The 446904-nt window shown below is 63.0% G+C and carries 443 protein-coding genes, 4 pseudogenes and 1 riboswitch (2 of these 448 only partly in view); of the genes and pseudogenes, 182 read left to right on the plus strand and 265 right to left on the minus strand.

Annotated elements, in window-relative coordinates:
* Positions 1-607, plus strand: partial view of a lipoyl synthase gene (gene lipA, locus IC609_RS05310; RefSeq protein WP_191818381.1) — the 3' portion only. 395 nt of this gene lie to the left of the window's left edge; the window shows 607 of its 1002 coding nt (coding positions 396-1002); its start codon lies off the left edge, out of view; it ends in the stop codon at positions 605-607.
* An 8-nt stretch (positions 608-615) separates the two neighbouring features.
* On the plus strand, positions 616-1476 hold the full coding sequence (locus tag IC609_RS05315) for a DMT family transporter (RefSeq protein WP_191818382.1): 861 nt from the start codon (positions 616-618) through the stop codon (positions 1474-1476).
* Positions 1477-1511: 35 nt separating this feature from the next.
* Here the strand turns inward: IC609_RS05315 and ptsP are convergent, their stop codons facing one another.
* From ptsP to IC609_RS05340, 5 genes are read right to left on the minus strand one after another with little or no spacing between them, the layout of a single operon-like run.
* Positions 1512-3263 carry a phosphoenolpyruvate--protein phosphotransferase gene (gene ptsP / locus IC609_RS05320; protein WP_191818383.1) on the minus strand — a complete coding sequence of 584 codons (1752 nt, stop codon included), beginning with the start codon at positions 3261-3263 and terminating at the stop codon, positions 1512-1514.
* 43 nt (positions 3264-3306) lie between these two features.
* Complete coding sequence (locus IC609_RS05325) at positions 3307-3576, minus strand: HPr family phosphocarrier protein (RefSeq protein WP_191818384.1); 270 nt, start codon at positions 3574-3576, stop codon at positions 3307-3309.
* Entirely contained in the window at positions 3545-3988 is a 444-nt protein-coding gene (locus tag IC609_RS05330) for a PTS sugar transporter subunit IIA (RefSeq protein ID WP_191818385.1), read from the minus strand. The genes IC609_RS05325 and IC609_RS05330 overlap by 32 nt, the downstream gene beginning before the upstream one ends.
* A 1-nt stretch (position 3989) precedes the next feature.
* Positions 3990-5264: an MFS transporter gene (locus IC609_RS05335; protein WP_191818386.1), complete on the minus strand. Its 1275-nt coding sequence runs from the start codon at positions 5262-5264 to the stop codon at positions 3990-3992.
* Positions 5261-5785 carry a hypothetical protein gene (locus tag IC609_RS05340; RefSeq protein ID WP_191818387.1) on the minus strand — a complete coding sequence of 175 codons (525 nt, stop codon included), beginning with the start codon at positions 5783-5785 and terminating at the stop codon, positions 5261-5263. Before IC609_RS05340 ends, IC609_RS05335 begins: the two co-directional genes overlap by 4 nt.
* A 108-nt stretch (positions 5786-5893) precedes the next feature.
* Here IC609_RS05340 and IC609_RS05345 point away from each other — a divergent pair, with 108 nt between their 5' ends.
* The 3 genes from IC609_RS05345 to IC609_RS05355 all read left to right on the plus strand — a co-directional run bounded on the left by IC609_RS05345 (position 5894) and on the right by IC609_RS05355 (position 8422).
* The gene (locus IC609_RS05345) at positions 5894-7138 is read left to right on the plus strand and encodes a CaiB/BaiF CoA transferase family protein (protein WP_191818388.1); all 1245 of its coding nucleotides are present in this window, start codon (positions 5894-5896) and stop codon (positions 7136-7138) included.
* Positions 7138-7866: an alpha/beta fold hydrolase gene (locus IC609_RS05350; RefSeq protein ID WP_191818389.1), complete on the plus strand. Its 729-nt coding sequence runs from the start codon at positions 7138-7140 to the stop codon at positions 7864-7866. Before IC609_RS05345 ends, IC609_RS05350 begins: the two co-directional genes overlap by 1 nt.
* Positions 7867-7936: 70 nt before the next feature.
* Positions 7937-8422, plus strand: a complete 486-nt coding sequence (locus tag IC609_RS05355) for a TlpA disulfide reductase family protein (protein WP_225223992.1) — start codon at positions 7937-7939, stop codon at positions 8420-8422.
* Positions 8423-8436: 14 nt separating this feature from the next.
* On the opposite strand, the gene IC609_RS05360 is transcribed toward IC609_RS05355, so the two are convergent.
* Entirely contained in the window at positions 8437-8886 is a 450-nt protein-coding gene (locus IC609_RS05360) for a c-type cytochrome (RefSeq protein ID WP_191818391.1), read from the minus strand.
* An 81-nt stretch (positions 8887-8967) separates the two neighbouring features.
* Here IC609_RS05360 and IC609_RS05365 point away from each other — a divergent pair, with 81 nt between their 5' ends.
* Entirely contained in the window at positions 8968-9633 is a 666-nt protein-coding gene (locus IC609_RS05365) for a cytochrome b/b6 domain-containing protein (RefSeq protein ID WP_191818392.1), read from the plus strand.
* Positions 9634-9691: 58 nt separating this feature from the next.
* Positions 9692-10183 carry a GNAT family N-acetyltransferase gene (locus IC609_RS05370; protein WP_191818393.1) on the plus strand — a complete coding sequence of 164 codons (492 nt, stop codon included), beginning with the start codon at positions 9692-9694 and terminating at the stop codon, positions 10181-10183.
* Positions 10184-10252: 69 nt separating this feature from the next.
* Here the strand turns inward: IC609_RS05370 and IC609_RS05375 are convergent, their stop codons facing one another.
* The 21 genes from IC609_RS05375 to IC609_RS05475 form a co-directional block, all read right to left on the minus strand.
* On the minus strand, positions 10253-10759 hold the full coding sequence (locus IC609_RS05375; protein ID WP_191818394.1) for a peroxiredoxin: 507 nt from the start codon (positions 10757-10759) through the stop codon (positions 10253-10255).
* A 95-nt stretch (positions 10760-10854) separates the two neighbouring features.
* Positions 10855-11124, minus strand: a complete 270-nt coding sequence (rpsQ, locus tag IC609_RS05380) for a 30S ribosomal protein S17 (RefSeq protein ID WP_191818395.1) — start codon at positions 11122-11124, stop codon at positions 10855-10857.
* 9 nt (positions 11125-11133) lie between these two features.
* Positions 11134-11328, minus strand: a complete 195-nt coding sequence (gene rpmC, locus IC609_RS05385; RefSeq protein ID WP_191818396.1) for a 50S ribosomal protein L29 — start codon at positions 11326-11328, stop codon at positions 11134-11136.
* A gap of 17 nt (positions 11329-11345) precedes the next feature.
* On the minus strand, positions 11346-11762 hold the full coding sequence (gene rplP / locus IC609_RS05390) for a 50S ribosomal protein L16 (RefSeq protein ID WP_019426900.1): 417 nt from the start codon (positions 11760-11762) through the stop codon (positions 11346-11348).
* Positions 11763-11773: 11 nt separating this feature from the next.
* Complete coding sequence (gene rpsC, locus IC609_RS05395) at positions 11774-12652, minus strand: 30S ribosomal protein S3 (protein ID WP_191818397.1); 879 nt, start codon at positions 12650-12652, stop codon at positions 11774-11776.
* 12 nt (positions 12653-12664) lie between these two features.
* Positions 12665-12994 carry a 50S ribosomal protein L22 gene (gene rplV / locus IC609_RS05400; RefSeq protein ID WP_019426902.1) on the minus strand — a complete coding sequence of 110 codons (330 nt, stop codon included), beginning with the start codon at positions 12992-12994 and terminating at the stop codon, positions 12665-12667.
* A gap of 9 nt (positions 12995-13003) precedes the next feature.
* Positions 13004-13282 (minus strand): 30S ribosomal protein S19, encoded by a 279-nt coding sequence (gene rpsS, locus IC609_RS05405; protein WP_005796963.1) that lies wholly within the window; start codon positions 13280-13282, stop codon positions 13004-13006.
* A 10-nt stretch (positions 13283-13292) separates the two neighbouring features.
* On the minus strand, positions 13293-14117 hold the full coding sequence (gene rplB / locus IC609_RS05410) for a 50S ribosomal protein L2 (RefSeq protein ID WP_191818398.1): 825 nt from the start codon (positions 14115-14117) through the stop codon (positions 13293-13295).
* 2 nt (positions 14118-14119) lie between these two features.
* On the minus strand, positions 14120-14434 hold the full coding sequence (rplW, locus tag IC609_RS05415; RefSeq protein ID WP_191818399.1) for a 50S ribosomal protein L23: 315 nt from the start codon (positions 14432-14434) through the stop codon (positions 14120-14122).
* Positions 14431-15051 carry a 50S ribosomal protein L4 gene (gene rplD, locus IC609_RS05420; RefSeq protein ID WP_191818400.1) on the minus strand — a complete coding sequence of 207 codons (621 nt, stop codon included), beginning with the start codon at positions 15049-15051 and terminating at the stop codon, positions 14431-14433. The genes rplW and rplD overlap by 4 nt, the downstream gene beginning before the upstream one ends.
* Entirely contained in the window at positions 15051-15713 is a 663-nt protein-coding gene (rplC, locus tag IC609_RS05425; protein ID WP_191818401.1) for a 50S ribosomal protein L3, read from the minus strand. Before rplC ends, rplD begins: the two co-directional genes overlap by 1 nt.
* Before the next feature lie 182 nt (positions 15714-15895).
* Positions 15896-16210 carry a 30S ribosomal protein S10 gene (rpsJ, locus tag IC609_RS05430; protein ID WP_191818402.1) on the minus strand — a complete coding sequence of 105 codons (315 nt, stop codon included), beginning with the start codon at positions 16208-16210 and terminating at the stop codon, positions 15896-15898.
* A 75-nt stretch (positions 16211-16285) separates the two neighbouring features.
* Positions 16286-17476, minus strand: a complete 1191-nt coding sequence (tuf, locus tag IC609_RS05435) for an elongation factor Tu (RefSeq protein ID WP_191818240.1) — start codon at positions 17474-17476, stop codon at positions 16286-16288.
* 107 nt (positions 17477-17583) lie between these two features.
* Positions 17584-19686 (minus strand): elongation factor G, encoded by a 2103-nt coding sequence (fusA, locus tag IC609_RS05440; protein ID WP_191818403.1) that lies wholly within the window; start codon positions 19684-19686, stop codon positions 17584-17586.
* Positions 19687-19785: 99 nt separating this feature from the next.
* Positions 19786-20256 carry a 30S ribosomal protein S7 gene (gene rpsG / locus IC609_RS05445; RefSeq protein ID WP_191818404.1) on the minus strand — a complete coding sequence of 157 codons (471 nt, stop codon included), beginning with the start codon at positions 20254-20256 and terminating at the stop codon, positions 19786-19788.
* A gap of 163 nt (positions 20257-20419) precedes the next feature.
* Positions 20420-20797, minus strand: a complete 378-nt coding sequence (gene rpsL / locus IC609_RS05450) for a 30S ribosomal protein S12 (protein ID WP_066708835.1) — start codon at positions 20795-20797, stop codon at positions 20420-20422.
* 138 nt (positions 20798-20935) lie between these two features.
* Complete coding sequence (locus IC609_RS05455) at positions 20936-22090, minus strand: D-alanyl-D-alanine carboxypeptidase family protein (protein WP_408610997.1); 1155 nt, start codon at positions 22088-22090, stop codon at positions 20936-20938.
* 47 nt (positions 22091-22137) lie between these two features.
* Positions 22138-22776, minus strand: a complete 639-nt coding sequence (locus tag IC609_RS05460) for an alpha/beta hydrolase (RefSeq protein WP_191818406.1) — start codon at positions 22774-22776, stop codon at positions 22138-22140.
* Positions 22776-23120: a (2Fe-2S) ferredoxin domain-containing protein gene (locus IC609_RS05465; RefSeq protein WP_191818407.1), complete on the minus strand. Its 345-nt coding sequence runs from the start codon at positions 23118-23120 to the stop codon at positions 22776-22778. Before IC609_RS05465 ends, IC609_RS05460 begins: the two co-directional genes overlap by 1 nt.
* A gap of 9 nt (positions 23121-23129) precedes the next feature.
* Positions 23130-24227: a VanZ family protein gene (locus IC609_RS05470; RefSeq protein ID WP_191818408.1), complete on the minus strand. Its 1098-nt coding sequence runs from the start codon at positions 24225-24227 to the stop codon at positions 23130-23132.
* 13 nt (positions 24228-24240) lie between these two features.
* Positions 24241-24669 carry a CopD family protein gene (locus tag IC609_RS05475; RefSeq protein WP_191818409.1) on the minus strand — a complete coding sequence of 143 codons (429 nt, stop codon included), beginning with the start codon at positions 24667-24669 and terminating at the stop codon, positions 24241-24243.
* A 290-nt stretch (positions 24670-24959) separates the two neighbouring features.
* Between IC609_RS05475 and hemB the strand changes: the two genes are divergently transcribed.
* Positions 24960-25964 (plus strand): porphobilinogen synthase, encoded by a 1005-nt coding sequence (gene hemB, locus IC609_RS05480; protein WP_191818410.1) that lies wholly within the window; start codon positions 24960-24962, stop codon positions 25962-25964.
* 7 nt (positions 25965-25971) lie between these two features.
* Positions 25972-27108, plus strand: a complete 1137-nt coding sequence (locus IC609_RS05485) for a magnesium transporter CorA family protein (protein ID WP_191818411.1) — start codon at positions 25972-25974, stop codon at positions 27106-27108.
* Positions 27109-27145: 37 nt separating this feature from the next.
* On the opposite strand, the gene IC609_RS05490 is transcribed toward IC609_RS05485, so the two are convergent.
* Together IC609_RS05490 and IC609_RS05495 are read right to left on the minus strand one after the other, a co-directional pair.
* A complete protein-coding gene (locus tag IC609_RS05490; RefSeq protein WP_191818412.1) occupies positions 27146-27838 on the minus strand; it encodes a dienelactone hydrolase family protein in 693 nt (230 codons plus the stop codon).
* Positions 27839-27865: 27 nt separating this feature from the next.
* Complete coding sequence (locus IC609_RS05495; RefSeq protein WP_191818413.1) at positions 27866-28468, minus strand: 2-hydroxychromene-2-carboxylate isomerase; 603 nt, start codon at positions 28466-28468, stop codon at positions 27866-27868.
* Positions 28469-28544: 76 nt separating this feature from the next.
* Here IC609_RS05495 and IC609_RS05500 point away from each other — a divergent pair, with 76 nt between their 5' ends.
* The 3 genes from IC609_RS05500 to IC609_RS05510 are packed head-to-tail and all read left to right on the plus strand — an operon-like array spanning position 28545 to position 30421.
* Positions 28545-29291 (plus strand): SDR family oxidoreductase, encoded by a 747-nt coding sequence (locus tag IC609_RS05500; RefSeq protein WP_191818414.1) that lies wholly within the window; start codon positions 28545-28547, stop codon positions 29289-29291.
* Complete coding sequence (locus IC609_RS05505; protein WP_191818415.1) at positions 29291-29755, plus strand: MaoC family dehydratase; 465 nt, start codon at positions 29291-29293, stop codon at positions 29753-29755. Before IC609_RS05500 ends, IC609_RS05505 begins: the two co-directional genes overlap by 1 nt.
* A gap of 27 nt (positions 29756-29782) precedes the next feature.
* Positions 29783-30421 (plus strand): MarC family protein, encoded by a 639-nt coding sequence (locus tag IC609_RS05510; protein ID WP_191818416.1) that lies wholly within the window; start codon positions 29783-29785, stop codon positions 30419-30421.
* Between the two features lie 19 nt (positions 30422-30440).
* Here the strand turns inward: IC609_RS05510 and lepB are convergent, their stop codons facing one another.
* The 4 genes from lepB to IC609_RS05530 all read right to left on the minus strand — a co-directional run bounded on the left by lepB (position 30441) and on the right by IC609_RS05530 (position 33238).
* Positions 30441-31109 (minus strand): signal peptidase I, encoded by a 669-nt coding sequence (gene lepB / locus IC609_RS05515; protein ID WP_191818417.1) that lies wholly within the window; start codon positions 31107-31109, stop codon positions 30441-30443.
* 35 nt (positions 31110-31144) lie between these two features.
* Positions 31145-31705 (minus strand): GNAT family N-acetyltransferase, encoded by a 561-nt coding sequence (locus IC609_RS05520; protein ID WP_191818418.1) that lies wholly within the window; start codon positions 31703-31705, stop codon positions 31145-31147.
* 9 nt (positions 31706-31714) lie between these two features.
* A complete protein-coding gene (locus IC609_RS05525; RefSeq protein ID WP_191818419.1) occupies positions 31715-32218 on the minus strand; it encodes a GNAT family N-acetyltransferase in 504 nt (167 codons plus the stop codon).
* Positions 32219-32302: 84 nt separating this feature from the next.
* Positions 32303-33238 (minus strand): LysR family transcriptional regulator, encoded by a 936-nt coding sequence (locus IC609_RS05530; protein WP_191818420.1) that lies wholly within the window; start codon positions 33236-33238, stop codon positions 32303-32305.
* A gap of 139 nt (positions 33239-33377) precedes the next feature.
* Between IC609_RS05530 and IC609_RS05535 the strand changes: the two genes are divergently transcribed.
* From IC609_RS05535 to IC609_RS05545, 3 genes are all read left to right on the plus strand, one after another.
* Entirely contained in the window at positions 33378-34889 is a 1512-nt protein-coding gene (locus IC609_RS05535) for a CoA-acylating methylmalonate-semialdehyde dehydrogenase (RefSeq protein ID WP_191818421.1), read from the plus strand.
* Between the two features lie 183 nt (positions 34890-35072).
* Positions 35073-36791 carry a GMC family oxidoreductase gene (locus IC609_RS05540; RefSeq protein WP_191818422.1) on the plus strand — a complete coding sequence of 573 codons (1719 nt, stop codon included), beginning with the start codon at positions 35073-35075 and terminating at the stop codon, positions 36789-36791.
* A 274-nt stretch (positions 36792-37065) separates the two neighbouring features.
* On the plus strand, positions 37066-37830 hold the full coding sequence (locus tag IC609_RS05545) for a sulfite exporter TauE/SafE family protein (protein WP_191818423.1): 765 nt from the start codon (positions 37066-37068) through the stop codon (positions 37828-37830).
* Here the strand turns inward: IC609_RS05545 and IC609_RS05550 are convergent.
* Together IC609_RS05550 and alr are read right to left on the minus strand one after the other, a co-directional pair.
* Complete coding sequence (locus IC609_RS05550; protein ID WP_191818424.1) at positions 37817-38746, minus strand: DMT family transporter; 930 nt, start codon at positions 38744-38746, stop codon at positions 37817-37819. The two genes, IC609_RS05545 and IC609_RS05550, sit on opposite strands and share 14 nt — an antisense overlap.
* Before the next feature lie 53 nt (positions 38747-38799).
* Positions 38800-39897 (minus strand): alanine racemase, encoded by a 1098-nt coding sequence (gene alr, locus IC609_RS05555; protein ID WP_191818425.1) that lies wholly within the window; start codon positions 39895-39897, stop codon positions 38800-38802.
* A gap of 219 nt (positions 39898-40116) precedes the next feature.
* Between alr and IC609_RS05560 the strand changes: the two genes are divergently transcribed.
* The 7 genes from IC609_RS05560 to IC609_RS05590 all read left to right on the plus strand — a co-directional run bounded on the left by IC609_RS05560 (position 40117) and on the right by IC609_RS05590 (position 48397).
* Complete coding sequence (locus IC609_RS05560; protein WP_191818426.1) at positions 40117-40740, plus strand: DedA family protein; 624 nt, start codon at positions 40117-40119, stop codon at positions 40738-40740.
* An 18-nt stretch (positions 40741-40758) separates the two neighbouring features.
* Positions 40759-41664: a DMT family transporter gene (locus IC609_RS05565; protein ID WP_191818427.1), complete on the plus strand. Its 906-nt coding sequence runs from the start codon at positions 40759-40761 to the stop codon at positions 41662-41664.
* A 39-nt stretch (positions 41665-41703) separates the two neighbouring features.
* Positions 41704-42186: a glutathione peroxidase gene (locus tag IC609_RS05570; protein WP_191818428.1), complete on the plus strand. Its 483-nt coding sequence runs from the start codon at positions 41704-41706 to the stop codon at positions 42184-42186.
* Positions 42187-42395: 209 nt separating this feature from the next.
* On the plus strand, positions 42396-43757 hold the full coding sequence (locus IC609_RS05575) for a TolC family protein (protein WP_225223993.1): 1362 nt from the start codon (positions 42396-42398) through the stop codon (positions 43755-43757).
* Positions 43758-43781: 24 nt separating this feature from the next.
* Entirely contained in the window at positions 43782-44957 is a 1176-nt protein-coding gene (locus tag IC609_RS05580; protein WP_225223994.1) for an efflux RND transporter periplasmic adaptor subunit, read from the plus strand.
* Between the two features lie 3 nt (positions 44958-44960).
* On the plus strand, positions 44961-48050 hold the full coding sequence (locus IC609_RS05585; RefSeq protein ID WP_191818429.1) for an efflux RND transporter permease subunit: 3090 nt from the start codon (positions 44961-44963) through the stop codon (positions 48048-48050).
* Between the two features lie 17 nt (positions 48051-48067).
* Complete coding sequence (locus IC609_RS05590; RefSeq protein ID WP_191818430.1) at positions 48068-48397, plus strand: P-II family nitrogen regulator; 330 nt, start codon at positions 48068-48070, stop codon at positions 48395-48397.
* A 13-nt stretch (positions 48398-48410) separates the two neighbouring features.
* Here IC609_RS05590 and IC609_RS05595 read toward each other — a convergent pair whose 3' ends face one another.
* The 4 genes from IC609_RS05595 to IC609_RS05610 all read right to left on the minus strand — a co-directional run bounded on the left by IC609_RS05595 (position 48411) and on the right by IC609_RS05610 (position 52711).
* Positions 48411-49289: a LysR family transcriptional regulator gene (locus IC609_RS05595; protein WP_191818431.1), complete on the minus strand. Its 879-nt coding sequence runs from the start codon at positions 49287-49289 to the stop codon at positions 48411-48413.
* Positions 49286-50524, minus strand: a complete 1239-nt coding sequence (gene glcF / locus IC609_RS05600) for a glycolate oxidase subunit GlcF (protein WP_191818432.1) — start codon at positions 50522-50524, stop codon at positions 49286-49288. Before glcF ends, IC609_RS05595 begins: the two co-directional genes overlap by 4 nt.
* Positions 50525-50539: 15 nt before the next feature.
* The gene (gene glcE / locus IC609_RS05605; protein ID WP_191818433.1) at positions 50540-51697 is read right to left on the minus strand and encodes a glycolate oxidase subunit GlcE; all 1158 of its coding nucleotides are present in this window, start codon (positions 51695-51697) and stop codon (positions 50540-50542) included.
* 81 nt (positions 51698-51778) lie between these two features.
* The gene (locus IC609_RS05610; RefSeq protein WP_191818434.1) at positions 51779-52711 is read right to left on the minus strand and encodes an SMP-30/gluconolactonase/LRE family protein; all 933 of its coding nucleotides are present in this window, start codon (positions 52709-52711) and stop codon (positions 51779-51781) included.
* Positions 52712-52983: 272 nt separating this feature from the next.
* Between IC609_RS05610 and IC609_RS05615 the strand changes: the two genes are divergently transcribed.
* The 4 genes from IC609_RS05615 to IC609_RS05630 are packed head-to-tail and all read left to right on the plus strand — an operon-like array spanning position 52984 to position 57203.
* Positions 52984-53448 carry a (2Fe-2S)-binding protein gene (locus IC609_RS05615; protein WP_191818435.1) on the plus strand — a complete coding sequence of 155 codons (465 nt, stop codon included), beginning with the start codon at positions 52984-52986 and terminating at the stop codon, positions 53446-53448.
* A gap of 17 nt (positions 53449-53465) precedes the next feature.
* Complete coding sequence (locus IC609_RS05620) at positions 53466-55607, plus strand: xanthine dehydrogenase family protein molybdopterin-binding subunit (protein WP_191818436.1); 2142 nt, start codon at positions 53466-53468, stop codon at positions 55605-55607.
* 16 nt (positions 55608-55623) lie between these two features.
* Positions 55624-56643, plus strand: a complete 1020-nt coding sequence (locus IC609_RS05625) for an XdhC family protein (RefSeq protein ID WP_191818437.1) — start codon at positions 55624-55626, stop codon at positions 56641-56643.
* Positions 56631-57203, plus strand: a complete 573-nt coding sequence (locus IC609_RS05630; protein ID WP_225223995.1) for a nucleotidyltransferase family protein — start codon at positions 56631-56633, stop codon at positions 57201-57203. Before IC609_RS05625 ends, IC609_RS05630 begins: the two co-directional genes overlap by 13 nt.
* Positions 57204-57286: 83 nt before the next feature.
* Here IC609_RS05630 and IC609_RS05635 read toward each other — a convergent pair whose 3' ends face one another.
* From IC609_RS05635 to IC609_RS05645, 3 genes are read right to left on the minus strand one after another with little or no spacing between them, the layout of a single operon-like run.
* Positions 57287-58759 (minus strand): ammonium transporter, encoded by a 1473-nt coding sequence (locus IC609_RS05635; protein ID WP_191818438.1) that lies wholly within the window; start codon positions 58757-58759, stop codon positions 57287-57289.
* A gap of 22 nt (positions 58760-58781) precedes the next feature.
* On the minus strand, positions 58782-59120 hold the full coding sequence (gene glnK / locus IC609_RS05640) for a P-II family nitrogen regulator (RefSeq protein WP_191818439.1): 339 nt from the start codon (positions 59118-59120) through the stop codon (positions 58782-58784).
* A gap of 29 nt (positions 59121-59149) precedes the next feature.
* On the minus strand, positions 59150-59917 hold the full coding sequence (locus tag IC609_RS05645; RefSeq protein ID WP_191818440.1) for a TorF family putative porin: 768 nt from the start codon (positions 59915-59917) through the stop codon (positions 59150-59152).
* A 197-nt stretch (positions 59918-60114) separates the two neighbouring features.
* Between IC609_RS05645 and IC609_RS05650 the strand changes: the two genes are divergently transcribed.
* From IC609_RS05650 to IC609_RS05660, 3 genes are all read left to right on the plus strand, one after another.
* Complete coding sequence (locus IC609_RS05650) at positions 60115-61647, plus strand: YifB family Mg chelatase-like AAA ATPase (protein WP_191818441.1); 1533 nt, start codon at positions 60115-60117, stop codon at positions 61645-61647.
* Positions 61648-61759: 112 nt separating this feature from the next.
* A complete protein-coding gene (locus tag IC609_RS05655; RefSeq protein WP_191818442.1) occupies positions 61760-62107 on the plus strand; it encodes a hypothetical protein in 348 nt (115 codons plus the stop codon).
* A gap of 112 nt (positions 62108-62219) precedes the next feature.
* On the plus strand, positions 62220-63431 hold the full coding sequence (locus IC609_RS05660; RefSeq protein ID WP_191818443.1) for an MFS transporter: 1212 nt from the start codon (positions 62220-62222) through the stop codon (positions 63429-63431).
* Positions 63432-63438: 7 nt separating this feature from the next.
* Here the strand turns inward: IC609_RS05660 and IC609_RS05665 are convergent, their stop codons facing one another.
* From IC609_RS05665 to IC609_RS05680, 4 genes are all read right to left on the minus strand, one after another.
* Positions 63439-63936 (minus strand): HvfX family Cu-binding RiPP maturation protein, encoded by a 498-nt coding sequence (locus IC609_RS05665; RefSeq protein ID WP_191818444.1) that lies wholly within the window; start codon positions 63934-63936, stop codon positions 63439-63441.
* Positions 63933-64667 carry an HvfC family RiPP maturation protein gene (locus IC609_RS05670; RefSeq protein ID WP_191818445.1) on the minus strand — a complete coding sequence of 245 codons (735 nt, stop codon included), beginning with the start codon at positions 64665-64667 and terminating at the stop codon, positions 63933-63935. Before IC609_RS05670 ends, IC609_RS05665 begins: the two co-directional genes overlap by 4 nt.
* Positions 64667-65533 carry an HvfB family MNIO-type RiPP peptide maturase gene (locus tag IC609_RS05675; RefSeq protein WP_191818446.1) on the minus strand — a complete coding sequence of 289 codons (867 nt, stop codon included), beginning with the start codon at positions 65531-65533 and terminating at the stop codon, positions 64667-64669. The genes IC609_RS05670 and IC609_RS05675 overlap by 1 nt, the downstream gene beginning before the upstream one ends.
* 77 nt (positions 65534-65610) lie before the next feature.
* The gene (locus IC609_RS05680; protein ID WP_191818447.1) at positions 65611-65922 is read right to left on the minus strand and encodes an HvfA family oxazolone/thioamide-modified RiPP metallophore; all 312 of its coding nucleotides are present in this window, start codon (positions 65920-65922) and stop codon (positions 65611-65613) included.
* A gap of 178 nt (positions 65923-66100) precedes the next feature.
* Between IC609_RS05680 and IC609_RS05685 the strand changes: the two genes are divergently transcribed.
* Complete coding sequence (locus IC609_RS05685; RefSeq protein WP_225223996.1) at positions 66101-66661, plus strand: sigma-70 family RNA polymerase sigma factor; 561 nt, start codon at positions 66101-66103, stop codon at positions 66659-66661.
* Entirely contained in the window at positions 66658-67296 is a 639-nt protein-coding gene (locus IC609_RS05690; RefSeq protein ID WP_191818448.1) for an NrsF family protein, read from the plus strand. The genes IC609_RS05685 and IC609_RS05690 overlap by 4 nt, the downstream gene beginning before the upstream one ends.
* 21 nt (positions 67297-67317) lie before the next feature.
* On the opposite strand, the gene IC609_RS05695 is transcribed toward IC609_RS05690, so the two are convergent.
* Both IC609_RS05695 and metH read right to left on the minus strand, forming a co-directional pair.
* The gene (locus tag IC609_RS05695; protein ID WP_191818449.1) at positions 67318-68388 is read right to left on the minus strand and encodes a DUF6352 family protein; all 1071 of its coding nucleotides are present in this window, start codon (positions 68386-68388) and stop codon (positions 67318-67320) included.
* Between the two features lie 5 nt (positions 68389-68393).
* Positions 68394-71105, minus strand: a complete 2712-nt coding sequence (metH, locus tag IC609_RS05700) for a methionine synthase (RefSeq protein ID WP_191818450.1) — start codon at positions 71103-71105, stop codon at positions 68394-68396.
* A 55-nt stretch (positions 71106-71160) separates the two neighbouring features.
* A riboswitch (S-adenosyl-L-homocysteine riboswitch) is annotated at positions 71161-71259 on the minus strand.
* Between the two features lie 104 nt (positions 71260-71363).
* Here metH and IC609_RS05705 point away from each other — a divergent pair.
* Positions 71364-72089 (plus strand): tyrosine-protein phosphatase, encoded by a 726-nt coding sequence (locus tag IC609_RS05705; protein ID WP_225223997.1) that lies wholly within the window; start codon positions 71364-71366, stop codon positions 72087-72089.
* Positions 72090-72093: 4 nt separating this feature from the next.
* On the opposite strand, the gene cynS is transcribed toward IC609_RS05705, so the two are convergent.
* The 9 genes from cynS to queC form a co-directional block, all read right to left on the minus strand.
* Positions 72094-72537, minus strand: a complete 444-nt coding sequence (gene cynS, locus IC609_RS05710) for a cyanase (RefSeq protein ID WP_191818452.1) — start codon at positions 72535-72537, stop codon at positions 72094-72096.
* Between the two features lie 46 nt (positions 72538-72583).
* Positions 72584-73459, minus strand: a complete 876-nt coding sequence (locus IC609_RS05715) for an ABC transporter ATP-binding protein (RefSeq protein ID WP_191818453.1) — start codon at positions 73457-73459, stop codon at positions 72584-72586.
* Positions 73449-74315 (minus strand): nitrate ABC transporter permease, encoded by an 867-nt coding sequence (gene ntrB / locus IC609_RS05720; protein ID WP_191818454.1) that lies wholly within the window; start codon positions 74313-74315, stop codon positions 73449-73451. Before ntrB ends, IC609_RS05715 begins: the two co-directional genes overlap by 11 nt.
* Positions 74316-74321: 6 nt before the next feature.
* Positions 74322-75728 carry a CmpA/NrtA family ABC transporter substrate-binding protein gene (locus IC609_RS05725; protein ID WP_191818455.1) on the minus strand — a complete coding sequence of 469 codons (1407 nt, stop codon included), beginning with the start codon at positions 75726-75728 and terminating at the stop codon, positions 74322-74324.
* A gap of 161 nt (positions 75729-75889) precedes the next feature.
* Positions 75890-76570 (minus strand): response regulator, encoded by a 681-nt coding sequence (locus IC609_RS05730; RefSeq protein ID WP_225223998.1) that lies wholly within the window; start codon positions 76568-76570, stop codon positions 75890-75892.
* Complete coding sequence (locus tag IC609_RS05735; protein WP_191818456.1) at positions 76567-77769, minus strand: PAS domain-containing sensor histidine kinase; 1203 nt, start codon at positions 77767-77769, stop codon at positions 76567-76569. Before IC609_RS05735 ends, IC609_RS05730 begins: the two co-directional genes overlap by 4 nt.
* Before the next feature lie 91 nt (positions 77770-77860).
* Positions 77861-79009, minus strand: coding sequence for an acyl-CoA dehydrogenase family protein (locus IC609_RS05740; RefSeq protein WP_191818457.1), 1149 nt, complete (start codon positions 79007-79009; stop codon positions 77861-77863).
* A gap of 115 nt (positions 79010-79124) precedes the next feature.
* Positions 79125-80171 carry a homocysteine S-methyltransferase family protein gene (locus IC609_RS05745; protein WP_191818458.1) on the minus strand — a complete coding sequence of 349 codons (1047 nt, stop codon included), beginning with the start codon at positions 80169-80171 and terminating at the stop codon, positions 79125-79127.
* Positions 80172-80207: 36 nt separating this feature from the next.
* Positions 80208-80927, minus strand: coding sequence for a 7-cyano-7-deazaguanine synthase QueC (gene queC, locus IC609_RS05750; RefSeq protein WP_191818459.1), 720 nt, complete (start codon positions 80925-80927; stop codon positions 80208-80210).
* A gap of 61 nt (positions 80928-80988) precedes the next feature.
* Between queC and recQ the strand changes: the two genes are divergently transcribed.
* A complete protein-coding gene (gene recQ / locus IC609_RS05755) occupies positions 80989-82866 on the plus strand; it encodes a DNA helicase RecQ (RefSeq protein ID WP_191818460.1) in 1878 nt (625 codons plus the stop codon).
* A 103-nt stretch (positions 82867-82969) separates the two neighbouring features.
* On the plus strand, positions 82970-83503 hold the full coding sequence (locus IC609_RS05760; RefSeq protein ID WP_191818461.1) for an RcnB family protein: 534 nt from the start codon (positions 82970-82972) through the stop codon (positions 83501-83503).
* A 79-nt stretch (positions 83504-83582) separates the two neighbouring features.
* Here IC609_RS05760 and hppD read toward each other — a convergent pair whose 3' ends face one another.
* The 4 genes from hppD to IC609_RS05780 form a co-directional block, all read right to left on the minus strand.
* Entirely contained in the window at positions 83583-84665 is a 1083-nt protein-coding gene (gene hppD, locus IC609_RS05765) for a 4-hydroxyphenylpyruvate dioxygenase (RefSeq protein ID WP_191818462.1), read from the minus strand.
* A 221-nt stretch (positions 84666-84886) separates the two neighbouring features.
* Positions 84887-85864, minus strand: coding sequence for a Bug family tripartite tricarboxylate transporter substrate binding protein (locus tag IC609_RS05770; protein ID WP_191818463.1), 978 nt, complete (start codon positions 85862-85864; stop codon positions 84887-84889).
* A 46-nt stretch (positions 85865-85910) separates the two neighbouring features.
* Complete coding sequence (locus IC609_RS05775; protein ID WP_191818464.1) at positions 85911-87110, minus strand: CaiB/BaiF CoA transferase family protein; 1200 nt, start codon at positions 87108-87110, stop codon at positions 85911-85913.
* Positions 87107-88051: a hydroxymethylglutaryl-CoA lyase gene (locus tag IC609_RS05780; RefSeq protein WP_191818465.1), complete on the minus strand. Its 945-nt coding sequence runs from the start codon at positions 88049-88051 to the stop codon at positions 87107-87109. The genes IC609_RS05775 and IC609_RS05780 overlap by 4 nt, the downstream gene beginning before the upstream one ends.
* A gap of 99 nt (positions 88052-88150) precedes the next feature.
* Between IC609_RS05780 and IC609_RS05785 the strand changes: the two genes are divergently transcribed.
* Together IC609_RS05785 and IC609_RS05790 are read left to right on the plus strand one after the other, a co-directional pair.
* Positions 88151-89062 carry a LysR family transcriptional regulator gene (locus tag IC609_RS05785; protein ID WP_191818466.1) on the plus strand — a complete coding sequence of 304 codons (912 nt, stop codon included), beginning with the start codon at positions 88151-88153 and terminating at the stop codon, positions 89060-89062.
* Positions 89059-91020 carry an aconitase family protein gene (locus IC609_RS05790; RefSeq protein ID WP_191818467.1) on the plus strand — a complete coding sequence of 654 codons (1962 nt, stop codon included), beginning with the start codon at positions 89059-89061 and terminating at the stop codon, positions 91018-91020. Before IC609_RS05785 ends, IC609_RS05790 begins: the two co-directional genes overlap by 4 nt.
* Positions 91021-91024: 4 nt before the next feature.
* Here the strand turns inward: IC609_RS05790 and IC609_RS05795 are convergent, their stop codons facing one another.
* From IC609_RS05795 to IC609_RS05815, 5 genes and pseudogenes are all read right to left on the minus strand, one after another.
* On the minus strand, positions 91025-92236 hold the full coding sequence (locus tag IC609_RS05795; protein WP_191818468.1) for an MFS transporter: 1212 nt from the start codon (positions 92234-92236) through the stop codon (positions 91025-91027).
* 73 nt (positions 92237-92309) lie between these two features.
* Complete coding sequence (locus IC609_RS05800) at positions 92310-93500, minus strand: MFS transporter (protein WP_333473639.1); 1191 nt, start codon at positions 93498-93500, stop codon at positions 92310-92312.
* Positions 93497-94488 (minus strand): annotated as a pseudogene (locus IC609_RS16250) (Bug family tripartite tricarboxylate transporter substrate binding protein). The gene IC609_RS05800 and the pseudogene IC609_RS16250 overlap by 4 nt, the downstream one beginning before the upstream one ends.
* On the minus strand, positions 94485-95087 hold the full coding sequence (locus IC609_RS05810; RefSeq protein WP_225223999.1) for a carboxymuconolactone decarboxylase family protein: 603 nt from the start codon (positions 95085-95087) through the stop codon (positions 94485-94487). Before IC609_RS05810 ends, IC609_RS16250 begins: the two are co-directional and overlap by 4 nt.
* Before the next feature lie 17 nt (positions 95088-95104).
* On the minus strand, positions 95105-96094 hold the full coding sequence (locus tag IC609_RS05815) for a Bug family tripartite tricarboxylate transporter substrate binding protein (RefSeq protein WP_191818469.1): 990 nt from the start codon (positions 96092-96094) through the stop codon (positions 95105-95107).
* 181 nt (positions 96095-96275) lie between these two features.
* On the opposite strand from IC609_RS05815, the gene argE reads away from it, so the two are divergent.
* The 3 genes from argE to IC609_RS05830 all read left to right on the plus strand — a co-directional run bounded on the left by argE (position 96276) and on the right by IC609_RS05830 (position 98815).
* Positions 96276-97496: an acetylornithine deacetylase gene (argE, locus tag IC609_RS05820; protein ID WP_191818470.1), complete on the plus strand. Its 1221-nt coding sequence runs from the start codon at positions 96276-96278 to the stop codon at positions 97494-97496.
* A gap of 19 nt (positions 97497-97515) precedes the next feature.
* Entirely contained in the window at positions 97516-98484 is a 969-nt protein-coding gene (locus tag IC609_RS05825) for a tripartite tricarboxylate transporter substrate binding protein (protein WP_191818471.1), read from the plus strand.
* Between the two features lie 97 nt (positions 98485-98581).
* The gene (locus IC609_RS05830; RefSeq protein WP_191818472.1) at positions 98582-98815 is read left to right on the plus strand and encodes a DUF2789 family protein; all 234 of its coding nucleotides are present in this window, start codon (positions 98582-98584) and stop codon (positions 98813-98815) included.
* A gap of 3 nt (positions 98816-98818) precedes the next feature.
* On the opposite strand, the gene IC609_RS05835 is transcribed toward IC609_RS05830, so the two are convergent.
* The 4 genes from IC609_RS05835 to IC609_RS05850 form a co-directional block, all read right to left on the minus strand.
* Positions 98819-99892, minus strand: coding sequence for a 3-deoxy-7-phosphoheptulonate synthase (locus IC609_RS05835; protein ID WP_191818473.1), 1074 nt, complete (start codon positions 99890-99892; stop codon positions 98819-98821).
* A 69-nt stretch (positions 99893-99961) separates the two neighbouring features.
* Positions 99962-100342 (minus strand): AtuA-related protein, encoded by a 381-nt coding sequence (locus tag IC609_RS05840; protein ID WP_191818474.1) that lies wholly within the window; start codon positions 100340-100342, stop codon positions 99962-99964.
* The gene (locus IC609_RS05845) at positions 100339-101715 is read right to left on the minus strand and encodes an acyclic terpene utilization AtuA family protein (RefSeq protein ID WP_191818475.1); all 1377 of its coding nucleotides are present in this window, start codon (positions 101713-101715) and stop codon (positions 100339-100341) included. Before IC609_RS05845 ends, IC609_RS05840 begins: the two co-directional genes overlap by 4 nt.
* Positions 101712-102344 carry a TetR/AcrR family transcriptional regulator gene (locus tag IC609_RS05850; protein ID WP_333473641.1) on the minus strand — a complete coding sequence of 211 codons (633 nt, stop codon included), beginning with the start codon at positions 102342-102344 and terminating at the stop codon, positions 101712-101714. The genes IC609_RS05845 and IC609_RS05850 overlap by 4 nt, the downstream gene beginning before the upstream one ends.
* A gap of 171 nt (positions 102345-102515) precedes the next feature.
* Between IC609_RS05850 and IC609_RS05855 the strand changes: the two genes are divergently transcribed.
* The 13 genes from IC609_RS05855 (at position 102516) to IC609_RS05915 (ending at position 115291) form a co-directional block, all read left to right on the plus strand.
* Positions 102516-103391: a branched-chain amino acid ABC transporter permease gene (locus tag IC609_RS05855; protein WP_191818477.1), complete on the plus strand. Its 876-nt coding sequence runs from the start codon at positions 102516-102518 to the stop codon at positions 103389-103391.
* 3 nt (positions 103392-103394) lie between these two features.
* Complete coding sequence (locus IC609_RS05860) at positions 103395-104471, plus strand: branched-chain amino acid ABC transporter permease (RefSeq protein ID WP_191818478.1); 1077 nt, start codon at positions 103395-103397, stop codon at positions 104469-104471.
* Positions 104468-105283, plus strand: a complete 816-nt coding sequence (locus IC609_RS05865) for an ABC transporter ATP-binding protein (RefSeq protein WP_191818479.1) — start codon at positions 104468-104470, stop codon at positions 105281-105283. Before IC609_RS05860 ends, IC609_RS05865 begins: the two co-directional genes overlap by 4 nt.
* Entirely contained in the window at positions 105280-106059 is a 780-nt protein-coding gene (locus IC609_RS05870; RefSeq protein ID WP_191818480.1) for an ABC transporter ATP-binding protein, read from the plus strand. Before IC609_RS05865 ends, IC609_RS05870 begins: the two co-directional genes overlap by 4 nt.
* A 4-nt stretch (positions 106060-106063) precedes the next feature.
* Positions 106064-107923: an AMP-dependent synthetase/ligase gene (locus tag IC609_RS05875; protein ID WP_191818481.1), complete on the plus strand. Its 1860-nt coding sequence runs from the start codon at positions 106064-106066 to the stop codon at positions 107921-107923.
* 26 nt (positions 107924-107949) lie between these two features.
* Entirely contained in the window at positions 107950-109113 is a 1164-nt protein-coding gene (locus tag IC609_RS05880) for an ABC transporter substrate-binding protein (protein ID WP_191818482.1), read from the plus strand.
* 115 nt (positions 109114-109228) lie between these two features.
* Complete coding sequence (locus IC609_RS05885; protein ID WP_191818483.1) at positions 109229-109663, plus strand: MarR family winged helix-turn-helix transcriptional regulator; 435 nt, start codon at positions 109229-109231, stop codon at positions 109661-109663.
* An 18-nt stretch (positions 109664-109681) separates the two neighbouring features.
* Positions 109682-111373: an FAD-dependent monooxygenase gene (locus IC609_RS05890; RefSeq protein WP_191818484.1), complete on the plus strand. Its 1692-nt coding sequence runs from the start codon at positions 109682-109684 to the stop codon at positions 111371-111373.
* 10 nt (positions 111374-111383) lie between these two features.
* The gene (locus IC609_RS05895; protein ID WP_191818485.1) at positions 111384-111572 is read left to right on the plus strand and encodes a DUF2783 domain-containing protein; all 189 of its coding nucleotides are present in this window, start codon (positions 111384-111386) and stop codon (positions 111570-111572) included.
* A 25-nt stretch (positions 111573-111597) separates the two neighbouring features.
* On the plus strand, positions 111598-112914 hold the full coding sequence (fahA, locus tag IC609_RS05900) for a fumarylacetoacetase (RefSeq protein WP_191818486.1): 1317 nt from the start codon (positions 111598-111600) through the stop codon (positions 112912-112914).
* Between the two features lie 135 nt (positions 112915-113049).
* Positions 113050-113913, plus strand: a complete 864-nt coding sequence (locus tag IC609_RS05905; protein ID WP_191818487.1) for a metal-dependent hydrolase — start codon at positions 113050-113052, stop codon at positions 113911-113913.
* Positions 113914-113918: 5 nt separating this feature from the next.
* Entirely contained in the window at positions 113919-114713 is a 795-nt protein-coding gene (locus IC609_RS05910; RefSeq protein WP_191818488.1) for an ABC transporter substrate-binding protein, read from the plus strand.
* Between the two features lie 47 nt (positions 114714-114760).
* The gene (locus IC609_RS05915; protein WP_333473642.1) at positions 114761-115291 is read left to right on the plus strand and encodes an isochorismatase family protein; all 531 of its coding nucleotides are present in this window, start codon (positions 114761-114763) and stop codon (positions 115289-115291) included.
* A gap of 9 nt (positions 115292-115300) precedes the next feature.
* Here the strand turns inward: IC609_RS05915 and IC609_RS05920 are convergent, their stop codons facing one another.
* The 8 genes from IC609_RS05920 to IC609_RS05955 form a co-directional block, all read right to left on the minus strand.
* The gene (locus IC609_RS05920) at positions 115301-117046 is read right to left on the minus strand and encodes a PHA/PHB synthase family protein (protein ID WP_191818490.1); all 1746 of its coding nucleotides are present in this window, start codon (positions 117044-117046) and stop codon (positions 115301-115303) included.
* 7 nt (positions 117047-117053) lie between these two features.
* Positions 117054-117356, minus strand: coding sequence for a hypothetical protein (locus IC609_RS05925; RefSeq protein WP_191818491.1), 303 nt, complete (start codon positions 117354-117356; stop codon positions 117054-117056).
* A gap of 85 nt (positions 117357-117441) precedes the next feature.
* Positions 117442-118593, minus strand: coding sequence for an acyl-CoA dehydrogenase family protein (locus IC609_RS05930; RefSeq protein ID WP_191818492.1), 1152 nt, complete (start codon positions 118591-118593; stop codon positions 117442-117444).
* Positions 118594-118609: 16 nt separating this feature from the next.
* Complete coding sequence (locus IC609_RS05935; RefSeq protein ID WP_269902666.1) at positions 118610-120616, minus strand: ATP-binding protein; 2007 nt, start codon at positions 120614-120616, stop codon at positions 118610-118612.
* On the minus strand, positions 120613-121413 hold the full coding sequence (locus tag IC609_RS05940) for an enoyl-CoA hydratase/isomerase family protein (RefSeq protein WP_191818493.1): 801 nt from the start codon (positions 121411-121413) through the stop codon (positions 120613-120615). The genes IC609_RS05935 and IC609_RS05940 overlap by 4 nt, the downstream gene beginning before the upstream one ends.
* Before the next feature lie 4 nt (positions 121414-121417).
* Positions 121418-122572: an acyl-CoA dehydrogenase family protein gene (locus IC609_RS05945; RefSeq protein WP_191818494.1), complete on the minus strand. Its 1155-nt coding sequence runs from the start codon at positions 122570-122572 to the stop codon at positions 121418-121420.
* Between the two features lie 33 nt (positions 122573-122605).
* On the minus strand, positions 122606-124180 hold the full coding sequence (locus IC609_RS05950) for an acyl-CoA carboxylase subunit beta (RefSeq protein ID WP_191818495.1): 1575 nt from the start codon (positions 124178-124180) through the stop codon (positions 122606-122608).
* A complete protein-coding gene (locus IC609_RS05955) occupies positions 124177-125043 on the minus strand; it encodes an SDR family oxidoreductase (RefSeq protein WP_191818496.1) in 867 nt (288 codons plus the stop codon). Before IC609_RS05955 ends, IC609_RS05950 begins: the two co-directional genes overlap by 4 nt.
* Positions 125044-125193: 150 nt before the next feature.
* Here IC609_RS05955 and IC609_RS05960 point away from each other — a divergent pair, with 150 nt between their 5' ends.
* Positions 125194-126399 carry an acetyl-CoA C-acetyltransferase gene (locus IC609_RS05960; protein WP_191818497.1) on the plus strand — a complete coding sequence of 402 codons (1206 nt, stop codon included), beginning with the start codon at positions 125194-125196 and terminating at the stop codon, positions 126397-126399.
* Between the two features lie 2 nt (positions 126400-126401).
* Positions 126402-128543: a 3-hydroxyacyl-CoA dehydrogenase NAD-binding domain-containing protein gene (locus IC609_RS05965; RefSeq protein WP_191818498.1), complete on the plus strand. Its 2142-nt coding sequence runs from the start codon at positions 126402-126404 to the stop codon at positions 128541-128543.
* A 60-nt stretch (positions 128544-128603) separates the two neighbouring features.
* Here IC609_RS05965 and IC609_RS05970 read toward each other — a convergent pair whose 3' ends face one another.
* Positions 128604-129389, minus strand: coding sequence for a crotonase/enoyl-CoA hydratase family protein (locus IC609_RS05970; RefSeq protein ID WP_191818499.1), 786 nt, complete (start codon positions 129387-129389; stop codon positions 128604-128606).
* A 140-nt stretch (positions 129390-129529) separates the two neighbouring features.
* Here IC609_RS05970 and IC609_RS05975 point away from each other — a divergent pair, with 140 nt between their 5' ends.
* The 3 genes from IC609_RS05975 (at position 129530) to IC609_RS16215 (ending at position 131280) form a co-directional block, all read left to right on the plus strand.
* Positions 129530-129949 (plus strand): PaaI family thioesterase, encoded by a 420-nt coding sequence (locus IC609_RS05975; RefSeq protein ID WP_191818500.1) that lies wholly within the window; start codon positions 129530-129532, stop codon positions 129947-129949.
* A gap of 88 nt (positions 129950-130037) precedes the next feature.
* Positions 130038-131060 carry a Bug family tripartite tricarboxylate transporter substrate binding protein gene (locus IC609_RS05980; RefSeq protein WP_191818501.1) on the plus strand — a complete coding sequence of 341 codons (1023 nt, stop codon included), beginning with the start codon at positions 130038-130040 and terminating at the stop codon, positions 131058-131060.
* Positions 131061-131148: 88 nt separating this feature from the next.
* The gene (locus IC609_RS16215; RefSeq protein ID WP_269902667.1) at positions 131149-131280 is read left to right on the plus strand and encodes a hypothetical protein; all 132 of its coding nucleotides are present in this window, start codon (positions 131149-131151) and stop codon (positions 131278-131280) included.
* A 73-nt stretch (positions 131281-131353) separates the two neighbouring features.
* Here IC609_RS16215 and IC609_RS05985 read toward each other — a convergent pair whose 3' ends face one another.
* From IC609_RS05985 to modA, 3 genes are read right to left on the minus strand one after another with little or no spacing between them, the layout of a single operon-like run.
* Positions 131354-132493 (minus strand): ABC transporter ATP-binding protein, encoded by a 1140-nt coding sequence (locus IC609_RS05985; protein WP_191818502.1) that lies wholly within the window; start codon positions 132491-132493, stop codon positions 131354-131356.
* Positions 132493-133173 (minus strand): molybdate ABC transporter permease subunit, encoded by a 681-nt coding sequence (gene modB, locus IC609_RS05990; protein ID WP_191818503.1) that lies wholly within the window; start codon positions 133171-133173, stop codon positions 132493-132495. The genes IC609_RS05985 and modB overlap by 1 nt, the downstream gene beginning before the upstream one ends.
* A gap of 30 nt (positions 133174-133203) precedes the next feature.
* A complete protein-coding gene (modA, locus tag IC609_RS05995) occupies positions 133204-133968 on the minus strand; it encodes a molybdate ABC transporter substrate-binding protein (protein ID WP_333473643.1) in 765 nt (254 codons plus the stop codon).
* Between the two features lie 247 nt (positions 133969-134215).
* On the opposite strand from modA, the gene IC609_RS06000 reads away from it, so the two are divergent.
* Positions 134216-136084 (plus strand): phosphoenolpyruvate carboxykinase (GTP), encoded by a 1869-nt coding sequence (locus IC609_RS06000; RefSeq protein WP_191818505.1) that lies wholly within the window; start codon positions 134216-134218, stop codon positions 136082-136084.
* An 80-nt stretch (positions 136085-136164) separates the two neighbouring features.
* Here the strand turns inward: IC609_RS06000 and IC609_RS06005 are convergent, their stop codons facing one another.
* On the minus strand, positions 136165-137223 hold the full coding sequence (locus IC609_RS06005; RefSeq protein ID WP_191818506.1) for an STAS-like domain-containing protein: 1059 nt from the start codon (positions 137221-137223) through the stop codon (positions 136165-136167).
* A gap of 207 nt (positions 137224-137430) precedes the next feature.
* Here IC609_RS06005 and IC609_RS06010 point away from each other — a divergent pair, with 207 nt between their 5' ends.
* On the plus strand, positions 137431-138354 hold the full coding sequence (locus tag IC609_RS06010; RefSeq protein WP_191818507.1) for a DMT family transporter: 924 nt from the start codon (positions 137431-137433) through the stop codon (positions 138352-138354).
* A gap of 58 nt (positions 138355-138412) precedes the next feature.
* On the opposite strand, the gene IC609_RS06015 is transcribed toward IC609_RS06010, so the two are convergent.
* The gene (locus IC609_RS06015; protein ID WP_191818508.1) at positions 138413-138871 is read right to left on the minus strand and encodes a hypothetical protein; all 459 of its coding nucleotides are present in this window, start codon (positions 138869-138871) and stop codon (positions 138413-138415) included.
* A gap of 138 nt (positions 138872-139009) precedes the next feature.
* On the opposite strand from IC609_RS06015, the gene IC609_RS06020 reads away from it, so the two are divergent.
* The 3 genes from IC609_RS06020 (at position 139010) to IC609_RS06030 (ending at position 141379) form a co-directional block, all read left to right on the plus strand.
* The gene (locus tag IC609_RS06020; protein WP_191818509.1) at positions 139010-139987 is read left to right on the plus strand and encodes a LysR family transcriptional regulator; all 978 of its coding nucleotides are present in this window, start codon (positions 139010-139012) and stop codon (positions 139985-139987) included.
* A complete protein-coding gene (locus IC609_RS06025) occupies positions 139984-140856 on the plus strand; it encodes a metallophosphoesterase (protein ID WP_191818510.1) in 873 nt (290 codons plus the stop codon). Before IC609_RS06020 ends, IC609_RS06025 begins: the two co-directional genes overlap by 4 nt.
* A gap of 100 nt (positions 140857-140956) precedes the next feature.
* A complete protein-coding gene (locus IC609_RS06030) occupies positions 140957-141379 on the plus strand; it encodes a universal stress protein (protein WP_191818511.1) in 423 nt (140 codons plus the stop codon).
* A 7-nt stretch (positions 141380-141386) separates the two neighbouring features.
* Here the strand turns inward: IC609_RS06030 and IC609_RS06035 are convergent, their stop codons facing one another.
* From IC609_RS06035 to IC609_RS06045, 3 genes are all read right to left on the minus strand, one after another.
* Complete coding sequence (locus IC609_RS06035; RefSeq protein WP_191818512.1) at positions 141387-142010, minus strand: TetR/AcrR family transcriptional regulator; 624 nt, start codon at positions 142008-142010, stop codon at positions 141387-141389.
* Positions 142011-142076: 66 nt separating this feature from the next.
* Positions 142077-143672: an alkaline phosphatase D family protein gene (locus IC609_RS06040; RefSeq protein ID WP_191818513.1), complete on the minus strand. Its 1596-nt coding sequence runs from the start codon at positions 143670-143672 to the stop codon at positions 142077-142079.
* 29 nt (positions 143673-143701) lie between these two features.
* Entirely contained in the window at positions 143702-144505 is an 804-nt protein-coding gene (locus IC609_RS06045) for an alpha/beta fold hydrolase (RefSeq protein WP_191818514.1), read from the minus strand.
* 110 nt (positions 144506-144615) lie between these two features.
* On the opposite strand from IC609_RS06045, the gene IC609_RS06050 reads away from it, so the two are divergent.
* On the plus strand, positions 144616-145512 hold the full coding sequence (locus tag IC609_RS06050; RefSeq protein ID WP_191818515.1) for a DMT family transporter: 897 nt from the start codon (positions 144616-144618) through the stop codon (positions 145510-145512).
* A 6-nt stretch (positions 145513-145518) separates the two neighbouring features.
* On the opposite strand, the gene IC609_RS06055 is transcribed toward IC609_RS06050, so the two are convergent.
* The 4 genes from IC609_RS06055 to IC609_RS06070 are packed head-to-tail and all read right to left on the minus strand — an operon-like array spanning position 145519 to position 148537.
* Positions 145519-146778, minus strand: coding sequence for a serine hydrolase domain-containing protein (locus tag IC609_RS06055; protein ID WP_191818516.1), 1260 nt, complete (start codon positions 146776-146778; stop codon positions 145519-145521).
* Positions 146779-146819: 41 nt separating this feature from the next.
* A complete protein-coding gene (locus IC609_RS06060) occupies positions 146820-147110 on the minus strand; it encodes a PaaI family thioesterase (protein ID WP_191818517.1) in 291 nt (96 codons plus the stop codon).
* Positions 147111-147129: 19 nt separating this feature from the next.
* On the minus strand, positions 147130-147543 hold the full coding sequence (locus tag IC609_RS06065) for a PaaI family thioesterase (protein WP_191818518.1): 414 nt from the start codon (positions 147541-147543) through the stop codon (positions 147130-147132).
* Between the two features lie 10 nt (positions 147544-147553).
* Positions 147554-148537 (minus strand): Bug family tripartite tricarboxylate transporter substrate binding protein, encoded by a 984-nt coding sequence (locus IC609_RS06070; protein WP_191818519.1) that lies wholly within the window; start codon positions 148535-148537, stop codon positions 147554-147556.
* Between the two features lie 119 nt (positions 148538-148656).
* Between IC609_RS06070 and IC609_RS06075 the strand changes: the two genes are divergently transcribed.
* The 3 genes from IC609_RS06075 (at position 148657) to IC609_RS06085 (ending at position 150276) form a co-directional block, all read left to right on the plus strand.
* On the plus strand, positions 148657-148899 hold the full coding sequence (locus IC609_RS06075; protein ID WP_191818520.1) for a VF530 family protein: 243 nt from the start codon (positions 148657-148659) through the stop codon (positions 148897-148899).
* Positions 148900-149026: 127 nt separating this feature from the next.
* Complete coding sequence (locus IC609_RS06080; RefSeq protein WP_191818521.1) at positions 149027-149530, plus strand: SRPBCC family protein; 504 nt, start codon at positions 149027-149029, stop codon at positions 149528-149530.
* 77 nt (positions 149531-149607) lie between these two features.
* A complete protein-coding gene (locus tag IC609_RS06085; RefSeq protein WP_191818522.1) occupies positions 149608-150276 on the plus strand; it encodes an NAD-dependent epimerase/dehydratase family protein in 669 nt (222 codons plus the stop codon).
* 65 nt (positions 150277-150341) lie between these two features.
* Here IC609_RS06085 and IC609_RS06090 read toward each other — a convergent pair whose 3' ends face one another.
* Both IC609_RS06090 and IC609_RS06095 read right to left on the minus strand, forming a co-directional pair.
* Positions 150342-151289 (minus strand): DMT family transporter, encoded by a 948-nt coding sequence (locus tag IC609_RS06090; RefSeq protein ID WP_191818523.1) that lies wholly within the window; start codon positions 151287-151289, stop codon positions 150342-150344.
* A gap of 34 nt (positions 151290-151323) precedes the next feature.
* Entirely contained in the window at positions 151324-151863 is a 540-nt protein-coding gene (locus tag IC609_RS06095; RefSeq protein WP_191818524.1) for a carboxymuconolactone decarboxylase family protein, read from the minus strand.
* 115 nt (positions 151864-151978) lie between these two features.
* On the opposite strand from IC609_RS06095, the gene IC609_RS06100 reads away from it, so the two are divergent.
* Positions 151979-152890, plus strand: coding sequence for a LysR family transcriptional regulator (locus IC609_RS06100; RefSeq protein WP_191818525.1), 912 nt, complete (start codon positions 151979-151981; stop codon positions 152888-152890).
* 161 nt (positions 152891-153051) lie between these two features.
* Here the strand turns inward: IC609_RS06100 and IC609_RS06105 are convergent, their stop codons facing one another.
* The gene (locus IC609_RS06105; protein WP_191818526.1) at positions 153052-153438 is read right to left on the minus strand and encodes a VOC family protein; all 387 of its coding nucleotides are present in this window, start codon (positions 153436-153438) and stop codon (positions 153052-153054) included.
* Between the two features lie 93 nt (positions 153439-153531).
* Between IC609_RS06105 and IC609_RS06110 the strand changes: the two are divergent.
* Positions 153532-153711, plus strand: a pseudogene (locus tag IC609_RS06110) (IS3 family transposase); the annotation flags it as partial.
* 306 nt (positions 153712-154017) lie between these two features.
* On the opposite strand, the gene IC609_RS06115 reads toward IC609_RS06110, so the two are convergent.
* From IC609_RS06115 to IC609_RS06125, 3 genes are all read right to left on the minus strand, one after another.
* The gene (locus tag IC609_RS06115) at positions 154018-154563 is read right to left on the minus strand and encodes a CPBP family intramembrane glutamic endopeptidase (RefSeq protein WP_191818527.1); all 546 of its coding nucleotides are present in this window, start codon (positions 154561-154563) and stop codon (positions 154018-154020) included.
* A gap of 106 nt (positions 154564-154669) precedes the next feature.
* Complete coding sequence (locus tag IC609_RS06120) at positions 154670-155764, minus strand: MBL fold metallo-hydrolase (protein WP_225224000.1); 1095 nt, start codon at positions 155762-155764, stop codon at positions 154670-154672.
* On the minus strand, positions 155764-156726 hold the full coding sequence (locus IC609_RS06125; protein ID WP_191818529.1) for an NAD-dependent epimerase/dehydratase family protein: 963 nt from the start codon (positions 156724-156726) through the stop codon (positions 155764-155766). The genes IC609_RS06120 and IC609_RS06125 overlap by 1 nt, the downstream gene beginning before the upstream one ends.
* Positions 156727-156781: 55 nt before the next feature.
* On the opposite strand from IC609_RS06125, the gene IC609_RS06130 reads away from it, so the two are divergent.
* Positions 156782-157345 carry a TetR/AcrR family transcriptional regulator gene (locus IC609_RS06130; protein ID WP_191818530.1) on the plus strand — a complete coding sequence of 188 codons (564 nt, stop codon included), beginning with the start codon at positions 156782-156784 and terminating at the stop codon, positions 157343-157345.
* A gap of 375 nt (positions 157346-157720) precedes the next feature.
* Here the strand turns inward: IC609_RS06130 and IC609_RS06135 are convergent, their stop codons facing one another.
* From IC609_RS06135 to IC609_RS16255, 24 genes and pseudogenes are all read right to left on the minus strand, one after another.
* Positions 157721-158629, minus strand: a complete 909-nt coding sequence (locus tag IC609_RS06135) for a LysR substrate-binding domain-containing protein (protein WP_191818531.1) — start codon at positions 158627-158629, stop codon at positions 157721-157723.
* Positions 158630-158675: 46 nt separating this feature from the next.
* Positions 158676-159521 carry an HpcH/HpaI aldolase/citrate lyase family protein gene (locus IC609_RS06140; RefSeq protein ID WP_191818532.1) on the minus strand — a complete coding sequence of 282 codons (846 nt, stop codon included), beginning with the start codon at positions 159519-159521 and terminating at the stop codon, positions 158676-158678.
* Positions 159518-160870, minus strand: coding sequence for an MmgE/PrpD family protein (locus tag IC609_RS06145; protein WP_191818533.1), 1353 nt, complete (start codon positions 160868-160870; stop codon positions 159518-159520). The genes IC609_RS06140 and IC609_RS06145 overlap by 4 nt, the downstream gene beginning before the upstream one ends.
* Positions 160871-160892: 22 nt before the next feature.
* Positions 160893-162080 (minus strand): CaiB/BaiF CoA transferase family protein, encoded by a 1188-nt coding sequence (locus IC609_RS06150; protein ID WP_191818534.1) that lies wholly within the window; start codon positions 162078-162080, stop codon positions 160893-160895.
* A 1-nt stretch (position 162081) separates the two neighbouring features.
* Positions 162082-163242, minus strand: a complete 1161-nt coding sequence (locus tag IC609_RS06155) for an acyl-CoA dehydrogenase family protein (protein WP_191818535.1) — start codon at positions 163240-163242, stop codon at positions 162082-162084.
* Between the two features lie 22 nt (positions 163243-163264).
* Positions 163265-164146 carry an FAS1-like dehydratase domain-containing protein gene (locus IC609_RS06160; RefSeq protein WP_191818536.1) on the minus strand — a complete coding sequence of 294 codons (882 nt, stop codon included), beginning with the start codon at positions 164144-164146 and terminating at the stop codon, positions 163265-163267.
* Positions 164147-164332: 186 nt separating this feature from the next.
* Positions 164333-165838 carry a class I adenylate-forming enzyme family protein gene (locus tag IC609_RS06165; RefSeq protein ID WP_191818537.1) on the minus strand — a complete coding sequence of 502 codons (1506 nt, stop codon included), beginning with the start codon at positions 165836-165838 and terminating at the stop codon, positions 164333-164335.
* A gap of 3 nt (positions 165839-165841) precedes the next feature.
* Positions 165842-166831, minus strand: a complete 990-nt coding sequence (locus IC609_RS06170; protein WP_225224001.1) for a Bug family tripartite tricarboxylate transporter substrate binding protein — start codon at positions 166829-166831, stop codon at positions 165842-165844.
* 26 nt (positions 166832-166857) lie between these two features.
* A complete protein-coding gene (locus tag IC609_RS06175) occupies positions 166858-167262 on the minus strand; it encodes a PaaI family thioesterase (RefSeq protein WP_191818538.1) in 405 nt (134 codons plus the stop codon).
* Positions 167263-167276: 14 nt separating this feature from the next.
* The gene (locus IC609_RS06180) at positions 167277-168251 is read right to left on the minus strand and encodes an NAD(P)H-dependent flavin oxidoreductase (protein WP_191818539.1); all 975 of its coding nucleotides are present in this window, start codon (positions 168249-168251) and stop codon (positions 167277-167279) included.
* A gap of 7 nt (positions 168252-168258) precedes the next feature.
* Positions 168259-169227, minus strand: coding sequence for a Bug family tripartite tricarboxylate transporter substrate binding protein (locus IC609_RS06185; protein ID WP_191818540.1), 969 nt, complete (start codon positions 169225-169227; stop codon positions 168259-168261).
* Positions 169228-169273: 46 nt separating this feature from the next.
* Positions 169274-170428: an acyl-CoA dehydrogenase family protein gene (locus IC609_RS06190; protein ID WP_191818541.1), complete on the minus strand. Its 1155-nt coding sequence runs from the start codon at positions 170426-170428 to the stop codon at positions 169274-169276.
* 18 nt (positions 170429-170446) lie between these two features.
* On the minus strand, positions 170447-171679 hold the full coding sequence (locus IC609_RS06195) for a thiolase (protein WP_225224066.1): 1233 nt from the start codon (positions 171677-171679) through the stop codon (positions 170447-170449).
* A gap of 63 nt (positions 171680-171742) precedes the next feature.
* A pseudogene (locus IC609_RS16070) lies at positions 171743-172069 on the minus strand (Zn-ribbon domain-containing OB-fold protein); the annotation flags it as partial.
* 8 nt (positions 172070-172077) lie between these two features.
* Positions 172078-172998, minus strand: coding sequence for an SDR family NAD(P)-dependent oxidoreductase (locus IC609_RS06200; RefSeq protein ID WP_191818543.1), 921 nt, complete (start codon positions 172996-172998; stop codon positions 172078-172080).
* Positions 172999-173127: 129 nt separating this feature from the next.
* On the minus strand, positions 173128-173946 hold the full coding sequence (locus IC609_RS06205; RefSeq protein ID WP_191818544.1) for an enoyl-CoA hydratase/isomerase family protein: 819 nt from the start codon (positions 173944-173946) through the stop codon (positions 173128-173130).
* A complete protein-coding gene (locus tag IC609_RS06210) occupies positions 173943-174734 on the minus strand; it encodes an SDR family oxidoreductase (protein WP_191818545.1) in 792 nt (263 codons plus the stop codon). Before IC609_RS06210 ends, IC609_RS06205 begins: the two co-directional genes overlap by 4 nt.
* The gene (locus tag IC609_RS06215) at positions 174731-176434 is read right to left on the minus strand and encodes a long-chain-fatty-acid--CoA ligase (protein ID WP_191818546.1); all 1704 of its coding nucleotides are present in this window, start codon (positions 176432-176434) and stop codon (positions 174731-174733) included. The genes IC609_RS06210 and IC609_RS06215 overlap by 4 nt, the downstream gene beginning before the upstream one ends.
* Positions 176434-177585, minus strand: coding sequence for an acyl-CoA dehydrogenase family protein (locus IC609_RS06220; RefSeq protein ID WP_408610999.1), 1152 nt, complete (start codon positions 177583-177585; stop codon positions 176434-176436). The genes IC609_RS06215 and IC609_RS06220 overlap by 1 nt, the downstream gene beginning before the upstream one ends.
* A gap of 7 nt (positions 177586-177592) precedes the next feature.
* A complete protein-coding gene (locus IC609_RS06225; protein ID WP_191818547.1) occupies positions 177593-178420 on the minus strand; it encodes an SDR family NAD(P)-dependent oxidoreductase in 828 nt (275 codons plus the stop codon).
* Between the two features lie 34 nt (positions 178421-178454).
* On the minus strand, positions 178455-178868 hold the full coding sequence (locus IC609_RS06230; RefSeq protein WP_225224002.1) for a MaoC family dehydratase: 414 nt from the start codon (positions 178866-178868) through the stop codon (positions 178455-178457).
* Positions 178869-178890: 22 nt separating this feature from the next.
* Positions 178891-179334 (minus strand): MaoC family dehydratase N-terminal domain-containing protein, encoded by a 444-nt coding sequence (locus IC609_RS06235; RefSeq protein WP_191818549.1) that lies wholly within the window; start codon positions 179332-179334, stop codon positions 178891-178893.
* Between the two features lie 13 nt (positions 179335-179347).
* Positions 179348-180541: a lipid-transfer protein gene (locus IC609_RS06240; protein WP_191818550.1), complete on the minus strand. Its 1194-nt coding sequence runs from the start codon at positions 180539-180541 to the stop codon at positions 179348-179350.
* Positions 180542-180657: 116 nt separating this feature from the next.
* Complete coding sequence (locus IC609_RS16255; protein ID WP_408611011.1) at positions 180658-181068, minus strand: HNH endonuclease; 411 nt, start codon at positions 181066-181068, stop codon at positions 180658-180660.
* On the opposite strand from IC609_RS16255, the gene IC609_RS16185 reads away from it, so the two are divergent.
* Entirely contained in the window at positions 181033-181278 is a 246-nt protein-coding gene (locus tag IC609_RS16185) for a hypothetical protein (RefSeq protein WP_232844225.1), read from the plus strand. The genes IC609_RS16255 and IC609_RS16185 overlap by 36 nt on opposite strands.
* Before the next feature lie 277 nt (positions 181279-181555).
* On the opposite strand, the gene IC609_RS06250 is transcribed toward IC609_RS16185, so the two are convergent.
* From IC609_RS06250 to IC609_RS06260, 3 genes are read right to left on the minus strand one after another with little or no spacing between them, the layout of a single operon-like run.
* The gene (locus IC609_RS06250) at positions 181556-182608 is read right to left on the minus strand and encodes an AraC family transcriptional regulator (RefSeq protein ID WP_225224003.1); all 1053 of its coding nucleotides are present in this window, start codon (positions 182606-182608) and stop codon (positions 181556-181558) included.
* A gap of 25 nt (positions 182609-182633) precedes the next feature.
* Positions 182634-183803, minus strand: a complete 1170-nt coding sequence (locus IC609_RS06255; RefSeq protein ID WP_191818552.1) for a CaiB/BaiF CoA transferase family protein — start codon at positions 183801-183803, stop codon at positions 182634-182636.
* Complete coding sequence (locus IC609_RS06260; RefSeq protein ID WP_191818553.1) at positions 183800-185350, minus strand: class I adenylate-forming enzyme family protein; 1551 nt, start codon at positions 185348-185350, stop codon at positions 183800-183802. Before IC609_RS06260 ends, IC609_RS06255 begins: the two co-directional genes overlap by 4 nt.
* Before the next feature lie 214 nt (positions 185351-185564).
* Here IC609_RS06260 and dapD point away from each other — a divergent pair, with 214 nt between their 5' ends.
* Together dapD and IC609_RS06270 are read left to right on the plus strand one after the other, a co-directional pair.
* Positions 185565-186542, plus strand: a complete 978-nt coding sequence (dapD, locus tag IC609_RS06265; RefSeq protein ID WP_191818554.1) for a 2,3,4,5-tetrahydropyridine-2,6-dicarboxylate N-succinyltransferase — start codon at positions 185565-185567, stop codon at positions 186540-186542.
* Positions 186543-186544: 2 nt separating this feature from the next.
* Positions 186545-186871, plus strand: a complete 327-nt coding sequence (locus IC609_RS06270) for a hypothetical protein (RefSeq protein WP_191818555.1) — start codon at positions 186545-186547, stop codon at positions 186869-186871.
* Here IC609_RS06270 and IC609_RS06275 read toward each other — a convergent pair whose 3' ends face one another.
* From IC609_RS06275 to IC609_RS06285, 3 genes are all read right to left on the minus strand, one after another.
* Positions 186872-188977, minus strand: coding sequence for an acetoacetate--CoA ligase (locus tag IC609_RS06275; protein ID WP_191818556.1), 2106 nt, complete (start codon positions 188975-188977; stop codon positions 186872-186874).
* A gap of 87 nt (positions 188978-189064) precedes the next feature.
* Positions 189065-189391, minus strand: coding sequence for a hypothetical protein (locus IC609_RS06280; RefSeq protein WP_191818557.1), 327 nt, complete (start codon positions 189389-189391; stop codon positions 189065-189067).
* Complete coding sequence (locus IC609_RS06285) at positions 189388-189957, minus strand: cob(I)yrinic acid a,c-diamide adenosyltransferase (protein ID WP_191818558.1); 570 nt, start codon at positions 189955-189957, stop codon at positions 189388-189390. Before IC609_RS06285 ends, IC609_RS06280 begins: the two co-directional genes overlap by 4 nt.
* Positions 189958-190110: 153 nt before the next feature.
* Here IC609_RS06285 and IC609_RS06290 point away from each other — a divergent pair, with 153 nt between their 5' ends.
* Entirely contained in the window at positions 190111-191538 is a 1428-nt protein-coding gene (locus IC609_RS06290) for an FAD-binding oxidoreductase (protein ID WP_191818559.1), read from the plus strand.
* A gap of 51 nt (positions 191539-191589) precedes the next feature.
* Here IC609_RS06290 and IC609_RS06295 read toward each other — a convergent pair whose 3' ends face one another.
* From IC609_RS06295 to mnmG, 9 genes are all read right to left on the minus strand, one after another.
* Entirely contained in the window at positions 191590-192564 is a 975-nt protein-coding gene (locus tag IC609_RS06295) for a Bug family tripartite tricarboxylate transporter substrate binding protein (RefSeq protein WP_191818560.1), read from the minus strand.
* A gap of 107 nt (positions 192565-192671) precedes the next feature.
* Positions 192672-194426 carry an ATP-binding protein gene (locus IC609_RS06300; RefSeq protein ID WP_191818561.1) on the minus strand — a complete coding sequence of 585 codons (1755 nt, stop codon included), beginning with the start codon at positions 194424-194426 and terminating at the stop codon, positions 192672-192674.
* 2 nt (positions 194427-194428) lie between these two features.
* Complete coding sequence (locus tag IC609_RS06305; RefSeq protein WP_191818562.1) at positions 194429-196162, minus strand: ATP-binding protein; 1734 nt, start codon at positions 196160-196162, stop codon at positions 194429-194431.
* 13 nt (positions 196163-196175) lie between these two features.
* The gene (locus tag IC609_RS06310) at positions 196176-197093 is read right to left on the minus strand and encodes a ParB/RepB/Spo0J family partition protein (RefSeq protein ID WP_191818563.1); all 918 of its coding nucleotides are present in this window, start codon (positions 197091-197093) and stop codon (positions 196176-196178) included.
* A gap of 2 nt (positions 197094-197095) precedes the next feature.
* Complete coding sequence (locus tag IC609_RS06315; protein WP_191818564.1) at positions 197096-197638, minus strand: RBBP9/YdeN family alpha/beta hydrolase; 543 nt, start codon at positions 197636-197638, stop codon at positions 197096-197098.
* A 2-nt stretch (positions 197639-197640) separates the two neighbouring features.
* The gene (locus IC609_RS06320; RefSeq protein ID WP_191818565.1) at positions 197641-198411 is read right to left on the minus strand and encodes a ParA family protein; all 771 of its coding nucleotides are present in this window, start codon (positions 198409-198411) and stop codon (positions 197641-197643) included.
* Positions 198412-198426: 15 nt separating this feature from the next.
* Positions 198427-199044, minus strand: a complete 618-nt coding sequence (locus IC609_RS06325; protein WP_191818566.1) for a LysE family transporter — start codon at positions 199042-199044, stop codon at positions 198427-198429.
* Positions 199045-199161: 117 nt separating this feature from the next.
* Positions 199162-199809: a 16S rRNA (guanine(527)-N(7))-methyltransferase RsmG gene (rsmG, locus tag IC609_RS06330; RefSeq protein WP_191818567.1), complete on the minus strand. Its 648-nt coding sequence runs from the start codon at positions 199807-199809 to the stop codon at positions 199162-199164.
* Complete coding sequence (gene mnmG, locus IC609_RS06335) at positions 199806-201776, minus strand: tRNA uridine-5-carboxymethylaminomethyl(34) synthesis enzyme MnmG (RefSeq protein ID WP_191818568.1); 1971 nt, start codon at positions 201774-201776, stop codon at positions 199806-199808. Before mnmG ends, rsmG begins: the two co-directional genes overlap by 4 nt.
* Positions 201777-201988: 212 nt before the next feature.
* On the opposite strand from mnmG, the gene IC609_RS06340 reads away from it, so the two are divergent.
* The gene (locus tag IC609_RS06340; protein WP_191818569.1) at positions 201989-203266 is read left to right on the plus strand and encodes a Glu/Leu/Phe/Val family dehydrogenase; all 1278 of its coding nucleotides are present in this window, start codon (positions 201989-201991) and stop codon (positions 203264-203266) included.
* A gap of 21 nt (positions 203267-203287) precedes the next feature.
* Here the strand turns inward: IC609_RS06340 and IC609_RS06345 are convergent, their stop codons facing one another.
* Positions 203288-203755 (minus strand): Lrp/AsnC family transcriptional regulator, encoded by a 468-nt coding sequence (locus tag IC609_RS06345; RefSeq protein WP_191818570.1) that lies wholly within the window; start codon positions 203753-203755, stop codon positions 203288-203290.
* 118 nt (positions 203756-203873) lie between these two features.
* Between IC609_RS06345 and IC609_RS06350 the strand changes: the two genes are divergently transcribed.
* Entirely contained in the window at positions 203874-207395 is a 3522-nt protein-coding gene (locus IC609_RS06350) for an indolepyruvate ferredoxin oxidoreductase family protein (RefSeq protein WP_191818571.1), read from the plus strand.
* 56 nt (positions 207396-207451) lie between these two features.
* Here IC609_RS06350 and minE read toward each other — a convergent pair whose 3' ends face one another.
* The 8 genes from minE to IC609_RS06390 all read right to left on the minus strand — a co-directional run bounded on the left by minE (position 207452) and on the right by IC609_RS06390 (position 212553).
* Positions 207452-207712: a cell division topological specificity factor MinE gene (gene minE / locus IC609_RS06355; RefSeq protein ID WP_191818572.1), complete on the minus strand. Its 261-nt coding sequence runs from the start codon at positions 207710-207712 to the stop codon at positions 207452-207454.
* A gap of 2 nt (positions 207713-207714) precedes the next feature.
* The gene (gene minD, locus IC609_RS06360; protein WP_191818573.1) at positions 207715-208530 is read right to left on the minus strand and encodes a septum site-determining protein MinD; all 816 of its coding nucleotides are present in this window, start codon (positions 208528-208530) and stop codon (positions 207715-207717) included.
* Positions 208531-208575: 45 nt separating this feature from the next.
* Positions 208576-209352 (minus strand): septum site-determining protein MinC, encoded by a 777-nt coding sequence (minC, locus tag IC609_RS06365; protein WP_191818574.1) that lies wholly within the window; start codon positions 209350-209352, stop codon positions 208576-208578.
* 283 nt (positions 209353-209635) lie between these two features.
* The gene (locus IC609_RS06370) at positions 209636-209845 is read right to left on the minus strand and encodes a DUF2788 domain-containing protein (protein WP_191818575.1); all 210 of its coding nucleotides are present in this window, start codon (positions 209843-209845) and stop codon (positions 209636-209638) included.
* Complete coding sequence (locus tag IC609_RS06375; RefSeq protein WP_191818576.1) at positions 209842-210681, minus strand: DUF2189 domain-containing protein; 840 nt, start codon at positions 210679-210681, stop codon at positions 209842-209844. The genes IC609_RS06370 and IC609_RS06375 overlap by 4 nt, the downstream gene beginning before the upstream one ends.
* 106 nt (positions 210682-210787) lie before the next feature.
* A complete protein-coding gene (locus tag IC609_RS06380) occupies positions 210788-211270 on the minus strand; it encodes a Spy/CpxP family protein refolding chaperone (RefSeq protein WP_191818577.1) in 483 nt (160 codons plus the stop codon).
* 156 nt (positions 211271-211426) lie between these two features.
* Complete coding sequence (locus IC609_RS06385) at positions 211427-212305, minus strand: pirin family protein (protein WP_191818578.1); 879 nt, start codon at positions 212303-212305, stop codon at positions 211427-211429.
* Positions 212306-212355: 50 nt separating this feature from the next.
* The gene (locus IC609_RS06390) at positions 212356-212553 is read right to left on the minus strand and encodes a heavy-metal-associated domain-containing protein (RefSeq protein ID WP_191818579.1); all 198 of its coding nucleotides are present in this window, start codon (positions 212551-212553) and stop codon (positions 212356-212358) included.
* 66 nt (positions 212554-212619) lie between these two features.
* On the opposite strand from IC609_RS06390, the gene IC609_RS06395 reads away from it, so the two are divergent.
* The gene (locus IC609_RS06395) at positions 212620-214845 is read left to right on the plus strand and encodes a heavy metal translocating P-type ATPase (protein WP_191818580.1); all 2226 of its coding nucleotides are present in this window, start codon (positions 212620-212622) and stop codon (positions 214843-214845) included.
* A 105-nt stretch (positions 214846-214950) separates the two neighbouring features.
* Positions 214951-215532, plus strand: a complete 582-nt coding sequence (locus IC609_RS06400; RefSeq protein ID WP_191818581.1) for a hemerythrin domain-containing protein — start codon at positions 214951-214953, stop codon at positions 215530-215532.
* 96 nt (positions 215533-215628) lie between these two features.
* On the opposite strand, the gene IC609_RS06405 is transcribed toward IC609_RS06400, so the two are convergent.
* The 3 genes from IC609_RS06405 to IC609_RS06415 are packed head-to-tail and all read right to left on the minus strand — an operon-like array spanning position 215629 to position 221222.
* Positions 215629-218706 (minus strand): efflux RND transporter permease subunit, encoded by a 3078-nt coding sequence (locus tag IC609_RS06405; RefSeq protein WP_191818582.1) that lies wholly within the window; start codon positions 218704-218706, stop codon positions 215629-215631.
* A complete protein-coding gene (locus IC609_RS06410; protein WP_191818583.1) occupies positions 218703-219863 on the minus strand; it encodes an efflux RND transporter periplasmic adaptor subunit in 1161 nt (386 codons plus the stop codon). Before IC609_RS06410 ends, IC609_RS06405 begins: the two co-directional genes overlap by 4 nt.
* A gap of 33 nt (positions 219864-219896) precedes the next feature.
* Positions 219897-221222: a TolC family protein gene (locus tag IC609_RS06415; RefSeq protein ID WP_225224005.1), complete on the minus strand. Its 1326-nt coding sequence runs from the start codon at positions 221220-221222 to the stop codon at positions 219897-219899.
* Positions 221223-221310: 88 nt separating this feature from the next.
* Here IC609_RS06415 and IC609_RS06420 point away from each other — a divergent pair, with 88 nt between their 5' ends.
* Both IC609_RS06420 and IC609_RS06425 read left to right on the plus strand, forming a co-directional pair.
* Positions 221311-222003, plus strand: coding sequence for a response regulator transcription factor (locus tag IC609_RS06420; protein ID WP_191818584.1), 693 nt, complete (start codon positions 221311-221313; stop codon positions 222001-222003).
* A complete protein-coding gene (locus IC609_RS06425) occupies positions 222000-223412 on the plus strand; it encodes a sensor histidine kinase (RefSeq protein WP_191818585.1) in 1413 nt (470 codons plus the stop codon). Before IC609_RS06420 ends, IC609_RS06425 begins: the two co-directional genes overlap by 4 nt.
* Here IC609_RS06425 and IC609_RS06430 read toward each other — a convergent pair.
* The 5 genes from IC609_RS06430 to mltA form a co-directional block, all read right to left on the minus strand.
* Positions 223394-224512, minus strand: a complete 1119-nt coding sequence (locus tag IC609_RS06430; protein WP_191818586.1) for an alkene reductase — start codon at positions 224510-224512, stop codon at positions 223394-223396. The two genes, IC609_RS06425 and IC609_RS06430, sit on opposite strands and share 19 nt — an antisense overlap.
* A gap of 21 nt (positions 224513-224533) precedes the next feature.
* A complete protein-coding gene (locus IC609_RS06435) occupies positions 224534-225304 on the minus strand; it encodes a class II aldolase/adducin family protein (protein ID WP_191818587.1) in 771 nt (256 codons plus the stop codon).
* Between the two features lie 72 nt (positions 225305-225376).
* Complete coding sequence (locus IC609_RS06440) at positions 225377-225796, minus strand: hypothetical protein (protein ID WP_191818588.1); 420 nt, start codon at positions 225794-225796, stop codon at positions 225377-225379.
* Positions 225797-225811: 15 nt separating this feature from the next.
* Positions 225812-226111 carry a YkgJ family cysteine cluster protein gene (locus IC609_RS06445; RefSeq protein ID WP_191818589.1) on the minus strand — a complete coding sequence of 100 codons (300 nt, stop codon included), beginning with the start codon at positions 226109-226111 and terminating at the stop codon, positions 225812-225814.
* Positions 226108-227298, minus strand: coding sequence for a murein transglycosylase A (gene mltA / locus IC609_RS06450; RefSeq protein WP_225224006.1), 1191 nt, complete (start codon positions 227296-227298; stop codon positions 226108-226110). Before mltA ends, IC609_RS06445 begins: the two co-directional genes overlap by 4 nt.
* On the opposite strand from mltA, the gene IC609_RS16220 reads away from it, so the two are divergent.
* Positions 227297-227419 (plus strand): hypothetical protein, encoded by a 123-nt coding sequence (locus IC609_RS16220; protein WP_269902668.1) that lies wholly within the window; start codon positions 227297-227299, stop codon positions 227417-227419. The genes mltA and IC609_RS16220 overlap by 2 nt on opposite strands.
* Before the next feature lies 1 nt (position 227420).
* Here IC609_RS16220 and IC609_RS06455 read toward each other — a convergent pair whose 3' ends face one another.
* The 4 genes from IC609_RS06455 to IC609_RS06470 are packed head-to-tail and all read right to left on the minus strand — an operon-like array spanning position 227421 to position 234687.
* On the minus strand, positions 227421-227960 hold the full coding sequence (locus IC609_RS06455; protein ID WP_191818591.1) for a C40 family peptidase: 540 nt from the start codon (positions 227958-227960) through the stop codon (positions 227421-227423).
* Positions 227957-228607, minus strand: coding sequence for a response regulator transcription factor (locus IC609_RS06460; RefSeq protein WP_191818592.1), 651 nt, complete (start codon positions 228605-228607; stop codon positions 227957-227959). Before IC609_RS06460 ends, IC609_RS06455 begins: the two co-directional genes overlap by 4 nt.
* Before the next feature lie 9 nt (positions 228608-228616).
* Positions 228617-230680, minus strand: a complete 2064-nt coding sequence (locus IC609_RS06465; protein WP_191818593.1) for a two-component system sensor histidine kinase NtrB — start codon at positions 230678-230680, stop codon at positions 228617-228619.
* The gene (locus tag IC609_RS06470; protein WP_225224007.1) at positions 230677-234687 is read right to left on the minus strand and encodes a YhdP family protein; all 4011 of its coding nucleotides are present in this window, start codon (positions 234685-234687) and stop codon (positions 230677-230679) included. The genes IC609_RS06465 and IC609_RS06470 overlap by 4 nt, the downstream gene beginning before the upstream one ends.
* Positions 234688-234754: 67 nt before the next feature.
* Here IC609_RS06470 and glnE point away from each other — a divergent pair, with 67 nt between their 5' ends.
* A complete protein-coding gene (glnE, locus tag IC609_RS06475; RefSeq protein ID WP_191818595.1) occupies positions 234755-237505 on the plus strand; it encodes a bifunctional [glutamate--ammonia ligase]-adenylyl-L-tyrosine phosphorylase/[glutamate--ammonia-ligase] adenylyltransferase in 2751 nt (916 codons plus the stop codon).
* Here the strand turns inward: glnE and IC609_RS06480 are convergent, their stop codons facing one another.
* From IC609_RS06480 to IC609_RS06510, 7 genes are all read right to left on the minus strand, one after another.
* On the minus strand, positions 237506-238504 hold the full coding sequence (locus IC609_RS06480) for a D-2-hydroxyacid dehydrogenase (RefSeq protein WP_191818596.1): 999 nt from the start codon (positions 238502-238504) through the stop codon (positions 237506-237508).
* Between the two features lie 8 nt (positions 238505-238512).
* The gene (locus tag IC609_RS06485; RefSeq protein ID WP_191818597.1) at positions 238513-239505 is read right to left on the minus strand and encodes a Bug family tripartite tricarboxylate transporter substrate binding protein; all 993 of its coding nucleotides are present in this window, start codon (positions 239503-239505) and stop codon (positions 238513-238515) included.
* Positions 239506-239573: 68 nt separating this feature from the next.
* Positions 239574-240362, minus strand: coding sequence for a class II aldolase/adducin family protein (locus IC609_RS06490; protein ID WP_191818598.1), 789 nt, complete (start codon positions 240360-240362; stop codon positions 239574-239576).
* 15 nt (positions 240363-240377) lie between these two features.
* A complete protein-coding gene (locus tag IC609_RS06495; protein ID WP_191818599.1) occupies positions 240378-241352 on the minus strand; it encodes a tripartite tricarboxylate transporter substrate binding protein in 975 nt (324 codons plus the stop codon).
* A gap of 28 nt (positions 241353-241380) precedes the next feature.
* On the minus strand, positions 241381-242355 hold the full coding sequence (locus tag IC609_RS06500) for a quinone oxidoreductase family protein (protein WP_191818600.1): 975 nt from the start codon (positions 242353-242355) through the stop codon (positions 241381-241383).
* A 28-nt stretch (positions 242356-242383) separates the two neighbouring features.
* On the minus strand, positions 242384-243193 hold the full coding sequence (locus IC609_RS06505; protein ID WP_191818601.1) for an enoyl-CoA hydratase: 810 nt from the start codon (positions 243191-243193) through the stop codon (positions 242384-242386).
* Positions 243193-244383, minus strand: coding sequence for a CaiB/BaiF CoA transferase family protein (locus tag IC609_RS06510; protein WP_191818602.1), 1191 nt, complete (start codon positions 244381-244383; stop codon positions 243193-243195). Before IC609_RS06510 ends, IC609_RS06505 begins: the two co-directional genes overlap by 1 nt.
* Before the next feature lie 170 nt (positions 244384-244553).
* Between IC609_RS06510 and IC609_RS06515 the strand changes: the two genes are divergently transcribed.
* The 10 genes from IC609_RS06515 to IC609_RS06560 all read left to right on the plus strand — a co-directional run bounded on the left by IC609_RS06515 (position 244554) and on the right by IC609_RS06560 (position 253035).
* Entirely contained in the window at positions 244554-245213 is a 660-nt protein-coding gene (locus tag IC609_RS06515; RefSeq protein WP_191818603.1) for a GntR family transcriptional regulator, read from the plus strand.
* A gap of 235 nt (positions 245214-245448) precedes the next feature.
* A complete protein-coding gene (locus tag IC609_RS06520) occupies positions 245449-245967 on the plus strand; it encodes a glutathione peroxidase (protein WP_225224068.1) in 519 nt (172 codons plus the stop codon).
* 5 nt (positions 245968-245972) lie between these two features.
* Positions 245973-247271 (plus strand): NAD(P)/FAD-dependent oxidoreductase, encoded by a 1299-nt coding sequence (locus IC609_RS06525; protein WP_191818932.1) that lies wholly within the window; start codon positions 245973-245975, stop codon positions 247269-247271.
* Positions 247268-248044 carry a DUF1365 domain-containing protein gene (locus IC609_RS06530; RefSeq protein ID WP_191818605.1) on the plus strand — a complete coding sequence of 259 codons (777 nt, stop codon included), beginning with the start codon at positions 247268-247270 and terminating at the stop codon, positions 248042-248044. Before IC609_RS06525 ends, IC609_RS06530 begins: the two co-directional genes overlap by 4 nt.
* Before the next feature lie 22 nt (positions 248045-248066).
* On the plus strand, positions 248067-249293 hold the full coding sequence (locus IC609_RS06535) for an SAM-dependent methyltransferase (RefSeq protein ID WP_191818606.1): 1227 nt from the start codon (positions 248067-248069) through the stop codon (positions 249291-249293).
* A gap of 9 nt (positions 249294-249302) precedes the next feature.
* Positions 249303-249842, plus strand: a complete 540-nt coding sequence (locus tag IC609_RS06540) for a chalcone isomerase family protein (protein ID WP_191818607.1) — start codon at positions 249303-249305, stop codon at positions 249840-249842.
* Complete coding sequence (locus IC609_RS06545) at positions 249839-251149, plus strand: MFS transporter (protein WP_191818608.1); 1311 nt, start codon at positions 249839-249841, stop codon at positions 251147-251149. The genes IC609_RS06540 and IC609_RS06545 overlap by 4 nt, the downstream gene beginning before the upstream one ends.
* Complete coding sequence (locus tag IC609_RS06550) at positions 251146-251718, plus strand: DUF3833 domain-containing protein (protein WP_191818609.1); 573 nt, start codon at positions 251146-251148, stop codon at positions 251716-251718. Before IC609_RS06545 ends, IC609_RS06550 begins: the two co-directional genes overlap by 4 nt.
* Before the next feature lie 107 nt (positions 251719-251825).
* Positions 251826-252578, plus strand: a complete 753-nt coding sequence (locus IC609_RS06555; protein ID WP_225224069.1) for an SDR family NAD(P)-dependent oxidoreductase — start codon at positions 251826-251828, stop codon at positions 252576-252578.
* Between the two features lie 22 nt (positions 252579-252600).
* Entirely contained in the window at positions 252601-253035 is a 435-nt protein-coding gene (locus IC609_RS06560; RefSeq protein ID WP_191818611.1) for a nuclear transport factor 2 family protein, read from the plus strand.
* A gap of 49 nt (positions 253036-253084) precedes the next feature.
* Here the strand turns inward: IC609_RS06560 and IC609_RS06565 are convergent, their stop codons facing one another.
* The 3 genes from IC609_RS06565 to IC609_RS06575 are packed head-to-tail and all read right to left on the minus strand — an operon-like array spanning position 253085 to position 258649.
* Positions 253085-254338, minus strand: coding sequence for an Hsp70 family protein (locus IC609_RS06565; protein WP_191818612.1), 1254 nt, complete (start codon positions 254336-254338; stop codon positions 253085-253087).
* A 15-nt stretch (positions 254339-254353) separates the two neighbouring features.
* On the minus strand, positions 254354-257545 hold the full coding sequence (locus IC609_RS06570; RefSeq protein ID WP_191818613.1) for an efflux RND transporter permease subunit: 3192 nt from the start codon (positions 257543-257545) through the stop codon (positions 254354-254356).
* A gap of 3 nt (positions 257546-257548) precedes the next feature.
* Positions 257549-258649, minus strand: a complete 1101-nt coding sequence (locus tag IC609_RS06575; protein ID WP_191818614.1) for an efflux RND transporter periplasmic adaptor subunit — start codon at positions 258647-258649, stop codon at positions 257549-257551.
* 256 nt (positions 258650-258905) lie between these two features.
* Between IC609_RS06575 and IC609_RS06580 the strand changes: the two genes are divergently transcribed.
* A complete protein-coding gene (locus IC609_RS06580; protein ID WP_191818615.1) occupies positions 258906-259154 on the plus strand; it encodes a DUF3297 family protein in 249 nt (82 codons plus the stop codon).
* A gap of 28 nt (positions 259155-259182) precedes the next feature.
* Here the strand turns inward: IC609_RS06580 and IC609_RS06585 are convergent, their stop codons facing one another.
* On the minus strand, positions 259183-259800 hold the full coding sequence (locus IC609_RS06585) for a glutathione S-transferase N-terminal domain-containing protein (RefSeq protein ID WP_191818616.1): 618 nt from the start codon (positions 259798-259800) through the stop codon (positions 259183-259185).
* 106 nt (positions 259801-259906) lie between these two features.
* On the opposite strand from IC609_RS06585, the gene purB reads away from it, so the two are divergent.
* Positions 259907-261307 carry an adenylosuccinate lyase gene (gene purB / locus IC609_RS06590; RefSeq protein ID WP_191818617.1) on the plus strand — a complete coding sequence of 467 codons (1401 nt, stop codon included), beginning with the start codon at positions 259907-259909 and terminating at the stop codon, positions 261305-261307.
* Between the two features lie 9 nt (positions 261308-261316).
* Positions 261317-261877, plus strand: coding sequence for a YaeQ family protein (locus IC609_RS06595; RefSeq protein WP_191818618.1), 561 nt, complete (start codon positions 261317-261319; stop codon positions 261875-261877).
* On the opposite strand, the gene IC609_RS06600 is transcribed toward IC609_RS06595, so the two are convergent.
* Positions 261878-262345, minus strand: coding sequence for a DUF3717 domain-containing protein (locus tag IC609_RS06600; RefSeq protein WP_191818933.1), 468 nt, complete (start codon positions 262343-262345; stop codon positions 261878-261880).
* A 334-nt stretch (positions 262346-262679) separates the two neighbouring features.
* On the opposite strand from IC609_RS06600, the gene IC609_RS06605 reads away from it, so the two are divergent.
* Positions 262680-263372 carry a TerC family protein gene (locus IC609_RS06605; protein ID WP_191818619.1) on the plus strand — a complete coding sequence of 231 codons (693 nt, stop codon included), beginning with the start codon at positions 262680-262682 and terminating at the stop codon, positions 263370-263372.
* Positions 263373-263394: 22 nt separating this feature from the next.
* On the opposite strand, the gene IC609_RS06610 is transcribed toward IC609_RS06605, so the two are convergent.
* On the minus strand, positions 263395-264885 hold the full coding sequence (locus tag IC609_RS06610; protein ID WP_191818934.1) for a M48 family metalloprotease: 1491 nt from the start codon (positions 264883-264885) through the stop codon (positions 263395-263397).
* Between the two features lie 171 nt (positions 264886-265056).
* On the opposite strand from IC609_RS06610, the gene moaC reads away from it, so the two are divergent.
* On the plus strand, positions 265057-265542 hold the full coding sequence (moaC, locus tag IC609_RS06615) for a cyclic pyranopterin monophosphate synthase MoaC (RefSeq protein WP_191818620.1): 486 nt from the start codon (positions 265057-265059) through the stop codon (positions 265540-265542).
* 29 nt (positions 265543-265571) lie between these two features.
* Here moaC and IC609_RS06620 read toward each other — a convergent pair whose 3' ends face one another.
* The 8 genes from IC609_RS06620 to sucC form a co-directional block, all read right to left on the minus strand.
* Complete coding sequence (locus tag IC609_RS06620; RefSeq protein WP_191818621.1) at positions 265572-266408, minus strand: GNAT family N-acetyltransferase; 837 nt, start codon at positions 266406-266408, stop codon at positions 265572-265574.
* Positions 266409-266596: 188 nt separating this feature from the next.
* Positions 266597-267346 carry a flagellar motor protein MotB gene (locus tag IC609_RS06625; RefSeq protein ID WP_191818622.1) on the minus strand — a complete coding sequence of 250 codons (750 nt, stop codon included), beginning with the start codon at positions 267344-267346 and terminating at the stop codon, positions 266597-266599.
* Positions 267347-267370: 24 nt separating this feature from the next.
* A complete protein-coding gene (locus IC609_RS06630; RefSeq protein WP_191818623.1) occupies positions 267371-268345 on the minus strand; it encodes a hypothetical protein in 975 nt (324 codons plus the stop codon).
* A gap of 52 nt (positions 268346-268397) precedes the next feature.
* On the minus strand, positions 268398-269870 hold the full coding sequence (locus IC609_RS06635) for a PglL family O-oligosaccharyltransferase (protein ID WP_191818624.1): 1473 nt from the start codon (positions 269868-269870) through the stop codon (positions 268398-268400).
* A gap of 61 nt (positions 269871-269931) precedes the next feature.
* Positions 269932-270414 (minus strand): pilin, encoded by a 483-nt coding sequence (locus tag IC609_RS06640; RefSeq protein WP_191818625.1) that lies wholly within the window; start codon positions 270412-270414, stop codon positions 269932-269934.
* Positions 270415-270488: 74 nt separating this feature from the next.
* The gene (locus IC609_RS06645; protein ID WP_191818626.1) at positions 270489-271175 is read right to left on the minus strand and encodes a TerC family protein; all 687 of its coding nucleotides are present in this window, start codon (positions 271173-271175) and stop codon (positions 270489-270491) included.
* Positions 271176-271370: 195 nt separating this feature from the next.
* Complete coding sequence (sucD, locus tag IC609_RS06650; protein ID WP_191818627.1) at positions 271371-272267, minus strand: succinate--CoA ligase subunit alpha; 897 nt, start codon at positions 272265-272267, stop codon at positions 271371-271373.
* A gap of 14 nt (positions 272268-272281) precedes the next feature.
* A complete protein-coding gene (gene sucC, locus IC609_RS06655; protein ID WP_191818628.1) occupies positions 272282-273442 on the minus strand; it encodes an ADP-forming succinate--CoA ligase subunit beta in 1161 nt (386 codons plus the stop codon).
* 186 nt (positions 273443-273628) lie between these two features.
* Between sucC and argC the strand changes: the two genes are divergently transcribed.
* A complete protein-coding gene (gene argC, locus IC609_RS06660; RefSeq protein ID WP_191818629.1) occupies positions 273629-274552 on the plus strand; it encodes an N-acetyl-gamma-glutamyl-phosphate reductase in 924 nt (307 codons plus the stop codon).
* A 49-nt stretch (positions 274553-274601) separates the two neighbouring features.
* Here the strand turns inward: argC and recX are convergent, their stop codons facing one another.
* Together recX and recA are read right to left on the minus strand one after the other, a co-directional pair.
* Complete coding sequence (recX, locus tag IC609_RS06665) at positions 274602-275057, minus strand: recombination regulator RecX (protein WP_191818630.1); 456 nt, start codon at positions 275055-275057, stop codon at positions 274602-274604.
* Complete coding sequence (gene recA, locus IC609_RS06670) at positions 275057-276091, minus strand: recombinase RecA (RefSeq protein WP_191818631.1); 1035 nt, start codon at positions 276089-276091, stop codon at positions 275057-275059. The genes recX and recA overlap by 1 nt, the downstream gene beginning before the upstream one ends.
* Positions 276092-276232: 141 nt before the next feature.
* Here recA and IC609_RS06675 point away from each other — a divergent pair, with 141 nt between their 5' ends.
* From IC609_RS06675 to IC609_RS06685, 3 genes are all read left to right on the plus strand, one after another.
* Complete coding sequence (locus tag IC609_RS06675; RefSeq protein WP_191818632.1) at positions 276233-276703, plus strand: MarR family winged helix-turn-helix transcriptional regulator; 471 nt, start codon at positions 276233-276235, stop codon at positions 276701-276703.
* 127 nt (positions 276704-276830) lie between these two features.
* Positions 276831-277505 (plus strand): response regulator, encoded by a 675-nt coding sequence (locus IC609_RS06680; protein WP_191818633.1) that lies wholly within the window; start codon positions 276831-276833, stop codon positions 277503-277505.
* 28 nt (positions 277506-277533) lie between these two features.
* Positions 277534-278997 carry a sensor histidine kinase gene (locus IC609_RS06685; RefSeq protein WP_191818634.1) on the plus strand — a complete coding sequence of 488 codons (1464 nt, stop codon included), beginning with the start codon at positions 277534-277536 and terminating at the stop codon, positions 278995-278997.
* Between the two features lie 16 nt (positions 278998-279013).
* Here the strand turns inward: IC609_RS06685 and IC609_RS06690 are convergent, their stop codons facing one another.
* The 4 genes from IC609_RS06690 to IC609_RS06705 are packed head-to-tail and all read right to left on the minus strand — an operon-like array spanning position 279014 to position 281476.
* Positions 279014-279676 carry a glutathione S-transferase family protein gene (locus tag IC609_RS06690; protein ID WP_191818635.1) on the minus strand — a complete coding sequence of 221 codons (663 nt, stop codon included), beginning with the start codon at positions 279674-279676 and terminating at the stop codon, positions 279014-279016.
* Between the two features lie 20 nt (positions 279677-279696).
* Positions 279697-279990, minus strand: coding sequence for a hypothetical protein (locus tag IC609_RS06695; protein WP_191818636.1), 294 nt, complete (start codon positions 279988-279990; stop codon positions 279697-279699).
* A complete protein-coding gene (locus IC609_RS06700; protein ID WP_191818637.1) occupies positions 279990-280769 on the minus strand; it encodes a biotin--[acetyl-CoA-carboxylase] ligase in 780 nt (259 codons plus the stop codon). Before IC609_RS06700 ends, IC609_RS06695 begins: the two co-directional genes overlap by 1 nt.
* 11 nt (positions 280770-280780) lie before the next feature.
* The gene (locus IC609_RS06705; RefSeq protein ID WP_191818638.1) at positions 280781-281476 is read right to left on the minus strand and encodes an SET domain-containing protein; all 696 of its coding nucleotides are present in this window, start codon (positions 281474-281476) and stop codon (positions 280781-280783) included.
* 110 nt (positions 281477-281586) lie between these two features.
* Here IC609_RS06705 and IC609_RS06710 point away from each other — a divergent pair, with 110 nt between their 5' ends.
* Positions 281587-284496, plus strand: coding sequence for a DNA topoisomerase III (locus tag IC609_RS06710; RefSeq protein ID WP_191818639.1), 2910 nt, complete (start codon positions 281587-281589; stop codon positions 284494-284496).
* Between the two features lie 45 nt (positions 284497-284541).
* Here the strand turns inward: IC609_RS06710 and IC609_RS06715 are convergent, their stop codons facing one another.
* Both IC609_RS06715 and gap (IC609_RS06720) read right to left on the minus strand, forming a co-directional pair.
* Entirely contained in the window at positions 284542-286440 is a 1899-nt protein-coding gene (locus tag IC609_RS06715; protein ID WP_191818935.1) for an acyl-CoA synthetase, read from the minus strand.
* A 111-nt stretch (positions 286441-286551) separates the two neighbouring features.
* Positions 286552-287550: a type I glyceraldehyde-3-phosphate dehydrogenase gene (gene gap, locus IC609_RS06720; protein WP_191818640.1), complete on the minus strand. Its 999-nt coding sequence runs from the start codon at positions 287548-287550 to the stop codon at positions 286552-286554.
* Between the two features lie 247 nt (positions 287551-287797).
* Here gap (IC609_RS06720) and IC609_RS06725 point away from each other — a divergent pair, with 247 nt between their 5' ends.
* Positions 287798-288418, plus strand: a complete 621-nt coding sequence (locus IC609_RS06725; RefSeq protein ID WP_191818641.1) for a carboxymuconolactone decarboxylase family protein — start codon at positions 287798-287800, stop codon at positions 288416-288418.
* Between the two features lie 8 nt (positions 288419-288426).
* Here IC609_RS06725 and IC609_RS06730 read toward each other — a convergent pair whose 3' ends face one another.
* Genes IC609_RS06730 through IC609_RS06750 form a run of 5 tightly spaced genes read right to left on the minus strand, consistent with a single transcriptional unit; the run spans position 288427 to position 291990 of the window.
* A complete protein-coding gene (locus tag IC609_RS06730; RefSeq protein WP_191818642.1) occupies positions 288427-289179 on the minus strand; it encodes an amino acid ABC transporter ATP-binding protein in 753 nt (250 codons plus the stop codon).
* Positions 289166-289816, minus strand: coding sequence for an amino acid ABC transporter permease (locus IC609_RS06735; RefSeq protein WP_191818643.1), 651 nt, complete (start codon positions 289814-289816; stop codon positions 289166-289168). The genes IC609_RS06730 and IC609_RS06735 overlap by 14 nt, the downstream gene beginning before the upstream one ends.
* On the minus strand, positions 289809-290480 hold the full coding sequence (locus IC609_RS06740) for an amino acid ABC transporter permease (protein WP_191818644.1): 672 nt from the start codon (positions 290478-290480) through the stop codon (positions 289809-289811). Before IC609_RS06740 ends, IC609_RS06735 begins: the two co-directional genes overlap by 8 nt.
* 20 nt (positions 290481-290500) lie before the next feature.
* Positions 290501-291295 (minus strand): transporter substrate-binding domain-containing protein, encoded by a 795-nt coding sequence (locus IC609_RS06745; RefSeq protein WP_191818645.1) that lies wholly within the window; start codon positions 291293-291295, stop codon positions 290501-290503.
* Positions 291292-291990 (minus strand): GntR family transcriptional regulator, encoded by a 699-nt coding sequence (locus IC609_RS06750; protein WP_232844238.1) that lies wholly within the window; start codon positions 291988-291990, stop codon positions 291292-291294. Before IC609_RS06750 ends, IC609_RS06745 begins: the two co-directional genes overlap by 4 nt.
* A 288-nt stretch (positions 291991-292278) precedes the next feature.
* On the opposite strand from IC609_RS06750, the gene mgtA reads away from it, so the two are divergent.
* On the plus strand, positions 292279-294816 hold the full coding sequence (gene mgtA / locus IC609_RS06755; RefSeq protein ID WP_191818647.1) for a magnesium-translocating P-type ATPase: 2538 nt from the start codon (positions 292279-292281) through the stop codon (positions 294814-294816).
* Between the two features lie 69 nt (positions 294817-294885).
* Positions 294886-296481: a GMC family oxidoreductase gene (locus tag IC609_RS06760; protein WP_191818648.1), complete on the plus strand. Its 1596-nt coding sequence runs from the start codon at positions 294886-294888 to the stop codon at positions 296479-296481.
* 27 nt (positions 296482-296508) lie between these two features.
* On the opposite strand, the gene gap (IC609_RS06765) is transcribed toward IC609_RS06760, so the two are convergent.
* Both gap (IC609_RS06765) and tkt read right to left on the minus strand, forming a co-directional pair.
* On the minus strand, positions 296509-297516 hold the full coding sequence (gene gap, locus IC609_RS06765; protein ID WP_191818649.1) for a type I glyceraldehyde-3-phosphate dehydrogenase: 1008 nt from the start codon (positions 297514-297516) through the stop codon (positions 296509-296511).
* A 132-nt stretch (positions 297517-297648) separates the two neighbouring features.
* Entirely contained in the window at positions 297649-299676 is a 2028-nt protein-coding gene (gene tkt / locus IC609_RS06770) for a transketolase (RefSeq protein WP_191818650.1), read from the minus strand.
* A gap of 194 nt (positions 299677-299870) precedes the next feature.
* Between tkt and IC609_RS06775 the strand changes: the two genes are divergently transcribed.
* The 6 genes from IC609_RS06775 to IC609_RS06800 all read left to right on the plus strand — a co-directional run bounded on the left by IC609_RS06775 (position 299871) and on the right by IC609_RS06800 (position 306162).
* Entirely contained in the window at positions 299871-300614 is a 744-nt protein-coding gene (locus IC609_RS06775; protein ID WP_225224009.1) for a nucleotidyltransferase family protein, read from the plus strand.
* Between the two features lie 105 nt (positions 300615-300719).
* Positions 300720-302108 (plus strand): aminopeptidase P N-terminal domain-containing protein, encoded by a 1389-nt coding sequence (locus IC609_RS06780; protein WP_191818651.1) that lies wholly within the window; start codon positions 300720-300722, stop codon positions 302106-302108.
* Positions 302109-302118: 10 nt separating this feature from the next.
* Positions 302119-302700, plus strand: coding sequence for an MOSC domain-containing protein (locus IC609_RS06785; protein WP_408611012.1), 582 nt, complete (start codon positions 302119-302121; stop codon positions 302698-302700).
* A gap of 134 nt (positions 302701-302834) precedes the next feature.
* Entirely contained in the window at positions 302835-305138 is a 2304-nt protein-coding gene (locus IC609_RS06790; protein WP_191818652.1) for an NADP-dependent malic enzyme, read from the plus strand.
* 240 nt (positions 305139-305378) lie between these two features.
* Positions 305379-305708, plus strand: a complete 330-nt coding sequence (locus tag IC609_RS06795) for a ribonuclease (RefSeq protein WP_333473648.1) — start codon at positions 305379-305381, stop codon at positions 305706-305708.
* Between the two features lie 28 nt (positions 305709-305736).
* Positions 305737-306162, plus strand: a complete 426-nt coding sequence (locus IC609_RS06800; RefSeq protein ID WP_191818654.1) for a barstar family protein — start codon at positions 305737-305739, stop codon at positions 306160-306162.
* Between the two features lie 255 nt (positions 306163-306417).
* Here IC609_RS06800 and rsmA read toward each other — a convergent pair whose 3' ends face one another.
* Genes rsmA through IC609_RS06815 form a run of 3 tightly spaced genes read right to left on the minus strand, consistent with a single transcriptional unit; the run spans position 306418 to position 310974 of the window.
* The gene (gene rsmA, locus IC609_RS06805; RefSeq protein WP_191818655.1) at positions 306418-307188 is read right to left on the minus strand and encodes a 16S rRNA (adenine(1518)-N(6)/adenine(1519)-N(6))-dimethyltransferase RsmA; all 771 of its coding nucleotides are present in this window, start codon (positions 307186-307188) and stop codon (positions 306418-306420) included.
* Positions 307185-308549: a peptidylprolyl isomerase gene (locus IC609_RS06810; protein ID WP_191818656.1), complete on the minus strand. Its 1365-nt coding sequence runs from the start codon at positions 308547-308549 to the stop codon at positions 307185-307187. Before IC609_RS06810 ends, rsmA begins: the two co-directional genes overlap by 4 nt.
* Positions 308542-310974 carry an LPS-assembly protein LptD gene (locus IC609_RS06815; RefSeq protein ID WP_333473649.1) on the minus strand — a complete coding sequence of 811 codons (2433 nt, stop codon included), beginning with the start codon at positions 310972-310974 and terminating at the stop codon, positions 308542-308544. The genes IC609_RS06810 and IC609_RS06815 overlap by 8 nt, the downstream gene beginning before the upstream one ends.
* Before the next feature lie 78 nt (positions 310975-311052).
* Between IC609_RS06815 and IC609_RS06820 the strand changes: the two genes are divergently transcribed.
* The 4 genes from IC609_RS06820 (at position 311053) to IC609_RS06835 (ending at position 315464) form a co-directional block, all read left to right on the plus strand.
* On the plus strand, positions 311053-312150 hold the full coding sequence (locus IC609_RS06820) for an aminoglycoside phosphotransferase family protein (protein WP_191818657.1): 1098 nt from the start codon (positions 311053-311055) through the stop codon (positions 312148-312150).
* A gap of 7 nt (positions 312151-312157) precedes the next feature.
* Positions 312158-312871, plus strand: a complete 714-nt coding sequence (locus tag IC609_RS06825) for a 16S rRNA (uracil(1498)-N(3))-methyltransferase (protein WP_191818658.1) — start codon at positions 312158-312160, stop codon at positions 312869-312871.
* Between the two features lie 95 nt (positions 312872-312966).
* Positions 312967-314232 (plus strand): glutamate carboxypeptidase, encoded by a 1266-nt coding sequence (locus IC609_RS06830; RefSeq protein WP_191818659.1) that lies wholly within the window; start codon positions 312967-312969, stop codon positions 314230-314232.
* Between the two features lie 68 nt (positions 314233-314300).
* Positions 314301-315464 carry an MFS transporter gene (locus tag IC609_RS06835; protein ID WP_191818660.1) on the plus strand — a complete coding sequence of 388 codons (1164 nt, stop codon included), beginning with the start codon at positions 314301-314303 and terminating at the stop codon, positions 315462-315464.
* On the opposite strand, the gene IC609_RS06840 is transcribed toward IC609_RS06835, so the two are convergent.
* From IC609_RS06840 to IC609_RS06870, 7 genes are all read right to left on the minus strand, one after another.
* The gene (locus tag IC609_RS06840; RefSeq protein WP_191818661.1) at positions 315445-316299 is read right to left on the minus strand and encodes an alpha/beta hydrolase; all 855 of its coding nucleotides are present in this window, start codon (positions 316297-316299) and stop codon (positions 315445-315447) included. The genes IC609_RS06835 and IC609_RS06840 overlap by 20 nt on opposite strands.
* A complete protein-coding gene (locus IC609_RS06845) occupies positions 316296-317765 on the minus strand; it encodes a M20 family metallopeptidase (RefSeq protein WP_191818662.1) in 1470 nt (489 codons plus the stop codon). Before IC609_RS06845 ends, IC609_RS06840 begins: the two co-directional genes overlap by 4 nt.
* Before the next feature lie 20 nt (positions 317766-317785).
* Positions 317786-318619, minus strand: coding sequence for a 2-oxo-tetronate isomerase (gene otnI, locus IC609_RS06850; protein WP_191818663.1), 834 nt, complete (start codon positions 318617-318619; stop codon positions 317786-317788).
* Between the two features lie 57 nt (positions 318620-318676).
* A complete protein-coding gene (locus IC609_RS06855) occupies positions 318677-319336 on the minus strand; it encodes a class II aldolase/adducin family protein (RefSeq protein WP_191818664.1) in 660 nt (219 codons plus the stop codon).
* Between the two features lie 114 nt (positions 319337-319450).
* Positions 319451-320716 carry a 3-oxo-tetronate kinase gene (otnK, locus tag IC609_RS06860; protein WP_191818665.1) on the minus strand — a complete coding sequence of 422 codons (1266 nt, stop codon included), beginning with the start codon at positions 320714-320716 and terminating at the stop codon, positions 319451-319453.
* The gene (gene ltnD / locus IC609_RS06865) at positions 320713-321624 is read right to left on the minus strand and encodes an L-threonate dehydrogenase (protein ID WP_191818666.1); all 912 of its coding nucleotides are present in this window, start codon (positions 321622-321624) and stop codon (positions 320713-320715) included. Before ltnD ends, otnK begins: the two co-directional genes overlap by 4 nt.
* A gap of 4 nt (positions 321625-321628) precedes the next feature.
* Entirely contained in the window at positions 321629-322600 is a 972-nt protein-coding gene (locus IC609_RS06870) for a Bug family tripartite tricarboxylate transporter substrate binding protein (protein WP_225224011.1), read from the minus strand.
* Between the two features lie 279 nt (positions 322601-322879).
* On the opposite strand from IC609_RS06870, the gene IC609_RS06875 reads away from it, so the two are divergent.
* The 4 genes from IC609_RS06875 to IC609_RS06890 all read left to right on the plus strand — a co-directional run bounded on the left by IC609_RS06875 (position 322880) and on the right by IC609_RS06890 (position 327184).
* Entirely contained in the window at positions 322880-324490 is a 1611-nt protein-coding gene (locus tag IC609_RS06875; protein WP_191818667.1) for an AAA family ATPase, read from the plus strand.
* A 265-nt stretch (positions 324491-324755) separates the two neighbouring features.
* The gene (locus tag IC609_RS06880; RefSeq protein WP_191818668.1) at positions 324756-325391 is read left to right on the plus strand and encodes an SOS response-associated peptidase; all 636 of its coding nucleotides are present in this window, start codon (positions 324756-324758) and stop codon (positions 325389-325391) included.
* A 104-nt stretch (positions 325392-325495) separates the two neighbouring features.
* Complete coding sequence (locus IC609_RS06885; RefSeq protein WP_191818940.1) at positions 325496-325903, plus strand: LexA family protein; 408 nt, start codon at positions 325496-325498, stop codon at positions 325901-325903.
* 9 nt (positions 325904-325912) lie between these two features.
* Complete coding sequence (locus IC609_RS06890) at positions 325913-327184, plus strand: Y-family DNA polymerase (RefSeq protein ID WP_191818669.1); 1272 nt, start codon at positions 325913-325915, stop codon at positions 327182-327184.
* A 173-nt stretch (positions 327185-327357) separates the two neighbouring features.
* Here IC609_RS06890 and IC609_RS06895 read toward each other — a convergent pair whose 3' ends face one another.
* A complete protein-coding gene (locus IC609_RS06895) occupies positions 327358-327726 on the minus strand; it encodes a DUF2237 family protein (protein WP_191818670.1) in 369 nt (122 codons plus the stop codon).
* A gap of 171 nt (positions 327727-327897) precedes the next feature.
* Here IC609_RS06895 and IC609_RS06900 point away from each other — a divergent pair, with 171 nt between their 5' ends.
* Together IC609_RS06900 and IC609_RS06905 are read left to right on the plus strand one after the other, a co-directional pair.
* Entirely contained in the window at positions 327898-328185 is a 288-nt protein-coding gene (locus IC609_RS06900) for a TIGR03643 family protein (protein ID WP_191818671.1), read from the plus strand.
* Between the two features lie 25 nt (positions 328186-328210).
* Entirely contained in the window at positions 328211-328396 is a 186-nt protein-coding gene (locus IC609_RS06905; protein ID WP_191818956.1) for a hypothetical protein, read from the plus strand.
* Here the strand turns inward: IC609_RS06905 and IC609_RS06910 are convergent.
* The 6 genes from IC609_RS06910 to IC609_RS16080 all read right to left on the minus strand — a co-directional run bounded on the left by IC609_RS06910 (position 328390) and on the right by IC609_RS16080 (position 332611).
* Positions 328390-328971, minus strand: coding sequence for a histidine phosphatase family protein (locus IC609_RS06910; protein ID WP_333473650.1), 582 nt, complete (start codon positions 328969-328971; stop codon positions 328390-328392). The genes IC609_RS06905 and IC609_RS06910 overlap by 7 nt on opposite strands.
* A complete protein-coding gene (locus IC609_RS06915; RefSeq protein ID WP_191818672.1) occupies positions 328968-329288 on the minus strand; it encodes a 4a-hydroxytetrahydrobiopterin dehydratase in 321 nt (106 codons plus the stop codon). The genes IC609_RS06910 and IC609_RS06915 overlap by 4 nt, the downstream gene beginning before the upstream one ends.
* Positions 329289-329329: 41 nt before the next feature.
* On the minus strand, positions 329330-330163 hold the full coding sequence (locus IC609_RS06920; protein WP_225224012.1) for an endonuclease: 834 nt from the start codon (positions 330161-330163) through the stop codon (positions 329330-329332).
* A gap of 158 nt (positions 330164-330321) precedes the next feature.
* Positions 330322-331323: a Bug family tripartite tricarboxylate transporter substrate binding protein gene (locus IC609_RS06925; RefSeq protein WP_191818674.1), complete on the minus strand. Its 1002-nt coding sequence runs from the start codon at positions 331321-331323 to the stop codon at positions 330322-330324.
* Between the two features lie 91 nt (positions 331324-331414).
* A complete protein-coding gene (locus tag IC609_RS16075; RefSeq protein WP_225224013.1) occupies positions 331415-332137 on the minus strand; it encodes an MFS transporter in 723 nt (240 codons plus the stop codon).
* 12 nt (positions 332138-332149) lie between these two features.
* Complete coding sequence (locus tag IC609_RS16080; RefSeq protein ID WP_225224014.1) at positions 332150-332611, minus strand: MFS transporter; 462 nt, start codon at positions 332609-332611, stop codon at positions 332150-332152.
* Positions 332612-332845: 234 nt separating this feature from the next.
* Between IC609_RS16080 and IC609_RS06935 the strand changes: the two genes are divergently transcribed.
* Positions 332846-335527, plus strand: a complete 2682-nt coding sequence (locus tag IC609_RS06935; protein WP_191818675.1) for a HAMP domain-containing sensor histidine kinase — start codon at positions 332846-332848, stop codon at positions 335525-335527.
* 24 nt (positions 335528-335551) lie between these two features.
* Here IC609_RS06935 and IC609_RS06940 read toward each other — a convergent pair whose 3' ends face one another.
* Positions 335552-336439, minus strand: a complete 888-nt coding sequence (locus IC609_RS06940; protein ID WP_191818676.1) for a LysR family transcriptional regulator — start codon at positions 336437-336439, stop codon at positions 335552-335554.
* A 75-nt stretch (positions 336440-336514) separates the two neighbouring features.
* Here IC609_RS06940 and IC609_RS06945 point away from each other — a divergent pair, with 75 nt between their 5' ends.
* From IC609_RS06945 to IC609_RS06960, 4 genes are read left to right on the plus strand one after another with little or no spacing between them, the layout of a single operon-like run.
* On the plus strand, positions 336515-337303 hold the full coding sequence (locus tag IC609_RS06945) for a dioxygenase family protein (protein WP_191818677.1): 789 nt from the start codon (positions 336515-336517) through the stop codon (positions 337301-337303).
* 28 nt (positions 337304-337331) lie between these two features.
* Positions 337332-337853, plus strand: coding sequence for a cytochrome b (locus tag IC609_RS06950; protein ID WP_191818678.1), 522 nt, complete (start codon positions 337332-337334; stop codon positions 337851-337853).
* Between the two features lie 11 nt (positions 337854-337864).
* The gene (locus IC609_RS06955; protein WP_191818679.1) at positions 337865-338407 is read left to right on the plus strand and encodes a YceI family protein; all 543 of its coding nucleotides are present in this window, start codon (positions 337865-337867) and stop codon (positions 338405-338407) included.
* A gap of 20 nt (positions 338408-338427) precedes the next feature.
* On the plus strand, positions 338428-339006 hold the full coding sequence (locus tag IC609_RS06960; protein WP_191818680.1) for a YceI family protein: 579 nt from the start codon (positions 338428-338430) through the stop codon (positions 339004-339006).
* A gap of 168 nt (positions 339007-339174) precedes the next feature.
* Here the strand turns inward: IC609_RS06960 and IC609_RS06965 are convergent, their stop codons facing one another.
* Both IC609_RS06965 and IC609_RS06970 read right to left on the minus strand, forming a co-directional pair.
* Positions 339175-339615: a universal stress protein gene (locus tag IC609_RS06965; protein WP_191818681.1), complete on the minus strand. Its 441-nt coding sequence runs from the start codon at positions 339613-339615 to the stop codon at positions 339175-339177.
* 128 nt (positions 339616-339743) lie between these two features.
* Complete coding sequence (locus IC609_RS06970; protein WP_191818682.1) at positions 339744-341657, minus strand: PhoX family protein; 1914 nt, start codon at positions 341655-341657, stop codon at positions 339744-339746.
* Positions 341658-341741: 84 nt separating this feature from the next.
* Here IC609_RS06970 and pcp point away from each other — a divergent pair, with 84 nt between their 5' ends.
* The 3 genes from pcp (at position 341742) to IC609_RS06985 (ending at position 343578) form a co-directional block, all read left to right on the plus strand.
* On the plus strand, positions 341742-342398 hold the full coding sequence (gene pcp, locus IC609_RS06975; RefSeq protein WP_191818683.1) for a pyroglutamyl-peptidase I: 657 nt from the start codon (positions 341742-341744) through the stop codon (positions 342396-342398).
* Between the two features lie 93 nt (positions 342399-342491).
* The gene (locus IC609_RS06980; protein ID WP_191818684.1) at positions 342492-342710 is read left to right on the plus strand and encodes a hypothetical protein; all 219 of its coding nucleotides are present in this window, start codon (positions 342492-342494) and stop codon (positions 342708-342710) included.
* A gap of 97 nt (positions 342711-342807) precedes the next feature.
* Positions 342808-343578, plus strand: coding sequence for a molybdate ABC transporter substrate-binding protein (locus tag IC609_RS06985; RefSeq protein ID WP_191818685.1), 771 nt, complete (start codon positions 342808-342810; stop codon positions 343576-343578).
* Between the two features lie 4 nt (positions 343579-343582).
* Here IC609_RS06985 and IC609_RS06990 read toward each other — a convergent pair whose 3' ends face one another.
* Together IC609_RS06990 and IC609_RS06995 are read right to left on the minus strand one after the other, a co-directional pair.
* On the minus strand, positions 343583-344122 hold the full coding sequence (locus IC609_RS06990; protein WP_225224015.1) for a lipocalin family protein: 540 nt from the start codon (positions 344120-344122) through the stop codon (positions 343583-343585).
* Between the two features lie 2 nt (positions 344123-344124).
* Entirely contained in the window at positions 344125-344919 is a 795-nt protein-coding gene (locus IC609_RS06995; RefSeq protein ID WP_191818686.1) for an SDR family oxidoreductase, read from the minus strand.
* Positions 344920-344987: 68 nt separating this feature from the next.
* Between IC609_RS06995 and IC609_RS07000 the strand changes: the two genes are divergently transcribed.
* Both IC609_RS07000 and IC609_RS07005 read left to right on the plus strand, forming a co-directional pair.
* Positions 344988-345860 carry an isocitrate lyase/PEP mutase family protein gene (locus IC609_RS07000; protein ID WP_191818687.1) on the plus strand — a complete coding sequence of 291 codons (873 nt, stop codon included), beginning with the start codon at positions 344988-344990 and terminating at the stop codon, positions 345858-345860.
* Between the two features lie 26 nt (positions 345861-345886).
* Positions 345887-346873, plus strand: coding sequence for a Bug family tripartite tricarboxylate transporter substrate binding protein (locus tag IC609_RS07005; protein ID WP_191818688.1), 987 nt, complete (start codon positions 345887-345889; stop codon positions 346871-346873).
* Positions 346874-346894: 21 nt separating this feature from the next.
* Here the strand turns inward: IC609_RS07005 and IC609_RS07010 are convergent, their stop codons facing one another.
* Positions 346895-347683, minus strand: a complete 789-nt coding sequence (locus tag IC609_RS07010; RefSeq protein WP_191818689.1) for a FadR/GntR family transcriptional regulator — start codon at positions 347681-347683, stop codon at positions 346895-346897.
* Between the two features lie 195 nt (positions 347684-347878).
* Between IC609_RS07010 and IC609_RS07015 the strand changes: the two genes are divergently transcribed.
* From IC609_RS07015 to IC609_RS07025, 3 genes are read left to right on the plus strand one after another with little or no spacing between them, the layout of a single operon-like run.
* The gene (locus IC609_RS07015; protein ID WP_191818690.1) at positions 347879-349534 is read left to right on the plus strand and encodes an FAD-dependent oxidoreductase; all 1656 of its coding nucleotides are present in this window, start codon (positions 347879-347881) and stop codon (positions 349532-349534) included.
* A 14-nt stretch (positions 349535-349548) separates the two neighbouring features.
* Positions 349549-349782 carry a DUF2783 domain-containing protein gene (locus tag IC609_RS07020; RefSeq protein ID WP_191818691.1) on the plus strand — a complete coding sequence of 78 codons (234 nt, stop codon included), beginning with the start codon at positions 349549-349551 and terminating at the stop codon, positions 349780-349782.
* A gap of 19 nt (positions 349783-349801) precedes the next feature.
* Positions 349802-350338: a VOC family protein gene (locus IC609_RS07025; protein WP_191818692.1), complete on the plus strand. Its 537-nt coding sequence runs from the start codon at positions 349802-349804 to the stop codon at positions 350336-350338.
* A gap of 38 nt (positions 350339-350376) precedes the next feature.
* On the opposite strand, the gene IC609_RS07030 is transcribed toward IC609_RS07025, so the two are convergent.
* From IC609_RS07030 to IC609_RS07060, 7 genes are all read right to left on the minus strand, one after another.
* The gene (locus tag IC609_RS07030) at positions 350377-351567 is read right to left on the minus strand and encodes a Bcr/CflA family efflux MFS transporter (RefSeq protein WP_191818693.1); all 1191 of its coding nucleotides are present in this window, start codon (positions 351565-351567) and stop codon (positions 350377-350379) included.
* 1 nt (position 351568) lies between these two features.
* Positions 351569-352153, minus strand: coding sequence for a methionine biosynthesis protein MetW (gene metW, locus IC609_RS07035; protein ID WP_191818694.1), 585 nt, complete (start codon positions 352151-352153; stop codon positions 351569-351571).
* The gene (gene metX, locus IC609_RS07040; RefSeq protein WP_191818695.1) at positions 352150-353310 is read right to left on the minus strand and encodes a homoserine O-succinyltransferase MetX; all 1161 of its coding nucleotides are present in this window, start codon (positions 353308-353310) and stop codon (positions 352150-352152) included. The genes metW and metX overlap by 4 nt, the downstream gene beginning before the upstream one ends.
* 133 nt (positions 353311-353443) lie before the next feature.
* The gene (locus IC609_RS07045; RefSeq protein WP_191818943.1) at positions 353444-354007 is read right to left on the minus strand and encodes a TMEM165/GDT1 family protein; all 564 of its coding nucleotides are present in this window, start codon (positions 354005-354007) and stop codon (positions 353444-353446) included.
* Positions 354008-354073: 66 nt separating this feature from the next.
* Positions 354074-355096, minus strand: a complete 1023-nt coding sequence (locus tag IC609_RS07050) for a YeiH family protein (RefSeq protein WP_333473651.1) — start codon at positions 355094-355096, stop codon at positions 354074-354076.
* A 25-nt stretch (positions 355097-355121) separates the two neighbouring features.
* Positions 355122-356108 carry a Bug family tripartite tricarboxylate transporter substrate binding protein gene (locus IC609_RS07055; protein WP_408611003.1) on the minus strand — a complete coding sequence of 329 codons (987 nt, stop codon included), beginning with the start codon at positions 356106-356108 and terminating at the stop codon, positions 355122-355124.
* Between the two features lie 133 nt (positions 356109-356241).
* Positions 356242-357270 (minus strand): AraC family transcriptional regulator, encoded by a 1029-nt coding sequence (locus IC609_RS07060; RefSeq protein WP_191818696.1) that lies wholly within the window; start codon positions 357268-357270, stop codon positions 356242-356244.
* A 149-nt stretch (positions 357271-357419) separates the two neighbouring features.
* On the opposite strand from IC609_RS07060, the gene IC609_RS07065 reads away from it, so the two are divergent.
* The 6 genes from IC609_RS07065 (at position 357420) to IC609_RS07090 (ending at position 362890) form a co-directional block, all read left to right on the plus strand.
* The gene (locus tag IC609_RS07065; RefSeq protein WP_191818697.1) at positions 357420-358400 is read left to right on the plus strand and encodes a quinone oxidoreductase family protein; all 981 of its coding nucleotides are present in this window, start codon (positions 357420-357422) and stop codon (positions 358398-358400) included.
* Positions 358401-358431: 31 nt separating this feature from the next.
* A complete protein-coding gene (locus tag IC609_RS07070; RefSeq protein WP_191818698.1) occupies positions 358432-359289 on the plus strand; it encodes a TauD/TfdA dioxygenase family protein in 858 nt (285 codons plus the stop codon).
* Positions 359290-359313: 24 nt separating this feature from the next.
* Entirely contained in the window at positions 359314-360372 is a 1059-nt protein-coding gene (locus IC609_RS07075) for a BKACE family enzyme (protein ID WP_191818699.1), read from the plus strand.
* Positions 360372-361016, plus strand: a complete 645-nt coding sequence (locus tag IC609_RS07080) for a DsbA family oxidoreductase (protein ID WP_191818700.1) — start codon at positions 360372-360374, stop codon at positions 361014-361016. Before IC609_RS07075 ends, IC609_RS07080 begins: the two co-directional genes overlap by 1 nt.
* Positions 361017-361026: 10 nt before the next feature.
* Positions 361027-361605 carry an RBBP9/YdeN family alpha/beta hydrolase gene (locus IC609_RS07085; protein WP_191818701.1) on the plus strand — a complete coding sequence of 193 codons (579 nt, stop codon included), beginning with the start codon at positions 361027-361029 and terminating at the stop codon, positions 361603-361605.
* A 187-nt stretch (positions 361606-361792) separates the two neighbouring features.
* A complete protein-coding gene (locus tag IC609_RS07090; protein WP_191818702.1) occupies positions 361793-362890 on the plus strand; it encodes a porin in 1098 nt (365 codons plus the stop codon).
* A gap of 136 nt (positions 362891-363026) precedes the next feature.
* Here IC609_RS07090 and IC609_RS07095 read toward each other — a convergent pair whose 3' ends face one another.
* The 5 genes from IC609_RS07095 to IC609_RS07115 form a co-directional block, all read right to left on the minus strand.
* Entirely contained in the window at positions 363027-363548 is a 522-nt protein-coding gene (locus tag IC609_RS07095) for a GNAT family N-acetyltransferase (protein ID WP_191818703.1), read from the minus strand.
* Between the two features lie 246 nt (positions 363549-363794).
* Positions 363795-364202 carry a surface-adhesin E family protein gene (locus IC609_RS07100; protein WP_191818704.1) on the minus strand — a complete coding sequence of 136 codons (408 nt, stop codon included), beginning with the start codon at positions 364200-364202 and terminating at the stop codon, positions 363795-363797.
* A 23-nt stretch (positions 364203-364225) separates the two neighbouring features.
* On the minus strand, positions 364226-364810 hold the full coding sequence (locus IC609_RS07105; RefSeq protein WP_191818705.1) for a MarC family protein: 585 nt from the start codon (positions 364808-364810) through the stop codon (positions 364226-364228).
* Between the two features lie 36 nt (positions 364811-364846).
* Positions 364847-365191, minus strand: coding sequence for a RidA family protein (locus IC609_RS07110; protein ID WP_191818706.1), 345 nt, complete (start codon positions 365189-365191; stop codon positions 364847-364849).
* 41 nt (positions 365192-365232) lie between these two features.
* Positions 365233-366189, minus strand: coding sequence for a delta(1)-pyrroline-2-carboxylate reductase family protein (locus IC609_RS07115; protein WP_191818707.1), 957 nt, complete (start codon positions 366187-366189; stop codon positions 365233-365235).
* A 131-nt stretch (positions 366190-366320) separates the two neighbouring features.
* Here IC609_RS07115 and IC609_RS07120 point away from each other — a divergent pair, with 131 nt between their 5' ends.
* Positions 366321-367250, plus strand: coding sequence for an SMP-30/gluconolactonase/LRE family protein (locus tag IC609_RS07120; RefSeq protein ID WP_191818708.1), 930 nt, complete (start codon positions 366321-366323; stop codon positions 367248-367250).
* Between the two features lie 9 nt (positions 367251-367259).
* On the opposite strand, the gene IC609_RS07125 is transcribed toward IC609_RS07120, so the two are convergent.
* The gene (locus tag IC609_RS07125; RefSeq protein WP_191818709.1) at positions 367260-367733 is read right to left on the minus strand and encodes an Lrp/AsnC ligand binding domain-containing protein; all 474 of its coding nucleotides are present in this window, start codon (positions 367731-367733) and stop codon (positions 367260-367262) included.
* A 93-nt stretch (positions 367734-367826) separates the two neighbouring features.
* Here IC609_RS07125 and putA point away from each other — a divergent pair, with 93 nt between their 5' ends.
* The 3 genes from putA to IC609_RS07140 all read left to right on the plus strand — a co-directional run bounded on the left by putA (position 367827) and on the right by IC609_RS07140 (position 373790).
* Positions 367827-371663: a bifunctional proline dehydrogenase/L-glutamate gamma-semialdehyde dehydrogenase PutA gene (putA, locus tag IC609_RS07130; protein ID WP_408611004.1), complete on the plus strand. Its 3837-nt coding sequence runs from the start codon at positions 367827-367829 to the stop codon at positions 371661-371663.
* A 151-nt stretch (positions 371664-371814) separates the two neighbouring features.
* Positions 371815-373017, plus strand: coding sequence for an ammonium transporter (locus IC609_RS07135; RefSeq protein ID WP_191818710.1), 1203 nt, complete (start codon positions 371815-371817; stop codon positions 373015-373017).
* 269 nt (positions 373018-373286) lie between these two features.
* Positions 373287-373790 carry an RNA recognition motif domain-containing protein gene (locus IC609_RS07140; RefSeq protein ID WP_191818711.1) on the plus strand — a complete coding sequence of 168 codons (504 nt, stop codon included), beginning with the start codon at positions 373287-373289 and terminating at the stop codon, positions 373788-373790.
* A 97-nt stretch (positions 373791-373887) separates the two neighbouring features.
* Here IC609_RS07140 and IC609_RS07145 read toward each other — a convergent pair whose 3' ends face one another.
* From IC609_RS07145 to IC609_RS07160, 4 genes are read right to left on the minus strand one after another with little or no spacing between them, the layout of a single operon-like run.
* Positions 373888-374676: an SDR family oxidoreductase gene (locus IC609_RS07145; RefSeq protein ID WP_191818712.1), complete on the minus strand. Its 789-nt coding sequence runs from the start codon at positions 374674-374676 to the stop codon at positions 373888-373890.
* Positions 374673-375290: an LPS export ABC transporter periplasmic protein LptC gene (lptC, locus tag IC609_RS07150; protein ID WP_191818713.1), complete on the minus strand. Its 618-nt coding sequence runs from the start codon at positions 375288-375290 to the stop codon at positions 374673-374675. The genes IC609_RS07145 and lptC overlap by 4 nt, the downstream gene beginning before the upstream one ends.
* Positions 375287-375865 carry a KdsC family phosphatase gene (locus IC609_RS07155; RefSeq protein WP_191818714.1) on the minus strand — a complete coding sequence of 193 codons (579 nt, stop codon included), beginning with the start codon at positions 375863-375865 and terminating at the stop codon, positions 375287-375289. The genes lptC and IC609_RS07155 overlap by 4 nt, the downstream gene beginning before the upstream one ends.
* A gap of 1 nt (position 375866) precedes the next feature.
* The gene (locus IC609_RS07160; RefSeq protein ID WP_191818715.1) at positions 375867-376844 is read right to left on the minus strand and encodes a KpsF/GutQ family sugar-phosphate isomerase; all 978 of its coding nucleotides are present in this window, start codon (positions 376842-376844) and stop codon (positions 375867-375869) included.
* 109 nt (positions 376845-376953) lie between these two features.
* On the opposite strand from IC609_RS07160, the gene IC609_RS07165 reads away from it, so the two are divergent.
* Together IC609_RS07165 and IC609_RS07170 are read left to right on the plus strand one after the other, a co-directional pair.
* A complete protein-coding gene (locus tag IC609_RS07165; RefSeq protein WP_191818716.1) occupies positions 376954-378939 on the plus strand; it encodes a monovalent cation:proton antiporter family protein in 1986 nt (661 codons plus the stop codon).
* 4 nt (positions 378940-378943) lie between these two features.
* On the plus strand, positions 378944-379498 hold the full coding sequence (locus tag IC609_RS07170) for an adenine phosphoribosyltransferase (protein WP_191818717.1): 555 nt from the start codon (positions 378944-378946) through the stop codon (positions 379496-379498).
* Positions 379499-379515: 17 nt separating this feature from the next.
* On the opposite strand, the gene IC609_RS07175 is transcribed toward IC609_RS07170, so the two are convergent.
* Complete coding sequence (locus IC609_RS07175; protein WP_191818718.1) at positions 379516-380694, minus strand: MFS transporter; 1179 nt, start codon at positions 380692-380694, stop codon at positions 379516-379518.
* Between the two features lie 123 nt (positions 380695-380817).
* On the opposite strand from IC609_RS07175, the gene IC609_RS07180 reads away from it, so the two are divergent.
* Entirely contained in the window at positions 380818-381354 is a 537-nt protein-coding gene (locus IC609_RS07180; protein WP_191818719.1) for a 2,4'-dihydroxyacetophenone dioxygenase family protein, read from the plus strand.
* Positions 381355-381421: 67 nt separating this feature from the next.
* On the opposite strand, the gene IC609_RS07185 is transcribed toward IC609_RS07180, so the two are convergent.
* The 12 genes from IC609_RS07185 to rpmH all read right to left on the minus strand — a co-directional run bounded on the left by IC609_RS07185 (position 381422) and on the right by rpmH (position 392155).
* On the minus strand, positions 381422-382381 hold the full coding sequence (locus IC609_RS07185; protein WP_191818720.1) for a branched-chain amino acid ABC transporter permease: 960 nt from the start codon (positions 382379-382381) through the stop codon (positions 381422-381424).
* Between the two features lie 4 nt (positions 382382-382385).
* Positions 382386-383270 (minus strand): branched-chain amino acid ABC transporter permease, encoded by an 885-nt coding sequence (locus IC609_RS07190; protein WP_191818721.1) that lies wholly within the window; start codon positions 383268-383270, stop codon positions 382386-382388.
* 34 nt (positions 383271-383304) lie between these two features.
* The gene (locus tag IC609_RS07195) at positions 383305-384519 is read right to left on the minus strand and encodes an ABC transporter substrate-binding protein (RefSeq protein WP_191818722.1); all 1215 of its coding nucleotides are present in this window, start codon (positions 384517-384519) and stop codon (positions 383305-383307) included.
* A 36-nt stretch (positions 384520-384555) separates the two neighbouring features.
* Positions 384556-385266, minus strand: coding sequence for an ABC transporter ATP-binding protein (locus IC609_RS07200; RefSeq protein WP_191818723.1), 711 nt, complete (start codon positions 385264-385266; stop codon positions 384556-384558).
* Positions 385259-386035, minus strand: coding sequence for an ABC transporter ATP-binding protein (locus tag IC609_RS07205; RefSeq protein ID WP_191818724.1), 777 nt, complete (start codon positions 386033-386035; stop codon positions 385259-385261). Before IC609_RS07205 ends, IC609_RS07200 begins: the two co-directional genes overlap by 8 nt.
* Before the next feature lie 164 nt (positions 386036-386199).
* Positions 386200-386982, minus strand: a complete 783-nt coding sequence (locus IC609_RS07210) for an SDR family NAD(P)-dependent oxidoreductase (RefSeq protein WP_191818725.1) — start codon at positions 386980-386982, stop codon at positions 386200-386202.
* Between the two features lie 25 nt (positions 386983-387007).
* Positions 387008-387982 carry a fatty acid desaturase family protein gene (locus IC609_RS07215; protein WP_191818726.1) on the minus strand — a complete coding sequence of 325 codons (975 nt, stop codon included), beginning with the start codon at positions 387980-387982 and terminating at the stop codon, positions 387008-387010.
* A 110-nt stretch (positions 387983-388092) separates the two neighbouring features.
* Positions 388093-389505 (minus strand): tRNA uridine-5-carboxymethylaminomethyl(34) synthesis GTPase MnmE, encoded by a 1413-nt coding sequence (mnmE, locus tag IC609_RS07220; protein ID WP_191818727.1) that lies wholly within the window; start codon positions 389503-389505, stop codon positions 388093-388095.
* A 48-nt stretch (positions 389506-389553) separates the two neighbouring features.
* Complete coding sequence (gene yidC, locus IC609_RS07225; RefSeq protein WP_191818728.1) at positions 389554-391242, minus strand: membrane protein insertase YidC; 1689 nt, start codon at positions 391240-391242, stop codon at positions 389554-389556.
* Positions 391239-391511: a membrane protein insertion efficiency factor YidD gene (yidD, locus tag IC609_RS07230; RefSeq protein WP_191818729.1), complete on the minus strand. Its 273-nt coding sequence runs from the start codon at positions 391509-391511 to the stop codon at positions 391239-391241. Before yidD ends, yidC begins: the two co-directional genes overlap by 4 nt.
* Entirely contained in the window at positions 391501-391953 is a 453-nt protein-coding gene (locus IC609_RS07235) for a ribonuclease P protein component (protein WP_191818730.1), read from the minus strand. The genes yidD and IC609_RS07235 overlap by 11 nt, the downstream gene beginning before the upstream one ends.
* A 67-nt stretch (positions 391954-392020) precedes the next feature.
* Positions 392021-392155: a 50S ribosomal protein L34 gene (rpmH, locus tag IC609_RS07240; RefSeq protein WP_005798102.1), complete on the minus strand. Its 135-nt coding sequence runs from the start codon at positions 392153-392155 to the stop codon at positions 392021-392023.
* A 285-nt stretch (positions 392156-392440) separates the two neighbouring features.
* Between rpmH and dnaA the strand changes: the two genes are divergently transcribed.
* From dnaA to IC609_RS07260, 4 genes are all read left to right on the plus strand, one after another.
* Complete coding sequence (gene dnaA, locus IC609_RS07245) at positions 392441-393841, plus strand: chromosomal replication initiator protein DnaA (RefSeq protein WP_191818731.1); 1401 nt, start codon at positions 392441-392443, stop codon at positions 393839-393841.
* A gap of 152 nt (positions 393842-393993) precedes the next feature.
* A complete protein-coding gene (dnaN, locus tag IC609_RS07250; protein WP_191818732.1) occupies positions 393994-395103 on the plus strand; it encodes a DNA polymerase III subunit beta in 1110 nt (369 codons plus the stop codon).
* Between the two features lie 84 nt (positions 395104-395187).
* Entirely contained in the window at positions 395188-397791 is a 2604-nt protein-coding gene (gyrB, locus tag IC609_RS07255) for a DNA topoisomerase (ATP-hydrolyzing) subunit B (RefSeq protein ID WP_191818733.1), read from the plus strand.
* A gap of 26 nt (positions 397792-397817) precedes the next feature.
* Positions 397818-398651, plus strand: a complete 834-nt coding sequence (locus IC609_RS07260; RefSeq protein ID WP_225224016.1) for a DUF3883 domain-containing protein — start codon at positions 397818-397820, stop codon at positions 398649-398651.
* A 34-nt stretch (positions 398652-398685) separates the two neighbouring features.
* On the opposite strand, the gene IC609_RS07265 is transcribed toward IC609_RS07260, so the two are convergent.
* On the minus strand, positions 398686-399102 hold the full coding sequence (locus IC609_RS07265; RefSeq protein ID WP_191818734.1) for a hypothetical protein: 417 nt from the start codon (positions 399100-399102) through the stop codon (positions 398686-398688).
* 77 nt (positions 399103-399179) lie between these two features.
* Complete coding sequence (locus IC609_RS07270) at positions 399180-399926, minus strand: metallophosphoesterase family protein (RefSeq protein ID WP_191818735.1); 747 nt, start codon at positions 399924-399926, stop codon at positions 399180-399182.
* 167 nt (positions 399927-400093) lie between these two features.
* On the opposite strand from IC609_RS07270, the gene IC609_RS07275 reads away from it, so the two are divergent.
* Complete coding sequence (locus tag IC609_RS07275; protein WP_191818736.1) at positions 400094-401164, plus strand: Fic family protein; 1071 nt, start codon at positions 400094-400096, stop codon at positions 401162-401164.
* 18 nt (positions 401165-401182) lie between these two features.
* Positions 401183-401803, plus strand: a complete 621-nt coding sequence (locus tag IC609_RS07280; protein WP_191818737.1) for a 3'-5' exonuclease — start codon at positions 401183-401185, stop codon at positions 401801-401803.
* Here IC609_RS07280 and IC609_RS07285 read toward each other — a convergent pair.
* A complete protein-coding gene (locus tag IC609_RS07285; protein WP_225224017.1) occupies positions 401781-402401 on the minus strand; it encodes a hypothetical protein in 621 nt (206 codons plus the stop codon). The two genes, IC609_RS07280 and IC609_RS07285, sit on opposite strands and share 23 nt — an antisense overlap.
* A gap of 179 nt (positions 402402-402580) precedes the next feature.
* Between IC609_RS07285 and phaP the strand changes: the two genes are divergently transcribed.
* Both phaP and IC609_RS07295 read left to right on the plus strand, forming a co-directional pair.
* A complete protein-coding gene (gene phaP, locus IC609_RS07290) occupies positions 402581-403141 on the plus strand; it encodes a TIGR01841 family phasin (RefSeq protein ID WP_191818738.1) in 561 nt (186 codons plus the stop codon).
* Between the two features lie 98 nt (positions 403142-403239).
* Positions 403240-404028 carry an enoyl-CoA hydratase/isomerase family protein gene (locus IC609_RS07295; RefSeq protein ID WP_191818739.1) on the plus strand — a complete coding sequence of 263 codons (789 nt, stop codon included), beginning with the start codon at positions 403240-403242 and terminating at the stop codon, positions 404026-404028.
* Here IC609_RS07295 and IC609_RS07300 read toward each other — a convergent pair whose 3' ends face one another.
* Genes IC609_RS07300 through IC609_RS07310 form a run of 3 tightly spaced genes read right to left on the minus strand, consistent with a single transcriptional unit; the run spans position 404029 to position 406261 of the window.
* The gene (locus tag IC609_RS07300) at positions 404029-404817 is read right to left on the minus strand and encodes a hypothetical protein (RefSeq protein ID WP_191818740.1); all 789 of its coding nucleotides are present in this window, start codon (positions 404815-404817) and stop codon (positions 404029-404031) included.
* Entirely contained in the window at positions 404808-405374 is a 567-nt protein-coding gene (locus IC609_RS07305; RefSeq protein WP_191818741.1) for a hypothetical protein, read from the minus strand. The genes IC609_RS07300 and IC609_RS07305 overlap by 10 nt, the downstream gene beginning before the upstream one ends.
* 29 nt (positions 405375-405403) lie before the next feature.
* Positions 405404-406261, minus strand: coding sequence for an EamA family transporter (locus tag IC609_RS07310; protein WP_225224018.1), 858 nt, complete (start codon positions 406259-406261; stop codon positions 405404-405406).
* Positions 406262-406428: 167 nt separating this feature from the next.
* Here IC609_RS07310 and yajC point away from each other — a divergent pair, with 167 nt between their 5' ends.
* From yajC to secF, 3 genes are read left to right on the plus strand one after another with little or no spacing between them, the layout of a single operon-like run.
* Positions 406429-406764, plus strand: coding sequence for a preprotein translocase subunit YajC (gene yajC, locus IC609_RS07315; RefSeq protein WP_191818743.1), 336 nt, complete (start codon positions 406429-406431; stop codon positions 406762-406764).
* 37 nt (positions 406765-406801) lie between these two features.
* Positions 406802-408682: a protein translocase subunit SecD gene (secD, locus tag IC609_RS07320; RefSeq protein ID WP_191818744.1), complete on the plus strand. Its 1881-nt coding sequence runs from the start codon at positions 406802-406804 to the stop codon at positions 408680-408682.
* A gap of 14 nt (positions 408683-408696) precedes the next feature.
* The gene (secF, locus tag IC609_RS07325; protein ID WP_191818745.1) at positions 408697-409650 is read left to right on the plus strand and encodes a protein translocase subunit SecF; all 954 of its coding nucleotides are present in this window, start codon (positions 408697-408699) and stop codon (positions 409648-409650) included.
* On the opposite strand, the gene dprA is transcribed toward secF, so the two are convergent.
* Positions 409651-410781, minus strand: coding sequence for a DNA-processing protein DprA (dprA, locus tag IC609_RS07330; RefSeq protein ID WP_191818746.1), 1131 nt, complete (start codon positions 410779-410781; stop codon positions 409651-409653). It abuts the gene before it with no gap.
* Positions 410782-410959: 178 nt separating this feature from the next.
* On the opposite strand from dprA, the gene def reads away from it, so the two are divergent.
* The 5 genes from def to IC609_RS07355 all read left to right on the plus strand — a co-directional run bounded on the left by def (position 410960) and on the right by IC609_RS07355 (position 414808).
* Entirely contained in the window at positions 410960-411469 is a 510-nt protein-coding gene (gene def, locus IC609_RS07335; RefSeq protein ID WP_191818747.1) for a peptide deformylase, read from the plus strand.
* Positions 411470-411479: 10 nt separating this feature from the next.
* Positions 411480-412445: a methionyl-tRNA formyltransferase gene (gene fmt / locus IC609_RS07340; protein WP_191818748.1), complete on the plus strand. Its 966-nt coding sequence runs from the start codon at positions 411480-411482 to the stop codon at positions 412443-412445.
* A complete protein-coding gene (locus IC609_RS07345) occupies positions 412445-413176 on the plus strand; it encodes an AzlC family ABC transporter permease (protein WP_191818749.1) in 732 nt (243 codons plus the stop codon). The genes fmt and IC609_RS07345 overlap by 1 nt, the downstream gene beginning before the upstream one ends.
* Positions 413173-413508, plus strand: a complete 336-nt coding sequence (locus IC609_RS07350) for an AzlD domain-containing protein (RefSeq protein WP_191818750.1) — start codon at positions 413173-413175, stop codon at positions 413506-413508. The genes IC609_RS07345 and IC609_RS07350 overlap by 4 nt, the downstream gene beginning before the upstream one ends.
* Positions 413509-413614: 106 nt before the next feature.
* Positions 413615-414808 (plus strand): phosphoglycerate kinase, encoded by a 1194-nt coding sequence (locus IC609_RS07355; RefSeq protein WP_191818751.1) that lies wholly within the window; start codon positions 413615-413617, stop codon positions 414806-414808.
* Between the two features lie 96 nt (positions 414809-414904).
* Here the strand turns inward: IC609_RS07355 and IC609_RS07360 are convergent, their stop codons facing one another.
* Positions 414905-416020, minus strand: a complete 1116-nt coding sequence (locus IC609_RS07360; RefSeq protein ID WP_191818752.1) for a fatty acid desaturase — start codon at positions 416018-416020, stop codon at positions 414905-414907.
* 247 nt (positions 416021-416267) lie between these two features.
* Between IC609_RS07360 and pyk the strand changes: the two genes are divergently transcribed.
* The 3 genes from pyk to IC609_RS07375 all read left to right on the plus strand — a co-directional run bounded on the left by pyk (position 416268) and on the right by IC609_RS07375 (position 419895).
* Positions 416268-417701 carry a pyruvate kinase gene (pyk, locus tag IC609_RS07365; protein ID WP_191818753.1) on the plus strand — a complete coding sequence of 478 codons (1434 nt, stop codon included), beginning with the start codon at positions 416268-416270 and terminating at the stop codon, positions 417699-417701.
* A 122-nt stretch (positions 417702-417823) separates the two neighbouring features.
* Positions 417824-418888, plus strand: a complete 1065-nt coding sequence (fba, locus tag IC609_RS07370) for a class II fructose-bisphosphate aldolase (protein ID WP_191818754.1) — start codon at positions 417824-417826, stop codon at positions 418886-418888.
* Between the two features lie 98 nt (positions 418889-418986).
* Positions 418987-419895 carry a phosphoribosylaminoimidazolesuccinocarboxamide synthase gene (locus tag IC609_RS07375; protein ID WP_191818755.1) on the plus strand — a complete coding sequence of 303 codons (909 nt, stop codon included), beginning with the start codon at positions 418987-418989 and terminating at the stop codon, positions 419893-419895.
* 52 nt (positions 419896-419947) lie between these two features.
* Here the strand turns inward: IC609_RS07375 and IC609_RS07380 are convergent, their stop codons facing one another.
* Positions 419948-420100, minus strand: a complete 153-nt coding sequence (locus IC609_RS07380; protein WP_191818756.1) for a hypothetical protein — start codon at positions 420098-420100, stop codon at positions 419948-419950.
* A gap of 118 nt (positions 420101-420218) precedes the next feature.
* On the opposite strand from IC609_RS07380, the gene IC609_RS07385 reads away from it, so the two are divergent.
* The gene (locus IC609_RS07385; RefSeq protein WP_191818757.1) at positions 420219-420743 is read left to right on the plus strand and encodes an Mpo1 family 2-hydroxy fatty acid dioxygenase; all 525 of its coding nucleotides are present in this window, start codon (positions 420219-420221) and stop codon (positions 420741-420743) included.
* Between the two features lie 12 nt (positions 420744-420755).
* On the opposite strand, the gene trxA is transcribed toward IC609_RS07385, so the two are convergent.
* Complete coding sequence (gene trxA / locus IC609_RS07390) at positions 420756-421709, minus strand: thioredoxin (protein ID WP_191818758.1); 954 nt, start codon at positions 421707-421709, stop codon at positions 420756-420758.
* Between the two features lie 90 nt (positions 421710-421799).
* Between trxA and purE the strand changes: the two genes are divergently transcribed.
* The 3 genes from purE to IC609_RS07405 are packed head-to-tail and all read left to right on the plus strand — an operon-like array spanning position 421800 to position 424466.
* Positions 421800-422300 (plus strand): 5-(carboxyamino)imidazole ribonucleotide mutase, encoded by a 501-nt coding sequence (gene purE, locus IC609_RS07395; protein ID WP_191818759.1) that lies wholly within the window; start codon positions 421800-421802, stop codon positions 422298-422300.
* Entirely contained in the window at positions 422297-423478 is a 1182-nt protein-coding gene (locus tag IC609_RS07400) for a 5-(carboxyamino)imidazole ribonucleotide synthase (RefSeq protein WP_191818760.1), read from the plus strand. The genes purE and IC609_RS07400 overlap by 4 nt, the downstream gene beginning before the upstream one ends.
* A 7-nt stretch (positions 423479-423485) precedes the next feature.
* Entirely contained in the window at positions 423486-424466 is a 981-nt protein-coding gene (locus IC609_RS07405) for an L-threonylcarbamoyladenylate synthase (protein ID WP_191818761.1), read from the plus strand.
* A gap of 68 nt (positions 424467-424534) precedes the next feature.
* Here the strand turns inward: IC609_RS07405 and IC609_RS07410 are convergent, their stop codons facing one another.
* Entirely contained in the window at positions 424535-425809 is a 1275-nt protein-coding gene (locus tag IC609_RS07410) for a lipase family protein (protein WP_191818762.1), read from the minus strand.
* 104 nt (positions 425810-425913) lie between these two features.
* Positions 425914-427383, minus strand: a complete 1470-nt coding sequence (gene dacB / locus IC609_RS07415; protein WP_191818763.1) for a D-alanyl-D-alanine carboxypeptidase/D-alanyl-D-alanine endopeptidase — start codon at positions 427381-427383, stop codon at positions 425914-425916.
* Positions 427384-427435: 52 nt separating this feature from the next.
* On the opposite strand from dacB, the gene IC609_RS07420 reads away from it, so the two are divergent.
* The 4 genes from IC609_RS07420 to IC609_RS07435 are packed head-to-tail and all read left to right on the plus strand — an operon-like array spanning position 427436 to position 430491.
* Positions 427436-428404: a DMT family transporter gene (locus tag IC609_RS07420; protein WP_191818764.1), complete on the plus strand. Its 969-nt coding sequence runs from the start codon at positions 427436-427438 to the stop codon at positions 428402-428404.
* Positions 428401-429114, plus strand: coding sequence for a tRNA (adenosine(37)-N6)-threonylcarbamoyltransferase complex dimerization subunit type 1 TsaB (gene tsaB, locus IC609_RS07425; protein WP_191818765.1), 714 nt, complete (start codon positions 428401-428403; stop codon positions 429112-429114). The genes IC609_RS07420 and tsaB overlap by 4 nt, the downstream gene beginning before the upstream one ends.
* Complete coding sequence (rimI, locus tag IC609_RS07430) at positions 429111-429611, plus strand: ribosomal protein S18-alanine N-acetyltransferase (protein ID WP_408611005.1); 501 nt, start codon at positions 429111-429113, stop codon at positions 429609-429611. The genes tsaB and rimI overlap by 4 nt, the downstream gene beginning before the upstream one ends.
* Positions 429612-429633: 22 nt before the next feature.
* The gene (locus IC609_RS07435; protein WP_191818766.1) at positions 429634-430491 is read left to right on the plus strand and encodes a uracil-DNA glycosylase; all 858 of its coding nucleotides are present in this window, start codon (positions 429634-429636) and stop codon (positions 430489-430491) included.
* 28 nt (positions 430492-430519) lie between these two features.
* On the opposite strand, the gene IC609_RS07440 is transcribed toward IC609_RS07435, so the two are convergent.
* Positions 430520-431404 (minus strand): DMT family transporter, encoded by an 885-nt coding sequence (locus tag IC609_RS07440; protein WP_191818767.1) that lies wholly within the window; start codon positions 431402-431404, stop codon positions 430520-430522.
* A gap of 37 nt (positions 431405-431441) precedes the next feature.
* Here IC609_RS07440 and pyrF point away from each other — a divergent pair, with 37 nt between their 5' ends.
* From pyrF to IC609_RS07455, 3 genes and pseudogenes are all read left to right on the plus strand, one after another.
* A complete protein-coding gene (pyrF, locus tag IC609_RS07445) occupies positions 431442-432284 on the plus strand; it encodes an orotidine-5'-phosphate decarboxylase (protein WP_191818768.1) in 843 nt (280 codons plus the stop codon).
* A 62-nt stretch (positions 432285-432346) separates the two neighbouring features.
* On the plus strand, positions 432347-433057 hold the full coding sequence (locus IC609_RS07450) for a glutathione S-transferase family protein (protein ID WP_191818769.1): 711 nt from the start codon (positions 432347-432349) through the stop codon (positions 433055-433057).
* Positions 433054-433674, plus strand: a pseudogene (locus tag IC609_RS07455) (glutathione S-transferase family protein). The gene IC609_RS07450 and the pseudogene IC609_RS07455 overlap by 4 nt, the downstream one beginning before the upstream one ends.
* Before the next feature lie 14 nt (positions 433675-433688).
* Here IC609_RS07455 and IC609_RS07460 read toward each other — a convergent pair.
* Positions 433689-435311, minus strand: a complete 1623-nt coding sequence (locus IC609_RS07460; protein ID WP_191818770.1) for a long-chain-fatty-acid--CoA ligase — start codon at positions 435309-435311, stop codon at positions 433689-433691.
* Between the two features lie 28 nt (positions 435312-435339).
* On the minus strand, positions 435340-436515 hold the full coding sequence (locus IC609_RS07465; protein ID WP_191818771.1) for a serine hydrolase domain-containing protein: 1176 nt from the start codon (positions 436513-436515) through the stop codon (positions 435340-435342).
* Positions 436516-436657: 142 nt separating this feature from the next.
* On the opposite strand from IC609_RS07465, the gene IC609_RS07470 reads away from it, so the two are divergent.
* Positions 436658-437017: a MerR family transcriptional regulator gene (locus tag IC609_RS07470; protein ID WP_191818772.1), complete on the plus strand. Its 360-nt coding sequence runs from the start codon at positions 436658-436660 to the stop codon at positions 437015-437017.
* Positions 437014-437424 (plus strand): PaaI family thioesterase, encoded by a 411-nt coding sequence (locus IC609_RS07475; RefSeq protein ID WP_191818773.1) that lies wholly within the window; start codon positions 437014-437016, stop codon positions 437422-437424. The genes IC609_RS07470 and IC609_RS07475 overlap by 4 nt, the downstream gene beginning before the upstream one ends.
* A 33-nt stretch (positions 437425-437457) precedes the next feature.
* On the opposite strand, the gene IC609_RS07480 is transcribed toward IC609_RS07475, so the two are convergent.
* Both IC609_RS07480 and uvrA read right to left on the minus strand, forming a co-directional pair.
* On the minus strand, positions 437458-438072 hold the full coding sequence (locus tag IC609_RS07480) for a CYTH domain-containing protein (RefSeq protein ID WP_191818774.1): 615 nt from the start codon (positions 438070-438072) through the stop codon (positions 437458-437460).
* A 7-nt stretch (positions 438073-438079) separates the two neighbouring features.
* A complete protein-coding gene (gene uvrA, locus IC609_RS07485; protein WP_408611006.1) occupies positions 438080-441013 on the minus strand; it encodes an excinuclease ABC subunit UvrA in 2934 nt (977 codons plus the stop codon).
* Positions 441014-441173: 160 nt separating this feature from the next.
* Here uvrA and IC609_RS07490 point away from each other — a divergent pair, with 160 nt between their 5' ends.
* From IC609_RS07490 to IC609_RS07500, 3 genes are all read left to right on the plus strand, one after another.
* Positions 441174-442358 carry an MFS transporter gene (locus IC609_RS07490; RefSeq protein ID WP_191818951.1) on the plus strand — a complete coding sequence of 395 codons (1185 nt, stop codon included), beginning with the start codon at positions 441174-441176 and terminating at the stop codon, positions 442356-442358.
* Positions 442359-442383: 25 nt separating this feature from the next.
* Entirely contained in the window at positions 442384-442896 is a 513-nt protein-coding gene (ssb, locus tag IC609_RS07495) for a single-stranded DNA-binding protein (protein WP_191818775.1), read from the plus strand.
* A 145-nt stretch (positions 442897-443041) separates the two neighbouring features.
* The gene (locus IC609_RS07500; RefSeq protein ID WP_191818776.1) at positions 443042-444379 is read left to right on the plus strand and encodes a DUF3422 family protein; all 1338 of its coding nucleotides are present in this window, start codon (positions 443042-443044) and stop codon (positions 444377-444379) included.
* 12 nt (positions 444380-444391) lie between these two features.
* On the opposite strand, the gene IC609_RS07505 is transcribed toward IC609_RS07500, so the two are convergent.
* Both IC609_RS07505 and IC609_RS07510 read right to left on the minus strand, forming a co-directional pair.
* On the minus strand, positions 444392-445177 hold the full coding sequence (locus IC609_RS07505; protein WP_191818777.1) for a substrate-binding domain-containing protein: 786 nt from the start codon (positions 445175-445177) through the stop codon (positions 444392-444394).
* Between the two features lie 55 nt (positions 445178-445232).
* Positions 445233-446309, minus strand: a complete 1077-nt coding sequence (locus IC609_RS07510) for a porin (protein ID WP_191818778.1) — start codon at positions 446307-446309, stop codon at positions 445233-445235.
* Positions 446310-446421: 112 nt separating this feature from the next.
* Between IC609_RS07510 and IC609_RS07515 the strand changes: the two genes are divergently transcribed.
* Positions 446422-446904, plus strand: partial view of a LysR family transcriptional regulator gene (locus IC609_RS07515; RefSeq protein ID WP_191818779.1) — the 5' portion only. 441 nt of this gene lie beyond the right edge of the window; the window shows 483 of its 924 coding nt (coding positions 1-483); it begins with the start codon at positions 446422-446424; the stop codon falls past the right edge of the window.

Raw genomic sequence — 446904 nt, forward strand, 5'->3', positions numbered from 1 at the left:
CATCGCGCAACTCAAGCTGCAATACGTGGTCATCACCAGCGTGGACCGTGACGACCTGAGAGACGGCGGCGCCGGGCACTTTGTGGAGTGCATCCGCAAAACCCGCGAACTCTCGCCCACCACCCAGATCGAAGTGCTGGTGCCCGACTTTCGGGGGCGCGATGACCGCGCCCTCGAGATCTTGAAAGCCGCTCCGCCCGACGTGATGAACCACAACATGGAAACCGTGCCGCGCCTGTACAAGGAAGCACGGCCCGGCTCGGACTACCAGTTCTCGCTGAACCTGCTCAAAAAATTCAAGGCGCTGTTCCCTCATGTCCCCACCAAGAGCGGCCTGATGGTGGGCCTGGGCGAGACCGACGAAGAAATCCTGGATGTCATGCGCGACATGCGCGCGCACAACATCGAGATGCTGACGATTGGCCAGTACCTGGCCCCGAGCAACAGCCACCTGCCCGTGCGCCGCTACGTGCACCCCGACACCTTCAAGATGTTCGAGGCCAAAGCCTACGAAATGGGCTTCACCCATGCCGCCGTGGGTGCGATGGTCCGCAGCTCGTACCACGCAGATCAGCAAGCCCATGCAGCGCTGAACGCTGGCCACTAAAAAGCTTAATGCTCAGCCCAGCCTTGAGCGCACTGCACCCGACCCCTCTGGCCTTGGGGGCCATTGCCTTGTGGGCCAGCCTGGCCACACTGGGCGTGCGCCTGTCGCACCTGCCGCCCTTCTGGTTGACCGGCGTGACCTTGCTCATCGGCAGCGTGATCGCGCTGCCTTTGTCGCGTTGGGACCCGCGCCAATGGCGTGTGCCACTGCCCACCCTACTGCTGGGCGTGTACGGCCTGTTCGGTTACCACTTTTTGCTGTTCATTGCGCTGCGTCACGCGCCACCCGTGCAGGCCAACCTGGTCAATTACCTCTGGCCTCTGGGCATGGTGGTGATGGCACCGCTCTTTTTGCCTGGCCTGACATGGACGGCCCGCCAAGTGCTGGCGTCCTTGCTCGGTTTTGCAGGCGCCGCATTGGCCATCACGGGTGGGCGCAGCCTGGATGGCGGACTGGCCTGGGGCTACCTGCCTGCACTGGGCGCGGCATTCGTGTGGGCCAGCTATTCCCTGCTGACGCAACGCGTGCCCCCCTTCCCGACTTCGGCCATCGGTCTGTTTGCGCTCGTCTCGGGTGTGTTGTCGCTGGCTTGCCATGCCTGGCTGGAGCCTGCGATTCAAGTCTCGGCCTCAGACATTCTGTGGCTCTTGCTGATGGGGCTGGGGCCGCTGGGCGCGGCGTTCTTTTTGTGGGACGCGGCACTCAAGCGCGGTGATGCGCGACAGATCGGGCTGCTGAGCTTTGTAACGCCCTTGCTGTCGACTTTGTTGCTGCTGTGGACCAGGGGCGAGACACCCCACGCCAGCATTGGGCTGGCCACAGCGCTGATCGTGGGTGCAGCCTGGATGGGGCGCAGCCAAGTCGACTGAACCGGCCTGGTGGAACAAATCCGGATTGGCTCAACTCAGTTCGGCAAGACCAGGCTGGACGGGTCGTCGCTGTCGAGCACCTCTTGAGCCCAGGGTGCAAGTTTGCTGGTGTCCGAGCGCAAGATTTTGTGCTTGACCGCCAGCACCTGGGACGGGTGCATCGAAAAGCTGCGCAAACCCAGGCCCAGCAACAAACGGGTCATGGTCACATCGCCTGCCATCTCGCCGCACACCGACACGCCTTTGCCCTGCGCCTGGCAGGCCGCAATGGTGTCGGCCACCAGACGCAGCACGGCAGGGTGCAAAGGGTCGTACAGGTGGGCCACCGATTCGTCGGCACGGTCGATCGCCAGCGTGTACTGGATCAGGTCGTTGGTGCCAATCGACAAAAAGTCAAAATATTTGAGGAACAAACGCAGCGACAGGGCCGCCGCCGGGATCTCGATCATCGCCCCCAGGCGGATCGGGCCGTGCACGATGCCGCGCCTGTCCAGGTCCTGGCGGGCCTGCTCGATCAAGGCCACGGTCTGACGGATCTCGCTGCCGTGCGCCAACATGGGCACCAGCATGTTCACCTTGCCATGCGCTGCCGCGCGCAAAATGGCGCGCAACTGCGTGAGGAACATCGATGGGTCAGCCAGACTCCAGCGGATGGCCCGCAAACCGAGCGCAGGGTTGAGGTGGGCCGCATCGTGGCGTGATTCATCCAGCTGTTTGTCCGCGCCCACGTCCACTGTACGAACGGTCACGGGCAAGCCATTCATGCCCTCGACCGCACGGCGATAAGCCTGGTACTGTTCTTCTTCATCGGGCAAGTTGCCTTGCCGACCCATGAACAGGAACTCGCTGCGGAACAAGCCCACGCCGACAGCACCTGCCGCAATGGCCGCAGTGGTGTCTTCGGGCATTTCGATGTTGGCCAACAACTCGATTTTTTGGCCATCCAGCGTCACCGCCGGGGTGTGGCGCAGGCGGGCCAAACGCTCGCGCTCGATGCTTTCCTGGCGCTGCTTGAAACTGTATTCGGCCAGGATGATGGGCGAAGGATCGACGATCACCACACCCACATCGCCGTCAATGATGATCCAGTCGTCCTGCTTGACCAGCTGGCTGGCCGAGCGCGCGCCCACCACAGCGGGAATATCCAAGCTGCGCGCGACGATGGCGGTGTGCGAGGTCTTGCCACCCACATCGGTCACAAACCCGGCAAACACGCTTTGCTTGAACTGCAGCATGTCGGCAGGCGACAGGTCGTGCGCCACCAGCACCAAGGGCACGTCGGTGTCTTCGAGTTGCAGCTCCTGCTGTGGCCTTGCCGGTCGGGGCGCACGCGCCACCACGGAGCCAGTCCCCTTGAGGCTGAGCAAGACCCGCTCGGCCACCTGCTCTACATCGGCTTTGCGCTCGCGCAGGTAAGGGTCATCCATCTCGTCAAACTGGCGGGCAATGACCTCCAGCTGACTGGTCAGTGCCCACTCGGCGTTGTACAGGCGCTCCTTGATCCACTGCACCACCCCCGCGTTGAGCTCTTCGTCCTGCAAGAGCATCAGGTGCACATCGAGCAGCGCCGCCAACTCATGGGGCGCATCTTTGGGCATGTCGCGCTGCAAGCGCTGCAACTCGTCGATCACTTCGTCACGCGCAGCGCGCATGCGTTCAATCTCGGACTCGACCTGCTCAGGCTGCAAGAAATAGTGGGCCACATCGACCCGGCTGGACGCCACCAGCACCGCGCGCCCGATGGCGATGCCCCGGGCCACGGCCAAGCCGTGGATGCTGAATGTCATGGCAGGGCCTCCACGCTTTGCGGGCACACGGGTGCCGACATGCTCACTCGCCTTCGCCGAACTTGTCGGCCATCAACGCCAGCAGTGCCTGCAGCGCTTCATCTTCACGCTCGCCAATGGTCTCCAGCACCACCTCGCTGCCCAGGCCTGCTGCCAGCATCATGACACCCATGATGCTCTTGGCGTTGACCCGGCGCTCGCCCTTGCTCAGCCACACCTCGCACGGAAAACTGCCCGCCAGCTTGGTGAGCTTGGCTGAAGCACGGGCATGCAGGCCGAGCTTATTGCTGATGATCGTGGTGGCTTGGGACATGTCTCTTTCCTGTCTGGTTCTGAGGCGCGGTGTTGCCCACAGGCATGATGCCCTGGGCGCCACCGGCCTGGGCGCGTGTGGCCAGCGCCTCCAGGCCTTCGTGTCGGTAGCAAACGCTGCGCAGCAACATGGGCAAATTGGCCCCTGTGACCAAGCGTGTGCTGGGGGTGTCGTTGAGCTTTTGCGCCACGTTGCAAGGGGTGGCACCGAACACATCGCTGAGCAGCAAGACCCCGTCTGTGCCCAATTGCTGCAGGGCTTGCTCGGCGCGGCTCAAAGTGGCTTCGGGGGCTTCGTCGGCCAGCACATCGATGGCCTGCACCCCGGCTGCACAGTCCGGAAAAACATGCAGCGCACACTCGCGCAAGGCACTGGCCAGCGGAGCGTGGGCGATGATGAGGATGCCGTTCATATCAGACCTCATTATCGGCTTTGTTCAGCAGGAAATAGAGCCAGGACAGGAACGAACACACCCCAAAGACCGTGAACGCCGCCTGGTAGGCCGCAACACGCGCCAAACCCAGGGTCATGGCCAAATCGATCAGCAAGCCGATGCCCCACTGCACCACAAACACCCCGGCAAAAATCACCAGGTTATAGGCCGACAGGGCCCGCCCGGCCAAGTGAGGTGGGAATGCCATGCCCACGGCAGGTTGCGCCAGCGAGACAAAGGTGCTGGTCACGCAAAACACCGACAGCACACCCGCAGCCCAGGCCCCCGCCGATGGCCCCATGACGACGAGGCCAGCCAAGGTCACAAGGTTGAGCGGCATGCCCCAGGCGATCAGACGGTTGGCGCGAATGCCCCGCCGAGCCAGGCCCGGCGTGACCCAACCCCACACCCAGAAAGCCACCAGCATCGCCAAGTTGATGACGAACAGGCCTGTAGCGGACTCGATGGGCGTCCAACCTGCCACCTGCGTCATCCAGGGCCCGGCCCACAAAGTCTGCATGGCGACCAGACCGCCATAGCTGAAAAAGCCGATGGGGGTCATGCGCCAGAAATAGCGGCTGCGCCAGACTTCCCGATAACTGCCGTCGTCATCCGCTGCAGCGCTTGTGGCCGATGGGCTGCTGGTTTGCCAGCGCGGCACCACCCACAAAATCAGCAGCATGGCCAGCGCAATGCCCACGCCCAACACGATAAACAGGGGCCGCCAGCCCCAGATCGGCATCAGCCACTGCACGGGCAGTGTGGACGACAGCATGCCCAGCGAGCCGGTCATCAGCATCCAGGAGTTGGTGCGCAGCTGGGTGCTGGCGTCAAACCAACGCCGGTAGCCCGTGAGCGGCGCCATCAGGCAGGCGCTCACCCCCACGCCGCACAGCATACGGGCCAGCAGCAGACCGACAAAGTTGTCTGCTGCAGCAAAGGCCAGACAACCCAGCACCGCCACCGACAGGAAGGCCAGGATCACGTTTTTGGGGCCATGGCGGTCCAGCCAGCGCCCCAGCGGTAACTGCGTGAGCGAAAAACCCAAAAAGTAGCCTCCGGCCAGCAGCCCCAGGTCTTTGGCCGACAGGCCCAGCTCCTGCGTCAATGTGGGCGAGAGCGTGGCCGTGATGGCGCGCACCAGAGCCGAAAAGAAGTACGCCACGGCAAACGCCAGAAAGACGGCCACCGCCAAGCGACGCGGCAGGTGGGCATGGCCGGCGACAGGTGCCGACGTGGGTGCAGCGGCGCTCATGGCTTGAAGCTTTCAAACAAGGTGTCGGCCAGCTCGGTGGGCGCTTGGCGGTCGTAGACGGCGGCATGGACCAGGCGCACATGGTCGCCCTCCACAAAAGCACCCCAAGCTGCTTGCGCGTTCACCGCTTGGCCATCCGTGCGCAGCCCCTGCGCGCTCACACGCTGGGCCGCAGGCAAGGGCAGCATGCCCGGACGGGCCCAGGCCTGGCGCTGCGGGTCCTGAGCCACCATGTTGGCCAGCGTCGCCTGCTGCCAGCCTTGCAACACGGCATTGGCGTCGGCGCCAGACGGCAAAGCCGCGGTCATCACCGCCACCATGGCAGAACCCGACTCGCAACCGGCCACCTGCAAATTCACGGGCAAACCGCCCAGCGGCACTTGGCGCGTGGTGCGGTCGGGTTTGCAAGGCAGGTCGGCCTTGAAGTTGGTGCCCTCAAAACCCGTTTGCCGCCAATTGAGGTCCGGGCTGCAGCCCATCAGCGCCATGGCCGACAACACCCACAACAGTAATTTATGCATCCGGTGATTATGCGGGGCCACCTCCCCACCCCTTGTCACCTCGGTCTGGGTGGCCCGGCTTCCACCATGGCGACAAGCGGCTGTGCGCTTTTTCGCGACAATGGCTGCATGAACTCACTCGATGGCATCCGCGTTCTTGATTTGTCCCGCGTTCTGGCGGGCCCCTGGTGCACCCAGACCCTGGCCGACTTGGGGGCCGATGTGATCAAGATCGAACGCCCCGGCAACGGCGACGACACCCGCAGCTGGGGCCCCCCTTTTTTGAAAGACGCCCAAGGCCAGGACACGGCTGAGGCAGCATATTACCTGGGCACCAACCGCAACAAGCGCTCGGTGACCTGCGACATCGCCCAACCTGAGGGGCAGGCGCTGATCCGCGAGCTGGTCCAACATTGCAATGTGTTCATCGAAAACTTCAAGGTCGGCGACATGGCCCGCTACGGCCTGGACTACGCCAGCCTGTCGGTCCTCAACCCCAAGCTGGTGTACTGCAGCGTGACCGGTTTTGGCCAGACTGGCCCCTACCGCGAGCGTGCAGGCTACGACTATGCCGTGCAAGGCATGGGCGGGCTGATGAGCGTGACCGGTGAGCGCGACGACCTGGGCGGCGGCCCGCAAAAGGTGGGCGTGGCCGTGGCCGACCTGTTCACCGGCATGTATTCCACAGTGGCCATCCTGGCCGCCTTGCGCCACGCCGAGCGCACGGGCGAAGGCCAACACGTGGACATGGCCCTGCTCGACACCCAGGTGGCCATGCTGGCCAACCTGGGCGCCAACTACCTGGTCAGCGGCAAGGTGCCGGGCCGTGCGGGCAATGCCCACCAAAACATCGTGCCCTACCAGGTGTTCGAGGTGAAAGCCCCCGCAGGTGCCGCCCCGGGCAGCCGCGACCACCTGATCCTGGCCGTGGGCAACGATGGCCAATTTGCCAAATACTGCGCCGTGGCGGGTGTGCCCGAGATGGCCAAAGACCCGCGCTACGCGCTGAACGCCGACCGCGTCCGCCACCGCGCCGAGCTGGTGCCCCAACTCGAAGCCATCATGATGACCCGCACCAAAGCCGACTGGCTGCCCGCGCTGGAGGCGGCCAAAGTGCCTTGCGGGGCCATCAACAACCTGGCCGAAGTCTTTGCCGACGAGCACGTGCAGGCACGCCAGATGGTCCACACCTGGCAGCACCCGATCGAACCCGACCTGAAACTGGTGGCCAGCCCGATCAAGATGAGCCGCACACCTGTGCGACAAGACCTGCCACCTCCCCTGCTGGGTCAGCACACGGGCGATGTGCTGCGCGACGTGCTGGGCTACAGCGCCGAACAACAAAGCGCACTGCGCGCCAAGGGGGTGATCTGATGGCGAACTACCTGCTGGTGCATGGCGCATGGCACGGGGCGTGGTGCTGGCAGCGCGTTCTGCCCGCTCTGATGCAGGCCGGGCACCGCGCACACGCCGTCACCCTGACGGGGGTGGGCGAACGCGCGCACCTGCTGCACCCGGGCATTGACCTGGAAACGCACATCGCCGACGTGATGATGGCCATGGATACCGAAGAACTGGACGATGTGATCCTGGTCGTGCATTCCTACGCGGGCATGCTGGGCACCGCGGTGGCCGATCGCCGGCCTGAACGCCTCAAGCACCTGGTCTACCTCGATGCCGTGCTGCCCAAACCCGGCGAGAGCTGGAGCAGCACCCACGCCAGTGCCACACGCAACGCCCGCATCGCAGCGTCAGAGGCCACGCCGCTGCGCAGCTTTCCAGCGCCCGACGCTTCGGTGTTTGGCCTGTCCGATGCCGACCACGCCTGGGTGCAACGGCGCCAGACGCCCCACCCCGGGGGACCTTACACGCACGTGCTGCAGTTCGATCCGCAGCGCGTGGCGTCGGTGCCGCGCACCTTCATCAACTGCACCGAGCCGCCCCTGGGCACAATCGAGATCAGCCGTCAGCGCATGGTCGATCCCAAATTCTGGGACGGGGCTTGGTTGCCCCAGTCCAGCATTGTGGAAATGAAGACCGGTCACGACCCGATGGTGAGCGACCCCGAGGGGCTGGTGCGCATCTTGAAGTCCATCGCCTAAAGCGGGAGTTGCCACGGGCTTTCCTGCAGCAGGCGAGCCAGCCCCCCTTGGGCCTTTTACAATGAACGACATGCGTCGCCTGATCCTTCCTGCCCTCTTGCTCTCAGCCGCCTTGGCTTTGCCAGGCTGCGGCCAGGAACAGGCGCCCGAGTCCTCGTTCGTGCTCTTGGACGGCTCCAAGCTCAGCTCGTCCCAGCTCAAGGGCAAGGTCACGCTGGTCAATTTTTGGGCCACCAGCTGCACCACCTGCGTGGCCGAAATGCCCGAGGTGGTGGCCACCTACCAGCAGTACAAGGACAAAGGCTACGACACCCTGGCCGTGGCCATGAGCTACGACCCGCCCAGCTATGTGGTCAACTTCACGCAAACCCGCCAGCTGCCCTTCAAGGTGGCCATCGACAACACGGGGGCCGTGGCCAAAGCCTGGGGCGATGTGAAGCTCACGCCCACAACCTACCTGGTCAACAAGCGCGGCGAGATCGTCAAACGCTATGTAGGGACACCGGACTTCAACGAGCTGCACCGCCTCATCGAGAAGCTGCTCGCCGAAGCCTGAGGCCCAAGCCCTCGTCAGTCTTTGCGGAAGTTGTCGTGGCAGGCCTTGCAACTGGCGCCCGCCGGGCCCACGGCGGCCTTGAGTGCGTCCAGGCTACCGCTTCTGGCCGCTGCCACCACCTTGGCCAGTTCGGCCTGGCTCTTGTCAGCGGCGTCCTTGAACTTGCCCGCCTCGGTCCAGATCTCATGTTTGGCACGTGTTTCGCCTTTGTCGGTGCCTTCGCCGAACGCGGCCCAGGGCAGTTTGGCCACAGTGGCGATCACGTCGGCGTTTTCGGAAGCGGCCTTGGCGTCATAAGGCGCCCGGCCATTGGCCATGGCCGCCAAACGACCAAAGTGTGAGCCCAGCACCGTGAAGCTGGCCTTGCGGTATTTGACCGCGTCTTCGGGTTTGGCAAATTGGGCTTGTGCTGGCATGGCCAGGGCCGCAACCAGCACACTGGCCAAAGTGATGAATTTGTTCATGTGTCTCTCTCAAATGGTGGATGATGTGGACTTTCCAGTCTCGCATGTTTTGATTTTTTGTGCATCAGGGAGTGCCCTTTGATGGTGAAAGTTCGTGTTTGGGATCTGCCCACCCGTGTTTTTCACGGGACGTTGGCCTTGTCTGTGGTCGGCTTGGTCGTCTCTGGCCAATGGGGCGGCGACGCCATGCTGTGGCATTTCCGCTTCGGCTACGCCGTGCTCACGCTGCTGTTGTTTCGCCTGTGCTGGGGCTTTGTGGGCGGGCATTGGTCGCGCTGGTGGCAACTGCCGCTGTCTTGGCGCAGCTTGATGGCCTACAGGCAAGGTCTGCGCCAGCCAATGCTGACCACGGGACACAACCCGGCGGGCTCCTGGTCGGTGCTGGCCATGTTGTGCTGGCTGGCCTTGCAGGTCGGCACGGGCCTGATCAGTGACGACGAAATCGCCAATGCGGGCCCCTTGACCTCGCTGGTCTCGGGTGCAGCGGTCAGTGCCGCCACCGCTTGGCACAAAGGCCTTGGCAAAGGGCTGGTGCTGGTCTTGGTCGCGTTGCATGTGGGCGCTGTGGCTTGGTACAAATGGCGCAAGCATCAGAACCTGATGAGCGCCATGCTGCACGGCGACAAAATGGTGGACAGCGCGGTGCCTGCATCGCGCGATGACCTCATCACCCGCTTGGGCGCCTGTGTGGTGTTGCTGCTTTGCGCGCTGGCAGTGCGCTGGGCCCTGTCCCTGGGTACGGCCTGATGCCTGCCGATTGCACATCCAGCTACACTTTGCCTCTCTGCCACTCCACACACCGACCTTGAACTCGCATTCGATTGCCTTGAGCCCCCCCGTCAGCGCCGACGACTGGCGCGAGACGCGGGACATTTTCACCGAATACGCACGTAGCCTGGACGTGGATTTGTGCTTTCAGGGCTTTGATGAAGAACTGGCCCAGCTGCCCGGTGACTACGCCCCACCCCGAGGCGCGCTTTTGCTGGCCAAAGTGGACGAGGCTGTTGCTGGCTGCTGTGCACTCAGGCCACTGGACGCGGCAGATTACCCCAACGCCGCCGAGATGAAACGGCTGTATGTGCGCAAGGCATTTCGCGGTTTTGGACTTGGCCGCCAATTGGCGGAGGCAATCCTGGATCAGGCTCGACTCGCGGGCTACAGCTGCGTGCTGCTGGACACACTCGACGACATGGAAGCGGCGCGTGCGCTCTACGAAGACCTGGGCTTTGAAGAGGTGCCGCCCTACTACCACAACCCCCATGCCGGGGCGCATTACCTGAAGGTCGACATCGACTGAATCACCGCGACGGCGCCATGCAAAAGGGCTGCCTGAGCAGCCCTTTTCAATGAATGGCCAAAGAGGCGGTCAGCCCTTGGCTTGGGCCAGCAAGGTAGCCGCGTCACTGACTTCAAATTTACCAGGGCCTTCGATGTTCAGGGTGACCACTTTGCCATCCTTGACGAGCATGGAATAGCGGTTGCTGCGCAGCCCCATGCCGCGGCTGGTCAAATCGAGTGTGAGGCCTGTGGCTTTGGTGAAGTCGGCACTGCCGTCTGCCAGCATGCGCACTTTGGCACCGGTCTTCTGGTCGCGCGCCCAGGCGCCCATGACGAAGGCGTCGTTCACGCTGACGCACCAGATTTCGTCGACACCAACAGCCTTCAGGGCATCGAAATTTTCGACATAACCCGGCACGTGCTTGGCCGAGCAAGTGGGCGTGAAAGCGCCGGGCAAGGCAAACAAGGCGATGGTCTTGCCCGCTGTGGCTTTAGCCACATCGACCGGGTTGGGGCCAATGCTGCAACCGTTGCCCTCCACTTCAACGTATTCCATCAGTGTGGCTGCGGGCAATGTATCTCCGACTTGGATCATGGGGTCTCCTGTGTGATCAATGAATGGACGAAAAAAAACGACCCACCATTGTGGGTCGTTTTTCCGAAGTTTGCTTGCGTTGCAGCTTTTTGGGCTTAAACGGCAGCAGCCTTTTCAACCAGACGCGTTGCGATCCAGTTTTTGGTCTTCGAAATCGGCTTGCTTTCGGTGATTTCGATCATGTCGCCCAGGTGGTACTCACCCTTTTCGTCGTGCGCGTGGTACTTGCTCGACTTGGCAACGATCTTGCCGTAGAGGGCGTGCTTCACACGACGCTCCACCAGCACGGTCACGGTCTTGGCACGCTTGTCGCTGACCACCTTGCCAATCAAGGTGCGCTTGAGGGATGTTTTAGCTTCCGTCATGGTCACTCCTTACTTGGCGGCTTGCTTTTCGGCAAGGATGGTTTTGGCACGAGCGATGGCACGGCGAGTCTGGCTCAACGTACCGGTGTTGCCGAGTTGTTGCGTGGCTTTTTGCATGCGCAGACCAAAGTGGGCTTTTTGCAGCTCTTTGATCTCGGCTTCAATACCAGCAACGTCTTTTTGGCGCAGTTCAGCAGCTTTCATTTCTTCTCTCTCCTGAATTACTGGCCAATCATGCGGGCCACGAAAGTGGTGCGCAGGGGCAACTTGGCCGCGGCCAATTTGAAGGCTTCACGGGCCAACTCTTCAGGCACGCCCACGATTTCGTAGAGCACCTTACCGGGTTGGATTTCAGCCACATAGTACTCGGGGTTACCTTTACCGTTACCCATACGCACTTCAGCAGGCTTGGTGGAAATCGGCTTGTCAGGGAACACGCGAATCCAGATGCGGCCGCCACGTTTGACGTGACGGGAAATCGCACGGCGTGCGGCTTCGATCTGGCGGGCCGTCAAACGGCCACGGTCTGTGGACTTGAGACCGAAATCACCGAACGCCACCGTGTTACCACGGGTAGCGACGCCGGTGTTGCGGCCTTTCTGTTCCTTACGGAACTTTCTGCGAGCAGGTTGCAGCATGTTGTTACTCCTTATTGACCGTCAGCTGCTGCAGCTGGCGCGGCGACTTTGCGTACGCGCTTAACGGCGGGTTTGGCGTCACCACCTGCTTCGGCAGGCTTGTCGCTGCCATCGGCGGGTGCTGTGTTGGTGCCAGCGGGACGGCGTGGGCCGCCACGACGATCACCTGTTGGGCGGTCGCCAGGACGGGCGTCACGACGTGGGCCACGTGGGCGGCGCTCTTCTTCGGCACGTGGCTCGGCCAGTGCTGGAGCGTCATTGCGGCCCAGTGTGTCACCTTTGTAGACCCAGACCTTGACACCGATGATGCCGTAGGTGGTCTTGGCTTCGGAAGTGGCGTAATCGATGTCAGCGCGCAGGGTGTGCAGTGGCACACGGCCTTCGCGGTACCACTCGGTACGCGCAATCTCGATGCCGTTCAGACGGCCAGCCGACATGATCTTGATGCCTTGGGCACCCAGACGCATGGCGTTTTGCATGGCGCGCTTCATGGCGCGGCGGAACATGATCCGCTTTTCGAGCTGCTGGGTGATGCTGTCAGCGATCAGTTGTGCATCGATTTCAGGCTTACGCACTTCTTCGATGTTCACGGCCACTGGCACGCCCAAGCGAGATGCGAGTTCTTTCTTGAGCAACTCGATGTCTTCGCCTTTTTTGCCGATCACCACACCTGGACGAGCCGAGAAGATGGTGATGCGGGCGCTCTTGGCTGGACGCTCGATCAGCACGCGGGAAACCGCGGCGTTCTTGAGCTTGGCCTTGAGGTACTCACGCACCTTGATGTCTTCGGCCAGCATGCCGGCGAAGTCTTTGTTGTTGGCATACCAACGGCTTGCCCAGTTACGGCTGACAGCCAGGCGGAAACCGGTAGGATGGATTTTCTGTCCCATAGTTCTTCCTGATTAATTGCCGACCGTCACATACACGTGGCATGTGGGCTTGCTGATGCGGTTGCCACGGCCTTTGGCGCGGGCGGTGAAACGCTTGAGCGTGGTGCCTTGCTCGACGTAGATGGTCTTGACCTTCAGTTCGTCGATGTCGGCGCCGTCGTTGTGCTCGGCGTTGGCAATGGCGGACTCCAGAACCTTCTTGACAATGCCCGCAGCTTTTTTCTGCGTGAAGGTCAGGATGTTCAGAGCTTGATCCACTTTCTTGCCGCGAATCAAATCGGCGACCAGGCGGCCTTTATCGACCGACAAACGGACGCCCCGGAGGACTGCACGTGTTTCCATGGTCTTTCCTTATTTCTTCTGGACTTTTTTGTCCGCAGGGTGACCCTTGAAGGTGCGGGTCAGTGCGAATTCGCCCAATTTGTGGCCAACCATCTGGTCAGTCACGTAAACAGGAACGTGTTGCTTGCCGTTGTGAACGGCGATGGTCAGACCGATGAACTCGGGCAGAACCATGGAGCGACGCGACCATGTCTTGACGGGCTTTTTATCTTTGGTGGCAACGGCTTTTTCAACCTTGGCCAACAAATGGTGGTCAACGAATGGACCCTTTTTGAGAGAGCGTGTCATTGTCTAACCCTTACTTCTTGCGACGCGACACGATCATGACCTGTGTGCGCTTGTTGTTACGGGTACGGTAGCCCTTGGTGAGGTTGCCCCACGGGTCTACTGCATGACGGCCTTCGCCGGTACGGCCTTCGCCACCACCGTGCGGGTGATCCACTGGGTTCATGGCCACGCCACGAACGGTTGGGCGAATGCCCATCCAGCGTTTGACACCGGCCTTGCCCAATTGACGCAGGCTGTGCTCTTCGTTGGCGACTTCACCAATGGTTGCACGGCACTCGATGTGGATCTTGCGAACTTCACCGGAGCGCATGCGCACTTGAGCGTAGATGCCTTCGCGAGCCAGCAAGGTTGCCGAAGCACCTGCCGAGCGGGCGATCTGCGCACCAGCACCGGGCTTGAGCTCGATGCAGTGGATGGTCGAACCCACGGGGATGTTGCGGATCGGCAAGGTGTTGCCAGCGCGGATAGGGGCTTCAGAGCCGGACAGCAGTGTGGCACCGACTTCAACGCCGCGAGGGGCAATGATGTAAGTGCGCTCGCCGTCGGCGTAGCACAGCAAAGCGATGTGCGCAGTACGGTTTGGATCGTACTCAACGCGCTCGACCTTGGCTGGAATGCCATCCTTGTTGCGCTTGAAGTCCACCACGCGGTAGTGGTGCTTGTGACCACCGCCTTTGTGGCGTGTGGTGATGTGACCGTTGTTGTTACGGCCGGCCTTCTGGTGCTGGGGTTCCAGCAGCGGAGCGTAAGCCTCGCCTTTGTACAGATGGTCACGGGTAACCTTCACCACGCCACGGCGGCCTGGGGAGGTAGGTTTGATCTTGATGACAGCCATGATTACGCAGCCTCCCCGGACAGGTTCAGCTCTTGACCGGCTTTGAGCGTGACATAAGCCTTGCGAACGTTGTCGCGACGGCCAATGGTCTTGCCAAAACGCTTGGTCTTGCCCTTGGTGTTCACCACAGAGACGCCTTGCACTTCGACCTTGAACATCAATTCCACAGCGGCTTTGATTTCAGGCTTGGTAGCGTTCTGCAGCACTTTGAATGTCACAGCGTTGGACTTTTCAGCAACCATGGTGGCCTTTTCGGACACGATGGGAGCGACCAACACGGACATCAGACGACCTTCGTCAAACTTCACGGCGCTCATGCGAACATCTCCTTGAGTTTGTCGATCGCGCCCTTGGTGACCAGCACTTTCTTGAAGTGGACCAAAGACACGGGATCGGCGTAACGGGGTTCAACGACGAGCACGTTGACCAGGTTGCGCGAAGCGAGGTACAGGTTTTCGTCGACTTCTTCGGCGATCACCAGCACGGAGTCGAGGTTCATGGCCTTGAACTTGGCCGCCAGGGCCTTGGTCTTGGGCGATTCGACTTTGAGGGAATCCACCACAGCCAGACGGCCTTCGCGGGCCAGCTGCGAGAAGATCGAAGCCATACCAGCGCGGTACATTTTCTTGTTGATCTTCTGTGTGAAGTTTTCTTCCGGGCTGTTAGGGAAGATGCGACCGCCGCCACGCCACAGAGGCGAGGAAGTCATACCGGCACGTGCGTTACCCGTACCTTTTTGCTTGAAAGGCTTCTTGGTCGAGTGCTTGACCTGTTCACGGTCTTTTTGGGCACGGGTGCCTTGACGGGCATTGGCCTGATAGGCCACCACAATTTGGTGGATCAGGGATTCGTTGTATTCACGACCGAAAACGGTTTCAGGCGCGTCCACTTTGGAGGCGGCTTGACCTTGGTCGTTCAGGAGTTCGAGCTGCATCAGTTCGCTCCTTTGGCTTTGATGGCGGGACGCACAGTCACAAAACCACCTTTGGAACCAGGGATCGCGCCCTTGATCATCAGGAGGCCGCGAACTTCGTCAACACGCACGACATCGAGGTTTTGGGTGGTGCAAGTCACGTCGCCGAGGTGGCCCGACATTTTCTTGCCAGGGAACACGCGGCCAGGATCTTGCGCCATGGAGATCGAACCGGGCACGTTGTGCGAACGGCTGTTACCGTGCGATGCGCGCTGCGATTTGAAATTGTGACGCTTGATGGTGCCGGTGAAGCCCTTACCGATGGAAGTGCCTTGCACGTCCACTTTCTGGCCTGCAGCGAACACCGTCGCAGGCACAGCAGCACCCGCTGCGTATTGGGCAGCAGTGTCAGCGGTCACACGGAATTCTTGGATGATTTCGCCAGCTTCGACGCCAGCTTTGGCCAGGTGGCCAGCGATAGGCTTGGTCACGCGTGAAGCACGGCGCTTACCAAATGTCACCTGCAGGGCGACATAGCCATCGTTCTCTTGGGTTTTGACTTGGGTCACGCGGTTGTTGGACACATCCACCACTGTGACAGGAACTGCGTCCCCATCATCAGTGAACAGACGCATCATGCCCACCTTGCGGCCCAGCAACCCCAGTGAGGTGCTCAGACTCATTGTTTTCTCCAGAACTTTCACCGAAGCCACTGCAATTGGCAGCTTCGTTTGGTGTATGAAAGAGGGTTGATAAATCTCACCCCAAATTGAGGTGAGCCTGAAATTATAGCGTGGCTCGCCAGAACTGGCAAGCCACGCTATTTTTCAAGAGTTTTGGGCTGTTTTCACAGCCCTCAAGCGCATTACTGCAGCTTGATTTCGACGTCCACGCCCGCTGGCAGGTCGAGTTTCATCAGGGCGTCCACAGTTTTGTCTGTGGGGTCCACGATGTCCATCAGACGCTGGTGGGTGCGAATTTCGAGCTGGTCACGGCTCGACTTGTTCACGTGCGGCGAACGCAGGATGTCGAAACGCTTCATGCGGGTCGGCAGTGGCACGGGGCCCTTGACGATCGCGCCGGTGCGCTTGGCGGTATCCACGATCTCGGCAGCGGACTGGTCGATCAGTTTGTAGTCAAACGCCTTCAGGCGAATGCGGATTTTTTGCTTGGATGACATGTCAATTCCTTGTGGTGAGTGTTTGCTTGTCGCAGCGCAAGGGCCAGGCCCCTGCGCCACTGATCCACAAAAGAATTAAGCGATGATCTTGGCAACGACGCCAGCGCCAACGGTACGGCCGCCTTCGCGGATCGCGAAACGCAGACCTTCTTCCATGGCGATGGGGTTGATCAGCTTCACAGTGATCGACACGTTGTCGCCTGGCATCACCATCTCTTTGCCTTCTGGCAATTCGATCGCGCCTGTCACGTCAGTCGTACGGAAGTAGAACTGGGGACGGTAGTTGTTGAAGAAAGGCGTGTGACGGCCACCTTCGTCTTTGGACAAGACATAGATCTCGCCCGTGAAGTGGGTGTGCGGCTTGATCGAGCCGGGCTTGCACAGCACTTGGCCGCGCTCGACGTCTTCGCGCTTGGTGCCGCGCAGCAAGATACCCACGTTGTCGCCCGCTTGACCTTGGTCCAGCAGCTTGCGGAACATCTCAACGCCCGTGCAGGTGGTCTTGACCGTGTCTTTGATGCCCACGATTTCGATTTCTTCGCCGACCTTGATGATGCCGCGCTCGATACGGCCAGTCACCACAGTGCCGCGGCCAGAGATGGAGAACACGTCTTCCACTGGCATCAGGAACGAGCCGTCCACTGCGCGGTCAGGCGTAGGGATGTAGGTGTCCAGCGCTTCGGCCAGCTTGAAGATGGCTTGCTCGCCCAGAGGGCCTTTGTCGCCTTCCAGCGCCAGCTTGGCAGAACCTTGCACGATCGGTGTGTCGTCGCCTGGGAAGTCGTACTTGGACAGGAGTTCGCGAACTTCCATCTCGACCAGTTCCAGCAGTTCAGCGTCGTCCACCATGTCGCACTTGTTCAGGAACACGATGATGTAAGGCACGCCCACTTGGCGAGCCAACAGGATGTGCTCACGGGTCTGAGGCATGGGGCCGTCAGCAGCGGAGCAAACCAAAATGGCGCCGTCCATCTGGGCAGCACCCGTGATCATGTTTTTCACATAGTCAGCGTGACCGGGGCAGTCCACGTGCGCGTAGTGACGGTTTTCTGTTTCGTACTCGACGTGCGCGGTGTTGATCGTGATACCACGGGCCTTCTCTTCGGGAGCCGCGTCGATCTGGTCGTACGCTTTGGCAGCACCGCCGAACTTGGCAGCCAGCACGGTGGTGATGGCCGCTGTCAGTGTGGTTTTACCGTGGTCAACGTGACCAATGGTGCCCACGTTCACGTGCGGTTTCGTCCGTTCGAATTTTTCCTTAGCCATTTTTCAATCCTTAAAAAGAGCAATGCCCGTGTGTTGGTTTAATGTTTGCATCAGGTTGCTGGATCACTCCGCACGGGCACAGAGTGGCACCTGATCGCAGACAGTTTTTATTTGGCGCGCGAAGCAACGATGGCATCAGCCACGTTCTTCGGAGCTTCAGCGTAGTGCTTGAATTCCATCGTGTAGGTTGCACGGCCTTGCGACATGGAGCGCAGGGTGGTCGAGTAACCGAACATTTCGGACAGTGGCACTTCGGCCTTGATGGCCTTGCCACCACCGACCATGTCGTCCATGCCCTGGACCATGCCACGACGTGAGGACAGATCACCCATCACGTTACCGGCATAGTCTTCAGGTGTTTCCACTTCCACGGCCATCATGGGTTCCAGGATGACGGGATTGGCTTTCTTGCAACCTTCTTTGAAACCAAAGATGGCGGCCATCTTGAAGGCCATTTCATTCGAGTCCACATCGTGGTACGAACCGAAGTGCAGAGTGACTTTGACGTCCACCACAGGGTAGCCGGCCAACACGCCTTGACCCAAGGCTTCGATCACACCTTTTTCCACTGCAGGGATGTATTCGCGAGGAACCACGCCGCCCTTGATGGCGTCAACGAATTCAAAGCCTTTGCCTGGCTCCTGAGGCTCAACCTTCAAAACCACGTGGCCGTACTGACCCTTACCACCGGACTGACGCACGAACTTGCCTTCGGCTTCTTCGACGGTCTTGCGGATGGTTTCGCGGTAGGCCACCTGAGGCTTGCCCACGTTGGCTTCCACACCGAATTCACGCTTCATGCGGTCAACGATGATCTCCAGGTGCAGTTCGCCCTGACCACCAATGATGGTCTGACCGGATTCTTCATCGGTCTGCACGCGGAAAGAAGGATCTTCAGCGGCCAGTCGGGACAGGGCCATACCCATTTTTTCCTGGTCGGCTTTGGATTTGGGCTCGACAGCTTGACGGATCACGGAGTCGGGGAACACCATGCGCTCCAGGGTGATCACCGATGCAGGATCGCACAAGGTTTCACCGGTGGTGACGTCTTTCAGACCCACGCAGGCAGCGATGTCGCCGGCGCGGATTTCGTCGACTTCTTCACGGTTGTTGGCGTGCATCTGCACGATACGACCGATACGCTCTTTCTTGCCGCGCACCGAGTTGTACACGGTGTCGCCTTTTTTCAGAACGCCAGAGTACACGCGCACGAAAGTCAGCTGACCCACGAACGGGTCGGTCATCAACTTGAATGCCAGAGCGGAGAATTTCTCTTCATCGTCGGCCTTGCGGGTGACTTCTTTTTCTTCTTCGTCAAAGCCCTTGATGGCTTTCACGTCCAAAGGAGAAGGCATCAGCTCGATCACGGCGTCCAGCATGCGCTGCACGCCCTTGTTCTTGAACGCGGTACCGCACAGCATGGGCTGGATTTCACCGGCGATGGTGCGCACGCGCAGGCCGTTGGTGATTTCCTCTTCCGACAAGTCACCTTCTTCGAGGTACTTGTTCATCAGGTCTTCAGAGGCTTCAGCAGCGGCTTCCACCATCTTCTCGCGCCACTCGTTGGCAGAAGCCACGAGGTCAGCCGGGATGTCTTCAAAGGTGAACTTCATGCCCTGGGAAGCTTCGTCCCAGATGATGGCTTTCATCTTGCGCAGATCCACAACGCCCTTGAAGTTTTCTTCGGCGCCAATGGGGATCACGACGGGCACAGGGTTGGCCTTCAGGCGCAACTTCATCTGCTCAACGACCTTGAAGAAGTTGGCACCGGTACGGTCCATCTTGTTCACGAAGGCCAGACGTGGCACTTTGTACTTGTTCGCCTGACGCCACACGGTTTCAGACTGAGGCTGCACGCCACCCACAGCACAGTAAACCATGCAAGCGCCGTCCAGCACGCGCATGGAACGCTCCACCTCGATGGTGAAGTCCACGTGGCCGGGGGTGTCAATGATGTTGATGCGGTGCTCAGGGAAGGAGTTGTCCATGCCCTTCCAGAAGCAGGTGGTGGCAGCCGATGTGATCGTGATACCGCGCTCTTGTTCCTGCTCCATCCAGTCCATGGTGGCAGCGCCGTCGTGCACTTCACCAATCTTGTGGTTCACGCCGGTATAAAAAAGGATACGCTCAGTCGTCGTGGTTTTGCCGGCATCAATGTGAGCCGAAATACCAATGTTGCGATAGCGCTCGATGGGGGTAGTGCGAGCCATTTATTTCTCCAAAGATTAAGTACCAAAGCCCGCCACCCCTCATGGGGCCAGCGGGCTGGCTTCTGACAGTGTCGGGCTTCTGCATGAAGCCCTTGTGAATCAGAAGCGGAAGTGCGAGAACGCCTTGTTGGCTTCTGCCATGCGGTGAACTTCGTCACGCTTTTTCATGGCACCACCGCGGCCTTCGTTGGCTTCAAGCAATTCGTTGGCCAAACGCAAGGCCATCGACTTTTCACCGCGCTTGCGAGCGGCTTCCTTGATCCAACGCATCGACAGGGCCAGGCGACGAACAGGGCGCACTTCAACAGGCACCTGGTAGTTCGCACCACCCACGCGGCGGGATTTCACTTCCACCATGGGTTTGACGTTGTTGATGGCGATGGAGAACAGCTCCACAGGGTCTTTGCCTGTTTTCTGCTCCATGGTGTCCAGAGCACCATAAATGATGCGTTCTGCGACAGCTTTTTTGCCGCCTTCCATGATCACGTTCATGAATTTGGACAGCTCGACATTGCCGAACTTGGGATCCGGCAGGATTTCACGTTTAGGGACTTCGCGACGACGTGGCATATTTCACCTCATATTGCTTCAGTTGGCATCTTTTCAGACACCGCGAGCGTTATTCAAAACACTCACTTACTCGACCCACCTGGACAATTCCGGGCTTCGGGTCACTTCGCTGCATCACCGCGCCACGCGGGAAACAGCACCGAAAATTTCAACCCGAAAGGGCTTACTTGGCTTTTGGCTTCTTCGCACCGTACTTGGAGCGAGACTGCTTGCGGTCTTTCACGCCTTGCAAGTCCAGCGAACCGCGGACGATGTGGTAACGCACACCTGGCAAGTCTTTGACACGACCACCGCGCACCAGAACCACCGAGTGTTCTTGCAGGTTGTGGCCTTCACCGCCGATGTAGGAGATGACCTCAAAACCGTTGGTCAGACGCACTTTGGCGACTTTACGCAGAGCGGAGTTAGGCTTCTTAGGCGTTGTGGTGTACACACGGGTGCAGACACCACGACGCTGTGGAGAGTTTTGCATCGCAGGGCTTTTGGACTTGGTCGTTTCGACCTCGCGCCCCTGACGCACCAATTGATTGATGGTTGGCATTGTTTAAAACGTCCCTAAACGTTTGGAATTGACAAAAGAAACTTCTCCGCCCCAAAAGCGGAAAAGCCCGCCAGTATAACCGCCTGGCGGGCCCTTGGCAAGGATGGCATAAACCTAAAGTTTGTATCCGCTCACTTGTTACTTGATCCAGAGGCGAACCGCGTCCCAGGCCCGGCCCAAAACACCGGCCTGCTCCACCGGCTCCAGCACCATCAAAGGCACGTCGATCAGGGGCTGCTCGCCGCGCAAGACCTTGAGCGAGCCCAGCATCTGACCCTTGTTGAAAGGGGCAATCAGCGGCTCTGGCCGGACCACCTGGGTCTTGATCTGGGCCACACTGCCTGCTGGCACGGCGACGATCAGCGGGTAGAAAGACCCGATCTTCACCACGGGGGTCTTGCCCTTCCAGGCGGCAGGGGTGGCCACCGCCTGGCCTGCGTCAAACAACTTGACGGCGTCATAAGCGGTGTAACCCCAGTTGAGGAGCTTCTGACTTTCGTTGGCGCGGGCGTTTTCGCTGTCGGCCCCGAGCACGATGGACAACAGGCGGCGCGAGCCCACATTCGGGAAATCGCGCCTGGCCGTGGCCACGAGGCAATAGCCCGCCGTCTGGGTGTGGCCAGTTTTCAGGCCGTCGACCGTGGGGTCACGGAACAGAAGCAGATTGCGGTTGCTCTCATTGGCTGCGGGCGTGCCCTCGTAGCGGTATTTCTTGATGGCGTAATAAGGCACATATTCAGGAAAGTCGCGTATCAACCGCAACGCCAGTGTGCTCAGGTCACGCGCCGTGGTAGTGTGCCCGGCCTCGGCCAAGCCTTCCGGGTTTTTGTAGCTGGTGTTTTTCATGCCCAGGACTCTGGCCTGGTCGTTCATGAGCTGTACAAACCGCTCCACCGAACCGCCCACCCCTTCGGCCAGTGCCACCGTCGCATCGTTGCCCGACTGGACCACCATGCCCTTGACCAGATCCTCCACCGGCACCCGCATCTTGGGGTCGATGAACATGCGCGAGCCGGGCATCTTCCAGGCCCGCTCGGACACCGGCAAAGTCTGCTTGAGGTCCAGCTTGCGCGACTTCAGGGCCTCAAAAACCAGGTAAGCCGTCATCAGCTTGGTCAGCGAGGCTGGCTCCACCGCCATGTCGGCGTCCTTGGCAGCCAGCACTTGGTTGGCAGTGACATCGATCAGCAAATACGCCCGGGCGGCCACCTCGGGCGGCTGGGGCATCTGGGCCTGGGCCGCCAGACTCCACAAGGACAGGGCGATCAGGACCGCTTTGAAAAGGCGTTTCATCTGGTTCATGTGGGTGGCTTTCAGAACCCTGCCGGGTCCATCCAAGTTCAGGCGTAGGCTGGCGAGAGCAAATGGCGCACCGTCAGCGACTTGAGCAGGGGCAATTGCCCATGAAAGAAGTGCTCCACCCCGGGAATCACCGTCACGGGCAGTGACTGGGGACGCGCCCAGTCCATCACGCTGGCCAGAGGCACGGTGTCGTCCTGCTCACCATGCAACACCAAGGTGCGCTCATGCATCGCTGGGGCCACAGGAGCCACCTCGAAACGGGACGCCGCCGTGCCAACCAGCACGACTTTTTCGGGCGGACGGACCTCGACCAGCTGTTGCAGCACATGGCTGGCGACAAAAGCACCAAACGAAAACCCGGCCAATGCCAATGGCCCGGTGGGAGCCACTTGGGTCATGACCGCCAACATGTCTGCCGCCTCGCCGCGGCCTTCGTCGTACACACCCTCAGAAGCGCCTACCCCCCTGAAATTGAAGCGCACCGCCTGCCAGCCGCACAGCACAAAAGCCCGCGCCAGCGTCTGGACCACCTTGTTTTGCATGGTGCCGCCAAACAAGGGGTGCGGGTGGGCAATGACGGCTGTGCCACGCACAGGCGCGTCGGCTGGCACATCCAGCAAGGCCTCCACGACTCCGGCGCCGCCTTGCAGGCTGAGTTTCTGGGTGGCCGAATTCATCAGCGGCCCAAGTGTTCCGGGGTCAGCAAGCGTGTCACCACTTGCCCCTTGGCGAGATGCGAGTCGACGATTTCGTCGATGTCGGCCTGGTCCACATAGCTGTACCAGGTGCCTTCGGGGTACACCACCGCCACGGGGCCCCCTGCACAGCGGTCCAGGCAACCGGCCTTGTTGACACGCACCTGGCCCGGACCCGCCAGACCCAGTTGCTTGATGCGGTTCTTGCAGTGGTCAAAAGCGGCCTGGGCATCGTGCTGGGCGCAACTGGCCTCACCGTTCTTGCGCTCGTTCAGGCAAAAAAAGATGTGGCGCTTGAAATAAAGGCTCGGGTTTTCGGTCGTCATGACCGGATTTTAGGCGGCCGGGGGTTGCGAGAGCCTGGCCACAAGATAAGCCAGCAAACCATACGGCCAAAGCCAGCCCAGCCACTGTATGAGTCCATGAAAACGGATGAACCGCCCCTGCTCCCAGGCCTGCAGGGTCTGGGCGAAGTACACATCGGCCGAGGCATTGTTGAGCAAGGCCAACTGCCACACCAGCAAGATCAACATGAGCACCAAACACACCCGGGCAGGTGCCAGGCACAAGCCCAGACAGGCCAGCACGGCGAGCGCACCGCCCAGCAAGACTTCGCTGCCCACCCAGTCCCACGCGTGCGCTGGTCCATAAGTCAGCGCCGCCGACAAGGCGCTGCCCAGCAAGCCCAGCGCCATCAGGGTTGCCGCCAGGGTCAGGCGCTGGTGGGTCTGGCGCAACACGCTGTACGCCAGCAAACAAGGCAGCAGCACGCCCATGGCCACACACAGAACTTCGTTGATGGGCAAAAGCGGCTGCAACTCCACCTCGCGCAGGGGCAGCAAGTCCAGCAAGGGCGAGCCCTGCATCTCCTGCACCAGCGCCGCCTCCAACCGCTCCAGAACTTGTCCCAGCCCAAAAGGCACCGCCACAGGGAACAGCAGCGCAAGCGGCCACAGGGCCAGCAAAGCCAGCGCGCCGCTCGACTCGGGGACAAACCAGCGCTCACGGAAGCGGCTCCAGTGGTCCACTGCCCCGGCCCACTCCAGCGCCCGCGCCGCCATGGCGCCCACCAGGGCCCCTGCCACATTGAGCGCCCCGTCCACATTGGAGGGCACCCGGGCGGGCAAAAACATCTGCAAAGACTCCAGCGTCAACGAGAGCGCAGCAGCAGCCAGCGTGGCCCACAAGACAGCCGGTGCACGGGGCCGCGTGCGGTGGATGGCCAAAGCACACAAAAAGCCCAAGGGGGCGTAGCCCAACACATTGGAGATGACGTCAAACCCTGTCCAGTAACGGGGCAAAGGCGCCAGCAGAAAGGACCAAGGGGCAATCCCCTGGATGCGCCACTGGTCAAACGGGTAAAGGCTGGCGTAGACGATCAGCAGCGCGTAGATCCAGGCCAGTGGCCAGGCGGCAGTGCGGCGCGTGACCATGCTTGAAAACCGATCAGAACGGCTTGACGACCACCAGGATCACCGCCGCCAGCATCATCAGCACCGGAATTTCGTTGAACCAACGGAACCAGACATGGCTGCGCTGCATGGTGCCCGCCTTGAATTTGCGCAGGATCACGCCGCAGCCGTGGTGGTAGCCAACCAAAACCAGCACGATGGCCAGCTTGGCGTGCATCCAACCCTGGCCGGGCCCGGTGCCAATGCCGTAGCCCAACCAGAGCCACAAACCCAGACCCAAAGCAGGCACCGCCAGCAAGGTCATGAAGCGGTAGAGCTTGCCTGCCATGAGCAGCAGGCGCTCGCGCTCGGCCACCGAGCCGGGCTCGACCATGGCCAAATTGACAAAAATGCGAGGCAAATAAAACAAGCCGGCAAACCAGCTGGCGATGAAAACGATGTGAAGGGCTTTGGTCCAGAGCATGACCGGAGTGTAGCCAGCCGTGCAGGGCTGTCCAGATCGCCCGGGGAACGGGCAAAAAAAACCCCCGACCAGAGGCCGAGGGTGGGAAGCCTTTTTGCTGTGACGCATCCAGGCGCCCGCTCAGGGAGGTAAAGCGGGGAACGGCAAGCCGTCCGAAGTGAAATGTACCAAATGACAAAACCGATAACAAGAACATATTTGTCATTTTTGCAACGATTTGTCGGCACCGTCCGCGCTGGCCGTCCCCTGTGTACAGCCGCCCACCGTCCACTTGGGCCACAATGCTTGGCATGAACCCCGTCGCCCCCTTCCCACTGAGCCGCCCACGCCGCCTGCGCCGTGACGAATTCACCCGTAACCTGGTGCGCGAACACCAGGTCACGCCGCACGACCTCATCTATCCCGTCTTCGTGCTGGACGGTCAAAACCAGCGCCAGCAGGTGGGCTCCATGCCCGGCGTGGAGCGCCTGAGCCTGGACCTGTTGCTGCCCGTGGCCGAAGACTGCGTCAAGCTCGGCATCCCGGTCATGGCGCTGTTCCCGGTGATCGACGCCTCGCTCAAAGACCCGACAGGCAGCGAAGCCATGAACCCCAACGGCCTGGTGCCGCGGGTGGTGCGCGAGCTGAAAAAACGCTTCCCAGAGCTGGGCGTGATGACCGATGTGGCGCTCGACCCCTTCACCAGCCACGGCCAGGACGGCTTGCTCGATGAGACCGGCTACATCCTCAACGACGAAACCACCGCCGTGCTGGTGCAGCAGGCGCTGACCCAAGCCGAGGCCGGCGTGGACATGGTCGCGCCCAGCGACATGATGGACGGGCGCATCGGCGCGATCCGGCAAGCGCTCGAAGCGCGTGGCCTGGTCCACACCCGCATCATGGCCTACAGCGCCAAATACGCCAGCGCTTTTTACGGCCCCTTCCGCGACGCGGTGGGCTCCGCCGCCAACCTGGGCAAGAGCAACAAAAAGGTCTACCAGATGGACCCGGGCAACAGCGATGAAGCCCTGCGTGAAGTCGCCATGGACCTGGCCGAAGGCGCCGACATGGTCATGGTCAAGCCCGGCATGCCGTACCTGGACATCGTGCGCCGCGTCAAAGACGAATTCAAAGTACCGACCTTCGCCTACCAGGTGTCGGGCGAGTACGCCATGCTCAAGGCCGCCGCGCAAAACGGCTGGCTCGACCACGACTTGGTGATGATGGAAAGCCTGCTGGCCTTCAAGCGCGCCGGGGCCGACGGGGTGCTGACCTACTTTGCCCGCGACGCGGCCCGTTTGATCCGCCAGGGCTGAACCGTTCATGCGGGTCTTCTGCATTTCGGGCGCACAGGTTCAAGCCGGACTGGCGCTGCCCGAGCAACTGCCCGAGCAAGGTTACGTCTGGATCGCCTGCTCGCGCGAAGCCTTTTTGGCCGAGCTGGGGGTGATTCAGAACACCCTCGAAAAACTCACCGGGCAAACGCTGGTGGACCTGCATGTCTCGGACCTGCTCAATGCCCAACTGCCCTCGCGTTTTGATTACAGCTCGCATTACGACCTGATGGTGTTCAGGCGTCTGGCCCAGCGGCCAGACAGTGCAGCGGCCAGTCCCGCAGCGCTCACCAACAATGGCCTAGCCCCGCAAGGCGGCAAACGCTCCGGCCCACCTGTGCTGCACCGCATCGACACCAGCCCGGTCGGCTTTGCGGTGTTCGACCGCGTGCTGCTCAGCGTGCACCCGGCCGACTGCGCCGTGCGCGAAGCCTATGCCAGCCGCCTGCTGGCCAGCACGCAGGCCCACGACGCGACCGACCCGCGCTCGACTAGCGCACGCGGGGTGCCCCACAACCCGGCAGACATGATGCTGCGCATCGTCAGCCACATGGTCGACGGCTATCTGGACCTGCGGCGAGAACTCAGCCGCCAGCTGGATCACTGGCAAGCCGAGCTGCTGCACCCACGCACCCGCTTCAACCGCTGGGACGCCTTGCTGCACGCCCGCATGGCCTTGCACCAGCTCGAAGCCCTGTGCGACGACCAGCACACCGCCATGCAAAGCTGGACCGAGTCGCTCGACAGCTGGCGGGTCGCCGAAGACGGCACCGCCGAGCGTGAGCACGAACTGCTCAAGATCCGCAGCCGCGATGTGCTCGAACACATCGACCGGGTGGTGCAACACGTGCGCCGCCTGGAACACAACACCGAAACCGCCGTGCAAATGCACTTCAATGTGCAAGGCAACCGCACCAACGACATCATGCGCACCCTGACGGCGCTGACCGCGATCTTCTTGCCGCTGAACCTGATCGCGGGCATTTTCGGCATGAACTTCGAGTTCATCCCCTGGCTGCACCAGGCCTCTGCCTTCTGGTGGACACTGGGCAGCATGGGCGCCATCGCCCTTGTCATGGGGCTGGTGTTCTGGCGCAAGCGCTACCTGGCCAGAACCGGCGGCTAGGCACAAACTGTCGCGGCAGGACGCCGACCCTGCACAATCAAGCGAGGTGCTTGGCAAAGAATGCCAGCGTGCGCTCACGGGCCAGCTGGGCCGATGGGGCATGCCAAGCACCGCGCTGGTCGCAGTTGAAGCCGTGGTGTGCCGCGTAGGTGTGCACCTCGACCTCAGGGTGCGCCTTTTTGAAGGCCTCCACCGTGTCCAGCGGGATCCACTTGTCCTCCTCGGCAAAGTGCGCCAGCACCGGCACGTGGGATTGACGTGCGGTTTCTTCTGGGGTGGTCACGCCACCGCCGTAGTAAGGCGCAGCAGCGCTCAGGCCCTTGAGCGTGCAGGCCGTGCGCCAGGTCAGCAAACCGCCCCAGCAGTAACCCACGATGCCCACCTTTCCGCCACCCGAGGCCTTGGCCGCGTGGTCAATGGCGGCCTGGATGTCCTGCATCACGCCGGGTGCAGGCAAAGCCTCGACCGCTGTCTTGTAGCCAAAACCTTCGCCCATGTCGGCGTCGCTGTAACCCAGCTCCACACCGGGCTTGACCCGGTGAAACGCCGCTGGCGCGACAGCCACATAGCCCTCGGCCGCATAGCCATCGGCCACGTTGCGGATGTGGCTGTTGACGCCAAAAATCTCCTGGATCACCACCACCGCGCCCTTGGGCGTGCCCGCAGGGCGGGCCTCGTAGGCAGGCACCACGGTGCCGTCTGTGGCTTTCAATTCAATCATCGTTCCCATGTTCATTCCTTGGTTCAATTCAACACATCAACGGCTCAGAGCCCGCTCGACAAAATCGAGCCGATCCTGACCCCAGAAAATCTCGCCACCAACCACATAGCTGGGCGCGCCGAACACCCCGGCATCGATGGCCGCTTGCGTGTACGCCTCATAACGCTCTTGCACCGCCTGGCTGTGCGACTGCTCAAGCAATGCCGCAGGCAAACCCTGCTCGGCCAGCAACTCGGCCAGCACCTTATCGTCGGCGATGTTGCGCTCCTGCGCCCAGCAAGCGGCCAGCACCGCGCCCGCCACCTGCATGGCCGCCGCTGCGCCTTGCGCCAGGTCGGCAGCGATGATGAGGCGGGCCGCATCGTCGCCGCCCACAGGGAAGTACTTGGGCTTGAGGTTGAGCGACGCTTTCAGGTGCTCGCTGAAACGCTGCAGCTCCACCAGCCGGTAAGCCTGGCGCTGGGGCGCACGCTGGCCCAATGGCAGGCCGCCCGAAATCGGGAACACTTTACCGCCCAGGTCGATCGGCATGACCCGCACCGCAGCCCCTGCCCGCGCCGCGATCTCGGCCAGACGCTGGTGCCCCAAATAAGCCCAGGGGCTTTGGGGAGCGAAGTAATAGTCCACTGTGTGACCCATCTTGATTCCTTGACGGTGTGTAATGTTTTCAGGGCGGATTGTGTCCGCAGTTTGCAAATCATGCTGGAGACCTCAGATGAACAAAGTGCTTTTGGTGACCGGCGGCAGTCGGGGCATTGGTGCCTCTACCGCCTTGCTGGCGGCAGCCCAAGGCTGGACCGTAGCAGTCAACTACACCGCCAACTCGCTGGCCGCCGACGAGGTGGTGCGCCAGATCCGCAGCACGGGGGGCCACGCCATTGCGGTGCAGGCCGATGTGGCCGACGAGGCGCAGGTGCTGCGCATGTACGAGCACATCGACGCCAAGCTGGGCCGCTTGCAAGGTCTGGTGAACAATGCAGGCGTGGTCGATGTCTCGGCACGGCTGGATGAGATGGACGTGGCACGCTGGAAGCGGATGTTCGACATCAACGTGATCGGTAGCCTGATTTGTGCACGCGAAGCCGTGCGCCGCATGAGCACCCGTTACGGCGGCGATGGCGGCAGCATTGTCAACGTGTCGAGCGCGGCAGCACGTCTGGGCTCACCCGGCCAGTATGTGGACTACGCCTCGGCCAAAGGCGCCATCGACGCCTTCACACTGGGCCTGGCCAAGGAAGTCGCGGGCGAAGGCGTGCGCGTCAACGCCGTGCGCCCGGGCCTGATCGACACCGACATCCACGCCTCGGGCGGCCTGCCCAACCGCGTGAAAGACCTGCAGCACCTGGTGCCCATGCAGCGCGGTGGCACCGCCGACGAAGTGGCGCAAAGCATCGTCTGGCTCCTGTCCGATGCGGCGAGCTACACCACCATGAGCCTGATCGACGTCTCTGGAGGTCGCTGATGGCCGAGTTCAAGTATTACTGGGAAGACTTTGCCCCCGGCCAAGTGCGCGACCTGGGCACCATCACGCCCACCCGCGAAGAAATCATTGCCTTCGCCACACAGTTCGACCCACAACCCTTTCACCTGGACGATGAGGCCGCCAAAGCCTCGGTCTTTGGGGCCCTGTCGGCCAGCGGCTGGCACACCTGTTCGATGGCCATGCGGCTGATGGTGACGAACTTTTTGAACGACACCTCCAGCCTGGGCTCGCCGGGTCTGGAAGGCATCAAATGGCTCAAACCTGTCTACCCGGGCGACACCTTGCGACTGCAATCGACCATGCTGGAAACCAAGCCCATGAGCAAGCGCCCCGACGTGGGCATGACCCGCAACCTGTGGGAAATGTTCAACCAGCACGGCGACAAGGTGCTGCACATGGAGGGCTGGGGCATGTTCCGCCGCAGAACGCCCGCCACCCCATAAAGCCCCATCCGGCCCCACAATGCGCACATGGATTTCAAACCGCTCATCACCCTGATGGCCATCGTCAACCCGCTGGCCTGCGTTCCTTTCTTCATCCACTACACGCAGGGCTTCAGCCGGGCGCAGCGCCAGCGCACCATCCTGGTCTCGTCCACGGCCGCCTTCATCGTGATCGCAGCCAGCGCCCTGCTGGGCCTGCAGATTCTGGAGTTCTTCGGCATTTCACTGGCCAGCTTCCAGGTCGGCGGCGGCATGCTGCTGCTGACCTCGGCCCTGTCCATGTTGAACGCGCAACCGGCCGAGGCCCGGGCCAACGCCGACGAAGTGCAAGACGCCGGGGCCAAAGCCGCTGTGGGCGCCAGCATCGCTGTGGTGCCACTGACCATCCCGCTGCTGACTGGCCCGGCCACCATGTCCACCGTGGTGATTTACGCCGAAAAAGCCAAAACCATGTTCCAGCTGGGCACCCTGGTGGGCTACGGCGTGGTCATCGGCCTGGCCACGGCACTGTGCTTTTCAATGGCCGCGCCCATTGCACGTGTGCTGGGCCGCACCGGCATCAACGTCATGACCCGACTGATGGGCCTGATCCTGGCTGCGCTGGCCGTGGAGGTGATGACCGACGGGCTGCACAAGCTGTTTCCTGTGCTGGCGCGCGGGGTTTGAACTGGCTTGGTCGCTGCGCTTACTGAATAGCCTGCACCAACCGGTCCCAACGTGGCCACCAGTTGCCTTTGATGTCGGCCGAGACCAGCACCCGATGGGCGCGGCCAATCAGCAGGTGGCGTGGCACCATGCCGATGTAGCGGGAGTCGGCGCTGTTGTCGCGGTTGTCCCCCAAGAAGAAATACTGCCCCTCTGGCACTTGCACCGGACCAAAGTTGCGCATCGCATTCACCTGCGGCAGGACCTGCACGGTGTGCGCGTGCCCTGACAAGATTTCCTGCGCCTGAATGGCGGGCATGGTCAGTCCACCGCCCATGGGCTCTTTCACCTGCACGGGTGACTGGTACTGCGAAGCCACACCATTGAGGTAGAGCACTTCATCGCGCAGTTCCACCACATCGCCAGGCACAGCGATCAGGCGTTTGATCAATTGCACGCCGTCCTTGGGTGATTTGAACGTGACCACATCACCGCGCTCGGGCGAGCCCAACTCGGCCAACACTTGATTGGTCAGTGGCAGCTTGAAGTCATAAGCCACCCGATTGACCAGCACAACGTCCCCCTCCAGCAAGGTGGGCCGCATCGACCCCGAAGGGATCGGATTCCAGTCGGCAATGGCCAAACGGAAAAAGCCAAAAAAGAAGACAAACAAGATGAAGCCACGGTTGTTTTTGAGCCAATTTTTCATGATTTCTCCCTTTGAAAAACAATACGCCTACCGCATCACCGCACCCGTGCGTAGACACATGCCTGGTTTTCGCCCCCTTGCGGCGACACCCGTGTCTGGATCGACTCCAGCACAAAACCAGCGCGTTCGGCCACTCTGCGGCTGGCCACATTGCGCACATCGGTGAAACACTCGACACGCCGGGCCGCCAGCGTGTTTTCGGCAAAGGCTGCAATGGCCCGGACCGCTTCGGTGATGTGGCCCTGCCCCTGCATCGAGCGCCTGCACCAGTAGCCCACCTCGAACCGACGCTCCAGCCAGTCCATGCGATGCAGCCCACTGGCGCCGACCAGAACATCAGTCCCCTTGAGAAACAGCAGCAACGGCAAGTCGCGCCGCGCCGCAAAGGCTTCGTGTCCTTGTCGGCAATAGTTTTCCGAGGCGTCTACAGACGGCTCGAACATCGCCCAAGGCAGCGATGCGGGCCATGCACGCAGTTCGGGCAATGTTTCGCAAACCGCCTCGTACACCCGTTGACCATCGCCCGGGCGAGGGCAACGGATCAACAAGCGCTGCGACTCGAATTGGTCCGGAAAGTCAAGGTTTTGCGGATTCATTTGAAAGCTTCACCAGGACAGGTGCATGTGCACCTTGGATGTGTAGTCGTGGCCATTGAAGATGGCACGGGGCTCAACGCCGAACACCTCAAAACCAGCCGAGGCATACAGGCGCTGTGCGCGTTCGTTGCCCTGGGTGCAGGTGAGGGTCAGCATCGAGATGGACGGGCGTGCACGCGCATCGGCCACGACAGCAGCCAGCAAAGCTTGCGCAAGCCCCTGGCCGCGTTGAGCACTTCGCACATACATGCCCACCACATGCCCTTTGTGCCGGGTCTTGAACCTGTCCGAATACTCGATGGCCACCGTGCCCACCATCTGCCCGGCCTGAAAGGCGCCAAAAGCACGGCCCAAATCGAGCGGATGGTTCATCCGCGCCAGCCACCAGGCCGACGCCTTCTGCTCCCGCTCCAGGCGCGTGGAAGTGAAGGCATCTGCATCGACCTCGAAGGCCTCGAGCATCAAGGCACGGTATTCCTCCCAATCGGCAGGTTCAAGCGCTCTGATCAGCATACTGGCAGAAGACCCCTCAAAAACGACACCGTAGTATTACAGAATTTGAAAGGATGGGGCCCGCTGGCGAGCGCAAGCGCCTCTTCAAACCCCAAACCCAGCCGCCAGTCCTTGCCGCAAGTGCGCCACCAGGGCCGTCACCGCCCGGGGCACGTGCGGTGCATATGGACGGATGGCGTAAATGGTTTCGGCAAATGCGCCCACGGGCCGCCAATCGGGCAGCACGCGCACCAGCTTGCCTTGGCGCAGCGCAACCTGGGCGCTGAAGTCGGGCATGAGGGCGATGCCTGCGCCTGTGAGGGCAGCTTCGCGCAGCGCTTCGCTGTTGTTGGCGGCGAAATTGCCCGTGACGGGAACCGTGACCCGTTCGCCCCCCTGCGGATTGCGTGGCTCGAAAGTCCAGGCCGGGGTGTCCTGCGAGCGGGGGTAGTGCAGGCAATTGTGTGCTTGCAAGTCCGTGGGGGTTTGCGGTTCACCTTGTTTGCGCAGGTAAGCGCGGGTGGCCACCAACACCGACTCGGTCGAGCACAGTGCCCAGGCCACATGCGTGTCGGGCGGGCGGGCTGTGTGGCGGATGGCCAGGTCATAGCCTTCGGTGGCCAAGGCACTGAGCCGGTCCGACAAGTCCAGCTCGAGCCGCACTTCAGGAAAATCCTTCAAAAACTCAGCCAGCAAGGGCACCAGTTGCTGGCGCGCCAGCGCCACAGGGGCCGTGACCCGTAACAGGCCACTGGGTTGGGCGGCCAGGTCCCGCACCTGGGCAAAGCTCTGTTCAATCTGCTCAAAAGAGGCACGGGTGTCGTCCACCAGCCGCTGCCCGGCTTCGGTCAGCCTCAGGCTGCGGGTGGTGCGCTGCACCAGCGTGACTTTGGCCGCACGCTCCAGCTCGGCAATGCGCTGGCTCATGGCCGCCTTGCTCACGCCCAGGCGGGCAGCGGCAGCCGTGTAGCTGCCTTGCTGCGCCAGTACGCTCAGCCAGTGCAGGTTCGTCCAAAGCGTGTTGATTTTTTGGTTTTCCATGTCTATATTGTTCACCATTTTGAACAATCAATTCACGGTTTGGCGCTTGTGAAGGGCCAGGAGGCTGCCTACACTGGCCCACACATGCAGGCATGCCGCACGGCAACCGCACACACATCCCCCATTTCAGGAGACATCCATGAGCATCACGAACATCGGCCATTACATTGGCGGCCAAGTCGCTGCAGGCACTTCGGGCCGCAGCCAAAGCGTGACCAACCCCGCCACAGGCGCTGTGACCGGTAACGTGGCCCTGGCCAACAGCGCTGAAGTCGCTAAGGCCGTGGCCGCTGCGCAAGCGGCCTTCCCTGCTTGGGCCGACACACCGCCCCTGCGCCGCGCCCGTGTGATGTTCAAGTTCCTCGAATTGCTGAACGAGCACAAAGACACCTTGGCCCACATGATCACCGCCGAACACGGCAAGGTGTTCACCGATGCGCAGGGTGAAGTGAGCCGCGGCATCGACATCGTGGAATTCGCCACCGGCATCCCGCAGCTGCTCAAAGGGGACTACACCGAGCAAGTGTCGACTGGCATTGACAACTGGACGATGCGCCAGCCGCTGGGCGTGGTCGCGGGCATCACGCCCTTCAATTTCCCGGTCATGGTGCCCATGTGGATGTTCCCGGTCGCGATTGCAGCGGGCAACACCTTCGTACTCAAACCCAGCCCGACCGACCCAACCCCCTCACTGTTCATCGCCGATTTGCTGAAAAAAGCCGGTCTGCCCGATGGCGTGTTCAATGTGGTGCAAGGCGACAAGGAAGCGGTGGACGCGCTGCTGGAGCACCCCGACGTGAAAGCCATCAGCTTCGTCGGCTCCACCCCGATCGCCAACTACATCTACGAAACCGGCGCGCACCACGGCAAACGCGTGCAGGCCTTGGGCGGTGCTAAGAATCACCTGGTGGTCATGCCCGATGCCGATATCGACCAGACCGTGGACGCGCTGATCGGCGCAGGCTATGGCTCGGCAGGCGAGCGCTGCATGGCGATCAGTGTCGCGGTGTTGGTCGGCGATGTGGCTGACAAGATCATCCCCAAGCTCATCGAGCGCACCCGGGCACTTCAAGTGCTCAACGGCGAAAACCTGGCCGCGGAGATGGGCCCCATCGTGACCGACGCGGCGCGCCAGCGCATCAAGGGTTACATCGACGCGGGTGTGGCCGAAGGTGCCCAACTGCTGGTCGATGGCCGCGAGTTTGATGGCTCCAAAGCCGGTGTTGGTTGCGAGCAAGGTTTCTGGCTGGGCGGCACGCTGTTCGATCACGTGACCACCGACATGAAGATCTACAAGGAAGAGATTTTTGGCCCGGTGTTGTCGTGCGTGCGCGTGCCCGACTTTGCCACCGCAGTGCAGATCATCAACGACCACGAGTTCGGTAACGGCGTGAGCTGCTTCACCCGCGACGGCAACGTGGCCCGCGAGTTCTCGCGCCGCATCCAGGTGGGCATGGTCGGTATCAACGTGCCGATCCCTGTGCCCATGGCTTGGCACGGCTTTGGCGGCTGGAAGCGCTCGCTGTTTGGCGACATGCACGCTTACGGCGAAGAAGGCGTGCGCTTTTACACCAAGCAAAAGTCCATCATGCAGCGTTGGCCTGAGAGCATTGGCAAGGGTGCCGAGTTTGTGATGCCGACGGCCAAGTAAGGCGTTGGGGTCAGTGGGATCAGCTTCGGTGCCGCATCTGCGCTCCGGGCTGGCCCGCCGGGCCTCATCAGTCGCTTCGCGCCAGCAAATCGGCCCAACGGGCCAGCCCGGATCACGGACGCTGCGCCTGAACGATGCGAGGATGGTGTGAACAGTCACAATCCGGGGGAGGAGAGCAGAACAATGAACGACAACACCTTCGACTACATCATCGTGGGCGGCGGCACGGCGGGCAGCCTGCTGGCCAACCGCCTGTCGGCCGACGCGAGCAAACGCGTGCTGCTGATCGAAGCGGGCAAGAAGGACGATTACCACTGGGTGCACATCCCTGTGGGGTACCTGTACTGCATTGGCAACCCACGCACCGACTGGCTGTACCAAACTGAACCGGCTGCGGGCCTGAATGGCCGCACGCTGCGCTACCCGCGTGGCAAGGTGCTGGGCGGGTGTTCCAGCATCAACGGCATGATCTACATGCGGGGTCAGTCGCGTGACTACGACCAGTGGGCACACATCACAGGTGATGACAGCTGGCGCTGGGACCAGACCCTGCCTTATTTCAAGCTGCACGAAGACCACTACAAGGGCGCCAACGACTTCCATGGCGCCAAAGGCAGCAAGTCTGAATTGCTGGCCCCCGCCGATCTGCCCGAAGGCAGCTACCTGCACACCCTGCGTGGGCGGGTGGCGGGCGGCGAGTGGCGCGTCGAAAAGCAGCGCCTGCGCTGGGACGTGCTCGACGCCTTTGCCCAGGCAGCGCAGCAAGCGGGCATTCCGGCCACCGACGACTTCAACCGAGGCAACAACGAAGGCGTGAGCTATTTCGAGGTGAACCAGAAAGCAGGCTGGCGCTGGAACACGGCCAAAGCCTTTTTGCGCCCCACCTGCTATGCCCGCCCCAACTTCGAGCTGTGGAACAAGGCGCAGGTGGCGAAGTTGATCGTTGAGACCCTAGCCAACGGCAGCCAGCGCTGCACGGGCGCGCAGGTGTGGACCGGTGTGGAGATGGTCGAGGTCAAAGCCACCCGCGAAGTGATCCTGAGCGCAGGCAGCATCGGCTCGGTGCAAATCCTGCAGCTGTCAGGCATCGGCCCTGCCGACTTGCTCCAGAGTAAAGGCATCGAGGTCAAGCGCGACCTGCCCGGCGTAGGCGCCAACCTGCAAGACCATTTGCAGATCCGCTCGGTTTACCAGGTCAAAGGCACCAAGACCCTCAACACCATGGCCAACAGCCTGTGGGGCAAGGCCATGATCGGGCTGGAATACGCGCTCAAACGCACCGGCCCCATGAGCATGGCACCCAGCCAGCTGGGGGCATTCACCAAGAGCGACCCATCGCAGCCGCACGCCAACATCCAGTACCACGTGCAACCGCTGAGCTTGGACGCCTTTGGCGAGCCGCTGCACAGCTTCCCGGCCATCACCGCCAGCGTCTGCAACCTCAACCCCACCAGCCGCGGCACGGTGCAGATCAAAAGCGCCCGCTTTGAAGACGCCCCGGCCATTGCGCCCAACTACCTCTCGACCGACGCCGACCGCAAGGTCGCCGCCGACAGCCTGCGTGTGACGCGCGGCATCATGGCGCAGCCCGCCATGGCGCCGTTCGCCCCCGAGGAGTTCAAGCCCGGCGTGCAATACCAAAGCGATGAAGAGCTGGCCAAGCTGGCGGGCGATATCGCCAGCACCATCTTCCACCCCGTCGGCACCACCCGCATGGGTCGGAGCGACGACCCGATGGCGGTGGTCAACGCGCGGCTGCAGGTGCGCGGCGTGGCGGGCTTGCGCGTGGTCGATGCGGGCGTGATGCCCACCATCACCAGCGGCAACACCAACAGCCCCACGCTGATGATTGCGGAAAAAGCCGCCCAGTGGATCGCCGAAGACGCGGCCCGAGGGCTTTGAGAGCAGACCGCTCGTTTCAGACTCAGGGAATACCCCCAAATCGGGAAATCCCTGATGAATCCAGGGGATCGGGGCCGCTACAGTTCACCCACTCGATGCGAAGCAGTACTGCATCCTGAGGGCCGAGGAGACAACTCGAACCCCAAGAACTCCAATATCCAAACAGCATCCGAACGAGATGAATTCCCAGGCGCCGCTTATTGCGGCGCTTTTTTTTCGCTCGCGTCTGACTGCGTGACAGGGCAACAGCACCTGCCCTGCCACAATCGCCCGCATGGAATTGCTGATTGTTTCGCTGGCCTCGCTGCTGGCCGGCTTGGTGGACGCCATTGTGGGCGGAGGCGGTCTGATCCTGCTGCCGGCCTTGTTTGCCACCTTCCCCCAGGCGGTGCCAGCCACGCTGTTTGGCACCAACAAAAGTGCGTCGATCTGGGGCACCGCCTTTGCCACCGCGCAGTACAGCCGCAAGGTGAAGATGCCCTGGCGCTCGCTCATGCCGGCTGCCGGCGCGGGTCTGGTGGGTTCGCTGGTGGGTGCCTGGACGGTCACCCAAGTGGACCCCTCGCTGTTTCGCAAGGCGCTGCCCATCTTGCTGACCCTGCTGCTGCTCTACACCCTGGCCCGCAAGGACCTGGGCCGCCACCACGCCCCGCGCTTTGCCGGCGCGCAAGAGGCCTGGGTGGCCGCAGGCGTGGGCTTGGTGATCGGTTTTTACGACGGCTTTTTCGGGCCAGGCACGGGCAGCTTTTTGGTGTTTGCCTATGTGCGGTTGATGGGCTACGACTTCCTGAACGCTTCGGCCTCGGCCAAGCTGGTCAATGTGGCCACCAACTTTGCGGCCCTGGTGCTGTTCGCGGTGCAGGGTCATGTGTGGTGGCATCTGGCGCTGGCCATGGCCGTGTCCAACATCGTGGGCAGCCTGATCGGCACGCGCCTGGCGCTAAGGCACGGCGCAGGCTTTGTGCGCCGGGTCTTCATCTTGGTCGTGCTGGCCTTGATTGTGAAAACAGCTTACGACACCTGGTTCAGGACTGTGTAGCCCAGCGCCGCAAAGCCCCGGCATATTGCGCCAGCGCCACGCCCAACAGGATGACGCCAGCGCCGCCAATCTTGATCCAGGTGTAGTGCTCGCCCGACAAGGCCCAGGCAAACAGGCCCGCCACGGGAGGCATCAAATACATCAGGGGCGCCGTTCGGGCCACGCCGCGCACCGCATTGACCCAGCCCCAACCCAGCCAACCGAAGAATGCCGACACCACGACCGACCAGAACAAGCCAGCACCATCCCAAAGGTTCAGCGAAGACCAGGATATGTCAGCTGCCGAGGGCAGGCACCACAGCAACACCGGGATGCTGCCCAAAATGGTGCTGTAACCCATGGTGAGCACCGCTCCGCGCTTGTCAAACATCGGCTTGGCTGCCACGGTGTAATAAGAAAACAGACTGGCCGCCAGCAAGAGCACCAGGTCACCCCCACCGGCGCGCCACTGACCGCCCAGCAGCTTGTCGGACAGGAACATCAGCACCCCGCCAAAGGCCAAGCCCACACCGAGCAGCTGCGCCAGCGACAGTCGCTCCGTGCCTTGGTAACGCAGGATCAGCAGCGTAAAGATCGGCCCGCAGGCCAGGATGACCGAGCTGGAAAATGCGGTGGACCAGTACACCCCGTACGTCACGATGCCCACATGCAGCGAGTGCCCCACCAATCCGAGCCAGGCCATGGCCCGCAGATCGCTGCGCGGCAGGGGGGGCCACCACCGGCCCAAACGCCAGCGGAACATCAGCAAAGCACACACGGGCATGATGGTGTAACGCACCAGCAAAAAACCGTCTGGCGTCAAGAGGTGCAAAAGGTATTTCTGGAGCGTGAAATTGCCACCCCAGATGACCACCAGCACCAGCGCCGTGAACAGGGCCAGTCGCTGATGAGGGTGGTCAGGGTGTCGGTGGGGCATGGCCCATTGTGGCCGGGCTTGGACCTGCAGCCTGTCCCGCCAGCGGCAAAGCGTCAGTCGGCCACCACCACCGGTACACGCTGCGCGAGCGCACACATGAGCTCATAACCCACGGTGCCTGCGGCCTGCGCCACCTCGTCGATGGACAAAACCGCGCCTGTTGACGCCTGCCCCCACAAAGTGACGGTGCTGCCAAACCCTGCAGCGGGCAGCTCGGTCAGGTCCACCACCAACATGTCCATGCTCACGCGCCCCAGGGTGCGGCTGCGCACGCCGTCCACCAGCACGGGCGTGCCTGTGGGGCAAATGCGCGGGTAACCGTCGGCATAACCGCATGCCACCACACCGATGCGCATGGCTTGCTCGGCCACAAAGAGCGAACCGTAGCCCACACTGTCACCGGGCTGCAGATGCTGCACCCCGATGATGCGTGCCGACACAGTCATGGCGGGCTGCAGACCCCAGTCCTGGGCGCTGGCCGCCGGAAAATCAGGCGAGCTGCCATAAAGCGCAATGCCCGGGCGCACCCAATCGGCCTTGGCGGCGGCGTCACCCCCAAAGCGCAGAGTGGCGGCACTGTTGGACAGGCTGCGCTCCCCCGGCAAGTCGCGGGTGGCTTCTTCAAAGCGGGCCACCTGTGCAGCAATGCCCTGGGGGCCATCGGCATCGCTGAAGTGGGTCACCATCGAAATTTCGTCCACCTGCGGCAAGGCGTTCAGGCGGGTCCAGGCGGCGCGGTAACGCTCGGGCGCAAAGCCCAGGCGGTTCATGCCCGAGTTCATCTTGAGGAACACCCGGTGCGGCTCGTGCGTTTTGTGCAGGGCCAGCATGTCGATCTGCTCGTCACAGTGCACCGTATGCCACAGCCCTAGGCGCGAGCACAGCTCCAGATCGCGGGCCTCGAACACCCCTTCGAGCAACAAGATCGGCCCGCGCCAGCCCAGCGCCCGCACACGCGAAGCTTCGTCGAGGTCCAGCAGGGCAAACCCGTCTGCGGCGCGCAAACCGTCAAACACCCGCTCGATGCCATGCCCATAGGCATTGGCCTTGACCACGGCCCAGACCTGCGCGTCGGGCGCAGCTTGCCGCACCCTGGCCAGGTTGTGGCGCAGCGCAGAGAGGTGGAGGGTGGCCTGGATCGGACGGGGCATGAATGGTGAATGTGAAGGGCGTGAATGAAGACCGGTCAAGTGTGCCAGCAAACGGCGCACAAATGGGTCGCAAGGATTCTCAAAAGCAGCACAAATGGCCCCGCGCCATGCGGCCAACCGGCTTTCGGTGGGGGCTTTCAAATGCTTTACACTGGCGCGCGGCCAGAGCCAATGGCGCCTTCCGCCCTTTCCCTGAGTTCAGGCCCGATACAGACATTCATGGCAATTTTCCAGTTCCTGATGCCCATCTTCACCGAATACGGTTACTTGGCCGTTTTCGTGATGCTGTTGATTTGCGGCTTTGGCATCCCTGTGCCCGAGGACGTGACCCTGGTCACAGGCGGCGTGATCGCCGGGTTGGGTCATGCCGATGTGCACACCATGTTTGCCGTGGGCATGGCGGGCGTACTGATCGGGGATGGCCTCATGTTCACCATGGGCCGTCTCTATGGCCAGCGCATTTCGCAATTGCCCGGTTTTCGCAAAGTACTCACCCCCGAGCGCTTTGCCAGTGCGCAAGAGGCTTTTCACAAGTATGGCAAGTGGGTCATGTTCGTGGCCCGCTTTCTGCCCGGCCTGCGCACCCCGGTGTTCTTCTCGGCCGGCATGAGCCACCGCGTCAGCTTTGCCACCTGGTTCCTGATGGACGGGTTTGCCGCCCTCATCAGTGTGCCCGTCTGGGTCTACCTGGGCTACTTTGGCGCCCAGAACTGGGACTGGATGTTTGGCGTGCTGCGCCAGTTCCAGCACGGCATCTTTGCACTGCTGGGCATCGGCGCGGCCTGGCTGGCTTGGCGCTGGTGGAAAAAACGCCAATCGGTCGCCCCCACCGATTTGCCCTGACCCACCCACACCGGCCACATGGCCCCCTCTCCTGTGGCGATCCCTCCCCAAAGTCTGGCTGTCGCCGGTTTGCTGCTCAATGCCTTTGTCTGGGGCGTTTGCTGGTGGCCGTTCAAACAACTCGAAGCCCTGGGCTTGCACCCGCTGTGGGCCACAGCACTGGTTTACGCCTTCGTGTTCGCCACCCTCACCGTGTCGCTCTGGCACAGCGGGCGACTGCAAAGCTGGCGCAAGCACCCTGGTCTGTGGTGGCTGTTGCTGGCCTCGGGCCTGACCAATGTGGGCTTCAACTGGGCCGTGACGGTGGGCGATGTGGTGCGTGTGGTGCTGCTGTTCTACCTCATGCCCGCCTGGTCGGTGCTGGTGGCCTGGATGCTGCTAGGCGACCACCCCCGCCCCATGGCGCTCGCACGCTTGGTGCTGGCGCTGGCCGGTCTGGTCATCGTGCTCAAGCCGCCCGAGACCCCCTGGCCCGTGCCCGAGAGCTTGGCCGATGTGCTGGCACTGGCCAGCGGCTTCACCTTTGCCGTGACGAATGCACTGCTGCTCAAACTCAAAGACTCCCCCGGCGCATCGCGCACCCTGGCCATGTTTGGCGGTGGCGCGGTCATGGCCACGGCCGCCGCCCTGCTGGGCCTGGCCACGGGCGTGGTCAACGCTGGGCCTGGCCCCACATGGGCCTGGCTGCCGCTGATCGCGCTGCTGGGCACCTCATTCCTGCTGGGCAATCTGGCGCTGCAGTATGGCGCGGCACGACTCGCTGCCCACACCACCGCCTTGGTCATGTTGTCCGAAGTCCTGTTCGCCAGCGTGTCTTCCGTCATACTGGGTGCATCCCAATGGGATGACCGCACCCTCTGGGGCGGGGCGCTGATCCTGCTGGCAGCCCTGCTGTCGGTGATCGGCAATTCGCACAAAGACTGAACAACACGCCTGCATCTGGCGTTTTCACTGGAGCACATCATGAGCATCTATGACTTTGAAGCGCTGGGCATCGATGGCCAAGGCGTGGCGCTGAGCCAATACAAAGGTCAGGTCATGCTGATCGTCAACACCGCCAGCGCCTGCGGCTTCACACCCCAGTTCACCGGCCTCGAAAAACTGCACCAGCAATACGGTGGCCAAGGCCTGGCCGTGATCGGCTTTCCGTGCAACCAGTTCGCCAGCCAGGACCCGGGTGACGATGCACAGATCGCCAACTTCTGCCAGAAGAACTACGGCGTGAGCTTCCAGATGATGAGCAAGATCAAGGTCAATGGCGATGGTGCCCACCCGCTGTACCAATGGCTCACGGCCGAGGCCCCCGGCATCCTGGGCAGCAAGGCCATCAAATGGAACTTCACCAAGTTCCTGGTCGGCAAGGACGGGCGCGTCATCAAGCGCTACGCGCCACAGGAAGCGCCGGAGAAAATCGCCAAGGACATTGAGGCGGCACTCGCCGCCTGATACGTCAACACCTCCCTTGCCTCTGCGCAGAGGCAACGTAGCCCTGTCCGAAAAACCTGCTGATCGGCCGCATGCTCGCTTGCGTCTGTGCGTGCTGCTCTTCCACCTTTTATTCAGTTTTTTACGAAGTTAAATTCATTTTTTATCTTCTTTTTTCTGTTCATTGATGCAAGCAAACTCGCGGGTCATTGTTGACTCGGAGAAACCCCATGTTCGCATCACCGCCTCTACAGGCTGTGCCAAACCATCAAGGCCACCCCCGCCAAAACGCAGCGCGTTGGATGGTGTTGGCCATGGCGCTGGCGTCTGCCGTTTCGGCAACGGCTCAAACGGCCAGCGCCATCGGCAACGGCCCGAGTGCTACCCCAACAGTGCAGCCACCTTCCGCTGGCCATGCGCAGTTGAGCCTGGAAGACATCATCCAGATCATCCTCGCACACAACCCGCAATTGCGCGCCACAGAGATGGGCAAGAGCGCAGCGCAAGCCGGCGTCACCGCGGCCAAGGCTTGGCCCAACCCCCGCCTCGAAACGGTACAAGGCCGCAATGTGGCGCAAATGCCCGGACTGGCCACCGGCCCAGTACGAGGCTGGGGCGTGAGCCAGCTTCTGGAAAACCCGGTGGCACGGCAAGCGCGGGCAGACGTGGCACGTGCCAAGGAAAAGGAAAGTGGTTACGAAATCTTGCAGACACGCAATGCGCTGATCGCTCAAGTGCGGTCCATCTACTACCAAGGCTTGCAACACCAGGCCCACACGCAGGCCGCCGCAGATGCAGTGCAACTGCTGGAACAGGTCAGGGAACGTGTGCGCCTGCGGGTCAGCACCGGCGAAGCGCCGCGCTACGAAATCATCAAGGCCGATGCCGAAATCATCAGCGCGCGTGAACGCCTGCAAACGGCCAGCCTCATGGTTCAGCAAAGCCAGCTTGAACTCAACCGGCTGGCAGCGGGCCAGTTGCCCCCGGGCTGGAAGCTCACGGGTGAGCTCGACCAAACCCCCGAAATGCAAGCCGTGTCGCACCTGATGGAGCTGGTGCTCAAGAACAACCCTGATTTGCTGGTTTTGCAGGCAGAACAGGACCGCGCCCTGGCCCGTCTGAGCGAAGCACGTGCCGAACGCCTACCGGGGGTGGAGCTGCGTTTGAGCCAGGTGCGCGATGCCGAATGGCGCCAGAACCAGCTGAGTGTCGGCGTGCAGCTGCCTTTGCTGGACACCCGCCAAGGCCCCATCGCGCAGGCCAGTGCCGAACTGCAACGGGCGCAAATCCGGCTGGAAGGCCACCAGGCACAGCTGCGCCAGCAAGTGATGCTGGCCTGGAAATCCATGGAGATGGCGCGCCTGCGCATCGAAGCGCTGAGCCAAGGCGCCTTGCGCGAAGCAGAAGCGGCCTTGCGCGTGGCGCAAGCCGCCTACCGGTTTGGCGAGCGCGGCATCCTGGATGTGCTCGATGCACAACGGGTTTTGCGCAGCGTGCGCACCGACCTGATCGATGCCCGTTTCCAGCTGCAAGCCGCACGCATCGCCCTGGAAGAGCTCACGGGCCAACACAGCCTGTCCAACAGCCTCTGATTTAAAGAACAAGAAAGCACCGCCATGAAGAACCTCTCCCCCGCTCTGCAGCACATGATGCTGTCCCTGCTCATCGGCTCATCGGCCGTCATCCTTTCTGCGTGCAACAAGCCCGCGCCCGCCCCTGCGCCTACCGCCCAGAAGGCCGCCAACCCAGACCCGATGGAGGTGACGATCCGAGCCGAAATGGGCGCGCAATTCAAGGTCAGCCCGCTCGAAGAAGTCGAGATCACGCCGCTGCTGGACATCGCCGGACGCATCGAAGCCAACGAGCGGCTGGTGACGCGGATTGGTGCTTCTGTGACGGGCAGGGTCACCGAGGTGTTGTCAGAACTGGGCGACAAGGTGCGTCCGGGTCAGCCGCTGGCCAGGGTGGCCAGCCATGAACTGACCAACATGCAGATGAACTACCTGCGCGCCCACTCGGCCGCGTCCCAAGCCGAACGTGCGGTGGAGCGTGCCAAACAGCTGATCCAGGCCGATGTGATCGGCTCGGCCGAGCTGCAACGCCGTGAATCAGAGCAATCGGTGGCACGGGCCGAGCTGAGGGCCGCGCACGACCAGCTGCGCCAGGTCGGACTCGATGCGCAGGCCATCGACAAACTGCGCGACAACGGCATCCTGCACCCCGCGACAGCCGTCAGCGCGTCCATTTCGGGTGTGGTGATTGAGCGCAAGGTCAGTCAAGGCCAGGTGGCCCAGCCGGGAGACCCCTTGTTCACCGTGGCCGACCTGAGCAATGTGTGGGTGGCCGGAGCTTTGCCCGAGCAGGTGGCGCGCTCCGTGCAGACCGGCCAGTCCGTGAGCATCGAAGTGCCAGCCTTGGGGCAAAAAACGCTCTCGGGCAAGATCATTTTTGTGGGCGACACGGTCTCGCCCGAAACACGCACGGTGGCGATCCGCACCCAGGTCGACAACGCCCAGCGTGAACTCAAGCCGCAAATGCTGGCCACCATGCGGATTGGAGGCACGCCCTACAAGTCCCTGGCGATCCCGGCACAGGCGGTGGTGCGTGAAAACGACCGCGACCACGTGTTCGTGCGCACCGGCGATGGGCGTTTTCGCCTCACGCCCGTCGAGCTGGGCGCACTCAGCGGAGGCCTGCGCCCCGTCATCAAGGGCCTGAGTGCAGGCGCACAGGTCGTGACCGAGGGTGCCTTCCACATGAACAACGAACGCAAACGCGCAGAACTGGAGTAAACCATGGTCCATTCCATGATCCGTGCCGCGCTGAGCCAGCGCCTGATTGTTGTGGTGCTGGCCTTGATCCTGTGCGGGTTCGGCCTCAGAGCCGCCACCCGTCTGTCGGTCGATGCCTTTCCCGACGTGACGAATGTGCAGGTGCAAGTGGCCACCGAGGCGCCGGGCAGATCGCCCCAGGAAATCGAGCGCTTCGTCACCGTACCCCTGGAAATTGCCATGACCGGATTGCCCGGTCTGGTCGAGATGCGTTCACTGAACAAAAGCGGGTTGTCGATCATCACGCTGGTGTTCACCGACAAGACCGACGTCTACTTTGCACGTCAACTGGTCACCGAGCGCCTGATCGAAGTCACACCCCGCATGCCCGCAGGCATCGTGCCGGTGCTCGGCCCCGTGTCCACGGGTCTGGGTGAGGTCTACCAGTACACGCTCGAAAAACCGGACGATGGGCAGCGCGCCCTCACCCCCGAAGAACTGGCCGAGCGCCGCACGGTGCAGGACTGGGTGGTGCGCCCCCTGCTGCGCTCGATCCCGGGTGTGGCCGAAATCAACTCGCAAGGCGGCTACGTCAAACAGTTTCAGGCCCTGGTCGATCCGGGTCGCCTGCGGCACTACAACCTGTCGGTGCAGCAAGTGGTCCAGGCCATTTCTGCCAACAACTCCAACGCCAGCGGGGGCGTGCTCTCGCAAGTCACCGAGCAGTACCTGATCCGTGGCGTGGGCTTGATCAAGACGCTGGAAGACATCGGCAACATTGTGATCAAGGAGCAAGGCGGCATCCCCGTCTATGTGCGCGATGTGGCCACGGTGCAGATGGGCAGCGAAGTCCGACAGGGCGCCATCATCAAGGGCGGTTACACCGAGAGCGTTTCGGGCATTGTGCTGATGATGCGTGGCGGCAACGCCAAGGAAGTGGTGACCCGCGTCAAGGAGCGCGTGCAGGAAATCAACAGCAAGGGCATGCTGCCCGATGGGCTGCAGATCGTGCCGTTCTATGACCGGACCGAACTCGTGGACTCCGCGCTGTGGACCGTGGGCAAGGTGCTGATCGAAGGCATCTTTTTGGTGGTGGTGGTGCTGTTTGTCTTCCTCGGCGATGTGCGCTCCAGCCTGATCGTGGTGGCGACGCTGATCATTGCCCCGCTGACCACCTTCATCCTGATGAACCGCTATGGCATTTCGGCCAACCTGATGTCACTGGGCGGACTGGCCATTGCCATCGGCCTGATGGTCGACGCCACGGTGGTGGTGGTCGAGAACGTCTTCCATCGCCTCGGCCATGCAGGCCAAAGCATGGGCGAGAGGGTGCGCACGGTGCTGTCGGCCACCGCAGAAGTGGCCACGCCCACCATCTTCGGCATTGCCATCATCATCCTGGTCTTCCTGCCGTTGATGACCCTGCAGGGCATCGAAGGCAAGATGTTTGCACCGCTGGCCTTGACCATCGCGATGGCACTGGCGGTTTCGCTGATCGTGTCGTTGGTCTTGTCGCCGGTCCTGTGCACCTACTTCCTCAAGGGTGGCGCTGACAAAGACACGCGACTGATCGCCTACCTCAAAGGCGGCTACCTGCGCCTGCTCGATCTGGCCACCGCGCGCAGCCGCCTCACGCTCGGCGTGGCGGTGGGCTTGCTGCTGGGCTCGATGGCCCTGTTCCCCTTGCTGGGTAAATCTTTCATGCCGACCATGAAGGAAGGTGCACTCACCCCGCAAATCAACCGGGTGCCCAGCATTTCACTGGACGAGTCGATCCGCATGGAAATGTCGGCCATGAAAACCATTGCCGAGGTGCCTGGCGTGCGCATGGTGGTCTCCAAGCTGGGCCGTGGCGAATCGCCTGCTGACCCGGCGGGTCCCAACGAGTCCGACCCCATCGTGTTGCTGGACCCGAAATCGGGCAGAAGCCAGGACGAGATCGACGAGGACATCCGCCAGCGCCTGTCGAACATCCCCGGCGTGCAGATCGTGCTGTCGCAACCCATTTCCGAGCGTGTCGACGAAATGGTGACGGGGGTGCGCTCACAACTGGCCATCAAGGTGTTCGGCGACGAAATCGCGGACCTCAAGGACATCTCCGAGCAAGTGGCCCGCATCCTCAAAAGCGTGTCGGGCAGCCGCGACATCCGCATCGAGCGCCTGTCTGGCCAGCAAGCGCTGACCATCGACATCGACCGCAAGGCCATCGCGCGGCAAGGCCTGAATGTGGCGGATGTGCAAAGCATCATTGAAACCGCCATTGGCGGCAAGGACGTGACCACGCTCTACGAGGGCGAACGTCGCTACAGCGTGGTGGTGCGCTTCCCGAGCCACGTGCGGCAATCGGCCGAAGCCATTGGCAGCACCTTGCTGCCCACGCCCGGTGGCGGGCAGGTGCCACTGTCGAGCCTGGCCAGCATCGAGCTGGTGGACGGCCCGGCGCAGATCAGCCGGGAAAGCGGCAAACGCCGCGTGGTGGTGGGCGCCAACGTCGAAGGTCGTGACCTGGGCGGCTTCGTGGCCGAGGTGCAGCAACGCATCGAGCAAGAGGTCAAACTGCCCGAAGGCTATTACTTCAAGTACGGCGGCCAGTTCGAGAACATGGAGCGGGCCATGGGCACGCTCGCCATCATCGTGCCTTTGACCATCGCGGCCATCTTCTTCCTGTTGTTTGTGCTGTTCAATTCGGTCAAGCAAGCGGCGCTGATCATCCTGGTGCTGCCCTTTGCCTCGATTGGCGGCCTGATTGGGCTCTTCGTCTCCGGTGAGTACGTGAGTGTCCCGGCTTCGGTGGGTTTCATTGCCTTGTGGGGCATCGCGGTGCTCAACGGGGTGGTGCTGGTGACCTGCATACGGCGCCTGCGAGAAGACGGCATGGACGTGGTCAGCGCCGTGCGGGAAGGCTGCGTGCAGCGCTTCAGGCCCGTGATGATGACCGCCACAGTGGCGCTGCTGGGACTGGTGCCTTTCCTGTTTGCCACAGGCCCCGGCTCAGAAGTCCAGCGCCCGTTGGCCATCGTGGTCATTGGCGGTCTGATCTCGTCGACGCTGCTGACCCTGGTGGTGTTGCCCACCCTCTACCGCTGGTTCGATGAACCCCCACGCGAAGCCTGAGCATCAAGGAGACACCCATGAAAGAAATCCGCGCCATTGTCCGACCCAACCGGCTGCAACGCCTTCGCGATACGCTGCGGGCCATTCCCAACTTCCCGGGGGTGACCATTTTCCGGGCCGAGGGTTTCACCGCGCCCGCCGCGGTTCACAAACGCACGGTGCGCGACGAGCTGACCGACTTCTCGGAGAAACTGATGGTCTGTGTTCTGGTGGAGGCTGACATGGTGGAACCCATTCGGCGCGCCATCATCGAAGCCTGTCACACGGGACAGATCGGCGATGGCCTGGTCTGGGTGGTGGACATCGAAAACATCCAGCGCATCCGGGACCAGCAAGTGCTCGGCTAAAGCCAAGCCACGTTCATGGGGCCTGCAATATGGCCTGCACCAGGGGATGGTGGCGGCTGCGGCGCGTGTAGATGGCATGGACCTCCTCATGCACCTCGCACTCACCGATCAGCTTCAGGCCCTTCATCAAGGCCAGGTCGTCCTGGCCGGTGAGGCTGGCAGGGAAAATCCCCAGGCCACCCGCACCGAAAACGGACATCATGGCGCTGTCTTCGAATTCAGCGACCACACGGGGCTCGATGCCCAGGTGTTCAAACCACCGATCCAACGAAGCCCGCAAGGGCGAGTGGTGGGTCGGCAACAGCAAGGGCAGTTGCGCCAGGCTGTGGGGGAACTGGTCGATCTGCGCCTTGTGCACCTGTGTGCCCGGGCCATACCAACCCACGGCCGACGAAGACAGCAGCTGACTGGACAGACGCAGATTCGGGTTTTGGGGCGCGGGCTGTCCGGCCAACACCAGGTCCAGCTGGTGCAAGGCCAGCTCGGCCATCAGGGGCTCGAATTCACCTTCATGACAAAGCAGCCTGAGTTCGGGCGTGGCCAGCGCCGGCCCCAGCAATTTGTGCGCGGCCAGCTTGGAAATGCCGTCTGACAGACCCACCGCCAGACGCACGGCCTGCCCGGTGGCCGCTTGCTTGACCTCTTGCGCGATGCGCTGGCCAATCTGGAAGATTTCCTCAGCGCGGGCGTAAGCCGCATGCCCGGCCTCGGTCAAGGTCACGCTGCGTCCCATGGGCTTGAAAAGTTGGTGCCCCAGCGATTTTTCGAGTTCACGAACTTGGGCACTGATGGTCTGGATCGCCATGCCCAGGCGATCAGCTGCCTTGGAAAAGCCACCTTCCTTCGCCACCACCCAGAAGTAATACAGATGGCGGTAATTGATTTCCTTCATGCGGCGAGTGCCTCGTCCAGCAGTTCCACCCAATGCCGCACAGGCAGGCCACTGCCGCTTTGCAGGTGGGTGATGCAGCCGATGTTGGCGCTGATCACGCCTTGCGGCTCCAGCGCGCTCAGGTGGCCCAGCTTGCGGTCGCGCAGTTGTTTGGACAGCTCAGGGTTAAGCACGCTGTAAGTGCCTGCCGAGCCGCAACACAGGTGCGACTCGTTGGCGGTGACCTTGATCTGGAAGCCCAGATCGCCCAGGTGCTTTTCGACGCCGCCTTTGAGTTGCTGGCCGTGTTGCAAGGTGCAAGGCGGGTGGTAGGCCTGCAGGCCTGAGGCTTGCAAGGCTTCGGGCTTGATCTTGGACTGCAGCAGCGGCACCAGCTCGGGCAGCAGCTCGCTCAGGTCGCGGGTCAAGGCACCGATGCGGGCAGCCTTCTCGGCGTACATCGGGTCATCTTTGAGCACATGGCCATAGTCCTTGACCATGACGCCGCAGCCCGAAGCATTCATCACAATGGCTTCGACTTCGCCCGACTCAACCAGCGGCCACCAGGCATCGATGTTGGCGCGCATGTGGTCTTTGCCACCGTCATGGTCGTTCAGGTGGAACTTGACCGCGCCGCAGCAACCGGCCTTGGGGGCGGTCACGGTCTGGATGCCAGCCGCGTCCAACACGCGGGCGGTGGCGGTGTTGATGTTGGGGCTCATGCTGGGTTGCACACATCCTTCGAGCATCAGCACTTTGCGGGCATGCGTGCGGGTGGGCCAGGCGCCGGCATCTTGAGGCGCGGGCACTTTGGCTTTGAGGCTTTCGGGCAGCAGACCGCGCACCCTCTGGCCCATCTTCATGGCCGGGGCAAACAGGGGTGAAGGCAAACCTTCTTTGAGCGCCCAGCGCACCAGCTTTTCACCCACGGGGCGCTCGACTTTGGCGTCCACCAACTTGCGGCCAATGTCCACCAGGTGACCGTATTGCACACCGCTCGGGCATGTGCTTTCGCAGTTGCGGCAGGTCAGGCACCGGTCCAGGTGTTGCTGCGTCTTGCGGGTGGGCTCGGCGCCTTCGAGCACCTGCTTCATCAGGTAGATGCGGCCACGCGGGCCGTCAAGTTCGTCACCCAGCAGCTGGTAAGTGGGGCAAGTGGCGGTGCAAAAGCCGCAGTGCACGCACTTGCGCAAAATGGCTTCGGCCTCCAGGCCTTCGGGGGTGTTCTGGTATTCGGGGGCGAGGTGGGTTTGCATGTCGGTCGTCCCGAATCAGAGGGCGTGGATGTTGGCGTGCAGCCGCCCGGTGGCGAACACGCCTTGAGGGTCGAACTGCAGCTGCAGCTGCTGCTGGATGCGCTGCTGCACCGCGTCCAAGGGCGTGTGCACACCCACCGACTTGTCGGCCTCGCCGTGCTGCGCACTGGTGCGGAACAAGGTGGCATGGCCGCCCACCGCTTGCGCCGCCTGGCGAAGGGCTGGAGCCGCCGAAGCAGGCGCCCACACCCAGCGCTGCGCACCCTGCCACTCGATGTAAGTGGCATAGGGCAAGTCCAGCACAGGGGCTGTTTGCGGCACCGACAGACGCCACAGACAGGCGTCGGGGCTCGGGGCCTCAAAAAACTGCAATGTCTGCTCACCGCTGGCGCACCAGTCTTGCGTGGCCTCGGCGTTGTCCATGCACTGCACTTGGGCACCCAGCGCTTGCGCATCGGCGCTCATGCGGGTGATGGCCGAGTTCACGGCCGCCACCGCGCCACGCAGGCGCACAAACAAATAGTCGGCCTCGACTTGGGCCGTGGTGTCGCGCACCCAGGCGCTGGCGTTCAGGGGCAGAGGCTGTCCGCCCCAGCGGTGCAACAAGTCCAGCGCCGCGCCCTGCGCAATGCCTGCGCACATCAAAGTGGCTTCGGCCGGGGCCACGGGCAAGACTTTGAGGCTGACCTCGGTGATCAGGCCCAACGTGCCCCAGCTGCCTGCCAACAGGCGGCTGACGTCGTAACCGGCCACGTTTTTCATGACCTGGCCGCCAAAGGTGAGGGCTTCGCCTTTGCCGTTGATGAAGCGGGCGCCCAGCACGTAGTCGCGCACAGCGCCAGCGGTGGCGCGGGCCGGGCCACTCAGACCTGCGGCCACCATGCCGCCCACGGTGGCACCGGGGCCAAAGTGCGGCGGCTCAAACGCCAGGCACTGCCCTTGGGCGGCCAGCGCGGCTTCGAGTTCGGCCAGCGGCGTGCCGCCACGCACCGTCACCACCAGCTCGCTCGGCTCGTAACTGATGATGCCGCTGTAGGCCCGCGTGTCGAGCACCTCGGCGTTGCGGCTTTGGCCCCAAAAGTCTTTGGTGCCGCCGCCACGCAGCCGCAGGCAAAGCCCTTGGGCGGCAGCGCTGCGCACAGCATCAATGAGGTGGGAGAGTTGTGCATCCATGGTGGACGATGGTAAACCGCCTCACCACCCCGGATTTTGAATTTTTTGAATGCCAGGTGTGCGGGCAGTTCACGCGGCCATTCAGGACCGGTGGAAATTCACAGGCAAGCCCGCCACCCCGACCCGCATGGCAAAGACGCAGCCCGCCTCGGGGTACTGCGCCAGTTCCTCGGCGCTGCGGCCCTGGCGTGAGCTGGTGATGAACAGGGTTTGCAGGTCCGCCCCGCCAAAACAGGGCATGGTCGGGCAAGGGGCCGGGGTCTCGACCACTTGCAACACCTCACCCGCAGGCGACAGGCGCAGCAGACGCCCGCCTTCATATTGGGCGGACCAATAGCAGCCCTCGGCATCGACCGCCGCGCCGTCGGGGCGGCCACCATAGGGCGTTGCACTGCCCCAGGCCCAGCCTGCGGGTTTGGGTGCGGCCTGATAGAACACACGGGCGTTGGTGAGTTGGCCCGATGCCGGGTCAAAGTCGAATGCGCGCACCTGGTGCGCGGCGGTGTCGGCCCAATACGCGGTGCGGCCGTCCGGCGACCAGGCCAGACCATTGGCGGTCGTCACGCCGCCTTGCATGGGGTGCAGCCCTTGGTCGTTCTGCATGTACAGCACGCCGAGTGCCTGGTCTTTGGGTTCGTACAGGCTGCCAGCCCAGAATCGTCCTTGCGCGTCGCACTTGCCGTCGTTGAAGCGCTGTTTGGCGGTGTCATAGGGCGCGGCGGACAGCAAGTGCAGCGGGCCGCCCCAATCCCCTGCCCTGTAGATGCCACTGCGCAAGGCCAGCACCAGTCCGCCGCCTTGCACCGGGGCGATGCAGCCGGGTTCTTCCTCCAGCGACCAATACTCTGCGGCGCCATGGGCCTGCAGGCCATCGACCGCCACGCGCGCCACACGGCGACCCGGGATATCCACCCAATACAGGCGGTTTTCCTGCGGGTGCCAGAAGGGCGACTCGCCCAGGCCGTCGGGCATGTCGGTCAGGGCTTGCCAGGGGGAGGTCGAAATCAGGGTCATGCGCGAAGATGGTCTGTATGGGGCGTCCATTTTGCCCGGGCGGGTGGGCCCCATATGCGCACAGTCCTGCGATGTAACCCAAAAGAATCCTGTGTGCTGCTGGCCACACCAACACGGCGTTTTTGTCAGGAAACATAAAGAATGTGTCTCATTTTGAAAATATGAAGCGAGAAACCAGCCATCTCAGGGTTTACGTGCATTTGCCTGTCTGGCCCTTGAGGCACCCTCTGCAGTGTTTTTGTTCATAACAACACCGCTTTGAGGAGCACTTGATGAGCGTGAATTTCCAAGTCAATGGCAAGCCTGCCCAGGCGAATGCCGAAACCGACACCCCCTTGCTGTGGGTGCTGCGCGACGAGCTGGGCATGACCGGCACCAAATTTGGTTGTGGCGCAGCGCTCTGCGGTGCCTGCACCGTGCACGTCAACGGTGAAGCCGTGCGCTCTTGCCAGACCCCGGTGAGCGCTGTGGCCGGCAAGAAAGTGGCCACCGTGGAAGGCCTGTCCAAAGACAACACGCACCCCCTGCAAGTGGCCTGGATCAAGCACGATGTGCCCCAGTGCGGTTACTGCCAGTCGGGCCAGCTGATGAGCGCCTCTGCCCTGCTGGCCAAAAACAAGAACCCCAGCGACACCGACATCGACAACGCGATGAGTGGCAACGTTTGCCGTTGCGGCACTTACCCCCGTATCCGCGCGGCCATCAAGGATGCCGCTGCCATGATGCGCAAAGCCTGAAACCGCGGAGACAAAACATGATCCACACAACAACCTCCCGCCGCTCGTTCCTCAAAACCGGTGTCGCAGCCTCCGGTGGCCTGCTGATGGCCATCAACTTGCCTGGCACGCTGGGCCAGGCCATGGCCGCAGGCACTGTGAGCACACCCAATGCTTGGGTGCACATCGCCGACGACAACACCATCACCATCCAGGTGGCCCACTCTGAGATGGGTCAGGGCGTCTACACCGCCATGCCCATGCTGGTGGCCGAAGAACTCAACGTGGACCTGAACCAGATCAAGGTAGCCATTGCCCCCCCTGATGCAGCGTATGTGAACGCCCTGCTGGGTGCGCAGATCACGGGCGGCTCAACCTCCGTGCGCGGGGGTTTTGACAAGCTGCGTGTAGCGGGTGCCCAGGTGCGCGAAATGCTCAAGGCAGCAGCCGCACTCGAATGGAACACCGATGTGGGCTCCATCAAGGCTGACAAAGGCATTCTGACGGGCCCAGGCGGTAAAAAATCCACCTACGGACAAATGGCTGCAGCGGCCTCTCGCATGCCTTTGCCCGAGAAACCCGCGCTCAAGGACCCCAAGGACTTCCGCATCGTCGGCAAGCGCACCAAGCGCCTGGACACGCCTGCCAAAACCAACGGCACAGCCGAGTTCGGCATTGACGTGAAATTGCCCGGCATGGTCTACGCCACCGTGCAGCAGTGCCCGGTGATTGGCGGCAAGGTCAAGAGCTTTGACGCGGCGCAGGCCAAAGGCATGCCCGGCGTGCAGGCTGTGGTGCAGATCAGCGACGGCGTGGCCGTGGTGGCTGACACCTGGTGGCGCGCCAAGAAAGCCATGGAAACCGTCAAAGTCCAGTGGGAAGAAGGCGCTGTGGCCGCCCTGAGCGACACTTCGATCATCGAAGGCACCCGCCAAGCCCTGAGCAGTGGCAAAGTCATTCCCATCACCAAGCCTGTGGGCGATGTGGCTGCGGCCCTCAAGGGTGCTGCCAAAGTGGTGCAGGCCGAGTACGTCTCGCCCATGCAATCGCACTCGCCGCTGGAGCCGATGAACTTCACCGCCCATGTGCAGGGCGACAAGGTCTTGCTGATTGGCCCAACCCAGTTCCAGCAAGGCGCACAAGGCGCTGTGGCTGGTGCTTTGGGCGTCAAACCCGAGAACATCACCCTGAAAACCACCTTCCTGGGTGGCGGCTTCGGTCGCCGTCTGGAGCTGGACTTCATCGTGCAGGCTGCCGAGATTTCCAAGGCTGTCAACAAACCCGTCAAACTGCTGTGGACGCGCGAAGAAGACATGACGCATGACTTCTACCGCCCAGCAGGCGTCAACCAGATGCAAGCCGGTCTGGACGCCAACGGCATGCCCGTGGCCATGCACTTCAAGGTGGCTTCGCAGTCGGTGACCCAACGCGCCTTTGGTCTGCCCAAGGACACGCTGGACCCCTTCATGGCCGAAGCGGCCGTGGCCGGGTACAACATCCCCAACACGCAGCACGACCTGGTCATCCACGACAGCGGTTTCCGTGTGGGTTACTGGCGCGCCGTGAGCCACAGCATGAACGCTTTTGCCAACGAAAGCTTCATCGACGAGCTGGCCAAGGCCGCAGGTCAAGACCCTTACGCCTACCGCATGAAGATGCTCAACGGCAAGCCCCGCTTTGCCAACGTGCTCAAACTGGCCGCCGAAAAAGCCGGCTGGGGCAAGCCCGTGGCCGCAGGCCGTGCACGCGGCATCGCCTTGATGGAAGGCTACGACAGCTACATGGCCCAAGTGGCCGAAGTCAGCATCGACAAGGACGGCAGCGTGCGCGTGCACAAGGTCACCGTGGCCGCTGACGTGGGCCACATGGTCAACCCCGACACGGTCGAGGCCCAGCTGCAGTCGAGCATCGTGTTCGGCGTGGGCGCTGTGCTCAAGCACCAGATCACCCTGAAAAATGGCCGTGTGCAAGAGACCAACTACAACAGCTACGAGCCGGTGCGCATGTACGAATCGCCTCAGATCGACATCGTGCTGGTCAAGAGCACCGAAAAGCCCGGCGGCATTGGCGAACCCGGCACAGCCGTGGCTGCGCCTGCGATTGCCAACGCCGTGGCCGCCCTGACCGGCAAGCGCGTGCGCCGTCTGCCGATCACGGCCGACGCGCTGCGCACGGCCTGATCGGCTGGAGGCCCGGATGGAAAGCCTGGATCTTCGCGTTCTGTCGGATGTGCTGGCCTGGAAACAGGCTGGCCATCAGGTCACGTTGGTCACCGTGGTGGAAACCTGGGGCAGTGCCCCCCGTCCACCCGGGGCCTTGCTGGCCGTACGGGACGATGGCGGCGTGAGCGGCTCGGTCTCGGGCGGCTGCGTCGAGGACGATCTGATCGCCCGCATCCGGGCGGGTGAATACGCCGATCTGCAAACCCCTTCGATGGTCGCCTATGGCGTGACCAAGGAAGAGGCCACCCGCTTCGGTCTGCCTTGCGGCGGCACCTTGCGGCTGGTGCAAGAGCCCGTGCTGGACACCACCTGGATCGAACAGGTCTTGCACCGAACGAGCGAGCACCAACTGGTGGCGCGCACCCTCACCTTGCGTGACGGCAGTGTGCAATTGCGCGAAGCCGAACGTGGCGAGGCTTTGCAGTTCGACGGCAGCACGCTGACGACGCTGTTTGGCCCCCGCTGGCGCTTGCTGCTGATTGGCGCGGGCCAACTGAGCCAAGCTGTGGCGCAGATGGCGCAAATGCTGGACTTTGAGATCCTGGTGTGCGAGCCACGTCAGGAATACACCGCAGGTTGGAGCCTGCCCGGTGTGACCCACCTGAGCGGCATGCCCGATGACGAAGTGCTGGCCCTGCGGCCCGATGCGCACACCGCCATCGTGGCGCTGACGCACGACCCGAAACTCGACGACATGGCGCTGCTCGAAGCGCTCAACTCGCCCGCTTTTTATGTGGGCGCACTCGGCTCGCGTCGCAACCAGCAAGCGCGCAAGGAACGCCTGGCCGAACACTTTGACCTGAGTGAGCAGGCCCTGGCCCGCTTGCACGGCCCTGTGGGTTTGCGTTTGGGCGCCAAGACGCCTTCCGAGATCGCGGTCTCGATCATTGCCGAAATCGTGCAGGTCAAGAACAAAGGCGTGTCCGACGCCATGGTGCAAATCAAGGCCGATGCCGCGCCCACCGAGTGGCGCAGCCCGGCTTGCGCGATTTGAATCGACCACCGCTGCCAGTCGTCGTCATCCTGGCTGCAGGGCAGGGTGAGCGCTTTCGGCAAGCGGGCGGCACACACGACAAACTGCTCGCCCCCATGGGCCCGCAACGCGTGCGCGACCATGTGGTGGCCGCCACCCAGGCCAGCGGCCTGCCCTGGCACGTGGTGGAGCGCGAACACACCCAGCACCTGAGCGCACAAGGCATGGGCGCGAGCATCGCCACGGGCGTGGCCGCCACGGCTGAGGCGCCAGGTTGGCTGATCCTGCCCGCGGACCTGCCCCTGGTGCAAGCCGACTCCCTGCGCCGCGTGGCTGAGGCCCTGGCCCACCACACCGTGGTGGTGCCCTGGGTGCAGGGCGAGCGTGGGCACCCGGTGGGCTTTGGCGCCGTATGCCGCGAAGCGCTGCTGGCCTTGTCGGGCGATCAGGGGGCCAAAAGCGTGATGCAAACGCACGCGCCCTGGCGGCTGGACTTGGATGACCTCGGCTGCATTTTGGACGTGGACACCCCCGAAGCTTTGGCACAAGCCCACACGGTTTGGAAGAGTCGCTCAGCCTGAGACCACGCAAAAAAGCCCGCACACCGAAGTGAGCGGGCTTTGAAAGGAGGTGGCTCACGCCACCTTTGCAATGAATTGGTCGATCAGCCGTGGTAGGCAGACTCACCATGGGAGGTGATGTCCAAGCCTTCGCGCTCATCTTCTTCCGAGACACGCAGACCCACAGTGAGGTCAACGATCTTGTAGGCGACCACGGAGACCACAGCAGACCAGACCACAGTGACCAACACCGCTTTGGCCTGCACCCAGACCTGGGCACCGATGGAGAAGTCAGCCGGTGTCACCATGGTGGCGGTGACCCAGTCGGCCACGAAGCCAGGGCCACCCAGGCTGGGCGAGTTGAACACGCCGGTCAGCAAGGCACCCAGAATGCCGCCCACACCGTGCACGCCGAACACGTCCAGCGAGTCGTCAGCGCCCAGCAGCTTCTTCAGGCCGTTCACACCCCACAGGCAGGCAAAACCTGCAATGAAGCCAATGATCACGCCACCGCCGATGCCGACGTTGCCAGCCGCAGGAGTGATGGCCACCAGACCAGCCACAGCACCCGAGGCCGCACCCAGCATGGAAGCTTTGCCACGCATCAGGGCTTCACCCATGCACCAGGCGATCACGGCTGCTGCAGTGGCCACCATGGTGTTGATGAAGGCCAGGGCAGCGAAACCGTTGGCTTCCAGGGCGGAACCTGCGTTGAAACCGAACCAGCCCACCCACAGCAGGGCAGCGCCCACCATGGTCAGTGTCAGGCTGTGAGGCGCCATGGATTCGCGACCGTAACCGACGCGCTTGCCAATCATGAAGGCACCGACCAAGCCAGCGACAGCGGCGTTGATGTGCACCACGGTACCGCCAGCGAAGTCCAGCGCACCCCACTGCCACAGCAGACCCGCCTTGGCAGTCATCTCGTCGACGACTTCTTTGGAAGCGTAGGCGTCAGGACCCATCCAGAACCAGACCATGTGTGCGATCGGCAGGTAGCTGAAGGTGAACCACAGCACCATGAACAGCAGCACGCCGGAGAACTTGGCACGCTCGGCAAAGGCACCCACGATCAGCGCGCAAGTGATGCCCGCGAAAGTGGCCTGGAATGCGGCGAACGAGATTTCCGGAATGTAGACGCCCTTGGAGAAGGTCGCGGCATTCGCAAAAGTGCCCGCTGCGTTGTCCCAGATGCCCTTCATGAACAGGCGGTCAAAACCACCGATGTAGGCATTGCCCTCGGTGAACGCCAGGCTGTAGCCATAGATGAACCACAGCACCAAGATCAGCGAGAAGGTGACCATGACCTGCATGAGCACCGACAGCATGTTCTTGCTGCGCACCAGACCACCGTAGAACAGGGCCAGACCCGGCACGGCCATCATCAGCACCAGCAAGGTGGACACCATCATCCAGGTGGTGTCGCCCTTGTTGGGCACAGGCACGGCAGCCGCCGCAGTGGCTGCCGCATCGGCCACGGCCGCCGTGGCATCGGGGGCGGCAGACTGGGCCCAAGCCAAAGCGGCTGTACCCAACAATCCCAGACCGACGGCCAGGGGTTTCATGATTTTTTTCATGTTGAACTCTCTTTCGTGATGGTCACAGGGCTTCGGTGCCGGTCTCGCCGGTGCGGATGCGAACCACCTGCTGGAGGTCGTACACAAAAATCTTGCCGTCACCGATCTTGCCGGTGCGGGCACCGGACTCGATGGCTTCGATCACGCGGTCGACGATGGCGTCGTCCACAGCGGCTTCGACTTTCACCTTGGGCAAAAAGTCCACCACGTATTCGGCACCGCGGTACAGCTCGGTGTGGCCCTTTTGACGACCAAAGCCTTTGACTTCGGTCACGGTGATGCCCTGCACGCCGATGCCCGAGAGTGCTTCACGCACTTCGTCCAGCTTGAAGGGCTTGATGATGGCGGTCACCAGTTTCATGATGGCTCCTTGTGTTGAGGGGTTGGGGATCAGAAGGTGTACTTCAGGCCCACGACCAGACCAGCATCGCCCGTGGCTTTGCCTGCAGGGGTGTAATAGAAGGACTTCTTGGCGTTGGTACCAATCACAGCGGCTGTAGCACTCAGGCCGTTGCCCAGGTCTTTGCCCAGAGTCAGAGCGTAGTCTGTGTAGGTGGCATCTGGCGTATTGGCCACTTTTTGGTAGCCCACGTGTGGCACCAAGGAGTAGCCATCGCCCAAGTCAAATGTGGCGCTCAGGTCGAGGTAATAGCTGCCCTTGCTGTTGAGGTTACCGAAGAGGTTAGAGAAGGCGTGTGAATACTTGGCAGTGAATGCACCCAAAGTGACAGCACCATAGACTTCGTCGGTGTTGGCATTACCAAAGCCAGCCACTTTGCCCAGCTTGTTGCCCGCATATTGGTAACGCAGGTAACCCACGTCGTAGGCCACATCACCCGCTGTGCCTTTGTAGCCACCGTACAGGTCAATTTCCACAGCGCCAGCGCTGGCACCCGCGTCCTTGATCCACTTGATGCTGGAGCCCCAAGCGCCCACATAGAAACCGCTCTTGTCGGTGTAGTCCACGCCGCCTTGCAGTGCAGGGTTCAGGCGCGACTGGGAAATGCCACGGTAACGGTAATCGCTGACCACACCTGCATTGAAGGCGAGGGTGCTTTCTGGCTCGGCTGCTGGCGCAGGTGCGGTCTGGGCTTGTGCCACAGAAGACAGGGAACCGATGGCCAGTGCGATCAGGGATGGAACGAGGATTTTTTTCATAGGGACTCCGATAAATGGGTTGAGTGACAATTCCATCTAGCAGATACCGTGCCAAGTCATTGAAAGGCAGGACTCCGGGGATTCACCAGTGCATGCCTCCCCCGATGGGTGCTTCAATGGCATTCCAACAAGCTTGGGACGCCTTGACAGCGTGCCAAAGCACACACCATGCACCAGCATGGGGCAGGGAGTTCAAAATGAGTCTTTCTTTGGTGCATAGCCGCGCCCTGGTGGGTCTGCTCGCCCCCGCCGTCACCGTGGAGGTGCACCTGGCCAACGGCCTGCCCAGCTTCACCCTGGTCGGGCTGGCTGATGTGGAGGTCAAGGAGGCCCGCGAACGGGTGCGTTCGGCCCTGCAGAACAGCGGCCTGGAATTCCCCCACAACAAGCGCATCACCGTGAACCTGGCCCCCGCCGACTTGCCCAAAGACTCGGGACGGCTGGATTTGCCCATCGCCCTGGGCATCCTGGCGGCCAGCGGACAAATCGACGCCTCCAAGCTCGCAGGCCATGAATTCGCGGGGGAGCTCTCACTGTCTGGCGAGTTGCGCCCGGTGCGCGGGGCCCTGGCCATGAGCCTGGCCCTGCGCCAGCAGCACATCCACACTCGCCTGGTCTTGCCGCCGGGCAGTGCCGAAGAGGCGGCACTGGTGCCCGATGCGATCATTTTCAGGGCCCGGCACCTGCTGGACGTGGTGCAGCAATTCCTGCCCCCGTCCGGCGAAGCGCCTCCTGAGTCCAGCGAAGGCTGGGCGCGCCTGGCCAGCGCTGCGCCGGCCGAAACTCCACGCTACGCTGACCTGGCTGATGTGAAAGGTCAGGCGGGCCCCAAACGGGTGCTCGAGATCGCCGCTGCTGGAGGTCATTCGCTGCTGATGGTTGGCCCCCCAGGCTCGGGCAAATCCATGCTGGCCCAGCGCTTTGCCGGACTGCTGCCGCCCATGCAGACCGAAGAAGCCCTCGAAAGCGCTGCACTGGCCAGCCTGGCGGGCTGCTTTGATCTGGGCCGGTGGGCGCAGCGCCCCACCCGGCAGCCCCACCACTCGGCCAGTGCCGTAGCGCTGGTAGGTGGCGGCTCGCCGCCCAGGCCCGGCGAGATTTCGCTGGCGCACCACGGCGTGCTGTTCCTGGATGAGCTGCCGGAATTCCCTCGCCCCGCTCTGGAAGCCTTGCGCGAACCGCTCGAAACGGGGCAGATCACCATCGCCCGGGCGGCCCGGCGGGCCGAGTTTCCGGCGCGCTTTCAGCTGATCGCCGCCATGAACCCCTGCCCCTGCGGTTACCTGGGCAGCGCGGTGCGCGCGTGCCGCTGCTCACCCGATCAGGTCAGCCGCTACCAAGGCAAACTCAGCGGCCCTTTGCTCGACCGGATCGACCTGCACATCGAAGTCAGCAGCCTGCGGCCTCAGGAACTCATTGAAGCGGTGCCCGGCGAAAGCACCCAGGCCATCGCCACGCGAGCGCTGGCAGCCCGTGAACGCGCTCTGACGCGGCAAGGCTGCAGCAACCAGGCGCTGCAAGGTCAGGCACTGGACGCACAAGTGCAGTTGAGCGAAGCCGCCACCGCCTTGCTGCAAAAAATCGCCACCCAATTGGGCTGGAGCGGGCGTGGCACCCACCGAGCGCTCAAGGTGGCCCGCACCATCGCCGACCTGGCAGGCAGTGAACAGGTGATGCCCGCCCATGTGGCCGAGGCTGTGCAATACCGCCGGGTGCTCAAGGCGCATTGAACGGCTGCGCGCAGCACACCCTGTTACAGGTCTGCGAGGCATCGGCAGGGGAGCGTCAACGCACCGGCCATTGGCACGTTGAACACGCACAACCCTGCCAACGAGGTGCCTTATGAAAAAAATCCTGCAAACCCTGGGTCTGGTCATCGCGATGGCCGGTGTGAGCGGCCAAGCGCTGGCCGATGGGGGTCACCACGGCTGGGAGCATCCGCGCCATGGTGGCCATGGCCACCGATCAGGCGGCAACTGGGTCGCCCCTCTGATCGCTTTGGGTGTGGCAGGCGCCGTCTGGAGTGCTGCCGCGCGCCCCGCCCCCACGTATGTCGCCCCACCGGTGACCTATTACCCGCCGCAACCGGCGCCCAGTGCCTCCTATTACTGCGCGTCGTCTGGCCAGTTTTACCCCTACACCTCTTACTGCCCTGAAGGCTGGCAGCTGGTGCAACCTGCCTACCGCTGACCGGCTTATCCGGTGCAAGCGCCCTCAGGCGACAGGCCGGGGGCGCCACTTGCGTCATGCTGGCGGACATGCGGACCGGTCAAAATGAGGCCATCCGCGCACCGCCTGACCCATGCACCCTTCGTCCCCATCATCGCCCGTTTCCCGTCTGGGCGCTTTCAGCGGCTGGTTGTCTTTGCCCCAACTCATCACCTGGGGCAGCGTTTTTTACACCTTCTCTTTGCTGGTCACGCCGCTCGAAGCCGAGTTAGGCATGACGCGCGCCCAATCTTCCGTGGCCTTCAGCCTGGCCTTGCTGGCCGAAGGCGCGGGCGCCTGGCTGGTGGGCCGCTGGATCGACCGGGGCCACGAGCGCGCGGTCATGGCGCTGGGTTCGGTCTGGGTGGGCACGGGCTTGCTGGCGCACAGCTTCATCGCCACGCTCTGGGGGTTTTATGCCGTGTGGCTCTGGCTGGGCCTGGGCCTGGCCGCCACGCTGTACACGCCAGCGTTTGCGGTGGTCACGCGCAGATTTCCGCAAGACTTTCGCCGCGCCATCATCACCCTCACCTTTCTGGGCGGGCTGGCCAGCACAGTGTTCATCCCGCTGTCGAGCTGGTGGATTGAACTGTGGGGCTGGCGCCGCGCTTTGTGGGCGCTGGCGGCCATCCAGCTGCTGCTGTGCGCCCCGCTGCACGCCTGGCTGCTGCAAGGGGCTCGAACACACCACCCCCACCACACAACACACCAGCCCCTGGGTCCGGTGCGACAACACCTGAAGGCCCCGTTCTGGCTGCTGGCCCTCTTCATGGTGCTGATGATGTCGGTCACCTCGGCCCTGCCTGCGCACATGATCAACCTGCTGCAAGAAGCTGGCCTTTCACCCGCCTGGGTGGTGGCCATTCCTGCGGCCATCGGGGTGATCCAGGTCATTGGCCGCTTCGTACTGTTCGTGTTCGAGCGGCACTGGAATGTGCACACCGCGAACCGCTGGATTCCGAGTCTGATTCCGATGGGCTTGCTTGCACTGGTGGTCGGCGGCGTCACCCCCTGGGCCGCGCTGCTGTTTGTGGTGCTCTTTGGTCTGGGCAATGGCCTGAACACCATCGTCAAGGGCACGGCCATGGCGCAGTACGTGAGCGCTGCGCATGTGGGGCAACTCAACGGTGTGCTGGGCATGCCCGTGGCACTGGCCCGTGCGGCAGCGCCACTGATGCTGGGCGTGCTCTGGTCACCCACAGCGGGCTACACCTACGGCCTGTGGTGGATGCTTGGCGCGAGCATCCTGGGTATGGGTGCCTTGTGGGCGGCGCAGCACCTGGCCTTGAAACGCCACAGACCCTAGGCCTGAGTCAAGGCAAGCGACGCGCAATGGTGTAATCGAGCGACAAGCGCCCAGGCCCCATGAACACCAGCGGTAACAACATTGCAATGTAGATCACCGGAAGTTTGAAATTGCCAAAACCCTCGTTGGTCAATGCATAGCCCCTGAGCAGTTCACTCCAGTTAGACCACGACTCAGGCCAGTGCACGCTGAGCATGGCCACGATGGTCAAGGCGATGAGAGAGGCCGAGAAAAACCGCGTGCCCAGGCCAATGACCAAGGCCACTGCGCCGACCACCTCGAACCCCAGCGCCAGCGCCCAATTGATGTCTGGCGGGATCAGCTTGAATGGCCAGGGAAACTGGTTCTGGATGTCGGCAAACCAATTGCTGCCGTGCAGCTTTTCAAAGCCGGCTTCGCCAAACTCCCAGGCCAAAAGCAGGCGCAAACTCAGCAGTCCGAGCCACAAACCGACATGGTCGAGGGTGTTAAGCCCCTGACGGGCGATGTGCTGCGCTTTGTTCATGGTTTTGTTCCCAAAATGACGCCCTGCCCACGCAGGCTGATCAACAGTTGCTGCCCAAAACTCACCAATGCTTGTGGATCAAGATGCGCCATCTCGCGGGCCAGTTGCTCAAACACCTGCTGACCCGTGCGGCTTTCATTCAGCAGGGCCAGCACACGGGCTGTGACGGCATTGATTTCAGAAAATTGCACCTGCTGCTGTGCATCGCGAAACACCACCAGAAAAGTGGGCTCCGACTGACGCGGCCGCCAGGTCGGGCCGATGCGGTGCACGGGCCAGGGACTGACCACGTCGATGCGCGCCGGGTTAAGCACCACAGCGCAGGCCATCAGGTCACCCTGCGCGTCGTGTACGGGTGCCGCGACATCCATCACATCCACTGCCAACTCCGCCCATTCGTACCGCGCCAAATCGGCCAGCCAGTGCGGCAAGGGCTGGGCAATGTGGGCTTCATCGAGGTAGCGCACAAACTCACGCGGGATCTCGCGAAACCAAGGTGTGTGCAAAGGCCAGTCACGGTAGAAGGTGCGGCACAGCCTGCGCCAGCGGCCGTCACCGAGCAACTGGCGGCACACCGGAAAACAGCTGTCCACAAAACCGCAGATGTTGTTGAACAAGAGCTCGTTGTACACCGCCATGCGGCGCGCAGGCACGCCTGCGGGACGGCGCGTGTGGTGTGGGTCGCGCAGGTGCCGCGCCAAATCGTGTTGGAATTGTTGGAACGCTAGCATCAGGCCACCCGCCTGTTTACCAACCGATGCGCGTCATGCGCTTCTTGCTGCAACCGCACCACCTGCGCCACCTCTTGCGTGAGGGTGTGCAAATCGGGCAGGTTGAAATCACGCTCCAGGCATGTGGGTACCGTACGACCAATGCGGGCATACGCCTCACGCAGCAATTGCCAGACCGGCTCGATCACGTCACTGCCATGGGTGTCCACCACCAGGCCGTCGTCCTCAACCCAGTGCCCCGCCACATGCACATAGCAGGTGCGCTCCAATGGCAACTGCCGCAAATAAGCGTGGGGGTCAAAACCGAAGTTGCAGCTGTTGACATGGATGTTGTTCACGTCCAGGTGCAGCAGACAATCCGCGCGCTCAACCACCGCGCGGATGAATTCGGGCTCACTCATGTCGGCGCCGGGGGGGGCGATATAGGTCGATGCGTTTTCCACACCGATGCGTATGCCCAAAATGTCTTGTGTACGGCCAATGCGCTCGGCCGTCCAGCGCACCGCCTCTTCGGTCATGGGGATGGGCAAGAGGTCATACAAGTGGCTGTCATCCGCACACCAGGACAGGTGCTCGGTGAACAGCGTCATTCCGTGCGTGCGCATGAAGTCACGGGTGCGCCGCAGTAAGACTTCATCCAAAGCGCCTGGTCCGCCCAAGGAGAGCGAGAGTCCATGGCACACAAACGGGTAACGCTCGGTGAAGGCCCGCAGCACATGGGCCGAACGACCGCCCATGCCAGCCCAGTTTTCGGGAGCGACTTCAAAAAACTGGATCTCGGACGGGACCGCCTGCTGAAGTGCAGGGGTCAACTCGCGCCGAAAACCCAGACCCGCACAGGTGGGGAAAGCGTTGTTCAAGGTCATGGCTTTGGGTGTGTGGGGTCCTGAAAGCCATGCGCGCACTGTGCGCGCAGGCCTGCTGTGACAGGCTCAAGCTGGGATCAAGACTTTTTGGCGCCGCAAGTAGCGTCTTTCTTCTTATCGGCACCGCAGCTGGCTTCTTTGGCTTTCTTGTCAGCACCGCATTTGGCTTCACCGCACTTGCCGTCTTTTTTCTTGTCCATCTTTTTTTCAGCACCGCACTTGGCTTCGCCACACTTGCCATCTTTGGCCTTGGTGTCGGCCTGAGCGACTTGGTAGCCAGCGTCCAGCGCCTTGGCGGCAAATGGGTTGCCGGCAGCCTGAGCCGGCAATGCCGCGACAGCGGCGAATGCAGAGCCCAAAGCGATGGTCAACAGTTGTTGCTTGTTCATGAAAATCTCCTGAAAGGTTGGTGCTTGGATACGACCCGCTGAAACCACGCCTTGAAGGTGCTTGTTCATCAGGGTCATGGTGTAATCCGCCGCAACCGATTTGAAAGTTACACAAAGCCAAATTTTTTATGCATTTTGTTATCTGTAACTTTTCCAACCCCACACACGAACTCTTTGCATGAGCGAAAGCCTGCACACTGTCGAATCCCAGCTGCACGCCTTGTGGATGCAATCACTGCAAGGCGACCGCGCCTGCTACGAGCGTGTGCTAACGCTGCTCAGTACTTATGTGCGCGGCTTTCTCAGAAAGCGCCTGCAGTCCCAGCTCAGCGACGTTGAGGACCTTGTGCAAGAAACCCTGATGGCCATCCATCAAAAGCGCCACACCTACCAAAGTGATCAGCCACTCACCGCCTGGGTGTTTGCGATTGCGCGCTACAAGTGGGTGGACCACTTGCGTGTCCATGGCCGTCGTGAAAAATTGCACGACGACATCGACGACTGGGCCGACACCCTGACGGTGGACAGCGACACCGAAACGAGCGATGCTCAGCGCGATCTGGCCCAGGTGCTGGCCGACCTGCCGCCGAAACAACGTGCCGCCATCGAACACACGCGGCTACAAGGCCTGTCGATCACCGAAACCGCACAGCTGACCGGGCAAAGCGAAGCGTCCGTCAAAGTCAATGTCCACCGAGGCCTGAAAACCTTGATGGCCAAATGGGGAGTCCAAAAATGAAAACACAAGACCTGATCGGCCTGCTGGCTCAAGACCCGATGCCTGCGGCGCCTCCGGTGCGCCAGCAACTGAGCCAGGCTCTGCTCGGTTCGGCGCTGGTGAGCGGGACATGGCTGCTGGTGTTCTGGGGCTTGAACCCTGACATGGGCACGATGGCTATCCACCCAGCTTTTGCCACCAAGATGCTGTGGCTGTTGGCGCTGGCCGTCTTCAGTGCCCGGGGCCTGCTGCACCTGTCGCGCCCGGGCATGGGTGTGGGGTCCACGTTCTGGGGGCTCGCGCTCGCCCTGCTGGCCATGGGCAGTCTGGGTCTGATGCAATCGCTGGAGGCCAACCCCGACAGCCGCATGGCCCTGTGGATGGGCAGCTCTTGGCAGACCTGCGCGCTGAGCATACTGGCACTGGCACTGCCGGTGCTCGGCGCACTGCTGTGGGCTCTGCGCCAACTGGCGCCCACCCGGCCAGCGCTGGCGGGTGCCGCAGCGGGTGCCATGGCCGGCTGTGTGGCAGCGGGCTTTTATTCACTGCACTGCACCGAGACGACCTTTGCCTTCTTCGCCGCGTGGTATGGCGGTGGCATGCTGATCGTGAGTGCGTTGGGCGCGCTGCTGGGCAGTCGTTTACTGCGCTGGTAAAACGACGCAGACCGTACAGACTCAAACAGCGCTGGCCAAAGGCAGGTTGAGCAAGATGTTTTGCGGTTTGAGTTTGAGCAGACGCTGATCGTTCATGGCCAGCCCCAAATAGACCGGCTTGCCCTGAACGTCGGCCCGCATGTCTTGTGGGTTGTCAAAGCGCAGCGTGAAGAGGCTGATGAGTTGCTGCTGGCGCTTTTCATCCAGCGCTTGGCCCTGGTACAGATCGTTGAGCAAGGCGGTGGCCGTGACGTCCAGCCCCACATGCCAGCGCCAGGCCGGGTCGTCGACTTTTTGCACCGGCTCAATGCTGACCGATACGCCCAGAAAGTGCTGCACCCAGCGGGCCAACACCACCGACAAGGCTTTCAGGCCCGAGCGGGCGTTGACCATTTTCAGAATCAGACCGTGCGGCAGTTCGTTCCGGACCTCGTGCGTCATGTCGAGCAAAAACGCGTAACGGCCCAGACCTTCGCGCTGCGCCAGATAGCGGTCTTCGTTGTCTTTGTGCAGCACTTTGACATCCACCGCTTTGAGCGGCGCACCGCCTTCCAACAGCAAGCGGCCCATCTCGCCCAGACCGCCCGTTGCCTTCAAAGCGTCCAGCGTGTCGCTGTCACCTGCGAGCACACGACCGCCTTCGATGGTGATGCGCTGGCGGCGAAACAGCAGCTCGGCGGCGCGCCAGATCCAGGCGTCTGGCTCATCGGCCAAGACATTGCACACGATGGCCTGCACCACCACGTCGATGAACAGCGGGGGCATCTGGATGTTGCCATTGCGCTGCCAGGCCATGTAGGCCGACTCCAGGGAACCCGCGCTTTCCACATCGTCCCGAAAGCGCAGGAACAGTTCGTAGTTCTCGCGCGCATCATCGTCCTTGAAGGCATGGAGTTGTGCGGGTGAGACCTGCATCAACGGTGCATCGAGCAGGGCCTGGTGCAGACGCATTTCTTCTTTGCACGATTCGGGCACCAGCGCCATTTCGGGGCGCTGCAACCACAGGCGCCAGTAGTCTGGACTGGGCACCAGCCAACCCCGCTCGTTGCGCGTCAGATGTTGGTGGCCGCAGGCGGTCCAGAAGGTTTGCATGGTGTTTACAGGTTGGGAGCCAACAAGCGCTGCAGGTCTTTGACTTCCACACCGCTGCGCTGCGCCAGGTCTTGCACCTGGTCATCGCCGACCTTGCCCACGTTGAAGTACTGAGCCTCGGGGTGCGCGATGTAAAAACCACTCACACTGGCCGCAGGCGTCATGGCCAGGCTCTCGGTCAGGCCCATGCCAATGTCGTGGCATTGCAGCAGCTCGAACATGGCCTTTTTGGCGCTGTGGTCGGGGCAGGCGGGGTAGCCGGGTGCAGGGCGGATGCCTTGGTATTTTTCGGCAATCAACTCTTCGTTGCTCAACGCCTCACCAGCGGCGTAACCCCACAGGTCGGTGCGCACTTTTTGATGCAGGCATTCGGCCAGCGCTTCGGCCAGGCGGTCGGCCAGTGACTTGAGCATGATGGCGCTGTAGTCATCATGTGCGGCCTCAAAAGCGGCGGCACGTTTGTCGGCACCGATGCCTGCGGTGACGGCGAACACACCAACGTGGTCGGGTGCTGTGCCATGCGGCGCGACGAAGTCGGCCAGGCAACGGCTGGGGCGCATGACACCATCGATCATGTGTTTCTCGGTCTGCTGACGCAGGCCGCGCCAGGTCATGGCGACTTGCTGGCGTGATGCGTCGGTGTAGAGCGCGATGTCGTCGTCATTCACGCTGTTGGCGGGGTAGAGGCCCAGCACCGCGTTGGCCGTGACCCAGCGGCCGTCGATGATTTTTTGCAGCATGGCTTGGCCGTCGGCATAGACCTTGCGCGCCTGCTCGCCCACCACCTCGTCGTCAAGGATCGCGGGGAATGGACCGGCCAAGTCCCAGGTCTGGAAGAACGGCCCCCAGTCGATGTACTGCGCGATCTCGGCCAGGTCGTAGTTCTTGAACACACGGCGGCCAATGAACTTGGGCGCAGAGGGCACGCCTTGCGTCCAGTCGATCGGCGTCTTGTTGGCGCGTGCCTGCGCCAGCGTCCACATGGGGGTTTGCTTTTTGTTGGCGTGCTGCTCGCGCACCTTGTCGTAGTCGGTGTTCAAGTCGGCGATGAACTTGGCGGCTTGCTCGGACAACAAACCCTGCGCCACACCCACGCTGCGCGAGGCATCGGGCACATAAACCACCGGGCCGCTGTAGTTAGGCGCGATCTTCACAGCAGTGTGCACGCGGCTGCAGGTGGCGCCGCCAATCAGCAGCGGCATCTGGCGTTCGCGGAAATACGGGTCTTTTTCCATCTCGGCCGCCACGTACTGCATCTCTTCGAGGCTGGGCGTGATCAAGCCCGACAGACCGATGATGTCGGCGTTTTCTTCCTTAGCCTTGGCCAAAATTTCGTGGCAGGGCACCATCACGCCCATGTTGACCACTTCAAAGTTGTTGCACTGCAAGACCACCGTGACGATGTTCTTTCCGATGTCGTGCACATCGCCCTTGACGGTGGCGATCACGATCTTGCCCTTGGCTTTCACGTCTTCGCCCGCCGCTTCTTGGGCCAATTTCTCGGCCTCGATGTAGGGCAGCAAATGCGCCACGGCTTGCTTCATTACGCGGGCGCTCTTGACGACTTGCGGCAAGAACATCTTGCCTTGGCCGAACAGGTCGCCGACCACGTTCATACCGTCCATCAACGGGCCTTCGATCACATGCAGCGGGCGACCGCCCTGCGCCAGTACCTCTTGATAAGCCGCTTCGGTGTCCTCGTTGATGAAGTCGGTGATGCCGTGCACCAGCGCGTGCGAGAGGCGCTGCGCCACGCTCACAGGCGCATCGGGCGTACCGCGCCAGGCGAGCTTGGTGCTCTCGTCTTTGGCCGCGCCTTTGGCGCTGTCGGCAATCTCCACCAAACGCTCACCCGCGTCAGGGCGGCGATTCAGCACCACGTCTTCGACCCGCTCGCGTAACGTGGGCTCCAGGTCGTCGTACACGCCGACCATGCCTGCGTTCACGATGCCCATGTCCATGCCGGCTTTGATCGCGTGGTACAGGAACACGGTGTGGATCGCTTCGCGCACCGGGTCATTGCCCCTGAAGCTGAAGGATACGTTGGACACACCGCCCGACACCTTGGCACCCGGCAAGTTCTGCTTGATCCAGCGCGTGGCTTCGATGAAATCCACCGCATAATTGTTGTGCTCTTCAATGCCGGTGGCGATCGCAAAAATGTTCGGGTCGAAGATGATGTCTTCGGGCGGGAAGTCCACCTCATCGACCAGCACGCGGTAAGCGCGTTCGCAAATCTCGATCTTGCGTTCGTAAGTGTCTGCTTGGCCTTTTTCATCAAACGCCATCACCACGGCGGCCGCGCCATAACGCTTGACCAGCTTGGCCTGGCGCTTGAACTCTTCCACACCCTCTTTCATGCTGATCGAGTTGACGATGCCCTTGCCCTGGATGCAGCGCAGACCAGCTTCGATCACGGTCCATTTGCTCGAATCCACCATCACCGGCACGCGGGCGATGTCGGGCTCACCGGCCATCAGGTTCAAAAACCGCACCATGGCCGCCTGGCTGTCGAGCATGGCTTCGTCCATGTTGACGTCGATCACCTGCGCACCATTTTCGACCTGCTGACGCGCCACGGCCAAAGCCTCTTCGTACTGGCCGTTCAAAATCATGCGGGCAAAGGCTTTGGAACCGGTCACGTTGGTGCGCTCGCCCACGTTGACAAACAGAGACCCCGTGCCGATGGAGACAGGCTCCAGACCGGACAGCTTCATGGGGGGAACAGACACGATTTCAGACGCGACAACAGACACAGGCTCACCTTGGGGCTACAGGTGAGCGTCGTTGTGCAAAACAATCAGGAATTGAAGGCCCCAAGCCTGACCTGCGGCACCTGGACGGTGGCGGGCTGCAACGCTCCTTGGGAGGGTTGAGATTTTAACCGGAGCATTTTTCATCACGTTCGATGCCAAAATGGGCCCCATCCAGTCCTTAGACATCGAACCCATCCGGCCATGAAGCCCCCCATTGCAATGACCTCCCCGCTGCAAGGCGCCTCCAACTTTCGCGATGTGGGCGGCTACATCACCCAAGACGGCCGCCGTGTCAAGCGCGGCCAGGTGTTTCGCTCAGACCACCTGGCGGGACTGACGGCCGATGATGTGCTGCAAGTTCAAGGCATGGGCCTCACGCACAGCCTGGATTTTCGGGGCGTGGCGGAATGTGCGGCCACGCCTTATGACATCGCGGGCGTTCAACGCGTCGCCTTGAGCATCGAGCCCAGCGTGATTGCCAAGATGCAAGCGCTCGTGGCCCAAGGGATTGAGCCCACCACCGAAGAGACGGTGGAGCTGATGCGCGGCACTTACCGGGATTTCGTCAACCACAACGCCGACACCTTTGGTCGGTTTTTGAAGCACTTGCTGGCGCATTCCACACCTCAAGTGTTCCATTGCACCGCGGGCAAAGACCGGACAGGTTTTGCTGCGGCCCTGCTCTTGTCAGCGTTGGGGGTGGACCGCGCCACCATCGAGCACGACTACCTGCTCACCAACCAGCTGTACCGCCGCGACCCGCACATCGAAGGCAAGGGTCCTGCGCATGTGATGAAAGTACTCTGGCAAGTGCAACCGGCTTTTTTGCATGCGGCATTTGAAGCGGTGGACCAACAAGGCGGCATGCAAGACTACTTGCATGGCCCCATTGGCCTGGACACGCACGAGGTGCAAGACTTGCGCGACTGGTTGCTGCAAGCCTGAGTGGTCAATACTGTTTGTAGGGCAAGAACTTGCCCGACAGCACCACGTTGACCCGATCACCTTTCGGGTCGGGCTGGCGCACGATGTCCATGCTGAAGTCGATGGCGCTCATGATGCCGTCGCCAAACTCTTCATGGATCAGCTCCTTGATGGTGGTGCCATACACGCTCACGATTTCGTACCAGCGGTAGATCAGCGGGTCGGTGGGCACCGGGGTGGGCAACGAGCCTTTGTAGGGCACCACCTGGAGCCACTTGATCTCGTCGGCCGTCAGGCCAAAAATCTTGCCGATGACCTTGGCCTGCTTGGCATCAAAGGTCATTTGGCCCAGGCAGCCCGCAGTGACCCATTCCTTGGACAAACCGACTTTGTCGGCGACATCGCTCCACTTGATGCCTTTGGCCACTTTGGTGGAGATGATTTTTTCGGTGACTTCTAAACGGTTCATGAAAGACCTCTTGAGGGGGGTTGATGAAAATTCGGGGTGAAACAAATCAATGGGCTTTGGCGCGGGACACCAAAAAGTCGACGATGTGGTTGCGCATGTCGTAGTAGCCCGGCAGGTGGTGCAGCTGTGCGCGGGTGCGCTCACGCGGCAGCGGGTTGACCACCACCTCGGCCAAGCCACCGGGCACATAGCTGCCGCCCGATGCGTTGCCATTGCTCATGAGCAGGATGCGGTCAGACAGCAAAATGGCTTCGTCCACGTCATGCGTGATCATGAAGACCGTCTGCTGCGTCTGGCGTACGATGCCCATCAGCTCGTCCTGGATCGTGCCGCGTGTCAATGCGTCCAGCGCGCCAAAGGGCTCGTCAAGCAGCAGCATCTTGGGCTGAATGGCAAAGGCCCGGGCAATGCCCACGCGCTGCTTCATGCCGCCCGAGAGTTGGCTGGGTTTCTTGTCGATGGCGTGCAACAGTCCCACCATACCGACGTGCTTTTCCACATGCACATTGACCTGGGGCGTTTTCCATTCAGGCCATTTGGACTTGACGGCGAACGCGATGTTTTGCCGCACCGTGAGCCAGGGCATGAGTGCGTGGCTTTGGAACACCACACCGCGCTCCAGGCTGGGGCCTGCAATCTCACGCCCGTCCATGAAGGCGTGGCCCTCACTGGCCGTGTCCAGGCCCGCCAACACGTTCAAGATGGTGGTCTTGCCACAGCCAGAGTGGCCGATGATGCAGACGAACTCGCCCTTGTCGATGTTGAAGGACACGTCCGAAAACACCGGCTTGTCGCTTTGGTAGGCCTTGCCCAGTTTTTCGATTTTGAGGAAAGCGTTCATGGCTTTGGCCTTGGGTTGAGGTGCAAAAGTCTCTGTGGGCAAAGGTGCGATCAGCTCGCGGTCGCTGGCGTCACTCCACATAGGTCACCGCCTTTTGCACCTGGGCAAAGGCCAGGTCCAGCAACATGCCGACCACACCGATCACCAGCACTGCAAAGATCACGTTGACCAGCGAGAGGTTGTTCCACTCGTTCCACACGAAGTAGCCCACGCCCGTGCCACCCACCAACATCTCGGCGGCCACGATCACCAACCAGGCGATGCCCATGCTGATGCGCATGCCCGTCACGATGGTGGGCGCTGCGGCAGGCAAGATGACCAAGAAGGCTTTGCGCAACGGCTGCACTTCCAGTGTGCTGGCCACATTTAGCCAATCGCGCTTGACCGCCGCCACGCCAAAGGCGGTGTTGATCAGCATGGGCCAGACCGAACAGATGAAGATGACGAAGATGCCGCTGACTTCTGAGTCTTTCAGCGTGTACAGCGCCAGTGGCATCCACGCCAGCGGGCTGATGGGTTTGAGCACCTGAATGAACGGGTCAAACGCCTTGCGCATGAGGGGCGACATGCCGATCATGAAACCCACAGGCAGCGCCACCAGCACGGCCAGGAAAAAGCCCAGGCCCACACGGCCCAGCGAATGCGCCAGCTGGATGCCGATGCCTTTGTCGTTGGGGCCTTTGTCATAGAAGGGGTCGGCCAGATGCCCGATCATGGCCTTGCCCACTTCGATGGGCGGCGGAAATCCGGTGCTTTTGACGGCGCCCGGGTCCTTACCCATCATCTTCTGGTACTCGATCTCTTCGGCGCTCATGCCCGCCTTGGCGGCGGCGCCTACCGAGGGCGCCGTGGCCGACAGCTGCCAGGCCCCCAGAAAGACCAGGAACATGAGCAGCGAGACCATGGCCGCGCGCAAATTCAGGTGCGTGGTTTTCATGGCAGCTCAACCCATCTTGTGGAGCGCAAAGCTCTTGAGGTATTCCTCGGGTTTGGCCGGATCAAACTCCTTGCCCATGATCTTGTGCTTGGGGTAAGGCGTGGTGGCGGCAAAGTCCTGGCCCAACGCCTTCATGTGCTTGCGCGCATCGGTGATCAGGAAGACTTTTTCAGCGATCTGTTTGTAGTCCACGTTGCCCTTGATGTAACCCCAACGCTTCATCTGCGTGAGCATCCACACCGCCATGCTCTGCCAGGGCATGGGGTCAAAGTCGGCGCGGTCAGGCACGTTTTGCACCTTGCCCAGGCCGTCGGCAAACTTGCCCGTCAGCACCTGACTGAGCACCGCCTCGGGTTGGTTGAGGTACTGCGCAGGCGCGATGACCTTGGCGATCAGCTCGCGGTTGCCTGGCTGGCGCGCCATGGCCGCCGCCGTGAGCACCGCGCGGTAGAGCGCCGCAAAGGTGTTGGGGTTCTTCTGGATGAACTCGGTGCTGGTGCCAAAGGCACAGCAAGGATGGCCACTCCACAGATCCTTGGTCAGCATGTGGATGAAGCCAACTTCGTCGAACACCGCTCGCTGGTTGAACGGATCGGGGCCGAGGAAGCCGTCGATGTTGCCCGAGCGCAGGTTGGCCACCATCTCTGGCGGTGGCACCACGCGGATCTGCACATCGGTGTCGGGGTTGATGCCGTTTTCTGCCAGGTAGTACCGCAGCAGGAAGTTGTGCATCGAGTAGTCAAAGGGCACGGCGAACTTGAAGCCCTTCCAGTTTTTCGGATCGCGGTTGTTCTTGTGTTTGACAGCCAGCGTGATCGCCTGACCGTTGACGTTTTGAATGGTGGCCACGTTCATGGGCGTGGCGTTGGAGCCCAGCCCCATGCTGATGGCCAGTGGCATGGGCGACAAGAAATGCGTGGCGTCGTATTCCTTGTTGATCATCTTGTCGCGGATCAAGGCCCAACCGGCGGTCTTGGTGACTTCAACATCCAATCCCTGCTTGCTGTAAAAGCCCAGGGGGTGGGCCATGATCAGCGGCGTAGCGCAGGTGATCGGGATGAAGCCGATCTTGAGGCTGGTTTTTTCGAGCGGACCTTTTTCCTGCGCCATGGCCTGCAAGCTGGCCACGGGCAGCACGCTGGCGATGGCCGCCATGGCCGTCTTCTTGCCCACGGCGCGCAAGAACATGCGGCGCTCGTGGTCGTGCGGGAACAAGGACTTGACCAGCGTGGCCTCGATGAATTCCTGGCTGTAGGCCTCAAACTCGGCCGTTTCGGAACGCGCACGCAATTGGGCCGCTGCCGCATCGGCCACCACCTCGGCATGGTGGTCTGCGGGCGAATGGTCGCGGCCGCAGCTGCATTTGAGCATCAGGGGGCGGTCGGCGTTGTACGGATCAAAGAATTCAGACATGGCAACCTCGTGGATGAAAGATGCCTGTCACCTTGCAAGCTGCGGGCCAGAAAATGCCACCCCCGTGGCCAACCGGTTGACTTGCGCAAAATCGCGATGCCGTTGTCGATGCGGTGTAGGGCTGCCCCTACATCTCCCGCACGCCAGGCACCACAAGTGCCTCAGTTCCTGGGGGCTCCGGGACCATGGCCATGGCTTTGCGCATACAAGGCCAGCTCCACATCGTTCTTGGTCCCGGTCTTTTCGAGGATGCGTGCACGGTAAGTGCTCACCGTGTTGGGTGCCAGATTGAGCTGCGCACCAATTTCGCTCACTGTGCGGCCCTGGGTCAACAAAAGGTAGACCTGGTGCTCGCGGTGCGAGAGCAACTCGATCCCGGTTTTGGTGCGTCCCAGGCTGACCAGGCTGGCCAAGGCCTCGGCAGTGGCGGGCGTGACATGCATGCCCCCGGCAGCGACACGGTGCAAAGCCGCCAGAAGTTCATCGGGGTCGGTGCTTTTGTTCAGGTAACCCGAAGCGCCCAACTTGATGCAGCGCACCGCGTATTGTTTTTCGGGGTAAGTGCTGAGCATGAGCACAGGCAGTTCAGGCCAGCTCTTACGCAAAACCTGCAACACGTCCAGACCGTCCATGCCAGGCAAGGCGATGTCCAAAAGCACCACGTCGATGCCCAGGGGACCTTGCAGCTTTTGGACTTCATCGAGTACGGCAGGACCGGTGTCGGCTTCGGCCACCACCTGAACCTGCGGGTCATCAGCCAACACCATCTTGAGGCCCTCGCGCACGATCTTGTGGTCATCGCCCAGCAACACGCGCAGTGCCCCCCGAGTGGTCGTCATCATGGCTGCACCTGCGGCAAGGGCATGGACAAGCGCATGCAGGTGCCCCGTCCCGGCTGACTGTCGACCTCGATCAGGCCCCCAAAGTGGCGTGCCCGCTCACGCATGCCCATGATGCCGTACGCCTGAGGCGACTCAAACGCTTGCGGTAAGGCACCGCAGCCGTCGTCCTCCACAGACAGATGGAGCCAGCCCTCGCGCAGGGCGATGTCGATGTCAACCGTGCGCGCCCGGGCGTGCCGACCCACGTTGCTGAGCATTTCCTGAAAGATGCGGAACACCGCCATGGCCATGGGCTCGGGCAATTCAATGCGCTCATTGACCTCCATGCGCCACTGCAGCCGCTGCTCGGCCGATTGGACAAACTCTTGCGCTTGCCACTCCAGTGCGCCCCAGAGGCCCTGGTGGTCCAGGATGCTGGGGCGCAGATCGGTGATGATGCGGCCCACATTGACGACCGCGTTCTCAATCAGGCGGCTCATGTTCTGACACTTGCCCCGCATCTTCTCGCGCATGGCTTGGGCTTCTTCGGCCACCCGCTGCTCCTGCTCGGACAGGCGCTTGTCCAGCCAGCCCACATCCATCTTGAGAGCAACCAGCAAGCTGCCCAGCTCGTCGTGCACCTCACGCGCGATGCGGGTGCGCTCTTCTTCGCGCACCGCATCGGACCAGGCCGCCAGTTCGCGCAGTTGCTGCAAAGCGGTTTCAAGCGCATGGGTGCGTTCGGTCACGCGCAGCTCCAGGTCGTTTTTCGCCTGGTGCAAAGCCTCTTGTGCGCGCTTGCGCTCGGTGATGTCGACAAAGGTGACCACTGCTCCACGCACGACACCGTTGTCAAAAACCGGGTAGCTCGAATACTCCACGGGAAAGCTGCTGCCGTCCTGCCGCCAGAACACTTCCGTGTCGATGCGGCACGAGTTGCCTTGGCGGAAAGCGTTGTAGATGGGGCAGTCGTCCATCGGGTAATGTGCCCCGCCCGCATGCGAATGGTGGGTCAGGATGTGCATGTTCTGCCCCAGCACCTGTTGCGGCTCAAAACCGATCATCCGGGCCCCTGCCGGGTTGATGAAGACGCACAGACCTTCCAGGTCTACGCCAAAAACCCCTTCGCCGGTCGAAGCGAGCATGAGACCCAGCGGGTCACGCCAGGCGTCGGCCACGCCCAGGCCCGGGGGTTGAAGCTTGTGGAGGTCTGTACACATGCGGAGGCACAAGCAAACGCTATGCCAAATAGCTTGCTGCCGCCCATCGGGGGAGCGCCTCCCAAACACTTTGAGTGCTGGCAGGCAAGGCTCACATCGCCCGCGAAATCACCTCTTTCATGATTTCGCTGGTGCCGCCATAGATGCGCTGGATGCGGGCGTCGGTGTACATGCGGCCGATCAGGTACTCGTTCATGTAGCCGTAGCCACCAAAGAGCTGCAGGCAGGTGTCAATCACGCGGCCTTGCGCTTCCGAGCCCCAGAGCTTGGCCATGGACGCGGTGGCGGTGTCCAGCTTGCCCGCCACCAGGTCTTCGACGCAGCGGTCGATGAAGGCACGGCCCACCTGGATTTCTGTGGCCACTTCGGCCAGCTTGAACTTGGTGTTCTGGAAGTCGGCCACCGTCTGGCCAAAGGCCTGGCGTTCGCGCACGTAGTCGAGCGTGATCTGGTACGCCCCTTCCATCGCCGCCAAAGCCGTGAGGCCGATGATGAGCCGCTCGTAGGGCAGGTCGGCCATGAGTTGGAAGAAGCCCTGCCCCTCCTTGCCACCCAAGAGCTGCTCCGCGCCCACGCGCACATCGTCAAAAAACAGCTCGGAGGTGTCCTGGGCCTTGAGGCCAATCTTGTCGAGCACCCGGCCCACGCGATAGCCGGGACAGTTTTCGGTCTCGACGATCAGGATGGACGTGCCCTTGGCGCCCAGGCCCGGATCGGTCTTGACCACCACCAGCACCACCCCGGCCAGAAAGCCATTGCTGATGAAGGTCTTGGAGCCATTGATCAGATAACCGCTGTCGGTGCGCTCGGCGCGGGTGCGGATGCCCTGCAGGTCTGAGCCGGTGCCGGGCTCGGTCATGGCAATCGCCCCCACCAACTCGCCCGTGGCCATGCGCGGCAGGTAGCGGCGTTTTTGTTCTTCGGTGCCGTGGTTCAAGAAGTAATGCGCCACGATGGAGTGCACCGACGAGTTCATGCCTGTCAGGCTGCGGCGGGCCATTTCTTCATAGAGCACGGCTTCGTGACGGAAGTCTCCACCGCCGCCGCCCCACGATTCAGGGATATCGGTGCACAAAAGGCCAAGGGCCCCGGCTTTGCGCCACATCTCATGGCCAACGTGGCCGCGCTTGCGGGCGGCCTCGTCCTCGGGCTGCATTTCTTCTTCGAGGAACCGGACCACGGTGTCGCGGTACTGGTCCAGATCGGGGTCGGTCCAGGAACGGCGGAACTGAATGGGCATGGCGGACTTTCAGATCAAGAGAACACGGTCTCCATTGTGCAAGCCCCGCGCCCGCCTGGCAGTCACCTTTGCCCAGGGGAAGACCCGCAGCGCCAACCGAGCGCGCGGGCTTGGGTCAGGCCGCTTCTTTGTAGAAAAAGCCGCCGTGCACGTTGCGCGGCGCCAGAGGGCCCACCGCTTTGCTGATGGCGCCGATGTGGTCGGGCGTGGTGCCGCAGCAGCCGCCCACGATGTTGACCAGGCCTTCGGCGGCAAACTCGTGCAGCAGGCGGCTGGTGACTTCCGGGGTTTCGTCAAAGCCGGTGTCGCTCATGGGGTTGGGCAGGCCGGCGTTGGGGTAGCAGCTGATGAAGGTGTCACCCGCGACCTTGTTGAGCTCCTGGATGTAGGGGCGCATCAGCGTGGCACCCAGGGCACAGTTCAGGCCAATGGCCAAGGGCTGCGCGTGGCGAACGCTGTGCCAGAACGCCGTGACGGTCTGGCCGCTCAGGATGCGGCCCGAAGCGTCGGTCACGGTGCCGCTGATGATGAGGGGCAGGCGCTGGCCGCTGGCTTCAAAAAATTCTTCAATGGCAAACAGCGCGGCCTTGGCGTTGAGGGTGTCAAAAATCGTTTCGACCAGCAGCACATCGGAGCCACCTTCGACCAGGGCTTCGACCTGCTCGTAATAGGCGGCGCGCAGTTCTTCAAAGGTCACGTTGCGGGCACCGGCGTCGTTCACATCGGGGCTGATGCTGGCGGTTTTGGGCGTGGGGCCCAAGGCGCCGACCACAAAACGGGGCTTGTCGGGCGTGGAGAACTTGTCGCAGGCAGCGCGGGCCAATTTTGCGGACTGCAGGTTCATCTCGCGCACCAAGTGCTGCATGTCGTAGTCGGCCTGGGCTATTGTTGTCGCGCCAAAGGTGTTGGTCTCAATCATGTCCGCCCCGGCGGCCAGGTAGCCTTCGTGGATGTCGCGAATCACGTCGGGGCGCGTGAGGCTCAGCAACTCGTTGTTGCCCTTGACGTCCTTGGGGAAGTCCTTGAAGCGCTCGCCCCGGTAGTCGGCCTCGGTCAGCTTGAAGCGCTGGATCATGGTGCCCATGGCGCCGTCGAGGATGGCGATGCGGGTTTTCAGGATCTCGGGCAGCGCTTGGGCGCGGGTGTAAACAGGGGCTTTCATGGCCCCTATTGTAAAAGTCCGGGCTTCAGGTCTTTTTCAGGCTTTTTGGTAACGCTCAAAGCCCGCGGCCCTGAGCTGGCAAGCCGGGCACTGGCCGCAGCCATAACCCCAGGCGTGGCGCTGCGTGCGCTCACCCAGGTAGCAGGTGTGGCTGTGCTCAACAACCAGATCCACCAGCGCCTGACCGCCACCCGAGGCATCGGCGCGCTGGCCCAAGTCATAAGCCAGTTGCCAGGTCTGGGCCTTGTCGATCCACATGAGCGGTGTCTCGATGAGCAGCTTGCGGTCCATGCCCAGCGACAAGGCGACCTGCATGGCCTTCATGGTGTCGTCGCGGCAGTCGGGGTAACCTGAAAAGTCGGTCTCGCACACCCCCGTGACGATGACCTGCAAGCCCCGGCGGTAGGCCAGCGCAGCCGCCAACGTGAGGAACAACAGATTGCGGCCCGGCACAAAGGTGTTGGGCAGGCCCGAACTTTCCATCGCGATCGCGGTGTCACGGGTCAAAGACGTTTCGCTGATTTGGCCCAGGATGCCGGCATCCAGCAGGTGATCCTCGCCCATTTTGTCGGCCCAAGCCGGGAAGCGGCTCTGGACCGCAGCCAGCACGTTCAGGCGGGCGTCCAGCTCCACCTTGTGGCGTTGGCCGTAATCAAACGCCAGGGTTTCGACCCGCTCGTAGCGGGCCAAGGCATGGGCCAGGCAGGTGGTGGAGTCCTGACCACCGGAGAACAAGACAAGGGCGGAGGTGTGCATGGGCGGCAATGGTAATCGGTAGCGCACAATATCGGCTGTTTTGCCGTCACAGAGTCCCTTTTTGTCCCCCCACCTGCCCATCCTGCGCGAAGTTTTTGGCTACGACGCCTTTCGCGGTCCGCAGCAAGCCATCATCGACCATGTGGCTGCGGGCGGTGATGCACTGGTGCTCATGCCCACTGGCGGCGGCAAATCGCTGTGCTACCAGATCCCGGCGATTGCGCGCCAGCGGGCGGGCCACGGCATCACGGTGGTGGTCTCGCCCCTGATCGCGCTGATGCATGACCAGGTGGGTGCGCTGCACGAAGCGGGCGTGAACGCGGCTTTCCTCAACTCGACCCTCACCAGCGACGAAGCCAGCGACATTGAACGCCGCCTGCTGCGCGGCGAAATCACCCTGCTGTACGCCGCGCCCGAACGCGTGACCAACGCCCGCTTTCTGGCGCAGATGGATTCGCTGCTCGAGCGCGGGCTGTTGAGCCTGTTTGCCATCGACGAAGCGCATTGCGTGAGCCAGTGGGGCCACGACTTCCGCCCCGAGTACCGGGGCTTGGCGGTGCTGCACGAACGCTACCCCAGCGTGCCGCGTGTGGCGCTCACGGCCACGGCCGATGCGCTGACGCGTGCTGACATCGTCGAGCGGCTGCAACTGGAAAGCGCACAGCTGTTCATCAGCAGCTTTGACAGGCCCAACATCCGCTACACCATCGTCGAGAAAAAAGACGCCAGCACGCAGCTGCTGCGCTTCATCGAGCGCGAGCACCCCGAAGAAGCGGGCGTGGTCTATTGCCAGTCGCGCAAGCGGGTCGAAGAAATCGCCGCCATGCTGGTTGAAGCCGGAGTGCGTGCGCTGCCCTACCACGCGGGCCTGGACGCAGCGGTGCGTCAGCGCCACCAGAACGAATTCCTGCGCGAAGAGGGTGTGGTGATGGTCGCCACCATCGCGTTCGGCATGGGCATCGACAAACCCGATGTGCGTTTTGTGGCGCACCTGGACATGCCCAAGAACATCGAAGGCTACTACCAGGAGACGGGCCGCGCCGGGCGCGATGGCCTGGCGTCGGACGCCTGGATGGCCTATGGCCTGCAGGACGTGGTCAACCAGCGCCGCATGATCGACGAGAGCCCGGCGGGCGAAGAGTTCAAGCAGGTCATGCGCGGCAAACTCGACGCGCTGCTGGGTCTGGCCGAAGCGACCGACTGCCGCCGCGTGCGCTTGCTCAGCTACTTTGGCGAGACCTACGCAGGCCAGCAGGACAGCACACAAGGCATTTACATGCCGTATTGCGGCAACTGCGACAACTGCCTGAATCCGCCCGAGGTGTGGGACGGCACCGACGCGGCGCGCAAGCTGCTGTCGACCGTGTACCGCTGCCACCAGAGCAGCGGCCACAACTTTGGCGCAGGCCACACCATGGACATCGTGCGGGGCAAGAAGACCGACAAGGTGGTGCAGCGCGGCCATGAAACGCTGAGCACCTTTGGTGTGGGCGCGGACTACAGCGAACAGCAATTGCGCGCCGTGATGCGCCAGCTGATCGCCATTGGCGCACTGCACGTGCACACCGAAGACGGTTTCAGCACCCTGCACCTGACCGAAGGCTCACGCGCTGTGCTGCGCGGCGAGGTGGCGGTGCAACTGCGAGAAAGCACCAGCCAGCGCGCCGACAAACGCAGCCGCTCGCGCAGCGCGCCCAGCCCGGCGGCGGCCAACCTGGGGCAGGATGCGATGGTGCGCTACATCAACCTCAAAGCATGGCGCGCCGAAGTGGCCAAAGAGCACAACCTGCCCGCGTATGTGATCTTCCACGACGCCACACTGGCCGCCATCGCCGAAGCCGCGCCGCAAACCCTTGCCGACCTGCAAGGCATCAGCGGTCTGGGCGTCAAAAAACTCGAAGCCTACGGCGCGCAGGTGCTGAAGGTCTGCCAAGACTGAACCCCCTTGTGCGGGTCAGCCCACAGACAGGCCCGGCACCCGCCATTACGCTGGCCTTGCGCGGATCTTTGACCGCATGCATTCACCGCACAAGGAGCCTGTCATGTTCACGTTTTCACCGCTGGCGAAGGCCTTGTCTCTGATTCTTCTGGTGTCCAGCGTGCAGGCCGCACCGCGAGACCACTTCGGCACACCGCCTGAGCAACAAGAGAAGTCGCGTGCCATGCGCCCGCAAGGGCATGCCCCCATGCAACACCCACGTTGCGGCGAACGCGAAGACCGTGACACACGCACCAGCGCACCAGACGCGCACCACTGGGCACCCGGCAGAGGCTCTTACTTCACGCCGGACCACCACGAACGGGCACGCGACTACTTCGACATGCCTGAGCACCGGGGCTTTGTGCCTCCGGGCCTGGTCAGCAAAGGGGGCATGCCTCCGGGGCAGGCCAAAAAGTGGCGAATCGGGCACCCCCTGTCCCGGGAAGTGGTGTTTTATGACTTGCCTCGCCCGCTGGAAATCCACCTCGGCCCACCACCCTCGGGCTACAGGTACGTGCGGGTCGCCACCGACATTTTGCTGATCGCCGTCGGCACCGGCATCGTGATGGATGCGCTGGAGAATCTGGCGCGCTGACGTGCACATCGTCGCGGTGCTTTGTGAGGACAACGCCCTCGCGGCGAGGGCGTCGCGCCCACCAAGAGCGCGCAGACTTTCAGGACGCGTCCACCGTGATCGCCCCACGCCGGATCTGGTCGCGCTCCAGGCTTTCAAACAGCGCCTTGAAGTTGCCTTCGCCAAAGCCCTCGTCGGCCTTGCGCTGGATGAACTCGAAGAACACCGGGCCCAGCAGGGTCTGGCTGAAGATCTGCAGCAGCAAACGCTTTTCGCCGTTGGCGGTGGAGCCGTCCATCAAGATGCCGCGCGCCTGCAACTCGGGCACGGGCTCGCCGTGGCCTTTGAGGCGCTCTTCGAGCATCTCGTAATAGATGTCGTTGGGCGCAGTCATGAGCGGGATGCCAGCCATCTGCAAGGCGTCCACGCTTTTCAGGATGTCGTCCGTCAGCAGGGCAATGTGCTGGATGCCTTCGCCGTTGAACTGCATCAGGAACTCTTCGATCTGCCCGCCGGTCTTGCCCGACTCTTCGTTGAGCGGGATGCGGATCAACCCATCGGGCGCGGTCATGGCACGGCTGGTCAGACCGGTGTACTCGCCCTTGATGTCGAAATAACGGATTTCGCGGAAGTTGAAAATCTTCTCGTAAAAACTACTCCAGAAGGCCATCCGGCCCTTGTAGACGTTGTGCGTGAGGTGGTCGATGGTCTTGAAACCATGGCCGGGGGGGTGGCGGTCCACGCCCTCGATGAATTCAAAGTCGATGTCATAAATGCTCTTGCCGTCTTCAAAGCGGTCGATCAGGTACAGCGGTGCACCGCCAATGCCCTTGATGGCGGGCAAGCGCAGCTCCATCGGGCCGGTGGGGATCTCCACCGGTTGCGCACCCATGTCCAGTGCGCGTTCGTAGGCCTTGTGCGAATCCTTCACACGGAACGCCAGCGCGCAGGCGCAAGGGCCATGCTCGGCGGCAAAGTAACCGGCCAAGCTTTTGGGCTCGCGGTTGACGATGAAGTTGATGTCGCCCTGACGGTACAGCACCACGTCCTTGGAGCGGTGTTTGGCCACCAATGAAAACCCCATTTTTTCAAACAGGGGCTCCAGCACGCCTGCGACAGGCGAAGCAAACTCCACAAACTCAAAACCGCACAAACCCATCGGGTTGTCAAACAGATCAGCCATGTCTTTTCTCCATGCAATGGCATGCGCCGCACCCCCACAGGGTGCGCGCAAACAAACAAAAAGGGAAGAAGAAAAACCGGGCAGTGCCCGGTCAGGCTGCTGGTGGCGCGCAAGGCTTGCCCCGCGTGCTGCGCGCGAGGTGGATGCCGACGATCAGGACCTGGATGGACATGGCGCGATTGTCAGGGTTGCCCGCCAGCTTGGCAAGCGCCCCCGCCGCATCACTCGGGCGTGATGCCTGCCTTTTTCACCAGCGCGGCGTATTTGGCCAACTCGGTGCGAAAGCCTTTTTGCGCCTGTTCGGTGCTGCTCACATTGATGGTGTTGCCCTGCTTGGCCATGGTCTCGCGCACACCCGCATCGTTGAAGGCGGCCACCACGGCGTCGTGCACCTTCTTGACCGCCGCCGGGGTCATGCCCTTCGGCCCCACGACCGCAAACCAGGCCTCCATGACGTAACCGGGCAAGCCCTGCTCCACGAACGTGGGCACATCGGGCAAGGCCGTTGTGCGCTTGTCGCCGCACATGCCAATGGCGCGCAGTGCGCCGGACTTGATGTGCTGCTGCACGCTGGGTGTGGCCACCACGGCGAAGTCGATCTGACCGCCCAGCAGGTCGGTCACCATCGGTCCCACGCCTTTGTAAGGGATGTGGCGGGCCGTGACCTTGGCCTCGTCCAGGAACATCTCGGCGGCCAGATGCAGGATGGTGCCGTTGCCACCCGAACCGAAGTTGTAGCTGTCAGGCTTGGCCTTGAGCTGGGCAATGAATTCGCGGCCGTTGGTCGCGCTCACTTTTTGCGGGTTGACCACCAACACCATGGGTGTGCTGCCCACGATGGCAATCGGCGTGAAGTCACCGGGCATGTCAAACGGCAGTGACTTGAGCACGCTGGGGAAGATCACCACGTTGTTGGACACCACCGACAGCGTGTAGCCATCGGGGGGGTTCTTGGTCAGGGCCTGCAGGCCCACCACACCACCGGCACCTGCTTGGTTCTCCACCACCACGGTGGTGCCCAGCGCCTTGCCCAGTGCAGGGGCGGCAGCGCGGGTGATCGCGTCCACGCCCGAGCCCGTGGCATTGGGCAAGATGAATTTGACAGGCCGCTCGCTTTGCGCAAGCGACAGGCCCGGCGCGACCGATGCAGCGCAAGCCAGCGCGGTCAGGGCGGTGCGGCGTGTGATGTGTGGCTTCATGTTGGTCTCTCTCTGGTGGATGGGATACAGGGGCTTCGTCAGCCCATCAGGCCACCGCCTTGGCGGCACGCAAGCGTTCGATCTCTGCCGCGTTCAGGCCCAGGCCCTGCAACAGCTCGTCGGTATTTTCGCCTTGCTTGGGTGGCTGGTGGCGCACCCCCAGTCGTTGCCCATCCATGGTGAAAGGAAACAACGCTGCGCGCGCGGTCTGGCCGGCTTTGGGGCCATCGGTCAGGCGCACTTCGGCCAGGCCGCCCGTGGCGTTCAGATGCGGGTCGTCGAACAGTTCTTCGGGTTTGACGATGGGCGCAAAAGGCAAGCCGGCTTTTTCAAAAATCGCCGTCAACTCGGCGGCCGTGAAAACCTCCAGACGGCGGCGCAGCTCGGGCATCATCACATCGCGCTGCGACACGCGGGCATTGTTGTCGCCATAGCGCGGATCGGCCTTGAGGTCAGCAAAGCCCAGCACATCGCAGAAGGTGGCCCACTGCGCATCGCTGACTGCCGCCAGGAAAATTTGCTCCCCATTCTTGACTGTGAACACGTCATACACCGCCCAGGCCGAGATGCGGTTGGGCATGGGTTCGGCCGCTTTGCCGGTGATGGCGTATTGCAGCATGTGCTGGCCGACCAAAAACACATTGTTCTCGAACAGGGCCGACTGGATCTCTTGTCCGCGCCCGGTGATGCCACGCTGGATCAGCGCGCCCAGCACGCCGATCGCGCCGAACATGCCGCCCATGATGTCGTTCACGCTGGTGCCTGCGCGCAGCGGGTCGCCGGGGCGCCCCGTCATATAGGCCAGGCCCCCCATCATCTGCACCACCTCATCGAGCGCCGTGCGGTGGTCATAGGGCCCGGGCAAAAAGCCCTTGAGGCTGGCGTAAATCAGCTTGGGGTTGGTTGCCGACAAGCTGGCGTAGTCCAGACCGTACTTGACCATGGAGCCGGGCTTGAAGTTTTCGGCCACCACATCGGCCGTGGCGCACAAGCGCCGCGCCATCTCGGCGCCTTCTGGAGACTGCAGGTTGATCAGGATGCTCTTCTTGTTGCGATTGAACATCGGGAAAAAGCCCGCACCCGAGCCCAACAAATGCCGTGTGCGGTCGCCCTCGATGGGTTCGACCTTGATGACTTCGGCCCCCATGTCGGCCAGCACCATGCCGCAGGTCGGGCCCATGACCATGTGAGTGAACTCGACAACGCGCAGGCCTTCGAGCGGGAGTTTCTTGTCCAAATTGTTCATGCCATCACTTCTGAGGTACGCAGGGTCTTGGGCAAGCCTGCCTGCGCGATCGAACCGTGCAGGCATTCGCCTGCGAGCCACTGCGCCACCTGGGCGCGCAAAGCCATGAGCTTACCGAAATCGATGCCGGTGGTGATGCCCATGCTGGCAAACAAATAGGCCAAGTCTTCGGTGGCCACATTGCCGCTGGCCCCCGGGGCGTGCGGACAGCCACCGATGCCGGCCAGGCACGCATCAAAACGGGTCTCGCCGGTTTGCAGCGCGGCCATGACGTTGGCCATGCCCAAACCGCGTGTGTCGTGAAAGTGCCCGCAGGCCAGCCTGTCACCCGCCACTTCGCGGGCCTGGGCAAACAGCTCACCCACCTGGCGCGGGTCGGCATAGCCCACGGTGTCGGCCAGGCCCACGCGGTCCACCCCCAGCGCCAGCACGGCCTTCAATAGACGCAGCACTTCATCGACCTCCACCCGCCCTTGGATGGTGCAACCCAGCGCGGTGCTCATGCCCACTTCGATGCGGATGTTCGAGCCGCGTGCGCGGCGCGCTTCCACCATGGCGGCGATCTCGACCAGCACCTCGTCGGGCGTCTTACGCAGATTGGCCAGGCTGTGCGCGTGGCTGGCCGACAGGGGCAGCAGCATCCAGTCGGCCCCGCTGTCCATGGCGCGCTCGGCCCCTTTGAGGTTGGGCACCAGCACCGACACCACCAGCCCCGGCAGGGTTTTGGCAAAGGCCACCAGCTCGGCCGTGTCGGCCAGCTGCGGCAGCAGTTTGGGCGGCACAAAAGAGCCGACCTCGATCTCGCGCAGACCGGCATCGTAGGCACCCTGAATCCACTGCAACTTGTGCGCTGTGGGCAATGTGCGGGCGATGCTTTGCAGCCCATCACGCAGACCGACTTCGCGGACCGTCACGCGCTGGGGCCAGTGAAATGCGTTCATGTTCAATGTCTTTGGGAGAGTGTGCAGCGAGTTTAAGGTTTCCAATCGATCATACAATTCAATTTTGGAAGCCTATTTGTTCCAAAAAGGAATAACTTGATGCGTGACCTCGACCTGACCTCGCTGCGCCTGTTCGTGACCGTCTGCGACACGGGCAACATGAGCCGTGCCGCCGAAAAGGCCAACATGGTCGCTTCGGCCGTGAGCAAACGGCTGGCCCAGTTGGAAGCCACCGTGGGCGCGAGCCTGCTGACCCGGCGCAAGCACGGCGTGGTCCCGACCGCCGCTGGCGAAACCCTGCTGGAGCACGCCCGCAGCATGCTGCTGAGCGCCAGCCGCATCGAGCGCGACATGGCCAGCCACGCGGCAGGCATCCAGGGCCGGGTCAATGTGCTGGCCACCGCCTCGGTCATGGCCGAATCGCTGGCCGACGAGATCGCCGAGTTCCTGAAACAAGCCGAACACCAGAACATCCAGATCGACCTTGAAGAACGCATCAGCCCTGAGGTGGTGCGGGGCATCCGCGACGGCGTGGCGTCCATCGGCATCTGCTGGGACGCGGCCGAAACCGGCCTGCTGCACACCCGCACCTACCGCCACGACCACCTGTGTGTGGCGGTGCCCCATGGCCACCCGCTGTGCGCGCTCAAGGAACTGCGCTTCGAAGACACCCTGGATTTTGAACACGTGATCATGCCGATCAACTCGGCCGTCGAAGTCATGCTGCAACGCGAAGCGGGCCTGTTGGGCAAGCGCCTGCAGCACCGCGTGATCGTCACCAATTTTGAAGCTGCGCTGCGCGTGGTGCGTGCCGGACTGGCCATTGCCCTGGTGCCACGCGAAGTGACCGGCCTGTATGCCGAGGCTTACGGGCTGGCCGTACTGCCGCTGCAAGAACCCTGGTCCCGGCGCCGCTTTGTGCTTTGTCACCGGGGGGAAGAAGTCCTCACCCCCGCGGCCTTGAAGCTGCTCGATGCCCTGTCGGCCGCCCACACACCCGCAAGCCCATGAACACCACCGACTGGAAGATCCTGTATCTCAGTCAGGACCCGACCCTGATCCAAAGTCAACTGGCCGGTGAGGCGATGACACGCGAACAGGCCGGGCCTCTGCGCCACGATGTCTCGACCGACGAGATCACGCCCGTTCACATCCTCAGCCATCACGACGACACGCTGGGTGACTTTGCCCACACCGGGCTGCGCTGCGCAGGCGTGAACCCCATCGGGTGGCGAAGCTTGCGCGAAGCCAGATTTGCGGTGCTGGTGGCGGGCCGCCGCTACGGCAAAGGCTCATCGCGTGAACACAGCCCCACCGCTGAAAAGCTGGCCGGCGTGCGGTTGGTGATCGCCGAAAGCTTTGAGCGCATCTACCGCCAAAACGCGGACAACATCGGTCTGTTCACCTCGACCGATTTCGGCCTGCTGGACCGCATCGCACGGGGCGAGACCTTGAGCGTGGATGACCTGGTGGCCGACCGCGACCCCCTGGCGGCAGCGGTGCTGCGCGCCGGTGGCCTGCTGCGCTGGGGGCAGCAGCACCTCGCTGCTGTCCATGCGGGGGCGCCACACCCGCAAGTCAACTCACCCCAAACCCTGTTCGAGAAAATCCTTTCGCGCCACCTGCTGCCCACCGCATTCACACCTGCCGCCCCGCAAACGGGTGACGGCCTGTTTGTGCAGGCCGACTGGCGCTTCATCCACGAGTACTACACCGGCATGGCCGACACGCTCATGAAGCGCGCGCTGGGCGAAAACTTCACCCTGCAACGCCCCGAACAGATCGTGGTGTTTGAAGACCACACCTCCTACGTCGACGAAAGCCCGGCGCATGTGCGCGGCGGCCTGATCGCCCCCATGCACGCCATGAGCCAGGCGCAGCGGGACTTCGCCAGGCGTCACGGTCTGCGCATGCACCGCACGCTGACCGATGCCGAAGTGCTGCAGGACGACGGCAGCAATGTGGCCGGCATCTCGCACGCCATGGTGGCCGAGCACTACGCACTGCCGGGCCAGGTGGTCGTGGGCACCGATTCGCACACACCGCACAGCGGCGCTTTGGGCTGCGTGGCTTTTGGTGTGGGCACCAGCGACATGGCCAACGCTTTCGTGACCGGTGCAGTGCGCCTGCGCTGGCCCGACAGTGTGCGGGTGTCAATGCAAGGCCGCCTGCCTGCAGGCGTGACCGCCAAGGATCTGATGCTGCACCTGCTGGCCCTGCCCTACATCCGCGAGGGCCAGGGCGTGGGCAAGGTGTTCGAGTTTGCGGGCGAGGGCATCGCCCATCTGTCGATCGACGAACGCGCCACACTCACCAACATGTGCGCCGAGCTGGGGGGCCTGACCGGGATCGTGGCACCAGACCAGGAAACCATGCGCTTCCTGAAGGAACGCCGGGGCGTGGATTTTCAGATCGAGGACTGGATGCACAGCGACGCAGACGCCCGCTTTGCGCACCAGATCGCGGTGGACCTGAGCCAGCTGCAGCCCATGGTGGCACGGCCCGGCGATCCGGGCCAGGGCCTGGCGCTGTCGGAGCTGAAAGAGCGGGTGCGCATCGACATCGCCTACGGCGGCTCATGCACCGCAGGCAAACGCGAAGATTTTGACCACTACCACGCGGTGCTGGCCTGGGGCCTGCAACACGGCTTGAAGGTGCCCGAGGGCATGCAGGTGTTTTTGCAGTACGGCACCACCGCCGTGCGGGACTACTGCATTGACAAAGGCTACGACAGGACTTTCGCGGCCATGGGGGTGCGGATTTTGCAGCCCTCGTGTGGGGCCTGCGCCAACTGTGGGCCGGGCTCGTCCACCGATGCGACGCAGGTGACGGTGAGCGCCATCAACCGCAATTTTCCGGGTCGCTCGGGGCCGGGCCAGGTCTGGCTGGCCAGCCCGCCCACGGTGATGGCCAGTGCGCTGGCGGGGGAGCTGCTGTCGTTCGAGGCGCTGCAGCAGCGCGTGCGCTGAAGCGTCAGGCCACAGCAGGTTTGGGCATGGCCGCTTCACGGATCGGCAGGTTCACCAGCGCCGCGCCCAGCGCCAGCGCCATGTCGGCGTACCACATCCACGAATAGTCGCCCATGCGGGTGATCGCCAAACCGCCCAGCCATGCGCCCAAAAAGCCGCCGATCTGGTGCGACAGCAGCGTCATGCCAAACAACGTGGCCAGGTAGCGCGTGCCAAACAACTTGCCCACCAGCGTCGCCGTGGGCGGCACCGTGGCCAGCCAGGTGAACCCGAGGCCCGCCGCAAAGGCGTAGAACGTCCACTCGGTCTTGGGCAGCAGCAGGTAAGCGGCCACCAGTACAGCGCGCGAGCCGTACATCACGGCCAGCACGTACTTGCTGCGGTATTTGGTGACCGATGCACCAGCGTACAGACTGCCCGCGATGTTGGTCAGACCAATGATGGCCAGCGACCAGCTCGCCACCGAAGGCGGCAGGCCACACAGGTCCACCTCACCGGGCAAGTGGGTGACCAAAAATGCGATGTGAAAACCACAGGTGAAAAAGCCCAGGTGCAGCAAGCCGTAGCTGGGGTCACGGAACGCATCCTTGAGCGCCTGGCGCATGCCACCGTCGGGCGTGGCGCTGGCTTGGGGTGCCTGGGTGTTGGCGGTGAGCTTGCCCACCAGCGGCAAAGCGGCCAGGGTGATGAGCGCCATCGACCACATGGCCCCCATCCAGCCCAGGGACTGGATCAGTTTTTGGGCAATGGGTGCAAACACAAACTGGCCAAATGACCCGCCTGCATTGATCACCCCCGAGGCGGTGCCACGCGATTCGGCCGGCATGCGCTGGGCCGCCGCACCGATCAAGACAGAAAAACTCGCCGCGCCCGAACCCGCCGCCGACAGCACGCCCAGTGTCAAGGCCAGGCCCCAGGTGCTGTTCATCAGAGGCGTGATCGCGGTGGCCACGGCCATCAGCACCACGCCACCCAACAGCACCGGACGGGGCCCAAAGCGGTCCGACAATGCGCCCGTCACCGGCTGCACCGCGCCCCAGAAGAATTGGCCAATCGCCATGGCCAAACTCAGGCTGGCAATGCCCAAACCGGTGGAGGTATTGATCGGCCCCAGAAACAGGCCATTGGCCAGACGGATGCCATTGGTGATCATCAAGATGCCCGCTGCGGCGAGCGTGATGGCGACCACGCCAGGGTGTTGGAGGGAACGGAACAAGGTGAGGCCTTCGTGAAAAAATTGTTGACGATGGTAGGGGAAATCCGTGAACCACGCTCAGCAGGCCGCCGGCTCAAGCCGTGGCTGTCTGACGCCTCTGACTCCACCACAACACCAGCGCACTGCAAGTGGCCACCCCCATGAGGGCCAGAAAGCCCGCACGGTAAGTGCCAAACACGGTCGAGAGCAAACCGAACACGGGCGGGCCGAGCACCACGCCCAAAAACGTGAACGCCAGCGTGCCGCCTGTGGCCAGGCTCGCCATGCCTTCGGGCGCACGGCGGGCCACTTCGGCCAGGTACACGCCGTTCCAGCCAATGGCCGAGGCACCGAAGACCACCAACACGAGGATCATCCAAAGCCGTGGCGCGTCGTCCGACAGCAGGGCGGTGGACAGCGCACCGCCCACCATCAAGCCCGCCAGCACAAAAAGCATGCGCCGTGCACCCAGCCAGCGGTCGGCCACAAAACCCCACAGAATGCGGCCACCGATGCCGCCCATCTGGGTCACCGACAGCAGCAGCCCGGCCAGCACCAGGCCAAAACGCAAATCGTCATGCAAGTAGGTCACCAGATAGGTGGTCAGTGACATCTGCACCATCGAAAACATGAACGAGCAAGCGGCCATGGTGGTGAGTGCCTTGTGCGCCAGTACCAAACGGATCGGCTGGATCAGGCTGCCCAGATGCACGCGGTGGCCTGCATCGCGGTCTTCGTCGAGTTCACGGCGCAGGGGCTGCGACACCAGAGCGCAGACCACGCAAACCGCCGCGACCGCCGTCATGCTCAGCTGCCAACCCACCAGCAGCAGCAAGCTGGGCACCACGGCCCCCGCCAACATGCTGCCCACGGGCACGCCGGTTTGCTTGATCGAGAACACCAGCGACATCTGGTCTTTGGGCGTGGTGCGCGCCAGCAGGTGCGAGCTGGCGGGCGTGATCGGCCCGTAACCCAGGCCAATGCACACCGCCCCCAGCACCATCGCAGGCAGCCAGGGCACCATGCACAGCAAGAGGCCAATTGCGCACAGCAGCAAGCCCCACTGGCTCACACGGATGGCGCCCAGGCGCCGCACGGTGGCGCCGCCCAGCAAGCTGGCGGTCATGGCCCCCGCGTAGGTGATCGAAACGTACATCCCAACCAAGGCGGGCGAGACCTGGAGTGCCTCCGCCACCACTGGGGCCATGACGGGCAAGGTCAGCAAGGCCATGGACACCATGGCCTGGATCACCAGCGTGATCAGAAGCGGGAGCCAGGCGCTCACTCTGGCTTGACACCTGCTTTGGTCAGCAAGCTCCCCAAGGTGTCGATTTCATGTTTGAGGTGGGCCCGCAAAGCATCAGGTCGGGCCAGATCGACACTCACGGCCGAGATGCCCATGCTCTCCAGACGCTGGCGCACCTCGGGGTCACCCACCGAGGCTTGCAGCGCCGCCGTGAGTTTGTCGAGCACCGGTTTGGGGGTGCCCTTGGGGGCGTAAAGGCCAAACGAGATGTTGATGTCAAAGCCCTGCACACCGGCTTCGGACATCGCCGGCATCTGGGGCAGCGAAGGCAAACGCGTCTTGCCTGCTGCGGCATAGGCCTTGATCTTGCCCGCCTTGATGGACGGCACCGTGCCCGAGGTCTGGTCGCACAGCAGGTCCACCTGTCCGCCCATCAGGTCGTTGAGCGCCGGACCTGTGCCCTTGTAGGGGATCTCGTTGAACTTCACGCCCAGCGTGCTCATCATCATGAGCGCGCACAGGTGCGAGGCCGAGCCCACACCCGCGTGGGCCAGGCTGATTTTGGGGGCGTTGGCTTTCACATAGGCCACAAACTCGTTCAGGTCTTTCGACGGGAACTCGTTGGCGCCGCGATCAGCATCGGACCACTGGTGGCACGGCCAATTGGCTCGAAATCGTCCACTGGGTGGTAGGGCAAGTTTTTGTACATCACCATGTTTGTCGCGTGGCTCACATGGATCATGAGCAGTGTGTAGCCATCGGGCTTGGCACGCGCCACTTTGGCCGTACCGATCGAGCCCGAAGCACCCGCGGTGTTGTCCACCACAATTTGCTGACCCAGCACCTTTTGCATGGCCCCGGCAAACACCCGCGTGATGGTGTCGCCCGGCCCGCCTGGGGCATAGGGCATGACCATGGTGATGGGCTTGCTTGGGAAATCCTGCGCAGCCACCTGAAAAGACAAGGCACAAGCGACAAAGGCAAGAAGGTGGGTGATCGGGGTTTTCATGAAAGGCTTTCGGTTCATTGGAGCAGGCGCTCTCGGATGTCGATCGGGTGCAGCACTTCGAGCGGCAAAGCGCCGCCATTCGGAATACCGACCTGGGTGGCATTGAGCAGCATGGACACCATCACATAGGTGCCCGACAGCACCGTCAGGTCCACCACCGCCTGCTCACCCATGGCGTCCACCGCTTTTTGCCACAGCGCATCGGGCACGCGGTGGTTGAGCGAGAGTTGCACACAGTAGTCGTACACCAGGGCCTCATCGGCCTGCATGCTGGTCGGGCGGCGGCAGGCACGCAGATCGTCCATCACGGCATCGGACAACCCCGCCTTGCGGGCAATGATTTCGTGCGCCCACCACTCGTACTGGGCGTTCGAGATGCGCGCCTGGATCAGGATGGCGAATTCGTTGAGCCGCTTGTTGACCGAAGTGCGAAAACGCAGGTAGTCCAGAAAATCAAAACAGCGCCGCGCCATCTCGGGACTGCGCAACAAGGCGTTGTAAGGGCCGCCCAGCGCCGCACTCGACACCTTGAGGATGTCATCGGCCAGGGGCCGGACTTCGGGCGCCAGCGATGCGTAGGTGAGTTGCGCCAAACGTTCAGGCAGAGGGTGTGTCATGGCCAGCTCGCTCCGGTTCAGTCGATCTTGGCGCCCGAGTCCTTGACGATCTGCGCCCAGCGCACCAGATCGGACCGGACAATGGCCCCCAACTGCTCGCCCGTGCCCTTGAAAGGCTCACAGCCGAGTGTGGCCAGTTTGTCTTTGACATCGGCGCTGTCGAGCGCCTTGCCGATCTCGTCTTGCAACGCGGCCAGCACCGCTTTGGGCGTGCCCGCAGGTGCAAACAGGCCATACCAAGGCGTGGTGCCAAAGCCCTTGATGGTCTCGCCAATGGTGGGCACATCGGGCAACTGGGCCAGCCGCTTTTCATTGACCACGCCCAGCGCCTTGAGCTTGCCGGATTTGATGAAGGCGAGCGAGGATGGCGTGCTCTGCACCGACAGCGGCACCTGGCCACCCACCACATCGGCCGCGGCGGCGGCAGACGCTTTGTAGGGGATGTGGGTCAGCTGGATGCCCGTGGCTTTTTGCAGCATCTCGCCAATCAAGTGGTTGAGCGTGCCGTTGCCCGCCGAGGCGATCGAGAACTTGCCGGGCTGGCCTTTGGCCTGCTGCACCAGCTCGGCCACGTTGTTGCCCGGGAAGGACGGATGGGCCACCAGCACATAGCCCGCCTTGGCCACGGGGGCCACCGGATCGAAGTCCTTGACCGGGTCAAAGCCGGTTTTGGGGTAAAGCGCCGGATTGATGACCTGCGCGCTGTCGGCCGTGAGCATCAGGGTGTAGCCATCGGGCCGGGTCTTGGCCGCGTAGGCGATGCCCACATTGCCGCCTGCGCCCGTGCGGTTCTCGACCACAAAGGACTGCCCGGTCTGCTCGCTGAGCTTTTGTGCCAGCACACGGGCAATCGCGTCGTTGGCCCCCCCGGCAGACTGCGGCACGACCAGGGTCACGGGTCGTGAGGGGTATTTGTCCTGCGCCTGAACAGCGGGCACCAGCGCCAGCACGCTGGTCAGCACGGCCAGCGCCGTGCGGCGGCGCATGAAACAAAAGGTGGTGTGCATCTGTGTCTCCTCATTGGCCCTTGGCTGCGCCTGCGAGATGCTCCCTCGGGCACGGCTGGCCATGATAGGCGGCAAGCCCGCATGACCCCAGTAATGCGGGTGACAGGCCCATCCCCGCCCTTGGCAAGGGGAGAAATGCGCGCAGGTATGATGGTTTTTTTCGATTCTGGAGCCCCATTCCATGAACGCACCGACCCCCCATTCGGCACTCGCCCCCGTCCAGGCCAGCGACCTGGCAGCCCTGCCCTTGATTGAAAAGTGGATTTCGTTCGCCACCGTCTCACGTGACAGCAATCTGGCTTTGCTCGACTGGACCGAGGCGTACCTGAACGACCTGGGCATCCAGTGCAGCCGAACCTACGACGACAGCGGCAAAAAGGCCAACCTCTGGGCCACTTTGCCTGCGCATGACGGTGAAACCAAGGTCGGCGGCATCGTGCTGTCGGGCCACACCGACGTGGTGCCGGTCGACGGTCAGCCATGGAACACCGACCCGTTCCAGGTCACCGTCATCGGCGACAAGATGTACGGCCGTGGCGTGACCGACATGAAGAGCTTTGGTGCCACCGCCCTGATGATGGTGCCCGAACTGCTCAAGCGCCAACTCAAACGCCCGGTGCACCTGGCCTTCAGCTACGACGAGGAAGTCGGCTGCATCGGCGTGCGCCGCATGATCGCCGACATGGTGGCACAAGGCTTCAAACCTGCGGGCTGCATCGTGGGTGAGCCCACGGGCATGCAGGTGGTGATCGCGCACAAGGGCAAGCACGCCTACAAGACCACCGTGCACGGTTTTGAGGCGCATTCCTCGCTCACACCACTGGGCGTGAACGCGGTCGAAATCGCTTGCGAATTTGTGGCCAAGCTCAAGTCCATGCACCGCACCCTGGCGGCCAACGGTCCCTTCGATCCGATCTACGACGTGCCGCACACCACGGTGCACACGGGCGTGATCGCCGGGGGCACGGCACTCAACATCATCCCGCGTGAATGCGAAGTAACCTGGGAAATCCGCCACCACCACATGAACAGCCCCGAAGACCTGTTCGCCCAGGCCAAAGACTTTGCCGACAGCCTGGTGCCCGCCATGCAGGCCGTGGCCCCTGGCACGGGCATCACACACGAGCTCAAATCGGTGCTGCCCGGCTTTGCCACCGAGGCCGACAGCGAGATCGCACAGTTGTGCTTTCACTGCGCCGATGTCGACCCTCAAAGCGGCGCAGGCAAGGTGTCTTTCGGCACGGAAGCTGCTTTGTTCCACCAGGCGGGTGTGCCCACCATCGTGTGTGGCCCCGGCCACATCGCCCAAGCGCACCAACCCAATGAGTGGGTGACGCTGGAGCAACTGGCCTGGTGCGAGCGCTTCATGCGCCGCCTGGCCGATCAACTGTGTGTGAACTGAACCCTGAAAGGACATCGACATGATGCAACGCCGTGAACTGATCGCCTCCAGCCTGGGCGCCGCCCTGCTGTCTGCCTTTGACCTGGCCCGCGCCCAGTCGTCCAAAACAGTGCGCATCGTCGTGCCTTTTGCGGCAGGTGGCGTGCAGGACATCCTGGCCCGCGCACTGTCCAACGAATTGGGTGCCGCCCTGGGTCAAACCGTGATCGTCGAGAACAAGGCGGGTGCCGGCGGCACCATCGGGACGGGCTTTGTGGCACGCGCCGAAGCCGATGGCACGGTCATGGTGGCCGCCGCCGTGAGCCACAACATCGCAGGTTCGCTCTACAACAAACTGAGCTACGACCCCCAGAAAGACTTCACGCCCTACGCCCACATCGGGCACGCCAGCTACGTGATGATGGTCCACCCGGACGTGCCCGCCAAAACGGCCGCCGAGTTCATCCGGTACGCCAAAGCCAACCCCGGCAAAATGAACTACGCCTCGGCCGGTGTGGGCAGCGCAACACACCTGGCCATGGCCTACTTCTGCGGACTGGCCAACATCGACATGGTGCATGTGCCGCTCAAGGCCACGGGCGAAGCCATCAACGAAGTCATTTCGGGACGGGCCCAGGCCGTCATTGCCGCGAGCATCGGCGCGCTGGCCTTCGCCAAGGACAGCCGTCTGCGCCTGCTGGGTGTGACCTCGCCCAAGCGCAGCAAATACCTGCCCGATCTGCCGCCCCTGGCCGACAGCGGCCTGCCCGGTTACCAGTTCGATTCGTGGTTTGGCTTTGTGGGGCCCGCCGCAACACCTCCTGCACAGGCCGACCGCATCAACGCTGCCGTGGGCAAACTGCTCAAGGACCCGGCCATCCTCGAGCGCCTGGACAAGCAGGGCATCGAGCCCCAGGCCATGAGCAATGCGGACTTTGGCAAACTCCTGGCCGCCGACTACGTGCGCATGGCCGCCGTGGTCAAGGCAGCAGGCACCAAACTGGATTGAGGTGCCGAATATCAGCGGTCTGTGAACCAAACCACTGAGGGTCTCTCGTCAGGTGCGCATGCTCCATGTCTGCGTCCACACACGAAAGGGGCACCAGATGCACGGGAATTTTTTCACCATGACCGACCTGTTTGAGCAGCTGGGCCTGCCCTCAGACGCCGAGGCCATCGAACAGTTCATCCGTCAGCATCGGGGCGTCTGCCGTCAGCACACCCTGGTGGCCGCACCGCTGTGGAACGACAGCCAGCGGCACTTCCTGAAAGAGGCGATCGCCCAGGATTCGGACTGGGCCATCGTGGCCGAAAGGCTGACCGGTCTGCTCAGCCAGTGAGCCTCAGCGCCGGGCGCGGCGCTGCTGCACCGCGTTGGCCAGCGCGTCGAGCACAGGCACGGTCTGCTCGAAGCTGATGCAGGCATCGGTGATCGACACGCCGTGCTGCAGCGGCACACCGGGTTTTTGGTCCTGACGGCCTTCGTTCAGGTGGCTCTCGACCATCAGGCCCATGATGCGGGTGTCACCTGCGGCGATTTGCCCGGCCACATCGTGTGCGACTTCAATCTGCTTTTGGTGCTGCTTGCTGCTGTTGGCGTGCGACACATCGACCATGACCTGCGGTGCCAGGCCTGAGGCCTGCAGCGCTTTGCAGGCCGCGTCCACATCGGCGGCCGAGTAGTTGGGCTGCTTGCCGCCACGCAGGATGATGTGCACGTCCTGGTTTCCACGTGTTTCGAAAATCGCGGCCTGGCCCATCTTGGTCATGCCCATGAAGGCGTGCGGGGCTTTGGACGCCACCACCGCATCGGCCGCGACTTTGACGCCACCGTCGGTGCCGTTCTTGAAGCCCACCGGACACGACAGGCCGCTGGCGAGCTGGCGGTGGCTCTGGCTTTCGGTGGTGCGTGCACCAATCGCGCCCCAGGTCACCAGGTCACTGATGTACTGTGGGCTGAGCAGATCGAGGAACTCGGTCGCCACAGGCAGGCCCAGGCCAATGATGTCGAGCAACAATTTGCGCGCCATCTCCAGCCCCTCGTTCATGGCAAAGCTGCCGTCCAGGTGCGGGTCATTGATGTAGCCCTTCCAGCCCACGGTGGTGCGCGGTTTTTCAAAGTACACACGCATCACCACAATCAAGTCTTGGGCGTGCTTGTCGGCTTCGACCTTGAGGCGGCGGGCGTAGTCGATGGCCTGGTCGTGGTCATGGATGGAGCACGGCCCCACCACCACCACGAGGCGGTCGTCCTGGCCTTGCAGCACATGAGAAATGTCCTGACGGGATTGCTCCACCAGCGCCAGGTGCTGCGGCGATGCGGGCCAGCGCTCTTCGAGCAGCGCGGGTGTCATCAAGGGGCGCACCGAAGCAATGCGGGTGTCGTCGATGCGGGTTTTGTCTTGGGTGGAGAGCATGAAAAATCACCGGTGAAATTGCGGTGAGTTTAAAGGCTGCCTTGTGACAGCCTGAGGACACAAGCCAAGTCAGAGCGCTTGCTGCGCGTCCAAAGCGGCCCGCACGGCCGCATCGCCTGCGGCGTCTTCGACCTCGATCTCCATGCGCAGCAGCAGCGCGCCGAAGGTCTTGCCCAGGTTGTCGCTGCGCAGGCTCGACGCCGCACCGCCGCCCAGGGCGTCGTTCAGCACCCACTTGATCGCCAAAATGCGCGGCAACTCATAGCGCTCCACCGCTTCAGCGCCAGGCTGCTGCATCACATGCGCAAAGTGCGCAGCCACGCGCTCAGACGTGACGTATTTTTGGAGCAAGGCATAACCCAAGGGCTCCCAGGCGAACAAGCCGATATCGGCCCGGTTGGCCTTGTCGCCACTGCGGGCGTGGGCGATGTGCGCCAGACGCAGTTTCATGCGATCTCCTGAACATCGACAAGGATGTGCGGCTCGATCGCCTCGCGCCTCACCAGCGAAGGCCACAGGCCCAGCAACTGGCTGGCCGGTTCGATCCCGTGAAAGCCCCCCATGTAAGGCGGGCCAGAGAGCGCCAGCCATGGGAACAGTCGGCCAAAGCCGTCGGCCACACGTTTGTCGGGTGTGCGCACCGCCATGCGCAGCCAGATTTCGTTGATGTCGTCTTCGCTGGCAGGCTGGCTCGCGTGCGGTCCCAAAAACACGTTGTGCCCCAAAAACTCCACGCACACCTCGTCGTGCGGCATCTGCTTGTCGCGCAACTGCTGCTCGATGTTCTCGGCCACCGCCCGCGCTTTGGTGAGGGCATCGGGCCAGCTGAAACCGACCACGGCGTGCCCCATCCAACCCTTCTGGTAACCGGCAACCAGTTTGAATTGTTCTGGCGCAGGGTGGCCTTTGGCGCCCACCACCTCCACACGGTCCGACCCCGCGTCCAACAGCTCCATCTCCCCCATGTCCAGTACCACATCGGGCGTCACGTAGCGGTGTGGGTTGTGCACCTCGTACAGCAACTGCTGGCGCACGGTGTGAAAGTGGATGCGCCCGCCCGTGCCCGGCGCTTTGGTGATGAAGAGCCGACCGTCTTCGCTGACCTCGGCCATGGGGTAGCCGATGTGGGCAAAGTCGGGCATGCGCTGCCAGGCTCCGGCCGAGCCGAAGTTGCCGCCCGCGCCCTGGCCTGAACATTCGAGCAAATGCCCGGCCACGATGCCCTGGGCCAGCTTGTCGAGTTCATTGGCCTGCCAGTTGAATTCGTGCAGCATGGGCGCCAGAAACAGCGCCGCATCCGCCACGCGTCCGGTGATCACAATGTCCGCCCCCTGGTCCAAGGCCTGCGCGATCGGGCGTGCGCCCAGGTACACGTTGGCAAACACCAGCTGCTCGCGCACAGTGTCGATGGCTTGGCCGTTGTCCATGTGGGCAAGGGCCTCGCCCGACTGCTGCAAAGCATCAATTCGGTCCAGCACGGCGTCACCCGTCACCACGGCGATCTTGGCTTTCCAGCCGCGTTTATTGAACAGCTGCACCAGCGCATCGCGCGCGCCCTGGGGATTGAGCCCACCCGCATTGAGCACAAAGCGCACGCCGCGCGCAGCAGCCAATGGCCACAGCTCGGCCAGCATCGGGATCAGGTCTTTGGCATAACCGGTCGCCGGGTCGCGCTGTCGGTCCTTTTGCAGGATCGCCAGGGTCAACTCGGCCAGGTGGTCCGAGCAGACGTACTGCACATCGCCATGCTCAATGGCCGCACGGATCGGGGCCCAGGCATCGCCATAAAAGCCCAGGCCAGCAGCGATGCGAATGGTTTTCATGGGGCCTCGCGCATGAAGAAGCGCACCGTGCGATCAGACAGCGCATCGAGGTCCATCGCCCCACGCCCTGTGTGCTGCTTGTACCAGGTGACGGTGAAGTTGATGGCCCCCATGATCATGAGGCGCGCCGTTTTCACATCGTCGGCCGCGGCCTTGTCGTGGTCGGAATTGGCACCCAGCAAGCCCAGGCTCAGCATTTCCTGGAGACAGGCCTGCCAGAGCAGGTCGTAACGGTCCTTCACCGCAATGATGTCCTGCTTGTGTTCGTCGGGCAGGCTGCGCCAGTCGTACAACAACACCGCAATGAACTCGCTGCCCTCGTCGTGCAGGATGCCATAGTGCGTGCGCACCATGGCCCGAAAGCGCTCCTGCGGTGTGGTGGCCGCCTTCAGGGCCTCCTCGGTGCGGTCCAGGCCCTGACGCAGGCCTTCCTCCATCACGGCTTTGAGTATTTCCTGCTTGTTGCTGAAATGGTAGAACGGGCTGCCCGAGCGCATGCCCACGGCGCCCGCGATGTCACGCACCGTGGTGGCCTCAAAACCTTTTTCGCGGAACAGGCGGGCCGAGGCCCGGATCAGGGCTTGCCTGCGGTTGGCCTCGTCTTGCCCATCGGCAACGGAACGCTTCACTTGTTTACGGGTTTCTGCCATGGCCTAGGGGTTTCCCCAAATTGCGGCGTGTGGTTCACGGCCTAAGATGAAAAGCAAGTGCTTGTTTGGTCATGATAGTGGATTCGATTTTGCTGTCAATGAACTGACTTCCCTTTGAAATCACCCGCCTCAACAGGCAGGAAGGCAAGGATGCAGGAGTTGCAAGTCATCTTCAGTGGGGTCGCACAAGGCTGTATCTACGGCTTGATCGCGCTGGGTTTTGTGTTGATCTACAAAGCCACTGAAACCGTGAGCTTTGCGCAAGGCGAACTCATGATGCTGGGGGCTTTTTGTGGCCTGGCCTGCGTGAACTGGCTGGGCCTGCCGTTCTGGCTGGCCATCCCCTCGTCCATGCTGGCCATGGCCATCATGGGCTGGCTGATCGAGCGCGCCGTCATCCGGCCGGTACTGGGACAACCGGCCTTCTCGATCGTGATGTTGACCATCGGCATCGGCTACGTGGCGCGTGGCCTGATCACCATGATCCCCGACATCGGCACCGAAACCCACACCCTGCAGGTGCCCTACAAGGACACGTCCTTCGACCTGGGAGGGGTGGTCATCGGTGCCACCCAGGTGGTCGTCGTGACGGCCACTGCACTGCTGTCGCTGGTGCTGTACGTCGTGTTCCGCTACTCGCGGGTGGGCATCGCCATGCAGGCCTCTTCCCAAAATCAGCTCGCCGCGTACTACATGGGCATCCCGGTGCAAAAGCTCAACGGCTTGGTCTGGGCCTTGGCCGCAGCAGTGGCCGCCATCGCGGGCTTGCTGCTGGCGCCCATCACTTTTGTACACGCCAACATGGGTTTCATCGGCCTCAAGGCCTTCCCGGCGGCGGTGGTGGGCGGCTTTGGCAGCCTGCCCGGTGCCATAGTGGGCGGCGTGATCATTGGTGTGGTCGAGGCCCTGTCGGGCTTTTGGTTGCCCGAAGGCTTCAAGGACATTGCGGCCTACATTGTGGTGCTTTTGATGCTGGTGCTCAAGCCCAATGGCTTGTTTGGCGAAAACCTGCGCAAGAAAGTCTGATCCATGCGCTTCATCTTCAAGACCGACTACGACCAGGACATCCGGCTGGCCAAGCACGGCGGCCATGTCTTCTGGTACAGCCTGCTGCTGGCCTTCCTGGTGGCCGCACCCTGGCTGATCGAAGAATACTGGCTGGCCCAGCTGACCTTTGTGCTGATTTACAGCGTGGTGGGTTTGGGGCTGATGCTGCTGGCGGGCTTCACCGGACTGTTCTCGATCGGACACGCCGCCTTTCTGGGTGTGGGGGCCTACACCGAAGCCGTGCTGGCCGCCAGAGGTTGGCCGTTCCCGGTGTCGCTGGCGATGGCAGCCGGTCTGTCGGCCGCCGTGGGCGCAGTGGTGGGGCTGCCTGCGCTGCGCGTGAAAGGCATCTACCTGGGCATCGCCACACTGTCCTTCGGCTTCATCGTCGAAGAGGGCCTGGCACGCTGGGAAAGCGTCACGGGCGGTAACGCAGGCATGCACGTCAAAGGCATCCAGATGTTCGGCTGGGAAGCCAACACCAGCGAATCCTTTTACATGGTTTGCCTGGTGGTCACGGTGCTCAGCACCCTGGCCGTACTCAACTTGCTGCGCAGCTCGACTGGCCGGGCCTTTGTCGCCATCCGCGATTCGGAAATTTCCGCGCAAAGCATGGGCATCCACCTGGCGCGCTACAAAACGCTGTCGTTCATGATCTCGGCGGCGCTGGCGGGCATGGGCGGTGCGCTCTACGCCCACAAGCTGCAGTTCATCAGCCCCGACCAGTTCAACATCCTGCAGTCGGTGGACCTCTTGCTGATGGTGGTCATTGGCGGGCTGGGCTCGATCCACGGCGCATTCCTCGGGGCCATCTTCCTGATCACCATGCCGCAGCTGATTTCGCTGGGTAAAGACTACCTGCCCGCGGCCATCGGTCAGGCCCCAGGCCTGCAAGCGGTGGTTTATGGCGCGGTGCTGATCGCTTTTGTGATGTTCGAGCCCATGGGGCTGTATGGCCGCTGGCTCAAGGTCCGCACCTGGTTCCAATTGTTCCCGTTCTACCGCAAGGGCATGTTCAAGCGGCAAAAGAGCTTCCAGAAATCGGACAGGCTGAAATGATGAACGACATCCTGCTTTCTGCACAAAACCTGTCGGTGCGCTTTGGCGGCGTGCTGGCGGTCAACAACGTGAGCTTCGACGTGCAGCGCGGCGAAGTCTTCACCCTGATCGGCCCCAACGGTGCGGGCAAGACCACGGTGTTCAACCTGATCAGCCGCATCTACACCCCCACCTCGGGCCAGATCCTGTACGACGGCCAGGTGCTCACCGATGTGCCGCCGCATGCGGTGGCCAACCTGGGCATCGCACGCACCTTCCAGAACATCGAACTGTTCGAGCACGCCACCGTGCTGCAGAACCTCTTGATCGGTCGACACACGCACCGCAAAACCAGCCTGTGGAGCGAAATGTTCTTCACAGCCAAGACGCGTGCGGCAGAAATCGAAGCGCGTGAAAAGGTCGAGCAGGTGATTGAGTTGCTGGACCTGCAGCACCACCGCGAATCGATGGTCGCAGGTCTGCCCTACGGCGTGCGCAAGGTGGTCGAGCTGGCCCGCGCCTTGTGCACCGAACCGAAACTGTTGCTGCTCGACGAACCGTCCTCGGGCCTGAATGTCGAAGAAACCGAAGACATGGCCTTCTGGATCAGCGACATCAAGAACGTGCTGGGCATCACGGTGCTGATGGTCGAACACGACATGACGCTGGTCTCCAAAGTATCGGACCGCGTGCTGGCGATGGCCCAGGGCATGGAGCTGGCCACCGGCACACCTGCGCAAGTGCAAAGCGATCCGGGCGTGATCGAGGCCTACCTCGGCACCGTCGATGACGTGTCGAGCCTGCGCCGTGAAAACGCGAAGGAGTCGGCATGACAACAGACGGCATTGTGCTCAAGCTCTCCAATGTGGAGAGCGCCTACGGCCCCATCAAGGCCATCCGTGGGGTCAGTCTGCAGGTCAAACAAGGCGAGATCGCCACGGTGCTGGGCTCCAACGGCGCGGGCAAGACCACCATCCTCAAGACCATCAGCGGCATCATCGATCCGCGCAAAGGCTCCATCGAATTCAAAGGCGAAGACATCACGGCGCGCGACCCTTCGCTGATTGTGCAGCGCGGCCTGATGCATGTGCCCGAGGGCCGTGAGGTGTTTCCGCTGCTGTCGATCCGGGACAACCTGCTCATGGGCGCCTACACCCGCCAGGACCGCGACGGTGTAGCCCGCGACATGGAAGCGGTGTTCAATTACTTCCCCATCCTGCGCGAGCGCTCCGCGCAGGACGCCGGGCTGCTGTCGGGCGGCCAGCAGCAGATGCTGGCGATCTCGCGCGCGCTGATGGCCAACCCCGACCTCATTTTGCTGGACGAACCCAGCCTGGGCCTGAGCCCGAAGCTGACCAAGGAAATCTTCGAGATCGTGGTGCGCATCAACCGCGAGCGCGGCACCACCATCTTGCTGGTCGAGCAGAACGCCAACATGGCGCTCAACGCCTCGGATTACGGTTATGTGCTCGAAAACGGCCGCATCGTGATGGAAGACACCTGTGCCAACCTGCGCGAGAAGGAGGACATCAAAGAGTTCTACCTCGGCATGAAGGAAGAAGGCGTGCGCGCCGACCGCCGCTGGAAGAAAAAGAAGAACTGGAGATGACCCCATGAGCAATTTGTGGAACCTCTCGGACATCCAGCCTCAAAAAGAGGTGGTGATGGCGGGCGACACCATCCCGGCCATCTTCTGGAACGCCGTGCGGGCGCGAGGTCCGAACGTGTGGATGCGGCAAAAGGACTTTGGCATCTGGCGCAGCTGGACCTGGGACCAGACCGCCACGGCGGTGCGCGAGATCGGCAACGGCCTCCTGTCGCTCGGCTTTGCGCCGCACGAGACCGCCTCCATCCTCTCCAACACCAACATCGAATGGGTGTTGTGCGACCTGGCCGTTCTCAGCAGTGGCGGCGTGGCCAACGGCATCTACCCCACCGACGCGGCCGCGCAGGTGCAGTTTTTAAGCGAAGACTCACGGACCACCGTGTTGTTTGTCGAAGACGACGAGCAGCTGGACAAAGCCCTGGAAGTGCGCGCTCAATTGCCCCTGCTCAAGAAGATCGTGGTCTTCGACATGGAAGGCCTCTTGAACCTCAACGACCCCCAGGTCATCGGCCTGGACGAGCTGCGGGCGCTGGGACGCGCTTACGGCCAGGCCCACCCCCATGAACTGGACGAACGGGTGGCTGCCTGCCGCCCCGAAGACCTGGCCATCCTGGTCTACACCTCGGGCACCACCGGCAAACCCAAGGGTGCCATGCACAGCCACCGGGGCCTGGTGTATTCGGTGCGCGGCTACAACACACTGATCGCCCGGGACGAAACCGACGAGTGCATGTGCTTTTTGCCGCTGTGCCACATCGCCGAACGCATGGGCGGCGAGTACTTTTCACTCTACACCGGGGCCAAACTCAACTTCGTCGAAAACCCCGAAACCGTGCCCGAAAACGTGCGCGAGATCGCACCCACCGTCTTCACTGCGGTGCCACGCGTGTGGGAAAAGTTCTACTCGGGCGTCATGATCACGCTCAAGGAAGCCAGCGGCCTGCAGCAAGCCGCCTATGCCTGGGCCATCGGTGTCGGTGAACGCGTGGCCGACAAGGTGCTGGCCAGACAAGTCGTGCCTGCCACGCTCAAGCTGCAATTCCACATCGCCCGCCTCTTGGTGCTCAACAACGTGCGCAAGCTCATCGGCATCCACCGCTCGCGCTTTCTGGTCACGGGTGCCGCCCCCATCTCGCCCGAGCTGGTGCGCTGGTACCTGGCGCTGGGCTTGCCCATGCTCGAAGTCTGGGGCATGACCGAAACCTGTGGCGCCGCCACCGGAGTACCTGCCGACCGCATCAAACCGGGCTCGATCGGGCCAGCGGCCGAATTCAACGAAGTGCGCCTGGATCCGCAAACGGGCGAAATCCTGGTGCGTGGCCCCAATGTGTTCATGGGCTACCTGAACCTGCCCGACAAGACCGCCGAAGCCATCGACGCGGATGGCTGGCTCCACACGGGCGATGTGGGCAAGGTGGACGAGGAAGGGTTTTTCCGCATCACGGACCGGATGAAAGACATCATCATCACGGCAGGCGGCAAGAACATCACGCCCAGTGAACTCGAAAACGAGCTGAAGTTCTCGCCCTATGTGACCGATGCGGTGGTGATTGGTGACCGGCGGCCCTACCTGGTCGTGATCATCATGATCGACCAGGAAAACGTGGAGAAATTCGCCCAGGATGCCGATGTGCCTTTCAGCAACTACGCCTCTTTGACACGCGCCCCGCAAGTGCAGGCCCTGATCCAGGCCGAGATCGACCGGGTCAACAAAAAGTTCGCGCGTGTCGAGCAGATCAAGAAGTTCTTCCTGCTCGACACCCAGTTGACGGCCGAGGACGAGGAATTGACCCCCACCATGAAGCTCAAACGCAAACTGGTGGAAAAGAAGTACAGCGAAAAGATCGACGCGATGTACCGCGATTGAACTGTTTTTACCCAGGAGACCGCCCCATGAAACTTCAGATCATCACCACACTGGCCGCTCTGGCCGTGAGTGGCGCAGCCCTTGCCCAACAGCAAGGCGTGAGCAAGACCGAGATCACCATCGGCACCATCCAGGATTTGTCCGGGCCGCTGGCCGGTTACGGCAAGGCGGTGCGCAACGGCATGCTGCTGCGCATCGACGAGGCCAACGAGCAAGGCGGCGTCAATGGCCGCAAGCTCAAGCTGATCACCGAAGACTCCGGTTACGACCCCAAGCGTGCCGTGCTGGCCGCGCAAAAACTGGTCAACCAGGACAAGATCTTCATCATGGCTGGCCACATCGGTACAGCGCAGAACAACGCCGCGATGCCGGTGCAGTTCGAGAAAAAGGTTGTGAACTTCCTGCCCGTGACGGCCGCTCGTGAGATGTACGAGCCGCTGAGCAAGTTCAAGTACGCCCTGTTCGCCACCTACTTTGACCAGATGCGTGCCGCCGTGCCTGCCCTGGTCAAGGAAAAGAAGTCCTCCAAGGTCTGCGCCATCTACCAGGATGACGAATTTGGCCTCGAAGTGCTGCGCGGTGCCGAAGCGGGTCTCAAAGCCATCAACATGGACTTTGCCGAGAAAACCTCCTACAAACGCGGCGCGACCGACTTCTCTTCGCAGGTGGCGCGCATGAAGTCTGCTGGCTGCGAAATGGTGGTGCTGGGCACCATCATCCGCGAGACCGTGGGCACCATTGCCGAAGCCCGCAAGACCGGTTTCAACCCGGTTTTCATTGGCTCCAGCGCAGCCTACACCGACCTGATCCACAAACTGGGCGGCAAAGCCATGGACGGCATGTACGCCACCATGACCGTGCCACACCCCTACCTGGACGAAGCCTCCAACCCGATCCGCTTCTGGGCCAACAAATACAAGACCAAGTTCAACGAAGACCCCACCGTCTTCTCGGTCTATGGCTACGTGATTCTGGACACTTTCATCCAGGCCGCTCAAAAAACCGGTCCCAACCTGACCAGCGACAGCTTCATCGCCACCATGGACAAGCTGACCGTGCCCTCCGACATCTTCGGCAGCCCCGAAGGCAAGTTCACACCCACCCAGCACCTGGGCTCCAACAAGTCGCGCCTGTCGCAAATCCAGGACGGCAAGTGGAAGATCGTGTCCGACTATTACAAGCTCGATTGAGCCTGTCACACGCACTGAAAAAACCGCCTTCGGGCGGTTTTTTCATGTCTGCTCACGCCATCCACCGTGCCGTCATTTGGTTGCGCACGCAACCAAATGCGGTTACGATGGCACCATGACCACCCCGCTTGAGCGTTCGTTCACCTACCGCCTGCACCTGCTGCACAAGGTCTCTGACCAGGGCAGCCACCAGTCGTATTTGCAGACGCTGGGGCTGTCGCTGAGCGAAGCACGTAGCCTGGCTGCGATTGGCGCATTCCAGCCCATGTCGGTCGTGGCACTCGCCGACAAAGGCAACCTCAACAAAAGCCAGGCCAGCCGGGCCGCGCAGATCCTGGTGGACAAAGGCTGGGTCCACAAAACCGAACACCCCGTGGACGGACGTGGGGTTGAACTCAGCCTCACCCCCGAAGGCCGCAAGCTCTGGAAAAAAGCCATGGCCCTGATCGAGCAACGCAACGAAGACATCTTCGGCTGCCTCAACGCCCAGGAGCAGGCCACCCTCAGTCGCCTGCTGGACCGCCTGATCGCCCACAACCTGGGCATCTGACCGCCCACAAGGACACACATGCACACCCCCAGCACCGAGGCACGCCCTTCGATTTATTACACCTACCAAGTCTTCCAGCCTTGGCTGGCATCAGCGCATCCGAAACAAGACCGAAAAAAAGTCGTGATCGTCGGCTCGGGGCCGGCCGGCATGGTGACTGCGCTCGAACTGGCGCGCCACGGCGTACCCAGCGTGGTCTTGTCGGCCGAGCTGCAGTTCTCGCAAGGCAGCCGGGCGATCTGCTTCACACGCCGCTCGATGGAGATCCTGCAGCAAGTCGGCGTGGCCGACCGCATGACCGCAGGCGGCCTGCCTTGGCGCTTTGGCAACTCGTTTTACCGGGGCCAGCGCGTGTTCCGCATGGAAGCGCCGCACGATGCCGATGATCGCTTCTTCCCGATCATCAACGTGCAGCAGCAGTTCATGGAGGAGTACCTGCACGACGCCTGCAAAGCCAACCCGCTGATCGACTTCCGCTGGGGCAACAAGGTGAACAAAGTGGACCAGAAGGACGGCTACGCCGTGCTCGAAGTCGACACGTCAGAAGGCCCCTATGCGTTGGAGAGCGACTGGGTGGTCGCCGCTGACGGCGGGCGCTCGGGCATCCGCACGGCCATGAACCTGCGGATGGAAGGCGCGTCTTACGAAGGATTTTTCGTGATCGCCGACATCCAAATTGACCTGCCTTACCCCACAGAACGGCTGGCTTTTTTTGACCCCGAGTGGAACCCCGGCAACACCATCCTCATGCACCGCGAACCGAACGGCATCTGGCGCGTGGACTACCAATTGCCCCCCGGCGAAACACCCGAAGAGGCGCTGCGCCCCGAATCGCTCAAGACCCGCATCGATGCTCAGCTGGCCATGATCGGCCACGCCGGTCTGAAGTGGGAAATGGACTGGTCTTCGGTCTACTCGGCCCGCACGCTCACGCTGCCCGACTTTGTGCACGGCAGCGTCATCTTCACCGGCGACGCGGCGCACCTGCTGCCCATCTTTGGCGTGCGCGGGGCCAACACCGCCTTCCAAGACGCGCAGTCGCTGGGCTGGCACCTGGCCTTTGTGGTCAAGGGTCTGGCGGGCAAAACCTTGCTGGCCAACCACAGTGCCGAACGTGTGGGTGCAGCCCGCGAAATCATCACAGAAGCGGGCAAGAGCACCCGCTTCATGACACCCCCCAGCCGTGGCTTCAGGTTGCTGCGCGACGCGGTGCTCTCGCTCTCGCTCACGCAAGAATTCGTGCGCCCTCTTTACCACTGGCGCACCTCGCGCCCGCATGAGTACACCCACTCCCTGCTCAACAGCACGGGCGACGACAACGCCCTGTTCAAAAGCGGTCCCGCGCACGGGGCACCGCCACAAAACGTGCGCTTGGGTGCGAACGACTTTTTGCTCGACCACCTGGGCGGCGGCTTTGACCTGCTGTACTTCACCGATGCACCCGCAATACCTGAGGCCTTGCAACAGGTCATCCAGAACGCACGGCAACAAGGCATGCCGCTGAACGTGATCGCGGTGGGCGCGGCCCAGCCTGTGGCGGGCGCCGACAAGCACCTGCTCGATGCCGACGGCCACCTGCGCGCGCGCTACGGCGTGCCTGCCAGTGGCGGCGCATATTTGCTGCGCCCCGACCAGCACGTCTGCGCCCGCTGGCTCACCCTCGACGCCACACGCCTGCAAGCCGCACTCACCACCGCACTGCCTCAATAAGGAAAACAGCATGTCCAAGACACCCCTGTCCATTGACGGCCTCGAGACCGTCTACGATGCACTGGCCACCGCCATTGACCAGGCAGGCCCGGACAAGGCCGAACTGTTTCTGGTCAAGCTCGCCTTGCTCCAGGCCAACGCGCTGGGTGATGAAGCGCAATTTAGCCAGCAGGTCCACACCGCCCTGCAAGACCTTTGAACACCCACGCCGGAACAAGACCCACATGACGACCCTGAACGAAACCCATGACCCCGCCTTGAAGAGCTGGGTCGGCTCGGCCAACACCGCAGGCTGCGACTTCCCCATCCAGAACCTGCCGTTCGCGGTGTTCCGCCGCCAAGGCTCGGCTGAAGCCTTCAGGGGCGGTGTGGCCATTGGCGACCAGATCGTGGACTTGGCGGCACTCGCCCAATCAGGCGTGCTGAAAGGCGAAGCAGCAGCAGCCGCACAAGCGGGTGCGCAAGACAAACTCAACGCCCTGATGGCGCTGGGCAGCTCGGCCTGGAGCGCACTGCGCCTGGCCTTGTCACGCGCCCTGCGCGAAGGCGCTGCCGAACAAGCGGCCTTGCAAGCGTGCCTGGTGGCGCAAGCCGAGGCCGAATACGACGTGCCCGCCCGCATTGGCGACTACACCGACTTCTACACCTCGGTGCACCACGCCACCAACATCGGCAAGCAATTCCGTCCCGACAACCCGCTGCTGCCCAACTACAAATGGGTGCCCATCGGCTACCACGGCCGCGCGTCCAGCATTGGCATCTCGGGCCAGCAGTTCCGCCGCCCGGTGGGCCAGACCATGCCCCCCGGGGCCACCGAACCCACATTCGGCCCCTGCAAGCGTCTGGACATCGAACTCGAATTGGGCATCTTCATTGGCAGCGGCAATGCCCTGGGCGAGCCGGTGCCGATCACCGAAGCCGAAGACCATGTGTTCGGCATCTGCCTGCTCAACGACTGGTCGGCGCGTGACATTCAAGGTTGGGAATACCAGCCGCTAGGCCCGTTTCTGTCGAAAAACTTCGCTTCCACCCTCTCGCCCTGGGTCGTCACGCTCGAAGCGCTGAACCCTTACCGCGTGGCCTTCACCCGCCCTGAGGGCGATCCGCAGCCCATGGCCTATCTGGACTCTGCGGCCAACCGGGCCGAAGGCGCTTTCGACATTCAGCTGCAAGTCGGTCTGCAAACCGCGCAGATGCGCGCCGCAGGCCAGGCGGACGCCAGCATCTGCCGCACCAGCTACCGCCACGCCTACTGGACGGTGGCGCAAATGGTCGCACACCACACGGTGAACGGCTGCAACCTGCAGCCGGGCGACCTGTTCGGCAGCGGCACCCTGTCTGGCCCTACGCTCGACCAGGCGGCGGCCCTGATCGAGCTGACCACGGGTGGCAAAAACCCGGTGGCGCTGCCGGGCGGCGAGCAGCGCACCTGGCTGGAAGACGGCGACAGTGTGGTGTTGCGCGGCTGGTGCGAGCGCGAAGGCGCAGCCCGCATCGGCTTTGGCGAATGCGTGGGCACCGTGCTGCCTGCGCGCACCTGAATCTGGCATGGGTGGCTCTGAGCGAGTCACCCACGTTATACCCACGGATTGACCGAGGTCTCTGCCTGCTCCTAAGATGGGTTTGCCCTGTCCGGCTCAAGCGCCGGTCCTCTTGTCCATCCACGGAGACTTTCGATGAAACGCTTGCAACCCCGCAGCTTCGCTGCTTGCCTGTTGGCTGGCCTGCTGGCCTTTGGCGCACACCACACATCGGCCCAGACCGCTGCAGCACCTGCTGCATCTGCCGCGACAGGCAAAACCGAACTGCTCTGGCTGGGCCAGGCGAGCTTTCGCATCAAGACCCCGGGCGGCAAAACCATTGTGGTTGACCCCTGGCTCACCGGCGGTCCCAAAACGCCTGCGCCCTACAAGACCGACATCTCCGCATTGGGCAAGGTGGACCTGCTGCTGGTCACCCACGCGCACGTGGACCACATCGGTGACGCCCCCGATCTGGCCAAAATGCACAACACCAAACTCTATGGCCCGGCCGACATGGTCACGCCACTGATCACCCTGGGCGTGCTGCCCGCCGATCTGGGTCACCGCTTCAACAAGACCGGCAGCGTCAAGCCCCTGCCCGGCATCAAAGTCACCGCCGTCCAGGCCGAGCACTCTTCGCTGCTGGTGTGGAAGAACCCCGCCACCAACAAAAACGAGTCGCATCCTGCGGGCGAAGCCGTGGGCTACATCATCGAGCTGGAAAACGGCTTCAAGATCTGGCACATGGGCGATACCGGTCTGTTCGGCGACATGAAGTTCATCACCGAGCGCTACAAGCCCGATCTGGTGCTGATGCCCATTGGCGGCAACTTCACCATGGCGCCCGACGACGCGGCTTTTGCGGCGCGCAACTGGATCCAGCCCAAGATGGTGATCCCGATGCACTACAACTCCAACCCGCTGACCCCCGGCACCCTGGCCGAGTTCCAGGACGCCATGAAGGGCAGCAGTGTGAAAGTGGTGCCCATGACCGAAGGCCAGAGCGTCGAGTTCTGAGCGCCATGCACAAGCTGACCCGCCGGGCCTGCGCCGTGCTGGGCCTGGCGCTGTGCGCTAGCGCCTGGGCCCAATCTGCCACAGACACTGCCCGCGCCGACATCGCGCCCACAGGCACTTTGCGTGCCGTCATCAACCAGGGCAACCCCATCCTCGCCAGCAAAGACCCCTCCACGGGCGAGCCCGTGGGCGTGTCGGTGGACCTGGCCCGTGCCTTGGCTGCGCAGTTGAAACTGCCGCTGCAGTTGATCCCGGTCAGCTCGGCAGGCCAATCGGTCGAACTCGTCACGCAAGAGAAGGCCGATGTCGGCTTCTTCGCCATCGACCCGGTGCGTGGGCAGGGCATCGCTTTCACTGCAGCCTATGTGCAGATCGAAGGCAGCTACCTCGTCCGGCAAGACTCGCCCTTGCAAAAAAACGAAGACGTGGATCGCCCCGCACACCGCGTGGTGGTCGGCAAGGGGAGTGCCTACGACCTGTTCCTCACGCGCGAACTCAAGCAGGCCCAGCTGGTGCGCGCGCCGACATCGCCCGAGGTGGTGTCGTTTTTCATGGCAGGCCCCTACGACGTGGCGGCTGGCGTCAAACAGCAGCTCGAATCCGATGCGCGCCACACCCCTGGTGTGCGCCTGCTGCCCGGGCGCTTCATGGTGATTGATCAGGCCATGGGCTTGCCCAAAAGCCGCAGCGCCAGCGCCCACGAGCGGCTCAGCCGGTTTGTGAGCGACATGAAGGCCAGTGGCTTTGTGGCCGATGCCCTCACGCAGCACCGGATTGATGGCGCGGTGGTCGCGCCATGATCATTGAACAAAATCCCTGACGAAGGATCAAGATGCATCGCGCAGTCGTGATCATTGATGTGCAACGTGTTTTTGAGGACGGCCCTCACCAAGCCTTCCAGGCCGCGGAAGTGATCGCCCGGCTCAATCAGATCACGCAAGCTGCAAGACAGACCCAAACTCCCGTTTTCATGGTGCAACACGCCGCCACGTCAGGGCCGCTTGCGTACGGCGAGCCAGGCTGGGCATTTGCCCATCTGCTGACAGTGTCTCCTGCAGACACTGTGGTTCATAAAAATACCGCCGATGCCTTCCACAACACTACGCTGCATGCGCAACTGCAAGCGCGAGGGATCACGGAATTGATCGTCGGTGGCATCCAGACCGATTTTTGTGTGGACACATCCATACGCCGGGCATTGGCGTTGGGCTACGCCATTTCGCTGGTTTCGGATGGCCACACCACGTTGGACAACACGGTGTTATCGGCCGAGCAAATCATTGCGCACCACAACGTGAACCTGTCGAGCATTTCCAGTTTTGGTCCCAGAGTCACGCTGGTGCCAGCAGCGGTCATGGCCACCACGCTTGCAGCCTGACTGGCCTCTCTAATCCCCGTAGCGCACCTGCACATAGCTGCCCGGTGCGGGCTCCAGCACATCGGCCGGGCTGATCTCGCGGGCCAGCACATGCTCGCCGCCGTGGCTGCGCAACCATGCATGCCAGGCGGGCCACCATGAGCCGCTGAAACGGGGGGCCTTGCGCTGCCAGACTTCCGGCGCTGTGGCCTCGGCGGTCAAGGGCGTGTGCAGCAGCTGGTAGTGGTGGTGTGCATGCCCGGGCTCGGAGACGATGCCGGCGTTGTGGCCACCGCTGGTGAGCACGAAAGTCACATCCGAACGGGTCAGGCTGTGGACTTTGTAGGCCGACCGCCAGGGCGTGACGTGGTCTTTTTGCGTGCCCACGGCAAACACTGGCATGCGTAGGTCACCCAACGACACAGGCTGGCCTTCGACCTTGTAGCGGCCATTGGCCAGGTCGTTGTGCAGGTACATCTGGTGCAGGTACTGGCTGTGCATGGTGGCGGGCATGCGCGTGACGTCGGCATTCCAGGCCATCAGGTCGTTGGCGCTGATGCGCTCGCCGAGCCAGTATTCGCGCATGCGGGCCGACCAGATGAGGTCCTGCGCATGCAGGAACTGGAACGAGCCGCCCATCTGCCTGCCGGTCAAAAAGCCTTTTTCGGCCATGCTGTCTTCCAGCACCGCCACCTGCGCTTCGTCCAGCAGCACCCCCAGCTCGCCTGCATCCTGAAAATCCAGCTGCGTGGCCAGCAGGGTCAAGCTGGCCAAGGGGGCGATGGCCTGCGCGTCCTGCATCGGTTCATCGCGCGCAAGCGCAGCCGCAGCGATGGACAGCAGCGTGCCCCCCAGGCAGTAACCCACCGCATGGATGGGCACGCCGCCCGTGCGCTCGGTGATGACGGCCAGCGGGTTGAGCACGCCCAGGCGCAGGTAATCTTCCATGTCGAGCAAGGCGTCGCTGGCGTCCGGGTTGCGCCAAGACAGCATGTACACGGTGTGCCCCTGATCGACCAGGTAGCGCACCAGCGAGTTGTGCGGCGACAGGTCCAGGATGTAGTACTTCATGATCCACGAGGGCACGATGAACACCGGCTCGCGCTGCACCTGCGCGGTGGTCGGCGTGTACTGGATCAACTCCACCAGGTGGTTGCGGTGCACCACGGCCCCGGACGTGCAGGCGACCTCGATGCCAGGCCGGTAGGCGGCGTCGCCGTCCATCGCCGTCTGCGGATGGATCTGCCGCTGCATGTCCTGCCAGGCGTGGTGCCAGCCCTGGCGCAGGTTGTCGCCCCGGGTCTGCAGCGTGGTCATGAGCACCTGGGGGTTGGTGTGCGGCCAGTTGCTGGGCGAGAGCATGTCCAGCCACTGCCGCGCCATCAGGTGCACCACGTCCTGGTGGTGGTGTTCCATGCCCCGCAGGTGGCTGGCGTGCGCCCACCATTGCTCGGCGGTGTGGTGCGTGCTGGCCAGCGCGCAAAACGGCCACATCGCCCAGGTCGGATCGGCGTAGCGTTTGTCCGGATGCGGGTGTTCCTGACACCCCACCTGCTTGAGCGAAGCCAGCCAGTGGTCCACGCTCTCGCTCTGCAAGCGCATGCGCGTGCCCGGCGATGTGCCCAAATGCCAAGCCCAATCGGCCAGCGCCAAACCCAGCGAGATGGGCGACAGGCCACCGGTCATGGCCACCCAAGGGGCCTTGACCTTGCGGTCCCAGACCAGGGCGGTGTCGGACAGCGCTGCGGGCGGCGTGGGGTGGGTGGACAGGTTCATCCGCACATCAACGGGGCAAACGGATCAGCTTGTCTTTGAGGCTGCCCTTGACCCAGAAATCCTTGCCTTTGCCGAGCAAGGCCTGGTAGGCCGCATCGCCCATCATTTTCTGGTTCATGGCCATACCCGCGTCGGCGCTGTCCATGTCCAGCAGCCAATGGATGCGCAAATGCCCGAACACCTCCATGCCACAACGCATGTTGACCTGGTAGGTCTTGTTGACATAAGCGCACACATCACCGGCAAACTGCAGGGCTGCCGCCGCCGAAGCGGCGTGCTTGACGGTCACGGAACGAATGAACAAGTGCATGTGGAACTCCTCGGAATGAGGGTCCCATGGTGGCCAAAACCTTTTCGCGTGTCGGTGGGCTGACGCACGCCTGCGGATGACGCGCTCAAATGCCCAGCTGCTTGCCCGCGAGTTCTTTCATGATCTCTTCGGCGCCGCCACCGATCATCATCACCTTGACTTCGCGGTAGATGCGCTCCACCCGCGTGCCGCGCATGAAGCCCATGCCGCCCAGGATCTGCACCGCCTGATCGGCGCAGAACTGCATGGTCTGCGTCGTGTGGTTTTTCAGCATGCACAGCTCGGCCACCGTGCGGGGGCTGTGGTCGCCCGCGTCCAGTTTTTGCGCCAGCTGCTCCAGCCAGGGTTGGCAGGACGCGATCTTCATCTGCATATCGACCAGCTTGTGGCGGATGACCTGGCGCTCGATGAGCGGCGCACCAAAGGTCTTGCGCTGGCGCGCCCAGTCGAGTGCATCGTCGTAGCAGACCTTGGCAAAGGCCCAGGCCCCCACCGCCAGCGTCAGGCGCTCGGTGTTGAAGTTCGTCATGATGGCGCGAAAGCCCGCGCCTTCTTCGCCGATCAGGTGGTCGTGTGGCACGCGGCAATCGTCAAAGCGCAGGTGCGCGGTGTCGCTGGACCACCAGCCCATCTTGCGCAGCGGCGTGCGCGACAGGCCCGGCGCATCGCCCGGCACCGCGATCAGCGACAGGCCCGAGGCCCCCGGCCCGCCCGTGCGCACCGCCACCGTGATCCAGTCGGCGCGCAGGCCGGAGGTGATGAACACCTTCTCGCCGTTGAGCACCCACTCCCCACCGTCCAACCGGGCGGTGGTGCGGATGGCCGCCACGTCCGAGCCGCCACCGGGTTCGGTGATGGCCAGCGCCGCGATCTTGTGGCCCGCCAGCACCTCGGGCACGATGCGTTGCTTGAGGGCCTCCGAGCCCAGCGCCACCACGGGCGGCAGGCCGATGGTGTGCGAAAACAGACTCGCCAGCACACCCCCCGAGCCCGCCTTGGCGACTTCTTCGCTCACGATCAGGCGGTAGAGGTTGTCGGCCGCGATGCCGCCATAGGCTTCGGGGTAGCCGATGGCCAGCAGGCCGATGTCGGCGGCTTTTTTGTACAGCGAACGGGGAAAGTACTCGCCACGCTCGGCGGCTTCGTCCCAGTCGTTGACATGGGGCGCGATCTCGCGCTCGACAAACTGCCGGACCGTGGCGCGGAAGTCCTCGTGGGCAGCGGTGTAGGGGCTCATGGTGGCGTCTCCGTGCTCAAGCGGCCGCTTCGATTTCGGCCAGCACACGGCGCGCGGCCACCTGCTCGCCCGCCCGGGCATGCAGGCCCTTGACCTGCCCGGCAATGGGCGCGAGCAGGCGGTGTTCCATCTTCATCGCCTCCATCACCAGCAGGGTTTGACCGGCCTGCACGCTCTGGCCCGGTGCCACTTCGACGCGCACCACGCGGCCGTGCATGGGGGCCAGCACCGCCCCGCTGCTGGCGGTCTGGGCGCGGCTGGCCGCTTGCCAGCGCAGGTCTTCGCCGTGCAGCTCCAGAGGGCCAACTTGCAACCAGAACTGATCACCTTGGCGCACCAGCACCGCCTCCACAGGTTGTCCGTTGACGATCGCCGACACCTGACCGTCAGCCGCCCTGCGCAAGTCGGTGATGGCGACCTCATGGTCTTGCCCGTGCGCTTGCCACGCACCGCCCTGGCCTTGCACCGTCCAGACTTGCCGCTCGCCCTGCAGCTGCAAGGGCAGCGCCGTGTCCACACGCCCCGCCGACTGCCAGCCTGCCCAGAGCGCAGGCAGTGGCATGTCGGACGTGACCGCGAGGCACACGGCCAAGAGGCCATGCAGGTGCACCGCACTGGCCGCCACAGGCGCTGGCAGGTGCTGGCCCAAGAAGGCGGTGCTGAAGTCCCCCGCCGCAAACACCGGGTGCCGCAGCACCTGCGTCAAAAAGGCGCGGTTAGTCGGCAAACCGATGCACTGGGTGCGGTCCAGCCCATCAGCCAGCTGACGCAAGGCGCTCGCACGGTCGGGGCCGTGTGCGATCAGCTTGCCCAGCATCGAGTCGTAAAACGGGCTGATTGGCATGCCCGATTGCAGCGCCGCATCGCAGCGCAAGCCCGCAGGCGCTTGCCAGCGCAGCAAGCTGCCCGCTTGCGGCAAATGGTTGTTTGTCGGGTCTTCGGCGCACAGCCGCGCCTCGATGGCGTGTCCCCCCGACTCGAAGCGCTGCAGCACCTCGTCCTGCGTGATGTCCAGTGACGCGCCTGCCGCGATGCGCAACTGCCAGGCCGCGAGGTCCAACCCTGTGAGGCATTCGGTCACCGGGTGCTCGACCTGCAAGCGGGTATTCATCTCCATGAACCAGAAGCTGCCATCGGCGTCGAGCAAAAACTCCACCGTGCCCGCCCCCACATAGCCCGCTTCGCTCGCGCTGCGGGCCACTTGCACAGCGGCCTCGCCCATGCGGCGGCGCAGCGCGGGGTTGACCGCAGGCGACGGCGCTTCTTCGATCAACTTTTGGTGGCGGCGCTGCACGGTGCAGTCGCGCTCGCCCAGGTGCAGCACCTGTCCATGACCATCGGCCAGCACCTGCACCTCCACATGGCGCGGCGCGAGCAGGGCGCGCTCGAGCAGCAAGCGGCCATCGCCAAAGGCGGCGCGGGCTTCGGCGTGCGCGGCCTGCAAGGCCTCGGGCAAATTGGCGGCGTCCTGGACCAGGCGCATGCCGCGTCCGCCGCCCCCGGCCGAGGCCTTGACCATCAGCGGCAGGCCCAGCTGCTCGGCCTGCGCCTGCAAGGCGGCCAGGTCTTCGCTCGCGTCCACGGTGCCGGGCAGCACGGGCACCCCCGCGGCCTGCATGCGGCGGCGCGCGCTGGCCTTGTCGCCCATGGCGTCGATGGCGGCAGGCGGTGGCCCGACCCACACCAGCCCCGCGCCGATCACGGCCTGCGCGAACGTGGCGTTCTCGGACAAAAAGCCGTAGCCGGGGTGGATGGCTTGCGCCCCGCTTCTGAGTGCGGCGTCGAGGATGGCGTCGATGCGCAGGTAGCTGTCGGCCGGGCGCTCACCGCCGATGCTCACCGCCGTGTCACAGCTGTGGACAAAGGGTGCATCGCGGTCGGCGTCGGAATACACCGCCACGGTGCGGATGCCCAGCGCCCGCGCACTGCGCGCCACCCGGGCCACGATCTCGCCCCGGTTGGCGATCAGCAAGGTGTCAAAGGGCCGCAGGGGCAACTGACTGGCGAAGGTTGAAGCACTCATGGCAAGCCTTTCGGTGTGGCCCAGGCGGGCGCACGTTTGGCCCCCAAAGCGGCCAGGCCTTCGCTGGCGGTGCCGCTGCGCAGGGACCGGGCAAAGGCCTCGGCCGCAAAATCCAGCGTTTCGCCCAGACTGCTGACCCTGCGACGGGACAGAATGGCTTTGGTCGCGCGCAAGGCCTGCGGTTCTGCGCGCCGCAAGCGTTCTTGCCAGGCGGCCAAAGCCTGCGGCAGTTCAGCCTGCGGCACCACCTCGTCCACCAGGCCGATGCGCTGTGCCTCGGTCGCGTTCACCCGCTGCGCACTGGCCATCAGGCGCAGGGCCTGACGTTCGCCCAGCCGCGCCGCCACAAAAGGCGCAATCTGCGCCGGGGGCAGGCCCAGCGTGACTTCGGGCGTGGCCAGCACCGCTGTGTCAGTAGCCAGCACCACATCGCAGGCTGCGGCCAGGCCACAGCCGCCGCCCATGGCCGCGCCTTCGATGCAGGCCATCGTCAGCACGGGGCTGCCCGCCAGCACGTCGAGCATCGCGCCAAAGGCCCGGTTGAACACCGCGATGGGGTCAGGGCCTTGCGCAGGCGCAGGCTCGGCCATCAGGGTGCGAAAGCGGCTGAAGTCGCCGCCTGCGCAAAAGGTGCCGCCCGCGCCGCGCAGCAGCACGGCGCGCACAGAGGGGTCTTGCGCGGCGTCGTTCAAGGCCTGTTGCAGGCCACTGACCATCGCGTCGGTCAGCGCGTTGCGGCTGGCCGGGGCGTCGAGCCAAAGCACCCACCAGGGGCCATCGCGTTCGGTGCGCAGCATGGGGTCACCGCTTCTTGGGCAAGGTGTGCATGTACTTGCAGATGATGCCCAGCATCACCTCGTCGGCGCCGCCGCCAATGGAGGCCAGGCGGCCGTCGCGGTACAGGCGCGAGACCAGGTTGTCCCAGGTGAAGCCCATGCCGCCCCAGTACTGCAGGCAGGCATCGGGCACGGTGCGCAAGAGGCGTCCGGCCTTGAGCTTGGCCATGGACGCCCACTCGGTCACGTCCTGACCCGCGAGGTAGTGTTCGGTGGCCATGTAGGTCAGGGCGCGCAGGGCTTCGACCTCGGTCTTGAGTTCGGCCAGCTTGAAATGCACGCTCTGGTTGTCAAGCACCGACTGGCCAAAGGCCATGCGCTCGCCGGTGTATTCGATGGTCTGCTCGATGCAGTTGGTGAGCGACTGGATCGCATTGGCCGCGCACCACAGGCGTTCCTCCTGGAACTGCTGCATCTGGTAGGTGAAGCCCATGCCTTCTTCGCCGATGCGGTAACGCTGGGGCACACGCACATCGTCAAAGTGGATCAGCCCGGTGTCGCTGGCCATCATGCCGATCTTGCGGATCTTCTTGGCCACCGTGATGCCCGGCGTGTTCATGGGCACCATGATCAGGCTCTTGTTTTTGTGGGCCGGGCCATCAGACGTGTTGGCCAGCAGGCACATCCAGTCGGCCTGCAGGCTGTTGGTGATCCACATCTTGCCGCCGTTGATGATGTAGTCGTCCCCGTCCTTGCGGGCGGTGGTCTTGACCGAGGCCACGTCCGAGCCCGCGCCCGGCTCGGACACGCCGATGCAGCCCACCATGTCGCCCGCAATGGCGGGCGCCAGGAACTCGGCGCGCAAGGCGTCCGAGCCAAAGCGCGCCAGCGCTGGGGTGCACATGTCGGTCTGCACGCCAATGGCCATGGGCAAAGCGCCGCAGTGGATGTGGCCCAGCGCCTCGGCCATTACCACCGAGTACGAGTAGTCCAGGCCCGAGCCGCCATAGGCTTCGGGCTTGGTCAGACCCAGGTAGCCCAAGTTACCGAGCTTCTTGAAGACTTCGTGGGCCGGAAAGATTTCGGCCTTTTCCCATTCGTCCACATGCGGGTTGATCTCGTCGTCGATGAAGCGCTTGAGGTTGCGCTTGAGCTCTTCGTGTTCATGGGTCAATTGCATGAGAAGTCTCCTGGGCGATAGGGTGGAAAAGGTTCAGGGGCGAGCCACGCCGTACTGCATGGGGCGCAGGTTTTTCTGTTCGGCTTCTGCGCAAATCTTCAGCGTGAGCGCCAGCACGCGGCGCGTGTCGCGCGGGTCGATCACGCCGTCGTCAAGCAGCAGACCCGAGGTGTAGAAAGCGCTCATCTGCCGTTCAAACGTCTGCACGATCTTGTCCTGCAGGGACTGCAGTTTGGCCAGGTCGGGCGCTTCGCCTTTGCGCCGGGCCGCGTCTTCGAGCACGATGCCCATGGTGCCTGCGGCCTGCTGCGGCCCCATCACCGCCGTGCGGGCGTTGGGCCAGACAAACAAGAAGCGCGGGCCAAAGCCTCGCCCGCACATGCCGTAGTTGCCTGCGCCAAACGAGGCACCGCACTGGATGGTGATCTGCGGCACGCGCACGTTCGACAGCGTCTGGATCTGCTTGGAGCCGTGCTTGATCATGCCCGCCTGCTCGGCGTCCTTGCCCACAATGAAGCCGGTGGTGTTTTGCAGCCACACGATGGGCAAACCACTCTGGTCACAGGACTGCACAAAGTGCGTGATCTTGGTGCTGCCCGCCGGATCGATCGGACCGTTGTTGGTGACGATCCCCACGCGCTGCCCGGCAATCGATGCATGGCCGCACACGGTGGCGCTGCCATAGGCCTCCTTGAATTCCAGAAAGGCCGAGGCGTCGACGATGCGGGCAATCACGTCCCGCATGTCCACCGGGGTCTTGAGGTCGGGCGAGAAGAGGTCCAGCAGGCCTTCGGGGTCTTGCAGCGGCGCGGCACCATCGGGCCAGACCGTGCCTTGCGCCTGCCAGCCCAGCGACGCCACCAGTTCACGCGCCATGCCGATGCCGTGCGCATCGTCTTCGGCCACGTACTCGGCCAGACCCGACACACTGGCGTGCATGTCGGCACCGCCCAGCGTTTCGTCGTCGGCCACTTCGCCCGTGGCCGCTTTCAGCAGCGGCGGCCCGGCCAGAAAGGCGCGGCCCCGGCCACGCACCATGATCACGTAGTCCGACAGGCCCGTCATGTACGCACCGCCTGCGGTGGACGGCCCGTGTACCACGGCAATGACCGGGATGCCCGCTGCCGACAGGCGGGTCAGGTTGTAGAAATTGCGCCCGCCGTGGACGAACTGCTCGACCTTGTACTGCAGCAGGTTGGCCCCGGCCGACTCGACCAGGTGAATGAAGGGCAGGCGGTTGTCGAGCGCGATCTGCTGCGCGCGCTGCAGCTTCTCCAGCCCCATGGGCTGCAGCGCGCCCGCGTCGATGCCGCCGTCGTCGGCGACGACCAGCGCCCGCGTGCCCGAGACCAGGCCGATGCCCACGATCTGCCCACCCCCTGCGGTGGACTTGTCGGGGTCGGGCGTGTCCTGCAGCCAACCTGCGAGCGACGAGAGTTCCAGAAACGGCGTGCCCGGGTCCAGCAGGCGCTGCACCCGCTCGCGCGGCAGCAGCTGGTCGCGTTTGGCATACAGCGGACCCGCCTGTGCGCTGCGCGCACGCGTGCGCGCTTCGATGCCGCGCCACTGCGCGATCATCGCCAGCATGTGTTCCCTGTTGGCATTCATGGCGCGTCCTGAAGTACCCGAGGCGTGGTGGCCAGGTGAAAGCCATTGAAGGCCGCCGTTTGGCCACCTTTGCCCACCTCGGGCCAGACGCGCTTGGCGTTGGGCGCGGCACCGTCCACACGCAAACACGCGCCCGACACAAAGGCCGCAGCCTCGGACAGCAGGAACACGATGGCGGCCGAGACTTCGCTTTCGGTGCCCATGCGCTGCACTGGCACCATCTTGCCCATGCTGCGGATCAGTGGCCCCATCTCTGGCGGGTACTGGTCCATGCCGCTGGACGCGATCCAGCCCGGGGCCACCGCATTGACGCGCACCGGGCCCCACTCCAGGGCGGCGGTCTCGGTGAAGTTGAGCATGCCCGCCCGCGCCGCACCCGAGTGGCCCATGCTGGGCATGCCCATCCAGATGTCGGCAATGATGTTGACGATGGCACCGCCGTGCTGCGCCATCCACTGTGTGTAGGCTTCGCGCGCCATCAAAAAGCCGCCCGTGAGGTTGTTGCGCACCACCGCGTCCCAGCCCTTGGCGCTGATTTTTTCAAGGGGTGAGGGAAACTGACCGCCCGCGTTGTTGACCAGCCCGTCGATGCGGCCGTGCGCGGCCAGCACATCGGCCACGGTGGCCTGCACCTGCGCTTCTTCGCGGATGTCGCACACATGGACGGACGCTGTGCCGCCGACTGCGGCAATTTCGGCCTGCACGGCCTGGAGTTTTTCGTTCTTGCGCCCGACCAGCGCGACGCGCGCCCCCAGGCTGACCAGCTCGTGCGCGGTGCAGCGCCCGATGCCCGAGCCACCGCCCGTCACGATCACCGCCTGACCCTGAAACAGGCCGGGGCGGAACACACTTTTGTAGCCCATACGCTCTCCGTGATGTGCTGGCTTTTCGGGGCTGAAACGCCTCCCCAAAGTTGTCAACCAAGCACTTGCTTTGTTCAGTGTGCACACCCATAATGGCTTTGTCAATCGCCGGGTTTGCCCTGAGCCACCCGGCCCACCCTGGAGAAACCCATGACCCATGCGTTCATCTTTGACGCGGTGCGCACGCCCCGTGGCAAAGGCAAAAAAGACGGCAGCCTGCACGAAGTCAAACCCGTCGACTTGCTCGGCAGCCTGCTCGAACAACTGCGCCAGCGCCACGGCTTTGACTCGGCCCAGGTCGACGACGTGGTGATGGGCTGCGTCACGCCCATCGGTGACCAAGGCGCGGTGCTGCCCAAAACAGCGCTGCTCAAAGCCGGCTGGGACTTTCGCGTCTCGGGCGTGCAGGTCAACCGCTTTTGCGCATCGGGCCTGGAGGCCGTCAACCTGGGCGCCCAAAAAGTCGCCAGCGGCTGGGAAGACCTGGTCATCGCAGGCGGCGTGGAATGCATGTCGCGCGTGCCCATGGGCTCGGACGGCGGCGCCTGGGCGCAAGACCCGGCCACCAACTGCGACACCGGCTTCACGCCTCAAGGCATCGGCGCCGACCTGATCGCCACGCTGGGCGGCTTTTCGCGGCACGATGTGGACAGCTACGCGCTCGAATCCCAGCGCCGCGCCACCGCTGCACGCGCTGAAGGCCGCTTCAAAAAATCGGTCATCCCCGTCGCCGACGACATGGGTCTGCCCATCCTCGAAGAAGACGAATTCATCAAACCCGGCTCCACCCTCGAAGGGCTGGGTAGCCTCAAGGCCTCGTTCAGCGAGCTGGGTGCCATGGGCTTTGACGCCGTGGCGCTGGCCCGCTACCCACAGGTCGAGCGCATCCAGCACGTGCACACGGCAGGCAATTCATCAGGCATCGTGGACGGCGCAGCAGCCGTGCTGATCGGCTCGGAGGCCAAGGGCCGCGAGCTGGGCCTCACGCCCCGCGCCCGCATCGTGGCCACGGCCCTGTCGGGCGCAGACCCGACCATCATGCTGACGGGCCCCATGCCTGCGGCCCGCAAGGCGCTGGCCAAGGCGGGCCTGACCATCGACGACATCGACCTGTTTGAAGTCAACGAAGCCTTTGCCGCCGTGCCCATGCGGTTCATGGCCGAGATGGGTGTCTCGCATGACAAGGTCAACGTCAACGGCGGCGCGATTGCGCTTGGCCACCCCCTGGGCGCCACAGGCGCGATGCTGATCGGCACTGTGCTCGACGAGCTCGAACGCCGCCAGCTGCGTCGCGGCCTGGTCACCCTGTGCGTGGGTGGCGGCATGGGCATTGCAACCATCATTGAACGGGTATGAACATGGAAACGATCCGCTACGCCCTCGATCAAGGCATCGCCACCGTCACCTTCGACGAACCCGGCTCGCCGGTCAACACCATGAAGCCGCAGTGGCAGGCCGACATGGTCACGCTGGCCGAGCGCCTGACCGCAGACCGCGAGCAGCTGCGCGGTGTGCTGCTGACCTCGGCCAAGACCACGTTTTTTGCAGGCGCTGACCTCAAAGGCGTGCTCCAGCTCAAAGCCGCCGATGCGGCCACAGGCTTCACGGGCATCGAGAAACTCAAAAAAGCCTTTCGCCGCATCGAGACCCTGGGCGTGCCCGTGGTCTCGCTGGTCAATGGCGCCGCGCTCGGCGGCGGCTGGGAGGTTGCGCTGATCGGCCACGCCCGCTTTGCGCTCGACAACCCCAAGATCCAGCTCGGCCTGCCCGAGGTGTCGCTGGGCCTGATGCCCGGCGCCACAGGCATCACCAAGATGACGCGCCTGCTCGGTCTGATGGGTGCACAGCCCTACCTGATGGAAGGCAAGCTCTTCAACCCGCACCAGGCGCTCGAGATGGGCCTGGTCAACGGCCTGGCCGCAAGCGCCGACGAGTTGCACCAGATGGGTCTGGCCTTCATCGAGGCCAACCCGCAGATCAACCAGCCCTGGGACCGCAAGGACTACAAGATGCCCGGCGGCACGCCCTCGTCGCCCAAGATCGCGCAAGGCCTGACCGTGATGCCCGCGATGATGTTCAACAAGACGCATGGCCTGTACCCGGCAGCGCAAGCCATTCTGGAGGCCATGGTCGAAGGCGCGCAGGTCGACTACGACACCGCCTGCCGCATCGAAAGCCGCAAGCTGGCCAAACTGATGGTGGGGCAGAACGCCAAGAACATGATCACCGCGTTCTTCTTCAACCTGAACGCCATCAAGGCAGGCAAGTCACGCCCTGCCGGCATCGCGCCCTGGAAACCCGCCAAGGTCGGCATTCTGGGCGCGGGCATGATGGGTGCAGGCATCGCCTATGCCAACGCCGCGCGCGGCATCCCGAGCGTGCTGCGCGACGTCACGCTGGACAAAGCCCAGGCCGGGCGCGACTACAGCCGCCAGATCACCGACAAGCAGGTGGCCAAGGGTCGCATGGACGCGGGCAAGCAAGCCGCGCTGCTGGGCCTGATCGAGCCCACCGCCGATGTGGCGGCGCTGGCCGGGTGCGACCTGATCATCGAAGCCGTGTTTGAAAACCGCGCCCTCAAGGCGCAGGTCACCCGCGAGGCCGAGGCGGTGATGGCCGCTGGCGGCACCTTCGCGTCCAACACCTCCACCTTGCCCATCACCGGGCTGGCCCAGGCCAGCCAGCGGCCTGCCAAATTTGTCGGCATCCATTTCTTCTCGCCCGTCGACAAGATGAAGCTGGTGGAAATCATCCGCGGCAAGGACACCGACGACGAGTCGGTGGCCCGCGCCTACGACTATGTGCTGGCCATCGGCAAAACCCCCATCGTGGTCAACGACTCGCGGGGCTTTTTCACCAGCCGCGTGTTTGGCACCTTTGTGATGGAAGGCGCGGCAATGCTGGACGAAGGCATTCCCGCGCCGCTGATCGAGCAAGCGGGCCTGGCTGCAGGCATGCCCGTGGGCCCGCTGGCGGTGATGGACGAAACCTCGCTCTCGCTGTCGGTGCATGTGCTCGATCAGACGCGCGCCGACTTCGCCGCCGACGGCCAGACCTACACCGCCACACGCGGTGAGCTGTTCACCGAAAAAATGGTCAAGCAACTGAACCGCCCCGGCCGCGCTGCGGGCGGCGGCTTCTACGACTACCCGGCAGGGGCAAAAAAGCAGCTGTGGCCCGGCCTCAAGTCCTTTGAAAAACCGCTGACGGGCGACCCGCAAGCCCTGCTGGCCGAACTCAAAGACCGCCTGCTGTACCGCCAGGCGATCGAGACCGCCCGCTGCATGGCCGAGAACGTGCTGACTTCCACCCACGACGCCAACATCGGCTCGATCTTCGGCATCGGCTTTCCGGCCTGGACGGGCGGCGCCATGCAGTTCATCTACTCTGAAGGCGTGGAGCGCTTCACGCAGCGCAGCGCCGAGTTGGCCGCGCGCTACGGCGCTGGCTTTGCGCTGTCGGATGCGGTCAAGGCTGTGATTGAGAAGCACCGCCCCTGAGCGCTGGGGCATCTCCGTTTGAAACAGGCACCACCAGGTGCCTGTTTTTTTCATGCCCACTCAGGCGCCGTCCAGCCGCTGACCGCTGCGCCCCGCCCCCGACGCGAACAGCCGCGCCCCACGCGACGCTTCACCGCTGGCCAGGGTCTGCTGGCCCAAAGCGAATTCGTGGGCCAAGGCCTCGTCCAACCCCATGCCGAACTGCTCATAAGCCGAGCGGCGATCGTTGCGCAGGCAGGTCTGCGGCAAGGCCGCCAATTGCTCGGCCAGCGCCACGGCGGCGGCCAGCGCCTGGCCGTCGTCCACCACGCGGTTGGCCAGGCCCATGGCCAGTGCCTCTTCGGCCCCCACAGCGCGCCCCGTCAGGATCAAGTCCAGCGCACGCGACAGGCCAATGAGCCGAGGCAAGCGCACCGTGCCGCCGTCGATCAGGGGCACGCCAAAGCGGCGGCAAAACACACCCAGCACCGCCGAGCGCTCCACCACGCGCAGGTCGCACCACAGCGCCAGCTCCAGCCCGCCCGCCACCGCATGCCCGCCGATGGCCGCAACCACCGGCTTGGACAGCAGCATGCGCGACGGCCCCATGGGCCCATCGCCCTCGGGGTCCAGGCGGTTGCGCCGCGCATCGTCGTTGAGCGCCTTGAGGTCAGCGCCCGCACAAAAAGTGCCGTGCTCGCCGTGCAACACGGCCACGGCCGCATCGGGGTCGGCATCGAAGGCGCGAAACGCGTCGGCCAGCTGCTGCGCCGTCACGCGGTCGACCGCGTTGCGCGCCTGGCTGCGGTTGATCGATACGATGGTGACCGGGCCTTGCCGGGTGACCCGAACTTCTGAATCGCTCATGGTGGCTTGCTCTTGTGGTTGCCGTGCAGACACCTTAGCGCAGACGTCAGGGGCTGCATAGCGTGCCGAGCCACAGGCGTGACTGCCCGATCAACACTGTGCGTCAAAATGGGTCTGTCCAAAGCACACAACCGCCCCACATGCACCCCACCCACGTCACCACCGAACAACTGCAGCAAGCCCTGGCCGAGCTGTTTGCGCCCTGGGTGCAGGCCCTGAACCTGCGCGTAGAAGGTTTCGGCCCGGGCGAAGCCACGCTGCGCCTGCCGCAAAGCGACCAGCTCTCGCGCGTGGGCGGCATGCTGTGCGGGCAGGCTATGATGGCTGCTGCCGACACCGCCATGGTGCTGGCGCTGATCAGCCACTTTGGCAGCTTCAAGCCGTGCAGCACGGTGCAGTTGTCGAGCACCTTTCTCAAACCCCTGTCGGGCCAGGATGCCCTCATCACCGCCCGTGTGCTGCGGGCGGGCAAGAGCATGGCCTTTGGCGAAATCGACCTGCGTGGCGCCGACGACGGCAAGAGCGTCTTCCGTGCGAGCACGACTTATGCACTGATGTGACCCCCTGCAACCGGGGGCTCGCCACCCGCGCGACTGCCCGGTTTTTCCAACGCTGCTAAGGTGGCGGCTCTGTTGATGAAGGCTTCCCATGAAACACAAGAACACCCTCTTTGCATCACACCCACTGACCCTGCGCCGCGCCGTTGTGCTGGGCAGCGCCGGTCTGCTGGCTGGGGCTTTGGCCTTGCAAGCGCCCAAGGCCTTGGCACAAGAATTTCCGCCCAAGAAGAACATCACCATGGTGGTGGGCTTTGTGGCGGGCGGCGCGGCCGACACGGGTGCGCGCATCATCGCCAAACGGCTGGGCGAAAACCTGGGCGTGTCGGTCACGGTCGACAACAAGGCCGGGGCCGGGGGCAACATCGCGCACCAGTTCACGGCCACTGGCCCGGCCGATGGCAGCGTGATTTTGCTGGGCTCGGTGGGGCCGCTGTCGATCGCGCCGCACATGATGAAGCTGCCCTACGACCCGGTCAAAGACCTCGCGCCCCTGACCATGGCGGTGAACTTTCCCAACGTGCTGGTGGTGCACCCGGGCGCAGGCATCAAGACCTTTGCCGACTTCGTCGCCACCGCCCGCAAGAACCCCGGCAAGCTGACCTTCGCGTCCACCGGGCCGGGCTCGGCCTCGCACCTGGCAGGTGAACTGCTCAACGACATGGCCAATTTGGACACCTTGCATGTGCCCTACAAGGGCGGTGCAGCGGCCCTGCAGGACGTGCTGGCCGGGCGCGTCACCGGCTGGTTTGCCACCATGGCCACCGCAGCGCCGCACATCGAAGCGGGCAAGCTGATCCCGCTGGCCAGCACGGGCACGCAGCGCATGGCCGCCTTGCCCAAGTTGCCCACCGTGGCCGAGTCGGGTTTTGCGGGTTTCAACGCCACCAACTGGTACGCCTTCGTGACCTCGGCCAAAGTGCCCAAACCCGTGCTGGAGCGTTGGAACACCGAACTCGTCAAGGTCCTGACCACGCCCGACGTGGTCGAGCAGCTCAACAAGCATGGCCTGACCCCCATGCCGGGCACGCGCGACGAGCTGGCACGCTACATGGCCAGCGAAACCGCGATGTGGGGCCGCGTGATCCGCGAGCGCAAGATCGTGGCCGAATGAACGCCCCAACAGCTGCCGGGCCGACCGTCAGGCTGACGAAACGCCCGATTGGCTACAATAGCGTCCATCACAGAGTTTGAGGTACACCATGTCTGCTCACAACGAACAAACGTCCAACGATCCGGTCGAAGCCGTGGTCAAGCACATCCCGGTGGTGATCCCCGTCGTCGGTGCCCTGCTGATCTTCCTGCTGGCTTTCATCGCCGTGTTCATGGCCTGATCCTTCAGGCCCCCACAAAAAACCCGCCTTGGCGGGTTTTTTTGTGCCTGCCGCTGGGCGGCGCCTCGGGTGCTCAGCGCACGGGCATGATGTGCAGCGCCTCGGGCGCCAGCTCCAGCTGCACCCACTGGCCCGGGCCCGCACCCAAGCGGTGCAGCACCCGCCCTGTCAGGTTCAAGGTGATCCGCTGGTCAGGCAGGCCTTCGGGCACCAACGTACACAGGCTGATCTCGCCCAGGGGCAAGACCTCGCGCAGCTGGCAACGCATGCAATTGAGACGCGGGTCGGCACTGGCCGGGGCATCGTGCGGCAGCACATCGACCCCTTCACCATTGAGCACCCAGGTCACAGGCATGCCCTCGTCGATCTTGTTCTTGTCGATCACACGCACATCGATCTGCCCGCTCTGCCCCTGCCAGGCCAGGCGCCCCCACCCCGGGGACTGCTTGAAGAAACGGCCTTTGTAGTGGTTCTGGATGCCTACCAGCTCGGCCACGCGGGCGTTGCGTGGGCTGGCGAACACGCGCTCGGGCGTGCCCGTCTGCAGGGTTTCGCCCGCGTCCATGATCACCACCCGGTCGGCCAGGCGGCGGGCCTCTTGCAGGTCGTGCGTGACCAGCACCATGGGCACGGCCACTTGTTGACGCAAAGCGGCCAGCTCCCGGTAAAGGGTTTGGCGGGTGGGCGCGTCCACCGCAGAAAAAGGCTCATCGAGCAGCAACACGCCCGAGGCGGCCTCAGGCCCCTGGCCCGGCGCGGGCATGACCCGCACCAGGGCCCGTGCCAGCGCCACACGCTGCTGCTGCCCGCCCGACAGTTGCGCAGGCCTGCGCTGCAGCAGGCCCGACAGGCCCAGGCGTTCGAGCAAGCCCGTCAACGCCGGGGGCGACCAGGCGGCACCTGCGGCCAAAGCCACGTTGGCCAGCACGTCCATGTGCGGAAACAGCGCGTAATGCTGGAACACCAAACCCACGCGCCGCTGCTGCGGGGGGGTGCGCACGCCAGCGGCCGAATCCAGCCAGGACTGCCCTGAACAAACGATTTGCCCCTGCAGATCGGGCGCGGACCACAAACCGGCCATGGCCCGCAGCAAGCTGGTCTTACCGCTGCCCGAAGGGCCCACCAGCGCCACCAGCTCGCCCGGTGCACAGTCGAACTCGGCCTGCAGCCGAATCGGCGTGCAGGACTGCAGGCGCACAGACAAGCCGCTCATCAACGCTCCTGCAGGGCGCGGTGGCGCTGCCCGATGCGGTCAAAAGCCAGCACCACCGTGAGCGCCAGCACCGAGGCGCCCACCAGCGCCAGCGCCATCACATGGGCCGATTGCAACTCAAGCCCCTGCACCTTGTCGTACAGCGAGACCGACAACGTGCGCGTCTCGCCCGGGATGTTGCCGCCCACCATGAGCACCACGCCAAACTCGCCCAGCGTGTGCGCCACCGTGAGCGCCATGCCCGCCAACAGACCCGGCCAGGCCAATGGGAGCTCGATGCGCCAGAAGGTTTGCCAGGCCGACAGACCCGACACCCAGGCCGCCTCACGCAAGCTGTGCGGCACGGCGGCAAAGGCGCGCTGAATGGGCTGCACCATGAAAGGCAGGTTGACCAGCACGCTCACCAAGAGCAGCCCTTGCAGACTGAACACCAGCCGCAGCCCCAGATGGCTGGCCAGCCAGCTGCCCAAGGCACTGCCCTGGCCGAGCGCCACCAGAAAATAAAAACCCATGACGGTGGGCGGCAGCAGCAAAGGCAGCAAGAGCAAAGCCTCTACCAGCGGACGCCCAACCCAACGGGTGACGGCCAGCCAGCGCGCCAGCGCCAGCCCCAGCGGCAACAGGACCAGCGTGGTCAAGGCAGCGAGCAGCAGTGAAACCTGGAGGGCAGACCAATCCATGAAGGCTCAACGGGTCCAGTCAAAAGAAGCTCATTGTGGCAGGGCGTAGCCGTGCTTCACAAACAGCGCCTTGGCCTGCGGGCCCAGCAGGTAATCCCGAAAGGCCTGCGCCTGCGGGCTGGCGCCTTTGAGCAGCACCATGCGCTGGTTCAAGGGCGCGTGCCAATCTGGCGGCACGGGCCAGACCTTGAACTGCCCGGCGGTCTCGGGCGCCAGCGTCAGGGCGTAGGCGGTGAAGCCCAGGGGCGCCGCACCCGTGAGCACGTATTGGGTGGCCTGGCCGATGTTCTCGCCCAGCACCAACTGCTTTTGCAGACGGGGCCACACACCGGTTTTGTGCAGCACCTGCTGCGCCGCCAGACCATAAGGTGCCAGCTGGGGGTTGGCCAGCGCCAGCTTGTCGGCGGGGGCCAAAGCGCGCAGGGCGGCTTCGGGGCTGGCCGATTTGGCCAACGGGTGGGCCTGCAAACCGATCAGCGCCAAGCGTCCGATGGCATAGCGCTGGCCGCTGTCTTGGGTCAGGCCATTTTGCTGAAGCCAGGCCACCTGCTCTTCGTCGGCCGAGATGAACAGTTGCACCGGCAAGCCCTGCTGGATCTGCCGCGCCAATTGCACCGACGCCCCGAAATTGAACTGCACCGACTGCCCGGTTTGTTGCCTGTATTGGGTTTCAATGTCAGCCAGTACAAACTTCAAATTGGCCGCCGCCGCCACTTTGAGCGGCCCGGCCGTGGCGGTTTGTGCCTGCGCAGTGGGGCCAACGCCCATCCAAACCAGACCCCAAGCCAGCAGCACGACCCGCCGCCTGGCAGGTGTTCCGGCCCGCCAAAACAGGCTCCGCATAAAGTCATGCATCTTTTGCATAGATTTTCAGGCTTTTGACAGGCACGGTTGGGGTGGCCTCCCTAAAATCGGGTTCCCTGCCAGTTACCACGCTGTTACAGGGGGCTGATGACGGGAGTATGTCAGCAGCGCGGTCGTTTTCTCAAAGGGTCTGCCCGGGTCTTTTGAAAAAACGATTTTCAAACTTGGAGCTTTCCCCATGAACTCACCCGTGATGCAGGGCCTGAACCTCAACACACCCGCGTACGTCAAGAACGCGAAACTGATCGCCTGGGTCGCCGAAATGGCCGCCCTGTGCAAGCCCGCCAACATCTACTGGTGTGACGGCTCCCAGGAAGAATACGACCGGCTGTGCGCCGAACTGGTGACTGCGGGCACCTTCAAAAAGCTCAACCCCGCCAAGCGCCCCAACTCTTTCCTGGCCTGCTCAGACCCGTCGGATGTGGCCCGCGTGGAAGACCGCACCTACATCTGCTCGGCCAAAAAGGAAGACGCCGGCCCCACCAACAACTGGATGGAACCCGCGCAGATGCGCGCCACGCTGCAGCCCCTGTTTGACGGCTGCATGGCTGGCCGCACCATGTATGTGGTGCCGTTCTCGATGGGCCCGCTGGGCTCGCACATCAGCCACATCGGCATCGAACTGACCGACAGCGCCTACGTGGCCGTCAACCAGAAAATCATGACCCGCATGGGCAAAGCCGTGTTCGACGTGCTGGGCACCAACGGCGAATTCGTGCCCTGCATGCACACCGTGGGCGCGCCTTTGGCTGCCGGTCAGAAGGACACCACCTCCTGGCCCTGCAACCCCACCACCAAGTACATCGTGCACTACCCCGAGACCCGCGAGATCTGGTCCTACGGTTCGGGCTACGGCGGCAACGCGCTGCTGGGCAAGAAGTGCTTTGCGCTGCGCATCGCCTCCAACATGGGCCGTGACCAGGGCTGGCTGGCCGAGCACATGCTGATCCTGGGCGTGACCAACCCCGAGGGCAAGAAGTACCACGTCGCCGCCGCCTTCCCCAGCGCCTGCGGCAAGACCAACTTCTCGATGCTGGTGCCGCCCAAGGCCTTTGAAGGCTGGAAGGTCACCACCATCGGTGACGACATCGCTTGGGTCAAACCCCACGCCGACGGCAAGATGTACGCCATCAACCCGGAAGCGGGTTACTTCGGTGTCGCACCCGGCACCAACATGAAGACCAACCCCAACTGCATGCTGAGCCTGCACAAGGACGTGATCTTCACCAACGTGGCCCTCACAGACGATGGCGACGTGTGGTGGGAAGGCATGGAAAAGGACACCGGCAAGCTGCCCGATCACCTGATCGACTGGCAAGGCAAGGACTGGACCCCACAGATCGCCAAGGAAACCGGTGCCAAAGCCGCCCACCCCAACGCCCGCTTCACCGTAGCCGCGACCAACAACCCCGCACTCGACCCCGCCTGGGACGACGCCGCGGGCGTGCCGATCGACGCCTTCATGTTCGGTGGCCGCCGCTCGACCACCGTGCCGCTGGTCACCGAGGCTCGCAGCTGGACCGAAGGTGTTTACATGGCCGCGACCATGGGCTCAGAGACCACCGCTGCCGCCTTTGGCGCGCAAGGCGTGGTGCGCCGCGACCCGTTCGCGATGCTGCCCTTCTGCGGCTACAACATGAGCGACTACTTCCAGCACTGGCTGGACACCGGCGCCAAGGCTGAGGCCGCTGGCCACAAGCTGCCCGCCATGTACTGCGTGAACTGGTTCCGCAAAGGCGAAGACGGCTCGTTTGTCTGGCCTGGCTACGGCGACAACATGCGCGTGCTCAAGTGGATGATCGATCGCCTCGAAGGCAAAGCCCAAGGCGAACAGACCATGTTCGGCGTGGCCCCCACATACGGCGAAATCAACTGGAACGGCATCGCGTTCAGCGCCGAGCAGTTTAAGGCCGTCACCAGCATCGACAAAGCCGCCTGGCAAGCCGAGTTCAAGCTGCACGACGAACACTTCGCCCAACTGAGCTACCACCTGCCCCAAGCACTGCTGGACACCAAGGCCGCTCTGGAAGCCCGCCTGGCCGCCTGAACATCCACACCAGATCAGGTTCAGCGCCCACCCGGCGCCGGATCTTGAAACCGCCCCGGCCACAAACCGGGGCGGTTTTTTTACGGCTGCACAGCCTGTGCGCCGCCAAACATCCGCACCAATTTCTCCACCTCGGGCGTCAAGCCCATGGTCTTGATGCGCAATTCGGGGTGGGCCGTGGCGAAGACGCGGAACACCTCGTCCACAAAGGCCTGCCCCACAAACACCACGCCTTCAAAGTCGAGAACGACGGTCTTGAACTGGGTCGCGCGCTCCATGACCCATTTGGCTTGGGAGCGCGAGACCAGTTCACTGCTGAGCTGGGCCAGGCGCACCGGGATTTCGGTGGTGTGAAAGGCCTGGCCGCCCACTTCATCGGGGTCGAAATACTTGAGGTACACGTCATTGGGGCTGCGCGTGCTGTCCACCGCAATGCCCATGCGCACCACGGTCTGCGCGCCCAAGGGTTTGAGCTGGGCGTTCGAGTCGATCCAGTCGAACCGGGGCAGGGGTTGGGTGGCCTCGTGCGGGTCAAAGCGCAGGCCACGCGATTCAATTGCAAAGCCGTCCATCATGCGCGAGGACACAAAGATGCCCATGCCCGAGTGGCCTTCTGCAGCGGTGGTGTACTTGCCTTTGGACAGCTCCAGAATCGCCAGACGCGGATCGAACAACTGCGCCGCTTGCGCGACCTTGCCAAAAATGCCCACGCCGTCGTCGGCCACCAGCATCTGCAGTTGCCCGGCGTCCAGGTGCAAGCCCATCAGCACGCGCTCTCCGCCTGAATGGTCCAGCGCGTTGTTGAGCATTTCGGTGAACGCCGTCTGGGCCAGGCTTTTGATGTTGCGCGGCAAATCCAGCAGCAAGGGAGCGAGGTGCACTTCCCAAACGGCCATTTCGCCGCCGCCTTGCAACAGGCTTTGCCGTGTCTGTACGCCCAGCCAGAAACGGCGTGCGCCCAGACTGTAGGTCTGCCGTGTGCCACTGCCGTGGCGCTGCAGGTAGCCCGCGTCGGCCAGTTTCTGGATGCGGCGCGACACCGCCACCCGCGACAAGCCGGTTTGTGCAGTGGCTTCGCTGGCCAACGCCCCTTGCCGGGCGGCGCAGGCCAGGATGATTGCATCGTTGGGGTCCAGCATTTGTACACTTAAACTGTCTTTTGAAGTTGATGATTGTATCTCAGAAAGTATGTTTTTGTATATTCATCTTGTCCAATCCATGCCCCAGCTGCTTGCGCAACAAGACGGCCAGAATGCTCAAAGTCGTGGTGAATGCCAATCCACCAGCGCAGTCGGGGCGTCTACCAGCAGAAAGGCCTGGTTTTCTGGCGGCACAATCCAGGCCCTATGCCATTTTTGAAAACCCCTGAATCACGCGCGCGCCTGGCCCTGTGGCTGCTGTGGATCACACCTGCGCTGTGGTCGGTCAATTACATCGTGGCCCGCGCAGCACCGGGTGTGGTGCAACCGCATGTGCTGGCCCTGGGGCGCTGGGGGCTGGCGGCCACGGCGCTGGCCGTGCTGGCGCGCCACGAACTGACACGCCATTGGCGACACACCTTGCGCCATGCCTGGCAGTACCTGGTGCTGGGCACGCTGGGCATGCTCATTTGCGGAGCCTGGGTGTACAAGGGTGCGCAGACCACTTCGGCCATCAACATCGCCCTGATTTACGCCGCCTCGCCCGTACTGATTGCGCTGGGCGCAGTGCTCTGGCTGGGAGAGCGGTTTTCGTGGCAGCAGGCGCTGGGGGTGCTGGTGGCCATGGCGGGGGTCTTCCATGTGGTGGTCAAAGGCCAATGGCTGTCTTTGGGTGCAGTGCAATGGGTCGCGGGCGACGGCTGGATCGTGCTGTGCATGGTCTCCTGGGCTGCCTATGCCTTGCTGCTCAAAAAATGGCCCAGCCCCTTGGGCAGCACCGCACGCCTGGCGGCCACGGCGCTTGGCGGCTCGTTGGTACTTCTGCCTTTTGCCCTGATGGAGTGGTCACAGGCAGACCGCCCGGCCTGGTCGGCACAGGCCACGCTGCTGGTGCTGTCGGCCGCTTTGCTGCCGGGCATGGGCGCCTATTGGGCCTACGGCTTTTCGCAAAAAGTCCTGGGGGCCAGCCGCGTGGCCGCCAGCCTCTACCTCGGCCCGCTGTATGGCGGCCTGGCCGCCTGGGCCGTGCTGCGCGAACCCATGGGCTGGCACCACATCATAGGCGCAGGGCTGATCCTGCCCGGCATCTACCTGGCTTCGCGCACAGCCCCCGAGACCCCTGAACCCTGAACACACGCGAAAAAAAGCCGCCCGAAGGCGGCCTGGATGCTGAGCGCCGACAGGCGGGTCAGATGTAATGCAGGCGGTTGCGCACGATGCGGGCGGCACGGCGGTGGCTCAGGGCCACCACATCCTGGGCAGGGGCGTCTTCGTTGTCTTCGCGGTCAAAGGCGGCTTGCAGATCGGCCATCATGCGGCTGTCGCTCTGGGCCATGGCCCACAGGCGGCGATCCGAGCGGCGCTGGGCCACGCCCGCAGACCAGCTGTCCAGGCTTTGCATCACGTTTTGCGCCAAGTGGCGCGACAGACCACGCAGTGCAGCAATCGCCACCACGGCCACGACCCACAGGGCGATCCAGGCGGCAATGACGTGGCTTTCAGCCCAAGGCTCCATGAGCTGATCGGCCATGACCACCAAAGTGGCCACCCCTGCGCTCAGCAACAGGCTGGCCAGTGCTTTGGAAGAAGTGGCGGGCTTTTGCGCCTGCGCCAGCGGGTTCATGGAAGTGTGTGTTTGCGAGTTCATTTTTTATTCCCTTTCGATTCATTTGCAGTTTTGTGAATTCAAGTTAACAAAACCATGAGGCGAATATTAGGGTTAATACCTGTGTTGTTCAACTTTATATTCATGATGTGTATCATTCACAACAGTGATGAATACCCCATGAACGCCACACCCGCCTTGTCTTTTCGCTCTCTGGACCTGAACCTGCTTCGGGTCTTTGACGAAGTCATGGCCGAGCGCAGCTTGACCCGCGCGGCGCACAACCTGTCACTCACACAGCCAGCCGTCAGCAACGCGCTGCGCCGTTTGCGGGACACCCTGGGCGACGAGCTGGTGCGCAGGCAAGGCCAGGGGCTGGCCCCCACGCCGCGCGCCGTGGCGCTGTGGCCCAGCGTGCGCGAGGCGTTGCGCCAGCTCGAATCGGTCATCGTGCCCAGCGCCTTTGTGCCTGCCCAGGCCAGCAACACCTTTGTGCTGGGCATGGCCGACGCCACCGCAGCCGAGCTGATGGGCGGCTTGGCCAGCCGACTGGAGCGGGACGCGCCAGGCGTCTCGCTGAGGGTGCTGCCCCTGACCACGCGTGACCCGCGCCAGCTGCTGGCCGACGGCGTGGCCGATGTGGCACTGGGCTACTTTCCGGCGGTGCTGACCGACCTGACGGCGCGTGCCCAGTCGGGCGAGGCGGTCACCTTCGGACACCAGCACCTGTACGCCGGGGAATACGTCTGCGTCATGCGGCGTGGCCACCCATTGGCCGATCGCCCACTGACGCTGGATGCCTATTGCGCCGCACGCCACCTGCTGGTGAGTTTTTCAGGGCGGCCCTACGGTTTTGTCGATGAAGCGCTCGCATCGATCGGGCGACAGCGGCGCATCGTGCTCACCGTCAACCAGTTTTTCACGGCGGGCCGCGTGGTGGTGAACTCGGACCTGTTCACCGTGCTGCCGCGCCACTTTGTGCCCACCACGGGCATGGCCGACCAGCTGGTGCTGCACGAGTTGCCGCTCGATGTGCCGCCTGTGCATGTGCAGGCACTGTGGCACCGCCGCGTGCAGCACGACAGCGCCCACCAGTGGCTGCGCGAAGCGCTGCTGCAAGTGGCCCGCGAAGCCTTCGGGCAAGATGAGGCCACATGAACATCCAACTGCTGTCGGACCTGCACCTGGAGTCGCACCCGCACCTGGCGCCCGAGCCTGCGCCTGGGGCCGACGTGCTGGTGCTGGCCGGTGACATCGGCTCCTACCAGGCCGGCTCGGCCTTGCAGGCACAAGGCGACGCCAACTTTGGGCTGCAGCGCTTTTCGCCACACCACGGCTGGCCCACGCCCGTGCTGTTTGTGCCCGGCAACCACGAATACGACGGCCTGGACTTTGACCAAGCCCACGCCCGGCTGCGCGACACCTGTGAGCGGCTGGGCATCACCTGGCTCGAGCGCGAAGTGGTACAGCTTGGCGGTGTGCGCTTTGTGGGCACCACGCTGTGGACCGACTTTGACGCGCTGGGGCCACTGGCAGGGCAGCCCTTGCCCGACCCCAGCTCGGACAAGTTCCCGGCGCACTTCCACCACCCCAACAGCCAGTACACGCGCCAGCTCAAGGCGCGCGACAAGGCTTTTCGTGCCGCCAACTACTACCTGCGCAAAACCGGCACCACCCGCGCGGACGAGCCCTGGCTGGCTGAGCAGGTGCGCGAGCAGGCCCTGGTGTGCCAGGCCTGGCTGCAGCGCACCCTGAACACGCCGTTTGATGGCAGCACCGTGGTCGTCACGCACTTTGCGCCCAGCCTGCGCAGCAGCGACCCGCGCTACGGCCTGGTGCCGGGCACAGCGGGTTTTTGCAACGCACTCGACCCGCTGCTGGCACACGCTCACCTGTGGCTGCACGGCCACCTGCATTGCCCCAGCGACTACGAACACGCAGGCTGCCGTGTGGTGGCCAACCCCCGCGGCTACGACAAGAAACAGGAACACCTGGGTTTTGTGGCCCAGCGCACCGTGCAGGTCTGAAAGACGGCGACGGCGCAGCAAACCTTGACCGCCGTCAAATCCGGCGCACCCGAGCTGCTCTACAGTGAATGCATCCCCCCTCATTCACAAGGAGCTCCTCATGAAAATCCTGCTGGCCGTCGACGGAAGTGACTACACCAAAAAAATGCTGGCTTACCTGGCCACACACGAAGAGCTGTTCAGCACCTCGCACCGCTTCACCTTGTTGACCGTCCAACCCCAATTGCCGGCGCATGCCCGCAGCGTGGTCGGCAAGGAAGCGGTCGACACCTACCACCGCGAGGAATCCGAAAAAGTCCTGGGCCCTGTGGTGAAGTTTTTGCTGCGCCACGGCATCGACGCCAAGAGCCTGTCCAAGGTGGGGCATGCGGGCGAGATCATTGCCAAAACGGCCGAAAGCGGAAAGTTCGACATGGTGGTGCTGGGCTCGCACGGCCACAGCGCTTTGGGCAACCTGGTGATGGGCTCGGTGGCCACGCAAGTGCTGGCGCGTTGCAAGGTGCCCGTGCTGCTGGTGCGTTGAAGAACGCTCAGCGGGCGCGCAAGCCGTCAAAGCAGGTGCTCATCACCAGATCCAGGATTTCCTCGTCCGTGTGCTGCTCACCCATTTGCAGGAATTCGATCACCGGGTCGCAGGCCCGCGCAAACAAGGTGTAGAGCACCGCCACAGCGGGCAACGCCGGGTTGATCTGACCTTGCGCCTGCGCCTGCTCGATCCAGCCGCCCAACACGTCGCTGACCTCCATCAGGCCGTCCATGTAGTCCTTGCTGGCCATCAGCGTGGCGCGCAAGCTGGAGTTCTGGGAAGGCAGCGAAGGCATCAGGCCCTGGATCTTGAGGCCCATGGTCCAGCGCGTCACGCGCTTGAGCTTGTCCAGCGGCGAGGCGTCTTCTGGCAACTCCTGGATGAAGGCTTGCGCCCGCTGCATGGCGGTGACCATGGCCGCGCAGGCCAGGTCTTCCTTGCTCGCAAAGTGTTTGTAGAGGCTGGCCTTGGCAATGCCCACTTCGGCTGCCACTTCGTCCACCGTCATGGCCTCAAAGCCTTTTTCGGCCAGCAGCCGATTGACCGACTGGATGATGGCCGTCTCGCGTGCCGCGAGCATCTGCTGCTTGAAAGACTTTTTGGGTGGGGCCGATGGGTTTGCGCTCATGAGATCACATTGTATGCACGCCGTTCAAGCCACGACTGGCGCGTCACATTTCACCCCTCCCTCGCATCAGGCCTTCACCCAACCCGGCACGCCGCTGGCCAGTGCCCATTGGGCCTGGGTCTGCAAACGGCTGTCAGGCATGGCCGGGTGGGGCGTGGTGCGCATCTGCGCCAGCACACCCGAGGGCTGCACTTCCACATAGGTGTAGCCGCGCTCGTCGGCGCGGGCGTGCACGATGTCCGGGTTGTTGTCGCGGATCTGCGCCAGCAGCGTCTCGGACATGCCGCGCGAGCTGATCGAGGTGGTGACGACTTCGCTGGCCACGATGGGCGACTTCTCGTCATTCGGGCGCACGCGCAAGTTGGCCGCCACGTTCATGTGCACGTCACCGCCCAGCACCAGCACGTCCTGCAGCCGCGCCTGCGCGATGGTGTTCAAAAGGCGCTCACGCGCCAGCGGGTAACCGTCCCAGCCGTCGGTGAAGCTGCTGCGTCCCAGCGGCGTGGCGATGCCCGAGGAGCTCATCTGCGTGGACTGCGCGAGCAGCTTCCAGCGCCGGGTGCTTTGGGCAAGGCTCGGGTAGAGCCATTGCTCTTGCGCTGCCCCCAGCATGCTGCGCTCGGCGTCTTGCAGCTCGGTGCAGCCCACCACCACCCGGCCGCCGCCCCGGTTCGGATCGGGGCAGGCATGGTGGCTGCGGTACTGGCGGCAGTCCAGCGTCCAGATGTCGGCGAGCTGCCCCCAACGCATCTGGTCGTGGATGCGCATCTGGTGCGGTTGCGCTGGGTCCGGCCCCAGGCGCACGGGCATGTGCTCAAAGTACGCCTGGTACGCCGCCGCACGCCGACGCAAGAACACCTGCGGGTCGGTGAACTTCATGTCGCGGTCGTTGGCGTAGTCGTTGACCACCTCGTGGTCGTCCCAGGTCATGACCCAGGGGTGCGCGGCGTGACACGCCTGCAGGTCGGCGTCGCCTTTGTACTGCGCGTGGCGCTGGCGGTATTCGTCGAGCGTCTGCGGCACACCGCCCACATGCTTTCGCACCAGGTAGCGCGGGTTGCTGCTCTCGTAGATGTAGTCGCCCAAGAACAGCACAAAGTCCACATCGCGTTTGGCGATCTCGCGGTGGGCCACGTAGTAGCCCTGCTCGAAGTGTTGGCACGAGGTCTGCGCGATGCGCAGCTGCGCCACCTTGTCGTGGTCGCCCGGGCTGGTGCGGGTGCGGCCCACCGGGCTGCTGGCGCTGCCCGAGGCAAAGCGGTACCAATAGCTGCGCCCCGGCTGCAGGCCGGTCGCGATCACATGCACGCTGTGGGCGCGGCTGGCGTCGGTCTGCACCCGCCACTGGCGCACGGGCTGGCGCAAGGCTTCGTCGGCAAACACTTCGCACAACACCGCCTGCGGCTGGGCCTTGTGGGCGGCATCGGCTTCGGCGATCAGCAAACGGGTCCAGAGCACAACGCTGTCGGGTCGGGGCTGGCCGCTGGCCACGCCGAGTGCAAACGGGTCGACCTGCCAGCGCGGGCCTTTGGCCGCATCGCCGCTGCCCGTAGGCTGAGCCTGTGCGGTGGGCAAGCTCCAGGGCGCCAGCGCCAGGGCCAGCGCTTGGCGGCTCCAGTCGCGGCGGGTGAGCGAAGCCTTGAAAAAATCCTGATCAGACATGTGGGGGGTGTTCCATCGGTGCGGCGGCGTCAATGCAGCCGCGAGGTGAGCGGTTCGCGCAAGAAGTCGAGCACCAGCGCATCAAAGGCGTCGGGGGCTTCCAGGTTTTGCAGGTGGCCAATGCCGGGCAGCTGCACCCAACGGCTGCCCTCGATCTGCGCGGCCATGCGCTCCAGTGTGCTGGCGGGCGACTTGCGGTCGTGCTCGCCCGTGAGCAGCAGCGTGGGTACATGGATGTGCGACAGCACCGCTTCACGGTCAAAGCTGGCCTGCGCCTGCAAAGCCAAACGGTAGGTGATGGGGGATAGCTGCGCCATGCAGTGGCGCGCCAATTGCACACCTTCGGGCAGCGCCAGTGGGCCGATCTGTGTGGCCATCACGGCCTCGCTCAAGCGGGCCATGTCGCCCTGCGCGGTGGTATCGAGGTGCTGCAGCTGGGCTTGGGCGTCTTCGCGCCAGGCCACATCGGCCTGGCTGGTGGTGCCGCAGAGCACCAGCCGGTTGACCAGCTCGGGCCTGCGCATCACGACCTCTTGCGCCACCATGCCGCCCAGGCCGTGGCCCACCAGCGCCACACTGCGCGCCACACCTGTGGCTTCGTCGGGCAGCAAGGCTTCAATCAGGGCCACGCAGCTTTGCGCCAGGCCGCGCACGCCATAGGGCTCCACAGGGGTGCTGTGGCCATAACCGGGCATGTCCCAGGCCACCGCCCGAAAACCCGCATGGGCAAAGTGCTCGACCTGCGGCGCAAAGCTGCGGTAGCCGCCCCCGGCACCATGCAGAAACAACACAAGCGGGCCCGCGCCCAGCGCGGTGAAATGGGGCAAAAACATGCGTGGCCATCCACAAAAATCCAGCCTGCATGTTACCCGCGCCAACTTTGCGCCCCAGCCTGCCTTGGGGGTGACAGCGCACCGGGACCCCGAGGCGGCACAATGCGGCGATGACTTCTTCCGTCCGACGCAAAGACCACCTCGACACCCTGGCCATCGGCCTCTTGGTGGCGTGCTGCATGTTCTGGGGCCTGCAGCAGGTGCTGGTCAAAGCCATCATGAACGAGGTGGCACCACTGTTTCAGGCCAGTTTACGCTGCATCGGCGCCTGCGTGCTGCTCATGGTGTGGTGCCGCGTGCGCGGGGTGCGCCTGTTCGAGCGCGACGGCAGCCTCTGGGCCGGACTGCTGGCAGGCGGCCTGTTTGCCGCCGAGTTCGCCTGCATTTACCTGGGGTTGCGGCACACCGCTGCTTCCCGTCTGACGGTGTTTTTGTACACCTCGCCGTTTTGGGTGGCGGCGCTGGTGCCACTGTTCGTCAAGTCCGAGCGCCTGCGCCCGCTGCAGTGGGTGGGGCTGGCCTGCGCGTTTGTGGCCGTGGTGTTTGCCATGCGCGAAGGCCTGGGCCAAGCCACCGGCACCAGTGCCACGGGTGACCTGCTGGGCCTGGCGGCAGGGGCTTTGTGGGGGCTGACCACGGTGTCGATCCGCGCCACCAACCTCACCCGCATCTCGCCCGAGAAGCTGCTGTTCTACCAAATCGCCACCACCGCCGTGGCCGTGCCCTGGATCTCGTTCGCGCTGGGCGAGACCTGGTCGTTCGACTGGAGCCCCATGGCCTGGGGCTCGATGCTGGCGCAGACCGTCATCGGCGCGTTTGCCAGCTACCTGGTCTGGATGTGGATGCTCGGCCGCTACCCGGCCACCAAGATTTCGGTGTTCGTCTTCCTCACGCCCTTGTTTGCGCTGCTGTTTGGCACGCTGGGCCTGGGCGAAGCGGCCACCCCCACGCTGCTGGCGGCACTGGCCTTGGTGGCGACTGGGATCGTGCTGGTCAACAAACGCTGAAAGTGTTCACCAACGGCCCTGGTGCGTGACCAGGCCGTACCAGAGCGCCCCCATCTCGCGCCCCATGCTGGTCTGCCCGGCCTTGGCGGTGGCGTTGGCGGCCAGATGCACCATCACCAGCTTTTGCGCCGGGTCGACAAAAATGGCCTGGCCGTACACGCCAAGCAGTGCAAAGCGGCGCTGCTGACCGGGGAAGGTCCAGACCTGGTAGCCGTAACCGTAATACGGCGTGGCCCGAAGCGGCGCAAAGGCCGACGGGTGGCGTTTCCAATCGGTGGCTTCGAGCACGTACTCGCGCGGCAAGATCTCGCCCAAATCCGGGCGGTCTGGCCGTGTGCCATCGTTGGCCAGCAGAACCCCCAGGCGGGCGTAATCGCGGGCGGTGGCGTTGAAGTTGCCGCTGGCGCGCTCCAGCCCATTGGCACCGGCCCGCCACAGGCCCGAGGTCTCGGCTCCCATGGGTTGCCACAGGCGCGTTTGCAGGTAGCTGCTCAGCGTCTCGCCCGTGGCGCCTTGCAGCACCAGCGCCAGCATGTCGGTCTCGGCGCTGGCGTAGTTGAAGCGTTCGCCTTGCGCGTGCAGGCGCTCGGTGATGACCCGCGCACCTTCGGCCGCCCCGCCCCGGTAGGCGGCCATGCCGTAGCGGGCCAGATCGTCTTTGCCGTCGTAGCGCTCTTCAAACTTGGCACCAGAAGACATGCGCAGCAAGTGGCGCACCGTGGTCTCGCCGTAAAGCGTGCCCGCGAGCGTCGGGGCATAGCGGTCGGCCCGGTCGTCGAGCGACTGGATGCGCCCCTCGCGCAAGGCCAGGCCCACGGCCATCGCGGTGATGGTCTTGGCCATCGAGTTCGACAAAAAGCGGTGGCCCGCGTTGCGCCCGTACTGGTAACGCTCGACCTGGATGACACCATCCTTGATCACCAGCAAGGCCATGACGCGCTGCCGGTTCATGTAGTCATCGATGGTCAAGCCACTCTCATGGCTGATGCCCCAGCGGTAGGCGGGCTCTTGCGCGGCTTGGGGCAATGCGAGCGGCTGCGCGGCAGGCGCCATGGCGTTGGCGCGCCCGCCCATCAGGCCTGGGATTTCGGCGTGGTGGGTGAACGAGCCCACCCGCACGCATTCGTCAAAAAACCAGTTGCGCGGCGTGCCCACCGGGTAGCCCTGGTCTTTGCACAGGGCCGCTTCGTCGGGCGCGGCCACGGCCGACGCCAGACCCAGGCACCCGATCAGCAGGACAACAAGCGAAGAGTGAACAACACGCATGGCGAACCTTTCAGACGCCGCCATGCTAGCGCACGGCCAAGCTAGCGCGCTTGGGCGCGGTAAGTGCCCATCGCCTGCGCGACCACACGGCCTTCGGCGCTGCGCAGCTGTGCCTCGCAAAACACCATGGTCTTGCCGCCGCCCACCACTTGGGCCGTGGCCACCAGCGGCGCGGCAGCGGGTTGCATGAAAGACAGGTGCATGTCGACCGCAACCACCTCGCGCGGAGCCTGCCCCCCTGCGTTGACGCGGCCCAGCGCCACCTGCACCATGGCCTCGTCAAGCTGGGCCATGGCGGCGATGCGTGCGGCTTGTGAAACGTTGTCGCTCATGCTGGCCCTTGTCGTGTCGTCACTGCGGACGGGGCAAATAGCGGAAGCTGCCGTGTGCTTTGGCCACCACACGGCCTTGTGCGTCGCAGACCTTGGCCTGGCACCAGGCCACATCGTCGTCGCAGCGCACCACTTCGCCTTGCGCGGTCAGCGGGCCTCGGCCTGGCTCCAGAAAACTGGTGTCCAGGTTCAGCGTGACCACGGTTTTCTGAAAGTTCACGCGCGAGACCGCTGCGCTGGCCATCACCACATCGAGCAAGGTCACCACCACGCCACCGTGCACGGCACCGATCACATTGCCCAGGTCGGCATGCGGGTCGAGCGAAATTTGCGCCCGGCCGCCTTCGGAGTGGTCACGCCGCATGCCGAGCAGGCGCGTGAACGGCGTCTTCGCAAAAATTGCCAGCGGGTCGTCGGAGGTGACGGGCTTCATGGACGCGCTTTCAGTCGGGCTTGAAGCCGATGTCCTTGAGCATCTTGGCGTCGCGCTCGTAGGCCGTGCGGGCATAGGCGGCATAGGCCTCGCCCGTCATCAGGTTGGGCTGCATGTCAAAGCTCTCGAGCTGGGCCTGGTGTGCTGCATCAGCCGATGCTTTGCGGAAGGCCGCCGCCAGCTTGGCCGCCATGGCGGGCGGCAGGTTTTTGGGGGCCACCAGACCCATGGGCGAGTCGATGGTGATGTCAAAGCCCGACGCCTTGACGGTGGGCACGCCCGGATAGCCTTTAAGCGGTTCCTGGGTGAAGGTGGCCAAGAGCCGGGCCTTCCCGCCGCGCACCTGCGCGCCAAAGCCGGGGTCGCCGTACACGTCCAGGTGCCGCCCGATCAGCGCGGTGAAGGCTTCGCTGCCACCCTTGAAGGGCACCATGTTGAAAGAGGTGCCCGCCATTTTGGCCAGCCGCTCGGCCACGATGCGGTTGATGCTGATGGCCCCCACCGTGCCCCAGCTGATGGCGCCAGGGCGCTTTTTGGCGTCGGCCAGCAAGTCGCCCAGCGTCTGCCAGGGCGCGTCGGCGGCCACGCAAATGCCGGTTGTCAGGTTGAACAGGCCGATCAAATACGTGAAGTCCTTGAGCGGATCGAAGTTGACCTTTTGCACCAGCGGTGCGCGGATCACCGAGTTGTGCATCACGGCGATGGTGTAGCCGTCGGACTCGGGCATGGAGGCCAGCGCGGCCGTGCCCATCACACCGCCCGCGCCCGGCTTGTGCATCAGCACCACGGGCTGGCCCAAATCCTTGGAAGCGGCTTCGGCCAGTGTGCGAAAGATCGGGTCCATCGAACCACCGGGCGGAAAGGGCAGCACCAGCTGGATCGGCTTGGACGGGAAAGCGTCTGCGGGCCGACTTTGGGCTAGCGCCGAGCCCCCCATCGCCATGGCCGACAAAGTAACCAATGCTTGCCTGCGGTCAACCGGGAATTCGTTCATGGTGCGTCTCCTTCGATGGCCTCAGATTAAGGGCGGCAGGCCAACGCTCAAATGGCTGAAAAGCACAAAACCGCTGGCAAAAGATGCCAAGGCAATGCGTCACAGGCAAAATTCTCCATATGAACGACGCTCCACCACGACCGGCACAACCGCGCAATCCTCTGCATGGTTTGACACTGGAAGCCATTGTTTGCGCTCTTGAAGCGCATTACGGCTGGCGTGAACTGGCCAGCCGAATCCCCATCCGCTGTTTCACGCACGACCCGAGCGTCAGCTCCAGTCTGAAATTTCTTCGCAAAACGCCTTGGGCACGCGAAAAAGTGGAGAGCCTTTATCTTTATATGCTGCGAAAGGGGCGGTAAGGAAAAAATTGCAGGCATCGCGCAATGCCTTCTTGATCTCAGGCTCGCACTTTCGTGCGACAAGCCAATACCAGAATACGTCAGCCATCGGCTGGTCAAATCTCACCAAACACCCAACGGATACCCCATGAACACTGTTACCCCCTTCATCATCTCCCGCGTTTTTCATGCACCTCGCCCGCTGGTGTTCGAGGTCTACACACAGCCACATCACCTGGCGCAATGGTTGAGCCCCGAGGGCTTTCACAACATCCACACCGACATGGACTTTCGCGTCGGCGGGCGTTACCACTACGGCATCCAGGGACCAGCAGGCATGGAGATGTGGGGCAAGCAAGAGTTCCTGGACATCGCTGCACCGGAGCGCTTGGTGCACCTGCAAAGCTTCTCAACCCGCGAGGGCGGCCTGGGCACACACCCCATGGCACCGACCTGGCCCAAGTACATGCATGTCACCACCATGTTTGAAGTTGTCGATGGCAACAACACCCGTGTGACGATCACCTGGTTACCGCATGAGAGTGACGACGTTGGCCGCCAAACCTTTGACATGGCACGGCCGGGGATGGAAGTGGGCTTTGGGGGGACGTTTGTGAAGCTGGATGCTTATTTGCAGAAGCTCCAAGGCTGAATTGTGAACACGCGATCCGCAATGAATGTCTACCCCTGTTCATTTCTGCTGATCTTCAGGCCAAAGAAAGAAAGCCCATGAAAATTCTGATCACGGGTGCCACAGGCATGGTGGGCCAGGGCGTTTTGCATCAATGCTTGACTGCACCCGATGTCACGCAGGTTTTGACCCTGGGGCGTACCCCAGTCGACCAAGTGCATGCCAAGCTCCAGCAACTGACCGTTGCAAATCTCATGGCGTTGGACGTGCACGAAAGCGCATTGCAGGGCTTGGACGCCTGCTTCTATTGCATGGGCGTTTCATCCTCAGGCATGAGTGAAGAAGCCTATCGGGAACTGACCTGCGATGTGACGCTGAAAGTCGCCAACACTTTGTGCCGCTTGAACCCTGACATGACCTTTGTCTACGTCTCGGGTGCGGGCACCGACAGCAGCGAACAAGGGCGCAGCATGTGGGCGCGGGTCAAAGGCAAGACCGAAAACGATTTGAAGAAACTGCCCCTGCACAGTGTCTATCTGTTTCGGCCCGGCATCATTGCGCCTCTGCATGGCATTCAGTCCAAAACGCCTCTTTACAGACACTTCTATACCTGGGCTGGCCCCGTGCTCTCGCTGATCCGCCGTTGGATGCCCAGCGCCATCGTGACCACAGACGACATTGGCAACGCGATGCTCAATGCTGCGCGACAGCGTGGTGGGCGTGTGACCGTTGAAGCCAAAGACATCGGACGACTTGCGCGGGGCTGAAAACTGGCCTCTGACTTTAAGCCAGGGCCACGTTCTGCCTGCCGCTTGCGAGAGTGCCCAAACACTCAAGCTTTTTGAGCTGAACTGGTTGAAGTTGTGACGGCAATGATCAGGCCCGTCATGACCAAAAGCAATCCAATGGTCTCCAAAACCGCTGGCACGTGGCCCAAGACTGGCCAAGCCATCAGCGCGGCCAAGCCAGGCGCCAGTGCCGGAAAAACCGCCGCACGCGACGGCCCGAGAAGCGACACCATCTTGGAATAGGTGTAGAGCGTTCCAGCGCCAGCAATCACCCCTTGTACCAACACCTCGACCCAGAAGACTTGTGCGGCGGCCGCAGTCAGACCTTCACCCCCGGTGAACCATGCATAGGCTGGCACGTAGGTGAGCAAAGCGCTGATGGAGATCACGGCAGTCGCCAGAAGCGGATCTAGCCGATGCTTGCGAAGCACGATGCCGAAACCCGCCCACAGTGTTCCTGCCGCAAGAAACATGACATCCCCCAACGAAGCTCGCAGGGTCAAGCTGGAAGCCTCCACCCCTGAGACCAGAACCAGTCCGCTCAAAACCACGGCAATACCCAACACCCGGCGCATCGTCATGCGGTCGCCCAGAACCACAGCACCGAGCACCATGCCCATCACGCTCATGGCCGTGAATGGAAAGATGGCTGCGTGACTGGGTGGCGCAAACTGGAGGGCGCCGAACATCAAAAGGCCAAAAGGCGTTCCAGCAAGTAATGCCACCAGTAGCCAGGTCCGCCAGCGGGTGGTGAACTGATCGAGGTCGCGCCGACAGGCAAGGACGAACACCGGCAGCATCAATATTCCCGCGACTCCAAAGCGAAGTACCGTGAGGTCTGGAGAAGACAAGCCGCGGGCGATTCCCCAGCGGGCATACACGGTGTAGAGGGCACCAATGCTGGCGGCAACCAGGCCAACGGCGATGCCTTTGAAAAATTGGGCCCGATCGGTTGGAGCCGTTTGTATGACAGGCGCGGTGACGGCATTCATAGGGCAAGACTCCTTCGTGTGAATGATGGAACGCTCAGGCCTGAAGCGCAGGTGCAGGCGGAAAATCCACTGGCACCTTGGTCGTGCCATGCAGGTAGTTGGTGACCGTCTTGTCACCAATAACAACGATCGCGTCGACCAGATGGCCAGGCGTCCAGCCTGCAGCGAGGAAGGCATCGACCAGCGCGGGATCGGCATGGCCGCGCTCCATGGCGATGCTGCGCACCAAGCGGGCCAAGGCATGGAGCTTGGCATCGAAAGAAGCGCGACCCTGGCGGATTTCGATGATCTGCTCAGGCGTGAAGCCCACCATGCCGCCAATGACTGTGTGGGCGGCCAAGCAGTATTCGCAACGGTTGACCTGACTGACCACCAGGTTGACAACCTCCCGGGCCTTGCCGGTGATGCTGCTCTTGGCGTTCTGCAAAGTGAGGTAGCTGCCCAGGGCCGTTTCGGAATGGGCCAGCGTCGCGTACAGGTTGGGCACCATGCCCAGACTGTTCTTCAGGTTGTCGAACAGCGCCTGGTTGGCAGGGGTCACGGTGGCGTGGGTCGGAATGTTGAAAGTGCTCATGAAGTCCTCCTAGGATGTGAATCGATGTCATGGAGTGTGATTCGATCCAAAAAATTGCACTAGGTATGTCAAGAGACTATGATTTATTCCAAATTAGAATTAATCAAGAAGAACCATGGACAGATTGACAGCCATGCAGACCTTTGTGCGGGTAGTGGAAAGCGGCAGTTTTTCGGCCGTGGCCCGCGAGACACGCAGCACTCAAAGCGGCGTAAGTAAACAAGTCGCAGCGCTTGAACGTGAGCTGGGTGCCCAGCTGCTCAGCCGCACCACCCGGTCATTGGCATTGACCGAGGCGGGTGAACGCTACTTCGCTCAGGCCAGGCGGCTTGTGGCAGAAATCGCCGAGGCAGAGGCCACACTGTTGCAGGGCGAGCAGCAACTGAGCGGTTGGCTACGCGTCGCCGCATCGGTGGGGTACGGCAGACTCAAGCTGATGCCGCTGATCAAAAGCTTCCTGGCTGCACACCCGCAGGTGAAGATCGATTTACGGCTCAACGATGGCTTCATCGACCTGGTGGAAGCGGGCATTGATGTGGCCGTACGGATTGGCGAACTGGCCGACAGTTCACTGGTGGCCAGGCGCATTGGCACGACTCAGCGTGTGCTGCTGGCCAGCCGCCAATACCTGAACACGCTGCCTCAGGGTTTGGAACTACCGCGGGTTCCTCAGGACCTGCTGGCCCATAACTGCATCGTCTACTCGGAACTCACCACACAAAACGCCTGGACATTCACTGCAGGCCCCGGAGCAAACGAGCCCGAAGGCACTCAAGTGACCATTCGTGCACAAGGCAATCTGCAGACCAACAGTAGCGAGGTCATTCGCACATCAGTGCTCTCGGGTATGGGCATAGGCTATTCACCCACCTGGCTGTTCGAAGAAGAAATCGCCAGCGGAGAATTGCAAGTGCTGCTGCCCGACTGGCCTGCGCCCCCTTTGCCTATTCAACTGGTCTGCCCGCCTCAACGGCGCAGCTCAGTGAAAGTGCAGGCTTTTGCGCTGCATGTGTCCAGTGGCTTGTGAAAGCGTCTTCAACGTTTCAGTTTACTGCGGCGCTTAGACCTCTAAGTCGCATCTGGGATTGACCGATAAAAGTCAATCTGACCACCAGCTTGTCGGCCGCGGTTGAAAGATTGAAGATTTACTTGGCAAGTGCGGGGCAGGCTAGGCGCAATCGTTGGTTGCTAATGGTCAACCTCATTGCTTACCTCGACAAGGTTTTCGTCCGGGTCATAGAAGTAAACCGAGAGCAACTTCATGCGCGCGCCTGTCGCCGTGACTGGACCCTGAATGACTTGAACCCCGTGCGTCCGGAGATGCTGCATGACCTCTTCGATCGGGGTTCGTGTCAGGAAGCAAAGGTCAGCTGACCCTGGCGTGGCATGTCGTACATTGGGATCTACGACTGTGCCAACTTCATGGAGGTTGATCTTCTGCCGGCCAAAGTGCAAAGAGAAGCGGCCTGGCTTGAACTCTCTTGCCTCAAAACCCAACACTCGTTCGTAGAACGCGATCGCTCTTCCGATGCTCGCTACGGTCAGGACTACATGGTCTAGAGACTCGACTTTCATGCTGAGTATTATCGGCCCTTCAGCGACGCGCGTAGCAAAATGCTGAATCGCCCCGGGAATCGAAGAGGCTCCTTACTCTGAGAAGATGGAGCCATGAGCAAGAAATCAAACCGTTTTTCACCCGAGGTGAGCGAACGCGCGGTCCGCATGGTGCTCGAACACCGAGGCGAGTACCCATCCCTTTGGGCCACCATTGAGTCCATTGCCCCAAAGATCGGCTGCGTGTCGCAAACCCTAAACGACTGGGCTCGCCAGCACGAAGTGTATGCAGGCAACTGTCCCGAAACAAAACGATCAAGCCAACCTGTCAGCAGCCATCGTCTTTGTCAACTTGCTGTAGTGCCGCTCAATCATTGCCGCTGAACCCGCCAACCAATCGTTCCGTTGCTGGACGATCAATAGTTTATTGGGCAAAGTCAGCATGGTGTGTATAAGTCGTCACGGAGACAGCACCGCCATTGAGAGGATGTCCTTTGGAAGGACAAAGTCACGCATACGGTCTGCTGGCGAAGGCTCAAGATAAATTACGAGCGGCTTCGACAGGGCGGTAAGCTGTCCAGCTGCAGAAATTTCTGCAATTCAATCCTGAATCATTAAGCCTATTGCGTTGTACAGTGCATGCGAACCGACAGCCCACCATATTCCACAAGTTAGCCGCACATAGGCGAAGCAGAGTCCAGCGACAAGCTGTGGCGACACAATCAGTAAGCTGAACAGCCAATGTGCTCTATCGGCCTCGTAATTAGCCATGTGAATCATGCCAAACATCAAAGCGATCACATAAAAAATGGCTCGAAAGTACCGAAGTCGAGCCAAAGGTAACAATGGCCATCGAAAGACCCATTCTTCGAGAATGGGCGCCACCACCAAAGAACTCAGCAATATGACCGCCGCACCTCGATGAAGAGTAGGGTCGTTATCTTTAAGTGGTAAGTAAAAACCCAATTCTGGCAGCCAAGTAACAAACTTCCACAAAGCCCATCCCATAGGTAATGCCAGCATGGCCATCAATAAACTTCTCTTGAAGCGAGATTTCGTGCTTTGTTGTAGTTGTTGCTTAAATTCAATTGGGGAAATGAGGAATACCCAAAATGATTTCAACTCTGAGAATAAATAGTTTTTCAAAATAGTTCTCAATTTCGAGCCTGTCCTGAATTTTGTGTCAACGGGACGGACATCAAATATCGGAGAGGCAATCACCGAACTCAATGGTAAACCGGGTCAATGCTCATCACTGTGGTGTCTTGAACCACGTCTGACCATGCTTCAGAACAAAGAAGTCCATCGGCACCGAAGAGTTTGATTTCGCCACTTCAAGATCCTTGGGCGCCTGGTCAATCGGCTCGTCGCTGATGCCCTCGAAGGTCCCCCAGTGAATGCCGATCGCACGCTTGGCCTTGACGTCCCGCATGACCTGCAAGGCTTCCTGAGGGTTCAAGTGCGAGTCCTTCATGAACCAGCGCGGCTCATAGGCGCCGATGGCAATGGCAGCCAAATCAAATCCACCCATGCGTTCGCCGATGTCTCGGGTGTCAGGCGAGTAGCCGAGATCTCCTGAGAACCAGAACCGAAGGTCTGGGTGGATGATGGCCCAGCTGCCCCAGAGCGTCTCGTATCGGTCGCCAAGTGACCTTGCGCTCCAGTGTTGTACGGCAAAGAGATGCAGTTCCAGCGCTTGCGTCTTGCCCTTGAGGCTCACCTTTTGATCCCAGTCCATGGCCATGACATTGCGCGCCTCACCTTCTGTCACGGCACCGCGAATCTCCTTTTTGAACCAATGCTGCAATCCCAAGGGCACGTAGAAACGGACTCCAGGGTGTGCGTCCAGCAGGGCCTGGACCGTGTCCCTGTCCAGATGGTCCCAATGGTTGTGGGAGATCACCACCGCATGAATGGCTGGTAGTTTTTCAAACGGAATACCCGGATCTTGATGGCGTTTGGGACCCGCGAAGCTGAAAGGTGAAGCTCGACGTCCCCAATGGGGATCGGTCAGCAGGTTCACTCCGTCGACCTGTACCAGCAAGGTGGCATGCCCCACCCAGGTGACTTTGGGCTGTGGGTTGTCGCCGTGGATCAAGGTCAGGTCAGCTGGCACGCCCAGAACCGGCGCTGAAGGTGGTTTGGGCAGACCATCGCGCAGGCGCTCCCATTGCCAGCGCCACAAGCCCGGCTTATCGGACCGCTCAGCATAGCGATTGACAAAGCCGTCCGGGCGATGGTGTGGCTTGCTGGCGTCATAGTCGGGGTTGATTCGCGGGGTCAAACTGGCACAAGCCACGAGCAGGCTACACACCACAGCACCGCCGATCCAGATCAGTCGTTGCATCATTTTTTGCACAGTGTCATCCCCTGCGCGATGGTGACTTCTGGCGAATATCCCAGCACCGACTTGGCCCTGCTGATGTCCAAGGAGAACGGGTAGCCAATGAGGCGGACCAGTTCGCGCGTGAGCGGCGGATCGCCGGGCATCCAACCAGTCGCCCACAGCTTCTCCATCGCGCCACCCAACAACCACGCAGCCTTGGCGGGCACTGACATGCGCGGCACCTGCAGTCCACTCGCAAGCAGGCGTTGGGTCAAAAAGTCACGCAGCGTGATGTCCTCTCCATCCGTCAAGAAGAACGCCCCGGTCACCTCTGACCACAAGGCCAGCGCGATGGCGTGGCTCAGGTTCTGCACATGGCAGGTGGCGTACGGATAGTCGCCCCGATCAATCCAGGCAAACTGACCCTTTCGTACCTGATCTCCAAGATCACCATCGACCGTGTCCCCCAAGCCCCAGATCAAGGGCGGCCGCAGAGCCACCGTCTTCAGGGTGTCCGAATGCGCCGCCAGCACATGCGTCTCCGCAATGGCTTTGGTTGCCGAGTAAGGGAGATGGCGCAGCGCGGTCAATGGCGCGGATTCATCTGCATGGATGACCGGTATCGCCTCTTGCATGACCACCGATGCGGCACTGACATGCACAAAACGTCTGACGCCGCAGGCCTTCGCTGCCGTCAAAACCTGATCGGTCAAGGTCACATTGCTTGCTTCGAAATCCGCCCAAGGTCCCCACATCTTCAGATGCGCAGCGATATGAACCACCGCATCACACCCTGCCATGGCTTGTTCCAGTGCAACGGGATCCGCATAGTCGATCGAAAAAGATGAAGCCCCAAGCGCCCGCAATTTGTCACAAGCCGTTTCTCTTCTGGCAGGTGCGACCACGGTATGTTCGTCAGCCAACAACCGTCTGATGGCGTGTCCACCCACAAACCCACTGCCACCCGTGACAAAGACTTTCATGCGCCGCTCCTGTATAGCATTGCTATAAGTATAGCGGCGCTATAATGACGACTTCATGACCACACAAATTTCAGGCTTATCTGAGACAGCCGAGCGAATCCTGTCGCTGGCTATTGCGTGGATGGATGACCACCCGGGCGAGTTCCCCACCACCCGAAAGCTGTGCGAACTGGCCGGCGTCACTGCGCCCACGCTCTACCATCACTTTGGCGACAAGGAAGGACTGATGCTCGCCGTCGCTGAGCGCAAGATGCTCTCGTTCTTCCAAGGCAAGAAAAGGCAGCCTGAAACCAGCGATCCGGAAGCAGACTTGCTTAAGGGCTGGGATCAGTGGATCGACTTTGCGCGCAAGCACTCGGCGCTGATCGGTGCCCTGCAGCAGTCACCCGCCATCAGTGCACGCCTGCGCATGGGGGCTGAAGCTATTGCGATGGGTCGACTGGAAAGGCTGCATCAAATCAAGCCCTTACTTGTCTCGCCTCAACAGGCTGCGCAAACAGTGGTTGCAGCCTCCAATGTGGTGGTGCAGTTGATGCTGCAAGGCATGCCGACTGCTCAAGTCAAAGCGGTGAATGCTCAGCTTCAGCACGCTGTGTTGCTTGCTCTGAAAGATCGATAACACGCAGTTGGGTGCAGCCAAGCACCTGTTTGCAGACAGTTCAAATACCTCGCGAAGGTATAAAGGAATGAGCGCATAAATCTCAGATTGAAAGGACTCAGCCCGGTGGAGTACCTGCTGAGAAACACCGCTTAGTGGGCGGAACAGCAACCGTCTAACTTCAGGGGGTCAGTTCATTCCCGGGGCGACTCAGGATCGTCACCTACCGTGAGTTGAAGACCCAGGTGAGGCTTCGCTTAGTGGCCGCCTACGTTGCGCAAGCGCTAAAGTCTGTCTGCATCCTTGGTGATTAGGTTTTAACTAGCGCTGAAAATTAGACATTAGGGGTTTGCAAGCAGCACCTGCATTGACATCATGGAAAAGCAGAATCAACACTCAAGCCACAGCCACCCTCGCATCCTCTGACAGCAAATCAATCAGATCACGCGCAAAGTTGGGCAGTTCGTCGAAGTTGCGCACGCAAATCTGCATCGAACGCAGCGCCCATGCATCCGACAACGGCACCAGGCGGATGGCCATGCTGCGGGTGTGGCGGCGGGCGGCCGATTCGGGCAGCACGCCCACGCCCACACCGGCTTCGATCATGCGGCAAGCCGACTCGAAGCTGCTGACCTGGATGCGCACTTTGAGCGGCTTGTTCAGCTGTTCGCACTCGCGGTTGAGGAAAGCGTGCAAGGCGCTGGCTTCGTGCAGACCCACATGGTCAAACTCCAGCGCGTCGATCAGCGGCATGCTGGGCAGGTCGGCCACGGGGTGGCCGTCGGACACCACCAGCACCAGGCTGTCCGAGCGGTAAGGCAAGGTCTGCAGGCTTTCGGTGCGCACCGACCCGGCCACGATGCCGATGTCGGTCTTGCCGTCTATGACGGCGCGCACGATTTCATTCGACAGTTTTTCCTGCAGGTCGATGTTCACATCAGGGTGGGTGGCCAGGTAGCGCTTGAGCACCTCGGGCAGGAACTCGCCCAGCGCGGTGGTATTGGCGTACACGCGCAGGTGGCCTTTGATGCCGCTGGCGTATTCCTGCAGGTCGCCGCGCAGGTGTTCGATCTGCCCCAGCACCAGCCGCGCCCGGTGCACAAAAGCCTGCCCCGGCGGCGTGAGCGTCACGCCCTGGCTGTGGCGGTTGAGCAGCTTGGCGCCGATGCTTTCTTCGAGGTTCTTGATGCGCGTGCTGGCCGCAGGCAGCGAGATGTGCGAGGCCTCGGCCCCCTTGGTGAGGCTGTTGGCTTCGGCCACCCGCACCATGAGGCGCAGGTCCACCAGATCAAAGTGCACGGTCATGGCACGATTGTGCCAGTCTGCTTTGGCCGTCTCTCTCTTGTCGCAGTCAGCGCTCGTGCCATTGCAGGATCTTGCGCGCCAGCAGCCACACAGGCGGGTCGACCATCTTGCCGTCCACGCTGAACGCGCCGCCTTGGGCCTGCACCTCGGCCGCCAGCACGCGCTCGGCCCAGGCGCATTCGGCTTCGGTCGGGGCCAGCGCCTGGTGCACGCCGGCCACCTGCGCGGGGTGGATGCACAGCTTGGCGCCAAAGCCAAAGCGGCGGCTGCGTTGGGCGTCAGTGGCCAGCACATCGGCGTCGGTGGTGGCGGCGGTCACGCCGTCCACCGGGGCAGGTAAGCCTGCACGGCGGGAGGCCACAACCAACGCCACACGGATGGGGGCGAGTTCGGCTTCATCGGGTCCGCAGCTGAGCCCCAAATCGGCCTGCAAATCAATGTGCCCCAACCCCAAACGCAAGACGCCTTGTGCGCGGGCTGTGGCATCCATCTGGCCCACGCCTTCGGCGCTTTCAATCAGGGGCAGCACGGGTCGCTGCGTGCTACGCCACACCGCCCCAATCTGCTGCACGCTCTCGGCCTTAGGCAGCATCACCGCACCCAAACCGGGCAGATGGGCCACGGCAGCCAGGTCGGCCAAGTGCCAAGGCGTGCCTGCGGGATTGATGCGCACCAGCAGGCGTGCACGCTGCGCCGCATCGAGCGCGGGCCAGGCCGCCACCAGCGCATCACGCGCTGCGGCCTTGGCGTCCAGCGGCACCGCGTCTTCGAGGTCGACGATCACCGCATCGGCGCCGCAGGCCAAGGCCTTGGCAAAGCGCTCAGGCCGGTGGCCGGGCACAAACAAAAAGCTGCGCGCCAGCGACAGTGGCGATGGCACCGGCCCGCTCATGAGAGCAAAGCACCCACCTTGGGCCAAGTGGCCACTTGCCAGAGCGCGTCCACGCTTTGGCGCATGGCTTCGGGTTTTGCACCCCCGCTGAAGGCGGCCAGGCGCAGGGCCTTGTCGGTGATCTCTTGGCGCGAGAGCGTGTTGCCCGGATCGCCTTTGGGCTCGTCCACGCGACCGTGCAGCACGCGGCCGTCGGTGGTGGTGACCGTCACTTTGCCGATCCAGCGCTTGGGGTAGGCGCTGTCCACTTCGGCGTCGAGCGCCATCGTGACCTTGTCGCGCAGAGCCTGCGTCTGCTGGCTCAAAAAGTCGCGGTCAAATTCGGTCAGGCCCGCATGGCCATGTTGCGCCACCAGGGCCAGCACCGTGCCCATCGAGAACTTGCTCTGGTGCACCGTGGTGGGCTGCACCACGGGGCCCAGCACGTCGATCGCACCCTGGTGCACATGGGTGACGACCTTGGCGAGGTCATCGAGCTTCAAGCCATTCGTCTGCATGACGTGCAGCAGCGCATCGGCCGCCGGGTGGGTGTGGCGGCAGCTGGCGTGGTACTTGAACGAGGTCTCGGCCGTGGCCCAGCGCGTGCCCAAGCCATCCACCAGGCGGCTCGGGTCGGCGTCGCTCGACATGCCCACGGCCATGCCCTGCTGGCCTTCCAGAATTTCAGCCGCGCCGGTGAAGCCGTCTTTGGCCAGGTACGCCGACATGAGACCCGCAGCCGCCGCGTGCGCGGTGTGCAGCTGCTTGCTGTCGGCGGCGGTGCGCAAGAACTCCCACAGGCCTGCCGACTGCGTGCCCGCCGAGCCCAGCGCGTGCTGCATTTGCTGCGCGTTCAGACCCAACAAATGGCCCACGGCCGCTGCTGCGGCCAGCGTGCCTGCGGTGCCTGTGGTGTGGAACACGCGGTAGTGCGAGCGCCCCAAAAATTCACCCACACGGATGCCGACTTCGTAACCCACCACCGAAGCGGCCAACAACTGCTTGCCGCTCGCACCCAAGGCCTGGGCCACCGCCACAGCAGGTGGAAACACCACCGTGGCCGGGTGGAACACCGAGCCGTTGTGCACATCGTCCTGCTCGGCCACATGCGAGGCCGCTGCATTGGCCATCGCGGCCAGATAGGGCGTGGTGCGTGAGCCGTTGATGATGACTTCAGACGGGCCCTGCGTGGGGCCCATGGCCTGCGCAAAGCGGGTGATGGTCTCCACCGGACGCGAGCCGTGGCCCGCCACGGCCGAGCCAAACCAGTCGACCAGCAGGTCTTCGATCTTGCTGACCACGGGCGCAGGGATGTCCTCGAAGCGCAGGCCAGCTGCAAAGGCCGCGAGTTGGGCGGTGTTGGATGTCATAACTGTCTCCTGGTCTTGTGCCTCAAATGGCCTTAGTCTCGCGCAAAGCCTGCACCGCCGCATCGTCCATTCCCAGCTCGCGCAGGATGGCTTCGGTGTGTTCGCCCACCGCAGGCACGGCGTCCATGCGGTAGTCGTAACGGTTGTTGCGCCCGGGCGGCAGCAGGGCCGGGATCTGGCCTGCAGGCGAGCCCACCTGTTGCCAGCGTTGGCGGGCCTTGAGCTGCGGGTGCGCCCAGACACCGGCCATGTCGTTCATGCGGGCGTTGGCGATTTGCGCCTGGTCCAGCCGCGCCTCGACCTCGGCCGTGCTCATGGTGGCGAACATGCCCAGAATCAATTGCTGGAGTTCGGCGCGGTTGGCGTTGCGCAGGGCGTTGGTGCAAAAGCGTGCATCGCTGGCGAGCGCCGCATCGGCCAGCACCACCTCGCAAAACACCTTCCATTCGCGCTCGTTTTGCAAGCCCAGCATCACGGTGCCGCCATCGCCCGCCGCAAACGGGCCATAGGGGTAGATGCTGGCGTGCGACGCGGCGGTGCGCGGTGGCGGCGCTGCGCCTTCAAAAGCGTAGTACAGCGGGTAGCCCATCCACTCGCCCAGCGCTTCGAGCATGGACACGTCGATGTGGCTGCCCTGACCGGTCTTGCCGCGCAGCAGCAGGGCCGAGAGGATGTTGGTGTAGGCGTACATGCCCGCCGCGATGTCGGCCATCGAGTTGCCCGCCTTGGACGGGGCCTCGGGCGTGCCCGTGATCGACAACAAACCCGCCTCGCTCTGAATCAGGAGGTCGTAGGCTTTCTTGTCGCGGTAGGGGCCATCTTCGCCGTAGCCTGAAATGTCGCAAACGATCAGCTTCGGGTGGGTGGGGCTGAGGGCCTCGAACGACAGGCCCATGCGGGCGGCCGCACCGGGCGCAAGGTTTTGCACCAGCACGTCAGCGTCCTTGAGCAGCTCACGCAGCACGGCCATGGCCTCGGGGTTTTTGAGGTCGAGCGTGAGGCTTTCTTTGGAGCGGTTGGTCCACACAAAGTGCGAAGCCTGGCCGCGCACCCGCGTGTCGTAGGCCCGCGCAAAGTCGCCCGCGCCGGGGCGCTCGACCTTGATGACGCGTGCGCCCAGATCGGCCAGCTGGCGGGTGCAAAACGGCGCAGCAATCGCGTGTTCAAGCGAAATGACGGTGATGCCGTCGAGGGGTCTAGGCGATGTCATGTCAGAAGGAGCGGGGCAAGCCCAGGATGTGCTCGGCCACGTAGCTGAAGATCATGTTGGTCGAGATCGGTGCCACCTGGTACAGGCGCGTTTCGCGGAACTTGCGCTCGATGTCGTACTCGCAGGCAAAGCCAAACCCACCGTGCGTTTGCAGGCAGACGTTGGCCGCTTCCCAGCTGGCTTTGGCGGCCAGGTACTTGGCCATGTTGGCCTCGGCGCCGGCGTTTTGCATGGCGTCGATTTTTTCGCAGGCCTTCCAGCGCATCAGGTTGGCGGCTTCGAGTTCGATGAAGGCGTCGGCAATCGGGAACTGCACGCCCTGGTTCTGGCCGATGGGTCGGCCAAACACCACGCGCTCGCTCGCGTATTTGCGGGCACGGTCAATGAACCAGTAGCCATCGCCAATGCACTCGGCGGCGATCAAGGTGCGCTCGGCGTTCAGGCCATCGAGCAGGGTCTTGAAGCCTTGGCCTTCTTCACCCAGCAGCGCGTCTTCGGGGATTTCGAGGTTGTCAAAGAACAGCTCATTCGTCTCGTGGTTGACCATGTTCAGGATCGGGCGCACCGTGAGGCCGTTGCCGATCGCGGTCTTCAGGTCAATGAGGAAGCAGGACAAGCCTTCGGACTTTTTCTTGACCTGATCGACCGGCGTGGTGCGGGCCAAGAGAATCATCAAATCGCTGTGCTGGATGCGCGAGATCCAGACCTTCTGGCCGTTGATGACCCAGCGGCCATCCTTTTTGACGGCGTTGGTCTTGAGCTTGGTGGTGTCACTGCCGGTGGTCGGCTCGGTCACGCCCATGGACTGGATGCGCAATTCGCCACTGGCGATCCGGGGCAGGAATTTTTCCTTCTGTGCCTGCGAACCGCCGCGCACGATGGCGTTCATCACGTACATCTGGCCATGGCAGGCGCCGGAGTTGCCGCCCGAGCGGTTGATCTCTTCCATGATGACCGAGGCCTCGGCCATGGACAGGCCCGAGCCACCGTACTCCTGCGGAATCAGCGCGGCCATCCAGCCCGCCTTGGTCAAGGCATCAACGAACTCCTCGGGGTAAGCGCGTTTTTCGTCGACCTTGCGGTGGTATTCGTCAGGAAACTGGGCGCACAGGTCGCGCACGGCGTCGCGGATGTCCTGGTAGAGATCGGGTGTGGTGTGCATGGTGGTGATTTGCTCAAGGGTTTCAGGCCAAGGTGGCTTGCGCCTGCATGGTGAGCCAGCCTTCGTGGTCGCAGGCCCAAAGGTCTATGGTTTTACCGTCGGCAGACGGCCGCCCGTTCAGCCGGAAAGGGTGCAGATCAAACGTGGGGCGCACGGCGCGGAACTGGAACGAGGCGACACGCGCCTCAGGCACTTGGCGGCGCACCAGGTCCACCAGCAAGGTGGCGATCAACGGGCCGTGCACGATGAGACCGGGGTAGCCTTCTTCTTGCGTGACATAGCTGCGGTCGTAATGGATGCGGTGGCCGTTGAAGGTGAGCGCCGAATAACGAAACAGCGACACCGGATCGGGCACGAACTCGCGCTGCCAGGGCGCGCCGGTTTCGGCGGCAGTGGGCGGCACTTCGGGGGCACCCGGCACAGCGGCTGCGCGGTAAACGATGTCGTGCGTTTCGGTCAGGCACAGGCCCTGGGCGTTATGAAAAGCGTGCTCGACTTCGACAAACAGCAGGTCGCCCGTGCGGCCCGACTTGTGTTTGACCGAGGCAATGCGCGAGCGCTTTTGCGCGGCGTCACCCACGCGCAGCGGGTTGTCGACCTGCCACTGCAGGCGGCCACCGGCCCACATGCGGCGCGGCAGCGGCACGGGTGGCAAGAAGCCTCCGCGCAAAGGGTGGCCATCCGGCCCGATCTGGCTTTGCGGGGCCTGCGGCAAAAAGTACAGCCAGTGCCACAGCGGCGGCACCTCGCTGCCAGCACTTTGACGCGGGTCATCGCGGTCGAGCAAGGCACTTTGGCCGCGCAAGGGTGCGGCGCTGATCTCGTCTTCGAGCGTTTCGCTGCGGCCTTCCCAGCTGCGCAAATGCGCCACCTGGGCGGCGTCGAGGGTGGTGGGTGTGTTCATGGCTGTATCTTCGCGCAGATCAAGGCCGCCTGAGCCTGAATGGGTCTGTCTTTGTGAAAGTCCATCTTTGGCGAGTACGAAGGGTGCATGGATTTGTGGCAGCCCCGCCCTCGGGGCGATCGGTCGTGGTCTGCGCAAGCCCATCGCGGCGAGGGCGCCGCTCCTACAGGGGAAGTCATTGTGGTTTCAAGGCTGAGCATACTTTTCGACCAGCTCACGCTTGAGCACTTTGCCACTCAGGGTCATGGGCATCTCGGCCACCAGCGTCACCACCGAAGGCCGTTTGTAGGGCGACAGGTGTTCATGGGCATGGGCCTTGAGGGCGTCCAGGTCAATGTGTGCGCCGGGCTTGGGCTCGATGAAGGCCAGGATGTCTTCGTTGCCATCGGCCGTTTTGCGGCCAGCCACGGCGGCTTTCTGCACACCGGGCCAGGCCAGGAACACGGCCTCGACCTCGCCAGGGTACACATTGAAGCCGGAGCGGATGATCATTTCTTTGAGCCGCCCCACCACCTGCAAGGCCCCGTCGGCGTCCTGTCGGCCCAGATCGCCGCTGGCGTACCAGCCGCCGGGCTTCATGACTTGGTCGGTGATCTCGGGGTCACGGAAGTAACCGGGCATCAGGCCCACACCACGCATCCAGATTTCGCCGGTTTCGCCTGCGGACAGGTCTTGTCCGTTTGGACCGACGATGCGCAGCTCGGCCCCATCGACCAGGTAACCGGCGCTGGTGTCGTCGCGCCATTCGCCCTTGCGGCACAGCGTGAGCGCGCCCGCGTATTCCGACAGGCCATAGCCGTGGTGCAGGGGCTGGCCAAAGCGCGCCTCAATGGCTTTCTTGACGCTCAGGTCCAGCGGCGCGGCGCCGGTGTAGACGTAACGCAAGTCTGGCGCTTCGGGGTGCTCGATGCCCTGGCTGTCGAGCCAGGCCAGCAAGCGGGTGAACATGGCGGGCGGGCCTTGCAGCTGCGTCAGCCCCTGGTGGGCCAGCGCATCGAACACATCGGCCGGGTCGAACTGGCTGCGCATAAGCAGGCCCGCACCGGCGTGCAGCGAGGCCATGAGCACGGTGCCCAGACCAAAGATGTGCGTCATCGGCAGGTAGGCATACGAGCGGTCCGTGGGCAGCAACTGTCGCGACTGCGCCGAGACCTTGCCGAACTGCAACAGGCCCGCGTGCGTGAGCATCACGCCCTTGGGCTGGCCGGTCGTGCCCGAAGTGAAGATGATGGCGGCCACGCGCTCGGCCAGCTCACCCGTCTGTGCCACGGCTTGCGGGTCGGCCAGGGTGTGGCGCAAGGCAAGCAACACGCTGGGCCGCGTGTCGTGCTGGGCAGCATGATGGCGCGCGGCTTCGGACACGCCCACCGTGAAATACAGCAGCCGGGCATCGGCCTTGGCGGCAAAACCTGCGAGCTCGGACGCCGTCATGCGGGCATTGACCCCGCAGGCCCAGGCGCCCACACGGCTGCAGGCCAACACCAGGGCCACATGCTCGGGGCAGTTTTCTGCGGCCACCAGCACGCGGTCACCCAGGCGCACGCCGGCTTCACGCAGCTCGGCTTCGAGCGCGTCCACCTGCACGGCCAGCTGACCCAAAGTCATCACCCCGTCGCGCAGGAACAGAAAGGGGTGGTCCGGCGCCTGTGCGGCGCGTTCGTCAAACAGCTGGTGGATGCGGGTGTGTGACATGGCTTATTCGAACGTCATGCCCTTGGTCACTTCGGCCCACAGCGCGTGCTCGCGCCGCATGCGGTCGGCCAGGTCGGTGGCTTTGGCGTTCCAGATGACGTAGCCCTGGTCGACCCAGCGCTTGCGCAGCTCGGCGTCCTGCAGGGCCCGCGTGGTGGCCGCACCGATGCGTTGCACCAGCTCGGCGTTCATGCCCAGCGGGCCGTACAGGCCATACCAGCCACCGATGTCGTAATCGCGGATGCCCAGCTCGGCCATGCTCGGCACTTGCGGCAGCGCAGGGTTGCGCTCTTTGGAGGTGACGGCCAGCGGACGCACCTTGCCACCATCAAGGTAGGCTTTGGCACCGCCCACGATGTCGAACATCATCTGGATCTGACCACCCATCACATCGGTCATGGCCGGGGCGTTGCCCTTGTAGGGCACATGGGTCATGCTGATACCCGCACGGCGGGCAAACAGTTCACCGCTGAGGTGGTTGGACGCGCCCATGCCCGCCGAGCCGTAGGCCAGCTGACCCGGGTTGGCCTTGGCGTACGCCACCAGTTCGGGCAGGGTCTTGAAGGGCTGGTTGAGGTTGATGACCAGCACATTGGCGTAACTCAGGATGGGGGCCAGCGGCGTCAGGTCCTTGAGCGGGTCAAAGGTCATCGCTTTGAGCACATGCGGGCTGATGGTCATGGTGGGGCTGGCCGCGAAGTAGATCTCCTGGCCTCCCGGCGGGGCCTTGACCACCGACTGGCCCGCCACAGCGCCACCAGCGCCGACACGGTTTTCCACCACCACGGGCTGGCCCAGCTCGCGGCTGAAAACCGGCGCGAACACACGGGCAGCGGCATCCACCGGACCACCGGCAGCGTAGCCGACGATGAGCTTGACCGCCTGGCCTGTGCTTTGGCCCTGCGCCCAGCTGCTGGCCGCCGCACTGAGCAGCACGGCACCCGTGACCGCCATGAAGCCACGCCTGGCCGGTATGCGATTGCTTGTTTTCATGTCTTGTCTCCTGTGGTGTTGGGGGTTCAGTTTTTCGGGTCCACGTACTTGAATGCGCCCATGGCGCGGGCCACCACGCGCCCGGCTTCGTCTTCGATGTGGGCTTCGCAAAAACAGATGCTCTTGCCACCACCACTGGCACGGCCATGCGCCACCAGACGCCCCTTGCCCGGGCTCAGAAAGTGGGTGGACATGTCCACGGTGATGACCGCTTTCTTGAAGTCGGCCTTGGACAGCGCGGCACTGGACATGGCCATGTCCAGCATCGTCATGATCACGCCACCGTGCGTGTTTTCGAAGTTGTTGCACAGCTCCAGCCGGGTGTCGAGCACCATGCGCGAGACACCCGCTTCGGCAAACTCACGGCGCAAACCCAGCAGTTTGGCGAAATGCACCTTGTCATAAAGTGTCGAGGTGTCGGCTGCGCTCATGGGCACTTCCTGGTTCAAGGCGCGGCCCAGCGGGTGGCCTGGGCCAGTTGTTGACGGCACTCGGCCACCATGCGTTCAAGCAGTTCGGCGCAGGTGGGCACATCGTCAATGAGGCCGATCACCTGCCCTGCCGCCACCACGCCGCCATCCACATCACCCGACTGCAGGGCCTGGTTGCCGCGCTGGCCTGCCACCAAGTGGCGTATGTCTTCAAAAGTGCAGCCGCCTTCGCGGTTTTCGGTGGCCACCACCTCTTGCGAGACGGCGTTGCTCCAGACCCGCGTGGTGTTGCGCATCGTGCGGAACATGAGCTTGGTGTCGCGCTCCGTCGCACCCACCAGGGCCTGCTTGATGTTGTCGTGCACAGGCGCTTCTTGTGTGACCAGAAAGCGCGTGCCCATGTTGATGCCCTCGGCACCCAGCGCCATGGCAGCGGCCATGCCACGCCCGTCGGCAATGCCGCCCGAAGCGATCACAGGCACTTTGAGCGCACGCACCGCCAGCGGGATCAGCACCAGGCCGGGCACATCGTCCTCGCCAGGGTGGCCCGCGCATTCAAAGCCGTCGATGCTGATCATGTCCACGCCATTGCGCTCGGCCGACAGGGCGTGGCGTACCGAGGTGCATTTGTGCACGATGGTGATGCCGGCGTCCTTCATGCGACCAATGAAGTCTTTGGGGCTGTTGCCTGCGGTCTCGACGATCTTGACGCCGCTGTCGATGATGGCCTGCAGGTACTCGGCATACGGCGGCGGATTGATCGAAGGCAGGATGGTGAGGTTCACGCCGAAGGGCTGATCGGTCATGCCGCGCGTGCGGGCGATCTCGGCCGCCAGCGCTTCGGGGGTGGGCTGGGTCAGCGCCGTGAGCACGCCCAGACCGCCCGCATTGGACACGGCCGACACCAGCTCGGCCTTTCCCACCCACTGCATGCCGCCCTGGATGATGGGGTAGCGGATGCCCAGCGCTTCGGTGACGCGTGTTTTCATGCCGCGATCAGTTCAGGGAAATCTTGGCGTCGCGCACGATGCGCGAATAGATTTCGGCATCGGTCTTGATGACCTTGGCAAAATTTTCCTGCGTCTCACCGCCCGGGATCAGCCCCATGGCTTCGATTTTTTCACGCACATCGGGCAGCTTCAGGATGCGCTGGATCTCGACCGAGAATTTGTCCACCACCGGTTTGGGCGTGGCCACGGGCATGAACAAACCAAACCAGCCCAGGGGCTCGAACGAGTGGAGACCTTGCTCCTTGAGCGTGGGCACATGGGGCAACCACGACAGGCGCTCGCTGCCCGTCACGCCCAGCAACTTGAATTTGGGGAAGTGCTGGCGCGATGAACCTGCGTCCATGAAGGCGGTGGACAACTGGCCACCCAGCATGGCCGTGACCAAAGGCGCTGCGCCCTGGAACGGCACATGCAACAGGTCCATGCCGGTCTGCATGTTGAGCAGCTCGCCTTGCAGGTGGGCCGAGGTGCCCGGACCATAGGTGCCAAAGCTGTACTTGCCGGGGTTGGCCTTGACCAGCTTGACCAGCTCGGCCAGGTTGTTGACCGGCAAACTGGTGCTGGCCGCGAACACACTGGGGCTGATGGCCACGCGGCTGATCGGCGCAAAGTCCTTGATCGGGTCGTAGGGCAGTTTCATCAGCGAAATTTGCTGCAGCAAGGCCACGATGCTGAACAGCACGGTGTGCCCGTCGGCAGGCCCCTTGGCCACCAGGTTGGCACCGATGGTGCCGCCCGCGCCAGGCTTGTTCTCGACCACCACCGTCTGCTGCCAGCTGTCTTGCAGCTTTTGCGCGACCATGCGGGCCAATGCGTCGGTGGCACCGCCTGCGGGGTAAGGCACGATGAACTTGATCGGCTGGCTGGGGTAGGCGGTCTGCGCCTGGGCCGAGCCCATCAACGCCAAGCTGCCCAACGTGGCCAGGGCCATGCGGCGTGTGAATGTCTTTGTCATGCCTTGTCTCCTTGGGGGTGTTGTCGTGAATTGGCGCCGAAAAATCTCAAGCACGGGCCTCGCGCACCATGTTGCGGCCAATGATGATTTGTTGTATCTGGGTCGTACCCTCATACAGGCGAAACAGGCGCACGTCGCGGTAAAAGCGCTCGATGCCGTACTCCGACAGGTAACCCGCGCCGCCCAAAATTTGCACCGCACGGTCGGCCACGCGGCCGCACATCTCGGACGCGAACATCTTGCAGCACGAGGCCTCGGTCGAGACGTTGCGGCCCTCATCACGCTTGCGTGCGGCATCAATCACCATGCACTCGGCCGCGTACAGCTCGGCCTTGCTGTCGGCGAGCATGGCCTGCACCAACTGGAACTCGGCAATCGACTGGCCAAACTGCTTGCGCTCGATCGCGTAACGCAGTGCGTCATCCAGGATGCGCTGGGCCACGCCCACACACACGGCAGCGACGTGGATGCGGCCTTTTTCGAGCACCTTCATCGCGGTCTTGAAGCCCTGACCTTCCTTACCGCCGATCAGGTTGGCAGCGGGCACGCGCACATTGTCAAAAATCACGTCGCAGGTGTGGGCGCCCTTCTGACCCATCTTCTTGTCGATCTTGCCCAGGCTGATACCGGGCGTTTTGGCGTCCACGATGAAGGCCGACACGCCGCCCGCACCCTTGTCGGCCGGGTTGGTGCGCGCCATGAGCGTGAAGATCTTGGAGTGCGGTGCGTTGGTGATGTAGCGCTTGGTGCCGTTGACCACGTAATGGTCGCCGTCCTTGATGGCGGTGGTGCGCAGCGAGGCGGCGTCCGAACCCGCATCGGGCTCGGTCAGCGCGAACGAGGCGGACAACTCGCCTGTGGCCAGCTTGGGCAGGTAATAGGCTTTCTGCTCTTCGGTGCCGTCCATCAGGATGCCCTGCGAGCCGATCCCCACCGTGGTGCCGATCACCGAGCGGAAAGCGGGTGAAGTCTTGCACAGCTCAAACAAGAGGCGCGACTCCTCTTCCATGGTCAGCTCCAGGCCGCCATAGGACTCGGGGATCGTCAGACCAAACAGCCCCATCTCGCGCATCTCCTGCACGATGGCTTCAGGGATCTCGTCGGTGTCGGCGACTTCGTTCTCGGCAGGCACCAGACGCTCGCGCACAAAACGGCGCACGGAGTCGAGCAGGGCTTCAAAGGTTTCGGGGTCTCGGATCATGGTGAAGTCGTGGCGTATTTACAAAGTTTCAAAGGTGCCCAGGATGGCGGTGGACTGGCTGGAAAGCGTGCCGCCGTTGCCATGCGCAAGAGCCGTCTTCACGCCCTGCACCTGGCGTTCGCCGGCTTCGCCGCGCAACTGGCGCACGGCTTCGATCACGGTGAAGATGCCGTACATGCCCGGATGCGTGCATGACAAGCCACCACCGTTGGTGTTGACCGCCAGGCGGCCACCGGGCGCGATGGCACCGCCTTCGACAAAGGCACCGCCTTCGCCCTTCTTGCAAAAGCCCAGGTCTTCGAGAAAGAGCAAGGTGTTGATGGTGAAGGCGTCGTACAGCTGCACCACGTCCATGTCGGCAGGCTTGAGTCCTGCCATTGCAAAGGCTTCGCGCCCGGACTGGCTGGCGGCGGTCACGGTCAGGTCGTGCATGGACGAGACCTGGCGGTTCCAGTTGGCGGTCGCGTTGCCCAACACGTAGACCGGTTTTTGGGGCAAATCACGCGCACGGTCGGCGCGCGTCAGCACAAAGGCACCGCCGCCGTCGGTGACCAGGCAGCAGTCGCGTACCGATAACGGGTCACTGATCATGCGGGCTTTCAGCACATCGTCGATCGACAGCGGATCGCGCATGAACGCCTCGGGGTTGCGCTGCGCCCAGGCGCGTGCGGCCACCGCCACTTCGGCCAGCTGGCGGCGCGTGGTGCCGAACTCGTGCATGTGCCGACGCGTGGCCAGCGCGTAAGCGCTGAGCGGCTGCATGGGCGCATAAGGCGTCTCGTAAGGCTGCGGGTCCATCACGCGGCGCGCCTGAGCGATCTCGGCGCGGCCAAAGGTGGAGGTGCGCTGGGTGCTGCCGTAGCAGACCAGCACCGCATTGCACTGACCCGACTGCAAAGCCATCATCGCGGGCAGCAGGTGCGCCACAAAGCTGGAGCCGCCGAGCATGGTGCCATTGATGTAGCGGGGGTTGATGCCCAGATATTCGGTGACCGGCATGGGCCACATGGTGGAGAGCACGCTGGCCGTGCACAAGCCGTCGATATCGCTCATCTTCAAACCGGCATCGGCCACCGCAGCGTGCGCGGCGCGGGCCAGCACTTCCATCTCGGTGAAGCCCGTGGCCTCGCCGCAACCGAAAGTGGCCACCCCCGCGATGACCGCGCTGCCGCGCAAGGCTTTCAGGCCGGTGGACGTGTGCACCGCTGCGGATGCGGCCGGGCCACGGGGCACAGGCTTGGCAGAGGTCATCGGTGTGCTGACCGGATCAAACACCACCACGCCCTGGCCTTTGTCGACCACCACACGGGCCTGTACACGCTGGCCCACTTCCACAGCGTCGACCGGGCTGGTCTCGACCCGGCTCATCAGGCGCACGCCTTCGTCCAGATCGATGAGGCAAACGTTGTAGTCGCCGCCCGCATCGGGCTTGCGGCGCACCGTGGTCACGGAATACACCGTACCCAGCCCTGTGGGGGTCACCAGCGCAAGGTGGCTGCTGCCGCAATGCGGGCAGACCTCGCGCGGGAAATAGATGTGCTGACCGCAATCGCCGCACTTCTGGATCAGGAAGCGGCCTGCGTCCAGCTCGGCCTGGTGGCGCGCCAGCACACCGCTTTTTGTATCACTCATGGCTGTCATTCCTGCGCTCAGATCGGATCCCAGCTGAACACATCGCCCGAGCGCTCCAGGTCAAAGAAGCTCGACTTGAGCGCGGGCATGGCGTGGTCGAGCACGCTCTGCGGGGTCCAGCCCTCGCTGCGGTGCACCGAGCGCACCGGGCGCGGCTGGCTCATCAAAAAGATTTCGTTGTTGCGCACGGCAAAGATCTGGCCGTTCACATGGGCCGAGCTGTCGCTGGCCAGGGCCACGGCCATGGGCGCGATCTTGGCGGGCGTCATCTGCTTGATGCGCTCCACACGGGCCTGCTCTTCGGGCGTCTCGGTCGGGATCGAGCCGATCATGCGGCTCCAGGCGAAGGGCGAGATGCAGTTGGAGCGCACATTGAACTTCTGCATGTCCAGCGCGATCGACTTGGACAATGCCGCCACACCCAGCTTGGCCGCCGAGTAGTTGGCCTGGCCGAAGTTGCCCACCAGCCCCGAGGTCGAGGTCATGTGGATGTAGTTGCCGCTTTGCTGCTCCTTGAAGTGCGTGGACGCAGCGCGGCTGACGTAGTAAGCGCCGTACAGGTGGACCTTGAGCACGGCGTCCCATTCGTCCACGCTCATTTTGTGGAAGAAGCGGTCACGCAGGATGCCCGCGTTGTTGACCACCACGTCGATGCGACCAAAGCTGTCGAGCGCGGTCTGGATGATGCGGGCTGCACCTGCGGCGTCGGACACACTGTCGGTGTTCGCCGCAGCCTCGCCACCGAACACCTTGATCTCGTTGACCACGGCTTGTGCAGGTCCGGCATCGTTGCCTTCGCCCGAGACAGATGCACCGATGTCGTTGACCACCACCTTGGCGCCCTCACGGGCCATGGCCAGCGCGATGTCGCGGCCAATGCCGCCACCTGCGCCGGTGACCACCACGACTTTGTCTTTGACCAAACCTGTACTGCTCATGTTTTTCTCCTTGACGACATGGTTGTGACCATGCGGGTTGATGTATGTTGCTGCGTCCAATCGCTGAGGACAATCTGCCAATGCTGAAGCGGGGCTTTCGGATTGCCGAACTCAGGGATTCCCCTCGGTTCAGGCCTTGTCCTGCTTGGGCCAGGCAAACAGCGGTGCCTGCTTGTTCAGGAATCGGTTCACAGCTTCGCGGTGCTCGGCGGTGCCAGCGGCCAGGGCCTGGGCTTGCGCTTCTGAGCTCAGCATGTCTTGCAAGCCGCCGCCCAGGGCGTTGTTCAGGCTGCGCTTGATGAGCGCCACGGCGGCAGGCGATGCGCCCACAAAGCTGCGGGCCAGGGCTTGCGCGCGGGGCAGCAGCTGCTCGGGCGCGTGCAGCTCCATGACGATGCCCAGCCCCAAGGCCTCTTGCGCGTCAATGTCGCGGGCCGAAAGCATGATTTCCTTGGCACGCTGCACACCCACCACCCGGGGCAAGGTGTAGAGCGCGCCCACATCGGGCACCAGGCCGACCTTGAGGAAGGACATGTTGAACCAGGCACGCGGCGTGGCCAGCACGAAGTCGGCCGACAAGGCGAGGCTAAAACCTGCACCTGCGGCAGCGCCATCGACGGCGGCGATCACCGGGCGGTCGAGCGTCAACAAGACCTGCACCCACTCGTGCAGGGTCTGCATGCGGCCCAACCAGCCGCCGTTGTCGAGGTTGGCCGCCGCGATGTTTTTCAGGTCACCGCCAGAACAGAAGTGCCCTCCCGCTCCGGTCAGGACCACGGCGCGGATGGCCTTGTCTTGCTGGATGTGGTGCAAGGCCGCTGCCAGCTCGTCCCGCATGGCGGGCTCGAGCGCATTGCGTTTGCTGGGGCTGTCAAACGTGAGGGTGGCGACCTGGTCGGTCACATCGAACTGCAACAATGAAGGATTGCTCTTGGAGGGAATGATCATGAGAGGCTTCCTGAGTAATCGCGGCCACCGGCCAGGGAACTGCCACCGTCCACCGCCAGGATGGCGCCGGTGACAAACGAGGCATGTGTCGATGCCAGAAACAGCGCCATGTCGGCGATCTCTTCGACGCGGCCCATGCGCTGCAAGGGCACGGACTGCGTCATGCGTTGCAGCGCCTCGGGCGTGGGTGCCAGGCGGCGGATGCCTTCGGTGTCGCCGATCGGGCCGGGCACGATGGAATTGACACGCACACCTTCAGGCCCCCACTCCATGGCCAACACCCGCGTGAGCATGTCGACACCCGCCTTGGCCGCGCACACATGGGCCTGGAATCTGGTGGGGTTGAAAGCCTGCGGCGCCGAGATGTTGATCACGCACGCGCCCGGGCGGCGCAGGTGCTCAAAACCTGCACGCAGCACATGGAAGGTGCCGTTCAGGTCAATGTCCACCACGGTCTTGAAGCCGTTGGCCGACATGCCCAAAGCAGGCGCCAAAAAGTTGCCCGCCGCGCCCGAGACCAGTACATCGAAGGGGCCGATAGCGTCACGCGCTTGCTGCAGCGCAGCGGCAATGCCTGCGGCGTCGCGCACATCGGCGCTGTAGCCTTCGATTTGCGTACCGTGCTGGCGCAACTGCGCAACGGCCTGGGCCACACGCTCGGCGTTGCGGCTGGCAATCGCCACGTTCGCTCCGGCCTGGGCGAACGCGGTGGCGATGCCGAGGTTGATGCCGCTGCTGCCACCGGCCACAAAGACCGACTGGCCCTTGAAACTCAAAGGAATGCTCATGGGATCTCCTGTGCGGGTGATGTGGCCAGCCTGGCGTGTTCCTGCTCCTGCAGTTGACGCCAGAGGATCTTGCCCGTGCCCGACTTGGGCAGGCTGTCCATGAAGCGCACGATGCGCGGGGTCTTGTAGACGGCCATGCGCTCGCGGCTCCAGTCGATGATGTCCTGCTCGCTGACCTGGCCCTTGAAGTCGGGCTTGAGCACCAGCAGGGCCATCACGTTTTCGCCGCGCTTGGCGTCGGGCACGGCGATGATGCAGGCCTCATGCACCGCGGGGTGCTCGTACAGGGTGTTTTCAACTTCGGCAGGCCAGACCTTGAAGCCCGAGACGTTGACCATGCGCTTGAGGCGGTCGCGCATGAAAAAGTAACCCTCTTCGTCCACGCTGGCCAGGTCGCCCGTGCGGAAAAAGGTTTGGCCATCGAGCTCGAAAAACGAGGACTGGTTGGCCTGTTCATTGCGCCAGTAGCCACGCATCAGCTGGGCCCCACGCGCCACCAGTTCACCCACCTCGCCCACCGGCAATTCGCGCAGGGTTTGCGGGTCCACAATGCGGGCATCCACCCCCGGCGTCACCACGCCCAGACACTGGCGCTTGCCGCGTGCCAGCGGATTGCCGAGCAGGAACGAGGCGGTCTCGGTCATGCCGTAGGCCTCGTTGTAGGCGATGCCAAAACGTGTTTGCAGCAAATTCGCCACCGTTTCCGGCATGGCCGCGCCGCCGCCCGACAGCACGGTCAGGCTGCTCAGGTCGCGCTCAGAAGCAGCCGGGTTGGAGAAGAAGTCGATCAGCATGGCTGGGGGTGCAGCCCAGGTCGACACGCGGTGGTGTTCGATCAGGCGGGCGGCAGCAGCGGCATGCCAGCGCGGCATCATGACCACGGTGGCGCCCAGCGTGACCGGCACGTTCAGGCCGCCCTGCATGCCCAGCATGTGAAACAGCGGTGCCACGGCCAGGAACACCGAGTCCATGTGCAGCCCGCGCCAGACCTGCGAGGCCATGTTGGACGCCAGCACCGTGGCATGGGTGTGCATGCAACCCTTGGGGTGGCCTGTGGTGCCCGAGGTGTAGGGCAGCACGCACAGGTCATGGCTGCCCGGGTGATCTGCAGGTGCGGGCAAGGCCTGCGCAATCGCGTCTTCGAGGCCGTGCAAGCCTGGGGCGTCGGCCCACTGGCGGGGGGCCAGCACCACGTCGGGCACTTCGTCGCTGGCTGGCTGCGCAGGCAGGCCTTCTGAATACGCATGCACCAGCACGGCTTGCAAGGCATCACCCTCGCCCGACTGCAGCAGCGGCATGACTTGCGGCAACAACTCTTGCGCGACCATGGCCACGCGTGCGCCACTGTCTTGCATGTAATAGCGAATTTCTTCGCGGGTACACATGGCGTTGACCGGCACCACCACGGCCCCGGCGCGCATGATGCCGTAGTAAGCGGCCATGTATTGCGGGCAGTTCTGGCTCATCAGCAAGACGCGGTCGCCATGCTGAACGCCCAGGCGCTGTGTGAGGTATCCCGCCAGCGCCTCCACGCGCGCCAGCAGCGCCGCGTAACTCAGCGTGCTGCCACAAAAAATCACAGCGGGCTTGTTCGGAAAGCGCTCGGCCGCGACCTGCAGGTAATGCGTGAGCGGCACCTGCGGCAGACACAAGGCGCGCGGCACGCCCTTGGGCCAGTAAGGTGAAGGGATCTGGGCCATCACAGGCTTCGCGAAATCAGCTCTTTCATGACCTCGCTGGTGCCGCCGTAGATGCGGGTCACACGCGAGTCCACAAAAGCACGGGTGATGGGGTACTCCATCATGTAACCGTAGCCACCGTAGAGTTGCAGCAACTCGTCCAGGGCCTTGCCCAGCTCTTCGGTCGCGAACAGTTTGGCCATGGCCCCTTCCTGCACAGTGAGCTTGCGGCGCAGGTGCTCACCCAGGTACTGGTCCACCATCATGCGCACGGCGGTGGTGCGCACCTTGATCTCGGCCAGCTTGAAGCGGGTGTTCTGAAAATCAAACAGCGGCTTGCCAAAGACCACGCGCTCCTTGGTGTAGCGCACGGTCTCGTCGAACATGGCCTCCATCTTGGCGGCTGCGCCCAGCGCGATCACGAAGCGCTCTTGTGCCAGCTCTTGCATGAGGTAGGCAAAGCCCTTGTTCTCTTCGCCCAGGAGGTTGCTGACCGGCACGCGCACGTCTTCAAAAAACAGCTCGGCGGTGTCGGCCGCTTCCTGGCCCATTTTTTCGAGCTTGCGGCCTTTGCGAAAACCGGCACGGTCGGCTTCGACCAGGATCAGCGACACGCCCTTGGCTCCGAGTTCAGGCTCGGTCTTGGCCACCACCACCACCAGGTCGCAGTTCAGACCGTTGGAGATGAAGGTCTTGGCACCGTTGATGACGTAGTCGCCCCCGTCACGGCGCGCCGTGGTGCGGATGGCTTTGAGGTCGCTGCCCGCACCGGGCTCGCTCATGGCGATCGCGAGGATCACTTCGCCGGTGGCGCATTTGGGCAACCACCGGGCTTTTTGTTCTGGCGTGCCCAAGCGCTCAATGTAGGGTGCCACCACGTCAGAGTGCAGACCAAAGCCGAGGCCGCCCACGCCAGAGCGGCCAACCTCTTCAACGATCACGGCCGCGTGGCCAAAGTCGCCACCGCCACCACCCCATTGCGGGTCCATGGTGGCGCACAGCAGACCTTCGCGTCCGGCCTTGAGCCAGGTTTCGCGGTCGACACGGCCGTCCTTGTCCCACTGGGCCTGGCGGGGTTTGCATTCGCGCTCCAGAAAGCGGCGCACCGTGGCGCGCAGCATTTCGTGGTCTTCGCGGAACACGCTGCGGGGGAAGGTCAGGATGCTGTCCATACGCGCCTCAAGGACGGCCGCCGCCGCAAACCAGCACCTGGCCGCTGACGTAGTTGGACTCGGGGATGCAGAACATGTAGACCGCGCCCGCGGCTTCTTCGGGTGTGCCGCCCCGACCCAATGGAATGGTGGATTCGGCAGCTTTGAGGCGGTCGGGCTGCACGCCCACTGCAATGGTGCGGCCTTGAATCTCCACACTGGCGTCGCCTGCCGTCAGAGGTTGCGTGAGGCGCGTCATGATCAGGCCAAAGGCCACGCTGTTGACGTTGACCTTGTAGCGGCCCCACTCCTTGGCCATGGCGCGGGTCAGGCCGTTGATGCCCGCTTTGGCTGCGGCGTAGTTGGCTTGGCCTGCGTTGCCGTACACGCCCGAAGTGGACGAGATGTTGACCACCTTGCGGTGCTTGGATATGCCCGCTTCGGCTTCTTTTTTGGCGGCCTCGCGGATGAAGTTGGATGCGGCGCGCAGGATGCGAAACGGCGCGGTCAGGTGCACGGCCAGCATGGCTTCCCACTGCTCGTCGCTCATCTTTTGCAACACGTTGTCCCAGGTGTAACCGGCGTTGTTGACGATGATGTCGATGCCGCCAAAGGCGTCGAGCGCGGTCTTGACGAAACGGTCACCAAAGTCGGTGTCGGTCACGCTGCCGATGCAGGCCACGGCCTGGCCACCGCTGGCGACGATGTCGGCCACGGTCTGCTCGGCCGGTGCCTGGTCCAGGTCGTTGATGACGACACGGGCGCCTTCGCTGGCGAGCTTGAGCGCGATTTCACGGCCGATGCCGCGGCCGGAGCCAGACACCAGGGCCACCTGGCCTTCGAGTTTGCGGGTCATGAGGAATCCTTTGAAATATTTTTGGGAAATGGGTTCAGGCCAGGGCGACGACAGCGTCACCCGCCAGCTTCACCTGGCCTTCGGCATTGGCGGTGGTCAAAGTCAGGCGCACGCGGCGTTCGCCGTTGACTTCGAATTTCTCGGTCACTTCGCCGGTGCAGGTGATCTTTTCATGCACCTGCGTCATGGCGGCAAAGCGCACGCTGTAGTCGCGGATGGCCGTTTGCGGCACCCAGTTGGTGAGCAGGCGCGCCAGCCAGGCCATGGACAACATGCCGTGCGCGATCACGTCGGGCATGCCTGCGCTGTGGGCGAAGTCGGTGTCGACGTGGATGGGGTTGTGGTCGCCCGAAGCGCCACAGTACAGCGCCAGCGTCAGGCGCGAGAGGGGAGGCAACTCCAGCGCTGGGATCTTGTCACCCACCTGGAGGTCGTCAAATCGTTTCATGGCTGTGCTCATGGTGGATGCCTCAAGCGTTTCGCTGGACGGTGATGCTGCGCAGGTCGGCCACATGCTCGCCGCGCTGGTTGGTCACACGGGTCTTGCGCACCACGAACTCCAGTGCGCCCCCTTTTTTGTCGTAGATGTCCTCGATGCGCTGCTCGTAAGTCAACACATCACCGGCATAGGCCATGCGGTGGTAAGTGAAGCCCTGCTCGCCATGCAGCACACGGCGGTAGTCCAGCCCCAACAGATTGCGGATCGCCGCCGGATCGGGCGACTCCATCTCCAGGCAAAAGAAAAACGTGGGCGGCACGGGCAGCCCCGGATGCCCAGCAGCTTGGGCCACTGCCTCGTCGGTGTAGACCGGGTCGGTCTGGCCTGTGGCCTTGGCGAAAAAGCGCAAGCGCCCTTTCTCAACCGCCACCGAAAACTTCGGCATGGTGTGGCCGATGTATTGGCGATCAATCATGTCGACCTCGCTTTCAGACCTTTTGGTAGAGCGTGACCACGCACGCGCCGCCCAGGCCCAGGTTGTGTTGCAGCGCCAGGCGTGCGCCTTCGACCTGACGCTGGTCGGCTCGGCCGCGCAGCTGCGACACCAGTTCGTAGCACTGCGCCAGACCGGTGGCCCCGAGCGGGTGCCCCTTGGACAGCAGGCCGCCCGAAGGGTTGGTGACGATGCGCCCGCCGTAGGTGTTGTCGCCATCGACAATGAACTTTTCGGCGGTGCCTTCGGGCGTGAGGCCCAGACCTTCGTAGGTGATGAGTTCATTGGCGGTGAAGCAGTCGTGCAGCTCGACCACGTCGAGGTCTTCAGGGCCGATGCCTGCGGCCTCGTAGACCTGTTTGGCGGCGTTGGCCGTCATGTCGTAACCCACCACACGGCGCATGTCATCGCTGTCAAAGGTGCTGGGGGTGTCGGTGGTCATGGCCTGCGCGGCGATCACCACGCTGGCGTCCAGCTTGTGCTTTTTGGCAAAGTCGGCCGAGCAGACGATGGCGGCAGCTGCGCCGCAGGTGGGTGGGCAGCACTGGTAGCGCGTGAGCGGGCCAAACACGGTGGGCGATGCCATCACCTCTTCGAGCGTGAGCGTCTGGCGGAACACGGCCAGCGGGTTGCGCGCCGCGTGCTGGCGCGCCTTGACCGAGATGCGGCCAAAGGTGTCAGCGCGGATGCCGTATTCCTTCATGTAGTCCATGCCCGCACCGCCAAAGAACTGGGCGGCACGGGGCGCGGCAGGGTCGTATCCCTGGTGCGCGGTCATGGCCTCGGCAAAGCGGGTCATGGGGGACGGCCGATCGTCCCAAGCCCCTTTGAGCGCGCCGGGTTGCATCTGCTCAAAGCCCAGAGCGATGGCACATTCGACCATGCCGCTCTCGACCGCCTGGCGCGCCAGGAACAGCGCGCTCGAACCGGTGGAGCAGTTGTTGTTGAGGTTGAAAACCGGGATGCCGGTCAAGCCCACGCCGTAGATCGCCGCTTGCCCGGCGGTGGAGTCGCCGTAAACGTAGCCCACATAGGCTTGCTGCACGGCGTCGTAAGGCACGCCCGCATCGTCGAGCGCCAGCTTGGCCGCACGCGCACCCATGAGGTTGTAGGACTCGCTGGCCCCGGGTTTGGTGAAGGGGATCATGCCCACGCCAACGACGTGAACAGCGCGCTTGCTGACAGCCATGCTTGCTCCTTGAAAGGCTTCGATACGGACAAAGTATCAAGCGGGAGCAGGGCTTCACCAATCGCCAATCAGGTCAAGATGATTGGCAGGAAATGACAATTTTGTGTGAACTACGCTTAGTGGGAATCGCTATTTTCATAATCACACGAGTCGTCTTTCTTATGGATAAAACTTGAATTCCGAATCGAGTCAAAGCTTAAGGTGATACCGATTCGAGATTCTTCGCACGGATAACCAACGTAATGGCGATGATTCTCGTCATTCAATACATTCCTGACTATTGTGGGGTGTACACCAAGATCAAGAAGATAAGTTTCTCGATCACTCATCCATCTATCCTCGTCGAAACGAAAGGTAAATAGTGCTTTCTGAGTTTCCAAGAGTGGCTTTAATTTTCTCAACTCTTCGGGTATATAGAAAGCCTCAGGCGGACTATCAAGTTTGCGAGTATTGCAGTTTCGACAAAGTGAAACCAGATTTCCTGGAACAAGATGCCCGCCAAGCGCCATTGGTATATGGTGATCTATACAAAGTACTGGTGGTTTATCAAGCTCAGGCTCAAGTTTTTCCGGGAGGCCACACTTGAAGCGGCGGCCCTCGAAAAGTTCGAAGAAGCGTGCTCTGTAGGCATCTTGAATCACCCGGACTCGAAAGCAGGCGAACAAGGCGCGCTTCTCTTTTCCGCGCTGACCTCGGTAGACCTCGGAACTTTGCTTTGCCATTTCACTACTTGGTGAGAAAGCGGAGACACATTTTTATACCCCTTGGTGTTTGGTGGATCAGGGCTACACTAGCTCTTATGACCTAAATATAGCTTCAAACAAAGAAATTTATAACTATATTATTTTATTTACTGCGAAATCGTATTTCATAGCCACACACCGTTTAAGCACTGCCCTACAGTGCCAGAAAGTGACAAGGTTTTGAGAAGCCCTGCCCTCGGAGCAAATGTCTCTGAACTGCGGGCGTTCTATCGCGGCGAGGGCGCCGCTCCCACAAAGAAGCCCACTCCGCTCAAGCCAACGTTTCGTTTTCACCCGGCTCGTTGTGCGCCTGCCGATACGCCCCAGGCGTCAGGCCCGTCCAGGCCTTGAAGGCGCGGTGGAAGGTGCTGGCTTCTGAAAACCCGACGCGGGCCGCCACTTCGAGCAGGGGCAGGTCGGACTGGGTGAGGTACTCGACAGCCACGTCCCGACGCAGGGCGTCCTTGATCATTTGGTAACCCTGGCCTTCCCGCTGCAGGCGGCGGCGCAGGGTCTGGGGCGTGGTGGCCAGCATGTCGCTGACTTCTTCGAGCGAGGGCATTTCTTCGGCCAAGTAGCGGCGCAACATGCGGCGGATGCGCTCGGTCAGGCTGGCCTGGTCGCGGTACTTGACCAGCAGGCAGGCCGGCGCCAGGTGCAGAAACTCTTCCACGCTTTCCTTGTTTTGCACCACAGGCAGGTCGAGCCATTTGGCGTCAAAGCGGTAACCCCATTCCCCTTCCTCCAATTGAATAGGGGCCTGGAACAAGCGGGACGCATCGCTGCGGCGGGCGATGTCGCTGTCCTGGTACACCACCTCGTCCACCGGGATGCGCCGCGCCGCCAGCCAGCACATGACGCCGTAGCTGAGGAACATGAAAACCCGCACGGCGTAGGCCTGGCGGTCGTCAAGGGCATGCCGCGGACTCATGCGCAAGTAGGCCACGCCACCGCTGACCACCAGGCGCGGCACAAAGTCAGGCAGCAGCGCATGGTAGTAACGCAGCCCGGCGCGCAGGGCGTCGCCCAGCTTGCGGTGGCCCACCAGCATGCGGCAGCCCACGGCAAACGAGCCCAAAGGCAGGGGCTTGGAGCTCAGGCCCCAGAACTCGTCACGGTGGTGGCGCACCAGCGCCGTCATCAGGCGGGCGAACTGGGTCTGCGTGACCCGCGCCAGCTTGGATTCGAGCAGCGCAGGCTGGATGCCCGCCCGGCGCAGCACGGCGGCGCGCTGGTCTTCGTGCTCGATGGCCAGCAGCATCTGCACCACCTGGTAGACGGCAATGGTGTGCTGGATAGGCATGGCGCTTGGCGTGCGGTTCATGGCGCGGTCGGGAAGGGCAGAGCCCCTATCCTACGACTTTGCGTTGGCACAAAACATCAATGGCGTCGTCGTCGAGTCCCGCAGCGGTCAGCACCTCGTGGGTGTGCTGGCCTTGCAGGGGCGCGGGGCGCTGCACGGCGAAGGTGTAGCCGCTCATCTGCACCGGCATGGCCATTTGGGTCATGGTCTCGCCCTGCGCGGTCTGCACCTGCACCCACATGCCCCGGTCCTGAAAATGCGGCAGCTGTTGCGCTTCATCGAGCTTGAGCACGGGGGTCACGCAGCAGTCCGCGCCATCCAGCAGCTGCGCCCAATGGGCCAGCGGGTGCGCCTGCACCGCCTGGGCCACTTCGCGCCGCACCCAGTCGGACAACTCTCGCGTTTTGGGGATGTGGTGCTCGGCCAGGTCCGGGCGGCCCAGCAGGGTGCAAAAGGTGTCCCAAAACTTGTGCTCGAAAGCGCCCACGGCCAGGTAGCGGCCGTCTTGCGTGGGGTACAGGCCGTAGCAGGGCAGCGCCCCGGTGAGCTTGTCGCTGCCGGGCGCGGGCACGTGCCCCCGGCTTTGCAGGCCCGCCAGCGGGATGACCGCATGGGCCAGCACGCCGTCGGCAATCGCCACATCGACATGCCGCCCCTGGCCCGTGCGCTGCGCGTCAAACAAGGCCGCGAGGATACCCATGACGGCGGGCATGGTGCCGCCCAGCAAGTCGCCCATGGGCAGGTTGGACAGGGCCAGCTCGCCACTGGGCGTGCCCACCTGGTCTGCCACACCGGCATAGCCGCAGTAGTTGAGGTCGTGCCCGGCCTTTTGGCTGAGCGGCCCGGTCTGACCGTAACCGCTGATGCTGCAGTACACCAGGCGCGGGTTGCGCTCGCGCACCGCGTCGTAACCCAAACCCAGCCGTGCCATCACGCCGGGGCGAAAGCCTTCGACCAGCACGTCTGCGGTTTCGCACAGCTGGAGCAAAAGCTGAACGCCTTCAGGCTGTTTGAGGTCCAGGCGCATGCCGCGTTTGTTGCGGTTGAGCATTTCGCGCACCGGGGGCGAGGCGTAGTCGCCCGCGCCCAGGTCTTCGATCTTGATGACGTCGGCCCCGAGGTCGGCCAGGTGCAGGGTGCACATGGGGCCGGGCAGCAGGCGGGTGAGGTCGAGCACGCGCACGCCTCGCAGCGGCGCGCCTTGGTTCGTGCTCATGCCTGGCCTCCTGCAGACGCCTGGGCGGTTTTGCGCAGCTCGGTTTTTTGTACCTTGCCTGCGGCCGTGAGTGGCAGCTTGTCGCGGAACTCGTAGCTCTTGGGGCACTTGTAGCCGCTGATGCGTTCGCGGCAGTGGGTTGCGAGTTCTTCGGCTGTGGCCTGCATGCCCGGCTTGAGCACGACCACCGCGTGCACGGCTTCGCCCCATTTCTCGTGCGGCAGGCCGATCACGGCGCACATGGACACGGCCGGGTGGCTGGTGATCGTGCTCTCGACCTCGGCCGGATAGACGTTTTCGCCGCCAGTGATGACCATGTCCTTGATGCGGTCGATCACGTACAGGTAGCCGTGTTCGTCCATCACGCCGCCGTCGCCCGTGTGCAGCCAGCCGCCCGCGAGGGCCTTGCGCGTGTCTTCTTCCCGGCCCCAGTAGCCCATCATCACGGCCGGGCCGCGCACCAGGATCTCGCCGTGCGTGCCTGCGGGCAGCTCATGGCCCTCGGCGTCGGCGATGCGGATTTCGGCCGACAGGCCTGCGGGGCCAGCCGAGCGGATGCGCTCGCTTTCCAGAAAAGCCGGGTCCCGGGAAATCGGCAAGGTCGAGACGGCCGCCGAGGTTTCGGTCATGCCGTACACATGGATGAAGTCCACCTGCGGAAATGCCGCCAGCGCACGCCGCAGCAGCGGCAGCGTGATCGGTGCCGCGCCCCACAAAATGCGCTCCAGTTTGGGCAGGCCTTGCGGGTCAAAGCCAGGAGTGTCCAGCAGCATCTGCAGCATGCTGGGCACGATGACCAGATCGTTCACGCCTTCGCGGGCCATGATCTCGACCACTTGCTGGGGCTGGAAGGACGGCACGGTGACGCAGGTGCCGCCCACAATGGTCTGGCCGAGCATGCGGCCCAGCCCCGCCACATGGAACATGGGCGAGGTCAGCAAGGTCACGTAATGCGGCGGGTTGGGCACCTCGGCCATGCGCCCCAGCAGCGATGCCCAGAGGTTGCCGTGCGAGAGCATCACACCCTTGGGAAAGCCGGTGGTGCCGCCGGTGTAGACGATGGCCGCCAGCGTGTCGGGGGCGCTGCGCACGTCTTCCATGGGCACGGCAGCGGCCACTTGCGCTTCGAGCGGCAGATAGCCCGCCGGGGTTTGCGCTTCTCCGATGTAGAGGCGGTGGCGCAAGGCGGGCAAGGGCGCGGTCATGGCTTGCGCGGTGGCCATCAGGCCATCGTCGACCGCCAGCGCACTGGCGCCGCAGTCGTTCAGGGCGTAGGCCACTTCGGCCGCTGTCCAGCGGGTGTTGACCGGGTTGATCACCAGCCCTGCCCAGGCCCCGGCCAGCAGCAACTCGACCATGCGGTCGCTGTTGAGCGCCAGCACCGACAGCCGCTCGCCGGGCTGCAGGCCCAAGGCGCGCAATGCCGATGCGGTGCGGGCCACCCGGTCCACCAGCTGCCGGTAGGTCTGGCGGCGCGTGCCGGTGACGGTGGCGATCTTGTCGGGGTGCCTTTGCATCGAGCGATGCAGGCCAGCGGTGAGGTACATGCTTTTGTCTCCATGGGCGCGGCCCTGTATGCGGGCCAGCGCGATGGTCTGATTGCACTGTGACGCCGGGCTGGCGGCAATCGCCTCAAGGGTCAAAGGCATTGGCAAAAAGTGACACACCGTCGTGCCGCAGGGACTTCCCCATTTGCACGCCTGTCCTCCGCACTCTCCCCGATAATCGGAGGTTTCACGAATCCGCAGCGGAGAACAACACATGAGCACTTTTGTCACCACCGGCGCACGCGCCACCGGCCTGGCCACTCTGGCCGCCGACGGCACCGTTCTGGACACCTGGTTCCCGGCCCCCGAACTGGCAGGCGATGTGGCCGCCAGCGGCAGCACCCGCCTGACGGAAGCCGAAGCCGTGGCTGCCCTGGGCGCTGACGTGGCCAAAGCCTTGACAGGCTGCGCCGTGCGCAACACCACCGTGGTGGCTGTGCGCACCGAGATCAAATCGCTGGCCGACGCGCCTGCCGACACGCACGACGCCTACCTGCGCCTGCACCTGCTGAGCCACCGCCTGGTCCAGCCACACGGCGCGAACGTGACCGGCATCTTTGGCCTGCTGGCCAACGTGGCCTGGACCAACTTTGGCCCTTGCGCCATCGCTGACGTGCCCGCCGCCCGCCTCAAGGCCCGCGCCGCTGGCCGCCTGCTCGAAGTCAAAGGCGTGGACAAGTTCCCGCAGATGACCGACTACGTGATCCCGTCTGGCGTGCGCATCGCCAACGCCGACCGCGTGCGCCTGGGCGCGCACCTGGCCAGCGGCACCACCGTGATGCACGAAGGTTTTTGCAACTTCAACGCCGGCACCTTGGGCGCCAGCATGGTCGAAGGCCGCATCAGCGCGGGCGTGGTGGTGGATGACGCCAGCGACATCGGCGGCGGCGCATCCATCATGGGCACGCTGTCGGGTGGCGGCAAGGAAGTCATCAAGGTGGGCAAGCGCTGCCTGCTGGGCGCCAACGCCGGCATCGGCATCTCGCTGGGCGACGACTGCGTGGTCGAAGCGGGCTGCTACATCACCGGCGGCAGCCGCGTGCAACTGCCCGACGGCAGCACGCTCAAGGCCAAAGAACTGTCCGGCAAAAACGGCATCCTGTTCCGCCGCGATTCACAGTCGGGCGCGTTGCACGCGATTCCACGCAACAAGAGCTGGGGCGAGTTGAACGCTGAGTTGCACAAGAACTGAGCGTGGCCTCGTCGAGAGCAAAAGCCATCGCGGTCGGGTCGATCAGCGCCATCTGGCTGATCGGAGCGCCCGTGGTGGCCCATTTCGTCTGGCACGAAGCGCCCTGGATTCTGGTGCTGATTTTTGCGGGCATGACCGAGCTGATCGTCCTGGCGCTGTGTCTGGTGGGCAGCACCCTGCACGATCCGGTCAAACGCTGGGAACTGCCACCCAACCCGGCCGACGCACACCGTGGCTGGCGTGGCGCTGTGGCCCGCGTGCGTGCTTGGGCGCAGGCCCTGGGTCAATGGCTGCGCCAGAGCCTGTTGCGCAGACCTGCCAAGGCCTGATCAGGCCTTGGCCAAATGCTGTTTAGCCAGCTCCACATACCAGTCCAAACACCCCGGATTGGCCATGGCGTCCTTGTTGACGACTTTCTCCAGCGGCTGGCCGAGCATCAGCTTCTTGATCGGCAACTCCTGCTTCTTGCCTGAGAGGGTGCGCGGGATCTCGGCGACCTGGAAGATTTCATTGGGAATGAAACGCGGGCTGAGCGCCACCTTGATGGCGTTGTTGAGCTTGGTTTTGAGCGCGTCGTCCAGCGTGGTGCCCGGGCGCAGCACCACAAACAGCGGCATGTAGCTTTCTTTGCCCAGGTACTCCAGGTCCACGACCATCGAATCCATGACTTCGGGCAGGGCTTCGACAGCGCTGTACAACTCGCTGGTGCCCATGCGCAGGCCGTGGCGGTTGATGGTGGCGTCGCTGCGGCCAAAGATCACGCAGCCTTCGCCCTCGCCCTTTGTTTCCGAATCGCCGCTACCGATGCGCAACCAGTCGCCGTGGCGCCACACACCGCCCATGCTGGCCGGGCCGTCACCGCCGCCGGGCTTTCGGCCGTGGCCTGCGGGGTACATCTCGAAGTAGCTGGACAGGTAGCGGGCGTTGTCCTTGTCGCCCCAGAAGAACAGCGGCATGGACGGGATGGGCTGGGTGCAGACCAGCTCGCCCACTTCGCCTTTGACGGGCTCGCCGGCTTCGTTCCACGACTCCACAGCCGCGCCCAGCATGCGGCACTGCATGACGCCGGGTTCTTGCGGCAGCTCGCGGTGGCCGCCCACAAAGGCCCCCGCAAAGTCGGTGCCGCCTGAAATATTGCACCACCAAATGTCGGTGCCGATCTTTTTGAATTCTTCGGTGCCCCAGCTTTGCGTTTCGGGCGACAAGGGCGAGCCGGTGGTGCCCAAGGCGCGGATCAGCGACAGGTCGCCGCAACGCGAAAGGTCAACACCGGCCTTTTGGCAGTTGGCAAAGAAGGCCGCGCCCGCGCCAAAGAAAGTGACTTTTTCTTCCGAGGCCATGCGCCACAAAATGCCCCAGTCAGGGCTCTCTTTGCTGCCACCGGGGTTGCCATCGTAAATCACGCAAGTCACGCCGTTCAGCAAGCCTGCGACCTGGGCGTTCCACATGACCCAGCCGGTGGAGCTGTACCAATGAAAGCGCTCGCCAAAGTTGTTGGGGTGGTAGCTGCAGCCCACGTCGTTGTGCAGGATCTTGTTGGCCAGCGCCACGATCACGGTGCCCCCGTGGCCGTGCACGATGGGCTTGGGCAGGCCAGTGGTGCCGCTCGAATAGACGATCCACAGCGGGTGGTCAAAAGGCAGCCACATGGGCTCGAAGGCTTGCACCTGATCGTCATCACGGGCGGTGACGACCGACATGGGCACGCTGGCGGCCACGTCACATTGGGCGATGTCCACCGTGCCCAGGTTGTCGTGGATGATGACGTGCTGCACGCTGGGCAGCGCGTCCTTGAGTTCCTGCACCACGGTCATGCGGTCAAAGTCGCGGCCGCCGTAAGTGACGCCGTCCACCGCGATCAACACCTTGGGTTCGATCTGCTTGAAGCGGTCGAGCACGGCGTTGGTGCCCATGTCGGGCGCGCAGATGCTCCATACGCCTCCGATGCTGACGGTGGCCAAAAACGCCACCATGGCCTCGGGGATGTTGGGCAGGTAGGCGGCCACGCGGTCACCCGGCTGCACGCCCTGGGCCTGCAGGTGCAGGGCCATCGCTGCCACCTGGCGGCGCAGCTCGGGCCAGCCCATCTCGCGGCGCAAGCCTTTTTCGTTGAGGCTGATGACTGCCGGAAACCCCGCGGCGTGTGCAGGCTGCACATGGCGAAGCACCTGGTGTGCGTAGTTGGTCTTGGCGCCGGGGAACCACTTGGCACCGGGCATGACGTTGTTGGCCAGCACCGCCGTGTGCGGCGTGGGGGACTGCATTTCAAAGTAGTCCCAGATGCTTTGCCAGAACGCATCCAGCTCGCTGACCGACCAATGCCAGAGGTCGTTGTAGGTGTCGAAGGTCAGGCCGCGCTGGTCGCGCAACCAGTTCTGGTACAGGCGGATCTGGGGCACATTCGGTGCGCGGTTCGGTGTGACTGCGGTGTTCATGGGGCCGAGGGTAGCAGCGCCAGCACCCGGCTGTCACGAGCGGCACCCCTCCCAACACGCACCTTGGTGACAGGCTCCGTGGCCAGCTCAGGGGGCCTCGGTGTCGCAGCGCCCTTGCCCTGAAGCCAGGCCACGAAAGTCACTGGTCCATCGGGACAGACGCAGATCGATCTGGATGCGCTCATTGTCAATGGCAGTGGCCATGCTGTCGGCATCCACCGAAAAACTGTGCGGCGTCAGCCCGTCAATGCGCACGCTGCTCAGGGTGTCACCGTCCCACTGGATCTGAACCTCCCGCACCCAGGTGCTGCGCGCAGGCATGTAGACCACGGCGCAAGACAAAGTCAGTGTTTGCGGTGCCGCCTGGGCCTGACTGGCACAGGCCAGCACCAGCGCGGCCAGACGGCGTTTCATGCCGTGCCCGTGCCCTGGCCCATACGCTGGCTTTTCCAGTACACGTCGTCACCGCCGTTCATGCGGTTGAGCACGCGGGCCAACACGAACATCAAGTCCGACAGGCGGTTCAGGTACTGGCGCGGGGTGTCGTTCAGGGCTTCTTCGTTGCCCAGCGCCACACAGGCGCGCTCAGCACGGCGCGCCACAGTGCGGCACACGTGGGCGAGCGCCGCACCACGGGTGCCCGCAGGCAGGATGAACTCTTCGAGCTTGGGCAGCTGCGCGTTGTATTTGGCCAGGGCCTCGTCCAAAGCGGCCACGGCTTCCTCCTTAAGCAACTCAAACCCGGGGATGGACAGCTCGCCGCCCAGGTTGAACAGCTGGTGCTGCACCTCAACCAGCACATCGCGCACGTCTTGCGGCATGTCTTCGCACAACAGCACGCCGATGTGGGAGTTGAGCTCGTCGACCTCGCCCATGGCGTGCACACGCAAGCTGTTTTTGGACACGCGCTGGTTGTTGCCCAAGCCGGTGGTGCCGTTGTCGCCCGTGCGGGTGGCAATTTGTGTGAGTCGGTTGCCCATGTCACTGTCTCTGGAAAGGGTTGATTTTCTGGTGCCATTCTCCGCCATGTGGCCTCCTGCTGTCTGACAAAGGACAAGCGGCCTGGCCCCATCCGCGTAAACTGGCGCAAAAAATCCCGATCAGTCGCGCTCGTCGCACCAGGAGATCCTCCCATGAATGCCCCCACCACCACCGCCCACCTGGCCCCCGAAGTGGCCCAGCGCGCCGTACCCGAAGCCTTTTTGGTGGCCCTCAAGGCCCGCTTTGGCGACAACTGCTCCACCGCACTGGTGATCCGTGAGCAGCATGGCCGCGACGAATCGGCGTTCACGCACGTGCCGCCCCCGGCGGCGGTGGTGTTTGCCGAGTGCACACAAGATGTGGCCGATGCGGTCAAGCTGTGCGCGCAATACCAGGTGCCCGTGATTCCATTTGGCGTGGGCTCTTCGCTCGAAGGCCATTTGCTAGCGGTGCAAGGCGGCATCAGCATCGACCTGACGCGCATGAACAAGGTGCTGTCCATCAACGCCGAAGACCTGACGGTAACGGTGCAGCCGGGCGTGACACGCAAGCAACTGAATGAAGAAATCAAATCGACCGGCTTGTTCTTCCCGATCGACCCGGGTGCGGACGCCACCATCGGCGGCATGAGCGCCACACGCGCCAGCGGCACCAACGCCGTGCGCTACGGCACCATGCGCGAGAACGTGCTGGCGCTTGAAGTGGTCACCGCGCAGGGCGAAGTGATCCGCACCGGTACCCGAGCCAAGAAGTCAAGCGCCGGTTACGACCTGACGCGTCTGATGGTGGGCAGTGAAGGCACGCTGGGCGTGATGACCGAAATCACCGTGCGTCTGTACCCACTGCCCGAAGCCATCTCGGCCGCGATCTGCTCCTTCCCCAGCATTGAGGCCGCTGTGCGCACCGTGATCCAGACCATCCAGCTGGGCGTACCGATTGCCCGTGTGGAGCTGATCGACCACAACACCGTGCGCATGGTCAACGCTTACGCCAAGTTGGGCCTGCGCGAAGAAGCGCTGCTGCTGATGGAGTTCCATGGCTCGCCTGCGGGCGTCAAGGAACAAGCCGAAACGGTGCAAGAGATCGCCAGCGAATTCGGGGGCAACGCCTTTGAATGGGCCACCACCCCCGAAGAGCGCACCCGCCTGTGGACCGCCCGGCACAACGCCTACTTTGCCGCCGTACAGAGCAAGCCGGGCTGCCGCGCCATCAGCACCGACACCTGCGTGCCCATCAGCCGCCTGGCCGACTGCCTGTTGGATTCGGTCACCGAAACCGACGCCAGCGGCATTCCCTACTTCCTGGTGGGCCATGTGGGCGACGGCAATTTCCACTTCGGCTATTTGATCGACCCGAACAACCCACAAGAGTGCGAAACCGCCGAAGCGCTGAACCAGCAGCTGGTCAGCCGCGCCCTGCGCCTGGGCGGCACCTGCACGGGTGAGCACGGCATCGGCCTGCACAAGATGGACTTCCTGCGCACCGAAACCGGCGAAGGCGCCGTGGACATGATGCGCACCATCAAGCGGGCGCTGGACCCGCACAACATCATGAATCCGGGGAAGATTTTTTCGATGTGAAGATGAACCCAAGAGGATGACGATGGCAGACAGCCCCTGGGTGTGGGGCGTTCACTTTTCCAGCTTGATGCCGGTTTCCTGAACAATGTTGTTCCAGCGTGACTGGATGCGCTTTTGCCACGACTGGGTTTCTTCCAGATTCATGTCAAAGTACACCCCGCCGGCCGACTTGACGCGGTCCATGACGTCAGGGTGGTTGGCGGCTTTCACAATGGCTGCGTGGAGCTTTCTTTGGGCCTCCACAGGGGTTCCCGCTGGGACAGCATAGACGGTGTAGCTTTGCAATTCCAGATCCTTGAGGCCTTGCTCGGCCATGGTCGGGACCAGGGGCAACAAAGGCAAGCGGCTGGCACCGAACACGCCCAGAGGAATCAATTTTCCGTTGCCGATGAAGGGTGCCACCTCGCTGTAGAAAGCCGAGACCAGTTGCACCTGGCCCGATGCCGCGTCGGTCATGGCCGGCACGTTGGATTTGTAGGGCACATACTGAATCTTCGTACCCGTTCGCACGGCAAATGCCGCGCACACGAAGTGCCCGATGGTGGCGGTGCCACTGCCCCCGCAATCGAGCGTTGCATTTTTAGCCTTCATGTAGGCAACCAGCTCGGCAACGGTTTTGACGCCCAACTGCGCATTGACCATCAGGATGGGATAACCCGCGATGGCCAACCCCACCACGGAAAAGTCCTTCACCGGGTCATAGCGAACAGGCACACCCAGGTGCCCGATGAGACCCAATTCGTTTTGGGTGCCCATGAACAGGGTGTGACCATCAGGCTCGGATTTGGCCGCCGCATCACCGGCCATGGCCCCGGATGCACCTGGTTTGTTTTCAACCAGGACGGGCTGGCCCAGCTCGTTTTGAAGGTGTGGCTGGTGTCTTCTGGCATAGATGTCGACAATGCCGCCGGGCGCAGCAGAAGTGATCACCTTGATCGGTTTGTTGGGCCAGGTTTGCGCCGACACACTCAGTGAGGGTGCCACAAGACAGGTGAGCAAAAGCAAGCGCAGTCGACTTGAGACCATGTGCACAACTCCAAAAGGTTCAGACCATTTTGGGTATTTGATGGCCGCCTGTCGAGCCTTCTCAGGACACTGGAAAACCCTTAGACAGACGACACCCCAGGCCCCGATCAGCCGGCCTTGCGGCCAGCCAGCAAGGCCTCGATTTGCGAGCACAGCTGCACCGGCTCAAACGGCTTGAGCATCACCTCGTTGAGGCCGGCAGCCTTGAAACGGTCCAGGTCTTGCGGGTTGACGTTGGCCGTCAGGCCCAGCACGAGCAAGCTGCTCAGTCGAGGATCGGCATCCATGCGCAACGCAGCCGTGGATGCAATGCCATCCATGACGGGCATCACCATGTCCATGAGCACCAGATCCACCGCCTGGGTATGCAGCACATCGAGTGCCTGCTGTCCATTCACGGCCTCGAGAACGGTGCTGTTGGGCCAGGCGCTCAACAGCACCTGCTTGGCCAGCAAACGGTTGATCGGATGGTCATCGGCCACCAGAAAGCGCCAGGCCATCTGCGCGGTCTGAACCTCGATCTTGTGGGAGGTTTTTTTCTGTGCAGGAGCGGACACGGCCGCCAGTGGCAAACGCAGCCAAAAGCGTGAGCCCTGTCCGGGCTCACTTTCAAAGCCGATGTCGCCGCCGAGCAAATGCGCCAGCTTTTGCGAGATGGCCAGGCCCAGGCCGTTGCCGCCGTAGCGGGCCTGTGTGTCGTCTTCGGCCTGGCTGAAACGCTTGAAGATGTGCAGCTGCCGCGCCTTGGGGATGCCAATGCCCGTGTCCTGCACCGAGAACAGCACGCCGGGGTTTAGCCATTGCACACGCAGCACCACCGAGCCCTGATGGGTGAACTTGAGCGCGTTGCCCAGCAGGTTCACCAGCACTTGCATCAGGCGATGGCGGTCGGTGTGCACCCAGGCGGGCAACTGTCCGTCCAGCTCGATCCGGTAGTCGAGCTCCATGCTGTTGACGCGCGGCTTGAAGAGTTCAAACGCGTGTTCGGCCACGCGGCGCAGCTCAAAGGTCTCGGGCTGCACCACCAGCTTGCCCGCCTGCAGCTGCGAGTAGTCGAGGATGTCGTTGATCACCGTCATCAGGTGATCGGCCGACTGGCGGGTGTGGTTGAGCACTTTGAGCGCTTCGGGCTTGCCCTCGACGTTGGACAACAGCAAGGCGTTGAAGCCCAGGATGGCGTTCATGGGCGTGCGCAGTTCGTGGCTCACCGTCGCAATGAAGTGCTCGCGCATTTGCAGCGTCAGCTCCAGCTCCTGGCGTTTGGCTTCGAGTTCACGCTGGTAGCTCAGGCTTTTCTTCAAGGCCATGACGTGCAAGCGGTCGTAAATCAACGGCACGATGATGAGCATGCCCGTGACCAGACTGAAGGTCGCCCACGAAGAGACGGCATGCTCGGGGCCCGGCTCAAAGGCTGGTACCAGCCCATGATGGTTGGCCAAGGCCATGGCCGACTGTCCCAGCCACACCAGCAAAAGCCAGGCCATGCCCGCGCGTCGGCTGATCACATAAAAAGGCGTCAGGGGAAGGATCAGGAGCCAGGTCAAGCGCGGAGAGAACACCCCGCCCGCATTCCAGACCGCGTAGGTCAGCATGACCGCACCGGCCAGCGTGCCCATGTGCACACCCCAGGACAGGGGCATGCCAAAGTTGATCAGCAACAGCAGCAACGACAACCAGCCGGCCATCGACAAAAACAAGGGCGTCGCATTCTGATACGGGCTGATGGCCGAGTACAAGAGCAAGATGGTGATGACCACCGTCACGAAGAACACGATGTAGGGCATCTTGCCTTCGCGGTAAGGCGCAGGCAAACGGGCCACCAACCGGTCAAACCCCTGCTGCAAAATGCTTTTGATCTGCATGCTCAAGCCCTCGCCTTCAGCACGTGGCGACTCACGCAGCGCACCAGCGTCTGCAGATCCATCGGTTTGTCGAGCACATCGTCCATGCCCGCATCCTTGCAGCGCTGGCGCTCCACCGGGTTGGTGTTGGCAGTGAGCGCGATGATGGGCATGCGGGCGGTGATGGCCGGGAACTGATGGCGGATTTGACGGGTCAAGGCCATGCCGTCCATGTCGGGCATCACCATGTCGACCAGGGCCACGTCAAACGCCTGCTCATCCAGCAGGGCCAACGCCTTGGCGGCACTGTCGAGAGTGACGATCTCGGCGCGGGGCCAGCATTTTTGAAGCTGCAAGCGCGCCACCATCAGGTTCATGGCGTTGTCGTCCACCACCAGGATGCGCAGGGCCTCTTGCTCAGGCAGTGTCTCGTCTGACTGCGGTGCGGTGGGCGCCGCATGGGCCGCCAGCAAGGGCACATGAAACCAGAAAGTGGCGCCATGCCCTTCGATGCTGCGCACGCCCATCTGGCCGCCGTGCAACTGCACGAGTTTTTCGCAAATGGACAGGCCCAGACCCGTGCCCCCGTAGGCGCGGGTGGTCTGCACATCGGCATGTTCAAAACGCCGGAAGATGTGGGCCTGCTGGTCCAGCGCAATGCCGCGCCCGGTGTCGCGCACCTCGAAGTTCAGACGGTCATGGCCTGCATGGATGCGCAGCAGCACCTCGCCTTGGGTGGTGAACTTGAGCGCATTGCCCAGCAGGTTGCGCAAGATCTGCAACAAGCGCTGGCGGTCGGCGCGCACGCGCGCAGGCAGCACCGGGTCCAAAGTGCCTTGCCAGGCGATGCCTTTTTCCAGCGCCTTGTCGCGGTCGGCCTGCAAGGCCTCGTCCATCAAGGACTGCAACTCAAAATCTTCGAGGTGCAGCATCAGCTTGCCCGCCTGCAGCTGCGAAAAGTCCAGGATGTCGTTGACCACCTGCAGCAAATGGCCGGTCGAGCGGCGAATGTGGTCTACCACCTCGACCTGCTCAGGCCTGTCGGCCAACTCCTGGCGCAGCACGCCGTTGAAGCCCAGGATCGCGTTCATCGGTGTGCGCAGTTCATGCCCCACCGCAGCCACAAACTCGTCCTTGTGGGCCTGGGCTTGCAGCAAAGCTTCGTGGGTGCGCTGGAGTTCCGCATTGCGCTCTTGCAGTTGCTGCATCTGCTGCTCGTGCAAGTGGTCGTACAGGCGCACCGCCAGCATCAGGTTGGCCATGGCCATGGCCTGGTTCATGAACGCCCAGGGCACGGCTTGCTGCGAAAAGTGGATGTGGCTGTCCAGATGGCCCGTGACCGAACCCACCAGCAGCGCCAGGATGGTGGTCAGCACGATCACGATCCACACGACCGCCGGGCGTGGCCCCTGCAACAAGAGCACTGGCACAGCCAGCACATTGAGCCAGACCAGGCCAGAGGAATTGATCGCCCCCGTCTGGCTGGAGATGTAAGTGACCAGCACCAGGCTCAAAAAGGTCACCAGATGGATCAGGGGAACGAACAGCGCACGCACCCGAACCAAGGGCAGCATGCCCATGGTCAGCAGCGAAAACACCAGGTTGGCGTTGCGGGCGTAGTTGCCCGGTGGAATCAGGTAAAAAATGAGCGAGGTCAGGCTGACGGCCAACAGATAGGTCGCCAACAGGCTTTGCCGGAAATACAAGGAGCTGCTCAGCTGCGCGCGCAGCGTCCAGAGTCTCCCGATGCCCGCCATGGTGTGGAACCCCTCAGCCGCGCAGTTTCTCGATCAGGCCGTTGAGCTCGTCAAGCGATCCGAACTGGATGCTCAGCTCGCCCATTTCCTCGATCTTGCCCAGGCGCTTGACGCGTTTTTTGACACGCACCTCGACCTCGGCCATCAGGAGGTCAGACAGCTCTTCTTCCACCCGGCGCACATCGCGCGACTTTTCCTTCTTGGGCTTTTGGTGCACCAGGTTGAATTCGGCGCCCAGTTTTTTGGCCAGGCTTTCGGCCTCGCGCACCGAGAGTTTTTTGGCCGCAATCTGGTTGGCGGCGGTGATTTGCGCCGCTTTGTCGAGCGACAACAGGGCGCGGGCGTGGCCCATGTCCAAGTCCCCGGCCATCAGCATGCTCTGCACCGGATCGGCCAGGTTCAAGAGGCGCAACAGGTTACTGGCAGCGCTGCGCGAGCGGCCCACGGCCTGCGCGGCCGTTTCGTGAGTGAGCCCAAACTCTTTGATCAAACGTTGCAGGCCTTGCGCTTCTTCCAACGGGTTGAGGTCTTCGCGCTGGATGTTCTCGATCAGCGCCATGGCAGCTGCGGCCTCGTTGGGCACGTCGCGCACCAGCACCGGCACGCTCTCCAGACCCGCCAGCTTGCTGGCGCGGAAGCGCCGCTCACCGGCAATGATCTCGTACTTGCCCGCGTTGTCCCCATCGGTCAGCTGGCGCACCAGGATCGGCTGCATGATGCCCTGAGCCTTGATCGACTCGGCCAGTTCGTACAGGGCACCCTCGTCCATGCGAGTACGTGGCTGGTAGATGCCCGCCACCATCTGCTCCAGTTTGAGCAGGGTGGGCACGCCGGTGTTGGCTGCGTTCGAGGTGGCGGGTGCGTCTTCGACTTTGGGGCCCAGCAAGGCTTCGAGTCCGCGGCCGAGGCCCTTGGGTTTTTTGGTGACCATGGTCATGTTTCCTTCGTCAAACGGTTCAAGAGGGCCCGGCCCGCAGGCCAGTCCCCCAGTTGTGTGTCAGCGTTGATGTGCCCGGCTTCACCCAGGTCCACCCATTCGGCGCCCCAGTCACGGGCCAGGTCTTGGGCACGGGCAGCGCTGCAATACGGGTCGTTCTGGCTGCCCACCAGGATGCTGGCAAAGAGCAGCTTTTGGCGCACGATGGGGCTCCAGCCGGGCAACTGCTCGTGCAGCTCAGGCCTTTCCACATCCCCCGGCGCCACCAACAAGGCACCAACCACCCGCGCGGTGTGGCGCGACACCGCCGCCCACGCCGCCACCTGGATGCAACCCAAGCTGTGCGCGGCCAACACCAGTCGGCCCGGCGTGTCGATGACCATCTCGTCGAGCCGGGCCAGCCAGTCACCGCGGCGCGGGCGCATCCAGTCGTCCTGCTCGACCAAGACGCCACCGTGCTGGCGCACCCAGTGCATTTGCCAGTGGTCCGGGCCACTGCCCTGCCAGCCGGGCAGGATCAGAACGGTGTGCAGGCCCATGGTCAAAGGGTCGGAGCGCGGCGAACCAGTTCGCGGGCAAATTCCACATAGGCCTGGCTGCCTTTGGCCGAAGCGTCAAACACCACCCCGGGCAGGCCATAGCTGGGGGCTTCGGCCAGGCGCACATTGCGCGGTATCACCGTGTCGAACACCTTGTCGCCAAAGTGGGCCTTGAGCTGGTCGCTGACCTGCATCTGCAGCGTGATGCGCGGATCAAACATGACGCGCAAGAGGCCAATGATTTTCAGGTCTTTGTTGAGGTTGGCGTGCACCTGCTTGATGGTGTTCACGAGGTCCGTGAGGCCTTCGAGCGCAAAGTACTCGCACTGCATGGGCACGATCACGCCATGCGCAGCGCACAGGCCGTTGAGTGTGAGCATCGAGAGCGACGGTGGGCAATCGATCAGCACGAAGTCGTACTGGTTGTCTACCGCCGCCAGGGCATGGCGCAGGCGCTGATCGCGGTGTGCCAGCTGCACCAGTTCCACTTCGGCACCGGCCAGCTCGCGGTTGGCACTGAGCACGTCGTAGCCACATTTTTCTGGCTTGATCGCGGCTTCAGCAATCGATGCCGACTCCAGCAGCACGTCGTACACGCTGAGTTCGAGCTGACGTTTGTCGATGCCCGAGCCCATGGTGGCGTTGCCTTGGGGGTCCAGGTCCACCAACAACACCCTTTGCCCGACCTTGGCCAGACCAGCCGCCAGGTTCACGGTGGTGGTGGTTTTGCCGACGCCGCCCTTTTGGTTCGCGATGCAGAAAATCTTGGCCATGGTGGTGCGTCCGGTTTATTTGGAAATGGCCAGCTTGATGCCAAAGCCGATGAGAAAAATACCCGCTAGCTTCTCGAGCACGCGACCGATCCGTGGGTTGGCCCGCATGCGCTCGGCCAAGTAATGGGTCAACAACGTCATGCCCAGACCATAAAGGAACGTGAGGGCCGCGATGGTGGCCGCCATGACACCGAAACTGATCAGGCCCAGGTGGGTTTGAGGGTCGACAAACAAGGGAAAGAACGCCATGTAGAAAACAATCGCCTTGGGGTTGAGCAAGGTGATGGCCACCGCCTGCTGAAAATAGTGGCGAGGCCGGATGTTCAGCACGGGCGCGTCACCGGGTTTGGCGGACAACATCTTCCAGCCCAGCCAGGCCAGGTACAGCGCGCCCAACCACTGCACCGCAGCAAACGCGGCCGGGTAAGTGGCCAACACCGTGGCCACACCGGCCACGGCCAACCACATGAGGACTTGATCTCCGGCAATCACGCCCAAAGTGGCGCCCAGGCCCCCGGCAATGCCGCCCTTGCTGGTGGAGGTGATGAGCGCCAGATTGCCCGGGCCGGGAATGGCCAGGAACAACACAATCGCTGCGACAAAAGCACCGTAATCCGAGATACCGAAGAACATCGAAACTTTCCAGAGGGAGACACCGACAGCCGGGTCGGGGGTTCGAGTGTACGCCAAGGCATTTGGGGGCGACACACGCCCGCCACGCAAAAACCAAAGCCCGCTTGCGCCAATCCGTCAGGCCGTGGTCAAAGGCTTCATCCAGACCATGCAACGCTCCACTTCCAAACCCGGCACGGTGAGTGGTTCCACGTGAAACACGTCCACGTCGGCTGGCAGGCCATCAATCTCGGCTTGAGGATGCTTGCCCTTCATGGCCATCCAGACGCCCTGCCCTGCCAACGCACTGCGCGACCAATTCACAAAGTCCGGCAAGGACGCAAAGGCCCGGCAGCAGATCACATCGAACGGGCCCGTCAAGGTTTCGACGCGGGCATGGATGCCGCGCAGGTTCGGCAGCTTGAGCGTGGCCGCCACCTGCTGGATGAAGGCGGCTTTTTTGCCCACCGTGTCCACGCAACTGACATCGAGTTCTGGTCGACAGATCGCCAGCACAATGCCGGGCAAGCCGCCGCCCGACCCCACATCCAGCACCTTGGCGGCCTGGCCTTGGGTGTGGCGCACCAGCGGCGCGATGGCGGTGAGGCTGTCGAGCAGGTGGTGGGTCAGCATTTCCTGCGGATCACGCACAGCGGTGAGGTTGTAGACCTTATTCCATTTCTGGATCAGGCCCAGGTAGGCCATGAGCTGGTCAAGCTGGACGGGCGACAAGTCCAGGCCCAGCTCGGCAGCGCCTGCTTTCAGGGTGGCGAGCGCGTCACTCATGCGGGCTGGGCCTCTTGGGCAGGGGCCCGGAAACCTTTGAAGCCGCCTTTTTTCAGGTGGATCAGCAACAGCGAAACCGACGCCGGGGTGATGCCCGAGATGCGCGAAGCCTGGCCCAGGGTTTCAGGACGGTGCTTGGCCAGCTTCTGACGCGCCTCGATCGACAAGGCGGTGACCTGCATGTAGTCCAGATCGGCCGGGAGCTTGAGGTTTTCGTAATAAGCGGCGCGCTCGACCTCTTCCTTCTGGCGGTCAATGTAGCCGGAATACTTGGCAGCGATCTCGACCTGCTCGATGACTGCGTCGGTCAAATCGCCCAGCGTTTCACGTGAAACATCGGGACTGGTGTAGCAACCACCGTTCATCGATGTCAGATCAGCATAGCCGACACCTGGTCTGCGCAGCAGGTCGAACAGGTTGTATTCGTGGTCAATCGCCTTGCCCAGCACACGGGTCGACTCTTCGGCCGGCAGGTTGCGGGGGTTCACCCAGGTGGCTTTCAGGCGCTCTGTTTCACGTGAAACCGCATCGCGCTTGCGGCAGAAGGCGTCCCAGCGGGCGTCATCCACCAGGCCCATCTGGCGGCCGATCTCAGTCAGGCGCATGTCGGCGTTGTCTTCGCGCAGCTGCAGGCGGAATTCGGCGCGGCTGGTGAACATGCGGTAGGGCTCGGTCACGCCTTTGGTGATCAGGTCATCCACCAGCACGCCCAAATACGCCTGGTCGCGGCTGGGCGTCCAGGCGGTTTCGCCCCGGCACTGCAGCGCGGCATTGATGCCAGCAAACAGGCCTTGGGCCGCCGCCTCTTCGTAACCCGTGGTGCCGTTGATCTGGCCCGCAAAGAACAGGCCGTGGATCTGCTTGGTTTCGAAGCTGCTCTTGAGCGAGCGCGGGTCAAAATAGTCGTACTCGATGGCGTACCCGGGGCGCAGGATGTGGCAATTTTCCAGGCCCTTCATCGAGCGCACCAGGTCGTACTGGATGTCGAACGGCAGGCTGGTCGAAATGCCGTTGGGGTAGTACTCGTTCGTCGTCAGGCCTTCGGGCTCCAGAAAAATCTGGTGGCTGTCCTTGTCGGCAAAGCGGTTGATCTTGTCTTCCACGCTCGGGCAATAACGCGGGCCCACGCCCTCGATCTTGCCGGTGAACATGGGGCTGCGGTCAAAGCCGGAGCGGATGATCTCGTGCGTGCGCTCGTTGGTGTGGGTGATCCAGCAGGGCATCTGCTGCGGGTGCATGTTGGCTTTGCCCATGAAGCTGAACACGGGCACCCCGCCCTGCTCGTTCATGCCCCCGGGCATGCCGTCACCCGGCTGCTCGGTGCATTGGGAAAAGTCGATGGTGCGGCCGTCCAGACGCGGTGGCGTGCCGGTCTTCAGGCGACCTTGCGGCAGCTTCAATTCCTTCAGGCGCGCCGACAGGCTCACCGCCGGCGGGTCGCCCGCGCGGCCAGCAGAGTAGTTCTGCAGACCGACGTGGATCTTGCCGTCCAAAAATGTCCCAGCCGTCAGCACCACGGTGCGCGAACGGAAACGGATACCGACCTGCGTGACGGCACCGACCACGCGGTCGCCTTCCACCATCAGGTCGTCCACCGCCTGCTGGAAGAGCCACAAATTGGGCTGGTTCTCCAGCATGCGGCGGATCGCGGCTTTGTAAAGGATGCGGTCGGCCTGGGCGCGGGTGGCACGCACGGCCGGACCTTTGGACGAGTTGAGGATTCGGAACTGGATGCCGCCCTCATCGGTGGCCAGAGCCATGGCGCCGCCCAGCGCGTCGACTTCCTTGACCAGATGGCCCTTACCGATGCCGCCAATGCTGGGGTTGCAGCTCATCTGCCCCAAGGTCTCGATGTTGTGGCTCAGTAAAAGCGTCTTGCTGCCCATGCGCGCTGCAGCCAAAGCCGCTTCCGTGCCGGCATGGCCGCCACCGACCACGATCACGTCGAATTCTTGAGGGTAAAGCATGAAAAAGTCCGCCCAGGGATGAGGACCCCGGAGCCCGCGCCGAGGTCAATGACCGCCCTGCCATCGGGTTGGGTCGAAAGTGCTTATTTTACTGGCAGCGCCCGGCCGCCGGGTTATGCGCGGCTTGCATAACTCAACAGCCAACCGGCCTTGGACATCCCCTGACACACCGCCTAAGCTCAAGCCCGGTTTTGCTTTTCAAGGACTGCGCCATGACCCACCCCCTGCCTTCTTACCTGGACGCCCAACACCTCGGCCCCTGGGGCATCTACCTGCAACAAGTTGACCGCGTCACGCCCTTTCTCGGTTCACTGTCGCGCTGGGTTGAAACACTCAAACGCCCCAAACGTGCCCTGATCGTGGACGTGCCGATCGAGCTGGACAACGGCACCATGGCCCATTTCGAGGGCTACCGCGTGCAACACAACACCAGCCGGGGCCCAGGCAAGGGCGGTGTGCGTTTTCACCAGGATGTGACGCTGTCCGAAGTCATGGCGCTGTCGGCCTGGATGTCGGTCAAAAATGCCGCCGTCAACCTGCCCTTTGGCGGGGCCAAAGGCGGCATCCGGGTCGACCCCAAAACCCTCTCGCGTGGGGAACTTGAACGCCTGACCCGCCGCTACACCAGCGAGATCGGCATCGTCATCGGCCCCACCAAGGACATCCCCGCGCCCGACGTCAACACCAATGAACAGATCATGGCCTGGATGATGGACACCTACTCGATGAACGAGGGGGCCACCGCCTCGGGCGTGGTGACCGGCAAGCCTCTGGCATTGGGCGGCTCACTGGGGCGGCGTGAAGCGACAGGGCGCGGGGTCTTCACCGTCGGACAGGAAGCGGCACGGCACATTGGGCTGGACCTGAAAGGCGCGCGCATCGCCGTGCAAGGCTTTGGCAACGTCGGCGGCATCGCAGGCAAGCTGTTTGCACAAGCAGGCAGCCGCGTGGTGGCGGTACAGGACCACGGTGGCAGCATCTACCGCGAAAGCGGCCTGGACGTGCCTGCCTTGCTGGCCCATGTGGCCGAGCACGGCTGTGTGCGAGGGTTTGCAGGGGCTGAGGTCATCACGGACCCGACTTTCTGGTCGGTGCCTTGCGACATCCTGATCCCCGCGGCGCTGGAGCAGCAAATCACGCCCGAAAATGCCCCCCAAATCCAGGCGCGCCTGGTGATCGAGGGCGCCAATGGCCCCACCACCCCGCAGGCCGACGACATCCTGCGCGAACGCGGCGTTCTGGTCGTGCCCGACGTGTTGGCCAATGCAGGCGGCGTCACGGTCAGCTACTTCGAATGGGTGCAGGATTTCTCCAGCTTCTTCTGGGGCGAAGACGAGATCAACGAGCGGCTGGTGCGGATCATGCGCGAAGCCTTTGCGGCGGTCTGGCACACCGCCGAGCAGCACGGCGTGAGCTTGCGCACCGCCACCTTCATCATCGCCTGCACGCGCATCCTGCAGGCGCGTGAGCTGCGCGGGCTCTACCCCTGATCCTCCGTGGCCCGCTGTGGCTCAAGGCTGGAGCGGCAATGCCCCTGACGCCTTGACTTCGCCCAGTGAAAAGCTGGTGTGCAGGTCTTTCACATTGGGCAGGTTGATCAGCACATCGCGCGCAAACGCGCTGAAGGTGTTGAGGTCCTTGCTGATGACCTGGAGCTCGAAGGTGCCCGTGCCGCTGATGTAGTGGCAGGAGATGACCTCCGGGATCTTGCGGATCGCCTCCTCCAGCTCGCGCGTCACATCCCCCCGGTTGCGCTCCGCATCGAGCCGCACAAAGGCCAGCACATCCAGGCCCACCTTGTGCCTGTCGATTTCGGCGCGGTAGCCGGTGATGACCCCGGCTTTTTCCAGCGCCCGCACCCGCCGCCAGCAAGGCGCGGCCGACAGGCCCACGCGTTCGGCCAGCTCGGCGTTCGACAGCCGGCCGTCGCGCTGCAATTCATTCAGTATCAGCCAATCAAATTTGTCAAGTGTTTCCATAAACCACATTATTGAGCAAGATTCTTTCAAATCCTAGGGCAAATCCTGTCGCATAAAGCAAGCATCTGTCAGGCACATCGCCCTACACTGACAGCAGCCGCACCTTTGGAGAAACGCGATGAACGCCCCTCTGCCCGACAGCATCCGCCAGGCCCTGGAAACCGTCACCCTGGACGACAAATACAGCCTCGATGTGGGTCGCGCTTTCATGAGCGGCGTGCAGGCCCTGGTCAAACTGCCCATGCTGCAACGCCAGCGCGACGCCCTGCAAGGCAAGAACACGGCCGGCTTCATCAGCGGCTACCGTGGCTCACCGCTGGGCGGCTACGACCAGTCGCTCTGGAAGGCCAAGAAACACCTGCAGGCCCAGAACATCGTGTTCCAGCCGGGCGTGAACGAGGAGCTGGCGGCGACCGCACTGTGGGGCACCCAACAACTGGGCTTTGCACCCGCAGGTTCCAACAAATTCGATGGGGTGTTCGGCATCTGGTACGGCAAGGGCCCCGGTGTGGACCGCTGCTCGGACGTGTTCAAGCACGCCAACATGGCGGGCACCACCCCATGGGGTGGCGTGCTGGCCGTGGCCGGTGACGACCACGTGGCCAAGAGCTCCACAGCGGCACACCAGAGCGACCACATCTTCAAGGCCTGTGGCCTGCCCGTGTTCTTCCCGGCCAGCGTGCAGGACATCCTCGACCAGGGCTTGCACGCCATCGCCATGAGCCGCTTTGCGGGCGTCTGGGCGGGCATGAAGACGATCCAGGAGATCGTCGAGTCCAGTGCCACGGCGCACATCGACCCCGAGCGCGTGCAGATCGTGCTGCCCGAGTTCGCGATGCCACCGGGCGGTGTGCACATCCGCTGGCCCGACACCGCACTGGAACAAGAGCAGCGGCTTTTTGACTACAAGTGGTATGCAGCGCTGGCCTACATCCGCGCCAACAAACTCAATCACAACGTGATCGAAGGCCCTCAAGACCGCTTTGGCCTGATGGCCAGCGGCAAGGCCTACAACGACACGCGGCAGGCCTTGCTGGATTTAGGCCTCGATGACGACCGTTGCAGACAATTGGGCATCCGTTTGCACAAAGTGGCGGTGGTCTGGCCGCTGGAAGCGCAGACCACCCGCGAGTTTGCCGCCGGGCTGCGCGAGATCATGGTGGTGGAAGAAAAACGCCAGGTCATCGAATACCAACTGAAAGAAGAGCTCTACAACTGGCGCAGCGATGTGCGCCCCGACGTGGTCGGTAAATTCGACGACGTGGATGGCGGTGGCGAATGGTCCATCCCCAACCCCAGCGCCAACACGCTGCTGCGCGCCAACGCCGACTTGAGCCCGGCCATGATTGCGCGGGCCATTGCCAAACGGCTGAAAAAACTCGGCATCGATGCCGACACGACCGCCCGCATGGACGCCCATCTGGCGGTGCTCGACGCCAAAGAGCGTTCCATGCAAACGCTCACCCTGGGCGCTGCGGCCGAGCGCATGCCCTGGTTCTGCTCGGGCTGCCCGCACAACACCTCCACCAAAGTGCCTGAAGGCTCACGCGCCATGGCAGGCATTGGCTGCCATTTCATGAGCATTTGGATGGACCGCAGTACCGTCGGTTTCACCCAAATGGGGGGCGAAGGCGTGCCCTGGGTCGGCCAACAACCCTTCAGCCATGACCAGCACATGTTTGCCAACATCGGTGACGGCACTTACTTCCACAGCGGCATCCTGGCCATTCGCCAAAGCGTGGCGGCTGGGGTGAACATCACCTACAAGATCCTCTACAACGACGCTGTGGCCATGACCGGCGGCCAACCCGTGGGCGAACGCCCCGAAGGCCACAGCGTGGTGCAGATCGCACAAAGCATGCGCGGCGAAGGTGCCCAGCGCATCGTGGTCCTCACCGACGAGCCCGACAAATACCGGGGCGTGGCCCTGGTCGAGGGCGTGCAGGTGTTCCACCGCGACGAGCTCGACCGCATCCAGCGCGAGATGCGCGAGATCCAAGGCACCACGGTCATCATTTACGACCAGACCTGCGCCACCGAAAAACGCCGCCGCCGCAAGCGTGGCACCCTGGTCGACCCTGCGGTGCGCGTGATGATCAACGAAGCCGTGTGCGAAGGCTGTGGCGACTGTGGCGTGCAGTCCAACTGCCTGTCGGTGGAGCCGCTGGAAACCGACTTCGGTCGCAAACGCACCATCAACCAAAGCACCTGCAACAAGGACACCAGTTGCCTCAAAGGCTTTTGCCCCAGCTTTGTGACCATCGAAGGGGGCCAGCTCAAGAAGAAGACTGGTTCCCAGGCCGCATCACCTGCAGCTCTCGGAGAGCTGCCTGAACCCGTTTTGCCTGCGTTGCATCAGCCCTGGGGCATGGTGGTGGCAGGTGTAGGCGGCACAGGGGTCATCACCATCGGTCAATTGCTGGGCATGGCTGCGCACATGGAAGGCAAGGGCATCGTCACGCAGGACTCCGCAGGCCTGGCCCAAAAAGGCGGTGCCACCTGGAGCCATGTGCTGGTGGCCAACGCGCAAAATGACATTCGCACCACCCGTGTGGGCACGGCCACGGCAGATCTGGTCTTTGGCTGCGACCCGATCGTGACTGCCAGCAAGGAAACCCTGCTGCGCATGCGCCATGGCCGCACCCATGTGGCCTTGAACGCCAACAGCACCCCCACCGCAGCATTTGTGAAAAACGGCAACTGGCAAAACCCGGCCGAACAATGCGTGGCCGAAATCGTGCAGCAAGTCGGTGACGACAAGGTTGGCAGCTTCGATGCCGAAACCCTGGCCAAACAACTGATGGGCGACACCATTTACGTCAACCCCATGGTGCTGGGATACGCCTGGCAAAAAGGTTGGGTCCCTTTGCACCGTGAATCGCTGATGCGGGCGATGGAACTCAACGAAGTGCAGGTCAAGAACAACCAATTGGCCTTTGAATGGGGCCGTCATGCGGCCCACCACTTGCCTGCAGTGATGCAAGTGCTCCAACCCTCACAGCTTGTGCGTTTTCACAAACGTGAAACACTGCTGGACATAGTGCACAAACGGGTGGCGATCCTCACCGATTACCAGGATGCAGCCTATGCCGCGCGCTACAGCCATTTCGTCGACAAGGTTCATCTGGCCGAAAGCCATTTGAACAAAACACTGCTGGCCGAGACCGTGGCCCGCAACCTGTTCAAACTGATGGCCTACAAGGACGAATACGAGGTGGCTCGACTGCACACCGACCCGGCTTTTTTGCAGCGCATTGCTGACCAATTTGAAGGCGATTACAAGGTCCACTACCACCTGGCACCACCCCTGATCGCCAAGCGCAACGACAAGGGCCAACTGGTCAAGCAAAAATTCGGTCCAGGCATGCTCACTGCATTCAAGTTGCTGACCCGACTCAAAGCACTGCGGGGTTCGGCATTTGACGTGTTTGGCCGCACCGAAGAACGCCAGACCGAAAAAGCGTTGATCACCGAGTACACCGACATCGTTGAACAGCTGATCACATCGCTCAACAGCGACAACCATGCCCGTGCGGTCGAGATTGCCCATGTGCCTGACAGCATCAAAGGCTTTGGCCACGTCAAGGAACGCAACCTGGCCGCTGCGCGCCAGCGTTGGGCACAACTGCTGCAGTCCTGAAAAACAAAACCCTGCAAGCTTGTGGCTTGCAGGGTTTTGCTGATGAATGAAACCGCTCAGCGGGGCTCAGGCAACTCGATCTTCACTTCCAGCACTTCGAGGTTGTCCTGGCGTTCCAGGTTGACCTTGATGTCGTTGGGATTGATCTTGATGTACTTGCTGATCACGGCGACCAATTCACGCTGCAGGTCCGGCAAGTAGTCAGGTTCAGCGGCGTTGCGGCCACTGCGCTCGTGCGCCAGGATGATCTGCAAACGCTCCTTGGCCACATTGGCCGTCTTTTTCTTCTCACCCAGCAGGAAAGACAGGAAGGACATGCTCATTTCCCTCCGAACAGGCGTTTGAAGAAACCAGGCTTTTCAGCCTCGGTGAAACGCATGGGCTTGTCTTCGCCCAGGAAACGGTCGATCACGTCCTTGTAAGCCTCGGCCACATCGGTGGCCGACATGTTGATGGCTGGTGTGCCCTGGTTGGAAGCTTGCAGCACGTTTTCGCTCTCGGGAATCACACCGATCAATGGAATGCGCAAGATGTCCTGGATATCTTGCAGCGACAGCATCTGGCCGTCTTCCACACGGTTGGGGTTGTAACGCGTGATCAGGAGGTGTTCCTTGATCGGTGTCTGGCCTTCAATCGCCCGCTTGGTCTTGCTGCTGAGCATGCCCAAAATGCGGTCTGAGTCGCGCACCGAAGACACTTCGGGGTTGGTCACCACCAAGGCCTCATCGGCAAAGTGCATGGCCATCAAGGCGCCAGTTTCGATGCCCGCAGGCGAATCGCACACGATGTATTCAAAACCCATCTCAGCCAGGTCTTTCAGGACCTTCTCGACGCCTTCTTGCGTCAGTGCATCCTTGTCACGGGTTTGAGAAGCCGCCAGTACGAACAGGTTCTCGCACTGCTTGTCCTTGATCAGCGCCTGGTGCAGGTTGGCTTCACCCTGGATCACATTGATGAAGTCATACACCACACGGCGCTCACAGCCCATGATCAGGTCCAGGTTACGCAGACCCACGTCAAAATCAATGACAGCGGTCTTGAAGCCCTTGAGGGCCAGACCCGTCGCAAAACTGGCGCTGGTGGTGGTTTTGCCCACACCGCCTTTGCCGGATGTGACAACAACGATTTTTGCCATGGGTATTTTCTTTCTGGAATGAAATGAAGATCAGAGAATGGATTTTCAGGCCGACAAGGGCTGGATCAACAGTTTTTCGCCGTCCGGCCCGGTTTGCAGGAACACCTGTGCTGGACGGCCACGCACTTCAGAGGCCAATTCCTTGTCGGTGGTGCGGTAAATGCCGGCAATGGACACCAGTTCGGGCTCCATGCACTGGGCAAAGATCCGGGCCTGGGTATTGCCCCTTGCGCCAGCGATCGCCTTGCCACGCAAAGGGGCATAAACATGGATGTGGCCATCGGCAATGACCTCGGCACCCGGGTTGACCATGGCCAGCACAATCAGATCCGAGCCTTTGGCATAGACCTGTTGACCCGAGCGCAGCGGTTTATCGATCACCAGGGTAGGAACAGCCTGTGCTGGGGGGGGTACCCTGGGTTCGGGTTCGATTGCGGCTTGTACAGCCTCTGGTGCCGCTTGTTGAGGCATCGGCCTGCGCACCCGCAAGTCAGAAGCATCCACCAGCCCACAGGCCTGTGCAGCATCTTTTTGCAGTCCTTCAGCGCCTTTGATGGCCAAAGGCACCAAGCCTTGCTGCCTGAGCAAGTCCGTCAAACCGGCAAAGTCCATCACCGGACAGGTTTCATCCAGTTCCAGTGCGCTCACATCAATGACGACTGGATCGTGGTCAAAAAACCCTGGCGACTCTGCCAGTTGTGCCTTCAGCGCCGCTTCCACGGCGTGGATGTCGGTGGTTTTCAGCAGCAATGCCAAAAGTGGCAAATCGGCACTTTTGATGTCGTAGCAATGGGACAAAGGAGCTGCTGAAGCGAGCGACATGGGGCCTGAAGGTGTGGAAATGGGCGAAATCTTAACAGTCCAGTTGTTCTTGGCTGTCTTTCTATATTTTTATATCTTTAAATAGTCGTAGTAGATAAGGGCAGACTGCTGCTGTGGACAAGGCTTTTTTTCTGTTCAGTGACAACAGTTTGCCTGATTTTGAGCCCTGTGGAAGCCCTTGCTTTGTGTTTGCGCGCTCCACATGAACAACTTGGTGACCAAGGCCCAACTTGTGGATAACTCAGGTGTTGCTCTTTTTTTATCCACAGCTTTGTTCATGCGCTCATTTTTCGATCACCCATTGGATGATGCCTTTGGCCACAAAGCCGACCATGCCAAAAGCTAAACCAAGAAAAATCACAAAAGTACCGAACTTTCCAGCTTTGGATTCCCAAGCCAGTTGCCCAATGATGAACAGCATGTAGAGCATGAAGGCCCCAACACCGATGGTCAGCCCAAACCATGCGAATTGCTCCTCGGAGAACCCCATCATGACCGGGTCTCCTGTGGGCTCAAGCGTTCTTGCAGCTCGCTGGTGTCCACCAGGTCGCGGTAAGCATGCCAGCTGGCATGCCCCAGCATGGGCACCACAAACACCAGTCCCATGAACAGCGAAAAAATGCCCAACAGGCTGAAACCCATGATCAGGAAGGCCCACAAGGCCATTTGTACCGGGTGGGTGAGTACGGCTTTCCAGCTGGTCAAAACGGCCTGCAACACGCTGACACGGCGGTCGAGCAGCAAAGGCATCGACACGACGCTGGACGCGAACATGGGCGCTGCCATCAAGCCCCCCAGGGCCAGCCACAGCTCAAACAAGTAGTTGTCATTGGCCAATACCACATGGCGCACAAAATCCATGGGGGTATGGATGGGCACGGGTGCCAGCAAAGTGATCAGCGCCGACGAAGTCAGCACCCAGCCTGTGGCTGCCAGGGCCAGCAGCAGGCCAAAGCGGATCAGGCTCCAATAACTGTCAGGTTGCTGGCGCAGTTTGAGTTGCCATTGGGTCCAGGTGTTGACCAAAAGTGCCAAGTCCACCGTCTCACCCCGTTCCATGGCCCGGCTCATGGCGTACAAGCTGGTGGCCAGCACAGGTGCAATGACCAAAAATCCCGAAACAGAGCCTGCCAGTAGCCAGAACTGGTCGTGTGCCAGCCATGTGAGCAATGCTCCCCACAGGGCCATCAACAGACCGTGACCCATGCTCAGCAGGGGTGAGCGGGCCATGTCTTTCCAGCCCAGTACCAGCCACTGCAGGGGCTGGTCCAGCGCGATGGCACGCACTTCAGGCAAAAACGGAGGGGGTGGGTTTTGCGGATCAGACATGCATCAAGCTTAGTCCTTTCGTCTGAATGGCAAATTGATGCATGTCAAAAATGAAAAGGGTCCCTGAGGACCCTTTTCAACACTTTGGCCTTGCCACCGTGGTGGGTCAAGGGCGCATGGGGTGGCCCTGGTGCATGCCTTGATCCATGCGGTGCTTCATGAAACGGGCAGTTTCGGCATCGAAGGTTTTTTTCTGGTCCGCATTCAGCGCGGCATAAAAGGCCTTGGTGGCCTCGGCACGTTGGCGCATGTGTTCATCGCGCTGTGCCTTGAACGCCATCATCTGATCGATGCGTTCGGGCGTGGTCAGTTTCTCAAGCGCAGCGCGATCGGGCCGCTGCAATGGCTTGGCGGGGGCTTGCATGGCCTGTGCAAAAGCGGTCCAGGCCCCATCCTGCGATGCTTGCAACTGCAGTTTGCCCTTGAGTTCATTCAGGTGCTTGTTGTGGCGCTCCGCCATGCGCTCACGCATCTTTTCCATGCGGGCAGGCGACTGGCCGTCGGCCATGGGTGCAGGTTGGGCCCAAGCCGTGCCTGTCAGGGTGGCGAGCAGGCTGGTGGTGATCAACAGACGGTGGGTGATTTTCATGGGGGGTCCTTTCAAAGAAGGCCTGCAGCCAAGGCGCTGAGGTCAGAATTCATTGTGGACAGCCTCTGTAAAGTCACCATGCACGGGCACACACAGTTTGTAAAGTTCGGTGAGAACTTGTCAGTGCCTCTCATGGGTGCACCTCATGCGGGTGCATCACCTTCCCAGGCGCCCCCCCTGGAAGTCTTCGACGGCCTGGATCAGTTCGTCACGGGTGTTCATCACAAACGGGCCGTACTGCGCAATGGGTTCACCCAGCGGTTGTCCCGCGATCAACAAGGCCCGGGTCCCGGCGGTGGCCCGAAACCTCACGCCGTCACCCTCGTTGCGCAACACACCCATGCGGTGCAGGCCAAGTGCCTGAGCCTGGCCCTGTGCATCGAGCACCTGCAAGTCTCCCCGATAAACATACACCAGGGCGTTGTGTGTGATGGGCAAGGGTTGGCTGAAGGTCTGGTCACCCGAAAAATGCAGGTCCAGATAAAGCGGATCGGTCGGGTAGTCGCTCGCGGGTCTGGCCATGGCACCCTGCACGCCGTGGCTGTGACCGGAGATGACCCGCACCAGCACGCCCTCAGCGGTGGTGACTTCCGGAATGCTGTCGCTCTGGATGTCCCGGTACCAGGGCGTGTACATTTTCTGATGCGATGGCAGGTTCAGCCACAGCTGAAAACCTTCCATGCGCCCCTCTTCCTGCTCGGGCATTTCGCTGTGGATCACGCCGCGCCCGGCGGTCATCCACTGCACCCCTCCGTTTTGCAACAGCCCCTGGCCACCGGTGCTGTCCTGGTGGCGCATGCGACCTGCGATCATGTAGGTCACCGTCTCAAAACCCCGGTGCGGGTGGTCTGGGAAGCCTGCCCCATAGTCCTTGGGGTCGTCGCTGCCGAACTGGTCGAGCATCAAAAACGGGTCCAGGCGTTGTTGCCATTCGCCGGTGAGCACGCGGGTCAGCCGCACGCCTGCACCGTCACGGGTGGCGCGGCCAGCCACCAGGGTTTCCAGGCGGCGGGGGTTTTCAACAAACTCGGTCATGTGCCCAATGATGCCGCAAATTCAAAGTGTTTACGGTCGATTGACACAGATCAAGATTGCACCCGGTAACCTTCTTCGACAATGGCCTGGGCCAGTGCTTCGCGAGGCTGTTCGGATTCGACCTCGACTTTGTTTTGGCTGCGGTCGATAACGACCTTGGCCTGGGCATCCAGATTCAGCAGCGCTTGGGTCACGGCTTTTTCGCAGTGCCCACAGCTCATGCCTTCCACGGTGAAAATCTGCTTCATGGCGCATCCTTGCAATTGCAGCCCTCAGGGCGTGCCACAAGCTTAAGTGAAAAAAAGACAAGCCACATGACACAGATCAAGCCAGAAAACCAGACCATCGACATCGGCATTGGGGGCATGACCTGTGCCTCGTGCGTGGCGCGGGTCGAAAAAGCCCTGAACAAAGTGCCTGGCGTCACCTCGGCCACCGTCAACCTGGCCACCGAATCGGCCCGCATCGCCGTGGCCGATCCAGAACTGACCGATGCCCGCCTGCGCCGCGTCATCCGCGACGCGGGCTATCAGCCACGCGCCATGGAAACCGCCGAGGCCGAAGCCAACAACAGCTCACCCTGGGCTGGTTTTGCGCCCGTCGCGTGGGGCTTGCTGCTGTCCGCGCCGCTGGTCTTGCCCATGTTGGGCGACCTCTGGGGCCAGCACTGGATGCTGCCCGCCTGGCTGCAGTTCGCGCTGGCCACGCCGGTGCAGTTCATCCTGGGGGCGCGTTTTTACAGGGCCGGCTGGCACGCCCTGAAGGCGTTCACGGGCAACATGGATTTGCTGGTTTCCTTGGGTACGACGGCGGGCTGGCTGCTGTCGGTGTGGCTGTGGCTCACCACGAGCAGTCACCATGCACCGCACCTGTACTTTGAAGGCTCGGCCGTTGTCATCACGCTGGTGCTGCTGGGCAAATGGCTCGAAGCCCGCGCCAAGCGCCAGACCACCGAAGCCATCCGTGCCCTGCACGCCCTGCGACCCGACAAGGCGCACTGGATCGGTGAAGAGGGCGAGGTCGATGTGCCGGTCGACGAAATCCTGACCGGGGACCTGATCGTGGTGCGCCCGGGGGAGCGTTTTCCGCTCGACGGTGAGCTGGTCGAAGGCCAGACCCAGGTCGACGAATCCATGTTGACCGGTGAGCCCTTGCCGGTGTCCAAAGCGCCGGGGGCCTCGCTCACGGGCGGCTCGATCAACGGCGACGGCCGCGTGCTCATGCGCGTGACGGCGGTGGGTCACGAGACGGTGCTCTCGCGCATCATCCGCCTGGTCGAAGACGCGCAGGCGGCCAAGGCTCCCATCCAACGGCTGGTGGACAAGGTGGCCGAGATTTTTGTGCCTGTGGTGTTGCTGGTGGCCGTGTTCACCCTGCTGGCCTGGCTGTTCATGGGGGCCGGTTTTGAGACAGCCCTGATCCACGCGGTGGCGGTACTGGTGATCGCCTGCCCCTGCGCGCTGGGGCTGGCCACCCCGGTGGCCATCATGGCGGGCACGGGGGTGGCAGCCAAACATGGCATTTTGATCAAGGACGCGCAGGCGCTGGAAACAGCGCACCGGGTGCAGACCGTGGCCTTTGACAAGACGGGCACCCTCACCGTGGGCCAGCCGCGCTTGACACAGCATGTGCCTGCGCCGGGACAAGACGCAGCCACCGTGCTGCGCTGGGCGGCCAGCGTGCAAAGCGGCAGCGAACACCCGCTGGCCCGCGCTGTGGTGGCCGCAGCCCAAGGCCAGGCACTGGACGTGCCTGCGGCCAGCGACGTCAGCGCGGTGCCGGGTCGGGGTGTACAGGCCACCGTGGCGGGCCGCACCCTGCTGCTGGGCAGCTTGCGCTGGCTGCAGCAGGAGGGCATGGACGCCGCGTTGTGGGCGGCCGATGTTCAAGCCTTGCACGCCCAAGGGGCCACGCTGTCGGCGCTGGCCGAGCGCACCACGACCGGTGTGCAGGGCCTGCTGCTCATGGCCTTTGGCGACGAGCCGAAAGCGGGTGCGGCCGAGGCGTTGACCGCCTTGCGCTCACGTGGCCTGAAGCTGGTGATGATCTCGGGCGACAACCAGGCCGCGGCCGAAGCCATGGCGAGGCGTCTGGGCCTGCGCCCTGAAGACGGCGAGGTGCTGGCCGATGTGCTGCCCGGCGACAAGGCCGCCAGGGTGCTGCAGCTGCGCGAGGGTGGACCTGGGGGGCGGCGCATTGTGGCCATGGTCGGCGACGGTGTGAACGATGCCCCGGCCCTGGCCGCTGCCGATGTGGGCCTGGCCATGGGCAACGGCACCGACGTGGCCATGCACGCCGCAGGCATCACCCTGATGCGCGGCGATGTGGCGCTGGTGGGCGCGGCGCTCGACATCTCGGCGCGCACCGTGGCCAAGATCCGGCAGAACCTGTTCTGGGCCTTCGCCTACAACGTGGCGGGCATCCCGCTGGCCGCATTGGGCTACCTCAACCCGGTGATTGCGGGCGGGGCCATGGCGCTGAGCTCGGTGAGCGTCATGAGCAACGCGCTCTTGCTCAAACGCTGGAAGCCGTCACGCTGAACACCCCCATGGCCCGGGCCGGGAAATGCGCTTTTCTTGACTTTCGTCACGGTGCGGGCCGCGCAAAGTCCGCACACTGGCGACATTCACCTCAGGAGCATTCCGATGACTGTTCGCCGCAGCCTGCAAATCATCCGTGACGAGCACGCTTCGCTCGCCGCCATGCTGCAATCCATGCGCATGCTGATCGAGCGCGGTCCCGCCGAGAGCCGCACGAATTTCTTCGACGTGGTGCGTGCCATGCTCTTCTACATCGACGAGTTTCCGGAGCGCCTGCACCACCCCAAGGAGTCCAACCTGCTGTTTCCCAAGGTGGTCAAGGCCGCGCCCAAGGTGCTGGGCGCCATCGACAAGCTGGAGCGTGACCACATGTACAGCGAAAAAGCAGCCCGGGAACTGCAGCACCTGCTGCTCTCGTGGGAGCTGCTGGGGCCGTCACGGCGCACGGCATTTGAAGAGGCCTTCAAGAAGTACGTGGACTTTTACTTGGACCACATGCACCTGGAAGAAAGCGTCATCCTGCCCGAAGCCGAGCGCTGCCTGACCGAAGAAGATTGGCGCGGGCTGGACGCGGCATTTGCCGAAAACGCCGATCCGCTCACCGGCCACTACCCGCCCCCTGCCGAATACGAAAAGCTCTTCAGCCTGATCGTGGCGCGAGCACCTGCGCCGATTGGTTTGGGCTGAACAGGCGGGCCCACAGGGGTGGGAGGCGTCGGTGCCCATGCTCAACCCCGCCACATGGGCCATCCAAGCCCATGCTTTGGGGAACACGTCAGGGGATCATTCCGCTTCTTTGGCAGGCAAGTTCTTGGCGAACCAGGAGGCATAAAGCACCGGCAACACCACCAGCGTCAGCAAGGTGGCGGTGATCAGGCCACCGATCACCACAATGGCCAATGGCCGCTGGGTTTCCGACCCGATGTCGTGGCTCATGGCCATGGGCAGCAGGCCCAATGCGGCCAACATGGCGGTCATCAGCACCGTACGCAGGCGTTGTTGGGCCCCCTCCTTGACCGCCTCGATCACCGAATAACCCGCGTTGCGCAGCTGCTGGAACACCGACAGCATCACCACCCCGTTGAGCACGGCCTGGCCTGACAGGGCAATGAAGCCGATCGCGGCCGACACCGACAAGGGGATGTCGAACACCCACAGGGCCACAAAGCCGCCGATCAGGGCCAAAGGCACATTCAGCAGGATCAGCACGGCGGACTTGAGCGAACTGAACGCATCAAACAGCAGCACGAAGATCAGCAGCAGCGAGATAGGCACCACCACTGACAGGCGTTGCATGGCACGCTCCTGGTTTTCAAACTCGCCGGACCAGTTGACGCTGTAGTTGGCGGGAATCTTGACGTTGGCATTGACCCGTTGCTTCATGTCGGCCACCACCGAGCCCATGTCGCGGCCTTTGATGAAAATACCAATGGCCATGGTGCGCCGACCCAGTTCGCGGGCGATGTTCATCGCGCCGCTGGCTTGCTCAATCGTGCTGACAGCACCCAGGTTCACATAGCCGCCGTCGGGGCGTGGAATCGGGATCGCGGCCAACTCCGAAATGCTGCGGCGCTCTTGCGGCAGGCGCACGGCCACGTCAAAGCGGCGCTCGCCATCCCACAGCGTGGTGGCACCCTTGCCCGCCAGTGCGGCTTCGATCACATCCTGCACATCGCCCACGTTCAGGCCATAGCGGGCGGCTTGCTCGCGCTGGATGTGGATGAGCAACTGGGGCAGCTCGCCTTGGCGGTCGATTTCGGCACGGCTCACGCCTTTGACCTGCTTGATTTCCCGTTCGATGGCTTCGGCGGTCTGCTTGAGCTGCACCAGGTCGTCCCCGGCGATCTTGATGACAATCTGGCCGTCGATCTGCGAGATGGATTCGAGCACATTGTCCCGGATCGGCTGCGAGAACGTCGGCTCCATGCCAGGCAGCGCTGAGACCGCCTGGTCCATTTCGTCGATCAGTTTTTCGCGGGTCAGGCCTTTGCGCCACTGCTCTTGCGGTTTGATGTCAACAAACACCTCGGCCATGCTGATGGTCTTGGGATCGGTGCCGTCTTCGGGCTGGCCTGCCTTGGACACGGTGGTGCGCACTTCGGGCACGGTCATCAGTGTCTGGCGCACCTGGCGCAGGATGCGGGTGGCCTCTTCGTTGGACACGCTGGCGGGCAAACGCACGTTCACCCAGATCGTGCCTTCGTTGAGCTCGGGCAAGAACTCTGAACCGAGTCGCGAAGCCACGCCCATCGACAGCACAAAGCAGCCGATGGCGATGCCCACCACCTTGCGGCGGTGTTCCAGCGCCCACTCGAGCGTGGGACGGTACAAGGCCTTGGCTTTGGCCACCACACGGTTGTCACCATGGGGCAACTTCCTGCGCAACATCCAGTAGGCCAGCAATGGCACCAGCGTGAGCGAGAAGATGAGCGATCCGATCAGTGCCGCAGTGACCGACAGCGCCATGGGCTGGAAGATGCGGCCTTCGTGGCGTTGCAGCGCAAAGATCGGGATGTGCGCCGCAATGATGATCAGCATTGAAAACAGTGTGGGACGCCCCACCTCGTTGGTGGCTTCGGTGATGAGCGTCTTGCGCTCCTTGTCGTTCATGCCCTCACCGCGCTCGGCCAGGCGGTGCATGATGTTCTCGATCACGATCACCGCCCCGTCGACGATGATGCCAAAGTCCATCGCGCCCAGGCTCAGCAGGTTGGCCGGGATGCCCATGATCTTCAGGCCCAGAAAAGTCGACAGCAGCGCCAGAGGAATCACCGCCACCACGGCCAAACTGGCGCGCAGGTTGGACAGGAAGATGTAGAGCACCAGCGACACCAGCAGCGCGCCTTCGACCAGGTTTTTGAACACGGTGGACAGGGTTTTGTCCATCAGCCAGGCGCGGTCATAGAACGGCACGACCTGCACGCCAGGCGGCAGCCCGCGGGTGTTGAGTTCGTTCAGTTTTTCCTTCACGCCCTTGAGGACCACGCTGGGGTTTTCGCCCTTGCGCATGACCACGATGCCGGTGACCACATCGTTGTCCGAGTCCTGGCCCACCGTGCCCAGGCGCGGCACGGCGCCGATTTTCACGCTCGCCACATCGCGCATCAGAATCGGGGTGGCGTTGCGCGTGGCGACCACCACCTGCCCAATTTCTTCGGGCGAACGCAAGAGACCAATGCCCCGGATGGCGAACTGCTGCAGACCTTGCGCAACATAGCTGCCGCCCGCGTTGGCATTGCCCCGACCCAGCGCGTCAAGCAGGTTCTGGAACGTGAGCTTGTGTGCGCGCAGTTTTTCCAGGTCGGGCTGCACTTCGTATTGCTTGATGAAGCCGCCCATGGCGACCACATCGGCCACGCCGGGCACTTGCCGCAAAGCGCGCTCGACCACCCAGTCTTGCAAGGTGCGCAGCTCGGTGGTGGTCTGGCCATCGCCACGCAGGCGGTAGCGCATGATCTCGCCCACGGGCGTGGCGTTGGGGGCGATGTTCGCCTCCACGCCCGGGGGCAGATCGACCCCGCGCAGGCGTTCGTTGACTTGCTGGCGTGCGATGTTCACATCGGCGTTGTCGTTGTAAGTGACCACGGTGAATGACAGGCCAAACTGGGTGTGTGAGAACACCCGGATCGAGTTGGGCAGACCCGCCAGTGCGACCTCGATGGGCAGGGTGACCTGCTTTTCCACCTCTTCGGCCGCACGGCCAGGGTACAGCGAGATCACCGTCACTTGGGTGTCGGTGACGTCCGGAAAGGCTTCGACCGAGAGGTTCTTGAATGCGATGACGCCCGCCATCACGAACAGTAGCGTGCCCAGCACGATGAACAGCGGCTGGTTCAGGGCGTAATGGATGAGCTTTTTCATGGTTTGGCCTGTGTCGCTGCGTGGGCGGCTTCCTGGGCAATGCGCAATTCACGCGCCAGCAGCAGACCGTTTTGGCTGACGACCTGTTCGCCGTCTTTCAGGCCACTGCTGAGCAAAACCTGTTTGGGGCCTTCGTAGGACACGGTCACATCACGGGGCTCGAACACGCCCGCCTGGCTTTGCACAAAAACATAGTGCTGGTTGCCACGCAGGAACACCGCAGTGGCGGGCACTTCCAGGCCCGAACCCACTTTGCGTTCGTAGCGCACCTTGGCCAGCATCTCGTTTTTGAGCAAACGCTTGGGGTTGCTGACGGTGGCCCGGATCTTGATCGTTCGGGTTGTCGGGTCAATCTGGTCGGTCACCGCTTGGACAGTGGCTTCGAATTTTTGATCGGACAAGGTCGGCACCACCAAGCCCACTTTCACGCCCGGGCGCAGGTCGCCCACATCGGCTTCCTGGGCGTCGATTTGCACCCACAGGGTGCTGGGGTCGGACACCACGAACATGGCCGGGCCGGTGCCGTCGGGGCGCACTTCCTGGCCGGGGTTGAGGTTGCGCTCGACCACCACGCCACGGATGTCGCTGCGCAAGCCCAGCTGCTGGTTCACGCCGGAGGCGCTGCCGTACAGGCTGGTGCGGGCCTGCGCGCGGGCCACCTCGGCCTGGGTGCGTGCGGCATCGGCTTCGGCCTGCTCCAGGTCTTTGCGGGCGACCACGCCAGCCTCAAACAGTTCGCGTTGGCGCTGCAGGGCCTGGCGCGCGAGGGTGGCATCGGCCACGGCGCGTGAGGTGTCGGCCTGGGCGGCGCCAAACTCGGGCGAAGCCAGTTGCGCCAGCACCTGGCCTGCACCGACCGACTGGCCGACATCGGCCGTGATATGGGTCACGCGACCGGCAAACGCAGGGTAAATGCGCTGGGTTTTTTCCTCGTTCCAGACCAGACGTGCCGGCAACTCGATGGCAATCGCTTTGGCGGCTGTGGCGGGGGTGCTCACCAGCAGAGGCAGTTGCGGGTGCCCGGCGGGGTAGCGCAGCTGGTCGTTCTGGATGATGGGCATGGGCGTGCCCGCGACGGGCTCGGCTTTGTCCTGGCAGGCCGTGAGGCCCACCAAACTCACGATGGCGATCAGGGTGGGGAATTTTTTCAAAGACATGGTGTGCTCAATCTGTGCGATGGGCTGCTGCCATCAAGGTGGGGTGGTGGCGCTGCGCAATTGCAGGGCCTCGGGGCTGGCGCTGCGCAATTGCCAGGTGCCCAGGGCCTTGGCGTGTTCGCTGCGCACGGCCAGGGCTTCGAGTTGGGTGGTTTTGAGGGTGCGGCGCGCGTCCAGCAGGTCGGTCAGCGTCAGACCGCCTTTGCTGTAGGCCAGCTCGGCCTGCGCAGCCACCTGCGTGGCTTGTGGGATGATTTGCTCCTCGTAAATCTTCAGGCGCCCGGCGCTGGCTTGCCAGCCTTGCATCAGGGCTACCTGTTCGCTGCGTGCCTGCACACGGGTCTTTTGCAGCAGGTCCTGGCTTTGCTGCTCTTGCGCCAGGGCTCGGCCGATTTCGCCGTCAAAGCGTTGCCAGCCGTTGAGGGGTATCGAGATGCGCAAGCCCAGCAGCCGGTTGGTGCGGGTGCCATCGGGGTAATGGTCGAAGGTGGCGCCAATGCTGGGGTCGGCGCTGCGCAGGGCCTGCGCCGCCTGCAAGGCGGCCTGGGCGGCGGCCACGCGTTCGCGCGCGGCGACCACATCGGGGCGTTGCTCGACCAGGGCATCGATGGCGTCTTCGGCTTGCGCGGCGTTTGGCTGCGCTGTGGGCCAGGTGCCTTGCGCGGTCCAGCCGCCCACGGGTGGCTTTTGCCCGGTCCAGGTCGACAGCAGCTGCGCGGCTTGCTGTTGTTCCCGCTGGGCACTGTGCACATCGGCGCGGGCGCGTTCGGCCTCGATGCGGGTGCGGGCCGCTTCTTGCGACGACAGGTCGCCCGCTTTGAGGCGGCGGGCGGCGGTGTCGGCCAGTTGCTGGGCGCTTTGGGCGATGGCCTGCACGGTCTGCAGCCGCTGCTGCGCGGCCAGCATGTCGTAAAACGCGTTTTGCGCCCCGATTTGCTGCATGACCGCCATGTCGGTGCCGTCGGCCTGGGCTGCGCGGGCGCTGCGCTCGGCCACTTCGGTGCGCAGGGCGCGCTTGTTGCCGCGCTCCCAGGTCCAGTCCAGGCCCAGCGATTTGTCCAGGCGCTTTTGCGTCCAGAATGGGCCGCTGCCAGCGCCGTTTTGCAGGTCGATGGATGAGACCCCGGCCGACAGCGTGGGCGCGGGTGCGCGGTTGGCGGCCTGCACGTCGGCGCGCGCGGCGTCGGCCGCGCGCTGCGCAGCCACCGTGTCGGGGTTCTGGCGGGCGGCCTCCAGCACCTGCTGCAGGGTCAGAGGAGACGCTGCCGCAGCGGGAACAGATGGTGTGTCAGCGGCCTGCGCCCAGGGGGTAGCGGCGCCCAGGAGGGCGCCCATCAAAAACAAGTGTCGTATGCTCATGGCTTGTTTATCCGCGATGCGGCCTGACCAACACCTGACTCGGGGTGTCCCAGGCGCGACGCACAGGGCAACGACGGGGTTCAGAGGCATGCGCATTCTGTTGGTGGAAGACGATCCGGTGCTGCAGGCGGTCATGCTGCGCAGCCTGGTCGATGCCGGCCACCGGGTGGATCCCGCTTCGGACCTGGCCACCGCCACCCATTTGTGGCGTGTGCAGGCTTTTGACGCCGTGCTGCTGGACCTGAACCTGCCCCTGAGCGAGCGCCAGCGCTCGGACATGGGCAGTGGCCTCACGCTGCTGCGCGAGATGCGCGCCAAGGGCGACAAAACCCCGGTGCTGGTGCTGACGGCGCGCAACCGCACCGATGAGCGCATTGCCGGGCTCGATGCCGGGGCCGACGACTACCTGGGCAAGCCTTTTGAATTGGCCGAGGTCGAGGCCCGCTTGCGTGCGCTGGTGCGCCGCAGCCAGGGCGCGGACGACCAGACCCAGGTGGGCCAGCTGGTGCTGGACCGCAAGGGCCGCCGTGCGCTGGTGGAGGGCGAAGAACTGGTTCTGCCTGCGCGTGAGCTGGAAGTGCTTTGGGAGCTGATGACCCCGCCGGGGCGCACGGTGAGCAAGAAAGACCTGTCCAACAAGCTTTCGGACTTTGACGGCGCGCTCGCCGACAACGCGCTCGAAGCCTTCATCTCGCGCCTGCGTAAAAAGCTGGCGCATTCGGGCGCATCGATCCGCACCTTGCGTGGCATTGGCTACCTCATGGAAGAAGAGCGGCCTTGAACACCTCTGCGTCCGCACCACGCTCTTTGCGCACGCGTTTGCTGCGGCATGTGATCGTGCCGCTGGCCGTGACCTGGCTCCTGGGCACCTTGCTGGCTTTGGCGGTGGCGCGTTACTTCACGCAGCAGGCCTTTGACCGTGCCCTGCTTGACGATGCGTATGCGGTGGCCAGCCATGTGCGTGCGGCAGACCAGGACACCTTGACCCTGGGGCTGACGGCCACAGAGATGAGTACCCTGCTGTTTGACCAGAACGAGTCGCTTTATTTTGCGGTTTACCTGCCCGATGGCCGCTTGCTGGCGGGCCATCCGGGTTTGAAGGCCAGCACGGATGGGTCGCTGGCGTCACCGCAGTTTTCCGAGATCAGTTTCCAGAACCGCGTTTTGCGCGCGGTGGTGCTGGACCGCCAGCGTCCGCAACCCTTCACCGTGGTGGTGGCCCAGACCACCAGCAGCCAGGACCGTCTGTTCCAGCGCTTGCTGTTCATCTCGGTGGCCCCTCAGGTGCTGCTGCTGATCTGGCTGGCTTTGTGGCTGCGTCGCGTGATCCAGGAGGACGTGCAGCCGTTGATGGACCTGGAGCAAGCCGTGGCACAGCGTGATGCGCGTGACCTCACGCCCGTGGCGGTGTCCAGCCGAACGCGCGATGTGCAGCGCCTGGCCGAAGCGGTCAACGCCCTGCTGCTGCGCATTGGCCAGAGTGTGCGGGCGCAAAGGGAGTTTGCTGGCAACGTGGCGCACGAGCTGCGCACACCGCTGGCGGGGGTGCGTGCGCTGGCCGAATACGCGTTGTCCCAGTCGGACCCGAGGGTCTGGCAAGAGCAGTTGCGCAGCATCGCCCAAAGCCAGGAGAGGGCCAGCCACCTGATTGACCAGTTGCTGGCCCTGGCGCTGGCCGAAGAAGCCGAGCAAGTCTTGCAGCCGCAGCGCATCGCGCTCGACGAGGTGGTGCGCGACACGCTGATGCGTCACCTGCACCGCGCCGATACGCTGGGTGTGGACCTGGGTGCACGCGGACTCGATGTGCCTGTGTTTGTGCTGGCCCAACGCGCCTTGCTCGAAGGCGTGCTCGACAACCTGATCGACAACGCCCTGCGTTATGGCTTGCCGGATGCGCCACAGGAGCGTCATGTCACTGTGGAAATTGCCCATGACCCGCGCACGGCCCAGGTGGTGCTGTCGGTGCTCGACAACGGCCCGGGCATCACCGAGGCGCAGCGCGCACGGGTGCTCAGCCGCTGGGGCCAGGGCAGCGCGGGCGAAGCCCTCAAGCAGGGTTCGGGCCTGGGTTTGGCGATCGTGTCGGAATACGCCCGCATCCTGGGTGCGACGCTGACCCTGGACACGGGCGAGGAAGGCCGTGGCCTGCGCGTCAGTCTGGTCTTTGCGACTCAGCCCAGGGTCGGGTAGTCCAGGTAACCGGCTTCGCCGCCGCCGTACAGCGTGGCGCGGTCCAGCGTATTGAAGGGCCCGCCTTGCCGCAGCCGCGCACCCAGATCGGGGTTGGCGATGAAGGGGCGGCCAAAGGCCACCAGATCAGCACCCTCGGCCAGGGCCTGGTTGGCCAGTGGCAGGTCATAGCCGTTGTTGACCATCCATGCGCCCTGCCCGCCTGCGTCGCGGTAGGCCTGGCGCAGCGCGGCATAGTCAAACGGTGCCGGGCCTTGCTGGTGGTCACGCGGGCCACCTGTGGAGCCTTCGATCACGTGCACAAAGGCCAGGCCCAGGGGGGCCAGTGCCTTGACCACATGCGTGAACAGGGGCTGCGGTGCGTCGTCGCTCGCGTCGTTGGCGGGCGTCACGGGCGAGATGCGGATGCCGGTGCGATCACCACCGATCTCGGCCACCACGGCCTGCATCACTTCTTGCAAAAAGCGGGCGCGGTTCTCGATGCTGCCGCCGTAGGCGTCGTTGCGCTGGTTACTGCCACGGCGCAGGAACTGGTCAATCAGGTAACCGTTGGCCGCGTGCACCTCCACACCGTCAAAACCTGCAGCGATGGCGTTGGCTGCGGCGCGGCGGTAGTCGGCCACGATGCCGGGCAGCTCGGATGCATCGAGCGCCCGCGGCGGAGAGGTCTCGACGAACTGCGCCTTGCCCTCGATGAGCAGCACGGTTTTGGCTTTGGCGGCGATGGCCGAAGGGGCCACCGGGGCCGCGCCGCCCGGCTGCAGGCTGGTGTGCGAGATGCGGCCCACGTGCCACAGCTGCATGACGATCTGACCGCCCTCGGCATGGACGGCATCGGTCACCTGTTTCCAGGCGGCCACCTGCTCGGCGCTCCAAATGCCGGGCACATCGGCATAGCCCTGGCCCTGGTGGCTGATGGCGGTGGCCTCGGTGACGATCAGCCCCGCCCCGGTGGTCGGGTTGGCACGCTGGCGGTAATACGCGGCCATGTGGGCATTGGCCAGTGCACCCGGCGCGCGGTTGCGCGTGAGCGGCGCCATGACGATGCGGGTGGACAGGCGCAGTGCGCCCGCGGTAACAGGTTCAAACAAGGTGCTCATGGTGGCAGGTGGGGTGGTGTTTCAAACGTCGTAGCCCGGGTTTTCGCGTTGCAGTTTGCGCAGCAGGGATGGCCAGACAAACGCGCCGCCCATGCCGCCGGTTTGCACCCGCATGGCGTGGGCCACGCCGTTCACGATTTGCGGGTCCACGGCGGTGAGGTCTTGCGCCCCGGCTTGTCCGGCAAGCGCATCAACCTGGATGCGGCAGGTGTTTTCGAAGGTGTACATCGACAGGAATGCATCGGCGATCGTCTTGCCCACGGTGAGCAAGCCGTGGTTGCGCAGCATGAGGAAATTGGCTTCCCCCAGATCGGCTTGCAGGCGGGCTTTTTCGTCGTCGCGGATCGCCACGCCTTCGTAGCCGTGGTAGGCCAGCGAGGCCAGTACAAAGGTGCTTTGCTGGCTGATGGGCAGCACACCGTGCTTTTGCGCGCTCACGGCCACGCCCGCACGGGTGTGGGTGTGCAACACGCAGCCCGCATCCGGGCGCACCGCATGCACGGCGCTGTGGATCACGAAGCCTGCCGGGTTGACCGGGTGGGGGTTGTCACCCAGCTTGTTGCAGTCCATGTCCACCTTGACCAGGCTGGACGCGGTGATCTCGTCAAACATCAGGCCGTAGGGGTTGATCAGGAACTGGTGCTCGTCACCTGCAACCGACGCGGGGAGTTTGGCGCTGATGTGGGTGAACACCAGATCGCTCCAGCCGTAGAGCGCGACCAGTCGGTAGCAGGCGGCCAGGTCGACGCGCAGCTGCCATTCGTCGGGGTGCATGGTGGTGGGGATGCTCATGGGGTCTCCTCGTGGTTGGCCTCAGCTTAACCCGCATTGGCGGGTGCACTCAGTCGCACAAAGAACACCCGGTCAAATCATGCTGAGGCTGCCCAGGATCGCCAGCAACTGGCCTGTGTTGATGAGGATGGCCGATTTGTGCAGTTGACGAAATGCCGGAATGGCAAAGGCTTCGTTGGCCTGAATCTGGGGGGCCAGCTGGTCCATCATGGGGATGAACCGGGCACGCAACAAGAGCGTGAGCAAGGCGATGCCACTTGCGCCCAGCGCCAGTGCGGTGCGTCCGGCCAGCGCGTAACAGATGGCCGTGCCCAAAGCCGTGATGAGGGCGATGCGGTAGTAAGTGGTGTAGAAGGACTTGATGAAGCTCGCGTCCACCGGGTTGTCGTGTTTGAGCACCAGCAGGGGCACCGAGCCGAGCAGAAAGTAGGCTGTGACGGCCAGCAAGGCGACCGTGAAAAACAGGGCGATGGTCTGTGGTGGCAGTGTCATGGTGTAGAGCCGATTTCAAACGCCGATCTTTGGGCATCCATCGGGCCGTGTCAATGCTTCGAGTCGCATCAGGTACTTCCGGGCATGCTGACCGCCATCATCGCGCGCGCCACACATCTCCAGGGACGGCTGCAGCTGTCCGCACACCGCCGGGCGTGAGGCCTGGCCAAAGAGTTTGCAGCCGAGTGTGGCGTCGAGCTGCACACAGGGCACGCCTGCAGGTTTGCCCTGCGGCATGCCCGGGATAGGCGAAGAGATGGACGGCGCGGTGCAGCACGCCCCGCAGCCCGGTCGACATGCGATGGGTGCAGTCATCTGGGCCACAGCACCCACAGCTGCAGCGGTTGCTTCAGCCGTCCGGCCAGCTCACCCGCTTCGGGGCCGGAGCCCGCGTAATAGTCGGCGCGCACCGCGCCCACGATGGCGGTGCCCGTGTCCTGGGCCAGCACCAGGCGGTTGAGGCTGGTTTGCGGTCCGCGTGAGCTGAGCCATACCGGGGTGCCGTAGGGGATGCTTTCGCGGTCCACCGCGATCGAGCGCCCCGCCGTCAGCGGCACGCCCTGCGCACCTTTGGGGCCAGGCGGTGTGCTGCCCGGGGGCAGCGCCTCTTCTTTGAAGAACACCACACGCGGATTGCTCCACAGCAGCTCCTGCACGCGTGCAGGGTTGCGGGCGATCCAGGCCTTGATGCCGGGCCAGGAGGCATCGCGCACCAGCCCCTGGTCGAGCAGCCAGCGGCCAATGCTTTTGTAGGGTTGGTCGTTGGTGCCTGCGTAGGCCATGCGCACCAGGCGCTGACGGCCATCGGGTTCGCTCACGCGCACGATGCCCGAGCCCTGGATGTGCAGCACCATCGCGTCCACCGGGTCGTTGAGGTAGACGAGTTCCTTGCCGCGCAACGCGGCTTTGGCCGCGCTCAGGGTCTCCATCTCTTGCCGGGTGTACCAAGGCTTGCGTTTGCCCAGGTCGCTGGGGGCGGCGTACAGCGGCACGCGAAAGTCACCTTTGGGCAGGCGGCTGGCGTCGAGCAGGGGCTCGTAATAGGCCGTGAGCAGTCCGCTGGTCTGGGCTTCGTGCGACTCCACGCGGTAAGCCTGCAGGCGTTGGCGCATCCAGTCGCGTTGCGCCTCGGGCGCTGCCTTGGCCAGCTCGCGCACTTCGGGGCACAGGCGCGCCCAGACGGGCTGGTTGCGCTCGCAGCTGCGCAGCCAGGCGGGCCAAGCCTCGTGCAGCGCGTCCTGCTCCAGGCCGGGCAGGTCCGACCAAGGCACGGCCACCCAACGGCTTTTGCTTTGGGTGATGGGCGGCGGCAGGGCCCGCGTGTCGGCGGGGGGCGTGCCAGCCGAAGTCCCTGCGGAAGAGGGCTCATCCAGCGGGGGCGTCGACGAGCAGCCCGGGAGGCTGCCTAGAATGGCGAGCAACAAGGCCGCTGACACCCCCCACCATCGGGTGGCGAAGGCCGAGCGTTTGAACACCGATGGCGTCGACAGGGAGAGTGACATGGGTCTGATTTTGCTGGAAGCTTTGCTGGCCTTGGTCGTGCTGATCGCGATTGTTTGGTGGACCATGTTTTCGGGGCGCAAAAAAGGGGAGTTGCCCCCTCCAGACGATCCAAAATCCTGAATCAATCCAGCAGGGTGTGCACGCCCTCGAAACGTTGAGCGAAATAGCGGTTGCTCAGCAGGTCAACCCGCACACCGGAGCGTGGATTGCTGGCGTGAATGAAGCGGCCGTTGCCGATGTAGACCCCCACATGGGAGTGGCGTGAGCCCAGCGTGTTGAAAAAAACCAGGTCACCCGGTTGCTTCTTTTCTGGATCGATGGGGCGCGACATTTGCCCGAGGGAGACAGCGCTGCCAGCCACCTGGACTCCGGCAGCCTCGCGGTAGATGTGGCTCACCAGACCCGAGCAATCAAACCCGGTGGCCGGACCTTTGCCACCCCAGCTGTAGCGTGTGTCGAGCAGCGAGAGGGCATACAGGGCGATGTCGCTGCGCACCGGGTTGGCTCTGGCGTTGCTTGGCTTGTCTGGTGTGGCGCTGGACTGTGGCGGTGTGCTTGTGCAAGCGCCCAAAACCAATGCGACCAGCAGCACGGTCACCCGCCAGGCCCAGGCGTGCCGTGTGGTGCCTCGCGCATGCAGTGGGGGTGCCCAGTCGTTCATGTCACCTCGCGCAGCAAGTTGGCCAGCTCGACCGCCGATTTGACTTCCATCTTGTCGAAGACGCGCGAGCGGTGCACTTCCACTGTGCGAACGCTGATGTCCAGTTGGTCAGCGATCAGTTTGTTGGGCAGACCCTCGATCACCAGGCGCATCACATCGCGTTCGCGTTCGGTGAGTTCCTGCAGTTGGCGCTCGCGCAGGGTCTTGAGGTTGCGGCGCGCCAGTTGTTGCGCCGAGAGGGTCAGTGCCTGCTCGATCCGGTCGACCAGGGCATTGTCTGAAAAAGGTTTTTCGCAAAAGTCGAAGGCGCCGCGCTTGACGCTGTCCACGGCGGTGGGCACATCGGCGTGGCCTGTCAGAAAGATCACAGGCCAAGCCTGGGCCAGACCGCTGGCCAGCAATTGCTCAAACAGCGCCAGGCCGCTCATGCCGGGCATGCGCACGTCCAGCAGGATGCAGCCCGCCTGCGTGGGCAGGCCAGCGGCACCCCAAGCGGGTGAGGTGTTGGCCAGCATCTGCAAAAAGGCCTCGGCACTGTCATAAGCTTCACTCAGCAGGCGGCGTGTGCGCAGCAGCCAGGCCATGCCTTCGCGTACGCTGGCATCGTCATCAACAATGAACACGGTGGCATCGGTGTGGCTGTGCATGGCGCGATTTTAGGCAGTGTTCTGGCCGGGCGTCACACCGGGCAGCGTGAAGCGGAAAAGTGTGCCGCTGGGGCTGTTGGCTTCAAAGCCCATGTGGCCGCCGTGCTGCTCAATCACGGTGCGGCACAGGCTCAGCCCCAGGCCCATGCCTTCGGCCTTGGTGGTGAAAAACGGCGTGAACAACTGGTCGGCGACGGCCGGATCGATGCCCGAGCCCTGGTCGGCCACAACAAATTCAAGCCAGCTTTGCTGTGCATTCGAGGCCGCGCGCTTGACGTGGATGACCAGGGCGCGTTCTTTACAGTCCGGGCGGTCCATGGCCTGCATGCCATTGCGCGCCAGGTTCAGCAAGACCTGCTCGACCATGGTGCGGTCACACAGCACATGGGGCAGGCGGGGGTCAACGCGCAAGTGCACCCGCACCTGCAGCTTGCGCGCTTGCAGGTTGATCAATGGGCCGATGGCGTCCAGCAGCGCCTGCGCGGGCACCGCTTCCCGGGCCTGGTCACGGCGGCGCACAAAGTCGTGCACGCTGTTGATCACGCGCCCGGCGCGCCCGGCCTGGTCAGCGATGCGGCGCAGCGCCATGTGCACATCCTCCAGGGTGTCGCTGGTGGGTGCATGCAGCAGGTTCAGCGAGCCGTTGGCATAGCTGGCGATGGCTGCCAGCGGCTGGTTGAGTTCGTGGCTGAGCAAGGAAGCCATCTCGCCCACCGTGGCCAGACGTGCGGTGGCCTGCAGGCGGTCCTGGCTGGCGCGTGACATTTCCTCCACGCGCCGCTGCTCGCTGATGTCCAGGATCGCACTCATCCAGCCCGTCTGCTGACCCTGGGTGCTGATCAGAGGGGCCTCGATGATCAGCACCGGAAAACGCGTGCCGTCCTTGCGCATGAAGACCGATTCGTAGCCTTCCCGCGGCGGTGCATTGCCTGCCAGGCGAATGGCCTGGCGCTGCTGGTATTCGCCCACCATTTCGGGAGGCCAGTAAGGCATTGGGGCGCTGCGGCCCATCAGCTCCTGGGCGTCAAAGCCCACCATTTCGCAGAAAGCCGGGTTGACGTAGGTGATGTGGCCATGCAGGTCGCGTGCACGCAGGCCTGTGACGAGCGAGTCTTCCATCGCTTTGCGAAACGCCAGGGCTTCGGCCAATTCGCGCTCGGCCTTGAGACGGCGGCGCGAGTCCTTGACCAGCATGGTGAGCACCGTGATCAGGGCGATCGACATGGCCGTGACCAGTGCGGTGAGCAAATTGGGGAACAGCTCGGGGGCACCCCGGCGACCGTCCATGCGCAGCACCATGGTGGTGCCCGGCAGGTCCAGCAGTTGCTGGGCTGTGAACAGGCGTTGGCCACGCCGCTGTGAGCCCACCATGGCCAGTCGGGTGCCGTCCGCTTCGGTGAAAGAGATTTCGTTGCGTCGACCGTAATTGGCCAGCAGCCGCTCGGTGAGCAGCTCCTGCAGGCTGTAGGTCACCAAGGTGTAGCCTTTGAGGATGCCCTCGTGCGTCATGGGCAGGCACAGCTCCATCACCTCCATGCCCAGGCCGTCGTGCTGGGGCAGGTAGTAGCTGCCCGAATAGGCGGGGCCATTGGAGCGCTTGGCGCGCTGGCAGGACTGCAGGACTTCGCCGATCGTTTCGGTGCGGGGTGTGCGCTCAAACACCGGGGCACGCAAAGGCGAATCGATGCCGACCTGGAGCGCCATTTGGGTGTCACGCCATTCCACCCGCAGCCACTCCCGGTGTTGACCGAGCAGCCCCAGCACCTGGGGTTGCCAAACATCGGTGCTGGGTTGGGAGGAGAGGATGCCCTGCAGCGACTGCACATCGCGCGAGAGGTTGGTGCGCAAATCATTGATGGCATCGGCCGTGTCGCGCTCCAGCTCGGCCTGCACCTGGCTGGCTTCATAGCGCCCGGCCAGCCACACCAGCGTGATCAGTACCGACAGCACCAGGCCAATCAGCGCAGCCCACAGGGCCAGACGCATCGAACCCCAGCGGTGCGCCTGCAAGCGGTCTTGTCGCCAGAGGTGCCAGCGTTCTTGCCAGCGTGCGGCCGTGCTCATCAGGCTCATGGTGCAGCTGTGCCCGCTGCAGCTGGCGTGGGCGAGGGATTGTCGGTGCGGGTGACGCGCGGGTCAGACCAGCTGCCATCGATGGTGAAGGTCTGGATCGAGGCGCGTGCCAGTGGTTTCTTGAGCATCAGCTGTGCCAGAAATGAGGTCAGCCCCACCACCGGGTTGACGGCGATGCCTGCCACCAGCGAAGCGGTGCCTGCATCCAGCTCGGGCAGGATCAGCACGCGCAGTTGCTGGGTTTCGCGTGCAATGTCGGCCGAGCCGTCCATTTGCACCAGGGCATTGACGCCTTTGATCTGCAGGTTGCGCGTGGCCGCAATGCCTTTGGCGATGCGCACATCACCTTGCACCGTGTCAAAAGCAAAGCCGTCCGAGAACACGTCGCGGAAGTCGAGCAGCAAACGCCGGGGCAGTGCCTGCAGGCTCAACACCCCCAGCAGTTTGGCGGCACCCGCATCGGCTTTGAGGAATTGCCCGCGCCCCATTTGCACCGTGAAGTGGCCGTTCATGCTGGGGTAATGCAGGGCCAAGGGCGAGCCTGACCAATCGATTTGTCCTTCCAGGTGGCCGCTGCCCCCCCGCAAGGCCCCGGGGGTGCCCAGGCGGGTGAGCAGCGCGCCTGCGTCTGCCACGTCGAGTTTGAAGTTCATGTCGGTCTTGCGCGAGCGCCCAGCTTCGAGCGCAGTGACCCAGCGGCCTGTGGCGCGGAAGCTGGCCTCGGGCACGGTGATGTTGAACTTCTTGAGCTGCCACTCGCGTGTGGGGACTGCCGCGACGCTGCGCAGTTCGGTGTTGACGGCTTCGATGTCCACGCGGCCGAGCTTTTTGCCGCGCAGCTCCAGGTCCGCGACTTCGATGTCCAGGGCCGGCATGGACACAGGCGGCGCCTCCAGCATGGACTCCACATCGCCGATGCTGGACGGCGGCAGGTTCAGGCGGCTCAAACGCGCGTACACCCGGCCGGACTGGGTGGCACCAGGCAGTGTGTATTCGATTTGGCCGCTCAGCTCGCGCGCATCCACACTGGCCCTCCAGGTGCTGCGTTCGCGCGTGATGCCCGCCACCACTTGGTGCAGCGTGCGTGCGTCGGTGGTCAGGGTTTGCGCTTGCACGGTCAGGCGGTTGGGCAGGTAGCTTTCCCACTCGCTCAGTCCATGGGTCATGGTTTCAGCGGCTTGGGTGGGCCAAAGGGCTTGCCATGCGTCCACCGAGAACTGATCGAGCACCACCTTGGCAGAGACACCGTTGTCAGGCAAGGGCGCTGCGTTGTTGGGCTGGGCGCCGATGGTCACGCTGCCGCGCAGCACGGTGGGCGCCGTGCCGCTCAGGTCACGCACATAGACCGCCGAGGCGATGCCCCCCAAGCCGATTTGAATTTGGTCGCGCAAGCTGCGTTCTGCCGTCAGAACCTGCGAGTGGATCACCAACGGCATGGCTTGCTGGCTGGGTTTGCCCAGCGGTGCGGGCAGGTTCAACTCCAGGCCTTCGAGCGTGCTGCGCACCGACAGCTCGGGCTGGCCCAGGCGCCAGCCCAGGCTGGCGCTGTAGGCTGCGCTGCCCCGCGCGTGCTGGGCCAGCAGGTCCAGGGGCCGAAGGCCCGAGGCCTGGCGCAGGCCTTCGGCGCTCACCTGGCCTTGCGCCTTGAACAGCAGTGCGGGTTCTTTGGCGTCAGCATTGGCGGCCCGTGTGCCGCCTTCGAGCCGGGCCGGGCCGCCCAGCAAACGCAGCTGCGCATTGGGAACCTGAAAACCCGATTCGGTGAAGGTCAGCGTGCCCTGGATCTTTTCGAGCACGGGCAGGCCAGGCACGATGGCCAGGTCGTTGCCCGCCAGCGTCACGCTGCCTTGGACCTTGCTGTCTTCGACATGTAGCACGGGAATGGCCAGCTTGAGTCTGGCTTGCAGGTTGCCTGTGCCCTCGGCCTTGCCCAGCGCACCTTGCAGGAGTTTGTTCAGGGGCGACTGCTGGATCAGGCCCAGCGCCTGAGCCGTGCTGGCGCGCAGGTCGGCCGACAGATCGACGCGCGCATCGTGGGCCATGTCGGGGATCTCGGCTTTCAGGTTGCTCACCTGTGGGCCGTTTTTGCCCTCACCCAGGCGGGCACTGGCATTGGTCAGTTTCATGCCCAGGCGGTCAAAGACCACATCGCCGCTCAGGCCGCTGATGCGTGGCCAGGGCAAGCTGCCCGCAGGCAGCAGGCGGGTGGGCACGCAGACCATGTCGACATCGCGCAGACGCCCGGCGAAATGGAACTCGCCCTGCTTGGGCTGGGTGAAAGGGAGGTCCTTGAGGTCGCCCTTGATGCGCACCTGTACTTTGCTTGCCGTGCCCTTGACCACGCTGTCGCGCACATAGTGGCGCACCTCTTCGGGCAAGCTGAGCGGCAGGTAGCGGTACACCCGGTGTGCTTCGACACGCGGGAAGCGTCCTTGCAGGTCGAGCACGCCGGGGCCACCTTCGGCGCTGGCGTGCCACTGGCCATGCGCTTCGCCTTCGAGGTCATCACTGGCCACTTGCACCTTCCACTGCGGCACGTGCAGGCGGCCGTTTTGCCACTGCCAGCGGCCATCGGCGTGCAGCTCGCGCAGCGTCAGCGACTTGTCTTCCAGCAGCCCGGCCCACGCCAGCTGCCCGCCGTGGTCCAGGTGCAGTTGCGCCCGTCCACCTTGCTGGTTCATGTCGAGTTCCAGCCGCGCACCGTCCACCCCGGGCAGGCGGTCGGCGTCCTCGCTCAGAGCCTGCACACGCAGGCCATCGGCCTTGATTTGTGCTTCGTATTTGTCGGGCGCTTGTCCGGAGCCTTGCCAGGCCAAGCGCAGCGCAGACACCCTCCCCTCGATGCGGTGTTGCTGCAGGTGGGTGTGCCAGTGCTCGGGCAAAGGCAAGCGCAAGGCCACATCGCGCAGCGCTTGCAGGTCCAGGCGGTCCCCCTTGATCTCGCCTTTTTCAGCTTGTTTGGCGCTCGCGTGTGTCATTTGCACCGACACATTGCCACCGGGCCAGGTCAGGCCTTGGTCGCTGACAAAGGCCAGGTCGCGGGTGGACAGGCGCCAGCCCAGGGCGTTGGACTGGCCCGCCAGCCGACCGGACAGCTGCGCGAAGCCCAGCGGCCCGAGTGTCGGGTCCAGTGTGGCCTGCACCGCGCGCAGGTCCATGTCGGCGGCGCCACCTGTCCATTCGCCGTTCTGGATGTCCGACCACAGGCGCAAGCGGCCCTGCCCCGAGGCGACATCGACGCCCAGGCGCACATGCTGGCGCAACTGGGACACATCGACGTGTGGAAAGTACGCGTAAGCCGGCCCAGACCAGCTGGCGAAATGCCCGGCATGCGTGGCCAGCAGCGGGCGGTGAAAGTGCCCCATCAGCACAAAGCGTTCGCCCCACTCGGCAGGTGGTGTGGCGTCCACACGCAGCGCATGGTCGCGGTGGCCGTTGCGCAGGACGATGTCCACATCGGCCAGGGCCAGCGCGGTGGGCGGTGCCGCAGGGCTCGGCTGTGCCCGCTCCGACACCCAACGCAGGGTGCCGCCGCGCACGATGACTTCGCGCTGCGCAAACAGCCAATCGGCCACGGCGCTGTTGTCGCTGTGTGCCGAGCCCAGGCTCAGACCTGCGATCAGCCACTGGCCCGTAGCGGTGTGCCGCACATCCAGCGAGGGCTGGTCCAGTACCAGTTGTTCCAGGCCCAGGCGCAGCACCGATCGCACGCTGATGGCCACCACCACGCGCGGAAGGGAGAGTGCGGGGCGTCCTTCGCTGTCGAGCAATTGGATACCGCGCAGCTCGAAAGACGGGGCCCAGCCGGTCGAGCGCGCTTCGATGCCGCCCACCCGCACGGGAACCCCCAGGGTTTGCTGGGCCAGTTGCTCGAGCGCAGGACGGAATTCGCCGATTCGCGGCACAATCCACAAATGCAGGGTTCCCCAGGCGACGGCCAGCATCAGGCCCAGAGCCAGCAAGGCCCAGCAGGCCCAGCGGGCCAGTCGGCGGAGGCAGGCCCACATGGTGGTGGATCCTGAGAATGTGGGCAAAGACGGCACGAACCAAAGCATCAGAAAGTCAGCAGGAATTATGACCCGCAGCGGAGCCCCGGATCAGGACCCTTCAGCCAATTCACTGCCTGCTGCGGGGCATGCCTCCCATTCCCGCTTTGTGCAGCGCTTGCGCAGGCGCTACAGCGACTGGTTTTCGGCCTTGCCGCCAGGAGCGCCCAACCGTGAAACGCTCACCCAGACCCTGCAGACCTTGACCGCCCGTGGGCTGGATCTGTCCTCGGCCTTGCGGGTGTTGCGCCAGTTGACGCTGGAGCGCCTGGCTGTGCTCGACGTCGAGCAGCGCGTGTCCCTGGACACAGTCACCCGCGCCATGACCTGGCTGGCTGAAGTGACGCTGGACGCGGCCTGTACCCAAGTGCAGACCGATTTGCAGAGTTTGCATGGCACACCCCTGACTGCCCAAGGCCAGCAGGCCGAACTGTGGATCGTGGGCATGGGCAAACTCGGTGCGCGCGAGCTCAATGTCTCGAGCGACATTGATCTGATTTATGTGTACGACGAAGACGGAGAAACCACGGGCAACGCCGAGGGCCGTGGCAGGATTTCATGCCAGGAATACTTCAGCCGCGTTGTCAAGCGCATGTACGCCTTGATTGGTGACACCACCGAGCATGGCTTTGTGTTTCGGGTCGATTTGGCACTGCGTCCCAACGGCAACTCGGGGCCGAGCGTGGTTTCGCTTGCTGCGCTGGAGGAGTACCTGCTGGTCCAGGGTCGCGAGTGGGAGCGCTTTGCCTGGATGAAAAGCCGTGTGGTGGCCCCGCGCAGTGCGGTGCTCAGCGGTTCAGCCCAGGCTTTGCGCGGGGTGGTGTTGCCCTTTGTGTTTCGCCGCTACCTCGATTACAACGTCTTCGAATCGCTGCGCACACTGCACCAGCAGATCCGCGACCATGCGGCCAAGCGCAGCGCCGGACACCCTGAACGCGCCAACGATGTGAAACTCTCGCGCGGCGGCATCCGTGAGATCGAATTCACCGTCCAGCTGCTGCAGGTGGTGCGCGGTGGGCAGTTCCCCGAGCTGCGCACGCGGCCCACGCTCGACGCCTTGCAGCGCGTGGCTAAGGCCGGGCTCATGCCTCAGGCCACGGCCGATGCGCTCAGCCGTGCCTATGTGTTTTTGCGTCAGATTGAACACCGCATCCAATACCTGGACGACCAGCAGACCCATGTGCTGCCCACCGCCGACGACGACCTGGCCTGGATCGCCAGCACCATGGGGTGTGCCCATGTGCGTGCCTTTTTGAGCGAACTGGACACACATCGAGAACTGGTGGCGCAGGAATTCGACACCTTGCTTGGCGGGGACCGCGAGTGCAAAGGGTGCAATGGCAAAAACGGTCGCGAGCATGCGGAGCTTGAAAAAGTCCTGGCGGACTTCAGCGGCGCGGTGCGCGATCGCTTGGCCCAATGGGCCGACAACCCGCGTGTGATGGCTTTGCGCGACGATGCCCGCGGTCGCCTGATGCGCTTGCTGCAACGCAGCGCGCAATGGCTCAGCGAGGGTCGCATTGGCGAAGGCGCCGTGCTGCGCATGGCCGACTGGCTCGAACCCCTGATGCGCCGCGAGATTTACCTCTCGTTGTTGCTGGAGCGCCCCGCCATCCATGAGCGCCTGCTGCGTCTTCTGGGGGCAGCCCGTTGGCCTGCGCGTTACCTGGTGCAGCACCCTGGCGTGATCGACGAGCTGGCGGGGGGCAACCTCTTCACCACCCGCTTTGATGCGGCCGAATTCGAGTCCGACCTGGACGCGCGCCTGGCTGCCTTGCAGCGCACAGGCGAAGACGACGAGGAAAGCCTGCTCGACTTGCTGCGGCGTGCGCACCATGCCGAGCAGTTCAGGACGCTGGCGCGCGATGTCGAAGGGGTGATCACCGTGGAGCAGGTGGCTGACGACCTGAGCGCCCTGGCCGATGCCGTGCTGCGCGTGACGGCGCGCTGGTGCTGGCAGCGCATGAAAAACCGCCACCGCGACGAACCGCGTTTTGCTGTCATCGGTTACGGCAAGCTCGGGGGCAAGGAGCTGGGCTACGGCAGCGACCTGGACATCGTGTTCGTGTACGACGACGAGGACGAACGTGCCCAGGAGGTCTACGCGGCCTATGTGCGCAAGCTCATCAACTGGCTCACCGTCAAAACCCGCGAAGGCGATGTGTACGAGATCGACACCGCGTTGCGCCCCAACGGCAATTCGGGCCTGCTGGTCACGCGCTTTGAGGCTTATGCCGACTACCAGGAGCAGCGTGGCAGCAACACCGCCTGGACCTGGGAGCACCAGGCGATGACGCGGGCGCGCTTTGTCATGGGCTTGCCCACGCTGGCACCTCGATTTGATGCGGTGCGCCACGCGGTCATCAGCGCGCCCCGCGATGCGGCGGGCCTGAAGGCCGAGATTGCCAGTATGCGCGAGCGCGTGCGCCTGGGTCACCCGGTCAAGCCTGGGCGCTTTGATGTCAAGCACAGCCCCGGAGGCATGGTGGACGCCGAATTTGTGGTGCAGTACCTGGTGCTCATGCACACGGCCACCCACCCCGAGCTGGCCGACAACGTGGGCAACATCGCGCTGCTGCAGCGTGCCGAAGCTGTGGGCCTGTTGCCCCTTGGGGTCGGTCAGGCTGCAGCCAATGCCTACCGCGAACTGCGGCGTGTGCAGCACCGCGCGCGGTTGAACGAAGAGCCCACCGATGTGGATGCGGTCACGCTGCAGGCCGAGTGCGATGCGGTGCTGGCACTGTGGCGGGCCGTGATGGGCGGCGCTGCCACGCAGTGATCATGTGGCCACCTGCCTCAGGGCCTGATCGCCCACCCAGCGCTGAAGATTGTCCAGAAACATCTGGTTGACCCGCTGCGCATTCCCGTCCGAGTGGCCTGCGGCGTGCGGCGTGACCATCACATTGGGCAAGGTCCACAGCGGGGATGTGGCGGGCAGGGGTTCGTGTTCGAACACATCGAGAAACGCCCCACCCAGGTGCCCGCTTTGCAGCACCGGGATCAACTCGTCCTGCACCACCACTTCGCCGCGTGCGACGTTGATCAGGTGCGCGCCTTGCGGCAGCGCCTGCAGCACCTGGGCATTGACCAGGCCGCGTGTGGTGGCGGTGAGCGGGCAGGCCAGAACCAACCAGTCGGTGCGTGGCAGCACCGTGTGCATCTGCTCAAAGCGCACCATCTCGACACCGCCTTGCGGCCGGGCGTCTTGTGTGCGCACCGCGATGACATGCAGGCCCAGCGTCGACAGCAGCTGTGCCAGTTCTTGCCCGATGGGCCCCCAGCCGACGATCGTGGCGGTTTGCCCGGGCAGGTCGCGGGGCATGCGTCCTGCACCCAGCAGGGGCACCCACTCGCGCCTTTGTTGCTGCGCCCAGAGTATCGGAAAACGTTTGTTGAGCGCGAGCAAACCTGCCAGCGCCATGGCCGCCACCACGCGGGCGTTGGCCCCCGACGAGGTGGTGACCTGCACGCCGCGCTGTTGCAGCGCCTGGTACACCGGGCGGTCGGCACCTGCCGAGTGGATGTGCACCCACTGCAGCCCGGCGTTGGCCAGCATCAGGTCGTAGCAGGCCTGCAGCTCGGGGTGCACCTCGTGCTTGGTCGAGGTGCCCGTGACTTCGCGCGAGATGAAAACCGCATCGATGTCGCGCCGTTGCGCGGCCACCGCCGACTCGATCGAGACCAGCTCCACGGCATGGCCCTGCGTGTGCTGCAGGATGCGTGGCCCGAGCTGGTCCAGCATCTTTTGCGAAAGCATCAAGCGCCGTGGATGGCTCATGCGTTTGCTCACTCGGCGCGTGCGCCAGACTCGCGCACGATCACGCGCCACTTGTCGTGCTCACGTTGGGTGAACTGACCAAATTGGGCGGGCGTGCCCCCTGCCGGGTCTGCGCCCTGCGCCACCATTTGCTGCTCGATTGCTGGGAGGGTCAGCATCTCGTTGACGGCTTTGTTGACCGCAGTGATGACGGCTTCGGGGGTGCCCTTGGGGGCGAAGAAGCCGAACCACGAACCGGCCTCAAAGTTGGGGAAGCCTTTTTCGACCACGGTGGGCACATCGGGCAAAGCCCGCGAGCGCTTGAGGCTACTCACCGCCATCGGGCGGAGCTTGCCTGCGGTGATGTGCTGCATGACCGAGGGGATGGTGGCGAACATGAACTGGATGCGCCCGGCCAGCAGGTCCTTGAGCGCATCGGCGCCTTTGTAGGGGATGTGCGTGGCGTCAAAGCCTACGCGCTTGCCCAGCATGAAGCTCGACAGGTGCGACGACGTGCCGATGCCTGTGGAGCCGTAGTTGAGCTTGCCCGGGTTGGCTTTGGCATACGCCACCAACTCGTCCATGTTTTGCGCAGGCACGCTGGGGTGGACCACCAGCACATTGGGCACATCGGCGATCTGCACCACGGGCACCAGGTCGGTGAGCGGGTTGTAGGGCAGCTTGCCGTACAGCGTGGGGTTCACCGCGATCGGCCCCACCGAGTTGACGAGCAGGGTGTAGCCGTCGGCAGGCGAACGCACCACCAATTCGGTGCCCAGGTTGCCGCCAGCGCCGGGCTTGTTGTCGATCACAAAGGGCTGCTTGAGCTTGTCGGTCAGCTGCTGCGCCACCATGCGCGCCAGGATGTCGGTGGTGCCGCCTGCGGTGAAGGCGACGACCACCTTGACGGGTTTGTTGGGGTAGCTTTGTGCCAGCGCCGACGAGGCGGTCAAACTGGCCAGGGCCAGCAGCCCTCCACCCAACACGACGCTGCGGATGTGCAGCCAGGATAAACGGATCATCTTGTCTCCTTGCAATGCTGTGTCCCAACGCTTGAACGCCGGGGTGCGTTGGGGCATGGCTGCCCGGTTCAGGTTTTGTAGCTGGGGTCCAGGCGGTCAAGCTTGCGCAGCAAGGCGGGCCATTCCATCAGGCCGTAGGGTCTGCGCGTGCCGGGCTGGTAGTTGTTCCAGGTTTCTTCGAGGATGGGTTGCGGCACCTTGGCGAATGGGGTGTTGCAGGCCATGGCCGCCAGCTGTGTCTGGCAAGACAGCTCCAGCCGATGCATCCAGTTGAAGGCCTCGCCCACCGAGCGGCCCACCACCAGCGCGCCGTGGTTGCGCAGCATCAAGGCTTCGCTTTGGCCCAGGTCTTTGAGCAGCGAGGCTTGTTCTTCTTCGTTCAGCACCACGCCCTGGTAGTCGTGGTAGCCGATCTTGAGAAAACGCATCGCGGTTTGCGTGATCGGCAGCAGCCCGCATTCGAGGGCAGACACCGCCATTGAGGCCCAGCTGTGGGTGTGGATGACGCAGGCGATCTCGGGGCGTGCGTTGTGCACCGCGCTGTGGATCACGTAGCCGGCTTTGTTGATGCCGTAATTCAGCTCGCCAAAGTCGGGCTTGGACAGGATGTTCCCGTGGATGTCGATCTTGATGAGGCTGGACGCCGTGATCTCTTCGTACATCATGCCGTAGGCGTTGATCAAAAACGCGCCGGGCTCGCCCGGCACATGGCTCGACACGTGGTTGGCCATCATGTCCGACAGGCCGTACAGGTCCACCAGCCGGTAGCAGGCGGCCAGGTCCACGCGCGCTTGCCACTCGGCGGCTGTGCAGCGGTCCTTCATCGATTCAATTTGCAAAACACCGTCTTTCACCATCTTGCACACTCCTTGTCAGTCGAGTTTGACGCCCGCGTTCTTGACCAGTTTGACCCAGAACTTCGCGTCTTCCTGCAAAAAGGCCGCGAACTGCTCGGGCGATTTGGACAGATCGACATCGGTGCCTTCACGCGCCAGTGCGGCCTTCACGTTGGGCTGGCCCATGGCCCACTGCGCTGCTTCGTAGATTTTTTTGACCACCGGGGCGGGCGTGGCCGCAGGCACAAAGATGCCATACCAAAACTCGATGCTGTATTCGGGCAGACCCGCCTCGCGCATGCCGGGCACTCCCGGCACCAGCGGTGTGCGCTCTGTGGTGCTCACGGCCAGGCCTTTGAGGCGTCCGGCCTGGATCATCGGCAGCACCGAAGGCGGTGTGCCAAAGGTCACTTGCGTGTCGCCCGCGATCAGCGACTGGATGGCCGGACCACCCCCGCGAAACGGGATGTGCGTGAGGTCCACATTGGCCAGCTGCGTGAAGAGCGCACCGCCCAGGTGCGGCGCCGAGCCATTGCCCGAGGTGGCGTAGTTGATGCGACCGGGCTCCTTTTTGGCGCGGGCCATCAGGTCTTGCAAGGAGTTGATGCCGATGTTGGGATTGACCGCGATCACCAAAGGCGAGGTGGTGATCTTGGTCACCGGGGCCAGGTCTTTGGGGCTGTAACCCAGCTTGGGGTTGAGCGCCGGGTTCACCGAGATGCTGCTGGGGCTGGCGATCAGCACGGTGTAGCCGTCGGCGGGGGCCTTGGCCACGATTTCGGCGGCGATGCTCGAGCCCGCCCCTGCGCGGTTTTCGACCACCACGCTGGTGCCCAGGGCGCGGCCAAAGGCGTCGTTCATCGAGCGCGCCACATGGTCGGCAGCGCCCCCGGGGGCAAAGCCCACCAGCAGCTTGACGGGTTTGTTCGGGTAGGGTGCGGTGGACTGCGCGTGCACGCCTGTGCCCACCAGGGCCCAGACCAAGGCGGCGAGTGCTTTTCTTTTGTTCATCGTGTGTCTCCTCCGTGTGGGGGTGTGGTCAGCCGATGCGCAGCACGATCTTGCCCGTGTGCTGGTTGCTTTCCATGTGCGCCTTGGCCTGCGGCATGGCGTCAAATTCGAAAGCCCGATCGATCATCGGCTGGATGCGGCCATCGGCAAACGCGGGCAGGATCTGCGCCGCAAACTTGGCGATGCCGTCGGCCCGCTGGGCAGGCGTGCGCAGCTTGTTGGACACACCAAACACCACCAAGCGCTTGGCGTGCAGGGTTTCGAGGTCAATCGGCGCTGTGAGCGTGCCGTCGACGTAACCCACGATGCCCATGCGGCCTTGAAACGCCAGACTGCGCAGGCTCTCGGCAAACACCGTGCCGCCGACCGTGTTGACGGCCAGGTTGGCGCCCTTGCCTTCGGTGGCTTGCATCACCGCGTCATGAAAGTCCGGTGCGCGGGTGCAGATGCCCACATCCAGTCCCAGGGCTTGGAGTTGGTCGAGTTTGGCTTGCGAGCCCGAGGTGCCGATGACCTTGGCGCCCAGCACCTTGGCCATTTGCAAAGAGGCCACGCCCACGCCCGACGACACACCGTTGACCAGCAGCCACTGGCCCGCTTGCAGTTGGCCTTGCAGCACCAGCAGATCGTGCGTCACCAAAAAGGTCAGCGGGATCGAGGCGGCTTCTTCGAGTGTCAGGCGTGCGGGCACAGGCATCGTCTCGCGCACATCCATCAAGGCGTATTGCGAGAACGCGCCGGGGCAGCGGCCCATCACACGGTCTCCCGCTTTCCAGCCCGTGACGCCCTCGCCCAGCTGCACGATTTCGCCCGCGCCTTCCATGCCTGCTGCTTTGGCGCTGCCTGCGGCGTGCAAGCCGTGGCCGTGGATGAACTCACCCCGGTTCAGCGAGGCCGCGTGCATCTTGACCAGCACCTGGCCTGGGCCGGGCTGGGGGGTGTCCACGTCGCGCAGCTCCAGACGTGATCCGGTGTCATCCGACACCATCCAATATGACTTCATGTGTGTTCTCCGTGGCGCGTCTGAACGCTCAGACGCCTTTGAAAGCGGGTTTGCGTTTTTCCATGAAGGCTTTGCGGCCTTCGGCGTAGTCGGCGCTGTCAAAGCAGCCGCGAATGAGTTGCTGGCAATGCGCCAAATCGGCCTCTGGTGAGGCCTTGAGGATTTCGCGCGTGATGAACTTGGCGGCCTGGATGGTCAGCGGCGCGTTTTCATCGAGTGCGCGGGTGTACTCGGCCAGCAGCCCGGGCAGGGCCTCCACGCTGGCGATGCGCGAGACCAGGCCCAGGCGGTGCGCCTCGGCCGCGTCGATGCGGCGTGCCGTGAAAAACAAGTCCTTGGCCGCACCGGGGCCGATCAGGTCGACCAGGTTCTTCATGGCCGAGTAACGGTAACCCAGACCCAGGCGGCCTGCAGGCACCGAGAACACCGCGTCGCTGGCGGCAATGCGCATGTCGCAGCTGATGGCCACGTTGATGCCGCCACCAATGCAGTAGCCGCGGATGCAAGCCAGCGTGGGTTTGGAGAAGTTGTAGATGCCCATGAGCGCGGCTTCGGCCATGGCCTCGTAGCGCGTCACCGCTTCTTGGGCCGCGCGCATGTCTTCAAACTGCGAGATGTCGGCGCCCGACACGAAAGCCTTTTCGCCCGCGCCCTTGAACACCACCAGGCGCACACGGCTGTCCTGTTCGGCCAGAGCCAGCAGCACGGGCACGGCCTCCCACATGTCCACGCTCAGCGCGTTGTGGCGTGCGGGGTTGTTGAACTCGATGAACAGCGTGCTGCCGTCCAGCCAGGTGTTCACCCGTTCGGTGGGTGAGGTGTAGGTGATGTCACTCATCAATAGACTCCGGTGGATTTGAGGCGGGCCAGGTCTGCGGCGCTCACGCCCAGCTCGCCGAGGATTTCTTCGCTGTGCTCGCCGCGCCGTGGCGTGGTGCGGGCAATGGTGCTGGGCGTGCGCTCGAGCTGCACGGGCTGGCCCACCAGCCGTTGTGGCCCTTGGTGGGGCGAGACCACGTCTTTGACCATCTTCAGGTGCTGTACTTGCGGCTCTTCAAACACCGCGTCCATGCTGTTGATCAAACCGCAGGCCACGCCGCCTTCGTTCAGGCGCTGGATCCAGTAAGCGCAGTCTTGCGCGGCCAGGCGTTCGTTGATCTCGGCGTTGAGCGCATCGCGGTTGACCGAGCGGCTGGGCTTGTCTTTGTAGCGTTCGTCGGTGACCCATTGCGGCGCGCCCAGGATGTCGCAAAACCGCTCCCAGATTTTGGAGCCGAAGACCGCGATGTTCATATAGCCGTCGCGCGCTTTGTACACGCCCGTGGGGATGCTGGTTGGGTGAAAGTTGCCCGCCTGCGTGGCCACTTCGCCGTCGATCAACCAGCGCGAGGTTTGGAAGTCCATCATGTAGACCATCGATTCGAGCAGCGAGGTGTGCAGCCACTGGCCTTGGCCCGACTTTTGCCGTTCGATCACCGCCACCAGAATGCCTTGCGCCGCAAAAATGCCTGCGCACAGGTCGGCGATCGGGATGCCCACGCGCATCGGGCCTTCGCCGGGCAGACCGGTGACCGACATCAGGCCACCCATGCCTTGGGCGATCTGGTCAAAGCCCGGGCGCTGGGCCAGTGGGCCGGTTTGCCCAAAGCCCGAAATGCTGGCGTAGATCAGCCCCGGGTTGTCGCCCTTGAGGCTGTCGTAGTCGATGCCCAGGCGGAACTTCACGTCAGGGCGGAAGTTCTCGACCACCACATCGGCTTGGGCGATCAGCTGCTTGAGCAGTGCAATGCCTTCGGCTTCCTTGAGGTTGAGCGTGATCGAGCGTTTGTTGCGGTGGGTGTACTGGTAGTCCGAGCCTTCCTGTCCGCCCAGCGTGTCGTCACCGCGCATGTGTTCGGGCATCTGCACCTGCACCACATCGGCGCCCCAGTCGGCCAGCTGGCGGCAGCAAGTGGGGCCAGCGCGCACCTGGGTCAGGTCGATCACGCGCAAGTGAGAAAGCGCCGCAGAGGCGGGAATGTGGGGCATGGCGGGTGTCCTGCAAAGAGCCAAAATCAGCCCAAAGTGTCACCGAATCGGGCTTAAAGTGTCAACACTTCGACCATATTGTCGACACAAAAGCGGGGTTGCTGCTCATTTGCGCAGGCGGCTCCTGTACCATCTGGCCTCCATTCCCAGCGTTCAACAGCCCCATCCGCATGACCTCCCCGGCCGACAAACCCGAGCAAAACCTCCCCCTGTGGGTGGCGGAGCAGCTCAAGCAATGGATCTACACCGGGGAATTGGCGCCTGGTTCGCGGCTCAACGAAGCCGCACTGGCCTTGCGCATGGGCACCAGCCGTGGCCCGGTGCGTGAAGCCATCCGCATCCTCACTGGGCAGGGCTTGGTCACGGCCGTGGTCAACCGGGGCGTGTTTGTGCGCCAGTTCTCGCTGCGCGAGATGCTCGAAACCTACGAGTTGCGCGCCCTGATGTTCGGCTTTGGGGCCGAGCACGCCAGCGAACACCTGACCGAGGCTGACAAATTGCAGTTTGAAGAGTTGCTCCAAGGCATGGACGAAGCCTGCGAGCAGGAAGACGGCAGCCGCTACTACGAGCTGAACCTGCGCTTTCACCAATTGATCATGCGCCTGTCAGGCAACCAGCGTGCCCAGGCTGCGTATGACGACTACGTCAAGGAGCTGCACCTTTTCAGGCGCAAGTACTTCAACGCCCCGGGCAACATGCGCCGCTCCAACATCGAGCACCGCCAGATCTACGACGCCATCGTCAAAGGCGCCAACAGCAAGGCCCGGTCAGCGGCCGAAAAGCATGTGCTGGAGGGGCGGCAGCGCTTGATGCGGAGCATGGACGTCTGATCCTTTGTTCAGCCGGGCAGGCTGAGTCTTCTCCATCTGAAAGACACACCCCGTAAGCGGCGTGCGTACTTTGGTGTGCGTCGCCCCCTATTTCCCTTGGGGAACCCGGAAAAGTCGGATGACAGCCGGACCAAATACGTTTAGACTGATCAGTCACAAATCAGATTTAAAAGTCCAAATGATCAACCGATTGGTAAAAACCGTGCTGCTGGCCTTGGGTTGGGGCGTGGTGTCCATGGGGCTTGCACAGGCCCAGACGCCCGCAGCCGCGTGCCCTGCACTGCTCAACCACACGATTCCCCGCCTGCAGGACGAAAAGCCCCAGTCGCTGTGCCAGTACGCGGGCAAGGTGGTGCTGGTGGTCAACACGGCCAGCTACTGCGGTTTCACCCCGCAATACAAGGGCTTGGAGGCCCTGTACGCCAAGTACAAAGACCAAGGTCTGGTCGTGTTGGGTTTCCCGTCCAACGATTTCGCGCAGGAAAAGGCCAACAACAAAGACATCGCCGACTTCTGTGAGAACACCTTTGGGGTGAAGTTCCCGATGTTTGCCGCCTCCAGCGTCAAAGGCGAGCAGGCCAACCCGCTGTTCAAACAGCTGGCCGCGCAGGGGGCCACCGTGCCGCGCTGGAACTTCTACAAATACCTGATCGGGCGTGACGGCAAGTTGGTGGAGAGCTACAGCAGCATGACCGCCCCTGACAGCAAGAGTCTGGTCGGCGCGATTGAAAAAAGCCTGGGGACCAAACCATGAGCCGCATGAAACTGGCCATCGTCGGCTCGGGCATTTCGGGTCTGGCCGTGGCGCACACACTCAAGGGGCAAGCCGACATCACCGTGTTTGAAGCCGGGGACTATTTTGGTGGCCACACCCACACGGTGGACGTGACGCTGCCCACGCCAGAGGGTTTGGTCACCCACGGGGTGGACACAGGCTTTTTGGTGTTCAACGAACGCACTTACCCGAACCTGATCCAGCTCTTTGCCGACTTGCAGGTCGAGACCACGCCGTCCGACATGTCGTTTTCGGTCAAGGTGCCGGGTGCTGTGGGGGGCCGCACGCTGGAGTGGAGCGGCACCGACCTGAGCACCGTCTTCGCGCAGCGCCGCAACCTGATCAACCCACGCTTTTGGCGCATGCTGGCCGATGTGCTGCGCTTCAATGCGCTGTGCACCCGCATCGCTAAAGAGCAACGCGAAGCCGCCTTGCAGCAGCCGCTCGGTGACTTTTTGCGCACGCACAAGTTCAGTGACGAGTTCCGTGACTGGTATTTCCTGCCCATGATGGGCTGCATCTGGAGCTGCCCGACCGACCAAATGCTGCAGTTCCCTGTGGCGACCATGATCCGCTTTTGCCACAACCACGGGCTGATCCAGGTGATGAACCGCCCGCAGTGGTTCAGTGTGCTCGGCGGTGCGCGCCACTATGTGAACAAGATCCTGACCCATGTGCCCGACAAGCGCCTGAACACCCCGGTGCGTTTGATCGAGCGCAACGCCGAAGGCGTGCGCATCATCACCGATGGCCATGCCGAGCGCTTTGACGAGGTGGTGATCGCCACCCACACCGACCAGGCCCTGGCCATGCTGCGCGAGCCCAGCGCCAACGAGTCACAGATGCTGGGGGCCATCCGCTACCAGGCCAACCGCGCTGTGCTGCACACCGATGCCTCGGTGCTGCCCGCCAACCCCAAGACCTGGGCGGCCTGGAACTACGAACGCGCCGCCAGCGATGACCGCGAGTCCTCTCGCGTGTGCTTGCACTACCTGCTCAACCGATTGCAGCGCATCCCGTTCACGCAGCCCGTGGTGGTGTCGCTCAACCCGGTGCAGGCCATCGACCCGGCCACCATCGTGGGCACATACGACTACGCGCACCCGGTGTTTGATTTGCCCGCCATCGAGGCGCAGCAGCGCCTGCCTTTGCTGCAGGGCCAGCAACACACCTGGTTTGCCGGGGCTTGGGCGGGCTACGGTTTTCACGAAGACGGGCTCAAGTCCGGCCTCAACGTGGGCCGTGCTTTGTTGCAGCGCATCCAGGCGGGTTCAGCCGCATGAGCACCGCAGGCGCGCTGATCGGCTGGGGGGTGGTGCGGCATGCCCGCCTGCGCCCGGCGCGCCACGCGTTTGCGTATCCCACGGCATTTTTGATGCTGCCCATGCGCCGCTTGCAGGCCGAAGGCCAGCAGGCCGATCTGGCGGTCAACCGCCGCGCCTGGTGGGCTTTCCATGACCGCGACCATGGCGACGGGCGTGGCCCCGAGCAAGGTGGTGCGCTGGCCTGGCTGCAAGGCCTGTTGCAGTCCGAGGGCATCACCGACGCCACGGGCGAGGTTTGGTTGCAGACCTTCCCGCGCATCCTGGGCCATGCTTTCAAGCCCGTGAGCTTTTGGTACGCGCACCGCAGCGACGGCTCGCTGGCCGCCATCGTGGCCGAGGTCAACAACACCTTTGGCGAGCGGCATTGCTATTTGCTGCCTTCGCCCCATTACGGCCAGACCTTGAGCGCAGACAAGGTGTTCCATGTGTCGCCGTTTTGTGATGTCCAAGGGCACTACCGTTTTCGCTTCATGCGCACGATCCATGGCGGGCAAGACCGCATCGTGGCGCGTGTGGAGCACGCTGACGCGCAAGGCCCCCTGATCGACACCAGCTGGAGCGGTCAGCTCGAACCTGCCACTGCTGCGGCGATGCGCCGCGTGATGTGGCGCTTTCCGCTTTTGACGCTGGGCGTGGTGCTGCGCATCCACTGGCATGCCCTGCTGCTGTGGGCCAAAAAAGTGCCCTTCTGGCGCAAGCCCGCGCCGCCCGCCCAATTTGTGACCCGATGATTTTTCGGATGGAGATTTGCCGATGACCACCACCTTGAACACTGTGACTGCCCCGATTCAAAAGCAGGACATGCCCCGCGCTGCCCAGCGTGTGCTCAGCCTGCTCCAGCGCCTGCGCGTGGGCACACTGCATGTGCACGGACCTGACGGTTATGCGCAGGTCTTTGGCACCCACCAGGCGCCGTTTGCCGCCATCCACATCCACCGCTGGGAAATGTGCGCCGAGGTGCTCAAGTCCGGTGACATCGGCTTTGCCGAAGGCTACATGGCGGGCGACTGGACCACGCCTGCGCTGGCCGACCTGATGCGCCTGTTGATCGCCAACCGCCGCGAGATCGAAGGCGCGATCTACGGCCACTGGCTGGGGCGCCTGGCTTACCGCGTCAAGCACTGGCTCAACCGCAACACCCGCACCAACAGCCGCAAGAACATCCACGCGCATTACGACCTGGGCAACGCGTTTTACGAACTGTGGCTTGACGAGACCATGAACTATTCGTCGGCCTGGTTCGAGGGCGACCACACCCGGGACATGGCCGAGGCCCAAAAAGCCAAGGTGCGCCGCGCTCTGCGCATGGCGGGTGTGAAGTCCGGTGACCGTGTGCTGGAGATCGGCTGCGGCTGGGGCGCTTTGGCCGAGGCGGCCACCACCGAGTTCGGTGCGCACATCACGGGTGTGACGCTCTCGACCGAGCAGCTGGCGTTTGCCAATGCGCGCATGAACTGGCACGGCGTCAAGGCCCAGGCCGATTTGCGCTTGCAGGACTATCGCGACATCCAGGACGCTTCGTTCGATGCGATTTGCTCGATCGAAATGGTCGAGGCCGTTGGCCAGGCATACTGGCCCACCTACTTCCAGACCGTGAGCCGCTTGCTCAAACCCGGCGGGCGCGCCTGCATCCAGAGCATCGTGATCGACGATGCCTTGTTTGACCGCTACCTGCATTCGACCGACTTCATTCAGCAGTACATCTTTCCGGGGGGCTGTTTGCCCAGCCCAAGCGAATTCAAAAAGCAGGCCGAGGCCGCAGGCTTGCAGGTGGTCGACAGCTTTGCCTTCGGACCGGACTATGCCGAAACGCTGCGACGCTGGCGTGCCAGCTTCATGGCCAGCCTGAATGAAGTGAAGATGCTGAACTTCGATGACCGCTTCATCCGCTTGTGGGAGTTTTACCTGGCGTACTGCGAAGCGGCGTTTGACGAGGCCAACATCGACGTGCTGCAGTTCACGCTCCTCAAACCCGAATGAGCCACTGACATGCGGTGTGCACACATTGCGGTGGGTTGGGCCTGGGCGCTCGCGGCGCTGCTCGGGCATGCGCAAGACGCACGCCTCGAGCTGTCGGGTGTGCCTGGCGTGCAGCCGCAAACGGTCAACCGCTTTGCGGTGTGGGGCTTTGAAGTCTATGACGCCCGCCTGTGGACGACACCTGACTTTGAAGTGAAACATTACGCGCGCCACACCTTTGCGCTGGAGCTGCAGTACCTGCGCAAGCTGCAAGGGCAGGCGATTGCCGAGCGCTCCATCGACGAGATGCGCCGCATTGGTCAGCTCAGCCAAGCCAAGGCACAGGAGTGGTTGCAGGCCATGCGCCAGATGTTTCCTGACGTGGCGCAGGGTGACCGCATCACGGGTGTTCACCTGCCCGGCCAAGGGGCCGAGTTCTGGGTGAATGGCCGACGCGCAGGCCAGGTGGCCGACCCGCAATTTGCGCGCTTGTTTTTTGGCATCTGGCTTGACGAGCGCAGCTCCGAGCCACAGCTGCGCACGCGCTTGATCAAAGGCCTCAAGCCATGAGTGGCCAGCACAGCGTGGTCCCCACCGCCCGCTATGGTTTGCTGGGCTTGCCACTGGCTTTTGTGGCCTTGCCTGTGTATGTGCATTTGCCCAACCTGTATGCGCAGCAGCATGGCGTGCCATTGGCTGCGCTGGGGGGCGTACTGTTGGCCAGCCGTGCGGCAGATGCTTTGATCGACCCGTGGCTGGGACGCATGGGCGATGCCCTGTACCGACGCTCATGGCTGGCGGTGTGGTGGTGTGCCGCCCTGCTGGCGTTGGGTGTGGCGTGCGGCTTTGTCGGCTTGTTCTTCCCGCCTGCGCTCTCGCCCGAGACCTTGCTGGTGTGGGTGGCAGCTGGGCTCACGCTCAGCCATGTGAGTTACAGCGGTTTGACGATATTGCACCAGGCCTGGGCCGCACGCCAAGGCGGTGGCGCATTGGCCCAAAGCCATTGGGTCGCCTGGCGCGAAGGCTGGGGACTGGTGGGCGTGCTGTTGGCGTCGGCCTTGCCCAGTTGGCTTGGCTGGCCAGCCACGGCGGCGGTTTTGGTGCTGGCACTGTTGCTTGGCCTGTGGGCATGGCGGCAAGCCCAGCAACGGGTGCCGCATGGCGGTGCAACCACGCCACACGCCACAGCCCACAACACAGGCTTGTGGCGCCCGTGGCGCACCGCTGGATTTGCGCGTTTGGTGGCGGTGTTTTTGGTCAATGGTCTGGCCAGTGCGTTGCCTGCCACGCTGGTGCTCTTTTTTGTGCAGGATGGCGTGCAAGCCCCTGCCGTCATGCAGCCCTTGTTTCTGGGCTTGTACTTTGCTGCCGGGGCGCTGTCGTTCCCGGCCTGGTTGCGTTTGATCGACCGCCTCGGCCTGATGCGCAGCTGGTGCCTGGGCATGGCATTGTCCATCCTGGCGTTTGCAGGTGTGCTCACCTTGGGGCCGGGCGACAGCGCTGAATTTCTGGTCATTTGCATCGCCTCTGGATTGGCGCTGGGCGCTGACTTGACGGTGCCTGGTGCATTGCTCAACCAGTTGATTGACCACAGTGGTGAGCGTGGCCGCACAGACGGCGCCTTCATGGGTTGGTGGAATCTGGTCACCAAACTCAATTTGGCATTGGCCGCAGGTGTGGCCCTGCCCTTGTTGGCATTGGGCGGTTATGCCCCGGGCCAGCGCGAACCCGCTGCACTGTTGACCTTGAGTCTGGCCTATGGCTTGCTGCCCTGTCTTCTGAAATTCCTGGCCATGGCCGGCCTGTACTTTGGCCTGATGCGCCAGTCATCCGGCGCATTTGGCATCACCGATCCCTCACGGAGCTTGACCCCATGAACACCTCATTGTCTCGTCGACACGCTCTTGGCCGTGTGGCCCTTTTGGCCATGCCTGCCACCCTGCTCGCTTGTGCGGGCTCGCCCGTGCGCGATGTGTCTCAAGACAAACCTGCGCTGGACCTGCGCACGTATTTCAATGGCACGGTGGACGCCTGGGGCATCTTCACCGACCGCAGCGGCGAAGTGGTCAAACGCTTCACCGTGGTGATGGACTGCCGCTGGCAGGGCGATGAGGGTGTTCTGGATGAGGCCTTCACCTATTCGGATGGCAGCACGCAGCGCCGCATCTGGCGACTGAAAGCCGGGCCCGATGGCCGCTACACAGGCCGCGCCGACGATGTGGTGGGCGAGGCCTCCGGGCAGGTGCGTGGCAACACTTTTTCGTGGGCTTACACCCTCGCTTTGCCGGTCGACGGGCGCGTCTGGAACGTCGAGTTCGACGACCGCATGTACCTGATGGACGACCGCGTGATGCTCAACAAGGCGGTCATGAGCAAGTGGGGCATTCGCTTGGGCGAGGTCACTTTGTCGTTCAGCCGCAGAACCCCCGTGCAAGGCAAGCCATGAACGATTGGACCGAGCCGGGTGCGGTCCTGCCGCAGCCCACGCACAAACAAGCGGCGGTGTTGACCACCAGCAGCGCGACCCGCCGCTGGTATCAGCCCAACACGCCAATGGTGGACTGGACCGGTCGCCGTGTTTGGCTGATCGGGGCTTCGTCGGGCATTGGCTTGGCGTGTGCGCAGGCGCTGCGTGCCGCAGGCGCGCAGGTGACCGTGTCGGCACGGCATCCTCAGCAGGTGCAGGCCTGGGCCACGCAAGACGCGGGTGTGCGTTGGTTGCCACTGGACGTGACCCGTGTGGTCGATGTGCAAGCCGCCGCCCGCGAGGTCCTGGCCAGCGGCCCGCTCGACCTGGTGGTGTACTGCGCAGGCTACTACAAGGCGCAGCGCGCCACGGCCTTCGATCTGAACCAGATGCTGCAGCACAACGAGGTCAATTACCAGGGCGCTTTGCATGTGCTGGATGCGGTGCTGCCGGGCATGCTGGCGCAGCAGCAAGGCCACATCAGCCTGATCAGCAGCGTGGCGGGCTGGGCGGGTTTGCCCAACGGCCTGGCCTATGGCCCGACCAAGGCCGCCATGACCAACCTGGCCGAAACGCTGTATGTGGATTTGCAAGACCAGGGTATCGGCGTGAGCGTGGTGCACCCGGGCTTTGTGGCCACGCCGCTCACCGCCCAAAACGAGTTTGAGATGCCCGCACTCATCACCCCGGCCAAGGCCGCGAACGAGATGCTGCGCGGCTGGGCACGCGGGCAGTTCGACATCCATTTTCCGCGCCGCTTCACGCTGTGGCTCAAACTGCTCAAACTCTTGCCGTACCGGCTGTACTTTCCGCTGGTGCGCCGCTTCACTGGCCTCTGATCTGAACCCTGAACGCCCGACCATGAACGCCCGAGAACACACCGCCCATGTGGCCACCTTCTTTGAGCAACTGACGCCAGACAGCGTGCAACAGTTGCCGCAGTTCTACGCGGCAGACGCCCGCTTCAAGGACCCGTTCAACGATGTGCGGGGCTTGCCCGAGATCGATCGGATTTTTCGCCACATGTACGTCGCACTCGATCAGCCGCACTTTGTGGTCACCCACCAGCTGGTCGATGGCGATCAGGCCTTTTTGGTCTGGGACTTCCGCTTTCGCTTCAAGCGTTTTGACACCACCACCTGGCAAACCGTGCGTGGCAGCACCCACCTGCAGTTCAACGCCCAGGGCCTGATCACCCTGCACCGCGATTACTGGGACGCGGCCGAAGAGCTGTACGAAAAACTCCCCGTGCTGGGTGGCCTGATGCGCTGGCTCAAAAAGCAAGCGAACCAGTGATCTGTTGTTGAGCCCATCGGCGAGCCAAGAGCCCAGCCATGCGCCGACTTCAGCGGCTGTAGGCCAGGCCCGAGGCCACACCGCCAAACAGATCGCCTTCGATCAAGGGCACACCCGTGAACGTGGCCTGCAGGGCCTGCTGGAATGGCCGCAGGGCCGATGAACCGCCCGTGAGGTAAATGCCGTCCAGACCCGAGGCCTGAAGCTCGGCCTGGTGCACACATTCCCGCGCGCAAGCCACCGTGCGTTGCAGCAGTTCGGCCAGGTGCTCGCGCATGTCGGCCACACCCATGGGGGCGCTCAGCTGCGCTTGCAACATAGACAAGCCGACAGCGGTGTCGCTGCCCGCTTGCGAGCAGCGGATCTTGGCTTGCTCCACCTCGTGGGCGATGTGGTGCCCCAGCCGCTCGTGCAGCACCTGCATGAGCCGCGCGTGCAGCGCCAGATCGCTGTAGTTGCTGCGCAGGGCCTGTGCCTGGCTGATGGCTTTGGCTTGGTACTGCCAGTGGATCAGGTGCCAGGTCGCCAGGTCAAAGAAGACACGGCTGGGGACTTCGCGCTGCTGGGGGCCGATGTGTTTGAAGCCCAGCAGTGGCATGACTTGCTCCAGGTTCAGTCGCCGGTCAAAGTCGGTGCCGCCAATGTGCACGCCTGTGGTGGCCAGCACATCGCCTGTGCGGTCGCTTTTGTGCATGCGTCCGGGGCCTAACCGCACCACCGTGAAGTCCGAGGTGCCGCCACCGATGTCCACCACCAGCACGGTGCTCTCGCGGCTCAGGCGGCGCTCGTAATCCAATGCTGCGGCAATCGGCTCGAGCTGGAACGACACCTCGGCAAAACCCACCGACTGCGCCGCTTGCAAAAGCGATTGCTGCGCCAGCGCATCGCGTTCGGCATCGTCGTCCACAAAGTGAACCGGGCGGCCCATCACCACGCGCTGCGGCGCTGTACCCAGGGCCTGCGTGGCGCGCTCGCGCAGCGCTCCCAAAAAGGTCGCAATGATGTCCTGAAAGCTCACGGCTTGGTGGTGGATCTGGGTGGTCTCCATCAGCAGCGGGCTGCCCAGCAGGCTTTTGAGCGAACGCATCAGGCGCCCCTCGGTGCCTTCGAGGTACTGCGCGATGGCGTCGCGGCCAAAGTGGGTGCCCCCGTCTTCGGCGTTGTAGAACACAGCGGTGGGCATGGCCAGCGCTGTGCCTTCGAGCGGGATCAGCCGGGCCGCGCCTTGCGCGTCGGCCCAGGCCATGGCCGAGTTGGACGTGCCAAAGTCAATGCCGAGCGTGCCCGGGTTCGGTGCAGACATGGCGCGTGCGTCGGCTCAGGCCGTGCGGGTGCGTTTCCAGGCCAGGAGGCGCATGACACCCCGGTAGACCATGCGCAGCATCAGCAGGGTCATCAGCACTTCCAGCGCGGTCAGCACCACCGACACGGCGGTGTTCCAGCGCGCTTCACGCGCACGAAACTTGGCGAACAGGTGGTCGCGCTTGAGCTCGATGCTGTCGTAGAAGCTGGGCACCACCAGCAGCGTGAGCAGCGTGGAGGTGATGGTGCCACCGATGATGGCCACCGCCATGGGGCGGTAAAACTCGCCGCCCTCGCCCATGCCGATGGCCACGGGCAGCATGCCCGCGATCAGCGCGAAGGTGGTCATCAGGATCGGACGCAGGCGCTTGCGTCCGGCGTTCATGAGGGCTTCTTCGCGGTCCACGCCTCGCGCTTCTTCGGTGCGGGCGGCGTCCAGCAGCAAGATGGCGTTTTTGGCCACCAGACCCATCAGCATGATCACGCCGATGAAGCTCATCAGATTGAGCGTGCCGCCTGTCAGCAGCAGGGCCAGCACCACACCAATGAGCGACAGCGGCAGCGACAGCATCACGGCCAGAGGTGCCGTGAAAGAGCTGAACTGCATCACCAGGATCAGGTACATCAGTGCGATGCCCGAGACCAGCGCCACGCCCATGTCGCCAAACACTTCTTTTTGGTCTTTGGAGGCGCCTGCCAGCTGCAGGCCGTAGCCGGGCGGGAAGTTCATTTCACGCGCGATCTTCAGTGCATCGGCCGTGACCTCGCCACTGGAGCGGCCTTGGGCGTTGGCCGAGACAGCGATGGTGCGCTTGCCGTCGGCGTGCTCGATCCGCGAAGGACCTTGCCCCAGCGTGACCTTGGCGATCTGGGCCAAGGGCACGATGGTGCTGGTGCCCGCCACGGCGATGGGCAGGCGCTCGATGTTGCTGGCGTCGGTGCGGTCTTCGGGGGCCAGGCGCACGGCCACGTCACGGGCTTCGCCTGTGGGGTCCACCCAGTCACCGACCTCGACACCCGCAAACGCCACACGCAGTGCGTTGGTCGCGTCGGCGGCCGAGATGCCCAGCGAGTTGGCCAGACCGCGATCCAGTTCGATGCGCAGCTCGTTTTGCGGGTCTTGCTGCGACAGGCCCACGTCCACCGCGCCGGGCACTTTGCGCAGACGCGCCATGAAGTCGTTGGTGATCTCCAGCAGCTTGCGCGAGTCGGTGCCCGTGAACTGGATCTGCACGGGCTTGGCCGCGCCGTTGTTCAGGTCGTCGAGCACGGTGAACTCGGCACCCACCAGCAAGCCGATGCGCGAGCGCAGCTCGGCGCCAATCTCTTGCGCCGAGCGTTGGCGCTCAGTGCTCTTGCCAATGTCGACATAGATGCGGCCACCGCCGGGGTTGATGTTGCTGTTGGTGGCTTGGGTTTCGGGCAGCGAGCGCGCGAGTGCTGCCGCGGCGTCGAGTTTGAGGCGGGCGTATTCGAGGCTGCTGCTGGCCGGGGTGCGCACATCGATGGCCAGCGTGTTGCCATCGGTGGCGGGCAGGAAGCTGGAGCCGCCAAACTTGGCCTGCAAGGCCAGTGCGCCCACCAGGCTGATGAGCGCAAAAGCGGACATCCAGCGGCGGTGGTGCAGCGCCCAGGCGATCACGCGGCCATAGCGGTCGGCCTGGTGGTCAAACCAGGTGTTGAAGCGCGCCAGCCACAGGCTGATGCCTTGCTTGGGCACCTCGTGGTGCCCGGGTGGGTCGCCCCAGTAGGCCGACAGCATGGGGTCGAGCGTGAACGAGATCAGCAGGCTCACCAGCACCGAAGCCACCACCGTGAGGCCAAAGGGGCGGAACCACTCGCCGGACACACCCGGCATGAAGGCCACCGGGATGAACACCGCCACGATGGAGAACGTGGTCGCAGCCACGGCCAGACCGATTTCAGCGGTGCCTTGCAGGGCCGCTTCACGGCGGTTGAAGCCCCGCTCCATGAAGCGCACGATGTTCTCGCGCACCACGATGGCGTCGTCGATCAGCACGCCAATGGCCAGCGACAGTCCCAAAAGGCTCATGAAGTTGAGCGTGAAGCCGCACAGCCACACCGCGATGAAGGCGGTGATGACCGAGGTGGGCAGCGACAGGGCAGTGATCAGCGTTGAGCGCCAGGAGTTGAGGAACACATAGACCACAAAAATGGTCAGCACCGCGCCAAACACCAAGGCTTCGATCACGTTGTTCAGGCTGTTTTCGGCGTCTTTGCCACCGTCTTGCGTGATGTCGATCTGGGTGCCTTTGGGCAGGGTCTCGTTGATGCTCTTGACCAGGCTGCGCACCTCGTTGGCCACCGACACGGTGGACGCTTCACGCGTGCGGGTGACGGCCAGGCCCACGTTGGGGTGACCGTTGCGCACACTGAGGTTGTTCATTTCGGCAAAGCCGTCCTCGATGGTGGCGACCTGCCCCAGCCGCACCAGTTCGTTGCCGCTGCGGCGGATCACGATCTGCTGGAAATCGGCAGGCGACTCGATGCGCCCGAGCAGCCGGATGCTCTGGTCCTGCATCTCGCCACGGATTTTGCCCACCGGGGCGGCGATGTTCTGGTTGCGCAGGGCGTTGACCACTTCGGCCACCGACACGTTGACTTCGCGCAGCTTCTGCGAATGCAGCAAAACACTCAATTCGCGCTTGAGCGAGCCGTTGACCTTGACCTGGGCCACGCCCGGGATGGCGCGGAATTTGTCGGCCAGCTGGTCTTCGGCCAGGCGCGAAATCTCGGCGTGCTTTTGGCTGGAAGAAGACAGCGCCAACTGCATGATGGGCTGCGCAGAGGGGTCCACGCGCAAGATGACCGGCTCGCGGATTTCGGTGGGCAGCTTGTAGCGCACCGTGCCGATGGCGTTGCGCACCTCGTCGGTGGCCTCGATCAGGTTTTTCTTGAACTCGAAAAACACCAGAAAATTGGCGTTGCCTTCGTTGGCCGAGGTTTTGAGTTCCTTGATGCCGCTGACCGACTGCAGGGATTTTTCTACCCGGTTGAGCACTTCGCGCTCGACCGTGTCGGGCGAGGCCCCGGGGTAGTTGATGTCCACCACCAGGAGCGGCAGCGCGACGTCGGGAATCTGGTTGACCTTGAGCTTCTTGATGGCCAGAAGCCCCAGGGCCATGAGCATGATGATGATGACCACCGTCACCACCGGGCGGCGGACGCTGAAATTGGACAGGAACATGGATCAGCTCCCGCTTTTTTCAGAGCGCAGCGTGAAGGCCTGACCGTCCTTGAGGTTGCTGCCCGGGCTGCGCACCACGCGGTCGCCGTTCTTGAGCCCTGAACGGACCACCCAGCGCCCCAGGCGTGCATCGCGCGCACCCAGCTCCAGCGCCTGCTTGCGCACGGTTTGGCCGTCCAGCACCCAGGCCGAGACCTTGTCGCCTTCACGCACCAGGGCGGATTCGGGCAACATCAGGGCGGGTGCGGTCTGTGTCTCCACGAGTCCTTCGGCATACAGGCCCACAATGGGTGGGCGGGCATCGCCTGTGAAGTCCACCAGCACCGAGACCTGGCGCGTGACCGGGTTGGCCGAGGCGTCGATGCGGCGGATCTTGCCTGTGGCCGTTTGGCCTTCCACGCCATTGATGCGGAAGCTCACGCGCTGTCCGGGCTTGAGCACATGCATCTGGTCAGACGAGACCATGCCCTCAAAGCGCATGCTGGCGGGGTCGATGATCTGCACCAGCTCCTTGCCGATCTGGGCGGTGTCGCCTGCCGACACCTTGCGTGCACTGACCATGCCGTCAAACGGTGCGCGCACCAGGGTGCGGTCCAGTTGCTGGCGCGCGGCGGCCACACGGGCCTTGGCGGCCACCCATTCGCTTTGGGCGGTGTTGCGGCGCACTTCGGATTCTTCCAGGGCCTGCATCGACACCATGCCTTGGGCCTGCAATGATTTCTGACGCTGGTACTGCCGATCGGCGCTATCAAACGATTGGCCTGCGGCGCGGCTGCCCTCTTCGGCCGAGGACAGGTTGTCGCGAAGCACCGCATCGTCCAGGCTCACCAGCAAGTCGCCCTGGCGCACGGTGTCGCCGTTCTCCTTGAACACGCGCAGCACCACGGCCGAGACCTCGGCACGCAGGTCGGCGCGGCGCTCAGGCTGCACCGAGCCGGTGATCACGGGGCCGCTGCCATGCTCCAGCGCGTCCAGCACCAGCACGTCTTCTTGGCCCAGACTCAGGGCGGCAGTGGTTTCGCTTTTCTTTTCTTCGGTGGCCGGCTTGCTGCAGGCCACCAGAGTACCCACCAGGCACAAACACACCAGCGCTTTGGACAACATGACTATTCCCTTAAATTGGTGCAGACGGGGCCAATGAACGGCAGGGCACAGCCCGGTCTGCGGCAGGTGCAGGCGCACCCTGAATGAAGCGCGAAGCATACCGCAGGCCGCCACGGAAAGGGCCTTGGGGCGTCAGTTGGGCCTACAGTTTTTCTGGGGCGGGGTGCGCGCCATGTGTGGACCCATGTGGGGGAAGAAGCATGGACAAAAGCGTGGACAATGGCGGCTTCATTTGTCTCACCGACTGTTTCAGCCCATGACCGAACCGACCGCCCGTCCCGAATTGCCCGATCACCTGTCGATTGACCCGCGCAGCCCGCACCATGTGGCCGCCATCTTTGAGCACGACATCGGCATCCTTTTCAATGGCAAGGAGCGCTCGGACGTTGAGGAGTATTGCGTGAGCGAAGGCTGGATCAAGGTGCCCGCAGGCAAAACGGTGGATCGCAAGGGCAACCCCCTCATGATCAAGCTCAAGGGCCAAGTCGAGGCCTTCTACAAATAAGGCCCCTGCGCTTGCAGCACAGGCCGCTTCAGGCCTTGGGCATGCAGTCGATGAAACTCTGGCGCTGGCTCAGCTTGTCGTAGAGCTTGTGCAGGTTAGGGTGCGCTGCGCGCCAGTCGATCTGGCTGTAGCGGAGGTCCAGATAGCCCAGGGCACAGCCCACGGCGATGTCCGACAGGCTCATGTGCACGCCCGAGCAAAAAGGCTTGTCGCCCAGGCCAGCGCTCATGGCGCGCAGGCTGGTGTCGATTTTGCCCATCTGGCGGTCGATCCAGGCCTGGCTGCGCTGGCTGTCAGCGCGGCCGGGCCAGATGCTTTCCATGCGCGCCAGGATGGCCGCGTCCATCACGCCATCGGCCAGAGCTTCCCAGGTCTTGACGGCAGCGCGTTCGCGCCCGCCTGACGGAATCAGCTTGCCCACGGGTGAGAGGGTGTCCAGGTACTCCACGATCACGCGCGAGTCAAACACGGCCTCGTGGCCTTCCATGATCAGGCAAGGCACCTTGCCCAAGGGGTTGGACTCGGAAATTCGGGTGTCGGCCGACCAGACGTCTTCGGTGACGAAGGTGTAATCCAGCTTTTTCTCGGCAAGGACGATGCGAACCTTGCAGACGTAAGGACTGGTGAGTGAGCCGATGAGTTTCATGCAGTGACTTTAGGGGAAAACCGGTTGGGATTCTAGGGTAAGCAGCGATCGGCTGCCTCGCAGGCCGTGTCACGGCCCTGAAAGGCCCGCAACTTACAATCGGGGCATGAATTTCTCCCCCATTTCCGCCCTGTCGCCGCTGGATGGCCGTTACGCCAGCAAACTCAACGCCTTGCGCCCTCTGGTGAGCGAGCTGGGCTACATGCACCGCCGTGTTCAGGTGGAGGTGGCGTGGTTCATCGCCCTGTCGGACGCGGGTTTTGACGAGTTCAAGCCCCTTTCGCCCGGCGCACGCAGCTACCTCACGGGGCTGGTCAAGAACTTCTCGGAGGCCGATGGCGTGGCCATCAAGGAATTCGAGAAGACCACCAACCACGACGTCAAAGCCGTCGAGTACTGGATCAAGTCCAAGTTCAAGGACCGACCGGAGCTGGAAAAGAACGCTGAATTTGTGCACTTCGCCTGCACCAGCGAAGACATCAACAACACCAGCCACGCCCTGCAGATCAAGCACGCCCGTGCCGAAGTCATGTTGCCGGGCCTGGACGGCATCATTGCCAAACTGCGCGAGATGGCGCACGCCTTTGCCGAGGTGCCCATGCTCAGCCGCACCCACGGCCAGACCGCCAGTCCCACCACCGTGGGCAAGGAAATGGCCAACGTGGTGATGCGCCTGAACGCCTGCCGCGAGAAGATCGCCGCCGTCAAGCTCATGGGCAAGATGAACGGCGCCGTGGGCAACTACAACGCGCACCTGTCGGCCTGGCCCGACTTTGACTGGGAAGCTTTTGCCAAGAAAGTCGTGGAGACGCCTGAACTGGGCGAGACGCAAGACGCCAACTGGGGCCTGGGCCTCACTTTCCAGCCCTACAGCATCCAGATCGAGCCGCACGACTACATGGCCGAGCTGTTCGATGCCACGGCCCGCGCCAACACCATCCTGATCGACCTGGCACGCGACATCTGGGGCTATGTGAGCCTGGGCTACTTCAAGCAGCGCCTCAAGGCGGGTGAGATTGGTTCGTCCACCATGCCGCACAAGGTCAACCCGATCGACTTCGAGAACGCCGAAGGCAACCTGGGCCTGGCCAACGCCGTGCTCAAGCACCTGAGCGAGAAGCTGCCGATCAGCCGCTGGCAGCGTGACTTGACCGACTCGACCGTGCTGCGCAACATGGGCGTGGGCTTGGGTTACACCACGCTGGCCTATGCCTCGCTCATGACCGGCTTGAACAAACTCGAACTGAACGAAGAAGCGCTGGCCGCCGACCTGGATGCCGCCTGGGAAGTGCTGGCCGAGCCGATCCAGACCGTGATGCGTCGCTACGGTGTGCAGGGCGCCTACGAAAAGCTCAAGGAAGTCACGCGCGGCAAGACCGTGACCGCGGCCGATCTCCACAAGCTCATTGAAAGCCTGGAGATCCCGCAGGCCGACAAGGACCGTCTGCTGGCCATGACGCCCGGCAGCTATGTCGGCAAGGCCGCCGAGTTGGCCCGCAGGGTTTGATGGGGTCACATGGCCCTCAAATCCACCATCTACAAAGCCAACCTGTCGATCGCTGACATCGATCACAGCTATTACGAAGACCACGCGCTGACGCTGGCCCGCCACCCGAGCGAGACCGATGAGCGCATGATGATGCGCCTGCTGGCGCTGGCCATCAACGCCTACAAGCTGCAGGCCGTGTGCAACGGCGACGGCAAGCTGGCCTTTGGCGCGGGCCTGTCTGACCCTGACGATCCGGATGTGAGCCTGCGCGACTTCACTGGGCAGACCCGCATGTGGATCGAAGTCGGTCAGCCTGAAGACAAGCCGATCATGAAAGCCTGCCAGAAGGCCGATGAGGTGCTGCTGTACTGCTTCAACCACGCGGCCGAAGTCTGGTGGAAGGGCATCGAGACCAAACTCACCCGCCTGGACAAGCTGCAGGTCTGGCGCGTGCCGACCGAAGGCTCTCAGGAGCTGGCCAAACTGGCCGAGCGCAGCATGCAACTGCAAGCCACGGTGCAGGAGGGGTCAGTCACCTTCAGCAGCGACCAAGGCAGCGTGCACATTGAGCTGACACGCTGGAAGTGATCAAGCTGCAGGCTTGAGGTCCAGCGTTACCTGGGCCTCTGCGGCGGCCTTGGCCCAGTGGCGGTCTTCGGCGGCGCGTTCAGCGTATTTGTTGAAGCGCCAGGATGTACCTTCCACCGTGATGCGGTGCCAGACGGCGCGTTTTTCACCGGGTGTCATCTCGGTCCACAGCTGCACTTCTTCAAAACTGCGACCGCAGCCTTTGCAGTTAGCGTCCCCTTGGCTGGTCGAGCAAATCGCGATGCAGGGGGTGTCGGGCGTGGTGGCGTACCAGTCTTGCCAAGCCTCGGCTGCGGCCAGCGGCAACGTGAACTCGTCGGCCAAGTCATGTTTGTAGTAGACCATCAGCGCGTACACCTCGGCCAGCGCGCGCAGCTCGCGCGGCAGCGTGACCCCGTCAGGTGAGGGGTTCTTGGCGCGCCAGTGGTTGATGGCGGCTTCGATGTCGGTGATGTGGATTCCGGCCATGGTCTTGGGGTGTGGGAGGGGGATCATAGCGGGTTCAGGGCGCATTCAGGCGCAGCGCGCGTCGGACAATATCCCCAACTTTTGCATGGGCAATGCCGAATCGGTTCCAATACGGGTTCTGAAGGGGAGTAGCTCCCGCCTGCAGCCGCCTCGGCTGCGATCACGACAGTCCGTCAATACGTGGCCTTGCAGGCCTCCGGTCTGTCGGGTACAAAGTCTTTTTGTACTGAGCAAGACCTTCGACATGAGCCTGTGCAAGGCGGTCGAAGGCGAACATCCAGTTTGGCCCCAAGCGTTTGCGCAGGTGTTGATTTCAACAACTCGGAGTGTTTGCATGGAACTTTTTTCTGCCCCCTGGTGGTCCGCTTTGCTGGCCATCATCCTGATTGACCTCGTGCTGGCGGGTGACAACGCCATCGTGATCGCGCTGGCCGCACGCAGCTTGCCGCCTGAACTGCAAAAGAAAGCCATTGTCTGGGGCACCGTGGGTGCCATCGCCGTGCGCAGCGTCATGACATTGGGCGTGGTCTGGCTGCTGCAAATCCCCGGCCTGATGCTGGTGGGTGGCCTGGGCCTGCTGTGGATCGCCTACAAGCTGCTGGCCGACACGGGCCAGGGCGATGACCATGGGCCTGCGGCATCGACCTTTTGGGGCGCCATGAAAACCATCATCGTGGCCGACGCCCTGATGGGTGTGGACAACGTGCTGGGTGTGGCTGGCGCTGCACACGGCTCGTGGGACCTGGTGATCATTGGCCTCCTGGTCAGCGTGCCGATTGTGGTGTTTGGCAGTTCGGTGGTGCTCAAACTGGTCGAGCGCTTCCCGGTCATCATCCAGCTGGGTGCTGCCGTGCTGGCTTTCACCGCTGCCAAGATGGTGATTGGCGAGCCCTTGCTCGATGCTGTGTTCGATGCCCCTGGCAACGCCTGGTTGCAGTGGTCTGTGTATGGTCTGGCTGTGGCGGGTGTGCTCGGTCTGGGCAGCTGGGCAGCCAAGCGCTCGAACAGCGCCACCTTGTCCCATTGAAGTCGGCAGGCGCGGGGCTTTTTTACAAAGCGCCGCGCCGCTGCTGTTCCAGCTGCATCTCGCGCAGCTGCGTCTGGAACTGCCGCAAACGGGCGTCCACGATGGACGCCTCGATGTGGTCCACCGCCTGACGGCGGTCATTGCGCATCAGGTCCTGGGCGGCCCGCAAACGGTCGATCGCGCCTGTCACGTCCATTTTGACCCACTGCGATTCGCCTTCGGCTCGCAGCGCCGCCACGGTTTGACCTTGCGAGCGCAGCAAGCCCGCCAGCACCTGCCAAGCCTGGGCGTCGGCGGGTGATGTCACGATCAGCTCGCGCAGATGCCGGATCACCTCGGCGTGCCCGGTGTGTGCAGGCAACTGTGTGAGGGCTTGCGCCAAGGCGATCAATTCAGGCCGCGCCAGTGGACCTGAAGGCGGCGGCACCGTCAGCAGCTGCACCACTTGCGGAAAATCGTTTTGCATGGCGGCGGCTTCGGCCTTGAGCAGGCGCACCAGCCGCACAGCATCCGGGCGCAGCTGCACCGCTTGCTCCAGCGCTTGCATGGATGGGTTTGCACCCGCCCAGTCGCGCAGTTGCATGTGCGCCAGCGTCGCGGCGTACAGCCGACCAGCACGCTCGCGTGGTGGCAGCTTGTCGCTCAGGTTTTGCGCACCTGTGATCCAGGCACGCAAGGCATCCACACCGTTTTGCGAGAGCACCCTTGCACGGGCGGCCAGCAAGGCCTGCACAAATTCATGGGTCGAAGCGCCGCGCACAGGCAGGTTCAGTTGCAGTCGCCCCTGCATGTCGGCAATGCGCTCGGTGGTCAGCGGGTGGCTGCGCAGGTAAGGAAAAGCGCCGTTGTCGTTCACCCCAGCGGCCTGCTGCAGCTTGCCGAACATGCCGACAAAGCCACGCGGGTCGTAACCTGCTTCGCTCATCACGCCAAAACCCACACGGTCGGCTTCGCGCTCCATGTCGCGCGTGTAACTCAGCTGCGACTGTATGGCCGCCGCCTGCCCGCCCACGATCAGCGCCTGTGCGCCCTGCGGGCTCTTGCTGGCGGCCAGCGCGCCCAGAATCAGGCTGCCCAGCATCCAGGGCGTCATCTTGGCCTGACTTTCCATCGAGCGGGCAATGTGGCGTTGCGTGACGTGGCTGAGCTCGTGCGCCAGCACCGAGGCCAGCTCGTCGTCAGAGGTCACCACCGCGATCAGGCCCAGATGCACCCCCAGATAACCCCCGGGCAGCGCAAAGGCGTTGACCGAGCGGTCGCGTCCCAGCAGCAAACGCCAGGCAAAGCGCTCGCGCAGCTCGGGCGACAGCTCACCCCGTGCGGCGGCAGACTGCACCAGCGGCGCCCACAGCCGCTGGATGTACTCGTCGAGCACGGGGTCTTCGAGGTAATCGGGGTCGCGGTACAGCTCGCGGGCAATCCGGTCGCCCAACTGTCGCTCGGCGCTGAGTGAAATGCCCTCGCCCTCGCCCAAAGACGGCAAGGCATTGCGTTGCCCCCAGGCCGGGGGCATGCACAGCGCGCAGGCCAGCAGTGCTGCGCACAAGCGCTTTAAAGGGGGCAAAGAACGGTGGGACAAAGGGCGGTTCAAGCGGGCAAATCCTCAGGCGTGCGGGGCATCGTTGGCCGTATCATGCGCCATTCTTGACAAGTTTTTGTAAACCTCTATTTCTACAGGTAAAGCATGAGTTCTTCCCCCTTGACCCATTTCGATGCCCAGGGCCAGGCCCACATGGTGGACGTGGGGGCCAAAACCAGCACCCACCGGGTGGCCGTCGCCACAGGCCGCATCGGCATGGCACCCGCCACACTGGCGCTGATCCAGTCGGGCACCGCCAAAAAGGGCGACGTGCTGGGCATTGCCCGCATCGCCGGCATCATGGGCGCCAAGAAAACCAGCGAGTTGATCCCCCTGTGCCACCCCATCGCCTTGACCCGCGTAGCGGTCGAGTTTGAAGTGTTGGCCGACAGCAGCGAAGTCGTCTGCACCGCCACCGCCGAAACCGTGGGCCAGACCGGCGTGGAAATGGAAGCCCTCACCGCCGTGCAGTTGGCCCTGCTGACCATTTACGACATGTGCAAAGCAGCGGACCGCGGCATGACCATGACCGGCATCACGCTGCTGGAAAAGCATGGGGGGAAGTCGGGGTCGTGGGTTGTTGGCAAGTAAAGGCGGATTAACGTCTTCTTGCTGAGAACTCATTTTGTGTTCTGATCTTGGCGTGATGGCTTGCACACAGTGATCAGGCTTTCAATGTCTTGAAATCCGAGGTTGCGGTACACGCGCAGTGCATGGTACGTTGAATCCGCGACCATGATCAAGTCTTGTACTCCGTTACAAAACGCATCTTGCGATACCTTATGAACAAGTGCTGCGCAAATGCCGCGATTTCGCCATCGTGAATCAGTGAGTACTTCCTGAAAACGACCAATTGGTCCTTCGAAAAACAAACCTAAGGCAGCGACAATTCGGCCATTGATAACTGCCACGTGCCAATTTCCCATTCCCGTTTTGATCAGCTCGATGAATTCATGAATGCGGGCGCTTAGAAACCGATGTTCTGCAGGCGGTAATTTACCGTTTGATTGTTCACGCGTAAATCGTGCATAAAGTTGCCACAGACTGGCAATATCGAATTGCGAAGCATTTCGGATGACCAGATCTGGCACAGTTTTGTTTGGTGAGAGAAGCTGCTTTGGCCTACAAGTCAAGACAAGCGATTGCTCAACACGAAAACCATTTTGTGCAAATACTTCAAGAGTTTTTTCGTCAGCATGCTGACAACTCCATGCAAAACTTTCATGTTCAATGCCTGGATGGCAGCCAATCAGTTCGGTAAAGCGTTTACGCACATCGGGAATTGTCTCGATCGTTGGATGTGTGAAAGGGGCAAAAAAATTGCCGAAATAGAAGTCAGGGTTGCCTGGCGAAATGACGCATACACCATCAGGGTGTTCTGTAACGAGACCGCTTTTCTTCAGAAGCATCAGGTCAGAGCGAATTCCCAATCCGAGACAGGCTGAAAGTGTCGTCATCAATGATCGTTTTCATGACAAGGTAATGCTACGGTAGCGATCCGTACATCGGTTGGCCGGGTTTTACCCCTCGTTCAAATCCAGCCTGTACTGCGAATCTGCAATAAGCATTATCGAGCCATGACCATGACCGGCATCACGCTGCTGGAAAAGCACGGGGGCAAGAGCGGGCGTTTGTGGCGCGTTGGTCACTGCCCCGCCACAGGACACTTGAAATCCTCATCCCAAGGAATCGGTGGCGGTGCTTCTGACTGGCAGGCCGTGTCGCCGGCCCGGCAGTCTTGGCGCAGTTCCTTGAACTCCAGGCGCAGTTCCACGCGGCGGCTTTTTTCGGGTTGGTCGAGGATGGCGGCGTTGAAGGACGAGCCGCCGACCAGGAAGAGTTGGCGGATCAGTCGGCGGTCTTCTTGGCTCGGGGCATCGGGGGCGCTGGCGTCGAGCAGCACGCACAGCACACGTTGCGAGCGCGCCAGGCTCAGGTTCAGGTTGTAGAGGTAGGAGCCTTCCTGGCTGGCAAAGCCTTCGACCACAAAGCGCTTGAGCCATTTTTGGCAGTTCGGGTGGCGGGCCACCTCCAGCACCTGGGGCACAAAGTTGCGCAAAAAGGCCATGCGCTCGGGGCTCAGTTCGTTGCCATTCTTGCGGAACTCGGCCAATGGGCCAAAGTCGATGGTCTGGCCGCGCACTTTGACGCCTTTGAACTCGGGTTTTTGCGCGATCTGGTCGATGTCGGCAATGCAGGACTGGATGGTTTCCTCGCGGTCCTTGCGCGTTTCTTCGATCTTGCGCAGGCCCTGGGTGACGCCCATCAGTGCCACCGCCATGGCGACCAGGAAGAGCACCATGAGTGCGGTCATCAGGTCCGAAAACGAGATCCAAAACGGTTTTTCGGCCTCGTCTTTGGCGCGGCGGTGTCGGGGGGTCTTCAGGCGGAGCATGGTCGGGCGCTCAATGGACCGCGCTCATTTACCGCTCAACTCGCTGAGCGTGCGGCGCATTTCGCGCAGCATCTCATGTGAGGCGGCGGCCTGCGCTTCGGCGGCGGCGACCAGGCGCTCCAGGTAGCTTTCGCCCGAGCTGCCTTCAAACAGGCTGTCGATCAGGTGCTGCAGCGCTTCGACCTGCGCGTAGCGGGCGGTCAGCAGCGACTTTTCTATCCAGGTGAACAGCATGGCCAGGGTGATGGCTGCGGCCGACACCCAAAACGCCTGCCCCACGGTTTGCACCAGCAGGCTCAGCTGGGTTTGCGTGGTTTCAGGGTTGGACACGTCAAAGTGGACCAGGCCCATGATGAGGCCTGAGAACGTGCCAATGATGCCCAGACCTGTAAGGATGCCGGGCACGTGTTTGTAGAAGTCGGTTTGCAGCGGCGAGTCCACCAGCGCGTGTTCCGAGAAATAGGTCTCAGCCAGCGCCGCAGAGCGCCACTGTTTGACGCGTGCAGGCTCGGCGGGGGTAACGGCAGGCATGCCTTGCAGCGCTTCGGAGTACTCGGCCCAGAGGCTCGCCAGGCGCGGATCGCCCAGCACTTGCTGTTCGATGTTTGTCAGGTTGACCACGGCGGTGCCGGTCTTGGCTTTCATGGCCGCAAAAAAGGTTTCGGACAAAGCCTGTACGCGGCTTTGTTGCACAGATGCAGGCGCTGCTGTCTGGCCCTGCCCCCAGTGCGGGTGCAGGCCGTTGGCGTACTGGCTCCAAAGGTGTGCCAGGCGCGGCTCGGTCATCACGTCTTGATCGATCTGTGCCAAGTCCACACCCTGACTGGCCGCGCTGGCCTTGATGGTGCCGAGCCGCTCAATGGCTTGGGCCAGTGTGCGCTTCAACCGCATGGCCGGGGCCACAAATTGGGTCAGGTAATGGATGACGACCAGAGCGATCAGAAGGGCCACGGCGCAGAGGTGCCCGTTTTGTCCGAGCCAGGTGGTGAGTGCGTTCATGGTGTCTTGGCGTGTGTGTGCAAGTGGTCAGTCGGTTCAAGGTTAACCCAATTCAATGGGGTGAACTGGCGGTGCTAGGGAAGGCTTGTTGCAGACGTTGCCGGTGCAGCGCCACCAAGTCATCGCGCCCCAACAGGCGAGCGCTGTCGATGACGGCCTGAACGATGCGCGGCTCGGGCGAGTAGTGCAGCATCTCCAGGCTGGTATCGAGCACCCAGACGGCGTTGCCTGCACTCACTTGCGTGGTTGTGAGCTGCGCAAAGCGGTAAGCGGGCTCGAAGAACACGGTGTGACGCGACGCGTCCCAAGGGTCCACGCGCCAGAGTGGGAAGCGTTCGGCTGCCGGCAGGTAGATCTGCCGCATGCGCCAGTAGTCGGCAGCGACCAGCAGCCCCAGCACCAGAGCGCCCAGACCGATCCACTGCACCCCTTGCGACCAGCGCCGTGACACGCTGGGCCAGGCAGGCCACAGCAGCAAGGCGCACAGCAAGGTGGCGACCTGAAACGGGCCGTACCAGAGCGGGTATTCGAGCAGGCTGTGCAGACCGATGACGGCCAGCACGCCCCAAGCCAGCGTGTGTTCAGAGCGCTCGATGCGCCAGGGCTTGAGCCGCCAGACCAGGGCCAGCATGGCGCCGACGATGCCCACTGCCGCAGGCACGCCCAACTCCACGGCCAGGTGCAGCGGCAGGTTGTGCGCGTTGCCCAGGATGTCGCAGAAACGCTCACCGGGGTAAGGCGTGATGTAGTGCGCGTATTTGAGTTCACCCCAGCCCCAGCCCGTCCAGGGTTGGAGCCCAATCAGGTGCAGCACATTGCCCCAGAGCACCCGGCGGCTGCCGCAACCTTCGTCGTGGCCCAGCCGGCTGACGGCGCCTGCCACGTCTTGCGCGGTGATGGCCGACAGGGCCTTGGGCAGCAACGCACTGGCCAGCAGGCACACAGCAAGTGTGGCCAGGCTCCAGCGCCAGGAGAGCTTGACTGGGGTTGGACCTCGGCTCAGTGACCAGGCCACGCACAGCAGCGTGACCAGCACCAGCTCCAGCAGGCCTGTGCGCGAGCCCGTGGCGGCATTGCCCACGGCCAGCAGCGCGAGCATCCAGCAGGCGTGGCTCTGGCGCAGGCCTTGGGTTTGCCACCACAGCACCGCCACCACGCCCATGCTGGTGAGCGTGGCCAGCTGGTTGCGCTGGCGCAGATTGCCCACCGCGTCGCCCAGGTAGGCGGGCACGTGGACCACGCCACCCAACAGGTGGGCCTGGCCGAAATACTGGGTCAGACCCATGGCGCTGCTGATGAGTGCTGCCCAGGCCCAGGCGCGCGCCACGGCCGAGGGGCTGGGCATCTGCTCGCTCAGGGCCAGCAGGCACAGACAGGCCCAGCTGATGAGCACGGGCACAGTGTTCGATTGGGGCGATGGTGCCCAGGGGTGTACCCACGGCAAGACCAGCAACACACTGACCCAGATGTGCGACCAGACCTTGGGCCTGTCTGTGAGCGTGCGGTGGTCTGGGCTCAGCACCATGCCACGCCGAACAGAAAAAACGCCCTGGGGCAAGCAGGGCGTGGGTGTGAGGGCTGGGTGTTCAGGATGCCTTGCATGAGGCAGGCAGGTACTTCACGGGCAGCCCATTGCTGCTGGCCGGGCCACAGCGCCAGCCTGAAATCGGCTTGCCACCGTCGGTGCTGCCATTGATGGCGGTGTCACCGGTTTGCAGGGGTGTGAGCGCGATGGCATTGGCCGATGCGCTGGTGCTGCCGCGCAGAGCTTCGTGGTTGCCCGTCACGGTGATCACACCATTGCCGTCGACGGTAATGCCACTGACGTATTTGCTGCTCTGGCTTTCGCAGGCCTTGGGCAGTTGGGCCGACACATTGCTGTCAGACGATGAGCTGATGGCTTCGGTCACAGCGGTCTTGCAACCATTGGCCGCCAGCAGCATTTCGGATGCCTTGGCGCGGATGGTGTAGTCCTGGTAGGCGGGCAGCGCCAGCGCCCCCAGGATGCCGATGACCGCAATCACGATCATCAGCTCGATCAATGTCAAACCTTGTTGCCTTTTTTGCATGGCATTGCCTCCCTGGTGAATGGAGCTCGATGGTAAATCAAACCACCTGTTTGCTCCACTCCCGGGGCAGGCCGTCAGGCTTGGGCCACTTCTTCCTTTTTGGCGCCCGACATCTTGCCAATGGCCAGAACCAGTGCGGCGCCCAGAGCGGGGCCAGCGTAGTGCAGCCAGGTGTTGGCTTCGACGATGGACTTCAGAGCGACGTCGCTAACGATGGTTTCGCCACCGACCCAGCCGATGAGGGCAGCGCCAAAAATGATGATGATCGGGAAACGGTCCATGAGCTTGATCATGAGTTTGCTGCCAAAAATCACCAGCGGGATGCTGATGGCCAGACCCAACACCAGCAGCGTCATGCTGCCTTTGGCGGCGGCGGCCACGGCAATCACGTTGTCCAGACTCATCACCAGATCCGCGATCAAGATGGTGCGGATGGCGACCCACAGACCGGCTTTTTCACCATCGCCGTCTTCGCCTTCATCTTCTTCGTGCAGCAATTGCGTACCGATCCACAGCAGCAAGATGCCGCCAATGATTTGCAGGTAAGACAGTTCCAGCAATTTGGCAGCGACCACCGTGAGGCCAATGCGCAGGACCACAGCAGCACCCGAGCCAAACATGATGGCTTTCTTTTGCTGTTCGACAGGCAGTGAACGGGCAGCCAGGGCGATGACCACGGCGTTGTCGCCTGACAAGATGATGTTGATCCAGATGATCTTGATCAGACCGATCCAGAATTCGGTGCTTTGCAGCAGTTCCATGTTGTTCTCCGTAGGTATAAAAACCAAAGCGCTGACAACCTGCGTTGACAGCGCTTTGATGTGCAGGAGGCCCGAGTTTACCGGGCCAGGCCTGCCAGGGGGTGCGTAATAGCCCTTATGGCCGAGCCTTCGGTGACACGACCAGGTTGCTGCAGATGCATTGGGGACAGATTTGAAGAGCTGTCCCCAATGACTTTACTTCAGCTGGGCCTTGAGCAGCTTGCCCAGTTCGGAGGGGTTGCGTGTCACCACGAAACCGCACTCTTCCATGATGGCCAGCTTGGCATCGGCCGTGTCGGCACCGCCAGAGATCAGGGCACCTGCGTGGCCCATGCGCTTGCCGGGAGGGGCAGTCACACCGGCGATGAAGCCGACCACGGGCTTCTTCATGTTGGCCTTGCACCATTGAGCAGCTTCGGCTTCGTCCGGACCGCCGATTTCACCGATCATGATGACGGCGTCGGTGTCGGGATCGTCGTTGAACGCCTTCATCACGTCGATGTGCTTGAGGCCGTTGATCGGGTCGCCACCGATACCCACAGCGCTGGACTGGCCCAGACCGACTTCGGTCAGCATCGCCACGGCTTCATAGGTCAGAGTGCCCGAACGGGACACCACGCCGATGCGGCCTTTGCGGTGGATGTGACCGGGCATGATGCCGATCTTGATCTCGTCGGGCGTGATCAGGCCGGGGCAGTTGGGGCCCAGCAGCAGGGTGCGCTTGCCGCCAGCGGCTTCCTTGGCCTTCATCTTGTTGCGCACTTCGAGCATGTCACGCACTGGAATGCCTTCGGTGATACAGATGGCCATGTCCAGGTCGGCTTCGACGGCTTCCCAGATCGCAGCAGCAGCGCCTGCTGGGGGCACGTAGATCACGGACACGGTCGCGCCAGTTTGCGTGGCGGCTTCTTTGACCGATGCGTAAATTGGGATATTGAAGATGGACTCGCCAGCCTTCTTGGGGTTCACACCCGCGACGAAGCAGTTCTTGCCGTTCGCGTATTCCTGGCACTTCTCAGTGTGGAATTGACCGGTCTTGCCGGTGATGCCTTGGGTGATGACTTTGGTGTCTTTGTTGATGTAGATCGACATGTGGTTCTCCTGGCTTACTTAACAGCAGCAACAATCTTGGTGGCTGCTTCAGCCATGGTGTCTGCAGCAATGATGGGCAGACCGGATTCGGCCAGCAACTTCTTGCCCAGCTCTTCGTTGGTGCCCTTCATGCGCACGACCAGTGGCACGGACAGGTTCACGGCCTTGCAGGCCGTGATCACGCCGGTGGCGATGGTGTCGCACTTCATGATGCCGCCGAAGATGTTGACCAGAATGCCTTTGACATTCTTGTTGCCCAACATGATCTTGAAGGCTTCAGTGACCTTCTCGGCGGTCGCGCCGCCGCCCACGTCCAAGAAGTTCGCTGGCTCGCCGCCGAACAGCTTGATGGTGTCCATGGTGGCCATGGCCAGGCCTGCGCCGTTGACCAGGCAACCGATGTTGCCGTCCAGGCTGATGTAGGCCAAGTCGAACTTGGAAGCTTCCACCTCGGCAGGATCTTCCTCGTCCAGATCGCGGTAAGCCACGATTTCAGGGTGACGGAACAGGGCGTTGGAGTCGAAGTTGAACTTCGCGTCCAGGGCCATGATGTTGCCCTTGCTGTCGCAGTTCAGGGGGTTGATTTCCACCAGCGAAGCGTCGGTGTCCATGTAGCACTTGTAGAGCTTTTGGAACACGTCAGCGGCTTGGTCGGCGGAGCCGCCAGTTAGACCCACCGCGTTGGCGATCTTCAGGGCTTGTGCCTGGCCCAGGCCGGTCAAGGGGTCGACCAGCTCGGTGATGATTTTTTCAGGGGTGGAGTGGGCCACTTCCTCGATGTCCATGCCGCCTTCGCTCGAAGCGATCACAGCCACTTTCTGGCTGGCACGGTCGGTCACGATGGACACGTAGTACTCTTTGTTGATGTCGGCACCGTCTTCGATGTAGAGGCGACGGACTTTCTGGCCTTCAGGACCGGTCTGGTGCGTCTTGAGCTGCATGCCCAGGATCTCGCCAGCAATGCGCTTGACGTCGTCAATGGTTTTGGCCACCTTGACGCCGCCACCTTTGCCACGGCCACCGGCGTGGATCTGGGCTTTCACCACCCACACTGGTCCGCCCAGTTTTTGGGCGGCTTCGACAGCTTCTTGAACGGTGAACGCTGGAATGCCGCGGGGAACTGGCACACCGAATTGACGCAAGATTTCCTTGCCTTGGTACTCGTGAATCTTCATGAGGTCTTCTCTCAGAGGGGTGGAAATTCGACCGGTCCGCCGGGGCCCCTGTATCAAAGGGTGTACGCCAGCAGGCTCTGGACACTGCAGCCTTGGACTGTATCATGCTGCAATGCATCAATCCTGAGCCTTGCGTCTTACATTGACATGACGCAAAGAGCCAGAACGGAACAGGAAATCCTTGAAATGGCCAAAATTTTCATCGACGGCGAAGCGGGCACCACGGGTTTGCAGATCCGTGAACGTCTGGCGCTCATGCCCCAGGTCCAGGTGCTGAGCATCGACCCGGCCCGGCGCAAAGACCCCGAAGCCAAGCGTGAACTCATGGCCGCCGCCGACCTGGTGGTGCTGTGCCTGCACGACGATGCTGCCATCGAATCCGTGGCCATGATCGACACCTTGACGGGCCCAAAGCCCCGCATCGTGGACGCGTCCACCGCCCACCGCTGCCACCCCGAGTGGGTGTACGGTTTCCCCGAGCTGGCGGCCGATCAGCGCGCGGCCGTGCAGGCTGCCGAGCGCGTGGCCAACCCGGGCTGCTACGCCACCGGGGCCATCGCCTTGCTGCGGCCTTTGGTCGACGCCGGGCTGCTGCCGCCTGATTTCCCGGTGTGTCTGCCTTCAGTGAGTGGTTACTCCGGTGGTGGTCGCGCCATGATCGAAGACTACGAAGCGGGCAAGGCGCCGCTGTTTGAAGCCTATGCCCTCGGCCTCAAACACAAGCACATTCCGGAAATCATGAAGTTCACCGGGCTGAGCCGTCGCCCTCTGTTTGTGCCTGCCGTGGGCAACTTCCGCCAGGGCATGCTGGTGCAATTGCCCTTGCACCTGGACGAACTGCCGGGCCGTCCCAAAGCGGCCGACCTGCACGAAGCCCTGCGTGCCCACTATGCTGCCAGCCACGTGGCGGGCGGCTGGGTCAGTGTGGAGCCGGCCACCGACAACGGCAAGCTCGATGCCCTGGCGCTCAACGACACCAACAAGCTGGAAATTCGCGTGTTCGCCAACGAGGAGGCCCGCCAGGCCGTGCTGATCGCCCGCCTGGACAACTTGGGCAAGGGTGCCAGTGGCGCAGCGGTGCAGAACATCCAGTTGATGCTGGGTTTGTGACCCGCGCAACGGGCTGCCCGGTTGGCTGACCGGGTTTGGCCCGGTGCATTCACGCGTCGTCTGCGCCTTGCACGACGCGCCGCACGACTTCGGCGGTAAAGCCCCGGGTGATCAGAAAACGGATTTGCTTGCTGCGCTCCTGTGCGTCTTGCGCTGGCGCGCCAAACTTTTTGCGCCACACCTCGCGCGCCCTTTCCAGCTCGCTGTCTTTGAGTTGGGCCAAAGCGTTGGCCACTGCTTCACCCGACAGGCCTTTGGCGGCCAGTTCCTGTTTGATGCGCGCAGCGCCCAGCTTGCCCGAGCGGCGGTGAATCACCGATTCGATGGCGCGGCCATCGTTGATGAAGTCGCGGGCCTGCAGCTCGTCCAGCGCTTTGGCCAGTTCGCCCGGTTCCTGTTCATGTGCGGCGAGCTTGCGTTCCAGCTCGGCGCGGGAGTGCTCGCGTTGGCTCAAAAGCCGCAGGGCGCGGCCTTTGAGCGAGGGCTGGAAGCCGGGCCGGTTCATCAGTTCTCGGCGGTTTCGGTGGTGGCGGCCAGCAGCGGGATGCCCAGTGAGTCACGCACTTTATTCTCGATTTCGAAGGCCAGGTCGGGGTTTTCGCGCAGGAATTCGCGGGCGTTGTCGCGGCCCTGGCCAATTTTTTCGCCGTTGTAGGCGTACCAGGCTCCGGATTTTTCGATGACTTTGGCGTTCACGCCCATGTCGATGATTTCACCATGGCGGCTGATGCCTTCACCGAACAGGATGTCGAACTCGGCCGTTTTGAACGGGGGCGCGACTTTGTTTTTGACCACTTTGACCTTGGTTTCGTTGCCAATCGCGTCGTCGCCCTTCTTGATGGTGCCGGTGCGGCGGATGTCCAGGCGGACCGAGGCGTAGAACTTGAGCGCATTGCCGCCCGTGGTGGTTTCGGGGCTGCCGAACATGACGCCGATCTTCATGCGGATCTGGTTGATGAAAATGACCGTGCAGTTGGTTTTTTTGATGGTGGCGGTCAGCTTGCGCAGGGCCTGGCTCATCAGACGCGCTTGCAGGCCGGGCAGGCTGTCGCCCATGTCGCCTTCGATTTCGGCCTTGGGGGTCAGGGCCGCCACCGAGTCGATGACAACCAGGTCCACCGCGCCGGAGCGCACCAGGCTGTCGACGATCTCCAGGGCCTGCTCGCCGGTGTCGGGCTGGCTGATCAGCAGGTCTTGCAGGTTCACACCCAGGTTCTGGGCGTACTGCACGTCCAGCGCGTGTTCGGCGTCCACAAAGGCGCAGGTGCCGCCCAGGCGCTGCATTTCAGAAATCACTTGCAGGGTCAGCGTGGTTTTGCCTGACGACTCAGGACCGTAGATCTCGATCACGCGGCCGCGGGGCAGGCCGCCGACGCCCAAGGCGATGTCCAGGCCCAGCGAGCCGGTGGAGACGACCTGGATGTCTTCGATCACCTCGCCTTCGCCCAGGCGCATGATGGTGCCCTTGCCGAACTGTTTCTCGATCTGGGCCAGGGCGGCTTGCAGGGCTTTGGACTTTTCGCTGTTGACGTCGCTCATGGGAATCTCCTTGAATATCAATGGGTTGGCGCATCTGCAAGCTGGCCATTGCTGCGTTTGCTGGATGCTTGAACAGTACTGTACACGTACAGTAAGTTGTTGAAAACAGTTTTTTTGGTCAGTTTGATTTACCATTTGGGCATGACCCTACCCGACGATGAACGCTGGCGCCAGACCCACCTGGGCAGGCTGCTTGGCCATGCCATGCGCCGCTTCGATGAGCGTGTGTTGACCTTGATGGCCAGCAACGAGGGCGTGCCGCTGGCCTTAGCCAACCTGGCAGCGCGTGACCAGATCACTGCCGCCCATGTGCACATCACGCGCCATCTGGGGCTGGAGGGCGCGCGCCTGACCGAGCTGGCACAGGCCGCAGGTATGACCAAGCAGGCCATGGGCAATCTGGTGAACCAGTGCGAGGCCTGGGGGCTGGTGGTCAAAGAGGACGATCCGCTGGATGCCCGTGCCAGACAGGTGCGCTTCACCCCTGACGGTCTGGCCTGGCTGCAGGCGTTCAAGGACGCGGTGGCCCAGGCCGAGCAGGAGTTTCGTGAAGCGGTGGGCGCTGAGGTGGCCACTGTGGTGGCGCTGGGATTGGAGGCTTATGCCAGTTGAGTGCGCCGTTGCGGGTAAGGCCCGATCGTGGCCGTGCCCTGCCTGAAGCACACTAGAATCAAAACCTGACAAAACAGGGTGAAATGGGCAGTACCTCCAACGGACCGCCCGAGTGCAGGAGACAGCGATGCGAATTCTGATTGCCGAAGATGACCAGGTGTTGGCGGACGGATTGCTGCGCACCTTGCGCAGCGCAGGTGCCGCAGTGGACCACGTGGCCAGCGGCTCTGAGGCCGATGCGGCCCTGATGACCAACAACGAGTTCGACTTGCTGATCCTGGACCTGGGCCTGCCCAAACTGCATGGTCTGGAAGTGCTCAAACGCCTGCGTGCACGGGGCTCCACCTTGCCGGTACTGATCTTGACGGCCGCCGACAGTGTCGAAGAGCGTGTCAAAGGCCTGGACTATGGTGCTGATGACTACATGGCCAAACCCTTTAGCCTGCAGGAACTCGAAGCCCGCGTCCGCGCCCTCACCCGCCGTGGCATGGGCGGCGCGACCTCGCAGATCAAGCACGGCCCGTTGATCTATGACCAGTCGGGTCGCGTGGCCACCATCGACGGCAAGATGGTTGAATTGTCGGCGCGTGAACTCGGCTTGCTTGAAGTGCTGCTGCAGCGTGCAGGCCGCCTGGTCAGCAAGGACCAGCTGGTCGAGCGCCTGTGCGAGTGGGGCGAAGAGGTCAGCAACAACGCCATTGAGGTCTACATCCACCGCCTGCGCAAAAAGATCGAAAAAGGCCCTATCCGCATCGCCACCGTGCGCGGTCTGGGCTACTGCCTCGAAAAAATTCCGGGCTGACGTCCTGCCTGCCCCGCGCTGCTGAGCCATGAAGTCCCGGGGCTGGAACGTACAAATTTTCAAACGCGAGCAGCGCTCGCTGTTCGGCGAGATCCTGGACTGGATGCTCACGCCGCTCCTGCTGCTGTGGCCCATCAGCCTGGCGCTGACCTGGCTGGTGGCGCAGGGCCTGGCCAACAAGCCCTTCGACCGGGCCATGGTCTACAACGTGCAGGCTCTGGCCCAGCAGGTGCGGGTCGGACCTGACCACAAAGTCCAGTTCAACCTGCCCCAGCCCGCCAGCGAGCTGCTGCGGGCCGATGAAACCGACCTCGTGTACTACCAGGTGCGCGGCACGCGGGGCGAGTTCCTCAGCGGTGAACGCGATTTGCCCGAACCCCCGCGTGAAGAAGACAAAGGCAACAGCTACGAGGTGCGCATCCGCGATGACGAGATGCGCGGGCTGGAAGTGCGCGTGGCCTACACCTGGATCCGACTGGACACCGACGGCAACCGCCCGGCGTTGGTGCAGGTGGCCGAAACGCGCGAAAAACGCTCTGTGCTGGCTGCCGAGATCATCAAGGGGGTGATGCTGCCCCAGTTCGCGATCCTGCCCCTGGCGGTGCTTCTGGTGTGGCTGGCGCTGGTGCGCGGCATCAAGCCGCTGTCCCAACTTGAAGAGCGCATCCGCGCCCGCAAGCCCGACGACCTGAGCCCCCTTGACGACAAGGCCGTGCCCATGGAAGTGGCGCCGCTGGTGGTGTCGGTCAACGACCTGCTGACCCGGTTGAAAGACTCGATCGCCACGCAAAAGCGCTTTCTGGCCGATGCGGCGCACCAGCTCAAGACGCCGCTGGCAGGCCTGCGCATGCAGGCCGACCTGGCGCAGCGCCACGGCGAGAGCGAGGAAGACCTCAAACGCTCGCTGCAGCACATTGGCCGCGCCAGCGTGCAGGCCACCCACACCGTCAACCAGTTGCTGGCGCTGGCCCGCGCCGAAGGCGGTGGCAGCAACGTGCCCGCGCAGCCGTGCAACATGGTGGAGCTGGCCAGCGAGGTGCTGCAGGACTGTTTCCCTCGTGCGGCAGACAAGGGCATCGATCTGGGCTATGACGGCGCGTCCAGCGACACCCCGGGTGCGCAGCTCACGGGCAACCCCACGCTGCTCAAGGAAATGGTGCGCAACCTGGTCGAGAATGCGATCCACTACACGCCCTCAACGGCCGAGCGTCCGGGTGTGGTGACGGTGCGGATTCTGGTGGACCCCTACAGCCAGGCGCTGGTCATGCAGGTCGAGGACAACGGCCCGGGCATTCCGGCTTCCGAGCGCGAGCTGGTCTTTCAGCCGTTCTACCGCGCCTTGGGCACCAATGTGGACGGCTCGGGTCTGGGCCTGCCCATCGTGCGCGAGATCGCGCAGCGCCACGGTGCCAGCATCACGGTGGATGCCGCGCATCCCGGGCACACGCCGCCCGGGGCCTGCTTCACGCTGCGCTTTGCGGTACCGCTTTGAGAGCCTTGTGTGCTGATCAGGCCGCAGGGCGGCCCATGTCCAGCTGCAGCCGCTCGCGTTCGATCACGCGGGCCACAGCAGGTACGGCCGCTACTTTTTGGACAAAGGCCCACAGATCGGGGTGCGCTTCGGGCGCGATGCCCGCAATGGTGCCCCAGCGGGTCAGCGTCAGGCTGTAGGCGTCGAGCGGGCTGAAGTGCTCGCCGGTCAGCCAGGTCTGGCCTTTGGCTGCAGCCGCCAGGACCAGCGTTTGCAATTCGCCCAACATGCCGCGAAACAGCTGGGTGTTGTAGGTCTTCATCGCCGCCTGGGCCTCGGGCTGGTCCGAGAATTTCTGCGGCATGAAGATGTGGGTGAACGTGGGGTGTACCGTGTTGTTCATCCAGGCCAGCGTCGACAGGGCTTGCGCACGGGCCATCGGTTCGGTGGGCAGGAAATGCGCTTGCGGAAACACCTGGTCCAGGTGCAGCACGATGGCCAGAATTTGCGTGATCGGTTGACCGTTGTTGACCAGCACGGGCACTTGGCCGCGCGGATTGATGGCTTTGTACTCGTCGCTGTTTTGCTCACCCTTGTGCAGCTTGACCATGCTGGGCTCAAAGGCGGCGCCGCTCATCTCCAGCAGCACATGGGGCACGAACGAGCAGGCGCCAGGGGAAAAATACAGTTTCAGGCTCACGGGAAGGTCTCCGGAAAGGATCAATTGGAATCGGGGGCAGACGCTGCAGGGGCAGCAGGCTTGGGACGCGGTGCGCTGGCGGCAGGCTTGGCGGGTGATGCCAAGGCAGCCGATGCGCCAGCCGCTGGAGAAGCCGATGCCGACGATAAAGGCGCGGAAGCCGGTTCTGCTGCAGGGGGCTGGATCGGCAGCGTCACCACCGGGCCGCTGGGCGTCTGCTCAGTGCCCCAGCCCCAAGGCTGCAGGGCGCCCATGTTCCAGGCCAGCAAGGCCGCGTTGAGCAGCAGCAACAATCCGATCCACCAGCGGGCCATCAGCATCCGTCCTTGTCTTGTTTCAGGGGGCGCACACTGACTTCCGAGCTGTGGATGTCGTGTGTGCCTTGTTCATCGGCCAATCGTAGCGCACCCGCTGCACTCACCCCCAGGCACAGGCCCTGCAGCCCGTCGCTGGTGGTGACCTGTCGGCCCCGCAGCACATCGCGCGCCTCAAAGCGTTGCTGCAGCGGGGCAAAGCCCTGGCGCTCAAAGTCCTGCAGCATCTGCACCAGTGGCAGCACCACACGGGCCAGTGCGGCGGGGGCGGTGGCTTCGGACCAGGCTTCGGTCAGCGCGGCGGGCGGGGTGTTCAGGCCGTCGGCCGGACGGGGGCGGATGTTGATGCCCATGCCGATCACCACCTGGCTGCGCCCGCCCATGCTGGCCGCCTCGATCAGGATGCCGCCGAGCTTGCGCTCTTGCCACCACAGGTCGTTGGGCCACTTCAGTCGGACGCCCGGGTGCAGGCTCTCGGCCAGCGACAGCCCCACGGCCAGCGACAAGCCTGACCAATCTTGGGGGGCGAACGGCAGGCTGAGCGAAAAAGTGAGCGAGTCGCCCGGCTGGCCTTGCCAGACCCGGCCCATGCGCCCACGCCCTGCGGTTTGCGATTCGGCCACCAGCAAGGTGGCCTCGGTTTGCCCTTGGCGGGCACGGCGCATCAGCTCGGTGTTGCTCGAATCGATTTCGGGCAGCACCTCCACCGTGAAGCCTGGCAACAAGGGCCAGACCTGCTCCCAAATGGCTTCAGCGTGCCAGCGGGTGGGCGGTGTCATCGGCGGCTGGCTCAGGCTTTTTTGGACTTCTTTTTGGGCGCGGCCTCGGCTTTGGCTTGGGTCTTCGCCTTGGGGTTGGCTTTGGGCTTGTCGGCGGCCTTCACTTTGTCGGCTTTATTGGCTTTGTCCGCTTTCTTGGCCTTGGGCTTGGCGTCGGCTTTCACGTCGGCCTTGGTTTTGGCCTTTTTCTTCTTTTTCTGGCTTGGGATCGGGGGTGTGTCTTCGCGGTCCTTGGGCGAGAGCAGTGTGCCTCGGCAGTTGGTGCTGCCGCACCAGCAGGGGTACTCTGCCAACAGTTCTTTGGTGTAGGGCTCGTCGATGATCAGGCCGTAGTCGTAGTTCAGCTCTTCGCCCGCTTTGATGTTGCGCAGCGCCTTGATGAAAATGCGCTCGTTCACTTCGTCGGCTTCGCAGTTCGCGTCGCAGCTGTGGTTGATCCAGCGCGAGGAGTTGCCGCCGTGCAGCGCATCGATCACCTTGTCTTCATTCACATGGAAGTAGAAGGTGTGGTTCGGGTCATTGGGGTCGTGCGGGTGGCGGTCCTGGGCTTCGTCCCAGCTGATGACCTCGCCCACGTACTCGATGATGGTCTCGCCCTCGGCGATGTCTTGCAGTGCAAACACGCCCTTGCCGTGCACACCGGAGCGGCGAACCTGGATGCGTCGGCTGGACGATGAACCGGAAGAAGAAACAGGGGTTTTGGCCACGGCGTTGAAAAATTTGTTATGGTGAATTCATGTGGGCGTGCGCGTGAGCGCGCCCGGGCGTGCATGTGTGCGAGCGCGCGTGCGCACGCGAGACAACGGATTGTATAGACATGAAAACATTGATCATTGCAGAGAAGCCTTCGGTGGCCCAGGACATTGTTCGGGCGCTGACCCCTGTGGCGGGCAAGTTCGAGAAACACGATGACCATTTCGAGAGCGACACCTATGTGGTCACCAGTGCCGTGGGTCATCTGGTCGAGATCCAGGCCCCTGAGCAGTACGACGTCAAGCGCGGCAAGTGGAGCTTCGCCAACTTGCCCGTGATCCCGCCGCACTTTGACCTCAAACCCGTGGACAAGACCAAGAGCCGCTTGAGTGCCGTGGTCAAGCAGGCCAAGCGCAAGGACGTGAGCGCCCTCATCAATGCTTGTGACGCGGGCCGTGAAGGGGAGTTGATCTTCCGTTTGATCGAGCAGTACGCGGGCGGCGCCAAGCCGCTGAACAAACCTGTCAAACGCCTGTGGCTGCAGTCCATGACACCACAAGCGATCCGTGACGGTTTTGAGAGCCTGCGCAGCGACACCCAGATGCAGGGCCTGGCCGACGCCGCCCGCAGCCGGTCTGAAGCCGACTGGCTGGTGGGCATCAACGGCACGCGCGCCATGACCGCCTTCAACTCGCGTGACGGGGGGTTCTTCTTGACCACTGTGGGCCGGGTGCAGACGCCCACGCTGGCCGTGGTGGTCGAGCGCGAAGAGCAAATCCGCAAGTTTGTCAGCCGCGACTATTGGGAAATCCACGCTGAGTTTGCTGCCGCTGCTGGCACCTACCCCGGCAAGTGGTTTGACCCGGCCTGGCGAAAAGAAGAAGACGCCGAAAAGAAAGCCGACCGCCAATGGACCGCTGCCGAGGCGCAAGCCATCGTTGACGCGGTGCGCGGCCAAAAGGCCACGGTGACCGAAGAGGCCACACCCACCACACAAGCCAGCCCTGGCCTGTTTGACCTGACCAGCCTGCAGCGCGAGGCCAACGGCAAGTTCGGCTTCTCGGCCAAGACCACGCTGGCGCTGGCCCAAAGCCTGTACGAACGCCACAAGGCCCTGACCTACCCGCGTACCGACTCGCGCCACCTGCCCGAAGACTACGTGCCCGTGGCCAAGCAAACCTTCGAGATGCTGGCAGACAGCGGCATGAAGCACCTGGCCCCGCACGCCCTCACGGCACTGAACAACAACTACGTGCGCAAGATCCCCCGCGTGTTCGACAACAAAAAGGTGTCGGACCACTTCGCCATCATCCCTACGCTGCAAGCGCCCAGCGGCTTGTCCGAGGCCGAGCAAAAGCTGTACGACCTGGTGGTGCGCCGCTTCATGGCGGTGTTCTTCCCCAGCGCCGAATACCAGGTGACCACCCGCATCAGCGTGGCTGCTGGCCACAGCTTCAAGACCGTGGGCAAGGTGCTGGTCAAACCCGGCTGGCTCGCCATCTATGGCAAGGAAGCGGCCAATGAGGTGGAAGACGCCAAAGACGGCGACAAGGGCCAGAACCTGGTGCCGGTGCAGCCGGGCGAGCAGGTGGGTGTCGAGTCGGTCGAAGCCAAGGGCCTCAAGACCCGGCCGCCCGCTCGCTACTCGGAAGCCACGCTGCTGGGCGCCATGGAAGGCGCGGGCAAGCTGGTGGACGACGACGAGCTGCGCGAAGCCATGCAGGAAAAAGGCCTGGGCACGCCAGCCACCCGCGCTGCCATCATCGAAGGCCTGCTGAACGAGAAATACATGCTGCGCGAAGGCCGCGAGCTGATCCCGACGGCCAAGGCCTTCCAGCTCATGACGCTGCTGCGCGGCCTGCAGGTGGAAGAACTCTCCAAGCCTGAGCTCACGGGCGAATGGGAATACAAGCTGGCGCAGATGGAGCAGGGCAAGTTGAGCCGTGGCCAGTTCATGGCCGAAATCGCGGCCATGACCGAGCACATCGTCAAGAAAGCCAAAGAGTACGACCGCGACACCGTGCCCGGTGACTACGCCACGCTCACCACGCCCTGCCCCAAGTGCGGCGGTGTGGTCAAGGAAAACTACCGTCGCTACACCTGCACGGGCGCTGACGGCGCGAGCGAAGGCTGCGGCTTCTCGTTCGGCAAGTCGCCCGGCGGGCGCACCTTTGAAACGCACGAAGCCGACCAGTTCCTGCGCGACAAGAAGATCGGCCCGCTCGAAGGCTTTCGCTCCAAGGCGGGCTGGCCCTTTGTGGCCGAGATGGCGCTCAAGTTCAACGAAGAAGAGCAGAACTGGAAACTCGAGTTCGACTTCGGGGACGACAAGAAAGACGAGGACAGCGGCGAAATCGTCGAATTCACCGACGAGTCGCTGGGCGTGTGCCCCAAGTGCGGCAGCCCGGTGCACGAGCATGGCAGCAACTACGTTTGCAGCAAGGCCGTACCCACCCATGCGCAACCCACACCCAGCTGCGATTTCAAGACCGGCAAGGTCATCCTGCAGCAACCCGTGGAGCGCGAACAGGTCAGCAAGCTGCTGGCCACAGGCAAAACCGACCTGCTCGACAAGTTCCTGAGCAACCGCACCCGCCGCACCTTCAAGGCCTTCCTGGCCTGGAACGCGGAAGAAGGCAAAGTGGGTTTCGAGTTCGAGCAGCGTGAAGGCGGCAAGAAGTACCCGCCGCGCAAAACGGCAGCCAAGAAGACGCCTTTCGGCAAGGCCGCGACGAAAACCGCCAAAGCCCCGGCAGCGAAAAAGGCCGCTAAAACAGCAGCGCCCAAGGCCCCGCGCAAAGCCGCCGTGGGCACGCTCAAGCCCAGCGCCGCCCTGATGGCGGTGATCGGCGACGGCACCTACGCCCGCACCGAAGTGGTCAAGAAAATCTGGGACTACATCAAGGCCAACAACTTGCAGGACGCCGCCAACAAGCGCGCCATCAATGCCGATGGCAAGCTCAAGGAAGTGTTTGGCAAGGATCAGATCACGATGTTCGAGCTGGCGGGCATCATCGGCAAGCACCTGAGCTGACATAGCGCGCGACCTGCTGCCTGGCGGGTCGTGCTTCAGTCCATCTCAAGAACCCCGGATGTTGACCTTCACGGGCAAAGCCTCCAGCAAGGGCTGCAGCCGGGCGTGTACCTGCGCCCAGCCTGGGCCGTGGCTGTCCACCCACACGGGCCCATCGCCCTCGGCCACCACGCGTGGGCGTTGGTCTTGGGGCAGCCCGGCTGCGCTGCACGCCTGATCGACCAGTGCTTGCACCACGGCCCCTGTGGCCAGGGTGCGCAGTTCGGGCTTGTAAATCTTGCCCACATTGGTCACGGGCATGGTGCTGAGGATGGTGATCGATTTGGGTTTGGCGGGGCCCTCGTCCACACGCTCGGCGGTGAAACCCAGCAATTCGGCCTCGCTCGCCTCGCAGCCGGCTTTGAGGGTGGCAAAGGCCACGGGCAACTCGCCCGCATAGGCGTCAGGCGCGCCCACCGCAGCGCACAGCGCCACCGCCGGATGCGCACCCAGCGCGTCTTCAATCACCTTGGGGTCGATGTTGTGTCCACCCCGGATGATCAGGTCCTTGGCACGCCCTGTCAGGTGCAAACGCCCCTGCTCGTCCACAAAGCCCACATCGCCGGTGATCAGCCAGCCATCGGGGGTGAAACTGCGAGCCGTCTCGGCGCTGTCCAGGTAGCCCGAAAACAGGTTGGGGCCTTGGTAGAGCACCATGCCCTTGCCGCCCGCAGGCAGCTCGGTGCCGGTGGCTTGCCCGTCGGCATTCAGGGCCGCGATGCGCACACGGGCGTGTGGCAAAGGCCAGCCCACGCAGCCTGCTGGTGCGTCCATGCCCGGTGGGGCCACCGTGCTCAAGCCTGCGGTCTCGGTCATGCCCAGGCTCTCGTTGATGTGCAGACCCAAAGTCTGCCTGAAGCGCTGCGACAGCTCGGGCGGCAACGGTGCTGCACCTGTGCGCACGCCGCGCAGTGTGGCAATGTCTGCCCCGGCCAAAGGCACCGCCGCCAGGGCCGCCAGCACCGTGGGCACACCCGACATGAGCGTGCAGCGGTGGTGCGCCACCAGACGCCAATAGTTCTGGATCACTTCGCGGTTGCGGAACATCGCCGCCGTCGGAATGATCACATGCATGCCCACTGCCAACGAGCACAAGGCCCCGGGCAACACGCCCGCCACATGGAACAAGGGGTAACCATTGAGGGTCACATCGGTGCATTGAAAGCCCTGCACGGTGGCGTTGGCCCAGGCGGTGAAGACCTGGGCGGCGTGGCTGTGCCGTGCCAGTTTGGGTGCGCCTGTGGTCCCGCCTGTGTGGAAGTAGGCGGCGATGTCGCTGGCAGAGAACACCCGCTCGCTGAGCAAGCGATCCGAAGGCTCTGCATTGACCAAGGCGTGGAAGTCCAGCACCCCGGCAGGCAGGTTCTCTGGCGATGCAACGGGACCGTTCCTTGGCGTGACGAGCAGCACCTTCTGCAGTGAGGGCAGCAGTGCCTGCAGCCGCAGGGCTTTGGCACGCATGTGTGCGTCATCGTCGTCGCCGTGTGCGATCAGTACTTTGGCACCACTGGCCCGCAGCAGCGACAGCAGCTTTTCTTCGCTCAGCAAAGGGTTCAGCGGCTGCACGATGCCCGCCGCCTCACCGCCCCACAGGGCCAGGTGGTAGGCGAGTCCCCCGGGCAGCAAGATGGCGACCACATCGCCTGACTGAACACCCAGATGGAACAAGGCGTTGGCGGTTTGGTGGATTTTTTGCAGCAGCTCGCGGTAGGTCCAGCTGGTGCTGGGGCCGCCAGGCTGCCCGGTTTCCAAAAAGGTCAGCGCTGGCCGTTCGGCGTGGGCTTGGGCGCTGGCCGCGATCAGCGCATAGGTGCTTTGCCAGGGGATGGCCTGGTCCAGGGGCGTTTGCTCGATCTGACGGATGTGCGCCAGTGACTGGACCGCGGTGGTGGTGCTCAGGTGCATGGGAGGTGACTGCAAAAAGCCATCGGCGATGGCGAGCCCCATGTTAGCGAGCAGGCGACCGTGCTTTTGCCGCCTCAGTGACAAGCACCACCACTCCAGTGGTGCCGGCGCTCAGTGCCCCACCACCCGGGCCATCTCCAGGCACTTGTTGGAGTAGCCCCACTCGTTGTCGTACCAGGCCACGACCTTGATGAAGGTGCTGTCCAGGGCAATGCCCGCATCGGCGTCGAACACGCTGGTGCACACCTCGCCACGGAAGTCGGTCGAGACCACTTTGTCGGTGGTGTAACCCAGCACGCCCTTGAGCGCGCCCTCGCTTTGCGCTTTCATTTCGGCACAGATCTCGGCGTAGGTGGCGGGGTTGTCCAGTTCGGCCGTGAGGTCCACCACCGACACGTCCGACGTGGGCACGCGGAACGCCATGCCAGTCAGCTTGCCCTTGATGGCGGGAATCACCACGCCCACCGCCTTGGCTGCGCCTGTGCTGCTGGGGATGATGTTTTCCAGAATGCCGCGCCCACCGCGCCAGTCCTTGTTGCTCGGGCCGTCTACGGTCTTTTGGGTGGCCGTGGCCGCGTGCACAGTGGTCATCAGGCCGCGCTTGATGCCCCACTTGTCGTTGAGCACCTTGGTGATCGGGGCCAGCGCGTTGGTGGTGCAGCTGGCGTTGCTGATGATCGCCTGGCCTGCGTAGGTGTTGTGGTTCACACCGTACACAAACATCGGTGTGTCGTCCTTGGATGGGGCCGAAATCACCACCTTCTTGGCGCCTGCCGCCAGGTGCTTGCCCGCGCTGTCTTTGTCCAGGAACAAGCCCGTGGCTTCGATCACCACATCGGCGCCGACCTCGTTCCACTTCAGGTTGGCCGGGTCGCGCTCTTGCGTCAGACGGATTTTTTTGCCGTTCACCACGAGGGTGTTGCCTTCCACGGCCACGGTGCCCTTGAAGCGGCCATGCACGCTGTCGTAGCTCAGCATGTAGGCCAGGTATTCGGGCTCCAGCAAATCGTTGATGCCGACGATCTCGACGTCATTGAAGTTCTGCACCGCAGCGCGGAACACCATGCGGCCGATGCGGCCAAATCCGTTGATACCGATTTTGGTGGTCATGGGGGTCTCACTTTCGTTGGATGTGTTCAAGCGGTTGGCAAGCCTGCGCAACCGAGGATGTAACCATGGTACCGAATTTGTGAAACTTTATTACATAGCCCTGGACTGAAATGGGTTTGTTCTGGTTTTGTAACCGGTCGCAAACCAGGGGTGGATGCGTTGACATCGGGTCGTCGCGTGTTGCATTGCACAGTGAACGCAAATCCACTACTGTCAAAACCTTTGCAACACATCGTTCCTTGCCAACATGAATGCCATCCGTTTCTTTTCAGGCTTGTGTGCCTTGACCTTTTCATCGCTGGTTATTGCTCAAGGCCGTTTACCCACCATCCCGCCCGAGCAGTACACGCCCGAACAAAAGCAGGCGGTGCAGGACTTTGAAACGGTGAGAAAAGCCGCACTGCGCGGCCCGTTCCAGCCCCTGCTGCACAGCCCGCAGGTCATGACGCTGATGCGCTCCACAGGCGACTACCTGCGCTACAAGTCGGCGATTGGCACCACCTTGAGCGAGCTGGTGATTCTGGTGGTGGCGCGAGAGTGGACGCAGGATTACGAGTGGATGGTGCACCAACCCATCGCGGTGGAGGTGGGCATCAAGGCCTCGATCACCGATGCCATTGCCCAAGGGCGCAGACCCCAGGGCATGAGCGATGACGAGGAAATCGTCTATGACTTCTCGACCGAGTTGCACAAGAACAAGCACGTCTCGGACCACACCTTTGCGCGTGCGGAAAAACGCTTTGGCAAGCAAGGCGTGGTGGACCTGACGGCCATCAACGCGTACTACACCTCGCTGGCCATGCAGATGAACGCGGCCGAGTACCAGGTGCCCAAAGACGCCAAGCGCTTGCAGCGTTTTCCGCGCTGACCACCTGTTCAGTGGATTGACGCCAGGAACTGCCGAAGCTCCGGCGTTTGTGGGTTCGAGAACAAGGCGTCAGGTGCGCCCTGTTCGTGCACCCGTCCCTGGTGCATGAAGATCACACGGTCGCTCACCTTGCGGGCAAAGTTCATCTCATGCGTGACCATCAAGAGCGTCATGCCTTCTTGCGCGAGCGACTCCACCACGGCCAGCACTTCACCCACCAGCTCGGGGTCGAGCGCCGAGGTGATTTCGTCGCACAGCAAGATGCCCGGCGACATGGCCAGCGCCCGTGCAATCGCCACGCGCTGCTGCTGCCCGCCCGAGAGCTGGTCGGGAAAGGCGTCGAACTTTTCGGCCAAGCCCACACGGGCCAGCAGGCGGCGCGCAGTGGCTTCGGTTTCGGTGGCAGCCAGTCGCTTGACCAGGCCGGGCGCGAGCTGGATGTTCTTGCCTACCGTGAGGTGCGGGAACAGGTTGAAGGACTGGAAGATCATGCCCACCTGCTGGCGCAGGGTCCGCATGGCCGCAGGGTCGTCGTACACCAGGGGCTGGCCCTGCACGGTCAGGCTGCCGTGCTGGAAGGTCTCCAGCCCGTTGATGCAGCGCAGCAGCGTGCTTTTGCCCGAGCCGCTTTTGCCGATGATGGCGATCACCTCGCCCGGCTGCACCTGCAGGTCGATGCCCTTGAGGACTTCGTTGCTGCCGTAGGACTTGCGCAGCCCCGTGATCGCGACAGCGGCGGTGGAAGAATCAGCGTTGGACATGGAATTTGCCTTCGAGAGAGCGTGCATACAGGCTGATCGGGTAGCAGATCAGGAAATACAAAACAGCCACACAGCTGTAGACCACAAAGGGTTTGAAGGTGGCGTTGGTGATCATGGTGCCGGCTTTGGTCAGCTCGACAAAGCCGATGACCGAGGCCAGTGCCGTGCCCTTGACCACCTGGACCAGAAAGCCCACGGTGGGCGCGACCGCAATGCGCGCCGCCTGCGGAAAAATCACGTAGCGCAGTTGCTCGCCAAAATTCAGTGCCAGGCTTTGAGCCGCTTCCCACTGGCCTTTGCCAATGGATTTGACGCAGCCGTGCCAGATTTCGGTGAGGAAGGCGCTGCTGTACAGCGTCAAAGCCACGGCAGCCGCCGTCCAGGCCGAGGTCTCCACGCCGAGCATGGCCATGCCGAAGTAGGCCAGGAACAGCTGCATCAGCAGTGGTGTGCCCTGAAAGAGCTGTACATACAGCGCGACGGCTTGTTGCAGGCTGCGGTTGGGCGTGGTGCGGACCACCAACAGGGCCAGGCCCACCAGCCCGCCGCCGACAAAAGCGATCAGCGACAGCACCAGCGTCCAGCGCGCGGCCAACAACAAGTTGCTGACGATGTCCCACAGGGAAAACTCAACCACGGCGGCCTCCGAACAAGAAGCGCTGGCCGAACCAGTTCAGCGTGGCGCGGGTGGCGATCGACAGCAGCAGGTAAATGGCTGTGGCGACGATGAAGGCTTCAAAGGCGCGGAAGTTGCGGCTCTGGATCAGGTTGGCGGCAAAGCTCAACTCTTCGGTCGAGATCTGGCCACACACCGCCGAGCCCAGCATCACGATGATGATCTGGCTGACCAGCGCAGGCCACACCCGTTGCAGCGCCGGTGGCAGCACCACGTGCACGAAGGTTTGCATGCGCGAGAGCGCCAGGCTCATGGCCGCTTCGATCTGCCCTGCAGGCGTGGTCTGGATGCCCGCCCGCACGATCTCGGCCGAATACGCTCCCAGGTTGATCACCATGGCGATCACCGAAGACCATTCAGGGCTCAGGCGCACCCCCAGGGCGGGCAGGCCAAAGAAGATGAAAAAGAGCTGGACGATGAAAGGCGTGTTGCGGATCAGCTCCACATAAGCGGCCACGCCCGGGCGCGACCACCGCGGCCCCTGCGTGCGCACCCAGGCGCAGCCAATGCCCAGCAGCACGCCCAGCACCGCAGACACGGCCGTGAGGCCGATCGTCCACGCCACGCCCTTGAGCAGCAAGGGCCACTCGGTCAGAACCGCAACAAAATCCAGCTCAATCGCCATGGCATCGGACCTTGTCGTGTTTATTCAGGCAACTGGCCGGCAGGGCGGCCCAGCCACTTCTGCGCCATCTTGTCGATGTCGCCGGACTTCTTGGCTTCGGCGATGATGGCGTTGACCTTGGTGCGCAGCGCGTCTTCACCCTTGCCCACACCGATGAAGTTGGGGCTGTCCTTGAGCAGCAGCTTGTATTCGGCGTTGAGCTGGGGGTTCTTCTGCATCATCACGCCCGCGACCGAGGCGCCCGTGGCCAGCAGCTGGGTTTGGCCCGATACATAGGCCGACACGGTGGCGTTGTTGTCCTCAAAGCGCTTGAGCTCGGCGCCTGCCGGGGCCACCTTGGTCAGCTCCTGGTCCTCGATGGCACCCCGCGTCACGGCGACAGTCTTGCCGGCCAGGTCGTTCATGGACTTGACGCTCAGCGTCTTGGCGCCGTAGATGGCCTGGAAGAAAGGCGAATAGGCCGAGGTGAAGTCGATGACTTTTTCGCGCTCGGGGTTCTTGCCCAGGGTGGAGATGACCAGATCGGCCTTCTTGGTCTGCAGGTAGGCGATGCGGTTGGCGCTGGTCACGGGCATCAGCTCGACCTTCACGCCCATCTTGGTGGCGATGTAGTTGGCCATGTCGATGTCCAGGCCCTGGGGCTTGAGGTCGATGCCGACAAAGCCGTAGGGCGGGAAGTCGGTTGGGATGGCGATCTTGATGAGTTTGGCTTTCTGGATGTTGTCCAGCGCGGTCTCGGCATGACCGCTGCCCGCAAGGGTCAGCAGGCTGACGGCCACGGCGGTGGACAGCACAAGGCGTTTCGAGAGTTTCATAGCAAGGCTCCTAGGTAAGTGGAAGGTGAAGATGAAGGGGATCTGGAAGTACTCTTGGTCTGCTTTTTGGCCACGGTGCTGGCGGGGCTCATGGGGGCCAGCGCCAAACGCAACTCGGCCAGTGGGTCCGCAGGCGCGGCGTTGATCTGCAAGGCCGACTGCACCTGGCCGATGTGCTCGGCCATGAGCCGCTCGGCCGTTTCCTTGTCGCCACGCTCCAATGCCTGCACGATCTCGATGTGTTCCTGGCAGGACTTCACCGCGTCATGGCTGGACTGGTAGAGCATGGCGATCAGGGTAGTGCGTGCGGTGAAGTCGCGCAGCGTGTCGGCCAGCAGCTGGTTGCCCAGGCATTCGGCCAGGCACACATGGAAGTCGCCGAGCAAAAAGCTGCGACGCCCCACATCGTCTTGCTTGAGCGCGGTTTTTTCTTGCTGGATGTGTTGCTTCAGGCGTTTGAGTGTGGTCTTGTCCATGGCCCCGGCGCTGCGGATCAGGCCCGTCTCGATCACCCGTCGGGCTTCAAAGGCCTCGCGGGCTTCGGTCTTGGAGGGCTGCACCACAAACCAGCCCCGGCGCGAGCTGACCTGCACGATGCCACGGGCAGCCAGCTGCATCAGCGCTTCGCGCACCAGGGTGCGGCTGCAGTCAAACAGCATCGACAAAGCCTGCTCGCCCAGGCGCGCGCCGGGCATCAGCTTTTGGGCCAGGATCGCTTCCACGATCCGGTCGGCAATGTCTTTGGAGTTCACGGGCGGGGGATTCCTTTGACTCACGCTCTAGCGAATACCGTGCCACTTGTTTCGGCATCTTGTATTCAAGATTGGTGCATCATAGGTGTGCGCCGAGGCCTCATGGCTCATGGATTTCCCTGCTTTGGTGCGGTCTGGCGCACCAAAAGCCGCCCTGGCCCGAATTGATGTCGGTCAAGAAGGGGCCAGACAGTCCCCACAGGTCGGGCGCTTGCTTCTAGAGTCTGGCCCATGAGCAAAGAACACAAGCCGGCGCCTGGCGAAGGAGCATGGTGGACCGATCCGCAGGTGCTGGCGCAGGCCCGCAACCCTGCGTGTGCACAGGGTCTGACGGCCGAGCAGGCGCAGGCGCAGCTGCAAGGCCATGGCCCCAACCGCCTGGGGCAGCGGTGGGAGCCGGGGCTGGTCTGGCAGTACCTGCTGCACTTCAGGAATCCGCTGGTGCTGATCCTGCTGGGGGCCAGTGGCGTGTCGGCGCTGTCGGGCGATGCCGTCAACTTCGCCATCATCGCCTGCATCGTGCTGATGAGCGTGACGCTGGACTTTGTGCAGGAGCACCGTGCCAACCGTGCGGCCGAGCAACTCAGGCAGTCGGTCATGGTGCGCGCCACCGTGCTACGCGGCGGTGCCGCCTGTGCATGCCCCGTCACCGCACTGGTGCCGGGCGATGTGGTGCTGCTCTCGGCGGGCGATCTGGTGCCTGCCGATGGCCTGGTGCTGGAGGCCCGCGATTTCTTTGTCAACCAGGCCTTGCTGACGGGGGAACCCTATCCGGTCGAGAAGCACCTGGGCACACCCGATGCGGCGCTCGATGTGCAGGACGCCACGCATGCGGTCTTCATGGGCACCTCGGTCATCAGTGGCAGCGCCCGCGTGCTGTTGATCAAGACCGGCGCCGACACCGAGATGGGCGGCATCGCCGACAGCGTGTCGCGGCCTGCCCGGGCCCATTCCTTTGAACTGGGCATGCGCCGCTTTGGCATGCTCATCATGCGGCTGACGGTGCTGCTGGTCATGTTTGTGGTGCTGGTCAACGGCTTGATGCACCGCCCCTTGCTGGAGTCCTTTTTGTTTGCTGTGGCGCTGGCTGTGGGCCTCACACCGGAGCTGCTGCCCATGGTGGTGTCGGTCACCTTGTCGCGTGGGGCCATGCGGATGGCGGCGCAGCAGATCATCGTCAAGCGCCAGACGGCGATCCAGGATCTGGGCTCGATGGATGTGCTGTGCACCGACAAGACGGGCACCCTGACCGAGGCGCGCATCCGCATGGAAAGGCATGTCGACCCCTGGGGCCACGACAGCGACCGGGCGCTGGAGCTGGCCTACCTCAACAGCCATTTTGAAAGTGGCCTCAAGAGCCCGCTGGACGACGCCATCCTCGCGTCCGGCCAGCGCGACGTCAGCGCCTGGACCAAGATCGACGAGGTACCGTTCGACTTTGAGCGCCGCCGTGTCTCGGTGCTGCTGCAGCGCGGCGATGAACGCTGGCTGGTGGTCAAGGGCGCGCCGGACGACATTCTGGCGCTGTGCACACACTGCGAAGGCGCAGACCCTCTGGCGCCTGGGCCGTTTGACGCGGCGGCACTCGCGCGTGCGCGCAGCACCTACCATGCGCTCGAAGACGAGGGCTTCCGCATTCTGGCCATCGCCTGGCGTCGTGTCGGGCCTCAGCATGACCACGCGCGTGTGGACGACGAGAGCGAACTGGTCCTCGCCGGCTTTGCCGCATTTCTGGACCCGCCCAAAGCCAGTGCGGCCCTGGCCTTGCAGGCCCTGCAGGCCGATGGCGTGGCGATCAAGGTGGTCACTGGCGACAGTGACCGCGTCACGCGCCATGTTTGCCACGAACTGAAGCTGCCGATCATCGGGGTGCTCACGGGGCAGGACATCGCCGCCATGAGCGACGAGGCCTTGCGTGCCAGCGTGGAGGCGGTCAACTTGTTTTGCCGGGTCAATCCGCCGCAAAAGAACCGTGTGATCCAGGCCTTGCGTTCGCGAGGCCATGTGGTGGGCTATCTGGGCGACGGTGTCAACGATGCGCCCTCGCTGCACTCGGCCGATGTGGGCCTGTCGGTGGACTCGGCGGTGGACGTGGCCAAGGCGGCGGCCGACATGATCCTGCTGCGCCAGGACTTGCAAATCCTGCACGAGGCGGTGCTGGAAGGACGCCGCACCTTCGGCAACATCATGAAGTACATCATGATGGGCACGAGTTCGAACTTCGGCAACATGTTCAGCATGGCTGGGGCGGTGCTGTTCCTGCCTTTCCTGCCCATGCTGCCTACGCAGATCCTGCTCAACAACATCCTCTACGACATCTCGGAAATCACCATCCCCCTGGACGCGGTGGACAGCGAAGAAACCCGCTTGCCGCGTGTCATGGACATGGACTTGATCCGGCGCTTCATGTTCACCATGGGCCCGGTGAGCTCGCTCTTTGACTTTTTGACTTTCTACGTGATGCTGCAGGTGTTCCACGCCGACGAGAAGCTGTTCCAGACCGGCTGGTTTGTCGAGTCGCTGTGCACACAGGTGCTGGTGATTTTTGTGATCCGCACGCACGGCCATCCCTTGCGCAGCCGCCCTCACCCGCTGTTGACGCTGACGTCCTTGACCGTGGTGGCCGTGGCCATGGCGCTACCCTACACCGCCCTGGGTGCAGCCTTTGGCTTCACGCCCCCGCCTGCTGCGTTTAACGGGGTGCTGGCCGTGATGGTGGCGGTGTACCTGACGCTGGTGGAGTTCATCAAGCGCCGCTTGTTCCGCTGACGCCGCTAGGACAGTGGCGGCTTGCGGCAGGCATTACATTGCATGCATCGACAGCCAAGCGGAGCGGGCATGGAATTTGACTATGTGATCGTGGGCGGTGGTTCAGCCGGTTGCGTGCTGGCTAGCCGCCTCAGCGAAGACCCGGCGGTGCAGGTGGCCTTGCTCGAAGCCGGGCCGCCCGACACCAGTGCACTCATCCATTGCCCGGCGGGCATTGCCTTGCTGGTGCAAACCCAAAGCGTGGTCCAGGGTTTGAACACCGTGCCGCAGCCCGGCCTGAATGGGCGCAGCGGCTACCAGCCGCGTGGCCGCACCCTGGGGGGCTCCAGCTCGACCAATGCGATGGTCTACATCCGCGGCCAGCATGCCGACTACGACACCTGGGCCGACATGGGCTGCCCCGGCTGGGGCTGGGCCGATGTGCTGCCCTACTTTCGCAAGGCCGAACACAACGAACGCCTGAACGATGCCTGGCACGGCCAGCAGGGCCCGCTGAATGTGGCCGATGTGCAAAGCCCCAGCGTGTTTTCAAAGCGCTTTGTCGAGGCGGGCATCCAGGCCGGGTTGCCGCACAACCCGGACTTCAATGGCGCCACCCAGGAGGGTGTGGGCCTGTACCAGGTCACCCAGAGGGCGGGCGAGCGCTTCAGCGCGGCCAAGGCTTACCTCACGCCCCATCGGGAGCGGCCCAATCTGCACGTCATGACCGGCGTCACCGTGGACCGTGTGGGTTTGGTCCAAGGGGTGGCGCGGGAGGTGCACACCGTGCAGGGCGGCGCCAGGCAGACACTGACCGCGCGCCGCGAAATCATCCTCAGTGCAGGCGCTTTCCAGTCACCCGCGATCCTGATGCGCTCGGGCATTGGCCCGGCGGCGCACCTGCAAGGCCTGGGCATCGAGGTCCTGCATGACTTGCCCGGTGTGGGCGACAACCTGCACGACCACCCGGACGTGGTGCTGGTGGCCGATGCGCCGGGCCAGTCCGAGTTGTTTGGCTTGTCTCTCAAGGGCGCGTGGAAAACACTCCAAGCCATCTTTGAATGGCGTCGCCAGCGCACGGGGCAACTGACCACCAATTTCGCCGAAGCCGGGGCGTTCTACAAAAGCTCGCCGCAGGCGCAGCACCCCGACATCCAGCTGCACTTTGTGGTGGCCAAGCTGGTCGACCATGGGCGCAAGATCACGCCCGGGCATGGGTACTCGCTGCACGTGTGCCTGCTGCAACCGCGCAGCCGGGGCCGCGTGCAGCTGACCGACCGCAACCCGCACAGTGCCCCGCTGATCGACCCGCAGTTTCTGGCAGACCCCTTAGACCTGCAGCGCATGGTGGCCGGTGTCCGGCAGGCCCAGCGCATCCTGGCGCAAGCGCCGCTGGCGGCCCATGGCCGCGAGTGGGCTGCGTCGGCCCATGCCAGGACCGATGCCGAGATCGAGCAATGGATCCGCCAGAACGCCGACACCATCTACCACCCGGTGGGCACCTGCCGCATGGGCCAGGACGCGCTGGCCGTGGTCGACCCCGAGCTGCGTGTGCGCGGCGTGCCGGGCCTGCGCGTGGTGGATGCCTCGGTCATGCCGCGTGTGGTGAGCGGCAACACCAATGCGCCAACGATCATGCTGGCCGAGAGGGCTGCAGACTTGATCCGCCAGACGGCCCGCGCATGAAAAAAGCGCCCGCTCAGCCCCCCCGCATCACTTCTTTTTGGCCACCACCCGGATCATTTCCAGGCACTGCTTGGCGTAACCCCATTCGTTGTCGTACCAGGCGACGATCTTCATGAAGTTCTTGTCCAGCGCGATGCCGGCGGTGGCGTCGAACACGCTGGCGCAGGGCTCGCCACGGAAGTCGGTGGAGACCACTTTCTCGTCGGTGTAGCCCAGGATGCCCTTGAGCGCGCCTTCGCTTTGCGCCTTCATCTCGGCACAGACTTCTTCGTAGCTGGCTTCCTTTTCCAGCTCGATGGTCAGGTCCACCACCGACACGTCAGACGTCGGCACACGGAACGCCATGCCCGTGATCTTCTTGTTGAGCTCGGGGATCACCTTGCCCACGGCCTTGGCAGCGCCCGTGCTGCTGGGGATGATGTTTTCCAGGATGCCGCGGCCGCCGCGCCAGTCCTTGCGCGAGGAGCTGTCCACGGTGGCCTGGCTGGCGGTGGCGGCGTGCACGGTGGTCATCAGGCCGCGCTTGATGCCCCACTTGTCGTTGAGCACCTTGGCCACCGGGGCCAGGCAGTTGGTGGTGCAGGACGCATTGGACACGATGGCCTCGCCCGCGTACTTCTTGTGGTTCACGCCGTACACGAACATGGGCACGGTGTCCTTGGACGGGGCGGAGATCACGACCTTCTTGGCGCCAGCCTGCAGGTGCATCTGGCTGGTGGGTTCGGTCAGGTAGTGGCCCGTGCACTCGAGCACGATGTCCACGCCCATTTCGCCCCAGCGCAGGTTGTGCGCGTCGCGCTCGTGCGAGAGCTTGATCTTCTTGCCGTTGACGATCAGGGCGTCGTCGGTGAAGTCCACCGTGCCGTCAAAGCGGCCGTGCACGCTGTCGTACTTGAGCATGTAGGCCAGGTAGTCGGAGGGCTTGGGGTCGTTGATGCCCACGATCTGGATGTCGTTGTAGCCGTGCTTGAGCGCAGCGCGCAGGGCCAGGCGGCCGATGCGGCCGAATCCGTTGATGCCAACCTTGATGGTCATGGTGAGTGCCTTGGGAGAAAGTTACTAAACCGTTACGTAACCGGTTTTTAAATCAGGACCCTTGCATGAGCCTGATCCCGGAACCTGCTTTCCGTGTGCGGAAAGCAGGCCCGGAACCGGTCGGTGGCCTGGTCAGGCCTTGAGCAGTGCGGCGTGGACCGTGTCCGCGACGTTCTCGGCCGTGAAGCCGAAGTGTTTGAACAGCACAGGGGCCGGGGCCGACTCGCCGTAGGTGTCGATGCCAACCACGGCGGCGCAGCCGTACTTCCACCAGCCGTCGGTGGAGCCCATCTCGACCGCCACGCGGGGCAGGCCTGCGGGCAGCACGCTTTGCTTGTACTCGACGCTCTGGCGGTCAAAGACGTTGGTGCTGGGCATGGAGACCACACGCACGCCGATCTTGCGCTCGGCCAGCAGCTTTTGTGCGGCCAGGGCCAGTTGAACCTCGGAGCCGGTGGCGATGATCACGCCATGGGTCTTGGTCATGCCGACTTCGCTGGGTTCGGCCAGCACATAGCCGCCACGGCTGATGTCGCCCAAGTCCGCCTTGGGGGCGTAGGCCAGGTTCTGGCGCGACAGGCACAGCGCGCTGGGGCGGTGGGCGTTTTGCAGGGCCACGGCCCAGGCCACGGTGGTTTCGGCTGTGTCGGCAGGGCGCCACACGTCCAGACCGGGGATCAGGCGCAGGCTGGCCACGTGCTCGATGGACTGGTGGGTCGGACCGTCTTCGCCCAGACCGATGGAGTCGTGTGTGAACACATGCACCACGCGCTGCTTCATGAGCGCGGCCATGCGGATGGCGTTGCGTGAGTAGTCTGAGAAGGTCAGGAAGGTGCCGCCGTAGGGGATGTAGCCGCCGTGCAGGGCCACGCCGTTCATGATGGCGGCCATGCCGAACTCGCGCACACCGTAGTTGATGTGGCGGCCCACTTGGCCTTCGGTCTTGACCACGTCACCCGCCAGGTCCACGCGGAAAGCGGGGGTGGATTTGGTGTTGGTCAGGTTGGAGCCGGTCAGGTCGGCCGAGCCGCCCAGCATTTCAGGCAGGGCGGCGGTGAAGGCTTCCAGCGCCAGCTGGCTGGCCTTGCGGCTGGCCACGGTCTCTGCCTTGGTGTGGGCAGCAACCACGGCGTCGAACGCCACCTGGTTGAAGTTCTTGGGCAGTTCGCCCTTCATGCGGCGCACGAATTCTTTGGCTTGCGCGGGGAATGCGGCTTTGTAAGCGGCAAAGGTTTTGTTCCACTCGGCTTCGCGGGCCTTGCCAGCGGCCTTGGCGTCCCAGTCGGCATAGACCTCTTTGGGGATCTTGAAAGGCTCGTGGCTCCAGCCCAGGGCTTCGCGGGTGAGCTTGATTTCTTCAGCACCCAGCGGTTCGCCGTGGGCCTTGGAGGTCCCGGCGCGGTTGGGTGAGCCCTTGCCAATCGCCGTCTTGCAGACGATCAGGGTGGGCTTGTCGGCGCTGTGCTTGGCCGAGGCAATGGCTTTGGAGATGGCGGCCGCGTCGTGGCCATCCACCGCGTCGATCACGTTCCAGCCGCAGGCGGCAAAGCGTTGGGGGGTGTTGTCGATGAACCAGGGCGCCACCTTGCCGTCGATGGAGATGCCGTTGTCGTCGTACAGGGCGATCAGTTTGTTGAGCTTCCAGGCACCGGCCAGGGCCACGGCTTCGTGGCTGATGCCTTCCATCAGGCAGCCGTCACCCAGGAACACGTAGGTGTGGTGGTTGACGATGGCGTGGCCAGGCTGGTTGAACTCGGCGGCCAGCATCTTTTCGGCCAGGGCCATGCCCACGGCGTTGGTGATGCCCTGACCCAGCGGGCCGGTGGTGGTTTCCACGCCGGGGGTGATGCCCACTTCGGGGTGACCGGCGGTCTTGCTGTGCAGCTGGCGGAAATTCTTCAGGTCACCGATCGACAGGTCATAGCCCGTCAGGTGCAGCACCGAATAGATCAGCATGGAGGCGTGGCCGTTGGACAGCACAAAGCGGTCGCGGTTGGCCCAGCCGGGGTTCTTGGGGTTGTGCTGCAGGTGATCGCCCCACAGCGCCACGGCCATGTCGGCCATGCCCATGGGGGCGCCGGGGTGACCGGAGTTGGCTTGTTGAACGGCGTCCATTGCGAGGGCGCGGATGGCGTTCGCCATTTGCTGTGTATTGGCCATGTGGGGCAACTCCGGTAATAAATTCGGGAAAACCCCTTATTTTAACGGCCGAGCACCCCCAGCCCCGCCCGCTGGCGCAGGCTGGGCGGTTACAACGGTACGTAACCCGCTGGACTGCCTGTGGGAGCGGCGCCCCCGCTGCGATACGCCGCCGGGGGTGCCGTGTCACCCGCCGTTCATGGCAACATCGCCACATGACAGCCAGCCCCCAGCCCCTTGCCCAAGCCATGGTCCTCGCCGCAGGCCGTGGCGAACGCATGCGTCCCCTGACCGACGCCACCCCCAAACCCTTGCTGACCGTGCGCGGCCAGCCGCTCATGCAGTGGCCCATGCAGGCCCTGGCGCGGGGCGGGTTCACGCGCCAGCTGGTCAACACCGCCTGGCTGGGTGAGCAGATCCCTGCACATTTTGGCGAGCGCGTCAGCTGGCCCGGCTTGCCCGAAGTGCAGATCACCTACTCGCATGAGGGGCAGGATTTTGGTCAGGCGCTGGAGACTGCCGGGGGCATCGTGCGCGCCCTGCCGCAACTGGCCGAGGTGTTCTGGGTGGTGGCGGGCGATGTGTTCGCGCCCGACTTCGTGTTCACCCCCGAGGCGGTGCAGCACTTTGCCGCCAGCCCGGCGCTGGCCCACCTGTGGCTGGTGCCCAACCCCGCGCACAACCCGGGCGGCGACTTTGGCCTCTCGGCCACGGGCCAGCTGCTCAACCTCGCCAAAGGGGCGGCGGGTCGTGACCACACCTTCAGCACCATCGCGCTGTACAAAAAAGCCTTTTTTGCCGACTGTGGGCTGCCCGCAGGCAACCCCCAAGGCACTGCGCTGGCGCTTGCACCCTTGCTGCGTGCGGCCATGGACCGGGGCGCGGTCAGCGGCGAGGTCTACAGTGGTGCCTGGACCGATGTGGGCACGCCAGAGCGGCTGATGCAACTGAACGCATGATCCCCTTGTGGGAGCCCCGCCCCCGGGGCGAATGTTTGTGGACTGCGCAAGCCCATTCGCGGCGATGGCGCCGCTCCCACAAAGAACCGCTCCTACAATGGCCGCATGAACGCCAACACGATCTACGCCGAACGCCGTGCCCGCTTGGCCGCCCAGCTGGGCGCTGGCGGCATCGCCATCATCCCCACCGCCCGCGAGCAGCAGCGCAACCGCGACAGCGATTTCCTGTTCCGCCACGACAGCTACTTCTATTACCTGACCGGTTTCACCGAGCCCAACGCTTGGCTGGTGCTGACCGGTGAGGGTGAGGCCACGCTGTTTTGCCAGCCCAAGGACCTGGAGCGCGAAATCTGGGACGGCATCCGCCTGGGCCCCGATGCAGCCCCGGCCGCGCTGGGCGTGCAAAAAGCCCTGCCCGTGACCGAGCTGGCGGCGCAAATGCCCAAGCTGCTGGAAAACCGCAGCACGGTTTGGTACCCGTTCGCCACTCACCCCGGGCTGGAGAGCCGTGTGGACGGCTGGCTGCAGCCCGTGCGTGCGCGTGTGCGCTTTGGCGCGCTGTGCCCCGACCAGCAGCGCGACGTGTGCGGCCTGCTCGACGAGATGCGCCTGGTCAAGGACGGACACGAGCTGGACATCATGCGGCGCGCGTCGCAGATCAGCGCCCGTGCCCACATCCGCGCCATGCAGCGCAGCGCAGCCATGCTGCGCGCCGGGCAGGAGGTGCGTGAGTACCACCTGGACGCCGAGTTGCTGCACGAGTTTCGCAACCACGGCTCGCAGTACCCGGCTTATGGCTCCATCGTGGCGGGCGGTGCCAACGCCTGCGTGCTGCACTACCGCGCCGACAAGGCCTTGATCCAGAACGGCGACCTGGTGTTGATCGACGCCGGCTGCGAGCTGGACGGCTATGCCAGCGACATCACCCGCACCTTCCCGGCCAACGGCACCTTCACCGGGCCGCAGCGCGCGTTGTACGACCTGGTGCTGGCCTCGCAAGAGGCGGCCATCGCGGCCACCCGGCAAGGCGCCCGTTTTGTGGACCCGCACGACGCCACGGTGGCGGTGCTGGCGCAGGGCATGCTCGATGTCGGCCTGCTCGACAAGAACAAGGTCGGTTCGGCCCAGGACGTGATCGCCAACCGCAGTTACTTTCAGTTCTACATGCACCGCACGGGGCACTGGCTGGGCATGGACGTGCACGATTGCGGCAGCTATGTCGAGCCCTCGCAGGTGGGCCAGTTCAGCGAGCGCAAGGACCCCCTGAGCGGCGAGCTGATCAAGGACCGCCCCAGCCGCATCCTGCAGCCGGGCATGGTGCTGACCATCGAGCCGGGCATTTATGTGCGCCCGGGCGAGGGTGTGCCCGAGCAGTTCTGGAACATCGGCATCCGCATCGAAGACGACGCGGTGGTCACGGCCACCGGGTGTGAGTTGATCACCCGCGACGTGCCCGTGCGCGCCGACGAGATCGAAGCTTTGATGCGGGCCTGACACGGTGCTGCTGACAGGCCGCGTGTTGTCCATCCAGGTCGGGCGGGTGCGCCCCCTGCAGGTGGGCGAGCGCAAGCTGATGTCGGCCATCGGCAAAGTCACGGTCAACGGTCCGCTGTCGGTCGGCCCCCTGGGGCTGGCAGGCGACGAGCAGGCCGACCCGAGCGTGCACGGCGGCCTGTCCAAGGCCGTCTATGCGTTGCCCTTCGAGCACCTGGCCTGGTGGCAGACGCAGCGCGACAACCGTGGCGTCAGCTTGTTTGACGAAGCCCTGGCGCCAGGCTATCTGGGTGAAAACCTCAGTTTGCAAGGCCTCTCGGAAGCAGAAGTCTTCATTGGCGATACCTTGCACTTTGCGGATCTGGTCTTGCGCGTCACCGAGCCTCGCCAGCCCTGCGGCAAATTCAATGCGGTCATGGGCTACGACCAGGCGGGCCGCGATATGGTGCAAAGCGGCCGCTGCGGCTTTTACCTGGCGGTCGACCAGCCCGGCAAGGTTTCCGCAGGTGAAGCCTTCACTCTCCAGCCCGGTGAGCGCGTGACGTCTGTTGCCAATGCCTTGCGCCACAAAGCCTGGAAGCACCTGCGCTGATTTGTGCGCATAAGTAAAAACCCAAGCCACTTGCTGCGCGTATTTACGTACTCTGTAGGTGGTGATGCGGGGTCTACAATGAAAAAATCGCCGCATTGCAGTGCTTGCAATGCCCCGGCCTTCAGGAGAAACACATGACCAACAAGGTCCTTGCGGATGACAAACGCGCCCAGTTGCGCAAAGCGGCACTTGAATACCACGAGTTCCCCACCCCCGGCAAAATCGCCATCGCGGCCACCAAACAGCTGGTCAACCAGCACGATCTGGCCCTGGCTTACTCCCCTGGCGTGGCCGCGCCTTGCGAGGAAATCGTCAAGGACCCGGCTGCCGCCTTCAAATACACCAGCCGGGGCAACCTGGTGGGCGTGGTGACCAACGGCACCGCCGTGCTGGGCCTGGGCGACATCGGCCCGCTGGCTGGCAAGCCGGTCATGGAGGGCAAGGGCGTGCTGTTCAAGAAGTTCTCGGGCATCGATGTGTTCGACATCGAGATCAACGAGAAGGACCCGGACAAGCTGGTGGAGATCATCGCTTCGCTGGAACCCACTTTTGGCGGTATCAACCTCGAGGACATCAAGGCACCCGACTGCTTCTACGTCGAGCGCAAGTTGCGCGAGCGCATGAAGATCCCGGTCTTCCACGACGACCAGCACGGCACCGCCATCGTGGTGGGCGCCGCCATCTTGAACGGCCTCAAGGTCGTGGGCAAGGACCCCAAGAAGATCAAGCTGGTCACTTCGGGTGCGGGCGCTGCGGCGCTGGCGTGTTTGGGCCTCTTGGTCAAGCTGGGCATTCCGCGTGAAAACATCTGGGTGACCGACTTGGCGGGTGTGGTCTACGAAGGCCGCACCGAGCTGATGGACGAAGACAAGATCCAGTTCGTGCAGAAAACCGACCAGCGCACACTGGCCGAAGTGATCGACGGTGCGGATGTGTTCCTGGGCTTGTCGGCGGGCGGCGTGCTCAAGCAGGACATGGTCAAGAAGATGGCGGCCAAGCCGCTGATTTTTGCGCTGGCCAACCCCAACCCCGAAATCGACCCGGCCGATGTCAAGGCTGTGCGTGACGACGCCATCATGGCCACCGGGCGCACCGATTACCCCAACCAGGTCAACAACGTCCTGTGCTTTCCCTACATTTTCCGGGGCGCGCTCGACAGTGGCGCGACCACCATCACGCTGGAGATGGAAATCGCTGCCGTGCACGCCATCGCCGAGCTGGCGCAAGCCGAGCAAAGTGAGGTGGTGGCTGCGGCCTATGCGGGCGAGCCCCTGGCCTTTGGCCCGGAGTACCTGATTCCCAAACCGTTCGATCCACGGCTGATGATGAAGATCGCCCCGGCCGTGGCCCAGGCAGCCGTCGACAGCGGTGTGGCTTCGCGTCCGATCAAGGACATGAACGCCTACCGCGACCAGCTGCAAAGCTTTGTCTACGCCTCGGGCACGACGATGAAGCCCATCTTCACGGCCGCCAAACGGGCGCTCAAAAAGCGTGTGGCCTACAGCGAGGGCGAAGAAGAGCGCGTGCTGCGCGCGGCGCAGATCGTGGTCGATGAAGGCATTGCCCGCCCCACCCTGATCGGTCGACCTGCGGTGATCGCCGAGCGCATCGAGAAGTTCGGTTTGCGCCTGCGCGAGGAGCTGGACTACGAAGTCGTCAATGTCGAACTTGACCATCGCTACCGCGACTATTGGCAGACCTACCACCGCATGACCGAGCGCAAAGGCGTGACCGAGTCGATTGCCAAGATCGAGATGCGTCGCCGCCTGTCGCTGATCGGTGCGATGCTGGTGCACAAGGGGGATGCCGACGGTTTGATCTGCGGCACCTGGGGCCACAACACCATGCACCTGACTTACATTGACCAGGTCATTGGCAAACGGCCCGGCGTGACCACATTTGCGGCCATGAACGGTTTGATGCTGCCTGGTCGCCAGGTGTTCATCGTGGACACCCACGTCAACTACGACCCCAGCGCTGAGCAGCTCGCCGAGATCACGGTCATGGCCGCCGATGAAATGCGACGCTTTGGTATCAAGCCCAAGGCGGCCTTGCTCTCACACTCCAATTTCGGCACCTCCGACCAGCCCAGCGCCGTCAAAATGCGAAAAGTGCTGGAACTGTTGCGGCAGAGCGCACCGTCACTCGAAGTGGATGGTGAAATGCACGGTGATGTGGCGCTCGATGCCGCGGCTCGCCAGTCCATCATGCCCCACAGCACCCTGGCAGGCGATGCCAATTTGCTGGTCATGCCCAACATCGACGCGGCCAACATCGCCTACAACCTGCTCAAGACCGCGGCGGGTGGCAACATCGCGGTGGGCCCGGTCCTCTTGGGGGCAGCCAAGCCGGTCCACATCCTGACGCCGAGCACCACCGTTCGCCGAATTGTGAACATGACGGCATTGACGGTTGCGGACGCCAACGCGCATCGCTGAGCGCTCACCGCGTACAGCGAGCGCTAACTTTTGAATGGCAAACCCTTTCTGGGTTTGCCTGATTTTTGGGCAGGCTATTGCTTTTTTCCGTGGTTTACCCCACACTAACGCCTTCGAGTGTTCGGGTTAACCCGGTGCTCTTGAAAGGTGTTTTTCATGCCGGTAGAGCATAAAACTGCGACTTTCAAACGCTGGATACCAGTTTTTGCAGGTTTAGCATGGTCTTTTTGCACTTTTTTGGTGCATTCAAATCCTGCTTCAGAAGTGCAGCCTCTGCCCGGTATGTCGGTGACCGATCTGCCGCGCGAAGGCCAGACAACCTACCAACTCATCCGCAAGGGTGGTCCTTTTCCATACGAAAAGGACGGGGTGGTGTTTGGCAACCGCGAGCGGATTTTGCCTCGGCAAGCCCGTGGTTACTACCGAGAGTACACCGTCAAGACCCCCGGATCGCGGGATCGCGGCGCCCGACGCATCGTGTGTGGTGGAGAAGTTCCGGTCCAGCCGGTGGCTTGCTACTACACCGCCGACCATTACGCGAGTTTTCGCGTGATTGTCGATAAGAACTGATTTGTATTGGACTTGAGGAATCACGGACATGGAAACGCTGCTGCGTACGGACCAGGAGGTGCCTTTGAAAGGCGTCCGGTCCAACATCGTGCAGTCGATTCGCGCCTACCGCGTGAGCGATTTGCAAGAGGCGGCCCAACAATTGGGTCACCATTTTTTGTATGCCAATTTGGCCGAGGCCCAGAGCAAGCAGGACGTGCTGGACATGATCGGTGGCCAGTTCACGCTGCCCACGCATTTCGGCAAGAACTTCGACGCTCTGTACGACTGCATGACCGATCCGTTGCACAAGTCGGGTCCTCAGCCCGGCTTCATCGTGGTGCTCGAACAGATTCCGGCCAATGTGAAATTTGACAAGGAAGCACGCGAGCAACTGCTCGACATCTTCCGCGACACCGCAGATTACTGGGGGGACCGAAAGATACCCTTCCGGTGTTTCTATTCTTTTCTGTAGCCCGTTCTGCGCAAAATAGCCAAGCAGGACGGGCGGTTGAGGCTGAAAGCGGTGAAGCGGCTGAGCTGGTGGAGGAAGGCGAAAAAATGCCAACCGACAAGCTGGTTGACGTGTCTCCGTTGGCGCTGCGCATGAGCAGCCCTTTCAATGCAGGTTACTGGCTCGCTGCCGCGTAATCTCCCCATTCGGACCTTCGGGTCCGGCACAAAAAAGCCCGTCCATGTGACGGGCTTTTTTGTGGGCGCTGGCTTGTCCTCAGAGTGCCTGCACCAGTGCCACGTATTCTTCGACAGGCACTTCTTCGGCCCGGCGCTGCAGATCGAAAGTGCCACTGAACCCTTTTTCGTCGAGCCATTTGCCCAAAGTGTTGCGCAAGATTTTGCGGCGCTGGCTGAACGCCACTTGCACCAGTGTTTCGAGTGTTTTGACGTTCACTTGCGGCGGTGTGGCCAGGGGCACCATGCGCACCACGGCGCTGTCGACCCGGGGCGGTGGGTCAAAGCTCTCGGGGGGCACGAACAGCACATTGTCCATGGCGTAGCGCCACTGCAGCATGACCGACAGACGTCCGTAGTCCGAGGTGGCGGGCCGCGCCACCATGCGGTCGATCACTTCCTTTTGCAGCATGAAGTGCTGATCTTCGATGACCGCCACATGCTCCAGCAAGTGAAACAGGATGGGGCTGGAGATGTTGTAGGGCAAGTTGCCCACCACGCGGATTTTGGTGGCACTGTGGCCCGTGAGCATTTGCTGCGACAGGGCCGTGAAATCGACCTTGAGCACGTCCGATTCGACCACCGTCAAATGCGGGTGCAGGCGCAGGCGCACCGCCAGGTCACGGTCCAGTTCGACCACGGTGAGGTGGCCGACGCGTTCCACCAGCGGCTGGGTGAGCGCCGCCAGACCCGGGCCGATCTCAACCATGGGCTGGCCGGGCTCGGGGTGGATCTCGTCGACGATGGCATCGATGATGCCGCCGTCAGACAAAAAGTGCTGACCGAAGCGCTTGCGTGGAATGTGTTTCATCGCGCAGGGGCTGTGTTCAGCAGCGGCGGCTCGCGCATCTCGACGTAGGCACGGCCACGCGTTTCGTCGACCCAGCGTGTGTAGGTTTCTTCGAGTTTTTTCTCACGCAAGGCACCGCGGGCCATTTCGCGCTGCTCGCGCTCGCTCAGGGCCATGTTGCGCCGTTCCATGACCTCAATGATGTGCACACCAAAACGCGAGACCAGTGGTTCACTGAGCTGGCCAGGACCGAGGCGGTTCATGACCTCTTCGAACTCGGGCACGAACATGCCGGGTGCGGCCCAACCCAGATCACCGCCCTGGCTGGCGCTGCCGTCCTGCGAGATGTCCTGCGCAGCGCGTGCAAAAGAAATGCGCCCTGCCAGGATCTGCTTGCGCACATCGGACAGTTTGGCCATGGCCTGGTCACGGTTCATGCTGGGACTGGCGCGCAGCAAAATGTGGCGTGCGCGTGTCTGTGTCACCGTCAGACCCGCAGGCGGAGGCTCGCGGCGCTCCAGCAATTTGAGGATGTGAAACCCCGCACCGGATCGGATGGGACCGGTGATCTCGTTGGGGCGCAATTTTTCTGTGGCCTGGACAAACAGCTCGGGGTAACGGTCTGTGCCGCGCAAACCCATCTCACCGCCTTTGGCGCCTTTGTCAAAAGCTTCCGAGAAAGATTTGGCCAGATCGGCAAAGGCCTCTCCACGTCGGGCACGCGCCGCCACATCCTGGGCCCGTTGCTCCAGCGCCTTGAGCTGAGACTCCGAACTGTTCTCGGGCACGGCAATCAGGATCATGGCGAGGTTGATTTCTGCTTCGCCTGCTGCACGTGGCCCGCTGGACTTCTCCAGCAAGAACTGGTCAATCTCCTGCTCGGACACTTTCACCCGGGACTCGACCTCGCGCTCTCGCACCTTGGTCAAAGTCAATTGGGTGCGCAACTGCTCGCGGAACTGGCTGGCGGACAAACCCTCCTGGCCTACGCGCTTGCGCAGCTCGTCGCGGGTGATCTGGTTGCTGCTGGCCACATTCATTTCTGCTTGGTCCACCGCATCGTCTTCGACCTTGATGCCGTTTTCACGGGCCAGCTGCAGCTGGGCTTTTTCATTGATCAATTGGTCCAGCGCCAAGCGGTTGAGCTCTTCGTCGCTCGGGCGTTCACCACCCCGGGCTGCGGCTTCGCGGGCCAGGCGCAGGCGCATGGTTTGCACCTCGTTGTTGGTGATCGGTTCGGAGTTGACCACCGCGACGATGAAGTCCGCTTGCTGAATCGCCTTGGGCGCTTGCGCCGCCGCCGGGGCAACGCCGCTCAGGGCGGGAAGGCCGATGGCACAAGTCAGCAAAACAGAGCGGGTGCTGAGGCGCAATTTATTCATATTGGAGGAATCGACTGGTTGTGGCCTTGTCGTCACGCAGGTACTGGTAACGCTGGATGTTGTTCTTGAGGGACTGCAGCGGGCTGGAGCCCACACGGGCCAGGCCCACGAATTCGAGCTGGAAGAGCAGGCGCGCAGAGGACGTGGTCACGGTGCTTTGCAGACGCTCCAGCACCACCCGGCCCAGCCAGCAGCCCGCATCGTATTCGAAACCGATCAGGGTGTCGACGAGCTTGTGGTCGGTCACGCTGAAGTTCATGCGGCCCACCGTGTACCAGCGATCAGCCCCCAGGCCCTGACCACCTTTGACGACGCCGGAGTCATCGGGTTTGTCGCCCCAGGTGAAGCTGCTCAGGGGCCACTGCCAGCCCACATCCACCATCTCGCTGGCCGTGGTGCCCGTGCTCACATTGCGGTTGACGCGGTAAGCCAGGTTGAGCAGACGGTAAGGGCCCGGGTTATAGCGGGTCTGCAGCGTGGTGCGGCTGACGGTGCTGGTTTGCGGGTTCAGCTGCACCAGCGAGTCCACGCTCCAGCGGTCGTCCCAGCGCATGCCCGCGCCCAGCAGCAGATCGCTGAAACCCGATTTGTCGGCGGTCTGGCCGGGCAGCGTGACCTGCTGGTCGGCAAAGCGGATGCGCTGGGCCACGCCCAAGCGCAGCAGCTCGGCCCCGTTGCCTGCATCAAAAAAGCGGCTGTTCACGCCCAGAGTGAGGGCGTTGTTGTCCACCAGCCTGTCCTGACCCACATAGGGGTTCTCGCTGTAGATGGTGGACAGGTTGAAGTCGGTGATGCCCGTGTCGTAGACCGGCAGCATGTCCTGCTTGCGGTAGGGCGTTCGGGCATAGAAGGCGCGGGGCTCCAGCGTTTGCACCAGACTGCGACCGAACCAGGCGGTCTCCCGCTCAAAGGTCAGGCCCGAGTCCAGGCTGAAGGTGGGCAGCACCCGGTTGGCGACCGCGGTGCCATCGCTCAGCGGGCGGTCCATCTGGTAGCGCGTGCCGTGCAACTGCATCTTGGGTGTGAAGAACCCCCACGGGCGCACCCACGGGTGGCTGACCTGGCCCAGCACATAGCTGCGCTCGCCGTTCATAGGCAAGGCGCTGCTGTTCGGGATGCGCGAGTAATCAGCCTCAAAGCGGGTGGTGTCGCCAGTGATCGACCAGTCCAGGCCACTGGGATTCCACTCGTTGTAACGCAGGGTCAGCTGCGGTGCCCGGTCGTAGGGCGGCGTGATGGGGGAGCTGACATCCTGCAGCGCTTGCCAGCGCTGCACCTGCGCGGTCATCGAGAAATTGCCGCGCCCCCAGGACACCGAACCCGTGGATGGCAGCAAGCGCTGGGTCAGAGCCATGGTCGCACCCGTGCCGGTTCGCGGAAAGTCGCGCCAGTAGTTGTCGTCGCTGACCCGGTTGAGCGTCAAACCCAGCCCGATGCGACCAACAGAGTCCAGCCCGGTGTCATAACTGCCGTTGTGCAGCGTTGACAAGCCCCAGCGCGATTGCTGGCGCAGGCTGTCGGAGGGCATGTAATTGAACCGGGCTTGACCGTTGTAATTGTTTTCCAGGTAACGGAAATCGGTCTCGAGCGCAGCGCCCCGCTTGGTCATCACCCGAGGCGTGAAGGTGGCATCGCGGTTCGGGGCGATGTTCCAGTAATACGGTTGCATCACATCGATGCCGTTGAGCGTGTCGATGCCATACAGGGGGGCCAGAAAACCCGATTTGCGCTCATCGGTCAGGGCAAAGCTGGCCGCAGGCAGGGTGGGCGTGCTCATGCCCATGAATTCGAGCTGAACCCCTTCGGCGCGGCCTGTCGACTCTTCGTTGTCCGTGCTCAAAGACGTGGCCTTGAGCAGCCACTCGGGCAGCCAATCGGGGCCGGGCTGGCGGCGGCAGGTGGTGTAGCGGGTCTGGTGGGCCACCATGCGGTTGCTGTCCAGAAAGTCGATGCGCTCCGCGGTACCGTAGCCCTGGCTCTGGATCAGCTCAAAACGGGGCTTGTCCATCGCACCGGTGAAGCTGTCGACCTGCAGTGTCAGCCGGGGGCCTTCAAAAATGTTGCCAATCCGGTTGATGCGCACCTGCCCTGTCGCGTTGACGATGTCCTGCGTCTGGTCGTAGTCGATCCGATCGGCCTTGATGTTCATGCCAGGCTTGCGGATTTCGGCCTTGCCCTGCAGTACCAGGTCCATGTCGGGCCGTGTCACCATGCTGTCGGCCGTTGAATAGACGGTGCTCTGGGTGCTTTCCTTGGGTGACAGGTTTTCTTCGAGCTTGGGGCTGGTGCGGAGCTTCACGCCTGTGCCTTGCCCCCAGGCCGATCCCGCAGGCCAGGCGGCCAGGCCCACGACCAGCGCCACCGCCCAAGCGGCGGTGGTCCGCAGAGCGACCGGGGTCAGCGAAGAGATGGAATGGCGGTGCACGTCAGGGGAGAAACAAGGGCGGTGAGACCCGTACCCGCCACCAGCGGCCAGTACAGGCTTTGTAGAATGGGATTATCCATGAGCCCAACCTCCAGCCCTACTTCCACCGTGGTTTGGACCGACCCGGTCCGCCAAAGCCTTTTTGATGCCTGGCTGCGCCAGGTGGCCAGCACGCACCAGCTGCAGCCAGGCAGCGTGCGCATCGCCTCGGCCGATGCCAGTTTTCGCCGTTACCTGCGTGTCGACACGCTCGGTGGCGACAGCCGCATCATCATGGATGCCCCGCCCGACAAAGAGAACTCGGAGCCCTTTGTCCGCATTGCCGCCTTGATGAAAGACGCGGGCCTGAACGCCCCTGTGGTGCTGGACTGGCACGAAGCCCATGGCTTCATGCTGCTCAGTGACTTGGGCGACGCCACCATGATGTCGGCCATCCAGCCCGAAGTGCCTCAGGCCAACCATGGTCTGTACATGCAGGCGGTCGACACCTTGGTGCAGTGGCAACTGGCTTCACGCCCCGGCGTGCTGCCGCCCTACGACACCGCGCTGCTCAACCGCGAGCTGAGCCTGTTTCCCGACTGGTATTTGGGCCAGCACAAAAAAGTGCAGCTGCAAGGCAAAGACCAAGAGACGCTGGCGCAGGCATTTGCCTTGATCGTGCAGCGCAACCTGGCCGCGCCCAGCGTGTATGTGCACCGCGACTTCATGCCGCGCAACCTGATGATGCCCCGCGGCTCAGGTCCTCAAAGCGAACAACTCGGCGTGCTCGACTTCCAGGATGCGGTCTACGGCCCCATCACCTACGACATTGCCAGCCTCATGCGCGACGCCTTTCTTACCTGGGAAGAAGACTTCGTGCTCGACATCACCATCCGCTATTGGGAAAAAGCCCGCAAGGCCGGGCTGATGGACTTTGAAGACTGGCACAGCGACTTTGGCGCGTTCTACCGCGCCGTCGAGTGGATGGGTCTGCAGCGCCACCTCAAGGTTGCGGGCATTTTTGCGCGCCTGACCTTGCGCGACGGCAAGCCCAAATACCTGGCCGATGCGCCGCGCTTCATCCAGTACATCCGCAAGGCCTGCGACCGCTACCGTGAACTCGGCCCCCTGCTCAAGGTGATCGACGAGATCGAAGGCACGACCCCGCAGGTCGGCTTTGCCTACGGCCGCATGTAAGTCATTCATGCCGCGTTTTTACTGCCCTGCCCCCCTGCAAACCGGTTTGGCGCTCAGTCTGCCCGCTGGCGCTGCGCGTCATGTGCAGGTGCTGCGCCTGCAGCCGGGCGATGTGATCACCTTGTTCAATGGTGAAGGTGGTGAGTTTGATGCCACCGTCACCCGCATGGGCCGCAGCGATGTGGACGTGGAAGTCGGCGAACACCGCCCGCTGGAGCGCGAAGCCGCCCGCGCCGTGCACTTGTTGGCGGGCATCACCGCCAACGAGCGCATGGACTGGCTGGTCGAAAAAGCCACCGAGCTGGGCGTGGCCAGCATCACGCCGCTCATGGCCGAGCGCAGCGTGCTCAAGCTCAAGGGCGAGCGGGCCGACAAAAAGCTGGCCCATTGGCAAGGCGTGGCCGTGGCGGCTGCCGAGCAGTGCGGTCGCAACCGCGTGCCCACCATTCACCCCGCGGTCAACCTCAAAGAGTGGCTGGCGCAGCCCAAGGGCGATGGGCAGCGCTGGGTCCTGTCGCTGGCGCAGGGCACACAGCCCTTGGCGGTGGTCAACACCAGTGTCCAGCCCGTGGTCGTGCTCAGCGGCCCCGAAGGTGGCCTGGCACCTGCCGAGGAAGCCGCAGCGTTGGCCGCAGGCTTTCAGCCCGTCACCCTGGGGCCACGCGTGCTGAGGGCCGAAACAGCGCCCTTGGCTTTGCTGTCGGCCTTGACCGTGCTCTGAGCTGAGCCTGTCGCCAAGGCGCTCGCGGTGCGGGTTTTTGCGCGTTTGCACGCGCACCTTGAGCGCATACGATGCACCATCTCCCAGATGGATACATGCACCTCATGAAAAAGTTCCTTTTGACGCCCTGCCTGGCCGCCGTGGCCCTGTCTTTGTCGTTCGGCGCCTTGGCACAAAAACGCGATGACGCCATCTTTGCCGCCGCGCAGGCGGCGCAACCTGCGGTCATTGACACCCTGCACAAACTGGTGTTGATCGAGTCGGGCTCGGCCAACATCGCAGGCATCGCGCGCGTGGCCGACTTTGCGCAAGCACGCCTTGACGCCTTGGGCGCCAAAACCGAGCGCATCAAGACCAGCAACAGCGAGCGCGTCATGGTCAAGGGCGTGCTCAAAGGCCAGGGGCGCCTCAAAGCCATGCTGATCGCGCACATGGACACGGTGTATGCCGACGGCATCCTGGCCACGCAGCCCTACAAGCTTGACGGCAACCGCCTCTATGGCCCCGGCATCGCCGACGACAAGGGTGGCATCGCCGTCATCCTGCATTCGCTGGCGGTGCTCCAATCGCAAGGCTGGAACGACTTCGCCACCCTCACCGTCTTGTTCAACCCCGACGAGGAGATTGGCTCCGGTGGCTCGGGCGCCTTGATCCAGTCGCTGGCCGCCGAGCACGATGTGGTCTTGTCGTACGAGCCCACGGCGGCCAAGAGCATGGCCAAAGTCGAAGGTGTCTTGCTGGCCGCTGCGGGCACCGCCATGGCCACCATGGAAGTCAAGGGCAAAGCCTCTCACGCGGGCGCTGCGCCGGATGAGGGCCGCAACGCACTGATCGAGTTGTCGCACCAGATGCTGGCCACCGAAGGCATTGCCAAAGGCATCGCCGGTGCCCAGCTCAACTGGACCTATGCCCAAGCGGGCTCGGTGCGCAACCAGATCCCCGAGAGCGCCGTGGCCACGGCCGATGTGCGTTTGCTCAAACCCGATGCAGCCGAAAAACTGCAAGCGGCCCTGGTCGCCAAAACGCAGGAAAGCCGCCGTGTGCCCGACACCCATGTGCACGTCAAGCTCGAAGTGGGCCGCCCACCTTATGTGGCGGGTGAGCGCGGCATGGCCCTGGCCCAACGTGCCCGAGCCATTTACGCCGAACTCGACGGCCGCCCCTTGTTCTTCCACCCTGTCACGGGCGGCGGCACCGACGCGGGCTTTGCCAGTGGCTCGGGCAAGGCCGCGGTGCTCGAAAGCCTGGGTCTGGCCGGTTGGGGCTTTCATGCGCGCGACGAGTACATCGAGATCGACTCCATCGTGCCTCGCCTGTACCTGACCGCACGTTTGCTGCAAGACCTGGGCAAGCAACCCTGACGCTCGCTGCCCTGCTGCGGCGCACACGGGCGACTGGGGCTGGCGCGTTGGGTAGGTACACTGCCCGAATGAATGCCAACCTCCTGTTGCTCGCCCTGTGCCAGGGCCTGTTCCTCACCAACAACGTCACCTTCATCGCCATCAACGGCCTGGTGGGCCTGAGCCTGGCCCCGTTGGGCTGGATGGCGACTTTGCCCGTCATGGGCTATGTGGTGGGCGGTGCCCTGTCCACCGGACTGGTGGCCAAAAGCCAGTCACGCTGGGGGCGCAAAGTGTCGTTTCAGTTGGGCTTGTTGGTGGCATTCCTCTCGGCCCTCTTGGCCGCGTATGCGGCGTTCAGCCACAACTTCTGGCTGCTGGTGTCGGCCACCGTCATCGCGGGGTATTACAGCGCCAATGGGCAGCTCTACCGTTTTGCCGCGGCCGAGTTGGCACCGGCACCATTTCGGGAAAAAGCCGTTTCGTTGGTGATGGCCGGGGGCCTGATCGGTGCCATCGTTGGCCCCAACCTGGCTTCGCGCACCAAGGGCCTGTTCGAGACCCCATTTATGGGCGCTTATCTGGCGCTGATGGCGGTGGCCTTGCTGGCCATGGGGCTCATGGCATTTATTCGGTTCCCGGCCGAGCCCCCCAAAGCGGTGGGCACATCGGGTGGTCGCCCTTTGCGCGAGATCATGGCCCAGCCGGTGTTCATCGTGTCGGCTGCAGCGGCCGCGCTCAGCTACGGGGTGATGAACCTGCTCATGGCCGCCACGCCGCTGGCCATGCAGGTGTGTGGCTACACCTTCAGTGATGCCGCACTGGTGCTGGAGTGGCACGTGATCGGCATGTTCGCGCCGGGCTTTTTCACTGGGCACCTGATCAAGAAGTTCGGCACATTGCCCATCATGGCCGTGGGCGTGCTGCTCAATGTGCTGTGCATCGCCGTGGCGCTGTCGGGTGTGGACCTGCACCAGTTCCTGATGGCGCTTTTTTTGTTGGGTGTGGGCTGGAATTTCCTCTTCACGGGCAGCACCACGCTGTCGATGAAGGCCTGGACGCCCGAAGAAAAAGACCGGGGTCAGGCCGCCATCAATTTCCTGGTGTTCGCCACCATGGCTTTCACCTCGTTCGCCTCGGGGGCCCTGGTCACCACGCAGGGCTGGACCTGGCTGAACATCGGCTCCACCCTGCCCGTGGCCCTGACCGCAGTGGCGCTGGTGTGGCTCACGCTCAAGCAGAAAAGCGCGTGAGCAACCAGGCCTTGAGCACAGCCAGCACCTGATCGCGCTCGGGGTCGTTGAAGATCTCGTGGTACATCGCTTCAAAGCAGTGTGCCTGCACCAGTGCCTCAGGGGCTGATCGGGCGAACTCGGCGCTGGCCGGGGCGTGCACCAGGTGGTCGTCTCCCGCGTACAGCAGCAAAGTGGGCACGGCCCAGTCGGCGGCCTGGCTGAGGGTGCGTGCGCCTTCTTGCAAGATCCATGCGGCCAGCCCGGCCGAGATGCGGCGGTGCACCAGCGGGTCGGCCAGGTAGGCCTGTACTGCGGCTGCATCGCGCGCCACAAATTGCGCATTCAGTCCGTTGTCCACACGCAGGTGCGGTGCCAGCTTGGGCAAGGTGGCCAGCAAGAGTTTTTGCACGATGTTGGGCGAGGCCCCAAGTGCGGGCGAAGACAGCACCGCCGCATCCACATAGCGCAGTTGCTCGGCCAAGGCGCGAGCAACCACCAGGCCGCCCATGCTGTGGCCCAGCAGCACCAGTGGCAGGTCTGCGCTGTATGGGCGTTGCCGTGTGGCATCGATCACATGGCCCAGATCGGCCTGCAGGCTGCCGGGGCGCAGCATGTCGCCGCGCGCGCCTGCAGACTGGCCGTGGCCTTGCTGGTCGTAAGCACGCACGATGAAGCCCCAGTCGCGCAAATGGCTTGCCAGTTCGCCATACCTTCCGGCGTGTTCGCCCAGGCCGTGCACCAGCACCACGGTACCGAGCGCCGGTACTTCTGGCACAGGCCAGTCATACATGGCCAAAGTGCCAGCTTCACCCGCAAGGTCAGACCGCGCAGGCTGTGCCCGTGCTGCCGTCATGGCATGCGCGCCATGACCTCGGCCACGGCCGCGGTCAGCTTCTTGGCATAGGGCACGTGCAAAAACTCGTTCGGTCCGTGCGCGTTGCTCTTGGGGCCCAGCACACCGCACACCATCATCTGCGCCTGGGGGAAACCGGCGCTGAGCATGTTCATGAGCGGGATCGTGCCGCCCTGGCCGATGTAGCCCACCCCTGCACCAAAGTGCGCCTGGCTTGAAGCGTTGAGCGCCTGTTCAAACCAGGGCAGGGTGTCGGGTGCGTTCCAGCCGGTGGCGCCGCCGTTGGATTCGAACGTCACCTGGGCCTGATACGGTGCGTTGTCTTCCAGCAAGGCTTTCATCTCGGCCACGGCTTGGGCCGCGTCCACCAGCGGAGGCAGGCGCAGGCTGAGCTTGAAGGCGGTGTAGGGCCGCAGCACATTGCCCGCGTCTTTGAGTGAAGGGAAGCCCTCGGCCCCGGTCACACTCAGTGTGGGTGTCCAGGTGCGGTTGAGCAGGGCCTGCACCGGGTCGGTGGTGGTGGGCAAGGCAAAGGTGGTCGAGCCGCCACAGTCGTAGTGGGCCCAGGGGAAACGCTTGTACACCTCCTCGCCCAAAATGGCCGCCGTGGCTTGGGCTTGCGCGAGCCGCTCGGGCGGCACTTCGCAATGGAAGCTGGCGGGCAACAGGCGGCCGGTGGCGCTGTCTTCGAGGCGGTCGAGCACCTGGCGCATGATGCGGAAACTCGACGGCACCAGGCCCGAGGCGTCGCCCGAGTGGATGCCCTCGGTCAGGATTTGCACCTTGAGTGTGCCGCTGGCCATGCCGCGCAGGCTGGTGGTGAGCCACAGCTGGTCGTAGTTGCCCGCGCCGCTGTCCAGACAGATCACCAGGCCCACATCACCCAGGCGCGTGCGCAGCGCGTCCACATAGGGCAGCAGGTCGTACGACCCAGACTCTTCGCAGGTCTCGATCAGGCCGACGATGCGCGGGTGCGGTGTCTTTTGGGCCTTGAGGGCCTGCACCGCCGCGATGCTGGCATAGACCGCATAGCCGTCGTCGGCACCGCCTCGGCCATAGAGCTTGCCGTCTTCGAGCACCGGGGTCCAGGGGCCCAGGTCGTTGCGCCAGCCGTTGAATTCAGGCTGTTTGTCCATGTGGCCGTACATCAGCACGGTCTGGCCGCTGCCCTCGCCCGCGCTGCGCGTGGCGTCGACTTCAAAGAACATGACCGGCGTGCGGCCCGGCAGGCGGATGATTTCGAGTTTGAGGCCTTCGACCTTTTGCGCCAGCACCCAGTCGGCCGCATGGCGCAACACCGTCTCGATGTGGCCGTGCGCGGCCCAGTCGGCGTCGAATGCGGGTGACTTGGCCGGGATCTCGATGTACTTTTTCAGCTCGGGCAGGATGGTGCTGTCCCAGGCTTGGGTCACGTGGCTCAGGGCCTGGGCGCTGTCGAGGGCTTTGCGGGGCAGAGGGGCGTTCATCATGGGCTCCTGTCAACGGTTCAACGGTATTTTTGCATCCAGGCCAGGCCACGGGAAGTCCCGCCTGCTGTGGTGTCAAGCGGGTTGTACTCACAACCGATCCAGCCATCCCAGCCGCATTCGGCGCTGACCTGGTCGATCGTCTGGAAGATGTGCGCCCAGTTGATTTCGCCTGTGCCGGGTTCATGGCGCGCGGGCACGTCGGCGATCTGGATGTGGCCCACGCGGCCTGTGGGCAGGTATTGAGCGATCTTGGCGCTCAGGTCGCCTTCGACGATCTGGCAGTGGAACAGGTCCATCTGCACCTTCACGTTGGCTGCGCCCACCGCCTGCACGATGCGGTGCGCATGGTCTTGCCGGTTGAGGTGAAAGCCCGGGATGCTGCGGGTGTTGATCGGCTCGACCAGCACATCGCGCCCGGCCTTGGCGGCCTCGGCTGCGGCCCATTGCAGGTTGCCGATCAGCGTGGCATCTGCGATATCTGCGCTCGCGCCCTCGGCCCGCAGGCCCACCATGGCGTGGATGCGGGGACAAGCCAGGACCTCGGCCCAGTCCAGCGCCTGCGCAAAGCCTGCACGGAACTCGGCCTCGCGCCCAGGCACACTGGCCGAGCCGCGCTGGCCTGCGGCCCAGGCTGCGTCAAAGCCCGCCACATCGCTGCCGCCGGGTGGGGTGTTGAACAGCACCTGCTGCAGGCCATTGGCTTTCAGGCGTGCCGCGATGTCTGCTTTGGCAAACGCATAGGGGAACAAATATTCGACCGCCTTGAAGCCGTCCTTGGCCGCTGCGTCAAAGCGGTCCAGGAACGGCAGATCGGGGTACATCATCGAGAGGTTGGCGGCAAAGCGGGGCATGGGGTTCTTTCGGTGTGCAATGGATTCAATCGCGGCGAGGGCGCCGCTCCTACTAGGTCACCAACGGGCACCAAAGCTCTGGCGCAGTTCGTCCAGGTCGGTGGCGCGCAGCGGCGGGGTGTGGGGTTGCAGCAGCATGAGCCGCGCGGTCTCTTCGAGTTCTTCGAGCGTGGCCATGGCCGCTGCAGGCGTGTCGTGCCACACATTGGGCCCCAGGCGCGGCAGCATCACGGCGCGGATCGGTGTGCCTTGCGCGGCGTGGCTGCGGATCAAGGCGGCCACCTCTTTGGCGGCCTCGGGGCTGCCCGGGCGGTGGTAACGCACCAGCGGCACATGGCCGACCTTCATCACAAAGTAGGGCGTGATGGGCGGCAGCAACTCCGGCCCGTGGGCGTTCAGGCTCAGGGCCACGCAGTGCGTGCTGTGGGTGTGGATCACGCAACGCGTGTCGGCATCGGTCTCACAAGCGGCAGCGTAAATCTGGCGATGCAGGGCGATGGTCTTGCTGCCCTTGTCGCCGCTGACCTGCTGGCCTTGCAGGTCCAGCCTGGCCAGGCGCGCCGGGTCCAAAAAACCCAGACACGCATCGGTGGGCGTGATGAGAAAGCCGTCATCGAGCCGCACGCTGATGTTGCCCGCCGTGGCGTGCACATACCCGCGCTCGAACAGGCTGCGGCCAACACGGCAGATTTCTTCGCGGGCCTGGGATTCATTCATGCGCGGTCTCCAGAGGGCATGGATTCATTGTAGGAGCCTCGCCCTCGGGGCGAATGTCTGCGGGCTGCGGATGCGCCTTCGCGGCGGTGGCGCCGCTCCTACAGGGGGCATGGGTCATGGCAAGGCGGCAAAGGCTTTGGTGAAAAAGTCTTCGGTGCCGAAGTTGCCCGACTTGAGCGTGATGTGCACACCCCCGTGGTCGCCGGGCGCATGGCACCACGGCACCCCCGGGTCGATCTGCGGGCCGATCTGCAGCTGCGCGATGCCCAGCGCTTGCACACAAGCGCCCGAGGTCTCGCCCCCGGCCACCACCAGCTGCTGCACACCCAGGCCCACCAGGCCCCGGGCCACGGCGGCCAGCGCGTGCTCGACCAAAGCACCCGCCTCGGCCACACCCAGCTGCGCCTGCACGGCTTTGACGGCTTCGGGCTCGGCGGTGGAGTACACCAGGACCGGACCGTCTTGGAGCAGCGGCGCGGCCCAGGCCAGCGCCTGCTGCACCACGGCGTCACTTTGGCCATTCATCAAGCTGGCGGGGTCAATGGCCAGCGCAGGTCGGCCACTGGCTTTGAAGTGCGCCACCTGCGCGTTGGTGGCCAAAGAGCAACTGCCCGATACCACCGCCCGTGACCCTTTGGCGGCAGGCAACTGGCTGGCCTGCAGCGAAGGCTGGAGGCCAAAGTTGGCGGGCAGGCCAATCGCCACGCCCGAGCCTGCAGTGACCAGGGGCATGCCCTTCAAGGCAGGCCCGAGCCGATGCAGGTCGTCGTTGCTGGTTGCGTCCACCACGGCCACGCCCACGCCTTCGGTGCGCAGCGCTGCGATGCGTTCACGGATGGCGCCTTCGCCCTGCGCCACCGTTTTGTAGTCGATCAAGCCCACCTTGCGTTTCGTTTGCGCCTGCATCACGCGCACCAAGTTCGCATCGGTCATCGGTGTGAGTGGGTGGTTTTGCATGCCCGACTCGTTGAGCAACACATGGCCCGCGAACAGGTAACCCTTGAACACGGTGCGGCCGTTATCGGGGAACGCCGGGGTGGCGATGGTGAAGTCCGTCTTCAACGCGTCCATCAGCGCCTCGGTCACCGGGCCGATGTTGCCCTCGGGTGTGCTGTCAAAGGTCGAGCAGTATTTGAAATAAATCTGCTGTGCACCTTGTGCCTGCAGCCACTTCAAAGCGTCAAGCGATTGCGCCATGGCCTCGGCCGCAGGGATGGTGCGCGACTTGAGCGCCACCACCACGGCATGAACATCAGCGGCCAGCGGGGACGTGGGCACACCGATCGTCTGCACCACCCGCATGCCCGAGCGCACCAGGTTGTTGGCGAGGTCCGTGGCGCCGGTGAAGTCGTCGGCAATGCAACCGAGTTGGATGGTCATGCCTTGCCTTTCGGCAGTTCAATGCCCGGGAAGATCTTGATCACGGCGCTGTCGTCTTCCTTGGCAAAGCCCGCCGTGCTGGCCTGCATGAACATCTGGTGCGCGGTACTGGACAGCGGCAGCGGGAATTTGCTGGCCCGCGCCACGTCGAGCACGATGCCCAGATCCTTCACAAAAATGTCCACGGCCGACAGCGGTGTGTAGTCGGCCGCGAGCACATGGGCCATGCGGTTTTCAAACATCCAGCTGTTGCCTGCGCTGTTCGTGATGACTTCGTAGAGTGCCGCTGCGTCCACACCTTCGCGCAAACCCAGGGCCATGGCTTCGGCCGCTGCGGCAATGTGCACACCCGCCAGCAACTGGTTGATGATCTTGACCTTGCTGCCCGCGCCCGCGCTGTCGCCCAGCTTGTAGACCTTGGCGGCCATGGCGTTTAAAAACGGTTCGGCCAGCGCATAGGCATCTGGCTTGCCCGCCGTCATCATGGTCATTTGGCCTGAGGCCGCTTTGGCCGCGCCGCCCGAGATGGGTGCGTCGATGTAACGCAGGCCCATGGCTTCGAGCCGTGCTTCGAGCGCAACCGACCAGTTCGGGTCCACGGTGGAGCACATCACGAACACGCTGCCGGGCTTCATGCTGGCCGCACAACCGGACATGCCATCGGGTGTGGTGCCGTCGCCAAACAGCACGCTCTCGGTCTGCGCGGCATTGACCACCACCGACACAACCACGTCACACGCTGCGCCGAGCGACGCCAAGGTGTCGTGCGCCACGCCGCCTTCGGCAACAAAGGCTTGCGCCACCTCGCGGCGCACATCGAACACCTGCACGCTGTGCCCGGCGCGGCGCAAAGACTGCGCCATGCCCGAGCCCATGGCCCCCAAACCGATCAAACCAACGGTGCTCATGTGTTTACTCCAGTGAGATGCGGGCGTAGTCCGCCACTTTTTTCCATTGCGCGGTGTCGGCCTGCATGAAGCTGGCCATGCCTTGCGCGTTGACCCAGGTGGGCTCGGCCCCGGCCTTTTGCATGGCTGCTTTGACCTCGGGCTGCTGCGCCACGCGTTCGAGCGACTGCTCCAATTTCTGTTGCACGGCCGCAGGCAGGCCTGCAGGTGCGGCCAGGCCAAACCAGGCAAAGACCTGGTAACCCTTGAGTCCCGCTTCTTCCATGGTGGGCACGCCCGGCAAGGCACTGCTGCGCTGCGGCGTGGTCACGGCCAGCGCCTTGAGCTTGCCACCGTTGATCAGGCCGAGTGCAGACGGCAGGTTGTCGAACATGAAGCTCACCTCGTCGGCCATCACGGCGGTCAGGCCCGCTGCGGCGCCCCGGTAAGGGATGTGCGTGACGAACACGCCCGCCTGGCTTTTGTACAGCTCGGCGCTCAGGTGCAGCGAGGTGCCCTGCCCGTTGGAGGCGTAATTGAGCTGGCCTGGCCGCGCCTTGACCCGGGCAGTCAGGTCCGCCAGAGACTGGATGCCCGAGGCCGGGTTCACCACCAGCACATTGGGCACACGGCCCAGCAGGCCAATGGGCACGATCTGCTTGGGCTCGTAAGGCAACTTCTTGTAGAGCGCCGGGTTGATCGTCAGCGGGGGCGAGGCCATCAGCAGCGTGTAGCCATCGGGGGCGGCCCGCGAGGCTTCGCCTGCACCCAGGTTGCCGCCCGCGCCGGCCTTGTTGTCGATCACGATCGGCTGGCCCAGCTCCTGCGCCAGTTTGGGCGCGACCAGCCGCGCCATGTTGTCGATCAGCCCACCCGGCGGGAAAGGCACCACCAGCTTGATCGGGCGAGTCGGCCATGTCTGGGCGGCTGCTGGCAAAGCGAGGCCCATCGTGGTCGCCACTGCACCCAGCGTGACCCACAAAGTTCGTCGGTTCATGGGGACTCCTGATGTAAATTGATCAGGTCATCATACAAATTATTTGCCGGTTCCGCATTGGGGTGAATACCCAATGGATGGGGTGCTGTCAGGCACGGTCAAAGACGGGTCCAGGCTGGAAGCGGACCTTGGCTTTGAACGGCTGAGGGGCAGACTCCTATCATCTCCAACAGTTCATGTCAGACTGCACAGCCTTCGGTTCCATCCCAAACGTGATTACGCAAGAAAGTGGGTCAGGCATCATTCAAAATCATGCCATTTAGCGGAGGCGCAGACTGTATGGCATTTGTAACCACGATTCCAACCCCTGCTGGATCAGGGCTCACTATCCAACTCGATAAGGGTCAAGTCCTATTCTTGGTCGGCGCGAATGGGACAGGTAAGTCAAGTCTGATGCATCAGTTCTACAGCGCGCATCACGCGAACTCACGTCGAATCTCGGCGCACCGTCAAACTTGGTTCTCATCGAACGCAATCACGCTTTCGCCAGAGCAGAAGAGGCAAACAGAGTCAACCATCAAGGGCATCGACACAAGCCCACAGGCACGTTGGAAGGACGACTATTCTGCTCAGCGCGCCAGCATCGCCATTTATGACCTGATCGATGCTGAGAACGTACGCGCGAGATCAATCGCCGGGGCAGTCGACAAAGGTCAAATTGATTTGGCAAAAGACCTCTCACTCAAGGATGCACCTCTAAAAGTCATCAATGAACTTTTGCGCCTATCGAACATCTCCATAGAAGTTTCGATTCATCAAAACGAGCAAGTTCTGGCTAGCAGGTGCGGAAGTCCAACTTACAGCGTTGCGGAGCTTTCGGACGGAGAGCGTAATGCGTTGCTGATCGCAGCGAGCGTGCTGACAGTACCGCCTGGAACGCTTCTCCTAATAGATGAGCCAGAACGCCATCTGCATCGGTCGATCATCTCCCCGCTTCTGACGCTACTTTTTTCAAAGCGTCCAGACTGCGCATTTGTAGTGTCTACACATGATGTTATGCTGCCACTAGATAATCCAACAGCAAAGACGCTGCTTGTGCGGGGATGCACATACTCCGGAAACGTCGTGAGTGGATGGGACGTTGATTTGCTTGACAGCGCTGAGCACGTTGACGAATCTCTCAAGCGTGACATCCTTGGAGCGCGGAGACTTGTGTTGTTTGTCGAAGGTGAGTCTCATAGTCTGGATGCGTCTCTATACGCGCTGGTCTTTCCTAACGCTTCGGTTGTTCCAAAGACAAGTTGCCGTGAGGTCATTCATGCCGTAAACGGTGTGAGGGGAGCAGCCTCACTGCATTGGCTGCGAGTCTTCGGACTAATTGATAACGACCGAAGATCCTCTTCCGAAGTCGATCAACTTCGAGAGCAGGGCGTGTATGCGTTGCCAGTTTTCTCGGTCGAGTCGATTTACTACCATCCAAAGATACAGTCTCTTGTAGCTGCTCGTCATGCTGCAGTTACTGGATCGGATGCAACTTCGCTGGTCGCTGAAGCGACCGAACGTGCGAGTGCAGCGTTACGTCCTCATGCACGCCGTCTCTCCGAGAGGGTGGTCGAGCACGCTCTCCGCGACGAGTTGGAGCGGCACTTCCCGACGAGCAAGGACATTGCATCCGGTAATCCGATATCGGTGACCATCGATGTTCGAACAGCAGTCGAGACCGAGCTTTCCACTCTGAACGGCTTCTTAGAGCGGAAAGAGCTGCAGGCTGTGATCGAAAGATACCCCATTCGGGAAACACCTGCACTCAGTGAAATTTCTAAGAAACTCGGTTTTCAAGGACGCGAGCAGTACGAGTCCGCGGTTCGAAAGCTATTAATGGATGACACTGAGGCTCTGACGTTTGTCCGTTCCATGTTTGGACGTCTAAGTGGCGAACTGATGGAATAATTTATCCAATACGTACGAGTGACGTGAGCGGCTGCTTTATGGCGTCGGACCGAAGCGTTCGATTGGCCGTTCTTGGTTGGACATAGTTAGCCACATGAACTTTTCCAAGGTCAGCAATCGCTGCATTTCAGTCATCCACTTTGTCACAGCAACCGGTTGAGCACTGTTCGCAGTTGATGTCCGTTTGGCAAGTAAAGATCCATCAACGTCACAAAACGATCGTTTGGCCTGCGGCGCAACCAAGGCTGGCGATAAACTTTCCTGGGTGTGCACCAATTTCACCCCAACCCAACGCGCCCAGTGGGTCAAGGAAAAGCTCGGCGTTGACTTGCCTGCAGGCTATCCTGAAGAGTCGTACCCAGGCTTTGCTTCGCCCATCGTGGTCAAGAGCCATCAGACGGGTCGGGTGGCGTGCGGGCTCGCACGGTTTGGTCTGATCCCCGCATGGGCCAAGGACGACAGGATCAGTCGCCACACCTACAACGCCCGCAGCGAGACCGCTGCCGAGAAGCCCAGCTACCGCACTGCATGGCGACAGCGCCAATATGGCTTGGTGCTGGTGGATAACTTCTACGAACCCAGTTACGCGTCCGGCAAGGCGGTGCGCTGGAAAATTGCATTGGCCAGTGGCGACCCGTTTGGCATCGCCTGCCTGTGGGACCGTTGGACCGACCCAGCATCTGGCGAGCGGGTGGTGAGCTTTTCGATGCTCACGGTCAATGCCGATGAACACCCGGTGATGAACCAGTTTCATAAGCCCGGCGATGAAAAACGCACCCCCGTCATCATGGCCCCCGAACTGCATGACGCCTGGCTGAGTGCAGGCATCGCCCAGGCGGCCGAACTGATGCATTGGCAGCACATGCCCGAGCTGGTGGCCATGCCTGCACCTCGGGCCTGATCCGAAAGTTCGCCTCTAGATCGGGTTTGGAGGTCTTAAAGTACTGTATATACATACAGTATATTAAAGGCATGCACACACTGCCTGTTTCCACCCCAGTGCCCATGTTGGTACCAGACCAAAAGGTCTGGCTGGAGGTCTGCGGCTGGAAGGTGCCGGCCGGCTTTGCGTCTCCGGCAGCCGACCACACCCGCAAGCGCATTGACCTCAACGAACATCTGATCCGCAATGGCGATGCGACTTTCATCTTCAAGGTCAAGGGTGACTCCATGATCGATGCGGGCATCTATGACGGTGATGCCCTGCTGATCGACCGATCCATCGAGCCCCGGCACGGCAACATCGTGCTGGCGGTGCTCAACAACGACTTCACAGTCAAACGTCTGCACAAACGCGGTGGCGTCATCAAGCTCGTCCCAGAAAACAAGATCTACCCCACCATCACCGTCAAGGACGGGGAAGACTTCGATGTGTGGGGCGTGGTGACCTACAACCTGCACAAGCTCTATTGAGGGCAGCGCATGGGCACAGCGGTGCAGCAATTGGCGCTGGTCGATTGCAACAACTTCTATGTGAGCTGCGAGCGGGTGTTCCGGCCTGACCTCAGGCGAGTGCCCATGGTGGTGCTCTCCAACAACGACGGCTGCGTGGTGTCCCGCTCCAACGAGGCCAAGGCCCTGGGTATCCGCATGGGTCAGCCGTGGTTCGAGTGCAAAGCATTGGCCGAAGAGCACGGCATCCTGGCCATGAGCAGCAACTACGCGCTGTATGCTGACCTCTCGAACCGGGTCATGAACATCCTGAGCCAGTTTGCACCACGGCACGAGGTGTATTCGATTGACGAATGCTTTGTGGACCTGACAGGTATCCCCAAACTGCGCGAGGTGAGCTACGCCATGCGTGAACGGGTAACGAAGTGGAGCGGCATTCCCGTGTGCGTGGGCATGGGCCCGACCAAGACGCTGGCCAAGCTGGCCAACCATGTGGCCAAGAAGCACCCCCGCTCGCGTGGTGTGTTCAATTACAACGCTCTCAACGAGGACCAGAAAACCCGACTGCTGCAGCGCATACCCGTGGAGGAAGTCTGGGGAGTGGGCCGAAAGCTCACGCAAAAGCTCGCAGCGCATGGCGTGCGCACCGCACACGATTTGCGGCATGCCCATGTACCCACACTGCGGGCTGAGTTCGGCGTGGTGATGGAGAAGATCCAGCGCGAACTGCAAGAGGTTGCGTGCATCGAGTTGCAGGAAATCCAGCCCGACCGCCAGCAGATCATCTCCAGCCGGTCATTCGGGAGCATGGTGACGGAACTGACCGTGCTGCAGGATGCGCTGTCCACCTTTGTGGCCAATGCCTGCGCCAAGCTGCGTGCGCAAGACAGCCATGCAGCTGTCATTCAGGTGTTCCTGCAAACCAATAGATTCCGGAAGGACTTGCCGCAGTACATGCCCAGCTTGGCGGTGCCACTGCCGTACGCCACCAACGACAGTCTGGAGGTCAACCGCTGGGCGAGCTACCTGTGCGAGCGCATGTTCAAGTCCGAGTACCAATACAAGAAGGCCGGGATCATGCTCAGCGAGATCAGCCCTATCACGCACCGGCAAGGTGATTTGCTGGAGCCAGAGACCACGAGCAACTCCAGATTGATGCTGGCCTTGGACTCGCTCAACCAGCGCTACGGCCGCGGCACTGTGAAGGTGTCAACGCAGGGAGCGTTCAAGGACTGGCAGATGCGGCAGGAGCGAAGGTCGCCGAACTACACAACGTCATGGGATGAAGTGCCGCGTGTGTGAAAGCCAAACCAGCCGTCTCAGGCGAACAACGGTTAAACAAGACTTGAAAGACCTGATTCGATCCAACTGCAAAGTTGGATGAGCCTTGAGTGCATCCACGAACACGCCTCAAGACCAGGAGCTCAACAAAATCAACAACGTATTTGCTGGTAGCCTGCAAGCATCCAAGGCTTTCAGCCCTGCGCGTGTGCTTGCAGCTCGGCCAGGGTCACGAATTCGAGGGCTTTGATGTGTGTGGAGGCCAGCACCACGGGGGGCGCCACGCCGGCATCGAGCGCTTCTTTCCAGCGGCGGGCGCACAGGCACCAGCGGTCCCCGGGTTTGAGGCCCGCAAATCGGTATTCGGGGATCGGCGTGACCAGGTCGTTGCCCCTTTGCCGCGAAAACGCCAGAAATGCCGCCGTCACTTTGGCGCACACCACGTGGCTGCCGTGGTCGTGCGCGTCCGTGTTGCAGCAGCCATCGCGGTAATAACCGGTCAGCGGGTCGTAGGAGCAGGGCACCAGCGGCGTCCCCAGCACATTCAAAGCATCTTGGCTCATGGTTTTTGGATTCTGAAAGGGTCCCGGTGAAAAGCGTTGTGACAAACCGCACGCAGCACAGGCGGGCCAGTCATGGCACAGCTTGAGAAGTGTCTTTCAAACCGGGCACACCCGATTTTGGATGCTCGGTTAACCTTGGGCCATTGACGGATTTTGCGACCTGCCCAGCCCATGAACAAAGACCCCCTTGACCGCCTTGCACACCTGACGGCGGGCGACATCTCGGCCGTGATCCAGATGGCCTGGGAAGACCGGACCACGTTCGAGACCATCCGGGAGCGCACGGGCCTGAGCGATCCCGAGGTGGTCCGCCTCATGCGCGCCGAGTTGCGGCCCAGTTCTTTCAGAATGTGGCGTCAACGCACGCGAGGCCGGGTCACCAAGCACCGGGCACTGCGCAGCCCGGACATGAAATTCGGGGACCACGCTGTGGCCGACCACCGCCGTGCCAACGTCTGAAATTCAACGTCTTGAGGAGTGTTCGATGACCGATGACATTCGCTGCTGCGGTACGGGAACCTGCATCATCAATGCCGATGGATTTTGCTGGTGTGGCCAGCAATGGGATGGCGAAAAAATGTGCTTTCCCAAGCCGGCGCAGGCGGCCCACCCTGAGGGTCAGGCCGAGCACAACGCGCTGTCTGCAGGCGCCGATGACCCGGCTCAGTGAGGCCGTGGGATGAGCTGGTAAGAGACCATTTGGCCCTGGGCATTGACCTTGGCCAGCACCATGTCACCGGAGGCGATGTTTTCTCCGGCGAATTCAAAAATGTTGACATGGTGGGTCACCAGGATGAGCGCCTTGTGGCCCTTGGTCTTGGTTTTTTCCGCGATGAAACCCTGCAGTGCCCGCGTGCTGGCTGGGGCTTGGCGCATGTCATCAAAGAACGACGCCAGTGAAGGCTCTACCCGCCAGTCCGTGAATTTCAACAGTGCGGCCGTGTCCTTGCAGCGGCACCAGGGGCTGCTGTAGACCTCGGCCTGGCCGATCCCTTGCTTTCTGAGCCACTGGCCAATGGTGGTGGCCTGTTGGCGTCCTTCGGCGCTGAGGTTGCGTTGCGTCTTGCAGTCGGCCAGGGTGTAGTTGTCGGGATCGCCCACGCCCGGTGCGAGGGTGTGCCGCATCAGCAGCACATGGTCAGCCGACTGGAGTTTCTGGGCCAGATCGCCCGCTTGTGCCCAGACCGAGGCCAGCAGCCACATGGCGCACAGGGTCAGTTTTTGGATGTGGATGAGTGGATTCACGATTTCAGCTTGTTTGAAAATTCGCCAAGGATCAGCGCATCGATGTCTTTGGCCAAGGCCACGTCTTTGTGCGTCAAACCGCCCGCATCGTGTGTCCACAAGCGAAGGCGGATGTGGGTGTACAGCGACAAACATTCCGGGTGGTGATCATGCTGCTCGGCCAGCGCGGCCACTTGGCTCCAAAACGCCATGGCCGTGGCGAAGCTGTCAAAGGTCCATGATCGGGCGATGTGGCCGTGGTCTGCGGCCAGTGTCCAGCCGTCCAGACGGGCCACGGCGTCGTCAAGGGCCGGGCTGCTCAGTCGCGTGTCTTGCATGGGGTGCAGGGTGTGTGGGGGACTCAGTCCTGCCCATCGGGTCAGGGCACTGCTTGCAGCAATGCGGTGTTCATCATGACGGGTTTGACCAGAATCTTGTAGGTGTCGAGGTCAAAACCCTGCTGCGCGTGGGGCTCGAATGCCTGGGTGCGTGAGCACCAGGTGCCCAGGTGACGCCAGTGGTGGATGCGGTGCCGTTGCTGCCAGTCGCCGTTTTGCTCGATCAGGTCCACGGCCCCTGCAAAAGGCCAGGCATGGACCTGCATGTCTTGCAGGGCGTTCAGCAGCCGCTGGTCGTGGACCGATCTGTCCTCGCGGCCCACGCAGGCGCCAAGGCAGGTTTTGACCTGCAGGCCAAAGCAGCCGCGCTGACCGAGTTTTTCCAGTCCCAGCAAGCCCAGACACAGGCGGTGCTGATCGGCCAGCTCGCGCAGCTTGCTTTGCGCTGCGTGCACCGAGCTGAAGAGACCAAAAAGCCCGGCGGTTTGGCCGATGGTCACGTCTTTGTCCGTGACAAAGCGCAGCGTCCCGCCTGGGCCGGGCGGCAGCGCGATCGAGCAGAGTTTGCGCAGTCGCCTCAGGCGGATGTTGTAGAGCGGGCTTTGTTGTTTGATCAAGCGCGCCTCCAGCAACAGTGCCCCGATCTCGCCCGCTGTTTCGATGAAGTCAACCCGGCGCGACCGCGCCAGCATCTCGGCTTCGTCCTGGGTCCTCAGGTGCGCCAGCACGCGACTGCGGATGTCGACGCTCTTGCCGATGTACAGGGGCAAGGTGCCTTCACCTTGGAAGATGTACACCCCGGATGTGCGTGGCAAGGCCGCCAGCGCGTCGGGGTCGATCTGGTGTGGCAAGGACGTGAGTTGCGCATGGCCCATGGCTCGGATCATAGGGGCCGTGCCTGCTGTGTCACCCGCATTGGCATCCCGTTCGGCCTCCAGCTCACGGGCATCGCATGGGCACCTGTGGGCAAGACCATCGTCTCGCAAGACGTGGTGGCCGCAGCCCGCGAGGCCAATGCACGGGCGCAGGTCCCTCAAATCCCTTCGGGTTGGATCTTGGCGCGGGCAATCACCGGTTTCCAGCGCGCCTGCTCTTGCTTGATGAAGGCATCGAACTCGGCGCGTGTGTTGCCCACGGCCAGCGCCGTGTCCTGGCTGAGCTTGTCGGCCACCACCTTGCCGCGTGCGGCTTTGATGGCTTCGGCTTCGAGCCGATCAATGTGGGCTTTGGGCCAGCTGCTGGGGGCCATCAGGCCATACCACTGCGTCATCTCGAAGCCTTTGTAACCCTGCTCGGCCACAGTGGGCACGTCGGGCAACTGGGGCAGGCGCGTGCTGGTGCCTGTGGCAATGCAGCGCAGGCGGCCCGCCTTGATGAATTGCAGCAGGGCCGGAGCGCCCACGGCGGCCGCTTGCAGGCGCCCTGCCATCAGGTCGGTCAGCATCGGACCCGTGCCCCGGTAAGGGACGTGCAGCATGAAGGTGTCGGTCGCCATCTTCAGGTACTCGAACGCGAGGTGGCCTGCGCTGCCGTTGCCTGCCGAGCCATAGTTCAGCTGCCCGGGGCGCGCTTTGGCGTAGGCGACAAACTCCTTGAGGTTTTTCACCGGCAAGTCGGGGTGCACGACGTACAGGCTGGGCACTTTGGACACGAGCGTGATGGGCACGAAGTCCTTGTTCGCGTCGTAGGCCAGCTTGGGGAAGATGTAGGGGTTCACGGCCAGCGTGCCGATGTGGCCCAGGATGAGGGTGTGCTCGTCGCTCGAATGGGCGACTTCCTGCATGGCGATGTTGCCCGCAGCCCCGGGTTTGTTGTCGACGAACACGTTCTGCCCCAGGCTTTTGGCCATCTCGCCCGCCACGGCGCGCGCCACGATCTCGGAGCTGCCACCTGGTGCAAAGGGCACCACCAGACGCAGCGGTTTGCTCGGCCAGGTGCTTTGGGCCTGTGCCAGCCCGGTGCCCATGGCCAGGCCCGTGACCGCGGTGTGGGTCAGCCAATCTCGGCGGGTGAGTGCAGGGTGGGTTGTCGGCATGTCAGGGCTCCTGTGTAAGGGGAGCATTTTGCCGCATGGCGTGCCGGTTCATGGCGGCCGGCTTGTACGTCATTGGTGAGTCTTTGGTGCGTTACTGGCGCTCACGCGGTGCCCAGGCCAGAAAAAACAGCCACGACGCGAAGGAGCAGACGCCCAGAGTGCCAAATGTCCATTGGTACGCGCTGACGAGCGAGAAGCCATGGTCCTGGAGGGTGTCGATGCAGTAACCGATGGACCCTTGGATGGTGAAGACGCCAGTGAAGATGACCAGGTTGTAGGAAGACAAGGCCCTGCCCGCCAATTGCGCAGGAAATGACAGGCCGATCAACGACTGGCTCATGGACACGAAGGTGCTGCAGACGCAAAACAGGGTCAGCATGACGGGAATCCATGACGGTGTGGAGGGGCCTTGAAGCACCAGCCACGCCATGGTGAGGTGGGTGCTGGGGGTGCCCCAGGTGATCAAGCGTTCGACAGTGACACCATGGCGGTGCAGCTCGGGCGTGATCCAGCCCCAGATCCAGAAACTCAGCAGCATGGTCAGGTTGATGCTGAAGAGGCCAGCCGCCGATTCCGCAGGGGTCCAGCCACCCACCTCCACCATCCAGGGCGATGCCCACAGCGTCTGGATGGCGACCAACCCACCAAAACCAAAAAATCCCAGCGGTGCCACTCGCCAGAATTTGCGGTTTTTCCAGATGCTCAGGTAGCTCGCTTTGGTTGTCACATGCCTTTGTGTGGCTGTCCATGGCGGCAGGCAAGCGTAGATGCACACCATGACCAGCAGCAGGCTGGCCGCTATTGCCGTGAACAACTGACGCCACCCCTAGGAGGTCACCAGCCACTGAACTGGCAAGGTGGCAAACAGCATGCCGACCGAGCCGACCATCAGCATCCAGGCGTTGGCCCTCAGTTGATCGTTGGTGTCGAACCAGTTGCGGTAGCCGGTCAGTGCACCCATCAGGCAGGCGCTGACCCCTGCGCCGCACAGCACGCGGGCAAGCAGCAAGCCGGTGAAGCTGTCTGCCACGGCAAAGCCCACGCACCCGATCACCGCCAGAGCCAGCAAGATGAGCAGCACCGTGCGGGGCCCGTGCCGATCGAGCCAGGACCCGAGCGGGATTTGCATCAGGGCAAAACCGAAGAAATAACCGCTGCCCAGCAAACCCAGGTCGTGGGCGTGCAAGCCCAGCTCAGCGCTCAATGTGGGTGCCAGCGTGGCCGTGATGGCCCGGATCAGGGTGGAAAAGAAGTGCGCGAACGCCAAGGCCAAAAAAACCGACGCCATTCGGGTGGGCGTCATGGACTGCGGGGTTGTATTCACGGTCTTGGATGCGGTAATGCTCGGGTGTCCGGTGGTGAGGCCGTGTCAGGGTGTTTTCTGTTATTTGGTATTAAAGTTTCAATCTTAATTCAATTAAAACACTTTTAAACGATAATGAAGCCTGGTGTTGCAAGGGCGCCGTCTTGTCCTTTGCCGCCGTGACCCCTCAGCTTTAGCCGCGTGACGTTTCGTTGATCCATGAAGTACTTCAGCATCAGGCTTCAATTGGCCTTGAGCGCGATTGCGCTGGGCATCCTGCTTTTGCTGGCGCAGCTGGGCATTCAGTTCTATGTGCTGCGCGCCGACATCGTTCAGCGGATCGAGCGGCATGAATTCAGGCAGCTGACGGACTTTGCCGAGTACCTGGACGAAAAGCTGGAGGAGAGCATGGACATGCTCACCAGCATTGCGCCCAACATCAGTGCGCAGCCGCTGAACGACCCGCAGGCCCTGCAAACAGCCCTGCAGCGTGAGAGTGCCCTGCTCACGGTGTTTGATGACCTCTATGTGTTCGATGCCAAGGGCGTGTTGCTGGTGGACTGGCCGGTCAAGCCCGGCAGGCGGATGCTGGACATGTCGGGGCGCGATTACATCCAGGAGGTGATCAAGACCCATCGAACGGTCATTTCCAAACCCATTTGGGGCAAGGCCACACGGCAGCCCATTGTGGTGGTGGCTGCGCCGATCCTGGATGGACAGAACCGCCTGCTGGGCATCGTGGGCGGGGTGCTGAACCTCTACAAACCCAATTTGCTCGGCACCATTGCCACCAAGAAAAATGGTGCCACCGGCTACTACTACCTGGTGACCAATGACCGGGTGCGCATCGCGCACCCAGACCCGTCACTGATCCTCAAAGCGGTGCCGCCCAACAGCATCAACCTCCCGTTTGAAGCCGCGATGGAGGGATTTGAGGGCACCAAAGAAGGCCAGACCACGCGAGGTCTGCGGGCCTTGTTCACGTTCAAAAAGCTCAAGACCACCGACTGGATCGTGGGCTCGGTGATCCCCACCGAAGAAGCGTTTGCCCCGATCACTTACCTCTACCACCGCATGTTGCTGGTCACCTTGTTGTTGCTGGGCGCGGTGATTCCTTTGCTGTGGATATTTGCGGCGCGTCTGGTGCGGCCTTTGGGGCAGCTGGCGCAGGCCATGCACAACACCGCGGCGCGGATGCGCGACGGCAAGCCGGTGACGCCCATCCCTGAGCTCGGAAGCCAGGAAATCCACACGGTGGTGCAGGCCTTCAACGAATTCATGGCGGCGCGTTTGCGGGCCGAGTGTTTGCTGGCACAAGCGCGCGATGAAGCGCAGGCGGCCAATGCGTCCAAGAGCAACTTTCTGGCGAACATGAGCCATGAAATCCGCACGCCAATGAATGGCATTTTGGGCATGACCGAGTTGTGCCTGCAAACACGCACGACCGACGAGCAGCGCAGCTACCTGGAGATGGTGGAGACCTCTGCCAAGTCCTTGCTGTCGGTGATCAATGACATCCTGGACTTTTCCAAGATCGAGGCACGCAAGCTGGACCTGGACCCGCATGAGTTCTCGGTGCACAGCCTGGTGCGGCAGTCAACACGGGCGCTGTCGCTGCGGGCCGTGGAAAAGGAGCTGGAGCTGATTTGCGACATCGCCGCTGATGTGCCTGAACTGGTGGTGGGCGATGCCCTGCGCCTGCAACAGGTGCTGACGAATTTGCTGGGCAATGCGATCAAGTTCACGGCGCAAGGCGAGGTCGTGTTGTCGGTGGAACGCTTGCCATCGCCACCAACACCCGACGGCGTTTGGTTGAAGTTCCAGATCAAGGACACCGGGATCGGCATTTCCGAAGACAAGCAGGCGCTGATCTTTGACATCTTCACCCAGGCCGATTCGAGCACGGCGCGCAGATTTGGGGGGTCGGGCCTGGGCCTGGCCATCAGCCGCAGCCTGGTGGAGATGATGGGCGGCCAGATCGATGTGAAAAGTGAACTGGGACAGGGCAGCACCTTCAGTTTCACCACCCATCTGGGACACGCGAGCGCCGTGCCGGTGGTTCGGGGCGAGCTCAGTGGGCACTTGCTTGGCCAAACGGTTCTGGTGGTCGATGACAACGCCAGCAGCCGCCAGATCCTGGCGCGCAACCTGACATCGGCGGGGCTGCACGCGGTCGTTTGTGACAGCGCAGCGCAGGCGCTGCACTCACCGCAACTGCTGCATGCGCATTACGCCCTGATCGATGTGGGCTTGCCTGACATCGACGGTTACGCCTTGGTGACCGAGCTGCGCAAAACACGCACGGCAGCGCAAATGACGATCATCATGATGGGCGCACTCAGCGAGCAAACGCCTCAAGAGTTGCTGCAGTCGCATGACATCCAGGGGTTCCTGGTCAAGCCTATCGACTTGCACGAGCTGGTGGCCATCCTCAACCGCTGGTCAAGGACCCATGTGCAACTGCCGCCGACCGATGACGCGCCATCGCAGGAGCAGTGGTCTGCGTTGTCCGCCAAGGTGCTGCTGGCAGAAGACACGCCGATCAACCAGACCCTGGCGACCATCATCCTCACCCGCATGGGTTGTGAGGTCACCGTGGCCAACAACGGACGCGAAGCCGTGGAGGCGTTTGCAGGCGGGGTATTCGATCTGGTGCTGATGGACATCCAGATGCCCGAGATGGGCGGCATCGAGGCGACGCAGGCGATCCGCGACATGGAGCGGCGCCTGGCGCGCAGGCCAACGCCCATCATCGCCGTCACCGCGAACGCCCTCAAGGGCGACCGCGAGCGCTATCTGGATGCGGGCATGAACGGCTATGTGTCCAAACCGATTTCGGTGGAGGCCCTCAAGTCCGAAATCCAGCGCCTGTTGCGCGATGGCGTGGTGGCCGCGCGTTGAAGACAAGATGCATGACCTGGTTGTTCATGGCACTTGCAGCGCCTGGGCCAGGTGCTCGATCAGTGCGCTCACCCTGTGTGGGATGTAGCGGTTGCTCGGCAGCACCGCATAAATGCCCAGTGGCGCGATCTCGAAGTCCTGCAGCACGGACTTGATCCGGCCCTGTGCCAGATAGGGCGCTGCGATGAAATCCGGCTGTCGCGTGATGCCCATGCCGCGCGCCGCCGCCTCGGTCAGGGCGCTGCCGTTGTTGGCCACGATGCGCCCGCGTACCGGCACTTGCAGACCCTGTGCGCCTTCGCGGTAGGCCCATTGTGTGGTGGCGCTGTCGCTGGCGTAAATGAGGCAGTCGTGGTGCCGCAGTTCACTGGGGTGACGTGGCTCGCCGTGTTGCGCCAGGTAGCCGGGCGAAGCCAGGGTGAGCAGCTGGCACTCACCCAATTTGCGCACGATGTCGCCGGGCTGCAGTTCTGCCGTGATGCGGATCGACAGGTCCAGCCCCTCTTCGATCAGGTTGGCGCGCTGGTCAGACAGGTCCATGATCAATTCGATGAAGGGCTGGTCGCGTGCAAAGTCCAACAGTGCCGGCATCAGTTCCTGCAGCCCATAAGACAGCGGCAGACCCAGCCGGATGCGCCCCCGTGGCACGGTTTTCTCTTCGGCCAGGCTCGATTCGGCAGCGTCCACCATGTTCAGGATCACGCGGCATTTTTCGAGGTAAGCCGAGCCGGCGGCTGTCAGCGCCAGGCTGCGGGTGCTGCGGGTGATCAGCTTGGTGCCCAGGTGTTTTTCAAGCGCCGCGATCTGGCGCGTCACCACCGAACGGGCGACTTGCAGCTGGTTGGCCACGGCAATGAAGCTGCCGGCCTCGGCCACCCGCACAAAGGTTTGCATCGCATCGAGTTTGTCCATTGTTGCTGATTGTGCAACAAACTTGTTGTGATTGGATGGTTTTTCTATCTGATCTGGCGGCCTACAGTTCACGCCATGAACACCAACCGCTCCGTCCTTTTTGTGCCCCATGGCTCACCGATGTTTGCGCTGCAACCGGGCGCGGCCGGCACGGCCATGACCGATGTGGTGGGCCAGCTGCCCACGCCCCGCGCCATCGTGGTCGTCAGCCCGCACTGGGAAACCAGCGTGCCCACCGTGGGCACCGCCACCCGGCTGGAGACCCTCCACGACTTTGGCGGTTTTGACCCGCGTTTGTTCCAGATCCAGTACCCGGCCACCGGCTGCCCTGAAGCGGCCCAGCACGTCGTGGCGGCCCTGCAGGCCGCCGGTTTGCCCGTGGCCACCGACGCCACACGCGGCCTGGACCACGGTGCCTGGGTGCCGCTGCGCCAGATGTTCCCCGATGCCGATGTGCCCGTGGTGCCGCTGTCTGTGCAGCACCATGGCGGCCCGCAGCACGCCTACCGTGTGGGCCAGGCGCTGGCCCCTCTGGCCGAGCAGGGTTTCCTGATCGTGGCTTCGGGCAACGTCACGCACAACCTGCGCGACTGGCAGATCATCAGCATGACCGGCCAGCCCACGCCCGACTATGTGCAGCAGTTCGCCGACTGGGTGCACGCGCAGATGGTCGGGGGGCACACCGATGCGCTGCTGAACTACCGCCAGACCCAAAGTGCCGGCAGCCGGGCCCACCCGCGCGACGAGCATTTGCTGCCCTTGTTCACCGCATTGGGCGCAGCCGGTGCCAATGCCCGGCCGGAAGCGTTTTACCGTGGCATCTACGACCATGTGATCGCCATGGACGGGTACGCCTTCATTTGAGTGTGTGGGACTGATCCAGGGAGAAAAAATGAACACAACCTATACCCCCGTCGCCAAAGGCCTGCACTGGCTGATGGCCGTGATGATCATTGGCCTGTTTGTGCTGGGCGTTTACATGCACGAGCTGCCGCTGTCGCCTGAAAAGCTGCAGTTGTATTCGTGGCACAAATGGGCTGGCGTGACCGTGTTCCTGCTGGTCTGGCTGCGCCTGGCCTGGCGTGTGACGCACCGCCCGCCCGCCTTGCCGCCAGGCATGTCGCCCTTCATGCGCCTGGCGGCCCACGCCGGTCATGCGGCCTTGTACGGTCTGATGATCGTCATCCCGCTCAGCGGCTGGCTCATGAGCTCGGCCAAGGGCGTGCAAACGGTGTGGTTCGGCGTGCTGCCCATCCCCGACCTGATCGGGCGTGACAAGGCCCTGGGCGACCTGCTCAAGGAAATGCACGAGGCCCTCAACTGGCTGCTGATGCTGACCCTCGCGGGCCACGTGGCCGCGGCCCTGTGGCACCACTTTGTTTTGAAAGACGACACCCTGCGCCGCATGCGCTGAGGAGAAACACCATGAAACACCTCATCACCCTCCTGGCGCTCAGCGCCCTTGCACTGAGCAGCGCCCACGCTGCCTCCTACTCGGCCGTGGCCCCCGAAAAAAGCACCATCACCTTCAGCTACAAACAGATGGGTGTGGCCATGGATGGCAAGTTCAGGAAGTTCAGCGCACAAGTGGGCCTGGACACCACCAAGCTGGACAAAGCCAAGGGCAGCATCGACATCGACCTGGCCAGCATCGACACCGGCTCCAGCGAGGCGGACCAGGAAGTGGTCGGCAAGGCCTGGTTCAACGTGGCCGCGCACCCCAAGGCCAGCTTTGTGCTCAAGGGCCTCAAGGCCAGCGGTGCCAACCAGTACGAAGCCACAGGCCAGCTGACCATCAAGGGCCAGACGCGTGAATTGCATGCCCCCCTCAAGCTCACGCCGCAGGGTCAACTCACCGGCAGCTTCGTGCTCAAGCGGGCTGACTTTGGCATCGGCGAAGGCATGTGGGCCAAGTTCGATGTCGTGGCCAACGAGATCACCGTGAATTTCAACCTCAACCTCAAATGATTTTTCAACCTGGAGTCTTCATGAAATCCTTCAAGCAACTGTCCCTCGCCACCGCCCTGTTCGCCGCCCTGGCCGGCAGCGCCATCGCCGCCCCCGTGACCTACGGCGTGGACGGCAGCCACACCTTCCCGCGTTTCTCGTATTCGCACTTCGGTTACTCCACCCAGCTGAGCAGCTTCAAGAACACCACCGGCAAGGTCGTGTTTGACGCCGAAGCCAAGACCGGCAGCGTGGACATCACCATCGACATGAAAGCGGTCAACACCGGCTTTGAAGTGTTTGACGGTCACCTGCAAGGCGAGGACTTCTTCGACACCGCCAAGTTCCCCACCGCCACTTTCAAGTCCACCAAAGTGGTGTTCGAGGGTGACAAGCCCAAGACCGTGGAAGGCAACCTGACCATCAAGGGCGTGACCAAGCCCGTGACCCTGACGGTGACCGGCTTCCAGGCCATGCCGCACCCGATGATGAAGAAGCCCGCCATCGGCGCCAACGCTTTCACCACCATCAAGCGCTCCGAGTTCAACGCCGGCAAGTACGTGCCTTATGTGGGTGATGAGGTGCGCATCGACATCGCACTGGAAGCCATTGCCCAGTGATGCGAGGGGCGTGAGCACCCGGCCTGACCTTCACCGGTCAGGCTTTTTTTGCGCCAAAAAAATGCGCCCCGGGCGGGGCGCATGAAGGGAAAGTCAGGCAACTGCAAAAAGCCATGACAGCGCCAGTATACTGTATATATAAACAGTATTTTCGCATCCTTCACGGGTTCAATCGCTGCGCACCGTCAGCACGGCGGTGGGGGCCATGCGGATGATCTGTTCTGCACCACTGCCCAGCAGCACACGGCCGACCCCGCGCCGGCCATGGGTGCCCAGCACAATCAGGTCTGCATTCCAGCTGGCGGCCTCGTCGGCCACGGTTTGTCCCAGGCGCTGGCCGGGCGTGTCGATCAGGCGCGTGTCGGCCGGGACGTTGGCGGCCTGCGCAGCCAGTACCGCCGCCTGCAGGATCTCGGTGCCGTGTTTGTGGGCGGTGGCCATCAATTCGCCGGAGTACTCGTAGCTGCTGAGGTAGCCCAGTTCGTCGATGGCGTGGACGAAGCGCACCTGGCTGTGGCCATCCTTGGCCATTTGCAGGGCATAGTCCAGCGCCTTGTTGGATGTGCTGCTGCCATCCACGGGAACCAGGATTTTCTTGAACTGGGGCATGAGGGTCTCCATCGCAGGGATCGGGTTGCGCCACGGGCTGTGGTGCAGGAAGTCCCATGCTAGGCAGCCCGCAGGCCTTGGGGAATCCACCGCAAGGTCTATGCCTCACGGCCAATGTGCGCTGGCGCTCAGGTGCCGATCACGCCACCGTCGCGCTTGCGGATCACCACATTGGCCGAGCGGGGTCGCCCACCTTTTTGGTAGTCCGGCCAGCTGGAATACTGGCTGGGGTTTTTCGGGTCGCTGCGATCGGTGGGCGTTTCGCCCGGGTGTTGCACGCTGATGAACAGGTTGCGGCCATCGGGGGTGAAGGCGATGCCCGTGATCTCACAGTGGGTCGGGCCGGTCAGAAAGCGGCGGATCTCGCCCGTCTGCGGGTCGCAGGCCAGCATCTGGTTGTTGCCGATGTTCTTGAACTCGCCCTTGTACATCTGTGTGGCGTGGGCGTCGGTCTGGATCCACAGCAGCCCGTTGGGCGCAAAGCCCAGGCCGTCGGGGCAGCCAAAAATATCACCTTTCACATTGCCCTTGGCCTCGGCACGTTCGTTGGCCGGATCGCCCGCCAGCACCAGGTGGTTCCATGAGAACTGCAGCCCATCGTGGTCGCCGTCTTCGAGCCAGCGGATGATCTGGCCCATGGTGTTGTTGGCGCGGGGGTTGGCCGCGTCCACGCCCGGGTGACCGGCTTGGCCGCGCTGGCTGTTGTTGGTCAGCGTGCAATAGACCCAGCGCGAAGCGGTGTCGATGCTCAGCCACTCGGGGCGGTCCATCTTGGTGCCGCCCAGCAGGTCGCTGGCCTGGCGCGCCTTGATCAGCACCTCGCCTTGGTCGGCAAAGCCGTTGGCTGCCGTGAGCGGGCCCTGGCCGTGCACCAGGGGCAGCCAAGCGCCGCGCCCGTCGGCGTCAAAGCGCGCCACATACAGCGTGCCGTGGTCGAGCAGTTCGCGGTTGGCCTGGGCGCCACCCGGCTGCATGCGGCCCGTGCTGACGAATTTGTAGATGTACTCAAAGCGCGCGTCCTCGCCCGAATACACCACGGCGCGTTGGTCACGGGTCAGGGCCACCCAGGCGCCTTCGTGCGCGGCGCGGCCCAGCGCCGTGCGCTTGACGGGGGTGCTGGTGGGGTCCATCGGATCGACTTCGACCACCCAGCCAAAGCGGTTGGGTTCGTGGGGTGTGCGCGTGACGTCAAAGCGCGGGTCGTGTGCCCCCCAGCCGTAAAAACCTTTGTCGCGCACGCCCCAGCGCCGGTGGTGTGGGCTGATGTCTTTGCCGCCGTCAAAGTAAAACGCCCAGTTTTCTTCGCCCGACAGGTAGGTGCCCCAGGGCGTCTGGCTGCTGGCGCAGTTGTTGAGAGTGCCCAGCACGGTGCGGCCTTGCGGATCAGCCTCAGTGCGCATCAGTGGGTGCCCGGCGGCCGGGCCGGACAGGGCAAAGGGCGTGCCCAGCGTGAAGCGGCGGGCGTAACGCGAGGGGCGCACCATCTCCCACTGCTGGCCGTTGAGTCGGACTTCGTAGACCGACAGGCCGTGCGCGTTCTGCGACTTTTTCACCTTGGCCGGGGTCATGGGCAAAAAGCCGTCGGGGTGCAGCAGGCCGTCGTCGGTGTACTCGTGGTTGAGCGCGATCAGGCCGTGGGTGGACGCGCCGTTCAACGGGAAAAACGCCAACCCGTCGTGGTGCATGCCCAGCTGCACGGCCTGGTCCTCGGCGTTGTTGCTGGCGTCCATGCGGAAGGCGGGCATCTGCCCTGCGATGCCGATGGGTTCGCCCCAGGCGGCGATCACTTGCGCCACATAACCCGCAGGCACTTGCAGCGCGTCGCCCACGCCTGGCGGGATGGCCACAAAGCCCAGACGAGGTGCGGCGTTCGCGTTGCCCCCCGCACCGATACTGGCACAACCGCTCAAGGGTTGCAGCAAGCTGGCCAATGCCGACACGCCCGCCAGCTTGAGCACCGCGCGGCGCTCGGCCAGCACCTCGTGGATCGAGCGGTTGCCCGAGCGGTTGCTGTCTTCCATGGTCGAGAAATCTTTGGCCATCGCGTTATGCTCCTGTGACTTGGATGGACAGTGTCTTGGGTTCGCCGTCACTGTACAAGTCCCTCATGTCACCTGGATGAAACCATGCGCATCCTCATCACCGGTTTCGAGCCCTTTGGCGGGCAAAGCATCAACCCGTCGTGGGAAGTGGCGCGGGCCCTGGAGGGGCTGCCCTTGCCGCAGGCCCAGGTGCGGTCCATCCAGTTGCCCTGCGTGTTTGCGCAAGCCGCGGCCGCGTTGACACGCGCTGTGGACGAGCTTCAGCCCGATATCGTGCTGGCGCTGGGCCAGGCCGAGGGCCGCAGCGACATCTCGGTCGAGCGCGTGGCCATCAACGTCATGGACGCACGCATCGCCGACAACGCAGGCGCTCAGCCGATCGATCAGCCGGTGGTGTCGGGTGGACCTGCGGCTTACTTCAGCACCTTGCCGATCAAGCACCTGGTGAGCCGCTTGCGCGCAGCGGGCTTTCCGGCGTCGGTGTCGCAGACCGCAGGCACCTTTGTCTGCAACCAGGTGTTTTATGCCTTGCAGCATGCGCTGGCCGGGCGTGCTGTGCGCAGCGGTTTTGTGCACCTGCCCCTCTTGCCCGAGCAGGCCGCGCACTGGCCCGGACCGCCCATGCCCAGCATGCCACTGGGCACCCAAGTGGCCGCGCTGACCTGTGCGCTGGGCAGTTTGCTCGATGGCTCGGCGCCGCGAGCCGGTGATGTGCAGGTCACGGGGGGTGCGCTGAACTGAGTGAGCCGGGGTTGCAGATTTTGGCGTGTTGGCGCACAGACCCTGGCCTGGGGGTTCTTCATCATCGGAGGCCTCACAGAAAGACCCAGAGACATGACCGACCCGAACTTCAGCCGCGATGTGGTGTCCCGTGTATTGCAAGTGACCCGCACTTCGTGGGCGCAGACGCTTGCGCAGCCATCGGTGATGCCAGCATCGCCACAGCGCAAACTCAGCAGCCACCGCATCACGGTGCAGCAGATGGCCTTGCACCGACGCCTGCCCTGGGGCCTGCAGCCCGGCACACGCCTGCCACAGCGGCCGCAGGCTTGAGCGACCCTGTTTGCACATGCGGCGGCCTGCCAAGGTAGACTGCACGCCAAGGTCGACCCGCTCTTGAGGTCGACCTGCTCGCATGAGGAGGCACGGCATGCCCAAGTCACTGGTGGTTGTTTGGCGCAGGTGCATCCTGCCCCTGTTGTTGTGCGGCTTGTCGCATGGGGTTCAGGCGGCAGACCTCACGGTCTGGAGTGCCGGGGCCACGAAACCCCCGATGGAGCCATTGGTGGCTGCTTTTCAGGCCAGCACGGGTCACCAACTGACCGTCGATTACGCCCCGGTGGGCGTGCTGCTGCGCCGCCTGGCCGCGGGCGGCAGGCCCGACGTGCTGCTGGTTTCAGCCGAAGTCGTGGCCGAGGTCGAGCGCCAAAACTGGGCCGTGGTGGGCTCTGCTGTGCCCGTGGGCAGTGTGGGCATCGGCGTGGCCGTCAAGGCGGGCGCTGCCCAACCCGACATTTCCAGTCCTGAGGCCCTGCGCCAGACGCTGCTCAGCGCCCAATCCATCACTTACATGGACCCGCAAAAAGGCACCAGCGGCAAGCACTTTGCCTCTGTGCTGGAGCAGCTGGGCATCGCCAACCAAATGCAAGCCAAAACCAAGCTGGGCGATGTGGGTTTTGTGGTCGAGCCGGTGGCCAAGGGCGAGATCGAGATCGGCATCCAGCAGATCACCGAGATCTTGCCGGTGCAAGGTGCCGTGCTGGTGGGGCCATTGCCGGGCAGCTTGCAAAAAATCACCACCTACTCGGCCCTGCTGGGCACGGGTGCGCAGGCCAAGCCTGCGGCGGCAGCGTTCATTCGCCACCTGCAGACGCCTGAGGCCACGGTGGTGTTTGAGCGCACCGGGTTCAAACGGCCCTGATGGCTCAGGGTGCGCTGGCCTCGATCCTGTTCAGATCAAACCCCATGGTGCCCAGTTGCTGGAGCAGCTGCTCGTAGGTGGCGCGTGGCAAGGTCGGTGTGCGCGAGAGGATCCACAGGTACTGCCTGGAAGGCTCGCTCACGATGCTCCACTGGTACTGCGGGTCCAGGGCAATGACCCAGTAGTCGCCCCAGACCATGGGGATGAAGGACAACCATTCGGGCGCAAAGCGCACCTTGAGCTGGGCCGATGTGGCACTGCCGATTTGCCGCGCCAGGCCCAGGGCTTCGTTCCATTCGCCGTTGGCCATCTTGCAGCGGTTGAGCACCTGCACCCGGCCACCCTCCAGCAGGCTGTACTGCGCGCTGGTGCTGCCCACGCATTTGCGCTGGAACCACGCCGGGTATTTGGCGATCTCGTACCAGGTGCCCATGTAGCGCGGCACGTCGAGCGACGCGATGGGCGTCAAGGGGGTGCTCGCCTGTGCTGGAGCGCCAAGGCCGAACACCATCAGCCAGAACAGTTTCATCAAGATGTGGCGCATGGTCACACCACGATCGGGCTGAGCGCGCCGTCCATGCTCATGCACACGCCGGTGATGTAGCTGGCCTTGCTCGACGCCAAAAAGACCACCGCGTGGGCGATTTCTTCGGGTTGGGCCATGCGGCCCAGCGGGATGCGCGCCACCGATTGCTGCAGCGCTTCTTCGGGGCTGATGCCTTTGAGACGGGCATCGGCGGCCAGGCCTTCCTGCAATCGGTCGGTCAGGGTCAGGCCCGGGTTGACGGCGTTCACCCGGATGCCCTGCGGGGCATAGGCTGCGGCCAGCCCGGCGCTGGCCAGCATCAGGGCCGCGTTGGCCGCGCCGCCCGGGATGTGGATGGGGCTGGCCACCTTGCCGCCATTGCCCACCACGTTGACGATGCTGCCCGTGCCGCGCGCGGCCATGCGTTTGATCACCGGATCGATCATGTGGATGTAGCTGAAATATTTGGCCTGCATCGCGTCTGCCCAGGCGGCGGGTGTCAGCTCTTCGGCCGGGGTGCGCTTGGCCGCGCCTGCGGAGTTGACCAGCACGTCCACCGGGCCGAGCGCCGCTTCGGCCGCTTGCAGCGCGTCCACGGCGGCTGCACTGTCCCGCAGGTCGGCCGCGTGGGTGCTGACCTGTGCATTCGGAAACTGAGCCAGCAGCGCCTGGCGTGCCGCGTCCAGGTGGGCACTTTGGCGCGAGACCAGGCTGACCCGGGCGCCTTCTTCCAGAAAGGCGTGCGCGCAGGCCAGGCCAATGCCTTTGCTGCCGCCAGTGATCAGGATGTGCTTGTCGCGAAGGTGCAGGTCCATGGGGTGCTCTTTTGTTGAAATGCGGAACTTCTCAAATATTTAACCACTGAACCCAAGGCCTTGCTGTCATGAAAGATGCTCGTTCTGCGCTGCGTGCGCGATTGAACCAACCCGGCCTGGTCGTGGCCCCTGGCGTGTTCGACATGGTCTCGCTGCGCTTGGCCGACACCTTCGGCTTTGACGCCCTCTACATGACGGGATATGGCACCGTGGCCTCGCACATGGGCCTGCCTGATGCGGGGCTGGCCACCTACAGCGACATGGTGGGCCGCGTCACGGCCATGGCCGGCATGGCCCGCGCGCCGCTCATTGCCGATGCCGACACGGGTTACGGCGGCCTGCTGAACATGCGTCACACCATCCGTGGTTACGAAGCCGCTGGCGCTGCGGCCATCCAACTCGAAGACCAGGAGTTCCCCAAAAAGTGCGGCCACACCCCGGGTCGGCGCGTGATTCCGATGGAAGACATGGTGCGCAAAATCCGCGTGGCGGCCGACTCGCGCGAGTCCAAAGACTTCCTGATCATTGCCCGCACCGACGCCCGCACCTCGCTGGGCCTGGACGAAGCTTTGCGCCGCGCCGAGGCCTATGCCCAAGCCGGGGCCGACATTTTGTTTGTCGAGTCGCCCGAGTCCGAGGAAGAGATGCGCCGCATTGGGCAAAGTTTCGATGTGCCGCTGGTGGCCAACATGGTCGAGCGCGGGCGCACCCCTGTGCTCTCGCAGGCCGAGCTCGAATCCATCGGCTACAAGATCGCCATCTTCCCGGTCACGGCCTTGCTCGCTTCGGTGCAGGCCATGACCGCGGTGTACCAGCAGTTCAAGCGGCACGGCTCGTCTGCAGGTGGGCAGACGCCGCTCTACGACTTCGGCGAGCTCACCAATCTCATGGGTTTTGAAGAGGTGTGGGCGTTTGAAAAACGCTACGCCGAAACCGAATGATCAGATAAACACCACAGGAGACACACATGCACAAGCACCTTCGCCGTTCCTGGCTGACGACCACGCTCGTCGCTGCAGCCGCGCTCGCATGGGGCACGGCGGCACAAGCGCAGAGTTATCCCGTTAAACCGATCCGTCTGGTGGTGCCTTTCACGCCTGGCGGCGTGACCGACACCAGTGGCCGCCTGATCGCCGAGCAGCTGTCCAAGCGGCTGGGCCAGCAGGTGATCGTGGACAACAAGCCGGGCGCTTCGGGCAACATCGGCACGCAGATGGTGGCGGCGGCCGAGCCCGATGGCCACACCTTGCTGCTGGGCTTTGACGGCACGATGGTGATCAACCCGCACGTGTTTGCCAAAGTTGGTTTTGACACGGTGAAAGACTTTGCCCCCATTGGCAAGATCGGCGACGCGGTGTTGATCCTGGTGGCGCACCCGGGCTTTGCCGCCAAGAGCCTCAAAGACGTGATCGCTCTGTCCAAAACCCAGCCCGGTGGCCTGTCTTATGGCACTTCGGGCACGGGCGGCACACCGCACATCGCTGGCGAGCTGCTCAAGCTGCGCACGGGCGCCAACCTGACCCACATTCCCTACAAGGGTGGCGGCCAAGCCATGACCGATGTGCTGGGCGGCAACATCCCGCTCGTGTACACCGCCATTGCCGGGGCCATCCCGCATGTGAAGTCCGGCAAGCTGCATGCGGTGGCGGTGTCGAGTGCCAAGCGGGCTTCTTCGTTGCCCGATGTCCCGACTTTCATCGAAAACGGTCTGCCCGATTTTGAAATCAACTCCTGGGTGGCGCTGCTGGCCCCGGCCAAAACGCCCAAAGCCATCGTGGACAAACTCAACACCGAACTCAATGCGGTGCTGAACGACCCCGAGGTGCGCGAGAAGCTGAGCGGCATGGGCATCACGGTCACACCCGGCGCGCCCGATAAATTTGGCGAAGAGATGAAACGCGACCTGGCCCGCTACGGGCAGGTCGTCAAGGCGGCCAACATCAAGGCCGAGTGATCGGCGCTGCAGGCCCGGGCCTCAGGGTCTGCGTGGCGCGGCTTTCAGGCTGCGCACCAGCGGCTGGGCCAGGCGTTCGCCCTCTTGCTGCCAGAAGGCCGGGTCGGCCCCTTCGATGCGGGTGATCGCGTTGCCCATGTGGGCCGCGGCGGCGGCACGTGCCGCTTGCGGGTCGCCCGCCTGCACGGCCATCACGATGGCCTGGTGCTCGGACTTCACCTGCGCCTCGAAGTCCAGTCGGCGCGCTTCGTTGGCGCGGGTCACCTGGGTCGCACCCAGCAGGAACTGGCCCAGGTATTCGAGGGTCTGAATCAGGAAAGGGTTGCGCGCGGCATCGGCAATGGCTCGGTGCAGCTGCACATCTTGCGCCACGCCGTTCCCGCCTGCTCGCACAGCGGCATCGAGCGCCTGCATGGCCTGGTCGATCTGGCGCAGGTCGGCCGGGGTGCGGCGTTGGGCGGCCAGTGCGGCCACCTCGGCTTCGAGGGCACGGCGCACTTCCACCATCTGGATCACCGCCTCTTTGGAGGCCGCGTGGTGCGCCTCGAAATGCAGGGGGGCAAACGAAGCCTGTGTGCTGACAAACACGCCGCTGCCCTGGCGCGAATCCACCAGCCCGAGTGATTTGAGCCGTGAGACGGCTTCGCGCACGACGGTGCGGCTGACGTGGAACTGTTCCACCAGCCGGGCCTCGGTGGGCAGTTTGTCGCCGGGCACCAGAGCGCCGCGCCGGATTTCGGCCTCCAGCTGCTCGGCCACCTGGTCAGACAGCCGGGCACCTGAGGACACGGGGGTGAAGTTTTGGCTCATGCAGTTGTCATACAAAAAACAGGCCAAGCATACCTTGCTCCTGATTGCCGAACCAGTGGGTGCCCGTGGCGACGGCAGGACATGTTGCATGGTCAATAAAATTACGATTAGGTGAATTCGTTTATCTATAGTAAATTACTGTCTGGTGGTTGACCCGGATCCCACCGCCGCGTTTTTGAAAACAGGAGACAGCCGATGGGGGCTTACGTCAACCCGATTTATCCGTACAAGGCGCCGACCGACCTGAAGGCCACGCCGCCGCTGCGCAAACCGTTGATCGTCATTGGCGCGGGCCCGGTGGGCCTGGCCGCCGCAGTGGACGCCCGCCTGCAAGGGCTCGATGTGCTGGTGCTCGACGACGACAAGACCGTCTCGGTCGGCTCGCGTGCCGTTTGCTATGCCAAACGCTCGCTCGAAATCCTCGACCGGCTGGGCATTGCCGATCCCGCCTGCCAGCTGGGCGTGAGCTGGAACATCGGCCGCACCTTCCTCGAACAAGACGAGGTCTACCAGTTCAACCTGGTGCCCGACGCGGGGCACAAGCGCCCGGGCATGATCAACCTGCAGCAGTACCACATCGAGGAAATGCTGATCGCCCGCGCGCTCGAACTCGGTGCCGACATCCGCTGGCAGCACAAGGTCACCGCCGTCACCCGCCACGAAGACCACGCCACGCTGACGGTGGAAACACCCGATGGCACCTTCGACATCGAGGCCGACTGGCTGGTGGTGGCCGACGGCGCACGCAGCCCGATCCGCCGCCACCTGGGGCTGGACATCGAAGGCCGTGTGTTCCAGGACCGCTTTTTGATCGCCGACGTGATCATGAAGGCCGACTACCCCGCCGAGCGCTGGTTCTGGTTCGATCCGCCTTTCCACCCCAACCAGAGCGTGCTGCTGCACAAGCAGAGCAACAACGTCTGGCGCATCGACTTCCAGCTCGGCTGGGACGCCGACCCCGAAGAAGAAAAAAAACCTGAAAAAGTCATCCCGCGCCTGCAGGCCATGCTGGGCGACGACCGCCCTTTCGAGCTGGAGTGGGTGAGCATCTACACCTTCCAGTGCCGCCGCATGACCGACTTCCGCCACGGCCGCGTGCTGTTCGTGGGCGACGCGGCGCACCAGGTCTCGCCTTTTGGCGCACGCGGGGCGAACTCGGGTTTTCAGGACGCGGACGACCTGATGTGGAAACTCGCGCTGGTCATAAAGGGCCAGGCGCCTGACAAACTGCTCGACACCTACGCGCACGACCGCCAGTTCGCGGCCGACGAGAACATCATGAACTCGACGCGCTCGACCGACTTCATCACGCCCAAGAGCCGCACCAGCAAGACTTTCCGCAACCAGGTGCTGGCGTTGGCCAAACATTACCCATTTGCGCGCAAGCTGGTGAACTCGGGCCGCCTGTCGGTGCCGTCCTTCCTCACGCAGTCCCTGCTCAACACGCCCGATGCCGACGCCTTTGAGGGCAACATGGTCCCCGGTGCGCCGATGGACGATGCACCTGTGCAGGTCGAAGGGCAAGACGGCTGGCTGCTCGACCAGGTGGGCAACGGTTTTGCTGCGCTGCTGTTTGCCGATGCCGCACCTTCTGCCGAGGTGCTGGCGCAGCTGCAGACCCTGGCAAATGGGCCGCTTCCGGTGACCCCGTGGATCGTTTCCCCCCGTGCGCTGGATGTGCGGGGCATGAAGGTCATCGTCGACGCACAGGGCCTGATGGCCAAACGCTACGACGGCCAGAGCGGAACCACCTACCTGCTGCGTCCTGACCAGCATGTGGCCGCCCGTTGGCGTCAACTGGATGCGGCCAAGATCCAGCAAGCCGTGGCCCGCGCCACTTGCCAAGCCTGAACAGGGAGCCTGCGATGAATACCCCATTGCTCAAAACCGATCCTAACTTCCACGAGCCCGGTCGCCGATTCTTTCGCGACTTCTCGCCCGGCGACGATTTTTACGAAGCCCTGATCGACGCGCACAACGGCCTGAGTGACGAACAAAGCGAAGCGCTCAATGCCCGTTTGATCTTGCTGCTGGCCAACCACATTGGCGACTTGCGCGTGCTGCGCGAGGCGCTGCAAGCGGCCAAGGCCGCCGCCTGAATCTTTTGGAGCATTCACCATGAAACTGAGCAAAATCCACCACGTCGCCTACCGCTGCAAGGACGCCAAGGAAACCGTGGAGTGGTACGTCAAGCACCTGAACATGGACTTTGTGCTGGCGATTGCCGAAGACCTGGTCCCTTCGACCAAAGCGCCCGATCCTTATATGCACGTCTTCCTCGACGCCGGGCAAGGCAATGTGCTGGCTTTTTTTGAGTTGCCCAACTCGCCCGCCATGGGGCGCGATGAAAACACCCCGCCCTGGGTGCAGCACATCGCGTTCGAAGTGGACAGCCTCCAAACGCTCGAAGAGGCCAAACAACGTCTGCTCGATGCGGGCATCGATGTGGTGGGTCCGACCAACCACACCATCTTCAAGAGCATCTATTTCTTTGACCCCAACGGCCATCGGCTGGAGCTGGCCGTCAACACCGGCACGCCCGACATGTACCAGAAGCTCGACGCGTGCAAATGGGACATGCTCAACGAGTGGGCTCAGACCAAGCGCGCACCCAAGCATGCGGCCTGGATGCACGAGCAGGAATTGACGCACTGAGCGTGTGCTTGCGCTGTCGAAGGCGGATCAGCAGCGGTTCAATGGCGGCGGTGCAGCCACAGCTGCGCTGCCAGCGCCACCAGACTGAACGCCAGCATCATCCAGCCCATGTTGACGGCGCCGTCGTGCGGCACCAGACCGATCAGGTAGCCGCCTGTGGCCCCTGTGAGTTGCTGCATCAGGCCCGCCACGGCGGCGGCCGAACCGGCCAGTGCGGGGATCACGCCGACTGTGCCCGCCAGCGCAGGGGGGTTGAGCAGTCCGTGACCCAAGCCAGTCAGCAGCAAAGGCAAGGCCACAGCCAGGGGTGAACGGATGCCCGCCAGACCGAGCGCCAGCATCAGCGTGATGCCGCTCAGCGTGAACACCTGGCCCCAGCGCATCATGCGGCGCTCGCCTGCGCGGTGGATGATCCGCGCCGTCAGGAAGTTGCCCACGATGTAAGACAGCGGCACCGCCATGATGAACCAGCCAATGCCGTCGGGCCCGATGCCATAACTGCCCAGCACAATCGGTGCGCCGCCCAGAAAGACATAAAACGCGGCCGTGGTGGCTGCGAGGATCGTCACGTACAGCACAAAGCTCGGCGCATGCGCCAAGCGTGCATAAGCCTGCAGCATGCCCCGCAGCCCATGGCTGTTGTGCGCGACTTTGGCCGGGCGGTGGTCGGGCAGGCCACGCCATGCCGCGAGCAGCAGCGCCACTGCAAGGGCGGTGAGCAGCACAAAGTTGGCCTGCCAGCCCAGCCACACATGGATGTGCCCGCCAATCACCGACGCCAGCGGTGGGCACAAACCCAGCGCCATGCCGATGTAGGCCATCACCCGTGTACGTGCCGGGCCTTCAAACAGGTCTTGCACCATCGAGCGGCCCACCACCATGCTGGCCGCGCTGCCCGCGCCTTGCAGCACACGGGCAAGGGTCAGGGTGGTGATGTCGTGCGCGAGCATGGCCATCACCGAGGCCCCGCCCGCGATAGCCAGGCCCGTGATCAGCATGGCCTTGCGGCCGTGTTGGTCCGACAGTGGGCCGTACACCAGTTGCAGCAGACCATAAGCGATCACGTAGCCGCTGAAAGTCAGCTGCACATGCGCTTGGTCGGTGCCAAAAATCGTGCCCCATTCCTGCATCGAGGGCAGGCACAGCGTCATGGCCAGCAGGCCAAACGAAATCTGGGCGAGCAGGTTGGCGATCAGCCAGGGGGAATGCGCCGAGGCCCTGGCCGTCATCTCAGAGGCGTTGCAACTTGAAGACCGCTGTGCCTGCCATCAGGTTGGGCCAAAGCCGCACTTCCTGGCCGTGCTGCAGGCCAAACGCGTCGAGGATGCGCAGATCGTTCTTGCGGGCCAGGTCGGCAAAGTCGGCGTAGGTGCCCACGCGGATGTTGGGGGTGTCGTACCACTGGTAGGGCAGGCGCTTGGTCACGGGCATGCGGCCACGCAGCACGCTCAGCCGGTTGAACCAGTGCGCGAAGTTGGGGAAGGCGACGATGCCGATTTGGCCGACGCGAGCGGTCTCGCGCAGCATGACTTCTGCGTTGCGAAGGTGTTGCAGCGTGTCGATCTGCAGCACCACATCAAAGGACTGGTCGGCAAAGACTTTCAGGCCCTGGTCGAGGTTGAGCTGCAGCACGTTCACGCCGCGCTGGGCGCAGGCCAGCACGTTGGCGTCGTCGAGTTCCACGCCGTAGCCGGTGCAGCCATTGTGCTTTTGCAGATAGGCCAGCAGCGCGCCATCGCCACAGCCCAGGTCGAGCACGCGTGCGCCGTGCGGCACCAGGCGGGCAATGGCTTGCATGATCAGCGGGTCGCTCATGCGGCACCTCCGGCGGCGGGGGTCAGGCCCTGGGCGATCTGCCCGAAGTAGGCCCGCACCACATTCATGTAGCGCGCGTCGTCGAGCAGGAAAGCGTCGTGGCCATGTGGCGCGTCGATCTCGGCGTAGCTCACATCGCGTCGGTTGTCGATCAGGCCTTTGACGATTTCTCGGCTGCGCGCAGGCGAGAAGCGCCAGTCGGTGGTGAAGCTGATCAGCAGAAACTTGCAGACGGCCCGCTCCAACGCCTTCGACAGGTCACCGCCATGGGCGCGGGCCGGGTCGAAGTAGTCGAGCGCGCGGGTGATCAGCAAATAGGTGTTGGCGTCAAAGTACTCGCTGAACTTGTCGCCCTGGTAGCGCAGGTAGCTCTCAATCTGGAACTCCACGTCCTGCGTGGAGTACTTGTAGCCGGTCGCGCTGCCTGCGGCGCTGCGCAGTTCACGGCCGAACTTCTCGTTCATCACATCGTCGCTGAGGTAGGTGATGTGGCCAATCATTCGGGCGATGCGCAGGCCACGCTTGGGCACCACGCCATGCTCGTAAAAGTGACCGTTGTGGAAGTCCGGGTCGGTCACGATGGCGCGGCGCGCCACCTCGTTGAAGGCGATGTTCTCAGCGTTCAGGTTGGGGGCGCTGGCCACCACCACCGCGTGCTTCATGCGCGCGGGGTACTGCAGCGTCCAGCTCAGCGCCTGCATACCGCCCAGGCTGCCGCCCATCACGGCGGCGAGCTGTTCAATGCCCAGAGCGTCGAGCAGACGTGCCTGGGCGTTGACCCAGTCTTCCACCGTGACCACCGGAAAGTCGGTGCCGTACACGCGGCCCGTGTCGGGGTTCACATGCATGGGGCCGGTGGAGCCAAAGCAGGAGCCGAGGTTGTTGACGCCAATGACAAAAAAGCGGTCGGTGTCCAGCGGTTTGCCGGGGCCAATCATGTTGTCCCACCAGCCCACATTGTCCGGCTGGTCGGCGTACACGCCTGCCACATGGTGTGAGGCGTTGAGCGCGTGGCAGATCAGCACCGCGTTGGACTTGTCGGCGTTGAGCGTGCCGTAGGTTTCGTAGCTGAGCGAGTAGCCACGGATGGACGCACCGCTTTGCAGGGGCAAAGGGGCCTCAAAGGTCATCGACTGTGGCGTGGCAATCAAACGCATGGCGAAAATGAAAAAACCCGGTGACGCTCAAGAAGCGATACCGGGTCGGGCTCTACCTCTTTAGCTGCATTTTGGAATCCTTGGGATCCCTGCGCCCGCAAGCTGGAGCAAATCGGCGCAGTGCAAGTATAAATCAGCCCCAGCCCGAGAGGGCCAGCGCGCCCAAAATGGCAAAGATCACCGCCGACACGGTGTGCACCAGGCGCAGCGGCACCCGACGGGTGATCGCGTCGCCTAGCCAGACCACCGGGGCGTTGGCCAGCATCATGCCCAGCGTGGTGCCTGCCACCACCCAGGCCCAGGCCTGGTACTGGGCGGCCAGCATGACGGTGGCGATCTGGGTTTTGTCGCCCATTTCGGCCAGGAAAAAAGCCACTACGGTGGTGAGAAACACACCGAAGCGTGGCGCCTCATCCCCTTCTTCGTCGTCCAGTTTGTCCGGGATCAGCATCCACACCGCCATGGCGATGAACGAGCCGCCCAGCACCCAGCGCAGCACGTCGGGCCCCAGCACGGTGGTGACCCAGTTGCCCACGGCTCCGGCCAGGCCATGGTTGGCCAGTGTGGCCACCAGGATGCCCAGCACGATGGGCCAGGGTTTGCGAAAACGTGCGGCCAGCACCAGCGACAGCAATTGCGTCTTGTCGCCCATTTCGGCCAGGGCGACGATGCCGGTAGAGATCAGGAAGGCTTCCATGAAGAATGCAGACATGCGAGGCATGCAAAAAGCAAAAGCGCCATCTTAATGGCAGGTCATGCGTGCTCAGCGTGCCTGGTTCAGAAGCAGGAGGTATACCAGAGTGGCCAGGAACAAGGTCTCCAGCACCATCAAGGCCACGGGTTTCCAGCCCACGCTCAGGATGTCCTTGAGGTGGGTTTTGATGCCGATCGCCGCCATGGCGGCCACCAGAAATGCACGCGACAGAGCATGGCCCGCATCCACCAGCCTGTCGGGCAGGTGTAACAGGCTGTTGGTCAACACCAGCACCACGAACACCACGGCAAACCAGGGCAGCAGGGGTGGTCGGCTCACGGGGGCATCGCTCGCTGCAGCGTTGGTTGTCCGGGCATGGGCGGCCCGCGTCATCCAGGCCGCCACCATGATCACGGGCACCAGCATGGCCACGCGCATGAGTTTGACCACCGTAGCCGCATCGCCCGTTGCTTGCCCCATGCTGTAGCCTGCCCCCACCACCTGCGCGACATCATGGATGGTGCCGCCCAGAAAGAAGCCCGCCTGCTGTGGATCAAGTCCCAGTCCGCGCACCAGCATTGGGTACAGCACCATGGCGGCGGTGGACAAAGTGCTCACGCTGATCACCACGAACAGGGTGGCCCGGTCTTTTTGTGGATGGTTGGGAAATGCAGCGGCAATCGCCATGGCAGCCGAAGCCCCGCAAATGCCGACCGAGCCGCCCGAGAGCAAACCAAAAAAGGGTTTGAAGCCCATCCATTTGGCCACCACGATGCCCAGCACGATGGTGAGTGACACCGTCAGCACCACCATCAACACCGAGGGCCAGCCCAGGGCCTGCACCTGGTCGGTGGTGATCTTCAGGCCCAGCAGGGCCACGCCCCAGCGCAGCACCTGACGCGCCACAAACTCGATGCCGGGCTTGCAGCGGTTGTCGTCAGAGAGGAAGTTGACGGCCATGCCCAGCAGCAGGGCGAAGAGCATCACCGGTGCGCCGTAGTGTTCGGCCAGAAACTGGGCGGCCACCGCCACCACGGCCGCCATTGCAAGTCCCGGCCAAAGCGTGGCACAGCGGGCATACAGGGCACTCACTTCCCGGACTCCTGGTGGTGCAGCTTCACTGGTTCAGCTGGATGTTGAACTGCTTGACGATGGCGGCGTTGCGGTCGAATTCGGTTTTGACGGACTGGTTCAACTGCTGGATGTTCCAGTCCTCGGCACCTTCAAATCCTGTGGCAAACATGCGGCCACGGAACTTCGGGTTGAGTGCCACCTGGCGTATGGCTTTGTGGATTTTTTCCTGCACTTCGGCAGGCACGCCAGAGGCCACGATCACGCCCATCCAGTTCGAAAATTCCAGATCGGGGAAACCCAGTTCGGCCAGAGTCGGTACATCGGGCAGCTGGCTGAGTCGGGTTTTTGCAGCCACCGCATAAGCCTGCACTTTGCCGGTCGAGATCAAGTTGCGTGAAGTGGCAAAGCCGTCAAACATGACCGGGATCTGTCCACCCATGACCTGGGCCAGCGCCGGTGGCGAACCCTGGAACGGCACATGCTGCAGATCCAGCCCCGCCTTCTGGTTGAGGATCATGCCGGCGTAGTGCGAAATGGTGCCTGGGCTGTAGGAGGCGAAGCCCAGGTTGCCCGGGTTCTTTTTGGCATAGGCCACAAAGCCCTTGAAATCCTTGGCGGGCACGTTGGGCGCGGCAATCATCACCAGGTTGCCACGGCCCACAATGCCCACCGGTTTGACGTCCTTGAGCGGGTCAAAGCCACCCTTGAGCACGTGGGGAATTTCGGTCAGAACGTTGCTGGCGATCATCATGACGGTCTGGCCATCGGCCGGTGCCGCACGCAGGGCCTGCACCCCGATGGCACCACCGGCACCCGGCCGGTTTTCCACCACCACGGGCTGGCCGATGTCGGCGCTCAGCTGGTCGGCGACCAGGCGGGCGATCACGTCGATGTTGCCACCTGCCGGTGCAGGCACCAGCATCTTGACGGGTTTGTCCGTCCAGGCCATGGCCGCAGGCATGACGATGCTGCCCAAAAGGGCCATCAGGGTGGCACGGCGAAGCCGGCGTGTGTGCAGGCACAGTGACATGTTTTGTCTCCAGTTGTGGGTGTATCGGGCACCTTGTGCCCATCGGTTGATCGATGGGGCGATTGTTCTCAAAGCCGTCCAAGGTCGCTTATCCAATCGCGACAACTGTTTACCTTTGCATGTCACATCGGGTTCACACCGATCGGGTTTGTGCGAGGGCCCGTTCGCGCATTTGCGAGGGCGCGCACCCGAATTGCGCGCTGAACCAGCGGGTAAAGGAGCTGAGGTTGGAATAGCCCAGCTGCTCAGCCACGCGGCCCATGGAATGCGGGGTGTGGGTGATGTAACGCTGGGCCAGTTCACTGCGCACATCGTTGAGCACCTCGGAAAAACTCACAGCCTCCTCATCCAGTCGCCGCTGCAGCGTGCGCACATTCATGCCCAGCCCAGAGGCAATCTGATCCACGCTTGCACGCCCCATCGGCAGCAGCAAATAAACCGAGCGTCGCACATCGTGCACCAACGAGCTTTGCCCACGTTGGGGCATGGCTTCGATGAAGGACTGGGCGTAACTGGCCATGGTGGCGTCAGCCCGGGCGTTGGGCCGGTCCATGTCTGTCTTCAGGCAGACCACGCCATTGAAGTCGCTGTTGAAATGCAAGGCACAACCAAATAGCCGTCGGTGGACCTGCAGATCATTGTTGGCCGGATGGGTGAAATGCACGGCCTGAGGGCGCCAATGTTCACCCAAAATGGCCCGGAAGATCAGCATCAGGACCCCGATGGCCATGTCGGTGGACTGCTGCGTGCTGCCAGCGTAGTCACTGATGATTTCCTCGCGGATCAGCGTGGTCTTGCCAACGTCTTCGATGTGCATGCCCAGGGATTCGTTGAGCAAATGCCGATATTGCGCGATCACTTGTAGCGCCATGCGCATCGATGACTGGTGCGTGAGCAGCAAGCTGATGGGACCAAAGTCTGAAAGCAAACGGGCCTCGGCCATGCGCAGTCCAAACGTGTCGCAACCGCTTTCCCTGGCAGAAATATCCAGGATGCGCAGGGCACTTTCCAGAGGGATCAACTGTGTCGGCGATGCCAGCATGCGCGGGGTCAGACCGACCTTGCGCAGCATGACCGGAGGATTCAAGCCCAGACGTTTGGCCACTTCGTCGTAATGCGATAGCACGGCAGCGCGCAGTTGCAATGTATGGCGTGTGCTCATGGAATCTCCTGGGTGAATGCGCCTGCACGGCACGCAAAGGCATGCATGTCATGAAATGCTAACTGAAAGTCACGGATTGGCAAACAGGATTCGTCCTGTGACCTCTAAATTTCACCATCCACACACATCCAGATACAGGAGACACCCCAATGGCCAAGGCCGTGACATTTGACCGCATCGGCGGACCCGAGGTACTCCAATACGGCAATGCTGAAGTCGGCCAGCCCGGTCCAGGCCAGGTGCGATTGCGCCATGTGGCCGTCGGCCTCAACTATGCCGACACCTACTTTCGCAACGGCACCTACCCGATCCCGCTGCCCAACGGCATGGGCGTGGAAGCCGCCGGCATTGTCGAAGAAGTGGGCCCCGATGTGAGCAACGTGGCCGTGGGCGACCGCGTCACCTACACCGGCTTCATCAACACTTTGGGCGCTTACAGCACAGAGCGCCTCATTCCCGCGGCACCGTTGATCAAGCTGCCCGACGCCATTCCTTTCGAAACGGCTGCGGGCATGACCATGCGCGGTTTGACCTCGGCGTATCTGATGCGCCGCATCCATGACTTCAAGACAGGCGAGACCATCTTGCTGCACGCCGCCGCCGGTGGCGTGGGCCTGATCGTGTCGCAATGGGCCAAGCTGCTGGGCCTGAACGTGATCGGTACGGTCTCGACCGAAGAGAAAGCCGCCGTGGCCCGTGCGCACGGTTGCGACCACACCATCAACTACAGCCACGAGGACATCGCCAAACGGGTGCGCGAACTCACGGGCGGCCAAGGTGTGGATGTGGTGATCGACAGCGTGGGCAAGAACACCTTCATCGCCTCGCTCGACTCGCTGCGCCGCCGGGGCCTGATGGTCTGCGTGGGCACCGCCAGCGGCACCATCGACGGCTTCAACCCCAACCTGCTGGCCCAGAAAGGCTCGCTCTACCTCACACGCCCGGCCCTGGCCGACTACATCGCTGATCCGGCCGAGAAGGCCGAACTGGCCGAGGAGATCTTTGGCCACATCGCCGCGGGTCGTATCCAGATCGAGATCAACCAGCGCTACGCCCTGCAGGACGCCGTGCAGGCCCACCGCGACCTCGAAGCCCGCAAGACGATTGGCTCGTCGATCTTTGTCATCTGAACGGCTGACCGAACAACAACGGAGACACCCCATGCGCATCGAACCTTTGACCTGCGCCATCGGCGCAGAACTCGTGAATGTGAATCTCGCCGACGCCGTGCGTGACGATGGTTTGTTCCAGGAAATTTACGCTGCCTTGCTCAAGCACAAAGTGCTGTTTGCGCGAGACCAGACGCTGGACAAACTCTCTCGCCAGAACCACATGGCATTTGCCCAGAAACTGGGGGAGCTGGAAACCCACCCGATGGTGCCCAGCCATCCTGAAGCCCCTGGTCTGGTGCAAATTTACAAGACGCCCGAAAACCCGCCCGACCGCTACGAAAACTCCTGGCACACCGATGGCACCTTCCGCGAAAAGCCCGCGCTGGGCTGCGTGCTGCGCTGCATCGAATGCCCACCCGTGGGTGGCGACACCATCTGGGCCAACATGGCACTGGCCTACGAAAAATTGCCCGACACCGTGAAGCAGCAGATCGAAGGCCTGATCGCCAACCACAGCTTCAACTCGACCTTCGCGGCGGCCATGCCGATCGAAAAACGCCTGGCGATGAAAGCGCAATACCCCGATTCGGAACACCCGGTGATCCGCACCCATCCCGACACCGGCGAGAAAGTGTTGTTTGTCAACGGCTTCACCACGCACTTTGTGAACTTCCACAACAAGGACAAGGTGCGTTACGGCCAGGACTTCAACCAGGGCGCGGGCGATCTGCTGCAGTACCTGATCAGCCAGGCCTACATCCCCGAATACCAGGTGCGTTGGCGTTGGAAACCCTACAGCGTCGCCATCTGGGACAACCGCGCCACTCAGCATTACGCCGTCATGGACTACCCGCCCTGCCACCGCAAGATGGAACGCGCAGGCATCGTCGGCACCAAACCTTTTTGATTCTTGATTTTTTGGAGACCCCTTATGTATTTTCTCGACGGCCACCTATATCCTGAAAACCAGGAAAAACTCATCATCACCGCAGCCCCCTATGGCCCCGAGTGGATTCCTGAGGACTACCCCGAAGACATCCCGGTCACGATGGAAGAGCAGATTCAAAAAGCGGTGGATTGCTACAACGCCGGTGCCACCGTGCTGCACTTGCATGTGCGCGAACTTGACGGCAAGGGCAGCAAACGCCTGTCCAAATTCAATGAACTGATCGCCGGCGTGCGCCAAGCCGTGCCCGACATGGTCATCCAGGTCGGTGGTTCGATCTCGTTCGCACCGGTCGGTGAAGGAGAGATCGCCAAGTGGTTGTCCGACGATACCCGCCACATGCTGGCCGAGCTGGACCCCAAGCCCGACCAAGTCACGGTAACGATCAACACTGTGCAGATGAACGTGATCGAGCACATGGAAGAAGCCGACATCGCGGGCACCTCCATGGCCACGCCCGAAGGCCGTCGCGCCTACAGCGAAATGGTGGTGCCCTCCAACCCCGCCTGGTACGAAGAGCACATCCGCCGCCTGAGCGCCGCCGGCATCCAGAGCGCCTTCCAGTTCTACAACCTCAACAGCTTCGAGACCGTCGAGCGCCTGATGCGCCGTGGCGTCTACAAGGGCCCGCTGGTCTGCAACTGGGTCGCCATCAGCGGCGGCATGGATGCGCCCAACGTCTACAACCTGGCCAACTTCCTGCGCGCCATCCCTGACGGTGCCAAGCTCACGGTGGAGAGCAGCATGCGCAATGTGCTGCCGATCAACATGATGGGCATCGCCATGGGCCTGCATGTGCGCTGCGGCATCGAAGACAACCTCTGGAATCAGACACGCACCGCCAAAATGACCACCGTCGAGCAGATCGAGCAGCTGGTGCGCATCAGCCGTGAGTTTGGTCGCGAGATCGCCACGGGCAAAGAAGCCCGCGAACTCCTGAAGATTGGCGTGTTCTACGACACCGTTGAAGAATCGCTGGCCGCCAACGGCTTCTCGCCCAACCGCAATGGCGGCAACCAGGGCTTCCTGCGCAAAGCCGCCTGATGTCTGTTGTCTCAAGCGCCCCGGTGCAGGTCGATGCTTATTTCGACCTGATCTGCCCCTGGTGCTGGATCGGTAAAACGCACCTGGACACCGCACGCCGCCAGCTGGCCGAGCGCCAGCCCGGCATGCAAGTTCAGCTGCGCTGGCATTCGGTGCAGCTGATCCCGCAGACGCCACCGCAGGGCTGGCCTTACCAGGCTTTCTACGAACACCGTCTCGGCGGCCCCGAGGCGGTGCGTGCGCGCCGCGCCCAGGTGCAGGCCGCTGCGACCCGCGCAGGTCTCACGATCCACCACGAACGCATCGCCGTGTTCCCCAACACCTGGCGTGCGCACCAGCTGCTGGCCCACACCGCGCAGCAATACCCGGAACAGCACGAAGCCTTGCTGGACACCTTGTTTGAAGCCTACTTTGTGCAGGGCCTTGACATCGGCAACGACCAAGTTTTGGCATCTCTGGCGCAAGCCCATGGTGTGGGCAGCGCCGAAGCCGAAGCCTTGGATGCACCCCCGGTCTGGGCTTTGCCCGATGAAGCATCCGGTGTGCCCTTGTTCGTCTTCAACCTGCGCCAGACCGTGTCTGGCGCACAGCCTCCGGCCGTCTTGCTCTCAGCCATGCAGCTTGCTTGTGAGACCACCGACTGAAAGCTTTTCCATGTCACCCACTGTCTTGATCGTTCCCGGTCTGCGCGATCATGTGCAAGCCCATTGGCAAACGCTGCTGGCCGCCCAACTGACCAAGGTCCACACCGTACCGCCCATGGGTCGCGAAGACCTCGACTGTGCCAAGCGCGTGCAGGCCATCGAAGCGGCCATGGCCGCCATCGACGGCCCTGTGGTGCTGGTGGCGCACAGCGGTGGTTGCGTGATGGTCGCGCACTGGGCGCACACCAGCCAGCATGCGCACCGCGTGGTGGGTGCACTGCTGGCGACACCCCCCGACTTTGACCAAGCCATGCCCGAGGGCTACCCCACGCTGGCGACATTGCAAGCCGGTGGCTGGCTGCCGGTGCCGCGCCAGCCCCTGCCATTTCGCAGCCTGGTCGCCACCAGCGACAACGACCCCCTGGCTGCGCATGAGCGGGTACTGCAGCTCGCGCGAGACTGGGGCAGTGAGACGGTGGATCTGGGCGCAGTGGGGCACCTGAACCCGGCTTCAGGCTTTGGCGAGTGGCCGATGGGCATAACTTTGATCCAGCAACTGAGCACTGATGGTGGATACCCTTACACATGAACATTTGACGCGGATTGGAAATTGTTTGTCGTGAAATGGAAAGTTGAATTTTTTATGTCCACCTAAAGTCTGCGGCAGGCCTTCAGCAGGTCACTGGCCAATTCGGGCTTGCAACATTTGATTCGAAGCAGCCTGTCTCAAGCAGAAATCGAATCATGTACTTTCAACTGAAAACTTGGAGATAACGATGAAATTGAAATGGATCGCTCTGGCCGCTGTGATGGCCACTCAGGCTCATGCCCAGTCCAATGTCACCCTGTATGGCGTGATGGATGTGGGTTTTGTCAGTGGCTCAGGAGATGTGGCCAGCTGGAAAGGACTGGCTTCTGGCCGCAACATGTCTTCCCGTCTGGGTTTCCGCGGTGCTGAAGATCTCGGCGGTGGTCTGCAAGCCAACTTCATGTTCGAGGCAGACATCGCGGCCGATACAGGCACTGGCGTAACGACACCCTTTGCAGGTTGGTCATCTTCAGACAACAAGACAGCCAGTGCGAATGGCGGGCTTCAGTTCAATCGCGTATCCGTGGTGGGTCTTTCCGGCGGCTGGGGTTCTGTGACTGCAGGGCGCAACTACACACCCACATTCTTGCTGGATTTCGCCTATGACCCGTTTGGCGAAAACGGTGCGGGTGCCAGCTTGTTGACCATGACGTCAGCCTATTTCAATGCTGCAGGCAGTGTGAACCACTTGCGCGCCTCTAACCTGATCACCTACACCATACCGGCAAACAGCACGGGTCTCAGCGCCATGGTGGCTGTGGCTCCGAGTGAGACCGTCAGCACAGCGGCCAAAGAAGGCGGCGTCACCAGCGTGAAAATTGGCTATGTCAATGGATCATTGATGGCTGACGCGGCTTGGGCCAAAACAAAGCTGCTTTCCTCTGGCGACATCAAGACCACATCGATCGGTGCGGCCTATGATTTCGGCGCCATCAAGCCCATGCTTGAGTACAGTCGCGATGAGTTGGGTGCTGCAGGTGCCAACGCTGTGAAGAAGGGTTATCTCGCGGGTGCCACAGCGCCCGTGGGCACTGGACAGGCCCGTTTCTCCTACAGCAAGGTGGATCGCACCGCCGACAACACAACGGCCGGGCAAGTCACACAGTTGGCCTTGGGTTATGTCTACAACCTGTCCAAGCGCACCGCGCTGTACGGTACTTACAGCCATGTGAGCAATGCCAATTACCGAAATACGCCAACGGCAGGTTATTCGGTGGGCAGTGCCGTGAGCAGCATCAATGGCAAAGTCACGGGCTACGACCTCGGGATCAGAACCACCTTCTGATGGCTGTTTAGCCTGTTAAGTTCATTGCAAACCTTGAACCTGTCTTGCCTGGCGAGACAGGTTTTTTTATGCATGCCGAGCAACGGAAATCACAAGTATTTTTGCTGGCACAAGCTGAATTTTCAAAGTCATCATTTCACGATCTGCCCGGTGGATTGGGATGCCAGCGGGCCATGCACAACACATCGCTGTATTGGCCGTTTCGCAGGGCGTAGCCACGGTGTCGGCCTTCGTGCGCGAAGCCAAAGCGCTCATACAGTGCAATGGCCCGGGCGTTGTCGGCAAACACCGTCAGCTCGATGCGCAGGATGTGGCCCCATTGGTCGGCGTAATCGGTCAATGCGCGCATCAGGGCGGTGCCCACGCCTTGACCTTGCGCCTCTCGGGCTACGGAAATGCCCAGACCCACTGCATGGTTGCGCCGCACCTGTAACTTCGTCCCATGCAAGCTGCTACTGCCAACGATCCGTCTGTCTTGCAGTGCCACCAAATGGAGGCGGTTGGCTGCTGGAGGTGTACTCAGACGCTTGGCCCAAGCCTCTTCGGTGGGGTAAGGGAATTGCAGCATGTTGCCAAAGACTTCGGGATCGGCCATCAGTTGGGCAATGGCAGAGGCATCTTGCGGTTGAATGCTGTGGATGTTCAGCGGCTTGATCATGAGAGCCTCCTTGGGGGCGTTGGAGGGCACAAACAAAAAAGGCCCGCTGGGTGAGTGGGCCTTGACGGGTTTGACAGTGGGTCCCTGCCTGGGTGTCACCGGGTCCGCTGGCGTGAGCGTCGCAGGGTCAGTACGCACGTGTTGCGGCACATCAGCACGGGCCGTGCTGCTTGCAGGGTGAATGCCAAAGAGGGGGGCACGAAAGAATGGTTTGCAGACGCGGGACAGTGCGTCAAGTGCACGGGCTCATTTGCACAGGCGCTGGGCAAAGCGGCTGATCGGTGTATTGGCCTGAATCGGTTGGGGGTTGTGGAAGTTGCTCTCGCGCTGGGCTTTGTCGCCGCTGAGCATCTTGCCGGTGAAGTAGGTGATTTCGAGTGCGGTGGCTTCCTGGCTGCTGCAATCGAGTTCGATTTTGAGCAAGGCGGACTTGTAGGCTTTGCCGTCGTAAGTGGATTGGACGGTTTTGTAATCGCGCAAACTCCAGAAAGTCCGCACAGAGCCTTGGCGCTGGATGGATGCGCTGTCTATGTAATAGCTGCTTTGGACGTCGGTCACCACCTGCTCCCACTGGGCTTGACCTGCGCCGCAGGCAGGCCATGCGAGTGTCAAGAACAGAGGGGCCATCAGCGTGCGCACAATCGGGTGTTTCATGTTTCCTCCTGGGGCTGGCGTGTTCATCGCAGGGCTTGAAAGGCGCTGACCAGCATTTCCACGGCCACCGCAATCAGGATCAGGCCCATGAGGCGTTCCATCGCCATCACGAAGCGGTCACCGAGCAAGCGCTGGATGCGCTCGGCCAGCAGCAACACGATGGCATCGATCACGATGGTGACGGTGAGTGCGCCAATCCATTCCAGACGCCGCTCGGGTGCGCGACTGACCAGCAGGATCACGGTCGCCAAGGCCGACGGCCCGGCGATGGCGGGGATAGCGAGCGGCACCACCAGGGGTTCGCCTGGCAATTCGAGGTCCTGCGAGGCCGGTGGCGGAAAGATCATGCGCATTGCGATGATGAAAAGCACCACGCCCCCGGCCATTTGCAGCGAGGTCTCGTGCAGGTTCATCAGTTTGAGGAACTTTTCGCCGACGAACATGAAGCCCAGCAGCAGGCCAAACGCGATCAGGTTCTCGCGCAGGATGACACGGGCACGCCGCTGCGGCGGCACATGCTTGAGTGCGCTGGCAAAAACGGGGATGTTGCCAAACGGATCGGTGATCAGCAGCAACAAAACCGTGGCAGAGGCGAATGTGTATTCCACGCCTTCATTCTGCCAGCAGATGGTGCACGACAGGCTTCAAACCGCTGCTGTCACCACAATTTCGAGTTTCCACTCGGGCTTAGCCAGATGGGCCTGCACCGTGGCGCGTGGCGGGGTGTGGCCGGGCACGACCCAGGCGTCCCACACGCTGTTCATGCTGGGGAAGTCGGCCAGGTCTTTCAAAAAGATCTGGGTCATCAGGATCTTGGATTTGTCGGTGCCCGCCTTGGCCAGCAGGGTGTCGATGGCGGCCAGCACCTGGCGGGTCTGTCCGGCAGTGTCCTGCGTGGCGTCTTCGGCAATTTGACCGGCCAGATAGACCGTGCCGTTGTGGATGGCGGCTTCCGACATGCGGGCGCCAACGTCGATGCGTTGAACCATGGGGCTTTCCTTTGCGCTTGAAAAGGCGCCATCGTAGCTTCTCAGCCTTGGGGCGCGCTGCTGACCGCGATGCCCTGGGCCATGCAGCGGGCTGCTGCCAGGTCCCAACCGCCCCAGCCGCAACTCTTGAAAAACACCGGTCCGCCCTGCGGGCGGTGGGCGTTTTGCCAGCGTGCGGTCTGACCCACCACATCGGCCAGCGTGGGCAGGGCTGCGACATCGATGCCCGCCTGCAACAGGTCTCCGGCTTCGTGGTCGGCGTCACGCGTGTCGACCACCAGCGTGCCTGTGCGGGCCAGGTGCTGGCACACCGGGGCCGACCACTCGACCATGCGGGGCGTGAACGCCCCGACAGCCGCGACAAAAGCGTCGCTGTGCGGCGGTGCTGAGAGCACCACCTCCTGCGCAGGCGTGGCGCTCACCACCCATGGGCAATCGGCGAGTGCCGCGTTGGGGTCGTCCACACGCTGGGCCTGCAAACCGAGTGAGCGTGCGTGCGCCACCAGGGCATCGGCGCTGCTGGCGCTGCGCGAGGCGATCCAAAATTCCTGCACACCCAGGCCTTCATGAAAAGCCTCCAGATGCGCCCGGCCCTGCACGCCAGCGCCCACGATCAGCATCGGGCCATCGCGCCGTGGGGCCAGGTGCTGCGCAGCCAGCAGGGACACCGCTGCCGTGCGGCGCGCCGTGACGGTGGGGCCGTCGAGCAAGCCGATGCGTTGCCCCGTTTGCACGTCAAACACCACGATGTCGCCCTGGATGGTGGGCAAGCCACGCTGGGCGTTGGTGGGGATGAAGCTGATGAGCTTGGTGATGGCCACACGCGCATCGGCCGCGGGCATCACGAACAGGCTGCCACCGCCGTGCAGGGCCTGCACGATGCGCGGCGGCACGGCCACCGTGGGGTCTTGCAGCAGTGCTTCGATTTCCTGGGTCAGCGCCAGGTAGGGCAAGGCCTGCGCGGTCTGGTGGGCATCGAGGATGGCAGAAGAGGACATGGGTTCGCGTGCCTTGAAGGGTCTGGATGCCGCAGTGTAGATGGGCTGCTTGCGAGGCATGCACTCAGGGAATCCCCGCTTGTTGAGCGCCATGCCCTCGCTACATTGGAAGCCTCATCAGGAGCGCGCACATGAAGATTCGGGAACTCGCCACGGGACTGCTTTTCCCCGAAGGACCGGTGGCCATGGACGATGGCTCGGTGTTGCTGGTTGAAATCGCGCGCGGCACGTTGACGCGTGTCACCGCAGACGGTCGGGTGAAGGTGGTGGCCGATCTGGGTGGTGGCCCCAACGGCGCGGCCATTGGGCCCGACGGCGCGGTCTACATCTGCAACAACGGCGGCTTTGAATGGACGCGTGACCCGGGCAATTACCTGCGCCCCATCGGTCAGGCACACGACTACTCGGGCGGGCGCATCGAGCGCGTCAACCTGAACACGGGCCGCACCGAGCGTTTGTACGAGAGCGTGGACGGCATCGGTTTGCGGGGGCCGAACGACCTGGTGTTCGATGCGCATGGCGGGTTTTACTTCACCGACCTGGGCAAGGTGCGTGCGCACGAGATGGACCGCGGGGGTGTCTTTTATGCCCAGCCCGATGGTTCGGGCGTGCACGCAGTGGCGCGGCCGGTCATGACGCCCAATGGCATCGCCCTCTCGCCCGATGGGCAGACCCTGTACTACGCCGAAACCGAAGGTGCGCGCGTCTGGGCCTTTGACGTGACAACGCCCGGTCAGGTGCGCAAAGACCCTTGGCCCTCACCGCAAGGCGCACGGCTGGTGACGGCGTCGCCGGGCCAACATTGGCAGCGTTTTGATTCGATGGCGGTCGATGCCGAGGGCCACATCTGCGTGGCCACGCTGATGCATGGCGGCATTTCGGTGGTCAGTCCCGATGGTCAGGCGGTGCAGCACGTGCCACTGCCCGACCCGATGACCACCAACATCTGTTTTGGCGGGCCGGGCCATCGCACGGCGTTCATCACCCTGTCGGCCACGGGTCGGCTGATCGCGGTGGACGATTGGCCCACAGCAGGGCTGGCGCTGAACTTCAACGCCTGAAGGGGTCTATCACAAAGCCAGCGCCGTCGTGTTCTTGACCTCTTCCATCACCGCGTAAGTGCGTGTCTCGCGCACGCCGGGCAGCTGCCACAGCACGGTGCCCGCAAATTCACGGTAGGCGTTCATGTCGGCGGCGCGGGTTTTGAGCAGGTAGTCAAAACCCCCGGCCACCATGTGGCACTCCATGATCTCGGGGCGCACCTGCACCGCCGCCTTGAATTGCTCGAACACATTGGGACTGGTGCGGTCGAGCAGGATTTCCACAAACACCATCATCCCGGCGCCCAGCTTGAGCGGGTTCAGGCGCGCCTCATAGCCCAGGATGAAACCTTCGCGTGTGAGTCGCTGCACCCGCGCCAGCACCGCCGTGGGCGACAGCGCCACGCTTTCGGCGAGCTTCAAGTTGCTGATGCGGCCGTCGCGCTGCAGCACATCGAGTATGCGGCGGTCGATGCGGTCAATTTCCATGGATTCGGCGTTCATGCTGCATATTATTCATTGAAGCCAATAAATTTTGGATAAATATTCGGTCATCAATCTGGATGATGGCGATTCATGTCATCCAAGGATGCCCCCATGAGTACCGCCATCACCCCTATGCCTTTGCCCACCGGGGCCTGCTTTACCCCCGGTGGCCCCTTGCCCGAGCGCAGCGCCCTGCGCGAAGCCATCGCCCGTGCCACCCGCCTGCCCGAAGCACAGGCCTTGGCCCCATTGCTGACTGCAGCCCGCATGAGCCCCGCGCAAGCCGAGCGCACCGACGCGCTGGCCCGCCAACTGGTGCAAGGCATGCGCGAAGGCCCGCAGCAGGGCGGCCGCGCAGGCCGCGTGCAAAGCCTGATGCAGGAATACGCGCTGTCCAGCGAAGAAGGCGTGGCGCTGATGTGCCTGGCCGAAGCGCTGCTGCGCATCCCAGACGTGGCCACACGCGATGCGCTGATCCGCGACAAGATCGGTCAGGGCGACTGGCACCAGCATGTGGGCCGCAGCCCCTCGCTGTTTGTCAACGCTGCGTCGTGGGGCCTGCTGCTCACAGGCAAGCTGGTGGCCACGCACAGCGAGGGCGCGATGCTGGCCTCGCTCACCCGGCTGATCGGCAAGAGTGGTGAGCCGCTGATCCGCCAGGGCGTGCAACTGGCCATGCAGATGCTGGGCGAGCAGTTCGTCACAGGCGAAACGATTGACGAGGCGCTGCACCGCGCCCGCGCCATGGAGGCGCGAGGCTTTCGCTACTCGTACGACATGCTGGGCGAAGCGGCGCTGACCGAAGCCGCCGCGCAGCGCTACATGCTCGCCTATGAAAATGCGATCCACGCGATTGGCAAGGCATCCAACGGACAAGGCGTGGTGGACGGCCCGGGCATCTCGATCAAGCTGTCGGCCCTGCACCCACGCTACAGCCGCGCACAGCACCAGCGCGTGATGGACGAACTGTTGCCACGGGTGTTGAAGCTCACCGAGTTGGCGAAGCATTACGACATTGGCCTGAACATCGATGCCGAAGAGGTGGACCGGCTGGACATCTCGCTCGACTTGCTCCAAGCGCTGTGCCACGCGCCCAGTCTGCAGGGCTGGCCCGGCATCGGCTTTGTGATCCAGGCCTACCAAAAGCGCTGCCCCTTGGTGATCGATTTTGTGGTGGACTTGGCACGCCGCACAGGCCACCGGCTCATGGTGCGCCTGGTCAAAGGCGCCTATTGGGACAGCGAAATCAAACGCGCCCAGCTCGACGGGCAAAGCGACTACCCGGTCTTCACCCGCAAGCACCACACCGATGTGTCTTACCTGGCCTGCGCCCAAAAGCTGCTGGCCGCACCGGATGCGGTGTACCCGCAATTCGCCACCCACAACGCGCACACGCTGGCGGCCATCGTGCACATGGCGCAGGACATGCACGGCGACTACGCGCCGGGCCAATACGAGTTCCAGTGCCTGCACGGCATGGGCGAGCCGCTGTACCAGCAGGTGGTGGGGCGAGCGAGCACCGCCGGGCCGTCCCAAGGTGCGAACGCCCCCTCGGGGGACAGCGGGCTACACGGGGTGCACCTGCGTGGGGGACAACAGTTCTCGCGGCCCTGCCGCATCTACGCCCCCGTGGGCACACACGAAACCCTGCTGGCCTACCTGGTGCGCCGCCTGCTCGAAAACGGGGCCAACAGCTCGTTTGTGAACCGCATGGCCGATGCCAGCGTGTCGGTCAGCGATCTGGTGCAAGACCCGGTGTTGCGCACCGAAGAAGATGCCCAGCGTGAAGACAGCCCCCTAGGCCAGCCGCACCCGCAGATCGCGCTGCCCGCGCAGCTGTATGGCGCGGCCCGCCGCAACTCCAGCGGACCGGATCTGGCGCATGAGCCCACGCTGCGCCAGCTGGCAGCCGACATGCAGGCGCAGGTGCAAACGGTGGCGGTGACACCTCTGATGGCCACGCCTTTTGTGGGCGCTGAACGCATCACCCTGCGCAACCCCGCCGACCACAGCGATGTGCTGGGCACGGTGCAATACGCCTGCGCGGCCGATGTGGAGGCTGCCCTGCAAGCGGCCAGTGAAGCCGCACCCGGCTGGGCCGCCACGCCACCCGCACAACGCGCTGCGATGCTGGAGCAGGCCGCTGATCTGCTGCAGGCCGACGCCCCCCGCGTGATGGCCCTGCTGGTGCGCGAAGCGGGCAAAACCTGGGGCCATGCCGTGGCCGAGCTGCGCGAGGCGGTAGACTTTTTGCGCTACTACGCCGCACAAGTGCGCCGCGACTTTGACCCTAACACCCACACACCGCTGGGCCCGGTGGTGTGCATCAGCCCCTGGAATTTTCCGCTGGCGATTTTTGTGGGGCAGGTGGCGGCAGCGCTGGCGGCGGGCAACCCGGTGCTGGCCAAGCCCGCTGAGTCAACGCCTGCCGTGGCGGCGCTGGCCGTGCAGGCCTTGTGGCAGGCGGGCGTGCCCCGGGCCGCGGTGCAACTGCTGCCGGGTGAGGGCCGCGAGGTGGGCCTGCAGCTGGTGCGCGATGCCCGCGTGCAAGGCGTGATGTTCACCGGCTCCACCGAAACGGCTCGGGTGCTGCAAGCGGCCCTGGCCGAACGCCTGAACGCGTATGGCCAGCCTGTGCCATTGATTGCCGAGACTGGCGGCCAGAACTGCATGGTGGTGGATTCGTCGGCCCTGCTGGAGCAGGTGGTGACCGATGTCATGGCCTCGGCCTTTGAAGCCGCTGGCCAGCGCTGCTCGGCCCTGCGTGTGCTGTGCGTGCAAGATGATGTGGCCGACCGGCTGATCGAGATGCTCCAAGGCGCGATGGCCGAAATCCGCATGGGTGCGCCCGCGCACTTGGCGGTGGATGTAGGGCCCGTGATCGACGCGCGGGCCCGCACAGGCATCGAGGCGCATGTGCTCGCCATGGCGCAAAGCGGCTGCAAAGTTCACCGCATCTCACGCAACGCGCCGGACACTTTGCCCACAGGCACCTACGTACAACCCACGTTGATCGAGATCGACAGCATCGCGCAACTGACACGCGAAGTGTTCGGCCCGGTGCTGCACATCGTGCGTTATGCCCGCAGTGAACTGCCTCAGCTGCTGCAAAGCATCAACGACACGGGTTATGCCCTCACCCTGGGCGTGCATTCCCGCATCGAAGAAACCATTTCGCAAGTGATAGACCACAGCCATGCGGGCAATGTCTACGTGAACCGCAACATGGTGGGCGCGGTGGTGGGTGTGCAGCCCTTTGGCGGCGAAGGCCTGTCGGGCACCGGCCCCAAGGCGGGTGGCCCGCTGTACCTTTTGCGATTGTTGGCCCATTGCCCGCCCGATGCCGCCTTGCGCAGCGTGCAGGCCAGTGGCGCGGCTGCGCTGCCCCAGCCCACGCCTGCGCTGCAAGCCCTGCACGACTGGGCCGTGGCGCAAGGCCGTTTGCCGCTGGCGCATGCCTGTGCGCAGTTTGCAGCCGCCAGCCCGACAGGCCTGCAAGCCACCTTGAGCGGCCCCACGGGCGAACGCAACGTGTACCGCGTGCAAGCCCGTGCGCGGGTGCTGTGCCTGACAGGCACGCAGCCCGGGGCTGATGCCGACCGCCTGACCCAATTGGCCGCCGTGCTGGCCGTGGGCAGCCGAGCGGTGTGGCCCCTGAGCGCACAAGCGCAACATGCACAACTGCCTGCAGCCGTGCAAAGCCAGGTGACACTGGAAGACCCCACCCATGGCCAGCCAATGGATGCGGCCCTGCTGCACGGCGACGAGGCCACCACACTGCACTGGCAAGCGCAACTGGCGCAACGCCCGGGGGCCATCGTCACGCTCACGGCCCTGCGCCCAAGTGATGCCACCGTGCCACTGGCGCGCCTGGTGAGCGAGCGCAGCATCAGCACCAACACGGCAGCGGCTGGGGGCAATGCCAGCCTGATGACGCTGGCGGCATGACGGCAGGTGTGCTGCTCCCTGAATTGGTGCTTTTCTGTTCTTGTTTGGGTGCCAGGCACTTATTTGGCTTGAAAATTGCTTACGTTTGGTGCGCAAAGGCTTTTCAAGCCTTTTATGCACCAAATCAAGTCATAACTGTTTAGAGACACACATGGAAGCACTGAAACAGGGCGCGGATGCGCTTTTTATTTTGCTCGGCGGCATCATGGTTTTGGCCATGCACGCGGGCTTTGCCTTTCTGGAGTTGGGCACGGTTCGCAAAAAGAACCAGGTCAATGCACTCGTCAAAATCCTGGTCGACTTTTCTGTGTCGACCGTGGTCTATTTTGTCGTGGGCTACAGCGTGGCGTATGGCACCGACTTTTTCATCGGGGCCGAGCAATTGGCGGCCAAGAATGGCTATGAGTTGGTGAAGTTTTTCTTCTTGCTGACCTTTGCCGCAGCCATCCCCGCCATCATCTCGGGCGGCATCGCCGAGCGTGCCAAGTTCTGGCCACAGCTCATCGCCACCGCCTGTATTGTGGGTTTCATCTACCCTTTCTTTGAGGGCATTGCCTGGAACCAGCACTTTGGCGTGCAGGCCTGGATCAAGGCCTTCACCGGAGACGAGTTCCACGACTTTGCAGGCTCCGTGGTGGTCCATGCTGTCGGCGGCTGGATCGCTTTGCCTGCGGTGATTTTGCTGGGCGCACGCTACAACCGTTACCGCAAGGACGGCCAGGTTTCTGCCCACCCGCCTTCGAGCATCCCTTTCCTCGCATTGGGTGCCTGGATCTTGATCGTGGGCTGGTTCGGTTTCAACGTGATGAGCGCACAGACCCTCGACAAAATCTCGGGTCTGGTGGCTGTGAATTCCCTGATGGCCATGGTGGGCGGCACGCTGACCGCCTTGCTGCTGGGCAAGAACGACCCGGGCTTTGTGCACAACGGTCCTTTGGCGGGCCTGGTGGCCGTGTGCGCGGGCTCGGACTTGATGCACCCGTTTGGTGCGCTGGCGGTGGGTGCTGTGGCCGGGGCCCTGTTCGTGGTGATGTTCACGTTGACCCAGAACAAGTGGAAGATCGATGACGTCTTGGGTGTCTGGGCTCTGCACGGTCTGTGTGGCACTTGGGGTGGCATTGCTGCAGGCATTTTTGGCGCGCAGTCACTGGGCGGTCTGGGTGGTGTGAATGTCACGGCCCAGCTGATTGGCACGGCCATGGGTGTGGCCTGGGCCGTGCTCGGGGGCATCGTGGTGTATGGCCTGCTCAAACTGACCATTGGCCTCAAGCTCAGTCCTGAGGAAGAGTACGAAGGCGCCGACCTCACTGTGCACAAGATCAGCGCAACGCCCGACCGCGAAGTCAGCTGGTAATTTCGAGAAACAGCGCACAGTTCTCGCACAAAAGGCCGGTTTCAAACCCGGCCTTTTGTTATTTTCGGCACATATACAACGAATCTGCGGGGATTCCCCTTGCATGCCTGCCATGTTTATGGCGCATAATGGCCGAGCCTCCCCCAAAGGGAGAGGTTTTTTGCGGTGAACAGGTCAGTTTCGCTTTCCTTCCGGTGTTTTTCAGGTTTGTTGAATGCGCTTTCGGAACTCCATCGCGTTTTTTCTGTGTGTTTTGAGGAGTCCCTTTCATGGGCAACAAACTTTACGTCGGCAACCTGCCTTACTCGGTTCGTGACGGCGATCTGGAACAAGCTTTTGGTGAATTCGGTGTGGTCACCAGCGCCAAGGTCATGATGGAACGTGACACGGGCCGCTCCAAAGGCTTCGGCTTTGTGGAAATGGGCAGCGATGACGAAGCCCAAGCCGCGATCAACGGCATGAACGGTCAGCCTCTGGGTGGCCGCAACGTCGTGGTGAACGAAGCCCGTCCCATGGAAGCTCGTCCTCCCCGTACCGGTGGTTTCGGTGGCGGTGGTGGCTACGGTGGTGGCCGTCGCGAAGGCGGCGGTGGCTACGGTGGTGGCCGTGAAGGCGGTGGCGGCTACGGCGGCGGTCGCGAAGGCGGCGGCGGTTACGGCGGTGGCCGTGAAGGCGGCGGCGGTGGTTTCCGCAGCCCCTACGGCTCCGGCCCTCGCGGCGGTGCTGGTGGTGGCGGTCGCCGTGAAGGCGGTGGCGGCTACGGCGGTTACTGATCTGCGCTGGCTGGCTCGGTCTTGACCGAGCCTCCCCAAAACAAAGCCCTGCAATGCAGGGCTTTGTTGTTTCTGGGCGGATGCAATAGGCGCAGCTTCAGTCCTTATGGCGGTGTTTGCGCGGCTGGCCTTTGAGCAAACGGTCAAACAAGGCGTCGGGCAAGACCTTCAGGATTTTGGCGACGATGGCCATCGGCCAGGGGATGACCCGGTAGCGGTCACCGCGCGCAATGGCGCGCACTGCCGATTGCGCAAAAGCCTCGGCGCTCATGAGGAAGGGCATCGGGTAACGGTTGCGGGCCGTGAGTGGTGTGGCGATGTAGCCTGGGGCGATGGTGATGACCTCCACGCCGTTGGCTCGCAACTCGCCGCGTAGGCTCTCACAGTAACTGATGACGGCGGCCTTGCTGGCGCAGTAGGCCGCGTGCCCGGGCAAGCCCCGGATGCCCGCCACGCTGGCAATGCCCACCAGCTTGCCGTGTCCCCGTGCCTGCATGGCGCGGATGAAGGGGTGAAACGTGTGTGCCACACCCAGGGTGTTGGTGCGCAGCACCTGCTCCAAGACTTCCAGGTCTTCGCGCTCGGCAGTGTCCACGCCCAGGCTGATGCCTGCGTTGGCCACCACCACATCGGGCAGCCCCATGTGTGCGATGCACTGCTGTGCTGCGCCGAGCATGCTGTTCGCGTCGCCAACGTCGGCGCCCAGAATGCAGGTCTGGCCTGGGGGCCAGGCCATAGGCAAACTGCCCAGCCACTGCTGCAGCACATCGGTGCGACGTGCCAGCAGGACCACTCGCCAGCCGCGTTGCAGATAAGCCAGCGCCAGCGCCTGACCGATGCCGCTGGAAGCGCCTGTGATCAAGACCAGTGGCGCAGAAGTGTTCATGGTTGATGTGCCTGTGAAGTGGGTGCCAGCGTGCCGCGCACACGACCGCTGAGCAGGTAGTGACCGGACTGGATGTCAAAGTCCATGTTGTTGGCCGTGAACACATCCGCGCCACGTGTGATCTGCACTGGATCGGAAGACAGCAGCTTTTCTGCCTTGATCAAGGCGATGATTTTTTCTCCGCGCAGCTCGATGCGCGGCAGGTCATCGGTGGCTTCCCGCACGGCGCGTGCGTCCCCCAGCAAGGTCACGCGTTCGCCATCGCCTGTGGCAATGCCTTTGTGCCCCACGGCGTTCAGGTGTTGTCCGGCCTCGGTCTGTGCCTTGAAGGTGACCTGCTCGATGTGCAGCTCGTCCGTGTCGGGGTAGTGTCGGCCTTCGTCGCCCATGACCTCGCGCACCAGACGGCCTTGCGCATCGAACACCTTGACGACGAATTGCCGCAGGTTGTAATCGGGGTCCTTGCGCACCACTTTGTCCTTGGGCGCGCTCCACAGGTCGGGCATGCTGCGCACCAGCCACCAACTGCCCAAGGCCAGCACCAGCATGACCAGCAGCGGCAAATACAGGGTCACACGGTCCCAGGCCTTGCGCAGCACGGGCGATGCGTTCATGCCGAAGGGCCCACGTTCACGTTGACACCCACCTGGACCAGCAGGCGGGCGTAATGGCCACCTGCAACCAGCAGAAGGTCGCACAAGGCACGGGCTGCACCTTCGCCACCGCGTTCGGTCGTGACGTGGTGGGCCAGGGCTTTGGCTTGCGCATGGCCGTTGGCGGGCGCACAGGCAAAAGCCACGCGCTGCATCACCGGCAGGTCCGGCCAGTCGTCGCCCATGGCCGCTGCTTGCGACCAGTCGAGGCCGAGTTCCTGCAGGAATGCTTCGGCCGCAGGCCGTTTGTCTTCGGTGCCAAAACGGGCATGGGTGATGCCCAACGCTTTCATGCGCAGGCGCAGGGGGGCCGAATCGCGTCCGGTGATCACCACAGGGGTGATGCCCGCCTTTTGCAGCAACTTGATGCCTTGCCCGTCGAGCACGCTGAAGCGCTTGAGCGTTTCGCCCGCTTCGGAAAAATAAAGTCCGCCGTCGGTCAATACACCGTCGACGTCGAAAAAGACGACGCGGATGCCCTGCGCTTTGAGCAGCAGCTCGGGCGCGTAATTCAGTGCCGGGATCAAGGCTTGCATGTCAGATCACCTTGGCCCGCATCAGGTCGTTGGTGTTGAGGGCGCCGCACAGACGGCCCGAGGCATCGACCACCAAGATGCTGGTGATGCGGTGCGCTTCCATCATCTCGGCCGCTTCCACCGCCAGGGCATCCTGGCGGATGGTGCGCGGCTGGACGTGCATCACCTCGCTGGCCTTGAGCGAGCGCAGGTCCTGGCCTTTTTCAATCAGTCGGCGCAAATCGCCGTCGGTAAAAACGCCCAGCACCTTGCCGTCGGCATCGACCACCGACGACGCGCCCAGGCCTTTGTGGCTCATCTCGCGCATCAGATCCGAAAAGCTGGCATCGGGCAACACGCGGGGCACGGCGTCGCCCGAGCGCATCACGTCGCTCACATGGGTCAGCAAGCGGCGACCCAGAGAGCCGCCGGGGTGCGAGCGCGCAAAGTCTTCAGGCTTGAAGCCGCGCGCGTCCAGCAGCGCCACGGCCAGCGCATCGCCCAGGGCCAGTTGCGCGGTGGTGCTGGCGGTGGGCGCCAGGTTGAGCGGGCAGGCTTCCTTGGCCACCGAGCTGTCGAGCACCACATCGGCGTGGCGCGCCAGCGAGGAGTCCAGCCCCCCGGTCATGGCGATCAGTGGCACGCCCTGGCGCTTGAGCACGGGCAAGATGGCGACCAGCTCATCGCTCTCGCCGCTGTTGGAGATGCCCAGCACCACGTCGACCAGCTTGATCATGCCCAGGTCGCCGTGGCTGGCCTCGGCCGGATGCACAAACATCGCAGGTGTCCCTGTGGAGGCCAATGTGGCCGCGATCTTGCGGCCAATGTGCCCGCTTTTGCCCATGCCTGTGACCACCACGCGGCCCTTGACGTGGAGCATCATCTCCACCGCCTGGACAAAGCGTTCGTCCAGACGGCTCTTGAGGTCCTGCAGGGCGGCCGCTTCGATGTCGAGCGTGTCGCGTGCGAGCTGCAGGATGGATTGGGCTTGTAGGGTCATGGGCTCATTTTATCGGGCAGGGCTCCCTTTGCGGGGCACAGGGAAAACCGGGAAGAAATAGACCGTTTTCCCGAAGGAAACCGTCACATGGCCTTGGTACGATCAAGGCATGAGTTCTTTGGAGTTGACACTGCTGTACTTGTTCGCCGCCGTGCTGGGCGTGGTGGGCTGCCGCATGCTCAAACTGCCGCCCATGCTGGGTTATCTGGCGGTGGGCGTGGTCATCGGCCCGAACGCGCTGGCGCTGGCGCAGAACTCCGAGGGCATCAAGCACTTGGCCGAGTTCGGCATCGTGTTCCTGATGTTCGTGATCGGGCTTGAATTCAACCTGCCCAAGCTGCGTGCCATGCGCCGCCACGTGTTCGGACTGGGCTTGCTGCAGGTGGTGCTGACGCTGGGCATTGTCACGGTTTGCTCCCTGTTTCTGGCCACACTGGCCCCCACGCTGTGGAAGATGGAGTGGCAGACCGCGCTGGCCTTGTCGGGGGCCATGGCCATGAGCAGCACGGCCATCGTCATCAAGCTCATGGCGGATCGCCTGGAGCTCGAATCCGAGCACGGCAAGCGGGTGGTGGGTGTGCTGCTGTTCCAGGACTTGGCGGTGGTGCCGCTCCTCGTGCTGATCCCGGCGCTGGGTTCGCGACCCGAAGAATTGTTTGGCGCCCTGCTGCTGGCGGGCCTCAAGGCAACGGCATTGATCACGCTGCTGCTCACGGGCGGTCAGCGCGTCATGCGCTGGTGGCTCACCATCGTGGCCCGCCGCAAGAGCGAAGAACTGTTTGTGCTCAACCTGCTGCTGGTCACACTGGGCCTGGCCTGGCTGACCGAGCTGGCGGGCCTTAGTCTGGCGCTGGGGGCCTTCATCGCAGGCATGTTGATTTCGGAGACCGAATACAAGCACCAGGTGGAGCTGGACATCCGGCCTTTCCATGATGTGCTGTTGGGCCTGTTTTTCATCACCATCGGCATGATGCTGGACTGGCACATCGTGATCGGCCGCTGGCCGCTGGTGCTGATCCTCACCGTGTTGCCCGTGCTCTTCAAGCTGGTGCTGGTGACCGGGTTGGCCAAGGTTTATGGCGCCAGCCACGGTGTGGCGCTGCGCACGGGCCTGTACCTGGCGCAGGCGGGTGAATTCGGTTTCGTGCTGTTGACATTGAGCTCCCAGCACAACCTGATTCCGCCCGCCTTGCTCAACCCGGTGCTGGCCAGCATGGTCCTGTCGATGTTGGCCACGCCTTTCATCATCATGCGCAGCAATGAGATCGTGCTCAAGTTGGTGGCGAGCGAATGGCTGCAGCAGTCGCTGCAGATGACCACGATTGCGCGCAAGTCGATCAACACCAGCCGCCACGTCATCATTTGTGGCTATGGCCGCTGTGGTCAGAACTTGGCGCGCATGCTCGAGAAGGAAAACATCCCCTACATGGCACTCGACCTGGACCCCGACCGTGTGCGTTTGGCCGCAGCGGCGGGCGACTCGGTGGTGTTTGGCGATGCCGGTCGCCTGCAGGCACTCATGGCCGCAGGCCTGGCCCGTGCCAGCGCCGTGGTGGTCACTTACCTCGATGTGCCCGCGGCCATGAAGGTGCTGGGCCACACCCAAAGCCATGCCCCCCAGGTGCCCGTGATCGTGCGCACGCAGGACGATCTGGATCTGGAAAAACTCCAGCAGGCCGGAGCCACCGAGGTGGTGCCCGAAGCCCTCGAGGGTTCGCTCATGCTCGCCAGCCACGCGCTGGCGCTGGTGGGCGTGCCGATGCGCCGCGTGATCCGCATCGTGCAGGACCAGCGTGATGCCCGCTACAACCTGCTCAAAGGCTACTTTCATGGCGCGGACGATGACACCATCGACGAGTTGGAGCACGAACGCCTGACCACGGTCACCTTGCCACTGGCCTCGCCCTGGCTGGGCAAGCGCGTGGGGGATCTGGCTTTTCATGCCATGGGCGTGCGTGTGGTCAGTCTGCGTCGCGCACACGGCGCGACCGAACCCGTGCAGGACGACACCGAACTGCAGATGAGCGACACCCTGGTGTTGTCGGGCACCGCCCAGACTCTGGCCGTGGCCGAAGAAAAATTGATGCGAGGATGAGCCCATGACGGCCCTGAATGTGAACGACTACCTCAAGAGCCACATGCGCACCGTGCCCGACTGGCCCGCGCCCGGTGTGCAGTTCCGTGACATCACCCCGCTGCTGCAGGACCCGCGCGTGTTCCGTGTGCTGATCGATGCGTTCGTGCACCGTTACATGGACCCTGCACTGCGGCCCGATGTGGTGGCCGGGCTCGATGCACGCGGCTTCATTCTGGGCTCGGTCATCGCCTATGAACTCGGTCTGGGCTTTGTGCCGATCCGAAAGAAAGGCAAGCTGCCCTTTACCACCGTGGAAGAAACCTACGAACTCGAATACGGCAGCGCCACCGTTGAGCTGCACACCGATGCGGTCAAGCCCGGCCAGCGTGTGCTGCTGATCGACGACCTGATCGCGACGGGCGGCACCATGATGGCGGGCAAAAAGCTGCTCGAAAAACTCGGTGCCACCGTCATGGAAGGCGCGGCCATTGTGGACCTGCCTGAGCTCGGCGGCTCAGACAAGTTGCGCCAGGGCGGACTGCAGCTGTTTACCTTGGTGGCGTTCGAGGGCCATTGACGCCCCCTTGGTCCAGCTCACTCGTTCCGTGGTTTGGGTTTGACCCGGGGAGAGACGACCTGGCCCAGCACCACCATGCCTGCGGCTGCGAGTGTGAAGGTCCAGTCCATCCAGCCTCGGTCCACACTTTGCGCCGCCACCAGCACACCTGTCGATTGCCCGAAAAACAGCATGCAGGCAAACAGCGTCACCGCGCTGCCTCGGGCCTCGGGGACCATCTGGGTGGCTTGTGTCTGCAGGGTGTTGTGCATCATGTAAAAGCCCAGACCCGCGAGCAAACAGCCCGTGCCCCCCAGCACGATGTGGTGCGTCCAGGCCAGCAGCAGCAAGCCCAGCGCCACCAAAGAGCTGCCCACCACCACCAGTCCCCGTTCACCCAGCCAGCCCAACCAGCGTTTGGCTTGCTGGCTGTAGGCCAGACCGCCGATGCCGTAAAGCGCCATCAGGCCACCCGCGACCGAGGCACTCAACCCCATGTGCTGGACCAGCTGGCTGGGCACAAAAGCCAGTGTGCCAAACGCCAGCGCGCCCTCGATGGCGGTCACGCACAGCACCCAGCGCACGCGGGGGATGGTCAGCAGCTTCAGGCTGCCCAAAGCGGCTTGCCAATAGGATCCCTCTGTGGTCAGCATGGCGGCTTGTCGCAAGGCGGTGGTTTTGAAGTACAGCAGGCTGCTGGCTGTCAGGAACAACGCTGACAACAAGCCAAATGCACTGCGCCAGCCCAGCGTTTCGACCGCCAACCCGCCAAACCATTGCCCGGCCATCATGCCGGTCACGGTGGCGCTCATCAGCTTGGCCAATGTCTCCTGGCGCTGGTCATAGGGCACCTGGTCACCCAGCCAGGCCAATGACAAGGGGATGATGCCAGCCGCCGCCGCACCCATGGCCGCTCGCGAGAGCACCAGCAAGTCAAAGCTGGGCGCCAGCGCGGTGATGGTGCTGAACACGCCGCAGGCCAGCGCCGCCGACGTGATGACCTTGAGCTTGCCCACGCGGTCACCCAGCGGCCCGTAAAACAACTGCATCAGGCCATAGGCCACGGCAAACGCTGAAATCACACGGGAGGCGTCGCCAACGCTGATCTGGAATTCAGCGGCCATGCTCACCAGCATGGGGTCGCAAACGCGCATCGAGGCCATGCTGCTGAAACCGGCCAGACCGATCAGCCACAGGCCAGGGGTGTGTGTTTTCATGAAAAGAAAGTGCTTGACGTGACGGGTTGCCAGTCTAGTGCCGGTTGGTGGCACTGTCGCGCACAAAGCTGACACCTGGCGGCAGACGTTTTACCCTCACGGTCAACATTGAAAGACCTTGCCATGACTGCTTCTGCCAGCCCCGCCCCCCGCCTTGATGACCGTGTGCCTTATGCCAAGCCTCAGCCTTGGGGCATGTCACCCGACATGGTGATTCCCGATGTGGACAGCGACGATGAGCGTCTGTGGGCACCGATCGCCCCGGGCATCTGGTCGCGGCCATTGCATTTGAACACCTCGGGTGGTTTTTACGTTCACTTGCTCAAGGTCAAGCGTTCGGGCTTGCTGCAGCGCCACCGCCACTCGGGCATGGTCCACGCCTATGTGCTGCGCGGCAAATGGCTGTATTTGGAGCACGATTGGGTGGCTGAAGCCGGCGGCTATGTGTTTGAGCCACCGGGCGAGACCCACACCCTGGTGGTGCCCGACGACTGTCAGGACATGGTGACGATGTTCACCGTGCACGGCGCGCTCATGTATGTAGACACCCAGGGCAACGCCACAGGCTACGACGACGTGTTCACGCGCATCGAAAAATACCGTGCGCACTTTGAAAACGTGGGGTTGGGGGCGGACTATGTGAAGAATTTCATGCGCTGATCCAACGGCTTTCCCAAAGCAAAAGGCCCGCATGCGCGGGCCTTTTGCTTTGGGGTGGCGGTTGCTGTTACAGCGGCTTCTTGATCCAGTGGGCGATCTCACCCATGATGCCCCGGCGGAAGGCCAGCACGCAGATCACGAAGATCACCCCCTGGATGATGGTGACCCAAGCGCCCAGATGGGCCAGGTAGTTCTCCATGCTGATGATCACAGTGGCTCCGACCAATGGGCCAAACAACGTGCCCATGCCCCCCACCAACGTCATCAGCACCACCTCGCCCGACATGGACCAATGCACATCGGTGAGCGAGGCCAGCTGGAACACCAGCGCCTTGGTGCCGCCAGCGGTGCCCGCCAGCGCGCCAGAGATCACAAAGGCCAGCAGTTTGAAGGTGTCGGTGTCGTAACCGAGCGACGTGGCGCGGTCAGGATGCTCGCGGATGGCCTTGAGGATCTGGCCAAAGGGCGAATGGATCACGCGCCAGATCAGCAGAAAGCCGAGCAGGAAGATGGTCAGCACGAAGATGTACATGTTGAAGTTGTCGGCCAGATCGACCAGGCCGAACAACTTGCCGCGCGGCACCGCCTGGATGCCGTCTTCGCCGCCCGTGAATGGGGCTTGCAGGCAGAAGAAAAACACCATTTGCGCCAGGGCCAGGGTGATCATCGCAAAGTAGATGCCCTGGCGGCGGATGGCCAACAGCCCCACCACCAGTGCCAGCGTGGCCGATGACGCGGTGCCCAGCAGCACGCACAACTCAGGGTTGAGGCCCCAGACTTTGGCCGCGTGGGCCGCGACATAACCGGCCGAGCCCATGAACATGGCATGACCAAAAGACAGCAGCCCGCCAAAACCCAGCAGCAGGTTGAAGGCGCTGGCGAACAAGGCAAAGCACATCACCTTCATCAGGAACACCGGGTAAACCCACATGGGGGCCACCGCGAGGATGACCGCCATCAGGGCGAATGCGACCCACTGGTGTTTGTAGGATTTGGCCGAAGCGGAGGCAGAAATCGCGTTGGACATGGCTTTACTTCTGTGTGCCGAACAGACCGGCAGGCTTGATGAGCAGGACGATGGTCATGATCACGAAAATGACCACGTTCGAGGCCTCGGGGTAGAACACTTTGGTCAGCCCTTCAATCAGGCCCAAGCCAAAGCCCGTCAGGATGGCGCCCATGATGGAACCCATGCCGCCCACCACCACCACGGCGAACACCACGATGATCAGGTCGGCGCCCATGGTCGGGTTGACCTGGTAAATCGGTGCAGCCATGACGCCTGCCAATGCGGCCAGGCCCACGCCAAAGCCATAGGTGAGCGTGATCATGCGTGGCACGTTGATGCCGAAGGCTTGCACGAGGCTAGGGTTCTCGGTGGCGGCGCGCAGGTAGCCGCCGAGCTTGGTGCGCTCGATCACGTACCAGGTGGACAAGCACACCACCAGCGATGCCACGATGACCCAGGCCCGGTACTTGGGCAGGAACATGAAGCCGGTGTTGAAAACACCCTGAAAGACTTCAGGCACGGCGTAGGGCATGCCGGAAGAACCGAATTCGTTGCGAAACAGGCCTTGAATGATCAAGGCCAGTCCAAAGGTGAGCAGCAGACCATAAAGATGATCGAGCTTGTAGAGCTGTTTGAGCATGGTGCGCTCGATCAACACACCACTGGCCCCCACGACCACCGGGGTCACGATCAATGCCAGCCAGTAATTCATGCCCAGTTTGTTGAGGCCCAGATAGGCCACAAAAGCACCCAGCATGTACTGGGCACCGTGTGAGAAGTTGATGATGTTCAGCAAGCCGAAAATCACGGCCAGGCCCAAGGAGAGCAGCGCATAAAAGGACCCGTTGATGAGCCCGATCAGCAGCTGCCCGAAGAGCGCTTGAGAGGGGATGCCAAAGATTTCCATGGTGATGTTTCGGCTTGCGTGAACAGGGATCTATTTACTTCTTGACCAGCGGGCACTCGCTCTCGGCCAATGGACGGAAAGCTTCGTTGGCAGGAATGGTGGCCACCAGCTTGTAGTAGTCGTATGGACCTTTGGATTCCGATGGCTTTTTGACCTGGAACAGATAGGCTGGGTGGATCTTGCGACCGTCGGCACGCACAGAGCCTTTGCCGAACAGCGGATCGTCGGTGGGCAGCTCCTTCATCTTGGCCGCCACCTTGGTGCCGTCATCGGTCTTGGCTGCATCCACCGCCTTCAGGTAGTGGATCACGCTGGAGTAGACGCCAGCTTGCACCATCGATGGGTATTTGCCACCGTTGGCCGCGCTGAACCGCTTGGCAAAAGCGCGGGTCTGGTCGTTCAAGTCCCAGTAGAAAGTTTCGGTCAGCATCAAGCCTTGGGCTTTTTCCAGGCTCAGCGAGTGAACGTCAGGCAGGAAGACCAGCAAGCCAGCCAGGTTCTGACCGCCTTTGGTGATGCCGAATTCGAAAGCCTGCTTGATGGAGTTGGTGGTGTCGCCGCCAGCGTTGGCCAGACCAATGATCTTGGCCTTGGAGGCTTGTGCCTGCAGCAGGAATGACGAGAAGTCCTGTGTGGGGAAAGGGGTGCGCACTTTGCCCACAACCTTGCCGCCGTTCTTGAGCACGACCGCCTCGGTGTCACGCTCCAGTGCGTGGCCGAAGGCGTAGTCGGCAGTCAGGAAGAACCAGGTGTCGCCACCGCTTTTGACAATCGCTTTGCCGGTGCCGTTGGCCAGCATCCAGGTGTCGTAAGCCCAGTGGATGGTGTTGGCGTTACAGGCTTTGCCCGACAGGTCGGCGGTGGCCGAGCCCGAATTCACGTGCAGTTTGCCCTTGTCGCCAGAGATTTTGGCGATGGCCAGACCCACAGACGATGTGGGCACGTCGGCAATCATGTCGACCTTGTCGGTGTCGTACCACTGGCGGGCGATGTTGGAGCCCACGTCAGGCTTGTTCTGGTGATCTGCGCCAACCACTTCCACCTTCAAGGTGCTCTTGGTGGCCTTGATGTAATCCTCCACAGCCATTTTGGCCGCAGTCACAGAGCCTGGGCCGGTGATGTCGGAGTACAGCCCGGACATGTCGTTGAGCACGCCGATCTTGACGATGCCGTCAGAGATCTGGGCCTGTGCCGAACCTGCAAATGCACATGCGGCCAATGCAGCCGTCGCGAGAAGTTTGCGTTTCATGGTGATGTCTCCTGTTGAAATGAACGGTGAAAAAAATCAGACGCCGAGGTACTCGTGCAGCATGGGCATCTTGGCCTGCAGCTCGCTGGCGGCAAAGCCTTCGATGATGCGGCCATGCTCCATGACATAAAAGCGGTCGGCCAGCGGGGCGGCAAAACGGAAGTTCTGCTCGACCATGATGATGGTGAAGCCCTTGGCCTTGAGCGAGAGGATCATGCGCGCCAGTGCCTGCACGATCACAGGTGCCAGACCTTCGGAGATTTCGTCGAGCAGCAAGAGCTTGGCCCCGGTGCGCAGGATGCGGCCTACCGCCAGCATCTGCTGCTCGCCACCCGACAGGCGGGTGCCAGGGCTGTTTTTGCGCTCCAGCAGGTTGGGGAACATCTCGTAGATTTCGTCGATGGGCATGCCGCCCTCGGCGATCACGGGGGGCAGCAACAGGTTTTCTTCGCAGCTGAGGGAGGCAAAGATGCCCCGCTCTTCCGGGCAGTAACCGATGCCGAGTTTGGCGATGTTGTGCGGGGCCATGTCGATCGATTCACGGCCATTGATCGTGATCGAGCCGGTGCGCTTGCCCACCAGGCCCACAATGGACTTGACGGTGGTGGTGCGCCCGGCGCCGTTGCGCCCCAGCAGCGTGACCACTTCACCTTTGTGCACCGTCAGGTCCACCCCATGCAGGATGTGCGACTCGCCATACCACGCGTGCAGGTTGCTGATGCGCAGGAATTCTGTGGACTCAGCCATGGGCGCCCTCCAGTTCGGTCGCGACCGTGCCCATGTAGGCTTCCAGCACTTGCGGGTTTTGGGAGACCACTTCGTAGGGGCCTTCGGCAATGATCTGGCCGCGCTGCAGCACGCTGATGGTGTCGGCGATGCGCGAGACCACGTTCATGTTGTGTTCCACCATCAGGATGGTGCGGTTGGCACCGACTTTTTTAATGAGCTGCGTCACGCGGTCCACGTCCTCGTGGCCCATGCCCTGGGTGGGCTCGTCCAGCAGCATCAACTCGGGGTTCATGGCGAGCGTGGTGGCGATCTCCAGCGCACGCTTGCGACCATAAGGCAGCTCGACCGCGGTCAGGTCCGCCATGTCGCCCAGGTCTACCTCGTCGAGCAGCGCCATGGCCTGGCCATTGAGCTGGTCCAGGATGCGCTCCGAGCGCCAGAAATGCATGGACATGCCGGTGTTGCGTTGCAGTGCGATGCGCACGTTCTCGAGCACCGTGAGGTTGGGGAAAGTCGCCGAAATCTGAAAGGAACGCACCAGACCCTGGCGAGCCACCTGTGCGGGTTTTTCTGCGGTGATGTCCTTGCCGTTGAACAGGATCTGTCCACGTGTCGGGATCAGGAATTTGGTGAGCAGGTTGAAGACCGTGGTCTTGCCCGCACCGTTGGGCCCGATCAAGGCATGGATCTGCCCGCGTTGCACACCCAGATTGACGCTGTTGACGGCGACAAAGCCTTTGAACTCTTTGACAAGTTCCCGGGTTTCGAGAATGAAATCTTTGGACATGACTTGTGAACAAGGTTCCGGTTGATGGCCCTTCTGCAAAAAATGCGTCAAAGCCATCTGCATTCTGGGTTCTGCGTTCAGAACAGGCTGTAATGGTTATCCCGAACGCTTGTCTCTCATGTGTCTGTGCTGTTAACCGTCTTCAATATTCGATTGAAAAAACCTCAACTCAAAACCATGCCGCCATCGAGGTGAATGGACTGCCCGGTCATGCCCCGCGACTCGTGCGAGCCCAGGTAAACGGCCAAGTTGGCGATCTCGTCGGGGTCAAGTACGCGGCCCAGCGGCACGCGCGCGAGCGCCGCCTTGACCATCTCATCGTCGCTGATGCCCGAGCTCTTGGCCACTTGCGCCTTGAGCTCTTCCACCATGTCGGTCTGGATGAAGCCCGGGCAAATGGCGTTGACGGTGACTTTGTAGGGGCTCGCTTCGAGTGCCAGGCAACGCGTGAGGCCCACCACCGCGTGCTTGCTCACGTTGTATGCGCTTTGGTTGCGCGAGCCCCATTTGCCTGCCGTGGAGGCCATGTTGATGATGCGCCCGTGCTGGCGCGCCTGCATGCCTGGCAGGCAGGCTTGCGTGAAGTGCAGCACGCCAAACAGGTTCACGTCCAGCATGTCTTGAAAGTCCTGCGGCGCGTAGTCCATGAAGGGCTTGGCCCGGTACACCCCGGCGTTGTTGACCAGCACGTCCACGCGCCCGAAATGGTTTTCTGCTGCTGCTACGGCCGCAAAGCAGGCGTCGCGGTCGGTCACGTTCAAGCCCACGGTCATGATGCGGTCTTCGGGCAGCCCCAAGGCATTTTTGACTTCGGTCAGCCGGGCCACATCGGTGGCCACCAGGCACAGGCTGGCACCTTCGGCTGCGTAGGCCTCGGCGATGGCACGGCCAATGCCGCGGCTGGCCCCCGTGATGATGGCGACTTGCTGGTCGAGGCGGTGGCTCATGGCGGATTCCTTGGCTTGTAGGGGCTCAGATCATGGCCGGACTCTTGCGCTGGCTGGCGCTGTGGCCATCTGGCCCATCGGTGTTTTTGGCAGTGGCCTTGCGCAGCACCTGCAGGTAGCCTTTGGCCAGCTCCATGTGCGGGCCCAGGCCCTGCGCAATCAGCATGCGGTGTGCGGCGGGCAGCTTCCAGCAAGGTGTGAACACGAACAGGTGGTGCTCCAGGTGGTAGTTGACCCAGTACGGTGCCACCACCATGCGCATGCCCCAGTGGGTGAGCGTGGTGCGGGTGTTGCGCAGCCGGTCGTCGTTGTCCCCCACCACCGCGTGCTCGGCGATGTTGCGGATGCGGCTGATCACCTGGTACCAGGTGAGCAAAGGCATAAGCCACAGCACAAAGTAAGCCCACCACACGCCCGCAGCGGCGGTGATGCCGAAGAGGACCAGGTTGGTCAGCAGGAAGTATTTTTCTGCATGGAACAGGTTTTTGCAGCGCTGCCAGCGGCTGGGGTCGTCACCCATCTCGTAGCGGAAGAACTCCAGGCGGCGCTGGACGCCGGTGATGCCCAGGATGTCGCGCCGCATCTTGCGCCAGAAGCTCTGACGCGTGATGGGAAAGGGTGCCGACAGGACCAGGTCGGGATCGTCCTTTTGCTGCGTGTGGCGGTGGTGGCTCAGGTGGTAGGGCCGGTACAGCGTGAGGCTGGCCCCCACGGGCCAGCCGCAGAGGAAGGCCCCGAGGGTGTCGTTCAGCCGTGTGTTCTTGAACAAAGCCCGGTGCGCTGCGTCGTGCATCAGGATGGCCAGCCCCAGCTGGCGGCCACCGATCAGGACCATGGCGACGATGAAGGTGAGCGGGTTGGGCCAGCGCACGAACAGCGCCATGGCCAGCGCAATGACGCCCCAGGCGTGCAGCACCAGCCAGGCGCCCATGAGGTCGGAGCGTTCTCGCAGGTACGCATCCTGCTCGGCGGTCAGTTGCGGTTTGGGAGCGTCTGGCATGGGGTCTGGATCGGCTGCGCCCATAGGCGGATGACACCATCTTCAGACCAAACGGGGAACCTTTCAGTCGCTCGCGTGACGAAAACGCGGCCTTGCAGCCTGTCAAGGGCTCACTTGCCGATACAGAAGCTCGAAAAAATCACGCCCAGCAGGTCGTCGGCACTGAATTCGCCGGTGATGTCGTTCAGTGCATTCTGGGATTGGCGCAGTTCTTCGGCCAGCAGGTCCAGGCTTTGGGCTTGAGCGGCCAGCAGTTGCTGGGCGATGTTCAGGTGTTCGCCCACGCGCAGCAGGGCCTGCACGTGGCGCTCACGGGCGATGTAGAGGCCTTCGCTGGCGCTTTGCCAGCCCGCTTCGTGCAGCAGGCGCTGGCGCAGGGCCTGCAGGCCTTCGCCCGTGCGGGCCGAGAGGGTGATGCCTTCCTGCACGAGGGGCGCGGGTGCGGCATCGGCCTTGTTCCAGATGTCGATCACCGGCACACCCTGGGGCAGGCGCTGCAAAAGGGTTTGTGCGATTTCGGCGTCCGACGCCGCATACGCGTTGTCGGTCGTGCGGGTGAGGTCATGAAGAAACAGCACCGCGTCGGCCTGCTCGATCTGGCCCCAGGCGCGTTCGATGCCGATCTGCTCGACTTCATCCACGCCTTCGCCTTCGCGCAGGCCTGCGGTGTCGATCACGTGCAGTGGCACGCCTTCGATCTGGATGGTCTGCTGCACCACATCGCGGGTGGTGCCGGCAATCGGCGTGACGATGGCCAGCTCGGCACCGGCCAGCGCGTTGAGCAGCGAGCTTTTGCCCGCATTGGGCTGGCCTGCGATCACCACGCGGATGCCCTCGCGCAGCAGCGCGCCCTGGCGGGTGCGTTGCAGCACCGTGGCCAGGTGCGCCTCCAGCCGGTCGAGCTGGCCTTGCGCATCGGCTTTTTGCAAGAAGTCGATTTCCTCTTCGGGAAAGTCCAGCGTCGCCTCCACCAGCATGCGCAGGTGGATGAGTGCGTCGCGCAGGGTGTGGATCTCGCGCGAAAAGTCGCCCGCCAGCGAGCGGCTGGCGCTGCGTGCGGCGGCCTCGGTGCTGGCGTCGATCAGGTCGGCAATCGCTTCGGCCTGGGTCAGGTCGATCTTGTCATTCAAAAAGGCCCGCTCGGAAAACTCGCCCGGTTGCGCCACGCGCAGGCCGGGCAGGCGCGGCTGACCTGTGGCGGCATCCGTTTCGGCTGCTGCCTGCAGGCAGCGCGTGACCAGCAGCTGCAGCACCACGGGGCCGCCGTGGGCCTGCAACTCCAGCACGTCTTCGCCGGTGAAGGAGTTCGGTCCGGGGAAGTGGATCGCCAGACCGTGGTCGATGGCGCTGCCGTCCTGGTCGCGAAACGGCAGGTAAGTCGCTTCGCGCGCTTTGAGCGGGCGAGCGCACAGCGCCTGGATCAGACCGCTCAGGCCGCGCCCCGACACGCGCACGATGCCCACAGCCCCGCGACCGGGTGCGGTGGCGATGGCGACGATGGGTTCTTGGTGGCGGGCGAGCATTTGCGGGGTCTCAATGCAAAAGGGCCGCTTGCGCGGCCCTTGGCGTTCTTATTTGAACTTGGGCAGATTGAACTGCGGTGGCACGCCCATGCGGGTGTTGATGATCCACTGCTGGGCAATCGACAGCACGTTGTTCGTGATCCAGTACAGCACCAGGCCAGACGGGAAGAAGAAGAACATGACCGAGAACATCAGCGGCATGATCCACATCATCTTGGCCTGCATAGGATCGGGTGGCGCGGGGTTCAGCGCGGTCTGCAGCAGTGTGGTGAGTGTCATCACCAGCGGCAGGATGAAATACGGATCGGGGGCCGACAGGTCGTGGATCCAGCCAGTCCAGGGCGCGTTGCGCATCTCGACCGTGGACAGCAGCACCCAATACAGCGCGATGAACACCGGGATCTGGATCATGATCGGGAAGCAGCCGCCCATGGGGTTGACCTTCTCGTCACGGTAGATCTTCATCATCTCCTGCTGCATCTTTTGCGGGTCGTTTTTCAGGCGCTCACGCATCTCCATGATCTTGGGGTTGATGGCCTTCATCTTGGCCATGCTGGCGTAGGCCTTGGCATTGAGCCAGTAGAAGGCGATCTTGAGCAACAGCACCAGCGCCATGATCGACCAGCCCCAGTTTTGAAGCACACCGAACAGCTTGTCCAGCAACCAGAACAAAGGCTTGGCCAGCATGGCCAGCCAGCCGTAGTCTTTCAGCAAGTCCAGGCCGGGGGCCAGGGCTTCGAGCATTTTTTCTTCTTGCGGGCCGACAAAGAGCTTGTTCTCGACGGCTTTGGACTGGCCGGGGGCCACTTCACCCACAGGGGTGATCATGCCCACGGCGTACAGGTTGTTGTCGACCTTGCGTACAAAATTCTCGCGGGCGATGCCCTCGCCCAGCAACCAGGCCGATGCGAAGTAGTGCTGCACCATGGCCACGTAACCGTTGGTGGAGGTCTTGTCGATCTCGGCCTTGTTCTTTTCAATGTCGGAGAACTCGACCTTGTTGTATTTCTTGGCCTCGGTGTAGACCGCAGGGCCGGTGAAGGTGGAATAGAAAGACGACTCGCCTGCGGGCTTGTTGCCGTCACGCACCAGTTGCATGTACAGCTGGGGCGACACGGCGGCGGAGCCGGTGTTCACGACTTCGTGCTTGACGCCAATGGCGTAGCTGCCGCGCTGCAGGGTGTAGGTCTTGACCAGCTTGACGCCGTTCACAGGAGCTGATTCGAAGCGCACGGTCAGCTCGTTCTGGCCGTCCTTGAGGCTGCGCTCGCCGCTGACCTGCATGACCGCCTTGTGGCTGGGGAAGTTGCCGCCGATCAGGCCGGTCTGGGCCACGTAAACGCGGTCACGGCTTTCGTCGAACAGCACAAAGGGCTTTTTCGCGTCGGCCATGTCGGCGTGGCGCGTGAACTCGCTGCGCACCAGCGAGCCGCCTTCGGTGTCAAAGCTGAGCTTGAGCACGTCGGTAGAAACTTCGATGCGCTCGTGGGCCGCTGCAGGCGTGGTGCTCACGCTGGCAGGGACCTGGCCGGGCGCGACCGGGGTCACGCTGGCGCTGGGCACCGCAGCCGGGCCTGCCGACGCTGCGGACGCGGGCGTCGCGGCGGCTTTGGCCTGGGTCTCGACTTTGGGGAAAAAGGTGGCTTTGTGTCCGTTGTGGATCTGCCATTGGTCCCACAGCAGGACCATGGAGAAACCAAAGATCACCCAGAGGATGGTGCGGCGAATGTCGTTCATGTGGTCTTCTTGGAAGAAGTGGGGGGGATCAGTCGGCTGAAGAGGCGTGGAGCCTCTTCAGGAACAGGGTCATGGCCGCCTGCACACCAAGGGTGGCAGCGCAGCAGCCGGGCCACGGTCAGGTAAGAGCCTGCCGCAGCGCCATGTTTTTCGAGGGCTTGTAGCGAATACACCGAACAGGTCGGATCAAATCGGCAGGCCGAGCCCAGCCAGGGGCTGAGCAGCAATCGGTACGCGCGCACCAGACCCATCAAGGCATCACGCACCATGGCGCACCTCCTGGGGTGGGCGGCAGGCGCGCTCAAACAGTTGCTCCAGCTCGCTGCGCACGGCCTGTTTGAGGGGCTCGGAAGTGGCGCTCACAAACTGCTTGCGGTCGAAAGTCGAACGCAGACGCACCACATGGGCGGCGTCGGGCAGTTGGTCGGCAAAACCCTGGCTCACAGCGTAAATCTGGCGTTTGATGGTGTTGCGCGTCACGGCCTGGCGTGCCCAGCGTTTGGGCACCATGGCGCCCATCCAGGTATCGACCAAGCCAAAAAGGGCCTGCTCCCCGGAGGGTGCAGGCCCATTGGTGTCGGTGTGATCCACAGGGGCAACGGATGCGGCGGGTGTCAGTGACAAACGGTGCAAGGCAAAGTGAGACGTGCGCGAGACCGTGCCGCCAGCCAGGGCGGCCTGGAATTGCGGGCGAGTCTTCAGACGTTGCACGGCGGCCAGGCCCTGGCTTGAGCCGTCTGGCCTGACGCGCGGTCAGACGCTGACGGCTGCAATGGCATCAGACAGCCAGACGCTTGCGGCCTTTGGCGCGGCGTGCGTTGATCACAGCACGGCCACCGCGGGTCTTCATGCGAACCAGGAAGCCGTGGGTACGGGCGCGACGTGTTTTGGAAGGTTGGTAGGTGCGTTTCATGACTTTTCCTTAAAGCCCAAAGCCTGCCCCGGCATAAAGCCGAAAACGTGCAAGGCAATTTGAGCGAAGCCCATGATTATCGCAAACTTTTGTGACCACGGCAAACTTCATCGGATTTGCGACGCCAGGACTTTCTTTTTGCTGCTCGGGGATTGCCCGGGGCGCAAACCTGCAGGATGTGGTTTATCATCCCTTCTCATAGCCGGCTGGCATGTGGATAAGCTCTTGATAATTCAGGTTTTCCGCAGTCAAACGCCTTAAATATCCACAATAAGAAGACTGCCAATGGCCGAGGGACTTTCTCCTGATTTCAATGCCGATGCCGAGCCCTCGCTCTGGCAGGCCTGCCTGGACGAGCTGTCCCGCGAACTGCCAGAGCAGCAGTTCAACACTTGGATCAAGCCCTTGGTCGCTCAGGTGGCCGACGACCATTCCAAACTGACCCTTTTCGTGGCCAACCGCTTCAAGCTCGACTGGGTTCGGGCGCAATACGCCGGTCGTCTGGCTGCTCTGGCTGAGCGCTTGCAAGGCCATCCGGTGCAAATTGAGTTGGCCATCACTCTCAAAGAAACCCCCGTCAAGCCTGCGGTTCAGTCCGTTTCTTCCGCGTTGCGTGGCCCGGTGGAGTCGCTCGATGCGGTAGACGAGGCGGCACCCAACACCTTTCGCAGCCGCCTGAACCCAGCGCTGACTTTTGACACCCTGGTGGAAGGCACGGCCAACCGCATGGCGCGCGCCGCCGCCATGCACGTGGCCGGATCGCCCGGGCACTTGTACAACCCCTTGTTCATCTACGGCGGTGTGGGCCTGGGCAAGACCCATTTGATGCACGCCATCGGCAACAAACTGCTGGCCGACCGCCCGGAATCCAAGGTTCTCTACATCCACGCCGAACAATTTGTGTCGGATGTGGTTAAGGCCTACCAGCGCAAGACCTTTGACGAGTTCAAACAGCATTACCACTCGCTTGACCTGTTGCTGATCGACGATGTGCAGTTCTTTGCCAACAAGGACCGCACACAGGAAGAGTTTTTCAACGCCTTTGAAGCCTTGCTGGCCAAAAAGTCACACATCGTGATGACCAGCGACACCTACCCCAAGGGCCTGACCGACATCCATGAGCGCCTGGTCTCGCGCTTCGATTCCGGTCTGACGGTGGCGATTGAGCCGCCCGAACTCGAAATGCGTGTGGCCATCCTGATCAACAAGGCCATCAGCGAAGGCAGCGAAATGCCCGAAGAAGTGGCGTTTTTCGTGGCCAAAAACGTCCGCTCCAACGTGCGCGAACTCGAAGGCGCGCTGCGCAAGATCCTGGCCTACTCGCGCTTCAACCAAAAAGAAGTCTCGATCCAGCTGGCCCGCGACGCGCTGCGTGACCTGCTGTCGATCCAGAACCGCCAGATCAGCGTCGAGAACATCCAGAAAACTGTGGCCGACTACTACAAGATCAAGGTCGCGGACATGTACAGCAAAAAGCGCCCGGCCAGCATCGCCCGCCCGCGCCAGATCGCCATGTACCTGGCCAAGGAGCTGACCCAAAAAAGCCTGCCCGAGATTGGTGAGCTTTTTGGTGGGCGTGACCACACCACGGTGCTGCACGCCGTGCGCAAGATCGGTGGCGAGCGCCAGCAACTGACCGAGTTGAACCAGCAGCTGCACGTGCTGGAGCAGACCCTCAAGGGCTGATGTGCATGCGCACCCGGGCACCCCTGCAAAAGAATGGCCTCCGGGCCGCTTTGGCGGGTAAAAACACCCAAAAAACGGCGAAAATGTCGCCTGTATCTGCAAACCGTCGCCCAACCGGGCCCGACGCCTGAAAAACCACCAAAGGTAGACAAATGATCGTCCTGAAGGCCACACAAGACAAATTGCTGTCCGTTTTGCAATCCGTTTCCGGCATTGTGGAACGCCGCCACACCCTGCCGGTGCTGGCCAATGTGCTGATCCGCAAGTCCGGTCGTGCGGTGCAGATGACCACCAGCGATCTGGAAATCCAGATCCGCACCACCGCCGAGATGGATGGTGACCCCGGCGACTTCACCACCACCGTGGGCGCACGCAAGCTGATCGACATCCTGCGCACCATGCCGTCTGACCAGACCGTCAGCCTGGAGTCCTCGCAGTCCAAGATGATCTTGAAAGGTGGCAAGTCCAAGTTCACATTGCAGACCCTGCCCGCCGAAGACTTCCCGCTGGTGCAAGAAGCCGCCAGCTTCGGCCCCGCTTTCAGCGTGCCGCAAAAGACCCTGAAGGCCCTGCTGGGTCAGGTCTCATTCGCGATGGCGGTGCACGACATCCGTTACTACCTCAACGGCATCTTGTTTGTGGCCGAAGGCAAGAAGCTGTCGCTGGTGGCCACCGACGGCCACCGCCTGGCCTACACCAGCGCCACGCTTGACACCGAAGTGCCCAGCAAACAGGAGGTCATCCTGCCGCGCAAGACCGTGCTGGAACTGCAGCGCCTGCTGTCTGACGCCGAAGGCGCGATCGAAATGCAGTTTGCCAACAACCAGGCCAAGTTCAGTTTTGACGGCATGGAGTTCGTGACCAAGCTGGTCGAAGGCAAGTTCCCTGATTACAACCGCGTGATCCCCAAGGGCCACCGCAACAACGTCACGCTGGGCCGCCAGGCCCTGCTGTCTTGCCTGCAGCGCACCGCCATTCTGACCAGCGACAAGTTCAAAGGCGTGCGCCTGAACCTGGACCCCGGCACGCTGCGCGTGGCGTCCACCAACGCCGAGCAGGAAGAAGCCGTGGACGAACTCGACATCGACTACGGTGGTGACAGCATCGAGATCGGCTTCAACGTGACCTACATCATCGACGTGCTGGGCAATATGGACCAGGACATGGTCCGCATCGATCTGGCCGACGCCAACAGCTCGGCGCTGATCACGATCCCCGAGAACGACAACTTCAAATACGTGGTGATGCCGATGCGCATTTAAGGCGAAAGCCCACAAGGCCAACCCCTAGCGAAACCCGCGACCTGTCGCGGGTTTCGGCCATTCAAGCGACAGAGAAAATTGAACATGACCGAAGAAAACAAGCCCAGCGAAGAGTCCTTCACCACCGTCCAGCCCAAGATCGACACCAACCAAGCCGGTGCATCCGAAGGCTATGGCGAAGGCGCGATCCAGATCCTGGAGGGCCTGGAAGCCGTGCGCAAGCGCCCCGGCATGTACATCGGCGACACGTCCGACGGCACCGGCCTGCACCACCTGGTGTTCGAGGTTGTGGACAACTCCATCGACGAAGCGCTGGCCGGCCACTGCGACGACATCGTCGTCACCATCCACTCTGACAACTCCATCAGCGTGACCGACAACGGCCGTGGCATTCCCACGGGCGTCAAGATGGACGACAAGCACGAGCCCAAGCGCAGTGCTTCCGAGATCGCTTTGACCGAGCTGCACGCGGGCGGCAAGTTCAACCAGAACAGCTACAAGGTCTCGGGCGGCCTGCACGGCGTGGGCGTGTCTTGTGTGAACGCTCTGAGCAAGTGGCTGCGCTTGACGGTGCGCCGCGAAGGCAAAGTGCACCAGATTGAATTTGCACGCGGCTTTGTGCAAAACCGCATCATCGAAAAAGTCGATGGCGTGGAAGTCTCGCCCATGAAGGTCACCGGCGCCACCGACAAGCGCGGCACCGAAGTGCACTTCCTGCCCGACACCGACATCTTCCAGCAGAACAACGATTTCCACTACGAAATCCTGGCCAAGCGCCTGCGCGAGTTGTCCTTCCTCAACAATGGCGTGCGCATTCGCCTCAAAGATGAACGCAGCGGCAAGGAAGACGACTTTTCGGGTGCGGGTGGTGTCAAGGGCTTTGTCGACTTCATCAACGCCAACAAAAAGGTGCTGCACCCCAACGCCTTCCACGCCATGGGCGAGCGCCCTGCCGACAGCTACGGCGGTATCCCTGGCACCAGCATTGGTGTGGAAGTTTCCATGCAGTGGAACGACGGCTACAACGAGAGCGTGCTGTGCTTCACCAACAACATCCCCCAGCGTGACGGCGGTACCCACCTGACCGGCTTGCGCGCGGCGATGACCCGCGTCATCAGCAAATACATCGAGGCGAACGAAATTGCCAAGAAGCAAAAAGTCGAAGTCAGCGGCGACGACATGCGCGAAGGCCTGTGTTGCGTGCTGTCCGTCAAAGTGCCCGAGCCCAAGTTCTCCAGCCAGACCAAAGACAAGCTGGTGTCCAGCGAAGTACGCGCCCCGGTGGAAGACATCGTGGCCAAAGCGCTGACCGATTTTCTGGAAGAGCGCCCCAACGACGCCAAGATCATCTGCGGCAAGATCGTCGAAGCCGCCCGCGCGCGTGAAGCCGCCCGCAAGGCCCGCGAGATGACACGCCGCAAAGGCGTGCTCGACGGCATGGGCCTGCCCGGCAAACTGGCCGACTGCCAGGAGAAAGACCCGGCCCTGTGCGAAATCTACATCGTCGAGGGTGACTCCGCTGGCGGCTCGGCCAAGCAAGGCCGTGACCGCAAATTCCAGGCCATTCTGCCCCTGCGCGGCAAGATCCTGAACGTCGAAAAAGCCCGCTACGAAAAACTGCTCACCAGCAACGAAATCATCACGCTCATCACGGCCCTGGGCACCGGCATCGGCAAGGCCAGCGCCGAGAGTGGCAAGAGCAACACCGACGACTTCAATCCCGACAAGTTGCGCTACCACCGCATCATCATCATGACCGACGCGGACGTGGACGGTGCGCACATCCGCACCCTGCTGCTGACCTTCTTCTACCGCCAGATGCCCGAGCTGGTCGAGCGCGGCCACATCTACATCGCGCAGCCACCGCTTTACAAAGTCAAGGCGGGCAAAGAAGAGCTGTACCTCAAAGACGGCCCGGCGCTCGACGGCTTCTTGCTGCGCATTGCGCTCAAGGACGCCAGCATCAGCACAGGCGGCGCAGCACCGCAAGTGCTGAGCGGCGAAACGCTCGAAGCCCTGGCCCGCAAACACCAGGTGGCCGAGGCCGTGATTGCCCGCCTGTCCAACTTCATGGACGCCGAAGCCCTGCGCGCCATTGCCGACGGCGTGTCGCTCAACCTCGACACCCTGGAGCAAGCCGCCGAATGCGCGCCTGCGCTGCAAGCCAAACTGCGCGAACTCAACACCACCGGCATCCCGGCCGAAGTGGCTGCCGAGTTTGACGTGCGCACCGACAAGCCCCTGCTGCGCATCAGCCGCCGCCACCACGGCAACATCAAGAGCAGCGTGCTCACGCAAGACTTTGTGCACGGCGCCGACTATGCGGCTCTGGCCGAAGCGGCTGAGACCTTCCGTGGCCTGCTGGCCGACGGCGCCAAAGCCATGCGTGGCGAAGGCGAGAAACAAAAAGAAGAAAAAGTGGGCGACTTCCGCCAGGCCATGCACTGGCTCATCAGCGAAGCCGAACGCACCACCAGCCGCCAGCGCTACAAGGGTCTGGGCGAGATGAACCCCGAGCAACTGTGGGAAACCACCATGGACCCGAACGTGCGCCGCTTGCTGCGGGTGCAGATCGACGATGCCATCGAAGCCGACCGCGTGTTCACTATGCTCATGGGCGACGAAGTCGAGCCGCGCCGCGACTTCATCGAGACCAATGCGCTGCGGGCGGGGAATATTGACGTTTGAGTTGGCGCAGTTGAATTCTGAAATTTATGGAATGGTCCAGATTCGAGGTTGAAGCCATTGTTGCCGATTACCTGAAGATGCTCGCACTGGAGCTTTCGGGTCAGACATTCAATAAATCTGCACATCGAAAAGCGCTGAAGCAAAAGTTGAGTCAGCGTTCTGATGGCTCAATCGAGTTCAAACACGGCAACATTAGCGCCGTGATGATTGAGCTTGGGTTCCCATACATTCGTGGATATCAGCCGCGAGGGAATTACCAGAGTCTTCTATTAGAAGTTGCGACTGAGCAGATTAAATGGCTGCCCACGCTGGATGCTGCAGCTCAATCAGCTGCCGTGCAGCCAGCGCAGGTTCCAGATCTTCAGGACTTTTCGCACGTGTCTGTCGATCCACCATCCAAGACGCACAAGGCGGCAGAGAGTTCAGTTTTTAAAGAATTGGCGCCAGTTAAACGTGACTATCTGGCACAAGAAGCCAGGAATCAATCACTTGGCTTGGCAGGTGAAGAGTTTGTTCTTCAATATGAACATTGGCGACTCATTTCGCTGGGCCATAAGAACTTGGCGGACAAAGTTGAGCATGTTTCCAAAACAAAAGGTGATGGGCTTGGCTATGATATTTTGTCCTTTGACGCTAATGGCAAAGAGAAGTTCATCGAAGTAAAAACGACATCTTTTGGGCGGGATACACCGTTTTTCGTGACCGATCGTGAGTTGAATTTTTCACAAGTTGCCGAAAGTCAATTCCACTTAACGCGTGTTTTTGAATTTAGAAAATCTCCCAAAATTTTTTCGTTACGTGGGTCGATTGGACAGCATTGCAACCTAGACCCCGTTACATACCGTGCAAGCTTCACTTGATTGTTTGTAGCTCGGAAATTTCGATTTACAGCATTTAGTCATCTATTGGGATGGGGCGTGCTTGTGTGCGTAAATCGTCGGGACGGGTGTCTTGTCGGAATGTATTGGGTGGTCTGAAAAATTCTTCGGGCGACACCATGTAAACGGTCCAATCGCCATACAGCTTGCCGTCAAAGCACAAGAGGCCGCCGTCGAGTTGCAGTTCCAAATACGTGTCGTTGTTACCGGTGAGCAAGTGGGCGTCGCTCAGGCAGTTGAACTGGATATGCATGTTGCTTGCGTATGTGGTGTGAACGTGTTTGAGCGGGCCAAGGGCGGGGCCATCAAAACCCCAGTCGTTCATGACTTCATTGGGCGTGTCTCGGCCATGGAATAAGCCCAAATACATGCCGGGTTTTTGGCGCGCAATGCTGTGTATGGGTTCTAGTTTGTTGGTGGTGTCTGTGTTCATATGGCCTCCGTGTGAATGAAGCCACCAGATTAAAGATGCGGGGTGAGCTTGTGTACCAGGGCTTTGCCTGGGTCGACTCAGCTTGATGATGTCTCTTGCCGACAGTTTTGATCGTCCAAATCGCCAGGTACCAAGGTCCGCACTTGATCTTGAGAATCTCTCGCCATTACCCCCCGCAGCCCAACCCCATAACTGGCAAAGCCCTGCGCGTCCCATTGGGCGCTGCTGTCAATGCAGTCGTGCTGATGGCCGTGCACCGTCATGCGCACGCCCATGCGGCGGGCCAGTGTGTCCAGCTCAGCAAAGCCGTGCATGTGGTAGCCGGGCGCTTCGTGGGTGATCAGGATGTCGGCTTGCAGCGTGGCCAGTTGTTGCACCTCGTCGGGGTAGATGGTGGACCAGTGCTTGAGGTGCACGCCGCCTTGCCAGCGGTCTTGTCGCGGCGTCTTTTGGGCGTGCGCTTCACGGTTGCGAAACTTGGGCGCTTGTGCGTCTTTGGGGTACCACACCGCACCGCGAAACACACCGCCCAGCCCAGCCACGCGCGTGCCGCAAGGCAGTGTGACGACGCGGCCGTGCAGGCTGCGCTCGGCCAGATCGGGGTGCCACACATTGGCAAAGTTGTCCGCATGGTCGGTGTCGTGGTTGCCGTGGATGAACCAGACGCGATCCCAAATGGCTTCCAGCTCGATGTGCAGTGGGCGTGCCGGCTCCAGATCGCCCAGTAGGATCACGGCACGGGCGTGGGTTTGCTCGGCCGCATCGATGATGTGCTGCCATTGGCCGTGCGGGTCGCCACAGAAGAGGATGGGGCCGGGAGTCATGATTTTTTAAGCAGTGGATTCACATTGTGCGGTACTCGCAAGGCCGTTCTTTTGTTCCTGCTTAGCCGGTTGGTTGCATGCTCAAAATAAGCGCGTTTTGTGCATATGATGGTTGATATGCTCAAAAAATTTGATTTTTGTGCATGTGGGCGTAAAAATAAATACAAATGAATCAAATAACGTCACTCGAACAACTTGATCCCAGGCGGTTTGAAACCCCCGAGATTTTGAAAAAGCTGGCCGCCAGCAGCCGTAAGTTGGCAGAACTCAAAGGGGTTGCTGCGTCGATTCCCAATCAGGGGATTTTGATCAATACGCTCGGTCTGCAGGAAGCGAAGGACAGTTCTGAGATCGAAAACATCGTGACGACACATGATGAATTGTTCAAAGATGATGTGTTGCCAGAAGCCTTTGCCAACCCTGCCGCAAAAGAGGTGACGCGTTACCGGCAGGCGCTGCGTGTGGGGTTTGAATTGGTCAAAGACACCGGTCTGTTGACCAATAACCACATCATCCAGGTGCAGGCTGAACTTGAGCGAAACAACGCAGGCTTTCGCAAATTGCCCGGAACAGCGCTGAAGGATGGCGCCGGTCAAACGGTGTACATGCCACCACAGGAGCCTGCAGAGATTGTGGCGTTGATGACGGATCTTGAGCGCTTCATGAATGAAGACAATCGCTTCGATGCAGACCCGCTGGTCAAGATGGCGTTAATTCATCATCAGTTTGAATCGATCCACCCTTTTTACGATGGCAACGGCAGGACAGGCAGGATCGTCAATGTCCTGTACCTGGTCAAGGAAGGGTTGCTCGATATTCCTGTGCTTTACCTCAGCCAACATGTGGTCAGAACCAAGACCCGCTATTACGAGTTATTGCAAACCGTGCGCATGCATGATGCTTGGGAAGAGTGGGTGTTGTACATGCTGGATGCGGTTGAACAGACGGCGACCAGAACGCTGGTCACTGTTCAGTCCATCAAGGCGGGACTGATGGACTACAAACACCGAATTCGTGCGGAACACAAGTTCTATAGCCAGGATTTGATCAACAACTTGTTCAGCCACCCTTACACCAAGATTGAGTTTGTGCAACGGGATTTGAATGTTTCAAGAATGACCGCTGCGCGTTATCTGGATGCCTTGACCGAGAGCGGTTTTTTGCACAAACAAAAAATAGGACGCGCCAATTATTACGTCAATGTGGCACTCAATGACGTGCTGTTGCGGCAATTCTGAGTTCTGTCACGTCCTGGTATGACCTCCATCGCCGTCATCGACTTTGAAACCACGGGTGCCACGCCCGCTCAAGGCGCACGGGCGACCGAAGTGGCCATCTGCTTGCTTGAAGGCGGGCGCATTGTGGACCGCTTTGTCAGCCTGATGAACGCCGGGGTGCGCGTTCCGCCCTTCATCACCCAGCTCACAGGCATCACCAACGAGATGGTGGCCAATGCGCCGCCCGCAGAGGCGGTGATGCGCGAGGCCGCGGCGTTTGTGGGCGCACGCCCGATGGTGGCGCACAACGCTGCGTTTGACCGGCAGTTTTGGCGCAGCGAGCTGGCGCATTGCGGCTTGGCGGCCGGGCATGAATTTGCCTGCACCCTGCTGCTGTCGCGCAGGCTGTACCCCGATGTGCCCAACCACAAGCTGGGCACCTTGGCCGAGTGGTTTGACTTGCCTGTCAGTGGCCGTGCCCACCGCGCCCTGGCCGATGCCGAGGTGGCCGCGCATTTGCTGGCGCGCATGCAACGCGATCTGGAAAAGCGCCATGACTGCAGCGAGGTTAACGCGGGCTTGCTCATGGCATTGCAGCGCACGCCCATGGCCCAGGTGGGCGCTTTCCTGCGGCAGTTCAGCCCAGTGCCGGGCCGTTGACCAAGGCCAGGTAAGCCTGCCGGGTTTCGGGGCTCACGCCGTTCAGTGCCTGCGCGTAGTGGGTCTGGTGCTGGGCCAGCATGCGGGCCGAGGCGATGGCCCGGCTGCGGCAAAACCAGTGGCAGCTGTGCTGCATCAAAAACATCTCGGCCATCAGGGTGAAGGCCTTGTCCCGGGGCGCGAGGCCGGCCTCGTTGCGCACGGCGCGCTCAATGCCTTCGGCGTGGATCTGCAAGGCGCGGCGTGTGTCAAAGGTGGACTGGGGCAGCAGTTTGTCGATGCCGGGCAGGGCCAGTTTGAGCGTGCGGGCCTGCGGCGCGGGCACTTGACCGAAGGATTGGGCCAGTGCCTTGAATTCTTCGCTCAGCTGCTGCTCCACCGGCTCCTGGATTTGCCAGATTTGCGATTGGCGCTGCAGGTCGGTCTCGCCCAGGGCGCGCATATAGGCTTCGGTGAGCTGCTGCATGCGCTTTTCGATCTGAAAAGGTTGCAGGTGCTCGGCCAGCAGGGTCGTGCGCTGGCGGCGGCTTTGGGTGTTGCCCCAGTGCAGGGCCGCAGCCAGCAGCATGAGCAGACTCAGGATTTCAATCAGTTCCAAAACACACCTGTGGGGTCAAAAAGGCCCTGTGGGGGCAATGCCCAAGTGTAGTCAGTGCGCCCGCCCACCATCGTTTTGGAGAGCAGACTCTAAAGTGCGGGTTTTCCCTTGCCTTGAGCAAAGGGCTGGTGTCCAATTGCTGCATTGCAACAAATTTTCCAACCCTTCAAGGAAATACCATGACCAACTTCAACGCTGACCAATTCGTCTCCGCTCAAAAAGCCAACCTGGAAGCCGCTGCCGGCCTGTCGCAAACCGCTTTCGCCGGTTTCGAGCGCCTGGTCGAGCTGAACATGGCCGCTGGCAAAGCCGCCGTGGGCGAGTCTTTCTCCAACGTGCAAGGCCTGCTGTCTGCCAAGACCCCCCAGGACCTGCTGGCCGCTCAAGCCGCCCTGGTGCAGCCCGCCTTCGAAAAGTCGGTGTCTTATGGCCGTCACCTGTATGACATCGCTTCCAGCACAGGCGCCGAGTTCACCAAGGCCGTGGAAGAAAAAGTGGCCGAAAGCCAAGCCGCTGTGAAGAACCTGGTCGAAACCAACCTGAAGAACGCGCCTGCTGGCTCTGACGCCGCAGTGGCCGCCATCAAGACCGCTTTCGAAGCCAGCCAGACCGCTGCTGAAACCCTGAAAAAAGTGGCCAAGCAAGCCGCTGACACCGCTGAAGCCAACTTCAAGGCCGCTTCTGCCCAAGCCGAAACCGCTGTGAAGTCCACCATCGCCAAGGCCAAAGCCAAGGCCTGAGCCCCACAAGGCTGATCACCGACAATCTTCGGTGAAGCCCGCTGCAAAAGGCGTCTTCGGACGCCTTTTTCTTTTTTGTGATCCACACACTCGCCACCATGTCCAACCCCTTTGCCCAGCCCAGTGCGCCCGTCTTGCAGATCGCGGCAGGCGTGGCCACCATCACCCTGAATCGCCCGGGCCAGCGCAACAAGCTGGAAAACGGCGACCTCAAGGCGCTGTTGGCGCACTTTGCGCAGATCGAGTCCGACGCCAGCGTGCGCGTGCTGGTGCTCACGGCCAACACCACCGGGCAGCCCAAGCCCGTGTTTTGCGCAGGCTACGACATTGGCGGCTTTGACCAGCCCGGGCACGGCTCGACCTTTTTTGAGCAGATCCCCGACGCGCTGGCCAGCTTGCGTCCGGTGACGATTTGCGCGCTCAATGGCAGCGTGTACGGCGGTGCTACCGATGTGGTGCTGGCGTGTGACCTGCGCATCGGTCTGCAGGGCATCGAGTGGCGCATGCCCGCCACGGCGCTGGGCCTGCATTACTACCCCAGCGGCCTGCAGCGCTATGTGAGCCGCCTGGGCGTGAACGGTGCCATGCGCGCGTTTTTGACGGCACGGCCGTTCAGCGCCGAGCAGTTGCAGGCCATGGGCCTGTTCGAGGCGGTGGCGTCCAGCGACAACTGGCAAGCCACGCAGGACGGGCTGGTACAGGACATCCTGGCGCTGGCCCCGCTGGCGGTGCAGGAGACCAAACGCTCCATCAACGAGATCGCCCGAGGCGACTACAACGAAGCCCGTCTGCGCGAGCGCGAGGACATGACCAGCCACAGTGCCGACTTTGCCGAAGGCCGCGCCGCTTTTGCCGAGCGGCGCAAGCCGGTGTTCAGCGGACGCTGATCACCACAAGCGGTTGCCCGCACACCAGACGATGGCCGGGAAACTGGCCATCCATGCCCAGAAAAAGCGGTTCAGCCCAAAGAAGCGGAACACCAGAAAGTGAAAGCCGCCCGCCACCGCGCACAGCACCATGGCCAGGCGCGGGTCCAGCAGAGCCAGAGGCATCAGGCCTTCCCACACGGTGAATGACCAGCTGACCGCCCGCGCCACCCCGGGGCGGCGAAACACGCTGTTGGTGACCAGTGGGCCGTGGATGCCAGTGTCCAGAAACTGTGGCAACGCCCGTCCTGTGCGCCACGAGGGGTGCAGCAACTTGACCCAGCCCGATACAAAGTACGAGGTGATGGACTGCAGTGTCACGTACCACAGGCCTGCGCGCCAGCCCAGCTCGGGCGTGGTGAAAGCGCCCACAGTGTGGGCGATGAGCAGCCCCGTCAGTCCCACCAGGGTCATGAAGTCGCTGCCGCCGTTGAACGCACCGCGCCAGCGCAGCAGCAATACCAGCGCCATGCCAAACAGCATGAGGGCGCCGCTCAAGCCCAGGCCACCCGACATCAGCCCCAGCGCCAGCGCCAGGCGCAGCGCTATCAACACACGGTAGGCGCGGGGTGCAAGCAGACGGTCCAGCAGCGGTCGCACCCAGCGGGGGCGGTCGGGGATCTCGTTGCGCAAAATGGCCCAGTCGTTCACTTTGTCGAGGCGGATGATGCGCAGGTATTCCAGCGATTGCAGCGCCAGGCTGAACCCGAGCAGCAACTCAAAAGCGCGGATGGCGAGGCTCAGTGCCATGTGGGCAGCACCGGAGATTGCAGCACCAGTTCGCTGCTGGCGGGCACGCGCTGGTGCTCCTGCAGCGCGTCCATGCGCAGTTCAAATTGGAAGTGGCTGGGCACCCCGGTCAAGATCACGGGCAGCATGAGCGCCTCGCCCCAGCGCCCGCCGCGCACGGCCTCGTGCGCCAGGCGCGTGACGAGCTGGTAAGTGACCCGCTGGGTGATGTCGCCGTCTTCAGGCAGGTCCTGGATGTCGCTCCACAGGTGGTCCACCAGGTTCTGGTGGTTGAGCGCCAGGTTCACTTCCGGGTTGTGCAGCACACGGGTGATGCGAAACGGCACGCGGGCGTAGACGCGGTGCCAGTCGGTCCAGTCGCCTGCAGCAGTTTGCGCCCGCACGTACAGGCGTGGTGCGTGGCCAGCGGCGTGATAGAACTTCCAATTTGGAAAAAACGCCCGGAAAAAAAACAGCCAAGGCCCCTGCACCAGGTGCGTGTGCTTGCGCAACCCGTAGGTCAGCAGCACAAAGTAGGCCCCGATCAGCAGGGCCGTCAGCAAGGCGGTTTGGCTCATGCGCAGAGTCTAGCGCCCTATGCCGGGGATCAGTTGCTGCGCCGTTGCCCGCTCGACCAGGCGCTGCCCATGGAGGCCGCGATGATGAAGCCCATGGCCAGCATTTGCTGTGGGTTCAGCTGCTCGGCCAGCACCAGCCAGCCAGCCACAGCGCCCACCGCGGGCTCCAGACTCAGCAGGATGCTGAAGGTGTTTTTGGGCAGGTGGTTCAGGGCGTACATCTCCAGCGCATAGGGCAAGGCGCTCGACAGCAGCGCCACCGCCAGCCCGCCCACCAGCCAGTCGGCATTGAAGAGCGCCGTGCCCGACTGCAGCAGTGCAATCGGGGCCACCACCAGTGCCCCGGCCAGCATGCCCATGGGCGTGGCGTCGCGCCCGTAACGGCGGGCGACCCTTTGGCCAAAGACGATGTACATGGCCCAGAACACCCCGGCGATCAGGGCGTAGGCGATGCCCACGGGGTTGAGTGCTTGCGGAGAGTCCAGTCCTTGCAGCGGCAAGATCAGGCCCAGCCCGGCAGCCGCCAGTGCCACCCACAGCAGGTCGCGGGCGTGGCGAGAGGTCCACAGCGCCACTGCCAGCGGCCCGGTGAATTCAATGGCAATCGCCAGCCCCAGTGGAATGACCTCGATGGATTTGTAGAACAGCAGGTTCATCACGCCCAGCGTGACCCCGTAGATCCCCAGTGGCCAGAGGTCGGCCGCCTCCCAGCGCCTGCGCCAGGGACGGAAAAACAGCATCAGCATCACGGTGGCCAGCACGATGCGGTAGGCCGACATGCCTTCGGCTCCCATGGCTGGGAACAAGGTTTTGGCAAAAGAGGAGCCCACGCACAGCGACACCAAAGAGCCCATCAGGGCGGCCACGGGCCATACAGGAAAGGACAAATCAGGCTTTCTGGGGGTGAAAAACAGCCAAAAGGCACAAAACCTGCGCAGGGCAGGTGCATTGCCGGGGGGATGATAGCGCCGCATACAATCCCCCGTTGGTCTGCAAGCGCCCCTCCAGGGCCTGTTTGCCGGAGATTCTTATTCCGTATTTGTGGAGTCACAAGATGTTCATTTCGTCCGCCTTTGCCCAAACCGCCCCCGCTGCTGCCGCTGCCGGTGGTGACATGCAGTCCACCTTGATGAGCATGCTGCCTTTGCTGCTGATGTTTGCCGTGCTGTATTTCGTGATGATCCGCCCCCAGATGAAAAAGCAGAAAGAGCACCGCGCCATGATCGACGCCCTGGCCAAGGGTGACGAAGTCGTGACCGCTGGCGGCCTGCTGGGCAAGGTCAGCAAGCTGGGCGACGCCAACATCGGCGTGGAAATCGCTTCGGGCGTTGAAGTCCAGCTGCAGCGCAGCGCTGTGGTCCAGGTGTTGCCCAAAGGCTCCCTGAAGTAATTCACCGTCTGCGCTTCACCTTTTCACGCGAGCCACTATGAACCGTTACCCGGTCTGGAAGTACGCGATCATCGTGATCGCCTTGTTGTTGGGGGTGATTTACACCCTGCCCAACTTTTTTGGTGAAGCGCCTGCGGTGCAGGTGTCTTCGGGCAAGGCCACTGTCAAGGTCGATGCATCGACCTTGCAACGGGTGGAGGACGCCCTGAAGTCGGCCGGGGTGACGGCGCAAGTGGTTTCGCTGGAGGGCGCGTCCATCCGTGCCCGCTTTGAATCGACCGACACCCAGCTCAAGGCCAAGGACGCGATCCAGAAAGCCCTGATCGCCGACCCGGCCGATCCGCAGTACGTGGTGGCGCTGAACCTGGTGTCGCGCTCGCCCGTGTGGCTGAGCAACCTGCACGCGGCCCCCATGTACCTCGGTCTGGACTTGCGCGGTGGCGTGCACTTCATGCTGCAGGTGGACATGAAGGCGGCGCTGACCCAGCGCATGGACGCCCTGGCGGGCGACTTGCGTGCGGTACTGCGTGAAAAAGACATCCGCCACGGCGGCATCGTGCGCAACGGCCAGAGCCTGGAAATCCGCCTGCGCGATGCGCAGCAACTGGCGCTGACCAAGAGCGTGCTGGGTAACCAGTTTGCCGAACTGCTGGTGACCGATGCGGTCGATGGCGCCGACATCAAGCTCAGCGCCAGCATGAAGCCTGAAGCCGCCCGCAAGGTGCAGGAGCAGGCGCTCAAGCAGAACATCACCACCTTGCACAACCGGATCAACGAACTGGGCGTGGCCGAGCCGGTGATCCAGCAGCAGGGCCTGGACCGCATCGTGGTGCAGCTGCCCGGTGTGCAGGACACGGCCAAGGCCAAAGACATTCTGGGCCGCACCGCCACGCTCGAAGTGCGCATGGTCGACGAGAGCACCGAAGCCCGTGCCGCCGAGCGCGAAGGTGGCCTGGTGCCCTTTGGCACCGACCGCTACCTGGAGCGCAACGGCCAGCCCCTGATCGTGAAAAAGCAGGTCATCCTGACCGGCGACAACCTGACCGACGCCCAGCCCGGCTTTGACAGCCAGACGCAGGAGCCGGTGGTCAACCTGACGCTGGACGCCAAGGGTGCCCGCATCTTCAAGGACGTGACGCGCGAGAGCATTGGCAAGCGCATGGCCATCGTCCTGTTTGAAAAAGGCAAGGGCGAAGTCGTGACGGCCCCCGTGATCCGCTCCGAAATCGGTGGCGGTCGCGTGCAGATTTCGGGCCGCATGACCACTGTCGAAGCCAACGACACCGCGCTGCTGCTGCGTGCGGGCTCGCTGGCCGCGCCGATGGAGATCATCGAAGAACGTACCATTGGCCCCAGCCTGGGCGCCGAGAACATCGCCAAGGGCTTCAACAGCGTGACCTGGGGCTTCCTGGTGATCGTGGCTTTCATGTGCATTTACTACATGATGTTCGGCGCGTTTTCGGGCATCGCGCTGGGCGTGAACCTGCTGTTCCTGGTGGCCATCTTGTCGATGCTGCAAGCCACATTGACGCTGCCGGGCATGGCCGCGATGGCGCTTGCTTTGGGCATGGCCATCGACTCGAACGTGCTGATCAACGAGCGTGTGCGTGAAGAACTGCGCAACGGAGCCAGCCCGCAAGCCGCCATCCACGCCGGATACGACCGCGCCTGGGCCACGATCCTGGACTCCAACATCACCACGCTGATCGCAGGTGTGGCCCTGCTGGCCTTTGGTTCCGGCCCGGTGCGCGGCTTTGCCGTGGTGCACTGCATCGGCATTCTGACCAGCATGTTCTCGGCCGTGTTCTTCTCGCGTGGTCTGGTGAACCTCTGGTACGGCAGCAAGAAAAAGCTCAAGGGCGTGTCCATCGGGACCGTGTGGCGCCCCGAAGGCTCTTCGGCCGTCAAAGCCGATTGAACGGGAGATCAGAGATGGAATTCTTCAAAATCAAAAAAGACATCCCGTTCATGAAGAACGCGTTGGTGTTCAACGCGGTCTCTTTCGTGACGTTTGCGCTGGCGGTGTTCTTCTTGTTCAGTCGCGGCCTGCACCTGTCGGTCGAGTTCACGGGCGGTACGCTGATGGAAGTCAGCTACACCCAGAGCGCTGACCTGGGTAAGGTGCGCAGCACGGTGGCCACGATGGGTTTCAGCGAAGTGCAGGTGCAAAACTTCGGCACAGCGCGGGATGTGATGATCCGCCTGCCTGCCCAAAAGGGTGTGAGCTCGGCCCAGCAAAGCGAGAAGGTGATGGCGGCCCTCAAGGCCGACGCGCCTGACGTGACGCTGCGCCGCACCGAGTTTGTGGGCCCGCAAGTGGGCGACGAGCTGGCGGTGGACGGCCTCAAGGCTTTGGCCTTTGTGGTGGTGGGCATCGTGCTGTACCTGGCGATCCGCTTCGAGTGGAAGTTCGCCGTGTCGGCCATCATTGCCAACTTGCATGACGTGGTCATCATCCTGGGCTTTTTTGCGTTCTTCCAGTGGGAGTTCTCTCTCGCTGTGCTGGCCGCTGTGCTGGCGGTGCTGGGTTACTCCGTCAACGAGTCGGTGGTGATTTTTGACCGGATCCGCGAGAACTTCCGCCGCTTCCGCAAGATGAGCACGGTGGAAGTGATCGACAACGCGATCACGTCAACCATCAGCCGCACCATCATCACCCACGGCTGCACCCAGATCATGGTGTTGTCGATGCTGCTGTTCGGTGGCGAGACGCTGCACTACTTCGCCATGGCGCTGACCATCGGCATCTGCTTTGGCATTTACTCATCGGTGTTCGTTGCTGCCGCCATTGCCATGTGGCTGGGCGTGACCCGCGAAGACCTGATCAAGCCCGTCAAGAAAGACGACGGTGACCCGAGCGACGAGAACCGCGGCGCGGTGGTTTGATCAAGCCTTGACCAGCCGTTGAAACAAACCGCCGGGCAAACGCGCGAGTTGCCCGGCAAGTTCCAGCTCCAGCAATTGCGCTTGCAGCTGGGCGGTGGCCAGGCCGCATCGGGTCTGCAGCGCGTCGAGTCCGATCGGATCGTGCCCCATTTGGGCTAGCAAACCTGAGTCTGCTGCGGCCGTCTCCGGCCGATCCTCATGTGACTGGGCAGGTGCATCGGGCCAGCGCAGTTCTTCCAGCACGTCCTGTGCAGACTCCACCAGTTTGGCGCCTTGTTTGATGAGCGCATGGCATCCCTTGGACTGCGGTGAGTGGATCGAGCCGGGAATGGCGAAGACGTCGCGGCCTTGCTCCAGGGCCTGCTTGGCGGTGATGAGCGAGCCCGATTGGAGTGCAGCCTCGACCACCAGGGTGGCCTGCGACAAGCCCGAGATGAGGCGGTTGCGTTTGGGGAAGTTGGCGTTGAGCGGCGGCGTGCCCAGCGGGTATTCGCTCAGGATCAGGCCCTGCGCTGCAATGCTGTGGGCCAGTGCCAGGTGTTGCTTGGGGTAGACCCGGTCCAGGCCTGTCCCCACCACGGCGATGGTCGCCAGTTGGCCCGGCTCGGCGCCTTGCAAGGCACCCTCATGCGCCGCGCCATCGATGCCCAGTGCCATGCCCGAGACCACGGTGAGTCCGCAAGCGGCCATGCTGCGTGCGAATTCACGCGCATTGACGCTGCCCTGCGGCGTCGGGTTGCGGCTGCCGACCATGGCGATGGCGTGGTGGGCCTGCAGCGGGTGCAGGTGTGCGGTCTGACCCATGGCATAGAGCAACAAGGGCGGATCGGCGGTGTCGAGCAGTGCGGCGGGGTAGTCGTTGTCACCCAGGGTGACGATGGCGCGTTCGGTGGGCTTGTCTTGCAGCCACTGCCAGGTGGCTTCCAGCAGCGCGGCCCAGCCCTGGGGTTCGCGTTGCAGGGCCTCGCTCTGCCTGGCCGACACCACTTGCCGCAGATCGTTTGGGCTTTGGTGCCACAGGTTTTCAGGCGGGCCAAAAGCGCTGAGCAGGCGGCGTGCGGCGTCGTTGCCGATGCCGTCTGTGAGCGTCAGGCGCAACCAATGCCCCAGCTCTTGCTCTGATGCAAGCATGTGTCTCCTCCCTGTCGATGCCTTTGCGGCTTTTGAGGAGATTTTGTGGCAAAGGTCGGGGGGCGGCAAGCCTGTGGGTTCCGCCATCCTGTGCCGAGCCTGAAGGGATTTGATCTGCCTGATCCATCGAACAGAGCTGATTTGACCGAAAATAGGGCTTCTAGTGGATCTCTCAATCATGGCCCTGCTTCCCATTCTTCGTTACCCCGACCCCCGCCTGCACAAGGTGGCCCAGCCTGTGCAAGCTGTCGATGCCCGTATCCGGACTTTGATCGCCGACATGCTGGAGACCATGTACGACGCCAATGGCATTGGCTTGGCGGCCACGCAGGTCGATGTGCACGAGCGTCTGGTCGTGATCGACACCTCCGAAGAGCGCGACCAGCCGCTGGTGCTGATCAACCCCGAGATCACCTGGATGAGCGACGAGCGCGTCAAGGGCGACGAGGGCTGTCTGTCGGTGCCCGGCATCTACGACGGCGTGGAGCGCGCAGTGCAGGTCAAGGTCACGGCGCTCGACGGCGAAGGCCGCAGCCGCACCATCGAAGCCGATGGCTTGCTGGCCATCTGCATTCAGCATGAGCTGGACCACCTCAAGGGCAAAGTGTTTGTGGAATACCTTTCACCCCTCAAGCAAGGCCGCATCAAGACCAAATTGGTCAAAGCGCTCAAAGCCGAGCAGGCTTGAAGGCAGTGCGATGCGACTGATTTTTGCGGGCACGCCCGAATTCGCCCGCGAAGCCATGGTGGCCCTGCACGTTGCCGGGCATGAGATCGTGCTGGTGCTGACCCAGCCCGACCGCCCTGCCGGGCGGGGCATGAAGCTGCAGTCCTCGCCCGTGAAGCAATGGGCGCTCGAACACCAGGTGCCCGTGGCCCAGCCGCGCAGCCTGCGCCTGGATGGCAAATACCCCGAAGACGCGGCTGCTGCACGCGACACCCTTTTGGCTGCGAAAGCCGACGCCATGATCGTGGCTGCCTATGGCCTGATCCTGCCGCAGTGGACGCTGGATTTGCCACCCCGTGGGTGCCTCAATATCCATGCCTCCCTCTTGCCGCGCTGGCGCGGTGCAGCGCCCATCCACCGCGCCATCGAGGCGGGTGACAAGCAAACCGGCATCACCATCATGCAGATGGACGCGGGACTGGACACGGGCGACATGCTGCTGGTGCGCACCGAGGCCATTTTGCTGACCGACACCACCGCGGTGCTGCACGATCGCTTGGCAACCCTGGGCGGCGAGGCCATCGTGCAGGCACTGGCGGGTATCGACCAGTTGCAGCGCCAGCCTCAGCCAAGCGAAGGCGTGAACTACGCACATAAGATTGAAAAAACCGAAGCTGCCCTCGACTGGACCTTGAGCGCCGAGCTGCTGGCGCGGCGCATCCGGGCCTTTGACCCCTTTCCGGGCATGACCGTGCCGCTCACGACCGAGGCGGGCACCGAAACCCTGAAGCTCTGGCAGGCCGTGGCCGAGCCTTTGCAGGCGGTGGCCGAGCCCGGCACCGTGGTGCAGGCCGATGCGCAAGGCGTGCGCGTGGCGTGTGGCCAGGGCCAGCTGTGCCTGACGCAACTGCAGCGCCCCGGCGGCAAGCGATTGAGTGCGGCCGACTTCCTGCGCGGTTGCCCCTTGAAGGCGGGCCAGCGCCTGGTGGTGGCCTGATGTTTTTCCTCTCGCGCCTGTACCGTCACCCGGCTTTTGTGGTGGGCATGCGCGAGGTGTCTCCGCAGTCGCCGGGCATCGCCGCCTGGGGCCTGATGACGGGCGTGGCCATGGTCAAGTCGGGCATGAGCGTGTTCGAGGCCAGTGCCATGACGCTGCTGGTGTTCGCGGGCAGCTCGCAGTTGGCGGCCATCCCGCTCATCGTAGCGGGTGCACCCGCCTGGGTGATCCTGGCCACCGGCTTTTGCGTCAACTTGCGCTTTGTGGTGTTCAGTCTGCATTTGCGCCAGTTCTTGATCCACTTGCCGCGCTGGCAACGCATGTTGCACGGCTACCTGACGGCCGACATCAGCTATGTGCTGTTCGTGCGCAAGTATGCCCACCCGGCCGAGACTGTCGAGGGACGGCTGGAGCAAGAGGCCTATTTGGCGGGCAACGACTTTTTGAATTGGTTGTCGTGGATCGTGGCGAGCTTTGTCGGCATCGCGCTGGCCAACCTGATCCCGCCCAGCTGGGGCCTGGGTTTTGCGGGCATTTTGTGCCTGCTGGGCATCCAGTGTTCGCTGGCCAGCTCGCGCATGCGCATGCTGTCGGCTGCTGTCGCTGGTGCTGCGGCGGTGGTGGCCTACAGCCTGCCGCTCAAGCTCAACATCGTGGTGGCGATTGCCGTGGCGGTGATCCTGTGTCTGACGGTCGAAAAGATCCGTCCGGCCCCTGGAGTGGCGGCATGAACGGTACCGACCTCTGGACCCTGGCCGTCATCGTCGGCTTGGCGCTGGTCACCGTGCTCACGCGCAGCTTCTTTTTCATTTCCAGTAAAAACTGGCAGCTGCCCCACTGGGCGCAGCGCGGCCTGCAATACGCGCCCATCGCGGCCCTGTCGGCGGTGGTGGTGCCTGAAATCATCACGGTGCAGGGTACCTTGATCACCACTTGGCAGGACGCCCGCCTGTTTGCCGCGCTCATGGGTGCAGGGGTGTATTTTTGGCGGCGCGATGTGCTCTTGACCATCCTGGCGGGCATGGCGGTGTATTTGCCGCTGCACTTGGGCCTCGGCTGGTAACGTGGATTCGGGCGTTGTTCGGGGTTCGTACCGGCTCCGACGTCAGCCCCTGTCAGAGCAGGCTTTTAAAATCTCGCTCAGTCATTTACCCCATGCGAGTCCACTCATGAACGTCATCCGTTTTTCCGACCTGTGCGCCCAGGGCAAAGCCCAGAACCAGCGCGTCTTCATCCGTGCCGACCTGAACGTGCCCCAGGCCGATGATGGCAGCATCACCGAAGACACCCGTGTGCGCGCCAGCGTGCCCTGCATCCAGATGGCGCTTGCCGCGGGCGCTGCGGTGATGGTCACTTCCCACCTGGGCCGCCCGACGGAGGGCGAGTTCAAACCCGAAGACTCGCTGGCCCCGGTGGCCAAGCGTCTGGGTGAATTGCTCGGCCGTGATGTGCCTCTGGTCGCCAACTGGGTGGACGGCGTGACCGTGGCCCCAGGGCAAGTCGTGTTGCTCGAAAACTGCCGCGTCAACAAAGGCGAGAAGAAAAACAACGAAGACCTGGCCCGCAAAATGGCTCAGCTCTGCGACATCTACGTGAACGACGCCTTTGGTACTGCCCACCGCGCCGAGGGCACCACCTATGGCATCGCCCAGTTCGCCCCCATCGCGTGTGCGGGCCCTTTGCTGGCAGCCGAGATCGATGCCATCGGCAAGGCCCTGGCCAACCCGAAGCGCCCGCTGGCGGCCATCGTGGCGGGCTCCAAGGTTTCAACGAAGCTGACCATCCTGAAAAGCCTGTCGCAAAACGTGGACCAGCTCATCGTGGGCGGCGGCATTGCCAACACCTTCATGCTGGCGGCGGGCCTTTCGATCGGCAAGAGCCTGGCCGAGGCCGACTTGGTGGGTGAAGCCCAAGCCGTGATCGAAGCCATGAAGGCGCGTGGCGCCGAAGTGCCGATCCCGACCGATGTGGTGGTGGCCAAGACTTTTGCGGCCGACGCTGTTGCGACGGTGAAGAAAGCCACCGAGGTGGCTGATGACGACATGATTTTGGACATTGGCCCCGAGACGGCCGCCAAACTGGCCGCTCAGCTCAAGGCTGCAGGCACCATCGTCTGGAACGGCCCGGTCGGTGTCTTCGAGTTCGAAGCATTTGCCAACGGCACCAAAGTCATCGCCCAGGCGATTGCCGAGTCCAGCGCGTTCAGCATCGCGGGCGGCGGCGACACATTGGCCGCCATTGCCAAATACGGCATCGAAAAGCAGGTGGGCTACATCTCGACCGGGGGCGGCGCGTTCCTCGAAATCCTGGAAGGCAAGACCCTGCCTGCTTTCGAGATCCTGACCAAGCGCGCAGCCGGTTGAGCTTGTGCAAGGCGGTGGTCCTGGGCTGCCGCTTTCATTGCCCAATAAAAAAACCCCGGATTGCGGGGTTTTTTGTTGTCTGACCTCAGGGCCCGATCAGGCCTGAGCTGCGGGCGGCAGGTTGCCGCGCACGGGGCTGGTCATGTTGCCCTTGAAGTCGGTCCAGCACTCGCGGGTGAAGTCGTACATCTTGCAATTCTTGGCCGTCTCGAAGTACCACTTCCAGGAGAAGGGCTGCACGATGATGCGACCGGGCAGCATTTCTTCAAGTTTGGCCTGGGCCTTTTTCAGGCGGTACAGGGGCACGCTCATGTCCACGTGGTGGGCGGTGTGCTCCATGATGTGGTGCATCAGTGCGCCGATGTTGAACGGGAAGGTCAGATGCACCGTGGTCGACACGAAGGGCGCGGCCTTGGTCCAGGCGGCCTTGTTGTCATGCCAGGAGACCTTGACGTGGGTGTGGTGCACATAGACCACAAAACCGATCATGCTGTTCCAGAAGAAGAACGGCACCGCAAAGCCCAGCAGCAGTGACAGCCAGACCGACTGGCCTGTGGCCACGGCGGCAGCGGCGATGGTGGCGATCCAGAAAGCGCCAAACACCGTCACCAGCGCGCTGTCCTTGAAGAAGATCGGGCGGCGTGTGGGCATGTGGGTTTTGTTGGGGAAGAACTCGCGCTTCCACCAGATCTCGATCATGTAGTACAGACCGGGCGCCCAGCCGCTGCGGTAGGCGCGCTCCAGCAGCTTTTGCAGGGGCGAGAGGGCTTCAAACTCGGCTGCCGTCAACGGGGTCCAGACGAAATCCACGCCTTTGAGGTTGGTGTAGCCGTGGTGTACCACGTTGTGGCCCGTGTCCCACAGGCTGTAGGGGGTGAGCGAGGGCAGGAACGCGATGCGGCCCAGCACTTTGTTGAGTTCTCGGTGCGGTGTCAGGCTTTGGTGGCAGGCGTCGTGGCCGATGATGAACAGGCGACCGATCACGAAACCAGCGGCCAAGCCGCACAGCAGTTTGGCCCAGACGGCATCGAACACCACAGTGCCTGCGATCAGCGCAAAAAACAAGGCGTAGTCGATGGCCAGTAGGACAAACGCCCGCAAAGTGGTCCGCTCGGACAGCGGCACCAGCCAGCCGCGGATGATCTTGCGGTGCGGCAGGGGTTGGTCCAGAGGTATGGGTTGGTCGGGGCTCGGCGTATGAAGTTCGGTCATGGAATTGCGCACAGGGGCTGTGCATCAGGGAAAACACTGAATCCTTGGAGTTTAGTGCTCGCAGGCCTGCGCTCGGCTGACAAGGATCAAATCCCCGCTTTTTATGGGGACGGCGAGGGATGCGGTGATTTTATCGCTGGACAGCGGTCTAAAGGGTGCTTTTACCGCGACGTGGTGTGTCGAAAGAACCGTCCATGTAACCGATTCCATGTGAAAATTGAAACCAAGTTACAAGGAGACCTTTCCCATGCCCCGCCACGCCACCAAGATTGTTGCCACTTTGGGCCCTGCCTCCAGCGATCCCGCATTGCTCGAAGCCATGATCCGCGCAGGCGTCAATGTGGTGCGTCTGAACTTCAGTCACGGCAAGGCACAGGACCACATCGACCGCGCCACGCTGGTGCGCGAGGCGTCCGTGCGTGCGGGCCGTGAAGTGGCCATCATGGCCGACTTGCAGGGCCCCAAGATCCGCGTGGGCAAGTTCGCCGAAGGCAAGGTGATGCTGGAGCCCGGTGCCGCCTTTGTGCTGGACGCCTCACGTACCGAGTTGGGCGACCTGCAGGGTGTAGGTCTGGACTACAAGGAATTGCCCCGCGATGTGAAGGCCGGGGATGTGTTGTTGCTCAACGACGGCCTGATTGTGCTGACCGTGGACGCCGTCAAGGGCGAACAGGTGCACACCACCGTCAAGCTCGGCGGCGAGCTGTCCAACAACAAGGGCATCAACAAGCAAGGCGGCGGCCTCACGGCACCGGCCCTGACGGCCAAGGACATGGAAGACATCAAGACCGCCATGAGCCTGAAGGCCGACTATGTGGCCGTGAGCTTTCCGAAAAATGCCACCGACATGGAAATGGCCCGTCAGCTGTGCAATGTGGCCGGTGCCGAGCATGGCCACAAGGCGGATCTGATCGCCAAAATCGAGCGTGCTGAGGCGATTCCCCGTCTGGAGGAAATTTTGCGTGCCAGTGACGGCATCATGGTGGCCCGTGGTGATCTGGCTGTGGAGGTGGGCAATGCCGCCGTGCCAGCCCTGCAAAAGCGCATGATCAAGCTGGCCAAGGAGCACGACAAGGTGGTGATCACCGCCACCCAGATGATGGAGAGCATGATCACCAACCCGGTGCCTACCCGTGCCGAGGTGTCTGACGTTGCCAACGCTGTGCTGGACGGCACCGACGCCGTGATGCTGAGCGCCGAAACCGCCGCAGGCAAGTTCCCGCTGGAGACGGTGCAAGAAATGGCCAAGATCTGCGCTGCCGCCGAGAGCGCCGAGGACCCCGCTTTGGACGCCGATTTCAAGGGCCAGACCTTCAGCCGCATTGACCAATCGATCGCGATGGGGGCCTTGTTCACCGCCCACCATTTGGGTGCCAAGGCCATCGTGGCCCTGACCGAATCGGGCTCCACCGCTTTGTGGATGAGCCGCCGCCGCGTGCATGTGCCAATTTACGCGCTGACCACCAAGCTGTCGTCGCAGCGCAAGATGGCGCTGTACCGCAACGTGCGCCCACTGCTGATGGACACCAGCGCCGACCGTGACACCGCGCTGGAACAGGCCGAGCGCCACCTCAAAAAGCGTGGCATCGTGAGCACTGGCGACGTGTACGCCATCACCTGTGGTGAGCCCATGGGTTCGCCCGGGGGCACCAACATGCTCAAGATCTGCCGCGTCGAGTGATACGCCCACTGCCTTGGCGTGGGTTCAGGGCGGCGTCAGACGCCACCCTTTAAAATCCCGGTCAGTTACAGGCTGGTTACCAACCGGCTCGCCAGTTTTCAAACTTTCTGGGAAATTTCACCATGGCACTCGTCTCGATGCGCGAACTGCTGGACCACGCAGCCGTCAATGGCTACGGCATTCCGGCCTTCAACGTCAACAATCTGGAGCAGGTTCAGGCGGTCATGACCGCGGCCGACGAAGTCGGTGCCCCGGTCATCCTGCAGGCGAGCGCAGGCGCACGCAAATACGCAGGTGAGCCTTTCATCAAGCACCTGATCCAGGCCGCTACCGAGCAGTGGCCGCACATCCCGCTGGTCATGCACCAGGACCATGGCCAAAGCCCGGCGGTGTGCCACGGCGCCATCGATCTGGGCTTTTCGTCCGTGATGATGGACGGCTCGCTGATGGAGGACGGCAAGACCCCCGCCAGTTTTGAGTACAACGTCGACGTGACCCGCCGAGTGGTCGACATGGCCCACAAGATGGGCGTGTCGGTCGAGGGCGAACTGGGTTGCCTGGGCAATCTGGAAACCGGTGAAGCCGGTGAGGAAGACGGCATCGGCGCCGAAGGCAAGCTGGACCACAGCCAGATGCTGACCGATCCCGAGGAAGCCGCCCAGTTCGTGAAAGCCACAGGCCTGGATGCGCTGGCCATTGCCATTGGCACCAGCCACGGCGCGTACAAGTTCAGCCGCAAGCCCACGGGCGACATCCTGGCGATCTACCGCGTCAAGGAAATCCACCAGCGCATCCCCAACACCCACCTGGTGATGCACGGCTCATCGAGCGTGCCGCAGGAGCTGCTGGCCCTGATCAACCAGTACGGCGGCAAGATGAAGGAAACCTACGGCGTGCCCGTCGAGGAAATCCAGGAAGCCATCAAGCACGGCGTGCGCAAGATCAACATCGACACCGACATCCGACTGGCCATGACGGCGGCTTGCCGCAAGTTCCTGGTGGAGAACCCCGACAAGTTCGACGCCCGCGAGTGGCTCAAGCCTGCCCGGGAAGCAGCCAAGCAACTGTGCAAGCAGCGTTATCTGGAGTTCGGTTGCGAAGGCCAAGCCCCCAAGATCAAGGGCGACAGCCTGCAGGTGGTGGCCGCCAAATACGCCAAGGGCGAGCTGGCCCAGGTGGTGAACTGAGCCGCCCAACAGGCGCTGAGCCTGCGATAATCTGCCTGAATGGCCCGTTGACTGTTCAACGGGCCTTTTTTCTTTTGTTTTCCTGAACTGTTCCTGCCATGACTTCTGCGCTGCACACCTCTGCCCTGACCTCCTTGCCTCTGCTGGCGCGTGGCAAGGTGCGCGACAACTACGCCGTGGGCGATGACCGCATCCTGATGGTGGCGTCGGACCGGATCAGCGCGTTTGATGTGATCATGGGTGAGCCGATCCCCGGCAAAGGCGTGTTGCTCACGCAGATGGCCTTGTTCTGGTTCGACAAGCTTGGCCCCAAGGGGCTGAACCTCTGCCCCATCCACCTGACGGGCGACGCACCGGAGAGCGTGGTCTCGGCAGAAGAAGTGCCCCAGGTCACCGGCCGCTCGATGCTGGTCAAGCGCCTCCAACCCATCCCGGTCGAGGCGGTGGTGCGCGGATATCTGGCGGGCAGTGGCTGGAAGGAGTACCAGGAATCCCGTTCGGTGTGCGGTGTACCGCTGCCCGAAGGCCTGCAAAACGCCAGCCAGTTGCCCGAGCCCATCTACACACCAGCGGCCAAGGCGGCGGTGGGTGAGCACGACGAAAACATCACTTTCGAGCGCACGGTGGAGATGATTGGCGCCGATCTGGCCACCCGCATCCGTGACATCAGCATCGCCATCTACAAGGCGGCCAGCAAGATCGCGGCCACCAAGGGCATCATCATTGCCGACACCAAGTTTGAGTTCGGTCTGGATGCCGATGGCACCCTGGTGCTGATGGACGAGGTGCTGACGCCCGACTCTTCGCGCTATTGGCCCGCCGACAGCTACAAAGCCGGCTCCAACCCGCCCAGCTTTGACAAACAGTTTTTGCGTGACTGGCTCGAAACCGCGCAGGTGGGCGGTAAGCCCTGGGACAAGACACCCCCGGCACCGCGCTTGCCGCAGGATGTGATCGAGCACACCGCGGCCAAGTACCGCGAAGCGCTGCAGCGTTTGACCGCCTGAGCGCGGTTTGACCCGACACAGGTGCGGTCGAGTCGTTGGATGACGCTGCGTGTCAGCTGCGCAGCGTGAACATTTTGATGCGGTTGAGCAACCAGCTGGTGCCCGCCGCCAGGCGCATGGGCAGGCTGGGTGTGCCCGCCGGTTCGTCATCGCCCAGAAGGCAACGAAGCTCTTCTGCTGTGACCAATGGCTTGCTGTGAATCATAAAATGAATACTTTTAATTGATTTATTGATTCTAAGGGCAAACACTGTGGACAGTGGGCATTAAAAATTCAAAAATCGACGAAAACCCCCTGCAACTGTTACCAAAGTACAACTCCCCATGCTGAGTTTTTTTCGCTCTGCCGAAGTCCTGATGGTGCAATATGCGCACTACCACCGGGACCGCCGCAACATCGTCACCCACTTTGTGGGCATTCCCCTGATCTTCCTGGCCATAGGCGTGCTGCTGGCGGCGCCCGTCTGGTCGGTGGGTGGGCTGGCGCTGACCCCGGCCTGGCTGATGTGGGGCATCACCAGCGTCTGGTACCTCAGCCGTGGACAGTGGCTGCTGGGACTGGCCACCAGCGTGGTCAATGGCGCACTGATCGCGCTGGCGCATCAACTGGTGGCCATGCCCCTGCCCTGGGGCATGGTGGCGTGGCAAATGGGCGTGGCCTTGTTTGTGATCGGCTGGGTCTTCCAGTTCATCGGGCACTACTACGAGGGCCGCAAACCCGCTTTTGTCGACGACATCGTGGGCCTGTTGGTGGGCCCGATGTTTGTGGTGGGTGAGGCGATGATGGCGCTGGGGTTGCTGGGCAACCTGCACCGGGCCATCGAGCGACAAGCTGGCCCGGTGCGCTGAGCGGTCTGACCCTCAGTTCAGCGCCATGCTGAGCTTGCGGCGGTAGCTGGCGACCAGCGCGGCTTGCGGGTCTTCCTGCAGAGCCGCTTTGCCCGTCAGTTCAATGCCGCCCGCGCTTTTGCCGGCATCTGGCGCGGCTTTGGGGGCGGGGGGTGTCAGCAATTCCAGAATGGCCACAAAAGTCTTGCGCGGGGCTTCCTCGTCCCACTTTTTGTCGCGCATGATGATTTCGAGCAACTCCTCCATGGCTGCGGTCCAGTCGCCGGCGGCCATCAGCAGGCGGCTCTTGGCGAAACGGGTTTCAAAGTCGCGCTTGTTCTGGCCGATCAGCTCGTCGAACTTTTCCAGGGGCCACTGGCCACGCGGGTCGGTGGTCACGAATTCCAAGGCATTGAGCATTTGCTGCAAAGCCTCAAAGCGCAGCGGCACCGGGATGCGGCTCATGGCCGGGGCGAGCAAGGCGGCGGCTTCGTTCAGTTCGCCAGCGTTGAGCAGCAGCTTGATCAGGTCGAAGCGGGCATCATCGTTGCCCGGGTCGTTGGCCAGGGCATTTTCGAGCGCAGCACGTGCACCGCCGTGGTCCCCTGCCTGCAGGTGCTGTTGGGCCTCCTCGGCAGCAGCCTGGGCCTGTAAAAACTCTTCACTGGGCAGGTGCTTGTCGAGGAATTGCTTGATCTGGCCTTCGGGCTGCGCACCCATGAAGCCATCGACGGGCTTGCCGCCTGCCATCAGGATGCAGGTGGGCAGGCTCTTGATGCCAAAAGCCTGGGTCAACTGTTGCTGGTCGTCGGCATTGACCTTCACCAGTTTGAAGCGTCCAGCGTAGGCGGTTTCGAGTTTTTCGAGCACCGGGCCCAGCGATTTACAGGGGCCGCACCAGTCGGCCCAGAAGTCCACCAGCACGGGCGTGACCAGGGAGGCGGCGATCACCTCGGGTTCAAAATTCTCTAGCGTGACATCGATCATGGTGGGGGCAACTCAGTACAAAAAGGGTGCGGCAAAAAGGCAGCGGGGGGCAAAACCTTAAAATCCGGTCTTGACAACGAAAAGCACCCAATGACTCAAGCGCTCATCGGCGTCGTCATGGGTTCCAGCTCCGACTGGGACACCATGCAGCACGCAGTCCAGATTCTCCAACAGTTTGGCATCCCCCACGAAGCACGCGTGGTTTCGGCCCACCGCATGCCTGACGACATGTTTGACTATGCACAGACAGCCGCCACACGTGGCCTGCAGGCCATCATCGCGGGCGCGGGCGGTGCGGCCCATTTGCCGGGCATGATCGCGGCCAAGACCGTGGTCCCGGTGCTGGGCGTGCCGGTGCAGACCAAGGCGCTGTCGGGCGTGGATTCGCTGCACAGCATTGTGCAAATGCCCAAGGGCGTGCCGGTGGCCACTTTTGCCATTGGTGCAGCCGGGGCGGCCAATGCCGCCTTGTTTGCTGTGGCCATGCTGGCCAACCACGATGCGACCCTGCGCAGCAAGCTCGAAGCCTTCCGTGCCGAGCAGACGGCCATGGCCCGCGCCATGACGCTGCCACCTGTGAGCGCAGCATGAACAAGCCCCTTCACAAAGCACTCTTGCCCGGCTCGGTCGTCAACGGCCAGCCCGCCACCCTGGGTGTGATGGGCGGCGGCCAGCTGGGTCGCATGTTCGTGCACGCGGCACAGGCCATGGGCTACTTCACCGCCGTGCTCGACCCCGACACCGCCAGCCCCGCCGGGCTGGTGAGCCACCACCACATCCAGACCGATTACCTGGATGAGCAGGGCCTGGCTCAGTTGATGCAACGCTGCGCGGCCATCACCACCGAATTTGAGAACGTCCCCGCCCCGGCACTGGTCACCTTGGGCGCACACCGCCCGGTGGCCCCAGCCGCCGAGGCCGTGGCGATTGCGCAGGACCGCGCCGCCGAGAAGGCCCATTTTGTGCACTGCGGTGTGCCGGTAGCACCGCACGCGGTCATCGCCACGCCCGCGCAGCTGGCTGCGGTGGGCGAAGACTTGCTGCCCGGCATCCTCAAGACCGCGCGCATGGGCTACGACGGCAAAGGCCAGATCCGCGTCAAGACCCGCGATGAACTGGCTGCCGCCTGGGATCAGCTCAAGAACGTGCCCTGCGTACTCGAAAAAATGCTGCCGCTGAAGGCCGAGTGTTCGGTCATCGTGGCGCGTGGTGCCGACGGGCAGATGGTGCATTTCCCGGTGCAGCTGAACCTGCACCGCGAGGGCATTCTGGCCGTGACCACCGTGAACGAAGGCGCGGTGCCCGCCGATCTGGCCGCGCAGGCGGTGGCCGCGACACGGGCCATTGCCGAAGGCATCCACTATGTGGGTGTGTTGTGTGTGGAGTTTTTCATCCTCGAAGGCGGCCAGCTGGTGGTCAACGAGATGGCACCGCGCCCGCACAACAGCGGCCACTACACCCTGGACGCCTGTGACCAGTCCCAGTTTGACCTTCAGGTCAGCACGCTGGCAGGCTTGCCGCTCACGCAGCCGCGCCAACACTCGCCGGCCATCATGCTCAACCTGTTGGGCGATCTTTGGCCCGAAGGCGGCGCGCCCGCTTGGGACGCGGTGCTGGCGCTGCCCGGCACGCACCTGCACCTGTACGGCAAGTTGTCGGCGCGCCCCGGTCGCAAGATGGGGCACCTGAACATCACGGGGGCCACGCCCGAGGCCGTGCGCGCCACCGCCTTGCAGGCGGCGGCGCTCTTGGGCATCGAAGCGTTCTGAGTCGGCCATGATCCTGAAGCCAGACGACCGCGCGATCGCGCAAGCCGCACAGGCTTTGCGTGATGGCCAATTGGTGGGCCTGCCCACCGAGACGGTCTACGGCTTGGCGGCCAACGCCTCCGACGACGAGGCAGTGGCCCAAATTTTTGTGGCCAAGGGCCGTCCCGCCGATCACCCGCTGATCGTGCACGTGGCCAGCGCTGCGCAGGTGCCGGTCTTTGCCGCGCAGGTGCCTGACTTTGCGCAAGCCTTGATCGATGCCTTCTGGCCCGGCCCCTTGACGCTGATCCTGCCGCGCCAGCACGGTGTGGCCACGGCTTCGGCCGGAGGACAGGACTCGATCGGTGTGCGCTGCCCATCGCACCCGGTGGCGCAGGCGCTGCTGTGTGCAGGCCTGGCCCTGGGCGTGCAGGGCGTGTCCGCGCCGAGCGCCAACCGCTTTGGCCGTGTGAGCCCCACCACGGCCGCGCATGTGCAGTCGGAATTGGGTCACGACTTGCTGATTCTGGATGGTGGCGAGTGCCCGGTGGGCATCGAGTCCACCATCATCGACTGCACACGCGGCGAGCCGGTGCTGCTGCGCCCGGGGCACATCACCCGTGCGCAGATCGAAGCCGCCTGCGGTCATGCGGTGCTGGACAAGGACGCGGTCAGTCAACCTGCCCCCCGCGCCTCGGGCACGCTCGAATCACATTACGCGCCGCGCGCCAAGGTGCGCTTGATGTCGGCGCAAGACATCGACGCGAGACTGCAGGCCCTGGGCCCGCACGCCAACAACCTGGGCGTGTGGTCGGCGCAGCAGCCCGATGCCGGGGCCGGGGTGGTCTGGCGCGCACAGCCGCAGAGCGCCGAGCACGCCGCGCACGATCTGTTCAGCGTGCTGCGCGCTCTGGATGCACGAGGCGTGCAGCAGATCTGGGTGCAGCTGCCCCCCGATACGCCCGAATGGGAAGGTGTGCGCGACCGCCTGCACAGGGCGGCGGCCTGACGCTGGTGCCTGGCTCTTGAGATCAAAAAAATGCCCGCTTCAAGCGGGCATTTTTGTGTTGGCCAAAATCACTTCACTGTGTCGAACAGGGCCTTGGCCTGTGCGTGGCAGAACGGTGGCTCGTATGTGCCGTGGTAGTTGCCGTAATAGGTGGCGGCATTGGCCTGGGTCACCGGACCATAAGTCGCTGCAACATAAGGATCGACGTCCACCGAGGTCACGTTTTTCAGGCCTTTCGCATCGAATGCGGCTTTCATCACAGCCTGGTGAATGGCTGGTGGCACAGTGGGGTCACCTGCGCCGCCACACAGCATGAGGGGCGATTTGGGACTCCAGTCCAGCAGGTCGTTTTTCTTGGCTGCAGCCACCACCGCATTGTTGGCGTTGGCGGTGATGTCCGAGATGAATGCGGACTGGAACAAGGCATCGCGGGCCTGGTTTGGCGTTTCGCCGTTGATGCCAGGCAACTTGCCGCTGGTCACGAGCGTGGTGTAGGTCAGCGTGGGGTTGGGCAAGAGGGTTTCGATCCAGTCTGAATACGGTGCCTTGAATGCGGTTTTGACATCGCTGTAGAGGTTGCCGTAAATCTTTTGCCATGCGGTGACCAGGTAAGGCACAAAGAACTGGTATCCCGCAATCGCATCGGTCAGTTTCATCGAGCCTGACAGGTTGTAAGGTCCGGCCAGGTGGGCGCCGGCCACAACGTTGATTTCCGAGGCCAGGTTTTTCTCGATCTCACGGTGAGCGGCCATCGACGAGTGACCGCCTTGCGAGTAGCCGGTCAGCATCACTTTGCCATTGAGGTTGGCACCCACAAACCCGGACGCGGCGCGCGCGGCACGGATCGAATCGATCACCGTGCTGGCTTCGGAATCGGCGTGCAGATAGGGGTGGAAGCTGTAGTTGGATTTGGCAAAGCCCAGGTAGTCTGTGGCCACCACCGCATAGCCTTGCGCTGCGTACATGGCAGCCAGCAAACCGGTTTCGCCATCGGTGGGGTTGGCCAGTGTGCGTGGCTTTTGCACATCGGTGCCTTTGGCATAGGCCACAAGCGGTGCGGCTGCGGTGCAACCGTCGCCCGTGGGCACCAGCATGACTCCGGAGGCATTGGATGTTTCGCCCTTGACGCCTGGTGTGTAGTAGTTCAGTGCAACCACCTTCACATCGCATTTGGCCTTGCCACTCAGCGCCACCAGTGGGCCTGCATCCAGCTGGGCTTTGGTGATGGTGGTCACCACGGTGGGAGATTCGACCAGCTTGCCCATGATGGAGTCCGAGCCTCCGCAAGCGGCCAGCAATGCGGCTGCGCCGACGAGAGATAAACCGAGTTTGAAATGCGCCATGTGTTGTCTCCTGTAAAAAAACGATCGTGCTTTTTTCTATCCTAGAAGATATACACCTCCCGCTGGCAGCGGGTAAACGCTAGGTTCTCTGGCGCATGTCCGAATTACTTTTTGGCTGCGGATACCGACCCGTTGTCCCGCACCGTCCACTCCAGCAAAGCGTCCAGCGCGGGCCGGGCCTGTTGGGCGTTGGCGTGGTTGAGCACGGCCACCAGGGTGTACATGCGACCGCTGTCGCCTTGCACGTAGCCCGCGATCGAGGCCACATCGCGCAAGGAGCCTGTCTTGAGCCAGGCTTTGCCGATGGCGGCCGCGTTGGGCTGCCGATCTTTGAGGCGTGCTGCGGTGCCATCGACGCCCGCGATGGACAGCGAGTTGCGGAAGGCTGGCGCCGCCTCCCCCTGGCTGGCCAACTGCAGCAGCGCTGTCAGCGATCGGGCGGTGCTGCGCTCGCTGCGTGACAGGCCCGAGCCGTTGTCCAGCACAGGGGCGGGCAAGCCGGGGAACTGGTTGCGCCACCATTGGTCCAGGCGCAGTCGGCTGGCTTCAAAACGTCCCGGCGCCCCCAGCTCGCTCGACAGCGTCAGGAACAGTTGCTGCGCCATCACGTTGTTTGAGAACTTGTTGATGTCGGCCACCACCTCGGCCAGTGGCAAGGAGCGGGCTTCGAGCAACAACTTGGCCTTGGCCGGGGTCGGGCCGTAAACGGTCTGGCCCGTGAGTTGGCCTTCGGCCTGCAGCCACAGGGCTTGAAACACCCGGGGCGCGTAGTCTTCGGGGTTAGGGTAGGCCACGGGCCAGGCGCGCTCGCCACAGCTGGCCGGGTAGCTGCCGGCAAACCGGGTCTGCAGGTTTTGGCTGAAGTCGGCCTTGAGTTCGCTGCGCCAGTCCTGGCAAGGGCCGCTGCGCAGCGGCACGTCAGCGGGCACGGACAGACCCGTCAGCGGCGGCTCGCTGCGCACCCGCGCCCTGCCGCTGGCCGGGTCGGGTGTGAAGGTGTAGATCACCGATTTGAAATTCAGCAGCGCGCCGTCGGGGCTCGCGTTGTAGGGGCGCAGGGGTTCATCGTCAAAGGGGTCTTTGCGTGGCGCAAGATCAAAGACACTGCGGTCAAGCACGATGTTGCCCCGCACCTCGCGCACGCCTTTCGCCATGATCTGACCGATCAGGTCCTGCAGCCGCTCGATCACCAGTTTGGGGTCGCCACTGCCGCGCACGATCAGGTTGCCTTGCAGCACACCGTCCTTGATCGGCCCGTCGGTGTAAATGCGGTTGCGCCAGGTGAAGTCCGACCCCAAGAGCTGCAGGCCCGCGTAGGTGGTGAACAGCTTCATGACCGAGGCGGGATTGACGGCGTCCTGCTCATGCTGCGCCAGTCTGGGGCGCCAAGCTTCGTTGGGCGCGGACGGCAGGGGCGCGATCAGCACGCTCAGGCTTTGAGGCGGCACCTGCGCTTGCCGCAAGGCCTTGATCACAGGCGCGGGCAAGGCCTGGGCGTGACGGGTTTGGGCCATGGGGGCCGAGCACACCAGTGCACAGAGCAGACCGGTCAGCAGTGGGGGGCAAAACTTCATGTGCAAAGTCTAATGGGCGGTATCTGGGCATGGGGGCCGTATCATCGACCCCATGCGATTTTCTCCAAGAACCGTGGGCCTGGCCTCGGCGGTCACCACGGTCCTGATCTGGACCTTTTTCATTGTCATTGCACGGGCCTCGGCCTCGCGTGGTTTGCTGCCGCTCGACATCGCGCTGGCCCGCATCCTGGGCGCCAGTGCGGTCTTGCTGCCTTGGGCCTGGTGGCTGATGCGCCCGGCCCGCCAGCGCGGCGAGCGTGTGGGGTCCTTGCTGGGCCTGTCGCCTTTGCCGCTGGGCATCACCGCGCAGGCGGGTGTGCTGGGCGGCTTGCTGTACGCGGTGCTGGCTTACAGCGGCTTTTTTTATGCCCCAGCTGCGCATGCCTCGGTCTTGATGCCGGGCAGCTTGCCTCTGTGGACCACTTTGCTCGCCTGGCTGGTCCTGCGTGAGCAGGTATCGCCCGCACGCGCTGTGGGTCTCGGGCTCATCGTGCTGGGTGACTTGCTGGTGGGCGGCGTGAGCCTGCTCAAGGCGTTTGAAGGTGGCGAGGTCTGGAAGGGCGATCTGTTGTTCATGACCGCGGCCCTCTGCTGGTCGGGCTACAGCGTCACCGTGCGACGCCATGGGCTGGACGCGGTGCGCGCCACCATGGCGATCACGGCGTTTGCCTTCGTGGGCTTTGTGCCGCTCTACCTGGCGCTGACCGCTCTGGGCGTCTTGCCCACGCACCTGCACCAGGCCCCGTGGACCGAGTTCTTGTTCCAGGCGGCGTTCCAGGGGGGCGGCTCGGTGGTGATCTCGGGCATCACCTTCACGCAGATGGTGCGCCACTTTGGCCCGGTGCGCTCGACCATGCTCACTGCGCTGGTGCCGGGCCTCTCGGCCATGGGCGCGGTTTGGTTGTTGGGGGAGCCCATGCACTGGAACCTGCTGGCTGGGCTGGCGCTGGTGACGGGGGGCATCCTGTTTGGTGTGCGTCAGGTCAAACCAGCCGCTGTACCCCAAGGAGATCGCCCATGAACCGCTGGCTGGCATTTGACACCAGCACCGATGTGCTGTCGTTGGCCGTGGCCCAAGGCGAACAGACTTGGGCGAAGACCTTGCCCGGCGGTGCCCAGGCCTCGGCCACCCTGATCCCGTCGGTGATGGACCTGCTGGCGCAGGCCGGCATGCCGCTCGCATCGCTGGACGCCATCGTGTTTGGACGCGGGCCGGGTTCGTTCACGGGCCTGCGCACGGCCTGCTCGGTGGCCCAAGGCTTGGCGCTGGGCGCGCAGTTGCCCGTTCTGCCGGTGGACACGCTGCTGGCCGTGGCCGAAGAAGCGCGGCTGCAGGCGGCATCGCCCGACAGCCTGACCGTGCTGGCCATGCTCGACGCCCGCATGGACGAAGTCTACAGCGCGGTGTACCGCTGGTCGGCTGGTGCCTGGACCTTGCTGTCGCAGCTGCAGGTGGGTGCGCCCGAACGCGTGGCGGTGCCTGTGGGCCCCGATGTGCTGCTGGCGGGCAATGTGTTCGATGCCTATGGTGCGCGTTTGCCCGCTGGCCGCTGCGTGCAGGCACTGCCCACGGCGGCGGCCCTGCTGCGGCTGGCGCCCGCCCTGTGGGCGAGTGGTTATGCCGTGCCTGCCGATGAGGCCATGCCTTTGTACATCCGTGACAAGGTGGCCCAGACCACGGCCGAGCGTGAAGCACTCAAAGCCGTGCCACCGTTGCCGGGGCAGGCATGAGCATGCTGCCGCAAACCACCCATGCGCAGCGGGTGAGCGAAGACACCCGCAACGCGGCCACCCTGCGCACCATGACCCCCGAGGACCTCGATGCCGTCATGGCGATCGAGCAGACCGCTTACAGCCACCCGTGGTCACGGGGCAATTTCCGCGACTCGCTCAATCCGCTGTTTGACGCCCACTGCCTTTGGCTCGACGGTGAGCTGTTGGGCTACTTTCTGGCCATGCACGGCGTGGAAGAAATGCATTTGCTCAACATCACCGTGGCCCCATCGCGCCAAGGTCAGGGCTGGGGGCACATGATGCTGGACGCCCTGTCGCTGATCTCGCGCAGCCAGGGTGCGCAATGGCTCTGGTTGGAGGTGCGTCAGAGCAATGTGCGTGCTCTGCAGGTGTACGAGCGCTATGGCTTTCGCCAGATCAGCATCCGCAAGGATTACTATCCAGCAGGCCGCCAGCAGCGAGAGCATGCGGTGGTGATGAGTTTGAAACTGTGAGCCCCGATTTGCGAGCCCCGACATGAGCGACCCCACCCGATTTGACCTGGACGAACGCCAACGCGCCATGCTGGCCGAGATGGGCGTGCGCGTGTGGTGGCCACAAAGCCCGGTCGATGAACCCGCCGCCGATTCGCTGACTGCGTCAGCGCCCGCAGCCGCTGCGCCGCAACTTGCCCAAGCGCTGCCAAAGCCCGCACCGGTCGCCACCCCGGCAGCGCAAGCACCCGCGCGACCCGCCCCGGCGCCGCGCCCTGTGGTCCCTGTTGTGGCCGCCTTGCCCGACGATGCGGCGCCCCTGCCTGCGGGTGTGGACCAAATGGATTGGGACACCCTGCAAGCCACGGTGGCCCAGTGCCGTGCCTGTGGCCTCTGCAAGGGTCGCAAGAGCCCGGTTTTTGGCGTGGGCGAACGCCGCGCCGACTGGATGGTCATCGCCGACGCCCCTGCCGAGAGCGAAGAGCCGCAGGACGGGTTCTTTGTGGGCCCCTCGGGCAAACTGCTCGACAACATGCTCAAGGCGCTGGGCCTGAGCCGCCAGACGTCAGATGGCGGCGGCGTGTACATCACCAGCCCCCTCAAATGCCGCCCGCCGGGCCACCGCAACCCCGAGCCACAAGAGCTGGCCACCTGTGCGCCTTATCTGTCGCGTCAGGTTGCACTGGTGCAGCCGCGCGTCATCTTGCTCATGGGCCGCTTTGCGGTGCAGTCCGTGCTGCAGACGGCAGAGCCTCTGGGTAAATTGCGTGGCCGTTTGCACAGCCACCAAGGGGTGCCAGTGGTCGTCACGTACCACCCGGAATACCTGCTGCGCAACCAGGCCGACAAGGCCAAGGCCTGGGCCGACTTGTTGCTGGCGCTCAAGAGTCTTCAGGGCTGAAGCTGCAGGCGCTCCGCACCCGGGGCGATCACGCCGCCTGCCGCTTGGGCCAAAGCACGGCCGCGATCGACAACAGCATCAGGCCCACGGCCGCCCAGTCCTGCCAGTGCAGCACCTCGCCCAGCCACAGCGCGCCGCTGAAGACGCCCAGCACCGGGATCAGCATCACGCTCAGGGTCGAGGCCACGGGCGGCAGGCTGCGCGCCAGGTAAAACCAGGCGGCGTGGGCAAAGCCAAACACCAGCACCGCATTGAAGCCGATGGCAAACCAGTTGCTGCCCGAAGGCGCCACCCACTGGCTGCGCTCGAACACGAAGGCCAGGACGGTGATCACGCCCGCCGTCATGAACGTCATCCAGAAAGAAATTGCCAGCGTGGGCACGGGCAAGGTGGTGCGCCGCAGCAGCTGCGTACCCAGCGCCCAGGTGCTGGCGGCGGCCAGGGCCAACAGCACGCCTGCGGGCCTACCGCTCAGATTGGCCATTTCATGCCAAAGCAGCAGCACCACGCCGAGCGCCGCCGCCGCCACCCCGCCCCAAGCCCGTTTGGCCAGCTGATCGCCAAACACCAGCGCACCCAGCACCGCCGAAAACATCGGCATGGTGTAGCCCAGAATCGCAGCGCGACCGCTCGAGAGCGACTGCACCGCGATGATGATCAGCGCGTGCCAGATGAACATGTTGAACACCGCCAGCACCAAGAGCTCGCGCCAGTGTTTGCGCTCGATGCGAAACGGCACCTTCATCGCCCACAAGGCCAGCCCCAGCACCGGGGTGCCCAACCACAGACACAGCATGCGGAACGTCAGCGGCGGGAAACCCGTGACGCCGATTTTCATGACGGGCCAGTTGATGCCCCAGACCACGGTGAGCAAAATCAAAACGGTCCATTGGCGAGGTGAAAGCTTGTGCATGGCGGGCATCTTAGCCCGCCCCTTTAAAATCAAGTTCATGACCTTCCTCGACATGTTGCGCACCGCCGAGCGCCAAAACGGCTCCATGCTTTGTGTGGGCCTGGACCCTGAGCCCACCAAGTTCCCTGCGGGCATGAAGGGCGATGCGAACAAGATCTACGACTTTTGCGCCGCCATCGTCGATGCCACGGCCGACCTGGTCAGCAGCTTCAAGCCCCAAATCGCCTACTTTGCCGCGCACCGCGCCGAAGGCCAGCTCGAACGCCTGATGGAACACATGCGCCGCGTGGCGCCCCATGTGCCGATCATTCTGGACGCCAAGCGCGGCGACATCGGCAGTACGGCCGAGCAATACGCCAAAGAGGCTTTTGAGCGCTACGGCGCCGACGCTGTGACCCTCTCGCCCTTCATGGGCTGGGACTCGGTGGCCCCGTACCTGAAATACGAAGGCAAAGGCGCATTCTTGCTGTGCCGCACCTCCAACCCCGGCGGTGACGACTTGCAAAACCAGCGCCTGGCTTCGGTCGATGGCCAACCCCGTGTGTACGAACACATCGCTGGTTTGGCCCAAGGCCCCTGGAACCTGAACGGCCAGCTGGGTCTGGTGGTGGGGGCGACTTACCCCACCGAGATCGAGCGCGTGCGCGAACTGGCACCCACCCTGCCTCTGCTCATCCCTGGTGTGGGTGCGCAAGGCGGCGACGCTGTGGCCACCGTCAAGGCCGGCTGGCGTGCGAATGCCGACGGCTCCAGCTCAGGCCCGATCATCGTCAACTCATCGCGTGCGGTGCTCTACGCATCAAGCGGTGAAGACTTTGCAGCGGCGGCCCGTCAGGTGGCCATGCAGACACGCGACACGCTGGAAGCGGCCAAGGCCTGAATCTTTTGTGGACTGTCATCTGCGTGCCAGTGCACGCCGGGTGCGGCTGTTAGCCTGAGCCCATGATCGACCTCTACACCGCTGCCACGCCCAACGGGCACAAAGTCTCCATTGCGCTTGAAGAGTTGGCGCTGCCCTACACGCTCAAGGTGCTCGACCTGTCCAAGGGCGAGCAAAAGCTGCCTGACTTTTTGGCCATCTGCCCCAATGGCCGCATCCCGGCCATCGTTGACCGCGAGGCCGAAGACTTTGCGGTGTTCGAGTCGGGTGCATGCCTGATTTACCTGGCTGAAAAAACCGGACGGCTCATGCCGACCGATGCCAAGGGCCGCTCGCGCGTGTTGCAGTGGCTCATGTTCCAGATGGGCGGCATCGGGCCGATGATGGGGCAGGCCAATGTGTTCTTCCGCTACTTTCCGGAAAAGATCCAGCCCGCGATCGATCGCTACCAAGGCGAGAGCAAGCGCCTGTTCACGGTGCTCGACGGCCACCTCAAGGACCACGAGTACCTGGCGGGGGATTACTCGATCGCCGACATCGCCAACTGGGCCTGGGTGCGTACGCACCGCTGGTCGGGCGTGGCGGTGGATGATTTGCCGCACCTCAAGCGTTGGCTGGAAGCGATCCGCCAGCGCCCCGCTGTGCAGCGTGGCATCGAAGCGCCGCCTTCCAGAATCAACCTCACCAAAGACGGCGACGATGCCGCCAAGAAATTTTCAGAAGAAGCCCGCAAGATGGTCGAGATGGGGCAAAACAAAAAGGATGCGTCATGAAGCTCTACACCGCCCACCGCGCCCCCAGCCCCCGCCGGGTGCTGATGTTTTTGGTCGAGAAAAACATCACCGGCATCGAGATGGTGAACATGGACTTGAATGGTGGCGAGCACCGCCAGCCCGAGTACCTGGCCAAGAGTCCGCTGGCCAAGGTGCCTGCGCTGGAGCTCCATGATGGCCGCGTGATCACCGAGACACGGGCGATCTGCACCTTGCTCGAAGGCCGCTTTCCTGAGCCCAACCTGATGGGTGTGGACGGTGACGAGCGCGGCTTCATCGAGATGGCCGACCGGCAGGTGGAGCTGTATTTGTTGGGTGGCATTGCCAATGCGATCCGCCACAGCCACCCGGGCTTGGCCGCTTTAGAAAAACCGCAGTTCCCTGAGTTCGGCCGCTCGCAAGCCGAGAAGGTGCGCGAGGTGGCGCGGGGTTTTGACCAGCGCCTGCAAAGCCAGCCCTGAATCGCGGGCGAGCGTTTCACCATCGCCGACATCACCGCATTTTGCGCGCTGGAGTTTGCGCGTGGCCTGATGAAGTTTGTGCCCGGCGACGAGGGCATGAGCGCCTTGCAGGCTTGGCGCGACCGCATGAATGAGCGGCCAAGTGCCAAGGTTTGATGGTGAGAGCTTGATCAGCTGAACACGCCACCGTATTCCTTGCGCAGGTCGTTCTTTTGCACCTTGCCAGTGCCGCCCACGGGCAGCGATTCGAGGAACACCACATCGTCAGGCACCCACCACTTAGCCACTTCGGTGGTCAGGAAGTCGAGGATCTCTTGCTTTTCCAGCGACTGCCCCGGCTTGCGCACGATGAACAGCAAGGGGCGCTCGTCCCACTTGGGGTGCTTGACGCCAATGACGGCGGCCATGGCCACAGCGGGGTGACCGATGGCGGCGTTTTCCAGGTCGATCGAGCTGATCCACTCGCCGCCGGTCTTGATCACGTCCTTGGTGCGGTCGCGGATCTGCATGGTGCCGTGTGCGTCGATGGTGGCGATGTCGCCTGTGGGGAACCAGCCGTCCACCAATGCGGTTTTGTCGGCCTTGTAGTAGCGTTCCACGATCCACTGGCCGCGCACCATCAACTCGCCTTGTGAGGTGCCGTCACGGGGCAAGGTGGCACCGTTGTCATCGACCACTTTGATCTCGATGCCCGAGACGGTTTTGCCTTGCTTGGCCACGATGGCGTGCTGTTCGGCGGCGGGCTTTTGGCGGTCGGCGCGGCTCAGGTTGCTCATGGTGGCCACGGCAGTGGTCTCGGTCATGCCCCAGCCGTGGCGCACTTCGACGCCATAGGTGTCCATGAACTTGGCGATCAGCGCCATGGGCATGGCCGAACCGCCCACGCAGGTGCGTTTCATGTGGGCAAAGCGCAAGTTGTTTTGCTCGACATGTTGGATCAGGCCCATCCAGATGGTGGGCACGCCCGCACTGATGGTGACCTGCTCGGTGTCCATCAACTCAAACAGGCTCGGGCCGTCGAGTTTGGGGCCAGGCAAGACCAGTTTGGCACCTGCGACCAGCGCGGCATAGGGGATGCACCAGGCGTTGATGTGGAACATGGGCACCACGGGCAAGATGGTCTCTTGGGTGGACAGGCCCAGCACATCGGGCAGGCAGGCCATGGTGGCGTTCATCACGATGGCGCGGTGGGTGTAGAGCACGCCTTTGGGGTTGCCCGTGGTGCCCGAGGTGTAGCAAAGGGCTGCGCCGGTTTGATCGTCCAGCTCAGGCCAATCGAAGCGGTCGCTGTGACCGGTGATCAGGCCTTCGTAGTTCATCACATGGGCCACGCCCTCGATGGCAGGGGTGTTGGCCGCGTCGGCCAGGCAGACCCAGGCGCGCACTTTGGGGCAATGCGCGGCAATGCCTTTGACCAGCGGCGCGAAGGTGGCGTCGAACAGCACCACTTCGTCTTCGGCGTGGTTGATCACATAGATCAGCTGCTGGGGGTGCAGGCGCGGGTTGCAGGTGTGCATGACCATGCCGCTGCCCGAGACGGCGTAATACGCTTCCAGGTGGCGGTGGTTGTTCCAGGCGATCGAGCCGACCGCGCTGCCTGCTTTCAGGCCCATGTGGGCCAGGGCGTTGGCCAGCTGGCGCGCACGGGTGGCCGCATCGGCGTAGGTGTATCGGTGCAGCGGGCCGTGCGTCTCGCGCGAGACGATTTCCTGGTCGCCGAACTGTGCGGCGGCGTGTTCAAGGATGCCCGAAATGAGCAGGGGGCGGGTCATCATGAGGCCAGATGTGGACATGCCGGAAGTCTCCAGTGATTTGAATTTTTTACAGCAGAGCCGCGTACACCAGGTCGCGGAACAAGGGGCGATAGTAGTCTCTTTGGTTGGGTGCCTGGATCATCAACATCGCATACATGTCGAGCGCCGGGTCCACAAAGAAGGTGGTGCCCGCGATGCCGCCCCAGTAATACAGGCCCACCGAGCCGGGTACGGGTGATACACCCAGATGGGTGCGCACCGCAAACCCAAGGCCAAAGCCGTGGCCCGGGGGCAGCAAGGTGCCATCGACCGGGATACCACCCAGGTGATCGGTGGTCATGAAGTCCACGGTGTGCGGGCCCAGCAGGCGAACGCCGTTCAGCTCGCCGCGGTTACGCAAGAATTGCAAAAAGCGGGTGTAGTCCATGGCGGTCGACATGAGGCCTCCGCCGCCGCCTTCCATGGCGGGCACATCGCGGGGTTCGAGTACTTTCATGGGCATGCCACCGTCGGGGTCGTGTGCAAAGGGCTCGGCGATGCGGTGTTCTTGTTCTGGAAGCACCCAAAAGCCGGTGTCCACCATGCCCAGCGGCTCAAAAAGTTCGGATTGCAAGAAATCCCCCAGAGATTGCCCACTGATCACCTCGACAAGTCGCCCCAACACATCTGTGGCGCGGCTGTAGGCCCACACGCTGCCAGGCTGGAACATCAGCGGCAAGGCGGCCAGAGTTTGCGAAAACTCCTCGTTGCTGCGCTCGCGAGAGGCAATCCTGACCTGCGCGTATTGCCGCTGCACGACCGAATCGCCCAGAAATTCATAGGTCAACCCGGCGGTGTGGCGCAGCAGGTCCTGCACGGTGGCTTCTTGCCGGACAGGTTCCAACCCGCGGTCGGTGGCCACTTGCTGGTGGGCATATTCAGGCAACCAACGGCTGACCGGATCGGAGAGCAGCAACAGGCCACGTTCGACCAACATCATCACCGCCACAGAGACCACCGGCTTGGTCATCGAATAGATGCGGAAGATGCTGTCGGTCTGCATGGGCGTGCCCGTGGCGGGGTCTTGCTGGCCCACGGCCTCGAACAGGGCGATCTGGCCTTTGCGGGCCACCATGGCGACTGCGCCTGGCAGTCTGCCGCTGGCGACCTCTCGGCGCAGCACATCCATCAGGCGCTGCGTGCGTTCGGGGCACAAACCGACATCGGCAGGTTGGGCGAAGGGCAAAGCGGGGTGCAGGGTCATGGGGCGCTCCAGGAGTAGCGCATTTTGTACACCAGCATCGCGCAGCGGGGTATCACTTGCGGCGCAGACACCTTTCAGGCCTGTCGCCCATGCGTCAACGCGTGAAACCTTGGCGTTGTGCGAGCGTTGCTAGACTGAATTCATGCGCATTTCAGAACTTTCAGCCAAGACCCGGGTGTCGGTGCACCGCTTGCGGCGGTATGAAGCTGACGGACTCATTGAAAGCCAGCGATTGCCAAATGGCTACCGAGAGTACGACGAGAAAACCGTCAAGCATGTCATCTTCATCGCCATGTCGCGGGAGATGGGCTTTTCGCTCTCATTCATCGCGGAGTATTTGCCGCGCTTCAAGGCGGGCAAGTTGTCGGCGAAAGAGATGATCGAGGCGATCCATCGGCGTGTAGCCGAGATAGACCAGCTCGTGATCGAGCAAAAAGCTCTGCGCAAAAAACTGATGGACCACATTGGGTGGTTCAAAGCCCAAACCAAGAGAAAACCATGAGCCCACTGGACATGCTGAAAAAAATCAACGCCATGGCCGAATTCAACCGCTGGTGCGGCATCGAAGTCACCGTGGCCGAACCCGGCTTTGTCGAAATCCAGATGCCTTGGCGGCCCGAAGTTGGACAGTATTCGGGGTTCTTGCATGCGGGTTTGATCGGCACACTCATCGACACCGCGTGCGGGTTCGCAGCAGGCACTGTGGCGGGACCGAATTTGCTGGCTGCGAACTTCTCGGTCAACTGCTTGCGGCCTGCGGTGGGACAAAAGTTCATTGCCCGGGCTCGGGTGGTCAAGCCGGGCAAAGCGCAGGTGTTCACCAGTTGCGACTTGTTGGCGGTGGACTCGGAGGGCGAAAAACTGGTGGCCAACGGTCAGACTTTGCTCACGGTGGTTCAGGCCGCATGAGTTTGTTGAGTCTGCGGGTTTCGGTTTGCCGCGTCAGTGGGTGCGCTGCCAAAGCGCCATGCCCCTTTGCGCCTTGCTGACATCGCTGGGTGTGAGCCTCACGGGGCCTTGCGGGGTCTGACGCAATAGATTGGCCAGGGCCATCAGCGTTTCTTCGGGTCCACTCAGCAACTCCAGCTCCAGCTCCAGCAGTGATTCGCTCAAGTCGGTGCCAGGCACATGGATGTGGCCTTGGTCCAGCGCCACTTCGACCCGTGCGCCAGCGTGGTGGATGACCCAGCGCTGGCGTTCAAAATCGGTGCAGAACAGGGCACTCAAATGCGGTTTCATGGCCATCAACTCGGCAGCCAGGGTGGTGTCGTCCACCAGGATGTCGAATTGCAGGGCACCCGGTGTGGCCGGTGCTTCCCACTCCTGCCGCCGTGACAGTCCGTGGGTGCTTTGACCTGCGGTTTTGACCGTCAGCAGCCATTGATCTCCCGCCAGCCGTTCCCGCACCGCCATGCGGCGCTGCTGCAGCGCCAGGTTGGGCGTGTCGAAGTAGGTGTTGAGCAGGCGTTGAGAGCGTGCACCTGCGGCCAGCAGCGGGTGTGTCAGCAGCCGTGGCAAATCTGCTTCGGTCAGACAGAGTTTGAGTTCGGTTTCCATGCGGATCTCATGCCTTTGGCAGCAGCCGCTGTAAGTAGTGCCCGGTGAAGCTGGCCTTGTTATTGGCCAATTGCTCGGGTGTGCCCTCGCCCAGCACCGTACCACCGCCCGCACCGCCTTCTGGCCCCATGTCGATCAGCCAGTCGGCCGTTTTGATCACGTCGAGGTTGTGTTCGATGATGACGATGGTGTTGCCCGCGTCGCGCAGCTGGTGCAGCACCTTGAGCAGCAGGTCGATGTCGGCAAAGTGCAGGCCGGTGGTGGGTTCGTCCAGGATGTAGAGGGTGCGGCCCGTGTCGCGTTTGGACAGCTCCAGCGCCAACTTGACGCGTTGCGCTTCGCCGCCCGACAAGGTGGTGGCGCTTTGTCCCAGGCGGATGTAGGTCAGGCCCACGTCGAGCAGGGTTTGCAGCTTGCGGGCGATGGTGGGCACGGCACTGAAGAACTGGTGTGCGGCTTCCACCGTCATGTTCAGAATTTGCGCGATGTTCTGGCCTTTGTATTGCACTTCCAGTGTTTCGCGGTTGTAGCGCATGCCGTGGCACACATCGCAGGGCACGTACACATCGGGCAAGAAGTGCATCTCCACTTTCACCATGCCGTCGCCCTGGCAGGCTTCGCAGCGGCCGCCGGTCACGTTGAAGCTGAAGCGCCCCGGGCCATAACCGCGCTCTCGTGCAGCAGGCACCTCGGCCATCAGCTCGCGGATGTGGGTGAACAGGCCCGTGTAAGTGGCGGGGTTGCTGCGCGGGGTGCGGCCAATGGGCGACTGGTCCACATTGATCACTTTGTCAAAGTGCTCCAGACCCAAGATGGCTTCGTGCTTGGCGGCTTCGTCGTGGGCGCGGTGAATTTGGTGGGCAGCGGCGGCATACAGCGTGTCGTTCACCAGTGTGGATTTGCCTGAGCCCGACACCCCGGTCACACAGGTCAGCAGGCCCACGGGGAACTTCACGTTCACGTTTTTCAGGTTGTTGCCCGAGGCACCGACGATCTCGATGAAGTCCTTGCCCGCCTTGTGGCGCTTGGGAATGTCGATCTTTTTGCGGCCCGACATGTATTGGCCCGTGACCGAATCGGGTGCGGCCAGGATGTCGGCGCAAGTGCCTTGCGCCATCACGCGCCCACCGTGCACGCCAGCGCCCGGCCCCATGTCGATGACATGGTCGGCCACACGGATCATGTCTTCGTCGTGTTCGACCACCAGCACGCTGTTGCCGATGTCGCGCAGGTGTTGCAGTGTGCCGATCAGGCGGTCGTTGTCGCGCTGGTGCAGGCCGATGCTGGGCTCGTCGAGCACATACATCACGCCCGTCAGGCCCGAGCCGATCTGGCTGGCCAAGCGGATGCGTTGGGCCTCGCCGCCCGAGAGCGTGTCGGCGCTGCGGTCCAGGCTCAGGTAGTTCAGGCCCACATCGTTGAGGAACTTCAGACGCAGCGCAATTTCACGCACCACCTTGTCGGCGATCTCGGCCTTGGAGCCGTGCAGCTTCAGGCTCTGAAAGTACTGCTGGGATTCGCCCAGCGTGATGTGGCTGATCTCGTAAATGGCGCGGGACTGAGCGCCCTCGCCAATGCGCACATGGCGTGCCTCGCGCCGCAATCGTGTGCCGTGGCAATCGGTGCAGGCCTGGGTGTTGCGGTAGCGGGCCAGGTCTTCGCGCACCACGGGCGAGTCGGTTTCGCGGTAGCGCCGCGTCATGTTGGGGATGATCCCCTCAAACGGATGTTTCTTGCTGACCTTTTTGCCCTGTGAGGCCCCTGACTCCATCACATAGCTGAACTTGATTTCTTCATCGCCCGAGCCGTGCAGCAACACCTGCTGGTGTGCGGAGGCGAGTTGTTCAAATGGGGTTTCGATGTCGAATTGGTAATGCTTGGCCAGGCTTTCGAGCATGCTGAAGTAAAAGCCGTTGCGCCGATCCCAGCCCTTGATGGCCCCACTGGCCAGGCTCAGACTAGGGAAAGCAACCACCCGCTCCGGGTCAAAAAACGCCATGGTGCCAATCCCATCGCAGCTGGGGCATGCGCCCATGGGCGAGTTGAACGAGAACAAGCGCGGCTCCAGCTCGCTGATGGAGTAGCTGCACACCGGGCAGGAGAACTTGGCGTTGAACAGGTGTTCTTTGCCGGTGTCCATCTCCAGTGCCACAGCACGGTGTTCGGCCAGTTGCAGCGCGGCCTCAAAGCTCTCGGCCAGGCGTTGGCGAAGGGCATCGCGGGCCTTGGCATCTTCTTCCGAGCGGATCTTGATGCGGTCCACCACCACGTCGATGTTGTGCTTCTCGGTTTTCTTGAGGGTGGGCAGGTCTTCCACCTCAAAGGTCTGGCCATTGATGCGAAAGCGCACATAGCCCAGCGCCTGCATCTGCTCAAACACCTTTTCAAACTCGCCTTTTTTCTCGCGGGCAATGGGCGCGAGGACCATCAGCTTGGTGTCTTCGGGCAGGGCCAGCACGGCGTCCACCATCTGGCTGACGGTTTGGGCTTGCAGGGGCAGCTTGTGGTCGGGGCAGTACGGCGTGCCTGCGCGGGCATACAACAGGCGCAGGTAGTCGTGGATCTCGGTCACCGTGCCCACGGTGGAGCGCGGGTTGTGGCTGGTGGCTTTTTGCTCGATGGAAATCGCAGGCGACAGGCCCTCAATCAGGTCCACATCGGGTTTGTCCATCAGCTGCAAAAACTGTCGCGCATAGGCCGATAGGCTTTCCACATAACGGCGTTGGCCTTCGGCGTACAGCGTGTCAAAGGCCAGGCTGGACTTGCCCGAACCCGACAGCCCGGTGATCACCACCAACTGGTTGCGCGGGATGTCGAGGTCGATGTTTTTGAGGTTGTGCGTGCGTGCGCCCCGCACGCTGATGTGGCTTTGGCGCAAAGCCGCGCCCAGATAACGGTCGTTCTCGGTCTCGGTCAGCGGGGAGTGCGGTGCAGAAGTCACGGGCGGGCTCGGTCGGCAAAACCTTTGATTATCCGGTCTGGCGCTGTTTTGAGGGAGCGCCGGGCCTAATCGGGGACAATGAGGACCTTTCCGACAGCTGCGCCTTGCTTTTTCTGTGTCCGATCCTGTTCAAGTTCACACTGCTGCCCCTGCCAGCGCGATGACGCCTCTGGAGCGTCGCGCCAGCGCCTCCTTGGCCTCCATTTTTGCCTTGCGCATGTTGGGCTTGTTTCTGGTGTTGCCTGTGTTCGCGTTGGAAGCGCGCAAATACCCTGGCGGCGACGACCCCGCCCTGCTGGGGCTGGCCATGGGCATTTATGGCCTGACGCAAGGCGTGTTGCAGCTGCCCTTTGGCATGGCCTCGGACCGTTTTGGCCGCAAGCGCGTGATCGTGCTGGGCTTGCTGATTTTTGCAGCAGGCAGCTTTTGGGCGGCGGCGGCCACCGACTTGCAGGGCCTCCTGATCGGGCGCAGCCTGCAAGGCGCAGGCGCGGTTTCGGCGGCCGTGACGGCCTTGTTGGCCGATTTGACCCGCGACGAGGTGCGCACCAAGGCCATGGCCCTGGTGGGCGCCAGCATCGGGCTGATGTTCGCTGTGTCGCTGGTGTTGGCCCCGGTGCTGGCGCAGGCGGTGGGCTTGGCCGGCTTGTTTGGCATCACCGGGGTTCTGGCTTTGCTGGGTGTGGGGGTGGTGGTCTGGGGCGCGCCTGCTGCGCCGAACATGGCCCACCAGGCGCGTGGCCGTCTGGTGGATGTCCTGCGTCACCCCGGGCTGATGCGCCTGAATTTGGGCGTGTTTGTTCTGCATGCTGTGCAGCTGGCCATGTGGGTGGCGGTGCCCGCTTTGCTGGTGCAGGCCGGTTTGCCCAAAGACCACCACTGGCAGGTGTATTTGCCGGCCGTGCTGGCGTCGTTTGTGCTCATGGGGGGCATGTTTGCGTTGGAGCGACGCGGGCACCTCAAAAAGGTGTTTTTGGCGGCGATTGCCCTGATCGCGCTGGTGCAGCTGGGCTTGCTCGTGCAGGCCTGGGGCTCAGCCCGTTTGTGGCCGCTGGCAGGGCTGCTGTTTGCGTTCTTTTGCGGCTTCAACATCCTGGAGGCCACCCAGCCGAGCATGGTGTCCCGCCTGGCCCCCATGCCTGTGCGTGGCGCGGCCATGGGTCTGTACAACACGCTGCAGTCGCTGGGCTTTTTTGTGGGCGGTTGGCTGGGTGGCTGGTTGGTCAAGTCCTGGGGCAGTCCGGCGCTGTTCCTGTGCTGTGCAGGCGCCATGCTGATCTGGTGGCTGGTCGCCTTGCCGATGCAGGCCCCTGGTCGAACCGTACCGGTCCGACAGGACGCATAATTGCGGAATATCTGAGGAGTTCACCATGGCATCCGTCAACAAAGTCATCATCGTCGGCAATCTGGGCCGCGACCCCGAAACCCGCTACATGCCGTCGGGCGATGCCGTGACCAACATCACGGTGGCGACCACCGATCGATACAAGGACAAGCAGTCCGGCGAAATGAAAGAAGCCACAGAATGGCACCGCATCAGCTTCTTCGGCAAGCTGGCCGAGATCGCGGGCCAGTACCTGAAAAAAGGTTCGCAGGTCTATGTCGAAGGCAGTCTGCGTACCCGCAAGTACACCGACAAGGACGGCGTGGAAAAGTACGCCACCGAAATCCGTGCCGACACCATGCAGATGCTGGGCTCGCGCCAGGGCATGGGCGGCAGCGGTGGTGAGGACGGCGGTTACTCGCGTGAATCTTCGGGTGGCGGTGGCTATGCCCGCCCTGCAGCACCTGCGCAGCGCCCCGCTGCTGCGCCTGCTGCACGCCCGGCTGCTGCTCCCGCCCCGAGCGGTTTTGACGACATGGACGACGACATCCCTTTCTGAGTTCGGCTTACCCCGCCCAGTGAACCCGCAGATCGAAAGACTGCGGGTTTTTTTGTGGTCTGGGTCACATTGCACTCATTGCGGTTGAAACTGAAACGAACCGTCAGGGAGTGTTTGGGGTGCATCGCCGGTTCAGAATGGTTGCATGAACGAAATCAACTCCCGCAGCCTGCCGCCAGACGATCCCTTGCGCCGGGTCTTGCACAACGAAATCCATGCCCGGCCATCGGCCCGGGTGCGCTTGCCGGCCTTGATCGTTTACGTGGCCGTTCTGAACGAGGGGGTGTCCCGTGCGCAGGAGCTGGCGCATCTGCAGAGCCTGCCCGGGCATGCTGATCTGACGGCTGAACAATTGCAAGGCAACTTTTTGCGCTTGCGCTGCGAGGGATTCACGGTCAAGTGGGAGCGGCACACCGAATTCACACGCTATTCGATCGTGCAGTCGCTGCCTGCGCACGCCGACTGGGGCGCGGCCTTGCCGAGCCTGACGCCGCATGTGGCCACGGGCACCTCTTGGTTGCGAGACCTTCCGGGCCAGACCGTGGCGGCCATTGCGCTGGCCATGCTGCCTGTCGGCTTGGAGCCGGCGGACTGGTTGCCCAAAGCGCAGGCCTGGTTGGGCGATGGCGCGGTCGTCGGTTCGCGCATGGGCCACACCAGCGAAGGGCAGTCGCATTCGTGTTTGCTCACGCATTTCCGCATTGGCGAAGACGGCTTCGAGCGCATGCTGGTGTTGGCGCCTGCTGACACGCCCGAAGGCCGAGCGGGGCGCATTTCCCAGCGTGTGCTGGAGCTGGAGACCTACCGTCTGATGGCCTTGCGTGGCCTGCCTGTGGCCAAGCAACTGTCGCCTGTGCTGTCGCAGGCCGAGGCGCAATTGGCCGACATCACGGCGCGGCTGGAGCACAAGCAGGACGGGGACCAGTCGCTGCTGGACGATTTGGTGGGTTTGGCCGCACGGGTGGAGCGCGCCACGGCCGAGCACGGGTACCGTTTTGCGGCCACACGGGCCTATGACCGTCTGGTGAGCGAGCGCGTCGCCGAATTGCGTGAACGCCCTTTGCCAGGTACACAGACGGTGGGTGAGTTCATGCAGCGGCGTCTTTCGCCCGCCATGGCCACCGTTGTCGCCACATCGCAGCGCCTGTCGGATTTATCAGAGCGGGTGTCGCGCACCAGCGCTTTGCTGCGCACGAGGGTGGACATCGCCACCGAAGCACAAAACCAGCAGCTGCTCGCCAAGCTCACCCGCGGGCAAGATCTGCAGTTGCGCCTGCAGTCCACCGTGGAAGGCCTGTCGATCGCGGCCATCAGCTATTACGTGGTCAGCTTGCTGCTGTATGGTGCCAAGGCACTCGCCAAACTGGGCCTGCCGCTGCACCCAGAGATGGTGGCTGGCCTGTCGATTCCGCTGGTGCTGTGGGGGGTGTGGAAGACAGTGCAGCGCATCCACGACAGGCTGCACCGGGCCAGCGGTCACTGACCGCTGACGGGCTTATTTGCTGACCGGATCCACCCCTGTGCTGCGCACAATGTCGGCCACAGCGGGTGAAGTGAAAAAACGCACCAGGTGCTTGGCCGCTTCTTGTTGCTCTGAGCCTTGCACCAGCGCTGACGAGAAGAAGATGGTTTGCTGAACGGCGTCGGGCAGCGTGCCCACGAAGTCGAGCTCCTTGAAGTAGATCAGTTCGCTCACTTGCTGAAAGCCCAGCTCGGCCTCGCCGCGCGCCACCACCGCGCCCACGCGCTCGCTCATGATTTTTTTGGCGGTTTTTTGCATCTGTTCGGCAATGCCCAGTTTGGGGAACATCTCGGTGGACAGGTAGGTGCCGCTGGCGCTGGCCGAGTAGGCCACCGACTTGGCGTTCAGCAGGGTCTGCTTGAGGGCTTCGACGGTGCTGATGTCGGGTTTGGGCGTGCCCTTGCGCACGGCCACACCGATCTGCGAACGCACCAAATCCACGCGGCTGCCGGACACCAGCTTGCCGTCTTTCATCAGGGCTTCCAGGCCGCCTTCGGACAGGATCACCAGATCGAACTTTTCGCCGCGCGCAAAGCGGCTGGGGATGGAGTCGGGTGCGTTGCCAATCGAAGCGCCATAAGCGCTGATGACCTTGTGGCCACTGGCGGCCTCGTAGATGGGTACCAGTTTTTTGTAGGCCTCGGTGAAGGCGCCCGAGGTGATGACGCGGATCTCGGCAGCTTGTGCGGCCAAGGAGGCGAAGGCCAATAAGGCACTGGCGATCAGGCCACGGCGGGTGAGGGTGTTGGAGAACATCATGTAGAACCTTTCGGCGGTGTGCTAGAAAGCTTTCAGAAGGTGTGCTAGAAAGCTTTCAGAAGGTGTGCTTGACGCCCATTGAGAAGCCTTTCCCGGTGCTGGCGTTGCCTGTACCCTGGTAGTTGTTTTTCCACTTGGTTGAATCAAGCTCAGCATAAACCAGCGAACGCTTGGAGAGTTTGTACTCTGCAAATGTCACCATGCGGTTGAATCCATCTGCCGTCAGTCCTGTGCGCGAGCGGTCCACTTTGTAATACGTCGCGATCAGGCTCAGGCTGTCGGACAAGGGGTGGTTGACACCCAGACCGAGGGTTTTGTTTTCCGTCTTGGCAACAAGAGAAGTTTGTGCCTCGTGTTGCCCGTAGGATAAATTCAGCTTGCTGTCGCCCAGTTTGGCACTGACGCCGCCGAAGTAGGCTTTCAAATCCAGGTTGGCAATCGATTTGAATTGGCTGTAAGCCAATGTTGCGGCAAATCGGGCATCTTCATAGGCCAGGCTGGCACCGGTGCTGGACAACTTGGCGTTGCTGCCGTTTTGTTCGCCAAAGCCGTACATGGCTCGACCAGAAAAGTTGCCGAATTTCCCGATGTACTTGATGGCGTTATCGAGGCGATAGGAGCCCGAAGAAGAGCCTGCCGAGCCGTATTCTTGCCCCAGTTTGTGTCCACTCAATGCGGCGATCTGGATGTTGGGGTTGAAGCTGGCATAGCGGTTACCCAGAGGGTCAACCACGCCCACAGCGTCGGCCAGCAAGGTGGTTTGACGACCGCCCAATGCGGTGCCCCACGCACCGCTCAGACCGACAACGGAGGCTCGGTCAAAAAATTTGGCGTTTGCCGGAGTGCCAGTGTCGACGTTGAGACCGGTTTCGAAATTGAATTCGGCTTTCAAGCCGCCACCCAGGTCTTCGGTGCCGCGATAACCCAGACGGCTTGTGGTGTCGATGCCACTGCCCATGGCGTTGGCATTGGCCGTTGCAGGCGCGTTGGATGCATCCATTCCTGAGGTGTGACGAACACCCAAATCAGCGACACCATAAATGCCGACAGCACTTTGTCCGTGGGAGAGCGAGGTAAAGCAGACGATGGCAGCCGCGCAGGCGATTTTGTTGAGAGCAGATGATGTTTTCATGTGGATTCCATTGGAAATGCATAGACCTGTCAGAAACAGGGTTTCAAACGACAAGTTGATCGTCCATGAAAATCAGAATTTAATGAATTGCAATTTTTTATATGATTGATGCATGGCGAACATCAATTTCGATCTGCAACAGCTTCAGGCCTTCATTGCAGTGGCCGATAAAGGCAGCTTTCGCGCTGCGGCAGAATTCATCCATCTTTCTGCCCCCGCCATCAGCAGGCGCATTGAGAAGCTGGAATCCTTGATCGGTATCCGGCTGTTCAATCGAACGACGCGTGACGTTGAACTGACGAGTCTTGGGCGGGTTTTTCTGGAGCGTGCGCGTTGCGCGATGGATGATTTGGAAGCCGCGATGCTGGGCATCTCGGACATCGCCGCCACCCGCAGCGGCCGCGTGGCCGTGGCTTGTGTGCCATCGGCAGCACTTTACTTTTTGCCCAATGTCATCAGCAGCTTCACAGGCCGTTTCCCCGCCATCCGCATCCGTGTGATCGATGGCGGTATGGGAGAAACTTTGCAAAGTGTGCTGTCAGGGGAAGCGGACTTTGGAATTGGATTCATCAACAGCCCTGTGCCGGGCATCAAG

This window comes from Limnohabitans radicicola (assembly GCF_014837235.1).
In the GTDB taxonomy this organism is placed as follows: Bacteria; Pseudomonadota; Gammaproteobacteria; order Burkholderiales; family Burkholderiaceae_C; genus Limnohabitans_A; species Limnohabitans_A radicicola.

Bases quoted from the DNA above. Each gene is read 5' to 3' on its own strand.
- purB (WP_191818617.1), top strand. From the start codon at position 259,907: ATGAATTTCTCCCCCATTTCCGCCCTGTCGCCGCTGGATGGCCGTTAC.
- IC609_RS16080 (WP_225224014.1), bottom strand. From the start codon at position 332,611: ATGGCGTCGGTTTTTTTGGCCTTGGCGTTCGCGCACTTCTTTTCCACC.
- IC609_RS06840 (WP_191818661.1), bottom strand. From the start codon at position 316,299: ATGACGGCAGCACGGGCACAGCCTGCGCGGTCTGACCTTGCGGGTGAA.
- IC609_RS06575 (WP_191818614.1), bottom strand. From the start codon at position 258,649: ATGTTGTCCAAAGCGCTGGTGTGTTTGTGCCTGGTGGGTACTCTGGTG.
- IC609_RS05470 (WP_191818408.1), bottom strand. From the start codon at position 24,227: ATGGTCACGCGCCGCACTGCCGCCTGGCCACTGGCCTGGATCTACGCG.
- IC609_RS06465 (WP_191818593.1), bottom strand. From the start codon at position 230,680: ATGAGCCTGATGAGCACGGCCGCACGCTGGCAAGAACGCTGGCACCTC.
- IC609_RS07215 (WP_191818726.1), bottom strand. From the start codon at position 387,982: ATGCCAGACGCTCCCAAACCGCAACTGACCGCCGAGCAGGATGCGTAC.
- IC609_RS05825 (WP_191818471.1), top strand. From the start codon at position 97,516: ATGATGCAACGCCGTGAACTGATCGCCTCCAGCCTGGGCGCCGCCCTG.
- mltA (WP_225224006.1), bottom strand. From the start codon at position 227,298: ATGTCACTCTCCCTGTCGACGCCATCGGTGTTCAAACGCTCGGCCTTC.
- IC609_RS06605 (WP_191818619.1), top strand. From the start codon at position 262,680: ATGGAACTTTTTTCTGCCCCCTGGTGGTCCGCTTTGCTGGCCATCATC.
- IC609_RS06900 (WP_191818671.1), top strand. From the start codon at position 327,898: ATGAACAAAGACCCCCTTGACCGCCTTGCACACCTGACGGCGGGCGAC.
- IC609_RS05325 (WP_191818384.1), bottom strand. From the start codon at position 3,576: ATGTCCCAAGCCACCACGATCATCAGCAATAAGCTCGGCCTGCATGCC.
- IC609_RS06565 (WP_191818612.1), bottom strand. From the start codon at position 254,338: ATGTCTGCACCGAACCCGGGCACGCTCGGCATTGACTTTGGCACGTCC.
- IC609_RS06920 (WP_225224012.1), bottom strand. From the start codon at position 330,163: ATGGGCCATGCGCAACTCACGTCCTTGCCACACCAGATCGACCCCGAC.
- IC609_RS06950 (WP_191818678.1), top strand. From the start codon at position 337,332: ATGAACACAACCTATACCCCCGTCGCCAAAGGCCTGCACTGGCTGATG.
- IC609_RS06395 (WP_191818580.1), top strand. From the start codon at position 212,620: ATGACACAGATCAAGCCAGAAAACCAGACCATCGACATCGGCATTGGG.
- mnmE (WP_191818727.1), bottom strand. From the start codon at position 389,505: ATGCTCGCCCGCCACCAAGAACCCATCGTCGCCATCGCCACCGCACCC.
- IC609_RS05535 (WP_191818421.1), top strand. From the start codon at position 33,378: ATGAGCATCACGAACATCGGCCATTACATTGGCGGCCAAGTCGCTGCA.
- ptsP (WP_191818383.1), bottom strand. From the start codon at position 3,263: ATGACATTCAGCATCCACGGCTTGGCCGTGGCCCGGGGCATCGCCATC.
- rpsQ (WP_191818395.1), bottom strand. From the start codon at position 11,124: ATGACGGAAGCTAAAACATCCCTCAAGCGCACCTTGATTGGCAAGGTG.
- sucD (WP_191818627.1), bottom strand. From the start codon at position 272,267: ATGTCGATCTACATCAACAAAGACACCAAAGTCATCACCCAAGGCATC.
- IC609_RS07270 (WP_191818735.1), bottom strand. From the start codon at position 399,926: ATGACTCCCGGCCCCATCCTCTTCTGTGGCGACCCGCACGGCCAATGG.
- IC609_RS05780 (WP_191818465.1), bottom strand. From the start codon at position 88,051: ATGAACGCATTTCACTGGCCCCAGCGCGTGACGGTCCGCGAAGTCGGT.
- fahA (WP_191818486.1), top strand. From the start codon at position 111,598: ATGACGACCCTGAACGAAACCCATGACCCCGCCTTGAAGAGCTGGGTC.
- IC609_RS05485 (WP_191818411.1), top strand. From the start codon at position 25,972: ATGCGGGTCTTCTGCATTTCGGGCGCACAGGTTCAAGCCGGACTGGCG.
- IC609_RS07160 (WP_191818715.1), bottom strand. From the start codon at position 376,844: ATGACCCTACAAGCCCAATCCATCCTGCAGCTCGCACGCGACACGCTC.
- IC609_RS05845 (WP_191818475.1), bottom strand. From the start codon at position 101,715: ATGAAAACCATTCGCATCGCTGCTGGCCTGGGCTTTTATGGCGATGCC.
- IC609_RS05465 (WP_191818407.1), bottom strand. From the start codon at position 23,120: ATGACGACCGAAAACCCGAGCCTTTATTTCAAGCGCCACATCTTTTTT.
- IC609_RS06905 (WP_191818956.1), top strand. From the start codon at position 328,211: ATGACCGATGACATTCGCTGCTGCGGTACGGGAACCTGCATCATCAAT.
- fba (WP_191818754.1), top strand. From the start codon at position 417,824: ATGGCACTCGTCTCGATGCGCGAACTGCTGGACCACGCAGCCGTCAAT.
- IC609_RS06940 (WP_191818676.1), bottom strand. From the start codon at position 336,439: ATGGACAAACTCGATGCGATGCAAACCTTTGTGCGGGTGGCCGAGGCC.
- IC609_RS06725 (WP_191818641.1), top strand. From the start codon at position 287,798: ATGAATGCCATCCGTTTCTTTTCAGGCTTGTGTGCCTTGACCTTTTCA.
- moaC (WP_191818620.1), top strand. From the start codon at position 265,057: ATGAGTTCTTCCCCCTTGACCCATTTCGATGCCCAGGGCCAGGCCCAC.
- IC609_RS07165 (WP_191818716.1), top strand. From the start codon at position 376,954: ATGAGTTCTTTGGAGTTGACACTGCTGTACTTGTTCGCCGCCGTGCTG.
- IC609_RS06600 (WP_191818933.1), bottom strand. From the start codon at position 262,345: ATGGCCGGAATCCACATCACCGACATCGAAGCCGCCATCAACCACTGG.
- IC609_RS05645 (WP_191818440.1), bottom strand. From the start codon at position 59,917: ATGAAAAAAATCCTCGTTCCATCCCTGATCGCACTGGCCATCGGTTCC.
- IC609_RS06885 (WP_191818940.1), top strand. From the start codon at position 325,496: ATGTTGGTACCAGACCAAAAGGTCTGGCTGGAGGTCTGCGGCTGGAAG.
- IC609_RS05870 (WP_191818480.1), top strand. From the start codon at position 105,280: ATGACAACAGACGGCATTGTGCTCAAGCTCTCCAATGTGGAGAGCGCC.
- IC609_RS06525 (WP_191818932.1), top strand. From the start codon at position 245,973: ATGAAACTGGCCATCGTCGGCTCGGGCATTTCGGGTCTGGCCGTGGCG.
- IC609_RS06780 (WP_191818651.1), top strand. From the start codon at position 300,720: ATGAACGCCAACACGATCTACGCCGAACGCCGTGCCCGCTTGGCCGCC.
- IC609_RS06215 (WP_191818546.1), bottom strand. From the start codon at position 176,434: ATGGCCCAGATCCCTTCACCTTACTGGCCCAAGGGCGTGCCGCGCGCC.
- IC609_RS05455 (WP_408610997.1), bottom strand. From the start codon at position 22,090: ATGAAACGCCTTTTCAAAGCGGTCCTGATCGCCCTGTCCTTGTGGAGT.
- IC609_RS16185 (WP_232844225.1), top strand. From the start codon at position 181,033: ATGCCCGCCAAGCGCCATTGGTATATGGTGATCTATACAAAGTACTGG.
- IC609_RS06000 (WP_191818505.1), top strand. From the start codon at position 134,216: ATGAACTCACCCGTGATGCAGGGCCTGAACCTCAACACACCCGCGTAC.
- IC609_RS06625 (WP_191818622.1), bottom strand. From the start codon at position 267,346: ATGCTCCGCCTGAAGACCCCCCGACACCGCCGCGCCAAAGACGAGGCC.
- ltnD (WP_191818666.1), bottom strand. From the start codon at position 321,624: ATGAGCACCGTTGGTTTGATCGGTTTGGGGGCCATGGGCTCGGGCATG.
- IC609_RS06170 (WP_225224001.1), bottom strand. From the start codon at position 166,831: ATGAAAACAAGCAATCGCATACCGGCCAGGCGTGGCTTCATGGCGGTC.
- IC609_RS06055 (WP_191818516.1), bottom strand. From the start codon at position 146,778: ATGCGTGTTGTTCACTCTTCGCTTGTTGTCCTGCTGATCGGGTGCCTG.
- IC609_RS06500 (WP_191818600.1), bottom strand. From the start codon at position 242,355: ATGAAGTCATATTGGATGGTGTCGGATGACACCGGATCACGTCTGGAG.
- IC609_RS06180 (WP_191818539.1), bottom strand. From the start codon at position 168,251: ATGAAAACACGCGTCACCGAAGCGCTGGGCATCCGCTACCCCATCATC.
- IC609_RS05595 (WP_191818431.1), bottom strand. From the start codon at position 49,289: ATGAAGGAAATCAATTACCGCCATCTGTATTACTTCTGGGTGGTGGCG.
- IC609_RS06620 (WP_191818621.1), bottom strand. From the start codon at position 266,408: ATGACGACACTTTCAGCCTGTCTCGGATTGGGAATTCGCTCTGACCTG.
- IC609_RS06490 (WP_191818598.1), bottom strand. From the start codon at position 240,362: ATGGTGAAAGACGGTGTTTTGCAAATTGAATCGATGAAGGACCGCTGC.
- IC609_RS07125 (WP_191818709.1), bottom strand. From the start codon at position 367,733: ATGAACGCCGAATCCATGGAAATTGACCGCATCGACCGCCGCATACTC.
- IC609_RS06830 (WP_191818659.1), top strand. From the start codon at position 312,967: ATGCACCTCATGAAAAAGTTCCTTTTGACGCCCTGCCTGGCCGCCGTG.
- IC609_RS06070 (WP_191818519.1), bottom strand. From the start codon at position 148,537: ATGAACGAATTCCCGGTTGACCGCAGGCAAGCATTGGTTACTTTGTCG.
- glnE (WP_191818595.1), top strand. From the start codon at position 234,755: ATGACCCGCAGCGGAGCCCCGGATCAGGACCCTTCAGCCAATTCACTG.
- IC609_RS06275 (WP_191818556.1), bottom strand. From the start codon at position 188,977: ATGAACACCGCAGTCACACCGAACCGCGCACCGAATGTGCCCCAGATC.
- IC609_RS07465 (WP_191818771.1), bottom strand. From the start codon at position 436,515: ATGACCCTGCACCCCGCTTTGCCCTTCGCCCAACCTGCCGATGTCGGT.
- IC609_RS07020 (WP_191818691.1), top strand. From the start codon at position 349,549: ATGAATACCCCATTGCTCAAAACCGATCCTAACTTCCACGAGCCCGGT.
- IC609_RS06550 (WP_191818609.1), top strand. From the start codon at position 251,146: ATGAACACCTCATTGTCTCGTCGACACGCTCTTGGCCGTGTGGCCCTT.
- IC609_RS06645 (WP_191818626.1), bottom strand. From the start codon at position 271,175: ATGGAACTGCTGCAAAGCACCGAATTCTGGATCGGTCTGATCAAGATC.
- metH (WP_191818450.1), bottom strand. From the start codon at position 71,105: ATGAAGCTGTCCGGTCTGGAGCCTGTCTCCATCGGCACGGGGTCTCTG.
- IC609_RS06015 (WP_191818508.1), bottom strand. From the start codon at position 138,871: ATGAACTCGCAAACACACACTTCCATGAACCCGCTGGCGCAGGCGCAA.
- IC609_RS06855 (WP_191818664.1), bottom strand. From the start codon at position 319,336: ATGAATGAATCCCAGGCCCGCGAAGAAATCTGCCGTGTTGGCCGCAGC.
- IC609_RS07275 (WP_191818736.1), top strand. From the start codon at position 400,094: ATGAATCAAATAACGTCACTCGAACAACTTGATCCCAGGCGGTTTGAA.
- IC609_RS06750 (WP_232844238.1), bottom strand. From the start codon at position 291,990: ATGCCCGGCGCGCGCCTGGGCGAGCAGGCTTTGTCGATGCTGTTTGAC.
- IC609_RS05525 (WP_191818419.1), bottom strand. From the start codon at position 32,218: ATGCTGATCAGAGCGCTTGAACCTGCCGATTGGGAGGAATACCGTGCC.
- IC609_RS06635 (WP_191818624.1), bottom strand. From the start codon at position 269,870: ATGGTGCTGAGCCCAGACCACCGCACGCTCACAGACAGGCCCAAGGTC.
- rpmH (WP_005798102.1), bottom strand. From the start codon at position 392,155: ATGAAACGCACCTACCAACCTTCCAAAACACGTCGCGCCCGTACCCAC.
- IC609_RS07120 (WP_191818708.1), top strand. From the start codon at position 366,321: ATGAAGATTCGGGAACTCGCCACGGGACTGCTTTTCCCCGAAGGACCG.
- IC609_RS06825 (WP_191818658.1), top strand. From the start codon at position 312,158: ATGCCGCGTTTTTACTGCCCTGCCCCCCTGCAAACCGGTTTGGCGCTC.
- IC609_RS05760 (WP_191818461.1), top strand. From the start codon at position 82,970: ATGTTCACGTTTTCACCGCTGGCGAAGGCCTTGTCTCTGATTCTTCTG.
- IC609_RS06175 (WP_191818538.1), bottom strand. From the start codon at position 167,262: ATGAGCGCAGCCGACACCTCGACACTTTATGACAAGGTGCATTTCGCC.
- IC609_RS05335 (WP_191818386.1), bottom strand. From the start codon at position 5,264: ATGAGCGCCGCTGCACCCACGTCGGCACCTGTCGCCGGCCATGCCCAC.
- IC609_RS05790 (WP_191818467.1), top strand. From the start codon at position 89,059: ATGAACACCACCGACTGGAAGATCCTGTATCTCAGTCAGGACCCGACC.
- IC609_RS05495 (WP_191818413.1), bottom strand. From the start codon at position 28,468: ATGGGTCACACAGTGGACTATTACTTCGCTCCCCAAAGCCCCTGGGCT.
- IC609_RS06995 (WP_191818686.1), bottom strand. From the start codon at position 344,919: ATGGACCTGCACCTTCGCGACAAGCACATCCTGATCACTGGCGGCAGC.
- IC609_RS06875 (WP_191818667.1), top strand. From the start codon at position 322,880: ATGGCATTTGTAACCACGATTCCAACCCCTGCTGGATCAGGGCTCACT.
- IC609_RS06260 (WP_191818553.1), bottom strand. From the start codon at position 185,350: ATGTACCTCACCGCTGGCCTGCATCGCTCGATGCAAAGGCACCCCGAC.
- IC609_RS07480 (WP_191818774.1), bottom strand. From the start codon at position 438,072: ATGGAAACCGAACTCAAACTCTGTCTGACCGAAGCAGATTTGCCACGG.
- IC609_RS06570 (WP_191818613.1), bottom strand. From the start codon at position 257,545: ATGTTCCTGTCCAATTTCAGCGTCCGCCGCCCGGTGGTGACGGTGGTC.
- IC609_RS05945 (WP_191818494.1), bottom strand. From the start codon at position 122,572: ATGCAATTGACCCATGAACACGAAGAGCTCAAGCGCAACCTCAAGCGC.
- yajC (WP_191818743.1), top strand. From the start codon at position 406,429: ATGTTCATTTCGTCCGCCTTTGCCCAAACCGCCCCCGCTGCTGCCGCT.
- IC609_RS07500 (WP_191818776.1), top strand. From the start codon at position 443,042: ATGAACGAAATCAACTCCCGCAGCCTGCCGCCAGACGATCCCTTGCGC.
- IC609_RS06415 (WP_225224005.1), bottom strand. From the start codon at position 221,222: ATGAGCATACGACACTTGTTTTTGATGGGCGCCCTCCTGGGCGCCGCT.
- IC609_RS06935 (WP_191818675.1), top strand. From the start codon at position 332,846: ATGAAGTACTTCAGCATCAGGCTTCAATTGGCCTTGAGCGCGATTGCG.
- IC609_RS06515 (WP_191818603.1), top strand. From the start codon at position 244,554: ATGACCTCCCCGGCCGACAAACCCGAGCAAAACCTCCCCCTGTGGGTG.
- fusA (WP_191818403.1), bottom strand. From the start codon at position 19,686: ATGGCTCGCACTACCCCCATCGAGCGCTATCGCAACATTGGTATTTCG.
- IC609_RS06675 (WP_191818632.1), top strand. From the start codon at position 276,233: ATGACCCTACCCGACGATGAACGCTGGCGCCAGACCCACCTGGGCAGG.
- IC609_RS07450 (WP_191818769.1), top strand. From the start codon at position 432,347: ATGATCGACCTCTACACCGCTGCCACGCCCAACGGGCACAAAGTCTCC.
- otnI (WP_191818663.1), bottom strand. From the start codon at position 318,619: ATGCCCCGCTTTGCCGCCAACCTCTCGATGATGTACCCCGATCTGCCG.
- IC609_RS06715 (WP_191818935.1), bottom strand. From the start codon at position 286,440: ATGCACCTGAGCACCACCACCGCGGTCCAGTCACTGGCGCACATCCGT.
- IC609_RS06535 (WP_191818606.1), top strand. From the start codon at position 248,067: ATGACCACCACCTTGAACACTGTGACTGCCCCGATTCAAAAGCAGGAC.
- IC609_RS07195 (WP_191818722.1), bottom strand. From the start codon at position 384,519: ATGAAACGCAAACTTCTCGCGACGGCTGCATTGGCCGCATGTGCATTT.
- glcE (WP_191818433.1), bottom strand. From the start codon at position 51,697: ATGGATGCACAACTCTCCCACCTCATTGATGCTGTGCGCAGCGCTGCC.
- IC609_RS06835 (WP_191818660.1), top strand. From the start codon at position 314,301: ATGAATGCCAACCTCCTGTTGCTCGCCCTGTGCCAGGGCCTGTTCCTC.
- IC609_RS07205 (WP_191818724.1), bottom strand. From the start codon at position 386,035: ATGTCCAAAGATTTCATTCTCGAAACCCGGGAACTTGTCAAAGAGTTC.
- IC609_RS07435 (WP_191818766.1), top strand. From the start codon at position 429,634: ATGAGCGACCCCACCCGATTTGACCTGGACGAACGCCAACGCGCCATG.
- IC609_RS07475 (WP_191818773.1), top strand. From the start codon at position 437,014: ATGAGCCCACTGGACATGCTGAAAAAAATCAACGCCATGGCCGAATTC.
- IC609_RS06400 (WP_191818581.1), top strand. From the start codon at position 214,951: ATGACTGTTCGCCGCAGCCTGCAAATCATCCGTGACGAGCACGCTTCG.
- IC609_RS05890 (WP_191818484.1), top strand. From the start codon at position 109,682: ATGCACACCCCCAGCACCGAGGCACGCCCTTCGATTTATTACACCTAC.
- IC609_RS06595 (WP_191818618.1), top strand. From the start codon at position 261,317: ATGGCCCTCAAATCCACCATCTACAAAGCCAACCTGTCGATCGCTGAC.
- IC609_RS05810 (WP_225223999.1), bottom strand. From the start codon at position 95,087: ATGACACACCCTCTGCCTGAACGTTTGGCGCAACTCACCTACGCATCG.
- IC609_RS07265 (WP_191818734.1), bottom strand. From the start codon at position 399,102: ATGAACACAGACACCACCAACAAACTAGAACCCATACACAGCATTGCG.
- gap (WP_191818640.1), bottom strand. From the start codon at position 287,550: ATGACCACCAAAATCGGTATCAACGGATTTGGCCGCATCGGCCGCATG.
- IC609_RS06010 (WP_191818507.1), top strand. From the start codon at position 137,431: ATGCCATTTTTGAAAACCCCTGAATCACGCGCGCGCCTGGCCCTGTGG.
- IC609_RS05735 (WP_191818456.1), bottom strand. From the start codon at position 77,769: ATGTGTACAGACCTCCACAAGCTTCAACCCCCGGGCCTGGGCGTGGCC.
- IC609_RS07175 (WP_191818718.1), bottom strand. From the start codon at position 380,694: ATGAAAACACACACCCCTGGCCTGTGGCTGATCGGTCTGGCCGGTTTC.
- IC609_RS05865 (WP_191818479.1), top strand. From the start codon at position 104,468: ATGATGAACGACATCCTGCTTTCTGCACAAAACCTGTCGGTGCGCTTT.
- yidC (WP_191818728.1), bottom strand. From the start codon at position 391,242: ATGAACGACATTCGCCGCACCATCCTCTGGGTGATCTTTGGTTTCTCC.
- rplP (WP_019426900.1), bottom strand. From the start codon at position 11,762: ATGCTGCAACCTGCTCGCAGAAAGTTCCGTAAGGAACAGAAAGGCCGC.
- IC609_RS07110 (WP_191818706.1), bottom strand. From the start codon at position 365,191: ATGGTTCAACGCATCGACGTTGGCGCCCGCATGTCGGAAGCCGCCATC.
- IC609_RS07030 (WP_191818693.1), bottom strand. From the start codon at position 351,567: ATGACGGCCAGGGCCTCGGCGCATTCCCCCTGGCTGATCGCCAACCTG.
- IC609_RS05360 (WP_191818391.1), bottom strand. From the start codon at position 8,886: ATGAACAAATTCATCACTTTGGCCAGTGTGCTGGTTGCGGCCCTGGCC.
- IC609_RS06485 (WP_191818597.1), bottom strand. From the start codon at position 239,505: ATGATCCGTTTATCCTGGCTGCACATCCGCAGCGTCGTGTTGGGTGGA.
- IC609_RS05355 (WP_225223992.1), top strand. From the start codon at position 7,937: ATGCGTCGCCTGATCCTTCCTGCCCTCTTGCTCTCAGCCGCCTTGGCT.
- secF (WP_191818745.1), top strand. From the start codon at position 408,697: ATGGAATTCTTCAAAATCAAAAAAGACATCCCGTTCATGAAGAACGCG.
- IC609_RS06060 (WP_191818517.1), bottom strand. From the start codon at position 147,110: ATGAGCGACAACGTTTCACAAGCCGCACGCATCGCCGCCATGGCCCAG.
- IC609_RS07360 (WP_191818752.1), bottom strand. From the start codon at position 416,020: ATGACCGAACTTCATACGCCGAGCCCCGACCAACCCATACCTCTGGAC.
- IC609_RS07405 (WP_191818761.1), top strand. From the start codon at position 423,486: ATGATCCTGAAGCCAGACGACCGCGCGATCGCGCAAGCCGCACAGGCT.
- IC609_RS07210 (WP_191818725.1), bottom strand. From the start codon at position 386,982: ATGAGCCACCGCCTCGACCAGCAAGTCGCCATCATCACGGGGGCCAGC.
- IC609_RS05970 (WP_191818499.1), bottom strand. From the start codon at position 129,389: ATGAGCGATTCAGAAGTTCGGGTCACCCGGCAAGGCCCGGTCACCATC.
- IC609_RS05345 (WP_191818388.1), top strand. From the start codon at position 5,894: ATGAACTCACTCGATGGCATCCGCGTTCTTGATTTGTCCCGCGTTCTG.
- IC609_RS05830 (WP_191818472.1), top strand. From the start codon at position 98,582: ATGCACGGGAATTTTTTCACCATGACCGACCTGTTTGAGCAGCTGGGC.
- IC609_RS06895 (WP_191818670.1), bottom strand. From the start codon at position 327,726: ATGAGCCAAGATGCTTTGAATGTGCTGGGGACGCCGCTGGTGCCCTGC.
- minE (WP_191818572.1), bottom strand. From the start codon at position 207,712: ATGTCCTTCCTGTCTTTCCTGCTGGGTGAGAAGAAAAAGACGGCCAAT.
- dnaA (WP_191818731.1), top strand. From the start codon at position 392,441: ATGGCCGAGGGACTTTCTCCTGATTTCAATGCCGATGCCGAGCCCTCG.
- dacB (WP_191818763.1), bottom strand. From the start codon at position 427,383: ATGAAGTTTTGCCCCCCACTGCTGACCGGTCTGCTCTGTGCACTGGTG.
- IC609_RS06035 (WP_191818512.1), bottom strand. From the start codon at position 142,010: ATGAGCGCAAACCCATCGGCCCCACCCAAAAAGTCTTTCAAGCAGCAG.
- IC609_RS05350 (WP_191818389.1), top strand. From the start codon at position 7,138: ATGGCGAACTACCTGCTGGTGCATGGCGCATGGCACGGGGCGTGGTGC.
- IC609_RS05340 (WP_191818387.1), bottom strand. From the start codon at position 5,785: ATGCATAAATTACTGTTGTGGGTGTTGTCGGCCATGGCGCTGATGGGC.
- IC609_RS07180 (WP_191818719.1), top strand. From the start codon at position 380,818: ATGACTGCTTCTGCCAGCCCCGCCCCCCGCCTTGATGACCGTGTGCCT.
- IC609_RS05840 (WP_191818474.1), bottom strand. From the start codon at position 100,342: ATGAAACTGCGTCTGGCGCACATCGCCCACGCCCGCAGTGGCGACAAG.
- IC609_RS05940 (WP_191818493.1), bottom strand. From the start codon at position 121,413: ATGCTGCGCACCGAACGCGATGGCCCCTGGTGGGTGCTTTGGCTCGAC.
- IC609_RS05475 (WP_191818409.1), bottom strand. From the start codon at position 24,669: ATGCTCTGGACCAAAGCCCTTCACATCGTTTTCATCGCCAGCTGGTTT.
- IC609_RS06745 (WP_191818645.1), bottom strand. From the start codon at position 291,295: ATGAAACTCTCGAAACGCCTTGTGCTGTCCACCGCCGTGGCCGTCAGC.
- IC609_RS06165 (WP_191818537.1), bottom strand. From the start codon at position 165,838: ATGTCACACACCCGCATCCACCAGCTGTTTGACGAACGCGCCGCACAG.
- IC609_RS07470 (WP_191818772.1), top strand. From the start codon at position 436,658: ATGCGCATTTCAGAACTTTCAGCCAAGACCCGGGTGTCGGTGCACCGC.
- IC609_RS06510 (WP_191818602.1), bottom strand. From the start codon at position 244,383: ATGCCCCACATTCCCGCCTCTGCGGCGCTTTCTCACTTGCGCGTGATC.
- hemB (WP_191818410.1), top strand. From the start codon at position 24,960: ATGAACCCCGTCGCCCCCTTCCCACTGAGCCGCCCACGCCGCCTGCGC.
- IC609_RS06090 (WP_191818523.1), bottom strand. From the start codon at position 151,289: ATGAATGCCGTCACCGCGCCTGTCATACAAACGGCTCCAACCGATCGG.
- IC609_RS05510 (WP_191818416.1), top strand. From the start codon at position 29,783: ATGGATTTCAAACCGCTCATCACCCTGATGGCCATCGTCAACCCGCTG.
- rplW (WP_191818399.1), bottom strand. From the start codon at position 14,434: ATGAGCGCCGTGAAGTTTGACGAAGGTCGTCTGATGTCCGTGTTGGTC.
- lepB (WP_191818417.1), bottom strand. From the start codon at position 31,109: ATGAAAAATTGGCTCAAAAACAACCGTGGCTTCATCTTGTTTGTCTTC.
- tuf (WP_191818240.1), bottom strand. From the start codon at position 17,476: ATGGCTAAGGAAAAATTCGAACGGACGAAACCGCACGTGAACGTGGGC.
- IC609_RS06135 (WP_191818531.1), bottom strand. From the start codon at position 158,629: ATGACCGTGCACTTTGATCTGGTGGACCTGCGCCTCATGGTGCGGGTG.
- IC609_RS05650 (WP_191818441.1), top strand. From the start codon at position 60,115: ATGAGTCTTTCTTTGGTGCATAGCCGCGCCCTGGTGGGTCTGCTCGCC.
- IC609_RS05905 (WP_191818487.1), top strand. From the start codon at position 113,050: ATGAAACGCTTGCAACCCCGCAGCTTCGCTGCTTGCCTGTTGGCTGGC.
- IC609_RS05635 (WP_191818438.1), bottom strand. From the start codon at position 58,759: ATGAAAAAAATCATGAAACCCCTGGCCGTCGGTCTGGGATTGTTGGGT.
- IC609_RS05675 (WP_191818446.1), bottom strand. From the start codon at position 65,533: ATGACCTTGAACAACGCTTTCCCCACCTGTGCGGGTCTGGGTTTTCGG.
- IC609_RS07505 (WP_191818777.1), bottom strand. From the start codon at position 445,177: ATGATGTTCTCCAACACCCTCACCCGCCGTGGCCTGATCGCCAGTGCC.
- IC609_RS05690 (WP_191818448.1), top strand. From the start codon at position 66,658: ATGAAAACACAAGACCTGATCGGCCTGCTGGCTCAAGACCCGATGCCT.
- ssb (WP_191818775.1), top strand. From the start codon at position 442,384: ATGGCATCCGTCAACAAAGTCATCATCGTCGGCAATCTGGGCCGCGAC.
- metX (WP_191818695.1), bottom strand. From the start codon at position 353,310: ATGCGTTTGATTGCCACGCCACAGTCGATGACCTTTGAGGCCCCTTTG.
- IC609_RS05665 (WP_191818444.1), bottom strand. From the start codon at position 63,936: ATGAACAAAGCGCAGCACATCGCCCGTCAGGGGCTTAACACCCTCGAC.
- IC609_RS07140 (WP_191818711.1), top strand. From the start codon at position 373,287: ATGGGCAACAAACTTTACGTCGGCAACCTGCCTTACTCGGTTCGTGAC.
- IC609_RS06480 (WP_191818596.1), bottom strand. From the start codon at position 238,504: ATGAGCCATCCACGGCGCTTGATGCTTTCGCAAAAGATGCTGGACCAG.
- otnK (WP_191818665.1), bottom strand. From the start codon at position 320,716: ATGACCATCCAACTCGGTTGCATTGCCGACGACTTCACCGGCGCCACG.
- queC (WP_191818459.1), bottom strand. From the start codon at position 80,927: ATGCACACCTCCGCCCTTGTCTTGTTCTCCGGTGGTCAGGACTCCACC.
- IC609_RS06980 (WP_191818684.1), top strand. From the start codon at position 342,492: ATGACCGACCCGAACTTCAGCCGCGATGTGGTGTCCCGTGTATTGCAA.
- IC609_RS07005 (WP_191818688.1), top strand. From the start codon at position 345,887: ATGCACAAGCACCTTCGCCGTTCCTGGCTGACGACCACGCTCGTCGCT.
- IC609_RS05670 (WP_191818445.1), bottom strand. From the start codon at position 64,667: ATGCTAGCGTTCCAACAATTCCAACACGATTTGGCGCGGCACCTGCGC.
- IC609_RS06040 (WP_191818513.1), bottom strand. From the start codon at position 143,672: ATGTCTGATCAGGATTTTTTCAAGGCTTCGCTCACCCGCCGCGACTGG.
- pcp (WP_191818683.1), top strand. From the start codon at position 341,742: ATGCGCATCCTCATCACCGGTTTCGAGCCCTTTGGCGGGCAAAGCATC.
- IC609_RS06555 (WP_225224069.1), top strand. From the start codon at position 251,826: ATGGTGGACTGGACCGGTCGCCGTGTTTGGCTGATCGGGGCTTCGTCG.
- IC609_RS07305 (WP_191818741.1), bottom strand. From the start codon at position 405,374: ATGAGCCAAACCGCCTTGCTGACGGCCCTGCTGATCGGGGCCTACTTT.
- IC609_RS06305 (WP_191818562.1), bottom strand. From the start codon at position 196,162: ATGGCGGGCATCGGGAGACTCTGGACGCTGCGCGCGCAGCTGAGCAGC.
- IC609_RS05565 (WP_191818427.1), top strand. From the start codon at position 40,759: ATGGCCCCCTCTCCTGTGGCGATCCCTCCCCAAAGTCTGGCTGTCGCC.
- IC609_RS06915 (WP_191818672.1), bottom strand. From the start codon at position 329,288: ATGCAAGACACGCGACTGAGCAGCCCGGCCCTTGACGACGCCGTGGCC.
- IC609_RS06710 (WP_191818639.1), top strand. From the start codon at position 281,587: ATGAAAACATTGATCATTGCAGAGAAGCCTTCGGTGGCCCAGGACATT.
- IC609_RS06075 (WP_191818520.1), top strand. From the start codon at position 148,657: ATGAACGACGCTCCACCACGACCGGCACAACCGCGCAATCCTCTGCAT.
- IC609_RS06385 (WP_191818578.1), bottom strand. From the start codon at position 212,305: ATGACCGAGTTTGTTGAAAACCCCCGCCGCCTGGAAACCCTGGTGGCT.
- IC609_RS05950 (WP_191818495.1), bottom strand. From the start codon at position 124,180: ATGAATGCCAACAGGGAACACATGCTGGCGATGATCGCGCAGTGGCGC.
- IC609_RS07060 (WP_191818696.1), bottom strand. From the start codon at position 357,270: ATGAGCACACGCCATACATTGCAACTGCGCGCTGCCGTGCTATCGCAT.
- hppD (WP_191818462.1), bottom strand. From the start codon at position 84,665: ATGGCTGATCTGTTTGACAACCCGATGGGTTTGTGCGGTTTTGAGTTT.
- IC609_RS06050 (WP_191818515.1), top strand. From the start codon at position 144,616: ATGACTTCTTCCGTCCGACGCAAAGACCACCTCGACACCCTGGCCATC.
- IC609_RS06530 (WP_191818605.1), top strand. From the start codon at position 247,268: ATGAGCACCGCAGGCGCGCTGATCGGCTGGGGGGTGGTGCGGCATGCC.
- IC609_RS05955 (WP_191818496.1), bottom strand. From the start codon at position 125,043: ATGGGCTACAAAAGTGTGTTCCGCCCCGGCCTGTTTCAGGGTCAGGCG.
- IC609_RS06420 (WP_191818584.1), top strand. From the start codon at position 221,311: ATGCGCATTCTGTTGGTGGAAGACGATCCGGTGCTGCAGGCGGTCATG.
- IC609_RS06730 (WP_191818642.1), bottom strand. From the start codon at position 289,179: ATGTCCAACGCTGATTCTTCCACCGCCGCTGTCGCGATCACGGGGCTG.
- IC609_RS06345 (WP_191818570.1), bottom strand. From the start codon at position 203,755: ATGGAAACACTTGACAAATTTGATTGGCTGATACTGAATGAATTGCAG.
- IC609_RS06700 (WP_191818637.1), bottom strand. From the start codon at position 280,769: ATGACACCGCCCACCCGCTGGCACGCTGAAGCCATTTGGGAGCAGGTC.
- IC609_RS07115 (WP_191818707.1), bottom strand. From the start codon at position 366,189: ATGTCCTCTTCTGCCATCCTCGATGCCCACCAGACCGCGCAGGCCTTG.
- trxA (WP_191818758.1), bottom strand. From the start codon at position 421,709: ATGATCGATGTCACGCTAGAGAATTTTGAACCCGAGGTGATCGCCGCC.
- IC609_RS06545 (WP_191818608.1), top strand. From the start codon at position 249,839: ATGAGTGGCCAGCACAGCGTGGTCCCCACCGCCCGCTATGGTTTGCTG.
- dapD (WP_191818554.1), top strand. From the start codon at position 185,565: ATGAGCACTTTTGTCACCACCGGCGCACGCGCCACCGGCCTGGCCACT.
- IC609_RS06105 (WP_191818526.1), bottom strand. From the start codon at position 153,438: ATGAAAGTCGAGTCTCTAGACCATGTAGTCCTGACCGTAGCGAGCATC.
- IC609_RS06775 (WP_225224009.1), top strand. From the start codon at position 299,871: ATGACAGCCAGCCCCCAGCCCCTTGCCCAAGCCATGGTCCTCGCCGCA.
- IC609_RS05330 (WP_191818385.1), bottom strand. From the start codon at position 3,988: ATGAACGGCATCCTCATCATCGCCCACGCTCCGCTGGCCAGTGCCTTG.
- IC609_RS06160 (WP_191818536.1), bottom strand. From the start codon at position 164,146: ATGAACACACCCACCACCCTCGACGCCGCCCAGGTGGCGCATTTGCGC.
- rplC (WP_191818401.1), bottom strand. From the start codon at position 15,713: ATGAGTCTGAGCACCTCACTGGGGTTGCTGGGCCGCAAGGTGGGCATG.
- IC609_RS06870 (WP_225224011.1), bottom strand. From the start codon at position 322,600: ATGAACCGACGAACTTTGTGGGTCACGCTGGGTGCAGTGGCGACCACG.
- IC609_RS07510 (WP_191818778.1), bottom strand. From the start codon at position 446,309: ATGAAAACATCATCTGCTCTCAACAAAATCGCCTGCGCGGCTGCCATC.
- IC609_RS06285 (WP_191818558.1), bottom strand. From the start codon at position 189,957: ATGGGCAACCGACTCACACAAATTGCCACCCGCACGGGCGACAACGGC.
- IC609_RS06235 (WP_191818549.1), bottom strand. From the start codon at position 179,334: ATGATTGATCGCCAATACATCGGCCACACCATGCCGAAGTTTTCGGTG.
- IC609_RS16215 (WP_269902667.1), top strand. From the start codon at position 131,149: ATGTCTGCTCACAACGAACAAACGTCCAACGATCCGGTCGAAGCCGTG.
- IC609_RS06925 (WP_191818674.1), bottom strand. From the start codon at position 331,323: ATGCCGACAACCCACCCTGCACTCACCCGCCGAGATTGGCTGACCCAC.
- IC609_RS05695 (WP_191818449.1), bottom strand. From the start codon at position 68,388: ATGCAAACCTTCTGGACCGCCTGCGGCCACCAACATCTGACGCGCAAC.
- IC609_RS06390 (WP_191818579.1), bottom strand. From the start codon at position 212,553: ATGAAGCAGATTTTCACCGTGGAAGGCATGAGCTGTGGGCACTGCGAA.
- IC609_RS05885 (WP_191818483.1), top strand. From the start codon at position 109,229: ATGACCACCCCGCTTGAGCGTTCGTTCACCTACCGCCTGCACCTGCTG.
- IC609_RS07135 (WP_191818710.1), top strand. From the start codon at position 371,815: ATGGAAGCACTGAAACAGGGCGCGGATGCGCTTTTTATTTTGCTCGGC.
- IC609_RS06130 (WP_191818530.1), top strand. From the start codon at position 156,782: ATGACCACACAAATTTCAGGCTTATCTGAGACAGCCGAGCGAATCCTG.
- IC609_RS05615 (WP_191818435.1), top strand. From the start codon at position 52,984: ATGAGCGTGAATTTCCAAGTCAATGGCAAGCCTGCCCAGGCGAATGCC.
- IC609_RS06295 (WP_191818560.1), bottom strand. From the start codon at position 192,564: ATGGTCTCAAGTCGACTGCGCTTGCTTTTGCTCACCTGTCTTGTGGCA.
- IC609_RS07095 (WP_191818703.1), bottom strand. From the start codon at position 363,548: ATGATCAAGCCGCTGAACATCCACAGCATTCAACCGCAAGATGCCTCT.
- IC609_RS05725 (WP_191818455.1), bottom strand. From the start codon at position 75,728: ATGTCTGAATTCTTTGATCCGTACAACGCCGACCGCCCCCTGATGCTC.
- IC609_RS05740 (WP_191818457.1), bottom strand. From the start codon at position 79,009: ATGCCCATTCAGTTCCGCCGTTCCTGGACCGACCCCGATCTGGACCAG.
- IC609_RS06430 (WP_191818586.1), bottom strand. From the start codon at position 224,512: ATGAGCACCTTGTTTGAACCTGTTACCGCGGGCGCACTGCGCCTGTCC.
- IC609_RS05745 (WP_191818458.1), bottom strand. From the start codon at position 80,171: ATGAAAGCCCCTGTTTACACCCGCGCCCAAGCGCTGCCCGAGATCCTG.
- yidD (WP_191818729.1), bottom strand. From the start codon at position 391,511: ATGGTGCGTGATGCCTTGATGGGTCTGGTGCGCGCGTACCGATTGCTG.
- IC609_RS06380 (WP_191818577.1), bottom strand. From the start codon at position 211,270: ATGAAAATCACCCACCGTCTGTTGATCACCACCAGCCTGCTCGCCACC.
- IC609_RS06320 (WP_191818565.1), bottom strand. From the start codon at position 198,411: ATGGCCAAGATTTTCTGCATCGCGAACCAAAAGGGCGGCGTCGGCAAA.
- putA (WP_408611004.1), top strand. From the start codon at position 367,827: ATGAGTACCGCCATCACCCCTATGCCTTTGCCCACCGGGGCCTGCTTT.
- IC609_RS06145 (WP_191818533.1), bottom strand. From the start codon at position 160,870: ATGACATCCAACACCGCCCAACTCGCGGCCTTTGCAGCTGGCCTGCGC.
- IC609_RS05860 (WP_191818478.1), top strand. From the start codon at position 103,395: ATGCGCTTCATCTTCAAGACCGACTACGACCAGGACATCCGGCTGGCC.
- glcF (WP_191818432.1), bottom strand. From the start codon at position 50,524: ATGCAAACCCACCTCGCCCCCGAATACCAGAACACCCCCGAAGGCCTG.
- IC609_RS07080 (WP_191818700.1), top strand. From the start codon at position 360,372: ATGTCTGTTGTCTCAAGCGCCCCGGTGCAGGTCGATGCTTATTTCGAC.
- IC609_RS07345 (WP_191818749.1), top strand. From the start codon at position 412,445: ATGTTTTTCCTCTCGCGCCTGTACCGTCACCCGGCTTTTGTGGTGGGC.
- IC609_RS06405 (WP_191818582.1), bottom strand. From the start codon at position 218,706: ATGAAAAAGCTCATCCATTACGCCCTGAACCAGCCGCTGTTCATCGTG.
- tsaB (WP_191818765.1), top strand. From the start codon at position 428,401: ATGAACCGCTGGCTGGCATTTGACACCAGCACCGATGTGCTGTCGTTG.
- IC609_RS06230 (WP_225224002.1), bottom strand. From the start codon at position 178,868: ATGAAACGATTTGACGACCTCCAGGTGGGTGACAAGATCCCAGCGCTG.
- IC609_RS05975 (WP_191818500.1), top strand. From the start codon at position 129,530: ATGCACCCCACCCACGTCACCACCGAACAACTGCAGCAAGCCCTGGCC.
- IC609_RS06985 (WP_191818685.1), top strand. From the start codon at position 342,808: ATGCCCAAGTCACTGGTGGTTGTTTGGCGCAGGTGCATCCTGCCCCTG.
- IC609_RS06820 (WP_191818657.1), top strand. From the start codon at position 311,053: ATGAGCCCAACCTCCAGCCCTACTTCCACCGTGGTTTGGACCGACCCG.
- recA (WP_191818631.1), bottom strand. From the start codon at position 276,091: ATGAGCGACGTCAACAGCGAAAAGTCCAAAGCCCTGCAAGCCGCCCTG.
- IC609_RS05460 (WP_191818406.1), bottom strand. From the start codon at position 22,776: ATGAATTCGGCCACCCAGAAACTCAGCCTGCAAGGCGGCGCCGGAGTC.
- IC609_RS06325 (WP_191818566.1), bottom strand. From the start codon at position 199,044: ATGTTCTTCGGTATCTCGGATTACGGTGCTTTTGTCGCAGCGATTGTG.
- IC609_RS05715 (WP_191818453.1), bottom strand. From the start codon at position 73,459: ATGTGGAGTGACGCCAGCGACCGCGAGCTGATCGCACCTTTGCCCACA.
- IC609_RS06695 (WP_191818636.1), bottom strand. From the start codon at position 279,990: ATGGCCCGCTGGTGGATCGGATTGTTGCTGCTGCTCAACGCGGCCTTG.
- modB (WP_191818503.1), bottom strand. From the start codon at position 133,173: ATGGATTGGTCTGCCCTCCAGGTTTCACTGCTGCTCGCTGCCTTGACC.
- IC609_RS07090 (WP_191818702.1), top strand. From the start codon at position 361,793: ATGAAATTGAAATGGATCGCTCTGGCCGCTGTGATGGCCACTCAGGCT.
- dprA (WP_191818746.1), bottom strand. From the start codon at position 410,781: ATGCTTGCATCAGAGCAAGAGCTGGGGCATTGGTTGCGCCTGACGCTC.
- IC609_RS06540 (WP_191818607.1), top strand. From the start codon at position 249,303: ATGCGGTGTGCACACATTGCGGTGGGTTGGGCCTGGGCGCTCGCGGCG.
- fmt (WP_191818748.1), top strand. From the start codon at position 411,480: ATGCGACTGATTTTTGCGGGCACGCCCGAATTCGCCCGCGAAGCCATG.
- IC609_RS05910 (WP_191818488.1), top strand. From the start codon at position 113,919: ATGCACAAGCTGACCCGCCGGGCCTGCGCCGTGCTGGGCCTGGCGCTG.
- IC609_RS06640 (WP_191818625.1), bottom strand. From the start codon at position 270,414: ATGCAAAAAAGGCAACAAGGTTTGACATTGATCGAGCTGATGATCGTG.
- minD (WP_191818573.1), bottom strand. From the start codon at position 208,530: ATGGCAAAAATCGTTGTTGTCACATCCGGCAAAGGCGGTGTGGGCAAA.
- IC609_RS06210 (WP_191818545.1), bottom strand. From the start codon at position 174,734: ATGAGCATTCCTTTGAGTTTCAAGGGCCAGTCGGTCTTTGTGGCCGGT.
- IC609_RS05610 (WP_191818434.1), bottom strand. From the start codon at position 52,711: ATGACCCTGATTTCGACCTCCCCCTGGCAAGCCCTGACCGACATGCCC.
- rpsL (WP_066708835.1), bottom strand. From the start codon at position 20,797: ATGCCAACCATCAATCAATTGGTGCGTCAGGGGCGCGAGGTCGAAACG.
- IC609_RS05920 (WP_191818490.1), bottom strand. From the start codon at position 117,046: ATGAACCTGTCCACCCACCCCACGCCGCCCGCAGCGCTGTCCGACACC.
- rsmG (WP_191818567.1), bottom strand. From the start codon at position 199,809: ATGAGTGACGCGCTCGCCACCCTGAAAGCAGGCGCTGCCGAGCTGGGC.
- phaP (WP_191818738.1), top strand. From the start codon at position 402,581: ATGACCAACTTCAACGCTGACCAATTCGTCTCCGCTCAAAAAGCCAAC.
- IC609_RS06740 (WP_191818644.1), bottom strand. From the start codon at position 290,480: ATGGCGATTGAGCTGGATTTTGTTGCGGTTCTGACCGAGTGGCCCTTG.
- IC609_RS07300 (WP_191818740.1), bottom strand. From the start codon at position 404,817: ATGGCACTGAGCCTCGCCATCCGCGCTTTTGAGTTGCTGCTCGGGTTC.
- IC609_RS06680 (WP_191818633.1), top strand. From the start codon at position 276,831: ATGCGAATTCTGATTGCCGAAGATGACCAGGTGTTGGCGGACGGATTG.
- IC609_RS05960 (WP_191818497.1), top strand. From the start codon at position 125,194: ATGACCCATGCGTTCATCTTTGACGCGGTGCGCACGCCCCGTGGCAAA.
- IC609_RS07170 (WP_191818717.1), top strand. From the start codon at position 378,944: ATGACGGCCCTGAATGTGAACGACTACCTCAAGAGCCACATGCGCACC.
- IC609_RS06810 (WP_191818656.1), bottom strand. From the start codon at position 308,549: ATGAATAAATTGCGCCTCAGCACCCGCTCTGTTTTGCTGACTTGTGCC.
- IC609_RS06290 (WP_191818559.1), top strand. From the start codon at position 190,111: ATGAATGCCCCCACCACCACCGCCCACCTGGCCCCCGAAGTGGCCCAG.
- IC609_RS07145 (WP_191818712.1), bottom strand. From the start codon at position 374,676: ATGAACACTTCTGCGCCACTGGTCTTGATCACAGGCGCTTCCAGCGGC.
- IC609_RS06085 (WP_191818522.1), top strand. From the start codon at position 149,608: ATGAAAATTCTGATCACGGGTGCCACAGGCATGGTGGGCCAGGGCGTT.
- IC609_RS07075 (WP_191818699.1), top strand. From the start codon at position 359,314: ATGTATTTTCTCGACGGCCACCTATATCCTGAAAACCAGGAAAAACTC.
- IC609_RS07410 (WP_191818762.1), bottom strand. From the start codon at position 425,809: ATGGCGCATTTCAAACTCGGTTTATCTCTCGTCGGCGCAGCCGCATTG.
- IC609_RS06955 (WP_191818679.1), top strand. From the start codon at position 337,865: ATGAAACACCTCATCACCCTCCTGGCGCTCAGCGCCCTTGCACTGAGC.
- IC609_RS05925 (WP_191818491.1), bottom strand. From the start codon at position 117,356: ATGCACTTGTTCATTCGTTCCGTGACCGTCAAGCACGCCGCTTCGGCG.
- IC609_RS06370 (WP_191818575.1), bottom strand. From the start codon at position 209,845: ATGATGGGGTTCTCCGAGGAGCAATTCGCATGGTTTGGGCTGACCATC.
- IC609_RS06685 (WP_191818634.1), top strand. From the start codon at position 277,534: ATGAAGTCCCGGGGCTGGAACGTACAAATTTTCAAACGCGAGCAGCGC.
- IC609_RS06610 (WP_191818934.1), bottom strand. From the start codon at position 264,885: ATGCCCCCGGCCTGGGGGCAACGCAATGCCTTGCCGTCTTTGGGCGAG.
- IC609_RS07015 (WP_191818690.1), top strand. From the start codon at position 347,879: ATGGGGGCTTACGTCAACCCGATTTATCCGTACAAGGCGCCGACCGAC.
- IC609_RS07070 (WP_191818698.1), top strand. From the start codon at position 358,432: ATGCGCATCGAACCTTTGACCTGCGCCATCGGCGCAGAACTCGTGAAT.
- IC609_RS05375 (WP_191818394.1), bottom strand. From the start codon at position 10,759: ATGATCCAAGTCGGAGATACATTGCCCGCAGCCACACTGATGGAATAC.
- sucC (WP_191818628.1), bottom strand. From the start codon at position 273,442: ATGAAGATTCACGAGTACCAAGGCAAGGAAATCTTGCGTCAATTCGGT.
- pyrF (WP_191818768.1), top strand. From the start codon at position 431,442: ATGACCTTCCTCGACATGTTGCGCACCGCCGAGCGCCAAAACGGCTCC.
- IC609_RS07025 (WP_191818692.1), top strand. From the start codon at position 349,802: ATGAAACTGAGCAAAATCCACCACGTCGCCTACCGCTGCAAGGACGCC.
- IC609_RS07045 (WP_191818943.1), bottom strand. From the start codon at position 354,007: ATGGAAGCCTTCCTGATCTCTACCGGCATCGTCGCCCTGGCCGAAATG.
- IC609_RS07085 (WP_191818701.1), top strand. From the start codon at position 361,027: ATGTCACCCACTGTCTTGATCGTTCCCGGTCTGCGCGATCATGTGCAA.
- IC609_RS07295 (WP_191818739.1), top strand. From the start codon at position 403,240: ATGTCCAACCCCTTTGCCCAGCCCAGTGCGCCCGTCTTGCAGATCGCG.
- IC609_RS05855 (WP_191818477.1), top strand. From the start codon at position 102,516: ATGCAGGAGTTGCAAGTCATCTTCAGTGGGGTCGCACAAGGCTGTATC.
- IC609_RS06150 (WP_191818534.1), bottom strand. From the start codon at position 162,080: ATGACATCGCCTAGACCCCTCGACGGCATCACCGTCATTTCGCTTGAA.
- argE (WP_191818470.1), top strand. From the start codon at position 96,276: ATGAACGCACCGACCCCCCATTCGGCACTCGCCCCCGTCCAGGCCAGC.
- IC609_RS05540 (WP_191818422.1), top strand. From the start codon at position 35,073: ATGAACGACAACACCTTCGACTACATCATCGTGGGCGGCGGCACGGCG.
- IC609_RS07190 (WP_191818721.1), bottom strand. From the start codon at position 383,270: ATGGAAATCTTTGGCATCCCCTCTCAAGCGCTCTTCGGGCAGCTGCTG.
- IC609_RS07155 (WP_191818714.1), bottom strand. From the start codon at position 375,865: ATGCAAGCCTTGATCCCGGCACTGAATTACGCGCCCGAGCTGCTGCTC.
- pyk (WP_191818753.1), top strand. From the start codon at position 416,268: ATGCCCCGCCACGCCACCAAGATTGTTGCCACTTTGGGCCCTGCCTCC.
- IC609_RS05935 (WP_269902666.1), bottom strand. From the start codon at position 120,616: ATGAGTGCTTCAACCTTCGCCAGTCAGTTGCCCCTGCGGCCCTTTGAC.
- IC609_RS06240 (WP_191818550.1), bottom strand. From the start codon at position 180,541: ATGGCTGTCAGCAAGCGCGCTGTTCACGTCGTTGGCGTGGGCATGATC.
- IC609_RS06225 (WP_191818547.1), bottom strand. From the start codon at position 178,420: ATGACCCGCAAACTCGAAGGCCAGGTGGCCCTGGTGTCTGGCTCCGGC.
- IC609_RS06030 (WP_191818511.1), top strand. From the start codon at position 140,957: ATGAAAATCCTGCTGGCCGTCGACGGAAGTGACTACACCAAAAAAATG.
- IC609_RS05685 (WP_225223996.1), top strand. From the start codon at position 66,101: ATGAGCGAAAGCCTGCACACTGTCGAATCCCAGCTGCACGCCTTGTGG.
- lptC (WP_191818713.1), bottom strand. From the start codon at position 375,290: ATGAACGCATCGCCCGTGCTGCGCAAGGCCTGGGACCGTGTGACCCTG.
- IC609_RS06800 (WP_191818654.1), top strand. From the start codon at position 305,737: ATGGAAACGCTGCTGCGTACGGACCAGGAGGTGCCTTTGAAAGGCGTC.
- ntrB (WP_191818454.1), bottom strand. From the start codon at position 74,315: ATGAAAACCACGCACCTGAATTTGCGCGCGGCCATGGTCTCGCTGCTC.
- IC609_RS06410 (WP_191818583.1), bottom strand. From the start codon at position 219,863: ATGTCTTTGAAAAAATTCCCCACCCTGATCGCCATCGTGAGTTTGGTG.
- IC609_RS07200 (WP_191818723.1), bottom strand. From the start codon at position 385,266: ATGGCTGAGTCCACAGAATTCCTGCGCATCAGCAACCTGCACGCGTGG.
- IC609_RS06760 (WP_191818648.1), top strand. From the start codon at position 294,886: ATGGAATTTGACTATGTGATCGTGGGCGGTGGTTCAGCCGGTTGCGTG.
- IC609_RS06125 (WP_191818529.1), bottom strand. From the start codon at position 156,726: ATGAAAGTCTTTGTCACGGGTGGCAGTGGGTTTGTGGGTGGACACGCC.
- metW (WP_191818694.1), bottom strand. From the start codon at position 352,153: ATGAGCGACCCGCTGATCATGCAAGCCATTGCCCGCCTGGTGCCGCAC.
- rpsG (WP_191818404.1), bottom strand. From the start codon at position 20,256: ATGCCACGTCGTCGCGAAGTCCCTAAACGTGAAATCCTGCCGGATCCC.
- rpsJ (WP_191818402.1), bottom strand. From the start codon at position 16,210: ATGTCATCCAAGCAAAAAATCCGCATTCGCCTGAAGGCGTTTGACTAC.
- IC609_RS07100 (WP_191818704.1), bottom strand. From the start codon at position 364,202: ATGAAACACCCGATTGTGCGCACGCTGATGGCCCCTCTGTTCTTGACA.
- IC609_RS07185 (WP_191818720.1), bottom strand. From the start codon at position 382,381: ATGTCCAACGCGATTTCTGCCTCCGCTTCGGCCAAATCCTACAAACAC.
- IC609_RS06585 (WP_191818616.1), bottom strand. From the start codon at position 259,800: ATGAAACTCATCGGCTCACTCACCAGTCCTTACGTCTGCAAGGTTCGC.
- IC609_RS06220 (WP_408610999.1), bottom strand. From the start codon at position 177,585: ATGGACAGCATCCTGACCTTCCCCCGCAGCGTGTTCCGCGAAGACCAC.
- IC609_RS06495 (WP_191818599.1), bottom strand. From the start codon at position 241,352: ATGAACAAAAGAAAAGCACTCGCCGCCTTGGTCTGGGCCCTGGTGGGC.
- gap (WP_191818649.1), bottom strand. From the start codon at position 297,516: ATGACCATCAAGGTTGGCATCAACGGATTCGGCCGCATCGGCCGCCTG.
- IC609_RS05575 (WP_225223993.1), top strand. From the start codon at position 42,396: ATGTTCGCATCACCGCCTCTACAGGCTGTGCCAAACCATCAAGGCCAC.
- IC609_RS07375 (WP_191818755.1), top strand. From the start codon at position 418,987: ATGACTTCTGCGCTGCACACCTCTGCCCTGACCTCCTTGCCTCTGCTG.
- IC609_RS06505 (WP_191818601.1), bottom strand. From the start codon at position 243,193: ATGAGTGACATCACCTACACCTCACCCACCGAACGGGTGAACACCTGG.
- IC609_RS05815 (WP_191818469.1), bottom strand. From the start codon at position 96,094: ATGCACACCACCTTTTGTTTCATGCGCCGCCGCACGGCGCTGGCCGTG.
- IC609_RS05560 (WP_191818426.1), top strand. From the start codon at position 40,117: ATGGCAATTTTCCAGTTCCTGATGCCCATCTTCACCGAATACGGTTAC.
- IC609_RS05620 (WP_191818436.1), top strand. From the start codon at position 53,466: ATGATCCACACAACAACCTCCCGCCGCTCGTTCCTCAAAACCGGTGTC.
- rpmC (WP_191818396.1), bottom strand. From the start codon at position 11,328: ATGAAAGCTGCTGAACTGCGCCAAAAAGACGTTGCTGGTATTGAAGCC.
- rplB (WP_191818398.1), bottom strand. From the start codon at position 14,117: ATGGCTGTCATCAAGATCAAACCTACCTCCCCAGGCCGCCGTGGCGTG.
- IC609_RS07280 (WP_191818737.1), top strand. From the start codon at position 401,183: ATGACCTCCATCGCCGTCATCGACTTTGAAACCACGGGTGCCACGCCC.
- IC609_RS06630 (WP_191818623.1), bottom strand. From the start codon at position 268,345: ATGAACGCACTCACCACCTGGCTCGGACAAAACGGGCACCTCTGCGCC.
- IC609_RS05490 (WP_191818412.1), bottom strand. From the start codon at position 27,838: ATGGGAACGATGATTGAATTGAAAGCCACAGACGGCACCGTGGTGCCT.
- IC609_RS06790 (WP_191818652.1), top strand. From the start codon at position 302,835: ATGACCAACAAGGTCCTTGCGGATGACAAACGCGCCCAGTTGCGCAAA.
- IC609_RS06255 (WP_191818552.1), bottom strand. From the start codon at position 183,803: ATGAGCACGAACCAAGGCGCGCCGCTGCGAGGCGTGCGCGTGCTCGAC.
- IC609_RS05875 (WP_191818481.1), top strand. From the start codon at position 106,064: ATGAGCAATTTGTGGAACCTCTCGGACATCCAGCCTCAAAAAGAGGTG.
- IC609_RS06140 (WP_191818532.1), bottom strand. From the start codon at position 159,521: ATGAGCGGGCCGGTGCCATCGCCACTGTCGCTGGCGCGCAGCTTTTTG.
- IC609_RS07400 (WP_191818760.1), top strand. From the start codon at position 422,297: ATGAACAAGCCCCTTCACAAAGCACTCTTGCCCGGCTCGGTCGTCAAC.
- IC609_RS05500 (WP_191818414.1), top strand. From the start codon at position 28,545: ATGAACAAAGTGCTTTTGGTGACCGGCGGCAGTCGGGGCATTGGTGCC.
- IC609_RS07010 (WP_191818689.1), bottom strand. From the start codon at position 347,683: ATGAGCCAAAACTTCACCCCCGTGTCCTCAGGTGCCCGGCTGTCTGAC.
- minC (WP_191818574.1), bottom strand. From the start codon at position 209,352: ATGTCGCTCGCTTCAGCAGCTCCTTTGTCCCATTGCTACGACATCAAA.
- IC609_RS06200 (WP_191818543.1), bottom strand. From the start codon at position 172,998: ATGAGCAGTACAGGTTTGGTCAAAGACAAAGTCGTGGTGGTCACCGGC.
- IC609_RS06970 (WP_191818682.1), bottom strand. From the start codon at position 341,657: ATGGCCAAAGATTTCTCGACCATGGAAGACAGCAACCGCTCGGGCAAC.
- mnmG (WP_191818568.1), bottom strand. From the start codon at position 201,776: ATGCTTTACCCTCAAGAATTCGACGTGATCGTGGTCGGTGGCGGCCAT.
- IC609_RS06020 (WP_191818509.1), top strand. From the start codon at position 139,010: ATGAACGCCACACCCGCCTTGTCTTTTCGCTCTCTGGACCTGAACCTG.
- IC609_RS05545 (WP_191818423.1), top strand. From the start codon at position 37,066: ATGGAATTGCTGATTGTTTCGCTGGCCTCGCTGCTGGCCGGCTTGGTG.
- IC609_RS07065 (WP_191818697.1), top strand. From the start codon at position 357,420: ATGGCCAAGGCCGTGACATTTGACCGCATCGGCGGACCCGAGGTACTC.
- IC609_RS07385 (WP_191818757.1), top strand. From the start codon at position 420,219: ATGCTGAGTTTTTTTCGCTCTGCCGAAGTCCTGATGGTGCAATATGCG.
- cynS (WP_191818452.1), bottom strand. From the start codon at position 72,537: ATGAACCGTTTAGAAGTCACCGAAAAAATCATCTCCACCAAAGTGGCC.
- IC609_RS05590 (WP_191818430.1), top strand. From the start codon at position 48,068: ATGAAAGAAATCCGCGCCATTGTCCGACCCAACCGGCTGCAACGCCTT.
- IC609_RS06890 (WP_191818669.1), top strand. From the start codon at position 325,913: ATGGGCACAGCGGTGCAGCAATTGGCGCTGGTCGATTGCAACAACTTC.
- IC609_RS06445 (WP_191818589.1), bottom strand. From the start codon at position 226,111: ATGACTGCACCCATCGCATGTCGACCGGGCTGCGGGGCGTGCTGCACC.
- IC609_RS06300 (WP_191818561.1), bottom strand. From the start codon at position 194,426: ATGCAGATCAAAAGCATTTTGCAGCAGGGGTTTGACCGGTTGGTGGCC.
- IC609_RS05965 (WP_191818498.1), top strand. From the start codon at position 126,402: ATGGAAACGATCCGCTACGCCCTCGATCAAGGCATCGCCACCGTCACC.
- IC609_RS06065 (WP_191818518.1), bottom strand. From the start codon at position 147,543: ATGAAGCCCGTCACCTCCGACGACCCGCTGGCAATTTTTGCGAAGACG.
- IC609_RS07055 (WP_408611003.1), bottom strand. From the start codon at position 356,108: ATGTCACTGTGCCTGCACACACGCCGGCTTCGCCGTGCCACCCTGATG.
- IC609_RS16220 (WP_269902668.1), top strand. From the start codon at position 227,297: ATGGGTCTGATTTTGCTGGAAGCTTTGCTGGCCTTGGTCGTGCTGATC.
- IC609_RS05550 (WP_191818424.1), bottom strand. From the start codon at position 38,746: ATGCCCCACCGACACCCTGACCACCCTCATCAGCGACTGGCCCTGTTC.
- IC609_RS05530 (WP_191818420.1), bottom strand. From the start codon at position 33,238: ATGGAAAACCAAAAAATCAACACGCTTTGGACGAACCTGCACTGGCTG.
- IC609_RS06120 (WP_225224000.1), bottom strand. From the start codon at position 155,764: ATGCAACGACTGATCTGGATCGGCGGTGCTGTGGTGTGTAGCCTGCTC.
- IC609_RS07380 (WP_191818756.1), bottom strand. From the start codon at position 420,100: ATGATTCACAGCAAGCCATTGGTCACAGCAGAAGAGCTTCGTTGCCTT.
- def (WP_191818747.1), top strand. From the start codon at position 410,960: ATGGCCCTGCTTCCCATTCTTCGTTACCCCGACCCCCGCCTGCACAAG.
- IC609_RS06470 (WP_225224007.1), bottom strand. From the start codon at position 234,687: ATGTGGGCCTGCCTCCGCCGACTGGCCCGCTGGGCCTGCTGGGCCTTG.
- IC609_RS05625 (WP_191818437.1), top strand. From the start codon at position 55,624: ATGGAAAGCCTGGATCTTCGCGTTCTGTCGGATGTGCTGGCCTGGAAA.
- IC609_RS06965 (WP_191818681.1), bottom strand. From the start codon at position 339,615: ATGCCCCAGTTCAAGAAAATCCTGGTTCCCGTGGATGGCAGCAGCACA.
- IC609_RS06315 (WP_191818564.1), bottom strand. From the start codon at position 197,638: ATGGGCCTGCACACCGTTCTGATCCTGCCCGGCTGGCAGGGCAGTGGC.
- dnaN (WP_191818732.1), top strand. From the start codon at position 393,994: ATGATCGTCCTGAAGGCCACACAAGACAAATTGCTGTCCGTTTTGCAA.
- rsmA (WP_191818655.1), bottom strand. From the start codon at position 307,188: ATGAAACACATTCCACGCAAGCGCTTCGGTCAGCACTTTTTGTCTGAC.
- IC609_RS06960 (WP_191818680.1), top strand. From the start codon at position 338,428: ATGAAATCCTTCAAGCAACTGTCCCTCGCCACCGCCCTGTTCGCCGCC.
- IC609_RS06250 (WP_225224003.1), bottom strand. From the start codon at position 182,608: ATGAACCGCACGCCAAGCGCCATGCCTATCCAGCACACCATTGCCGTC.
- IC609_RS06455 (WP_191818591.1), bottom strand. From the start codon at position 227,960: ATGAACGACTGGGCACCCCCACTGCATGCGCGAGGCACCACACGGCAC.
- IC609_RS06190 (WP_191818541.1), bottom strand. From the start codon at position 170,428: ATGATCCGAGACCCCGAAACCTTTGAAGCCCTGCTCGACTCCGTGCGC.
- IC609_RS06310 (WP_191818563.1), bottom strand. From the start codon at position 197,093: ATGGTCACCAAAAAACCCAAGGGCCTCGGCCGCGGACTCGAAGCCTTG.
- IC609_RS06100 (WP_191818525.1), top strand. From the start codon at position 151,979: ATGGACAGATTGACAGCCATGCAGACCTTTGTGCGGGTAGTGGAAAGC.
- IC609_RS05985 (WP_191818502.1), bottom strand. From the start codon at position 132,493: ATGAGCGGCTTGTCTGTGCGCCTGCAGTCCTGCACGCCGATTCGGCTG.
- IC609_RS05580 (WP_225223994.1), top strand. From the start codon at position 43,782: ATGAAGAACCTCTCCCCCGCTCTGCAGCACATGATGCTGTCCCTGCTC.
- rimI (WP_408611005.1), top strand. From the start codon at position 429,111: ATGAGCATGCTGCCGCAAACCACCCATGCGCAGCGGGTGAGCGAAGAC.
- alr (WP_191818425.1), bottom strand. From the start codon at position 39,897: ATGCCCCGTCCGATCCAGGCCACCCTCCACCTCTCTGCGCTGCGCCAC.
- rplD (WP_191818400.1), bottom strand. From the start codon at position 15,051: ATGCAGCTCGAACTCCTGAACGACCAAGGTCAAGCCGCCTCCAAAGTG.
- IC609_RS06095 (WP_191818524.1), bottom strand. From the start codon at position 151,863: ATGAGCACTTTCAACATTCCGACCCACGCCACCGTGACCCCTGCCAAC.
- IC609_RS05655 (WP_191818442.1), top strand. From the start codon at position 61,760: ATGAAAAAAATCCTGCAAACCCTGGGTCTGGTCATCGCGATGGCCGGT.
- rplV (WP_019426902.1), bottom strand. From the start codon at position 12,994: ATGGAAACACGTGCAGTCCTCCGGGGCGTCCGTTTGTCGGTCGATAAA.
- IC609_RS06560 (WP_191818611.1), top strand. From the start codon at position 252,601: ATGAACGCCCGAGAACACACCGCCCATGTGGCCACCTTCTTTGAGCAA.
- IC609_RS06080 (WP_191818521.1), top strand. From the start codon at position 149,027: ATGAACACTGTTACCCCCTTCATCATCTCCCGCGTTTTTCATGCACCT.
- IC609_RS05365 (WP_191818392.1), top strand. From the start codon at position 8,968: ATGGTGAAAGTTCGTGTTTGGGATCTGCCCACCCGTGTTTTTCACGGG.
- IC609_RS06440 (WP_191818588.1), bottom strand. From the start codon at position 225,796: ATGACACTGCCACCACAGACCATCGCCCTGTTTTTCACGGTCGCCTTG.
- purE (WP_191818759.1), top strand. From the start codon at position 421,800: ATGACTCAAGCGCTCATCGGCGTCGTCATGGGTTCCAGCTCCGACTGG.
- IC609_RS07350 (WP_191818750.1), top strand. From the start codon at position 413,173: ATGAACGGTACCGACCTCTGGACCCTGGCCGTCATCGTCGGCTTGGCG.
- IC609_RS06460 (WP_191818592.1), bottom strand. From the start codon at position 228,607: ATGCACAGCCACACCGATGCCACCGTGTTCATTGTTGATGACGATGCC.
- IC609_RS06845 (WP_191818662.1), bottom strand. From the start codon at position 317,765: ATGAACGCCCCTCTGCCCCGCAAAGCCCTCGACAGCGCCCAGGCCCTG.
- argC (WP_191818629.1), top strand. From the start codon at position 273,629: ATGGCCAAAATTTTCATCGACGGCGAAGCGGGCACCACGGGTTTGCAG.
- IC609_RS05775 (WP_191818464.1), bottom strand. From the start codon at position 87,110: ATGAACAATTTGGACAAGAAACTCCCGCTCGAAGGCCTGCGCGTTGTC.
- IC609_RS05895 (WP_191818485.1), top strand. From the start codon at position 111,384: ATGTCCAAGACACCCCTGTCCATTGACGGCCTCGAGACCGTCTACGAT.
- IC609_RS06435 (WP_191818587.1), bottom strand. From the start codon at position 225,304: ATGAGCATCCCCACCACCATGCACCCCGACGAATGGCAGCTGCGCGTC.
- IC609_RS05570 (WP_191818428.1), top strand. From the start codon at position 41,704: ATGAGCATCTATGACTTTGAAGCGCTGGGCATCGATGGCCAAGGCGTG.
- glnK (WP_191818439.1), bottom strand. From the start codon at position 59,120: ATGAAACTGGTGACCGCCATCATCAAGCCCTTCAAGCTGGACGAAGTG.
- IC609_RS06375 (WP_191818576.1), bottom strand. From the start codon at position 210,681: ATGTCTGATCCGCAAAACCCACCCCCTCCGTTTTTGCCTGAAGTGCGT.
- IC609_RS06185 (WP_191818540.1), bottom strand. From the start codon at position 169,227: ATGACAAAGACATTCACACGCCGCATGGCCCTGGCCACGTTGGGCAGC.
- IC609_RS06025 (WP_191818510.1), top strand. From the start codon at position 139,984: ATGAACATCCAACTGCTGTCGGACCTGCACCTGGAGTCGCACCCGCAC.
- IC609_RS05705 (WP_225223997.1), top strand. From the start codon at position 71,364: ATGACCTCCCCGCTGCAAGGCGCCTCCAACTTTCGCGATGTGGGCGGC.
- IC609_RS06045 (WP_191818514.1), bottom strand. From the start codon at position 144,505: ATGTTTTTGCCCCATTTCACCGCGCTGGGCGCGGGCCCGCTTGTGTTG.
- IC609_RS07420 (WP_191818764.1), top strand. From the start codon at position 427,436: ATGCGATTTTCTCCAAGAACCGTGGGCCTGGCCTCGGCGGTCACCACG.
- IC609_RS05785 (WP_191818466.1), top strand. From the start codon at position 88,151: ATGCGTGACCTCGACCTGACCTCGCTGCGCCTGTTCGTGACCGTCTGC.
- IC609_RS06205 (WP_191818544.1), bottom strand. From the start codon at position 173,946: ATGATCATTCCCTCCAAGAGCAATCCTTCATTGTTGCAGTTCGATGTG.
- gyrB (WP_191818733.1), top strand. From the start codon at position 395,188: ATGACCGAAGAAAACAAGCCCAGCGAAGAGTCCTTCACCACCGTCCAG.
- IC609_RS06990 (WP_225224015.1), bottom strand. From the start codon at position 344,122: ATGCGCCACATCTTGATGAAACTGTTCTGGCTGATGGTGTTCGGCCTT.
- IC609_RS07440 (WP_191818767.1), bottom strand. From the start codon at position 431,404: ATGCACAAGCTTTCACCTCGCCAATGGACCGTTTTGATTTTGCTCACC.
- IC609_RS06195 (WP_225224066.1), bottom strand. From the start codon at position 171,679: ATGACCTCTGCCAAGCCTGTGCCCCGTGGCCCGGCCGCATCCGCAGCG.
- IC609_RS05835 (WP_191818473.1), bottom strand. From the start codon at position 99,892: ATGCTCTCCACCCAAGACAAAACCCGCATCGACGACACCCGCATTGCT.
- IC609_RS05505 (WP_191818415.1), top strand. From the start codon at position 29,291: ATGGCCGAGTTCAAGTATTACTGGGAAGACTTTGCCCCCGGCCAAGTG.
- IC609_RS06340 (WP_191818569.1), top strand. From the start codon at position 201,989: ATGACCCACCCCCTGCCTTCTTACCTGGACGCCCAACACCTCGGCCCC.
- IC609_RS07490 (WP_191818951.1), top strand. From the start codon at position 441,174: ATGACGCCTCTGGAGCGTCGCGCCAGCGCCTCCTTGGCCTCCATTTTT.
- IC609_RS07260 (WP_225224016.1), top strand. From the start codon at position 397,818: ATGGAATGGTCCAGATTCGAGGTTGAAGCCATTGTTGCCGATTACCTG.
- IC609_RS07000 (WP_191818687.1), top strand. From the start codon at position 344,988: ATGAAAGATGCTCGTTCTGCGCTGCGTGCGCGATTGAACCAACCCGGC.
- IC609_RS05980 (WP_191818501.1), top strand. From the start codon at position 130,038: ATGAAACACAAGAACACCCTCTTTGCATCACACCCACTGACCCTGCGC.
- IC609_RS05770 (WP_191818463.1), bottom strand. From the start codon at position 85,864: ATGAAGCCACACATCACACGCCGCACCGCCCTGACCGCGCTGGCTTGC.
- IC609_RS06945 (WP_191818677.1), top strand. From the start codon at position 336,515: ATGAACACCAACCGCTCCGTCCTTTTTGTGCCCCATGGCTCACCGATG.
- recX (WP_191818630.1), bottom strand. From the start codon at position 275,057: ATGAACCGGCCCGGCTTCCAGCCCTCGCTCAAAGGCCGCGCCCTGCGG.
- IC609_RS06520 (WP_225224068.1), top strand. From the start codon at position 245,449: ATGGGGCTTGCACAGGCCCAGACGCCCGCAGCCGCGTGCCCTGCACTG.
- IC609_RS07355 (WP_191818751.1), top strand. From the start codon at position 413,615: ATGAACGTCATCCGTTTTTCCGACCTGTGCGCCCAGGGCAAAGCCCAG.
- IC609_RS05520 (WP_191818418.1), bottom strand. From the start codon at position 31,705: ATGAATCCGCAAAACCTTGACTTTCCGGACCAATTCGAGTCGCAGCGC.
- IC609_RS05730 (WP_225223998.1), bottom strand. From the start codon at position 76,570: ATGATGACGACCACTCGGGGGGCACTGCGCGTGTTGCTGGGCGATGAC.
- IC609_RS05315 (WP_191818382.1), top strand. From the start codon at position 616: ATGCTCAGCCCAGCCTTGAGCGCACTGCACCCGACCCCTCTGGCCTTG.
- mgtA (WP_191818647.1), top strand. From the start codon at position 292,279: ATGAGCAAAGAACACAAGCCGGCGCCTGGCGAAGGAGCATGGTGGACC.
- tkt (WP_191818650.1), bottom strand. From the start codon at position 299,676: ATGGCCAATACACAGCAAATGGCGAACGCCATCCGCGCCCTCGCAATG.
- IC609_RS05660 (WP_191818443.1), top strand. From the start codon at position 62,220: ATGCACCCTTCGTCCCCATCATCGCCCGTTTCCCGTCTGGGCGCTTTC.
- IC609_RS06155 (WP_191818535.1), bottom strand. From the start codon at position 163,242: ATGCACACCACACCCGATCTCTACCAGGACATCCGCGACGCCGTGCGC.
- IC609_RS06350 (WP_191818571.1), top strand. From the start codon at position 203,874: ATGAACGCCCCTCTGCCCGACAGCATCCGCCAGGCCCTGGAAACCGTC.
- IC609_RS05585 (WP_191818429.1), top strand. From the start codon at position 44,961: ATGGTCCATTCCATGATCCGTGCCGCGCTGAGCCAGCGCCTGATTGTT.
- IC609_RS05930 (WP_191818492.1), bottom strand. From the start codon at position 118,593: ATGAGCCCCTACACCGCTGCCCACGAGGACTTCCGCGCCACGGTCCGG.
- IC609_RS06580 (WP_191818615.1), top strand. From the start codon at position 258,906: ATGACCGAACCGACCGCCCGTCCCGAATTGCCCGATCACCTGTCGATT.
- IC609_RS05680 (WP_191818447.1), bottom strand. From the start codon at position 65,922: ATGAACAAGCAACAACTGTTGACCATCGCTTTGGGCTCTGCATTCGCC.
- rpsC (WP_191818397.1), bottom strand. From the start codon at position 12,652: ATGGGACAGAAAATCCATCCTACCGGTTTCCGCCTGGCTGTCAGCCGT.
- IC609_RS06005 (WP_191818506.1), bottom strand. From the start codon at position 137,223: ATGCTGGACCCCAACGATGCAATCATCCTGGCCTGCGCCGCCCGGCAA.
- secD (WP_191818744.1), top strand. From the start codon at position 406,802: ATGAACCGTTACCCGGTCTGGAAGTACGCGATCATCGTGATCGCCTTG.
- IC609_RS07460 (WP_191818770.1), bottom strand. From the start codon at position 435,311: ATGTCCACATCTGGCCTCATGATGACCCGCCCCCTGCTCATTTCGGGC.
- IC609_RS05880 (WP_191818482.1), top strand. From the start codon at position 107,950: ATGAAACTTCAGATCATCACCACACTGGCCGCTCTGGCCGTGAGTGGC.
- IC609_RS06280 (WP_191818557.1), bottom strand. From the start codon at position 189,391: ATGAAACGCCGTCTGGCCGCGCTGGTGCTGGCCTGTGCCAGTCAGGCC.
- rpsS (WP_005796963.1), bottom strand. From the start codon at position 13,282: ATGACACGCTCTCTCAAAAAGGGTCCATTCGTTGACCACCATTTGTTG.